Origin of the sequence: Urechidicola vernalis (genome assembly GCF_031846385.1) — a bacterium.
In the GTDB taxonomy this organism is placed as follows: Bacteria; Bacteroidota; Bacteroidia; order Flavobacteriales; family Flavobacteriaceae; genus Urechidicola; species Urechidicola vernalis.
This window is the reverse complement of record NZ_JAVRHV010000001.1, coordinates 807,399-1,190,274: the sequence shown is the minus strand read 5'-3', so window position 1 is coordinate 1,190,274 and position 382,876 is coordinate 807,399. Positions and strand designations below refer to the sequence as shown.

At 33.6% G+C, this 382,876-nt stretch carries 338 protein-coding genes and 6 tRNA genes (1 of these 344 running past the window's edge); 208 read left to right on the top strand and 136 right to left on the bottom strand.

All coding sequences use genetic code 11. The features are described from left to right. Positions 1 to 83: 83 nt before the first annotated feature. Positions 84 to 446, bottom strand: coding sequence for a methylglyoxal synthase (locus tag RM519_RS05300; RefSeq protein WP_311592537.1), 363 nt, complete (start codon positions 444 to 446; stop codon positions 84 to 86). A 189-nt stretch (positions 447 to 635) separates the two neighbouring features. Beyond that, positions 636 to 2,453 carry a hypothetical protein gene (locus RM519_RS05295; protein ID WP_311592536.1) on the bottom strand — a complete coding sequence of 606 codons (1,818 nt, stop codon included), beginning with the start codon at positions 2,451 to 2,453 and terminating at the stop codon, positions 636 to 638. A 120-nt stretch (positions 2,454 to 2,573) separates the two neighbouring features. On the opposite strand from RM519_RS05295, the gene RM519_RS05290 reads away from it, so the two are divergent. From RM519_RS05290 to RM519_RS05280, 3 genes are all read left to right on the top strand, one after another. Further along, the gene (locus RM519_RS05290) at positions 2,574 to 3,089 is read left to right on the top strand and encodes an RNA polymerase sigma factor (protein WP_311592535.1); all 516 of its coding nucleotides are present in this window, start codon (positions 2,574 to 2,576) and stop codon (positions 3,087 to 3,089) included. 64 nt (positions 3,090 to 3,153) lie between these two features. Continuing rightward, positions 3,154 to 4,062 carry a FecR family protein gene (locus RM519_RS05285; protein ID WP_311592534.1) on the top strand — a complete coding sequence of 303 codons (909 nt, stop codon included), beginning with the start codon at positions 3,154 to 3,156 and terminating at the stop codon, positions 4,060 to 4,062. Further along, complete coding sequence (locus RM519_RS05280) at positions 4,055 to 6,592, top strand: TonB-dependent receptor (RefSeq protein ID WP_311592532.1); 2,538 nt, start codon at positions 4,055 to 4,057, stop codon at positions 6,590 to 6,592. The genes RM519_RS05285 and RM519_RS05280 overlap by 8 nt, the downstream gene beginning before the upstream one ends. A gap of 61 nt (positions 6,593 to 6,653) precedes the next feature. Here the strand turns inward: RM519_RS05280 and RM519_RS05275 are convergent, their stop codons facing one another. From RM519_RS05275 to RM519_RS05250, 6 genes are all read right to left on the bottom strand, one after another. Beyond that, positions 6,654 to 8,114 carry a glutamate synthase subunit beta gene (locus RM519_RS05275; RefSeq protein ID WP_311592531.1) on the bottom strand — a complete coding sequence of 487 codons (1,461 nt, stop codon included), beginning with the start codon at positions 8,112 to 8,114 and terminating at the stop codon, positions 6,654 to 6,656. 4 nt (positions 8,115 to 8,118) lie between these two features. Further along, positions 8,119 to 12,630, bottom strand: a complete 4,512-nt coding sequence (gene gltB / locus RM519_RS05270; protein WP_311592530.1) for a glutamate synthase large subunit — start codon at positions 12,628 to 12,630, stop codon at positions 8,119 to 8,121. A 267-nt stretch (positions 12,631 to 12,897) separates the two neighbouring features. After that, positions 12,898 to 14,112, bottom strand: coding sequence for an ammonium transporter (locus RM519_RS05265; protein ID WP_311592529.1), 1,215 nt, complete (start codon positions 14,110 to 14,112; stop codon positions 12,898 to 12,900). Between the two features lie 31 nt (positions 14,113 to 14,143). Then, a complete protein-coding gene (locus tag RM519_RS05260) occupies positions 14,144 to 14,482 on the bottom strand; it encodes a P-II family nitrogen regulator (RefSeq protein ID WP_311592528.1) in 339 nt (112 codons plus the stop codon). A gap of 19 nt (positions 14,483 to 14,501) precedes the next feature. Beyond that, positions 14,502 to 15,548 (bottom strand): porin, encoded by a 1,047-nt coding sequence (locus RM519_RS05255; protein ID WP_311592527.1) that lies wholly within the window; start codon positions 15,546 to 15,548, stop codon positions 14,502 to 14,504. A gap of 413 nt (positions 15,549 to 15,961) precedes the next feature. Next, on the bottom strand, positions 15,962 to 17,104 hold the full coding sequence (locus RM519_RS05250) for an acyl-CoA dehydrogenase (RefSeq protein ID WP_311592526.1): 1,143 nt from the start codon (positions 17,102 to 17,104) through the stop codon (positions 15,962 to 15,964). Between the two features lie 118 nt (positions 17,105 to 17,222). On the opposite strand from RM519_RS05250, the gene RM519_RS05245 reads away from it, so the two are divergent. The 11 genes from RM519_RS05245 to RM519_RS05195 all read left to right on the top strand — a co-directional run bounded on the left by RM519_RS05245 (position 17,223) and on the right by RM519_RS05195 (position 27,942). Then, positions 17,223 to 18,281 carry an anhydro-N-acetylmuramic acid kinase gene (locus tag RM519_RS05245; protein ID WP_311592525.1) on the top strand — a complete coding sequence of 353 codons (1,059 nt, stop codon included), beginning with the start codon at positions 17,223 to 17,225 and terminating at the stop codon, positions 18,279 to 18,281. 31 nt (positions 18,282 to 18,312) lie between these two features. Next, complete coding sequence (locus tag RM519_RS05240; protein ID WP_311592524.1) at positions 18,313 to 19,545, top strand: Glu/Leu/Phe/Val dehydrogenase dimerization domain-containing protein; 1,233 nt, start codon at positions 18,313 to 18,315, stop codon at positions 19,543 to 19,545. A gap of 11 nt (positions 19,546 to 19,556) precedes the next feature. Then, positions 19,557 to 21,023 carry a sodium/proton antiporter NhaB gene (gene nhaB, locus RM519_RS05235; RefSeq protein WP_311592523.1) on the top strand — a complete coding sequence of 489 codons (1,467 nt, stop codon included), beginning with the start codon at positions 19,557 to 19,559 and terminating at the stop codon, positions 21,021 to 21,023. 122 nt (positions 21,024 to 21,145) lie between these two features. Then, complete coding sequence (locus RM519_RS05230; protein ID WP_311592522.1) at positions 21,146 to 21,829, top strand: MotA/TolQ/ExbB proton channel family protein; 684 nt, start codon at positions 21,146 to 21,148, stop codon at positions 21,827 to 21,829. A 1-nt stretch (position 21,830) separates the two neighbouring features. Beyond that, entirely contained in the window at positions 21,831 to 22,217 is a 387-nt protein-coding gene (locus RM519_RS05225; protein ID WP_311592521.1) for an ExbD/TolR family protein, read from the top strand. Beyond that, positions 22,218 to 23,150 (top strand): cell envelope integrity TolA family protein, encoded by a 933-nt coding sequence (locus tag RM519_RS05220; protein ID WP_311592520.1) that lies wholly within the window; start codon positions 22,218 to 22,220, stop codon positions 23,148 to 23,150. Then, positions 23,150 to 24,367, top strand: a complete 1,218-nt coding sequence (locus tag RM519_RS05215) for a bifunctional folylpolyglutamate synthase/dihydrofolate synthase (protein WP_311592519.1) — start codon at positions 23,150 to 23,152, stop codon at positions 24,365 to 24,367. The genes RM519_RS05220 and RM519_RS05215 overlap by 1 nt, the downstream gene beginning before the upstream one ends. A 207-nt stretch (positions 24,368 to 24,574) precedes the next feature. Beyond that, complete coding sequence (locus RM519_RS05210; RefSeq protein ID WP_311592518.1) at positions 24,575 to 25,384, top strand: hypothetical protein; 810 nt, start codon at positions 24,575 to 24,577, stop codon at positions 25,382 to 25,384. A gap of 161 nt (positions 25,385 to 25,545) precedes the next feature. Next, positions 25,546 to 26,340, top strand: coding sequence for a hypothetical protein (locus tag RM519_RS05205; protein ID WP_311592517.1), 795 nt, complete (start codon positions 25,546 to 25,548; stop codon positions 26,338 to 26,340). A gap of 117 nt (positions 26,341 to 26,457) precedes the next feature. Further along, positions 26,458 to 26,532: transfer RNA gene (locus tag RM519_RS05200), tRNA-Val, on the top strand. A gap of 198 nt (positions 26,533 to 26,730) precedes the next feature. After that, entirely contained in the window at positions 26,731 to 27,942 is a 1,212-nt protein-coding gene (locus RM519_RS05195; protein WP_311592516.1) for a site-specific integrase, read from the top strand. A 170-nt stretch (positions 27,943 to 28,112) separates the two neighbouring features. Here RM519_RS05195 and RM519_RS05190 read toward each other — a convergent pair whose 3' ends face one another. Beyond that, positions 28,113 to 29,024 (bottom strand): helix-turn-helix domain-containing protein, encoded by a 912-nt coding sequence (locus RM519_RS05190; protein ID WP_311592515.1) that lies wholly within the window; start codon positions 29,022 to 29,024, stop codon positions 28,113 to 28,115. A gap of 181 nt (positions 29,025 to 29,205) precedes the next feature. Here RM519_RS05190 and RM519_RS05185 point away from each other — a divergent pair, with 181 nt between their 5' ends. From RM519_RS05185 to RM519_RS05165, 5 genes are all read left to right on the top strand, one after another. Then, the gene (locus RM519_RS05185) at positions 29,206 to 29,658 is read left to right on the top strand and encodes a nuclear transport factor 2 family protein (protein ID WP_311592514.1); all 453 of its coding nucleotides are present in this window, start codon (positions 29,206 to 29,208) and stop codon (positions 29,656 to 29,658) included. A 60-nt stretch (positions 29,659 to 29,718) separates the two neighbouring features. Continuing rightward, entirely contained in the window at positions 29,719 to 30,177 is a 459-nt protein-coding gene (locus RM519_RS05180; RefSeq protein WP_311592513.1) for a (2Fe-2S)-binding protein, read from the top strand. Between the two features lie 48 nt (positions 30,178 to 30,225). Then, the gene (locus tag RM519_RS05175; RefSeq protein WP_311592512.1) at positions 30,226 to 32,481 is read left to right on the top strand and encodes a xanthine dehydrogenase family protein molybdopterin-binding subunit; all 2,256 of its coding nucleotides are present in this window, start codon (positions 30,226 to 30,228) and stop codon (positions 32,479 to 32,481) included. A gap of 109 nt (positions 32,482 to 32,590) precedes the next feature. Further along, positions 32,591 to 33,607: an XdhC family protein gene (locus RM519_RS05170; RefSeq protein ID WP_311592511.1), complete on the top strand. Its 1,017-nt coding sequence runs from the start codon at positions 32,591 to 32,593 to the stop codon at positions 33,605 to 33,607. Continuing rightward, the gene (locus tag RM519_RS05165; RefSeq protein ID WP_311592510.1) at positions 33,600 to 34,193 is read left to right on the top strand and encodes a nucleotidyltransferase family protein; all 594 of its coding nucleotides are present in this window, start codon (positions 33,600 to 33,602) and stop codon (positions 34,191 to 34,193) included. Before RM519_RS05170 ends, RM519_RS05165 begins: the two co-directional genes overlap by 8 nt. Positions 34,194 to 34,314: 121 nt before the next feature. On the opposite strand, the gene RM519_RS05160 is transcribed toward RM519_RS05165, so the two are convergent. Further along, positions 34,315 to 34,611 carry a hypothetical protein gene (locus RM519_RS05160; protein WP_311592509.1) on the bottom strand — a complete coding sequence of 99 codons (297 nt, stop codon included), beginning with the start codon at positions 34,609 to 34,611 and terminating at the stop codon, positions 34,315 to 34,317. A gap of 443 nt (positions 34,612 to 35,054) precedes the next feature. Between RM519_RS05160 and RM519_RS05155 the strand changes: the two genes are divergently transcribed. The 7 genes from RM519_RS05155 to RM519_RS05125 all read left to right on the top strand — a co-directional run bounded on the left by RM519_RS05155 (position 35,055) and on the right by RM519_RS05125 (position 42,162). After that, on the top strand, positions 35,055 to 35,423 hold the full coding sequence (locus RM519_RS05155) for a hypothetical protein (protein WP_311592508.1): 369 nt from the start codon (positions 35,055 to 35,057) through the stop codon (positions 35,421 to 35,423). A 4-nt stretch (positions 35,424 to 35,427) separates the two neighbouring features. Then, positions 35,428 to 36,207 (top strand): toxin-antitoxin system YwqK family antitoxin, encoded by a 780-nt coding sequence (locus RM519_RS05150; RefSeq protein ID WP_311592507.1) that lies wholly within the window; start codon positions 35,428 to 35,430, stop codon positions 36,205 to 36,207. Positions 36,208 to 36,636: 429 nt separating this feature from the next. Then, the gene (locus RM519_RS05145) at positions 36,637 to 37,341 is read left to right on the top strand and encodes a hypothetical protein (RefSeq protein WP_311592506.1); all 705 of its coding nucleotides are present in this window, start codon (positions 36,637 to 36,639) and stop codon (positions 37,339 to 37,341) included. Between the two features lie 722 nt (positions 37,342 to 38,063). Then, on the top strand, positions 38,064 to 39,224 hold the full coding sequence (locus RM519_RS05140; RefSeq protein WP_311592505.1) for a DUF4382 domain-containing protein: 1,161 nt from the start codon (positions 38,064 to 38,066) through the stop codon (positions 39,222 to 39,224). A 280-nt stretch (positions 39,225 to 39,504) separates the two neighbouring features. Beyond that, positions 39,505 to 40,767: a Kelch repeat-containing protein gene (locus RM519_RS05135; protein ID WP_311592504.1), complete on the top strand. Its 1,263-nt coding sequence runs from the start codon at positions 39,505 to 39,507 to the stop codon at positions 40,765 to 40,767. A gap of 229 nt (positions 40,768 to 40,996) precedes the next feature. Continuing rightward, the gene (locus RM519_RS05130) at positions 40,997 to 41,425 is read left to right on the top strand and encodes a DUF6526 family protein (RefSeq protein ID WP_311592503.1); all 429 of its coding nucleotides are present in this window, start codon (positions 40,997 to 40,999) and stop codon (positions 41,423 to 41,425) included. A gap of 2 nt (positions 41,426 to 41,427) precedes the next feature. Then, positions 41,428 to 42,162 (top strand): alpha/beta hydrolase, encoded by a 735-nt coding sequence (locus RM519_RS05125; RefSeq protein ID WP_311592501.1) that lies wholly within the window; start codon positions 41,428 to 41,430, stop codon positions 42,160 to 42,162. 1 nt (position 42,163) lies between these two features. Here the strand turns inward: RM519_RS05125 and RM519_RS05120 are convergent, their stop codons facing one another. The 5 genes from RM519_RS05120 to RM519_RS05100 form a co-directional block, all read right to left on the bottom strand. Next, on the bottom strand, positions 42,164 to 42,859 hold the full coding sequence (locus RM519_RS05120; RefSeq protein ID WP_311592500.1) for a hypothetical protein: 696 nt from the start codon (positions 42,857 to 42,859) through the stop codon (positions 42,164 to 42,166). Further along, on the bottom strand, positions 42,856 to 46,074 hold the full coding sequence (locus tag RM519_RS05115) for an alpha-amylase family glycosyl hydrolase (RefSeq protein WP_311592499.1): 3,219 nt from the start codon (positions 46,072 to 46,074) through the stop codon (positions 42,856 to 42,858). The genes RM519_RS05120 and RM519_RS05115 overlap by 4 nt, the downstream gene beginning before the upstream one ends. Before the next feature lie 67 nt (positions 46,075 to 46,141). Continuing rightward, complete coding sequence (locus RM519_RS05110; RefSeq protein WP_311592498.1) at positions 46,142 to 47,452, bottom strand: SusE domain-containing protein; 1,311 nt, start codon at positions 47,450 to 47,452, stop codon at positions 46,142 to 46,144. Positions 47,453 to 47,470: 18 nt separating this feature from the next. Beyond that, a complete protein-coding gene (locus RM519_RS05105; protein WP_311592497.1) occupies positions 47,471 to 49,360 on the bottom strand; it encodes a RagB/SusD family nutrient uptake outer membrane protein in 1,890 nt (629 codons plus the stop codon). 10 nt (positions 49,361 to 49,370) lie between these two features. After that, positions 49,371 to 52,325 carry a SusC/RagA family TonB-linked outer membrane protein gene (locus tag RM519_RS05100; protein ID WP_311592496.1) on the bottom strand — a complete coding sequence of 985 codons (2,955 nt, stop codon included), beginning with the start codon at positions 52,323 to 52,325 and terminating at the stop codon, positions 49,371 to 49,373. Positions 52,326 to 52,621: 296 nt separating this feature from the next. On the opposite strand from RM519_RS05100, the gene RM519_RS05095 reads away from it, so the two are divergent. The 11 genes from RM519_RS05095 (at position 52,622) to RM519_RS05045 (ending at position 67,814) form a co-directional block, all read left to right on the top strand. Next, entirely contained in the window at positions 52,622 to 53,641 is a 1,020-nt protein-coding gene (locus RM519_RS05095) for a LacI family DNA-binding transcriptional regulator (protein WP_311592495.1), read from the top strand. A gap of 138 nt (positions 53,642 to 53,779) precedes the next feature. Continuing rightward, entirely contained in the window at positions 53,780 to 55,153 is a 1,374-nt protein-coding gene (locus tag RM519_RS05090; RefSeq protein WP_311592494.1) for an MFS transporter, read from the top strand. Next, complete coding sequence (gene pgmB / locus RM519_RS05085) at positions 55,146 to 55,802, top strand: beta-phosphoglucomutase (protein WP_311592493.1); 657 nt, start codon at positions 55,146 to 55,148, stop codon at positions 55,800 to 55,802. The genes RM519_RS05090 and pgmB overlap by 8 nt, the downstream gene beginning before the upstream one ends. A gap of 1 nt (position 55,803) precedes the next feature. Then, positions 55,804 to 58,107 carry a glycoside hydrolase family 65 protein gene (locus tag RM519_RS05080; protein WP_311592492.1) on the top strand — a complete coding sequence of 768 codons (2,304 nt, stop codon included), beginning with the start codon at positions 55,804 to 55,806 and terminating at the stop codon, positions 58,105 to 58,107. 23 nt (positions 58,108 to 58,130) lie between these two features. After that, positions 58,131 to 60,002: a glycoside hydrolase family 13 protein gene (locus tag RM519_RS05075; RefSeq protein ID WP_311592491.1), complete on the top strand. Its 1,872-nt coding sequence runs from the start codon at positions 58,131 to 58,133 to the stop codon at positions 60,000 to 60,002. After that, positions 59,999 to 61,138 carry an alpha/beta hydrolase gene (locus RM519_RS05070; protein WP_311592490.1) on the top strand — a complete coding sequence of 380 codons (1,140 nt, stop codon included), beginning with the start codon at positions 59,999 to 60,001 and terminating at the stop codon, positions 61,136 to 61,138. The genes RM519_RS05075 and RM519_RS05070 overlap by 4 nt, the downstream gene beginning before the upstream one ends. Before the next feature lie 12 nt (positions 61,139 to 61,150). Then, positions 61,151 to 62,806: an alpha-amylase family glycosyl hydrolase gene (locus RM519_RS05065; protein WP_311592489.1), complete on the top strand. Its 1,656-nt coding sequence runs from the start codon at positions 61,151 to 61,153 to the stop codon at positions 62,804 to 62,806. 4 nt (positions 62,807 to 62,810) lie between these two features. After that, positions 62,811 to 64,688: an alpha-amylase family glycosyl hydrolase gene (locus tag RM519_RS05060; protein ID WP_432280176.1), complete on the top strand. Its 1,878-nt coding sequence runs from the start codon at positions 62,811 to 62,813 to the stop codon at positions 64,686 to 64,688. A gap of 227 nt (positions 64,689 to 64,915) precedes the next feature. Then, the gene (pfkA, locus tag RM519_RS05055) at positions 64,916 to 65,902 is read left to right on the top strand and encodes a 6-phosphofructokinase (protein ID WP_311592488.1); all 987 of its coding nucleotides are present in this window, start codon (positions 64,916 to 64,918) and stop codon (positions 65,900 to 65,902) included. 18 nt (positions 65,903 to 65,920) lie between these two features. After that, positions 65,921 to 66,925 (top strand): type I glyceraldehyde-3-phosphate dehydrogenase, encoded by a 1,005-nt coding sequence (gene gap / locus RM519_RS05050; RefSeq protein WP_311592487.1) that lies wholly within the window; start codon positions 65,921 to 65,923, stop codon positions 66,923 to 66,925. A 34-nt stretch (positions 66,926 to 66,959) separates the two neighbouring features. After that, entirely contained in the window at positions 66,960 to 67,814 is an 855-nt protein-coding gene (locus RM519_RS05045) for a BadF/BadG/BcrA/BcrD ATPase family protein (protein ID WP_311592486.1), read from the top strand. Here RM519_RS05045 and RM519_RS05040 read toward each other — a convergent pair. Next, positions 67,800 to 69,056 (bottom strand): UDP-N-acetylmuramoyl-tripeptide--D-alanyl-D-alanine ligase, encoded by a 1,257-nt coding sequence (locus tag RM519_RS05040; protein ID WP_311592485.1) that lies wholly within the window; start codon positions 69,054 to 69,056, stop codon positions 67,800 to 67,802. The two genes, RM519_RS05045 and RM519_RS05040, sit on opposite strands and share 15 nt — an antisense overlap. A gap of 62 nt (positions 69,057 to 69,118) precedes the next feature. After that, positions 69,119 to 70,810 (bottom strand): gliding motility lipoprotein GldJ, encoded by a 1,692-nt coding sequence (gene gldJ / locus RM519_RS05035; protein WP_311592484.1) that lies wholly within the window; start codon positions 70,808 to 70,810, stop codon positions 69,119 to 69,121. 754 nt (positions 70,811 to 71,564) lie between these two features. Here gldJ and porV point away from each other — a divergent pair. Together porV and cdd are read left to right on the top strand one after the other, a co-directional pair. Beyond that, on the top strand, positions 71,565 to 72,707 hold the full coding sequence (gene porV / locus RM519_RS05030; RefSeq protein ID WP_311592483.1) for a type IX secretion system outer membrane channel protein PorV: 1,143 nt from the start codon (positions 71,565 to 71,567) through the stop codon (positions 72,705 to 72,707). 23 nt (positions 72,708 to 72,730) lie between these two features. Then, entirely contained in the window at positions 72,731 to 73,213 is a 483-nt protein-coding gene (gene cdd / locus RM519_RS05025) for a cytidine deaminase (RefSeq protein WP_311592481.1), read from the top strand. 5 nt (positions 73,214 to 73,218) lie between these two features. Here cdd and RM519_RS05020 read toward each other — a convergent pair whose 3' ends face one another. Genes RM519_RS05020 through trkA form a run of 3 tightly spaced genes read right to left on the bottom strand, consistent with a single transcriptional unit; the run spans position 73,219 to position 76,804 of the window. Next, positions 73,219 to 73,896: a hypothetical protein gene (locus RM519_RS05020; RefSeq protein WP_311592480.1), complete on the bottom strand. Its 678-nt coding sequence runs from the start codon at positions 73,894 to 73,896 to the stop codon at positions 73,219 to 73,221. A 55-nt stretch (positions 73,897 to 73,951) separates the two neighbouring features. Continuing rightward, positions 73,952 to 75,451 carry a TrkH family potassium uptake protein gene (locus tag RM519_RS05015; protein WP_311592479.1) on the bottom strand — a complete coding sequence of 500 codons (1,500 nt, stop codon included), beginning with the start codon at positions 75,449 to 75,451 and terminating at the stop codon, positions 73,952 to 73,954. Positions 75,452 to 75,457: 6 nt separating this feature from the next. After that, positions 75,458 to 76,804, bottom strand: a complete 1,347-nt coding sequence (trkA, locus tag RM519_RS05010; RefSeq protein ID WP_311592478.1) for a Trk system potassium transporter TrkA — start codon at positions 76,802 to 76,804, stop codon at positions 75,458 to 75,460. Between the two features lie 54 nt (positions 76,805 to 76,858). Between trkA and radC the strand changes: the two genes are divergently transcribed. From radC to RM519_RS04975, 7 genes are all read left to right on the top strand, one after another. Then, positions 76,859 to 77,557, top strand: coding sequence for a RadC family protein (gene radC, locus RM519_RS05005; RefSeq protein WP_311592477.1), 699 nt, complete (start codon positions 76,859 to 76,861; stop codon positions 77,555 to 77,557). Between the two features lie 67 nt (positions 77,558 to 77,624). Beyond that, complete coding sequence (locus RM519_RS05000) at positions 77,625 to 79,091, top strand: MltF family protein (RefSeq protein WP_311592476.1); 1,467 nt, start codon at positions 77,625 to 77,627, stop codon at positions 79,089 to 79,091. A gap of 2 nt (positions 79,092 to 79,093) precedes the next feature. Then, on the top strand, positions 79,094 to 80,386 hold the full coding sequence (locus RM519_RS04995; RefSeq protein ID WP_489753983.1) for a polysaccharide deacetylase family protein: 1,293 nt from the start codon (positions 79,094 to 79,096) through the stop codon (positions 80,384 to 80,386). 202 nt (positions 80,387 to 80,588) lie between these two features. After that, positions 80,589 to 81,269 (top strand): YjjG family noncanonical pyrimidine nucleotidase, encoded by a 681-nt coding sequence (locus RM519_RS04990; RefSeq protein ID WP_311592474.1) that lies wholly within the window; start codon positions 80,589 to 80,591, stop codon positions 81,267 to 81,269. A gap of 4 nt (positions 81,270 to 81,273) precedes the next feature. Beyond that, positions 81,274 to 81,819, top strand: a complete 546-nt coding sequence (locus tag RM519_RS04985; RefSeq protein WP_311592473.1) for a hypothetical protein — start codon at positions 81,274 to 81,276, stop codon at positions 81,817 to 81,819. After that, on the top strand, positions 81,812 to 83,191 hold the full coding sequence (locus RM519_RS04980) for a DUF5723 family protein (RefSeq protein WP_311592472.1): 1,380 nt from the start codon (positions 81,812 to 81,814) through the stop codon (positions 83,189 to 83,191). Before RM519_RS04985 ends, RM519_RS04980 begins: the two co-directional genes overlap by 8 nt. Positions 83,192 to 83,212: 21 nt before the next feature. Then, positions 83,213 to 84,067, top strand: a complete 855-nt coding sequence (locus RM519_RS04975) for a hypothetical protein (RefSeq protein ID WP_311592471.1) — start codon at positions 83,213 to 83,215, stop codon at positions 84,065 to 84,067. On the opposite strand, the gene RM519_RS04970 is transcribed toward RM519_RS04975, so the two are convergent. Continuing rightward, positions 84,064 to 85,338 carry a replication-associated recombination protein A gene (locus tag RM519_RS04970; RefSeq protein WP_311592470.1) on the bottom strand — a complete coding sequence of 425 codons (1,275 nt, stop codon included), beginning with the start codon at positions 85,336 to 85,338 and terminating at the stop codon, positions 84,064 to 84,066. The genes RM519_RS04975 and RM519_RS04970 overlap by 4 nt on opposite strands. 93 nt (positions 85,339 to 85,431) lie before the next feature. On the opposite strand from RM519_RS04970, the gene RM519_RS04965 reads away from it, so the two are divergent. Beyond that, the gene (locus RM519_RS04965; protein ID WP_311592469.1) at positions 85,432 to 86,106 is read left to right on the top strand and encodes a rhomboid family intramembrane serine protease; all 675 of its coding nucleotides are present in this window, start codon (positions 85,432 to 85,434) and stop codon (positions 86,104 to 86,106) included. Here the strand turns inward: RM519_RS04965 and rlmB are convergent. From rlmB to RM519_RS04930, 7 genes are all read right to left on the bottom strand, one after another. After that, positions 86,101 to 86,841, bottom strand: coding sequence for a 23S rRNA (guanosine(2251)-2'-O)-methyltransferase RlmB (gene rlmB, locus RM519_RS04960; RefSeq protein WP_311592468.1), 741 nt, complete (start codon positions 86,839 to 86,841; stop codon positions 86,101 to 86,103). The genes RM519_RS04965 and rlmB overlap by 6 nt on opposite strands. A 91-nt stretch (positions 86,842 to 86,932) precedes the next feature. Continuing rightward, a complete protein-coding gene (locus tag RM519_RS04955; protein WP_311592467.1) occupies positions 86,933 to 88,321 on the bottom strand; it encodes a RagB/SusD family nutrient uptake outer membrane protein in 1,389 nt (462 codons plus the stop codon). 3 nt (positions 88,322 to 88,324) lie between these two features. After that, positions 88,325 to 91,348: a SusC/RagA family TonB-linked outer membrane protein gene (locus tag RM519_RS04950; RefSeq protein WP_311592466.1), complete on the bottom strand. Its 3,024-nt coding sequence runs from the start codon at positions 91,346 to 91,348 to the stop codon at positions 88,325 to 88,327. 282 nt (positions 91,349 to 91,630) lie between these two features. Continuing rightward, entirely contained in the window at positions 91,631 to 93,076 is a 1,446-nt protein-coding gene (locus tag RM519_RS04945; protein ID WP_311592465.1) for a SusD/RagB family nutrient-binding outer membrane lipoprotein, read from the bottom strand. Positions 93,077 to 93,087: 11 nt separating this feature from the next. Further along, on the bottom strand, positions 93,088 to 96,396 hold the full coding sequence (locus tag RM519_RS04940) for a SusC/RagA family TonB-linked outer membrane protein (RefSeq protein WP_311592464.1): 3,309 nt from the start codon (positions 96,394 to 96,396) through the stop codon (positions 93,088 to 93,090). 403 nt (positions 96,397 to 96,799) lie between these two features. Beyond that, complete coding sequence (locus RM519_RS04935) at positions 96,800 to 98,248, bottom strand: SusD/RagB family nutrient-binding outer membrane lipoprotein (protein ID WP_311592463.1); 1,449 nt, start codon at positions 98,246 to 98,248, stop codon at positions 96,800 to 96,802. Positions 98,249 to 98,261: 13 nt separating this feature from the next. After that, on the bottom strand, positions 98,262 to 101,426 hold the full coding sequence (locus RM519_RS04930) for a SusC/RagA family TonB-linked outer membrane protein (protein ID WP_311592462.1): 3,165 nt from the start codon (positions 101,424 to 101,426) through the stop codon (positions 98,262 to 98,264). A gap of 1,055 nt (positions 101,427 to 102,481) precedes the next feature. Here RM519_RS04930 and rpsL point away from each other — a divergent pair. The 36 genes from rpsL to RM519_RS04750 all read left to right on the top strand — a co-directional run bounded on the left by rpsL (position 102,482) and on the right by RM519_RS04750 (position 124,818). Continuing rightward, positions 102,482 to 102,853: a 30S ribosomal protein S12 gene (gene rpsL / locus RM519_RS04925; protein ID WP_311592461.1), complete on the top strand. Its 372-nt coding sequence runs from the start codon at positions 102,482 to 102,484 to the stop codon at positions 102,851 to 102,853. Between the two features lie 23 nt (positions 102,854 to 102,876). Beyond that, positions 102,877 to 103,353, top strand: a complete 477-nt coding sequence (gene rpsG, locus RM519_RS04920) for a 30S ribosomal protein S7 (protein WP_311592460.1) — start codon at positions 102,877 to 102,879, stop codon at positions 103,351 to 103,353. Positions 103,354 to 103,359: 6 nt separating this feature from the next. Next, on the top strand, positions 103,360 to 105,483 hold the full coding sequence (gene fusA / locus RM519_RS04915; RefSeq protein WP_311592459.1) for an elongation factor G: 2,124 nt from the start codon (positions 103,360 to 103,362) through the stop codon (positions 105,481 to 105,483). Positions 105,484 to 105,500: 17 nt separating this feature from the next. Then, entirely contained in the window at positions 105,501 to 105,806 is a 306-nt protein-coding gene (gene rpsJ / locus RM519_RS04910) for a 30S ribosomal protein S10 (protein ID WP_070237956.1), read from the top strand. Positions 105,807 to 105,951: 145 nt separating this feature from the next. After that, positions 105,952 to 106,569, top strand: a complete 618-nt coding sequence (gene rplC / locus RM519_RS04905; RefSeq protein WP_311592456.1) for a 50S ribosomal protein L3 — start codon at positions 105,952 to 105,954, stop codon at positions 106,567 to 106,569. After that, positions 106,569 to 107,189, top strand: coding sequence for a 50S ribosomal protein L4 (gene rplD / locus RM519_RS04900; protein ID WP_311592455.1), 621 nt, complete (start codon positions 106,569 to 106,571; stop codon positions 107,187 to 107,189). Before rplC ends, rplD begins: the two co-directional genes overlap by 1 nt. A 16-nt stretch (positions 107,190 to 107,205) precedes the next feature. Next, the gene (gene rplW, locus RM519_RS04895) at positions 107,206 to 107,496 is read left to right on the top strand and encodes a 50S ribosomal protein L23 (RefSeq protein ID WP_311592454.1); all 291 of its coding nucleotides are present in this window, start codon (positions 107,206 to 107,208) and stop codon (positions 107,494 to 107,496) included. A gap of 9 nt (positions 107,497 to 107,505) precedes the next feature. Then, entirely contained in the window at positions 107,506 to 108,330 is an 825-nt protein-coding gene (rplB, locus tag RM519_RS04890) for a 50S ribosomal protein L2 (protein WP_311592453.1), read from the top strand. A 6-nt stretch (positions 108,331 to 108,336) separates the two neighbouring features. Continuing rightward, complete coding sequence (gene rpsS, locus RM519_RS04885; protein WP_311592451.1) at positions 108,337 to 108,618, top strand: 30S ribosomal protein S19; 282 nt, start codon at positions 108,337 to 108,339, stop codon at positions 108,616 to 108,618. Between the two features lie 9 nt (positions 108,619 to 108,627). Next, positions 108,628 to 109,035: a 50S ribosomal protein L22 gene (gene rplV, locus RM519_RS04880; RefSeq protein WP_311592450.1), complete on the top strand. Its 408-nt coding sequence runs from the start codon at positions 108,628 to 108,630 to the stop codon at positions 109,033 to 109,035. Positions 109,036 to 109,046: 11 nt separating this feature from the next. Then, positions 109,047 to 109,766, top strand: a complete 720-nt coding sequence (gene rpsC / locus RM519_RS04875; RefSeq protein WP_311592449.1) for a 30S ribosomal protein S3 — start codon at positions 109,047 to 109,049, stop codon at positions 109,764 to 109,766. Between the two features lie 25 nt (positions 109,767 to 109,791). Beyond that, positions 109,792 to 110,220 carry a 50S ribosomal protein L16 gene (gene rplP / locus RM519_RS04870; RefSeq protein WP_311592448.1) on the top strand — a complete coding sequence of 143 codons (429 nt, stop codon included), beginning with the start codon at positions 109,792 to 109,794 and terminating at the stop codon, positions 110,218 to 110,220. 11 nt (positions 110,221 to 110,231) lie between these two features. Continuing rightward, positions 110,232 to 110,423: a 50S ribosomal protein L29 gene (gene rpmC, locus RM519_RS04865; RefSeq protein ID WP_311592446.1), complete on the top strand. Its 192-nt coding sequence runs from the start codon at positions 110,232 to 110,234 to the stop codon at positions 110,421 to 110,423. 9 nt (positions 110,424 to 110,432) lie between these two features. Further along, entirely contained in the window at positions 110,433 to 110,690 is a 258-nt protein-coding gene (gene rpsQ, locus RM519_RS04860) for a 30S ribosomal protein S17 (RefSeq protein WP_311592445.1), read from the top strand. Between the two features lie 6 nt (positions 110,691 to 110,696). After that, the gene (gene rplN, locus RM519_RS04855; protein WP_311592444.1) at positions 110,697 to 111,068 is read left to right on the top strand and encodes a 50S ribosomal protein L14; all 372 of its coding nucleotides are present in this window, start codon (positions 110,697 to 110,699) and stop codon (positions 111,066 to 111,068) included. A gap of 16 nt (positions 111,069 to 111,084) precedes the next feature. Continuing rightward, positions 111,085 to 111,393 carry a 50S ribosomal protein L24 gene (gene rplX, locus RM519_RS04850; RefSeq protein WP_311592442.1) on the top strand — a complete coding sequence of 103 codons (309 nt, stop codon included), beginning with the start codon at positions 111,085 to 111,087 and terminating at the stop codon, positions 111,391 to 111,393. 2 nt (positions 111,394 to 111,395) lie between these two features. Then, positions 111,396 to 111,947, top strand: coding sequence for a 50S ribosomal protein L5 (gene rplE, locus RM519_RS04845; RefSeq protein ID WP_311592441.1), 552 nt, complete (start codon positions 111,396 to 111,398; stop codon positions 111,945 to 111,947). Position 111,948: 1 nt separating this feature from the next. Beyond that, the gene (gene rpsN, locus RM519_RS04840) at positions 111,949 to 112,218 is read left to right on the top strand and encodes a 30S ribosomal protein S14 (protein ID WP_311592440.1); all 270 of its coding nucleotides are present in this window, start codon (positions 111,949 to 111,951) and stop codon (positions 112,216 to 112,218) included. 68 nt (positions 112,219 to 112,286) lie between these two features. Then, a complete protein-coding gene (gene rpsH / locus RM519_RS04835) occupies positions 112,287 to 112,685 on the top strand; it encodes a 30S ribosomal protein S8 (RefSeq protein ID WP_311592439.1) in 399 nt (132 codons plus the stop codon). Positions 112,686 to 112,697: 12 nt separating this feature from the next. Next, positions 112,698 to 113,240 carry a 50S ribosomal protein L6 gene (gene rplF / locus RM519_RS04830; protein ID WP_311592438.1) on the top strand — a complete coding sequence of 181 codons (543 nt, stop codon included), beginning with the start codon at positions 112,698 to 112,700 and terminating at the stop codon, positions 113,238 to 113,240. Positions 113,241 to 113,252: 12 nt separating this feature from the next. Beyond that, positions 113,253 to 113,603: a 50S ribosomal protein L18 gene (gene rplR, locus RM519_RS04825; protein WP_311592437.1), complete on the top strand. Its 351-nt coding sequence runs from the start codon at positions 113,253 to 113,255 to the stop codon at positions 113,601 to 113,603. Between the two features lie 7 nt (positions 113,604 to 113,610). Continuing rightward, positions 113,611 to 114,135, top strand: a complete 525-nt coding sequence (rpsE, locus tag RM519_RS04820; RefSeq protein WP_311592435.1) for a 30S ribosomal protein S5 — start codon at positions 113,611 to 113,613, stop codon at positions 114,133 to 114,135. A gap of 12 nt (positions 114,136 to 114,147) precedes the next feature. Further along, positions 114,148 to 114,330: a 50S ribosomal protein L30 gene (gene rpmD / locus RM519_RS04815; RefSeq protein ID WP_311592434.1), complete on the top strand. Its 183-nt coding sequence runs from the start codon at positions 114,148 to 114,150 to the stop codon at positions 114,328 to 114,330. A 15-nt stretch (positions 114,331 to 114,345) separates the two neighbouring features. Beyond that, entirely contained in the window at positions 114,346 to 114,798 is a 453-nt protein-coding gene (rplO, locus tag RM519_RS04810; protein WP_311592432.1) for a 50S ribosomal protein L15, read from the top strand. Positions 114,799 to 114,809: 11 nt separating this feature from the next. Beyond that, positions 114,810 to 116,165, top strand: coding sequence for a preprotein translocase subunit SecY (gene secY, locus RM519_RS04805; protein ID WP_311592431.1), 1,356 nt, complete (start codon positions 114,810 to 114,812; stop codon positions 116,163 to 116,165). Beyond that, entirely contained in the window at positions 116,165 to 116,380 is a 216-nt protein-coding gene (gene infA / locus RM519_RS04800) for a translation initiation factor IF-1 (RefSeq protein ID WP_311592430.1), read from the top strand. The genes secY and infA overlap by 1 nt, the downstream gene beginning before the upstream one ends. A 10-nt stretch (positions 116,381 to 116,390) precedes the next feature. After that, complete coding sequence (gene ykgO, locus RM519_RS04795) at positions 116,391 to 116,507, top strand: type B 50S ribosomal protein L36 (protein ID WP_013621733.1); 117 nt, start codon at positions 116,391 to 116,393, stop codon at positions 116,505 to 116,507. A gap of 2 nt (positions 116,508 to 116,509) precedes the next feature. Beyond that, entirely contained in the window at positions 116,510 to 116,884 is a 375-nt protein-coding gene (gene rpsM / locus RM519_RS04790; protein WP_311592429.1) for a 30S ribosomal protein S13, read from the top strand. Positions 116,885 to 116,990: 106 nt separating this feature from the next. Continuing rightward, entirely contained in the window at positions 116,991 to 117,371 is a 381-nt protein-coding gene (rpsK, locus tag RM519_RS04785) for a 30S ribosomal protein S11 (protein ID WP_311592428.1), read from the top strand. An 81-nt stretch (positions 117,372 to 117,452) separates the two neighbouring features. Then, on the top strand, positions 117,453 to 118,058 hold the full coding sequence (gene rpsD, locus RM519_RS04780; protein ID WP_311592427.1) for a 30S ribosomal protein S4: 606 nt from the start codon (positions 117,453 to 117,455) through the stop codon (positions 118,056 to 118,058). Positions 118,059 to 118,154: 96 nt separating this feature from the next. Beyond that, positions 118,155 to 119,147: a DNA-directed RNA polymerase subunit alpha gene (locus tag RM519_RS04775; protein WP_311592426.1), complete on the top strand. Its 993-nt coding sequence runs from the start codon at positions 118,155 to 118,157 to the stop codon at positions 119,145 to 119,147. 62 nt (positions 119,148 to 119,209) lie between these two features. Further along, positions 119,210 to 119,707: a 50S ribosomal protein L17 gene (gene rplQ / locus RM519_RS04770; RefSeq protein WP_311592425.1), complete on the top strand. Its 498-nt coding sequence runs from the start codon at positions 119,210 to 119,212 to the stop codon at positions 119,705 to 119,707. A 101-nt stretch (positions 119,708 to 119,808) separates the two neighbouring features. Continuing rightward, complete coding sequence (carA, locus tag RM519_RS04765) at positions 119,809 to 120,915, top strand: glutamine-hydrolyzing carbamoyl-phosphate synthase small subunit (RefSeq protein ID WP_311592424.1); 1,107 nt, start codon at positions 119,809 to 119,811, stop codon at positions 120,913 to 120,915. A 135-nt stretch (positions 120,916 to 121,050) separates the two neighbouring features. After that, positions 121,051 to 122,340 (top strand): phosphopyruvate hydratase, encoded by a 1,290-nt coding sequence (gene eno / locus RM519_RS04760; RefSeq protein WP_311592423.1) that lies wholly within the window; start codon positions 121,051 to 121,053, stop codon positions 122,338 to 122,340. Between the two features lie 206 nt (positions 122,341 to 122,546). After that, a complete protein-coding gene (locus RM519_RS04755) occupies positions 122,547 to 123,833 on the top strand; it encodes a citrate synthase (protein WP_311592422.1) in 1,287 nt (428 codons plus the stop codon). A gap of 70 nt (positions 123,834 to 123,903) precedes the next feature. Continuing rightward, the gene (locus tag RM519_RS04750; RefSeq protein ID WP_311592421.1) at positions 123,904 to 124,818 is read left to right on the top strand and encodes a dimethylarginine dimethylaminohydrolase family protein; all 915 of its coding nucleotides are present in this window, start codon (positions 123,904 to 123,906) and stop codon (positions 124,816 to 124,818) included. 5 nt (positions 124,819 to 124,823) lie between these two features. On the opposite strand, the gene RM519_RS04745 is transcribed toward RM519_RS04750, so the two are convergent. Genes RM519_RS04745 through RM519_RS04720 form a run of 6 tightly spaced genes read right to left on the bottom strand, consistent with a single transcriptional unit; the run spans position 124,824 to position 131,654 of the window. Continuing rightward, entirely contained in the window at positions 124,824 to 125,255 is a 432-nt protein-coding gene (locus RM519_RS04745) for a DUF4488 domain-containing protein (RefSeq protein WP_311592420.1), read from the bottom strand. A 4-nt stretch (positions 125,256 to 125,259) separates the two neighbouring features. Continuing rightward, positions 125,260 to 126,381, bottom strand: coding sequence for a PQQ-dependent sugar dehydrogenase (locus tag RM519_RS04740; protein ID WP_311592419.1), 1,122 nt, complete (start codon positions 126,379 to 126,381; stop codon positions 125,260 to 125,262). A gap of 59 nt (positions 126,382 to 126,440) precedes the next feature. Beyond that, on the bottom strand, positions 126,441 to 128,537 hold the full coding sequence (locus tag RM519_RS04735) for a TonB-dependent receptor family protein (RefSeq protein WP_311592418.1): 2,097 nt from the start codon (positions 128,535 to 128,537) through the stop codon (positions 126,441 to 126,443). A 14-nt stretch (positions 128,538 to 128,551) separates the two neighbouring features. Continuing rightward, positions 128,552 to 129,967, bottom strand: a complete 1,416-nt coding sequence (locus RM519_RS04730) for a DUF389 domain-containing protein (RefSeq protein ID WP_311592417.1) — start codon at positions 129,965 to 129,967, stop codon at positions 128,552 to 128,554. Between the two features lie 10 nt (positions 129,968 to 129,977). After that, the gene (locus RM519_RS04725; protein WP_311592416.1) at positions 129,978 to 131,054 is read right to left on the bottom strand and encodes a mannose-1-phosphate guanylyltransferase; all 1,077 of its coding nucleotides are present in this window, start codon (positions 131,052 to 131,054) and stop codon (positions 129,978 to 129,980) included. 3 nt (positions 131,055 to 131,057) lie between these two features. Continuing rightward, entirely contained in the window at positions 131,058 to 131,654 is a 597-nt protein-coding gene (locus tag RM519_RS04720; RefSeq protein WP_311592415.1) for a SprT-like domain-containing protein, read from the bottom strand. 213 nt (positions 131,655 to 131,867) lie between these two features. Here RM519_RS04720 and RM519_RS04715 point away from each other — a divergent pair, with 213 nt between their 5' ends. Both RM519_RS04715 and RM519_RS04710 read left to right on the top strand, forming a co-directional pair. After that, on the top strand, positions 131,868 to 132,356 hold the full coding sequence (locus RM519_RS04715) for a DUF6702 family protein (RefSeq protein WP_311592414.1): 489 nt from the start codon (positions 131,868 to 131,870) through the stop codon (positions 132,354 to 132,356). A 3-nt stretch (positions 132,357 to 132,359) separates the two neighbouring features. Further along, positions 132,360 to 134,642 (top strand): M1 family metallopeptidase, encoded by a 2,283-nt coding sequence (locus RM519_RS04710; RefSeq protein ID WP_311592413.1) that lies wholly within the window; start codon positions 132,360 to 132,362, stop codon positions 134,640 to 134,642. 295 nt (positions 134,643 to 134,937) lie between these two features. Here the strand turns inward: RM519_RS04710 and RM519_RS04705 are convergent, their stop codons facing one another. Continuing rightward, a complete protein-coding gene (locus tag RM519_RS04705; protein WP_311592412.1) occupies positions 134,938 to 135,618 on the bottom strand; it encodes an SDR family NAD(P)-dependent oxidoreductase in 681 nt (226 codons plus the stop codon). Positions 135,619 to 135,674: 56 nt separating this feature from the next. Between RM519_RS04705 and RM519_RS04700 the strand changes: the two genes are divergently transcribed. From RM519_RS04700 to RM519_RS04690, 3 genes are all read left to right on the top strand, one after another. Continuing rightward, positions 135,675 to 136,952: a metal-dependent hydrolase family protein gene (locus RM519_RS04700; RefSeq protein WP_311592411.1), complete on the top strand. Its 1,278-nt coding sequence runs from the start codon at positions 135,675 to 135,677 to the stop codon at positions 136,950 to 136,952. A 464-nt stretch (positions 136,953 to 137,416) separates the two neighbouring features. Further along, the gene (locus RM519_RS04695; protein ID WP_311592410.1) at positions 137,417 to 138,211 is read left to right on the top strand and encodes a cation efflux transmembrane domain-containing protein; all 795 of its coding nucleotides are present in this window, start codon (positions 137,417 to 137,419) and stop codon (positions 138,209 to 138,211) included. 512 nt (positions 138,212 to 138,723) lie between these two features. Continuing rightward, positions 138,724 to 140,886: a tetratricopeptide repeat protein gene (locus RM519_RS04690; RefSeq protein WP_311592409.1), complete on the top strand. Its 2,163-nt coding sequence runs from the start codon at positions 138,724 to 138,726 to the stop codon at positions 140,884 to 140,886. Positions 140,887 to 141,020: 134 nt separating this feature from the next. Here RM519_RS04690 and RM519_RS04685 read toward each other — a convergent pair whose 3' ends face one another. Both RM519_RS04685 and RM519_RS04680 read right to left on the bottom strand, forming a co-directional pair. Further along, the gene (locus RM519_RS04685; RefSeq protein ID WP_311592407.1) at positions 141,021 to 142,544 is read right to left on the bottom strand and encodes a hypothetical protein; all 1,524 of its coding nucleotides are present in this window, start codon (positions 142,542 to 142,544) and stop codon (positions 141,021 to 141,023) included. Positions 142,545 to 142,588: 44 nt separating this feature from the next. Then, entirely contained in the window at positions 142,589 to 143,614 is a 1,026-nt protein-coding gene (locus RM519_RS04680) for a glutaminyl-peptide cyclotransferase (RefSeq protein WP_311592406.1), read from the bottom strand. Positions 143,615 to 143,746: 132 nt separating this feature from the next. On the opposite strand from RM519_RS04680, the gene RM519_RS04675 reads away from it, so the two are divergent. The 4 genes from RM519_RS04675 to RM519_RS04660 all read left to right on the top strand — a co-directional run bounded on the left by RM519_RS04675 (position 143,747) and on the right by RM519_RS04660 (position 147,242). Further along, complete coding sequence (locus RM519_RS04675; protein WP_311592405.1) at positions 143,747 to 143,998, top strand: type B 50S ribosomal protein L31; 252 nt, start codon at positions 143,747 to 143,749, stop codon at positions 143,996 to 143,998. Between the two features lie 133 nt (positions 143,999 to 144,131). Continuing rightward, on the top strand, positions 144,132 to 145,238 hold the full coding sequence (locus RM519_RS04670; RefSeq protein ID WP_311592404.1) for a nickel-binding protein: 1,107 nt from the start codon (positions 144,132 to 144,134) through the stop codon (positions 145,236 to 145,238). A 110-nt stretch (positions 145,239 to 145,348) separates the two neighbouring features. Next, on the top strand, positions 145,349 to 146,740 hold the full coding sequence (locus tag RM519_RS04665; RefSeq protein ID WP_311592403.1) for an FAD-binding oxidoreductase: 1,392 nt from the start codon (positions 145,349 to 145,351) through the stop codon (positions 146,738 to 146,740). A gap of 16 nt (positions 146,741 to 146,756) precedes the next feature. After that, positions 146,757 to 147,242, top strand: a complete 486-nt coding sequence (locus tag RM519_RS04660) for a group I truncated hemoglobin (RefSeq protein WP_311592402.1) — start codon at positions 146,757 to 146,759, stop codon at positions 147,240 to 147,242. A 66-nt stretch (positions 147,243 to 147,308) separates the two neighbouring features. Here the strand turns inward: RM519_RS04660 and RM519_RS04655 are convergent, their stop codons facing one another. Together RM519_RS04655 and pdhA are read right to left on the bottom strand one after the other, a co-directional pair. Further along, on the bottom strand, positions 147,309 to 148,934 hold the full coding sequence (locus RM519_RS04655; protein WP_311592401.1) for a dihydrolipoyl dehydrogenase family protein: 1,626 nt from the start codon (positions 148,932 to 148,934) through the stop codon (positions 147,309 to 147,311). Positions 148,935 to 148,941: 7 nt separating this feature from the next. Then, positions 148,942 to 149,937, bottom strand: a complete 996-nt coding sequence (gene pdhA, locus RM519_RS04650) for a pyruvate dehydrogenase (acetyl-transferring) E1 component subunit alpha (RefSeq protein WP_311592399.1) — start codon at positions 149,935 to 149,937, stop codon at positions 148,942 to 148,944. A 253-nt stretch (positions 149,938 to 150,190) separates the two neighbouring features. Between pdhA and RM519_RS04645 the strand changes: the two genes are divergently transcribed. From RM519_RS04645 to RM519_RS04630, 4 genes are read left to right on the top strand one after another with little or no spacing between them, the layout of a single operon-like run. Continuing rightward, positions 150,191 to 151,570: a DUF1800 domain-containing protein gene (locus RM519_RS04645; protein WP_311592398.1), complete on the top strand. Its 1,380-nt coding sequence runs from the start codon at positions 150,191 to 150,193 to the stop codon at positions 151,568 to 151,570. Between the two features lie 2 nt (positions 151,571 to 151,572). Continuing rightward, positions 151,573 to 152,766: a DUF1501 domain-containing protein gene (locus tag RM519_RS04640; RefSeq protein WP_311592396.1), complete on the top strand. Its 1,194-nt coding sequence runs from the start codon at positions 151,573 to 151,575 to the stop codon at positions 152,764 to 152,766. A gap of 47 nt (positions 152,767 to 152,813) precedes the next feature. Continuing rightward, positions 152,814 to 153,851, top strand: coding sequence for an o-succinylbenzoate synthase (locus RM519_RS04635; protein ID WP_311592394.1), 1,038 nt, complete (start codon positions 152,814 to 152,816; stop codon positions 153,849 to 153,851). 1 nt (position 153,852) lies between these two features. After that, entirely contained in the window at positions 153,853 to 154,782 is a 930-nt protein-coding gene (locus RM519_RS04630) for a CPBP family intramembrane glutamic endopeptidase (protein WP_311592393.1), read from the top strand. A 300-nt stretch (positions 154,783 to 155,082) separates the two neighbouring features. Here the strand turns inward: RM519_RS04630 and RM519_RS04625 are convergent, their stop codons facing one another. Together RM519_RS04625 and RM519_RS04620 are read right to left on the bottom strand one after the other, a co-directional pair. Next, entirely contained in the window at positions 155,083 to 157,008 is a 1,926-nt protein-coding gene (locus tag RM519_RS04625) for a DUF3858 domain-containing protein (protein WP_311592392.1), read from the bottom strand. 6 nt (positions 157,009 to 157,014) lie between these two features. Then, positions 157,015 to 158,904 carry a DUF3857 domain-containing protein gene (locus RM519_RS04620; protein WP_311592391.1) on the bottom strand — a complete coding sequence of 630 codons (1,890 nt, stop codon included), beginning with the start codon at positions 158,902 to 158,904 and terminating at the stop codon, positions 157,015 to 157,017. A gap of 131 nt (positions 158,905 to 159,035) precedes the next feature. Between RM519_RS04620 and RM519_RS04615 the strand changes: the two genes are divergently transcribed. Beyond that, positions 159,036 to 160,055, top strand: a complete 1,020-nt coding sequence (locus RM519_RS04615) for an AMP-binding protein (RefSeq protein WP_311592390.1) — start codon at positions 159,036 to 159,038, stop codon at positions 160,053 to 160,055. 10 nt (positions 160,056 to 160,065) lie between these two features. Here RM519_RS04615 and RM519_RS04610 read toward each other — a convergent pair whose 3' ends face one another. Beyond that, positions 160,066 to 160,782: a YebC/PmpR family DNA-binding transcriptional regulator gene (locus RM519_RS04610; RefSeq protein ID WP_311592388.1), complete on the bottom strand. Its 717-nt coding sequence runs from the start codon at positions 160,780 to 160,782 to the stop codon at positions 160,066 to 160,068. A 62-nt stretch (positions 160,783 to 160,844) separates the two neighbouring features. Further along, the gene (locus RM519_RS04605) at positions 160,845 to 162,473 is read right to left on the bottom strand and encodes an acyl-CoA carboxylase subunit beta (RefSeq protein ID WP_311592387.1); all 1,629 of its coding nucleotides are present in this window, start codon (positions 162,471 to 162,473) and stop codon (positions 160,845 to 160,847) included. Positions 162,474 to 162,607: 134 nt separating this feature from the next. Between RM519_RS04605 and RM519_RS04600 the strand changes: the two genes are divergently transcribed. The 8 genes from RM519_RS04600 (at position 162,608) to RM519_RS04565 (ending at position 167,850) form a co-directional block, all read left to right on the top strand. Then, entirely contained in the window at positions 162,608 to 162,964 is a 357-nt protein-coding gene (locus RM519_RS04600) for a DoxX family protein (protein WP_311592385.1), read from the top strand. A 3-nt stretch (positions 162,965 to 162,967) separates the two neighbouring features. Next, positions 162,968 to 163,498, top strand: coding sequence for an NADPH-dependent FMN reductase (locus RM519_RS04595; protein WP_311592384.1), 531 nt, complete (start codon positions 162,968 to 162,970; stop codon positions 163,496 to 163,498). 9 nt (positions 163,499 to 163,507) lie between these two features. After that, positions 163,508 to 163,942, top strand: coding sequence for a (4Fe-4S)-binding protein (locus tag RM519_RS04590; RefSeq protein WP_311592383.1), 435 nt, complete (start codon positions 163,508 to 163,510; stop codon positions 163,940 to 163,942). A gap of 6 nt (positions 163,943 to 163,948) precedes the next feature. Then, positions 163,949 to 164,386 carry a MarR family winged helix-turn-helix transcriptional regulator gene (locus RM519_RS04585; protein ID WP_311592382.1) on the top strand — a complete coding sequence of 146 codons (438 nt, stop codon included), beginning with the start codon at positions 163,949 to 163,951 and terminating at the stop codon, positions 164,384 to 164,386. Positions 164,387 to 164,454: 68 nt separating this feature from the next. Continuing rightward, positions 164,455 to 165,327, top strand: coding sequence for a pirin family protein (locus tag RM519_RS04580; RefSeq protein ID WP_311592381.1), 873 nt, complete (start codon positions 164,455 to 164,457; stop codon positions 165,325 to 165,327). A 94-nt stretch (positions 165,328 to 165,421) separates the two neighbouring features. Further along, on the top strand, positions 165,422 to 165,604 hold the full coding sequence (locus tag RM519_RS04575) for a CAL67264 family membrane protein (protein ID WP_311592380.1): 183 nt from the start codon (positions 165,422 to 165,424) through the stop codon (positions 165,602 to 165,604). Further along, positions 165,604 to 167,295, top strand: a complete 1,692-nt coding sequence (gene ettA, locus RM519_RS04570) for an energy-dependent translational throttle protein EttA (RefSeq protein ID WP_311592379.1) — start codon at positions 165,604 to 165,606, stop codon at positions 167,293 to 167,295. The genes RM519_RS04575 and ettA overlap by 1 nt, the downstream gene beginning before the upstream one ends. Positions 167,296 to 167,301: 6 nt before the next feature. Further along, positions 167,302 to 167,850 (top strand): hypothetical protein, encoded by a 549-nt coding sequence (locus tag RM519_RS04565; RefSeq protein WP_311592378.1) that lies wholly within the window; start codon positions 167,302 to 167,304, stop codon positions 167,848 to 167,850. Positions 167,851 to 167,882: 32 nt separating this feature from the next. On the opposite strand, the gene RM519_RS04560 is transcribed toward RM519_RS04565, so the two are convergent. From RM519_RS04560 to RM519_RS04510, 11 genes are all read right to left on the bottom strand, one after another. After that, positions 167,883 to 168,485 carry a WbqC family protein gene (locus RM519_RS04560; RefSeq protein ID WP_311592377.1) on the bottom strand — a complete coding sequence of 201 codons (603 nt, stop codon included), beginning with the start codon at positions 168,483 to 168,485 and terminating at the stop codon, positions 167,883 to 167,885. Between the two features lie 3 nt (positions 168,486 to 168,488). Further along, on the bottom strand, positions 168,489 to 170,042 hold the full coding sequence (gene lepB / locus RM519_RS04555; protein ID WP_311592376.1) for a signal peptidase I: 1,554 nt from the start codon (positions 170,040 to 170,042) through the stop codon (positions 168,489 to 168,491). A gap of 17 nt (positions 170,043 to 170,059) precedes the next feature. Then, positions 170,060 to 170,761 (bottom strand): 4-hydroxy-tetrahydrodipicolinate reductase, encoded by a 702-nt coding sequence (dapB, locus tag RM519_RS04550; protein ID WP_311592375.1) that lies wholly within the window; start codon positions 170,759 to 170,761, stop codon positions 170,060 to 170,062. Positions 170,762 to 170,774: 13 nt separating this feature from the next. Beyond that, entirely contained in the window at positions 170,775 to 171,350 is a 576-nt protein-coding gene (locus RM519_RS04545; RefSeq protein WP_311592374.1) for a DUF5683 domain-containing protein, read from the bottom strand. After that, positions 171,350 to 172,243, bottom strand: a complete 894-nt coding sequence (locus RM519_RS04540) for a ParB/RepB/Spo0J family partition protein (RefSeq protein ID WP_311592373.1) — start codon at positions 172,241 to 172,243, stop codon at positions 171,350 to 171,352. The genes RM519_RS04545 and RM519_RS04540 overlap by 1 nt, the downstream gene beginning before the upstream one ends. 2 nt (positions 172,244 to 172,245) lie before the next feature. After that, a complete protein-coding gene (locus RM519_RS04535) occupies positions 172,246 to 173,010 on the bottom strand; it encodes a ParA family protein (protein ID WP_311592372.1) in 765 nt (254 codons plus the stop codon). Positions 173,011 to 173,085: 75 nt separating this feature from the next. Continuing rightward, the gene (locus RM519_RS04530) at positions 173,086 to 175,842 is read right to left on the bottom strand and encodes a T9SS type B sorting domain-containing protein (protein ID WP_311592371.1); all 2,757 of its coding nucleotides are present in this window, start codon (positions 175,840 to 175,842) and stop codon (positions 173,086 to 173,088) included. Positions 175,843 to 176,034: 192 nt separating this feature from the next. Further along, complete coding sequence (locus tag RM519_RS04525) at positions 176,035 to 180,009, bottom strand: T9SS type B sorting domain-containing protein (protein ID WP_311592370.1); 3,975 nt, start codon at positions 180,007 to 180,009, stop codon at positions 176,035 to 176,037. Between the two features lie 75 nt (positions 180,010 to 180,084). Next, positions 180,085 to 180,912, bottom strand: a complete 828-nt coding sequence (locus RM519_RS04520) for an ABC transporter permease (protein WP_311592369.1) — start codon at positions 180,910 to 180,912, stop codon at positions 180,085 to 180,087. Positions 180,913 to 180,914: 2 nt separating this feature from the next. Further along, entirely contained in the window at positions 180,915 to 181,817 is a 903-nt protein-coding gene (locus tag RM519_RS04515) for an ABC transporter ATP-binding protein (protein WP_311592368.1), read from the bottom strand. 92 nt (positions 181,818 to 181,909) lie between these two features. Beyond that, positions 181,910 to 182,404: an IS1096 element passenger TnpR family protein gene (locus tag RM519_RS04510; protein WP_311592366.1), complete on the bottom strand. Its 495-nt coding sequence runs from the start codon at positions 182,402 to 182,404 to the stop codon at positions 181,910 to 181,912. Positions 182,405 to 182,496: 92 nt separating this feature from the next. Here RM519_RS04510 and RM519_RS04505 point away from each other — a divergent pair, with 92 nt between their 5' ends. From RM519_RS04505 to RM519_RS04485, 5 genes are all read left to right on the top strand, one after another. Then, a complete protein-coding gene (locus RM519_RS04505) occupies positions 182,497 to 182,919 on the top strand; it encodes a PaaI family thioesterase (protein ID WP_311592567.1) in 423 nt (140 codons plus the stop codon). Between the two features lie 2 nt (positions 182,920 to 182,921). Further along, positions 182,922 to 183,782 (top strand): alpha/beta fold hydrolase, encoded by an 861-nt coding sequence (locus tag RM519_RS04500; protein WP_311592365.1) that lies wholly within the window; start codon positions 182,922 to 182,924, stop codon positions 183,780 to 183,782. Further along, a complete protein-coding gene (locus RM519_RS04495; protein ID WP_311592363.1) occupies positions 183,782 to 184,819 on the top strand; it encodes an isochorismate synthase in 1,038 nt (345 codons plus the stop codon). Before RM519_RS04500 ends, RM519_RS04495 begins: the two co-directional genes overlap by 1 nt. Before the next feature lie 62 nt (positions 184,820 to 184,881). Beyond that, positions 184,882 to 186,537, top strand: a complete 1,656-nt coding sequence (gene menD / locus RM519_RS04490; RefSeq protein WP_311592362.1) for a 2-succinyl-5-enolpyruvyl-6-hydroxy-3-cyclohexene-1-carboxylic-acid synthase — start codon at positions 184,882 to 184,884, stop codon at positions 186,535 to 186,537. A gap of 5 nt (positions 186,538 to 186,542) precedes the next feature. Then, on the top strand, positions 186,543 to 186,968 hold the full coding sequence (locus RM519_RS04485; RefSeq protein ID WP_311592361.1) for a S1 RNA-binding domain-containing protein: 426 nt from the start codon (positions 186,543 to 186,545) through the stop codon (positions 186,966 to 186,968). On the opposite strand, the gene RM519_RS04480 is transcribed toward RM519_RS04485, so the two are convergent. From RM519_RS04480 to RM519_RS04470, 3 genes are read right to left on the bottom strand one after another with little or no spacing between them, the layout of a single operon-like run. Then, on the bottom strand, positions 186,965 to 188,131 hold the full coding sequence (locus RM519_RS04480) for a C1 family peptidase (protein WP_311592360.1): 1,167 nt from the start codon (positions 188,129 to 188,131) through the stop codon (positions 186,965 to 186,967). The genes RM519_RS04485 and RM519_RS04480 overlap by 4 nt on opposite strands. 57 nt (positions 188,132 to 188,188) lie before the next feature. After that, on the bottom strand, positions 188,189 to 189,343 hold the full coding sequence (locus RM519_RS04475; RefSeq protein WP_311592359.1) for an alpha/beta hydrolase: 1,155 nt from the start codon (positions 189,341 to 189,343) through the stop codon (positions 188,189 to 188,191). A gap of 10 nt (positions 189,344 to 189,353) precedes the next feature. Then, a complete protein-coding gene (locus tag RM519_RS04470) occupies positions 189,354 to 193,055 on the bottom strand; it encodes a metallophosphoesterase (protein ID WP_311592358.1) in 3,702 nt (1,233 codons plus the stop codon). Positions 193,056 to 193,130: 75 nt separating this feature from the next. On the opposite strand from RM519_RS04470, the gene RM519_RS04465 reads away from it, so the two are divergent. Then, positions 193,131 to 194,345, top strand: a complete 1,215-nt coding sequence (locus tag RM519_RS04465) for a Pycsar system effector family protein (RefSeq protein ID WP_311592357.1) — start codon at positions 193,131 to 193,133, stop codon at positions 194,343 to 194,345. Here the strand turns inward: RM519_RS04465 and RM519_RS04460 are convergent. After that, positions 194,342 to 196,723, bottom strand: a complete 2,382-nt coding sequence (locus RM519_RS04460) for a GAF domain-containing protein (RefSeq protein WP_311592355.1) — start codon at positions 196,721 to 196,723, stop codon at positions 194,342 to 194,344. The genes RM519_RS04465 and RM519_RS04460 overlap by 4 nt on opposite strands. Positions 196,724 to 196,891: 168 nt before the next feature. On the opposite strand from RM519_RS04460, the gene RM519_RS04455 reads away from it, so the two are divergent. Continuing rightward, positions 196,892 to 197,731 (top strand): 1,4-dihydroxy-2-naphthoyl-CoA synthase, encoded by an 840-nt coding sequence (locus RM519_RS04455; protein WP_311592354.1) that lies wholly within the window; start codon positions 196,892 to 196,894, stop codon positions 197,729 to 197,731. Positions 197,732 to 197,748: 17 nt separating this feature from the next. After that, the gene (locus RM519_RS04450; RefSeq protein ID WP_311592352.1) at positions 197,749 to 198,357 is read left to right on the top strand and encodes a fumarylacetoacetate hydrolase family protein; all 609 of its coding nucleotides are present in this window, start codon (positions 197,749 to 197,751) and stop codon (positions 198,355 to 198,357) included. Between the two features lie 28 nt (positions 198,358 to 198,385). Here the strand turns inward: RM519_RS04450 and RM519_RS04445 are convergent, their stop codons facing one another. Further along, complete coding sequence (locus RM519_RS04445; RefSeq protein WP_311592351.1) at positions 198,386 to 199,633, bottom strand: mechanosensitive ion channel family protein; 1,248 nt, start codon at positions 199,631 to 199,633, stop codon at positions 198,386 to 198,388. Positions 199,634 to 199,688: 55 nt separating this feature from the next. Then, positions 199,689 to 200,591, bottom strand: coding sequence for a carboxylesterase family protein (locus RM519_RS04440; RefSeq protein ID WP_311592350.1), 903 nt, complete (start codon positions 200,589 to 200,591; stop codon positions 199,689 to 199,691). Positions 200,592 to 200,690: 99 nt separating this feature from the next. On the opposite strand from RM519_RS04440, the gene RM519_RS04435 reads away from it, so the two are divergent. From RM519_RS04435 to RM519_RS04405, 7 genes are all read left to right on the top strand, one after another. Continuing rightward, the gene (locus RM519_RS04435; protein ID WP_311592349.1) at positions 200,691 to 201,932 is read left to right on the top strand and encodes a competence/damage-inducible protein A; all 1,242 of its coding nucleotides are present in this window, start codon (positions 200,691 to 200,693) and stop codon (positions 201,930 to 201,932) included. A gap of 225 nt (positions 201,933 to 202,157) precedes the next feature. Further along, the gene (gene rpmB / locus RM519_RS04430; protein WP_311592348.1) at positions 202,158 to 202,397 is read left to right on the top strand and encodes a 50S ribosomal protein L28; all 240 of its coding nucleotides are present in this window, start codon (positions 202,158 to 202,160) and stop codon (positions 202,395 to 202,397) included. A gap of 26 nt (positions 202,398 to 202,423) precedes the next feature. Then, a complete protein-coding gene (rpmG, locus tag RM519_RS04425; protein ID WP_311592347.1) occupies positions 202,424 to 202,609 on the top strand; it encodes a 50S ribosomal protein L33 in 186 nt (61 codons plus the stop codon). A gap of 11 nt (positions 202,610 to 202,620) precedes the next feature. Beyond that, on the top strand, positions 202,621 to 202,773 hold the full coding sequence (locus RM519_RS04420) for a DUF4295 domain-containing protein (protein WP_311592345.1): 153 nt from the start codon (positions 202,621 to 202,623) through the stop codon (positions 202,771 to 202,773). 144 nt (positions 202,774 to 202,917) lie between these two features. After that, positions 202,918 to 203,871, top strand: coding sequence for a signal recognition particle-docking protein FtsY (ftsY, locus tag RM519_RS04415; protein WP_311592344.1), 954 nt, complete (start codon positions 202,918 to 202,920; stop codon positions 203,869 to 203,871). Positions 203,872 to 204,022: 151 nt separating this feature from the next. After that, complete coding sequence (locus RM519_RS04410; protein ID WP_311592343.1) at positions 204,023 to 204,841, top strand: GLPGLI family protein; 819 nt, start codon at positions 204,023 to 204,025, stop codon at positions 204,839 to 204,841. Between the two features lie 38 nt (positions 204,842 to 204,879). Then, complete coding sequence (locus tag RM519_RS04405; protein ID WP_311592342.1) at positions 204,880 to 207,585, top strand: carboxypeptidase-like regulatory domain-containing protein; 2,706 nt, start codon at positions 204,880 to 204,882, stop codon at positions 207,583 to 207,585. 15 nt (positions 207,586 to 207,600) lie between these two features. On the opposite strand, the gene RM519_RS04400 is transcribed toward RM519_RS04405, so the two are convergent. Further along, on the bottom strand, positions 207,601 to 208,071 hold the full coding sequence (locus RM519_RS04400; protein ID WP_311592341.1) for a hypothetical protein: 471 nt from the start codon (positions 208,069 to 208,071) through the stop codon (positions 207,601 to 207,603). After that, the gene (locus RM519_RS04395) at positions 208,072 to 208,425 is read right to left on the bottom strand and encodes a DUF2200 domain-containing protein (protein WP_311592566.1); all 354 of its coding nucleotides are present in this window, start codon (positions 208,423 to 208,425) and stop codon (positions 208,072 to 208,074) included. It lies immediately after the preceding gene. Between the two features lie 112 nt (positions 208,426 to 208,537). Here RM519_RS04395 and RM519_RS04390 point away from each other — a divergent pair, with 112 nt between their 5' ends. Next, positions 208,538 to 210,160, top strand: coding sequence for an amidase family protein (locus RM519_RS04390; RefSeq protein ID WP_311592340.1), 1,623 nt, complete (start codon positions 208,538 to 208,540; stop codon positions 210,158 to 210,160). 66 nt (positions 210,161 to 210,226) lie between these two features. Further along, positions 210,227 to 211,534 carry a 30S ribosomal protein S12 methylthiotransferase RimO gene (rimO, locus tag RM519_RS04385; RefSeq protein WP_311592339.1) on the top strand — a complete coding sequence of 436 codons (1,308 nt, stop codon included), beginning with the start codon at positions 210,227 to 210,229 and terminating at the stop codon, positions 211,532 to 211,534. Between the two features lie 15 nt (positions 211,535 to 211,549). Here rimO and RM519_RS04380 read toward each other — a convergent pair whose 3' ends face one another. The 8 genes from RM519_RS04380 to RM519_RS04345 all read right to left on the bottom strand — a co-directional run bounded on the left by RM519_RS04380 (position 211,550) and on the right by RM519_RS04345 (position 223,249). Next, the gene (locus RM519_RS04380; RefSeq protein WP_311592338.1) at positions 211,550 to 211,933 is read right to left on the bottom strand and encodes a DoxX family protein; all 384 of its coding nucleotides are present in this window, start codon (positions 211,931 to 211,933) and stop codon (positions 211,550 to 211,552) included. A 70-nt stretch (positions 211,934 to 212,003) separates the two neighbouring features. Further along, complete coding sequence (locus RM519_RS04375) at positions 212,004 to 213,218, bottom strand: class I SAM-dependent rRNA methyltransferase (RefSeq protein ID WP_311592337.1); 1,215 nt, start codon at positions 213,216 to 213,218, stop codon at positions 212,004 to 212,006. A 46-nt stretch (positions 213,219 to 213,264) separates the two neighbouring features. Further along, the gene (locus RM519_RS04370; protein ID WP_311592336.1) at positions 213,265 to 216,438 is read right to left on the bottom strand and encodes a WD40/YVTN/BNR-like repeat-containing protein; all 3,174 of its coding nucleotides are present in this window, start codon (positions 216,436 to 216,438) and stop codon (positions 213,265 to 213,267) included. A gap of 23 nt (positions 216,439 to 216,461) precedes the next feature. Beyond that, entirely contained in the window at positions 216,462 to 217,316 is an 855-nt protein-coding gene (locus tag RM519_RS04365) for a TolB-like translocation protein (protein ID WP_311592335.1), read from the bottom strand. Positions 217,317 to 217,403: 87 nt separating this feature from the next. Then, a complete protein-coding gene (locus RM519_RS04360; RefSeq protein ID WP_311592334.1) occupies positions 217,404 to 219,197 on the bottom strand; it encodes an acyl-CoA dehydrogenase FadE in 1,794 nt (597 codons plus the stop codon). 5 nt (positions 219,198 to 219,202) lie between these two features. Continuing rightward, positions 219,203 to 220,387, bottom strand: a complete 1,185-nt coding sequence (locus RM519_RS04355; protein WP_311592333.1) for an acetyl-CoA C-acyltransferase — start codon at positions 220,385 to 220,387, stop codon at positions 219,203 to 219,205. Between the two features lie 11 nt (positions 220,388 to 220,398). Further along, the gene (locus RM519_RS04350; protein ID WP_311592332.1) at positions 220,399 to 222,798 is read right to left on the bottom strand and encodes a 3-hydroxyacyl-CoA dehydrogenase/enoyl-CoA hydratase family protein; all 2,400 of its coding nucleotides are present in this window, start codon (positions 222,796 to 222,798) and stop codon (positions 220,399 to 220,401) included. A gap of 16 nt (positions 222,799 to 222,814) precedes the next feature. Further along, positions 222,815 to 223,249, bottom strand: coding sequence for a MarR family winged helix-turn-helix transcriptional regulator (locus RM519_RS04345; RefSeq protein WP_311592331.1), 435 nt, complete (start codon positions 223,247 to 223,249; stop codon positions 222,815 to 222,817). A 106-nt stretch (positions 223,250 to 223,355) separates the two neighbouring features. Here RM519_RS04345 and RM519_RS04340 point away from each other — a divergent pair, with 106 nt between their 5' ends. From RM519_RS04340 to RM519_RS04330, 3 genes are read left to right on the top strand one after another with little or no spacing between them, the layout of a single operon-like run. After that, positions 223,356 to 224,291, top strand: a complete 936-nt coding sequence (locus RM519_RS04340; RefSeq protein WP_311592330.1) for an ABC transporter ATP-binding protein — start codon at positions 223,356 to 223,358, stop codon at positions 224,289 to 224,291. Continuing rightward, a complete protein-coding gene (locus tag RM519_RS04335) occupies positions 224,284 to 225,600 on the top strand; it encodes an ABC transporter permease (RefSeq protein ID WP_311592329.1) in 1,317 nt (438 codons plus the stop codon). Before RM519_RS04340 ends, RM519_RS04335 begins: the two co-directional genes overlap by 8 nt. A gap of 25 nt (positions 225,601 to 225,625) precedes the next feature. Further along, positions 225,626 to 226,789: a sigma-54-dependent transcriptional regulator gene (locus tag RM519_RS04330; RefSeq protein WP_311592328.1), complete on the top strand. Its 1,164-nt coding sequence runs from the start codon at positions 225,626 to 225,628 to the stop codon at positions 226,787 to 226,789. A gap of 4 nt (positions 226,790 to 226,793) precedes the next feature. Here RM519_RS04330 and RM519_RS04325 read toward each other — a convergent pair whose 3' ends face one another. After that, entirely contained in the window at positions 226,794 to 227,297 is a 504-nt protein-coding gene (locus RM519_RS04325; RefSeq protein ID WP_311592327.1) for a flavodoxin family protein, read from the bottom strand. Between the two features lie 182 nt (positions 227,298 to 227,479). Between RM519_RS04325 and RM519_RS04320 the strand changes: the two genes are divergently transcribed. The 27 genes from RM519_RS04320 to RM519_RS04190 all read left to right on the top strand — a co-directional run bounded on the left by RM519_RS04320 (position 227,480) and on the right by RM519_RS04190 (position 252,243). Then, the gene (locus RM519_RS04320) at positions 227,480 to 228,259 is read left to right on the top strand and encodes an exonuclease domain-containing protein (RefSeq protein WP_311592326.1); all 780 of its coding nucleotides are present in this window, start codon (positions 227,480 to 227,482) and stop codon (positions 228,257 to 228,259) included. A gap of 1 nt (position 228,260) precedes the next feature. Continuing rightward, positions 228,261 to 228,758, top strand: coding sequence for an ABC transporter ATPase (locus RM519_RS04315; protein ID WP_311592325.1), 498 nt, complete (start codon positions 228,261 to 228,263; stop codon positions 228,756 to 228,758). Positions 228,759 to 228,765: 7 nt separating this feature from the next. Beyond that, positions 228,766 to 231,681 carry a serine hydrolase domain-containing protein gene (locus RM519_RS04310; RefSeq protein WP_311592324.1) on the top strand — a complete coding sequence of 972 codons (2,916 nt, stop codon included), beginning with the start codon at positions 228,766 to 228,768 and terminating at the stop codon, positions 231,679 to 231,681. A gap of 58 nt (positions 231,682 to 231,739) precedes the next feature. Beyond that, positions 231,740 to 231,961 carry a PspC domain-containing protein gene (locus RM519_RS04305; protein ID WP_311592565.1) on the top strand — a complete coding sequence of 74 codons (222 nt, stop codon included), beginning with the start codon at positions 231,740 to 231,742 and terminating at the stop codon, positions 231,959 to 231,961. Between the two features lie 3 nt (positions 231,962 to 231,964). Further along, positions 231,965 to 232,960, top strand: a complete 996-nt coding sequence (locus RM519_RS04300; protein WP_311592323.1) for a potassium channel family protein — start codon at positions 231,965 to 231,967, stop codon at positions 232,958 to 232,960. 88 nt (positions 232,961 to 233,048) lie between these two features. After that, on the top strand, positions 233,049 to 234,674 hold the full coding sequence (locus tag RM519_RS04295; RefSeq protein WP_311592322.1) for an alanine/glycine:cation symporter family protein: 1,626 nt from the start codon (positions 233,049 to 233,051) through the stop codon (positions 234,672 to 234,674). A gap of 14 nt (positions 234,675 to 234,688) precedes the next feature. Next, positions 234,689 to 235,585: a ComEA family DNA-binding protein gene (locus RM519_RS04290; RefSeq protein WP_311592320.1), complete on the top strand. Its 897-nt coding sequence runs from the start codon at positions 234,689 to 234,691 to the stop codon at positions 235,583 to 235,585. A 16-nt stretch (positions 235,586 to 235,601) separates the two neighbouring features. Next, positions 235,602 to 236,768 carry an acyl-CoA dehydrogenase family protein gene (locus RM519_RS04285; protein ID WP_311592319.1) on the top strand — a complete coding sequence of 389 codons (1,167 nt, stop codon included), beginning with the start codon at positions 235,602 to 235,604 and terminating at the stop codon, positions 236,766 to 236,768. Positions 236,769 to 236,863: 95 nt separating this feature from the next. Beyond that, on the top strand, positions 236,864 to 237,061 hold the full coding sequence (rpsU, locus tag RM519_RS04280) for a 30S ribosomal protein S21 (RefSeq protein WP_311592318.1): 198 nt from the start codon (positions 236,864 to 236,866) through the stop codon (positions 237,059 to 237,061). Between the two features lie 64 nt (positions 237,062 to 237,125). Continuing rightward, a complete protein-coding gene (locus tag RM519_RS04275) occupies positions 237,126 to 238,013 on the top strand; it encodes a tyrosine-type recombinase/integrase (protein WP_311592317.1) in 888 nt (295 codons plus the stop codon). Between the two features lie 6 nt (positions 238,014 to 238,019). Further along, positions 238,020 to 238,325: a ribosome hibernation-promoting factor, HPF/YfiA family gene (hpf, locus tag RM519_RS04270; protein ID WP_311592316.1), complete on the top strand. Its 306-nt coding sequence runs from the start codon at positions 238,020 to 238,022 to the stop codon at positions 238,323 to 238,325. Positions 238,326 to 238,423: 98 nt separating this feature from the next. Beyond that, positions 238,424 to 238,497, top strand: a tRNA-Thr gene (locus RM519_RS04265). Between the two features lie 90 nt (positions 238,498 to 238,587). Next, positions 238,588 to 238,668 (top strand) — tRNA-Tyr (locus tag RM519_RS04260). 43 nt (positions 238,669 to 238,711) lie between these two features. Continuing rightward, a tRNA-Gly gene (locus RM519_RS04255) sits at positions 238,712 to 238,784 on the top strand. Positions 238,785 to 238,795: 11 nt separating this feature from the next. Beyond that, positions 238,796 to 238,867, top strand: a tRNA-Thr gene (locus RM519_RS04250). Positions 238,868 to 238,928: 61 nt separating this feature from the next. Beyond that, on the top strand, positions 238,929 to 240,113 hold the full coding sequence (gene tuf, locus RM519_RS04245) for an elongation factor Tu (protein WP_311592315.1): 1,185 nt from the start codon (positions 238,929 to 238,931) through the stop codon (positions 240,111 to 240,113). Positions 240,114 to 240,178: 65 nt separating this feature from the next. Further along, positions 240,179 to 240,251: transfer RNA gene (locus RM519_RS04240), tRNA-Trp, on the top strand. A 19-nt stretch (positions 240,252 to 240,270) separates the two neighbouring features. Continuing rightward, the gene (secE, locus tag RM519_RS04235) at positions 240,271 to 240,459 is read left to right on the top strand and encodes a preprotein translocase subunit SecE (protein WP_311592314.1); all 189 of its coding nucleotides are present in this window, start codon (positions 240,271 to 240,273) and stop codon (positions 240,457 to 240,459) included. Positions 240,460 to 240,473: 14 nt separating this feature from the next. Then, entirely contained in the window at positions 240,474 to 241,025 is a 552-nt protein-coding gene (nusG, locus tag RM519_RS04230; protein ID WP_311592313.1) for a transcription termination/antitermination protein NusG, read from the top strand. A 77-nt stretch (positions 241,026 to 241,102) separates the two neighbouring features. Then, positions 241,103 to 241,546, top strand: a complete 444-nt coding sequence (gene rplK / locus RM519_RS04225) for a 50S ribosomal protein L11 (protein WP_311592312.1) — start codon at positions 241,103 to 241,105, stop codon at positions 241,544 to 241,546. A 13-nt stretch (positions 241,547 to 241,559) separates the two neighbouring features. After that, positions 241,560 to 242,252: a 50S ribosomal protein L1 gene (rplA, locus tag RM519_RS04220; RefSeq protein WP_311592311.1), complete on the top strand. Its 693-nt coding sequence runs from the start codon at positions 241,560 to 241,562 to the stop codon at positions 242,250 to 242,252. A gap of 10 nt (positions 242,253 to 242,262) precedes the next feature. Next, positions 242,263 to 242,781, top strand: a complete 519-nt coding sequence (gene rplJ / locus RM519_RS04215; RefSeq protein WP_311592310.1) for a 50S ribosomal protein L10 — start codon at positions 242,263 to 242,265, stop codon at positions 242,779 to 242,781. Positions 242,782 to 242,825: 44 nt separating this feature from the next. Then, positions 242,826 to 243,200, top strand: a complete 375-nt coding sequence (gene rplL / locus RM519_RS04210; RefSeq protein WP_311592309.1) for a 50S ribosomal protein L7/L12 — start codon at positions 242,826 to 242,828, stop codon at positions 243,198 to 243,200. Positions 243,201 to 243,320: 120 nt separating this feature from the next. Continuing rightward, complete coding sequence (gene rpoB / locus RM519_RS04205) at positions 243,321 to 247,136, top strand: DNA-directed RNA polymerase subunit beta (protein ID WP_311592308.1); 3,816 nt, start codon at positions 243,321 to 243,323, stop codon at positions 247,134 to 247,136. A 76-nt stretch (positions 247,137 to 247,212) separates the two neighbouring features. Beyond that, the gene (rpoC, locus tag RM519_RS04200) at positions 247,213 to 251,490 is read left to right on the top strand and encodes a DNA-directed RNA polymerase subunit beta' (protein WP_311592307.1); all 4,278 of its coding nucleotides are present in this window, start codon (positions 247,213 to 247,215) and stop codon (positions 251,488 to 251,490) included. Positions 251,491 to 251,493: 3 nt separating this feature from the next. Further along, positions 251,494 to 251,808 carry a DUF3467 domain-containing protein gene (locus RM519_RS04195; RefSeq protein ID WP_311592306.1) on the top strand — a complete coding sequence of 105 codons (315 nt, stop codon included), beginning with the start codon at positions 251,494 to 251,496 and terminating at the stop codon, positions 251,806 to 251,808. 105 nt (positions 251,809 to 251,913) lie between these two features. Next, the gene (locus RM519_RS04190; protein WP_311592305.1) at positions 251,914 to 252,243 is read left to right on the top strand and encodes an Mpo1-like protein; all 330 of its coding nucleotides are present in this window, start codon (positions 251,914 to 251,916) and stop codon (positions 252,241 to 252,243) included. Here RM519_RS04190 and RM519_RS04185 read toward each other — a convergent pair. The 3 genes from RM519_RS04185 to htpG all read right to left on the bottom strand — a co-directional run bounded on the left by RM519_RS04185 (position 252,235) and on the right by htpG (position 255,891). Then, positions 252,235 to 253,191 carry a M20/M25/M40 family metallo-hydrolase gene (locus RM519_RS04185; RefSeq protein ID WP_311592304.1) on the bottom strand — a complete coding sequence of 319 codons (957 nt, stop codon included), beginning with the start codon at positions 253,189 to 253,191 and terminating at the stop codon, positions 252,235 to 252,237. The genes RM519_RS04190 and RM519_RS04185 overlap by 9 nt on opposite strands. A 2-nt stretch (positions 253,192 to 253,193) precedes the next feature. Next, complete coding sequence (locus RM519_RS04180; protein ID WP_311592303.1) at positions 253,194 to 253,916, bottom strand: carboxypeptidase-like regulatory domain-containing protein; 723 nt, start codon at positions 253,914 to 253,916, stop codon at positions 253,194 to 253,196. A 61-nt stretch (positions 253,917 to 253,977) separates the two neighbouring features. Next, on the bottom strand, positions 253,978 to 255,891 hold the full coding sequence (gene htpG, locus RM519_RS04175) for a molecular chaperone HtpG (protein WP_311592302.1): 1,914 nt from the start codon (positions 255,889 to 255,891) through the stop codon (positions 253,978 to 253,980). A 147-nt stretch (positions 255,892 to 256,038) separates the two neighbouring features. Here htpG and RM519_RS04170 point away from each other — a divergent pair, with 147 nt between their 5' ends. Beyond that, positions 256,039 to 257,046: a 3-oxoacyl-ACP synthase III family protein gene (locus RM519_RS04170; protein ID WP_311592301.1), complete on the top strand. Its 1,008-nt coding sequence runs from the start codon at positions 256,039 to 256,041 to the stop codon at positions 257,044 to 257,046. Positions 257,047 to 257,338: 292 nt separating this feature from the next. Here the strand turns inward: RM519_RS04170 and RM519_RS04165 are convergent, their stop codons facing one another. The 6 genes from RM519_RS04165 to pyrR all read right to left on the bottom strand — a co-directional run bounded on the left by RM519_RS04165 (position 257,339) and on the right by pyrR (position 263,092). Next, on the bottom strand, positions 257,339 to 259,786 hold the full coding sequence (locus RM519_RS04165) for a TonB-dependent receptor (protein WP_311592300.1): 2,448 nt from the start codon (positions 259,784 to 259,786) through the stop codon (positions 257,339 to 257,341). Positions 259,787 to 259,992: 206 nt separating this feature from the next. Next, on the bottom strand, positions 259,993 to 260,904 hold the full coding sequence (locus RM519_RS04160; protein WP_311592299.1) for a ribonuclease Z: 912 nt from the start codon (positions 260,902 to 260,904) through the stop codon (positions 259,993 to 259,995). A 2-nt stretch (positions 260,905 to 260,906) separates the two neighbouring features. Then, positions 260,907 to 261,260 (bottom strand): T9SS type A sorting domain-containing protein, encoded by a 354-nt coding sequence (locus RM519_RS04155; protein WP_311592298.1) that lies wholly within the window; start codon positions 261,258 to 261,260, stop codon positions 260,907 to 260,909. An 18-nt stretch (positions 261,261 to 261,278) separates the two neighbouring features. Beyond that, the gene (locus tag RM519_RS04150; RefSeq protein ID WP_311592297.1) at positions 261,279 to 261,614 is read right to left on the bottom strand and encodes a hypothetical protein; all 336 of its coding nucleotides are present in this window, start codon (positions 261,612 to 261,614) and stop codon (positions 261,279 to 261,281) included. Between the two features lie 4 nt (positions 261,615 to 261,618). Beyond that, the gene (locus RM519_RS04145) at positions 261,619 to 262,548 is read right to left on the bottom strand and encodes an aspartate carbamoyltransferase catalytic subunit (protein WP_311592296.1); all 930 of its coding nucleotides are present in this window, start codon (positions 262,546 to 262,548) and stop codon (positions 261,619 to 261,621) included. Between the two features lies 1 nt (position 262,549). Beyond that, entirely contained in the window at positions 262,550 to 263,092 is a 543-nt protein-coding gene (pyrR, locus tag RM519_RS04140) for a bifunctional pyr operon transcriptional regulator/uracil phosphoribosyltransferase PyrR (protein ID WP_311592295.1), read from the bottom strand. Positions 263,093 to 263,278: 186 nt separating this feature from the next. Here pyrR and RM519_RS04135 point away from each other — a divergent pair, with 186 nt between their 5' ends. The 5 genes from RM519_RS04135 (at position 263,279) to RM519_RS04115 (ending at position 269,412) form a co-directional block, all read left to right on the top strand. Beyond that, on the top strand, positions 263,279 to 264,622 hold the full coding sequence (locus RM519_RS04135) for a tetratricopeptide repeat protein (protein ID WP_311592294.1): 1,344 nt from the start codon (positions 263,279 to 263,281) through the stop codon (positions 264,620 to 264,622). 90 nt (positions 264,623 to 264,712) lie between these two features. Beyond that, the gene (locus RM519_RS04130) at positions 264,713 to 265,636 is read left to right on the top strand and encodes a polyprenyl-phosphate transporter (RefSeq protein ID WP_311592293.1); all 924 of its coding nucleotides are present in this window, start codon (positions 264,713 to 264,715) and stop codon (positions 265,634 to 265,636) included. Next, entirely contained in the window at positions 265,629 to 266,651 is a 1,023-nt protein-coding gene (locus RM519_RS04125; RefSeq protein ID WP_311592291.1) for a DUF368 domain-containing protein, read from the top strand. The genes RM519_RS04130 and RM519_RS04125 overlap by 8 nt, the downstream gene beginning before the upstream one ends. Next, entirely contained in the window at positions 266,644 to 267,387 is a 744-nt protein-coding gene (locus RM519_RS04120) for a shikimate dehydrogenase family protein (protein WP_432280175.1), read from the top strand. The genes RM519_RS04125 and RM519_RS04120 overlap by 8 nt, the downstream gene beginning before the upstream one ends. Positions 267,388 to 267,513: 126 nt before the next feature. Next, positions 267,514 to 269,412: a DUF349 domain-containing protein gene (locus RM519_RS04115; RefSeq protein WP_311592289.1), complete on the top strand. Its 1,899-nt coding sequence runs from the start codon at positions 267,514 to 267,516 to the stop codon at positions 269,410 to 269,412. Between the two features lie 80 nt (positions 269,413 to 269,492). On the opposite strand, the gene RM519_RS04110 is transcribed toward RM519_RS04115, so the two are convergent. Genes RM519_RS04110 through rsfS form a run of 7 tightly spaced genes read right to left on the bottom strand, consistent with a single transcriptional unit; the run spans position 269,493 to position 274,902 of the window. Then, entirely contained in the window at positions 269,493 to 270,110 is a 618-nt protein-coding gene (locus RM519_RS04110) for a YceI family protein (protein ID WP_311592288.1), read from the bottom strand. Further along, a complete protein-coding gene (locus tag RM519_RS04105) occupies positions 270,107 to 270,367 on the bottom strand; it encodes an acyl-CoA-binding protein (RefSeq protein ID WP_311592287.1) in 261 nt (86 codons plus the stop codon). The genes RM519_RS04110 and RM519_RS04105 overlap by 4 nt, the downstream gene beginning before the upstream one ends. A gap of 22 nt (positions 270,368 to 270,389) precedes the next feature. Continuing rightward, the gene (locus RM519_RS04100) at positions 270,390 to 271,040 is read right to left on the bottom strand and encodes a phosphatidylserine decarboxylase family protein (protein ID WP_311592285.1); all 651 of its coding nucleotides are present in this window, start codon (positions 271,038 to 271,040) and stop codon (positions 270,390 to 270,392) included. 1 nt (position 271,041) lies between these two features. Beyond that, complete coding sequence (locus tag RM519_RS04095) at positions 271,042 to 271,854, bottom strand: phosphatidate cytidylyltransferase (RefSeq protein ID WP_311592284.1); 813 nt, start codon at positions 271,852 to 271,854, stop codon at positions 271,042 to 271,044. A gap of 3 nt (positions 271,855 to 271,857) precedes the next feature. Then, entirely contained in the window at positions 271,858 to 272,445 is a 588-nt protein-coding gene (locus tag RM519_RS04090; protein WP_311592283.1) for an LUD domain-containing protein, read from the bottom strand. Between the two features lie 17 nt (positions 272,446 to 272,462). Next, complete coding sequence (gene ftsH / locus RM519_RS04085) at positions 272,463 to 274,496, bottom strand: ATP-dependent zinc metalloprotease FtsH (protein WP_311592282.1); 2,034 nt, start codon at positions 274,494 to 274,496, stop codon at positions 272,463 to 272,465. Positions 274,497 to 274,533: 37 nt separating this feature from the next. Further along, positions 274,534 to 274,902 carry a ribosome silencing factor gene (gene rsfS, locus RM519_RS04080; RefSeq protein ID WP_311592281.1) on the bottom strand — a complete coding sequence of 123 codons (369 nt, stop codon included), beginning with the start codon at positions 274,900 to 274,902 and terminating at the stop codon, positions 274,534 to 274,536. A gap of 85 nt (positions 274,903 to 274,987) precedes the next feature. On the opposite strand from rsfS, the gene RM519_RS04075 reads away from it, so the two are divergent. After that, on the top strand, positions 274,988 to 275,716 hold the full coding sequence (locus tag RM519_RS04075) for a biotin--[acetyl-CoA-carboxylase] ligase (protein ID WP_311592280.1): 729 nt from the start codon (positions 274,988 to 274,990) through the stop codon (positions 275,714 to 275,716). Positions 275,717 to 275,731: 15 nt separating this feature from the next. Here RM519_RS04075 and RM519_RS04070 read toward each other — a convergent pair whose 3' ends face one another. The 3 genes from RM519_RS04070 to pyrE form a co-directional block, all read right to left on the bottom strand. Beyond that, on the bottom strand, positions 275,732 to 277,324 hold the full coding sequence (locus tag RM519_RS04070; protein WP_311592279.1) for a phytoene desaturase family protein: 1,593 nt from the start codon (positions 277,322 to 277,324) through the stop codon (positions 275,732 to 275,734). 80 nt (positions 277,325 to 277,404) lie between these two features. Continuing rightward, positions 277,405 to 277,794: an SRPBCC family protein gene (locus RM519_RS04065; protein WP_311592277.1), complete on the bottom strand. Its 390-nt coding sequence runs from the start codon at positions 277,792 to 277,794 to the stop codon at positions 277,405 to 277,407. Positions 277,795 to 277,825: 31 nt separating this feature from the next. Then, entirely contained in the window at positions 277,826 to 278,467 is a 642-nt protein-coding gene (pyrE, locus tag RM519_RS04060; protein ID WP_311592276.1) for an orotate phosphoribosyltransferase, read from the bottom strand. 7 nt (positions 278,468 to 278,474) lie between these two features. Between pyrE and RM519_RS04055 the strand changes: the two genes are divergently transcribed. Both RM519_RS04055 and RM519_RS04050 read left to right on the top strand, forming a co-directional pair. Next, a complete protein-coding gene (locus tag RM519_RS04055) occupies positions 278,475 to 279,059 on the top strand; it encodes an NUDIX hydrolase (RefSeq protein WP_311592275.1) in 585 nt (194 codons plus the stop codon). 66 nt (positions 279,060 to 279,125) lie between these two features. Next, positions 279,126 to 280,796, top strand: coding sequence for a SulP family inorganic anion transporter (locus RM519_RS04050; RefSeq protein WP_311592274.1), 1,671 nt, complete (start codon positions 279,126 to 279,128; stop codon positions 280,794 to 280,796). A 46-nt stretch (positions 280,797 to 280,842) separates the two neighbouring features. On the opposite strand, the gene RM519_RS04045 is transcribed toward RM519_RS04050, so the two are convergent. From RM519_RS04045 to RM519_RS03965, 17 genes are all read right to left on the bottom strand, one after another. After that, positions 280,843 to 281,409 carry a hypothetical protein gene (locus RM519_RS04045; protein WP_311592272.1) on the bottom strand — a complete coding sequence of 189 codons (567 nt, stop codon included), beginning with the start codon at positions 281,407 to 281,409 and terminating at the stop codon, positions 280,843 to 280,845. A gap of 100 nt (positions 281,410 to 281,509) precedes the next feature. Next, complete coding sequence (locus tag RM519_RS04040; RefSeq protein ID WP_311592271.1) at positions 281,510 to 282,766, bottom strand: MFS transporter; 1,257 nt, start codon at positions 282,764 to 282,766, stop codon at positions 281,510 to 281,512. Between the two features lie 20 nt (positions 282,767 to 282,786). Continuing rightward, complete coding sequence (locus RM519_RS04035; protein WP_311592269.1) at positions 282,787 to 285,012, bottom strand: SulP family inorganic anion transporter; 2,226 nt, start codon at positions 285,010 to 285,012, stop codon at positions 282,787 to 282,789. Between the two features lie 82 nt (positions 285,013 to 285,094). Then, positions 285,095 to 285,724: a nucleotidyltransferase family protein gene (locus RM519_RS04030; RefSeq protein ID WP_311592268.1), complete on the bottom strand. Its 630-nt coding sequence runs from the start codon at positions 285,722 to 285,724 to the stop codon at positions 285,095 to 285,097. Next, positions 285,714 to 286,475, bottom strand: coding sequence for a xanthine dehydrogenase accessory protein XdhC (gene xdhC, locus RM519_RS04025; protein ID WP_311592267.1), 762 nt, complete (start codon positions 286,473 to 286,475; stop codon positions 285,714 to 285,716). Before xdhC ends, RM519_RS04030 begins: the two co-directional genes overlap by 11 nt. Before the next feature lie 3 nt (positions 286,476 to 286,478). Continuing rightward, a complete protein-coding gene (locus RM519_RS04020) occupies positions 286,479 to 288,659 on the bottom strand; it encodes a xanthine dehydrogenase family protein molybdopterin-binding subunit (RefSeq protein ID WP_311592266.1) in 2,181 nt (726 codons plus the stop codon). Positions 288,660 to 288,661: 2 nt separating this feature from the next. Then, the gene (locus RM519_RS04015) at positions 288,662 to 289,117 is read right to left on the bottom strand and encodes a (2Fe-2S)-binding protein (RefSeq protein ID WP_311592265.1); all 456 of its coding nucleotides are present in this window, start codon (positions 289,115 to 289,117) and stop codon (positions 288,662 to 288,664) included. Between the two features lie 114 nt (positions 289,118 to 289,231). Further along, the gene (locus RM519_RS04010) at positions 289,232 to 291,001 is read right to left on the bottom strand and encodes a M14 family metallopeptidase (protein ID WP_311592264.1); all 1,770 of its coding nucleotides are present in this window, start codon (positions 290,999 to 291,001) and stop codon (positions 289,232 to 289,234) included. Between the two features lie 9 nt (positions 291,002 to 291,010). Continuing rightward, positions 291,011 to 291,463, bottom strand: a complete 453-nt coding sequence (gene coaD, locus RM519_RS04005) for a pantetheine-phosphate adenylyltransferase (protein ID WP_311592263.1) — start codon at positions 291,461 to 291,463, stop codon at positions 291,011 to 291,013. 6 nt (positions 291,464 to 291,469) lie between these two features. Beyond that, positions 291,470 to 292,444, bottom strand: coding sequence for a D-alanine--D-alanine ligase (locus RM519_RS04000; RefSeq protein ID WP_311592261.1), 975 nt, complete (start codon positions 292,442 to 292,444; stop codon positions 291,470 to 291,472). Between the two features lie 63 nt (positions 292,445 to 292,507). After that, complete coding sequence (locus RM519_RS03995; RefSeq protein WP_311592260.1) at positions 292,508 to 294,910, bottom strand: TonB-dependent receptor; 2,403 nt, start codon at positions 294,908 to 294,910, stop codon at positions 292,508 to 292,510. Between the two features lie 21 nt (positions 294,911 to 294,931). Further along, positions 294,932 to 295,618: a lycopene cyclase domain-containing protein gene (locus RM519_RS03990; protein WP_311592259.1), complete on the bottom strand. Its 687-nt coding sequence runs from the start codon at positions 295,616 to 295,618 to the stop codon at positions 294,932 to 294,934. A gap of 2 nt (positions 295,619 to 295,620) precedes the next feature. Then, complete coding sequence (locus RM519_RS03985) at positions 295,621 to 296,070, bottom strand: sterol desaturase family protein (RefSeq protein WP_311592258.1); 450 nt, start codon at positions 296,068 to 296,070, stop codon at positions 295,621 to 295,623. Beyond that, positions 296,067 to 296,519, bottom strand: a complete 453-nt coding sequence (locus RM519_RS03980) for a hypothetical protein (RefSeq protein WP_311592257.1) — start codon at positions 296,517 to 296,519, stop codon at positions 296,067 to 296,069. Before RM519_RS03980 ends, RM519_RS03985 begins: the two co-directional genes overlap by 4 nt. Beyond that, a complete protein-coding gene (locus RM519_RS03975; protein ID WP_311592256.1) occupies positions 296,520 to 297,356 on the bottom strand; it encodes a phytoene/squalene synthase family protein in 837 nt (278 codons plus the stop codon). After that, positions 297,353 to 298,819, bottom strand: a complete 1,467-nt coding sequence (locus tag RM519_RS03970; protein WP_311592255.1) for a phytoene desaturase family protein — start codon at positions 298,817 to 298,819, stop codon at positions 297,353 to 297,355. The genes RM519_RS03975 and RM519_RS03970 overlap by 4 nt, the downstream gene beginning before the upstream one ends. A gap of 112 nt (positions 298,820 to 298,931) precedes the next feature. Beyond that, positions 298,932 to 300,755: a fasciclin domain-containing protein gene (locus tag RM519_RS03965; RefSeq protein WP_311592254.1), complete on the bottom strand. Its 1,824-nt coding sequence runs from the start codon at positions 300,753 to 300,755 to the stop codon at positions 298,932 to 298,934. Between the two features lie 169 nt (positions 300,756 to 300,924). Here RM519_RS03965 and RM519_RS03960 point away from each other — a divergent pair, with 169 nt between their 5' ends. Next, on the top strand, positions 300,925 to 301,803 hold the full coding sequence (locus tag RM519_RS03960) for a MerR family transcriptional regulator (RefSeq protein WP_311592253.1): 879 nt from the start codon (positions 300,925 to 300,927) through the stop codon (positions 301,801 to 301,803). Between the two features lies 1 nt (position 301,804). Here the strand turns inward: RM519_RS03960 and RM519_RS03955 are convergent, their stop codons facing one another. Continuing rightward, complete coding sequence (locus RM519_RS03955; protein ID WP_311592252.1) at positions 301,805 to 302,704, bottom strand: TIGR01777 family oxidoreductase; 900 nt, start codon at positions 302,702 to 302,704, stop codon at positions 301,805 to 301,807. Positions 302,705 to 302,788: 84 nt separating this feature from the next. On the opposite strand from RM519_RS03955, the gene RM519_RS03950 reads away from it, so the two are divergent. From RM519_RS03950 to RM519_RS03940, 3 genes are read left to right on the top strand one after another with little or no spacing between them, the layout of a single operon-like run. Further along, a complete protein-coding gene (locus RM519_RS03950; RefSeq protein ID WP_311592251.1) occupies positions 302,789 to 303,355 on the top strand; it encodes a PASTA domain-containing protein in 567 nt (188 codons plus the stop codon). Then, a complete protein-coding gene (locus tag RM519_RS03945; RefSeq protein WP_311592250.1) occupies positions 303,355 to 304,377 on the top strand; it encodes an RluA family pseudouridine synthase in 1,023 nt (340 codons plus the stop codon). Before RM519_RS03950 ends, RM519_RS03945 begins: the two co-directional genes overlap by 1 nt. Continuing rightward, entirely contained in the window at positions 304,378 to 305,304 is a 927-nt protein-coding gene (locus RM519_RS03940; RefSeq protein WP_311592249.1) for a Na/Pi cotransporter family protein, read from the top strand. On the opposite strand, the gene RM519_RS03935 is transcribed toward RM519_RS03940, so the two are convergent. Genes RM519_RS03935 through RM519_RS03925 form a run of 3 tightly spaced genes read right to left on the bottom strand, consistent with a single transcriptional unit; the run spans position 305,301 to position 309,354 of the window. After that, entirely contained in the window at positions 305,301 to 306,470 is a 1,170-nt protein-coding gene (locus tag RM519_RS03935; RefSeq protein ID WP_311592248.1) for a glycoside hydrolase family 18 protein, read from the bottom strand. The genes RM519_RS03940 and RM519_RS03935 overlap by 4 nt on opposite strands. Then, a complete protein-coding gene (locus RM519_RS03930; RefSeq protein ID WP_311592247.1) occupies positions 306,471 to 308,096 on the bottom strand; it encodes a M81 family metallopeptidase in 1,626 nt (541 codons plus the stop codon). It abuts the gene before it with no gap. Then, complete coding sequence (locus RM519_RS03925) at positions 308,056 to 309,354, bottom strand: Gfo/Idh/MocA family protein (protein ID WP_311592246.1); 1,299 nt, start codon at positions 309,352 to 309,354, stop codon at positions 308,056 to 308,058. The genes RM519_RS03930 and RM519_RS03925 overlap by 41 nt, the downstream gene beginning before the upstream one ends. A 135-nt stretch (positions 309,355 to 309,489) precedes the next feature. Here RM519_RS03925 and yaaA point away from each other — a divergent pair, with 135 nt between their 5' ends. Together yaaA and RM519_RS03915 are read left to right on the top strand one after the other, a co-directional pair. Then, complete coding sequence (gene yaaA, locus RM519_RS03920) at positions 309,490 to 310,248, top strand: peroxide stress protein YaaA (protein WP_311592245.1); 759 nt, start codon at positions 309,490 to 309,492, stop codon at positions 310,246 to 310,248. 18 nt (positions 310,249 to 310,266) lie between these two features. Beyond that, positions 310,267 to 310,665 carry a hypothetical protein gene (locus RM519_RS03915; RefSeq protein WP_311592244.1) on the top strand — a complete coding sequence of 133 codons (399 nt, stop codon included), beginning with the start codon at positions 310,267 to 310,269 and terminating at the stop codon, positions 310,663 to 310,665. Positions 310,666 to 310,765: 100 nt separating this feature from the next. Here RM519_RS03915 and RM519_RS03910 read toward each other — a convergent pair whose 3' ends face one another. Continuing rightward, positions 310,766 to 312,190, bottom strand: a complete 1,425-nt coding sequence (locus RM519_RS03910) for an L-serine ammonia-lyase (RefSeq protein WP_311592242.1) — start codon at positions 312,188 to 312,190, stop codon at positions 310,766 to 310,768. Positions 312,191 to 312,397: 207 nt separating this feature from the next. Here RM519_RS03910 and dnaK point away from each other — a divergent pair, with 207 nt between their 5' ends. After that, the gene (dnaK, locus tag RM519_RS03905; protein WP_311592241.1) at positions 312,398 to 314,308 is read left to right on the top strand and encodes a molecular chaperone DnaK; all 1,911 of its coding nucleotides are present in this window, start codon (positions 312,398 to 312,400) and stop codon (positions 314,306 to 314,308) included. Between the two features lie 82 nt (positions 314,309 to 314,390). On the opposite strand, the gene nudK is transcribed toward dnaK, so the two are convergent. Together nudK and gcvP are read right to left on the bottom strand one after the other, a co-directional pair. Continuing rightward, positions 314,391 to 314,972 (bottom strand): GDP-mannose pyrophosphatase NudK, encoded by a 582-nt coding sequence (gene nudK / locus RM519_RS03900; RefSeq protein ID WP_311592240.1) that lies wholly within the window; start codon positions 314,970 to 314,972, stop codon positions 314,391 to 314,393. A 123-nt stretch (positions 314,973 to 315,095) separates the two neighbouring features. Continuing rightward, positions 315,096 to 317,936, bottom strand: coding sequence for an aminomethyl-transferring glycine dehydrogenase (gene gcvP, locus RM519_RS03895; protein WP_311592238.1), 2,841 nt, complete (start codon positions 317,934 to 317,936; stop codon positions 315,096 to 315,098). A 162-nt stretch (positions 317,937 to 318,098) separates the two neighbouring features. On the opposite strand from gcvP, the gene RM519_RS03890 reads away from it, so the two are divergent. From RM519_RS03890 to RM519_RS03850, 9 genes are all read left to right on the top strand, one after another. Beyond that, complete coding sequence (locus tag RM519_RS03890) at positions 318,099 to 318,923, top strand: UbiA prenyltransferase family protein (protein ID WP_311592237.1); 825 nt, start codon at positions 318,099 to 318,101, stop codon at positions 318,921 to 318,923. A 24-nt stretch (positions 318,924 to 318,947) separates the two neighbouring features. After that, positions 318,948 to 320,219 (top strand): kynureninase, encoded by a 1,272-nt coding sequence (gene kynU, locus RM519_RS03885; RefSeq protein ID WP_311592564.1) that lies wholly within the window; start codon positions 318,948 to 318,950, stop codon positions 320,217 to 320,219. Next, positions 320,209 to 321,555 (top strand): FAD-dependent oxidoreductase, encoded by a 1,347-nt coding sequence (locus RM519_RS03880; protein ID WP_311592236.1) that lies wholly within the window; start codon positions 320,209 to 320,211, stop codon positions 321,553 to 321,555. Before kynU ends, RM519_RS03880 begins: the two co-directional genes overlap by 11 nt. Then, positions 321,548 to 321,952, top strand: a complete 405-nt coding sequence (locus RM519_RS03875; RefSeq protein ID WP_311592235.1) for a RidA family protein — start codon at positions 321,548 to 321,550, stop codon at positions 321,950 to 321,952. The genes RM519_RS03880 and RM519_RS03875 overlap by 8 nt, the downstream gene beginning before the upstream one ends. Beyond that, positions 321,949 to 323,391 (top strand): aldehyde dehydrogenase, encoded by a 1,443-nt coding sequence (locus RM519_RS03870; RefSeq protein ID WP_311592234.1) that lies wholly within the window; start codon positions 321,949 to 321,951, stop codon positions 323,389 to 323,391. The genes RM519_RS03875 and RM519_RS03870 overlap by 4 nt, the downstream gene beginning before the upstream one ends. Before the next feature lie 6 nt (positions 323,392 to 323,397). Next, positions 323,398 to 324,183 (top strand): SDR family oxidoreductase, encoded by a 786-nt coding sequence (locus tag RM519_RS03865; RefSeq protein WP_311592233.1) that lies wholly within the window; start codon positions 323,398 to 323,400, stop codon positions 324,181 to 324,183. Between the two features lie 21 nt (positions 324,184 to 324,204). Then, complete coding sequence (locus RM519_RS03860; RefSeq protein ID WP_311592232.1) at positions 324,205 to 324,723, top strand: 3-hydroxyanthranilate 3,4-dioxygenase; 519 nt, start codon at positions 324,205 to 324,207, stop codon at positions 324,721 to 324,723. Positions 324,724 to 324,831: 108 nt separating this feature from the next. Next, positions 324,832 to 325,920, top strand: a complete 1,089-nt coding sequence (locus tag RM519_RS03855) for an amidohydrolase family protein (protein WP_432280174.1) — start codon at positions 324,832 to 324,834, stop codon at positions 325,918 to 325,920. A gap of 77 nt (positions 325,921 to 325,997) precedes the next feature. Beyond that, positions 325,998 to 327,209 (top strand): TlpA disulfide reductase family protein, encoded by a 1,212-nt coding sequence (locus RM519_RS03850; protein ID WP_311592230.1) that lies wholly within the window; start codon positions 325,998 to 326,000, stop codon positions 327,207 to 327,209. Between the two features lie 175 nt (positions 327,210 to 327,384). Here RM519_RS03850 and RM519_RS03845 read toward each other — a convergent pair whose 3' ends face one another. The 4 genes from RM519_RS03845 to RM519_RS03830 all read right to left on the bottom strand — a co-directional run bounded on the left by RM519_RS03845 (position 327,385) and on the right by RM519_RS03830 (position 330,476). Continuing rightward, entirely contained in the window at positions 327,385 to 327,744 is a 360-nt protein-coding gene (locus RM519_RS03845) for a hypothetical protein (protein ID WP_311592229.1), read from the bottom strand. A 99-nt stretch (positions 327,745 to 327,843) separates the two neighbouring features. Next, positions 327,844 to 328,506 (bottom strand): VOC family protein, encoded by a 663-nt coding sequence (locus RM519_RS03840; RefSeq protein ID WP_311592228.1) that lies wholly within the window; start codon positions 328,504 to 328,506, stop codon positions 327,844 to 327,846. A 78-nt stretch (positions 328,507 to 328,584) separates the two neighbouring features. Continuing rightward, positions 328,585 to 329,358, bottom strand: coding sequence for a zinc ribbon domain-containing protein (locus RM519_RS03835; RefSeq protein WP_311592227.1), 774 nt, complete (start codon positions 329,356 to 329,358; stop codon positions 328,585 to 328,587). Positions 329,359 to 329,360: 2 nt separating this feature from the next. After that, positions 329,361 to 330,476, bottom strand: a complete 1,116-nt coding sequence (locus RM519_RS03830; RefSeq protein WP_311592226.1) for a Nif3-like dinuclear metal center hexameric protein — start codon at positions 330,474 to 330,476, stop codon at positions 329,361 to 329,363. A gap of 73 nt (positions 330,477 to 330,549) precedes the next feature. On the opposite strand from RM519_RS03830, the gene lpxK reads away from it, so the two are divergent. After that, positions 330,550 to 331,569 (top strand): tetraacyldisaccharide 4'-kinase, encoded by a 1,020-nt coding sequence (gene lpxK, locus RM519_RS03825; protein WP_311592225.1) that lies wholly within the window; start codon positions 330,550 to 330,552, stop codon positions 331,567 to 331,569. Then, positions 331,559 to 332,371, top strand: a complete 813-nt coding sequence (locus RM519_RS03820; protein WP_311592223.1) for a purine-nucleoside phosphorylase — start codon at positions 331,559 to 331,561, stop codon at positions 332,369 to 332,371. The genes lpxK and RM519_RS03820 overlap by 11 nt, the downstream gene beginning before the upstream one ends. Before the next feature lie 2 nt (positions 332,372 to 332,373). Here the strand turns inward: RM519_RS03820 and RM519_RS03815 are convergent, their stop codons facing one another. Genes RM519_RS03815 through RM519_RS03800 form a run of 4 tightly spaced genes read right to left on the bottom strand, consistent with a single transcriptional unit; the run spans position 332,374 to position 335,899 of the window. Continuing rightward, complete coding sequence (locus RM519_RS03815; RefSeq protein ID WP_311592562.1) at positions 332,374 to 333,267, bottom strand: Ppx/GppA phosphatase family protein; 894 nt, start codon at positions 333,265 to 333,267, stop codon at positions 332,374 to 332,376. Positions 333,268 to 333,282: 15 nt separating this feature from the next. Then, complete coding sequence (locus RM519_RS03810; RefSeq protein WP_311592222.1) at positions 333,283 to 333,771, bottom strand: SixA phosphatase family protein; 489 nt, start codon at positions 333,769 to 333,771, stop codon at positions 333,283 to 333,285. 31 nt (positions 333,772 to 333,802) lie between these two features. Continuing rightward, entirely contained in the window at positions 333,803 to 334,453 is a 651-nt protein-coding gene (gene pdxH, locus RM519_RS03805) for a pyridoxamine 5'-phosphate oxidase (protein WP_311592221.1), read from the bottom strand. 9 nt (positions 334,454 to 334,462) lie between these two features. Beyond that, positions 334,463 to 335,899 (bottom strand): sodium:solute symporter, encoded by a 1,437-nt coding sequence (locus RM519_RS03800; RefSeq protein WP_311592220.1) that lies wholly within the window; start codon positions 335,897 to 335,899, stop codon positions 334,463 to 334,465. 67 nt (positions 335,900 to 335,966) lie between these two features. Here RM519_RS03800 and recR point away from each other — a divergent pair, with 67 nt between their 5' ends. Then, positions 335,967 to 336,584, top strand: coding sequence for a recombination mediator RecR (gene recR, locus RM519_RS03795; RefSeq protein ID WP_311592219.1), 618 nt, complete (start codon positions 335,967 to 335,969; stop codon positions 336,582 to 336,584). Here the strand turns inward: recR and RM519_RS03790 are convergent, their stop codons facing one another. The 3 genes from RM519_RS03790 to RM519_RS03780 all read right to left on the bottom strand — a co-directional run bounded on the left by RM519_RS03790 (position 336,585) and on the right by RM519_RS03780 (position 339,121). Continuing rightward, complete coding sequence (locus RM519_RS03790; protein ID WP_311592218.1) at positions 336,585 to 337,130, bottom strand: CopD family protein; 546 nt, start codon at positions 337,128 to 337,130, stop codon at positions 336,585 to 336,587. Positions 337,131 to 337,195: 65 nt separating this feature from the next. Next, the gene (hemH, locus tag RM519_RS03785; protein ID WP_311592217.1) at positions 337,196 to 338,218 is read right to left on the bottom strand and encodes a ferrochelatase; all 1,023 of its coding nucleotides are present in this window, start codon (positions 338,216 to 338,218) and stop codon (positions 337,196 to 337,198) included. Further along, positions 338,219 to 339,121, bottom strand: coding sequence for a helix-turn-helix transcriptional regulator (locus tag RM519_RS03780; RefSeq protein ID WP_311592216.1), 903 nt, complete (start codon positions 339,119 to 339,121; stop codon positions 338,219 to 338,221). It abuts the gene before it with no gap. A 288-nt stretch (positions 339,122 to 339,409) separates the two neighbouring features. Here RM519_RS03780 and hemA point away from each other — a divergent pair, with 288 nt between their 5' ends. From hemA to RM519_RS03710, 14 genes are all read left to right on the top strand, one after another. Continuing rightward, positions 339,410 to 340,663 carry a glutamyl-tRNA reductase gene (hemA, locus tag RM519_RS03775; RefSeq protein ID WP_311592215.1) on the top strand — a complete coding sequence of 418 codons (1,254 nt, stop codon included), beginning with the start codon at positions 339,410 to 339,412 and terminating at the stop codon, positions 340,661 to 340,663. Then, positions 340,663 to 342,240, top strand: a complete 1,578-nt coding sequence (gene hemC, locus RM519_RS03770) for a hydroxymethylbilane synthase (RefSeq protein WP_311592214.1) — start codon at positions 340,663 to 340,665, stop codon at positions 342,238 to 342,240. The genes hemA and hemC overlap by 1 nt, the downstream gene beginning before the upstream one ends. 68 nt (positions 342,241 to 342,308) lie before the next feature. Continuing rightward, on the top strand, positions 342,309 to 343,268 hold the full coding sequence (gene hemB / locus RM519_RS03765; RefSeq protein ID WP_311592213.1) for a porphobilinogen synthase: 960 nt from the start codon (positions 342,309 to 342,311) through the stop codon (positions 343,266 to 343,268). Positions 343,269 to 343,334: 66 nt separating this feature from the next. Beyond that, a complete protein-coding gene (gene hemL, locus RM519_RS03760; protein WP_311592212.1) occupies positions 343,335 to 344,624 on the top strand; it encodes a glutamate-1-semialdehyde 2,1-aminomutase in 1,290 nt (429 codons plus the stop codon). A gap of 75 nt (positions 344,625 to 344,699) precedes the next feature. Beyond that, the gene (gene hemE / locus RM519_RS03755; protein ID WP_311592211.1) at positions 344,700 to 345,725 is read left to right on the top strand and encodes a uroporphyrinogen decarboxylase; all 1,026 of its coding nucleotides are present in this window, start codon (positions 344,700 to 344,702) and stop codon (positions 345,723 to 345,725) included. Continuing rightward, positions 345,726 to 346,214: a DUF6973 domain-containing protein gene (locus RM519_RS03750; protein ID WP_311592210.1), complete on the top strand. Its 489-nt coding sequence runs from the start codon at positions 345,726 to 345,728 to the stop codon at positions 346,212 to 346,214. Next, positions 346,214 to 346,759, top strand: coding sequence for a GNAT family N-acetyltransferase (locus tag RM519_RS03745; protein WP_311592209.1), 546 nt, complete (start codon positions 346,214 to 346,216; stop codon positions 346,757 to 346,759). Before RM519_RS03750 ends, RM519_RS03745 begins: the two co-directional genes overlap by 1 nt. 2 nt (positions 346,760 to 346,761) lie before the next feature. Continuing rightward, the gene (locus RM519_RS03740) at positions 346,762 to 347,106 is read left to right on the top strand and encodes a 5-carboxymethyl-2-hydroxymuconate Delta-isomerase (RefSeq protein WP_311592208.1); all 345 of its coding nucleotides are present in this window, start codon (positions 346,762 to 346,764) and stop codon (positions 347,104 to 347,106) included. Between the two features lie 5 nt (positions 347,107 to 347,111). Continuing rightward, positions 347,112 to 348,014, top strand: coding sequence for an oxygen-dependent coproporphyrinogen oxidase (hemF, locus tag RM519_RS03735; RefSeq protein ID WP_311592561.1), 903 nt, complete (start codon positions 347,112 to 347,114; stop codon positions 348,012 to 348,014). Between the two features lie 57 nt (positions 348,015 to 348,071). Then, positions 348,072 to 349,433: an oxygen-independent coproporphyrinogen III oxidase gene (hemN, locus tag RM519_RS03730; RefSeq protein ID WP_311592207.1), complete on the top strand. Its 1,362-nt coding sequence runs from the start codon at positions 348,072 to 348,074 to the stop codon at positions 349,431 to 349,433. Between the two features lie 167 nt (positions 349,434 to 349,600). Further along, a complete protein-coding gene (locus RM519_RS03725; RefSeq protein ID WP_311592206.1) occupies positions 349,601 to 350,926 on the top strand; it encodes a dihydrolipoamide acetyltransferase family protein in 1,326 nt (441 codons plus the stop codon). Positions 350,927 to 351,073: 147 nt separating this feature from the next. Continuing rightward, entirely contained in the window at positions 351,074 to 351,622 is a 549-nt protein-coding gene (locus RM519_RS03720; protein ID WP_311592204.1) for an RNA polymerase sigma factor, read from the top strand. Beyond that, entirely contained in the window at positions 351,606 to 352,157 is a 552-nt protein-coding gene (locus tag RM519_RS03715) for a hypothetical protein (protein ID WP_311592203.1), read from the top strand. Before RM519_RS03720 ends, RM519_RS03715 begins: the two co-directional genes overlap by 17 nt. Beyond that, positions 352,138 to 353,058, top strand: coding sequence for a hypothetical protein (locus RM519_RS03710; protein WP_311592202.1), 921 nt, complete (start codon positions 352,138 to 352,140; stop codon positions 353,056 to 353,058). The genes RM519_RS03715 and RM519_RS03710 overlap by 20 nt, the downstream gene beginning before the upstream one ends. A 63-nt stretch (positions 353,059 to 353,121) precedes the next feature. Here RM519_RS03710 and tsaD read toward each other — a convergent pair whose 3' ends face one another. Then, positions 353,122 to 354,150: a tRNA (adenosine(37)-N6)-threonylcarbamoyltransferase complex transferase subunit TsaD gene (gene tsaD, locus RM519_RS03705; RefSeq protein ID WP_311592201.1), complete on the bottom strand. Its 1,029-nt coding sequence runs from the start codon at positions 354,148 to 354,150 to the stop codon at positions 353,122 to 353,124. 110 nt (positions 354,151 to 354,260) lie between these two features. Here tsaD and RM519_RS03700 point away from each other — a divergent pair, with 110 nt between their 5' ends. After that, positions 354,261 to 358,661 carry a translocation/assembly module TamB domain-containing protein gene (locus RM519_RS03700; protein ID WP_311592199.1) on the top strand — a complete coding sequence of 1,467 codons (4,401 nt, stop codon included), beginning with the start codon at positions 354,261 to 354,263 and terminating at the stop codon, positions 358,659 to 358,661. 15 nt (positions 358,662 to 358,676) lie between these two features. Here RM519_RS03700 and RM519_RS03695 read toward each other — a convergent pair whose 3' ends face one another. After that, positions 358,677 to 359,057, bottom strand: coding sequence for a Rid family detoxifying hydrolase (locus RM519_RS03695; RefSeq protein ID WP_311592198.1), 381 nt, complete (start codon positions 359,055 to 359,057; stop codon positions 358,677 to 358,679). A gap of 20 nt (positions 359,058 to 359,077) precedes the next feature. After that, complete coding sequence (locus RM519_RS03690) at positions 359,078 to 361,711, bottom strand: putative LPS assembly protein LptD (RefSeq protein WP_311592197.1); 2,634 nt, start codon at positions 361,709 to 361,711, stop codon at positions 359,078 to 359,080. Between the two features lie 175 nt (positions 361,712 to 361,886). Between RM519_RS03690 and RM519_RS03685 the strand changes: the two genes are divergently transcribed. The 6 genes from RM519_RS03685 to menA all read left to right on the top strand — a co-directional run bounded on the left by RM519_RS03685 (position 361,887) and on the right by menA (position 367,757). Then, positions 361,887 to 363,008 (top strand): N-acetylmuramoyl-L-alanine amidase family protein, encoded by a 1,122-nt coding sequence (locus RM519_RS03685; protein ID WP_311592196.1) that lies wholly within the window; start codon positions 361,887 to 361,889, stop codon positions 363,006 to 363,008. Between the two features lie 63 nt (positions 363,009 to 363,071). Further along, positions 363,072 to 364,025, top strand: coding sequence for an MlaD family protein (locus RM519_RS03680; protein ID WP_311592194.1), 954 nt, complete (start codon positions 363,072 to 363,074; stop codon positions 364,023 to 364,025). 6 nt (positions 364,026 to 364,031) lie between these two features. Continuing rightward, positions 364,032 to 364,637 carry a carboxymuconolactone decarboxylase family protein gene (locus tag RM519_RS03675; RefSeq protein ID WP_311592193.1) on the top strand — a complete coding sequence of 202 codons (606 nt, stop codon included), beginning with the start codon at positions 364,032 to 364,034 and terminating at the stop codon, positions 364,635 to 364,637. Between the two features lie 3 nt (positions 364,638 to 364,640). Then, the gene (locus RM519_RS03670) at positions 364,641 to 365,948 is read left to right on the top strand and encodes a 4Fe-4S dicluster domain-containing protein (protein WP_311592192.1); all 1,308 of its coding nucleotides are present in this window, start codon (positions 364,641 to 364,643) and stop codon (positions 365,946 to 365,948) included. Between the two features lie 63 nt (positions 365,949 to 366,011). Further along, the gene (locus RM519_RS03665; RefSeq protein WP_311592190.1) at positions 366,012 to 366,788 is read left to right on the top strand and encodes a (Fe-S)-binding protein; all 777 of its coding nucleotides are present in this window, start codon (positions 366,012 to 366,014) and stop codon (positions 366,786 to 366,788) included. A gap of 72 nt (positions 366,789 to 366,860) precedes the next feature. Next, a complete protein-coding gene (gene menA, locus RM519_RS03660) occupies positions 366,861 to 367,757 on the top strand; it encodes a 1,4-dihydroxy-2-naphthoate octaprenyltransferase (protein ID WP_311592188.1) in 897 nt (298 codons plus the stop codon). Between the two features lie 528 nt (positions 367,758 to 368,285). Here the strand turns inward: menA and RM519_RS03655 are convergent. From RM519_RS03655 to RM519_RS03645, 3 genes are read right to left on the bottom strand one after another with little or no spacing between them, the layout of a single operon-like run. Beyond that, positions 368,286 to 368,765: a hypothetical protein gene (locus RM519_RS03655; protein WP_311592186.1), complete on the bottom strand. Its 480-nt coding sequence runs from the start codon at positions 368,763 to 368,765 to the stop codon at positions 368,286 to 368,288. Between the two features lie 40 nt (positions 368,766 to 368,805). After that, entirely contained in the window at positions 368,806 to 369,351 is a 546-nt protein-coding gene (locus tag RM519_RS03650; protein WP_311592184.1) for a DinB family protein, read from the bottom strand. A gap of 60 nt (positions 369,352 to 369,411) precedes the next feature. Then, complete coding sequence (locus tag RM519_RS03645; RefSeq protein ID WP_311592183.1) at positions 369,412 to 369,948, bottom strand: Crp/Fnr family transcriptional regulator; 537 nt, start codon at positions 369,946 to 369,948, stop codon at positions 369,412 to 369,414. A 116-nt stretch (positions 369,949 to 370,064) separates the two neighbouring features. Here RM519_RS03645 and RM519_RS03640 point away from each other — a divergent pair, with 116 nt between their 5' ends. Genes RM519_RS03640 through RM519_RS03630 form a run of 3 tightly spaced genes read left to right on the top strand, consistent with a single transcriptional unit; the run spans position 370,065 to position 371,686 of the window. Next, on the top strand, positions 370,065 to 370,742 hold the full coding sequence (locus tag RM519_RS03640) for a metal-dependent hydrolase (RefSeq protein WP_311592181.1): 678 nt from the start codon (positions 370,065 to 370,067) through the stop codon (positions 370,740 to 370,742). Between the two features lie 35 nt (positions 370,743 to 370,777). Continuing rightward, positions 370,778 to 371,302: an SRPBCC family protein gene (locus RM519_RS03635; protein ID WP_311592180.1), complete on the top strand. Its 525-nt coding sequence runs from the start codon at positions 370,778 to 370,780 to the stop codon at positions 371,300 to 371,302. A gap of 6 nt (positions 371,303 to 371,308) precedes the next feature. Then, the gene (locus tag RM519_RS03630) at positions 371,309 to 371,686 is read left to right on the top strand and encodes a VOC family protein (protein ID WP_311592179.1); all 378 of its coding nucleotides are present in this window, start codon (positions 371,309 to 371,311) and stop codon (positions 371,684 to 371,686) included. 71 nt (positions 371,687 to 371,757) lie between these two features. On the opposite strand, the gene secA is transcribed toward RM519_RS03630, so the two are convergent. From secA to RM519_RS03610, 4 genes are all read right to left on the bottom strand, one after another. After that, positions 371,758 to 375,093, bottom strand: a complete 3,336-nt coding sequence (secA, locus tag RM519_RS03625; RefSeq protein ID WP_311592178.1) for a preprotein translocase subunit SecA — start codon at positions 375,091 to 375,093, stop codon at positions 371,758 to 371,760. 86 nt (positions 375,094 to 375,179) lie between these two features. Then, positions 375,180 to 375,401 (bottom strand): DUF2795 domain-containing protein, encoded by a 222-nt coding sequence (locus RM519_RS03620; RefSeq protein WP_311592177.1) that lies wholly within the window; start codon positions 375,399 to 375,401, stop codon positions 375,180 to 375,182. 88 nt (positions 375,402 to 375,489) lie between these two features. Then, complete coding sequence (locus tag RM519_RS03615; RefSeq protein WP_311592176.1) at positions 375,490 to 376,065, bottom strand: cob(I)yrinic acid a,c-diamide adenosyltransferase; 576 nt, start codon at positions 376,063 to 376,065, stop codon at positions 375,490 to 375,492. 12 nt (positions 376,066 to 376,077) lie between these two features. Next, entirely contained in the window at positions 376,078 to 376,854 is a 777-nt protein-coding gene (locus RM519_RS03610) for an O-methyltransferase (RefSeq protein WP_311592175.1), read from the bottom strand. Positions 376,855 to 376,984: 130 nt separating this feature from the next. Between RM519_RS03610 and RM519_RS03605 the strand changes: the two genes are divergently transcribed. The 4 genes from RM519_RS03605 to RM519_RS03590 are packed head-to-tail and all read left to right on the top strand — an operon-like array spanning position 376,985 to position 381,814. Beyond that, positions 376,985 to 377,749, top strand: coding sequence for a polysaccharide biosynthesis/export family protein (locus tag RM519_RS03605; protein ID WP_311592174.1), 765 nt, complete (start codon positions 376,985 to 376,987; stop codon positions 377,747 to 377,749). A gap of 4 nt (positions 377,750 to 377,753) precedes the next feature. Then, the gene (locus RM519_RS03600) at positions 377,754 to 380,213 is read left to right on the top strand and encodes a polysaccharide biosynthesis tyrosine autokinase (protein WP_311592173.1); all 2,460 of its coding nucleotides are present in this window, start codon (positions 377,754 to 377,756) and stop codon (positions 380,211 to 380,213) included. 3 nt (positions 380,214 to 380,216) lie between these two features. Beyond that, a complete protein-coding gene (locus RM519_RS03595; RefSeq protein WP_311592172.1) occupies positions 380,217 to 381,230 on the top strand; it encodes a Gfo/Idh/MocA family protein in 1,014 nt (337 codons plus the stop codon). Next, positions 381,230 to 381,814, top strand: coding sequence for a sugar transferase (locus RM519_RS03590; protein WP_311592171.1), 585 nt, complete (start codon positions 381,230 to 381,232; stop codon positions 381,812 to 381,814). Before RM519_RS03595 ends, RM519_RS03590 begins: the two co-directional genes overlap by 1 nt. Here the strand turns inward: RM519_RS03590 and hutI are convergent. After that, positions 381,795 to 382,876: the 3' portion of an imidazolonepropionase gene (hutI, locus tag RM519_RS03585; RefSeq protein ID WP_311592170.1), read on the bottom strand. 154 nt of this gene lie beyond the right edge of the window; 1,082 of the gene's 1,236 nt are visible here — the last part of the coding sequence; its start codon lies off the right edge, out of view — the gene reads right to left on this strand; its stop codon occupies positions 381,795 to 381,797. The genes RM519_RS03590 and hutI overlap by 20 nt on opposite strands.

Below are 382,876 nucleotides of genomic sequence, written 5' to 3'. Positions count from 1 at the left end.
ACAATATTTTAATAAAAACTATAAAGATGATCCCTTAGGAAGTGAGTGAATTGTTTAATTCTAGCTATTAAAAAATGAATTATTTAAATAGCCTTGATTAATAATTCAGCCGTTGCTGGATTGGTGGCTAATGGTACATCATAAACATCACACAAGCGCATCAACATAAAAATGTCTGGCTCATGTGGATGCTTTTCTAGAGGATCTCTAAAGAACAATACCATTTGTGTTTTTCCTTCTGCTACGCGAGCAGCAATTTGAGCATCACCTCCTAAAGGCCCGGAAAGAACTTTTGTTACTTTAAAACCTGCTTTCTCTGCCTTTGTTCCAGTGGTTCCAGTAGAGATTAATTCGATGTGTTTTGAATCGAGAAGATTCTTATGCTCATTTAAAAATTGAACCATTTCAGCTTTCTTCCCGTCATGTGATATAATAGCTATTTCCATATTTTTTAATGGATTTATAATGTTGGATGTAAAGATAGTGCTTTGTATAAGTTCAAAGACTATACAGTATTAACATATTGTTATTCATTTTAGAAATAAAAAACCGCCTGTGCTATGGCGACAGACGGTTTCTTCAATTAACCAACTCGTAAATGTGCTTTGGGTTCTCCTAACCGATTGGGGTATGAATTAATAGCGTTCAAAAATTAATATGCGTTCAATTGTTCCTGAATGACTGTAATCTTTTAACTCAATTCTGTTTTCAGTTATTTCAACAATTTTCCAACGATGATTTAATTCCATAAAAGGATCGTTGTCTCCAAAATTCAATCCAAGTTTTAAATGACCGTCTAGGTTTCTAAAACTTAACCAAGATCCAAAAATATTTTGGCCATTGCCTTCTCCATAAATTTTACCAATTTCATTAAAACCTAATACATATTCGTTAAAAATATCAGTTTGGTTCCCATTTTCTGTTTCATATTTAGCAATGGTCCATTCTCCTTCTACCAAGACATTATTAATATACTCAACATCTTCATCAGGGTTTTCGCAAAAACGATCTAATATTAATTGACTGTTCTCATTTGAAAGTTTAATTTTTTCGTCACCTAAGAGATTAATTCTCCAATAGAGATTCAATTCTGGTCTATCTCCGAAACCTAATACCAATATATATTCTCCCGTTGTACCTTGAGTAGGGCTTATGACATCCCATTGGCCATAGATCAGTTCACCTTTAATTCTTAATTTTACAATTCCATTCTCAAAGAATCTCAATGGTGTACCAATATATTTTTGATCGTAATCTAAGCCGTCATAATGTAAACGAGTTATTCTCCATAAGCATTCATTTAAAATGTTTTTAATACGCTCTTTATTATGATCAAATACTAAGTCGCACTTTTTCTCAAGAATAATTCTATTTCCAAATTCAGTGTATAATTTAATTCTTCCATGATTAATATCTGTAACTTGCCAAACTAAAGTGAAATCTTCTAATACATTAGAATCAAATTCTAGATTAATTTTAACTCCAGTTGTAGATGCATCAATGTTCCATGAACCTTCAATAACAACTCCATTTCGTTTTCTGATTTTTACTACATTCTCTGTTTTAAATACAATTAAGTATTCTCTATATTCTGCTGTTAAATCCTTGTTGTTTCTCTTTAAATCATGTACTATCCATGGACACATTGTGAGTAGTTCTTCCAATCTTTCTTCATCAAAATCATCATCACCGTAATCGTTATCATCATCTTCATCACAAAATTCGATTCCAGATTCTAATGCAGATTCTAATTCGGACATGCCATTAATGATCATTTCCGTTTCATCAGTAAACACCACAGTGATTGGGAAATTTAGGCTAATAATATCTGTCGTCTGAATATTTTTAATAAAGCGAAACATTTGTCGGTCATTCTCAATTTCAACAGTTTCAATTGTGTTTCGGTTCGAGTCAAATACAGAATAGAATAAAGGGTATTTGAAATCAACACATTCTATATCATCGTCTTCTGCGTTTTTACAGGCTTCAACATATTCCTTAAGTTGTTCTTTATTTTCAATAATCACTTCGGTATAATCGCTCAATTCAATGACAATCGGATAGGCATATTCTAAATAATCTTCATCGTCATAGTATTCATCAAATATTTCTTCAATTGTTTCAAAATCTTCTTCAGAATCGACTATTATCTCTAAACCATTTACATAAACATTAACGGGAAGTTGCACTGTAAAGCAACTAGCATTGTCAATTATATTATCTTTCGAACCGTCTTTAGTAGCGGTAGATTTCATCAGCGAAGCAACACTAGAGTTTGCCACTAATAATTCTTCTTCATTGGTACCTTGAACAATTTCATTTACTTCGTCTTGGCAACCTGTAAAAAGTATAGCCATGCTTAAGAATGAAATAATAAAGAAACTTTTGAATAAGTTTCCTTTAGAGCCTTGTATGGATTTTTTGATCTTTTTGTTTTTTATTGAAAAGTTCATAACGTGGGAATTTTAAATTAAAAATTTTGTACCGTTTGATAATGAAACAATTTAAAAGTAAAAAACCCTACCTTTCAAAATAAAAAATATATTTTTGAAATTAAATTAACCCCCTTAACTATGGCTAAAAGTATGTTTGATAACATTTGTGAAGAACGCTTGTTCGCCAATCTGTTTGATAAATACTCAAAATCTTTACACGATTTCTTATACTACAAATTTGGAAGTCATTTGAATCCTGAGGATAAAGTTCAAGAAGCATTCATAAAATTATGGGATAATTGCGGTAAAGTTTCGGCAGATAAAGCAAAGAGTTTTTTGTTTACGGTTGCTAGTAATAGCGTACTTAATGATATAAAACACAACAAGGTAGTTTTAAATTATCAAAAGCTAAAGCCGAAAGATTACACCAATGAAACTCCCGAATTTATAATGGAAGAAGAGGAGTACATGCAAAAGTATCAGAATGCTTTAGCTAAATTAACTGAAGGGCAGCGAGAAGCATTTTTATTGAATAGAATTGAAGGGAAAAGACATAAGGAAATTGCCGAGTTACTTGGAATATCTGTGAAAGGCGTTGAGAAAAGATTGTATGGAGCGCTAAAATCTTTGAGGAAGGAAATAGAAGGAATATAATTTCATTAACTTAAAGGTAGGGAAATTAAGTAATGGGTTGTTTAATAATTGAAGAGATAATATTATGAACAAGGAGGAATTAATAAAAAAGTGGTTAGACGATGACTTATCTGCCGAAGAACTAAAAGAGTTTCAGCAATTAGACGAGTACGAATCATTTATGAAATTATCGGAAAAAGCGAAGTTGTTCTCGGCTCCAAATTTTGATTCGAAAAAAGTTTATGAAAAATTAAATACTTCAATCGATCAAAAAAGGAAAAGAATCAGGAAGAATTCGAAATGGAATCCTATTCTTAAAATTGCTGCTGTTTTAACAATTGGAGTAATTCTGTATGCTAAATTTTTTACATCAAACATTACAACTATTGAAACCTTTGCATCGGAAAGCTCTTCGGTTAAATTACCAGATGCCTCTAATGTAGAATTAAATGCCATGTCTACTTTGGCGTTTAATAAGAATACATGGAGTGAAAGTAGACAGGTGAATCTTGATGGTGAGGCGTTTTTTAAAGTTGCAAAAGGTTCACAATTTGACGTTATTACTTCTTCTGGTGTTGTTAGTGTTGTAGGTACTGAATTTAGTGTTAAAAATAGAGCAAATTATTTTGAAGTTAAATGTTTTGAAGGCAAAGTTAATGTTCAAATTAATGATGAAACAATTACGCTACCCGCTGGAGAAACTGTTAGATTGTTAAATAAAAACATCTATAAAAGTACAACACATCGAGAGCGTCCTACTTGGATGGATAGTTTTAGTAGTTTTGAAAGTGTTCCTTTAATTGAAGTGATTTCGGAATTTGAAAGACAATACAATTTAAAGGTTTACATGATAGAAAGTTTAGATACAAAACAGTTGTATTCAGGTATGTTTGTGCATAATAATAGAGATATGGCTATTAAGGCTATAGCATTACCATTTGGATTAGATTATACCATTAACAAAGGGATAGTAACCTTAGATAAAGTTGAATAGAACGAAAAATTTAATTTTAGTTTTCACCTTTCTTTTTTGCCATATCTTTTATGCTCAAGTTGGAGAGGATAAGGAATCTCTTGCAAAAATTTTGGAAACTATTGAGCAGCAATTTGAATGTAATTTTTCTTATGCCGACAATACAATTGCTGAAATTTTTATTGAAAACCCAAAAACATTTAAAAGTTTAAAAAATGCGCTTAAATATTTGAGACAGCATACTAAGTTGGAATTTACAGTATTAGATGTTTCAAATATTACCGTAAGCACGAATTATAAATCAAATACTCTTTGTGGGTATTTAATAGATATAGAAACTGAAGAACCTATTATAGGTGCAGTTATTCGGGTTGATGCTGAAATAACAACAACAAATGAGGAAGGTTATTTTAATTTAGAAAGGCCTACAGAAAATAAATTGCTGGTGATATCTCATTTAAGTTATAAAGGAGTGCGCTATCAATTAAATAGTATAAATGAATCGTCTTGTGATCCCATATACTTGGTTCCCAAAATTGAACAAATATCTGAAATAGTTGTTCGAAATTATTTAACGAAAGGAATTCAAAAAACATCCAAGGGTTCTTATGATATAGATTATAAAAAATTTGATATCCTTCCTGGCCTTATCGAACCAGATGTGCTCCAAACACTTCAAGCTTTGCCTGGAATTCAGAGTGCAGATGAGTCTGTATCTAATATTAATATTCGTGGTGGGGCTAATCATGAAAATCTGGTATTATGGGATGGTATGAAGATGTATCAATCCGGACACTTTTTTGGACTCATATCGGCGTTTAACTCACATTTAACTAGGAATGCTACATTAATTCAAAATGGAACAGATGCTGACTTAAGTGAAGGTGTTTCGGGAACTATTTTAATGAATACTGATAGTGAGTTGAACACTAAAACAAAAACAGAAATTGGTTTGAATTTAATTAATGCAGATGTGTTTTTTGATACACCAATTGGAGATCAATCATCTTTACAACTTTCTGCCAGAAAATCTATTAATAATTTAATTGAAACTCCAACTTACAAACAATATTTTGATAAAGCATTCCAAAATACCGAGTTATTACAGGATTCTGATAATGTTATTAAATCTGATGGTGAGTTTTCATTTTATGATGTGAATGCACGATGGCTTTATGAAATTACTCCATATGATAAGATTAGAGTAAATTTTTTGCTATTCGATAATAACTTATTCTTTTTAGAAAATGCGGTTGTAGATGGAGAAGAAGCATCAAAAGAAAGTAGTGCTTCTCAAAGAAATTTGGCAGGTGGCGTTTCATATTTAAGAGAGTGGAATGAATGGTTTAGTACAGATTTGCAATTCTATGCCAGCAAATATAATTTAGAATCTATCAATCATGATTTAGTAAATAATCAGCGATTATTACAAGAGAATGAAGTTTTTGAGGAGGCTGTGAAATTAGATACAGAATATAAATTATCCGATATGATTTCTTTGTATAATGGGTATCAATATCAAGAAACTGGAGTGACGAATATACAAGATGTAGATGATCCTTTGTATAGAAAAGAAGTAAAACAAGTTATTCGGTCACACGGACTTTCTTCTCAATTGGGGTACACTTCAAACGATTTTAATACCACTGCAAGAATAGGTGTTCGTTTTAATTATTTGGAGAAATTTGATTCTTTTGTGATAGAGCCGAGAATAAGTTTTAGTCACCGTTTTTTAGATAATTTTACGTTGCAATTATTAGGAGAAGTGAAGCATCAAACGGCATCTCAGATTATTGATTTTCAAGAGGATTTTTTAGGGGTCGAAAATAGGAGATGGATTTTGTCGAACAATGGAAGTTTTAATGCGGAAGAAGGAGAATATGATATTCCAATTATGGAAAGTGTACAAGGAAGTGCAGGATTGTTCTATGCAAATAAAGGATGGTTGATTAGCGCTGAAGGTTATTATAAAATAGTAGATGGTATTACTTCAAAAAGTCAAGGTTTTCAAAACCAATATCAATACATAAATACTACTGGAAGTTATGAGGTGTTTGGTGCTGATTTTTTAATAAGAAAACGATTAAATAAATTCAATACATGGCTTAGTTATAGTTATGGAGATAATCAATACACGTTTTCAGAATTAGAAGAGAATGTATTTCCAAGTAATGTTGATATTAGGCATGCTGTAAATTTAGCAACAAGTTATTCTTTAAAAAACTTAGATATTTCTGCGGGGTTGAATTGGCATTCTGGTAAACCGACTACCAAGCCAATTGAAGGGAATGAAATAATTGATGATAAGATCAATTATGAAACAGCGAATATGGGTCGATTAGAAGATTATATGCGAGTAGATGTTTCCGCACAATACCAATTTAAATTATCTAAAAAAATGAAGGCTAGGGCAGGTGTTTCTGTTTGGAATTTATTCAATCAAGAAAACTTAACAAATACGTATTATAAAATTGTTGAAGATTCTGTTACTGAAGTACAGCAAAAATCTTTAGGGTTAACACCAAATATTAGTTTTAGAGTGGGGTTTTAAAAACGAAAAGCCCCAATCAGTATTATCCGATTGAGACTTTTCTAATGAAAACTATAGTTAGTTATGCTGATAGTATGTCTCCATTTCCTTTAGTAGGTAAATCAGATTTACCCATTAAATAAATATCTACTTGTCTTGCGGCTTCTCTGCCTTCCGATATTGCCCAAACAATTAATGATTGTCCTCTACGCATGTCACCAGCTGCAAAAATGTTTGGAACATTAGTTTGGTACTTGCCATACACGGCTTTATAATTAGACCTGGCATCACACTCTAAACCTAATTTGTTAGCTAAAGTTGATTCTGGTCCAGTAAATCCTAGTGCTAATAAAGCCAATTCACATGGCCATGTCTTTTCGGTTCCCTCAATTTCAATTAATTGAGGTCTTTCTCCTGGAACAATTTTCCATTCAACTTGAACCGTTTTTAAGGCGGTTAATTTTCCTTCTTCGTCTTTTACAAATTCTTTAGTGTTAATTAGCCAGTTGCGTTCCACTCCTTCTTCATGAGATGAAGATGTTTTCAACTGCAAAGGCCAAAAAGGCCATGGTGTAGATTCACTTCTTGAAATCGGAGGCTTCGGCATAATTTCAAAATTTATAACCGATTTTGCACCTTGTCTGTTTGAAGTTCCTACACAATCTGAACCTGTATCTCCGCCACCAATCACAATAACATTTTTATCCGTAGCTAAGACTTGGTCTTTAACTTTTTTACCAAAAACAACTTTTGTTTGTTGCGTTAAAAAGTCCATCGCTTGCACAACACCATCTGATTCTATTCCAAGAGTTGGTAAACTTCTCCTCTCTGTTGCTCCACCACAAAGAACAACGGCATCAAATGCTTTTAATTCTTCTACATCATAATTAACGCCAACATTTACATTTACCTTAAATGTGATCCCTTCTGCTTTTAAAATGTCAACTCTTCGGTCAATAATTTCTTTTTCCATTTTAAAATTTGGAATCCCATAACGTAATAATCCACCTATTGCGTCATCACGTTCAAAAACAGTAACTGTATGCCCGGCTCTATTTAACTGCTGTGCAGTTGCTAAACCTGCCGGTCCAGAACCAACTACCGCCACTGACTTACCTGTTCTAGTTTTTGGAATGATCGGTTTTATCCAGCCTTCTTTGAATGCACGTTCTACAATATTTTTTTCGATATTTTCGATGGAAATAGGACTGTCAATAATTCCTAATACACATGCTTTTTCACAAGGGGCAGGACATAACCTACCCGTAAATTCGGGGAAGTTATTGGTTGAATGTAAAATCCAACTGGCACGTTGCCATTCTCCTTGATGTACCATATGATTAAAATCTGGAATTAAATTTCCAAGTGGACAACCACTGTGACAAAATGGAATTCCACAATCCATGCATCTAGACCCTTGGTCAGAAATTTCTTTTTCATTTAAAGGAACAGTAAATTCCTTATAATGTTCAACACGTTCTTTAACGGGTTTGTATGCTTCGTCTTTTCTCTCTATTTCTTTAAATCCTGTAACTTTTCCCATCTTCTTATGCTGTTAATTCTTCTACCATTGGTTCTTCAGTCTCTATACGTATCAACGCTTTTTTGTATTCAATTGGCATTACCTTTACAAATTTTGAAAGGTTGTTTTTCCAATCCGCAAGTATCTCTTTTCCACGATCACTTCCTGTGTATGTAACATGGTTTGTAATCATCTCTTTTAATTCTTTTTCGTCTGTTGCAGTAATTTCTTCAAATTCAATTGTTTCAGTATTACACAATCCTTTGGTGAATTTATCTTCTGAATCGAATACGTATGCAATTCCACCACTCATTCCTGCAGCAAAATTTCTTCCTGTTTTACCAAGAACAGCAACTCTTCCACCAGTCATATATTCACAACAATGATCTCCTACACCTTCAACAACAGTAGTTGCTCCCGAATTTCTTACAGCAAATCTTTCACCTGCAATTCCGTTTATATATGCTTGACCTTCTACCGCCCCGAATAAACACACATTACCTACAATAATGTTTTCTTCAGCCTTAAAAGTTGCGCCTTTCGGTCTTTTGATTATCAATTTGGCTCCTGACAATCCTTTTCCTAAATAATCATTTGTATTTCCGTCAACATTAAAAGTTAATCCGTGTGCTCCAAATGCACCTAAACTTTGACCAGCCGAACCTGTGAAATTGATGTTTATAGTATCTTCAGGTAATCCTAAGTGACCGTATTTTTTAGATATTTCATTACTAACAATTGCACCAACGGTTCTATCGGTATTCTTGATTTCGTAATTCAAAGTCATTTTTTCTTTTCTAAATAAAGCCTTGTGCGAATCCTTTAATATTTTGAAATCGATAACATTTTCTAAGTTGTGATCTTGCTTTTCAGAATTATGAATTGGCATTTTAGAATAACCTTCAGGTGTGTGTAAAATTGAAGATAAATCTAATCCTTTGGCCTTATAATGTTTTATGGCTTTGTTGGAGTTGATTTTATGTGTTTGACCAACCATTTCTTCTAAGGTTCTAAACCCTAATTGTGCCATTATTCCTCTTAGTTCTTCGGCGATATAGTAGAAGAAGTTAATAACATGTTCTGGAGTGCCTTTAAAGTTTTTGCGTAATTCTTTATCCTGTGTGGCAATTCCTACTGGACAAGTATTTAAATGACATTTACGCATCATAATACATCCCGAAGCTACTAGTGGAGCCGTTGCAAATCCAAATTCCTCAGCTCCTAATAAAGCAGCAATAGCAACATCACGGCCGGTTTTTAATTGCCCGTCGCACTCAACTACAATTCTACTTCTTAGATTGTTTAATACTAAGGTTTGCTGAGCCTCCGCTAAACCAAGTTCCCAAGGTAAGCCAGCATGCTTTAGCGATGTTAATGGCGAGGCTCCTGTACCTCCATCATAGCCAGATATTAGTACTACATCCGCTTTCGCTTTAGATACTCCTGCAGCAATAGTTCCTACACCGACTTCTGATACTAATTTTACATTTATTCTTGCCTCTCGATTTGCATTTTTTAAGTCGAAGATTAATTGTGCTAAATCTTCAATTGAATAGATGTCGTGATGCGGAGGAGGAGAAATCAATCCTACAAAAGGAGTTGAGTTTCTTGCCGATGCAATCCATGGCAATACTTTTTCACCAGGTAACTGTCCACCTTCACCAGGTTTTGCACCTTGAGCCATTTTAATTTGAATCTCTTTTGCGTTAGTTAAGTAGTGAGATGTTACACCAAAACGTCCAGAAGCAACTTGCTTAATAGCAGAGTTTCTGCTATCTCCATTAACATCTGGTTGGAAACGGTTTCTGTCTTCACCACCTTCGCCTGAATTGGATTTTGCTCCAATTCTGTTCATGGCAATGGCTAAATTTTCATGCGCTTCTCTAGAGATTGACCCATAAGACATAGCTCCTGTCTTGAATCGTTTTACAATCTCAGTCCATGGTTCAACTTCATCAATAGAAATTGGGTCGAAATTATCGAATTCAAATAATCCACGAATGGTCATTAAATTTTCCGATTGTTCATTTATAGCCTTTGCATAAATGTCATAACTTTTTTGATCGCTTAAACGAACTGCTTGTTGTAATTTAGAAACAGTAGTCGGATTGAACATATGACGTTCACCATTTCTTCTCCATCTATAATCACCTCCAATATTTAAACCTAAACGTTTGTTTATATATTTATCTGGATAGGCGTATTTGTAGCGTTCTCTAATTTCTTTTTCTATTTCATACAAGCCAATTCCTTCAATTCTGGAAGCAGTGTATGGAAAGTATTTTTCTACAAATTGTGAGTTGAATCCAACGATTTCAAAAATTTGAGAACCACGGTACGAGTGTAAAGTGGAAATTCCAATTTTGTTCATCACTTTTAAGATTCCCTTACCAATTGCTTTGTTAAAGTTATCAACGGCTTTTTGCTCGTCCATATCGGTAATAAATCCATCTTTTACTTGTTTCCTAATGATTTCATTTACCATATAAGGATTGATTGCACTAGCACCATAACCAAATAGAGTGGCAAAATGATGTGGCTCTCTTGGCTCTGCCGATTCTATAATGATGTCAAAATAAGAGCGCTTGCGCAACCTGTTCATTTGGTGATTTACAAATGAACATGCCAACAAAGAAGGAATAGGAGCGAAGTCCTTATTAACTCCTCTATCAGATAATATAATAATGTTAGTTCCTCTGTCTAAAGATTTTGTAATTTGAACAATAATGTCTTCCAAAGCATCTTCTAAACCATTCAATCCTTTATCTATTGGATAAAGCATTTCAATAGTTTCCGCTTGAAATGTTCCAACAGAGATTGTTCTTATTTTTTCTAAGTCGTTGTTAGAAATAACTGGATTTTGGATGCGTAATTTTCTACATTGACGCTCTGTAATACTAAAGATGTTCCTATCCTTTCCAAGTGCTAAACTTATATCTGTTACAATTTCTTCTCTAATTCCATCTAATGGTGGATTTGTAACTTGGGCGAATAATTGCTTGAAATAATTTGAAATTATTTGAGGTCTGTCAGACAAAACTGCAAGAGGAGTATCAATTCCCATAGAACCTAACGCTTCTTTGGCATTTTGTGCCATTGGCGTTATGATTTCTTGCATGTCTTCTAACGTATAATTAAACAAGCGTGCTCTTGTTTTGATATCGATAGTTTCAATCGGACATACATCATTGGTATATGGTACATCTTTTAAATGTAACCTAGTATTGTCTAACCATTTCTTGTATGGACGTTCAGATACAATTTTAGATTTGATTTCTTCATCATTTATAATACGTCCCTCGTTCATGTCTACCAAGAACATTTTTCCAGGTTCCAATCTTCCGTGTAATTCAACATCTTCTGCATCAACATCAACCACTCCAATTTCTGAAGACATGATTAATTTTCCACTTTTTGTAAGGGTATACCTTGATGGTCTCAATCCATTTCTATCTAATAATGCTCCAATATAATCACCATCTGTAAAAGGAACAGATGCTGGGCCATCCCATGGCTCCATGATACAAGCATTATACTCATAAAATGCTTTTCTATCCTCAGACATGGTTTTGTGTTTTTCCCATGCTTCCGGAATCATCATCATCATTACTTCCGGTAAAGATCTTCCTGTCAAAGTCAATAATTCAACCACCATATCCATAGAGGCAGAATCTGATTTTCCTGGTAAAATTATTGGGAACAATTTATCTATCTCTGGACCAAATACATCACTTTGCATAATCTCTTCACGAACACGCATTCGACTTACGTTTCCACGTAGGGTGTTTATTTCACCATTTTGACACATATATCTAAACGGTTGTGCCAGTTCCCAAGTAGGCATGGTGTTGGTGCTAAATCTCTGATGCACTAATGCCAGTCTTGTTACCAAATCTGGTTGTTGTAAATCGGTAAAATAAGGTCCGATGTCTTCAGGCATAATAATACCTTTATATATTAAGGTAGTATTTGAAAGACTGGGTAAATAGAAATACGAACTTTCTGACATTTTGGAATTTGCAATGTCATGCTCTGTTATTTTTCTTGCTGCATACAATTTTGCTTTGAAAACATTCTCTTCAATTGATTCGCTCTTTCCAATAAAAATTTGTTCAATATTTGGCTCCGATGCTAAGGCAATTTCTCCTAATTGAGATGAATTTACAGGTACAGTTCTCCAACCTAAAATGGTAAGACCTTGATTTTTAATTTCTTTTTCAAATACATCTTTGCAGTATTTATATTGATTCGTGTTTTTAGGTAAAAACACCATTCCAACTGCGTATTCTCTTTGTGCTGGTAAATCAAATGTACAAACACGTTCAAAATATTTATGTGGAATATCAATTAATAACCCGGCACCATCACCGGTTTTTCCATCTGCACTTACACCACCTCTATGTTCTAGTTTTACTAAAATCTCTAAGGCATCATGAATTATTTGATTTGTTTTCTCTCCTTTTAGGTTACATATAAATCCTGCGCCGCAATTTTCATGCTCAAATTCTGGTAAGTATAAACCTTGTTTTTCTATCATAATCTTCAAATATTGACAGCAAAGTTATATAATTTGTTGAAAAAAAATTAGTGAATCATTCAATATGATTTAAGAAATGCAACAAATAAAATAATTCAATGCATATAATTTGTATTTATTAAATAATGTTTGAAAGATTGAGAATTTGCTAATTTTCGTGAATTTAAAACAAAAAGAGGTGAATAAAGATATAATACCTTTATTTCACCTCAATTTTGTGGGCTAATTTTCTTGAAATCAGACCTTACTATTACTAACTAACTACTATTAATGTTCGTTCATTCGGAAATCAGGATATGCATTCATTCCATGTTCATGCCCATCTAATCCTTCAAGTTCTTCTTTTTCTGAAACTCTAATTCCAACTGTTTTCTTTAATATAAAGAATATGATAAATGATGATACAATACAGATTGCTGCATAAGAACCAACACCTATTAATTGACTTAAAAATTGATCCCATCCAGCCATTGCTCCGAAGATTCCAACTGCTAAAGTTCCCCAAATTCCACAAATTAAGTGAACTGCAATTGCACCTACAGGATCGTCTAATTTAATTTTATCTATAAATGAAACTGCAAAAACAATAAGTGCTCCTCCAATAGTTCCAATGATAATAGCATCGGTTGGTCCCATTTGATCAGCACCTGCCGTAATACTTACCAATCCTCCTAAAATTCCGTTTAAGAACATTGTTAAGTCAAAGTTTTTATACATAACTGTTGATACGATAAATGCAACTACTCCACCAGCCGCCGCAGCCAAACAAGTTGTAACTAAAGTTAGAGATGTTAATGCTGGGTCTGCAGATAATACTGATCCTCCATTAAATCCAAACCATCCTAACCAAAGAATTAAAACACCTGCTGTTGCTAAAGGAATGTTGTGACCTGGTATTGCTTGTGGTTTTCCGTCTTTGAATTTTCCAATTCTGGACCCTAATAACCAAACTGCAACCAAGGCAGCCCATCCACCAACTGAGTGAACTAGTGTAGATCCTGCGAAATCATAAAACCCTAAACCGTCTAAGAATCCGCCTCCCCATTTCCAAGATCCTGCAATTGGGTAAACTATCCCTACATATATAACTGTAAAGATCATAAAAGGAACTAATTTAATTCTTTCTGCAACCGCTCCAGAAACAATTGTTGCTGCTGTTGCTGCAAACATTCCTTGGAACAAGAAGTCAGTCCAATATGTGTATCCTTCATTGTATGCTAAATCTGCTGCTGCAACCGCATCTAATCCAAATCCTGCAAATCCAATGAATCCATTAAATTCTCCAGGGTACATTAAGTTGAATCCTACTAAGCAGTATAATAATAAGCCTACGGTTATAATAAAGATATTTTTAAATAAAATGTTTAAAGTATTTTTTTGTCTTGTCAATCCTATTTCTAAAAATGCAAAACCTAAGTGCATAAAGAAAACGAGTGCCGTACAGATCATCATCCATACATTGTTTATTGTAAGTAATTCCATAATGAAATTTTAAAATTTTAAAGTTGTTTATTTATTTTAAGGTTTCTCCACCTTTTTCTCCAGTTCTAATTCTGTATACTTCATCAATGCTTGATACGAAAACTTTTCCGTCTCCAACTTCTCCGGTACCTGCAGACTTTAAAATTGCATCAATGGTTATATCTTCAAAGTCATCATTTACAACAATGGATAAGTATCTTCTTTGAATATCACTAGTGCTATATGCGACACCTCTATATACGTGACCTTCTTTTTCATTACCAAGTCCGGTAACATCCCAATAGGAGAAAAAGTTAACTCCCACTTTGTGCAGTGCTTCTTTCACCGCCGTGAATTTTGATTTTCTGATAATCGCTTCTACTTTTTTCATAATTAGATAGTTTTAGTAATTAAAATGAATAAACTGCCGCAAGTACAAATGAACTAAGGCTTTTTTGGCCTTCTAAATCTTTATTTACAAAGAAGTCATCAGAACTAGAGTCTAGTCTTATTTCTGGTATAATTGTTAAATCGTTAATATGTATGTTTCCTGTAAGCGTAGTTGCGAATACACTAGAATCTGGCATTGCAGTTCCAATGGCTCCGAATTCTTCGATCTCTTGAAAGTATTCTGCTCTTAAGCCAATAGTAAATACTTCAGAAGTTGTGTATTGAGGGTAGATTGCCGCACCATAGAATCCTAAATCGTCTGGGTCGTCTTCACCGTTGCTGTAGTATGCAGCATTAATACCTAAGAAAAATTTCTCTGAAACGTCAAAACCACCGGTATAGTCAATTTCAAACGCGCCATGGTCTATTAATAAATTTAAATATTGACCGTGGAAACCTAATTGTGCTCCAAAAGCATAAGTGTCTGTTGGGTTAAACTCAGTTGCGTCTGTCGGGTTCATAACAGATAACATTAATGAAGTGTTCTCACTTAAGGCAATGTCTGCTTTAATACCAGTATGGCTAAATGGTCCATAAGAGAATAGGTAAGATGTACTATAGTTAAAGTTTCCTGTAGGAGAAATAACTTCGTATCCTAAAAATGTATTAAAGTTACCAATGGTTAATGTCACATTTTCGCTTACGTTCCAATATGCGTATAATTGATTTACAATATTTGAACTTCCATCTGGTCTTAAAGCTCCAGATAAAAAAGTAGCATCTTCTCCACGTGGTCCGTAAACTAAGTCTGCTACAAATCCAACTTTTTCACCTTCGTATGCTGCAACTAAATTTGCCATACCTAATGCAAAACCAGGTAAATTTGCAAAAGAGGTTCCTGGTGCAACAGGGTTATCACCGGTATTAGGGGCGTTAAAGTTTGTTCTGAAATAAGCGTCTATACTACCTGAAATTGAAAATTTCTTTTTTTCTTCAGTTTCTTGTGCTTGTAAATTTGTAGTAACGCAGATGGTTAATATTGTAATGCTTAGTAGAATTTTTTTCATAATAAATGGTTTTAGTTTTGTTTTTATGTTTTCTAAAATTCGAACCAAAAGTATGTCAAAAAACAGTTACCCCCTAATTTTAAGGGGGTGGTATATTAATATAAAACGTTTTAGAAAGATATAGGTATTTAAAAAATAGGGGGTAAAAATGATAAAAACTTAAAATGATATTTTTAACCTATGTAAATTTAGGGGGTGTGAAAAAAAAAATAACATTTTTTTAAGAATATCATAAAAATGCATGTTGGTTAAATTTTTTTCAAAAAAAATCAGTCCTAAGACTGATTTTGTGTAATAAATGCCGATTTACAATAAATAAAACTCATAAAAAAAGGTAGTTTCCATGAATTATTTGCATTGAACATTTACTTTTAACCTTTCATTATATTTTTTGAGATTGTCAAAACAGAGTTTTAACCTCTCAATATATTTCTCGAGATTACAATTTTTTGAATTTCCGATGTTCCTTCGTAAATCTGAGTAATCTTGGCATCTCTCATTAAGCGCTCTACATGGTATTCTTTTACAAATCCGTATCCTCCATGAATTTGAACAGCTTCAGTTGCAACATTCATGGCCATTTCTGCGGCATAAAGTTTCGCCATGGCACCAGATTGATCGTAATTCTTTTTCTCATCTTTATCAGATGCTGCTTTAAGACAAAGCATTCTTGCAGCTACAATATGCGTAGCCATATCAGCTAATTTAAAGGCGATTGCTTGATGATTGCAGATTTCTGTTCCAAAAGATTTACGTTCTTTCGAATATTTTAAAGCAAGTTCGTATGCCCCAGATGCAATGCCTAAGGCTTGTGAGGCAATTCCGATTCTTCCACCTGCCAAAGTCTTCATAGCAAACTTAAATCCAAATCCGTCTTCACCAATTCTATTTTCTTTAGGAACTTTAACATCGGTAAACATTAAAGAGTGCGTATCAGATCCTCGAATTCCTAATTTATTCTCTTTAGGTCCAACTTCAAATCCTTCCATTCCTTTTTCAATAATCAAGGCATTAATTCCCTTATGTCCTTTTTCGATATCGGTTTGGGCAATAACCAAGTATACACCAGCGGTATTTCCATTGGTAATCCAATTCTTTGTACCATTTAATAAATAGTGGTCGCCTTTGTCAATTGCTGTTGTGCTTTGTGATGTAGCATCACTTCCAGCTTCAGGTTCACTTAAACAAAATGCACCTATGATTTCTCCTGTGGCGAGTTTGGTTAAGTATTTTTGTTTTTGCTCTTCTGTTCCAAAGGCTTCAAGCCCCCAGCAAACCAATGAATTGTTAACCGACATCACAACAGATGCCGATGCATCTATTTTGGAAATTTCTTCCATGGCCAAAACATAAGATGCAGTATCCATTCCGCCACCACCATATTTTGGGTCTACCATCATACCCATAAAACCGAGTTCTCCCATCTTTCTTATTTGCTCAGTAGGGAATTCTTGTTTTTCATCTCTTTCAATTACTCCTGGGAGTAATTCGCTTTGTGCAAAATCCCGTGCGGCATCGCGAATCATAATCTGCTCTTCAGTTAAATTAAAGTCCATAATGTTTAATAATTTGGCGATTTATTGTGATATTTGACAAATATACCTCTTTTATTCGTATTTTTTTTGATGAAATGATAATTTGATAAAGAGTGTAACCCAATAAATTTTTTAAAAGATGAATGATGATAAGTGGTTTGCTATTGGATTAATGAGTGGTACTTCTTTAGATGGAGTAGATCTGGTTTATGCTTCCTTCGTTAAAGGATCTTATTCTTATGAGATAATTACATCGGAAATGATTCCGTATTCTAAATCATGGGAAGATAAACTACGTTCGGGGTTTGATAAAGATGCGGCGCATTTAAAATTGTTAGATGTAGCATACGGAGAATATCTTGGAGAGTTGATAAATTTATTTGTTAAATCTCATCGCATTGCCAGAGTTGATTTTGTTGCTTCTCATGGGCATACTATTTTCCATAAGCCAGAAGAAGGAGTTACTTTACAAATTGGTGATGGGGAGACTATTTCTAAATTGACTGGCTTTAAAACTGTATATGATTTTAGAACACAAGATGTGAAACTTGGAGGGCAAGGAGCACCTTTAGTGCCTATTGGAGATCAATTATTGTTTTCAGATTTTGAGTATTGTTTGAATTTAGGTGGATTTGCAAATATTTCTTTTGATAAAAGAGGTGAGCGATTGGCTTTTGATATTTGTCCGGTTAATATTGTTATGAACCATTACACTCAAAAAATAGGATTAGATTATGATGATGGAGGTAAAATAGCTTCAGAAGGAACAATACATCAAGAATTGCTAGATGAATTAGATGGTTTGGAATTTTATAATGGAGATGCACCTAAATCGCTTGGCTATGAATTTGTAGTTGAATTTATTTTTCCTTTAATCGACAACTATAATTTAGAAGTGAAAGATGTGCTTAGAACATTTATTGCTCATATCGTAAATCAAATTGCAGATAAAGTTAGTTCACCGGGACAAGTTTTTGTTACTGGAGGCGGAGCATTTAATAATTTCTTAATCCACCAATTGCAATTAAAACTGTTTAATTCAGTGATTGTTCCAAAAAATATATTGATAAATTTTAAAGAAGCTTTGGTTTTTGCATTCTTGGGTGTCTTGCGAATTGAAAATAAAAACAATTGTCTAAAATCTGTTACAGGAGCGAATAAAGATCATTGCAGCGGAAAAATAGTTGAACCTAAATAAATACTGATACTACTAACTATACATTATATAAATGAAAGAACTACTTAAAAAATATGAAGAAAAGCAACCTGAAATTGTTTTTCATTGGAAGGATGCCGAAACAGAGGCAGAAGGCTGGACTGTAATAAACTCTCTTAGAGGAGGCGCATCTGGTGGAGGAACTAGGATGCGGAAAGGACTTGATATGAATGAAGTTCTTTCATTGGCAAAAACTATGGAAGTTAAATTCACGGTTTCAGGACCAGCAATTGGCGGTGCAAAATCTGGAATTAATTTTGATCCATCAGATCCGCGAAAGAAAGGCGTTTTGGAACGATGGTATAAAGCAGTTACACCTTTATTAAAACATTATTACGGTACTGGAGGTGATTTGAATGTAGATGAAATTCATGACGTAATTCCTATGACGGAAGATTGCGGGGTATGGCATCCTCAAGAAGGAGTTTTTAATGGACATTTTAAACCAACCGAGGCGGATAAAATTAACAGAATTGGACAGTTGCGAATGGGTGTTGTGAAAGTAATTGAAAATAAAGAGTTTACACCTAGTTTAGAGCGAAAGTATACAGTTGCGGATATGTTAACCGGGTATGGGGTTGCAGAAGCAGTGAAGCATTATTATGATATTTATGGAGGTTCCATTAAAGGGAAAAGAGCAATTGTTCAAGGTTTTGGCAATGTTGGTGCAGCAGCAGCATATTATTTAACTCAATTAGGAGCCAAAGTAGTTGGTATTATTGATAGGCATGGAGGATTAATTAATGAAGAAGGGTTTACGTTAGAAGAAATGACGAACCTTTTCTTAGCAAAGAAAGGAAATACATTAGAATCGGATCAAATGATTCCTTTTGAAGAAATGAATTACCGTATTTGGTCATTATCTACCGAGATTTTTGTTCCTGCCGCAGCTTCTAGATTAGTGTCAAAAGAGCAAATAACCCAATTGATAGATGCCGGCTTAGAAGTTATTTCTCCAGGGGCTAATGTTCCTTTTGCAGATAAGGAAATATTTTTCGGTCCTATTATGGAATTTACAGATAAAAAGGTAAGTTTGTTACCGGATTTTATATCCAATTGTGGTATTGCTCGTGTTTTTGCATATTTAATGGAAAAGAGAAGGTCTATTCCAATGCAAGACAAGGCTATTTTTGAAGATACTTCTAACACAATAAAGAATGCACTGAAAAAGACGTATAATAAAAAAGAGAGCAAAACTGAAATTTGTAAAACTGCTTTTGAGATTGCTCTGGAACAACTTGTTTAAAATAATAATTTATGTTTAAGTACTTTTTAGGAAATAGCCCAAGATGGTTTAAAACTGTAATGATTACATTTCTAATCATTAATATTCCAATTTATTTTATGAGTCCATCAGTAGCCGCTTGGTTATTCATTGGTGAATTCATATTTACTTTAGCAATGGCATTAAAATGTTATCCATTGCAATCAGGTGGGTTATTGGCAATTGAGATTTTAGCCTTAGGACTCACTTCTCCTAAAAATGCAATGCATGAAGTGGAAGCAAACATAGAGGTGATATTGTTGTTGGTGTTTATGGTGGCGGGTATTTACTTTATGAAGCCGTTATTAATGTACATCTTTAGTAAGGTGTTTACTAAGATAAAATCCAAATTAGTCTTGTCTTTACTATTTGTATTTCTGGCGGCTGTGCTATCAGCATTTTTAGATGCCTTAACTGTAATGGCTGTATTAATTAGTGTAACTGTTGGGTTTTACGGAGTGTACCATAAAATTCATTCCAGTACAACAGATTATGATAAAGATGGGATTATTGATAGGAAAGAACTGAGTGGTGAAACTCTAGAACAATTCCGTTCATTTTTAAGAAGTTTAGTAATGCATGGTGCGGTAGGAACTGCTCTAGGAGGTGTTTGTACTTTAGTAGGAGAGCCTCAAAACTTATTAATAGGTGAAGTAATGGGCTGGGACTTTATAGAGTTTTTCTTAAAAATGAAAGCAATTACACTACCCGTATTAGCAGGAGGATTATTAACAACTGTGGTATTAGAATTGACAGGGTGGTTTGGTTTTGGTGCAAAAATGCCTACTGTTGCCCGTGGAATTATTGAAGGGTATACGGCAGAAGAAGATGCGAATAGAAGTAAAAAGGAAAAATTTGCTTTAATGGTGCAAGGCATTTCTGCCATATTGTTAATTGCAGGATTGGCGACACATGTTGCTTCTGTTGGAATGATTGGTTTAGGGTTGATAATTGTACAGACTGCCTTTATGGGTATTACAGACGAGCATCAATTAGGGCCTGCGTTCGAAGAAGCATTGCCATTTACAGGTTTATTAGTTGTGTTTTTTGTGGTTGTTGCAATGATTCACGATCAGCATTTATTTTCTCCTATTATTGCCGCGGCGTTGGAATTAGACCTAGCGGATCAACCATCGATGTTCTATATTGCTAATGGAGTTTTATCGGCTATTAGTGATAATGTATTTGTAGCCACAGTATATATAGGAGAAGTGCAAGCGGCTTTTGATGCTGGTACAATTTCCAGAGAACATTTCGAAACTTTAGCTGTAGCTATTAATACTGGAACAAATTTACCAAGTGTTGCAACGCCAAATGGGCAGGCAGCATTTTTATTCTTATTGACGAGTTCGTTAGCACCATTAATTAATCTGTCATACTTTAAAATGGTGAAAATGGCCTTACCTTATACTATTGTATTAGGAGGATTAGGGCTGTTAATGGTAAAATTAATGCTGTAAGAAAAATAAAAAATTAAATGGAAGCCATCTTTTGTAAAAGGTGGCTTTTTTTGTAGAATTGAACAATTTAAAAATTGTAACTTCGTTACTAGAATAAATCAAACCAATTAACCCTTAAGAATATGTTATTGCAAGAAACCCAAGAAGTACTGGATGAAGTAATGTCTGAAGAAAAAACATTGTCTATTTATAACTTAATTATGGACGGTGGAATTGGAGGACAGGTTATTGTAGTTGTGCTTTTAATAATGCTTATTGCAGCTCTTTATATTTACTTTGAAAGAATTTTTGCTATCAATGCAGTTTCTAAAACGGATAGTAATTTTATGAATCAAATTAAAGATCAAATTGCAAATGGAAAATTAGATGCGGCGAAAGTATTATGCGGACAAACCAATTCACCTGAAGCAAGATTGATTGAAAAAGGAATTTCTAGAATTGGAAAACCCTTAGAAGATATTAATACAGCCATAGAAAGCGCAGGAACATTAGAGGTTTACAAATTAGAAAAGAATGTTAGTGTACTGGCAACCGTTGCGGGTGCCGCACCAATGATTGGGTTTTTAGGAACCGTAATAGGTATGATTTTAGCATTTCATGAAATGGCAACTAGCGGAGGTCAAGCAGAAATGGGCTCCTTAGCATCGGGAATTTACACGGCAATGACAACAACGGTTGCTGGTTTAATAGTTGGTATTATTGCATATATGTCTTATAACCATGTGGTGGTAAAAACCAATAAAGTGGTTCATAAAATGGAGGCGAAGGCCATAGAGTTCTTAGATTTATTAAACGAACCAGTTTAGGATGAAGTTTAAGGGAAGAAATAAAGTAAGTCCAGAATTCAGTATGAGTTCTATGACGGATATCGTGTTTTTGTTGTTGGTGTTTTTTATGTTAACGTCAAATGCACCAAATGCATTGGACATGATTTTGCCAAAAGCCAAAGGGAAATCTACCAATACTAAGAATGTTGCGGTAAGCATAAAGAAGGGGCATCAATATTACGTGAATGATAAGAAAGTTCCAGAAGCGAATGTTGAGGCCGAGTTAAAAGCCTTATTGGCAGGTCAGGATAAACCTACGGTTTTGTTAAGAGCGGAAGAAGGAGTTCCTGTTGAGGATGCCGTTTCGGTAATGGATATAGCAAATAGAAATAAATTTAAAGTAATACTCGCTGTAAGACCCAAATAAATGGAGTTTTTAGATACTGTACATAAACGTAAATCTGCCACAGTTACATCAATAATAATGGTGTTATTGTTGTTGTTGATTTTCTTTTTTGGAATGACTTATATGGATCCACCAATTGAATCTGGAATTGCCGTGAATTTTGGTACTTCAGAAGTTGGTAGTGGAAATATTCAGCCCAAAGAGCCCGTTAAAACAGAGGTGAATCCTGTTGTAGAAGAAGCACCTGAGGAAGTTAAAGAAGAGGTTGTTGAAGAAGAAGTGGAAGAGGCAGCACCAGTTGAAGAAACTCAAGTAGAGGAAGTCTTGACTCAAGATTCTGAAGAATCTATTTTGATGAAGCAGAAAGAAGATGAGCGTAAGAAATTAGAGGAAGATAGATTAGCACAGGAAGAAGCCGATCGACTAGTGCAAGAAGAGGCCGATAGAATTAAGAAAGCACAAGAAGAAGCGGATAGAATAGCAAAAGAGGAGGCAGATAGAATAGCACAAGAAGAGGCTGATAAAAAGGCAAAGTTAGATGCTCAAATGAGTGGTTTAATTAATAGTGAAGGTGTTAAAGCAGGCGGTGAGGGAAATGACAATGTAGGAGGTGATAAAGGAAAAGTTACAGGTGATTTGAATGCAAGTGGTTATTCTGGTAATGGAGGAAGTGGAGGAGATGGTAATTATCAATTAGGAGGTAGAAGACCTTTAGAAAGACCAACACCGGTTTACGAATGTGAAGAGGAAGGTTTGGTTGTTGTTACAATTGAGGTGAATAGAGCAGGAAAAGTAATAAAAGCTACCCCTGGAATAAAAGGGTCTACAAATACTGCTGCATGTTTATTATCTCGTGCAAAAGAAGCGGCTTTAAAAACGACTTGGGAGCCTGATGAAAATGCCGGTGTTAAACAGATCGGTATAATTAAATACAGATTTTCTTTAGCAAACTAATGACCTATCAAGAAACTTTAGATTGGATGTTTTCACAACTTCCAATGTATCAAAACGTTGGTAAAACCGCTTTTAAAAAAGATTTAACCAATACTATATTGCTTTCGGAGCAATTAAATTATCCAGAAAAATCTTTCAAATCTATTCATGTTGCTGGTACCAATGGTAAAGGCTCTACAAGTCATATGTTGGCTTCTGTTTTACAAGAGGCTGGCTACAAGGTTGGTTTGTACACTTCACCGCATTTAAAAGATTACATTGAGCGAATTAAAGTAAATGGAGAAGCAATTGCACAAGATAGTGTTGTTCAGTTTATCGAACAGAATAATGCTTTTTTGAAACAACACAAGTTGTCTTTTTTTGAAATGACGGTTGGGTTGGCATTTGATTATTTTGCCAAGCAAAAAGTTGATATTGCAATTATTGAAGTTGGTTTAGGAGGTCGATTGGATTCTACCAATATCATTTCACCACTTATTTCAGTTATTACAAATATTGGCTTAGATCATACGCAAATGTTGGGTGAAACATTGCCCGAAATTGCGGTTGAGAAGGCAGGGATTATCAAAAAAAATACACCAGTAGTAGTTGGTGAATATCAAAAAGAGGTTCATCACGTTTTTTATGAGAAAGCAATGAGCTGTAATGCTGATCTGTTTTTAGCAGATAAGCATATACAGAAATCTTATGAAACGGATCTACTTGGGAGTTATCAAATGAAAAACTTGAAAACTGCAGCATTAACTCTTGAAGTTCTTCGAGATTCTGGATTTGAAATTTCGGAAGACCATTTAAAACTTGGATTTAAACGTGTAGTAGATAATACAAGTCTATTGGGTCGTTGGCAAATGTTGGCTAAGGAACCAAAAACATTTTGTGATACTGCGCATAATAGAGAAGGATTAACACTTGTTTTAAACCAATTAAAGCAGGAAACCTACGAAAACCTTCATATTGTTTTAGGTGTTGTAAACGATAAAGATTTGGAAAGTATTTTACCCTTGTTCCCGAAAGATGCTCAGTACTATTTTTGTAAACCTAATATTCCAAGAGGTTTGGACGCTACTCAATTAAAGACAAAGTGCGATTTATTCGGACTTAAAGGTGTAGTGTGCAATTCTGTGGCAGATGCATATAAATCGGCACGACAAAATTCATCCACGAAAGATTTTATTTATGTTGGAGGAAGTACTTTTGTGGTAGCGGAGGTTGTTTAGAATTGGAAACTTCTTATATGCAGGGTGATATCCTCTTAGAATTTATTATATTTGAGTAATATTTGTTAAAATAGTATCAAATCCCTATTGAACTTTATGGCAATTGAACTACTACGATCTGCTAATGTGAACCCTTTTCACTAGCCCCTATTTTAATAAGTCCTATTTGTTTTAGGATTTAAATATTACTAACTCAATCAAATTTTTATGAAAACTTTAAAACTAGTATTTATTACAATACTTATGTGTGCATTATTGTTTCCGGCGAATAATTATGCGCAAGAAGAAAACAAAGAAGATGCTTATGAGCCCGTTATTTTAGTTGTTACAACTTTACATCGTAATTCTGATCCTGACATTGATTTTTCTGATTGGATGAAAACGGAAAAAGAATATTTCGAGAAAGTCACGATGAAGAATGAGCACATTCTTAATTCGGGCTTTTATTTTCATTATTTCACAGGAGATGATACTGAAGTTGGAGTTGTGAATGTTCATAAATCTTTAAGTGCATTAGAGCAGTCCGATGAAAGAACCAATGAGCTGATTGAAGAAGGTTGGCCAGATGAAGATGCACGGCAGGCATTTTTTAGTAAGCAAGCAAGTTACTATGAGGCTAAACATAGTGACGAGATTTATACCTCTACAAGATTTGGAAAACCTTTGGAAACAGCGTCGACCAAGCCGCTAATTTATTATGTGAAGAAAAACAATCTTGGCAATGGTGGTGGAAAGGGATTTAAAGAATATTATGAGAATGTTACCATGAAGAATGATCTAGTGAAGGCTTATTATACGCACAGACATTTATATGGGTCTAATAGCCAGGAATTTAATGAGGTGTTTGTTTTTGAAAATTTTAGTGATATTGAAAAGTCTGCCGATGAAGATTGGAGATTGGTTCAAGAGCATTGGGAATTTGAAGATGAACGCAAAGAGTTCTTTGAGGGATTCAATAAGATCTTCTCAAGTCATGGAGATTATATTTATCAGAATGTTCCGGAACTAGCGAAATAGAAAAAGAAGAATTTAGCAGAGGTTATATAGAGTGATAGGTTACTTTATATACAACTTCTTTTTGTTTTGAAATAACGATCAATCTTCTATTGGTAGGCTCTTTTTAAAAATTAGAACCGATAATATTTTATATATTTGATTACTCAAAAATAAACTTGACTATGATGAATTGTAATAAAGCGTATGCCGCTATCCTTGTGTTTCTATTTTTTATAAATGTAAAAGCTCAGGAGAAATCGGATGAATTTGTACCTGCAATTATTGTTATTTCAACTTTTCACTTAGTAAACGATACAGAAAAAGATTTTTCTGATTGGAAAGATGTTGAGCAAGAGTACTTTGATAAAATTACAAATAAGAACGAATTTATTTTGGGTTCTGGAGTATATACACATATCATTTCTCCTGATGATAGTGAAGTTTTATTTGTAAATGTATACGGTTCTTGGGAAGATATAGAATATGGAAAAGAGCGTACCGAAGAGTTGATTGAAGAGGGTTGGGCTTATGAAAATGAGCGTGATACTTTTTTTGAAAACCAAAACAGTTACTATAATGGAAATAGGCAGGATGAAATCGCTATTTCATTGCCTTACCAAAAAGATTTAGTTACAAATTCTACCGAACCTTTAATTTTACACATAAGAAAGAATAAAACGGGCTCTGGTGGTAGTGGATATACAGAGTTCTTTGATAATGTAATAATGAAAAACGATTATATCAAAGGCTACTATACTTATAAGCAATTATATGGTAACAATGCACAAGACGCGGTTGAAGCCGCTATTTATGAAAGTTTAGCAGATTTTGAGGTCGCTTATGATGAGTCTGTAAGATTAGCGCATGAACATTGGCCAGACGAAGCAGAGAGAAAAGTTTTTTTCAAGGAGTTTAGAAAGATATTTAGTGGTCATGGAGATTTTATTTATCAAAATGTTCCGTCATTAGCGAAATAATTTATCTGCTAAGAAACTGTCTTTGAGAGTCGTTCAATTTTAGCGTAAAAAAAGTAGATTTATTTCTATTAAAAACTTTGCAGGTATTAAAAACTCGCTTATATTTGCATCCGCTTAGGGCAATTAGCTCAGTTGGTTCAGAGCACCTCGTTTACACCGAGGGGGTCGGGGGTTCGAATCCCTCATTGCCCACCTAAGTTAAAAAGCTTCCAGAAATGGAGGCTTTTTTTATGCACAGAAGTTTCCTATGGTCTGATTTTATTGAATTCTACAGAACCGTCAACTCTACAAAATTTCACACCTACAAATAATATAAGGTCTGTAAAAAGGGAACCTTTTTCTCAAAAGGGACCCATATCAATATATTCTAAATCAACAAAAAATTGAACTATGAAAACTCATAAATTAAACATACGTTACGTTCTTAAAAAGAATAAAACTAGAGTTAATGGTACTTCACCGTTACAATGCAGAATCACCTATTTAGGTAAAAGAAAACAATTTGCAACAGGACAATTTGTACATCCTAAGAACTGGTTTAGCAAACTTCAAATTGTCAAACCACCCAATGATGAAAACAATAACATCAACACACAGCTAAGTCTTATTAAATCTAAAATTAATAGGGCTTTTTTATTGCTCCAAGTTAAAGAAGAAGAGTTTGATGTAGATGATATATACAATCAGTTCGTAGGTAAAAGGACTGCATCTGAAAGAACATTGCTAGATGCATTTGACTATCATATCGATAGAATGCAGCAATTGGTAGGAATAGAAGTGAAGCAAGTATCAGTTGATAAATACCATCAATCATTAGTGCATGTTAAATCATTTCTGAAATTTAAATTCAATAAAAGAGACTATTTATTAAAGGATTTAAAATTGAATTATTTGACTGATTTTGAGCATTATTTAAAGACTGAAAAGAAGTTTTTACCTAATAGTGTATATAAGACAATTCAGAGGCTTAAAAGGGTTGTGAGAGTGGCTGTAGGGGCTGATTATTTAGCAAAAGACCCTTTTGCATTGCACAAAGCAAACAAGCCTAAAATAAGGGTTGTATTCCTTTCTGTAGAAGAGTTGAAAGCATTTGAGACTCATAAATTTACACAGCCTAGATTACAGTTGGTTCAGGATTGTTTTATATTTAGTTGTTATACAGGATTGGCATATAATGAATTGAAAAGATTGTCTAAAAAACACATTGTAAAAGGATTTGATGGTCAGTTGTGGATTGAAATGATACGTGAGAAAACTAAGAAGGAAATTGCTGTTCCATTACTGTTAAAAGCAAGAGAGTTAATTGGTAAATATAGTAATAATGATGAGAAAATATTTCCATTGATGAGTAATCAACGTTACAATTCATACCTAAAGGAAATGGCTAGTTTAGTTGGAATTGAAAAAAGGTTGACTACGCATACTGCAAGGAAAACATTTGCATCTACTGTATTATTGTATAATAATGTTCCTATGGAGATAGTTTGTGAATTACTCGGGCATAGTAGTATTTCAACAACTACAGAAAGTTATGGTAAGGTAATCAAGAAGAAAGTTAGTGATGAAGTGTTGAGGTTGAATGATTACTATCTAAGCAATTAGGTGGGATTTTAGTTGTAAATGAATTGTGTATTTGAAAAGACTTATTTTTTAACTCAGTTCTTCTTAAGTTTACAATCTATTAATTTTAGAGTATTTAATCAGAAAGAACAAAAGAGAGAATTAAGGTTACTATACACGGTGAAGCCTAGATTTAAACAATAAAAGACAATCTAATTATTTAAAGTTCTAAACTCTTTCGGAGTAACACCTGTACTTTTCTTAAACATTCTACTAAAGTGCTGCGGGTATTTAAAACCAAGTTCAAATGCTATTTCTGAAATACTTTTATTATTAAACATTTTGTTTTTTGATAGATTAATAAGTTTCAACTGAATATGTTCTTGAGCCGATTTTCCAGTTTCATTTTTAACTAAATCTCCAAAATAATTAGGAGATAGACATAGTTCATCAGCAAAATAATTTACAGAAGGAAGTCCATTCTTGATTGATTTTTTGGACTTGAAATAATCATTTAATAAGGTTTCAAATTTATCTATGGTATTTTGATTTTCATGGGCTCTCGTTATAAATTGTCGATTGTAAAAACGAGTGCAATAGTCTAGAAAAAGTTCAAGGTTAGAACTAATTAAGTTTTTACTATGCTTGTCTATGTTTTGATCTAATTCAAATTGAATTTTATCAATGACGCTTAAAATTACCTTACGTTCTTTTGCTGAAATATGGAGTGCCTCATTGGATTCATATGAAAAGAAACCATAAGTGTGGATTTTTTTAAAAAGATCCGTTCCTAATAGTAAATCAGGGTGGAATAATATAGCATAGCCTTTTGGAGTAAAATTTGGGTCGTATTGTCCAAGTTTTATTGTTTGATTAGGACTTAGAAATACAAGTGTACCTTCATCGTAATCATAGGGTTTTCCTCCATACATCATTTTGCAACCCTCTGCATCTTTAAGAAAAATAGCATAACAATTAAAATGCATAGCATTAAAAGATTTTCTTGTTTCTCCGCCATTTGAAACTTTATTAAAATCGACAATGGCAATTAAAGAATGCTTTACCTCATAATTTCTTAAATTGCAATAGTCGGATACCGAATTAATTACAAGTGTATTTTCCATAAATGCTATACATTAAGCACTAAATATACTATAAATCATTAGATGTTATTTTGTTCAATCAGAAGTTTCAGTTATAGTGGTATGTTTTTCAGTAATTTGGGTACAAATTTATTGCTGAATGAATTAGATATTTACAAAGTGAAACCTTGTAGTTGTATTAACACTTTAAAAATTTAAAAAAATGAGAATATTATTGATAGGAGTTTGTTTGCTTGTAATGAGTGTTAATTCATTTGCTCAAAATAGCAAAGTTGAGGATGAAATTATTGAACTTTCCAAATCTAAATGGGATTGGATGTCAGAAAAGAATGTGGAAGAATTGGCGGTCTTATTTCATGACAAATCTAAATTTGTTCATATGAGTGGTTCTTGGAAAAAGAAACGCGAGTTAGAGATTATTAAAAGTGGAAGTATATGGTATCAGAAGACTGATGTACATGATGTGGCAGTTGAACTATTTGATAATGACACGGCGATACTTTGGAATAGAATTACACTTTTAGCTCATGTAAGGGGAACCGATGTAACAAATGAATTTACGGTAACTGAAGTATATAAAAAGGTAGGAAGTGCATGGAAATTATTGAATTTAACTTTTAGTAAAGTTAGAGATACTCATAAAATTGAGCAATAAATTCTATGAATGATTAAAGATGTTATTTAATTTTATGAATTATGATTAAAAGAATCAATTATGGCAATATTCAACTTAAAAATTAATGGAAAAAAGCATCAAATAGATGTTGATAATTCTACGCCTCTTTTATGGGTGTTAAGAGATCATTTAGGATTGGTAGGAACTAAATACGGATGTGGAATAGCGCAATGTGGTGCGTGTACAGTTCATTTAAATAATAAGGCTATTAGATCTTGTATAGTTCCAATATCATCTATTGGAGATCAGAGCGTAGTAACTATTGAAGGATTGTCAGAGGATGGAAATCATCCCGTTCAAAAAGCTTGGTTAGAACATGATGTGGCTCAGTGCGGTTATTGTCAGACTGGTCAAATAATGAATGCCAGTGCATTTTTAAAAGAAAATCCGAATCCAAATGATGAGGAAATTGAAGGTGCAATGAACGGTAATATTTGCAGATGTGGAACTTATACTAGAATCAAATCAGCAATTAAAACCGCTGCTGAAAATTCTTAAGGGCTTAAATTAAGTCTAAAATCATTTTTAATTTCAAAAGTTAGTACAATGACACTATTAAAAACACAATATGGAAGACGGTCTTTTTTAAAGACAACTGCAGTGGCAGGTGGAGGAATGATGCTTGGTTTTAGCTGGCTAACAGGGTGCCAAACTAAACCAATTAAGGAAGTAATGGAGATGCCTAAAGAATGGTTTGAAATTAATTCGTATTTAAAAATTGGCGAGAATGGTGTGGCTACAATAATTAGCCCTAATCCAGAGTTTGGTCAAAATGTTCGTACTTCCATGCCAATGTTAATAGCAGAAGAACTTGATTTAGATTGGAAGAAAGTTCTTGTAGAACAAGCACCATATCATCCGAGTAATTTTGGGATGCAATTTACAGGGGGTAGTAGAGGAATAATGTCTAGGTGGGAACCATTAAGAATGGTAGGTGCTTCGGCTAGACAAATGTTGATGGCTGCGGCAGCTCAAACTTGGAATGTGTCAATTCAAGAAATTACGACTGAAAAAGGAATACTTTATCATGAATCTACAGGATTGTCTGCAGAGTATGGCGAGATGGCATCAATCGCTGCTCAAATGCCAGTGCCTGAGGAGGTAGTTTTAAAAGATGTAAATGAATTTAATTTAATTGGTACCTCTCAAAAGAATGTAGATGGTCCTAAAATAGTAACAGGGCAACCTATGTTTGGTTTGGATTATAAGAAAGAAGGAATGAAGATTGCTATGATTGAACATCCACCAGCATTTGGAATGACTTTGAAATCTTTCGATGCTTCAGAAGTGAAAAAGATGCCTGGAATCAAAGATGTTGTATCCATAAAAAGTTATAAGGATGGTTTTGAAAAAGGTGGATTTGATACCAATGCATTTCCTGAAGTTGTGGCAATTGTAGGTAATTCTACATGGGAGGTTATGCAGGCAAAAAATAAGTTAAAAGTTGAATGGAAACAATTTGATACTTATTCAGAAATCACAAAAGGATTTAGAGGAAATACAAGTTCTAAAACAGTTCCATCAGGGCTAGAATCTACCACAGAGCATAAATTACAAATAGATTTACTGGCTTCAAAACCAGGTAGAATTGTTAGAAAAGATGGTAATCCTGAGGCGAATTTCAAAAGTGCATCTAAAATTATTGAAAGAAGTTACTCAGCTCCTTTTTTAGCTCATAATTGTATGGAGCCAATTAATTCATTTGCACATTTTAAAGGAGATAATGTACATCTTGCTACTCCGCTTCAAATACCTGCATTTATTATACCCACTTTGGCCGCAAGTCTTGAAATACCAGAGGAGAACATACATATGGATATAACTCGTATGGGAGGTGGGTTTGGTCGTAAAGCCTATGCTAGTTATGTAGTGGAGGCTGCTTTGATTTCCAAAAAAGTAAATGAACCAATAAAATTGATTTATTCTAGAGAAGATGATATGACCAATGGTATATACAGACCAATGTATCAGGCAACTTATAGAGCTGCTATAAACGACAAGAATGAATTAATCGCATTTCATGTAAAAGCAGGGGGCATTCCAGAAAGTCCATTGTTTGCAAACCGTTTTCCTGCTGGTGCAATTGATAATTACCTTGCAGAAGACTGGTCAATAAATTCTAATATTTCTATTGGGGCATTTAGGGCTCCACGTTCTAACTTTATGGCAGGAGCAGAGCAATCCTTTTTAGATGAAGTCGCTGAAGAATTAGGAAAAGATCCAATACAATTCCGGTTAGATTTGTTAAAAAAGGCGGAAGAAAACCCAGTTGGTAAAAGAAATGATTACGATGCGAAGCGTTATGCAGGAGTACTTGATTTAGTGAGAGAAAAATCTAATTGGAATGAAGATAATTCTAATTTAAAACGAGGTGTATCTGCCTATTTCTGCCATAGTACCTACGCGGCACATGTTTTAGATGTTGAAATAGAAAATGGCAATCCTGTGGTTCAAAAGGTTAGTTGTGCTATAGATTGTGGTATAGTTGTAAATCCTGATGCGGCAAAAAATATGGCAGAAGGTGCAATAATTGATGGAATTGGAAATGCAATGTTTGGAGAAATGACTTTTAAAAACGGGACTCCAGAGAAAAATAACTTTCATGACTATAGGATGATAAGAATGAGTGAAGCACCTAAAGAAATTGATGTTCATTTTGTGAAGAACGAAATAAATCCAACAGGAATGGGAGAGCCTCCATTTCCACCTATTTTTGGAGCGTTGGCCAACGCAATGTATAAAGCGAATGGGGAAAGATATTACGAACAACCTTTTTTAAAAAACAGAGAGATTAAAGGTTGATAAGTTATCTATAGAGATTAGCTTTAAATGACAAAAATGAGTTTTTGGTTTAAAATTTTCCAATGTATACTCCCAAACTTCATTTATCAATTCGATTACAAATTAAATTATGACACATGAGTTTAAAGAACTTATAAATGCAGGAATAATTTGGAAACAGCAAGGTGTTAATGTTGTTTTGGCAACAGTAGTTTCATTAAAAGGATCTTCTTATCGAAGGCCAGGAGTTCGAATGCTATTAAGCGAAAAAGGAAATTGGGTTGGTGCAGTAAGTGGAGGTTGTGTGGAAAAAGAAGTATTATTTCAGGCCAAAAGTGTTTTTGAAACTCATGAATCAAAATTAATGAGTTACGATGGGCGGTTTCGATTGGGTTGCGAAGGTATTTTGTATATACTTCTAGAGCCATTGTCACTATCGAATGAATTTATATATGCATTTGAAGAGGTCCTCAATTCACGTACAACTTTTAATTGCGAGTCGTATTTTAAAATGGAAGGTGATACTCTTATTGGTTTAGGTTCTCAACTAATTATAAATGATAGGTCCTATTCTTTAACTCAATGTGTTGAGGTTAGTAATAAGGATGAATTTGATTGTTTTTCTCAATCCTTTTCACCAATTTTTCAACTATATATTTTTGGTGCGGAGCACGACGCAGTCCAATTATGTAAAATGGCGACCCAAATTGGTTGGCAAGTACATATTATTGCTCCTCCAGATGAGGCCAAATCATTGGAGTATTTTAAGGGGGCCATAAGTTTGAATACACCCATTTATGAAAATATTGATACAAGTAAGTTTGATAATGAAACTGCGGTCGTATTGATGACTCATAGCTTTAACAAAGATATTCAATACCTCATGGCACTAAAAGATGTTAATCCATGTTACATGGGATTATTAGGGCCTTCACATCGTAGGGAACGAATTTTTTCAAAATTAGTAGAGTATTTACCCGATGTCGAGCCAGAATTTTTTGAGAATATTTATGGACCAATGGGGGTTGATATTGGAGCAGAAAGTGCTTCTGAAATTGCGTTGTCTATTTTAGCCGAGATTTTATCAGTCATTAGAAATAAGCAGCCAATATTTTTAAAAGATAAGAAAGGACATATCCATGAGTAATGTAAAAATTTTACTTTTAGCAGCAGGATCGTCTAGCAGAATGGGGAGGCCAAAACAATTACTGCCTTGGAGAAATACTACTTTAATTGAACATCAAATAAATATATTATTAGCATTAAACTTTCCTGTTACTGTTGTTCTTGGAGCATATTCAAACGAAATACAAGAACACATAAAAATGAAACCAATCACAATATTCACAAATAGAAATTGGAAAGATGGGATGGGGTCATCAATTTCTTTTGGTTTGGTAGAGATGTTAAAAAAAACTCCAACTTTTGATGGTGTTTGTGTAGCTTTAGTTGATCAGCCTTTACTAACTAAGTCTTTTTTGATGAAAATGATTGATTCATTTAATGTAACGGGAAAACATATAATTGTATCAAGTTCTAAAGATAATATTCAAGGTCCTCCAGTGTTATTTCCCAGCGTTTATTTTAATGAATTGATAAAGTTGAAAGGTGATTTTGGTGCTAAACAGTTAATAAGAGAGCAAGCAAATAAAATCAAACTAGTTTTCGGGGGTGATGAACTAATAGATATTGATACTCAAGAGGAATACAATAAATTTTTTGATAAAATCTAATTGCCCACCAAAGTTAAAAGCTTCCAGAAATGGAGGCTTTTTTTTGTAAAATAAAACCAACCATATTGCTATGATTGGTTTTATTTTTTTCAAAGAAAATCTATAGATTCCTTTAAGATTATTATTTACAAGGTTGGTTGTTGTCTTTCCATACTTTTCCTGGCTTACCACTTTCAGTATTTCCTTCACCATCTATATACTTTAAGCAAAGCACACCGTCTCCATTCTTATCTCTTTTTAAAATATTAGGGTTGTCTAAACGCCATCCTTCTTCTACGAAATCAGCAACTATCCATTCTGGAGGACATCCACAATCATTCCCTTCTTCTGGTGCTGGAGTTGTAAAAGAACTAAACCCAACAAATGCAATAGATACTGCTAATGCTGTACCACTTAAAAATTTCACTGTTTTTTTCATTGTATATAAAATTTGGTTATTAAATAAAATTCATTCCATTTGCCCCGTTAAAAAATAACGGCACAACAATTTGTTGTGGGGGTATTATGTATGAAATTAAAAGTCTGAATTGGGGACTAAAAAAAGTATCACAACTAGTCCAAATGTATAAACAAACATAACACTAATTTAATAAAATATACAAATAGCAATGGAATCCCTATAAATGGCTTATTTCTTAACGCATAAAGTATTATAACTACTTCGATTTGACAGTAAAAAGGTATAATCTTTAAGAATACAATAACTTAATCTTAGATTACACCTAAAAGCTTCCAGAAATGGAGGCTTTTTTTATGCAAAAAACATTCTCACTTCATCAGTTTTGTTGTTAAATCGACTCATACTTAAGCTTTTAAGGAGATATCTTGTATTTTTATTACCTTAGTGTTTTAATTTTAAAGATGAAAAAGGTATTCTCATTTGTAATAATGTTTTACTGTTTAAGTTTTTTTGGGCAAAATAGTACTAACAATAAGTTTAGGAGTTTAGACCAAAATTTTGTTAGTGAGTATGATGTTGATGTAAAGAAGATACTTCAAATAGATGAATTAGTATATCTAAAGAAAGATACGACTCTAATGACAGGTAGAGTGGTTAAATATAATAGAAAAGGAAAATTAAAAAGAGTAATTTTAGTTGTTGATGGGATGCCTGATGAATTGGGATGGATAGATGTTAATTTTAAAAACCCAGAACCAGGTGAAGATAAGTCAAATGGAAAGGGGAAAATTTTAACGGAAATATTGAAGTCGGTAGTAGAAAATAAATAAAACTATGAAACAGTTATTTACAATAATTATTTTTTTAGTGCCTTTGGTTTGTTTAGGGCCAGCTAAAAATGTATATAATATTGAAGAAACAGAGTCTATAGTCTATTTAAAAAGTGATTCTACTATAGTGACAGGTGAAATTATTGAGTATTTTGACAATGGTGATAAAAGGTCATTTGGTAATTATGCTAATGGTAAATTAAATGGGGTTAGGAAAATGTGGTTTGAAAATGGACAGGTAAGAGAGGAAAGAAGTTTTAAAGATGGTGTTGAATATGGAATATCAAAGGTGTGGCATGAAAATGGGCAGTTGGAAAGCGAATCCTACATTAAAGATGGCAAAAGAGAAGGGCTTACGCGAGGCTGGTATAATGATGGACAATTACATGGTAAATCTAACTTTATAGATGATAAAGAAAATGGATTAACAAAAGTATGGTATAAAAATGGGCAGTTAAATAGTGAAGTTTACTATAAAGATGGTAAAGAAAATGGGTTAACGAAATCTTGGCATGAGAATGGTCAGCCTCAAGGCGAGTCCAATTTTATTGATGGCATAATGGAGGGGTCAATGAAATCGTGGTATGAAAATGGACAATTAGAAACGGATGTAAATTTTAAAAACTCTAACCCAGAAGGACTAACTAGAGAATGGTTTATAAATGGAAAATTAAAGAGAAAGGCGACGTTTATAGATGGTAAAATGGATGGCGCTCATATTTTTTACAATGAAAATGGCTCCTTGGACAGAGAAGAAACTTGGAAAAATGGAGTGCAACAATAGAGTAAAACGAGTAGACTTTTCTTCTCTCAAAATGAGGTTTCTAGGAAATATGGAATGATCTCTAATTGCCCACCAAAGTAAATCCTATTAGAAATAGTAGGATTTTTTTATGCTTTATATCCGGTATTTAAAAATTAATTTAAAAGCTAATATGAAAGTAATGAGTTGGAAATTTAGATGTTAAACTATTTGAAATCAGTTAGATGCTTGTAATTATTTTTTTATATGTATATTAGTTGTCTCAATATACCTCAAAAGTTAGTTGAAGAACTTGAATTTCTTTTTTATAGTCTTCTCTACAACCCTACAACCCTACAACCCTACAACCCTACAACCCTAAAACCCTGCAATCCCTGTTGATTAAACCCCGGTTAAAAGTGAATATTAATTTTTTAATATATTTTTTTACTAACCTAAATTTTAATTATTATGAGGAAATTTATTTTTTACCTGTTACTGTTAACCGCCATTTCAATTAATGCGCAGGAATCTTATTTTACAATCTACAATTTTAGTGTGGAACCGCAGAATGAAGCCACCGTGTATAAATTGGTGAATGACTATTATTCGACCAATAAAACGGAAGGTGTAACCGTTTCTTTTTATGAAAACCATTTCAATGATAATGGAAATAATTTCACTCACTCTATCGTTTTCTCTGGCTCGTTTGATGATATAGGGAATATGTACTCCTTAGGCAATAATGACGCCTGGAATCTTTTTCTGACCAAGGTAAACCAACACATCAAAGAAGGTTTTAGTTCTGCAATGGGAACGAGTATTGCTAGTTATGGAGATGTTGATACGAGTCACCCAGTACAAAAATATATTCTACTTCATGTAGAAGATGGAGACGCTTTTGATGCAGCTTATAAAGTGTTCAATTCTAAACACAATCCAGATGGTAGGATTACCATGATGGGAAATATCACAGCAGGGCAGTCGCCTTATGGTGAAAATCGTTGGGTGGTTAATGGGTTTAAGGATTTTAAAGCAGCAATTGGTGGGGCCAATAAATTACTATCAGAGCAAGCCTTAGAAGAAAGAGGTAAAGGGTGGGATGAGTTTAGGTCTACTCATGGTGGTGTAACGCTGGTAAGAACTGGATTGCGTGTCTTACTGGGGCAATGGTAATTTTTAAACTCGCATGAAAGAATCACTGATATTGGTATGCAACCAAATTTGATAATAAAAAAAGTTTAAAATCTATTTTTGGTAATAAAAACGAAACAGTGATTAGCAAAGCCTATGTTGCTTGGCTAATTTTAGAAGACTGCACTATAGGATTATAATTCAATAAACAGATTGGCAATTACAAATTATAATTTTTGAGGAATTCTTCGAAAGACATTGGAATTAATTTCCTTGAAATTTGGTGTTTTTTGTAGGTCTTATAATTTTTTTTTGCAAAAGTTATGACCTCATTACTGTTGTTAATTTCGACTTCTAATAAACGATGCACAATAAAAAATGAGAATTAATAATTATAAATTATTTCTCATAGCATTTAAAGGGTTGAATTTGAGTAAAATGAGTTAATTGTGCAAAAGAAAAACGAATACTTGATGAAAATGTTAAAAGCCACTTGAAAATTTATTTGTACTTTTAAATGGTAGGAATAAAAACCTACATCTTTTTCATAGCAATTTTCCCATCTAAGTAATTAGGTGGGTTTTTTTGTGTGTTAAACTTTCATATGAAAGAGGTCATTTTTTTTTAATTAAAATAACTAAACTATTGGCTTAAGGTTTATTACAATTAACTACTTTATTTAAGTAACCAAGTGTCTCAAATATAATAATTTATATATTTGCTATGTAAATAAGTTGTACCCACAAGTTTAAAAAAAAGAAAAGATGAAATTAGAAAAATTTTGCTATGGAATAGCGGTCGTGTTATTGGTTTTTGGAATTCAAAGTTGTAGTGATGCAAGTTCTTCTTCATTGAATGATGAAGATTCTAGAATTCAGTTGGTTTTAGTTGATGCTCCAGGAGATTATTTAGAAGTGAATGTTCAAATTATAGATATTCAGTATAACAGTATAGACGATGAAGAAGGTTGGAAAAGTTTTACACCACAAAGTGGCTACCCAATTGATGTTAATTTAACAGAGTTAATCGCTGGTAATAGCCTATTATTAACTGATGAGATTATTCCATCAGGCATGTTGAAACAAATCAGATTGGTTTTAAGTGATGATAATTATTTAGTTATTGAAGAAGAAAATGGTGAGCCTTCTGAGCCAATCCATTTAAAAACTCCTAGTGCTCAACAATCAGGATTGAAATTAAAATTAGATGAGGAATTGGAACCTGGATTTTCATATACTTTTATTCTAGATTGGGATGTAGATAAATCCATTGTAAAAGCAGGGAATTCTGGAAACTATAATTTAAAACCAGTTATTAATGTAAATGCTGAGGTGAATTCAGGAACTCTTAAAGGGAGTGTTATTGGAAAAATTAATCCAGAAGATTCAGAATCAGTTGCACTTGAAGGTGTTTTGGTTGAGGTTTTTTCTGTTGATGATTTAAATAATTCAGTAAGTTCTACCCAAACTGATGATAGGGGAGATTTTATGTTTCAAGGTTTGGCTGGTGGATCTTATGTGTTAAAAATAATGCATTTGGGCTATTTAGATTATGAATCAGAAATAGTTCCTGGTATTTTAATTGAAGTAGGAATGATTAATGAATTGCCAAATAGTATAGAATTATTATTGGCAGATTCCTTAAAAGGGACAGTGGTTGGAAAATTATTACCAGATGATTTAAACCCAGTTACTTTAGGAAATGTAACGGTTGAATTGTTTGACGCAGTTGATTTGGATAATGCTTTATCTTTCGATGTCACGAATGTTGATGGAGTATTTTCATTCCAAGGATTGGCAACGAATTCATATGTTTTAAAAATAGTGCATGAGGGTTATCAAAATTATGAATCTTCATCAATTGATGTTGAATATGGAGTTTTGAATGAGTTAACTGAAAATATAGAATTACTATTGGTGCAATAGTAATTAGTAGTTGCTGAAGAATAATCTAAATGCTTGTTTTTATATTTTGTATTTGTTTAGTTGATATTTTTTTTGATAATGAGATATTAATATGTGCCTGAATCACAATATATTATATTATTTATTGTATATTAGATAATTATTAAGACTTATATATTAGATGTCTAATCTTGACATTCCTAATAGTCTAGTGGAACCCCCGAATTATTTTTATTATGTAAGTTTTACTTCAAACGAAGTAAACTGATTTGTATTTTTTTGAAATTTAAATATTTAGGTTATGAAAAGGATTAGTTGCGTTTTAATATTACTCTTATTGATTATTTGTGGATGTAGTTTGGATGATTCATTTGAAGCACAGGATTTAAATGAAAACAACACCGAATATACAGGAGATAATAGTGATAAAGGAAATCAAAGAAACAATTTTAAGCAATGGTCTTGGGAAGAAGTAAATTCAAATGCTTCTTGGAGTGCAAGGGCAGGGTTAAAGGTTGTGAATCACAATGGAGAATTTATTTTAATGGGAGGAAGAACGCCATCAAACCCATTCGATTTACAACCTCCAGTTCCAGGAGCCTCTATGATTTGGGGAGACGTATGGAGTAGTACTGATTATGGAGAGAGTTGGGATAATATTCTTGAAACTGATGATCAAAGTCATTGGCCAGCACGAGCATATTTTCAAGCATTAAGTGACGGTGAATATGTTTATTTAATGGGAGGTCAAAATTTTAATATTGTACCCAATAATGGCCCTTTCGGACCACCACTTATTGCCAGTTCAGACTTTTTTAATGATGTATGGAGGAGTCCGGATGGTGTAAATTGGACTAAATTAACATCTAATGCAGGTTGGAGTGGCAGAGCAGGCTTGAGTGCTGTAATGTTTAATGATGAAATTTATGTAATGGGAGGATCTGTAAACGACGATTCATCTATTACTCCGAACGGACCTGCGCGTATTTATTATAATGATGTCTGGAAATCTTCAAACGGCATAGATTGGCAACTACTAACAGATAATGCCCCTTGGGCGCCCAGAGCTGGAGGGATTGCTGTTGTTAAAGGTGATTATATCTATATGATTGGTGGTGAAGATGGATTTATTTGTAATGCACAGACGGTGAGATGTCCTCCTTATTATAATGATGTTTGGAGATCAACGGATGGACAGAATTGGGAATTAGTTACTGAATCAAGTGAATGGCAAGCAAGACCTGGTCATCAGGTAATAGTTTCGCAAAACAAATTTGTATTATTCGGCGGTTTCGGATTAGGACCTGATATAACTGTTGCATCCAATCCAATGGATATATGGATAAGTAATAATGGAAAAGTTTGGAAAAAGGTAAGTAGTTCTCCTTGGAATGCAAATTCACCATCTGACATCAAATATGATTTTGACGTAGTTTTAGTAAAAGGAAAAAAGAATAAATCAGATATGATATTTACATTTGGAGGGGATAGAGAAACATTTAATTTTTTAGACTTTTCGAATTACTTGAATGTAGATAATGATGTTTGGAAATTTTCTTACTAAGGGTTGATGTGTCTTAAAAGTATTTTTAATGCTCATTGCCACCAAAGTAAATCCTACTAGAAATAGTAGGATTTTTTTTGATTTTTGAGCCTTCTTAAAAACTGTATTTATACACTAATTTATCTCAATTCATTGTTCTTGATTATATCAATCATAAATCTGAATTAATGAGTTTATCTTTTTTTTTCATCATCAAGTTCATATCTTTAAAAATCAAACTAAAGAATTAATGAAAAAACAAAACTTTAAAAACCATTCACGTCTTGTTCCAGGCTATCATTTTTTAGGAGGCACTTTGCTGTTACTCTTATTTGTAGGATCAGTAGTAAACCTTATTGTTGGAAATAGTGAGAACTTATACAATGCTACTTTGTTGGTCTTAATTAGTATTCTTTTGGTTATTGTAGCATTTTATGCTCGTGTCTTTGCCTTAAAAGCACAGGATAGAGCCATTAAGGCGGAAGAAAATTTTCGTCATTATATATTAACAGGGACTCCATTAAGTAAAGATTTAAGAATGCGTCAAATTATTGCATTACGTTTTGCATCTGACTCCGAATTTCAAGAGTTGGCAAAGTTGTCTGTAACGGATAATTTGTCTGAGAAAGAAATTAAGAAACGGATTAAAGATTGGAAACCGAATACATATAGAGTGTAATTATGAAAAAAATATCAGTTGTGTTGTTGCTTCTACTTAGCATTCAGTTGAATGCTAAAACGAATATCGAAAAAAAGACTATAGAGTTTCCATCAAAAGATGGATTAAAAATAACGGCAGATTTTTATGAAGTAGAGAACGCTAAAGGAATGATTTTGCTTTGTCATCAAGCGGGATATAGCAGGGGAGAATATTTGGACACAGCGAAGAAAATAAATGCATTAGGGTATTCTTGTTTGGCTATTGACCAACGATCGGGTAACGAAGTAAATGGAATAGAAAATGAAACGGCTAAGCGAGCCAACGAAAAAGGGTTAGCTACAAATTATATAGATGCTAAAAAAGACGTTGAGGCTGCGATCGACTTCTTGTATTCTCGAAATAACAATCGGCCTATTTTAATAGTTGGGAGTTCGTATTCGGCCTCATTGGTATTACTTGTTGGTAATGATAATGATAAAGTGAAGGCAATTGCTGCATTTAGCCCTGGTGAATACTTAAAGGGGATTAATGTAACAGAATCTATAACTTCCATGTCGAAACCAACTTTCGTGACTTCTTCGCGCTCTGAAACACCAAAAGTTGAAAAGTTGATTCAAGGGATTAATCAACAATATGTAAGCCATCATAAACCGATTGAATCAGGAATACATGGTTCCCGCGGGTTATGGGAATCTACACCAGGGCAAGACGGATATTGGAAGTCCTTTAAGAGTTTTTTAAAGCAAGTAAATTAGATTACTCAGCCTTAAAATTCCATAATTGACCAATGGTTTCGCCACCTTTATCATCTTTAACTACGATTTTCCAATAATAGGTGTTTCCGGCAGTAATAGAAGCGGTATATGTTGTTTGATCAGAGTTCTCTAGTACTTTTGACGGATTGTTTGAAGTCCCAAAATAGACATCAAATGTTAACGGGTCATTGTCTACATCACTTGCGCTCCAAGATAAATCTACTGTACTTGAATTTATACTCGCATTTAATTCAGGCGAAATAAGAGTTGGCGCGTAAGGTACATGATTAGAAACACCTTCACCTTCGGTAAAATATTTACGCGTAGTTGCATAAGAACTGTAAGCATTTTTACTGTCCTTTGCTCGTACTCTCCAGTAATATGCCTTTCCTTTTAATAATGATAAGGAATGTTTAATGGAAGACGTAGTGGCATTTTGAACGTTTTCACTAAAGGAGTCATTTGTCGCAGTCTGTAATTCATAAGAAATAACGTCTCCATTCGGGTCGGTAGATGCGTTCCAAATAAATTCTAAGGGGTTTTCTGTACATAATAATTCATCAGATGGGTATGATAAAACTGGAGTCGATGGGGCCTCGTTTTCAGGAGGAGTTACTGGAGGCGGTGTATCACTATCTGAACCACCACATGCTAAGGTTAACACTATTAAAACTAATAGGTATAAGTAGTTTTTCATTGTTTAATTAATTTAGTGGTTACTGGTGTCTCTAATAAAATGGTTGCTATATAAAAACCTGAAGGTTTATCACTTAAATCAAGCGTAATGAATCCATTTGCGATGGAATAGACTTTATTAATTAGTACTTGTTGTTGCATATTGGTAACTATAACTGTTGCCTCTTGTAAATCTGTTGATGTTGCTATTCTAGTAAGACCGCTGGTCGGGTTTGGAAAAGCAACAACACCATTAGAAATTGGAAAATATTTTTCTAGAATTCCTTCACATGTTAAGGCAGTTGATACCGAAATTTTATCTCCGTTTGTGACATTTAATTCTATGTAAGTTTCAGATGTATTCATAACATCTTTACCATTTATGCTTATTGTATACGGAGCAGTTCCTTGTGTTATTTGAACTTTGGCGGTTTGACTACTTTTAGAAGATTTGGATGACAGTATTTTTCCTGTTATTTCTTCGGCTTCATCAACCGTAATATTAAAACATTGCTCATAATTGGCTTCTTCTAGCAATGTTATACAGACTTCATACGTACCAGATGCTAAATTCGAAATTAAAAAATCAGAAGTGAAATCATAATTTTGGCCATCGATTGCTGCAGTATAACTATAAGCTTCTTTTGTAGTGATGCTAATTTCTCCATTGCTCTTATTCAAACATGTTTCTCCTGTTGCCAGAATGTTAAAATTGTCATGTGCTAAGGAAAACTCAAGATCGTTTAATTTTGAAGTCGTATAAATCCTATATTCACCCGGAGCAAGTGTTATTGCTTCTGTCGGGTTATCTACGTTTATTTTTGAACCATTAAAAACACGATACCAAATTCCTGTTAATGGAAAATTAGGGTTAACTGATTTCGATACTATATCGAAATTGGCAATAACAACGGCATCCAAATCACCAGCATTATCGTTTAAATTAATACGTTTAACCAATCCTGAAACATCTAAACTAAAATCATCCGTATTAAATGTAGAAGGATATAAATGCTTTAATTCAATCATTTTTGCAGTTACATCAAAAAGATGGGTTCTATTGTTGTCTTGATCATAACCCAAGGTCCAAGCATCGGGTTTTCTATCTAGTCTGCAAGAACCATCTGTTATATCACTTTCGCAATTGATACTTTTATCATATCCCAATTCTCCAAATTGCCAGATCATTTTTGGTCCTGGTACGGCATAGAATATTGCAGTTGCTGCTTCTTGTCTTTTTAAAGCCGTATTTAGAACTGTAACGTCGTAATCGTCGTTAGATTTACCATATGTTAAATTCTTAACCATTAAGCGTTCTTCATCATGGCTTTCCATATAGCCTACAACATTTGGTTCGTTCCATCCTCTATTTTTATAAGATAGCCATGATACATCAGAATCATTTGCAAATCCCATCGTGTTCTGATTGAATGAATGGTTCATATTTCCCCATAGCATTATACCATAATTTGCGAGTTCTGCTTCCTCGTCGTTATCCGACAAATGCTCAAAAATGACATAGGGTTCATTTCCGGGATCGTTTGCCCAAACATGATCGGCATAATTCTTTAAATTTTCAATTCTTTCAGCATCATATGCGCTAGCCCAATTGTTTTCTCCGTAATATAACGTGTTAGAAAAACCTTTGGTAAAATCAAATCTAAATCCGTCTATATTATATTCCTCCATCCAGAAATCCAAAACATCTTTAAAGAAGTCTACGGTGTAATCAGATTCATGGTTAAAATCATAGCCCCAATGTGCGCTGGTATTATCTACAAGATTATGATTTTGGTTATAAAAAGGACTGTCAGCGCTCGGTTTAGAGCCATCCCAATACATTTGCAATAATGGAGACTGACTATATGAATGGTTAAAAACAACATCTGTTAATACTGCAATTCCACGTGCATGGCAAGCATCTACAAACGCTTTAAAATCATTTTTGGTACCATAGGCCTTATCCAATGCCATATAATATGAAGGATTATAGCCCCAACTATCATTTCCTTCAAATTCGTTTACAGGCATCAATTCAATTGCATTTACGCCAAGGTTTTCTAAATAATCTAAATGTGTTTTAGCTTCGTTAAAAGTGTCGCTATCTGTAAAATCTCTAATCAACATTTCGTAGATAACCAAGTTGTCTTGAGCAGGTTTTGCAAATGTTGGATGTTGCCAAACATATTCTTCATCATTTATTTTAAATGTTGAAACAATTCCTGTTGTTTTACCTGTTGGGTAGTCAATGAGATTTGGGTAGGTACTATCAGGAATATATTGGTCGTTGTTAGGATCCAATACTTTTAAGGCATATGGGTCTGCTATTTTAATTTCGAAATCAATATAATATTGATACGTGTATTCTAATTCTAGGTCTAATCCAGTTATAGTTGTCCAAAAATAATCACCATCTTTTTTAAGTTGATAGGTGTCGTTTAATTCCCAATCGTTAAAATCACCTAATAAAAAAACATCAGTTTTATTTGGTGCTAATAATACAAACGAAATTGTACCGTCTCCATTATCATTATATCCATTTGATAGGCCAGTTGGTAATGGTTCGTTTACAGTTGTGCTTTTAACATAAGTATTTACAATATGTTCGGTAGTTTCCCCGTCTTTAGAGGCTACTACTTTAATTTCATGATTTCCCTTTGTTATAAAAGTAAAGGGAACTTCTATGTTTTTTGTGTTTAAGGCAGTTTGTTGAGAGACGTTATCTACGAATAATTCTAGATCTGCATCTACAGAACTTTCTGCGCTAATTGTTGTTGATTGATTTAATTCAAATACAGAACCATCTATCGGGTTGGTTACTGTTACATTTAAACCTGCTTCAAAAACATCAATCGATAAATCGGAGGTTTGGGTTCCGCCATCTGCAGCTCTAAATACAAACCAAAGCTTTGTCACAGCATCTGATGTATTTATTGCATAGTATGAAAAAACATCTGGTGTAATTTGAAGTTCATATAAATTACCAGAGGTTTTAGTTAAGGAAGGTTGATTGGTGTTATTACCCCAATCTCCAATTACATTTTCCCACTCTTCACCATTCACTGTAGCGCCGGTATGGGCATATATGGTTCCTGAATGACCGTCTAATGGTGTGCCCGTAGCATCAAAAATAACGGTAAATCCTTCGGTCACAATTGGTATTGAAGGACTAGTAGTTACTTGCCCTATTGCAAGTTGAAATGAAATTGATAAAATTATCAGGAGTAATTTTTTCATATTTGATATTATAAAAAAGGGTTGCTTATGTATGAAAATAAACAACCCTTTAAAAAACTAATTAAATTTATTCTATAGTATAAGTAGGTGCGTCTGGGTTTACAAAACTTACAGATATATTATAGGTTCCTGCGGTAGCTGGAATATTATCTCCTCCGTTTTCCATTACACCATCTAAACCTGTATCACCAAAGTTTAACCCCCAATCATTATTGGCTCTAATTTTCCATTCTCCGTCTACTAAAGTAACACCGTTTAGAATCCAAACTTCGTCATTAGTACTCCAATCACGGGTAAATTGCACATCAGGACCATCCCATCCATTAGGAGTTGCACTTCCTACGGCTCCCCAGATATATTGAATTTCTTCCATCGAATAGGTCAAGTCATCAAAATTTGCTGTAACAATATAGATTCCGGCGGAAACCGCAATATTAGCGCCCCCATTTTCTAAGGTACCATCAGCACCATCATCTCCATAATTGGTTCCCCAATCATTGTTTAATCTAAATTTCATTTCACCATCAGTCAATTCAACAATCGCTCTCCACTGATCTGAATATGGATCATAAGTTAGTTGCGCATCTGGTCCATCCCAACCGTTTGGTGTAGCATCTCCTACCAGTCCCCAAGTATAAGATTCCATTGTATAAGTCAAATTATTTAGGTTCATTTCTATTTTGTAAGAACCTGCTGTTACAGCAATATTTGCTCCACCTTCATCTAAAGTTCCATCGGCACCATCATCTCCATAATTCAAATCCCAGGCATTGTTTTCTCTAAATTTAATTTCACCATCAATTAAATTAACATACGCAACCAAAACACCCGCTTGATCTGTAGTGTAGAAAGGTAGATCTGGAGTTGCGCCCCAATCATTTGCCGCTGATCCAACAACACCCCAATTGGTAGATAAATCTAATTTATCTTCGTATGCAGTTGCATTTAGAACAGAAATACTCGACTCAATAGAATTGTAGTCTCCTAATTCAGCAATAACTTTTATATTGACATCTGCTGGCATATCTTTTTCGAACCCAAGGTTTAAAAGATGACTGTTTAATTGGCTAGTAGTAAGAGATACTTCTAAATTAGAACCAGCTGTAATTGAAGCTGCTGCAGAGAAATCTCCATCAGCATTGTCTATAAGAACCTTATAAATTGGAGCAGCACTATAACCAAAATCTGGTCGTGCCCAAGTTATTTTTAAGGCTTCTGCATCTGGTGTTGCAGGGTCTAAAACTACACTCGAAGAAGATAAACTAACATCAACAGTAGCACTTGAATTTAATGTAACAATGTCATCATCATTAGAGCAACTAATAAGCATAATAGGTGCTACTAATAACATGAATATTTTATATGTTAAATTTTTCATTTTTTTCATTTTTAAAAATTAATAGCCCGCGTTTTGAGTAAGATTTGGATTTGCATTCAAATCAGTAGCTGGAATAGGGTATAAGTCTAAATGACCTGGAGTTGCTGTTCCTTCTGCAATACCACCTTTCCAAGGCCATACATAATCGCCTCCAGAGAATTTACCATATCTAATAAGGTCAGTTCTTCTATGTCCTTCCCAATATAATTCTCTTGCTCTTTCGTCCAAGATTAAATCTAAATCTAATGAACTTACAGTTTCAGGGTTTCCTGCTCTCATTCTAATATCATTAAAATAAGTTACGGCCATTCCTTCACTACCGCCAGCACCTCCACGTAGTACAGCTTCTGCATACATTAGATAAATATCTGCCAATCTAAATAATGGGAAATCTGTATCTGTAAAGTTTCCAGAAGAATCAGCTCCTGGTACGCCATTTCTATCTACGTTTTTAAACTTGGTAATAGCATATCCATCCGTAAATGTTGAAACATCTTCAATCTCTTTATTCTGCCCATCTGTATGGAATAAAGCTCTTCCATCTCCAATAGGGGCAATTGTATAAGTATTCGCATTAAAATCAACTGTAATTTTATATGCTCCAGCAGAAACAACCATATTATCTCCTCCGGGTTCTAAAGTGCCATCAGCACCTGTATCTCCAAAGTTGTTAGTCCAGTCATTATTCTCTCTAATTTTCCACTCTCCATCTGTAAGAGTAACAAAAGTTTCAAAAACATTTGCCGTTCCAGTTTCATGTAAAGTTACATCTGGTCCATCCCATCCGTTAGGAGTGGCATTACCAACTAATCCCCAAGTAGAAACTGGGCCCAATCCTGCTTGTAAATCTCCAAGGTCTATCTCAAATAAATCTACTAAAGCGCTGGTAGTTCTGTTACCACCCCAGCCTCCGTTAATTCCGAAGTCCGCTGGAGACATTGATCCTCCTACAGCAGCATGAATTAAGAAAGTAGTTCCACCATAAGACTGTGTACGTAGCCCATCAAATGCGATAGGGAAAATTACACCGTTTGCCATATGGTTATCTGCTAAAAACAAATGTTCGTATTCTGCTTCTAATGCATACCCAGCATTGATAACTTTGTTTGCGTAAGTAATACACTCAGTAAATTTATTTTGACTTGTATAAACTTCGGCATTTAAATAAATTTTTGCCAATAAAGACCAAACACCTGCTTTATCTACTCTAGCATATTCATTTGTTCCTGGGTCCATTAAGGTGTTTTCAATAGCTAATAATTCGCTTTCAATAAAAGTGAATAAATCTGCTCTACTGATTTGCTCTGGGAAAATGAATCCAACTTCATCTTCTTCCGTTACAAAAGGAACATTTCCATATAAATCCATTGCATGCGCATAACTCAAAGCTCTTAAAAATCGAGCTTCATCTCTATACAATTCAACTTCAGCACGTAATTGCCCTTCAACACCTCTAGCATCTAATAAATCTGGAGTTGTTTGTCTTAAAAACGCGTTTGCAGAAGTAATTTGATAAATTATTCTATCATATAACGCTCTAATGAATTCATTTCCATCAGTCCAACTATGATTGTGGTAATCTGGTAAACTACCATCAGCCCAACCAATAATGGCTTCGTCAGTTGTTACTTCTTGCGCTAACCAGTATTGTCTTAAATATTGGCTAAACCCTTCATCAATACCCGAGATATCAGGTAATCCGGCAGGTCCTTGTTGTCCACTAATGGCTAAACCGGCATAAACTTTTGCCAAAACTTGTTTATAGGCAGAAGGATCTTTAAATAGATCTTCGGCTAATGTAATATCATTATCCTTAGGCACGGTGTCCAAGTCATCTATACATGAGGTAAGCGAGAATAAGAATATAAACGCACCTGCAAATAATATTTTAAAAGAATATTTTTTCATCTTAATTTAATTAAAAGTTTAAGTTAACACCCAACGTATAAATTCTAGGTCTCGGATAGTTGTTTCCATCTATTCCTCCAAAAACTTCAGGGTCTATACCTTCATAATCTGTAATAGTCAATGCATTTTGCACCGTTCCATTCAGTCTAAACGTTGTGTCTTGTCCTAACAAACCACCAAAATTGTATCCAATTCCTAGGTTATCTAATTTTGCGAATGAAGCGTCTTGAACATAGTAATCTGATAAATATCTAGCTGTTCCTCCATTTACAAATTCTGTTTCCAATACATTTCCAACACCATTGGAAATAACTTGAGGGAATGCTTGGTTTAATAATTGTTGTTGGAAACCTAAGCTAGAGTCAACATTGTTATATACATAGTTTCCGAAACTTCCTCTCCAAGACATTGTAAAGTCCCAATTTTTGTAGTTGAAATTTGTGTTAAAACCAAATGTTAAATCAGCAACAGGACTTTCATATCTATATCTGTCATCTAATGTAATTTCTCCATCACCGTTTCTGTCTACATAAACGTCTTCCAATGGTTTTCCATTTTCGTCATAAACTTGTTGGTAAACGAAGAAAGTACTAGGAGTATATCCGACAGAATGTATTTGGGCAGTGTTTCCAACACCTCCAGAAAACCCTCCTGTTGGTACACCATCATAGTCGTCACTATCATTAGTCGTTAAACCAGTGATTTCTGTATCATTCCATGTGACATTTAATCCTAAATCTAATAACATGTCTTCAGTTTGAATTACTGCTCCATTCAATGCAACTTCAACCCCTGTGTTTCTCATAGATCCTATATTAGCATTTCCTGCATTTGACAATGAAGAACCACCTGGAAAAGGAATAAAGTTTAATAGATCATCAGTTTCTCTGATGTATCCATCTATACTACCACTTAATCTGTCGTTAAAGAATCCGAAATCTACACCAATATTATACGTTGTAGTTTCTTCCCATTTTAAAGTTGAGTTAAATGGTTCTGCTCTATAAGTTTGAATAAAACTATCGCCAAATTGATATTGTGCTGTACCTGTACTTGCTAAATAAGTCTGAATGGCAGGGTAGAAGCTTCCAATATCTTGTTGTCCAGTAATACCCCATCCTAATCTAAGTTTTAAATTTGAGAAGGTATTAGTATCATTCATAAAATCTTCTTCTAATAGTTTCCATGCAAAAGCCGCAGAAGGGAAATTACCCCATCTGTTCGCTTCGCTGAATCTAGAAGAACCATCTCGTCTGTAGGTTACAGTTAATAAATACTTATCAGCATAAGAATACTTTAATCTTCCGAAGAATGATTGAAGATTCAATTCATTGTAGTAATCAGACATTTCTGAAATAGTTGGGTCTTGTAAGTTACCGATGCTTGAGCCTTTATTAATAAAGTTTTGATATGAATAACCAGCCGTTGCATCAACTCTACTATTGATAGACTCTAAGTCTTTAGCATAGTTAAAATAAAAGTCCATTAATTTGTTATCCTTCTTTTGTTCATAAGTAGACTCGTTACCTAAATTCGTGCCATCTGCCAATACTGTTGTTGCAGAAACATTTGACATGGTGTTTGTACCCTTACTAGAAGAATTGTCAAGACCCATATTTAGGTTTGCCTTTAATTCTGGTAAAAAATGAAACGAATAATCGAAAACTATATTTCCAATAAAACGTTGTACGTTCGATTTATTTTCTCTTAAATCTAATAATGCAACTGGATTTCTTGGAGCACCAACAGTAATAGGATTCCCAGTACTTTCATCTACCCATTCATAATATCCTCCGTATTTTGATCCATTCCAAACTGGTTGCGTTGGGTCAAATGCAATCGCATTTCCGATGGCTCCAGTATCTGCGAATTGGTTGTTGATTAGAGCAACTTTTGAATTGATATCTACCTTTAAATGATCGTCAAAAAACTTAGAACCTATATTTAATGCATAGGTTGCTCTTTCCATTTCCGATGATTTTAAAGTACCTTCTAATTTAGTATAACCTATAGATCCTCTAACATCAACTCTATCGCTACCTCCAGAAAGACTTAAAGCATGGTCTGTACCCATGGCTGTTTGAAAAATTTCATCTTGCCAGTTTGTTGTTGCGTTTCCTAATAATGCAATATCAGATGGTGTTCCGTTTGCGTTTACATAATCAATAAAATCAGTTGTAGATAAGGCGTCAACAAATTCTATATTTTCATGTACAGATACGTTTCCACTATAGTTCGCTTCTAGATCGCCACTTCTACCTTTTTTTGTTGTGATAATTACAACTCCATTCGATGCTCTTGAACCATAAATGGCCGTTGCAGATGCATCTTTTAAAATAGAAAATGACTCTATATCATTTGGGTTAACAAGGTTTAAAGGATTTCTTGCTCCGGATACGCCGTTATTATCAACAGGAACTCCATCAATAACAATTAAAGGACTGTTTGATGCATTTAAGGAAGCACCACCTCTAATACGAATTGTACCTCCTGATCCAGGAGCACCTCCGCCTTGTGTAACTTGTACACCAGCAACTCTACCAACTAAAAGTTGTTCTGCTGAAGCTGTTGCACCTTTATTAATGTCATCCGCTTTTACTGAGGCAATAGAACCTGTCGCATCTTTTACAGTAGTAGTACCATAACCGATAATTACAACTTCATCTAAGGCTTCAGAACCTTCTTCTAATTCTACGTTAATGTTGTTGTTCGTTCCAACAACGATTTCGATTGTTTTGTAACCTAGAAAAGAAAAAGAAAGGATATCTCCTTCATTTACATCATCTAGGGTATAGTTTCCATCAAAATCTGTAGAAGTTCCACGAGTTGTTCCTTTTATAATTACATCGACTCCCGGTAATCCTTCACCAGAAGATTTTTCAGTAACTGATCCACTTACGGTTTGCTGGGCAAACGAAAAGATTGGAAGCATAAAAAGAACGATTAATATTCTTAAGTTTTTCATGTAGTTTTGAATTAAATAAATTTTAGTTTTTAAAAGTTAAACAATTGTACTAAATCTCGAATTTCACCTTGTGAAGCTATATCTTAATTATATTCTTAACAATTTTTTAATATTTAAACGGGTTACGAAAACGTTATAGTTTTAATAACTTATGCACGAAAACGTTGTAGTAAAATTGTAGTAAATTGTCTTTATTGTACAATATATTATCTGATAAGATAGAATTGTTTAACTCTTTTTTATTGATGGGATTGTTAAATTTAACGTTATATTTGAAAAGAATTCTAGATTAAATAATGCGACCAAAAATTACTCTTAAGAAAATAGCAAAAGAGTTTGAAGTCTCTATTTCAACCGTTTCGAAAGCGTTGAAGGATAGTAATGAAATAAGTAAAGATTTAAGGGAGAAAATTCAAGCATTTGCCAAGTTATATAATTACAAACCTAATAGTTTAGCGGTTCGATTACAAAACCAACAAACAAAGGTAATTGGTGTTGTTGTTCCTGATATTGTGCATCATTTTTTTTCTATGGTAATAAGAGGCATAGAGGAAGTAACAAACAAGCGAGGGTACAATGTTATGATATGTTTATCAAATGAATCTTTTGATAAAGAAGTGATGAATATTGACATGTTTACCAATGGTAGTGTAGACGGACTGATCGCTTCAATATCAAAAGAGACGCAAAGGAAAAACGATTATAGTCATTTTAAAAACTTATTGGAAGATGATTTTCCATTGGTGATGTTTGATAGAATTAATGAAGACTTTAATTGTGATAAAGTTATAATTGACGATGTTAGTGGAGCAATGAATGCTACGAGTCATCTTATAGAAACTGGATGTGAAAAAATTGCATTAGTTACTACTCCAAATGAAATTACAGTAGGTGCTCTTCGTAAGAAAGGTTATGTTAAAGCATTACAAAGTCATGGGTTAGAGGCGGATACTAATTTAATGGTTGAGGTAAACGAAAAGCAAAGTATTCGGGAGCAAATTGAGGAGCTTTTTGATAGAAATGTGCCTGATGGTATTTTTGCTGTTAATGAAGTCTATGCAGTTACAGCGATGAATGTTGCACGGGAGAAAGGTTTTAAGATTCCAGAAGATATTAGTGTGATCGGATTTACAGATGGACCAATTTCACAACTTGCTTTGCCTCCTTTAACTACGGTGGTTCAGCATGGATTTACAATGGGAAAACAGGCCGCAGAATTGCTATTAGACCGTATTGAAAGTAAGGAAGACATCCAGCCACAAAAAATTGTCTTGTCTACTAATTTAAAGATTAGAAAATCCACAAAAAGTGTTTAAAGAATTTTGATTTAGAAAATTATTTCTATATTTGACCCACAAAAGTAATTTCACAATTTACTAAATTTCGACTTCACACCATTGAATTTAAGGCTTTCAGTCAATATAGTTCAATAGAATTTTAATACATATTTACCGATGAAAAAACAGAAACTAAGTTTCTGGGAAATCTGGAACATGAGTTTTGGGTTTCTTGGAATTCAATTTGGATTTGCGTTACAAGGAGGTTTTATGTCCCGAATTTTTCAAACACTTGGGGCAGGAAAAGAAGAAATTCCATTATTGTGGATTGCAGCTCCGTTAACAGGACTGATAGTACAACCAATTATTGGTTATTTAAGTGATAAAACTTGGCACCCGAGGTGGGGTAGAAGAAGACCTTACTTTTTAATTGGGGCAGTACTCAGTTCTTTAGCATTATTTTTTGTGCCGCACTCACCAACGCTATGGGTAGCAGCAGGATTTTTATGGATTCTTGATGCATCCATAAATATTTCTATGGAACCCTTTAGAGCATTGGTTGCTGATAAATTAGATGAATCACAACGATCTTATGGATTTGTTGTTCAAACATTGATTATTGGAATTGGAACTTGGGTGGCAAGTAATTTACCATGGTTGATTTCTCAATTAGGTGTGAGCAACTCCGCTGAATCAGGTGTTGTGCCAATGTCAGTGAAAATTGCATTTGCAATAGGTGCATTAGTTTTTCTTGTGAGTATTTTATATACCGTTTTCACAACTACTGAATATCCGCCTGAGGATATGGAAGAGTTTGAAAGAGAAAAGAAAGCCTCTAAAAATACCTTTATCAAAGATATAGTAGCCAATATTGGTAGCATGCCATTAACTATGAAAAAATTAGGAGTAATTCAGTTTTTCTCATGGTTTGCATTTTTTACCATGTGGAGTTTGGCAAACCCTGCTTTAACAGAGCATGTTTTTGAAAATCCGGCTCCTATCGAGGCAAACTACGATTTAACAATGCCTGCTCAAGCAGAAGCATTTGACATTGCGAATACGGCATTTCAAGAATCATCAAATCTTGTTGGTTCTGCAATGGGAGTGTACGGATTATCTTCGATGGCTTTTGCGTTAATATTAGTTTTTTACACTTCTAAACGTAGAATCAATCGAAAATTAGTTCATATGGGATCTTTAATTCTTGGAGGAATAGGTTTCTTAATGATGAACTTTATTTCACCAGAAAACCTTAAGTATTGTTTTGTTTTAATCGGATTTGCATGGGGAAGTATTTTATCAATGCCATATGCCATGCTGTCGAGTTCGGTAGATCCTAAAAAGATGGGAGTTATCATGGGAATCTTTAATATGTTTATTGTAATTCCACAAATTATCGCAGCATTAGGAGGAATTAATTTTGTTTCTGGATTGTTGGGAGATGCTCCAATCAACGCTATGTTGGTGGCAGGATTTAGTTTAATAATTGCGGGCCTTTGTAATTTATTAATTACAAATAAAAGCGCCATAACCTATCAAACAAATGAGTAAAAAAGCATTTATATTCGATTTAGATGGTGTAATTGTAGATACTGCAAAGTACCATTATAAAGCGTGGAAAAAATTAGCCAATGATTTAGGTTTTGATTTTACAGAAGAACAAAACGAATTATTGAAAGGAGTGAGCAGAGTTCGCTCCTTAGAAATATTGCTAAATATAGGAGGTGTTAATCTTCCTGAAGAAGAGAAAATAAAAATAATGCAAGATAAGAATGAGCATTATTTACAATACATCACCCAAATGGGACAAGATGAAATTTTAGAAGGAATGCATGAAGTGCTATTGTATTTAAAAGAGCAAACTATTCCTTTTTCGTTGGGTTCTGCAAGCAAGAATGCACGATTAATATTGAATCAATTAGAATTGATTGATTTGTTCGATGCTATTGTAGATGGGAATGATGTATCAAAAGCGAAACCAGACCCTGAAGTATTTTTAATTGCGGCAGAAAAGTTAAAAACTACGCCTGAAAATTGTGTGGTTATAGAAGATGCCATTGCAGGAGTTGAAGCAGCGAATATTGCAGGTATGGTAAGCATAGGAATTGGAGATAAAAATACCCTAAATGAAGCAGATTTCAATTTAAATTCTACAAGCGAATTGACCATTGAAATGATTAAAGAATTGATAAAAGAATAAGATGAATATAGATTATATATTACCGAACGAGTGGTCTATACTAGAGGAAGGGTTCGATAAATCACAGGCAACGGCCTCAGAAAGTATTTTTAGTATTGGTAACGGGGCTATGGGGCAACGTGCTAATTTCGAAGAGCATTATTCTGGAGAAACTTTTCAAGGAAGTTATATTGGCGGAATTTATTATCCAGATAAAACACGCGTTGGATGGTGGAAGAATGGATATCCAGAATATTTTGCCAAAGTATTGAATGCACCAAATTGGATTGGAATTGAAATTAAAATAGGAGATGAGCAACTGGATTTAAATACCTGCGCTGTTTCTGATTTTTCTCGTGAACTAAATATGAAGGAGGGTTACTTGAAACGCTCTTTTAAGGCAACCATGAATAATGGAGATCAAATTCAAGTGGAGTCAATCCGTTTTTGTTCGTTGGATTTACACGAAATTGGAGCAATAAAATATAGTGTTACTCCGGTCAATTTTAGTGGTAGTATTCAATTTTCGCCATATTTAGATGGTGGAATTATGAATGAAGATACAAATTATGATGAGGTGTTTTGGAAGGTGCTAGATATAGAAGATAGAGATAATGATGCTGTCATATTATCTAGAACATTAAAAACAAAATTCTATGTTGCTACCGGAATGCATATTTCTTACGAATTGAACGGTAAAGAAGTACATCTTCCTAAGACGGTTCATGAGCAAGAGAAAAGAATCGATTATGTTTCAAAAGCAAATTTGAATCAAGGAGAAACCATTTCTTTGATCAAGTTTGGAGGATATAGTCAGTCAATGAATCACCCAAAAGAACAGTTAATTTCACAATCTCAAAAAGTTTTATACCAAGCAGCAAGTTTAGGTTTCGACACATTATTGGGAATGCAGAAAAAAGCTTGGGCCAACATTTGGGAAACTGCAGATATAATTATTGAAGGAGATGTAAAGGCACAGCAAGCCATCAGATTTAATATTTTTCAATTGAACCAGACCTATTCTGGAGAAGATTCGAGGTTAAATATTGGACCAAAAGGCTTTACAGGCGAGAAATATGGAGGAAGTACTTATTGGGATACGGAGGCCTATTGTATTCCATTTTATATGAGTACTAAGGACAAGCATGTGGCGAGAAATTTATTGCAATACCGTCACAATCAATTGGGGAAAGCCATTGAAAATGCGGAGAAACTTGGATTTAAAAATGGGGCGGCTTTATATCCTATGGTTACTATGAATGGTGAGGAATGTCATAACGAATGGGAAATAACATTTGAAGAGATTCATAGAAATGGGGCTATGGTATATGCTATTTATAATTATGTAAACTATACTTCAGATTACAAATACGTTCCAGAATTTGGGTTAGAAGTAATGATCGCAATTGCTCGCTTTTGGCATCAACGTGCTTCTTTTTCTGAATACAAACAGCAATATGTAATTTTAGGTGTTACTGGACCAAATGAATATGAAAACAATATAAATAATAACTACTATACTAACTATTTAGCAAAATGGTGTATAGAGTATACAGTAGAAAACCTGAAAAAGGTTAAAGAAGAATTTGGTGCTGATTATAAACGTGTAATTGAACTTACGAACTTAACAGATATGGAAGTTGTTAATTGGTTAAAAGTAGCTGATGCAATGTATTTTCCATATAGTGAAAAGTACGGAGTTTTCTTGCAGCAAGATGGTTTCTTGGATAAAGAACTAATTCCGACATCAGAGTTATCAAAAGAAGATAGACCTATTAATCAAAAATGGTCTTGGGATAGAATTCTTCGTTCTTGTTATATAAAACAAGCAGATACTTTGCAAGGAATGTATATGTTCGAAGATAGGTTTACAAAAGAAGAAATTGAGAAACATTTTGATTTTTACGAGCCGTTAACGGTTCATGAATCTTCATTGTCACCTTGTATTCATGCAATTTTGGCGGCAAGTATAGATAGAATGCCAAAAGCTTATGAACAATATTTACGTACATCAAGATTAGACCTAGACGATTATAATCATGAGGTACATGAAGGCTTACATATTACAAGTATGGCTGGAACATGGTCTGCCATTGTTCAAGGATTTGGAGGTATGCGAAACTTTGATGGTGTATTGTCGTTTAATCCACAAATTCCGGATGAATGGAGTTCTTATTCATTTAAAATTAACTTTAGAGGGAGTACACTAAAAGTGCATGTAAGTCATGAAGGATGTACTTTTACCAATGAATCTGAAATGCCGGCAGAGATTTTTGTTAGTGGAGAAAAACGATTAATTAAAAAGGATGAATTGGTTACGGTTTAATATATAGTTTAAAACATTTTATCATGAAACAGATTCTTATTAAAATAACATTTATGTTGTCTGCTTGTATATTCAGTTTGCAAGGGCAGTCTATAGATAGAGTTGAGCCGATGCATTGGTGGGCTGGAATGGAAAACCCAGAATTACAATTGTTGGTTTATGGAGAAAATGTTTCTGATTTAACAACAGTCATTCAAAATGAGAAAATTGAGATTTTAAAAATTCATAAAGCGAAGAGTCCTAATTACTTATTTATTGATTTGGATTTATCAAAAGCCTCGGCAGGAGTTTTTAATATTCAGTTTAAGAAAGGAAATAAAGTTGTCATTTCTCATGAGTATAATTTAAAAAACCGTAAAAAAGATGCTAGTTTGGTTCAAGGTTTTGATAGTTCGGATGCTGTTTTACTTATAACACCAGATAGGTTTGTAAATGGAAACGCAAGTAATGACCAAATAGAAGGTTTATTGGAGCAAGAAGTAAATAGATCTGATAATTATAAAAGACATGGTGGTGATATTGAAGGAATCATAGATCATTTGAGTTATATAGATGATTTAGGTTACACAGCAATCTGGACCAATCCATTATTAACCAATGACATGTCGAGTCAATCATATCATGGATATGCCATAACAGACTTATATGAAATAGACCCTAGGTTTGGGACACTTGATGATTATAAAGCCCTTTCTAAGGAAATGAGTAGTAGGGGAATGAAGTTGATTATGGATCAAGTTGCAAATCATTGTGGTTTAGAACATTGGTGGATGAAAGATCTGCCATTTGAGGATTGGGTAAATTTTCAAAAAGAATTTGAAAATGGAGAGAAAACCAAGTATTCAAACCATAGAAGAACAACCAACCAAGACAGATATGCATCTGAAAGTGATAAAAAAGGAATGGCTGATGGATGGTTTGTATCTTCAATGCCAGATTTGAATCAGCGAAATCCATTTATGGCTAAATATATAATCCAAAATAGTATTTGGTGGGTTGAAGAGGCAAGCCTAGGAGGTATTCGCCAAGATACGTATCCATATCCTGATAAGCAGTTTATGTCTGATTGGGCAGGAGCTATTATGAATGAATATCCAAATTTTTCCATCGTAGGAGAGGAGTGGAGTTATAATCCATTGTTAATCGGCTATTGGCAAGATGGCAAAAAAAATCAGGATGATTATGATTCAAATTTAACATCGAGTATGGATTTTGCTATGCAAAAATTGGTTATAGATGGATTAAAAGAAGAAGAATCTTGGGATAAAGGTTTGGTGAAAATTTATGAAGGCTTGGCGAATGATTTTGGATATTCGAATCCGGAACAAATCATGGTGTTTCCTGACAATCATGATATGAGTAGAATTCATACTCAAATGGATTTGGATGTTACAAAGACAAAGATGGCTTTGAGTTATTATGCCTTAATACCAAGAGTTTTTCAAGGTTTTTATGGAACTGAAATTTTGATGCATGATTCGGCTAAACCAGGAGATCATGGATTGGTACGCACAGATTTTCCGGGAGGATGGACTGGAGATAAAGTGAATGCTTTCACAGGAGCAGGTTTGACTGATCCTCAAAGAGATATGCAAAACTTTATGAGCAAACTATTGAATTATAGAAAAAGCAGTACCGCAATACATAAAGGAAAGACCGTGCATTTTGCACCTTTCATGGGAACATATTTTATGTTTAGAACGCTTGATGATGAAACTGTAGTTGTAATCCTAAACAAAAACGAAGAGCCAATGACTATCGATTTAAAACGATATGTGGAAATTGGATTGGAAGGGAAATCAATAAAAAGTATTATTGATGATAGTGAATTTGTCTGGGGTGATTCAATAGATTTAGAAGAGAAAGGAGTTTTGATATTGACTACAAAAAAATGAAAAAAATAGTTTTTTTATTCATATTAGTTAGTAGTCAAATTTCTATATCTCAGGTTACTTTGATTGTAGATGAATTTCCGGTAGGGACAAAATCGGTCTACATTTCTGGTGATTTTGAAGGTTGGACGGGAGGTCAAGAGTCTTTTAAATTGACTGAAGAAAAAGGAATGTTTAAGATTACACTTTCTGAACAAGTTGGGACAATCAACTTTAAATTCACACAAGGTTCTTGGGGAACTGTTGAAAGTGGAGCAGAAGGAAATGAAATAGAAAATAGAACTTACAGTTTTAAAGAAGAGAGTGAAACTATAAAGTTGAAAATTGCGAGTTGGGATAAAGTTGAAGTAATTGCGCAACAGACAATAGCAGAAAATGTTTTTGTATTGTTAGAGAATTTTGAAATACCACAATTAAATAGAACCCGTAGAATTTGGATGTATTTGCCTCCAAATTATGAAACATCTAGTGAACCTTTTCCAGTTGTTTATATGCACGATGGTCAAAATATTTTTGATTCGAGTACATCCTATTCTGGTGAATGGAGTGTAGATGAAACCTTGAATAAACTTTACAGTGAACAGGGTTTAAAACTAATAGTAGTCGGTGTTGACAACGGTCAAAGTTTGCGGTTAGATGAATACTCTCCTTGGAAGAATGAAAAATATGGTGGAGGAGAAGGAGATGCTTATCTCCAATTCATTGTTGAAACTTTAAAGCCTTATATTGATCAGCATTATAAAACCAAGCCAGACAAATCTAATACCGCAATTATTGGTAGTTCAATGGGTGGATTAATATCTCACTACGCGGGTATTAAATATGCGGATATATTTGGTAAAGTAGGAGTGTTTTCTCCTGCCTTTTGGTTTGCCCCAGAAATAAACGAGTACACAAAAACTCATGGGAATATTCAAGATTCAAGATTTTATTTTTTAGCAGGAGGAAAAGAAGGAGGAAATGTCGTGTTTAAAGAGATAAACCAAACGGTTAAAAATATGAATACGGTCCAGGATATTATGGTTAATGCAGGTTTTCCATTAGAAAATATAACATCAAAGGTGGTTCCAGATGGGAAGCACAATGAAGAGTTATGGAAAAATAATTTTAAAGAGGCCATAGTTTGGTTGTTTAAATAGTAATATGAAATTATGAAGAAATTAAGTGTTTTACTTTTAATTGGTTCACTTCTTATTGGATGTACAGCGTTACAACCAAAAGATAATTCGAAAAATCCTTTCGATTGGAATGGGGCGAATTTATATTTTTTATTAACCGATAGGTTTCACAATGCAGACCCTTCAAATGACTTAAATTTTGAACGTACAGATGAAACGGCTGTATTAAGAGGTTTTAAAGGAGGGGATATAAAAGGAATTACTGCAAAAATAAAAGAAGGCTATTTCACAGATTTAGGAATCAATGCTATTTGGATGACACCATTGGTAGAACAAATTCATGGAAGTACTGATGAAGGTACTGGAGTGACCTACGGATTTCATGGTTATTGGACGCGAGATTGGACCGCCTTAGATCCAAATTTTGGAACTATGGAAGATTTAAAAGAATTAGTTGCCGTTTCGCATTCTAAGGGCATTAGAGTAGTGTTAGATGCTGTAATTAATCATACGGGTCCTGTAACTCCAATGGATTCTGTTTGGCCGGATGAATGGGTAAGAACAACTCCGGCTTGTACCTATAAAGATTATGAAACTGCAATTACTTGTACATTAGTAGAAAACCTACCCGATATAAGAACAGAAAGTAATGATGCTGTTGAGTTGCCAGAATATTTGGTGGCAAAATGGAAAGAAGAGGGCAGGTATGAAAAGGAAATGAACGAATTGAATGCCTTTTTTGAGCGAACTGGATATCCAAAAGCACCAAGATTTTACATTATAAAATGGTTGACAGATTTTATTAAAGATTATGGAATTGACGGGTTTAGGGCTGATACGGTACGTCACATTGAGGAATCTGTTTGGGCAGAATTTTACAAAGAGTGTCAATATTCATTTGAATTGTGGAAAAAGAATAACCCAGATAAGGTTCTAGATAATAATGGCTTCTATACTGTAGGAGAAGTATACGGATATGAAATTCCTAAAAACGGTTCAGAATTCGATTTTGGAGATGTAAAAGTGGATTATTATGAGCACGGTTTTACTAGTATGATCAATTTTGAATTTAGAAATAACGCACATGATGGCTATGAGAAATTATTTTCATATTACAATAATGCTTTAAGAGGAAGTTTAAAAGGTAAGGGAATTATGAATTATGTGAGTTCACACGATGATTCTTATCCTTTTGATAAAGAGAGAAATAAACCATTGGAGGCAGGAACTAAATTATTATTGAGCCCTGGAACTTCACAAGTGTATTACGGAGACGAAGTAGCAAGGGAATTGATTGTCGAAGGTGCGAATGGAGACGCCAATTTGCGTTCAGAAATGGATTGGACTCATTATAGTATTAATGAGAAAAAAATACTGATTCTAGAGCATTGGCAGAAGTTGGGTAAATTTAGACGAGATCATCCTGCAATAGGAGCAGGAGTTCATAAGATAATTTCCGAAAGCCCTTACGTTTTCGAACGTTCTTATTCAAAAGGTAATTTCTCTGAAGTTGTTGTCGTTGGATTGGACTTAGTAAAAGGAGAAAAAGAATTATTTGTTGGTGCTAATTTTGAAGAAGGAGATACCTTAAAGGATGCTTATTCAGGTAGTTTTGGAAAGGTGAAAAATGGGGCCGTGGTAATTGATTCAAATTATGACATTGTACTTTTAGAAAAGTTCTATAATTAGCATAATGACTTTGCGATTAAAATATATTTTATTAGTTGTTTTGTCTGGAATTCTTATGTTTTCTTGTATCGAAAAACAAGAAAGTAATACTGATCATTCTAATAAGGAAGAGCGAAAAAAAGTAGTATATCAAGTCTTTACAAGACTTTTTGGAAATACAAATACAACCAACAAACCTTGGGGAACTATCGAGGAAAATGGTGTTGGAAAATTCAATGATTTTACCGAGAAGGCTTTAAAAGAAATAAAAGATTTAGGAGTTACTCATATCTGGTATACCGGCGTTCCGCATCACGCAACCATTACTGATTATTCAGATTATGGTATTTCTAATGATGATCCCGATGTGGTAAAAGGCCGAGCAGGATCTCCTTATGCAGTAAAAGATTATTACAATGTAAATCCGGATTTATCCGAAAACCCAGAGCATAGACTAGAAGAGTTTAAGGCCTTGGTTAAACGGACTCATGAGGCGGGACTTAAAGTAATTATAGATATCGTACCAAATCATGTTGCTAGAAAATATGAAGGCAAATCAAGCCCAAAGGGAATAGAGCCTTTCGGAGCATCAGATAATTCCTCTTTAGAATATGCAAAACATAATAATTTCTATTATATCCAGAGCAAATCCTTTAAAGTTCCAGTTTGGGAAAATGAGTATAAGCCTTTAGGGGGTGATACGCATGTATTAGTTGATCGTAAATTTGAAGAGTCTCCGGCAAAATGGACCGGAAATGGTTCGAGATTGGCGCAGCCAAGTTTTTATGATTGGTATGAAACTGTAAAAGTGAATTATGGAGTAAAACAGGATGGCACAAAAGATTTTGAAGGATTACCATTAGATTCTGAAAAAATGAAGTATCAAGATTTTGTTAAGTTTTGGTCAGATAAAGATATTCCAAAATCATGGATTCAGTTCAAAGATATTGCTATGTTTTGGTTAGAAATGGGCGTTGATGGGTTTAGATATGATATGGCGGAAATGGTTCCTGTTGAGTTTTGGAACTATATGAATTCAACTATTAAATCTAAATATTCCGAGGCTTTTTTGCTCGCAGAGGTGTATAATCCTAGTTTATATAGAGATTATATTTTTAAAGGAAAAATGGACTATTTGTATGATAAAGTTGCTTTGTATGATACTATTAAAAATATTATGCAAGGTCGCGGATCGACTGACAATCTTTCAAAAATTCAAGAAGATTTGAATGATATAGAACATCATATGCTGCACTTTTTAGAAAATCATGATGAACAGCGGGTTGCAAGTCCTGAATTTGCGGGAAATGCAGAAAAAGGGAAACCCGCAATGGTTGTGTCAGCAACCATAAGCACGTCTCCTACACTCATTTATTTTGGTCAAGAAGTAGGGGAGCCAGGTGTAGAAAATGCTGGGTTTGGTTCGGCTAGTAGGACATCAATTTTCGATTATATTGGAGTACCTCATCATCAGCGTTGGATGAATGACAAAAAATTTGATGGAGGGCAATCATCCTCTAAAGAAATGGAATTGAGAGAATTTTATAAACGTCTTTTAAGTTTTACCGTAACGAGTGAAGCCTTAATGGGTGGATATAAAGAAATTCATCATTATAATAGAAAAAAAACAGTTGGTTACAACGATCAATTATTTTCTTTTGTTCGTTGGTCAAAAAATGAAAAATTAATTATCATTTCGAATTTTGATGATGCGAATATGTATGATTTAGAATTTAAAATCCCATCAAGCATTCTTCAAAAGTGGAAGTTAACCGATAAGGAGTATCAACTGTTAGACCAACTAAATAATCAAAAACCTTATAGTATGTTTTATAAGGAACAAGAAGGGACTATTAAATTGACGTTGGAACCATTACAGTCATTAATTCTAAAATTGAATTAGATTTTTTTCATTTAGTCTTTAAAATTACGTTGTAAGTCGAAATTATTTTCGTTGTGAATTGCTTTAATTTTATTTTGTTTAATGAAATTAAGTTCGATTGTGTTTAAATATAATTTGAGGCGCTGTTTTTTAAAGAGTGTGTAATCTCGAAATCGATTTAGTGAAAATACTTGAAAATTATAGGAATCTAAAGGCTTAAAGATTAAATTTGCAATTGTAATATTTATATGAAAAATACAATTAAAAAAATAGCAGTTTTAACATCGGGAGGAGACGCTCCAGGGATGAATGCAGCCATAAGATCAGTAGTTAGAGCTTGCGCATATCATAAAATAGAATGTGTTGGAGTTTATCGTGGGTACGAAGGATTGATGGAAGGTGATTTTAAACAAATGAATGCTCGAAGTGTAAAAGGTATTATTAATAAAGGAGGGACCATTTTAAAATCTGCAAGATCTTTAGAATTTAAAACAAAAGAAGGAAGACAATTGGCATTTGAAAATCTTCAAAAGGAAGGTATAGATGGGCTAGTTGTTATTGGAGGTGATGGAACTTTTACTGGAGCAATGATATTCAATCAAGAATTCAATTTTCCTGTAATGGGAATTCCGGGAACCATAGATAATGATATTTTCGGGACTTCACATACCTTAGGATTTGATACGGCATTAAATACAGTGGTCGATGCAATTGATAAGATTAGAGATACAGCAAGTTCTCATAACAGATTATTCTTTGTTGAAGTAATGGGCAGGGACGTTGGTCATATTGCCTTAAACGTTGGAATTGCCGGTGGAGCCGAAGAGATTTTAATTCCTGAAGAAGATTTAGGATTGGACAGATTAGTAGAGTCTTTAAATAGAAGTAAAAAGTCTGGTAAGTCTTCAAGTATTGTTGTAGTGGCAGAAGGAGATAAAATTGGTAAGAATATTTTTGAATTGAAAGACTATGTAGATGAGAATATGGAAGGATACGATGTTCGTGTTTCTGTATTGGGTCATATGCAACGTGGTGGAGCACCATCATGTTTTGATAGGGTGTTGGCGAGTAGAATGGGAGTAAAGGCAGTGGAGTCTTTAATAGAAGGTCAAACTAATTATATGGTTGGGCTGTTGAATAATAAAATAGAATTAACACCTTTAGACAATGCGATTAAAGGTAAATCAAAAATAAATTTAGAATTATTGCGTGTGTCAGATATCATGAGCACCTAAACATTAATAAAAAAGATTATGTCGAAAACAAAAATTGGAATTAACGGATTTGGTAGAATAGGAAGAATTGCTTTTAGAGTAGCAATGTCGAAACCAGAAGAGGTAGAAGTTGTTGGAATTAACGATTTATTAGATGTAGAGCATTTAGCATATTTGTTAAAGTATGATTCTGTTCACGGTCAGTTTAATGGTACAATCGGAGTGAATAACGGAAATCTAGTAGTAAATGGTAATGAGATTAGAATTACTGCTGAAAGAAATCCACAAGATTTAAAATGGGATGCAGTAGGAGCAGATGTAGTTTTAGACTGTACAGGTATTTTTACAACATTAGATAAGGCTCAAGCGCATATTGATGCAGGAGCAAAGAAAGTTGTTATTTCTGCACCATCTGCAGATGCACCGATGTTTGTAATGGGAGTTAACCATAAAAATGCAAAAGCGACGGATACTATTGTTTCAAATGCGTCTTGTACAACAAACTGTTTAGCACCTATTGCTAAAGTATTAAATGATAAGTTTGGTATTGCAGAAGGATTAATGACAACTGTGCATGCTGCAACAGCTACACAATTTACAGTAGACGGTCCATCAAGAAAGGATTATAGATTAGGAAGAGCCTCTTTAAACAATATCGTACCAGCTTCTACAGGAGCAGCAAAAGCGGTTGGAAAAGTAATTCCTGAATTAAACGGAAAATTAACTGGAATGGCATTTAGAGTACCAACAGTTGATGTGTCTGTTGTGGATTTAACGTGTAGATTAGAAAAAGGAGCATCTTTTGATGAGGTAAAAGCGGCAATTAAGGAAGCATCTGAAAATGAATTAAAAGGTGTTTTAGGATATACGGATGAAGGAGTTGTTTCTCAAGATTTTGTTTCTGAGCCTAGAACAAGTGTTTTTGATGCAAATGCAAGTATTGGATTGAATGATAATTTCGTAAAAATTGTATCTTGGTACGATAACGAATTTGGATATTCAACAAAAATAATTGAATTAGCATTGCACGTAAATTCATTATAAGCACAACATATTTTAACTACTTTACTTCTTATTTATGATTTTAATAGCTGATGGCGGTTCTACAAAAGTAGATTGGATTGTATTAGACAATTCGGGAGAGGTTGAAATGAAAACGCGAACATTGGGGTTAAATCCCGCAGTTCTAAGTGTTCAGTCCCTTATTGAGCGAATTACCGACAATGAAGATCTTAAAGAATACGCAGATAAGGTCACAAATATCTATTTCTATGGAGCGGGTTGCGGAACACCGAAACCAACCTTAGCCCTAAAGAAGGTATTTGAAGATTATTTTGTAAATGCTAAAGCTGTTGTAAAGGAAGATACATATGCGGCAACATATGCAGCAACTACAGAGCCTGGAATCATTTGTATTTTAGGAACTGGATCTAATAGTAGTTATTTTGATGGTTCAGATGTTCACACTACAGTTCCATCTTTAGGTTATACCTTAATGGATGAGGCTAGTGGAAATTATTTTGGAAAGAAATTGATTAGAGATTATTTCTACAAGAAAATGCCAGAACATCTACGTCAAGAGTTTGCAAATAAATTCGATTTAAACGCAGATTCAGTAAAGGAGAATATATATAAAAAGGAGAACCCTAATGCGTATTTGGCGCGTTTTGCGGAATTCATTTTTAGAAATGAACGAAATGATTATTTTAATTCAGTTCTTAAAAAAGGAATGAAAGATTTCTTTAAAAACAGAATTAAAACATATGATAATCATCAAGAAGTTCCCGTGCATTTTGTAGGTTCGATCGCTTACTTTTCTTCAGACATTATTTATAAAATGGCAAAAAAATACAATGTTACTATAGGTAATATTGTACGAAGACCAATAGACGGTTTGATAGAATACCATCAAAACCTTTTAGAGAAAGTCTAAAACCCGTTCTAATGCCATACCACGTGATCCTTTTATTAAGATAGTGGAATGTTTAAAAGTGCTAAAATCTATATTATTAATAAACTCAGAAAAGCTTTCAAAATTGGAAGCTTTTCTTGTTTTTATACTTGAAAAGTTTTCTCCAACTAAAAATATTTTTTCAAAATTTAAATTTTCTGCCAATTCTGATATAGTTTGATGTTCTTCATTACTCGTTGTTCCGAGTTCAAACATATCGCCGAGGATTACAATTTTAGGTTGTTCTTTAAGCGTATTGAAATTTTCAAGTGCCACTCTCATACTACTCGGGTTAGCATTGTACGCATCGAGAATTATCTTATTCGATTTCTTTTTTATTATTTGTGACCTATTGTTAGTTGGGATATATGTTTCTAAAGCCTCCTTAATTTGATTTTTATTCACTTTAAAATAATTTCCAATAGTAATTGCTAACGCGATATTATTGAAATTATAATCACCGATGAGATTACTTTGGATTTGAAGATCTTCAAAAGAAACTTTTACAAATGGTTGAGAATTGACTAACTGTATAGAAGAATCAATACCTATTTGATTTAATCCTTTGGCTTGTTTTATTTGAATTGGGTCATGTTGGTTAACGAAGACGATCCCTTTTGAATCCTTGATATAATTATATAATTCACTTTTCCCTTTAATTACACCTTCAAGTCCGCCAAACCCTTCCAAATGTGCTTTTCCAAAATTAGTAATTAGACCGTAGTTTGGTTGAGCAATATCAGATAATAATTCAATTTCTTTCAAGTGGTTTGCACCCATTTCTACAATTCCTATTTCCGTCTCATCGTTCATGGATAACAACGTAAGAGGGACACCGATATGATTATTTAAATTTCCAACAGTTGCTGTGCAATTATATTTTTTATGCAATACAGCATGCATTAATTCTTTGGTTGTCGTTTTGCCATTACTACCAGTTAATCCGATAATAGGTATTGAAAGATAGTTTCGATGATATGTTGCAAGTTGTTGCAATGTTTTTAGTACATCTGTAACATTAATTATATGCTCATTATTTGTATTCAGATCTTCATCAACAATGGCATATTTTGCACCATTTTTTAATGCTTTTAGAGCAAAGAAGTTTCCATTAAAGTTCTCCCCTTTTAATGCAAAGAAAATAGAATTCTCACGAATTTTTCGCGTGTCTGTATCAACAGTTGGATGTTTTAAAAAAAGAGAGTGGAGTTTATTTATAGTCATATTGTAAAAATAAAAAACCTCGTTGATAAAACGAGGTCTTTAGAAATATTTTGAACGATGTTTTATCTTACAACATCAGAATTAAATCGTTTTCTTCGTTTTGGGGTCATTGGTCCTAAACGGTCTACTGCACATCTAAATCCAATATAACTTGTAGCCATAAATTCGGGTAAATGTCTTCTTTGAGCAGGATCCAACCAGTATTCTCTATCTTGCCAAGAGCCTCCCTTGTAAACTCGTGATTGATCGCTAATCATAGTAGTTCTATTCTCCTCATCATATTGTTGAATCATTAAACCCTTTTCACCAATTTCTCTAGGAGTAACAGGCGAGTTATACATTCTTGGTTTTGTGTCTAACTCATCTTCATCCTTTTCAAAATGTTTTGTAGAAGCTAATTCACCATCTCTAGCATTAATATTATATCCTTGATTATAGTTAGGACGCATATAAGCATCTTCCTTCGTTATAGTCTCCGTTTTAATCGTGCCAGGTAAATACTTTGCAACAATTTTTCCATTGTCTAAAGTATCATACTCCATATTATTATAATCCGCAACAACAACTTTACCTTCGCTATCAATCATTTGTTTGCTGAAAACATTTCCACGGAAATAATTAAAGTCATTTGCCTCGTTGTCAATAATTGGACGATATACATCATTTACCCATTCTGCTACGTTTCCAGACATGTCATATAATCCATATGCATTAGGAGGATATTGTTTAATTGCCATAGTAATATCTGCTCCATCACTACTCCAACCCGGCACACCAGAATAATCTCCACGTCCTTGTTTGTAATTTCCTAGTTGATCACCGGCACTTCTTCTATCCTTGTTACGTGTATATTTTCCGTTCCAAGAATATTTTTTACGGCCTCTAATATTATTGTATTCTCTGTTTTCAACGTCGGCTTTTGCAGCAAACTCCCATTCAGCTTCAGTCGGAAGTCTAAACCCTGGAATAGTCAATCCATCTTCCATTTTTACGTGACGTCCAGAAAATTCTTCTCTTGAACCTCTACCTTTAGATTTCTTATACTCAGGCAAGCCTTTATCATAAATAGTCGAATCTCCTTCAAATAATAAATAAGGATTTTCGAAATAAACATCAGTATCAAATCTGTTTTTACCAGCAACAGATAAAGAATCATCTTCATAGATGTTTTTAAGAACACCTTTCTCAATCAAAATACGCTCATTGGCGACTTCAGTTCTCCATTTACAGTAGTTAGAAGCTTGAATCCAACTAACACCAACTACCGGATAGTCCTGAAAAGATGGATGTCTTAAATATGTTTTTGTTAGTAATTCATTAAAGCCTAATGCATCTCTCCAAACTAAGGTGTCTGGTAATGCTGCTTTATATATATGGTTGTAATTCTCGTCTGATGATGGGAAAACTTGAGCTAACCATTCTAAATAAAACTTATATTCTGTATTTGTTACTTCTGTTTCATCCATATAAAAAGAACGAACTTGTTGTTTCACTGGAGTCGTATTCCAATCGAAAACTACATCGTCTTGAACGCTTCCCATTGTAAATGCTCCGCCTTCAATAAGAACCATTCCTGGAGGGGTTAATTGACCTTTGTAATTATTGTCTGGGGCAAAACCAGCATTTGCTTTATCTTTAGAAGACCACCCAGTAAGGGAAGAAACACTTCTTGGATTTCTGTTATGACAACTTATTAAGGAAATAGCGATAACAGCAATCAAAAGATATTTTGAATTAGCAATTATGTTTTTCATGTTCATTTCAACTTTAGGGTTTCTTTGAGCCAAATTTACATTAAATAAATATCCTCACAAGAAAATTTTAATTTTTATTGGGGCATTCGGTTAATTTTGCAAGTTTATAACGATTGTTTTATTTCTTTATTATGTATGAAGTTGTAATCTATTAAATTAACTGATTATATAGGGCGTTTAGAATATGAGTTTTTATGATTCTAATGAAGTAAATTGTTTTCCTATTTTATTGAATAGATTGGTGACAATGATTAAACAGGATATGATATTTATTCAGAAGGAAAATTTGAATTTTGGCTTAGAGAATTAGAATCAGAAATGTAGGCGTAGGAACCATATGCATGGAACACATACAATAACTCAGCTTGTGCAACGTTATCATTTATTGTAGTAAATGATTCTGGAATAATTTTGGATCATGATTTGGATTGTTCAAATTCGTTTGTAAACTACACGGCATTTTGATTAAATAATAATAAGCAAAATGAAGCATTAGAGGTGGCGGTTCAGATTTTTATTATCAGTTATTTTAGTGTAAACTATAAATGAAAACTGACAATCTACAGATAGTTTGTCCTGAGAAATTGTTCGGAATAGTTTAGATGATTTAGGAGATAAAATTAGAAAATGAGAATATGCATATAAATTAAATGTTAAGAGTGAGCTGTCTAATGTGAAGTCAGAAAAATATGAGAAGTTAGTAATACTTCAATAAAAAATTAGATATTTGTCAACCCAATAATCAATTTAGTCCATGAAAAAACTTGGAATTTCTTTAATGGCAATCTTTTTTGCTATTCCAATTATTAAGGCACAAGAAGAGCCAAATCCTATTACAACGGCAGCCCCATTTTTATTAATTGTTCCAGATGCGAGAGCAGGAGGAATGGGAGATGTAGGAGTTGCAACTAGTGCAGATGCTAATTCACAGCATCACAACCCGGCTCAATATGCATTTTTAAATTCTCAATTTGCATTGGGTGTAAATTATACGCCTTGGATGCGTGAATTGGTAAATGATGTTTTTTTGGGAGGGGTTTCATTTGGAAATAGAATAAATGATAGAAGTGCATGGGCGGCAAGTATGAAATATTTTACGTTTGGTGAAATTCAATTAACTGATGGTTCAGGAAACCCAATTGGAGTTGAAAAACCAAATGAGTTTTCTCTTGATGGTACCTATGCTATAAAATTAAGTGAGTATTTTTCAATGGGTGTAACTATGCGTTATATCAGATCGGATTTTGCTTTAAAATCTACCGATGATTTATTAAATACAGTAAATACCTTTGCAGTCGATATCTCGGGTTATTATCAGGGTGAAGAAGTAAATTATGGAGGTTTTAATGGCCGTTGGAGGGCTGGGTTTAATATTGCAAATATCGGCCCTAAGGTTACTTATTCTGATGGAGGAAAAGAAAATTTTATTCCTACCAATTTGAAATTAGGCGGTGGATTTGATTTTATTTTAGATGATTATAACAAGATCTCTGCAACTGCAGAAGTTACTAAATTACTAGTTCCAACTCCTCCTATAAGAGATGAAAACGGAGATGTGATTGAGGGAAAAGAAGATGATGTGCCATTCTTTACTGGAATGTTTCAATCATTTGCTGATGCTCCAGATGGGTTTAGTGAAGAAATGGCGGAGTTCACTTGGGCTTTGGGGGCAGAGTATGTTTATAACAATGCATTTGCACTTAGAACGGGATACTTTCACGAAAGTGATTTAAAAGGAGCGCGTCAATATTTTACAGTAGGTACTGGATTTAAATTTAAAAGTACAAAATTAGATATCTCGTATTTGTTTAATGCCTCTGACGTTAACAATCCATTAGAGAACACATTTAGATTTTCTCTTGCATTTGACTTCGGAGATTTATATGAAGATTATTAAATAATAACTTTGTATATTATTGCATGAAAAAAATTGAAATAACGACACCAATTACACTTTATGATTCTGTCGAAGAGCTTCCGTTAGATGTTCAAGATTTAATGATGGAAGCTGTAAAAATAAGGGATACCGCTTATGCACCTTATTCTAAGTTTCATGTTGGCACCGCTTTTTTGTTAGAAAATGGAGAAATTATAACCGGGAATAATCAAGAAAATGCTGCCTATCCTTCGGGCATGTGTGCAGAACGTGTTGCTGTTTGGCAAGCAGGTTCGCAATTTCCTGGAGTTAAGATAAAAACCATTGTAATTACTGCAAGTTCAAAAAACAAGCCTGTAAAAGAACCTATTGCTCCTTGCGGAGGATGCCGTCAGGCACTATCAGAATATGAGATTAAGCAAAAAGAAAATATTGCTATTTATTTTATGGGTGAAACAGGAAATGTAATAAAAACAGAATCACTTCATGATTTACTACCTTTAGCATTTGACAAATCGTTTTTATAGAGTAATTAGTCGTCTACGCGCGCTATTGAAAGGGTAGCTTTTGCTCCAGTAGCTAGATTCCACTCGTTTGAAGAGATTACCTCACCATTATCTCCAAAAACCATAAAAGCCGCTGTATTTGGTCCCGACGAACCTTGATTTTCCGCCTTAAATGAGATAACATTCAACCCTTTTTTAAGCGGTAGTTTAAACTGTTTAAATGAAGTTGTAAGGGTAATGTCTCTAATTATCGGTTCATTGTTTAAGTAAATTGTTACAATATCTCCATCAGGGTATTGAAAATCTCGGCAAACGATTGTGGCTGAATCAGAAGTACTGCTAAAACCACCAAGGTATTGGTCAATTTTAGCATATTGTCTATTGATTTCCGCAATTTCTTTTTTTAATTTTTCCTCATGTACTTTTTGAGGGTCAATTATCCCTTTGTCATTTAGTGTTTTTCTCGCTTCTGCGTCCAAAATACTCTGTAGCACAAGGTCAACAGGTGTTTGGTATTTCTCATCTTTAGCCTTCATTCCATAGAAATCTTCATTTGGTTTAGGTACCACAATATTAGGAGCTACTTCAAATGTGGACGATTTAGGTTTTATCTCCTGTCCAAAAGATTTTGAATAGAAAAGAAATGAAGCAAAACAGAAAAAAGTGATTTTAAAAAGCGTACCATTCATAATTATGATTCTCACTGCAAAAATAAGTTTTAATTGTTTTAGAAGTGTTAAGGAAATGAGAAAACTGGAACTAGTTCTTTTTCCAAAAATATGGAGTAAGTAATATTAAAACTGTAAAGAGTTCCAATCTACCTATAAGCATAAGAAAAGAGGAAAACCATTTGGCTGCTATAGATAAATGAGCGAAATTATCTACAGGACTAACACTGCCCAATGCTGGTCCTATATTGCCCAAAGAAGACGCGGTTACTCCTATAGCTGAAATAAAATCTAACCCTAAAAAAGTAAACATTACTGATCCCAAAATAAAGATGAGCATATACAAAACAAAGAAAGAAAGGATATTAAAAATAATATTCTGATGAATTGCTTTTCCTCCATACCTAACAGGAATAATTGCGCTTGGATGCAAAAGTTTCTTAAATTCTAGAATACTACTTTTAATCATGGTAATATGTCTTACAATTTTTACACCACCACTGGTAGATCCTGCGGAGCCACCAATAAAGAAAAGAGAGAAAATAAACATTGTGGCAAAAGAATTCCACATAGTAAAGTCAGCACTTACAAACCCTGTAGTTGTAAAAATTGCTAATATTTGGAAGGAGGCGTGTCTAATAGCGCTTTCAAATTCTCCATATGGTTTTGGGTGGTTAATTGTTGTTTGTAATGTTGGGTCTTGAAAGTTAATAATGATAATAGTTAAAATTGCAATAAGCCATATGGAACCAAAAAAGTACCATTTAAATTCTTCATTGTTTAATACTCGGCGCCACTTTCCCTTAAACGCAAAGTAAGTGACTATAAAGTTAGTACCTGCAACAAACATAAAAAATGTGATGATATATTGAATCATTGGCATATGGTTCCAATGAGCAACACTAGCATTTTTGGTAGAGAAACCACCAGTACTTAGAGTAGACATGGCGTGGTTAATTGCGTCAAACCAAGTCATTCCAGCAACTTTTAATAAGAAAAATTCTGTAATTGTTAATGAAAAATAAATTAACCAAAGTCTTTTTGCAGTTTCAGTAATTCTGGGATGCATTTTATCCGCAGAAGGTCCTGGAGCTTCTGCCATAAATAATTGCATACCTCCAATTCCTAAGAGGGGTAAAATAGCAATTGTTAAAACAATAATTCCCATGCCACCAATCCAATGCGTTGCACTTCTCCAGAAGAGTATTCCCTTTGGCATGGCTTCAATATCTTGTAGGATAGATGAACCTGTAGTTGAATAACCAGACATCGTCTCAAAAAAGGCATCCGTAAAATTAGGAATAGCACCTGTAAGTAAATAAGGTAATGTACCTGTTAGAGATAGTATTAGCCAACCAAATGTAACAATAACATATCCTTCTTTCTTTTGAAGGTTTTTGGGAGCGTTCCTATTTGAGAACCACATTGAGAATCCTAATATTATTGTAAGAAAACCTGCCGAAAGCATTCCCCAATGAGCGGATTCTTCATAATACAAACTAAATGGGTAGGCCAAGAGCATGAATGCACCATTTAGCATTGCAGTAAGGCCCAAAAAACTAATTATAATTTGATAGTTGAATGATTTCATCAACAATTATTTAAAAAGTTTTTCAACGTCGGAAATTGCTTCTGGTAGACAGAATACCACAGCTTTATCACCAGGTAATATTTGAAAATATCCAAAGGTCATCATAGCAACACCATTTCTTATGACACCACCAAATACTGCGTTTCTAGAAAGTTTAATATCTTTAATTTTATCTTTAGTTACAATTGAGTTAGGGTTTACATTAAATTCAAGAACTTCCGCATCTACATGTTTTAAGTTCGCCAAAGCAAGAACTTCTCCCTCTCTAACATGCTTGAAAATTTCGCTAGCGGCCAATAACTTTTTGTTAATTAAAGTATCAATTCCAATCGTTTGAGAAATGTTGATATAATCCATGTTCTCTACCAAAGCAATTGTTTTTTTTACCCCTTTAGATTTAGCAACGAGACATGACATAATATTGGTTTCGGAATTTCCTGTAACCGCAATAAAAGCATCCATTTCTCTAATATTCTCCTCTTCAAGTAATTCGAGATCTCTTCCGTCTCCATTAATTACAAGTGTATTTTTTAAACGTTCGGCTAGGGTAAACGCCTTTTCTTTTTCTTTCTCAATAAGTTTAACTCTATATTTTTCTTGGCACAATTTTTTAGCTGACTTTGCACCGATTTTACTTCCTCCTAAAATCATTACATTTTTAACGGCAAATGCTTCTTTTCCGGCAAGAATATGTAATTTATTTATACTGGATTTTGGACAAGAGAAGTATACCTCATCATCAATATTAAATACAGTATCACCTCGAGGAATCATCGTTTGGGATTCATTTACTCTTTTTACTGCAATTGTTATAAATTCTATTTCGGGAAATTTGTTTTTTGCTTGTTGTACGGTAAGGTTTAAAATTGGGGCTCCTTGATTTAATGTCGTTCCAACCATATTTAATGCTCCATTTTCAAAAGAAATAGAATCATTAAAAGCGGACTGATTTAATAACATTGTTATTTCCTTAGCAGCCAATTCTTCTGGAGAAATTACAGAATCCAAACCTAAATCTTTAAAATTAATCTCAGTATTATGAATAAATTCAGGATTATTTAATCGTGCAATCGTTTTTTTTGCACCTAATTTTTTTCCAATTACTGCGATGGCGAAATTGGTGTTTTGAGAATCTGTGACCGCAATCAATAAATCAGTTTTATCAATAGCAATATCCTTTAGTGTCTGGATTGAAGTTGCATCTCCATTGGTTGTGATAACATCGAGATGAGAATCTAGGTAATTGAGTTTTTCGCTATCTACATCAATTACGAATATATCTTGAGACTCGTATGATAGCAGTTTTGCAAGGTGGAATCCAACGTCTCCGGCACCAGCAATTATGATTTTCATTTAAAACGGATTTAATACAAATATATAAAACTTATCTTTGATAAAAAAAGTGATATGAGTGAGGAGAATCATTCTTTTTCGATTAAGAATTGGAGCGAAGATGATAGGCCTAGAGAAAAGTTGATAGCCAAAGGTAAAGATGTTTTATCGGATGCTGAATTGGTTGCAATTTTGTTTGGTTCTGGAAGTAAAAATGAAAGTGCCGTTGATTTATCTAAACGTGTTCTGTCATCGGTTGGAAATAATTTGAATGCATTGGCAAAACTTGAGGTAGGAGATTTGTTGAAATTTAACGGGATTGGAGAAGCAAAGGCGGTTGCCATTATTACTGCATTGGAATTAGGAAGAAGAAGACGAAGTGAACTTGCAAGAGAACAGTATAAAGTGAGTTCTAGCAGATCGGTTTATGAATTAATGCAGCCGATATTAGGGGATTTGCATTACGAGGAATTTTGGGTCTTGTATCTAAATAATTCTAATAAGGTTTTAAGTAAAATGCAATTAAGTAAAGGGGGAATAACGGGAACACTAGTCGATTCAAGGTTGGTATTTCAAAAAGCCCTGGAACTAAAGGCAACTTCAATAATACTCAGCCACAATCATCCATCAGGGTCTTTAACCCCAAGTAGTGCCGATAAACAATTAACTCAAAAAATAAAGTTGGCTGGAGCAGCTTTGGATATCAAAGTATTAGATCATTTAATCATAACACAAAGTGACTATTTCAGTTTTGCCGATAATAATGAACTGTAATATTCAGTTTTAATTGTTTCAAAATTTTGTAGGTTTATACATTGTTTAATTAAGTAAAATTTAATTTATGAAGTTTAGATTGTTTTTATTTTTAATTAGTGCCTTTACAATTTTGTCTTGTTCTTCCAAAAAGGAAGAACCCAGTGTAGAGTTGAAGGGAGCGGAAGATGTAGTTGAGAAAATTGAGGAAAGCAAACCTTCAGTAACAAGAGATTTAGATGCCATTTTGAAAGATGGTAAATTAAAAGTTTCTACAACCTATAGCGGCACAAGTTACTTTTTGTACAAGGGGCAGCCAATGGGTTTTGAATATGAGTTGTTACAGCGTTTTGCAGAACATTTGGGGGTAGATTTTGAGATTGTGGTAGCGAATGATATTAATAATTTAATCTCTAATTTAAATACCGGGAGAGTTGATTTAATGGCACATGGGTTAACCATAACTAGAGAGCGTCAACGAATGGTTAGTTTTTCTGATTATATTTATTTGGCACATCAAGTGTTGGTTCAAAAGAAACCAGATAACTGGAGACAAATGAAGTTGCATGAAATTGAAAAAGACTTGCTTCAGGACGCCATTGAATTAGATGGTAAAAAGGTATCCGTTAGAGAGAAAACAGCATATAGTATGCGATTGAAACATTTGTCTAGAGAAATTGGAGGAAAGGTTATGATTGATACGTTGGATGGTACCCTTACTACAGATGAAATCATTAAAATGGTGGTAGATGGACAAATAAAATATACAGTGGCTGATAATAATATAGCAAGTATAGTAGCTTCATATTACCCAATTTTGGATGTAAGTACCCCAGTTAGTTTTTCACAACGTATTGGATGGGCAACAAGATTAAATTCTCCGGAACTATTAAAGGAATTAAACTCGTGGTTAACGGCGTTTAAGAAAGAGGTCGATTACTATGTAATATATGATAAGTATTTTGAAGATAAAAGAGATTTTAGGCGAAGAGTTAAGAGTGATTTTTATAGTGTCAATACAAATTCAATTAGTATTTATGATGACTTAATAAAATCAAAATCTGTTCATTTGGATTGGGATTGGCGTTTAGTGTCAGCTTTAATCTATCAAGAATCTCAGTTTGATATTAAGGCGAAATCTTGGGCAGGAGCTGGAGGTTTAATGCAAATGATGCCGGCAACAGCAAAAGAAATGGGTGTTTCGAATAGGTTTGACCCCATAGATAATATTACGGGAGGAACAAAATATTTACGAAAACTATGGGAGCGATTCGATTCTATTCCTGATCCAGAACAAAGAATAAAATTTACAATGGCCTCTTATAACTGCGGGTATGGTCATGTATTGGATGCCCAACGTATGGCTGATGAAAGAAACTTGGATAGACTTATGTGGGATGATAATGTAGAAGAAATGATTTTAGCGTTAAGTCTAAGAAAGAATTATACAAAACCCAACATAAGATATGGTTATGTTAGAGGGATGGAGCCGTTTACATATGTAGATCAGATTTTTGAAAGATATAATCATTATAAACAATTTATTAACGAATAGTATTGATTTTAGTTTATACCCATAAAGTCACTCCAAGGTTAAGTTATATTTTTAAACAGGTATTTGTTAGGATAATTCAGGTTCCTGTTGCGTTTACCATGGATATATCAGAGTTTATTGCACACAGTGGTCCCAAGTTTTCATATTCAAAAAAAGCACTAGGTAATGAAATTCATGTTAGAAGTCATGAATTGCTTTTTGAACAGGGAATAAATGATATTTCAATAAATATGTCTTCTTGGAAAGAGGTACCTTGTTTTTTTATGAATAATCCAAAAGGTTTAATGCCATTTGATCTATTTGCAGCAAGTTTTTATTTAATTAGTCGCTATGAAGAGTATTTACCGTATGTTCAAGATTCAAATGAACGATTTCCGGCAACAGAAAGTTTTGCGTTTAAAAAAGGATTTTTACAAAAGCCACTTGTTGATATTTGGACTTTTCAATTTAAAGAAATATTAGAAAATAAATTTCCCGACTTTAGTTTTAAAGAACGAGAGTTCGAAATTATATCAACTATAGATGTAGACAATGTATTTGCATATAAGCATAAGGGGTTTGTTCGTAATTTGGGAGGGTTTTTTAAAGATTTTTTTACATTAAAAATTGGAAGACTCATAGAAAGAACACTCGTTCTTCTACGGTTAAGAAATGATCCATTTGATACTTTCGATGAAATTATTTCTTTGTCGAAATCGAAAAGAATAAAGACGATATTTTTCTTTTTAATTGGAGATTATACAACGTATGATACAAATGTTTCTTCATCTAATAACGCATATAGGTCACTGATTAAATCTATGGCAGATTATGTAGAAGTTGGATTGCATCCATCCTATTATACGATGAAGAATTCCGATAAACTCAAAAAAGAGAAGAAGAGGTTAGAGCAAATTGTAAATCAGCCAATTCAAAAATCTCGACAACACTATTTACGAGTTAAATTACCAGAAACTTATCAAAACTTAATTGATTTAGATGTGGTAGAAGACTATTCAATGGGTTATGCAAAAGAAATGGGATTTAGAGCAAGTACTTGTACTCCGTTTTATTTTTACGATTTGGATTTTGAAATTCAGACGCCTCTTAAAATATTTCCATTTGCAATTATGGATGCAGCTTTAAATGACTATCAAGGGCATGTCCCTACCGTTGCGGCAGTAAAGATTCAAGAAATAAAAAATGAAGTGGAGAAAGTGAATGGAACATTTATAACTCTATTCCATAATGAGAGTTTAAGTGAAAATGAAAGATGGAAAGATTGGAAGAAAGTTTATGAATCCATTTTTGATTAGAACGAAATGGAAAATTTCTTTAAAAGAGAAGAACTTTATTCAGCGGAACAATATTTTTATAAAAAAAGTAAAATACCTATCATCATTAAAGTAATGCTATCAATAATCTAATGAAGTTCTCATTTATTCATTCTTGCAAGAAATTTTATTAAATGTAGAATAAATTCGATTTTACTACTTTAATAAGTTTTATTTTTATCAAATGAAACCAACACATATATTCTTCGACCTTGACCACACCTTGTGGGATTTTGACAAAAACTCTGCGCTAACTTTTAAAAAGATTTTTGAGTTGAATAGAATCCCTGTAAATGTGGAGAAATTTCTAAACTATTATCAAAACATTAATTTAAAATATTGGCGTTTGTATAGGGTAGATAAAGTGACTAAGGAGCAATTACGATACGGACGTCTTAAAGATACTTTTGAAATACTTAAAATTGATTTTAGCGATGATGTAATAAGTAAACTGTCAGAAGATTATATTACTTATTTATCAACTTTTAATCATTTATTCCATGGAACACATGAGTTACTAACGTACCTAAAAACAAAGTATACACTTCATATTATTACAAACGGATTTATTGAGGTTCAGAATAAGAAACTAGAGAACTCTGGGATTAGAAAATACTTCGATCAAATCATTACATCTGAACAAGTGGGAGTTAAAAAGCCAAACTCTAAAGTATTTAAATATGCACTTCAAAAAGCGGGGGCCATAAATACAGAAAGTTTTATGATTGGCGATAGTTGGGAAGCCGATATTATGGGTGCAAAAAATTATGGGTTGAATGTAATTTACTGTAATTTTGGGAATGAAACTGTAGGAGAATCCATACCTTCAGTTAAAAATTTATTAGAAATTAAGAACTTTTTATAGTTAAATGAAAAAGTATATTTTCATATTTTCAATTGTATTATTGTTTTCTGGTTGTGTCAGTGGTGTGGACTTTGATCAAATAGAAGATATTGAAGTTTATACAGATCATAATGTTTCATTAGTTTATTTCAAATTAGAAGCCAATGATTTTTTAGATGATTTGAATAATGAAACCTTATTATTATCTGATACTGTGAGCATTCCAGTTTTTGCTGGACCATATTCAGAGGATTATTTGATTCAAGCAGATTTTTTATTTAAAATTTCGAATACTTTTAATAGAAATATTACATTACAATATGAGTTTTTGGATGAGAATAGTAATTCATTATTTCTAGTAAATCCAATTAATACAACGCCTAATTCTGTCGATGAAGAATATGTGAGAATTATTTCCGAAGCGCAGGTTCCTAATGTAATTGCAACTGAAAAATTTGTGTTGAAAGTTCTAATGGAGAGTGGTGTTCCTTTAGACCCTAATTTGGGTCTATCGTTTAATGTAGAATCAGCAGTTCTATTACATTATAAAGTTACTGCCGAAGATGAATAAGTTAGTCTTAGGATTTATTTTTTTATTATCGATAAAGTTGTACAGTCAAGAATATCAAATATTATATGATTTTGACGAAATACCGCAAACTTTAATTCTTAACCCGGGTAGTAATTATAGTCACGATTATTTTATTGGAATTCCAATTTTATCCGGTATATCTTTAGATGGTGGAGTCACCGGTGTTACTGCCTATGACATATTTGCTGATGATGGAAGAGATGTTAATGATAAAATAAGAGATGTTATTTATGGATTAGATAATGACGACTCCTTTATTATAAACGAAAGGGTAGAGGTAATAAGCGGAGGTATCCGATTGAATGAAAATGATTTTTTGAGTTTTGGTTTATATGAAGAATTTGATATGGTTTTTTATTACCCTTCAGATGTAGCGAAACTTTTTTATGAAGGAACGACAATTTTGAATAAACAATATTCATTAGATGGGATTAATTTTAAGGCTGATATGCTCGGAGTCTTGCATGCGGGAATTTCCCATAAAGTAAATGAGAAATTTACAATAGGAGGTAGGCTTAAATTGTACTCATCTGTATTTAGCGCACAGACGAAAAACAATCGAGGCGAATTTTATACAACCCAAGGAGTTAATAATTATTTTCATCATCATTTGATAAATGTAGATGCCACTTTTCAAACTGCTGGATTAATATATGATGATAATTCCGATTTTGAACCGAAAGATTATGCTAAAAAAATTATAACATTTGAAAACCCTGGGTTTGGATTAGACATTGGATTTACACATAAAATTAATGATCAATTTCATATAACTGGGAGTATATTGGATATTGGATTTGTGAGAAACGAAAAAGATGTATCTTCTTATTATTTGAGGGGGGGGTATAATACTGAAGGGATAGAAATGCAATTTGATCCAGATGCGCCAAGTGATTATTGGGAAGAGCTGAAAGAGGATTTCGAAAATAAATTACCAATAGACACTTTGACAACAGGATATAATTCTTATAGACCGATTAAATTTAATGCATCTGCAAAGTATAGTTTTGGAAAGCCGTATTATGAAGATTGTTTTAAAAGTAATGCAAATGATCCTTATAGAAATGCAGTAGGAGGGCAGTTGTTCGTTGCTAATAGGCTTCTGCATGTACAATATGCTGCCACTATTTTTTATGAACGTCGCTTTGGAAGTGTTTTAAGGACTAAATTTACTTATACCTTTGATAACTATTCGTCTTCTAATATCGGAATCGGATTATCGACTAAGTTTGGGCCTGTTAATCTCTATTTAGCAGCAGATAACATACAATATCTAAGTAACCTTGCAAAAGCAAATAGTACGGCATTCCAATTGGGATTAAACATTATTATTGATAAAAATATTCCGTAGTTTTACAAAAAATAAAACATTATGAAACACCTTAAATTTTTAGTTGTAATTACCATATTAATTAGCACTGCAGTTTCTGCTCAGAGAAGTGTAAATTCATATAAATATTTAATTGTTCCTGTGAGATATGAATTTCAGAGAAGCGATGATCAATTTCAGGTAAATTCATTGGTTAAATTTTTATTTAAAAAAGAGGGATTTACGGTGTTTTTAAGTAATGAAGAGTTTCCTGACGAGTTGAAGTTAAATAGATGTTTGGCTTTAACTGCTTTGTTAAATGATAATTCTAAATTGTTCAATACTAAAATGAATTTTGATTTGATTGACTGCGACAATAATGTATTATTTAGTTCTGAAGAAAGTACTTCTAAAGAAAAAGATTATAAAACGGCATATTTTGCTTGCGCTAGAGAAACTTTTGAAGGAGTGAAAGAACTAAATTATAAATATGAACCAATAGACGATAATGCTACTCAAGAAGTCGCTGCTAGTTCTGCTGATAATATTAGTAATAATTCTGAACCGGAATCAGTGGTTGCAAGTGCTAATAAAAGGTCTGCCAATACTGTAGTTCCCGTTACTACTGCGGTTGTTGTAGTTGAGAAAGGCGAACCTGAAACGGTTGAGGTATTAGAGAAAACCGAACAGGTAAAAGCAACTTCTGAGGTTTTGTATGCTCAACCTATTGCGAATGGATATCAGATTGTTGATGCCACACCAAAAGTTATTTATAAACTTTTAAATACTGGTTTAGAGAATGTGTATTTATTAGATGGCCATTCAGCTATTGTTTATAAAGATGGTGAGGAATGGAAAGTTGAATATTACGAAAATGGAAAGCCAGTAGTTAAAACGCTGAATCTGAAATTTTTCTAATAGTTGTACTTTTTCCAACGCTTTTTTAAGATTTCTCTAAAACTTTGCTCTCTTTTATTTTGACCAGGCTCATATAGTTTTGTGCCAGACAATTCGTCAGGTAAAAATTCTTGTTCAACAAAGTTATCATTATAGTTGTGAGCATATTTGTATTCTTTTCCATAGTTCAAGTCCTTCATTAATTTTGTAGGAGCATTTCTTAAATGTAATGGAATTGGTAAGTCTCCTGTTTCTTGAACAATTTGTTGTGCTTTGCCAATGGCTTCATAAGAGGCATTACTTTTTGCAGAGTTGGCCAAATAAACAGCACACTGGCTTAATATAATTCGAGATTCTGGATATCCGATCGTGCTTACCGCCTGAAACGTGTTATTGGCCATTATTAACGCTGTCGGATTTGCATTACCAATATCTTCCGATGCTGAAATCAATAATCTTCTTGCGATAAATTTAACATCTTCCCCTCCTTCAATCATACGTGCAAGCCAATATACAGTCGCATTTGGATCACTACCCCTAATAGATTTAATAAAAGCTGATATGATGTCATAATGCTGTTCTCCAGTCTTATCATAGCGAGCCATGTTTTTTTGAACGCGGTCCATTACATACTTATCTGTAATAGTTATATTTTCTTGTTCTGAAGAAGTAATTAATAGTTCGAAAATGTTTAATAATTTTCTCGCATCACCTCCTGATAATCGAATTAGTGCATCTGTTTCTTTTAATTTTATATTCTTTTTTGAAAGAAATTCATCCTTGGTCACCGCTCTATGAATTAAGGCTATCAAGTCTTCTCTTTCAAATGAATTTAAGATGTAAACCTGACATCTAGAAAGGAGGGCTGGGATAACCTCAAAACTAGGGTTTTCCGTAGTGGCTCCTATCAATGTGATCCAGCCTTTTTCTACGGCTCCAAGTAAAGAGTCTTGCTGAGATTTACTAAATCTATGAATCTCATCAATAAACAAAATAGGGTTTTTGGTTGTAAAGAGCCCTCCACTTTGTTTTGCTTTGGCTATAACATCCCTGATATCCTTAACACCTGAATTAATAGCACTTAAGGTGTAAAACGGACGTTTGCTTTCAGTTGCAATAATATTTGCTAAAGTTGTTTTACCAATCCCAGGAGGCCCCCATAGTATTAATGATGGTATTACACCCTGTTTTATGTGTTGCGTTAAATATCCATTTGGACCAACAAGATGTTGCTGACTAATATAATCGTTGAGTGATTTGGGTCTAATTCGTTCTGCTAACGGTTCGTTCATTGCATAAAAGTACTAGAAATTGATTAGTTTTGATTATGAACTGCCAATATTTCCAACATTTTAGTTTGGGAATTGTTTTTGTTCGAATAAAGTATGGATGATTCAAAAAATTTCCGTTTTTCTCTTCAAGTAATCATAGTACCATTTATTGCTGTGTTCTCTATTTGGTTAGTGTATTGGTCAGAAATAAGGTTTGGATATAATTTTACTAAATATGGAATTTTACCGAAGACGGTTACTGGATTAAAAGGAGTATTATATTCTCCTTTTATACATAGTTCTACTTCTCATTTGATAAATAATTCGATTCCATTAGCTGTACTTTTATGGAGTTTATTCTTTTTTTATAAAGAATTAGCTTTTAAAACGTTGGTGTTTGGCTTGCTACTTACAGGGTTATTGACATGGTCGTTCGCAAGGGAGTCCTATCATATTGGTGCTAGTGGCGTAGTTTATATGTTGTTTAGTTTTGTGTTTTTTAGTGGGTTGATACGAAAGCATTATAGGTTGGTAGCACTTTCTTTAGCCGTTGTCTTTTTGTATGGAGGAATGATTTGGTACGTATTTCCAATCAAATCAGGAATGTCTTGGGAAGGACATTTGTCTGGGTTTATTGTAGGTTTATTGTTGGCAATATTATATAGAAATAAAGGGCCTCAGAAGAAGGAATTCGTATTTACACAAACAAAATTCGATTTAATGTTTGATGAAAACGGAAATTACAACCCGGAAGCTTTAATAGAAAAAGAAACTGAGGAGCAACTATAGACGTTGTCTCAATGCTTCATATAAGAACGCACCACAGGCCACCGATACATTTAAAGATTCAATAGTACCAAGCAAAGGTAACTTTGCCTTAGCATCCACCATTTTCAAAATAGAGGGGTTTACACCTCTATGTTCAGAACCCATTATTATTGCAGTTGGTTGAATAAAATTAACATCGAACAGCGTATCGTCAGTTTTTTCAGTGGCAGCAACTAGGTTTATTTCTGAGGCTTGTAATAAAAATAGGGCATCTTTTAAATGGTCAACTCTACAAATTGGAACTTTAAAAGCAGCTCCCGCTGAGGTTTTAATCGCATCCGCATTTAATGGAGCGCTTCCTTGATTTTGAACGACGATTGCATCAACACCCGTACATTCTGCCGTACGGATAATAGCACCGAAATTTCGAACATCTGTAATCTGGTCTAAGAGTAGAATAAGTGGTGTTTTATCAGTGGTGGAAATTCCTTCTAAAATAGTTTCTAAATCATGAAAGTCAATTGGAGAAATGGTAGCAGCAACACCTTGATGATTGCTGTTTTTAGAAAGATGATTTAATTTCTCTACAGGTACATGACTCGTTGCAATACTGTGTTTTTTTATCAAAGTATTTAATTCTGAGAAAAGGTTACCTGTTAATCCCTTTTGAAGATATACTTTTTGAATTGTAGCACCTGAATTTATGGCTTCTATAACAGCTCTAATTCCGAATATTTTTGATGATTTTTCTTCCATGATGCAAAGGTACTTAAAATAAGTACGACATAAAAAAAAGGCCATCTTGAAATAAGATGGCCTTTAGGTTTTTAATCTAGATTACTAATTACTAGTATCCTTCATTTTGAACAACGTTAGAATTTGCATTAATTTCCGCCGCTGGAATTGGATATGTAAACAAGTTATTTGGGTAAGTCAAAGTTTCAATTAAGTTTTGACTAGAACCAATAACATCGATACTTTGTCCTGTTCTCATTAAATCATCAAATCTAAATCCTTCAAAGATTAATTCTTTTCTTCTTTCTTCGATAAGAATATCTTTAGTAACCATTGTATGAGCTGCAGCTCCACGATTAGATGTAATAGAATTTAATTGTGTTAATGCCATTGGGTCAGCATTGTTAATCTCAAATAATGCCTCTGCATATATTAACACCACTTCTTCAATTCTAATTAAAGGTACGTTATCTGCAGTAGTAACAATATCTGGGTATTTGCCCATATTACGTAAAGCAGTTCCAGCATCTTGGTATCCTAGGATGTCTTTACGAACGTCACCGTCAGCATAAAGATCGATAACATCTGCAATTGCCTCAGCATCACCATATCCGCTAGGAGCATCACTTGGGTATCTATACATATATGCTAAACCTCCGTTACCAGCATTATCAGATGCAGAGAATTGTAATTCAAAAATTGAGTTACCAGCTTGCTTTCCAGTCCAGTTAGAAACAAAATTGGCAGCAGGTGCAATAGTTGCACCACTGTTGTCAATTACCATTTTTGCAGCTGCGCTAGCACGGCTCCAATCTCCAAAGTATAAAGCAACTCTAGCCTCTAAAGCTTTAGCAGCATACTTTGAGATGAATATTTTACTATCATAAGCAACATCCATCATGCCAAACGCTGCTTCTAAATCTGCATAAATAGCAGCTTTAACTTCGTCTATAGTATTTCTAGAAGGAGATAAACTTTCTTCACTTCCTTTAAACGTAGTTATAATTGGAACACCTAAAGATCCACCAGCATGTTGCTGTCCAAAACTTCTTAGTAAGTCATAATGTCCTAACGCTCTAATTGCAGTTGCCTGACCTTGAATATGACGACCATAGTCCAAATCTCCATCTAACGTATTAATATCTGTATTAATTATAATATTTGCATTGGCAATTACAGAATAGCAATTGTTCCATAAATAATCTGTGTTTTCGTTATATTTAAATTCAGCTTGGGTAGAATACCTACCTGAATTTCCATTCGAAAACATGTTATCACTTCTAACTTCATTAGTAATAATAGCAGCTTGTCCATAATATCCACCAGAAGTTAACTGGCTATGCACACCTTTAATAATACTATATAAGTTACCTACATTAATAATACTTCCTTCAACAGACTTGTCTTGAGCTAATGTTGGTTCTAAACTATCGGTACCACAAGAATTAAGTAACCCAGCACTTAACCCTAGTAATAATGTATATTTAAATATTTTTTTCATTTTTTAAAATTTTATATTAAGTCCAAATAAAATGGTTTTTGAAGGAGGTGTCTCCAATCCAATAGTACCACCTAAGTCAATTTCAGGATCATAAGTTAAGTTTGAATCTTTTGTCCAAGTTGCTAAGTTTTGACCTCTTAAGAAAACGTTTAATCCTGCAATTCCTGCAACGTTTAATTTATCTGTAAAGTCATAACCAAGAGTTACACTTCTAAGTCTAAAGTAGGTTCCATCAAATAAGTATTTAGAGTGTGATTGCCAAGGAGTAAAAGAACTTGAGAATTTCCCATGTCTTGTAACATCTCCTGGTTCTTGCCATCTATCCAATAAAGTTGTTAATCCTTGAAATGCAAAAATTGGATATGCATTTGGTTCGCTGGTATACCTGTGCCATCCGTCACGTACTTTATGACCTGTTGCGTAGTAACCATTTGCATCTAAATAGAAGTTTTTGAAGTCTACATGCATATTCATACCTGCAGTAAATGTTGGAACTCCATTACCACCTTGAAATACTTGTTCTGCGTCATTAAAAACTGTAGTTGTTTCTCCACCTACTTCGTCAATGTACCACATTTCTTCACCCGTATCTGGGTTTACACCTGCCCAAGTAGGCATATACCAAGCATTTACTGGATGACCAGACTCAATTCTTGTTCTTGAGGATGTAATAGTTCTTTCTTCACCATCTGGCTTCAAAGGTAATTTTGTGATTTCATTATCAACAGTACCCATATTACCTCCTAATGAGAAATTAAAGTCTTCACTACGTACTATATTTACATTTATTTCTGCTTCAATTCCTTTATTAGTTAATTCACCAATGTTTTGAACTTGACTTGTAAATCCTGTAGTTTGAGATAAAGGTACGTTTAATAATAAGTCATAAGACTGTCTATTAAAGTAAGTGAAATTACCATTAACAATACCGTCAAATAATGTATACTCAATACCAACATCTAAAGTGTTTGATTTTTCCCATGTTAAGGCGTCATTACCAAAGGTATTAACCAATTGAGCACCTTCACCATTATAGTCTACACTATAAGAAAATAATGATTGGTATTGGTTTAATCCAATATTTGCATTACCTGTAACACCATAAGAAGCTCTTAATTTTAAGTTGTTAATCCAATTAGAATCATTTAAGAAATTCATTTTGTGTACGTTCCATGCTCCACCAACAGACCAGAAACCACCCCATCTTTCGTCAGGGCTAAATCTAGAGTTACCTTCATATCTGTAGTTACCATTTAAAATGAACTTTCCTCCATAAGCACTAAAACTTGCGTTAAGTGCATAGGCACCTAAATAATAATCAGTTTCATTAGAAGTAATAGAAACTGGATTTCCAGTTGAATCTAAGTTAAATAACCCATCATCAGCAAAGTTTTCACCGTAACCACCTAAATAGTATCTTTTGTTAGATTGGTATTCCTGCAAAACAAATGCTGTTAAATTGTGATCTTCACCAATATCAGTTCTATAATTCAATTGATTTTGGAAAGTTAAATCTGTTGTATGTCTCACATATTGTCCAGCATCACCACTTGTAGGAGAGCCATATCCATAATTTCTATTAGAATAAGATCTAGAATTATAAACTTGATAATCAATTCCAAACCTAGACATAAAGTCAAATCCATTACCAAGATCCCAATTAATTTTGTTAATAGAACGAATTCTTGACAATGTGTTGTCATCTATATTATACTTAGTAATATATAATGGGTTTGGTAAAGAACCACCAAATTGATTGATTGAACCATCATCATTGTAAGGTATTCTGTATGGAGGCATAAAGAAGATTGAACTTCTTGCACCTTCAAAGTAAGCACTTCTCTCTAAGAATGCATCTTGCTCTTGAAAAGAACCTTCGTTAGAAGTCGAAAATGTTAAGTTATCAGTTAAATCTACACTGAAAGTTAAATTTCCAGAAATTCTTTCAAACTCAGAACCAATTACAGTACCTTCTTGTTGCATGTAACCTAAACCTACATTAAAATTGTAGTTTTCTTGACCACCAGTTGCATTGAAACCGTATTGTTGAGTAACAGCATCATTATTTTTAATAGTTTCTTTCCAGTTACCCTCTGGTCTACCATTTGCGTCCCAAGATAAATAAGGCTCTCTTGCAAGAAGATAGGCTTCAGCTTCAGCTTCAGTCCCAAAGAAACCATCATTAAAATATGCTTCAGAAGCTAATTCTAAACGATTTACTGTTGTTAATGGATCTGGTCCATCAACAGCATCGTTAGAAAATCCGTACTGAGAATTGAAGTTAAATTGAGTTTTACCAGATTTCCCTGTTTTTGTTGTAATTAAAATTACACCATTAGATCCTCTTGCACCATACTGTGCAGTGGCAGATGCATCTTTAAGTACTGTTACAGACGCAATGTTGTTTGGATCGATAGATGCCAAGTTAGAGAAGAATGATGTTGCACCAGAATTCGATGCATTTCCATTACTAATCGGAACACCATCAATTACATATAACGGCTCGTTACCTGCAGTAATAGAACTAATACCACGAATTCTAATTTGAGAAGTAGAACCAGGAGTACCAGAGTTTGCAGATACAGAAAGACCTGCAACCTTACCTTGTAAGGCTTGATCGATACTTGGTGTAACAACATCTGTTAACTCTTCTGCAGTAAGTTGTACAGCAGAACCGGTAACTTCAGACCTCTTATAAGTACTATAACCAACTACCACGACCTCTTCTAAAACACTATCAGCTTCTAGAGTTACATTAATTGAGTTTGAAGCACCTACAGTGATTTCTTGAGAAGTCATTCCAATAAAGCTAAACTGAAGGACATCTCCCACAGAAGCTTCAATAGAGTAATTACCATCAAAATCAGTTTCAGTACCTGTATTAGTACCTTTAATTAAAACACTCACTCCTGGTAATGGACCTGTTTCGTCCGTCACATTTCCAGAAATGGTTTTACTTTGTGCAAATGTTAATTGCACCATAAACGCTAATAACAGCGTTAAAATTCCATTAAACTTTGTTTTCATGTTATAACTTTTTGAATTAATCAAGACCAAAAGTCTTAATTAATACTTAATAAAACAACTTTTTAGCTTAAAATATGTTAAAATAGTTAAGATTTTCTTAAATGATTTTGTTTATAATGCATTATTTAGTCATTAAAAAAAAAATAATTTAGAGAAACAGAACAAAAGTTATAGATATGATAATTTATTGGTTCTAAGAATATAAAAATGTAAAATAAATCAATATTGCATAAAAAAGAGGTGAATAAATTCACCTCTTTTATAATTAATATCAACGCAAAATTAATTGATATCCCAGAATAATTTGGTTTCTGCAGCATCTCCGCCAATGGCTGAAGCAGCATCATTATAGTTTGTAGCGTTCAATGTCTGCTCTACAATAGGGTAGGTGTATCTATTAGGGAATCCTGAAACCGCTTCGGTAGGTACTGCTAACAAAGGGTAATCTAGCATTCTCTTACTTATCCAAGACTCTAGGCCTCTATTAAATAAAGCAACCCACTTTTGGTTTCCAATTGCTTCTTTCCAAGGGGTAGTGGCTGTGCTATTAGCAATAACTGTTGCATAGTCTACGTCTGGTCTTGCCAAAAAGGTAGCGATATCAGCGGCAGATCCACCCCAATCTTCCATAGAAGCAGTAATTCCTGCCGCGTGATGGTTTGCTGGTGTATCTCCGGTGTTATATCCTCGAGCAGCTGCTTCTGCCAACAAGAATTGAACTTCGGCATAATCCATCATTACACCATTTGCTGTTGCTCCAACTACTTGATCGGATAAATGGGAGTGTGCGCTATAGGTAGATGGGGAGCCAATTTCGCCTCCTATATAATTACCATTAACAGTTGTAAACCAAAGAGGTCTTCTTGGATCCTCTGTTGCATTCATAAAATCAATAATGGTTTTACCAGCTACAAAATCGTTACGACCGCTTAATACTACATTAGCATGTACAGGGTTTGTATTTGGCTGCGACGATAAATATGTGAAATTTGCGTTGTCAACATTACTCATTAAAACGCCAGGTACAGCGGCTTCAACAGTTGTTTGTGCCAAAGCGTTATCCACGTCTGCCATAAGAAGCCCCATTCTAAGTTTTAAAGAATTTGAGAACTTTAACCATAAGGCAACATCTCCACCATAAATATTATCGGCAACTCCAAAACTTCCATTAGAAGCATCTAATCCATTTATGGCAGTATTTAAACGATTTATTAAATCTCTATAAATGGTTTCTGCATCATCATACTTTGGAGTTAAAATATCAATATTAACCGCTTCAGTATATGGAACATCTCCAAAAATTTCCACCTGCATAGCGTAAGTATAAACTGTTAACACTTCAATAATCATTAACTTGTTGTTCGTATTTAACGCATCCGCTTCAGAATAGGTAGTTTCAGAGATTACTTTTTGAGATTCTTTTAAATCTCTTAAAACTTCTCTATATCCAATACTCCATTGCTGCTCTGGTATGGTCCTAGTAACCTGGTCGTAATTACTTTCATCTGTATATGTAGATTCTTGTAAGTATTGCATCCATAACTTTGTATTGTTATTGTTTACATTTAAATCTACTACTTGGTCTACCAACGATTTTTGAGCCGCGGTAAATAATGATTCGCCAGCTACAAACGATGGGTTTTTAGTATTCTCATTTAGGCCGTCTAAGTTGTCAGAGCAAGAAACTATAAGTAATGCTCCGAAGGCCAGTGCTATAAATTTTTTCATTTTTTTCATTTTTAAAATTGTAACTTAAGGTTTGCTCCAAAGTCTCTAGTTGATGGTAAAGAACCAACACTGTATCCTTGTAAATTACCTGCACCTAAACCAGATTCAGGATCGGCATGTGGTAAACTCTTATCAATTATCCAAATGTTAGAACCTACTGCGCTTATACTCACTCCTGTTAAGAAAGTTTTATCCAAAATTTCTGAAGGAAGTGTGTATGTAAATGCTATTTCTCTAAGTTTTACATATCCTGCGTCATAAGAGAATGCTTTATCTGGTAGGCCTCTTCTATACCCGAAGGCACCGAACCTATCTGCTCTAATTCTAGTTTCGTTTGTAGAGCCATCAGGGTTTACTCCAGTATTAATAAATCCACCACTATCTGCTCCGTAGTTTCCAGGAGTTCCCGTAATAGGATTTCTAACTGGGTTTCCTAAATCATTGGTGAATGCCGTTTCTTCAGGTAATCCCGTTGCTAAACCGTAATATTGATCTAAAGACCAGATTTCTCCACCTTTCTTTATATCAATTAAAAAGCTTAATGCAAAGTTTTTATATGAGAAACTATTACTTATACCCATTTGCCAATCAGGATTTGCATCTCCGATTACGTTGTCCGAAGTCGAAGTTTTTAGATATTGACCACTATCCGGATCGATTAATCTTTCACTTGCTTTTGGATTGTCCGGATTTAAATAAGTATAATCTGTACCATATATAACACCATAAGGTTGACCAACTTGTGCATTTATGGTAACACCACCTTGGAACGATCCTAATTGTAAAGTTTCTAAGCCTTCAGCAAGAGACAGTACTTCGTTCTCGTTTTTAGACCAGTTTACATTTATATTCCAGCTAAAATCTTCGGTTTTAATTGGAGTACCAAAAGCCGAAATTTCAAATCCATTGTTTTCAATTTCTCCTGCGTTCACAATCTTGTATAAGAAACCAGTTGCTTCCGAAAGTCTTACAGGTGTAATTTGATCTATGGAATTTGATTTGTAATAAGCAAAGTCAAATCCAAGTCTTCTTTGTAAAAATGACATTTCCAATCCAACTTCGTAACTTTTTGTAGTTTCGTTTTTAAGATCTGGATTGTTCTTGGTATTTGATACCGTAGCACTTGGCGCACCAATTGGAATGTTAATATTATAGGTGTCGTCTAATAAATTAGGCCCTCTTCTTGCAGATCCAACTTCAGCATAGTTTGCTCTAAACTTACCAAAGCTTAGCCAATCTGCATCAATGAAGTTACTAAAGATGATTCCTGTCGAAACACCAGGATAATAAAAGGTGTCATTATTTTCTGGTAGCATAGATGCTTTATCACGTCTTATTGTTGCATCTAGGAAATAGGTGTTTTTAAACCCGAATGATGCACTCGCATAAATTCCATCAACTCCATTTTTCCAAACAGTTTCGATTGGTAATGGTAGCGGTCCAGCACTATTTTGAAGTGCATAAATTCCAGGTACAGCCAAGCCACCACTTGTAGAACTATAAAGACTGCTGAAATTTACCCTATTTATGTTTGTACCTAAAATAGCCTTAAGATTTAATTCATCTGTAAGATCTTTATCTACATTTAACATTAAATCATAGTTTGTTTCAGAACTGGTAATGTCTTTTCTAGCATATCCAGAACCTTGAACGTTTCTTTGAATACTTCCGTCTCCACCAGCAGTACCAATACCAAATCTAGAAGGTACAGAACCTACGGCTCTACGTTCTTCTTGAATTTCGCTATAAGTATCCGTAGCAACACGTCCCATAACATTTAACCAATCAGTTATTTCATATGTCAAAGCAATATTCCCAATAAAACGATCTCTTTTATCATTTTGATAGTTTTCATAACGTGTCCAATATGGGTTATCCCAGTAAATTGGATTTAAGTCATCTACATAGGTAGGATTCCAAGTTACATTTCGACCGGTTTGAAAATAGATGTCTCGTTGTTGTTTGATGTCAACATTTGTTTGCCACCATTGCTTAAATCCACCTACTAAATTATCATTGTATCCAGTAGAGTTTCTACCTAGACCTTTAGTATTGATGTAGTTCGCAAAAGACGAAACGGTCAATTTTTCGTTGATGGTGTAGTTTGCACCCATAGAAAAATTATGCTTCTTTAAAGAACTATTAGGTAATAAACCTGATTGATCAAAGTTTGTGTAATTCAATCTAAAAGATCCTTTATCACTACCTCTGTCTAGAGATATAGAATTTGTAAAAGTTGTAGGAGTTTCAAAAAATTCTAAAGGACCGTTCTTGGCATTTACCCAAGGAGTTCTCTGCCCAAAATTAGGATTGGCAGGATCAAAAGCATCCCATTGATAAACAAATAGATTTGGGTCAAATGCAGGTCCGTAAGAAGCATCTTCACCAAGACCAGCTACTAGATCACCTGTGCCGTCACCATCAATATCTTCTACATACCATTGGTTTCCTGGTCCGTCGTAATAGGGGCCATAACCGGCACCATATTGATCTTGGTACTTTACAAATGTTGATTCATCAACCACACCGAAAGTAAAGCCTGAATTTACGGTTATTCCAAATCCTTCTGCTTTTTTACCTTTTTTGGTGGTAATCATAATAACTCCATTAGCAGCTCTAGATCCGTATAGGGCAGAGGCAGCAGCACCTTTTAGTACATTAATAGATTCAATGTCTTCAGGATTGATGTCAGAAGCAGCATTACCATAATCGTAGCTGTTTCCTCCTCCTTGCTCTTGACTTCTATTATTTGTATTTGTGTTACTGATAGGAACTCCATCAATCACAAATAACGCTTGGTTATCTCCACCAAGCGAAGTGTTACCTCTAATAATAACATTTGTAGAACCACCCATATTGGTGTTTTGTTGAATGTTAATACCAGAAACACGTCCAGAGAGTCCATTTACAAAATTGTCGGTTTGTACATTTGTAAGTTCATCTCCGGAGACTTCTTGTGTAGAATACCCTAAAGATTTTTTGTCTCTTGATATACCAAGAGCGGTAACAACAACTTCATCTAATAAAGTTCCTGCAATCATTGTAACATTAAGTGTATTCGATTCTCCAACGGTTTGTTCTAGAGTCTCCATACCTACAAAACTAAATTGAAGAACAGCTCCTACACTGGCTTCAATACTATAGTTTCCATCAAAATCTGTTTCGGTACCCGTTGTTGTACCTTTAATTAAAACACTAACTCCGGGTAATGGGCCCGAATCGTCAGTGACTGTTCCTGTAACAGTTTTAGTTTGTGCAAAAGTTAGGTGCACGACAAACGCCATTAACAGCGTTAAAATTCCTTTTAACCTTGTTTTCATTGTATAATTATTTTAGTTAATCCAAGACCAAAATTGGTAAATTATACTATGCAAAAAAAAACTTTAACATAAATAAGCTTAATAAAGTTAAATTTTAACGAATATTTAATGCGAATTTAATAATCTAACAAGGTTTTCGATCAGAATAATTGTAAGATTATTAGTTTTAAAGCATTGCTGTGATTGAAATGGTTTGTTTAGAATGGGTTTATGATTTGCCAAGAAATCTAATTTATGTTTCAAAAAGGAAAAACCGAATAAATGTTAAATTTTATTCGGTTTTCTCTTTTTGTATTAAAATGATAGATGAAAAAAGCCCCGGAAAATTAAATTTCCGAGGCTTAGGCCAGTCCATTATAAATGGTTTTGGTATTTTGGATTAACTAAAACAATTATAATTTGATTAATTCACGTCCCACCATAGTTTCGTATGGTTGTCGTCTTGGCCTTGTTTTGAAACTATTTCATCATAGTTTGCTTTGTTATTATTTTCAACAGATTCATCGTATGCATGTCTTACTGGAATTCTTTCATCAGCAGCATTAGAAGAAGGAACTAAAACTGGGTAATCCAATCTTCTCCACTCAGACCATGCTTCTTGACCTTGTAAGTATAAAGCAACCCACTTTTCGTAAGCGATATCGTTAATACCTGTTAAAGGATTAGCTGCAATATAAGCATCACGCTCAGTTGCACCAACGCCCCAATAATTCATAGAAGCAGAGATTCCATTTGCATAACCTGCGTCCTGAGTAACTCCACCAGTATTCCAACCGTTCATTGCAGCTTCCGCTAATGCGAATTGCGTTTGAGCAGCAGAATAAATCATTGTAGGAGTATCTAACTCATAAATAAATACAGCAGGAGGGAAAGAGTAATCTGGTACGTTACCATTTACTTCACCGTGAGGAGCACCAACTTTTCCTGCATCTTCCATATTAGGGAAGGTAGGATTAGCAGCAATTGAATCTCTAGCGTCAATACCATACTTTAAAAGTCTGTAATCCATTTTAGCTCTTAAAGCTTCAACAGTAGTTGCAGCCATAATAAAATCTTCACGAGTTTCAAATCTATTATACCACTGACTTCTATCTTGCGGATCTACACCATAAGAAAATTCAATATTCTCACTATTATCCATAATAAGAGAACCAGATCCTACTGCAGCCTCGAAATGAGTTTTTGCTAAAGCAGGGTTTACATGAGAAATTCTTAATGCCATAGTCATTTTTAATGAGTTAGCAAACGTTGTCCAACGAGCCATGTCTCCATCAAAAATTACATCACCAGCAGGTCCAGCACCAGAATTAATTTTGTTCAAAGCAACATTGATATCATCAAACATATAGTCATATAACTCTTGTTGTGTATTAAACTTAGGCTGTGGGTTGTCAATCCCTTGGAAAGCTTCATCCCAAGGTAATCCACCCCATTGATCTGTCATAAAGTGCAAAATATGCGCTCTAATAATCATGGCTACAGCAATTTGGTTGTCATTATCACCAAATTGACCCGCAGTTCCTTTTGTTTCCTCATCAGTATTTAATTTGATGATTTCATTCAAACTCTGAATTGGTCCAGTAAAATAGCCATTATAACTTTCAGTTAAAGTTGCATATCTAGATTCTCCTGGATATTGTCCGTCTGTTAACTGTTGCGTGTAAAACATACCCGTCAAATCAGTTGACATTGTTCCAACCGTTCTTTGTGCTCCAGTCAATAATTGAGACGTAACAGCAGCGGTTGGTTCATTTGGGTTGTTATTAGTGTTACCAAAATCAACAGTATCACAAGAACTGATAATTAAAGATCCACCAACAAACAACGCTATATTTTTAAATATTTTGTTCATTTTATTTTAATTTTTAAAATGTTAATTTTAAGTTAAGACCGTAAGAAGAAGTCATTGGTAAAGTACCATTCTCAGCCCAGTTTACTCCACTTCTCTTCTCTAATTCTGAAGGGTCAACCCATGGTAAATCAGAATAAATTAACCAAACATTGTTAGCGAAGAAACCTAAAGAAGCTGCTTCCATTCCAATGCTATTTACGAAATCACTCTTAAAGTTATAGTTTAACTTTACAGTTCTTAATTTAATATAACTAGCATCATGTACGTTATTTTCGTAAATGTTACCTAAGTTACCTAAATAGAAGTGATCTTGTGGATCAACATATTTATCTACTACTGTACCATCAGAAATTGGAACACCGTTAGCGTCAGTTCCTGTTTGTAATACCCCAACAATATGGATACCACCACCATTAGCAACAGGGTCTCTTAAAGGATTACCTTTGTCGTTTAATCCTGCAGTTTTTGCAGAAATACCTGAGTGATCAATATATCTTTCAGTTCTTGAGTAGTAGTTACCTCCACTTTGTCCGTCAAATCCTAAGAATAAATCTAAGTTTTTGTATCTAAACGTAGTTGTAATACCTCCTGTGAAATCTGGTAATAATTGTCCAACAACTTTATTAGACTCTCTTGCAAAGTTATCACTGCTTGTAAAGATTAAGCTTCCATCAGTATGTCTAGCAAATCCACGAGCAACAAATACTCCGTAAGATTCTCCAACATTAGCTTGTAATCTCATACTAGAAGTATACGTACTGATATCATAAGAATCAATAGTTTCTCCTGTATCAGGGTTCGTATAAATTGCATCAACAACTTTGTCTAATGTACCTAAGTTTAAACCTAAGTCCCAAGAGAAATCTTCTCCTTGAATAACTGTTCCACTTAATGCAACTTCAATACCTGAAGAAGTAGTTTGTCCAGAGTTTACAGTAATTCCTGTATATCCTGTAGAACCATCTAAGTTAATACGTGTAGGTAAATCTTCATCTTTTCTGCTAAAGTATGTAAGATCTAAGTTAACTCTGTTTCCAAATAATCTGAATTCACCACCAACTTCAAATTCACCTCTAGTACCACCAATTAACAACTCATTGTTTTGAGTGTTTGGAATGTATAAAGTTCCGTTTCCTTGGTATAAACTACCTGTAGAATACGTTTGTCCAATTTGATAAGGACCAGGGAAATAAGGAGCATTTGCATAACCAGCTCTAATTTTAGCAAAAGTTAACACATCATTTTGAGGTAAGATTTTACTTAAAATGAAAGATCCTGAAAGTCCCCAAGATGTAACTTTGTTATCATCTGGAGCAGCAGTAGAAGACCAGTCATTTCTTAAAGACCCATCTAAATATGCCATTCCTTTATAACCAACAGAAGCTTTAACAAAAGCACCTCTTGTTTTAGTAACTGATAATCTAGATGATGCAGAAACCGGGTTTGCAGAACCTGCTAAGTTGTAAAATTCAGGGATCGTTAGGTCTCCTGAAGTACTAGCATTTATTGTTTTGTACTCGTTGTTTACAATTTCACCACCAATACTAGCATCTAAATCTAAATCACCGTCCAAAAATTGGTCACTATAGTTTGCCATTCCAAAGAAGTGTAACTTCGTATTGTTGCTTGCGTATTCAGAGTAACGTGCTGGATCTAATAAACTTTTAGTTGTAGATCTATCATCTCCAGTATAAGAGTTGAATGTAGATCTCATTTCAGCAACTGCACTGAACTTTTCATTAAACTCATAGTTTAAAGCAAATTTACCGTATGCAGCATTCTTGTAGTCATTCTTAAAGTTTTCATAAGAATGGAAGTAAGGCATATCCCAATATAAAGGACGTGCATCACGAGGACCTCTAATGTTCCAAGAAACAATTTGTCCGTTTTGCTCGTAATTCTTAAGACGATCCATGTTTAATTGTCTTTGCCACCATTGGTTCATGTTAGATCCAATGTTACCGTAGTTCTGATCTGGATTATTTAACGTAGATCGGTCTTGGTAGTTTACAATTGCCGTAGCTGTTAACTTGTCAGTAAGATCATAGTTAACATTCATGTTAAAGTTAGTCGTTTTTTGTTGAGAATTCGGTACAATACCTTCTTGGAAAATATTTTGTAACGAAGTTCTAATGTTATAATCCTCACCACCTTTAGAAAAAGAAAGTGTCGTATTATTAGTAATTGCTTTGTCGTAGAAATCTTCAACATCACTTGTAGTTGGAGACCAAGGTCTTAATTCTCCGAATGTATCAGTTCCAGGAATCCAAGAATCCCAATGACGAACTGGAGTACCATCTAATCTAGGTCCCCAAGACTCATCTGCCCAAAAATCTGGGTAAGGTTGACCATCAAAAGCAGCCCAATCAGCTGGATCTTGAGAAGGGTCATAAGAGAATGTGTTAAATGATTGGCTATATCCACCACCATATTCATTTTGGTAATCAGGAACAGCAGCTACTTGGTTGATAGAAGTTGCTTGATCAATAGTGAATGTCGCTTTTCCAGATTGTGCTGTCTTAGTAGTAATGATAATTACACCATTACGACCATCAGGACCATAAATTGCAGTTGCAGACGCACCTTTTAAAACAGACATGTCAGCAATGTTAGCAGTGTTAATGTCACTAATGGCGTAAACGATAACTCCATCAACTACGTATAAAACACCAGTTTCACCTCTCAATTTAATTTGAGAGTTTCCGAATGTTGTACTTGAATTACCAACGATTTGTACACCGGCAACCTTACCAGCTAAAGCGTTGTTAACATCAACATCCTTACCTTTTTGTAACTCTTCACCTTGAACAGACTGTTGAGAATACCCTAAGGCTTTCTTTTCTCTTTTAATACCTAAACCAGTAATTACTACTTCGTCAAGTACGTTGTCCGCTTCCATCGTTACATTGATAGTGCTTGAAGCACCAACAGTGATTTCTTGTGATGCCATTCCTACGAAACTAAATTGAAGAACTGCGCCTTCAGCAGCTTCGATAGTATAGTTACCATCAAAATCTGTTTCAGTACCTGTGTTGGTACCTTTAACTAAAACACTAACTCCTGGTAATGGACCTGTTTCGTCAGAAACAGTACCAGAAATTGTCTTTGTCTGTGCAAATGCTATTTGCACAACCAACGCTAATAAAAGCGTTAAAATTCCATTAAACTTTGTTTTCATTATTATAATTATTTGAATTAATTGCGCCAAAAATCTTAAAATAATGTTAAAGCACCAAGTTTTTAGCTTAAAAAAATGTTAAGAATGTTAACTAAAAGTTAAAGTATATTGATAATCTATTAAGGAATGAGTTGGATATTGAGGAATCTAAACGATTGCGATGTTTAATATGCATAAAAACAGCTAAAAAGTAATAATACTAGAGGAATCTTTAATGCGGTATTTTTGCCTTTTTTAGAATATTGAATAATATTTACACCTATAGAAGTGCTTGGCTGATTAAAACTTAGTTATACGATTCAATAAACTATAGAATACGTGAAATCTAAAAGAATTGAACAAATTTAATATGGACGCGTGAATTATTTAAATCGAAAGGTATATTTTCAAGCTTCCCCATAGCATAACTTATATCTACAACACCGTTTTTTGTTCCATAAGAATAGCCAAGTCCAAATGAATATAATTTTGAATCAAGATTTAATACTTTGTTTTGGGTAAGAGTAAAATCGGTTATACTATATATAAAGGAGTCAGTGTTTAAATAATAGTAATATTTTAAATTGGTAATATTATAAAATGAACTTAAAACACTTACCTTATTAAATCCTCTAATTGTATTTGTTTTAACAATTCTTAATAGATCATTTATAAGATACGTTGCAGAAAACAATGAGCCTTCAATGTTTTACATAAAAATAGAATCGAGTTTGAATATTTCTATTCGCTCAGATTTTTTTTTTAATTATGGGATCCCATAAATGTTGTGTCTGATGGAGAACTTAGTTGGATTTTTAATATGTATTTCTGAGGAAATGCTAGTTTCGAAATTAGGAGTTGAAAAAAGTGTATATATATTAAGGTGTAAAATTCTTGTTCAAATATTGCTATAATGTATATGAAAAACGGTATGAATATAGGTTATTAGGTTCATTTATAAAACATTCGGAAAAATAAATTGGCTGGCGTTTGAATTACTCGAAAAATATCGTACATTTGCACTCTCTAAAAAAGAGACGTTTAATAATTAAAACTTAAACAATAATTAAATTAGTATGCCAACTATACAACAATTAGTACGCAAAGGAAGAACCAGTCTAACTAAGAAGAGTAAATCGGCGGCTTTGGATTCATGTCCACAACGAAGAGGAGTATGTACTCGTGTTTACACAACGACACCTAAGAAACCTAACTCAGCAATGAGAAAAGTAGCAAGGGTTCGTTTAACAAACGGAAACGAAGTAAATGCATATATCCCTGGAGAAGGACATAATTTACAAGAGCACTCGATAGTATTAGTAAGAGGAGGAAGAGTTAAAGATTTACCAGGTGTTAGATATCATATTGTGCGTGGAGCACTAGATACTGCAGGTGTTGAGGGTAGAACTCAACGTAGATCAAAATATGGAGCTAAACGCCCTAAGTAATTAACAACTTTTAAAGGAAAGACATGAGAAAAAGAAGAGCCAAAAAAAGAGTTCTTTTACCGGATCCTAAATTTAACGATCAATTAGTAACACGTTTTGTGAACATGCTAATGTGGGACGGTAAGAAATCAGTAGCATTTAAAGTATTTTATGATGCATTAGATATCGTAGAAGAAAGAAAACAAGATGAAGAAAAATCTGCTTTAGAGATTTGGAAAGATGCCTTAACTAACGTTATGCCACACGTAGAAGTACGTAGTCGTAGAGTTGGAGGAGCAACATTCCAAATTCCAATGCAAATTAGACCAGATCGTAAAATTTCTATGGCGATTAAATGGTTGATTTCTTACACAAGAAAAAGAAATGAAAAAACAATGGCCCAAAAATTAGCTGCAGAGATTTTAGCTGCTGCTAAAGAAGAAGGAGCTGCTGTTAAGAAAAGAGTTGATGTTCATAAGATGGCAGAGGCTAATAAAGCATTTTCACACTTCAGATTTTAATAGGAAATGGCAAGAGATTTAAAATTTACTAGAAATATTGGTATCGCTGCTCATATTGATGCAGGGAAAACTACAACTACTGAACGTGTATTATATTACACAGGAGTTTCTCACAAAATTGGTGAAGTACATGATGGTGCTGCAACAATGGACTGGATGGAGCAAGAGCAAGAAAGAGGTATTACAATTACTTCTGCTGCAACAACCTGTGAGTGGAAATTTCCAATTGAAAATGGAGAGTCTACACCAGATACAAAAGGATATCACTTTAATATTATTGATACTCCTGGGCACGTTGATTTTACTGTTGAAGTAAACAGATCATTACGTGTATTAGATGGTTTAGTATTCTTATTTAGTGCTGTTGATGGTGTTGAGCCACAATCAGAAACTAACTGGAGATTAGCTGATAATTACAAAGTGCCGAGAATTGGTTTTGTAAATAAAATGGACCGTCAAGGTTCTAACTTCTTGGCAGTATGTCAACAAGTAAAAGACATGTTAAAGTCAAATGCTGTGCCGATCGTTTTAAACATTGGTGAAGAGGGTGACTTTAAAGGAGTGGTTGATTTAGTTAAGAATAGAGCAATTGTATGGCATGATGCCACACAAGGTTCTACTTTTGATATCATCGACATTCCTGAAGATATGAAAGAAGAGGCTGCTAAATATAGAGCCTTATTAATTGAAGAGGTTGCGAGTTACGATGAGAACTTATTAGAAAAGTTCATGGAAGACGAAGATTCAATTACAGAAGAAGAAGTGCATGCTGCACTTAGAGCTGCTGTAATGGATATGGCTATCATTCCTATGATTTGTGGTTCTGCATTTAAAAATAAAGGGGTTCAGTTCTTATTAGATGCTGTATGTCGTTATTTACCTTCTCCATTAGATAAAGATGCTATTGTTGGAACAAACCCTAACAATGGTGAAGAAATTGACCGTAAGCCAGATGTAAAAGCGCCATTTTCTGCGTTAGCGTTTAAAATTGCAACAGATCCTTTTGTAGGTCGTTTAGCATTCTTTAGAGCATATTCTGGTCGTTTAGATGCTGGTTCATATATCTTGAATAACCGTTCAGGTAAAAAAGAACGTATTTCTAGAATTTACCAAATGCACTCAAATAAACAAAACGCTATCGATTATATCGAGGCTGGAGATATTGGTGCGGCTGTAGGATTTAAAGATATCAAAACAGGAGATACAATGTCTGCAATGGACGCTCCAATTATCTTAGAATCTATGGACTTCCCTGATCCAGTAATTGGTATCGCGGTAGAGCCAAAAACAAAGGCTGATGTAGATAAGTTAGGTATGGCTTTGGCTAAATTAGCTGAAGAAGATCCAACGTTCCAAGTAAAGACTGATGAAGCATCTGGACAAACAATTATATCTGGAATGGGTGAGTTACACTTAGATATTATTGTTGATAGATTAAAACGTGAGTTTAAAGTTGAGGTTAACGAAGGTGAGCCACAAGTAGAATACAAAGAAGCATTAACAAGAACTGCAGAGCACAGAGAAACTTATAAAAAGCAATCTGGTGGACGTGGTAAGTTTGGTGATATCGTATTTGAAATGGGACCTGCAGATGAGGACTTCAAAGGACCAGGATTACAGTTTATTGATTTAATTAAAGGTGGACGTATTCCTAAAGAATTTATTCCTTCAGTAGAAAAAGGATTTAAAGCAGCTATGTTAAATGGACCTTTAGCTGGATTCGAAATGGATACAATGAAGATTACTTTAAAGGATGGATCTTTCCACCCTGTAGATTCTGATGCATTGTCATTTGAGTTAGCGGCGAAATTGGGTTACAAAGCGGCAGCGAAAGCGGCAGGAGCAGTGATTCTTGAGCCAATCATGAAAATGGATGTAGTAACACCTGAAGAAAACATGGGAGATATTGTTGGAGATTTGAACCGTCGTAGAGGTCAAGTTAACGCAATGGACGATAGAGCTGGAGCAAAAGTTGTAAAAGCAGATGTGCCATTATCAGAAATGTTCGGTTATGTAACAACATTAAGAACATTGTCATCTGGTAGAGCAACTTCTACTATGGAGTTTGCACACTATGCTCAAACGCCGTCAAATATTTCAGAAGAAGTAATAGCAAAAGCAAAAGGTTAATTACTAAATTATATAAGATGAGTCAAAAAATTAGAATAAAATTAAAGTCTTACGATTACAATTTAGTAGATAAATCTGCTGAGAAGATCGTAAAAACAGTAAAGAATACTGGTGCAGTTGTAAACGGACCAATTCCTTTACCAACTCATAAAAAGATTTTTACAGTATTACGTTCACCACACGTAAACAAAAAATCTAGAGAGCAATTCCAATTAAGTTCTTATAAAAGATTGTTAGACATTTATAGTTCTTCATCAAAGACTATTGATGCCCTAATGAAATTAGAACTTCCTAGTGGAGTTGAGGTAGAGATCAAAGTTTAATAAACTTTGAAACTGAAAGGGAACTTTCAGTTACATGTCCGGAGCGATTGACGAAGGAAAAACGGAAAAAATACGACAGGGTTGAAGTATTTTTGACCCTGTTTTTTTAAATAGAAATAAAGTAAATAATTAAATTAAATTAAATATGTCTGGGTTAATAGGAAGAAAAATCGGAATGACCAGCTTATTCGACGAAAATGGGAAGAACATTCCTTGTACAGTAATCGAAGCAGGTCCATGCGTTGTTACCCAAGTCAGAACCGAAGAGGTTGACGGCTACAATGCGTTGCAGCTTGGTTTCGATGACAAAAAGGCAAAAAGCTCTAATAAAGCTTTAGATGGTCACTTTAAAAAAGCAGGTACCACAGCCAAGAAAAAAGTCGTTGAGTTCCAAGGGTTTGAAGAAGAGTATAAATTAGGTGATTCAATTACTGTTGAGCACTTTGCTGAAGGAGAGTTTGTAGATGTTTCTGCAACTTCTAAGGGTAAAGGATTTCAAGGGGTTGTAAAGCGTCATGGATTTGCCGGTGTAGGTCAAGCTACTCACGGTCAACATAACCGTTTAAGAGCACCTGGTTCTATTGGAGCAGCATCTTACCCTGCACGTGTATTCAAAGGAATGCGTATGGCAGGTCGTATGGGTGGTGATAAAGTGAAAGTTCAAAATTTAAGAGTTTTAAAAGTAGTTGCAGATAAGAATCTACTTGTTGTTAAAGGATGTGTTCCTGGTCACAAAAACGCTTATGTAATCGTTAGGAAATAATGAAAGTATCAGTTTTAGACATACACGGTAAAGATACAGGAAGGAAAGTTGAACTTTCTGAGGATGTATTTGGAGTAGAAGTGAATGATCACGCTGTTTATTTAGATGTAAAGCAACACTTGGCTAATAAAAGACAAGGAACGCATAAAGCTAAAGAAAGAGCAGAGATTACTGGATCTACAAGAAAGATTAAAAAACAAAAAGGAACAGGTACTGCTCGTGCGGGAAGTATCAAGTCTGGTGTTTTTAGAGGTGGAGGAAGAATGTTTGGTCCTAGACCAAGAAATTATTCTTTCAAATTGAATAAAGGATTAAAGAAAGTTGCTCGTAGATCAGCGTTAAGTACGCAAGCAAATGAGAAAAATATTTTAGTTGTTGAAGACTTCAATTTCGAGGTTCCAAATACTAAAAATTTCATCTCAGTTTTGCAAGCTCTTGGTCTTGAGAACAAAAAGTCTTTGTTTGTGTTGGGTGAATCAAATAATAATGTATATTTGTCATCGCGCAATTTAAAACGTGCTAAAACCATAACTAATTCAGGGTTAAGCACTTATGAAGTTTTAAACGCAAATAAAGTTGTTCTTTTAGAGAGTTCTTTAGAAGGAATTAATCAAATTTAAGCAAATAGGTATCAATATGAGTATTTTAATAAAACCTATTATAACGGAAAAAATGACAAATGATAGCGAATTATTTAATCGCTATGGGTTTGTTGTGAATAAGAATGCTAACAAAGTTGAAATCAAAAATGCTGTAGAGTCTACTTACGGTGTTTCTGTAAGTGATGTTAGAACTATGAATTATCCAGTTAAGCGTACTACTAAATTTACAAAGAGTGGTATTCAAAACGGGATGAAAAGTGCTTATAAGAAAGCAATAGTTCAGTTAGCAGATGGAGATAACATTGATTTTTATAGCAATATCTAATTAAGAAAAATGTCAGTTAGAAAGTTAAAACCAATAACACCAGGGCAGCGTTTTAGAGTAGTAAATGGGTTCGACGCCATCACTACTGATAAGCCGGAGAAAAGTTTACTTGCTTCGAAAAAAAGGTCTGGAGGTCGAAATAATAGCGGAAAAATGACAATGCGTCACTTAGGTGGTGGTCATAAGAAGCAATACCGTATTATCGATTTTAAAAGAGATAAGAACGGAATTCCTGCAACAGTTAAAACAATAGAGTACGATCCGAATCGTACTGCTTTTATTGCCTTATTAGCGTATGCTGATGGTGAGAAAAGATATGTAATTGCTCAAAATGGATTACAAGTTGGGCAAACTGTAGTATCAGGAGATGTGGTTGCACCAGAAATTGGAAATGCAATGCCACTTGGTAAAATGCCATTAGGAACAACTATTTCTTGTATCGAATTACGTCCGGGACAAGGTGCTGTTATGGCGCGTAGTGCTGGTTCTTTTGCTCAATTAATGGCAAAAGACGGAAAGTATGCTACAGTTAAGTTGCCTTCAGGTGAAACAAGATTAATCTTGTTAACGTGTACTGCAACAATTGGTGTAGTTTCAAACTCTGATCATCAATTGTTAGTATCTGGTAAAGCGGGTAGAACAAGATGGTTGGGTAGAAGACCTCGAGTTCGTCCAGTAGTGATGAATCCGGTTGATCACCCAATGGGTGGTGGTGAAGGTAAATCTTCAGGAGGGCACCCTAGATCTAAGAACGGAATTCCTGCAAAAGGATTCAAGACTAGGTCTAAGACTAAAGCGAGTAATAAGTATATTTTAGAACGTAGAAAAAAATAATAAGATATGGCACGTTCATTAAAAAAAGGACCTTACGTTTTCCATAAATTGGAAAAGAAAGTACAAGCAAATTTAGATTCAGGTAAGAAAAGTGTTATCAAGACATGGTCGAGATCATCTATGATCGTTCCTGAGTTTGTTGGTCAAACAATTGCCGTTCACAACGGACGTCAATTTGTACCAGTTTATGTTACTGAAAATATGGTAGGGCACAAGTTAGGAGAGTTTTCACCAACACGTTCTTATAGAGGACATGGTGCTGACAGGAAAAATAAAGGTAAAAAATAGTAGGTAATCATGGGAGTTCGAAAAAAATTAAGAGCACAACAGTTAAAAGAAGAGAAGAAGCAACTTGCAGTTGCTAAGCTTACGGGTTGTCCTACATCGCCAAGAAAAATGCGTTTAGTAGCGGATTTAATTAGAGGAGTTGAAGTTGAAAAAGCTTTACAAATCTTAAAATTCAATGCTAAAGAAGCATCTATTAACCTTGAAAAATTATTGTTATCTGCCATTGCAAACTGGCAAGCTAAGAATGAAGACGCAAGTATTGAAGATGCTGGTTTATTCGTTAAAGAAATTTACGTTGATAGCGCAGGAATGTTAAAAAGATTAAGACCAGCACCACAAGGTCGTGCACATAGAATTAGAAAACGTTCTAATCACGTGACTTTAGTGTTGGGTAATAAAATTGTTGAAAGCAAATAATTCAAAGTAGCATGGGACAAAAGACAAATCCAATAGGAAATCGTTTAGGAATTATCAGAGGATGGGAATCTAACTGGTATGGAGGAAATGACTACGGCGATAAAATTGCTGAAGACGATAAAATAAGAAAGTACGTACGTGCTAGATTATTTAAAGCAAGTGTATCAAGAGTAATTATCGAGCGCACACTTAAACTTGTAACCGTTACTATCACTACTGCTAGACCTGGTATTATTATCGGAAAAGGTGGTCAAGAGGTAGACAAGTTAAAAGAAGAGTTAAAGAAAATTACTGGGAAAGAGGTTCAAATCAACATTTTTGAAATCAAACGCCCTGAGCTTGATGCAACATTAGTAGGAGCGAGTATTGCTCGTCAGATTGAAGGCCGAATTTCATACAGACGTGCGATCAAAATGGCTATCGCTGCTGCAACTAGAATGAATGCAGAAGGTATTAAGATTCAAATTAGTGGTCGTTTAAACGGTGCAGAAATGGCACGTTCTGAACACTATAAAGAAGGAAGAATTCCTCTTTCTACTTTTAGAGCTGATATTGATTATGCATTTGTAGAATCTAATACTACCTATGGAAAATTAGGGATTAAAGTATGGATTATGAAAGGTGAGGTTTACGGAAAGAGAGAGTTATCTCCGCTTGTTGGTTTATCTAAGAAGCAAGGTGGTAAGTCAGGTGGAAAGAGACAATCGAGACAACCTCGTAGAAGAAATTAATTTTAGATTTTAGAAACTAGAAAAGATGTTACAGCCAAAAAGAGTAAAATATCGTAAAGTACAGAAAGCAAAAGGAAATATGAAGGGAAATTCCAATAGAGGAACATTACTTTCAAATGGAATGTTTGGTTTAAAATCATTAGACCAAGATTTGCTTACATCTCGTCAAATCGAAGCAGCTCGTATTGCAGCAACTCGTCATATGAAAAGAGAAGGGCAGTTATGGATTAAAATATTTCCAGACAAACCTATTACTAAAAAGCCATTAGAAGTACGTATGGGTAAAGGTAAGGGTGCACCAGAATATTTCGTTGCAGTTGTAAAACCAGGACGAATTCTATTTGAAATAGGTGGAGTTCCAATTGAAGTAGCAAAAGAAGCTTTACGTTTAGCAGCGCAGAAATTGCCTGTAAAAACGAAGTTTATTATTGCTAGAGATTATGATAACGCTTAATCGATTAAAGAATGAAACAATCAGAAATTAAAGAATTATCAGCTGAAGATCTACAAGAGAAATTTGTACAGTTGAAAAAAAATTATACTGATCTTAAAATGGCTCATGCTATTACACCGTTGGAAACTCCGATGCAATTGAAAGCCCTTAGAAAAACTGTTGCGAGAATTGCAACGGAATTAACTAATAGAGAAGTACAATAGTATTTAAAGATGGAAAAAAGAAATCTTAGAAAAGAGAGAATTGGTGTTGTTTCTAGTAACAAAATGGATAAGTCTATTGTTGTTGCAGAGGTAAAGAAAACAAAGCACCCAATGTACGGAAAGTTCGTTTTAAAAACGAAGAAGTATGTTGCACACGACGAAACAAATGATTGTAACATTGGAGACACTGTTAAAATTATGGAAACACGTCCGTTGAGTAAATCGAAACGTTGGAGATTAGTAGAAATCCTAGAAAGAGCTAAATAATTTATTATGTTACAGACAGAATCAAGATTAAGAGTAGCTGACAATACTGGAGCAAAAGAAGTTTTAGTAATTCGTGTTTTAGGAGGAACTAAAAAGCGTTATGCTTCAATTGGTGATAAAATTGTTGTTTCAGTGAAACAAGTTACACCAAACGGATCGGTAAAAAAAGGTCAAGTAGCAAAAGCTGTTGTTGTTCGTACCAAAAAAGAAGTTAGAAGAAGAGATGGATCTTATATCCGTTTTGATGATAATGCATGTGTATTATTAGACAGTACTTCTGGTGAAATGAAAGGAACACGTGTTTTTGGACCGGTTGCAAGAGAACTTCGTGAAAAGCAATTCATGAAAATTGTATCATTAGCACCTGAAGTGCTTTAATAAACTATAAGAAACGATGGCAAAATTAAAGATAAAGTCAGGAGATACAGTTAGAGTATTAGCTGGTGATCACAAAGGTGAAGAAGGAAAAGTAGTGAAAGTTATCATTGCTAAAAATAGAGCGATTGTAGAAGGTGTCAATATGGTATCTAAGCACGCAAAACCTAGCGCAGAGAATCCACAAGGAGGAATTGTAAAGAAAGAAGCTTCAATCCATATTTCAAACTTAGGTTTGATTGAAAATGGTGCTACTGTAAGAGTGGGATACAAAATGGAAGGCGACAAGAAAGTTAGGGTATCTAAAAAAACGGATAAAGCAATTTAGTTATGGCATATACACCAAGACTTAAAGAAGAATATAAGAGTAGAATAGTTTCTGCTCTTACTGAAGAATTCGGTTACAAAAATGTAATGCAAGTTCCTAAATTACAAAAAATTGTAGTTAGTAAAGGAGTAGGTGCTGCTGTAGCTGATAAGAAATTAATAGATCACGCTTTAGAAGAGTTGATGAAAATCACTGGTCAAAAAGCAATATCTACAATGTCTAAAAAAGACGTTGCTACCTTTAAATTACGTAAAGGAATGCCAATTGGTGTGAAAGTTACGTTGAGAGGTGAGAAAATGTATGAGTTTTTAGATAGATTAGTAACTGCATCATTGCCACGTGTACGTGATTTCAACGGAATCAAAGCAACTGGTTTTGACGGTAGAGGTAACTACAATTTAGGTATTACTGAGCAAATCATTTTCCCAGAAATTGATATTGATAAAGTAAACAAAATTGGTGGTATGGATATTACATTTGTAACATCTGCTCCTACTGATAAGGAAGCGAAATCATTATTACACGAACTAGGTTTACCTTTTAAAAAGAACTAAGATGGCTAAAGAATCAATGAAAGCCCGTGAGGTTAAAAGAGCGAAAACAGTAGCAAAATATGCTGAGAAAAGAAAGGCTTTAAAAGAAGCTGGAGATTACGAAGCATTACAAAAGTTACCAAAAAATGCATCACCAATACGTATGCATAATCGTTGTAAATTAACGGGAAGACCAAAAGGTTATATGCGTCAGTTCGGAATTTCACGTGTGACATTCCGTAAAATGGCAAACCAAGGTTTGATACCAGGAGTTAGAAAAGCTTCTTGGTAAAATTAGAATTATAAATTGGTTCGTAGTTTGGCAATAGTGCCAAAAACCTGAACCGCAAATTAATATATATGTATACAGATCCAATTGCAGATTATCTAACAAGAGTTAGAAATGCTGTAGCAGCAGGACACAGAGTTGTTGAGATTCCTTCTTCAAATGTGAAGAAAGAAATCACAAAAATTTTGTTTGATCAAGGGTATATTTTAAGTTACAAATTCGAAGATAATTCTGTACAAGGAAGTATCAAGATTGCCTTAAAATATGACCGTCAAACAAAAGAATCGGTAATTAAGAATATCGAAAGAGTTAGTACACCAGGTTTACGTCAGTATGCTGGGGCTAAAGAAATGCCAAGAGTTTTAAATGGACTAGGTATTGCTATTGTTTCTACTTCAAATGGAGTAATGACAAACAAGCAAGCAGTTCAAGATAACGTTGGTGGTGAAGTTTTATGTTACGTTTATTAAAAATTAGGAAAGATGTCAAGAATAGGAAATAATCCAATCGCACTTCCTGATGGTGTAACAATTGAAGTAAACAACAACATTGTTACTGTAAAAGGAAAATTAGGAGAGTTATCTCAAGAGATAAAAGAAGTATCTGTTAAAGTTGAAGAAGGAGTTGTTTCTGTAGAGCGCCCTTCAGATAGTAAAGACCATAAAGCAAAACATGGTTTATATAGAGCTTTAATCAATAATATGATTCAAGGAGTTACCACAGGTTGGTCTAAAGAATTAGAATTAGTCGGAGTAGGTTATAGAGCATCAAATCAAGGTCAAAAACTGGATTTAGCTTTAGGATTCTCTCACAATATTGTTTTAAATATTGCTCCAGAGGTAAAAGTAGAGACAGTGTCAGAAAAGGGAAAGAACCCTATCGTTAAATTAACTTCTCATGACAAACAATTAGTTGGTCAAGTGGCTGCAAAGATTCGTTCTTTCCGTACGCCAGAGCCATACAAAGGAAAAGGAGTTAAATTTGTTGGTGAAGAAATTAGAAGAAAAGCAGGTAAAACTGCATAATTTATAGAAATTATGGCATTATCAAAGCTAGAAAGAAGACAAAGAATTAAGTATAGAATCAGAAAAGTTGTTTCTGGAACTGCATCTAAACCAAGATTATCAGTTTTTAGAAGTAACAAAGAGATTTATGCTCAGTTAATAGATGATGTTGCGGGTACTACTTTAGCATCTGTATCATCAAGAGATAAAGCAATTGCTTCAGGTTCTAAGAACGAAGTAGCAGCAGCAACTGGTAAAGCAATCGCTGACGCTGCATCGAAAGCAGGAATCGAAACTTGTGCTTTTGATAGAAATGGTTATTTGTATCACGGTAGAGTTAAGACTCTAGCAGAAGCTGCAAGAGAAGCAGGTTTAAAATTTTAATTAGATTATGAGCAGTTCATATAAAAACGTAGAAAGAGTTAAACCTAGTGGTTTAGAACTACAAGATCATTTAGTTGGAGTACAACGTGTTACTAAAGTAACAAAAGGAGGTAGAGCATTTGGCTTTTCTGCTATTGTTGTTGTTGGTGACGGTAACGGTGTAGTTGGACATGGATTAGGAAAATCTAAAGATGTAGCATCTGCTATTGCAAAAGCAATTGAAGACGCTAAGAAAAACTTGGTAAGAATTCCAATTATAAACCAAACATTACCACACGAACAAAAAGGTAAATTTGGTGGAGCAAGAGTATTCTTAAAGCCAGCATCTCACGGTACGGGAGTTATTGCCGGTGGAGCAGTACGTGCGGTATTAGAATCAGTTGGTGTACATGATGTATTATCAAAATCTATTGGTTCTTCTAACCCTCACAACGTAGTAAAAGCAACTTTTGATGCTTTATTGCAATTGCGTAGTGCAGTTGATGTTGCGAAGGCTAGAGGTATTTCTTTAGAAAAAGTGTTTAAAGGATAAATCAATTAGACGATGGCAAAAATTAGAGTTACACAAGTAAAAAGTAAGATAAGACGTCCTCAGAACCAAAAGAGAACGTTAGAAGCATTAGGCTTACGTAAGATTGATCAGGTTGTAGAGCATGAAGCTACGCCAGCAATCCTTGGAATGGTAAATACAGTTAAACACTTAATTTCCGTTGAGGAAGTTAAATAACAGATATAAACAGTTATGGCATTAAATAACTTAAAACCAGCAGCGGGTTCTGTAAAAGGAGCAGCGAAAAGAGTTGGTAGAGGACAAGGTTCTGGTAAAGGTGGAACTGCAACAAGAGGTCATAAAGGAGCAAAGTCGCGTTCTGGATATTCTAGAAAAATAGGATTCGAGGGTGGACAAATGCCTTTACAAAAGCGTGTACCTAAGTTTGGTTTTACTAACATTAATCGTAAAGAGTATGTTGGAGTAAACCTTGATAAGTTACAGGAACTTGTTGAAAATGGTAAAATTACTGATACGGTAACAATGGATGTATTAGTAGAAAATCGTTTAGCTCGTAGAAATGATCTAGTGAAGATTTTAGGAAGAGGAGAGTTAAAAGCGAAATTGAACGTAACAGTACATAAATTTACTGCAACTGCAAAAGCGGCTATCGAAGCGGCTGGAGGTGAAGCAGCAACTTTATAATAGTTATATAGATGAAGAAATTTATAGAAACAGTTAAAAACATTTGGTCAATCGAGGAATTAAGAAATAAGATTCTTATTACACTTAGTTTCATGGTGATCTACCGATTTGCAGCACAAGTAACACTACCTGGTTTAGATGGTAGTGTTATTGCTGATTCTTTGAATAGCAATTCTGGTGGAGCCGGTGGAATCCTTGATATGATTAATATGTTTACTGGTGGTGGATTTTCTAGAGCATCGGTAATGGCATTAGGAGTAATGCCTTATATCTCGGCATCTATTGTTGTTCAGTTAATGGGTATTGCAATTCCTTATTTGCAGAAATTAAAGAAAGACGGAGAAAGTGGTAATAAAAAGATTACTCAAATAACACGTTGGTTAACTATTGGTATTACGTTGGTTCAAGGACCTGCTTATATTGCTAGTTTACCTTCTTTAGGTATTCCTGCAGAGGCATTTATAATGGGTCAAGGAAATACCTTATTTTGGATAACTTCTTTAGTATTATTAACAACTGGATCTATCTTTGCAATGTGGTTAGGTGAAAAGATTACTGATAAAGGAATCGGAAACGGAATCTCATTGTTAATTATGATTGGTATTATTGCAGGATTCCCTAGTGCATTTGCGCAAGAGTTTGCGTCTAAAACTACGAATGGTGGTGCTGGTGGAATTATGATGATCTTAATTGAAATCATTGTTTGGTTTGCAGTAATTTTAGCATGTGTTTATTTAGTTACAGCAATCAGAAAAGTTGCTTTGCAGTATGCTCGTAAAACAGTAGCAGGTACAGTAACAGATGTTGCAGGAAGTAGACAATACATTCCTTTAAAGTTGAACGCAGCAGGTGTAATGCCTATTATTTTTGCACAAGCAATTATGTTTGTTCCTTCGGCTTTAGTTACGGCTGATTTTACATCGGAAGGTGTAAAAAGCGTAGCAGCAATGTTTGCAGATTTTTCTGGAGTTGGATACAATGTATTATTTGCAACTTTAATTATCATTTTTAGTTTCTTCTATACTGCTATTACAGTTCCTACGAACGAGATGGCGGCTTCTATTAAAAGAAGTGGAGGATTTATTCCTGGAATTAGACCAGGAAAAGAAACTGATAATTATTTAGATAGAATTTTATCTTTAATAACATTCCCAGGATCTATATTCTTAGCATTGCTAGCAATATTACCTGCCTTTGTAATTAAATTTGGAGTACAACAGTCATGGTCAATGTTCTATGGTGGTACCTCATTATTAATTATGGTTGGAGTAGCTATTGATACAATTCAGCAGATAAATTCACATTTATTAAATCGTCATTATGATGGTTTAATGAAAACAGGAACTAAAAGAAAATCAGTAGCATAATGGCCAAGCAATCAGCAATTGAACAAGACGGAACTATAACAGAAGCATTGTCTAATGCAATGTTTCGTGTAGAACTTGAAAACGGGCACATAGTAACGGCACATATTTCTGGTAAAATGCGTATGCATTATATTAAATTGTTACCAGGGGATAAAGTGAAATTAGAAATGAGTCCTTATGATTTAACAAAGGCAAGAATTACTTATAGATATTAAAAAATAAACGATGAAAGTTAGAGCATCAATTAAAAAAAGAAGTGCCGAGTGCAAGATTGTGCGTAGAAAAGGCAGATTATATGTAATCAACAAAAAGAATCCTAGATTTAAACAAAGACAAGGGTAATTATGGCAAGAATAGCAGGTATTGATATTCCTAAAAATAAAAGAGGAGTTATTGCATTAACTTACATTTTTGGAATAGGAAGAAGCAGAGCCCAAGAGATCTTGGAGGCTGCAAAAGTTGACGAAAGTAAAAAAGTTCAAGATTGGAACGATGCAGAAATTGCAGCCATTCGTGAGCAAGTTGGAACGTTTACTATTGAAGGTGAATTACGTTCTGAAACGCAATTGAACATCAAACGTTTGATGGATATTGGATGTTACAGAGGTATTCGTCACAGAACAGGTTTACCATTAAGAGGTCAGAGAACTAAAAACAACTCTAGAACTAGAAAAGGTAAGCGTAAGACAGTAGCAAACAAAAAGAAAGCAACTAAATAATAAATAAAGGCGTTAGTCATTAGAAATTAGAAGTTAGATGAATCTGTTTGAAATAGAAATGTTTAGGATTCTAGCAACTATAGCTAACAACTAAAAACTATAAAATATGGCAAAGACAAGTAAAAAACGTAAAGTTGTTGTTGAAGCAGTTGGTGAAGCACACATTACTGCTTCATTTAACAATATCATTATCTCATTAACAAACAAAAGAGGTGATGTAATTTCATGGTCATCAGCTGGTAAAATGGGCTTTAGAGGTTCTAAAAAGAACACTCCATATGCTGCTCAAACTGCTGCTGAAGATTGTGCAGCTGTTGCTCACGAAGCTGGTTTAAGAAAAGTGAAAGCTTATGTTAAAGGACCAGGAAACGGAAGAGAGAACGCAATGAGAACACTTCATAACAATGGAATTGAAGTAACAGAAATTATTGATGTTACACCAATGCCACATAATGGATGTCGTCCTCCAAAAAGAAGAAGAGTATAATTAAATTAATTCTAACAATAGGAACAAGATTATCGAAGGAGTTTAAGCCTTAATTCATAATCCCTATTAATACACAAAGAAATGGCAAGATATACAGGACCAACTACAAAAATCGCACGTAAATTCGGAGAAGCAATTTACGGAGCGGACAAGTCTTTTGAGAAAAGAAATTTTCCTCCAGGACAACACGGTAACAACAAACGAAGAGGTAAAAAATCTGAGTATGCTGTACAGTTACAAGAAAAGCAAAAAGCAAAATATACTTATGGTATATTAGAGCGTCAATTTAGAGGTTTATTTAAAAAAGCATCTGCAAGTAGAGGTATTACCGGTGAGGTATTATTACAATTGGCAGAGTCTCGTTTAGATAACGTTGTTTTCCGTTTAGGAATTGCTCCTACACGTAATGGTGCAAGACAATTAGTTTCTCACAGACATATTACTGTGAACGGAGAGATTGTAAATGTACCTTCTTATTCATTAAGAGCAGGAGATGTTATTGCAGTAAGAGAAAAATCTAAATCTTTAGAGGCTATCGAAAATTCATTAGCTAATAATAGCAATGTTTATGAGTGGTTAACTTGGAATGGTGAAACTTTACAAGGAACTTTTGTAACGGCACCAGAAAGATTACAGATTCCTGAAAACATCAAGGAACAATTAATCGTAGAATTGTATTCTAAATAATAAATTAATCATATTGAAGTTTGGCCAAAGGGTTCATAAGTATTTCTTCAAACTTATGAACCGCGCAAGCAAACAACAATTAAAAAGAAGAATAAAATGGCAATATTAAATTTTCAAAAACCTGATAAAGTAATAATGATCGACTCTACCGAGTTTGAAGGTAGATTTGAATTCAGACCATTAGAACCAGGATTTGGTTTAACGGTTGGTAACGCTTTGAGAAGAGTTTTACTTTCATCTTTAGAAGGGTTTGCAATTACTTCAATTCGTATTGAAGGAGTTGAACATGAGTTCTCAACAATCAAAGGAATCGTAGAAGACGTAACTGAGATTATTTTGAACTTAAAACAAGTACGTTTTAAAAAGCAAATTGATGATACAGATAGAGAAACTGTAAATGTTTCTGTTTCTGATCAAGGTCAGTTAACTGCTGGAGACTTACAAAAGCACATTTCAGGATTCCAAGTGTTAAATCCAGATTTAGTTATCTGTAACATGGAAACTTCTGTAAACTTACAATTCGAAATTACCATTGAAAAAGGTAGAGGATTTGTACCTGCAGAGGAAAACAAAAAGGCAGGTGTTGCTTTAGGAACAATTTTTACTGATTCTACTTACACTCCAATAAAGAATGTAAAGTATGCTGTAGAGAATTTCCGTGTAGAGCAAAAAACGGATTATGAAAAATTAGTATTTGATATCGTTACTGATGGTTCAATTGCACCGAAAGATGCATTAACTGAAGCTGCAAAAATATTGATTCACCACTTTATGTTATTCTCTGATGAGCGTATTACTTTAGAGGCTGATGAAATTGCACAAACTGAAACTTACGACGAGGAATCGTTACATATGAGACAATTGCTTAAAACTAAGTTAATTGACATGGATCTTTCAGTAAGAGCATTAAACTGTTTAAAAGCGGCAGAAGTAGATACATTAGGAGACTTAGTATCATTCAATAAAAATGACTTAATGAAGTTCCGTAACTTCGGTAAAAAGTCTTTAACTGAACTAGATGAGTTAGTTGCAGTAAAAGGTTTGAATTTCGGTATGGATTTAAGCAAGTATAAATTAGATAAAGATTAACCTTTCATATTTTGCGCCCCAATATTTGGGTTGAAGCAAGATGAAAGTAAAAAGTAAATGTCATGAGACACGGAAAGAAATTCAATCACTTAGGAAGAAAGACAGCGCACAGAAAGGCGATGTTATCAAATATGGCTTGTTCTCTTATTGAGCACAAACGTATTAACACTACTGTAGCGAAAGCGAAAGCTTTACGTCAATATGTAGAGCCACTTATTACAAAGTCTAAAGACGATACTACACACAACCGTAGAATTGTATTTAGTTACTTAAGAAATAAGTTTGCTGTTACTGAATTGTTTAAGGAGGTATCGCAAAAAGTTGCGGATCGTCCAGGTGGTTATGTAAGAATTATCAAATTAGGGAACCGTCAAGGAGATAACGCTTCTATGGCAATGGTAGAATTAGTTGATTACAACGAATTGTACAACCCGAATGGTAAGAAGAAGAAAAAGTCTACTCGTAGAGGTAGAACGAAAAAAGTTGAAGCGACTGCTGCACCTGTTGAAGCTGTAGAAGAAGCACCAACAACTTCTGAACCAGAAGCAACTGAAGAGTAATGAGGATAACTCGTTGATAATATAAAAGGATAAGCTAATTGTTAGTTTATCCTTTTTTTTATATTTGAACGGAAATAATTTAAGAAAACAAAGGATTTAAAGTGGAGTATAAGCAGCACAAAAAAGCAATATTATTGTTGGAAGATGGAACCATCTTCGAAGGGAAGTCAATTGGCATTGAAGGATCAGCATTTGGAGAAATATGTTTCAATACAGGTATGACCGGGTATCAAGAAATATTTACAGATCCATCTTATTATGGTCAAATGATGTTAACTACCAATGCGCATATTGGTAATTACGGAGTGAATGATGAAGAAATAGAATCTGATTCTGTAAAGATTGCAGGATTAGTTTGTAGAAATTTTAGTTTCAATTATTCTCGTGATCGTGCAAATGATTCTTTAGAGAATTATTTTGAAAAGCAAAATTTAATCGCAATTTCAGATGTGGATACCAGAGCGGTAGTACGTTATATAAGAGATAAAGGAGCGATGAATTCGGTAATCTCTACAGATGTTGATAATATTGAAACATTAAAGAAGCAATTAGCTGAACAACCTTCTATGGATGGGTTGGAATTGGCGTCAAAAGTTTCTACAAAACAGTCTTATATTGTTGGTGAAGATTCAGCTACCTATAAAATAGCTGCTTTGGATATTGGAATTAAAAAGAACATCATCCGTAATTTGGTTAAGAGAGGTTGTCAAGTAAAAGTATTTCCATACAACGCTACTTTTGAAGATTTAGCTTCATTTAATCCAGATGGGTATTTCTTATCAAATGGCCCCGGTGATCCAACACCGCTAGTAGATGCTCGGAATGTTGCAAAGGAGATTATTAAAAGAGACTTACCTTTATTTGGTATTTGTTTAGGGCATCAAGTAATTGCTTTGGCAAATGGTATTGAAACTTATAAAATGCACAATGGGCATAGAGGAATTAATCATCCAGTAAAGAATTTGGTAACTGGTAAAGGAGAAGTAACCTCTCAGAATCATGGATTTGTTGTTAGTAAAGAGTCTTTAGAAAAGAATGAAGATTTTGAATTAACGCATATACATTTAAATGACGAGACTGTTGCGGGTATACAAATGAAGGATAAAAACTGTTTTTCAGTACAATATCACCCAGAAGCAAGTCCTGGGCCGCATGATTCTTCTTATTTATTTGACCAATTTATTGAGAATATTAAAAAGGCGAAGTAAAAATAAAGAGTTTCTAAAATTCATAACTGAATTTTAGAATATCGCAATAATTTAAGAATTTAACCCCTATGTAACATTGGTACGTAGGGGTTTTTGTATCTTTGCATCCGTATAAATAATTAAAAAAAGAAAGAAATGAGTATCATTATAAACATTCATGCAAGACAAATTTTTGATTCAAGAGGTAATCCTACTGTAGAAGTAGATGTAGTTACTGAAAACGGTGTGCTAGGAAGAGCAGCAGTCCCTTCAGGAGCATCAACTGGTGAACACGAAGCTGTAGAACTGAGAGATGGCGGAGATAGCTACATGGGTAAAGGAGTTTTAAAGGCAGTTAAGAATGTAAATGAAATCATTTCTGGTGAATTGTTAGGAGTATCTGTATTTGAACAAAATTCTATAGATCAATTAATGATTGATTTAGATGGAACTCCAAATAAAGCTAAATTAGGAGCCAATGCTATTTTAGGTGTTTCTTTGGCAGTGGCAAAAGCAGCCGCAAATGAATTGAATTTGCCTTTATATAGATATGTTGGTGGCGTAAGTGCAAACACTTTACCTGTGCCAATGATGAATATTGTAAACGGAGGCTCACATTCTGATGCGCCAATTGCATTTCAAGAATTTATGGTAATGCCTGTAGGTGCAGAAAACTTTACACATGCAATGCAAATTGGTAGTGAAATTTTCCATAACCTAAAGAAAATTTTACACGATCGTAATTTAAGCACAGCGGTTGGTGATGAAGGTGGATTTGCTCCAACATTCGACGGAACGGAAGATGCTTTAGATACGGTTTTGGCTGCGATAGAGAAGGCTGGTTACAAAGCAGGGTCAGAAGTAATGTTAGCGTTGGATTGTGCAGCAGCAGAATTTTATGTTGATGGAAAATACGATTACAAGAAATTTGAAGGAGATAGTGGTGTGATTAGAACATCTGAAGAACAAGCAGATTATTTGGCAGAGTTAGCTGCAAAATATCCAATTATTTCTATTGAAGATGGAATGGATGAGAATGACTGGGATGGTTGGAAATATTTAACTGATAAAATTGGAGAAAAAGTTCAATTAGTTGGGGATGATTTATTCGTAACTAATGTTGAGCGTTTGTCTAGAGGGATTGAAAATAATATTGCAAACTCAATTCTAATTAAAGTAAATCAAATAGGAACATTAACAGAAACTATTGCAGCAGTTAATATGGCGCATAATGCTGGGTTCACTTCAGTAATGTCTCACAGATCTGGTGAAACAGAAGACAATACAATTGCAGATTTAGCTGTAGCGTTAAATACAGGTCAAATTAAGACAGGTTCAGCTTCTCGTTCTGATAGAATGGCTAAATACAACCAGTTATTAAGAATTCAGGAGGAGTTAGGAGAAACAGCCTATTATCCGAAGGAAAAAGCATTTAAAATAAATTAATTTTTATTTGAAAGCAAAAAGCCAACATTGTAAAAAGTGTTGGTTTTTTTTGTTATAAACGAGTTTTTTATTGGTGAAAATGATAATTATTTAAAAGAAGATAATCGAATTTGTGAAACCTATATTAAGACCAATTTAACTTTTAATTGAGGACGATTTTTCGTAATTTCGTGCTCGGATAAAATGAATAAAAAAATAAAATGAATATGTCAGATAAAGCAAAATTAGAAGTTAATGGAGAGGTATTCGAATTCCCAACATATGTAGGGACTGAGAATGAAAAAGCGATAGACATATCTAAATTAAGAGGCGCAACAAATGGCGTGATTACAATTGATCCAGGATTCAAAAATACAGGATCTTGTGTAAGTGAAATTACCTTTTTAGAAGGAGAAAAAGGAATTTTGAGATATAGAGGATATTCAATCGAAGAATTAGCAGAGAAGGCTGACTTTTTAGAGGTTGCATATTTGTTAATTTTTGGGGAATTACCAACGGAGGAGGAATTAGAGAAATTCCATGCCGATATTAAAAAGAATTCAGTTGTTGATGATGATGTAAAAAAGATTTTGGATGCCTTTCCTAAGGCAGCGCATCCAATGGGCGTGTTGTCTTCATTGACAAGTGCTTTAACGGCATTTAATCCAGGATCTGTAGATGTTAGTTCAGAAGAGGCCATGTACAACGCTATTGTAAGAATTATGGGGCAGTTCCCTGTATTGGTTTCTTGGACAATGCGTAAAAAGCAAGGATTGCCTTTAGATTACGGAGACAACTCTTTAGGATATGTAGAGAACGTTTTAAAAATGATGTTCAAACAACCAAATGAAGAGTATAAGTTAAACCCTATCCTAGTTGAAGCTTTAGATAAATTATTGATTTTACATGGGGATCACGAGCAAAATTGCTCAACTTCTACGGTTAGAGTTGTAGGTTCGTCTCATGCAGGGTTGTTTGCTTCTTTATCAGCAGGGATTTCGGCATTATGGGGACCATTGCATGGTGGTGCAAATCAAGCTGTATTAGAAATGCTTGAAGCTATAAAAGAAGATGGAGGAGATACTAAGAAGTATATGGCAAAAGCAAAAGACAAGAATGATCCATTTAGATTAATGGGCTTTGGTCATAGAGTATATAAGAACTTTGATCCTAGAGCAAAAATAATTAAAGTTGCAGCTGATGAAGTACTAGCAGATTTAGGTGTAAATGATCCAATTCTTGAAATTGCAAAAGGATTAGAACAAGAAGCTTTAACGGATGAGTATTTTGTATCTAGAAAATTATATCCAAACGTAGATTTCTATTCTGGAATAATCTATAGAGCCATGGGTATTCCAGTAGAAATGTTTACTGTGATGTTTGCACTAGGACGTTTACCTGGTTGGATTGCACAATGGAGAGAAATGAGATTGCGTAAAGAACCAATTGGAAGACCAAGACAAATTTATATAGGTGCTACAGAAAGAGCATTTGTACCAGTAGAAAATAGATAATATTTAGAAAGTAATAAGTACATTTGTCGTTCAAATCTAAGTCATGATTTGAACGACATTTTTTTGCGCTATGTTTAAATTTAATATTGAAAACGAAACCTCACCATTGCAAGCAGTTATATTAGGAACGGCAAATAGTAATGGTCCTACTCCAAAATTATCGGAATGCTACGATCCTAAATCGATGGAACATGTAAAGGCCGGTACTTATCCAAAAGAAGTGGATATGATTAAAGAAATGGATGAGGTGTCTGAAGTTTTTAAGAAACACAATGTTACAGTTTATAGACCAACAATTATTGAAAATTATAATCAAATATTTTCTAGAGATATAGGCTTTGTTATTGAAGATAAATTTATTCGTGCCAATATTCTTCCCGATCGGGATAGAGAGATACATGCCATAGATCATATTCTTAAAACGTTTAATTCGGATTGTATTTTTGAATTACCCGAAGAAGCACATGTTGAAGGAGGAGATGTAATGCCCTGGGGTGATTATATTTTTGTCGGAACTTATTCTGGAGATGATTATCCAGATTATATTACTGCTCGTACAAATATGGATGCGGTAATGGCTTTACAAGAATTATTTCCTGATAAAATGGTGAAGTCATTTGAATTGAGAAAATCTAACACAGATGCAAAAAACAATGCTTTACATTTAGATTGCTGTTTTCAACCAATAGGAACCAATAAGGCTATTATACATAAAAACGGATTTTTAGTTGAGAAAGAATATCAGTTTTTAGTAGACTTGTTTGGTAAGGAAAATATTTTTGAAATCACTAAAGAGGAAATGTATAATATGAATTCCAATGTGTTTTCAATTTCTCCTGAAGTTATTATTTCTGAAAAGAATTTTACGCGATTGAATTCATGGCTACGAGCACAAGGATTTAACGTAGAAGAAGTAAATTATTCTGAAATTGCAAAACAAGAAGGTTTGTTACGTTGTTCAACGCTACCATTAATTAGAGAATAAGAAATTTACTTTATTCTAACATATTTCTCTACAATATATCGATCTATATTTGCGGCCTCCACTTTTTCATGACCATATTGAATTAAAGTGTCTCCTTTCAACTCTATTTTAAATGGAAATTTATGTCCTCTTAAATCAGTTGACCCTATGTAGTTTAATGATTCAACATAATCATTACCATTTAGTGTATAAGTTCCTGCGCCACCATAAAAACTTTCAGAAGTTCCCTTTACTTGGTTGAAAAAAGAGAAATGAGAAGCGTTTATTATTTTGATAAAATCAGATTTGCTAATATCTTTAATTTGTAACGAATCATTTTCCTCAATTGAGCCATAAAATAATTTCCAAGTACCTTTAATAGACGCAGTCGAATTTTCATTGTGAGCACAAGAAATAATGGTCATAGCGATAACCATTAATAGATAAAGTTTCTTCATCTAATTATTTAATCTTTAGAATTCCCTTCCCTTCAACGGCCAGATATATAAAACCATCAGGGCTTTGTTTTACAGAACGCACACGCCCAATGTTTTCAAATAATTTTTCTTCTTTTACCACTTTGTTGTTTTCTAAATGGCAGTGATTTAAATATTGGAATTTTAGTGAGCCTACAAGTAGATTTCCTTTCAATGATGGATAGCGTTCGCTAGTAACAAATTCCATCCCACTAGGCGCAATAGATGGTACCCAATAATGGATCGGATCTTCCATCCCGGGTAAGGAAGTATGTTCGGTAAGGGTAGTGCCATTATAGTTTATTCCATAACTCGCTTTGGGCCAGCCATAATTTTTTCCAGCTTGCATAATATTTATTTCATCTCCCCCCTTAGGGCCATGCTCGTGAGTCCATATTTCACCTGTTTCAGGATTTAATGCCATTCCTTGAGGGTTTCTATTTCCGAATGTAAAAATTGCCTTTTTAGCATTAGGTTCATTATGAAATGGATTGCTTTCTGGTATTGATCCATCATCATTCAATCTGTAAATTTTACCGCCATCTTTGGTAATGTCTTGAGGATTTACATCTCTATTAAAACGATCTCCAATACTAAAATAAAGGAAGTTATTCTTGTCAAAAGCCAATCTTGAACCAAAATGATTTCCAGATTTTTCGTTCGGAGTTCCACGGTATAGTTGCTCTTTTTTCACAAGTGTATTGTTTTCTATTTTGGCACGCATAACTGCTGTGTTTGCTCCATCATTCGAATCTCCTTCAGAAGTTGCATAAGTAAAATAGATCCACCCATTTTCACTATAATTTGGGTGCGCTTCAATGTCTAATAATCCTCCTTGACCTCTAACTTCAATTTCTGGCAACCCGTCTATTTCAGTTTTAGTTCCATTTTTAACCAACAATAACTTGCCATCAATCTCAGTAACGAGCATCGTGTCATCAGATAAAAAGGTCATACTCCAAGGTCGTTTAGATTCAATGATCGTTTCTAATTCTAAAGTTACCGCTGGATTTTCAGTTGAATTATAAACCAATGCATTGGCATTTTTATTTTCACATGAAACAAGTGAGACTAATGCTAGAATTGGTAAGAAAAGAAGTTTTTTCATAATTACTGTATTAAGAAATAGAATGTAAAGCTACAAAATTTTAATGAGCATTAAATTATTTAAAATTGATAATTCAATTGCATCCCGAAGTAGTAATTTATAGGTTCGCCAGGGTAATAATATCTTGGTGCATTTCCTCCAAAACTACTTGCGTTAATCAAAAGCATAGAAGCGTATTTCTCGTCAAATATATTATTTATTCCACCGTAGAAGTCGAAAATTACGTTTTCAAATAAAGCGGCTTTAAATCCAAATTTTGTATTTATAATTTGATAACTTTCGGAATACTTACTATTGTCATCTCGCATTGGAATTGAACCAATATAGTTATAATTAGCACTTATATAGGCACCAGACTTGAAATTAAGAAATAAGCTAGAATTGAAAACTTGGTTAGGAACACCAGTTAGATCGTTCCCAGAATAATCATTCTGTTCAGTTACAAAATCTTTAAACTTAAAATTGTTTAAAGTAAAAGCGTTATGAATTTTTAGATCAATATTGTCGGATTTAATCAATTGATGGTAAGTTGCTATTTCCAACCCGTTATACGTTGTTTTACCAGCATTTACTCCAATAAATTGATTATCACCAGTTCGGCGTGCAACAAGTAGATCCTTTACATTCATTCGGAATAGTGCTACGTCATATGAATGATTTTTAATAATCTGTCCTCTAGATCCAATTTCAAAATTCCAGCCCGATTCTGGTTTAATAGCTGTATTTATTAATCCATTGGGTAATAAGGTTTCTTCTAAAGAAGGCGTAGAGAATCCATGAGATGAACTAATAAAAACCATATTGTTTTTAGCGAAAGCATAGGTTAAGGCAGCCTTTGGAGAAACAATTAAATCATATTTATAATCTCCAGATAAATTATCATTTTCGTTGTTGTAATAATCAGTAAGGTCATAATAGGTTTTGTTCAGATTTAAACCTGCACTTAGAAATAAAGTATTTGAAAAATGATACTTTGAATCTAAGAATAAGTTAAAATAACTGCGTTTTTCTTTTAAATCGCTCAATAAGCCACCTTGTACACTTCCGGTTTCTGGAGGGTATTCTCTATACAAGTTTTCAAAGGTCTGGTATTCATTAGTGTCTGAAAATAACTCTCCACCTATTACATATTCAAATTGTTTAGAAAAAAGTTGAAAACTAGAGTTTAACCTGCTTCTAATACCAATTCCGTTTGTCTTTTCTTGCAATATGTTAAAAGGTCTAGGTTCGTATGCATCTAAAAATGAAGTAAAAATACTTGTATATTGTTCGGTATTTTGTGAATATTTATGTTGCCAAGATAAACCAAATAGACCCTTTTTATAATCTTCATATCCTTTTGCACGCCCCCAAGTAAATGCTGCTTTTGTTGGATCGTTTATATAGTCTTGCTCATTTAATGAACTTGGGATAAATGCTTTTAAATCTATATATGTTGCAAAAATATTTAATTGATTGTTTTCGTTTAAATTATAACTGGAATTTAAACTAATTGTTTCTCTATCTGTTTCATTGTTTTCTCGATAACCGTCGCTGTGGAGGTTCGAGTATATTATAGAAGTGCTGCCGTTTGAACTGGAGTAGTTTATAATAGCGTTTATTTTTTGCATTCCGAAAGAACCATTGTAATATTCTATACTTCCAAACGAATTGTTCTTATTAGAAAACGGATTAATTTGTATTGTTCCCCCAAGGCCTGACCCATATAAACTTGAAGAAGGACCTTTTAAAATTTCAACAGAACCTATAGCCTTCATGTCAATATCTTCTATAGTTGAAAACCCTGACCCGTTAGTTAATGGTATGTCTTTGTAATAGGCTCTTATTTTACTGGTGCCGAAAAGATTTCTAGAACCGATACCTCTAATCGTTATCCTGTTTGTAGTTAGGGTTCCATTATGCATATATAGCCCTGGAATGGTATTTAACACAGATGCAATATTTATAGTATTACTAGAGTTAATTACCGCAGATTTTAATACACTAATTGAAGATGGAGTTGACTTTAAGGAACTTCTAAAATGCGACGACTTCACAACGATTTCGTCTAGCAATTCTGAGTTTTGAATGGAGTCAGTTTGATGAACTACTTCCTTTTGACTATACGTTGTATAAAATGATAAGAGAACTAGAAGCCCTGAAAATGTACATCTCATTAGCTAAGAACCGACTATTTTTGTTCAATTAAAATAACTGAATCTAACTCCAATCTTGTTTTTAACCAAAGTTTCAGTTTTACTTCTTGCTGTTTGGTGTTAGGAATAGAATCGTACCAACTTGCTGCAAAAATTGAAATAGTATCTATAGACTGGAAGTTGGTAGTCATGACGTGACCGTAACTCAATGTTTTAAGACCTGAATACACAATTCTGGCTTCGTCTCTAACCTTAGAAAATGGTACTCGGTAATATTTATCCAATTCGTTTTGAAGTTCTTTTATTTTATCTTCACTTGTTTTAATTTTCTCATCTCTAGACACAATAATTTCTTGATTTCTTGCATATAAATCGGTGAGTTGTTCAACTTTATTCTGTAAGTCCGTACTCTGACTCTGTTCAATATTAAGTTTTACATTGGTAAGTTCAAATTCAGATAAGCGATTGTTCCAACTCTCCACTTCAGATTGGGACATTGCATCACCATAAATAATCAGTTTGATAGATTTAGTTTTATAGTCAATATCACCTTTATTGGAATCAAAAATGTGAACACCGCTTTGTTTCATTGCTTCTATAAGATGCTTTGCATTAATGCCAAATTGATCAATCTTATAAAGTTTATAAAACTGAAAAACACTAAAACTAAAAATAACCAATGCAAGAAAGGAAGCGACTTGTGCAACTCTTTTTCTTTTTGCCGAATTGATGTATTTAACCATTGGAAATTGTAAAAACTTTACAATTAAAAAAGTCGCTAATGCAATAAATATTGCATTGATTGTAAATAAAAACATGGCTCCAGAAAAGTAACTCCAGTTCCAAACTGCAAGACCATAACCAGCAACACATAGCGGAGGCATTAGGGCTGTAGCAATTGCCACACCGGCAATAGTATTGGTTTGTTTAGACCTTCTGCTCATGGCAAGTATCAATGCCAAACCACCTGAAATTGCAATAAAAACATCCCTTGCGTCAGGGGCAATTCTGGCTTCAATTTCTGGAGTTAAATCTTGGAAAAGTGGAATTTTAAAGAAAAGAAACGAAGTAACTAAACTTAATCCAATCATTACTCCAAGATTTACAAATGACCTTTTTAGGGTATCAATATCATTAATTCCAATAGACAATCCAACACCTAAAATAGGGCCCATTAAAGGAGAAATAAGCATGGCACCGATTACTACTGCTGGAGAACTTACGTTCAATCCGATAGATGCAATTAGAATAGAAAATACCAACACCCATGCAGTATGCCCTTTCATTGAGATATTATCCTTAACATCTTCGATAGTCGCTTTTTTATCAGTATCAAAACGGATATCAAGTATTTCCTTCAGAAATACTAATAAGTCGTTAAATATAGTGCCTAAATCCGATCTCTTTTTTGGTTCTTCAGGCGTCTGCATATTTTCTGTTTCTTCACTCATAGTAAAATGTTTAAACTAAATTATCGCCAAATTTATCTGTTACCTTTTTCGTAATTTTATTTATATCTTTTTCTTCGTTTTTCGGGCATATAAAAAGTACATTGTCTTTTTCTACAACAATATAATCACTCAAACCTTGTATCACCACTTTTTTATGAGTTTGGGTTCTGATGATATTGTTTTTAGCGTTATTTAAAAGTGTTTCACCTCCAATAATTGCATTATTTTGGTCGTCCTTAGGAATTTTACTGTACAATGAATTCCACGTCCCTAAATCATTCCATTCAAAATCAACGGGTAGCACACAAATGTTATTTGCATTCTCTAGTACTCCAAAATCTATTGAAAGATTTTCTGCATGGTGATAGTTATTTTCAATAAATGACTTTTCATTTTCAGTATTGTAAACGGTATTCCCTTCCTCAAACAATTTTGTCATTTCAGGAAGCTCTTTTTTAAAAGCCTTTATAATACTTTTTGCACTCCATATAAATATTCCCGCGTTCCATAAATAGTCTCCTTGCTCTAAATATTCCTCGGCCTTTTCAATATTTGGTTTTTCAACAAATTCTAATACTTGTTTAATTTCATTGCTTTCATTCTTATACTTTATATAGCCGTATTCAGTTGTTGGTGTAATGGGTCTAATTCCTAAGGTCATTAAAACATCATTGCTTTTACAATAATCAAATGCCTTAGAAACACTGTTTATAAATTTACCCTCATTTTTAATCCAATGATCACTAGGAGCAATTAACATAATTGCATCAGGATTTTTCTGATATATTTTTAAAGCTGCATATAGAATAGAAGGAGCTGTACTGCGTTTGCATGGTTCCAGAATTAAATCATTTTCAGATAATTTTGGCAGTTGCTCTAGAACAAGGTCTTTATAACTATTATTAGTAGAAACAAGAATATTTTCACTTGGTACTAATTTTGTGACTCTATTGTAAGTAGTTTGAATAACGGAAGCTCCATCCCCAAGAATATCTTGAAATTGTTTTGGGAATTTTTTAGTGCTCATTGGCCAAAATCTTGAGCCAAAACCACCTGCCATTATTATTGTGTATAAATTTTTATTCATTAATTAATTTGTAACAATCATTTTAACTTCAACGTTCTGATTGAATAAATAAGTTTTATTAGAGTGCAATTCTAAGCACTCGTATCTTGTTCTGCGTTTAGTACCCATACGAAATGTACGGTTTTTAAATGTGAAATCTGACCCAAAAGGTATTTCAAAGATAAAATTCTTATCTGACTTTTGATTAAAAGATTTCAAGGCAAGAGATAGATGCACATCAGAATCCGTACTCGCTTTTGGGTTTTTTAAGTAGTTTGCCAAATGAGGTAATATTTCCATTGGATAAATGGATGGATTTACAAATGGCAACATTAAATGTTGAAAAGTCATTTTCCATTCTATACCGTGGGGTTGCACTCTTTTAAAATTTAAATGGGTTACTAAATGAGCAACTTCGTGTATTAAGGTCAACAAAAATTGATATTGATTTAAATTGTTGTTAATCGTAATTTGATATTTTCCTTCTTTAGTTTTTCTAAAATCACCGTGTTTCGAACTCCGTTGATTCACAATTTTTAAAGTGTGCGGATACTTGTTTAGCAATTCTAAAACTAAAGGATAAGCATCCTTAGGAAGATGATTTAATAAGGGATTATTCATGAATTACAAAGATATGTTTTTTCTTTTGTTTACATATTTTGTTAAAGTCATTATTAAAATAGAAATGTAATTGTTTTTAAAGCACACTTTTTTATCTGTATCCTATATGATTAATAGGAATTAAGTAACTGCATTTAAATCACATTTTATGACAATTTTCATATTTTAATTCAGTAAAAAATTGTACAATTGCGAATTAATTTTAAAAGTTTAATGAAATTACTACTTTTTTTATTCGCATCAACTACCATGTTCGCCCACGATTATTATTTTGCCTTTGCAGAAATGGCATTTAATAACAGTAGCAGTAAATTTGAAACAACCATTTCAATTTCTACGCACGATTTGGAACATGCATTAGAAAACATTAATAAGCCTGTAGGTCATTTAGAGAAGGTTCATGTAGATTCGGAAGAATTTAAAGTTTTGGAGGCCTATTTATTAAGTCATTTCAAGGTTACATTTAAAACGCCGGTAAGTTTTAATTTACTTGGTTTTGAATCGAAGTTAGATGGCGTAACTTATTTTTATTTGGAGTCTGATGCAGTAGAATTGCAAGACACGATAAAAGTAAAGTTTGATGCTTTGATGGAAATGCATAAAGAACAACAAAATAAAATGACGTTTTATCATAATGATAAATCGTATTCCAAACCATTTTTATACACAAATAGAATTCAAATAATTAACTTAAATAAATAATCCATGTACAAAAAATCACTTCTTGTAGCACTTTTGTTACCGTTGTTGGCGGTTGGACAAAACAAATTTGCTCAATTAGAGCAATTGTTGCCGACTCCAAATGAATACAGAAATGCGGCCGGAGCGCCAGGTCACAACTATTATCAACAACAAGCAGACTACAAAATTAACGTAGAGCTTATTGATGAAGAACAAAAAATTATTGGAGAAGAGACAATTACTTACACCAACAATTCTCCAGACAACCTAGAATATTTATGGATTCAATTGGACCAAAATATGCGTGCATCAGATTCTGATACACACTTAATTGAGGTTGAACGTATGGAAGACTTTAAATCTATTGAATCTATTAAATCAAAGTTGTTCGAGTTTGATGGCGGATTTAAAATTGAAGGTGTTACTACAACTTCAGGTAGAGGTATGAAATACTATATCAACAAAACAATGTTGCGTATAGATTTAGATACACCATTAACAGAAGGTTCGTCTATTTCTTTCAAAATTAAATGGTGGTACAATATTAACGACCGAATGAAAATTGGAGGACGTAGTGGATACGAGTATTTTGCAGAGAATGATAATTACTTGTATACTATTGCTCAATGGTTTCCAAGAATGTGTGTTTATAACGATGTAGAAGGATGGCAAAACAAGCAGTTCTTAGGTAGAGGAGAATTTGCATTGCCTTTTGGAGATTACGAAGTTGCCATTACAGTTCCAAGTGACCACATTGTTGGTGCTACGGGTGAATTGGCAAACGAAAGTAAAGTCTTAACAGCTGCGCAAAGAGAGCGTTTGGCAAAAGCAAGAACATCTGATACGCCAGTTATTATTGTAACACAAGACGAAGCTGAAGAGATTGAAAAGAAAAAAGCAACAGATAAGAAAACTTGGGTGTTTAAAGCGGAGAACGTAAGAGATTTCGCATTTGCATCATCTCGTAAGTTTATTTGGGATGCAATGAATCAACCAGTGGGAGGTAAGGATGTGTTGTGTATGTCTTACTATCCAAAAGAAGGAAACCCATTATGGGAACAGTACTCAACAAAGGTTGTTGCGCATACAATTAAAACATATTCTAAGTATACAATCGATTACCCATATCCAGTAGCAATTTCAGTACATGCTGCATCAATAGGAATGGAGTATCCAATGATTTGTTTCAACTTTGGACGTCCGGAAAAAGACGGAACCTATACTGCTAGAACTAAATACGGAATGATTGGGGTAATTATTCACGAGGTTGGTCATAACTTCTTCCCGATGATTGTAAATTCAGATGAGCGTCAATGGACATGGATGGATGAAGGTTTAAATACGTTTATGCAGTACTTAACAGAACAAGAATTTGAAAGAAATTATCCGTCAAGAAGAGGTCCTGCTCATTTAATGACAAATTATATGAGAGGTAATAAAGATAATATTTCTCCTATTATGACAAACTCAGAATCTATCTGGCAATTTGGTAACAATGCTTACGGAAAACCAGCAACTGGATTGAATATTTTAAGAGAAACAATTATGGGACGCGAGTTATTCGACCACGCGTTTAAGACATACTCTGAAAGATGGAAGTTTAAGCACCCAACGCCTGCAGATTTCTTTAGAACAATGGAAGATGCCTCTGCTGTAGATTTAGATTGGTTCTGGAGAGCGTGGTTCTATACAACAGATCACGTAGATATTAGCATTGATGGAGTAAAGTGGTATGAGTTAAATACGGGTAATGCAACTGTAGATTTACCACGTGCTAAGGAATTAGAAAATGAAGCAGCGACACCAATTGGTGAAGTGAGAAATAATGAATTAATAAAGGAAACTTACAATGAAAAAGATCCTTCGTTAAACGATTTCTACACAACATATGACAAGAATGATGTTGATGGATTACACGCAAAGGAATATGATAAATTAAAGCAAAGATTATCTGATGAGGATATTGCCTTACTAAATTCTGGAAAGCAGTTTTATGAAATGAAGTTTTCTAACAAAGGAGGTATTCCAATGCCATTGATTTTGGAGTTTACATTTGAAGATAACTCTAAGGAAACAATTAAGATTCCTGCGGAAATTTGGAGAAAACACGAGAACGAAGTAACTAAAGTTTTCATTTTTGATCAAAAAGTAAGATCTGTACAATTAGATCCAAACTTAGAAACTGCAGATACTGATGTCAGTAATAATGCATGGCCACATGCAAAAGTTCCTACACAGTTTGAATTGTTTAGAAAAGGGTATTCTAGAGAAAACCCAATGCAACGTGCTAATAGAGCAGGGGAGTAAGAAATTAAAAATTGAAATTAAAAAGGCTTGGTTTAACCAAGCCTTTTTTTATGGAGTGTGTTCCTGTCTACCTAAACAGTCACACTGAGCCTGTCGAAGTGTTGTTATAGGTTCTTATAGCCAAAGAACATTAGTTGTATGAAGTTTTGATATAAAATTTAGGTTGGCTGAAAAGTACAAATTCACTGTCAAACAGGACTTGTCGAAGTTTCTATAAATCCAACTATCAATTTGTCTTCGACAGGCTCAGACTGACAATTCCAATAAACAATTACTTTTCAGGCATTTTCTTTTATTAAGGCGTACTCAATGACACTTGCAATACTTTGCCGTTGTAAACGGTATTTCCGTTTAGAGCAAAATTGTAAATATAATCAGCCATTTGTGCAGGCGTAACCGGGGCTTCATACCCTGGAAATGCCTCTTGTAACATTTCAGTTTGTACAGCACCAAGAGCCAAGGTGTTAAAGACTATTCCGGTATCTTTATATTCCTCTGCCAATAATTCCATTAACGTAATCACGGCACCTTTAGAGGAACTATAAGCGGCTAACCCAGGGAATTTTAAACTTCCTTGAATTCCACCCATACTAGAAATGGTAACAACATGAGACCCTTTCTTTAAATACGGAATAGATAGTTTAGTCAGTTCTGCAACTGCAAAAACATTTACCTTATAAACATTTATAAAATCTTCAGAAGATAATTCGGTAAAAGGTTTATTGATAAGTGCACCTGCATTATGAATAAGAATGTCTATTTGATTTAGGTTGTCTTTTATATAAGTTGAAATACGTTCTAAGTCTAATGCCTCAGATAAATCTGCAGAAATACTGGTAATGTTTTTAACCTGTAATTTTTCAATAGGGTCAATATTTCTAGATATTGCTAATACATTATAGTCGTTTTTGGCAAATAATTGAATTAATTCAAAACCAATTCCACGACTGGCACCTGTTACAATTACATTTTTCATCCCCTATATTTTATTGTTATATTTGGTAAAAATAAACCAAATAATTCTTCTACATCATGAAAAACAACGTCATTTTAGGGATTTTCCTATTCGTATCTATTATTGCTTTTAGTCAAAAGACCTATTTACATTGCGGGAAATTAATCGACACAAAATCAGGTAAAGTATTAAACGAGATGACCGTTGTGGTATCTGGTAAGGAAATACTTTCAGTAGACAAAGGATATACCAGTGCAGCCGAAGGCGATGTTGTTATTGATTTAAAGTCTAAAACAGTGATGCCTGGACTTATTGATATGCACGTGCATTTAGAAGGTGAAACTAACCCTAAAAAGTACTTAGAGCGTTTTACTAGTAATGATGCGGATATGGCTTATAATTCAGTTCGTTTTGCAGAACGTACTTTGATGGCTGGATTTACAACTGTGCGCGATTTAGGTGGAAGCGGTGTAAATGTGTCCCTTAGAAATGCTATTAATGCCGGTAAAATTGATGGACCACGAATTTTTACGGCTGAAAAATCGTTAGCAACAACCGGTGGACATGCAGATCCAACCAATGGCTATAGAGACGATTTGGCAGGTAATCCAGGACCGAAAGAAGGGGTTGTAAACAGTGTCGAAGACGCGAATAAGGCAGTTCGTCAACGTTATAAAAATGGGGCGGACTTAATTAAAATCACAGCTACAGGCGGTGTTTTGAGTGTGGCTAAAAGTGGACAGAATCCACAATTTACAATTGAAGAAATAAAAGCCATTACCACTATGGCAAAAGATTACGGTATGCATGTAGCTGCACATGCCCATGGTGATGAAGGTATGCAACGTGCCGTTTTAGGTGGTGTAAAAACCATAGAGCACGGAACTTTGATGAGCGAAGAAACTATGGAATTAATGAAAGAACATGATGCTTATTTAGTGCCAACAATAACGGCTGGTAGAGAAGTAGCGGACAAAGCGAAAATAAAAGGGTATTACCCAGATGTTGTAGTGCCTAAGGCCTTAGAAATTGGGCCTAAGATTCAAGCAACTTTTGGAAAGGCTTATAAAAAAGGTGTAGGTATTGCTTTTGGAACTGATGCAGGCGTATTTACACATGGAATCAACGGTAAAGAATTTGGGTATATGGTAGAAGCAGGAATGCCAGCAATTGAAACCATACAATCTGCTACGGTAACCAATGCCAAAATACTAGAAATGCAAGATGAAATTGGTGTAATTGAAACAGGAAAATTAGCCGATATTATTGCAGTAGATGAAAACCCAATAGAGAATATTCATACCATGGAAAAAGTGGTGTTTGTGATGAAGGAAGGTGAAATTTACAAGCAGTAAGAATAAAGAATAAAAATAACAAAAAGTACGGTTACCTGGAAATTTAATCCGGATAACAATACTTTTTGTTATGATATAACAAGTTGTGACACATTCAACTAGCGTTGAACTTTTGTTGCTACGTGCTTTGCACTCCCACCCCAAAAGGAATGTGTCACAACAGACCTGCTAAACCAAATTACTCCATCTCAATTCTAAATGAATATCAACCCTAGTTGGGCATCGAGCCTAAACGATGACACAACTATACCTAAACGTAATTTGGATCTGTATTTTGCGCTCCCAATAATCAGAATTTGACAAATAACGATAATTACATTATCTATTTGATGAACTATTATCGAACTTTATTAGGAAGTCCAATACTTCGATAATAGTTGTTCAAATTCTTTATATTTACTCTTAAAACACAGAACTTCGTTTAGCAGGTCTGTTGTAAGTAATACCGAAAAACCAGAAACCAAGTGAATAAAACGATATTTGAAATTACCAAAATGGATTGTCCTTCGGAGGAAAATCTCATCCGAATGAAATTGGACGGAATTTCAAGTATTGCGAATTTAGACTTTGATATTTCAAACCGAAAACTGATTGTTTTTCACAGTGGAGAATCTGACCAAATCGAAAAGTCCGTTATTGAACTAAATTTAGGTGGAAAGAAAATCTCGACCGAACAAACCGACCAAACAGAATTTAAAGAAAATGCAAACCAAAAAAAGTTGCTTTGGTCTGTACTCGCAATCAATTTTGCCTTTTTCATTATCGAAATGACAACAGGAATAATCTCAAAATCAATGGGACTTGTTGCTGATAGTTTGGATATGCTTGCCGACAGTTTCGTTTACGGAATTAGTTTGTTTGCAGTTGGCGGAACGTTGATTAAAAAAAAGCGAATTGCAAAACTTGCTGGATATTTTCAAATAACACTTGCCATTATCGGGTTTGTAGAAGTTTTAAGAAGATTTTTGGGAGACGAGAAACTTCCCGATTTCTCAACAATGATTATCGTTTCGATTTTTGCACTTATCGCAAATGGAATTTGTCTTTACATTTTACAGAAGTCAAAGAGTAAAGAAGAGGCACATATGAAAGCGAGTATGATTTTTACCTCGAATGACGTGATTATTAATTTAGGAGTCATAATCGCTGGACTTTTGGTAAATTGGTTGAGTTCAAGTAAACCTGATTTGATTATCGGAACAATCGTTTTTATATTGGTAATTCAAGGGGCATTTCGCATACTGAAATTGAGCAAGTAACAGAAAAAGCACTACTTACAACAACGTATAAAATTTATGCTAACTTTAAAGAAAATTGTAAAACCAAAATAACCAACAAACATTTGTACTAGGCTGAAAATCCTACGGGTTTTAAGCCGCACAAATCTTATACAAACCGTTGTGACACATTCAACTAGCGTTGAACTTTTGTTGCTACGTGCTTTGCACTCCCACCCCAAAAGGAATGTGTCACAACAGACCTGCTAAACCAAATTACTGCATCTCAATTCTAAATGAATATCAACCCTAGTTGGGCATCGAGCCTAAACGATGACACAACTATACCTAAACGTAATTTGGATCTGTATTTTGCGCTCCCAATAATCAGAATTTGACAATTAACGATAATTGCATTATCTATTTGATGAACTATTATCGAACTTTAATAGGAAGTCCAATACTTCGATAATAGTTGTTCAAATTCTTTATATTTACTCTTAAAACACAGAACTCCGTTTAGCAGGTCTGTTGGCAATAATTTAAACAAATGAATGGAACAAGAAATTAAAAGCAAAAAATTTGATAAAAAGAGAGTGACCAAAACACTTCAGTTTTTTGCGGCATATTTGGTTGCGGCATGGACCTTACTTCAATTTGTAGATTGGGTTTTAATTAGATATAACATTTCGCCATATTGGGTAGATTTGTTACTCTGGATTTTTATTGGCATCATTCCTTCTTTAATAATTTATTTATACAATCAAGAACGAATTAATAATAGAGTTTTAAAACTACGTGAGAAGATTATATTTCCAGTTAATATAATATTGATACTAGTGATTACCTATTTTGGTTTTGGCAATAGCGATTTAGGTGCTACAACAAAGACTATTGCATATACAAGTGAAGAAGGCAATCAAGCATCCGCAGTAATTACCAAAGAAGAATTTAGAACCGGATTCCCAATTTATAATTTTGAGCCTAAAACCAAAGACAGCACTAAGACATGGCTAGAGTTTGGAATCTCGATACTACTTCAAGAAGATTTATTGCAAAACAAAAACCTCGACCCAAAACTTTCTGGTATAAAAAACACAGTAGATAAAGTTAATAACGCAAAAATATTTAATGATTTTTATGTTGATGGCGAATTTGAATTTGTTGATGGCAACTATACTATTACAACATTTATAAGAAATAGTAAAAACGCAAAAATTATAGCGCAAGAAACTTTTAATGGTAATGATGTATTAAACATCATAGATAACATTACGGTTTTTGTTACTGGAAATTTTGCCTCTAATGAATTTAATACTCCTACTTATTTAGATTTAGATGTCAAAGAATTTGCAAGTAACTCTTTAAAAGCCCTAGAATATTACAGAAATGGAGACTATGAAAACGCCACAAAAGAAGATAGCACGTTTGCTTTGGCTTATTTACAATCTGCTAAAAAGAATCTTATATTTTCTGTTAGCAAATTTGAAGAACGCAATCTCGCAGATAAGGCTTATAAATACCGCTCTAAACTTCCATTACAAAGAAGAGGTGAAACCCTTATTTTTAAAAACCTGGCTTACGATGCATATGAGGATGCTGAAGAACTCATAAAACTACAGCTTCAAGTTGACCCAAATGACCAAACTTATAATTATTTGCTTTATACTCTTTATGGAAGAAGCAGAAACCTGAAAGCTTTTTTTGAGCATGCTCTTAATTCTTATGAAAAACGCCCAAGTATAAATAATGGCTATAATTTGAATAATGCTGGACTGATTAACGAGAAATATGATGAAATATTAAAAAAATTATCTAAAGTTGAACTTTTATTACCAGCTAACATCGTTTTTAGCCTTCAATTAAAACCTCAATTGTTTAAGGGTGATATAGTTGCCGCTGAAAACACATTAGCTAAAATGAAATTATTAAACCCTGAAGATGAAAATCTTGTAAAAGTTTATGATAAAGCCATAACCTTCTTAAAAAACCATAAAGTAACTAAAGACAATTTAAAAAAATTTGAAGGTGAGTATCGTGTTAATGGCAGTGAACAAACCTCGAAATTATGGGTCGAGAAAAATACCTTATTGCGATATGTCTCAAACCAGACTATAACACCTATGATTATGGCCGGAGAAAACACTATCGTAGCTGGAGCACCAAATAATAGAAGAACTTGGGAAAATACATTTTTAAAGGATGATAAGAATAAGTATTATCTCTATAAAAATGAAGAAAACGACTTCGATAATTCTTATATAACTTACTCTTGGAAAGTTGACAAAAACATTAAAAAAGCAGAAGCTTTATTTGAAGCTAAAAAATTAGATAGCGCTAAAATTGCTTATGAAATCGCTATTAAGGCCAACCAAAAGCATTATTATTTAAAAGATGTACTTGCACATATTAACTATGTGAAAAGTATAGATTCTGAAACATTGCAAAATCAATTTAAAGATGTAGTTGGTAATTATGGACCACGAATATTTTGGGTAGAGAACGGTAAATTATTTTACAAAAGAGAAGGCTTTCCAAAAATTGAGATGTTACCAATAACTAAAGACCGTTATATAAATATGACGAAATTTGAAAATCATTTTGCTTTTGAATATGCAAATGGAAACGTCATAGAATCGGTTGTATATAGATATGATATAGAGAAAGAAATTTGGTTTAAATTAGAAAACAAAGGAAACATTTTTAAGAAAGATTAATATCACCTACCACCAACTACGTGTATAATTAATAAGATTGAATTTCCTCTCCGAAATTCAATCTTATTAATTATCTTTCGGTTACGGCGGAAAAGTCTCCGACATTTCGCACAACGAAATCATACACAAGACCGTTAGTCCTCAAAAATAATATGCTGATAGGCTCCAATATCCGGAGTGACTGTTCTGTCTATTCCTAGAAGGTCTAAAGGTATTTGATTGGCAGTATTTTGATCTGCCATATCAATTCCAGCGGATTCTTGCCCAATAATTAAATCATTTTCATAAGGAGCCTTAAAAAAAGGATCTAGATTAAACAAGTTGTTCTGGTAGTGCGTTGTATCCTCAAAATCATATTCAGGTATGCCAGCAAAGGAGTCGTTATAATCATCGAATTTGATGAGGTTATTTTTGAAATTATAATTGAATAAGGAACCGTCTACATTGTCTAAAATTAATTCTATATTATTAGAGCCATAAATAATACAATTGGTAAAATTTGCAGCCTTTAAATCGCGTGTTTCAATAATCTCTGTGTTGTTCTCTATGTAGGTGAAAAAATTGTTTACCAATACTGTAGGAAATTGCCTTAAACTGTTACTCCAATAATTAGCAAATGTGGAGTGTGAGAAGTTATACGTGCCGCCGATGGTACATGCCAACGCTGAAAAACCGGCATTGTTTATGACAAGGTTTTCACCAAGTATATTGGTTTCTCTACCTAATATGCCGTAATTGGCATGATTGTATAATTCGGTATTTTTTATGGTTAATGTAGGTTCAGTTGGGTGTCCTAAGGAGTCAATTATAATTCCAACACTAGCATTTTTTATAGTTGCGTAGTTAATAGAATGGTTTTTACTACCTGCTCGTAACCAAATAGCACCCCATTGCCCAGGGACTTCGCTAAACCCTGGTTCTAGTCTATCTCCTTCAATTTGTACCGTATTATTTAACGCCCCTTCAATTTTTAGCGTTGCATCTTTATAAGCAATCAACCCTGAGTTGTCATGGAAATGGACTTTAGCTCCGGCTTCTATGGTCAGCGTTTTATCTGCAGGAATGGCACAATATCCATAAATAACATAGGGTTTTTCATCTGTAAATGTAGTATCATCTTCTAAAAAGAAACCTTGAATTTCAACGGGTTCGACATCACCATTTAGACCGAGCGTTATAGTCTCAATAACACCTTCCGAATCTTTAGAGGGATATAAAAAATGAGCATCTTGTACCAAGGTTACTAAATCAACATCTTGTTCATTTATACCTGTATCAAACAAAATACGATCTGTATATAGTGGATTAGAAATAGCGTCGGCATCAATCGTAGTTTCAATAAAGATATACATGCTGTCCTTCGCTAAAATCTCAACATTTTGAAAAAATTTTCCTGGAATGCCGTCAACATTTAATCTATAATCCGAATTAGAGCCACGTTCTAATGTAATATTAGGAATATGGATATCTCTGCTACTGTTGTTATAAACTTTTAAATTGTATGTGCTTGAGCCGATATTCGTAAAAACAGTATCTAAGTATACAGTGTCTTTTGAAAATGACAATTCCCCAAAACTAGGCACAGTTTCAAAATCGTCCCTGCATGATGCGAAAATAAGCAACATTATAATCGGGGCAATAAGCCAGTAGTTTTTCATTTAAAAATTTTGTAGTATAAAAGTAGAGTTTATAATTAACCTGTTTAGTCTTTTTTCAATAGTTCAATTTCAAAAAGTTTGCTCCAATTTTTTCCGGTTACGTATAATTTGTCATTATCACCATCATATGCAATGCCATTTAACACATCTAAGCCAGCGTGTTGTTCAACTTTGTTTCTTAAACCTCTTAAATCTGCGATACCTTCAATTTTCCCTGTATCTGCATCTAAAATTAAAAGAGAATTTTGTTGATAAATATTGGCATAAATTTTACCATTTACATATTCTAATTCATTTAAGTTCTCAACTTTTCTTTTATGAGTGTAGGCTTCTATAAACCCAGTTTGTTTCTTGGTTATAGGGTCTAAAAACTGAATGCGCTCTGAACCATCTGTTTTAATTAAATGGGTTCCGTTATTCGTCAATCCCCAACCTTCCTTGTTATAAGTAAAAGTGTCTTTTTGCTCAAAAGTTTCAAAGTCATACACAAATCCAGTTCCTTTTTTCCACGTAAGTAAAACAATTTCATCGTTAAACTTTGTCATACCTTCGCCAAAATATTGTTGATCTAAATCTATTTGTTTTAAAACCTTACCGGTTTTTAACTCTACTTTTCGCAAAGATGAGGTCCCATATTGTCCAGTACTTTCATAAAGTACACCATCATGTATTTCCAAACCTTGGGTGTAAGCATTTTTATCATGTGGGTAACTGTTTATTATATTATAAGTGTAAATGGCAGGTGCTGTATCGGCCAAAAAATAAACAGGCTTCGTTATTTTTTTTGTTTGATTTTCATAAAATACAATGGCAGTGATGGTGTGCTTTCCTAATTTATATTTAGAAATGTCAATTGTTGCTGCAAAGTTTTCATCAAGTGTAAGTTTTTCTGTGTCTAATGAGATTTCAACATTTTCAAATGGAGTACCATTTTTTTCTGAAAAAGAAATAGATAGTACTTCGTTAACATTAATGCTTTTAGGTGCTTCAATATTAAATTTATAATCTGTTTCACAAGAAATAAAGAAAAGACTGCAAACGAATAATACAAGAGAATGTTTAAGGGACATGTATATGAAATTTATAAGTTGTTTATTTTTATACAAATAAAGTGCTTTTATTATTTGAATAATCAAAAATATGGTTAAATTTGCACTCTCAAAAATAACTACGTCAAAAAGCGTGGTGAAAAATATATAAAGATGAAAAAAGGTATACACCCAGAAAGTTACAGAATGATGGCATTTAAAGATATGTCTAACGGAGATGTATTTTTAACGCGTTCAACAGCAGATTCTAAAGAAACTTTAGAGGTTGATGGTGTTGAGTATCCATTAGTTAAGTTAGAGATCTCAAGAACATCTCACCCATTCTATACAGGTAAGAAAAAATTAATCGATACTGCAGGACGTATTGATAAATTCAAAACAAGATACGCAAAGTTCAAAAAATAAGAATTTTGGAAAATATCTAAAATCCTCAACGAACGTTGGGGATTTTTTTATGCTTATTATTTAAGTTATTGAAAACAAGGTAATTATTGTAAATGAGATTCATATTTCTTATATTGCAGTAAATTTATTGCCTATGCCACTTTTCATGGACCGACACGACATCCCCAAAGAAATTACGGCAGAACATGTTGCTAAAATGCATCAAGAAGATTTAAAGGTAGAGCATCTTTATGGTTGTAGAGGTATAACCTATTGGTGCGATGATCAAAAACATCATGCATTTTGTTTAATTGAAGCGCCTAATAAAGAGGCTTTGCAAAAAATGCACAATGCAGCACATGGTGATTTTCCGCATAGTATTATAGAAGTAGATGAGAATTTAGTAGCATCTTTTTTAGGTAGAATTGAAGATCCGGAAAATGTTGATAATGCATCGATTCCAATAATTGATGATTCTGCATTTAGAGCTATTATGCTTATTGAAACAAATAACTTTTTAAATAGAGCAGAAGCCAATCAGTTAAGTGTTTTTACACAAAAGTTTCATAGAAGTGTAATGAATACTTTGAAGAAATATAATGGGACTATTGTAAGACAAAACGATTGCACATATTTGGTTTCGTTTGAATCAGTTTCGAATGCAGTTTTTGCTGCACTTAAATTACAATCTAACATCAAGTTTGTGACTCCTAAAATTGATATGGGATCTAGAAAGGTGAATATTGCCATAGGATCTGGTACACCGGTTACTACTAAAGATGGTTTGTTTGAAGAAGTAATTGCTTTTACAACAAGGATGTGTGAAGTGGTTAAAAGTGAAATTGTTTTATCTAATGAAGTACATCATTTGTTTAGTATTGAGAATAGAGCATTTCAATTAGATAAGAAAGTGGTTAGAGTTTTGACTCCAAAGGAAGAACAATTTCTTACCGTGCTTATGGATCATATTGAGGCCATTTGGAAAAGCCCGAATATAAAAGTTGAAGATTTAAGTTTGAAACTTGGCTATAGTAAGTCGCAACTTAACCGAAAACTAAAAGCTTTAACCAATACTTCGCCAAATAATTTTGTAAGAGATGTAAAGTTGAATAGATCTCTAAGTTTGTTTCAGAAACAATTGAATAATATTTCGGAAGTGGCCTTTGAGGTTGGATTTAATAGTCCAGCGTACTTTACAAAGTGCTTTCATGAAAAATTTGGTATCTCGCCATCAAAATATACACAACAGCATATTTTTTAAGTTCACTTTTATGACTTGGGTCATTTTTGATAAGATTTGAACCAATTGTGCAATTCATTTTTTGTTTTAGTCTCTAGTTTTGAGGATACTAATCTTAAAACTTAAGTGCTATGTCAAATTTAATTAAAGAACTAAAGGCCGAATTATTAGAGGCCTTTAAATCCTCTATTAGGGGACAAATTACATTTCCTGAAGATTCTAACTATAATGAAGAGCGAAAGGTGTACAATGGTATGATCAATAAATTTCCAGGTATGTTAGTGAAGTGTGTAGATGCCGCTGATGTTATAAATTGCGTCAATTTTGGAAGAGAACAAAACTTAATTACAGCAGTAAGAGGTGGGGGACATAATGGAGGTGGACTTGGAATTTGTGATAATGGAATGGTGATAGATCTTTCAGGAATAAAGTTTATTCGTGTGGATACTTCAGACAATACAGTAAGAGTAGGAGGTGGAAATTTATGGGGTGAAGTAGACCATGCAACACATCCATATGGGTTGGCTGTACCAGCAGGAATTATTTCTACAACAGGAGTTGGAGGTTTAACTTTAGGAGGAGGTGTAGGGCACCTTTCAAGAAAATATGGACTGACCATAGATAATTTGTTGGAAGCAGATATGGTTTTGGCGGACGGATCAACCGTAACGGTCAATAAAGATCAACATCAAGATTTGTTTTGGGCTATTCGCGGTGGAGGAGGTAATTTTGGAATTGTGACGTCATTTAAATTTCAGGCACATTCTGTAAAAACGGTGATCGGAGGTCCAATGCTTTGGCCAATTGAACGTACTGAAGAAATTATGGAATGGTATCATAATTTTATTCATAACGCCCCAGATGAGTTAAATGGATTTGTCGCTACTATGGTAATTCCAGGTCCACCATTTCCTGACTTTTTACATGGAAATCAATATTGTGGAATTGTATGGTGTTATACCGGAACTCAAGAAGAATTTGATTTGTTAGCAAAACCAGCCATGGATCTTGCGCCCGTTTTTGCCCATGTTGGTGAAATGCCCTACCCAGCGGTTCAGACATTGTTCGATGGTTTAATGCCACCTGGAATGCAATGGTACTGGCGAGCAGATTTTTTTAATGATATTAATGAAGCAGCAAGAAAAAAACATTTAAAATTTGGTTCTAGTATTCCGACTCCTTTATCTCAAATGCATTTGTATCCTATTAGTGGGGCTGCTAGTAGAGTTGGAAGTTCAGAAACTCCCTGGGCCTATAGAGATGCTAAATATGCGGGAGTTATTGTTGGTGTAGATCCAGATCCAGCAAATGCTGATAAAATCACCAAATGGTGTAAAGATTATTATAATGCATTACATCCTTATTCAAGTGGAGGTGCTTACTCTAATTTTATGATGGATGAGGGGCAGGAACGTGTACAAGCCAGTTATAGGCATAATTATGAGAGATTAACAATAATAAAAGCAAAATACGATCCACAAAATTTCTTTAAAATCAATCAGAATATTAAACCAAAAAACTAACCTAAAAGTATATTTTATGAAAACGATTAATTTAGTATCAATTGTAGTATTGTCAATTTTATTGTTCAATTGTTCAAACAAAAAAGAAGCAAATCAAATCGAAAATCAAGAAGTTACAATAGCTGAAGTCGATAAAAGCCTATTTGTGAGATTAGGAGGAGAAACTGGAATTTCTTCTATAGTTGACGATATTCTAAAATCACATTTAGATAATCCAGAAATTCGACATGTCTTTTTACCAATAGCAGAGAACCCTCAAAGACTTGAAAGTTTTAAAACGCATGTAAAACAGTTTTTATCTGCAGGAACTGGAGGAGGAGCAGCGTATATGGGTAAAGATCTACCAACAGCACATAAAGGTTTAAATACTTCAGAAAAAGAATTCATGGCCGCTGTAGATGATATTTTGGGGGTATTAGCAAAACATAATATTGATGAGGAAACACAAAAAGATATGCTTTTTATTTTATATTCTTTAAAAGGAGCAGTTATTGGATTGTAATTGAATTAAGAGATTAAAATAAAAAAGCCCGCATATTGCGGGCTTTAGTTTTATTTAGAATATATATTATACCAACATTGTAACTGGGTTTTCTATAAATCCTTTTAATGTTTGTAAGAATTGAGCACCTGTTGCACCATCCACAGTTCTATGGTCACAAGCAAGTGTCATTTTCATTGTATTACCAACTACAATTTCACCATTTTTAACAACTGGTTTTTGTACAATTGCACCAACAGATAAAATTGCTGAATTTGGTTGATTGATAATTGAAGTGAAATAATCAATACCAAACATTCCTAAGTTAGAAATGGTAAACGTACTTCCCTGCATTTCTTCAGGAGTCAACTTTTTCTTTCTTGCTCTACCAGCAAAATCTTTTACAGCAGCACCAATTTGTGGTAATGATTGCTCATCTGCAAAAGGAACAACTGGTACAACCAATCCATCTTCTACAGCCACAGCAACTCCAATATGTACATGGTGGTTTAATACCATTTTATCATCGAACCATTGAGAGTTTACTTGTGGGTGTTGTTTCAATGCTTTTGCAGTAGCTTTTACGACGATATCATTAAATGAGATCTTAGTATCTGGGATAGAATTAAACTGCGTACGGAATGCAATTGCATTATCCATGTCAAATTCAACTGCTAAATAATAATGAGGAGCAGAGAATTTAGAATTGGTTAATGAACGTGCAATAGCTTTACGCATTTGTGAGTTCTTAATTTCTTCAAAACTTTCTACACCACTTGGTGCGAATTGAACAACGCCTCCAGCAACTGCTGGTTCGTAATTTTCAATATCACGTTTTATAATACGTCCGTGATCTCCAGTTCCTTGCAATTTAGATAAGTTAATTCCTTTTTCGTCTGCTAATTTTTTTGCTAATGGCGACGCTACAACTCTTTCATTGCTTGCAGAAGCCTTTGGCATTTCAACAGCCTTTTTAGCTGCAGGCGCTCCTTTAGGAGCCGCTTTTGGTGCTTCCACTTTAGGGGCAGGAGCAGCAGTTTCTTTAGGAGCTTCTTCTGAAGCGCCACTAACTTTAAAGTTCTTTACAACGTCATCAACATTTGTTCCTGCGTCACCAATAATGGCAAGTAAAGAATCTACAGTCGCTGTTTCTCCGGCCTGTAAACCAACATATAATAAAGTTCCTTCATTAAATGATTCAAACTCCATTGTTGCTTTATCCGTTTCTATTTCAGCAAGGATATCTCCTTCTTCAACCGTATCACCAACATTTTTTAACCATGATGCAACTGTTCCTTCGGTCATCGTATCACTTAAACGAGGCATTGTTACAACAGTTATACCTTCTGGTACTGTATAAGTTTCTTCAGAACTAGTTGTTGCGGCTTCTTCTTTTTCAGAAGTTGCCTCAGCAACAATCTCTTCAGTTGCAGTAGGTGCAGCATCTCCTGCTAATAAAGCAGAAATATCTTCACCTTCTTCACCAATAATAGCTAGCAAAGAATCTACTGGTGCAGTTTCACCTTCTTGTAATCCAATATGCAATAAAGTTCCTTCGTTAAAAGATTCGAACTCCATTGTAGCCTTGTCAGTTTCTATTTCTGCAAGTATATCTCCTTCTTCAACTTTATCACCAACTTTCTTTAACCAAGCAGCCACAACTCCTTCCGTCATGGTATCACTCAATCGAGGCATTGTTATAATTTCAGCCATAATTTTTTTATTTATGTTTTAAAAAAGGATAATCTTCTTGTTCGTAAACAACATCATATAATTGTTGTACTTCTGGGTATGGAGATTCTTCAGCAAAATCTACACATTCCTGCACACGTTTTTTAACATCTTTATTGATAGCATCAATTTCATCATCTGATACGTATTTATTTTCTTTTATGATGTCTAATACTTGTGTAATAGGATCTAATTTCTTGTATTCTTCAACTTCATCCTTTGTTCTGTAGTGTTGTGCATCAGACATTGAATGACCTCTATATCTGTAGGTTCTCATTTCTAAGAATGTTGGTCCATCTCCTCTACGAGCTCTTTCAATTGCTTCATGCATAGCCTCCGCAACCGCAACTGGATTCATTCCATCTACTGGTCCACAAGGCATTTCATATCCAAGACCTAATTTCCAAACATCAGTATGATTTGCAGTTCTTTCTACAGAAGTACCCATGGCATAACCATTGTTTTCAACAATAAATACTACTGGTAATTTCCAGTTCATTGCCATATTAAAAGTTTCGTGCAAAGATCCTTGTCTTGCAGCACCATCTCCAAAGTATGTAAGCGTTACTCCATCACGTTCAAAATATTTATCAGCAAAAGCAATACCTGCACCTAAAGGAATTTGACCACCAACAATTCCGTGCCCACCATAAAATCCTTTTTCCTTAGAGAAAATATGCATAGAGCCACCCATACCATTAGAGGTACCTGTTACTTTTCCATATAGCTCTGCGAAAATTCTTTTTGGGTCTACACCTAATCCGATTGGTTGTACGTGATTACGGTATGCCGTAATCATTTTGTCTTTTCCAATTTCCATGGCATGCAAGGCACCGGCTAACACCGCTTCCTGTCCATTGTATAAATGTAAAAATCCTCTAACTTTTTGTTGGATATATACTGCAGCTAGTTTGTCTTCAAACTTTCTCCAAAACAGCATGTCTTTGTACCAATTTATGTAGGTTTCTTTAGTGATTGGCTTCATAAATATATAATATTATAAGAGTATGCAAAAATAATATATTAATACGAAGTCTAAACAATTTTTAGTGAATTTTTATTCCTTTGAAAGTTTTTGTAATTAATCTAAAAAACTCATGTTTAAATTGCCAAATATTGAAATGCATTAGCCTAAAAATATAATCATTACACTCTTGTAATTTCTAAAAGGTTGCATTAAATTGGTTCATCTTTATGATTATAATTAAACTTTATGGGTTTTCAAAGGTCTAAAAAATATGAAAACTAACGAATTACGTCACTTATATTGGAGAATAGGATTTGGAATAAATCCGACAGAACTGGTTGCTCTAAGTTCAAAATCGAAAAAGGAAATTGTAAAAAGTTTATTCGATAATGCATCTAAAGATTCCGCTTTAACAATAGATACATCTGATTTGGTTTCATTTTATAAAAGCAATCGAGGAAAAATGTCTCGTGAAGATAGAATGAAAGCACAGAAAATGAGTCGCAAGAAAGTTCAAGAATATAATAATGCTTGGTTCCAAAGACTCTATAATTCTGATCAGTTATTAAACGAACGAATGCATCTGTTTTGGACCAATCATTTTGTTTGTAGAGACCAGAATATTTTGCATTATCAAAAGTACAATAATACTATGAGGCACTACGCTTTAGGTAATTTTGGCGACTTTGTAAAAGCGATCTCTAAAGAAGCATCAATGCTTAAGTATTTAAATAATAAGCAAAATGTAAAGGAAAAACCTAACGAAAATTTTGGACGTGAATTAATGGAGTTATTTACGCTAGGTATTGATAATTACTCAGAAAAAGACATTAAAGAAGCGGCAAGGGCTTTCACTGGCTGGAATCACGATTTTCGTGGAAACTTTGTTCTAAGAGATAAAAAGCATGATTTTGGAAAGAAGGAATTTTTAGGCGAATCTGGAGCTTTTGGTGGAGAAGAAATAATAGATGTAATACTTGCGCAAAAGCAATGTGCTCGATATATATGTTCTAAGGTTTACAAGGAATTTGTAAACCCTGAAATTGACGAGAAAAATTTAGAAGAAATTACAGAACTCTTTTATCATGATTATGACATTAAGAAGTTAATGAGATATATTTTTATGTCCGATTGGTTTTATGATAAACGGAATATGGGTGTAAAAATTAAATCCCCTGTTGAGTTAATTGTTGGTTTGCATAGGCTAGTGCCATTTCAATTTGAACAAAGTAATGGCGTTTTGTTTTTTCAAAAAGAATTAGGTCAAGTTTTAACGAACCCTCCGAATGTTGCAGGTTGGAAAGGCGGGACCTCATGGATAGATAGTAATACCATGTTGGTTCGCTTAAAATTACCATCAATGTTATTGAATAACTCTGTTATAGCCCTAGAGGAAAAAGGAGATTTAGAAGAATCGTATGAAATGTATTATAAACGAATGAATAACCGTAAGAAATATATTAAAGTAACCGCCAACTGGAATAATTTTAATGAGGAATTCCATTCGGTTTTAGAAAGCGAAATGCCACGATTTTTATTAAATGGAGAATTGAGTTCGAGTGCTCAAGAATTAATTTCTAATCTAGAGATCAATAATAAAAGAGATTATTGCATTCAGTTAATGTCATTACCTGAATATCAAATGAGTTAATTATGGAAAGAAGAGATTTTTTAAAAAACAGCAGCTTGGCCAGTAGCCTTTTTATGATTCCATCATTTGTAAAGGCATTTGAGAATACGGCAAATACGGCACTAGGTTATAGGAAGTTAGTTATTATTCAGTTATCTGGAGGTAATGACGGATTAAATACCATAGTGCCCTATAGAAATGATATTTATTATAACAAAAGACCAAAATTGGCAATAACCAAATCTGAAGTGCTAAATGTTGATGGAGATTTAGGAATGCATCCAAGTTTAGAAGGACTAAAAAGGTTGTACGACAAAGGATTTGTTTCCATTATTAATAATGTTGGTTATCCAAATCCAAATCGCTCACATTTTAGAGCTACAGATATTTGGCAAACGGCCAGCGATTCGGATAAGTATATTCAGTCAGGTTGGATAGGAAGATATTTAGATAATTATGGTGATGACCCGTATAAAGCAATAGAGGTAGATAGCCATTTATCTTTAGCGCTTAAGGGTGTTAATAAAAATGGTATTGCAACTGACAATGCTAGGATGTTATTTAATACTTCTAGAGAGCCATATTTCAATAAATTAGAGACACATAATAATGAGGAGCATTTAAATGAACATAATTTAGGGTACTTGTATAAAACTATGATTGATGCAAGGTCTTCTGCGAAATATATCTATCAAACCTCGAAAACTCATAAATCAAAAGAAGCATATCCAGATAACCCCTTTGCTAAACAATTAAAAACGACCGCAGAATTTATTAATTCAGGACTTAAAACGAAAGTATATTATACATCTTTAGGAGGGTTTGATACACATGCAAATCAAAAGGTTCAACAACAAAGGTTGTTAAAGGTTTATGCCGATAGTATTGAGGCGTTTGTGAAAGACTTGGAAAAGAATGATACCTTTAAAGATACTTTAATCCTTACGTTTTCTGAGTTTGGTAGAAGAGTGCAGCAAAATGCAGGAAATGGTACTGATCATGGTACAGCCAGTAATGTTTATATTATTGGTAAAAATTTAAATAAGGCAGGGTTCTATAATAATACTCCAGATTTAAAAAACTTAGATGCTAATGGCGATTTAAAGTTCGAAGTTGATTTTAGAAGAATTTATGCAACTGTTTTGAATAAATGGCTAGAGGTGAATGATAAAACAATATTGAACAGTTACTCTTTTGATAAATTGAACTTTATTTAGAAAATAGTTGTTGTTACGATCTACTATTATGCTATTTTAGCGATTAAATGAAAGCAACTTTTCAAAAATACATCCTTAACTTTAAGCAAGCAAGTGGAACTTCAAGAGGTGTTCTGCGTACTAAAGAAACCTTTTTTCTAATCCTAAGAAAAGACGAAAAGTTTGGGATTGGGGAATGTTGTATTTTTCGAGGATTAAGTGCTGATGATAGACCAGATTATGAAGATAAATTGCAATGGCTTTGTAATAATATCCATTTAGAAAGGATTCATTTATTGTCAGAACTCTCTGAGTTTCCTTCTATCCAATTTGGATTAGAACAAGCGCTTTTATCTATTAATTCTGAAGAAGGGTTTCATTTGTTTCCTTCAAAATTTACAAAAGGGGAAGTAGGGATTCCGATTAATGGATTGATTTGGATGGGTAGTGAATCATTTATGCAGCAACAGATTCGAGAAAAACTAAAAAGTGGCTTCACAACGATTAAAATGAAAATTGGTGCCATCGATTTTGAAGCAGAACGGAAGTTGTTAAAATCTATTCGAAAAGAATTCAATTCCAATGAAATTGAATTAAGAGTAGATGCAAATGGTGCTTTTAATCCAGAAAATGCTTTGGAGAAATTAAAGCGTTTATCGGAATTAGAAATCCATTCTATAGAACAACCTATAAAACAAGGGCAATGGGCTAGTATGGCAAAACTTTGCGCACAAACACCACTTCCAATTGCATTAGATGAAGAATTAATTGGTGTTTTTGATGTAACAAAAAAGAAAGAATTGCTACAAATAATTCAACCGCAATACATCATATTAAAGCCAAGTTTAATTGGTGGATTCGAAGGGAGTAACGAATGGATACGTATTTCAGAAGAACGAAATATTGGTTGGTGGATTACATCGGCTTTAGAAAGTAATATTGGATTAAATGCGATTTCTCAGTTTACCTATAATTTAAGGGTCACTATACCGCAAGGGTTGGGAACCGGAGGATTGTTTACAAATAATATTGAAAGTCCATTGGAAGTAGATAAAGGGAAAATAAATTATAACCCCAGTAAAAATTGGGTTTTAAACTTAAAATAGAATGAATTTTATAAAAAACGCATATTCAGGGAATGTAGAGTGGTGGAGATATTTGGTTGGTACATTAATAATATTTTTGGCATGGCAATTAGTAGGGGTTTTACCCTTTATGGGGGCAATAGGGTTCAAGGTTGCACAGGATGGTGATTTAAGTGTGTTAGAAAATTTAACAACGGAATCTATGATGAACATTTTTGAGCCTAATCTAACACTGTTCTTAATGTTAATCTCGTTTGCGTTTGGCTTAGTTGGTGTATTTATAGTTTGCAAATATTTACATAAGCAATCAATAAAGTCTTTAACAACGGCAAGAAAAGAAATAGATTGGAAAAGAGTTCGTTTTGCTTTTACTCTTTGGGGTAGTGTCATAGTTGCAATGACAGCTTTGGCCTATTTTATGGCACCAGAAGATTTCATATGGAATTTTAAATTAGAAAAATTTATTCTTCTTGTAATTATTGGTGTACTTCTGATTCCATTGCAAACTAGTTTTGAAGAGTATTTTTTTAGAGGCTATCTAATGCAAGGATTAGGTGTAATTGCTAAAAACAGGTGGTTTCCATTAATTGCAACATCTGTAGTTTTTGGAATGATGCATTTTTGGAATCCTGAAGTGGATAAATTGGGGCCAGTAATTATGGTATATTATATTGGTACTGGACTTTTCTTAGGAATTATTACTCTAATGGATGAAGGCATGGAATTAGCATTAGGTTTTCACGCAGCGAATAATTTAGTCGCTGCCCTATTGGTAACTGCAGATTGGACTGTCTTCCAAACACATTCCATTTTAATCGATACTTCAGAACCGTCTGTAGGGTTTGATATTTTGATTCCGGTGGTGGTTATATTTCCAATAGTTTATTTCGTATTTGCCAAGAAATATAACTGGACTAATTGGCGTGATAAATTGATTGGAAAGATAAATTAAAATGAAGTTTTAAGAATCATACCTTGTAAATGGAATCAATTTCACTTTAGAAGTTCACTTATTTTACTTAAGGATGTATATCTACGTGCAAGTATAATTCAACTCTAGTTGATGAATGCTACTGAAATAAATCAACCATAAAATCAAAATCAGTTAATTAATGATTTAAAAACTAGGAGTTTAAAGAAATGTTTTATATATTTGGACAAGTAAATTGTTAGAAAAGATTGAATTAATTGTTTGAAAAAGAGAAGAAGTAGTCATGAGTTATTAATGACTACTTCTTTTTTTGTTTCAATATTACTCTTCTGTAAATAGTATTGCAGCCTTGTTAAAATCACTTGCAGCATTTATAACTTCTCTAAAACCTTCGTATTTTTCAATAGGGTACTCATTTACACGGTATGATTCTTCAATTGTAATGGTAATTTTACCGTCTTTGATTTCGTAGGAAGAATTCCAATAACACAACTTTTTTCCATCAATAATTAATTCTTTATTAATTACCAGTGATTCCAGTCCGTCTGTCGCGTATCCTTCTGGAATGTTTACAATTATTTCGTAATTGTACTGATTTGGATATTGCATTTCTATTGGATTTGCACGCTCCTTCTCTTGATATAATTCACTTTGAATTCCAATAATTTTTCCAATTTCGAAAATATAACTACCACCAGCATCCTGCAATAAACTAGAAGATTCTATCGTGCTTTTTACAATATATGGGAGATTGTACTCCGTTTGGTTCATGTCTTCATTTTCTAATTCTAATTTGGTAACATTTTTACCTTCAATCCCAGAACCTGTTAAATAATCTTCAAATTGTTTCTTGGCATCTCCCGTCATCAAAGCCATATACGCCCTGTTTTGAACCCCCCAATGCCCGTAATATTCTTGATACTCATCTACAATTACATTGTCAAAATCTTCAGAAAAATTGATATCCATATTTCTTACAATATGACTGTAATCTGGATCGCTTTGTACAATTTTTCTAAAATCATATGCTAATTCTTGATTGATGAAAAGGCCGTTATTTCCTAATATGTTGGTTGGTGCTTCACTTACTCTGTAATCAATTCTATTTGGTGATATATATTGCTTAATATAAGGTAGGTAGATTAAAAACTCTCTTAGAGCGTTTGGGTTGTAATAATCTGGATCAAATCTATGTGTATACCTATTAGCCGTAATAACCATTTCATAATCTAACTTTAGCGCCACTAAAAAGTGGGCATATACCTTTAAGATACCGATTTCACTTGCACTTCTGTTTTGAAGAATATAATCGATTTCTTCCAACTGTTGGTTTCTATTGTCTACAACAGTGAAATTACTTTTAATGAAATTATCTAATCGTGCTGCCTTTTCAAAATCAGAAAGTTCTTCACCTTCTTTCATTATGTTTTTACGAATTTCATCAATAACCACCTTCTGAATTTGAACAGGAAACAATCCTTGAGATATATTACCAACTACGTTAGACCAGAGTAATTCTTGAGTTATATCTGGGTTCCCAAAACATTGATATGCAACGTAAATTCTATTAGCCTCTGTTGCGGAATATTCTTCTTCAGCCACCGGTTTTATGTTGGTAACAACTAATTCTTCAACCAATTTATTTTCTAAATAAGTACGTTCAAATTCTTGCTCGGTATTATACGTTTTAATAGAACCTAATAAGTTGTTGGTTATATAAACCATCTCTGCACGTTTTATATAAAAATTGCTTTGGATGATTTCAGTTCCAAAAGGAGAATATTCTTTTTCCAAGGTGTATAAAACTTCAATTTCTGAACCATTTTGCGCCCCTTCAATAGCAAAAATTTCAAAATCTCCATAGTCTTCTACGTTTTCAATCTGTTTAATATTATCCTCGTTTAAATTGGTGATACTTCCATCTTTTGCAATAGTTCTCGCCTTAATATTCATAAGTTTAGAGCCTCTATGCATTGGAATATAAACCTGATTATGTCTTTGAATTCCAACTTCATCATTAACTTTAGTAATGGTATGAATTGTCTCGTAAATATTAATGCTCTTCGTTAAATCTGATTGATAGAACTCAACAACTTTACGCTTTAAAACACCTACAGAAGACTCCTTTTGTTCATATGAATTTAAGGTGTGCTGTTCTGGAGTTGACTCCCAGTCGTAAGTTTTATAGTATTGTGCGTTTAGTGCAGAAGCACAAATTAGAAATACGAATATGAATAGGTTTCTCATTGGGTTTTATTTTTTTTCTAGTAAAATGCTCTTTTTGTAAACCTTTAATAAATTTTTTATGAAAGTGTTATATACTTCAAATTCTTCATTTTGAAGAGCAATGGTATTAATATAAATCTGTTGCGTAACTTTAAGTTTATTTCCCTCTAAAGAATATTGGAAAGAATAGCCATATTTTTCTTGTTCATCAGCACTGTTTTTAGGAATGCTTTTTAATTCATACCCTTCAGGAATAGCAATTGTTGTAATATATTCTCTATTTAATTTATGTTTAAATTCTTTCCCGAATTTTTGAGTTTCTAAGTCAATTTTATCATTTGATAAAGGTTTTTCTAAATTAGGGTTTATTATTAGTTTATTTCCAATTGATCTAACATAATTTTCAATTTCAACATCGTAAGAAGTCGTATATGAATTATTAACTGCAGTGTCCTTTAGATCAATATTTGAATAAGTCGCTTTGTTGTTGCCAATAATAAATTTAGAACTTAAAAATTCAGAAGGAGATTTGTCATCTTTATTTCTTTTTACATCTACAATAAAATCAATCAAATCATAACCTGTTAGCGATCTTTTGCTCGATGCTTGTACAATACCATTTTCTATCTGTATTGATGTTTCTACTTTGGTCGTACTTTTTTCCTTTTCTTGAATAGGAACCACAACAATAGTATAATTGTCTTTGCTCTTACCTACTAATGCCTCTTTACCTTGTGTAAATGAACTAGGCATGCCATAAGGAACATAACTATCCGTTGCATCTAAGAAAATTGTTTCTCCATTAATCAGAGCAATGGTAATCATATGATTGTCGACAATAGGGGTTGGTACTTCATTATAAGAATAAGGTCTATCTCTAGTGCCAATCCAGGTGTGATATGCTTCAATGCCAACATGGTTTAACATCAAATAAAGTAAATTAGCCATGTCTTTACAGTCACCATATTTTTTTGCGTAAACATTTTCTCCTCCTCTAGGAATAAAACCACCAAGCCCATCTTCAAAAGCAACATATGTAATGTTTTGTTGTACCCAATTAAAAATGGCCTCTGCTTTCTCGGCATCCGAATTTAAATTTTCGGTAATAGAGTTTGCTATGACATAAACATCAGTTAAGTCACCATTATCTACTTGTTCAACTAGCGAAGCATACCAAGAATATAAATCTGGTAATCCGCCTAAGACTTTCGTCGTTTTTCGTTTTATCTTATAACTTTTAATGTATGGAATAATATGCGGTAAATAATTTAACACCGATAAACTACCGGCCTCTTTTCGAAATTGCCCTATGTTTTTAGCAGACCAAGTATAAACAGTAGATTTTTTCAATTCCTTTTTCTCAAATTCAATTGAAATAGCATCTAAATTGAATGATTTAAAACCAATTTCAACACCCTTTGGAACCTCAATGGTATACGTAGCTTCTTTTGTTGGGACATAAGTTCCGAATCTAAAAGCACCTAAAAAATGAGGGTCCTTTATGTTTTCTGTATAGGACAATGTAGTTTCTGCACCTTTACCAACAGCCGGAAATATAAAATTGATGGATTGCTGGTCGCTAAAGAAAACACTTCCTCCAAATTGATCTTTTGTTTCAAAATGATCTACTTCAATTTTCGATTTTGTATCAGGATTTTCCGTAAAAGCCTCTAAATTGGCGATGTTGGTAAAACTGTCAAAATGAATAAACTCACTTGCAAACATTAAGGCGTTGCTAGAGTTGTATTTGGCGTTTTCATAAACCTCATTTGCTATTTTTAATTCATCATCTTCAATATTTATTTTTAAATGATGATTTCTCTTAATAAAGTAATAGTCTTCATTTTCAAAATCAATAACATCCTGAGACCAACAAATAGGTCCTAAGAAAAGTAAGAATAAAAGTAATTTTTGCATCTAAAATTTATTGGTTTCCAAATATATTGCTAATTACAAATTTGAACAATTGTAAGTTAACTAATTAAGAAAAATTTATCGTTTCTATAAATAGGAATCAATAGTTATACCAATTTTTGTTTATTTGCAGTATGCAATTTCAACCGCATCCATCTTTTAAAATTACTTTTTTATCTATAAGTGTTAAAAAAGAAGTTGAACAATTTTTAGAATCATTTTTAGATGATTCTAAAGTAATTCAATTGCAAACATCTGGTTCTACAGGTGTTCCTAAACTCATTGAAATAGAAAAGAGATACATGTTGAACTCTGCCAAGGCAACTGGTTCCTTTTTTGGTTTGGGTGAAAACACAACAGCCTTATTGTGCATGAATCCTTCATATATTGGTGGTAAAATGATGTTGGTTAGAGCCATAATCTTAGGGTGGAAACTTGACGTAATGGAGCCCAGTATTAATCCGTTAAAAGTTTTGGACAAATCGTATGATTTTAGCGCAATGGTGCCTTTACAGGTCCAAAATTCGATAACTGAATTACATAAAGTAAAAAAGTTGATCATTGGTGGAGGAGTGGTGTCACATCAATTAGCAAAACAATTAGAAAATGTATCAACCGAGTGTTTTGCAACGTATGGTATGACGGAAACTGTATCGCATATTGCCATAAAAAAGATTAATCATAGAGTAGAGGCATCGAAATCCGAATTTTTATTGCTTCCTGGTATCAAGGTTTCTGTAGACCATCGAGATTGCCTACGAATTGAAGCACCGGAAATTACAAGTGAAATTGTTGCTACCAATGATATTGTAACTATAACTTCAGATAATTCTTTTGAATGGTTGGGGCGTTTTGATAATGTAATAAATTCCGGAGGTGTGAAATTACATCCCGAACGTATTGAAAATAAATTAGAACAATTTATTGAGCAACCTTTTTTTGTGACTGGTATTTCTGATTCGGTTTTAGGTCAGAAGTTGATACTTATTATTGAAGGTGAAATAAACGAGAATGCCATTCTTAGCGAAGTGAAGACTATTACTGCGCTTAGTAAATATGAAGTTCCTAAAGAAGTTTATACGGTTCCAAACTTTATAAAAACGGAGACAAAAAAAATCCAACGTAAGAAAACGTTGGATTTATTAAAATTGTAACAAAGTAAAATTACATTTCCATAGAATGATAAACGTTTTGAACATCGTCATCTTCTTCTAATTTTTCTAGTAATTTTTCAACGTCCGTTTGTTGTTCTTCCCCTAATTTGGAAGTAGTTGTCGGAATTCGTTCAAACCCTGAAGAAACAATCTCTACATTGTTATCTTCAAAGAAACTTTGAATAGCACCAAATTGTTCAAAAGGAGCATAGATTATGACACCTTCTTCATCAACAAATATTTCCTCTACTTCAAAATCGATTAATTCCAGTTCTAGTTCTTCCATATCTACTGTAATATCTTCTTTTTTTACAGTAAAATTACAAGTATGATCAAACATAAAAACAACCGATCCAGAGGTTCCTAAGTTTCCATCACACTTATTAAAAGCAGCACGCACATTGGCAACGGTTCTGTTATTATTGTCAGTTGCTGTTTCTACAACTACAGCAATTCCATGAGGTGCATAACCCTCAAATAATGTTTCTTTATAGTTAGCGGTGTCTTTGTCTGTAGCTTTTTTAATGGCGCGGGCAACGTTGTCTTTAGGCATGTTTGCTGCCTTTGCATTTTGTATGACTGCACGCAATCTAGAATTTGTATCAGGATTTGGGCCACCTTCTTTCACAGCCATTACAATATCCTTTCCAATTCTTGTAAACGTTTTTGCCATTGCAGACCAACGTTTCATTTTTCTTGCTTTCCTAAATTCAAATGCTCTTCCCATTTCTAACTATAATCAAATTTTTGTGTGGCCAAATTTCTGTTTTTTTATCCTATTTTACAACCTTAAACCTGAATTACTCCCATATTAAATGGTTTTTCTATCGGCGCTTGATTCGCAGCTTCAATTCCCATACTAATCCATTTTCTTGTATCTAACGGATTAATGATGGCGTCTGTCCAGATTCTAGAAGCTGCATAGTACGGAGATGTTTGTTCATCGTATCTCGCCTCTATGGTTTGTAGTATTTCTTGTTCTTTTTCAGGTGTAATCTTTTCTCCCTGTTTTTTACGCGTTGCAGTTTCAATTTGTAGTAATACCTTCGCTGCTTGGGCACCACCCATAACTGCCAATCTTGCTGATGGCCATGCAACAATTAATCTAGGATCATAAGCTTTGCCACACATGGCATAATTTCCTGCCCCATAAGAGTTGCCTATAACCACCGTGAATTTAGGTACAACGGAATTGCTAACGGCATTCACCATTTTGGCCCCATCTTTTATAATTCCCCCATGTTCCGATTTACTACCTACCATAAACCCTGTAACATCTTGCAGAAAAAGCAAAGGGATTTTTTTCTGGTTGCAATTGGCGATAAATCTAGTAGCCTTATCCGCAGAGTCGGAATAAATAACACCTCCAAATTGCATCTCTTTTTTAGCGTTTTTTACAACTTTTCGCTGATTCGCAACAATTCCTACGGCCCATCCATCAATTCTGGCATAAGCGCAAATAATGGTTTTGCCATATCCTGCTTTGTATTCTTCAAAATCAGAATTGTCAACCAAGCGTTTCATGATATCCTTCATATCATAAGGATCTGTTCTTAATTTGGGTAAAATTCCATAAATATCTTGCTCATCTTCTTTTGGAGTACCTCTTTCTATTCTGTTAAATCCAGCATTTTCTGGGTTTCCAATTTTAGAGACAATATTTTTTATTTTGTCCAAGGCGTCTTTATCATCAGTCGCTTTATAATCTGTAACACCGCTAATTTCGCTATGGGTTGTTGCTCCACCTAAAGTTTCGTTATCAATACTTTCGCCAATAGCCGCTTTAACTAAGTAACTTCCCGCTAAAAATATACTTGCTGTTTTGTCAACTATAATGGCTTCGTCGCTCATAATTGGTAAATATGCTCCACCAGCAACACAACTGCCCATAATAGCAGATATTTGAGTAATTCCCATACTGCTCATTACGGCATTATTCCTGAAAATACGTCCAAAATGTTCCTTGTCTGGAAAAATTTCGTCTTGCATTGGTAAATAAACTCCAGCACTATCTACAAGGTAAATAATTGGTAGTTTATTTTCAATTGCGATCTCTTGGGCTCTTAAGTTTTTCTTTGCCGTGATAGGGAACCAAGCACCTGCCTTTACAGTGGCATCATTAGCAACAACAATACATTGTTTTTTAGAAATGTACCCAATTTTTACAACGACTCCTGCTGATGGACATCCGCCATGTTCCTCATACATATCATCTCCAGCAAATGCACCTATTTCTATGCAGTCTGCATTTTTATCTAATAAATAATCGATACGTTCTCTTGCGGTTAATTTTCCCTTTTCATGCTGCTTGTCAATTCGAGATTGACCGCCACCTTTTTGAACTTTTAAAAGGCGTTTTTTAAGTTCACTAAGTTGAAGTTTATTAAAGTCTTCGTTTTTGTTGAAGTTAAGATCCATTAAAATTAGATTGATTTGGAGTGCTAAAGTACAAAATACCTTCATATTAAATCATTAATATTTACCATGTAATTATATTCCTTGGAAAATAAAATATTTTGTTGTAAGTTTGTACCGAATTTAAACTATAAAAAATGAAACGAGATAAAATTATTTATTACATCGCAACAGGATTATTAACTGCAATGATGTTAATGTCCGCAGGAATGTATGTGTTTAATAACGAAATGATTCAAGGATTGTTTACAAGTTTTGGCTACCCAACTTACATTATTTATCCATTGGCAGTAGCTAAGGTATTAGGGTTAATTGCAATTTGGAGTCCAAATTTCAAAGCACTTAAGGAATGGGCGTATACCGGATTCTTTTTCGATTTTGTTTTGGCATTTTTTGCTCATTATATGATTGGAGATGGAGAACAAATGGGAGCGGTAATTGCAATGGTATTGTTAATAGGGTCGTATATATTTAGTAAACGTATTAAAGCATAATTTATGAAAAAAGTAGTTGTATTAGCCGGGTCTAATAGTAAGAACTCTATCAACAAGCAATTGGCAACATATGCCAGCACAAAAGTTGAAGATGCAGAAATAAACATTTTAGATCTTAATGATTTTCCAGTTCCTATTTATGGAATTGATTTGGAAAATGAAGCTGGAATTCCGGAGAATGCGGAGAAATTAAGCAACGAGATTGCAGGGTCGGATGCAATAATTCTATCCTTAGCAGAACATAATGGAAGTTATGCGTCCGTGTTTAAAAATGTATTTGATTGGATGTCTAGAATTGAGGCAAAAGTTTGGAGAAATAAACCAATGCTTTTAATGGCATCTTCGCCAGGTGGTAGAGGTGGAGCAGGGGTTCTTGGTAGCGCAAAAATGGCATATCCACATCAAGGAGGAAATATTGTTGGAGAGTTTTCCCTTCCAAGTTTTTTTGATAATTTTAGTGATGGAAAAGTTTCAAACCAAGAATTGAACAATCAATTGAGTTTAGAGGTTGCTAAACTGAATGATGCACTTTAAAACGAAGTTATGGAAAATGAAAAGAAAGAAATAATTAAGAATTATAGTAATAAGGATATCACTGTTACTTGGAAGCCGAACACCTGTATACATGCAACACATTGTTGGAAGCAGTTGATACAGGTTTTCAATCCAAAAAATAGACCTTGGATAAATATGGAAGGCGCCACAACAGAAAGAATTAAAAAACAAGTTGAAGCTTGTCCATCTGGTGCATTGTCATATGTGTCAATTAGCAAGGAAAGCAGAGAGGAGTATCAATTGGAAACCAGAGTTGAAACCATGGAAAATGGACCGTTGTTGGTGTATGGAACGTTGAACGTGAAGCATGCCGATGGATCTTTAGAAAAGAAGAATAAAACAACCGCATTCTGTAGATGTGGGGCGTCAACAAATAAACCATACTGTGATGGTAAACATAAAGATATTGAGTTTAAAGGATAATAAATTATGGGTGACTTTGCAAAAGAGATAAATTCAAAATTTCCAAACGAAGGAATTAAAGCGATGCTAAATATTGTGTACACATCTAACTGGATCATCAGTCAGCAAAATGAAGCTTTTAAACCATTTGGAATATCGCCACAGCAGTATAATATATTAAGAATTTTACGAGGGGCCGGTGAACCGCTAAAAGTTCAAACGATTAAAGAAAGAATGATTGAACGAGCACCAAATGCCACCAGACTAATGGATAAGTTATGTGCTAAAGAACTGATTAGAAGATTCAATTGTGATAGTGATCGTCGTGTGGTTTATGTAGAAATTAATCAAAAAGGATTGGATCTAGTTCAAGAAATTGTAGCGAAGGAAGATTCAAATTTGTGGAATACTTTGACCGAATCTGAAGCAAAGAAATTGAATGAATTGTTGGATAAAATGAGGTAAAAATTTGTCAATTTATTTTCCATGGAAAATAATGAGAATGAAATTATTTAATTAGAAAAGAAGAAGTTATGAATACATTAAAATCAATACAAAAAATAACAGATAGCCCTATGGTAAGTATGGGGCCAATAAGATTACGACAACCACTGCCAAATGGCGATATAGATAAGGTAGATCCGTTTATTTTATTGCATCATTATGGACCTTATGCGATTAGTGAGTTTAATAACCCCTTTGATTTAGGACCGCATCCGCATCGTGGTTTTGAACCAATTACATTACTATATAAAGGAGAACAGCTACATCGAGATTCCTTAGGAAATGAAATGTTAGTAAAAGCAGGTGATGTGCAATGGACAACTGCCGGTAGGGGTGTAATTCATTCAGAAGGACCTACTAAAGATTTTGTAATGAAAGGAGGAGAGTTGGAGGGAATTCAATTATGGCTGAATTTGCCTGCCGATAAAAAAATGATGCCAGCAAATTATCAACATATAAAAAGTGAGGATATGCCAGTTGTTTCAAATCTGGATAATTCAATTGAATTAAAAGTTGTTGCTGGCAAGCAGGTGAACGAATTAGGATTAATTAAGACGCAAACCGAAGTAAATGTGTTTATGGTAAAGACTACAGGAAAAGGCGCAATGGAAATTAATATTCCAACTTCTCATGAAACCTTAATTTATCTATTGGATGGTGAGATAATTATAAATGACACTGTAAATCTTAAGAAAGGAGCCTCTCAAATGATAACGTTTAATCAAGATGGGAATAGAATTCATTTGAATTCGGTTGTAGAGAGTAATGTTTTAATCCTTTCTGGAGAACCTATAAATGAGAAAATAGCACAATATGGTCCCTATGTGATGAATACGCAAACGGAGATAATGGAAGCCATGCGAGATTATCAAATGGGGAAGATGGGTTATTTAGCAAATTAAGAATTAAGCATCCAATTAGGATGCTTTTTTTATGTAAAATCACGATATTTGTAATTCATAGCATGCGTTTTTCAACGCGATAAAATTTAGAATTATGTCAATGAATAAAAATACGGTTCTTACTTGGGCCACGTTTATAATGATATTTGTAGGAGTTGTTCTCATTGGTTTGGGAGCCTTTAGGTACGATGATGTTGCCGGATGGGGTTTTGCCGCAGTTGGTGTTGGTTTTTTTGCAAATGCCTGGGTGTTTAACGCTTTAAAAGGGAGAGTGTAATGAGCGACGATAAGAAGATTATATTTTCAATGACAAGGGTAAACAAAACATACCCTGGAGCAAATAAACAAGTATTAAAGAATATTCATTTAAGTTTCTTTTATGGAGCCAAAATTGGGATTTTAGGTCTTAATGGTTCTGGTAAATCTACTTTGATGAAAATTATTGCAGGTATTGAAAAGAATTACCAGGGAGATGTTACTTTTTCTCAGGGATATACCGTAGGATATTTATCACAAGAACCGGAATTAGATGATTCTAAAACGGTGATGGATATTGTAAAAGAAGGAGCTGCAGAAACTGTTGCAGTTTTGGAAGAATACAATAAAATTAACGATATGTTTGGTCTGGAAGAAGTGTATTCTGATCCAGAAAAAATGGAAAAGTTAATGAACCAACAGGCAGAATTACAAGATAAGATTGATGCTTTAGATGCTTGGGAATTAGATACAAAATTAGAGATAGCGATGGATGCGTTAAGAACGCCAACTGGAGATACACCAATTAGTGTATTGTCTGGAGGAGAACGTAGAAGAGTTGCACTGTGTAGGTTATTACTGCAACAACCGGATGTATTGTTATTAGACGAGCCTACAAACCATTTAGATGCAGAATCTGTACATTGGTTAGAGCATCATTTATCACAATATAAAGGAACCGTAATTGCTGTGACGCACGATAGATATTTCTTGGATAATGTTGCTGGTTGGATATTAGAATTGGATAGAGGAGAAGGAATTCCTTGGAAAGGAAATTATTCATCTTGGTTAGATCAAAAATCGAAACGATTGGCTCAGGAGGAAAAAACTGCTTCTAAGCGTCAGAAAACATTAGAGCGAGAGTTAGAGTGGGTAAGACAAGGAGCAAAAGGCCGTCAGTCTAAATCAAAGGCACGTTTGGCGAATTATGATAAATTAATGAGCCAAGATCAAAAGCAGGTGGAAGAAAAGTTGGAAATTTATATTCCTAATGGACCGAGACTTGGAACGAATGTTATTGATGCAACACATGTGTCAAAAGCCTTTGGTGATAAATTGCTTTATGAGGACTTGAATTTTAATTTACCTCCAAATGGAATTGTAGGAATTATTGGACCGAATGGAGCTGGTAAAACCACAATTTTTAAGATGATTATGGATGAGCAACAGCCAGATAAAGGAGACTTTAAAGTTGGTGACACCGCTAAGGTGGCTTATGTTGATCAATCACATTCTAATATTGACGCAGACAAATCTATTTGGGAAAATTTTTCAGATGGACAAGATTTGGTGATGATGGGCGGTAAAATGGTAAATTCTCGTGCCTATTTAAGTCGATTTAATTTTGCTGGTTCTGAGCAAAACAAAAAGGTAAGTACATTATCAGGTGGGGAGCGAAATAGATTGCATTTGGCAATGACGTTAAAAGAAGAAGGTAACGTATTGTTGCTTGATGAGCCTACGAATGATTTAGATGTGAATACTTTACGAGCATTGGAAGAAGGTCTAGAAAACTTTGCTGGATGTGCTGTGGTTATTAGTCACGATAGATGGTTTTTAGATCGTATTTGTACACACATTTTAGCATTTGAAGGAGATTCTCAAGTATATTATTTTGAAGGATCATTCTCAGAATACGAAGAGAATAAAAAGAAACGTTTGGGTGGTGATTTAATGCCAAAACGTATTAAATACAAAAAGCTAATTAGATAACAATTTATGCAGCATTTAAAAACTGAGCAGTTGATCGAGGGCCTAGAAATTATTTTACAGTCTCCAAAAGATAATGGAGGTGTAGAAATGATTGTTCGAAGACCCAAAGAGAATGAACGCGAAGTATTAGATGTTGGTCAATTAGACCTAGAATTAGGTTTAGTAGGTGATAACTGGAAAACAAGAGGGAGTTCAAGAACTAATGATGGTTTTGGGCACCCTCTTATGCAATTAAACCTTATGAATTCACGAACGATTGAATTATTAGCACAAACGAAAGTAAGATGGCCGTTAGCAGGGGATCAGTTTTTTGTTGACTTTGATTTAAGTGAAGAAAACATTCCACCTGGTACTCGTTTATCTCTTGGTACTGCTATTATCGAAAGGACTAATATTCCACATTTAGGATGTAAAAAATTTGTAGAAAGGTTTGGAATGGATGCCATGAAATTTGTAAATTCGAAACAAGGAAAGTTGTTAAACCTAAGAGGAGTAAATGCGAAGGTAATCACTCCTGGTGTAGTAAAGGCAAACGATAGAATTAAGAAATTATAGATGATTAATTTATCTTAAACAAAGAGACAACGTTAGTTTTTTAAATAACTTATTGCATTAGGTCCTTCCATAAAAATGAGGTCCAAAATACTTAAGTTGGGTATAAAACCATATTTATCATCGAAGACTTGGGTGTATTGTTTAAATTTAAACAAGGGTTTAAATTTTGGCGTAGCCAAAATTCGAGAGTCCTTCATAATAGGCTCCTTAAGGTACTCTGTTGTTTTGGAAAATGAAATTTCCTCTTGTAATGCGTCTAAAATAAATTCGTGGGTCTTAATATTTAAATCTTGAAGAAAATTATGCTTTGTTTCAAAGATTGGCATGATATCATCCTCGTAAAATTCATAATATGGAGATGATCTATAAGCCGCTTGTAGTGTTTTAAGTTGTCGTTTCTGCCAAGCATATTCGTTGTCCACTTTTGTGTCTTTAGTTTTTTGCTTAATCATCGAATCATGAGTTCGAATTATAGGGACATTCATTTGTAATTTGCCAAGAGAAGCATAAATGTAACAGCGGTTTCTATAAGTTTGTTTTTGAAAATTATCTTCTACTTCAAAAACAATGGCATCGTTTTGAAGGATGACCATATACTGTGAAATTGGTGCAAAATATGTAGGAAGAAATAACACAGATTACGCTTTTTTCTTTTTTATGAAATTGCTATAAATTAACCAAATTGCCAAGCCGCCTAAGAAAAAGTAAAAGTAGGAGCGTGGTTTGCCTTCACCATGTACGGTAGTAAACAAACGATCCCATCTAATTTTATTTTTAATGCCATCGCCATTGGTTTCCCAACTCATCCATATAAATACGGGTTTTCCAACAACATGGTCAAAAGGAACATATCCCCAAAAACGAGCATCTAAAGAACTTTGTCTGTTGTCACCCATCATCCAATAATAATCTTGTTTGAATGTGTAATTGGTTACTCTTTCCCCATTTATATAAACTTCATCACCATTGAATGTAACATTTTCATGGTGTTCGTATTCTTCAATTAAATGTTTGTAAAAAGGAATAGATTTTTGATCCAATACAACAGTTTCTCCTTTTTTAGGAATATAAATAGGTCCAAAATTATCTTGGGTCCAAGGATACTGAGAGTCATGAGGAAATACTCTTTTATCGAAATTTCCTGCTGGTTCTAACAATTTTGTAATACTCTTTACTGCCGGATTTTTTCGTACTAAAGCAGCTTCTTCGTCAGTTACGTTTAATACAAGGTTTCCTGCTCTATTTCTTCCATATTCTCTTACATTGTATCGGACTTCTACACTCCTTTTACTAAGGTTTTGTCCTTCATTTAAAATAACCTCATGATAAAATTGAGGCTTCGCTCTATCTGGCATAACGGAACGCTCTCCATTTATGTAAATATCGCCATCGATTATTTGCAAGGAGTCTCCAGCAATAGCAACACATCTTTTTACATAATTTGTTTTTTTATCAATAGGTTTGTAAGTGAATTTCCCAGATCGGTCATTCCACATCCATTTTAAAGAATCTGCAGGCCAATTAAACACGACAATTTCATTTCGTTTTATTTTCTGAAGACCAGGTAAACGCATGTATGGCAATTGCACTTGCTTATTGTAAGATCCCTTATCTGTTAAAGGAATGGAATCATGAACCATTGGAAGTGCCAAAGGAGTCATTGGAATTCTTGCACCATAATGAAATTTACTTACAAATAGATAATCTCCAATTAATAGAGATTTTTCTAAAGATGAGGTTGGGATGGTATAAGGTCGCATAAAATAAGTATGAACCAATGTTGCAGCAATTATGGCAAAGGCAATAGAACTCACCCATTCTCCCAAACTACTTTGTGGTTGCAAACTGCGTTCCTCCTTATATTTAACATCGGTAGCATAATTTACATAGTAAATATAAAGCCCGAACGTTAGTAATACGGCTGTGGTGTCTATTCGAGAGTTTTTTCCAAAACTTCGAATAGTTTCAATCCATAAAATTGGAAACATTAATAAGTTTACAATTGGAATAAAAAGTAAAATAACCCACCATTTAGGTCGGTTAATTATTTTCATCAAAATAACAGCGTTATAAACTGGAATTGCCGCTTCCCAAGATTTTCTTCCTGCCTTAACGTATAACTTCCAAGTTCCAGCGAAATGTATTACTTGAAGTGCTGCAAAAAACAACAACCATAATTGAATTAATGTCATAATTTTATTTTAAAAATTTATAGTCCTAATACATCTTTCATTGTAAAGACTCCTTCTTTATTGACTAACCATTCAGCAGCAACAACTGCCCCTAAGGCAAAACCTTGTCTGCTATGTGCAGTATGTTTAATGTCTATTGTGTCTATACTAGATGTATAAGAAACGGAATGTGTTCCAGGTACATCAGGAACTCGTTTCGCAACTATAGGTATTTCGTTTTCTGTATTTGTTACATCTAAAGCCCAATTACTTTTAGAAGTATTTTTTATTATCCCTTCAGCTAATGTTATAGCCGTACCACTTGGGGCATCTAATTTTTTAGTATGATGAATTTCTTCCATACTGATATTATAATCAGAAAGATTTGTCATCATTTTGGCTAACCGATCGTTCAATTCAAAGAAAATATTTACTCCTAAACTAAAATTTGTAGCCGAAATAAACCCGCCTTTATTTAAATTACATATTTCCACGGCTTCTTCATATTTATCAAGCCAACCTGTTGTTCCAGAAACCACAGGGACTCCATTTTCAAAGCAATTGGTAATGTTCCCGAAGGCAGAATTTGGAACGCTAAAATCAATCGCAATATCTGCAGTAGAAATGTCAATATCTTTTGATTCAACATCTATTTTTAAAACAATTTCATGTCCTCTTTCTAAAGCAATTTTTTCAATTGCTTTTCCCATGCGTCCGTATCCTATCAATGCTATTTTCATGAAATGATGTGTTTTAAAAATTGTAAGATAATGCTATTCCACCTATCAGTTTATTTGTGATAGGATCTATTGTTATATTAGGATTAAAGGAGATGTCATCTATGGTGTTCATCTGCATTAAATGCGCATTAACACTAGCCTCAACTATTTGCAGACCATAAATTCCAATGGTAATTAGTAGAGATAAATCTCTACTCTCTTTAAATTGTGTTTGAGCGCGCATCAATGCATCTCTACTTAAGAAAGAATTTCCATTTTCTCCATCAAATTCGTGAGGTTTCCCGTTCTCACCTAATTTAAATGCATCTCTATATCTATTGTATTGATTGTTGTTTTCGATATAAAAATAAATAGAGGTCCCCAATGCCGCGTACACAATAGGAACTTTCCAATACTTTTTATTGTAAACTTGACCAAGTCCTGGTAGTATAGTAGAATAGAATGCCGCTCTAGATGGAGCTAATGGATCAATACTCTCTTCGTCTACAACTTGAATCGATTCACTGATAATTAATTCATCTTCTTGCGCAACTGCTAAATGAACACAAAAAAAACAAACAATAGAAAAAATATATGTTGGTTTCAACACTATTGTAGCAACTTTTTAATTCTGTTAAAATCTTCTTCAGAATGAAATGGAATCACAATCTTCCCTTTGTCTTTACCTGAAACTTTAATGTCTATTTTATGACCAAAATATTCGCTAATTTCCTTGATGCTTTTTTTAATAAATTTTGGCAATTCAGGCTTCTCATTTAAATTTTCAGTTACAATTCCTTCTTTATGGTTTTTAACTAGTACTTCTGTTTGCCTAACTGAAAGTTTTTGTTTTAGAATTTTCTCATATACAGATAGTTGATCATCCTGATTTTCAATATTAATCAAAGCACGACCATGCCCCATAGAAATAAATCCATCTCTCATTCCTGTTTGAATGATAGGGTCTAATTTTAAAAGCCTTAAATAATTGGTAACTGTTGATCTTTTTTTACCAACACGTTGACTCATTTTGTCTTGAGTCAAGTTTAATTCGTCAATCATTCGTTGATAAGACATAGCAATTTCTATCGGGTCTAAATCTTTTCGTTGGATATTCTCAACCAACGCCATTTCCAACATTTCTTGGTCATTTGCCAATCTAATATAAGCTGGGATGGATTTATTGCCTATAAGTTTTGAAGCCCTAAACCTTCGCTCACCAGAAACTAATTGAAATGTATTTCCTTCAAGTTTACGAACTGTAATAGGTTGTATGACTCCTAATTCTTTAATAGAACTAGCAAGTTCGTTTAATGCTTCTTCATTAAAGTAACTTCTTGGTTGAAAAGGGTTTACGTTGATAGAGGTGATGTCGAGTTCAACAATACTACCTACTAATTTGTCAGCGTTGGTATCACTAGCAGAATTGATGTCGGAATTATTGTCTTTTAACAACGCCGAAAGCCCTCTTCCTAACGCCTGTTTCTTTGTTGCTTTTGCCATGTTTATTTATTCCTTTTTAGGATTTCGTTTGCTAAATTAATATAATTTTCGGCTCCTCTACTTGTAGCATCATATTTAATAATACTTTCACCGTAACTAGGTGCTTCACTCAGGCGAACATTACGTTGAATAATGGTGTTGAAAACCATATTGTCAAAATGTTTTTTAACCTCGTCTACTACCTGGTTAGACAATCTTAACCTTGAATCATACATCGTAAGCAGCAAGCCTTCAATATCTAGAGCCCTATTGTGAATTTTTTGAACCCCTTTAATTGTATTTAATAATTTACCCAAACCTTCTAAAGCAAAATATTCACATTGTATTGGAATGATTACAGCATCGGCGGCAACAAGAGAGTTTAAAGTAATCAGTCCTAAAGAAGGAGCACAATCGATTAGAATATAATCATATTCTTCTTTAATCTCTTTCAATGCCTTTTTTAGCATGTATTCTCTTTCTTCCTTATCTACTAATTCAATTTCTATAGCCACCAAATCTATATGTGCAGGAATAATGTCTACATTAGGCGAATTGGTTTTAACAATCGCATCTTTGACTGAAATTGTATGTTCCAATAATTGATAGGTCCCAGCTGTAATTTCATCAATGTCTATACCTAATCCAGAACTTGCATTTGCTTGTGGATCTGCATCTATAAGAAGTATTTTTTGCTCTAATACACCAAGAGATGCAGCAAGATTGACAGATGTTGTAGTTTTTCCAACACCACCTTTTTGATTAGCAATTGCAATTATTTTTCCCATAAAAGTTGTTGAGGTTATTCGTTGTAAAAATACAATTATTTATGAGTTGGTAAAATAGAACTTGTTATATTTAATTTAACGTCTTATTAAACTAAAGTGACCACGAGAAATAATTGTTTCTCCACGTTCATTCGTCAATGCGACTTTGAACCAAAATTCATTGGTTGTAAGGTTTTTTCCATTATATAAGCCATCCCAACCACTACCTAAAGGATTTATAACTACAATTAATTTTCCGTAACGATCAAAAATAGAAATATCTGAAGCTTCCATAGTATTTTTATCATACCCTTGTATTTGCCAGGTATCATTTTCTCCATCGTTATTAGGAGTTAAAAATTTTGGATACCCAAGAATAAAAAAATCTTTTTCTACAATGGAACAATTAAAATTATCCTTAACATATAAGGTATGATATCCGGCCGGGATATTATTGAATATTTGAGCGTTTTGAAAGGTGCTATTCACATCATTCATTGCAAACTCATAGGTGGTTGTTTGATTTCTATTTTCTAAAATTACAGTTACCTCGTGTCCTATCGTTTGCTCTTCTATAGTAATCGATTTTATTTGTACAGCAGGGATTTCGATAACCTCGATTTCTTTAATTTTTGAACAACCAGTTAATAAATGGGTTATTAAAACGGTATATGTTCCTGCCGTATTGACTGTTATTTCTGGATCTGAACTTCCCGTATTCCAATTAAAACTAAAATTACTCTGTTGTACATTTTCGATTTCACTAGATAATTCTAACGGAAAGTTGTTAAAGCAATTATTAATAATCTCATGTTCTTCTATTTCAGGAAAATTGTGAATAATGAGTTCAATAGCGCCAATGCCATAACAAATATCACCAATGGTAATTTTGGCATAAATGGTTTTTTCAGAGGATAAATATAAATCAGGAAGCGGATCTATGATTAATGATGCCTTTTGCTCGGTTTCATGAAAAGTAATTTGTGTAGTTGCTTGCGGTAAGCCTAAATTTTGCGAAATAAAATCCTTCTGGTTTCTAAGGTTAAATTCCGCTTGATTATTTTCAATTTCGCAACTATAAAATGGACTAATTGAGATATCTATTGGAGTATGTGCGATTAGTTTTATACTTGCAATAGAAAAACAATCAGATCCCTTTTTTAAGAGTTTTGCAAATATAATTTCTTCTGGAGCATTGTTTGAGTAAATGTTACTTATTGAGTTGAAATTATTGATATCATTTTCTGCAAGGGCTTTATCCGTGTAAAAATAAAAATCTAATAATTCTATTGGCTCCGACGTAATATGTTCAATAGCCGCTTCTAAATTAAAAGTGCTTAAGCCATCTTGACTATTCGCGTCTTGAGAATCACATTGAATTAATTCAAAGGTATTGGGATTAACATTTGGTGTGTCGAAAATAGTAATTGGTTTTATAATTTTATCGGAGGGTTCGTTCGCAATATATTTAGTTAACGAAACTTCATAAGTGCCGGAATTGGAATAAGTGTGTTGAGGTTCTTCAATAGTAGAGGTGTGCCCATCTCCAAAGTTCCAAAGAACACTATCAAAAGGTTCATCTGATGTAATGTAAAAATTAGTAGTGTCTCCATAACATTGATATTCATAATTGAAATTAAACAAGAAGAAGGATTGGATAAAGGGAGGTAATCCAAGTGTTGATTTATTGTCCAATTGAAGGGAGTAGGGGATATAGTTACAATTATTACCTAATTCCTCTGGATTTTTAATAACTGAAAGGCTGGTAGTGTTTGTTGCTCTATAGATTTTTCCATCTATCGCTAATTGCAATGCTCCAGCAATTGCACTTGAGGTGTTGATTATTTTTTTTGAAGACTTTACGTCGTTAGCGGATAAATTAAATTGATATAAATTACTTTTTTCTAATATATCATCTTTGTTAAAAATGGATGATGTGATATACAATTTTTCTGATTTAGGAGAGAATTCCACTCCGTACGGATATTCACTAGAAATTAAGTTTTGGGCGCTGGTGACAGCACCAGTAGTTGCATTAAAGTTGTATAAAAACACTTTTCCACTTTTTTTAGTACCAGTTCTTGGGCTTCCTGCAGTTGTAGAACTATGAGCAATAGCCAACTTTTCTCCGTTAGGTGATGCTTTTAAATACCCAATGGCAGTTTTGTTAATACCGTCATCATCAAATGCAGGATTTATAGTTTGTCCTGTCGTTGAAATTGTTGGATTTGGTTGAATACCATTGGCGTCTATTTTAAAGGCGTAAAATCTATCGACAAAATGTGTAATAGCCCAATAGGAAATTCCGTCTGCATGTAATACGGCCGTGATTTTTTCAGAACATTTGAACTCTTTTTCTAAAAAATTGTTTGGGTTATATGTTAATAGATGTTGATTTTTTTGATTAGTAATAACTCCACCCAATCCACCATCCAGTGTCATATCTACCAAACTATAATTTAGTCCAGAAATAGGGTCGTCTTCTGTTAGGTAATAATTCGGTTTATCCACTGTAAGAACATAATAAAGTGTTCGGCTTCCTGGCTTAGGGATAATTAAGGCTGCTTGTGTGCTAGAGTGATGCCCCAGTAAGTTATCACCGTTTAATAATACATCATGGTTTCTATTCCAGATAGTATTACCATCGCTATAAAAAAGTAAATTCCCGTTTCTATCAGAAATTGTAGCACAACCTTCGTTTGAAATTAAAGTACTTCCGTTTTTGTTGGTTGGCACTCCAGAATTAAAATTAAGTCCTGCATTTACTCCAAAAAACCAATTGCTAGCTTCTTTTTGTGCAATTAGTTGAGTGGTTATAAATAAACAAATAAATAAGAAATACTTAACTTTCATTCCAACTTTTCTATAGTCAATTTGCTCAGTTTGGTAATAAACTTGCGAATTAGTTATTTAGGTTAAAGTTATTGAAATGTAGTTTGTTAAGTTGTTTGTATTTAGATAATTAAATGTTAAATTTCGTTTAGAAATATTAACAATTTTAACAAATTGTGTTAAAATTAAAACTTATACAATCGTATTAAATGATTAGCGCCTTATTAAACTGAAGTTCCCTTTTCGGTTTCTAGTTTCACCATTCTTATCGATTAATTCTACCGAGAACCAATAGTCGTCGGATGGGAGTTCTGTTCCGTTATAGAATCCGTTCCATCCCTCTCCTAAGGGATCTACTTTTGCTAATATCTTTCCAAATCTATCATAGATATAGATTAATGAAGTTGGATAAAAATCTCGACTTACGCCCAAGATGGTCCAAGTATCGTTAAATCCATCGTCATTGGGGGTGAAGAATTTAGGAAATCCAATTACGGATACTTCTAACATAGCTAATCCACAACCGTTCTTATCTCGCACATAAATGGTGTGCAGGCCCGGCATTACTTGTTCAAATAATGATTCATCTTGATAAGGCCCTAATTCATCGTCTAAAGCAAATTCATAATCACCTAATCCTAAATTGTTATTTTCATTATTTATGGTAATTGTGTTGTTGGATGAATCATCTGTAATGGTGACATCATCATGGTCTAGTACTGCAATATCCGATTCTATTACCGTGACAGTCTGCGGAAACGATTCACAATTCAATCCAGAAGTAGCAATAACGGTATATACACCTCCTACTGAAACTTCAACTGTTGTTTCTGTGCTAATAACTTGGTTATTCTCATCAGTCCACTCATACGTATAAACATCTTTAGGATTAAAGACTTCTAATATTATTGGTGGTAAGTTTAAACAAACTACGGCTTCTGGAATCACTTCAAATTCTGGGCGTTCGTACACAATTAATTCTAAGAAAGGACCTACTCCAAAACAAGCACCATTGTCATTGCTTTCTACACGTACATATAAAGTTTGATTAAAAGGAGTCTCACTCATATAATCGCTTTGAGAAACAATTTCATTCTGTTCTAACTGTGCATCGTTTTGGTTTGTATAATAATGCACCGAAAGATTTTGTCCGGATGGGAACTGAGCAATCATATCAGATGAAGCTTGAGTAAGGTCAAATAAATGCAGTCCATCTATGGTATCATCATCATCACAAGTTTCTAAAGTATAACTATATCCAGCCGGGAAGGAAGTTGTTGAAACTTCTAAAGACACTGTACTTACCCTATGACAGCCATCGACAGTTTCTACTCTTGCATAAACCGTTGCAGCTGTGACATTGTTAAATGGTGATGGATTTACAGCATTTGAGCCAGTATCGGCATCTATCATGCTTAAATGATAGGTTACCGTTAGGTCTGTTGCTCCATTCGTGATATAAGCATTTGCTTCTTCTAAATTGTAATCTGTAAAACCATCTGGATTTCCATCTTCATCACAATTTTTAAATATCATGGTAGGTTGAATTACAGGCAATTCAAAGACCTCAATTGTAAAGGAGGTGTCCGAATAACAAGAACTTTCTAAATTGTTTGTCATACGAACATATATAGTTTGCCCGCCAACTACGGTATTTTGAAAATTAATCGGATCCAAAATTTCACTTGTAGGGTCATAATTAGAGGCCGTAAAATAAGTCAAGGTAAACTCCGAAGCCGCTTGTCCATTTAAAATATCTATAGACCTTTCCGTTAAATCAAATACAATAATACCATCGGTGTCAGTTCCTACAGAAGTATTATCACAATAAGCAATAGACGTAATTGACGCGCTATCTAAAGGAAAAGCAGAATCATAGACTTCTAAGCCAAATGAAGTTGTATCATAACAACTTGGATGTAGAGTGTTTTCAACTCTGACATAAATTGTTGTAACACCACTTTCATGCGGGCTTATAATCGGATTCAAATTTAAATCCGCATCATTCTGAGAAGCATGATAGGTAATAACCATGCCAGACTCTGTATTTATAAGCGCATTTTGTGATGTTAAATCAAATGACATAGTGCCATTATTGTCATCATCACATAAAATCATGTTTGAAGGTTGAATTGGAGTTGGAGTAGTGAATATTTCCAATTCAAATTGTGTATCTGTAAAACAAGTTGGTTCTATTTGGTTAGTAGATCTAACATAAATTGTTTGCCCACCAACTACGCTATTTTGAAATGCTGTAGGGTCGGGGATAGAGATGCTATAAGCAGCATCGGTATAGTACGTTAAAGGGAAATCTGTTGGGTTCTGACCATTAGAAATCAATGGTTGATATACCGTTAAATCTGTAATATTTATGCCATCGTTAAGTGTTCCGTATGATATATTATCACAATTCTGCATCGGAGGGATGCTAGAGGCGTTTAAAGGTAATGCTGATTGATAAATAGTGATATCGAAACTAGTGGTGTCGAAGCAATTATTGTTATTTATATTCTGAATACGAGCAAAAATTGAAATATTCGGAGAATCAAAGGGAACTGGTAATTCATTTGTATTGGCATCCGCGTCTGCTTGAGAACTAAAATATTTCACTTCAAATGTATTCGGGTCTTGACCATTTAATACAACTGAAGAATACATTGTGTCAAAATCGAATGCGAAGGTTCCTGTATATAGAGGGTCGCAAACTATTTGAGTCGTAACTGGGTATGCAATTGGTGGTTCATTAACAGATTGTATACTAAAATTTCCATTTCTAAAACTTGTTCTTCCACAAGCATCAACAGAGGTGACTTCTAAATTATAATCTCCAATGTTGCTTAATTGAATATTAGTTAAAACTAAGTCTTCGGTTGTGGAAACTACATTCCCATTGAAAGTCCATTCATATGTTGCCGTTCCTGAAATTGTTTCAGGGCTTATTGTTAAATCATCACCTAAACATAAATCTACTAATTGACCATTCAGAACAATTGAGTTTCCGCTACCGTCATTTCCTGTAATTTCTATCGGAGAAAAAATAGAAGATAAAAATGGAGGTAAACCCTGAGTAGCCATACCTGTACCGAGATTAATGACATCTTGTTGGTAATCACAATTTATTCCTAATTCATCTGGAGCATTGATTACATCTAAAAACTGCGTGCCTGTCCAATAATCAACAGGTACAGTTGCATATATTTTACCATCTGGTCCTAATTGTAGAGCACCTCTATATCCAATTTGATTTTGAACCATTATAGCGGAATTTGCAACATCGGAATTTGTCAAGTCATATTGATATACTCTATTGTTTATTCCGTCAAAAGTAGAAGCGTAGAGTTTGGTTGATTGCCTTGAAAACTCTAGTCCATACGCGTGTTCAAAATTGCTAGGATCATTAAAAACACGAACAGGATTTGAAGCTTTACCAGTTGAGTCATCAAAATCATAGATAATAACACTACTATTACCTATTGGATTGTCTTGAGTATATAAAAAATGTGCAATTGCTATTTTTTTTCCGTCAGGAGATACTTTTAAATAACCTCTTCTATCATCCCCATCTGTTGGAGCAGGAGCAAAGCTAGAAACAGGTGTTGTATTAACTCCAGACGGATCAACCATATATGCTTTTAAGTTATTGCCATCATAAGAAATAACCCAATTAGTGTTACATTGAGCACCTTTCACTGCAGCAACTTTTTCTGTCCATTGAAGACTTAAAGGACCTGATAAATCCGTAGGTCCACCGACTACTTTTCCCAATCCTCCATTTAAGGACATATCTATGGTGTAATAGTTGAAACCTGGAACCTCGGTGTTAAAATAAGCTCCCACTGTAAAAATGTAAAATTCAGTTGAACTCATAGGTTTAGGAATTATCATAGCAGATTGAGTACTTGAAGGATTTCCCTTTAAGTTAGAACCTCCATCCATAATCAGGTGGTTTTTATTCCAAACAGTACTTCCATCTGAGTAAAATAATAAATTTCCGTTGGGGTCAGAAAAAGCAGAACAACCCTCTTCAGTACGTATTCTTACTAATGGATTAGAAATGTTGGTAACAGTACCATTTGTATAGTCAAATTCAATTCCAGCGTTATGGCCAAAAAACCAATTATTGGCTTCGCCTTGGCCAAGCACGGCATTCGATAATAGCAGTATGAATATAATTAAACTCTTTTTCATTAATTTCTATAAGAGATAGGAACTAACAAAAGTAAGTATATATTTAATTATATAAAAAATAGATTTTATTTAACACTATAAGTCTCTACGCTTTAAAAGTCTGTACGAACCGTAAATAAATATTGCGGTCCATGCTAGAACTATTAATATATCACTAAAGTGAACTGAAAAGTCTTTGCTAAGATCTTCACCAATTTGATTTGCTACAGATTTTACTGCAGAAAATCTAGTGAAAGGTTCTTTTATAAGGTTGGACATTGCTTCTAGCGGTAAAAACTGCATAATGAAATCTACGGCACCTTCAAGTTTCCAATATAACATACCTTTAGTGAAACTTTCTATCATAAACCATACAATCAAAGCTCCAATAGCAAAGGCTGATCGTTTAATTAAGATTCCAAGGAATAATCCCATAGAAAAGAAGCCAACCAATTTAATGAAATAGGCAAAAATATACTCTAGGTCAGAAAAAATAATAGCAGGTTCAGTAAAATCTGAATAAATTAATCCTAAAATTAATGATACTAAAAAAACAAATAATGTCGATACTAAGGCAAAAACTATTACCGTATAGAACTTAGAAAGAATGAATTCTTTTTTGCTTAGTCCATCAATTAGATTTTGTTTTAACGTTTTGTTACTGTATTCATTGGACATCATTGATACGATTACCAATAATAAAAAAATCTTTATAGTTGCGGATAAAAACGTGTTTAAATGCCAGATGTATGGAAAATTAAATATGCCTAATTCTGCTAAATGAAATTTTATTTCACCTATATCAAATTTAATTGAAGCGATTAAAGCGGTTGATGTTAAAAGCACAAAATAAGTTATGATTAATACCTTACTTGCTCTACTGTGTTTTAATTTGTGAAATTCTATATTGAGTAATCTGAACATGATTATTTATCGTTAGTTAGGGTAAGGAATTGTTGCTCTAAACTTGGCTTACGCTTCACCAAGTGCGTTAATACAATGTTTTTGTCGAATAGAAATTTGTTAATTTCTGATGCGGACACGTTTCTATTTAAAGTCGCAATCAACATTCCATCTAATTCTGTTTTAACTGATGAAACTCCATCAAATTCGTTCAAAATTGCAATTAACGCTTCATTCTGATCCTTTGTATTTAAATCTAAGAATCCGTGAGAAGCGGTTATTTCATCAGTTCTTCCCTCGTATAATTTTACACCTTTTCTAATAACCACCACATGAGAACATACTTTTTCAACTTCATCTAGTAAATGCGAAGCTAAAAGGATGGTTGTTCCGTTCGAAGCAATTTTTTTAATGATTTGTCTTATCTCATGAATTCCTTGAGGGTCTAAACCATTAGTAGGTTCGTCCAAAATAAGAATCTCAGGATTGTTTAACAGGGCTGAGGCAATTGCCAAGCGTTGTTTCATTCCCAATGAAAACGTCTTGAACTTGCTGTCTCTTCGTTCGTAAAGATTGACCGTTTTTAATTTTTCATTGATATTGTCCTGAGAAACCCCTTTAATTTTACAAACTAACTTTAAATTCTGAGCCGCTGTCATGTACGGATAGAAATTTGGGCGTTCTATTATTGCACCAACTTTTTTTAAGGCTTCATGTGTAGAAAGGTTTCCATTGAACCAACTGAATTCTCCAGAAGTACGATTTACGACGTTAAGGATAATCCCTAAAGTTGTAGATTTTCCACTACCGTTAGGACCTAAGATTCCGTAAACATTTCCTTTTTTAATTTCGAACGACAAATTATTAACAGCATGAACAGGGCCGTATTTTTTGTCTAGATTTTTAAGCGATAAGATTGTTTCCAATGATTAGTTGCGTTTGGTTGTTATATGTTAAACGACCAAGATACAATAATGTTACAGAAATTATAGAATTATATTGTGTAGCTCTAAATCGATTAAAAATCGTAATCGTCTAAGTTTTCAAATTCTCCAAAGCCATCCATTTCATCTTCATCCATGTCAAAATCTAAACAAGTCTTTTCGGCAGTGAATTCTTTTTCGGGAGCTTCATCAGGCGTTTCTCCAAAAGCAAATGAAACAAAAGGAAGGTCATTTTTTGTAGTGGCTTTAGTGTCTATTACTTCAATAAAAAAGGTCCACATTGAAAAGAAATCATACACATAAATTAATCGGCTAGATTTTGATTGGAAAACTTCCGAAGTCAAAGTATCTTTCATTGGTTTTGAAGTTCCCATATCAAACAATGGGTATTCTTCACCTTGATTCCATTCACTATCTGACAAATAGAAGGAGGCCATTTCTTGACCGTTGAAGCCAAATGCCGAGGCAATCTCTTTATGAACAAGTTCAAGATTAGAAGAATCATCGATAATTAAATCTCTAATTACATCCTTTTCTACATCTAAAATTGCTCTAATTTTTATTGCCATACCTCTGTGTTAGAATGCTGCAAAATTAGCAATAATATAGAATTAATTATGCTATTTTTGTGAATACTTTAATTACAAACGACCCGTTTAAAATGGATGTAAAAAAGACCTTAGACCATATAAATAATCAGGTGTTTAAAAATACACTTATGACAACTTTAGAAATTGAAGTAGTTGAGATTGGTAAAGATTATGTCGTAGCAACTATGCCTGTAAATTCTAAAGTTTATCAGCCAGATGCCTTGTTACATGGAGGAGCAACAGTTGCCTTGGCAGAAACAGTAGGGAGTTTAGCATCTCATGTATCTGTAGATTTGGAAAAGTATTATGTAAAAGGGCTAGAGATTACAGCCAATCATTTAAAAAGTGTGAAGAATGGATTGGTAACGGCAACAGCAAAACCCATTCATAAAGGAAAAACTACTCATTTATGGGAAGTTAAAGTTGAAAATGATCAAGGAGATTTAATTTCGTTAGTTAAGTTGACGACCATTGTCTTGCCAAAAAAGAAATAGACATGCGTCCATTCTTAATGAAATTATTTAAAGTTGTAAGTGCAATAATTATTGTACTGTTGACTGTCTTTTTGATATTGATTCATAATTTTTTTCAGCCTAAGTCCAGTGAAGAAATTTCATTTGATTTTAAAGAGTCTTCGAAAGAAGTTTATATTAGTAATAAGGATATTGACGGGAAAACAATTCGAATTTTAGCATCTCAATTTGAAATTGATACGCTTAAACCAACTGTCGTGTTAGTGCACGGTAGCCCAGGCTCAGGCATGGATTTTAAAAAATATTTACAAGATACAGAACTCTCCAAAAAGGCAAATTTAATTACTTATGATAGGGTAGGATATAATTTCGGCAGCAATGACGAATTATTACCAATACGAAGTGAGGTCCAAATTTTAGAGCAATTAATTAGTGAATTGTCTGCATCTAAAACTATAATTGTTGGTTATTCCTACGGAGGCCCAATTGCATTAGGTGTTAAAAGTGAGTATAAGGAAGTAATTTTATGCGCTCCTGCTGTTATAGCTGAAGTAGAGCCGATGTTTTGGTTTTTAAGTTTTTATAAATGGCGAGCTACAAAATGGTTAGTTCCAGAAATGTTGCAAACGGCGTCTAAGGAAAAGTTAGGCCACGCCAGCGATTTGAGGTCTATGGAACAAAATTGGGGTGCAAATCCATCAAAGATTAAAACAATTCACGGCGATAAAGATTGGATTGTACCATATGAAAACGCTTTAGAATTACAGCAAATTTTTCCTAAAGATCAATTTGAATTGAAAACCTTAAAAGGCGCAAGTCATGATTTAATTTGGTCGAGATTTGAAGAGGTGAAGGAAGAATTGTTAAAAAGTATAGAAGCATAATGTCAATTTCAAATTTTATTGATGAGAATCTAAAAAAAGAACTTCCTTTTGTGGTGTTCAGAAAAGGAGAGCATTCTAAAGGGATAGGATATTTCCAAAAAGAACCAGAGAATGAAGGTTCGTTTGAATTGGATGCACCTCGCTTTGTATTTGCTCCTTTTAATAATGAGCATGAATCTTTAAGTATTTTATTACAAAATGCAAAGAAAGAAGTTTTTGATACGGAAACTAATCTTGAAATATCGAAAAAACAAATTGTTGAAGAGACCATTGTTTCAGAAAGAGAGTATCATGTAAATTTGGTAAGAAAGGGTATTGATTCGATAAAGGGCTCAGATTTAAGAAAAGTTGTACTAGCAAGAAAAGAACAAAAAGAGGTTGGAGATTTAGATCCTTTTATAACTTTCCAAAAAATGTGTGCTAGATACCCAAACGCCTTTGTTTATCTATGGTATCATCCTAATTCCAATATTTGGATGGGAGCCACTCCAGAGAGATTGATTGCGCTAAAAAATAATAAATTTGATGTGATGGCGCTCGCAGCTACCCAAGAATATACAAATACATTGGAAGTTTCTTGGGGAACAAAAGAGCGGGAAGAGCACCAGTTTGTTGTAGATTATATTTCGGATAAAATAAACGATTTTAATATTGAAGTTTCTAAAACCTATACGGTTAAAGCGGGTAGTTTATTGCACCTTAGAGCAGATATCGAAGGAGAGATTTCTAAAGATTCCGAAGGTTTAGAAGCCTTAATAAATCGATTGCATCCAACGCCAGCAACTTGTGGGTTGCCAAAAGAATTGGCCAAAGATTTTATTTTAAATAATGAAAATTTTAATCGCGAATTCTATACTGGATTTTTGGGAGAATTACGTCCTGGGACTTCCGATTTATACGTTAATCTCCGATGTATGAAAGTTGAAGGGACTAAGGTCTCAATTTTTGTTGGAGGAGGAGTTACAAAGGATTCCGACTCAGAAAAAGAATGGTTAGAAACTGTGGCCAAGGCCAAAGTAATGCGTAATGTATTATAATTAGTTCTTTCCTATTTTCAATTTTGAAATTGCGTACCTTTGCCCATTCATAATAATTCAGAATGCCACAATACCCTAAAAACGATTTAGCGCAACTTGTAATAGCTTCTTGTGTGGCACATGATATTGCACATGTCATAATATCACCAGGTTCTAGAAATGCCCCGTTAACAATTGGTTTTGCAAATTATAAAGAGGTTAAAACTTTTAGTATTGTTGATGAGCGTGCTGCAGCATTTTTTGCCTTAGGTTTAGCACAGCAATTAAGAAAACCGGTGGCCCTTGTTTGTACTTCTGGATCGGCATTGTTGAATTATTATCCTGCGATAGCAGAGGCCTTTTATAGTGATATTCCACTTGTCGTAATTTCAGCAGACAGACCAAATCATTTAATTGATATTGGTGATGGCCAAACGTTGCGACAAGAAAATGTGTTTAGCAATCATATAGTAGGTAGTGCTAATCTTGAAGAGAATTTTGAAAAAAATAAAGACCTCCTAGTAAAGGTATTGCAACAATGTATATTAGAAAATGGCCCGATCCATATCAATGTTCCATTTGATGAACCTTTGTATGAATTAACCAATACTATAAAAGTTTTAGATAAAGCGAAATTAAGAATTGAAGAAACACCGTTAGACGTTGATGAACTTCAGAAATATGCAGATATTTGGAATGGTTCTGCAAAGAAAATGGTTTTGGTAGGAACTTCTTTTCCAGATGAATTATTGCAAATTCAATTAAACAAAATAATAGAGGATGAGTCGGTTATTGTATTAACAGAAACAACTTCAAATTTGGTTAATTCACAGTATATAAACGGAATAGATAGAGCAATCTTTCCTTTAAATAGTGAAGATTTAGAGGATTTAAAACCAGAAATATTATTAACTTTTGGAGGAATGGTTGTTTCTAAAAAAGTAAAACAGTTTCTTAGAAATCATAAACCGAAACACCATTGGCATGTCGATTCTAAAAAAGCGTTCGACACCTATTTCAGTTTAACGAAACATTTTGGTATTTCTCCACAATTGTTTTTTAGCCAGTTTTTCTTTTTAACTCAAAATGTTCAGAGTAATTATCAGAGACTATGGCTAAATATTAAAAGAGAAAGAATAGAAAAGCATAAGGAGTTTATAGATGAATGTGAGTTTTCAGATTTAAAAGTATTCGAAACAGTTCTAAAATCAATTCCAAAAAATGCACAATTACAATTAAGTAATAGTTCTATTATTAGATATACGCAGTTGTTCGATTTAGATCCTTCTTTAAAAGTATTTTGCAATAGAGGAACTAGCGGTATAGATGGAAGTACAAGCACTGCTATTGGAGCATCATTAATTCATAAAGAGTCGACAGTATTTGTTACAGGTGATATAAGTTTTCTATATGATAGCAATGCTTTATGGAATAACGATATACGATCAGATTTTAGGGTTATTATCATCAATAATGATGGAGGAGGTATATTTAAATTTATACCCGGACCTAAAGAAACTAATGCCTTGTCATATTTTGAAACACCTCATGGATTAGATGCAAGTTATTTGGCAAAAATGTTTGGATTTGAATATGAAAAAGTGGAAGATGTAATAGGATTAGAAAAATCTTTAGAACAGTTTTATAAGGGGTCTGAGCACCCAAAAATATTGGAGGTTTGTACACCGAGCCAATTAAACGACTTAATTTTAAAGTCGTATTTTAAATCATTAAAATAAAAGTTATGAGTTATAAAGTAGGAGAAAAAGTAGAATTGATAATTGGTAGAATTTCTAGATTGGGGTTTACCGTATTAATTAATAAAGAAGTAGAAGGCTTACTTTATAAGAATGAATTGTTCGAAAAGTTGGAGGAGGGAGAAACCAGAGCAGGTTATATAAAAAAGGTACGTGAAGATGGTGCAATAGATGTAAGTCTTCAGCCTATCGGGTTTAAAAAGACTTTGGTGGAGAATGAAATTAGAATTTTGAATGCACTTAAAAAAACAGAAGAAGGTTTTTTGCCATTTCATGACAAGAGTAGTCCTGATGATATTAAGTATGGACTAAATATGAGTAAGAAGGCTTTTAAAAGTGCTATTGGTGGACTCTATAAAAATAAATTAATTGCTATAGAGCCCAATAATGGTATAAGATTGTTGAGTTATTAAATGGCTAACTTTTCTTTTAAATCTTGCGGTAGTGCATTTTTATGCACCATAATAGAAACCGATTTTAATTTAAAAAAGGCTTCACTCATATAGACATAACCTCCATTATTCACTCTTTCACTATTTTCTCCGTTACCCCAAGAATTTTTAATTTTATAATATAAATTACCTTTTTGGTCTTCAACCAAACCAATAATATGCATTAAATGATCGTCGGTAGTATTGTAATTGTTAAATTCTTGTTGGCGTAATTCAGGTGTAATTTCTAATTCAGGCACAATTTCGGTTAGCGCTTTTTTATTATTGCTTTCGTCTTTTGGGCTAACGGCAACACCATATTTAGAAGAAAATGTCTTTTCTGAAACATCACCATCCCATTCTATAGTATACCCTTTGTTAAGGATGTCTTTCGTAATTGTATTAAACTCTTCTAAGGGAACATTGTAAAAACTACCATTTGAGAAATTATCTGGAATGTTTAATACAAAACTATCATAATATGGAGCGTGCTTAAAAGAAGTAATGGTTACATAATCTTTTGGGTTAATTCCTGTTAGTTCTAAAAACTCCTTTGGTGTATAAACTTTTCCTTGATAAGTGAACTCTTCTGGTTTTGCACCTAATTTTTCATCTAAAATTTGTTCTGTGTCCCTTTTCCAATTCGGATGTTCGGATTTGTCACCATCTTTAATATATGCATCTAATACAACCTTTAATTCAGGAACAATTGTAGAATGGTCATGCTTTATCTCTCCATTTAATAATCCTGAATACGCACTTTCTGGAACTAAACCATCCGTTTTTATAGAGTTCATTACATCATGCGCTAAGCCACCTTCGCTAAATTGTGCTTTTCCTTGGCGCATTACATAATTCCAGGCTTTTTTAGAATAGGTAGCACGTACGTTGTAAATTTCTGAAATATCAATCAGTTCACCAGAATTTCTATAAATTTCTGACTCTATAAAAGAGGTTGCTGAAAAACTCCAGCAAGTACCTGTTCTTCCTTGACTCTTTACATCAGAAGCTTCAATATCAACAATTGTTTTGAATTGATACTTTGATTCTGTAGGAAGAATATTTATTTGATTAGGAGTATTTATGTCCTGAGCAAATGTAAATGCACATGCAAAAGTTAGCGCTAATGTTAAAAATTTATTCATGAAGTAGTTATTTTAATTTTTGCTAAAATATTAAATAGAATTTGATAATTAATTGGTTTATTTCATTTTACCGACAACACGTTCTACATTTTTATAAAAATTGTCGGCATCTTCAATACCACTTGTAATTTTCATATAACCTTCTTTGTAGGCTTGTAGTGCTTGCTTGTATCGTCCTCTAAATTCAAAATCCAAACCAATATAATAATCGCCTAAATGGGATTCTGGAAATAATTTATAAATCATTTCTCCAAAGTCACGCAAATATTCTCCATTCTCTTTATCTATAACAATAGATTCTATAGCATAAATGTCTTTTTCTCTCATTTTTAAATTTGTACCGAATAAATATTCAATGTCTACATATTTGTTTTCTAAATACGCAATTGCATCTGGAGGACTTAAGTTTTTAATTCTTTCATCAAATTCTTTTTTTGATATTGAAGAATACATTTCAAAAATGAAAGCCATAGCACTTGGTATAGATTGGCCAATAGATGAGGTTAATGTAGCCCCTGCTAGATTGTCAAATTTGTAATTAAATTTAGGATTGTTTTTAGATGAAAGTGCAGCGTTAGCAGATTCGATAACGGTATTTCGCTTTTCAGAATTATAGTCTCCAGTACTTAAATAATAGTAATAATTATTGTTCTTAATTTGTGCGATATTCGCATCTAAAAGCGTTGGCATATCAGTCGCAAAATAAGGGTTTATGCTAATAAATGCGTTAAAATCAGGGTCGTCTTCGATAAAGAAATAATTTGCAAAATTTGCGGTGATAGTATTTCCAACAATAGTTTTAAAGGGAGAAATCCTATAGTTTTGCTCCATAAAATTGGCTAATTCAGAACGTACAAACCTATAAAAAAATTCACTTCTTCCTGTAGGGTAACTTGTCAGTTTATCATAGGCACAATCGTGATACCTTATGTCACCTGGCTGAGAAATTCCTACTACGATTTGTTCTGGAGCTTTGTCTTTTTTTGCAAATAAAATTGAGTTGCCAACAACTACATCAAACATATAATCAGCGTCAAATACTATAGTTAAGGGGTAATATCTTGTAGAGTCTATTTCATAAGATGGTGGTACATATATTTTTATTTCTCGTTGTTCTTCTAATTCATAAGAATCTAAATGTGTTGTAATGGTGTTTTGTCCTTGAATAATGGAAGTTATACAAATGCAAATAAGGAATAGTATTTTTTTCATGGTTTAATTATTAAAAACCGAAGCCTAAGCCAAACCTGGCATAGTTTCCGTCTGTGGAGTTAAATATTGAAAAGTTTAAATTGATCATTTCTGCACCTACAACCCAAAAACCAACACCATAAGAAGTATGCCATTTATTAGAGTTTTCACCTTGTGCCCAAACACGACCATAGTCGAATCCTGCTAAAACACCGAGTTTAAGTGGAAGTAATCTTGTTTTTAATTGTTGAAAATTTAGCCTTAAATCTGTATTTTGATAAAAAGATTTTTTACCTGTAAATCGCTGAGCTCTATAACCTCTTAAGCCATCTTTAGCACCAATACTTGCGCCATTGTAAAATTCAAAATTGTCCCCAATAATAATTTTCCCTTTCATTTTGGTAGCGATTACCCATTTACCTTCGCCATCAATTTTATGGTTTAGACTTAATTCTGGAATAATATATCCGTTGTTTTCTTCTTTGTCTCCTAAATTTGATTTCCAACCGATGTCTATTGCGGCGCGCATACCTAATGTCCTTAAAGCATCGTTGTCATAATTCTCATAGGAAAATTTACCATAAACACCCACAAAATCTTGTTGATCTCCAGAAATGTCAGGTTGTGTTTCTATGAATCGCCCAGGTGTTTTTTCTACATTAACCCCTTCATATGAACCTCCAAGACTAACTTCAGAGCCCATTCTTCCTGTCCATTTGAAAGATGGGTATGCAGTAAGGGCTGCAATCCGAACTCTGTTATAATCTTTTCCTAGTTCTTCATCGGGGTTTTCTGATTCATTTCCAATTCCGAAAAAGTTGATACTATAATTTGGGCTTGTAAATTGTCCTTCTAAATTAAAGTTCCAATCATGAATCATATTGGCAAACTCCATGGTGTATTTAGCATCGAACCCATGAGTTTCAAAGTAATAATTTAGATTTAATGTGTATTGTTGTGTAAATGGATTGCCATTGAATCCGTATACTGAATAAATGTTTTTAACTCCAATTCTAAATCCATCATCAGGGTTTATTCCTAATAAAGGAATGACTTGATTGCGCTGAAATCTTAGGCGTTTATATGCATGTGAATTTAGTTTGTAATCATCTATTAGTTGAATTTTTCCTTTCGTGGTTTCAAAAGTGTTATTACTTGATTTATAATCATAAACTGTTACTTTCTTACCATTAACAATATTATAAGTATCGTTGTTTTGGCCACCTACAATTCTTAGCCGCGTATTATTAGCTTTACTACCGTGTACATCAAAAACATCATCATCATCTAAACCATAGATCCAAATCTCTTTCGTAACTTTTAAATTAAAAGTTTTTTCAAAAAATTGAGAACCTTTTTTACCGTCTTTGATATTATATATTTTTATAACAGTTTCTCCGCCGCGTTTTCTTTCAATATCAAACCAATTGTCTTTGTCGTTTCCTTTAACAATAGCATTTTTATGAATATTGTTATAGTATTCTTCTGCAATATCTTGTAGATTCGTAATTCTTCCTTTAAATATTTTCTTAATCTTTTCAACAGTTTCGTCCTGAACTTCGGTTGGAAGATTTTGGAATGCACTGTTAATTACTTCATCCGTTAAGTTATCTTGAATATGCTTTGCTTCAACTAGCCAATCTACTAATTCAGATTCGCTTAATAAGGTAATGTCTAAAGGAAATCCAGCGGCATTAAAGTATTTTACATTGCGCATGTTTTCTTTGTATACCTGCATAAATGCTAAATCTCTAGTGATTCTAGATGCGAATCCTAACATAAACCCATCGGCAGAAGAAAAAGCTTGATCTCTATCTCTCGGTACAGGTTTGAATATTGTTTTTTTACCTTTTTTAAATTCCGCCCAACGCCATTGGTCTACGTGTCTGTCCCAATCTCCTATGGCCATATCAAAGAGGCGTGCTCTGATGTAACTAGATTCATCCAAAACATAATCGTCGGATTTTCTAAGCTTTTGTAAAAAATCTGTAGTGTTAATAATAGTGTTCGTATTTCCGAAACTATTCACTTCTTCGTGTCCTTTGGCAGGGCGTTCTTCTATCATGTAGAGTTCATCTCCATAATCTTCATTGTATTTTTTTAATGCATTTTGTTTTGGTATATAATACAATTTCGGGTTGGTGTGAAATACATCAACTGCGTTAGCCAATGTAGCGTTTGCAAAAGAAGCATAGGGATGCGCCATGGTATAAATATCAAGAAGTAAGTCTTCTGTGTATGTGTCATCAAATTGAGATTCTATATATTGATCCTTAAATGCTACTTCCTGAAAATATTGAGTAGCACTTTTACGCATGGCTCTCATTATATATTCGCGACCCTCTTTATCAATCAATCTAATAGATCTAGATTGATGCCCTCCACCTTTTCGAATAGGGGTTAACCCTCCAAAAAGTGTGTCAAGGTTTACCGTGTTTACAGTAATTTCAGTACTATAATATCTTCTGTAATGCTCTCCCCAAAGTGTTCTATAAGTAATTCCTTTTTTAGTTTCACCTTTTGTATAAATTGATGTTTTTACAGTAGGAGGAAAATTTTCAGGATAACCATATTCCTTTTCTTCAGGAGTTCTAGGAAATATTTCTTTTTTAAATAATAATTTTTGCTGCCCATTTTCTTCGGTATAAAAAAACACCCAAGAACTACCGTCGTCATAAACTTCAACTTTTGAGTAACCATGTAAACCTGCCGAAAACTTCCCATTATGTGCTATACGTGCTCCAGAAGTTTTGGAAACAGAGCCGCTTATGATCTGAGGTTTATTCTCTTCTATTATGTACTGTAAATTATGCTCATGCCCAGATACAAAAACGGCTTTAGGCGCCTTTTGAGCAAGTGTTATCATTCTTTTTTGAAACTGTAAATAAATTGGATTTTGAATGTCTTGCGGTGACGCTCCACTTGTTTTTCTAAGTAAATTTATTCCTGTTCCAACTATAGGAAGAGGTACATTGTTGCCTACGGGATATAGCTGTTGTTTCCAGGTGAATTGTCCCCCGTGTGGCCCGTTAGAAAACATTGGATGATGCAATGCAATTAAAACAGTTTTATTCTCAGCTTTTTTTAACAAGCCTTCAAATTCTTCAAAAAAATCATCTCTGTTTGTAATATCACAATCACTATTCATTGTTGGGTTTTTATCCCAATCTTCTAAGTACCATTGAGAATCAATTATGATCAATTCGAGTTCTTCGCTTAATTCAACTTTTTTAATAGGGCAACCATTTTTAGGAAGAAAAGCATTTTTGTTTCCCATTTTCTTAGTGATATAGTCTGCCTCTCTTTTTAGCCCTTTTACTCCACTATTATAATAATCATGATTACCAGGAATGAATATGGTTTGACCATTAAAATTTTCACTTAATGCTATCTGTGTATCCAAGATTTTCTCTGCACCTTTTCTTTCGGGGTCCGATTTTTCAGGCATACCATGATCATATATATTATCTCCTAAAAAAAGTAAAGTAGTATTTGATGTAGCGGTTGCTAATTCTTGTTTTAAAATGCTGAAATCTCTTGAAAATGATTCAGGTGTTGCTAGTCCACCATCTCCTAAAAAATAAAATGTATGAATTGGAGAAATGTTATTTTCTGGAAATTCAGTTTCCCAGTTTTTGCCAATACCTTTATGTTGTTCGTTATAAGTTGCACAACTTGTAACAAGCGCTAGTAGTGTTAAAATTGAAAGTTTTGTCCATTTAAATCGACTCATGTGCATTGTGCAATTTATAAAGATTAAAAGTACATAAAATTATGTATTTTTGATTTTATACTAAAGATTTTTCCCATGTTAGAAAATGTTTTTTTTAAAGCTGTAAAGACCTTTGTTTTTGAATTGTTTAAAACAGAATTAGTGCCAGAGGCCGTTTATCATAATTTTGGTCATACGCTTAGAGTGGTTAATGCTAGTTTAGAAATTGGTCAGGCTGAGAACTTAACGGAAAATGAACTAGAAATATTGTTGTTAGCAGCATGGTTTCATGACTCTGGATTTATTATTGATTTTAAGAATCATGAAGAGAAAAGTAAAGAGATCGTCAAAGAATATTTAGGCAGCCTAAATTTTGGAGATGATAAAATAAAAGAAGTGTGTGCTATTATTGATGCAACTAAGATGCCACAGAGTCCAAAAAGTAAATTGGGTCAGATTATTTGTGATGCAGATTTATTTCATTTGGGTTCTGAAGATTTTAATGCAAAAAGTAATTTGTTGCGTGCAGAAATGGAACAACTTTGTGATAGGGCATTTACTGAAATTGAATGGGCAGAAAAAAATACTCAGTTCTTCAATGAGCATAAGTTTTTTACGAATTATGCTTTTGAAAAATTGAACGATCAAAAGGCATTAAATCTTTTAAAAATCAATAAAGATTTAAAGAAATTAAAGGCGAAAGAAGAAGAGCAGCAATTAAAGATTCAGAATAAAAGCGAAGTAGTAAAGAGGAAAAAACGTAAAGAAGAAAGGCCAGAAAGAGGAATAGAAACCATGTTTAGAGTTACACTTCGTAACCATATTAAGTTAAGTGATATTGCTGATACCAAGGCAAATATATTACTTTCAGTAAGTGCTATTATTATGTCTGTAGCCTTGTCTACCTTATTTCCTAAATTAGATAAAGCAGATAATGCGTATTTAATTTATCCTACTTTAATATTTATTCTAACAGCTGTTGTTACTATGGTGATTTCAATTTTATCTACAAGACCAAAAGTTACTTCAGGTAAGTTTACAAAGGAGGATATCTCTAATAAAAAAGTGAATTTATTATTCTTCGGAAATTTTCATAAAATGCAATTAAATGATTTCCAAAATGGAATGATGGAAATGATGAATGACCGAGATTATTTGTACAAATCGCTAATGAAAGACTTATACTTTTTAGGGATTGTCTTAAATAAAAAATATAGGCTATTAAGAATAGCCTATACCGTTTTTATGATTGGAATTGTAATTTCTGTTCTAGCCTTTATTATTTCATTTTCTATGCTAGAATTAGATTAATTTTTACTTTGAATTACATCCATTAAATCGTTCAAGGTAATTTTGGAATCTTTGATTTCTGAATAGTTAATTTCAACCCTTAAAGCTCGTAATCCTGTAGTTCCTTGTAAGTCTTCAATTTCTAGACGTTCAATATTTTTTGTAAGAAGTCCTTTAGCTTGTAAATGTTTAATGTATTTCAAATATTCATCTGCTTCTTGGTCCTGACTATAAACAATTGCTATTTTACCTGGTTGTGTCAACCGCTCGGACGTATTTTTAATATGTGCTTTGTCAATTCTCTTTTTCAGAATTTCATAACGGATGTTATACGCACCGTCTACATCAAAACGTTTTTCATCCATTCTAAATTTAATTGTCAGTGGTGTGCTGTGCACCAATATTAAAGAAGCAATTTGCAATGGATGAGTTAAATCATCCTTAAGATTAAATACTATATTTTCCAATTCACACATCATTTGCAATTGCCAAAGGCGTAAATTATCAAGATAAATTTTGTCGTATTTCTTTGTTTTTAATAGCGATTGTCCAATATACATGTTGTAATCCACGCCATCGGTTTTATAGCGTTCAAAGTAATGAGGGAACATATGCTGAGCTTCGATTTGTTTTTTGTCAATGAAATCGGTCATTTTCTCATTTAAAAAATTAACGCTTTCCTCATATTTTTTTCTTTCGTTATAAACAACATGCAATTTTGGATCAATATGTAACATGTAGTTCTCAACCTCTTTATTCAGTTCAGAACTTAAGGTTTTTAAATGATTGAAAACTGGATAAATTTCTTGTTTTAAGAAGTATGAAAGCGTCATTTCATCTCCAGAATCTAATTCTTTAGCGATACTATTTTTATATTCATCAATTCTAAATTGTAAATCCCCGTATATTGGTAATTGATAAGATTCCATGGCTTTATTCATAATGTTCGAAGCCAAGTTTAATTGGAACACTAAATCTTTTTGGATGGCACTATTTCTTGCTTTAGATGATCCTTTAATATCACTTTGTCCATATAAAGGAACTACATCCTCAAATAGGATGTCTTTTAAGGTTGCCGATGAAATCTCTGTGTCATTTTCAAATGCAAATTCTTCTGCAGCTTCATAAAATTTCCATTTCACAGAAGGATGAATTGCTGTATAGTACTGTTGAATAATTGATTCCATTCTATCATCCATCTCCTCCATATAGCGCTGCGCAGCCAACTTAAAAATTGGAATTATATCTTTTAATTTTTCAACGTTTACAGAATTTAATTCATACTTGTTTGGAGATACCAATTCCATAACACCAAACAAATCATCACGTAGATCTATTGGGGCAAATATGATGCTTTTAATACCCTGTTCAAGCATTAGTTTTGAAAATCCATTATTCCCAGATCTTTCAGCGTATTTTTCTATGTCTGAAATAGCAACGATTTCTCGGTCTTTAAAAACACGCTCAACAATTCTATCGCAGAAGTGTCCCTCGCATTTATCCTTTGTTTCTTCAAACATTTTAAATTTCCGCTGCTTATTGGTTTGTTTATAAACCAACTTATCATGCTCAATAGCATACGTAGAAAATTCAAATTGGATATTTTTTGAGCCAAATAGGTAAGACACATTATTTTCTACTTCATCAACAGATTCTTGATCTTTTTTAAGTAGTTTTTCTTTTATTGTTGAAATGATTTGGTCAGATGTTACATCTACTAAATTCATTAACCCAAAGCCTTTAAACTCATAACTATTCGGAGGGAATTTTTCTTTCCACAAATCAATATTATCATAATTGTCAATCAATTCATGTAGGTCTTCTTCCGTTAGTTTTGGTGCATTTTGTAAAGGAGCAACTTTAAAAAAGTCTCCATTAAACAAGGCGCGATAATGTCTAGTAAATCCGGTTTTTACATTTGGAATTTCGAAATAAAATGGTCTCTGAAAATCAATTTTAAAATTATAAACAAAGGCCATTATAAACGTACAGGTCATTATGTACATATTCGAGTCCTCAAAATTTTTCAATTTAAAATCGTAATCTTCACCAGCATTTTCTATAATTTCTTTAAATCGTTTTGAAAACTTAAAAGTTGTAAATTGAAATGGAATACTTGCGGCTTTAATTTCGTTGGTAGTTAACAACTCAGGAAAAAGAATGTCAAGTAGTTTATCAATTTGCGTATTGTATTTTTTTAAATCCGAAAAATCCTCAAAACCTTCTCTTAATATCGGATATTGATTCATTTCATTCAATAAGCCTTCGGCAGCTTCATGAATAACATGGTCAGGATTTTTTGAAATATCCTCTAAATGCTCATACACTGCTTCAAAACTTAATTTAAGTCTTAATGGAGATTCAGATTCTTGATTGAATTGTGCAGGTAATATTTTCATTTATTGTTTTTTTAGTTGACAGAGTTTTTGTCGCTAATTCTTGTACAAATTTACACTTTCAAAATTTGATAAAGTGTTACGTAAGTTACAATATAGGTCAAGTGTATTTTTATGAGGTAATTTTTATTTAAAATAAGTTATTTTTACACTCGATAAATAAATGAATCAATGAGTATAATAGACTGGAAAACCGTTAAGGAATTTGAAGATATTACCTATAAAAAATGTAACGGAGTTGCACGTATTGCTTTTAATAGGCCAAATGTCAGAAATGCGTTTAGACCAACGACAACTTCAGAGTTGATTGATGCATTTTATGATGCACAAGAAGACACTTCAATAGGAGTTGTTTTATTGTCTGCAGAGGGGCCTTCTACAAAAGATGGAGTATATTCGTTTTGTAGTGGAGGCGATCAAAAAGCACGTGGCCATCAAGGATATGTTGGTAGAGATGGGCAACATCGCTTAAATATTTTAGAGGTACAGCGTATGATACGTTTTATGCCAAAAGCGGTTATTTGTGTTGTTCCTGGTTGGGCAGTTGGCGGAGGCCATAGTTTACATGTGGTTTGCGATATGACGTTGGCTAGTAAGGAGCATGCCATTTTTAAACAAACAGATGCTGATGTCACAAGTTTTGACGGTGGTTATGGTTCGGCATATTTGGCAAAAATGGTTGGGCAGAAAAAAGCTCGAGAAATATTTTTCTTAGGTAGAAATTATTCTGCGCAAGAAGCTTTTGAAATGGGAATGGTAAATGCTGTGGTACCTCATGATGAATTAGAAGATACAGCATATGAATGGGCGCAAGAAGTGTTAGCAAAATCTCCTACATCTATAAAAATGTTGAAATTCGCCATGAATTTAACTGATGATGGCATGGTAGGTCAACAAGTATTTGCAGGTGAGGCTACACGCTTAGCTTATATGACCGAAGAAGCAAAAGAAGGTAGGAATGCATTTTTAGAAAAGCGTAAGCCTAATTTTGAGAAAAAGTGGTTACCATAATTTCATAGTTAATTATCATGAAAATAATCTGCATAGGGCGAAATTACGCCAAACATATAGAGGAATTAGCGAATGAAAGACCTACTGAACCAGTGGTCTTTTTGAAACCGGATTCTGCTATATTACCAAAAAAAATGCCATTCTTTATTCCTGCTTTCGCTGATGAAATTCATTACGAAGTTGAAGTTTTGGTGAAAATTAATAAGGTTGGAAAATACATAGATCAAAAATTTGCACATAAATATTATGATGAGATTGGTCTAGGAATCGATTTTACGGATAGAGCCATGCAATCAAAGTTAAAAGCCAAAGGATTGCCTTGGGAAAAAGCAAAAGGTTTTGATGGTAGTGCTGTTGTAGGTGAATTTTTTCCGAAGGAACAATTCAATTTAGAAAACATCAATTTCCAACTACATAAGAACGGCGAGTTAGTTCAAGATGGTGAGTCAAAAGCAATGCTTTGGAAAATAGATGAATTGATAGCTTATGTGTCGCAATATTTCACCTTAAAAAAGGGTGACCTATTATTTACAGGAACTCCCGCTGGAGTGGGAAGTGTAAAGTCAGAAGATGTGCTTACAGGTACGTTGGAAGGAAATGAAAATTTTAGTGTAAAAATTAAGTAATAAAAAAGCCCTCGAAAGAGGGCTTTTTTTAATTCGTTTTAAAAGTAGTATTACTTGGTAATTCAAATAGTTCCAAATTAAAATAACCGACAGATGCTACAAGGTGGTCGAAAATATCGGCCATTATATATTCGTAATTTTTCCAAACCTTGTCGGCGCTAAATGCATAGATCTCAATTGGGATTCCTTGAGAAGTTGGAGCTAATTGACGAACCATGACGGTCATTTCATCGTTAATTGCAGAATGATTTTCTACATAGGTTTCCATATATTTCCTAAAAACGCCCATATTGGTTAAGTTTCGACCGTTTATCAATAATGATTTGTCTGCGCCATTTTGAATATTATGTTGTTCAATATCCGCTTGACGCTTTTCAATATATGCAGATATTAGTTGAATTTTCTTTAACTCATCAATATCGTTTGTTGAAAGGTGTTTTACACTTTCTTGTTTAATAATTAAAGCGCGTTTGATCCTTCTACCACCCGCTTCTTCCATGCCTCTCCAGTTTTTTACCGAATCAGAAATAAGTGAATACGTAGGAATTGTTGTGATTGTTTTATCAAAATTTTGCACTTTAACAGTTGTAAGATTTATTTCGATCACGTCTCCATCAGCTCCATACTTTTCAAAAGTAATCCAGTCTCCAATTCTAACCATATCATTTGTTGCGACTTGAATACTTGCAACAAATCCCATGATGGTATCTTTAAACATTAATAAGATTACTGCAGAAGCCGCACCCATTGTTGCTAAAAATGTAGGGATATGAATATCGGCAATGATCACTAAAACAACTATAAATCCAAATGCCCAAGCGAAAATCATAAACACTTGAATGTAACTATCAATAGGTTTATCCTTTAGTCGAGGTAAAGTTTTGAAATAATCTTTAAATGTATTTAGTAAACTTCGAACAATCCATAGAGTTAATAGTACCCCAAAGACTTCAAGTCCTTTACTTACAAAGTTGCCAGCGTTCTCAAAATCTATAAATGCAATGGGAATCAAACTATCTGCAATAATTACCGGTACGATATGCGCTATGTTTCTAGGAGCTTTATTTTTAACCATTAAATTGTCGAAATTCGTATTTGATTTTTCGGCAAATCGGTTAAAGGCATTGATAATGATTTTTCTTAATAAGAAATCGATTACATAAAGAATAATAAAGAGACTAACTACAAGTACTAATAAGTTCAGGAACATAGCTGTTTCATCTCCAATTCCAGATGCTGTGAATTTGTCGTAGAAAAAATGAGAAAAGGAATTCATTGATTAAATTTTAATGGCAAAAATAAAGATTTTAAATGGACAGTATTAAACAATTTTATTTACTGTTTTCTAGTAGCCAAGCATAAATATCCCATCCGCCATAAATTCGTTTCCAAGCATCATGTCCTAGATCTTCATGAATTGTAAACTTCACATCTTTATGTCCTAATTCTTTTAATTTGTTGAGTCCAACATAAAAGTTTTCCCATTTAACTGCCGTGTCATATCCGGCCGCAAAAACCCAAATGGGTAATTGTGCTTTCGCAATAGATTCCATTTGTTCTGGAGTTCCCCAACCAACTACTGGGTTCATTGCTGCAAACCTTTCTGGGAATTTACTTGCCATATGAAATGTACCAAACCCTCCATAACTTAGTCCAGAAATGTAAACTCGCTTGTTGTCTGCATTATAATTTTTCAAAGTTTCATCTAGCATATGAATTAGGTCTTGGTCTACATGATCCCATCCAGATGGAGTTCTGTTCATATTGTAAACTGTTTTACTGGGAATAACCCCATTCATAGGCCCATTTGTTCCAAAAAAACCAGGGCGTTCTGGAACACCTACTTCTAGTCTTACCGGGATTTGATCGCGTGTTCTATCTGCAATGTAGGAAGTTGTTTTATCCAATCCCATCATATGTAATTGTGGAACAATCATAATAAATGGTAAATCTCTTTTTTGAATCCATGCCTCATATAAAGGTCCGTGAATCATTACATAATCCAATTCGTCCATACCATTACCTCTTTCTCCATTTCCGTGCAGAAATAACAAAACAGGCCATTCTTTTGAAGGTTCATCTTCATATCCTTTAGGTAGATATATAAAGTATTCTCTATTTGCTTGGTCGAGCGTACTAGTATATGGAAGCCTAAGGAGTTGCTCAGTAGATTTTTGACTGAAGATAGAAATTGATAGGAATACCAATAAGAGTGTAAAATGTATGTTTTTCATGATAATATATTTACTCAAAAATAATGATAATAGAATTTTAATCATTCATTATTTTTGCTTTTCAAGTTATATTGTAAAAATTTATTTAGAAGAAGACGTATGCAAGCAGAAATTATTACCATAGGAGACGAAATTTTAATTGGTCAAATTACTGACACTAATTCAAAATGGATTGCGGAGGAATTGAATAAAATTGGTGTTGCTGTTTTTCAGATGACTTCTATTCAGGATGATAAGCAGCATATTTTGGAAGCTATTGCTGAAGGACAGTCACACGCTGATATTATTATTGTTACAGGAGGTCTAGGACCTACAAAAGATGATATAACAAAACACACTCTGGCCGAGTACTTCGATTCAGAATTGGAAATGAATGTTGAGGTAGAGGAGCATATTCGTCAATTATTTTCGAAAGCAAATTATGCTTTTACAGAAATAAATAGACAGCAAGCGTTGCTCCCTGTAAAATGCGTTCCGTTGCAAAATAACTATGGATCAGCATCTGGAATGTGGTTCGAAACAAATGGGAAAGTAGTAGTTTCATTGCCTGGTGTGCCAAATGAAATGAAAGGTTTGATGAAAGAAAAGGTATTGCCTAGGATTCAAGAAAAATACACCCTGCCTTTTATTTTACATAAAACAGTTTTAACTCATGGAATGGGAGAGAGCATGGTTGCAGAAAAAATTGAAGATTGGGAAAATGCATTGCCTTCATATATAAAGCTAGCCTATTTACCTTCATATGGAAAAGTTCGATTGCGATTAAGCGCTAAAGGGTTTGATAAAGAAACATTGGAAAGAGGATTGGAAAAAGAAATTTTAACATTACAGGCATTAATTGGTGATATCATTATCGGTTTGGAAGGAGAAACAAGTATGGAGCAATTGATTGGTGAGCTATTGAATAAGGAGAATGCTACAATCGCTACTGCCGAAAGTTGTACCGGAGGAGCGATCGCTAAAAAGATAACATCTATACCTGGAGCGTCAGCTTACTTTAAGGGTTCTATAGTCGCTTATGATGCAGCTGTAAAAGAAGAATTGTTGGGGGTTAATCCTGAAATAATTAATGAATTTTCAGTGGTAAGTTCAGAAGTGGCAACAGAAATGGCATTGGGTGTTCAAAAAAGTTTAAATGTAGATTATGCCATCGCAACTACCGGTAATGCCGGGCCAACTTCAGATGATACGGATAAAACAGTTGGAGTTGTTTTTATAGCCTTGGCAACACCAAAAGGTGTTTTTACAAAGGAATATTATTTCGGAAAGCCAAGGCAAAAAGTTATAGAGCGCACAACTAGTATGGCATTGGAACTTTTAAAGAATGAATTGAGGGGTTAAGGTTTGGGCTTAAATTAGGTGCTCTACTAAAAAGATAATTACTGGTAAATCCTTATCTGTGTTTGGTAAAAGTAGGGCGTTTACATGTCTAAATTATATCGTAAATTTGCGTCGGTAAAAATATTTTTGAAACTTCATAAAAATTACTTCAATTTGTCTTGTGAGTTTGTAAAAATGTTTCTATTTTTGCACCTCGTTTTGAGATAACAATAAAACTGTATAGAAATGTCAAGAGTTTGTGAACTTACAGGAAAAAAAGCAATGGTTGGGAACAATGTTTCTCACGCATTGAATAGAACTAAAAGAAAATTCAACGCTAATTTAATTACGAAGCGTTTTTATATTCCTGAAGAAGATAAGTGGGTTACTTTAAAAGTATCTACGGCTGCTTTAAAGAATATTAATAAATTAGGAATTTCTGCTGTGCTTAAAGAAGCAAGAGCAAAAGGGTTCTTAACTAAGTAATTTCCTAATAATAAAAGTATATTAAGATGGCAAAGAGCAAAGGAAATAGAATTCAGGTTATTTTGGAATGTACAGAGCACAAAGCTTCTGGTAAACCAGGTACTTCAAGATATATTTCAACTAAAAACAAAAAGAACACTCCGGATAGATTAGAGATTAAGAAATTTAATCCAATCTTAAAGAAAATGACTGTTCATAAAGAAATCAAGTAAATAGATACGTCATGGCAAAGAAAGCAGTAGCATCGTTACAAACAGGTTCAAAGAGATTATCTAAAGCTATCAAAATGGTAAAGTCACCTAAAACTGGTGCTTATACATTTGTTGAAGCTATTATGGATCCTAAAGCAGTAAACGACTTTTTTAGCAAAAAGTAAGCGTTTACCAACTCAATATTACAAGGCTATTTTCAATTGAAAATAGCCTTTTTTTATGTTATATTTGTTGCAGTTTAATAATTTTAAAACACCGAAACTTATTATGTGTTCTTAAAATAAATCGACGACTAACAACCAAGAAGAATGAGTTTTTTTAAAAAAATATTTTCAAAAGAAAAGAAGGAAACCTTAGATAAAGGATTGGAGAAAACGAATGCAACGTTTTTAACAAAATTATCGAAGGCAGTAGCAGGGAAATCTAAAGTAGATGATGATGTATTGGATAACTTAGAAGAAGTTCTAATTTCATCTGATGTTGGTGTAGAGACAACCTTAAAAGTTATTGACCGAATCGAAGCACGTGTGGCGAAGGATAAATATTTAGGCACAGATGAGTTAAATTCGATATTAAGAGAAGAAATTGCGGGTTTACTTTCTGAAACAAATACAGGTAACGAAACAGAGTTTGTTGTTCCTGAAAATAAAAAGCCGTACGTTTTAATGGTGGTGGGTGTAAATGGTGTTGGAAAAACAACTACTATTGGTAAGTTGGCATCTCAATTTAAGAAATCAGGTAAGAAGGTTGTTTTAGGTGCAGCCGATACGTTTAGAGCGGCAGCAATTGATCAATTGCAGGTATGGGCAGATAGAGTGGATGTGCCAATTGTAAGGCAAGATATGGGTTCAGACCCAGCCTCAGTTGCTTATGACACTTTGCAATCCGGAGTGACTCAACATGCAGATGTAATTATTATTGATACAGCGGGACGTTTACATAATAAGGTGAACTTAATGAATGAGTTAACGAAAATTAAACGTGTTATGCAAAAAGTGGTTGGCGATGCGCCACATGACGTATTGTTGGTATTAGATGGTTCTACCGGTCAGAACGCATTTGAACAAGCAAAGCAATTTACAAAAGCAACAGAAGTTACTTCACTTGCGGTAACCAAATTAGATGGTACGGCAAAAGGAGGTGTTGTAATTGGGATATCTGACCAATTCCAAATTCCTGTTAAATATATTGGAGTAGGTGAAGGAATTGACGATTTACAAGTATTTAATAAAGTTGAGTTTGTAGATTCCTTTTTTAAATAAATTTCATAAGATAAAATTTGTAAAGCGAGTTTCTGAAAAGAGACTCGCTTTTTTGTTTCAGAAAGTAGCATAGTTTCGAGAAGTTTATCTAATAATTCTTATTTTGTTTAACTTTTATTGTATATTTGTTGAACAAAAAATATATATAGTTATGAAACGTTCAATTTTATCTAAACCTACATTTGTTATTGGTCTTTTACTACCTCTTTTTATGATGTCTCAGGACTTTCAAGGGAAGGCTTATTATTTTTCAAAATCTAAAATGGAGTTAGGGAGTTTTGGTGCAACCATGAGTGAAGCACAGAAAAAACAAATTGCTGAAAGATTAAAGAATAGGTTGGAGCAGACTTACATTTTAACATTTAATAAAGAGGGGTCTACATTTAAGGAGGATGAAAAGGTTGATGCTTATTCTGGAGCTACAGATACTTGGGGGAAAAATTTTACGCCAGGTGTGCAATATAAAAATGTGAAAACAAAATCTCTATTGCAAAAACAAGATTTCTATGGTAAGCAATTTCTAGTAAAAGATAAATTACTTGAAATTGATTGGAAAATAGGAAAAGAGACTAAAAAAATAGGGAATTACTTATCTATTAAAGCTACAGCTGTAATTCCAAGTAAGGATTTGAATTGGTATGATTTTTCTTGGGGTCAACTTCAGAACACCGATGATGAGGGTGAGGAAAAGGAAGAGCCAATGACAGAAGTTACTGCATGGTATACACCTCAAATCCCATTAAATCAAGGGCCATTAGAGTATTGGGGTTTACCGGGCTTAATTTTGGAAGTAAATGTTGGAAATACAACAATGCTATGTTCAAAAATAGTGATGAATCCAGATGAGAAAACGAATATTAAAATTCCTGAAAAAGGAAAAGAAGTTACCAAAGCAGAGTATCAAGAAATTATTTCTAATAAAATGGTTGAAATGAGAAATAACAGAACACGTGGTAGAAGGAGTAACTAGTTTAAATAGTCAATACTAACCTAACTTATTTGAACTTTATGAAACGTTTAATCATTGCACTATTCATTTTTATTGGATACACTGGTATTGCTCAAATTTCTTTCGAAGGAATAGTAAAAGATAGTGTAGGAACACCTTTAGAGTTGGCCAATGTCGTAGCCATGAATAAGGCTACACAATCTATGGAATCATATGGTTTTACCAATGATAAGGGTAGGTTTAAATTAACTCTTGAAAAGAATACAACGTATACAATTCAGGTGAGTTATATCGGGATGTCTGGTGAAGATGATGAAATAAAAACTGCAGAAGATAATATTTATAAAGAATATACATTAAAACCTGATAATGCCTTAGATGAAGTTGAAATAACATATGAAATGCCTGTTCAAGTGCAAGGAGATACGATTGTTTATAATGCTGACTCTTTTAAAAATGGTTCAGAGCGCAAACTAGAAGACGTATTGGAGAAATTACCTGGAGTGGAGATAAATCAAGATGGTCAGATAGAAGTAGAAGGGAAAGTAGTTAATAAACTAATGGTAAATGGCAAAGATTTTTTTGATGGGGATACTAAACTAGCAACGAAGAATATTCCTTCCAATGCGGTAGATAAAATTCAAGTTTTACGGAATTATGCTGAGGTTGGGCAATTAAGGAACGTGACTAATAACAGTGATAATGTAGCTTTAAATATCAAACTAAAGGAAGGAAAAGAAAATTTTTGGTTTGGTAACGTTACTGGCGGTGCAGGTTATGCAAGTTCGGAAGAAGGATTGTATTTGTTTCAACCCAAACTATTTTATTATGACCCTGAATTTACTTTTAATTTTATTGGCGATATCAATAATATTGGTGAAGTAGTTTTGACACCAAGAGATTTGCGTGGTTTTGGAGGTGGTTTTAGGGCACCTAGCAGTAGTAGTGGAACTAACTTAAATCTTGGCGATAATAGTCTAAGTTTTTTAACTAGTCAAAACAATGCAATATCCATAGAGAATTCGCTTGCAGCATCCAATTTTAGTTGGGCTGTAAACCCGACTTTCGACGTAAGTGGTTTTGCAATTTTTAACTCCACGTTGCTTAATTCCAAGCAAAGAACAATAAAGCAGTATACCGATTCCGATTTGGGAATACCAAATGAACTAACAGAACAAACAAGCGAAGAGCGTTCTAACCAAGGATTAATTAAATTAAGTGCAGCGTATAAGCCAAATTATAATAATCAATTAGACTATGATATATTAGGAAGGGTATCAAATGATAAACAAGTGCAAAATCTGATGTCTTCTGTTTTGGGTAATACGTATCAAAAGGATGAGGGAACTCCGTTTAGTATTAACCAAAACTTAAATTACTATTATACCCTGGATGAAGACAATATATTTGCATTGGAGGTTCAACATTTACTAAAAGATGAGGATCCATTTTACAACGCTTTAATAGAAGATAAGGATAGTTATGATGCTACGGCAGCCTCTTTAGGTTTAGACCAAAATCAACAAAATTATAATGTAGCACAAGACAGACGAATCAAATCAAATCAGTTAGATGCCAAATTAGATTATTATTTAATTCTAAATCCAAAAAGTAATTTAAACTTGACATTGGGAACAATTTTTAGCAAACAACAATTTGATTCAAGATTATTTCAATTTTTAGATGGTGGTTCTGAATTTAATCCAACACCAACATTTAATGACGGATTGGCGACAAATAATATTGAATATAATTTTAGAGACAATTATTTAGCGGCTCATTATAGGTTTAGAACTGGAAAGTTTACAATAACTCCCGGGTTTTCATTGCATAGTTATGGAAATAAAAATGAGCAATTTGGAGTTTCTTATTCAGAAGATTTTTTTAGAGTATTACCAGATTTCGAAAGTAGAATTCAAATTAAGAATAACGAGAGTTTAACGTTTAGATATGCAATGCAAAATCAATTTACCGATGTAACAAAATTGGCTAGAGGTATTGTATATAATAACTTTAGTAGTATCCAATTTGGAGAACCAGAATTGCAGAATGCTCTGGCTCATAATTTAAGTTTGTTATATTCTAGTTTCAACTTGTTTAATTACACCAATGTTTTTGCTCGTTTGTCCTATTCAAAAAATATTGATCGTATTAGAAATATCACATTTTTCGAAAATGTGATTACGACAAACACTTTTTTTAATTCGAGTTTTGCAGATGAGAGTGCCACGGCTTTTGGAAGAGTTCAACGAACTTTTGGGGCTTTAAGAGCATCTCTAAATGTTAGTTTTAATTATAATAAAAGTAATCAGTTTGTAGATACACGTAGATCTATTTTTAGAAGTTTTAATCAAAGTTATACACCAAGTTTGCGCTCCAATTTTAGAAAAGCTCCAAATTTTAATTTACGATATTATTATAGAATAAATTCTACGGATCAAGGTACTAATTCAACAACATTTTACACAAATGCACCTTCATTAGAAATAGATGCTTACTTATGGGATTCAGTCACATTAAAAACTGATTATACATATACAAATCAGAGATTAAAAGATGGAAATAGTGATGATTTTCAGACTTGGAATGCATCCTTGGCTTATCGCAAAAATAGAGATGCAAAATGGGAATTTGAATTAGTTGCAACCAATTTATTAGATATTGACTCTAAATTAACAAATACTTCTACAACATTATATGTATCGGAATCTAGAATTTTCATTCAGCCTAGATTGATAACATTTAGAGCCAGGTATGAGTTATAAATATTTTTTCGAAAGTTAATTCATCACTAAAAACAGGTCTGCTAAAAGAATAACTTGCAGCACAAAAAGTAAGGTGGTCCAATTCTTATTGTACTTATAGTGAATGAATAATATAAAAATTACGAAAAGAGGATATACCAACCCAGAAGCAATTCGAAAGGAATGAATATTAGTTTTATTAGAATTTGCTAAACCATGCTTATTTACTTGATTAAAAATTAAAGAAACTGAATAACTAATTGATTTTCCTCTAACTTCATTTGCGAAAGTTTCTGAAACGGCAAACCGACGTTCTGGTGTAACTACTTCATACGAGTAGTGAAAATTACCACCGGCATTGTAATATCGCTGTAGTTCTTTTTCTATTTTAACAGCATCTTCAGTGTAAACCTTTCCTGGTAGTGAAAAATCAAGAATAATAACTAGCGTAATTATTAAGGGGATTGCGTAAGAAATCAAAGTGGATGTAGTAATTTTTTTAACCATTTATTTTCTCAAAATACTTTCCATTTTTTTTCCCCTAGCCAATTCATCAATTAATTTGTCGAGATAGCGAATTTTTTGCATTAATGGGTCTTCAATTTCTTCTACGCGATAGCCACAGATTAGACCTTTTATTTTGCCCACATTTGGGTTCAACTGTGGCGCTTTCTCAAAGAATGTACTAAAGTCCCATTTTTCATCAATCAACAATTGTAAACCTTGCTCATTATAACCTGTTAGCCAAAAAATAACGGTATGCAATTCTTCTATTGTTTTTCCTTTTTTTTCAACCTTGGTTACATAGTGCGGATAAACACTTGCGAAACTCATTTTAAATACGCGTTCGTAATTAGCCATGGATACTTTAGTTTTCAAATCAAATATAAAATTAGCTAATAAATTTGAATTCATTAAGTATCTGTACTTGTGCATTTCAATTTTTTGTATTTTGCTTTTTAAATCTATTTTTATGAAAACCAATTTTATCTATCTGTTTATTTTAGTAATTCTATTTTCTTGTAAACAGGATGCAACTAAAGAATATGTAACTAATGATGAGGCACCAGTTCCGTACGATTATAAAGTTTTAGATTCTCAATACATCAATGTAGATGAATTATGGAAACCATTTGAAAAATATTGGAATGATTTTACTGAAGAAGATTATAATCGTGTAAAACCATTTATTTGGGAACAAAATATTCCAACACTTCAACGTAATATTTCCAATGGTAAAATAAGTTATGAAGAATTGACTTTGTTTTATTTGTTTCGAATCAAGAAATACGATAGAAACAATGATTTATCTCTGAATAGTGTCATAGGGCTCAATCCAAACGTGGTGGAAGAAGCGAAGCAAAAAGATATTGAATTGAATAATGATAGAATTAAGCATCCAATTTTTGGAATGCCAATTCTTCTAAAGGACAATATCAACGCTAAGGGAATGCCAGCAACAGCAGGAGCAATTGTTTTGGCTGAGAACATAACTGACGATGCTTTTATAACAGCACAATTAAAGAATAGAGGAGCACTTATTTTAGGGAAGTCGAATTTAAGCGAGTGGGCCTATTTTTTCTGTGGTGATTGTCCAAGTGGTTATAGTGCAGTTGGAGGGCAAACACTGAATGCATATGGAAGAGCAGTTTTAGATACCGGTGGTTCTAGCTCTGGAAGTGGGGTTGCAACATCGGTCAATTTTGCAGTAGCGACTGTTGGTTCTGAAACTTCGGGCTCAATATTGTCGCCATCCAGTCAAAATTCTATTGTTGGGTTGAAACCAACAATTGGTTTTCTAAGCCGTTCTGGAATTGTTCCAATTTCGAGTACATTAGACACTCCCGGCCCGATGACAAAAAATGTTATAGACAATGCCATTTTATTGGATGCAATGAAAGGTTATGACGTTAAGGATGCGCTAAGTTTTAAAACAGATACTTTGGCATTCAATGGAGAAGCGCTGATGAAAGATCCCGTGGAATTTATAAAAGGAAAACGATTTGGGCTTATAAAATCGTTATTAGAAAATCCTTTGTATAGGCAAGCAGTAAATACATTGGAGAATAGTGGTGCAGTCCTTGTTGAAATTGAACCCGAAAGGCCTCAATTAAATGGATTTTTGACCTTATTGAATATTGATATGCGAAACGATTTGCCAAAGTATTTATCGCACCTTACAAATGAAAGTATTTCGGTTTCATCGGTGTCGGATGTTATAAAATTTAATAAATCAGATTCGCTGGTAACCATGCCTTACGGGCAAAAATTATTTTACGGAATTGTTAATGATCCTATTTCAGATGAAGACTTTGTTGCTTTAAAGGACTCTTTAAAAATAAAAGGGAAACAATTTTTTGATGTACCTATGAAAGCGAATAATTTGGATGGGATTTTATCTATCAATAATTACCATGCAGGTTTTGCGGCTGTTGCAATATATCCGGCTATTACCGTTCCTATGGGTTATGATAAATACAACAAACCTTATGGGTTGACCTTTATTTCACCAAAAGGAGAACGAGAATTATTGCAGTGGGCATATGGATATGAGCAAGTTACGAAGCACAGAAAAGTTCCGATTGGATACGAATAACATATTGACTTAGGCAGTCTCAACCAATATAATTCCGTACTTTTGCAGTCCAAAAATTAGAATGATATGCGTACGAAATCACTCAAAAAAAATAAAATAAACGTTGTTACTTTAGGTTGTTCAAAAAACGTTTATGATTCTGAAGTGTTGATGGGACAATTAAAAGCCAATGGCAAAGAAGTGGCCCATGAAGAAGAAGGGAATGTAGTTGTAATAAATACTTGTGGATTTATAGATAACGCTAAAGAAGAAAGTGTTAATACCATATTAGACTATGTGCGTAAAAAAGAGGAAGGAGATGTAGATAAAGTTTTTGTTACGGGTTGTTTAAGTGAACGTTATAAGCCAGATTTACAGAAGGAAATTCCGGCTGTTGATCAATATTTTGGCACTACGGAATTACCTGGATTGCTAAAGGTGTTAGGCGCTGATTATAAGCATGAATTAATTGGAGAGCGTCTTACGACCACCCCTAAAAACTACGCCTATTTAAAAATAGCAGAAGGTTGTGATAGACCATGTAGTTTTTGTGCTATTCCGTTAATGAGAGGAAAGCATAAATCTACTCCCATTGAAGAAGTAGTTATAGAGGCTCAGAAATTAGCCACTAAAGGAGTTAAGGAGTTAATATTAATAGCTCAAGATTTAACTTACTACGGATTAGATTTATATAAAAAGAGAAATTTAGGGGAGTTATTACAAGCTTTAGTTAAGGTTGAAGGAATAGAATGGATTCGTTTGCATTATGCATTCCCAACTGGATTCCCGATGGATGTCTTAGAAATAATGCGAAACGAACCGAAGATTTGTAATTATATTGATATTCCATTACAGCACATTTCAGACCCCATTTTAAAGAGTATGAAACGTGGAACTACTAAAGAAAAAACAACAAAGTTGTTACAACAATTTAGAGAGGCAGTTCCTGGTATGGCTATAAGAACAACATTAATTGTTGGATATCCTGGAGAAACGGAAGAAGATTACCAAACGTTAAAATCTTGGGTAGAGGAAATGCGTTTTGAACGGTTAGGTTGCTTTACGTATTCTCATGAAGAGAATACGGGGGCATACGCTTTAGAAGATGATGTGCCACAAGAAATAAAACAACAACGGGCGAATGAAATTATGGAGATTCAATCTCAGATTTCATGGGAATTGAACCAAGAGAAAATAGGGAAGGAGTTCAAGGTAGTTGTTGATCGTAAAGAAGGGAATCATTTTGTAGGTCGTACTGAATTTGATTCACCAGACGTAGATAATGAGGTGCTAATTGATGCTTCTAAATATTATTTGAAAACGGGAGATTTTACTACTATTAAAGTAACGGAAGCAGCGGATTACGATTTATACGCCGAACCTGTTCATTCATAATTAAAAAAGAAAGTTTTACGCTTTCTTTTTTTGATTTGCTTCAATTCCTAAACCTAAAAATGTAGTCAGCAAGGCTATGTGAATCATAGATTGCATCCAATTGACCCTTGGAAAATACACTGTAATTAATGCCACCAACATAATTACGGCACAATAGTAGTAGGCCCAAGTCAACTTTCTATTAGCCAAAATTAAAAGCCCAGCAATGAGTTCTGTTGCAGCTAAGAGAATGGCTAATACATAATTTCCAGTTTCTCCTAGAAATCCAAAACCGATACTCTGTAAAGAACCTGCCATTTTTTCCAATCCTACACCACCAAAATAGCCTTCGAAGAATTTTTCCATTCCTCCCCAAACAAATAATAATCCAAGCCCAATTCTAATAATCAAGTTACCCATTGTTAAATTTTAAAGTTTTACTTCCCTAATGGACGTAAACTATTTTAAAAACTAACAAATATCGAATATTCTAGTGAATTTGGATGTAAATACATTTTAAGTAGGCGCCTTCCTTAAAACCAATTGGATGGTCTATATCATGTTTTGTTTTATCCAAGATGGTATAATTATGTTTTTTTCTTTGAAGTGTTTCTTCAACCAATGCATAAAATTCATCAGGAGTAACTCTACTGCTACAAGAGGCTAAAACTAGCGTTCCGCCGTTTTTGACAAGACGTAAACCTAGGTTTGTCAGTTTTTTATAACTAGTTAAAGCTTTATTAACTTCAGCAGCGCTTTTTGCAAAAGAAGGAGGGTCGATTACTACAATATCGAAGGATGTTTTTTTAGTTGCAAGTTTTTCAAGTTCTTCAAAAGCATCACCTGCAATAGTTTTATGAATACCGTTAAAAGAATTAAGTCTCGCATTACTTTTCGCAATTTCAAGTGCGGGTTTGCTAATATCTAAACTAGTTACAGATTTTGCTCCTCCTGCCAATGCATGCACAGAAAAACCTCCAGCGTAAGAGAAAACATCCAATACTGATTTTCCTTTAGAGATTTCACCTACACGTTTTCTATTAGCTCTATGGTCTAAGAAATAACCCGTTTTATGTCCGTGTATTACATTTGCTGAAAAGTTGATACCGTGTTCTTTAAAAATAATTACTTCATTCTTTAAAGAGCCATCCAAAACTTGCCCATCCTTTAGATTAAGTAAATTCTTTTCTTTTTGAACATTTCTACTTAATCTTAAAACGGTAGTTTTTGCCTGACTTGTTTTAATTAATATGGGTAATACCTGCTTTAAATATGGAAACCAAAATGATGCGTAAAGTTTTACAACTAAAACTTCGCTATAAACATCTGCGATTAAAGATGGAAGATGATCATTTTCTCCAAAAATCAATCTATAGCTATTGGTTTCGGTTTTTAATAAAGGAAGCCTTTTATCAAAGGCTTCCTTTATTTTGTTTTCGAACCATTTAGTGTCAATATTAGCGGCTTTATTGGCATGTAATATTTTAATCCGGATAGGGGAGTTAGGGTCATAAAAACCTACAGCTAAAAATTTATTCCTTCTGTTGTCAAATATCACCGCCAAATCACCCGATTTGCCTTCCTTATTTTGTTTCAGAATGCTGTTTTCAAAAACCCAAGGATGGCCCTTTTTAACCAAATTTTCCGCAGATGGTTTTAGTTTAAAAGCGATTTTTTCTGTGGATATATTCGGTAATTCAATCAAAAATTAATTGGCTTTTTAAGGTTAAAAATCAAATGAGTTACAAAAACTAATCTAATTTAAATGCTTCAGTTTCTTTGAACGGAGAAAGTTCTAAACTTTCCATTTTCGTTTTATAAGTCTTCCATTCATCATTAAAAAATGCATTGGTTTCATCTAAAGCATTTGAAAGAGCTTCTTTAGCTTGATCAATTAAAATAGTTTCTGTTTTTGTAATTCCATTTTGACGTGATCGAACATATCTACTTGCACTACCTATACGTTGGTTTACATTCACAATAGTATCACTTGTGATACCTTGTCTTTTATCAATTTTACCAATATATAATGCTATAACCGAATCAACTTTCTTAATAATTTTTTTAGATGATGAAATTTCTGATTTAAATTTTTTCTTATCTAGGTTAGTTAAAGATTTACTGTATGCACCTGCTATATTTTTACTCTCAACCAATTGCTTTACCGCATCAGCTTCAATCTGTTGGAGATTTTGAATATCTTTTAGCGCATCATAAACTTCAGAAATTGCTTGAGGTAGTTTTTCAATCCTTGGATCATTCTCAATACGAATTGTCGTTTCTGATGCTTGATTTCCATAACTCAAAACGGCTTTGTAAGTTCCAGGTTTTACTTTAACCCCACCTGATTCAGTTTTTCTTTTTGAAATTGTTCTAGAAGGTCTGTCACCTCCTTTTTCATCCATATACCAAGTCCATTTTTGAATTCCGTTTTCTTTAGGAGTCTTCTTTTTTAAAGTCCTAATCAATCGTTCTCCGTCATAAATATTCATTTGAATTGAATCCCATTTAACTTTGGTAGAATCAGATTGAGCCTCTTTTTTATTGAAAAGATATGTAAAATGAGCACCGGAGCTTCTGTTAGTTCCTTGGTACATTGCATCCGCACCAAATCGACTGCCAGTGGGTTGTTTGTAAGAAGCATGATAACCAGTAGGGGGATTAAATAATTCGATACTTTTTTCTAATACCTCAGTGTTTGCTGCAATTGCTCTAAGTGGTCTAATATCATCTAACACCCATGCAGCTCGCCCAAATGTTCCAATAATTAAATCATGTTCTCTAGGATGAATGACTAAATCTTTTACCGAAACAGTTGGGAAGCCTTCAGTCCATTTGGTCCAAGATTCTCCGGCATTAATGGATATATATAAACCATCGTCTGTTCCTAGAAATAAAAGGTTAGGTTCTTCTAAATCTTCAATAATTGATAAAGCATAACTCTGAACATCTTCACTGTCTACAATTCGATTCCATGATTTACCATAGTTTGTAGTTCTATAAACATAGGGCTCATAATTAAAGCGTCTATAATCATTTGCTACTAATAATGCTTCCCCTTTATTTTTGTTGGATGCTTTTATTTGAGCAATCCAACTCCCTTCTGGTAATCCTTTCAAGTTTTTAGATACATCATTCCAGTCTGTACCCCCGTTTTGGGATACATGGACCTTGCCATCATCAGTTCCGACCCATAACGTATTTGGTTCTATTGGGGCAGGTTCTATTACTAAAATTGTACAATGATTTTCAGCTCCAGTTGCATCCATTGTTAAACCACCACTTTCACTTTGCTTTTGTTTTTCTTTATCATCGGTTGTTAAATCTGGTGATATTATTTCCCAGGTTTCTCCTTTATCGGTAGATTTATGTACAAACTGACTACCAAAATAAATGATATTATTTTCATTCGGATCTATATTAATAGCAGAGTTCCAATTGAAACGTAATTTCACGTTAGGATCTGGATGAGTTGGTTTAACGGAGTAATTGTTTCCAGTTTGCCAATCATACCTACTAACCGATCCTTGCTGACTCATAGACCAACCATAACGAGAATCATCTCTATCAGGCACAACATCAAAACCATCTCCAAAACTAATCTCTTGCCAATAGGAGTTTCGTATTCCTTGAGCACGCCAAACGTAAGCAGGTCCGCGCCATGAACCATTATCTTGCATTCCTCCATAAACATTATACGGGTATTCATTATCAACATTTATATGATAAAATTGAGCAACTGGAATATTTCCTATAAATCTCCAGTTTTTGCCACCGTCCTTGGTAATATTCAAGCCACCATCATTACCGTCAATCATAAAATCGCCGTTAGTTGGATGAATCCACCAAGCATGATGATCTGGATGTACACCGTTATCTACTCCATAGGCAGGCATTAATTGTTTAAAAGATTTTCCGCCATCTTGGCTTACATTTACATAGGTGTAAATTGTATAAACTCTATTCTCATTAGTTGGGTCTACGTAAATCTCAGAATAATAAAATGGTCTGTTTCCAATACCGGTATTTCCTCTTCCTACTGAATTGTCATTCACCATTTTCCATTTAAAGCCTCCATCGGTACTTTTATATAAGGCATTTTTTTTGGCCTCAACCAATGCATAAATGGTATTAGGTTTATTAGGGGCTATTGCAATACCTATTCGTCCTAAATTTCCTTTTGGAAACCCGTCCTCATCGGTTATTTTTTTCCAAGTTTCACCGCCATCATAAGTTATATGTAGTCCAGAACCTTCTCCACCTGAATTAAAAAACCAAGGATCTCTTTTATGTTCCCACATGGCAGCGATTAATTTATTCGGATTCGACGGGTCCATTACCAAATCCGCAGCTCCAGTTTTATTGTTTGCAAATAATACTTGATTCCAAGTTTTACCAGCATCCGTGGTTTTATAAATACCACGCTCTGAGTGCTCTCCCCAAGGAGAACCTATTGCTGCCACATAAATTGTATTTGGATCTGATGGGTCTATAATAATTCTATGGATATGTCTGGTTTTTTCCAATCCCATCGCCTGCCAATTCTTTCCGCCATCTAAAGATCTATAAACCCCAAACCCGCCATTTAAACTGTTTCTAGGATTCCCTTCTCCGGTTCCTACCCAAATAACGCTTGGATTGGATTGTTGAATTGCAACAGCACCTATAGAAGCGGTTAATTCTTTTTCGAAAATAGGTTCCCAATTAATACCACCTGAGTTAGATTTCCAAAGTCCACCAGAAGCCGTTCCAACATACATAATATCTGGATTGTTTAAAACAACATCTATGGCAGTAACACGTCCAGACATTCCTCCAGGACCGATACTTCTAGGTTTCATATTTTTAAGAAGGTCCATTGATAGTTCTTGAGCCGATATAAAAGCAACGCTGAGCAGCATTGCCAATGAAATAATTTTTTTCATGAGTAAAGTAATGTAGTTTGTAATTATTTATTATCTACGACAATAGCTAATTTTGAAGTGTCGTTGTTAATGCTGATTCTTGTAATATTTGTTAATGATTCATCTTTAAGCGTACCAATTTTTACCCAGTCTTCATCTTTGTTAGGTTCAAATTTGTAAATTTTATTATCAACACCTGTAACCAGTATCCCTTTTGATGTCCAAAACACATCTTCAGAGGATTCAATTACATTAATAATAAAATCAGAACTCTTAGAGGTTGTATTGAATGACATTATTTTCCATTGGGGTTCAGATTTGTCGATATAACTAATTAAATCGCTTTTTGGAATTTTATGAAGTGAACGACCAATATTTGTAACCACAGTCTCGTTTTCTTTAGTCTTAGTATTGTATATGTTTAATGATAATCCATTGTTTTCTAAAATGGCCAAGGCTGCAGTTTCACCATTGATCCAAGTATGATAACCCACGATAAGGTCTTCAACTAAAGCAATTTGAGTAGAATCATTTATACCATATTTATACAACTTTTGAGTATTATCTAGTCCTTGTTTTATTAATGATATGGCATCTTCATTTATTACTTTTGTAGGAGAGAATTCACTGCTCTGAGTCTCCTGAACCCATCTTTTTTTGTCTTTTTTAATATTGTACAAGGCAATATCTGTCTGGTCATTATTGGTTGAAGAAAAAACAAGTGTATTATTATCGATAAAAGAGGGCTGGCTATCATATCCAGGATTATTAGAAACATTTTTTCCATTAGAAATCATTACAAATTCTTGTTCAATACTAATGTCAAAAATATAGACTTCTGTATTTTGAGCGTAACTAGATAAAGCAACTAGGGTTAAGAGAATTGTTGCATATTTCATGAAGAATTGGTTTGAAGGTTAATTACTCAAAGGTAAAAAAAAATCTCATCTAATTTAGATGAGATTTTTAACCAACTAACCAAACTGCTAAAAACAGTATTCGTTTTTAGCAATAACTTTCGATGCAACGGTTTTACGTAATTCAATTACGTTTGGTTGATTTACATACTTTGTAAATCTTTTAAGTCCCATTAACATCATACGTTGTTCATCACCTTCGGCGAAGTATACGATACCTTCTTTACCTACTGTATTCATTTTCTCTACAGCGTTGTAAAGATTTAATTTTGCCATTGCAATTTGTCCTTCTGCTTCTTTCTCAGATGTCAATTTAGCCACTTTTTCAGCTTTTAAAACGGCACTTTCAGCCACGTAGATTTCAATCATAATTTCGGCAGCACATAGAATTAATTGCTGATGAGAGTCTAAATCCATTCCATATGTCTGAACGGCTTTACCAGAAACCATCAGAAATAATTTCTTTAATTTTTCAATCATAGCCTTTTCTTCTGAAAGCACTTCAGAGAAATCAGGTGTGTCGAATGAAGGAATTGCCATTAGACTATTACCAACTTCCATAGCAGGTGTAATTAAATCAATTGACCCTTTCATAGCTTTTTTAAGCAACATTCCCACGGTTAATAGTCTATTAATCTCATTTGTTCCTTCGTAAATTCTGGTAATTCTGGCATCTCTCCAAGCACTTTCCATGGGTGTTTCTTTAGAGAATCCCATTCCACCAAAAATTTGTATTCCTTCATCCGATACCATCTGAGAAGACTCTGATGCAAATACCTTAATAATTGCACATTCAATGGCATACTCTTGGAATGCATCCAATTCTGCTTGTTCGTGTGTTTTACCTTCGGCCAATTTTGCATCAATCATATTTTGGATATCTTTTGCTGCACGATATGATGCAGCATCACTTGCAAAAATTCGAGTGCTCATATCTGCCAATTTCTTCTGAATAGCTCCAAAACTAGAAATTGGTGTTTTAAATTGAATTCGTTCGTTTGCATATTTTGTGGACTCTGTGATAATTCTTCTTCCAGCATCTAAACAGGCAGCACCTAATTTAATTCTTCCAACATTTAAGGAATTTAAAGCAATCTTAAACCCTTTGTTTCTTTCAGACAACATTGCATCTATAGGAACAATTGTATCATTAAAGAATACCTGACGAGTAGAAGAGGAGATAATACCTAATTTATCTTCTTCTTCTCCTAAGGTAATTCCATTAGGGTTGTCCTTGTCATAATCTAATACAAAAGCAGTAATGTTCTTATCATCTTCAATTCTAGCAAATACGATAAAAACTTCGGCAAACCCGGCATTTGAGATCCACATTTTTTGCCCGTTAATTTTATAATGTTTACTATCTTCAGTCAATTCAGCGGTTGTTTTCCCTGAATTAGCATCACTACCTGCACCGGGTTCAGTTAAACAATAAGCTCCAAATTTTTCACCCGAAGTTAAGGCCGGTAAATACTTCATTTTTTGCTCTTCAGTCCCATACAAGAATATAGGCATTGTACCAATACCGGTATGTGCTCCGTAAGCAGTTCCTATAGATCCTGTTGCAGCCGACATATAATCAGTCACTAACATAGTAGAAACAAAGCCCATTCCGATTCCGCCATATTGTTCAGGAATTGAAACACCTAAAAAGCCCATTTCTCCAATCTTACGCATTACTTCTTCGGTAAGATCGTAATCCTTATTTTCAAAACGTTCCTTGTGAGGCCATACTTCACGGTCAATAAATTCAATAACCGCATCCTTCATCATCTGTTGTTCTTCGGTAAATTCTTCCGTAATAAAAACATCTTCGGCTTTAATTTCTTTAATTAAAAATTCTCCTCCTTTTATTGTATTCATTGTTATTAAGTTAAAAGTTCGTAAACACCTGCGGCACCTTGACCGGTTCCAACACACATAGTTACTATTCCATATTTATTTTTTCTTCTTCTCATTTCATTAAATAATTGCACCGATAGTTTTGCACCAGTGCACCCTAAAGGATGTCCTAAAGCAATAGCACCACCATTTACGTTAACGATATCTGGATTTAAATCCAATTCTCTAATAACGGCAATTGACTGTGAAGCAAATGCTTCATTGAGTTCAAATAAATCAATATCATTTAATGACAGTCCTGCTTGCTTTAATGCTTTTGGAACTGCTGCGACTGGGCCAATACCCATAATTCTAGGTTCAACACCCATAGCAGCGTAAGAAACCATTCTTGCAATTGGTTCGATTTTTAATTCTTTTACCATTTCTTCGCTCATTACCATAACAAATGCCGCACCATCACTCATCTGAGAAGAATTACCAGCAGTTACACTTCCGCCTTGCGCAAATACCGCACGTAATTTTGCCAATGCTTCTATAGAAGTTCCTCTACGCGGTCCTTCATCTTGTGCTACTGTATAGTTTTTAGTTTCTTTCTTTCCTTGATCATTAATAAAAATGTGCTCTACATCAATTGGAACGATATCGTCTTTAAAAATTCCATTGTCTAAACCGGCAAGTGCTTTTTTGTGTGAATTAAAAGCAAATGCATCTTGATCTTCTCTTGATACTTTATATTGTTGGGCCACTGCTTCAGCAGTTAATCCCATTCCCCAATAATATTCTTCGTTTCCTTCTTTCGCCGCCTTGTAATTTGGAACAGGTCTGTATCCACCCATCGGGATATAACTCATACTCTCTGCACCACCTGCAATGATACAATCTGCCATTCCAGACTGAATTTTAGCTGCGGCAATACTAATTGTTTCTAATCCTGAGGCACAGTATCTATTTACGGTCATGCCAGGTACATCGTCAATCTTTAATCCCATTAAAGAGATTAATCTACCTACGTTTAATCCTTGTTCTGCTTCTGGCATAGCATTACCAACTATGACGTCATCTATTCTGGTTTTATCTAATTGAGGCACATCTTTTAAAAGACGCTCAATAGTTTCCGCAGCCAATTCATCAGGTCTTTTAAACCTAAAAACACCTTTCGGAGCTTTTCCAACTGCTGTTCTGTATCCTGTTACTATATATGCTGTTTTCATTTCTTATCTTTTTAATTACGAAGCGGTTTACCTGTCTTTAACATATGCTCTATTCGCTCTAAAGTTTTACGTTCAGTACATAAACTCATAAAGGCTTCCCTTTCTAAATCTAATAAGTATTGTTCTGATACTATTGTCGGTTCTGATAAGTCTCCTCCGGCCATAACGTAACCTAGTTTATTTGCCATTTTTTTGTCATGCTCTGATGCATAATGACCTTTTTCTAAACTATCGGTTCCAACTAAGAACATACCTAATGCTTGTTGTCCTAATACTTTTACTTGTTTCGGAGTTGGTTGTGAATAACCATCTTCTAACATCTGAATTGCATGTCTTTTTGCAGTTGCTATTTGTCGTTCTTTATTTACCACTACCAAATCTTTGTGTGGTTTTAAGAATCCTAAATCATAAGCCTCATAAGCCGATGTAGCGACTTTAGCCATAGCTACATTTATAAAATAATCTCTTAGTTTATTCAATTTAACATCGTCTTTTAGAAGACCTTCACCAGCTCTTACCGCCATTTCTTTAGAACCAGCACCACCAGGAATAATCCCTACTCCAAATTCTACCAATCCCATATATGTTTCTGCGGCTGCAATAACTTTATCGGCATGTAAAGACATTTCACATGCTCCACCAAAAGCGTAACCATGTGGTGCAACTATTGTTGGGCAAGAAGAATATCTTAATCTCATAACCGTGTCTTGGAAATATTTTACAGAGAAATTTAATTCATCATATTCCTGTTCTACAGCCATCATAAATACCATACCTAAATTGGCGCCAACAGAAAAATTAGGACCTTGATTTCCTAAAATTACTGCGTCATATTCAGTTTCTGCTAAATCAATTCCTTTATTGATTGCGGCCAAAACTTCACCACCAAGCGTATTCATTTTTGACTGGAATTCAACGTTTAAAACTCCATCTCCTAAATGTTGGATAGATGCTCCGCTGTTAGACCAAATTGTTTTTGACTCTCTGATGTTATCTAAAATAATAAAGGAATCTTGACCCGGTACTTTCACCTGTTTTTTATCTGGAATTGCATAGTAATTTTTAGCACCTTCACTAACTGAATAAAAACTTGTATTTCCTGAGGCTAACATTTTTGTTATCCATGGAGCAGGTTCAAATCCTTCGGATTGCAATAACTCAATTCCTTTTTCTACACCAATGGCATCCCATATTTCAAATGGGCCGTGTTCCCAGCCAAACCCAGCTTTCATTGCATCATCTATACGATATAATTCATCAGAAATTTCCGGAATTCGGTTTTGGACATAAGCAAACATCGCTGCAAAATTCTTTCTGTAGAATTCTCCTGCTTTGTCTTTTCCTTTTACTAAAATTTTAAATCGATCAATTACTTTGTCAACCGTTTTCGTCAATTCTAAGGTGGCAAATTTGGCCTTTTGTTTGGAACGATACTCCAATGAATTTAAATCTAAAGAAAGGATCTCTTTCTTGCCATCATTCACCACCTTTTTATAGAATCCTTGTTTTGTTTTACTACCCAACCATTTATTCTCCATCATTGTGTTGATGAACCCTGGAAGTTTGAACAACTCATGGGCTTCATCATTCGGACAGTTTTCATACAAACCATTTGCTACATGAACCAAAGTGTCTAAACCGACCACATCAACAGTTCTAAATGTTGCCGACTTAGGTCGTCCAATTACAGGGCCCGTAAGTTTATCGACTTCTTCAATGGTTAATCCTAATTCTTTTACTTGATGGAATAAACTCATAATGCCGAATATTCCAATTCTATTTCCAATAAACGCAGGAGTGTCTTTTGCTAAAACCGAAGTTTTACCTAAGAACTTTTCTCCATACATCATTAAGAAATCGGTGACTTCTTGTTTACAATTTGGTCCAGGTACAACTTCAAATAATTTTAGGTATCTAGGCGGATTAAAAAAGTGAGTTACCGCAAAGTGCTTTTGAAAGTCTTCGCTACGCCCTTCATTCATAAATTTAATTGGAATACCGGAAGTATTGGAGGTAATTAAAGTACCAGGTTTACGGTATTGTTCTACTTTTTCAAAAACTTGCTGTTTAATGTCTAAGCGTTCAACTACAACTTCCATTACCCAATCTACATCTGCAATTTTATTTAGATCGTCATCGACATTACCCGTAGTAATTCTGCTGGCAAATTTTTGATCGTAAATTGGAGATGGCTTCGATTTTAAAGAGGTCGTTAATGCAGCATTTACAATACTATTTCTAACAATTTTGCTCTCTAAAGTTAGGCCTTTCTTTTTCTGAAGATCATTTAACTCTCTAGGAACGATGTCTAATAACAGGACTTCAATTCCAATATTTGCAAAATGACAAGCAATACCAGATCCCATAATTCCGGATCCGATAATTGCTACTTTTTTAATTCGTCTTTTCATTGTTCATTAATCTTTATTAGAAAATATCTCTATTTGATATTAATCTGTTTATGGTTTCGGTAACTTCAAAAAAGTTATCCAATTTTTCTTGTGAAATATTATTTCTGATAACCTCATTAAATCGGATCACCGATAATTTGGAAACTTCTCTTTTCTCTTTTCCTAATTCAGTAAGTTTTATCAAAACGCTTCGTCCGTCCTTAGGATTCTTTTCTCTGTAAATAGCACCTTTCTCTTCCATACTTTTTAGTATTCTTGAAAGACTTGTCGCTTCCATACCCATTTGCGGGCCAAGTGCTGTGGATGGCGTTCCGTTTTCATAATCTATGTTCAATAGAACAAAAGCAACAGCCATTGTACTATCGTGTTTAGTGGCTTGCTCATTGTACATTTTTGCAACTGCTTGCCAGGTTGCTCTTAAATGATGGTCAATTGATTTTTCTTTAATCATGTTTCAAATATATAAAAATATATTATGCATGCATAGTAAATTGAAAAAATATTTTCAATTGTTCTAGAATACTAATTGAGTATATTTGAAAAAACAAATCATATAAATGAGTAATTTACTTGAGGTACGAGAGTTGGTAAAGCAATATGGAGATTATACCGCTCTAAAAAATGTATCTATAAATGTTCCGCAGGGAGGTGTATTTGGGTTGCTTGGTCCAAATGGAGCCGGTAAAACATCCCTCATCAGAATAATTAACCAAATTATTTTACCAGATAGCGGGTCTATTTTTTTTAATGGAAAAGAACTGGTTCCGGAGGACGTTCATTTAATTGGATACTTACCAGAGGAGAGAGGGCTTTATAAAAGCATGAAAGTTGGCGAACAAGCCTTGTATTTGGCGCAATTAAAAGGGATGCCTAAAAATGAAGCTAAAGCCCAGTTAAAATATTGGTTCGATAAATTTGAAATTGGAGATTGGTGGAATAAGAAAGTGCAAGAACTTTCTAAAGGGATGGCTCAAAAAGTACAGTTTATTGTAACGGTGATGCATCGTCCTAAGTTGTTAATATTTGACGAGCCGTTTAGCGGTTTTGATCCTATTAATGCCAATCTAATAAAAGATGAAATATTGCAATTAAGAGATGAAGGGGCCACAGTAATTTTTTCAACCCATAGAATGGAATCAGTAGAGGAATTGTGTGAGCATATTGCATTAATTAATAATTCTGAAAAGATTTTAGACGGGAAATTAAACGTTGTTAAACAACAGTTTAAATCAAATCTATATGAAGTGGTTTTAAAGGTTGAGCAACCAAAACAATTACAAAAAGAGATTGAAAATAAGTTCACGACCCAGCCCTCAAATCTTGCAATTAATGACAAAGAATTGGCAATAAAAATAAAGATTAATAAAAATGACACTTCTAATGATTTGTTAACTTTCTTAAGTTCTAAAGGAGAATTACGTCATTTTGTTGAAATGATTCCTAGTGTAAATGATATTTTTATTAAAGCTGTAAATTCTCATCGAAATGGATAAATTAAAATTGATAATTAAGCGAGAATTTATTTCTAAGGTTAGAAATAAAACATTTTTGGTTATGACCATATTAAGTCCATTAATTGTAATTGGCTTAGGTGTTTTAATAGGGTTCTTAACAAAATTAAATCAAGATAGTGTTAAAACTATCGCGTATTTAGATGAGTCTGGATATTTTCTAGAAAGCGATTTTCAAAGTTCTCCATCGGTACTTTACGAGAATTTTTCTGGTGACAGTTTTGAAATTGCAAAATCTAAGGTTGAGTCAAATGAGTTTTATGGGCTCCTTTATATACCAAGAAAAGATAGTATTGTCGACATTGCTTCAAACGTCCAATTTTACTCCAAGAAATCACCCAATATAATAATGGTGTCCACCTTAGAGAGTTTGGTAGAAGGTAGGCTAGAAGAGGAAAGAATGAAGCAATTGGGCTTAGATATTAAGAAATTAAATAATTCAAAAGTCTCTGCCTCCATTCAGTTATCTGACTTTTTAGGTGAGAAATCTTCTAAATTGATCAATGGTATGAAGATTGGAATTGGTATGTCTGCTGGATATATGATCATGATGTTCATAATTATTTATGGAGCCATGGTAATGCGTAGTGTCATTGAAGAGAAGACAAGTAGAATAATAGAGGTAATTATATCATCAGTAAAGCCATTTGAGTTAATGATGGGTAAAATTGTTGGAACTGCTTTAGCGGGCTTACTTCAGTTTACAATTTGGGGCATACTTTTAGTAATTATTGGAGTTGTTGCTTCGTCTATTTTTGGTGTAGAACCCGTGAATTTAGAAGGGGTAAATGTTCCGGTAGAACAAAGTGAGGTTATGAAAGAAGTGGCAAGTAATGAGGCTCAACTAATTTTTGCTGAAATTATGAAATTGCCATTGGTTACAATGTTCATTTCTTTTATTATATATTTTATTGGAGGGTATTTGTTGTATAGTTCAATTTATGCGGCTATTGGTGCTGCGGTAGATAATGAGACTGATACGCAGCAATTTATGTTACCTGTGTTAATACCTTTAATGTTAGGTGTTTATGTGGGTTTTGCCGCGGTAATTAGTGATCCACATGGCCCAATTTCAACAGTCTTTTCTATGATTCCGTTTACTTCTCCAATCGTTATGCTAATGAGAATTCCATTTGGTGTAGCGTGGTGGGAAATTTTAATTTCACTCGTGTTATTATTGGCAACGTTTTTGATTATCGTTTGGTTTGCCGCTAAAATATATCGAATTGGAATTTTGATGTATGGTAAGAAACCTACGTACAAAGAATTGTATAAATGGATGCGGTATTAATATTAATTGTTAAAAGAAGCAAAGGATGTCAAAAATATTAATTATAGAAGACGAATCAGCCATTAGACGGGTGTTAAAGAAGATTATTTCTGAAGAGAGTGACACATATTTAGTAGATGAAGCAGAAGATGGATTAGAAGGAATTGAAAAAGTCCAAAAAGAGGATTTCGATTTAATTTTATGTGATATTAAAATGCCCAAAATGGATGGAATGGAGGTACTCGAAAAAATTAAGAAAGTAAAACCTGAAATTCCAATTGTAATGATTTCTGGTCATGGAGATTTGGAATTGGCTGTCAATACAATGCGTTTGGGGGCATTTGACTATATTTCTAAGCCACCAGATTTAAACCGTTTACTAAACACGGTTAGAAATGCTTTGGATAGAAAAGAATTGGTTGTAGAAAACAAGCGGCTTAAAAAGAAAGTTAGTAAGAAATATGAAATGGTTGGCGAGAGTGATGCAATTGTTCATATAAAGAGTATCATCGAAAAAGTCGCAATCACAGATGCCCGTGTATTAATTACTGGTCCAAACGGTACAGGGAAAGAATTGGTTGCACATTGGTTACATGAAAAGAGTAATAGAACAAAAGCACCTATGATTGAAGTGAACTGTGCTGCTATTCCTTCTGAGTTGATTGAGAGTGAATTGTTTGGACACGTGAAAGGTTCTTTTACAGGAGCAAATAAAGACCGAGCTGGTAAATTTGAAGCCGCAAATGGGGGTACTGTTTTTTTAGATGAGATTGGAGATATGAGTTTGTCTGCTCAGGCAAAAGTTCTTAGAGCCTTGCAAGAAAATAAAATAAGTAGGGTAGGTAGTGATAAAGATATAAAAGTAGATGTTAGAGTAGTAGCGGCTACGAATAAAGACTTAAAAAAAGAAATTTCAGAAGGTCGTTTTAGAGAAGATTTATACCATAGATTGGCAGTTATACTTATAAAGGTCCCAGCATTAAATGAAAGAAGAGAAGATATTCCTTTGCTAATTCAGTTTTTTGCGAATAAAATATCAGAAGAACAAGGTGTGGCTGTAAAAACATTTTCTAAAGAAGCGATGGATTTATTACAACAGTACGATTGGACTGGAAATATTAGAGAATTAAGAAATGTAGTCGAACGCTTGTTGATTTTAGGTGAATCGGAAATTTCTAAAACAGATGTCTCTTTATTTGCAAGTAAATAGTATTTTAAAAAAGATTGTAAAACTGATTTAGTTCTTCTATACTCTTATTTGATATAGTTTCATCTATGACAGGGACATGTAAGTATTTTTTAAAGTTCATACCCAAATATTGGCATGATAAATCTATTGGCTCTGAGAAATTTTTGAGATAGGCATCGGAATTATTTACACTGATAAGACCAACATTTTTACCTCTGAATTTTCGACCAGTATCTTTATGAATTCTAATTAGATCCGAAAATCGATCTAGAAATACTTTTAACAATCCACTCATAGTGTACCAGTATATTGGTGTTATGAAAATGATGTTGTCATATTTATCTGCAATTTTTGTCGCTAATGGGTTAAAATCATCGTTTTTATTTTGGTAGTCATAGTCGTAATGATTGATAGATAAAGTATTTAAATCTATAAAATCGATTCCCTTTAGTTTTAAGAGTTGTTCGGAAATTTTAAAGGAATCTCCATTGCTTCGTGAACTGGCTTGAATGATGACGGTATTTTTCATAAATGCTTTTGGATTATACCACAAATGGATAAATTATTAAGAATATTTCAAAAATAATGGCATTGTTAATATTGATTATTTAATTAAAAAAAATGATGATATTATTAAAACTTTTAGCAATTTAATAACTATGAAAACGCGAATTTATCCGTACTTTTAGCATCAATATATCAACAGAAAATATGACAAAATTAAACCTCAAAAAACCGATGGTGTTTTTTGATTTAGAAACAACAGGAATCAACATTGCAAATGATAGAATTGTAGAAATTTCGATTTTAAAAGTAATGCCAAATGGAAATAAGGAAAGCAGTACTTGGTTGGTAAATCCTGAAATTGAAATTCCAAAAGAAGCCTCAGATATTCACGGTATAACTAATGAACGTGTTGTGACAGAGCCAACTTTTAAGGAGCTAGCGATAAAGGTAAGTGAGATGATTAAAGGTTGTGATCTGGCAGGATTCAATTCTAATAGATTTGATATTCCTTTATTGGCAGAAGAAATGTTAAGGGCTGGTGTAGATTTTGATATGAAAAATAGGGTAGCTGTAGATGTTCAAGTAATATTTCATAAAAAGGAGCAAAGAACACTCAGTGCCGGATATAAATTTTATTGCGACAAGGAATTAACCGATGCGCATTCTGCAGAGGCGGATACGAAAGCGACGTATGAAATTTTATTGGCACAACTTGAAAAGTATGAAGATCTAGAAAATGATGTGAAGTCATTAAGTGAATACTCAACACATAAAAAGAGAGCTGATTTTGCAGGTTTTATTATGTTTGATGAGGATGAAGATGAGATATTTACCTTTGGGAAATACAAAGGAAAGAAAGTAGCCGAGGTGTTAGAAAAAGACCAAGGATATTATGGGTGGATTCAAAAATCAGATTTTCCTTTGTATACAAAGAAAGTTTTGACATCTATTAAATTAAGAAGTTTTAACAATAAATTATTTTAGAATGTTTGTAACATTTGAATCACTTCCGAACAATGCACGTGTATGGGTATACCAATCTAATCGCGAGTTTTCCAAGATTGAATCTGAGAAAATTAATGAAAGTTTAATGACATTTGTAAATACTTGGCAACGTCATGGTGAAGATTTGAACGCGTCCTTTAGGGTTAAATACAATCAATTTATTGTATTAGCAGTAGATGAGAATGTGAATGAGGCTTCCGGTTGTTCTATTGATTCATCCGTAAGAGCAATAAAGTTTCTTGAGGATGAGTTTAATTTAGACTTAATGAATAAATTAAATATTGCTTTCAGAATTGGAGAGAATATCAATACCGTTTCCATGATGGATTTTCAAAATTATTTAAAAGAAGGTAAGATCAATTCAGAAACAATCGTTTTTAATAATATGGTTCAATCCAAAGAAGAATTAAATTTAAATTGGGAAGTTCCTATTCATAAAAGCTGGCATAATCGATTTTTGAATCTAATAAAATCCTAAGTATAGAATGAAGCATTTTTTAGTCGCAACTTTTTTATTTAGTTTCTTAATCTCTTTTTCTCAACAAAAAGATCCATTGCAAACCGTTGATGTGGAAAGTCAGAAAAAATGGGTGGATAGTGTTTTAAACACGATGACATTGGATCAGAAAATAGGTCAATTGTTTATGGTTGCGGCCTATTCTAATAAGGATGAAAAGCATGAAAAACAGATTTTAGAATTAATTGAAAAGTATCACTTAGGATCACTAATCTTTTTTCAAGATTTACCCGTTAAACAGGCAGAGTTAACAAATAAATATCAAGCCAAATCTAAAATTCCGATGCTAATTGGAATAGACGGAGAATGGGGATTGAATATGCGTTTGAAAAAAACATTTCGATACCCTTGGAATATGACATTGGGAGCCGTTCAGGATAATAAATTAATAGAAGAATTTGGAAAGCAGGTTGGTGAGCATTGTAACAGATTAGGAATTCACATGAATTTTGCACCTGTTGTAGATGTGAATACCAATCCAAAAAACCCTATTATTGGCAATCGTTCTTTTGGTGAGAATCAGGAAAATGTTGCTCAAAAGTCTATTGCCTTTACCAAAGGTATGCAGAGCATGAATGTTGTGGCGAGTGCGAAGCATTTTCCGGGTCATGGAGATACAGCAGCGGATTCACATCATACCCTACCTTTATTAGATTTTAACAGAAAACGTTTGGATGAGGTAGAATTATACCCTTATAGAAAAATTATTGACGAAGGAATAGCCAGTATTATGGTGGCGCATTTAAGTATTCCAATTTTAGAGCCGCAAGAAGAAATTCCTTCTTCTTTATCTAAAAATGTTGTGACTGACTTACTTCAAGATGAATTAGGCTTTAAAGGATTAATTATTACAGACGCTCTAAATATGAAAGGTTCTGCAAATTTTGCATCTTCTGCAGATGTAAATCTGGGTGCCATACTTGCGGGGAATGACTTGTTAGACGTGCCCTTAGATGTACCTGGTACATTTAAAAGATTTCATAAAGCTTTAGAATCTGGAGAATTAACTTTAGAAAGATTAGAACATTCTGTTCGAAAAATTTTAAAAACGAAATATTGGGCGGGTTTACATAAGTATGAGCCTATTAAAATTGAAGGACTACTCAAAGATTTAAATACTTCAGAAAATGAAGTTTTATTTAGAGATTTGGTTGAAAGTTCAATGACTCTTTTAAAGAATGACGATGAAATTTTTCCAATTAGGAGTTTAGAAAAACAAAAAATAGCATACGTAAAATTAGGCGATAGTGATAATGCTACTTTTATAAAATATCTGAAGAAGTATACAAATGTTGATGTGGCTAAATCTGAAGATATTTCGAGTTTAATTGAAGGTCTAAAACCCTACGATCTTGTCATTGTAGGATATCATAAATCAAATGTAAATCCTTGGAAAAGTTTTAAGTTTAGTGAGAAAGAATTAGAATGGTTAGAAGAGATATCTAAAAATAATAAAGTTATTTTAGATGTTTTCGCAAGCCCTTATAGTTTGTTGCAAATAAAGGATTTTAGAAATATTGAAAGTGTTTTGTTGTCATATCAAAATAGTGAGGTGTCTCAGGAAATATCTGCACAGATGATTTTTGGCGCACTTTCGGCAAAAGGGAAAATACCCGTTTCAATAAAAAATGAGTTCAAAGAAGGTGATGGTTTATTTTCTTCAAATTTATTGCGTTTAGGTTATGCCATGCCTGAAAAGGTTGGAATGAATTCTGAAAAATTGAAAAGAATAGATTCTATTTTTAAATTAGTAATTGACGAAGAAATGGCTCCAGGAGGTCAAGTTTTAGTTGCTAGATTTGGGAAAGTACTATATCATAAAAATTTTGGCTTTCATACCTATTCAAAAAAAAAAGAGGTTGAATTAACGGATGTGTATGATTTGGCGTCACTCACTAAAATATTAGGTGGCTTGCCAATGATAATGAAAAGTTATGAAGATGACTTGTTTCAATTAGATTCAGAATTGGGCGAATTACTTCCTTATTTAAAAGGTTCAAATAAGGACAGTTTAACAATGAGAGAAGTGCTCTCTCACAATGCGCGCTTACAAGCCTGGATTCCTTATTATGTAGAAACTTTGGATAGTATTTCTAAAGATCCATTGGTTGAATTGTATAGCTCTGAAAAATCAAAAGATTATTCTATTCAAGTAAGCAAAGATTTATATTTAAGAAATTCATTTACTGACACCATTTATAAAAGAATTTATGAATCAGATTTAAGAGAGAAGTCGGGCTATAAGTACAGTGGATTGGTTTTTTACCTATTTAAAAGGTATCTAAAAGATACCTACGGAAAAGGAATGGATGAATTGAATAATGCAAATTTTTATGATCGATTGGGTGCTTCGACACTAGATTATAATCCAGTCAATAACATAGATTTGGATAGAATTGTTCCTTCTGAAGTTGATAATTACTTTAGACGAGATACACTTCATGGTTATGTACATGATATGGGAGCTGCTATGTTTAATGGAGTTAGCGGTAATGCTGGCTTGTTCGGTAATTCAATAGATGTTGCAAAAATGATGCAGATGTATTTGCAGAAAGGCTATTATGGTGGAGATCGTTTTTTAAGTCCTGAAACAATTGAGGTTTTTAATACACGTCATTTTTTAGATGAAGATGTTCGGCGAGGATTGGGTTTTGATAAACCGCAGTTAGATGATGAAAGTATGGCAACCTGTGGTTGTATGTCTGATAAAAGTTTTGGACATAGTGGATTTACCGGTACTTATGCTTGGGCGGATCCTAAAACACAACTGGTGTATGTATTTCTTTCAAACAGAGTATATCCTACCATGGATAATAATAAATTAGGTGAGGAAAATATAAGAACCGAAATTCAGCAATATATTGTGGATGCAATAGTTGAATAGCTTATTTGATTTTGCTGATAATTCTAGTACCTTGCCTTCAAATATCTTATAATTGAAATTGATTAATTCTATTCGACATTTTTTCGAACGCCATGGATTCGCTGTCTCTTCAAGATTTGCTGATAAACTAGGAATGCGAGCAACCAATGTGCGTTTGTTTTTTATTTACATTTCCTTTGTAACAGTGGGTTTATCATTTGCCTTGTACCTAACATTGGCATTTTTATTGAAATTAAAAGATATGATTTATACCAAAAGAAGTTCTGTTTTTGATTTGTAATATATGGATGTAAAAAAGAAACTTTATGCGGCAGTAGGGCTTTTATTTATTGTGCTATCAATAGGGGTTTCGGGGTATATGATTATCTCTGGAGATAATTTTATAGATGCCTTGTACATGACTGTAATTACGGTTTCTACTGTAGGTTTTGGGTTGATTCACCCGTTATCTATAGAGGCAAAAATTTTCACAATCGTTCTTATATTTTTAAGCGTATTCTTGTATGGATATGTTTTAAAAGTGATTTCAGAAAACATAGCAATTGGTACTTTTTTTAAAGAATTAAAACATAAAAACATGCAAAAGAAAATTGACAATTTAGTTGGGCATACAGTTGTTTGTGGGTATGGTAGAAATGGGCAGCAGGCTGTTACAAAATTGAAAAAGTTTAATCAAACATGTGTAGTTATAGAGCAAGGTGATGATAAACTTTTACAGTTAGAGCAGGAGGAAATTTTATATTTAAAAGGAGATGCTACTGATGATGATGTTTTAGAGGCATCGGGAATAGAGAAAGCAAAATGTTTAATTGTGGCTTTACCTTCAGACGCAGACAACTTATTTGTTGTTTTGTCTGCTAGGCAATTAAATAAAAAGATAACAATAATTAGTAGGGCATCCGAAGAGTCTACATATAAAAAATTAAAAATTGCGGGTGCAGATAATGTAATTATGCCGGACAAATTAGGTGGAGATCATATGGCATCATTAGTGGTAACACCAGATATTATAGAATTTGTTGATATGCTCTCAATGGAAGGAGAGTTGTCGGCTAACCTACAAGAAGTATTGGTAGATAATCTTCCATCGAGTTATCTTAAGAAATCAATTAGAGATTTAGACTTAAGAAAAAAAACGGGTTGTTCTGTTATTGGATTTAAAAATGGGAATAATGATTATATCGTTAATCCCGAAGCAGACATAACTCTTGATAAAGGTTCTAAATTAATTGTGCTTGGTAGACCTGAACAAGTAGAAAAATTAAAATCGCTGTATTAAGTATTTGTTAAAATATTTTGATGATACCTTAAAATTTTAGGATATTGCGAGCAATTACTAACGAAATTATAATTTCCATTTAAATATTATGTATAAAAAACTTTTTACGCTACTTTTTGCAGTAGCACCGACTCTTATTTTTGCTCAAGATAAAGGATTAGATGAAAAAATTAATGATTGGTTCATGCCAATTGCAACTGCATGGGAAGGGTTTGTATTAGCTACTGTGCCAATTGGGAGTTATAATATTCCATTTGTGGTAATTTTATTAGTGGCAGGAGCTTTGTTTTTTACAATTTACTTTAAGTTCCCCAACATTACTAAATTTCCTATGGCTATTAATACGGTCAGAGGAAAATATGATGAATTAGATCATCATGAGTCTGGTGACGACCATACAGGTATGTCAATTGATGGTGATGTTATTGGTACAATTAAAGATGAAAGTCAAGAAGGAGAAGTTTCGCATTTTCAAGCATTGGCAACAGCAGTTTCTGGAACCGTTGGTTTAGGAAATATTGCCGGTGTAGCTGTAGCAATCGCCTTAGGAGGTCCTGGAGCGACATTCTGGATGATTGTTTGTGGTTTGCTTGGAATGGCTACAAAATTTGTTGAATGTACATTAGGTGTAAAATACAGAGATGTAGATGCTGATGGAACGGTTCATGGAGGTCCAATGTATTATTTAAGCAAAGGATTAAAAGAACGTGGGTTCACTAGACTTGGAAAAGTTTTGGGAATTGTTTTTGCAGTATTATGTGTTGGAGCTTCTTTTGGTGGAGGTAATGCATTTCAATCTAATCAAGCAGCAGTGCAACTAAGTTCTTTAATGAATTTGGAAGGTGGTTCTACTGGGGTAATCATCGGTGTTATAATGGCAGTTTTAGTTGCAATTGTAATTATTGGAGGTATTAAAAGAATTGCAAAAATTACGGAGAAAATTGTTCCGTTTATGGCTGGAATTTATGTATTAGCTTCTTTAATAATTATTTTTGCTAATATAAATTACATAGGTGATGCTTTCGGATTGATTATGAATGGAGCATTTACTCCTATGGCGGGTCTTGGAGGCTTTGTTGGAGTGTTGATTGTTGGTTTTCAAAGAGCAGCATTTTCGAACGAAGCAGGTGCAGGTTCTGCGGCAATTGCGCATTCAGCAGTTAAAACTAAATATCCGGCATCTGAAGGAGTAGTTGCTTTATTAGAGCCATTTATTGATACTGTTGTAATTTGTACAATGACAGCATTGGTTATTATTTTCTTTAATATTAACGGAACGGATATGCAGAGTGTGTTTGCTTATGGAGGAGATGGAAATAGCAATGTAATTTTAAACGCTACCGGAGAAGCTATTGGAGGAGTTGATTTAACTTCTCAAGCTTTTGATTCTGTTATTCCTGGATTCTCATATATATTAACAATTGCAATTGTATTATTTGCGTTTTCGACGATGATTTCTTGGTCTTACTACGGATTACAATCTTGGAAGTATTTATTTGGTAAAGGAAAGAAAGCTGATATGACCTATAAGATCTTATTCTTGATATTTATAGTTATTGGGGCAGGAGCAACTTTAGATGCTGTTATTAAATTTTCAGATGCCATGATTTTAGCATTGGTATTCCCTAATATGATTGGACTGTTCTTCTTATTCCCTAAAGTTAGAGAAGAAATGGTTAAATATGTAGATGCTATCAAAGGTATGAAAGCATAAACCAATTCATTTTTATGAAAAAATTAAAATCCCATTTTTGGTATAATAAACGCCAACGAAATGGGATTTTCTTTTTGTTGTTATTAATCGTTGTTGTTCAATTTTTTTATTGGTTTTGGTTTCCTAATTATATAGGCTCTAAAACTTATGAAGTATCTCATTCGGATCAAGTAAATATTGAAAAGTTTCAGAAGGAATTAGATTCTTTAGAAAAGGAATCTATTGCAGCATCAAAGCCTAAAATTTTTCCATTCAATCCAAGTTTTATTACTGATTTTAAAGGATATCAATTAGGGATGTCAACCGATGAGATTGATCGCCTTTTGGCTTTTAGGGCTAAAGGAGAATACATAAATTCAACGGAGCAGTTTCAGGAAGTAACTAAAATTTCAGATAGTTTATTGGCAGAGATTTCTCCATATTTTAAATTTCCGGAATGGGTAAATAAGCAGAAATCACAAAAGAGGGATAGACCAAGTGTAACAAAGTATGAAGTTAACCTGCCAATTGTTAAGCAAGATTTGAATGTAGCAACAGAAGAAGATTTTATTAAAATTTATGGTATAGGGGAAACCTTATCTAGTAGAATTGTAAAATTCAGAAATTCTATAGGTGGGTTTATAAACGATGATCAACTTAGTGAAGTTTATGGTTTAAAACCTGAAGTAGTGTTGGAAGTTTTAAAAAAGTACACGGTACTTTCAAAACCAGTAATTGAGCCTCTAAACATTAATACGGCAACTTTTAAGGAAATATTGCGACTTCCATATATAGATTATGAATTGACCAAACTAATATTTGATTATAGAGATGAGGTTGCAGAAATTCAATCTTTGGATGAGTTGAAAAATATAGAGGGATTTCCTTTGGAGTTGTTCGATAGAATCGCCGTATATTTGGAAGCTAAATAAATGATGAAAATTGAAAATGAATAGCATGTATTTTACGGAAGAACATAATGTCTTTAGGCAAAGTTTTAAGAATTTCTTGCAGAAAGAGGTCGTTCCGCATATTGATAAATGGGAAAAAACAGGAACTATAGATAGGTTCATTTGGAAGAAGTTTGGAGAGATGGGCTATTTCGGTGTGAATTATCCAGAGGCTTATGGAGGGTTGAATTTAGATTTGTTTTATACTGTTATTTTTTTAGAAGAATTACAGAAGATTAACTCGGGTGGATTTGCTGCAGCAATGTGGGCCCATGTTTTTTTAGCAATGACTCATATTAGTAAGGAAGGGTCTGAAGAGATTAAGAGAAATTATTTGACTCCAAGTATAGAAGGAGATAAAATAGGATGTTTGTGTATTACTGAACCTTTTGCTGGATCTGATGTTTCAGGAATGAGAACGACCGCTGTAAAAGTTGATGACACCTACGTATTAAATGGATCAAAAACGTTTATTACTAATGGTGTGTATTCTGATTATTTAGTGGTTGCTGCAAAAACGAGTCCTGAGTTGAAAGGTAAAGGAATTAGTCTTTTTGTGGTGGATAGAAATACACCTGGTTTGTCTGCAACTAAATTAGATAAACTAGGGTGGAAAGCATCAGATACTGGAGAAATAGCATTTGATAATGTTGTAATCCCTGCAAGTAATTTATTAGGTGAAGAGGATAAAGGATTTCCTTATATAATGCAGCATTTTGCATTAGAGCGATTAGTAATGGGTGTAAACGGGCATGCGAGAGCAGAATTTGCCCTGGAGTACGCAGTAAATTACATGGAGGAAAGGCATGCCTTTGGACAATCATTAGATAAATTTCAAGCTTTGAGGCATTCGGTAGCAGAAATGGCTAGTGAAATAGAAATGAATAAAGAGTTTAATTATTCAATAACCAAAAGAATGGAGCTTGGGCAGTATGTCGTAAAAGAGGCAAGTATGTCTAAATTAAATTCGACAAAATTGGCAGATAAAGTAATCTATAATTGTTTGCAGATTTTAGGAGGATATGGATATATTGAAGATTATCCAATGGCTAGGATGCTGCGCGATAGCAGATTAGGTCCAATAGGTGGCGGTACTTCTGAAATATTAAAAGAGGTAATTGCAAAAATGATTATAGATAAAAAAGAGTATAAACCAGCAACGTAAATAATTTTATAAAATTTAATTGCTAGTTGTTAAATAGTTTTTATCTTTGCGCCACCCTAAAAAAATAGGAGAACTAAGAAAGGAGGAACCAAGTTATGTTGATAATACCAGTAAAAGACGGAGAGAACATAGATAGAGCGTTAAAACGTTTTAAGAGAAAATTTGACCGTACAAAGACAATGAAGAATTTGCGTAATAGAAAGCATTTCACAAAGCCTTCTGTAGAGAAAAGAGCGCAAAACATTAAAGCAGCTTATGTTCAGAGATTAAGAACACAAGAAGAGCAAGGATAATGTTTCTTTCATATAAAAATTAATCCGTTAGAATTTGTAAATTTGTTTTCTAACGGATTTTTTTATGCCTATAAAATCGTTTTTAGAATATTTATCATTCGAAAAAAAATATTCGACACACACTATAACCGCCTATAAAAACGATTTATCTTCCTTTCAGCAATTTTGCAATAAAGAGTTTGATAATTTAAACATTGTTGAAGTAAACTACTCCCAAGTAAGATCTTGGATTGTGAGTCTTGTGGATTCAGGCGTTTCGAACAGGTCTATTAATAGGAAGGTAAGTAGCCTAAAATCCTTTTATAAGTTTTTACAAAAGATTCAACAGGTTAAAGAAAACCCGATTGCAAAACATCAAGCTCTAAAAGTTGCTAAAAGAGTGCAGGTTCCGTTTTCTGAGAAGGAAATCAAAGAAGTTATTGCCTTGTTGAATTCGGGAAATGATTACAAGTCTGTTCGTGATCGATTAATTGTTGAGTTACTATATTCAACAGGAATGCGAAGAAACGAATTGATTCAGATTAAATTAAGTGATGTGGATTTGTCAAATGGCAATTTAAAAGTATTGGGTAAGAGAAATAAAGAACGATTTATTCCTTTATTAAAATCTGTTCAAAACTCTCTGCAAGAATATATATTGATAAGGTCGGAATTGAACCCTCCAATTGACTATCTTTTTTTTACAGATAAACAAAATAAATTGTATCCCACACTTGTTTATAGAATAATAAATGAGTATTTTAGTACGGTGTCAACGAAGGTTAAAAAAAGCCCTCACGTTCTTCGGCATTCTTTTGCAACTCATTTGTTAAATGAGGGTGCAGATTTAAATTCAGTGAAAGAACTGTTGGGGCACTCTAGTTTAGCTTCAACACAGGTATATACCCATAGTAGTTTGGGTACGTTAAAAGAAGTGTATAACCGAGCTCATCCTAGGAGCGCAAAAAAATGATTATTTATGAAGGTATTTGTTCAGTCAGTAAATTTTAATGCTGACAAAGATTTGGTAGAATTTGTAGAGAAGAAGGTTTCAACATTAGAAAAGTATTATGATAGAATTGTAGATGCAGAAGTGTTTTTAAAAGTACAGCAAACAAGTGAAAAAGAAAATAAAACAGTAGATGTTAAAATTAATGTGCCAGGTGACGATATAATCGTAAAAAAGGTTTGTAAAACATTTGAAGAAGGAATTTCTTTATGTACAGATACCCTTAAAAGGCAGTTAAACAAGCGTAAAGAAAAACAACGTGCACATCACGTGTAAAAAAAGTAAAAAAAAACGAAAAAAGTTTTGCGTAAAAAAGAAAACTTTATACCTTTGCAGTCCGTTAGAAATAGCGGGCTGTTTTTTTAGCAGAAAAAGCCGATGTAGCTCAGCTGGCTAGAGCAGCTGATTTGTAATCAGCAGGTCGTGGGTTCGAGTCCCTCCATCGGCTCTAAAATTAGAGATTAAGCTCCACAAAAAGGGCTTAATTTTTTTGAAAAGAAATTGAATATTGTATTCAATTTTGTTCTTTGAAAATAATGGTGAGATACTCAAGTGGCCAACGAGGGCAGACTGTAAATCTGCTGCGCAAGCTTCGAAGGTTCGAATCCTTCTCTCACCACAATATTTTAGTCAGAATCCTTTGGAGGATTGGATAAAAAAAAGCGAAAGTAGCTCAGTTGGTAGAGCGTCAGCCTTCCAAGCTGAATGTCGCCGGTTCGAACCCGGTCTTTCGCTCAAATTTTTTAGCCGGTGTAGCTCAGAGGTAGAGCGTTTCCTTGGTAAGGAAGAGGTCACGGGTTCAATTCCCGTCATTGGCTCAAATATGTAAAGTTTGAACACTAAATTATATATATAACTAAGAATTAAAAATTAATAATCATGGCAAAAGAACATTTTGACCGCTCCAAATCACACCTTAATATAGGTACTATTGGACACGTAGATCACGGTAAAACTACTTTAACTGCAGCGATTACTAAGGTATTAGCTGATAAAGGACTTTCTGAAGTAAGAGATTTCGATCAGATTGATAACGCTCCAGAAGAAAAAGAAAGAGGTATTACTATTAACACTTCTCACGTAGAGTATCAAACTGCTACTCGTCACTACGCACACGTTGACTGTCCAGGTCACGCCGATTACGTAAAGAACATGGTAACTGGTGCTGCTCAAATGGACGGTGCTATTTTAGTTGTTGCTGCTACTGATGGTCCAATGCCACAAACTAGAGAGCACATCTTATTAGGTCGCCAAGTAGGTATTCCTAGAATGGTTGTATTCATGAACAAAGTGGATATGGTTGATGATGAGGAATTATTAGAATTGGTTGAAATGGAAGTTAGAGAATTATTAGACTTCTATGAGTATGATGGTGATAACACACCGGTAATTGCTGGATCTGCATTAGGTGGATTGAATGCTGAGCCAAAGTGGGTTGATACTATTATGGAATTAATGGATGCTGTTGATTCTTGGATTGAATTACCAACTCGTGAAGTTGATAAAGATTTCTTAATGCCAATCGAGGACGTATTTACTATTACTGGTCGTGGAACTGTTGCTACAGGTCGTATCGAAACAGGAGTTGCTAATACAGGAGACGCAGTAGATATCATTGGTATGGGTGCTGAGAAATTGGCTTCTACTATTACAGGTGTTGAAATGTTCCGTAAGATCCTTGATAGAGGTGAAGCAGGAGATAACGTAGGTATCTTATTAAGAGGAATTGAAAAGTCTGATATCAAAAGAGGAATGGTAATCTGTAAGCCAGGTTCTGTAACTCCACATGCTAAATTTAAAGCTGAGGTATACGTACTTAAGAAAGAAGAAGGTGGTCGTCACACACCATTCCATAACAACTACCGTCCACAGTTCTACGTAAGAACTACAGATGTAACAGGTACTATTAACTTGCCTGATGGAGTTGAAATGGTAATGCCAGGTGATAACTTAACGATAACTGTTGAATTACACCAACCAATTGCAATGAACATAGGTTTACGTTTTGCAATACGTGAAGGTGGAAGAACAGTAGGTGCTGGTCAGGTTACAGAAATTCTTTAATTAACCACACCCTATTAAAAGTTATGAAAGCTGCTTCTCTAATTTAGAGAAAGCAGCTTCCATTTACGGGTGTAGCTCAGTTGGTAGAGCACTGGTCTCCAAAACCAGGTGTCGGGAGTTCGAGCCTCTCCGCCCGTGCAAAATATAGAATACGAATATGAAATTTATTAAATATATTAAAGACTCTTATGAAGAGTTAAGTACAAAAATGACTTGGATTCCATTTTCGGAAGCTCAAAAGTCAACAGTAGTAGTTGCGATTTTTACTATAATTTTTGCATTGGCTGTGTTTGTAGTAGATAAAGCATTTCAATCGGTTCTTGGCGAGTATTTTAAACTATTTTAATTCGATAAATTGTTATGGCTGATTCTGTTAAGAAATGGTATGTAGTGAGAGCTATTGGTGGGCAAGAAAATAAAGTTAAAAACTATATCGAAAATGAAATCACTCGTTTGAATATTGGTGATTACATCGATCAAGTTCTTGTTCCAACAGAAAAGGTTATTCAAGTGCGTGATGGAAAGAAAATAAACAAAGAAAGAGTTTATTTTCCTGGTTACATCATGATTCAAGCAAATTTGAGTGGAGAGATTCCTCATATTGTGAAGGCGGTTCCAGGAGTAATTGGATTTTTAGGTGAAGTTAAAGGAGGAGATCCTGTGCCGTTAAGAAGATCTGAAGTAAATAGAATGCTAGGTAAAGTTGATGAACTAGCGATTCAAAATGAAAATGTAGCGATTCCTTATATGGTTGGTGAAACGGTAAAAGTTGTTGATGGTCCTTTTAATGGATTCGACGGTTCTATCGAGAAGATAAATGAAGAGAAGAGGAAATTAGAAGTAATGGTAAAGATTTTCGGAAGAAAAACACCATTGGAACTAAGTTACATGCAAGTAGAAAAAATTTCATAATTGTTACATTAATATTTATTGATATTTCGTTTTAGCTTCCAACAAAATTGAAATATCTAACCTAATTAAGTTAAAAGATGGCAAAAGAAATAAGCAAGGTTGTAAAATTACAAGTGCGTGGAGGAGCTGCAAACCCTTCACCACCAGTTGGACCAGCTTTAGGTGCTGCCGGAGTTAACATTATGGAGTTCTGTAAGCAATTTAATGCTAGAACTCAAGACAAACAAGGGAAAGTTTTACCAGTAGCAATTACTGTGTATAAAGACAAGTCTTTTGATTTTGTTGTGAAAACTCCACCAGCTGCAGTGCAAATTTTAGAAGCAGCAAAGATTAAAAAAGGTTCAGGAGAACCAAATAGAAACAAAGTAGCTACCGTTACTTGGGATCAATTAAAAGTTATAGCAGAAGACAAAATGCCTGATTTGAATGCATTTACTGTTGAATCAGCTATGCTAATGATGGCAGGTACTGCTAGATCTATGGGTATCAAGGTGAAAGGAACAGCTCCAGTTAAACTTTAAAAATTTTTAAGAAATGGCAAAATTAACTAAAAATCAAAAAGAGGCTGTAGCTAAAGTGGATAGATCACAATCGTTAAACGTGAGTGATGCATCTGCATTGATTAAAGAAATTACGAATGTGAAATTTGACGCATCGGTTGATTTAGCAATTCGTTTGGGTGTAGATCCACGTAAAGCTAATCAAATGGTTAGAGGGGTTGTAACATTACCTCACGGAACTGGAAAAGATGTAAAAGTATTGGCATTGGTAACACCAGATAAAGAAGCAGATGCTAAAGAAGCAGGGGCTGATTATGTTGGTTTAGATGAGTACCTTCAAAAGATTAAAGGAGGTTGGACAGATGTTGACGTAATTATCACTATGCCAAGTGTAATGGGTAAATTAGGACCTTTAGGACGTGTTTTAGGACCGAGAGGATTAATGCCTAACCCAAAGACTGGTACAGTAACAATGGATGTTGCAAAAGCGGTTAAAGATGTAAAGGCTGGTAAGATTGACTTTAAAGTTGATAAAACTGGAATTGTACATGCTGCGATTGGAAAATCATCTTTCGACACTGATAAACTTGCAGAAAATGCAAATGAGTTAATTCAAACGATTATTAAATTGAAGCCAACAGCATCAAAAGGAACTTATATTAAGAGCATTTACATGTCTTCTACTATGAGCCCTTCAGTTGCTATTGATATTAAATCAGTTTCGTAAATTTTATATTATGACAAGAGAAGAAAAATCACAAGTAATAGAAGATTTAACAACTCAATTAGCTGATGGAAATATCATTTATTTGGCTGATATTTCAGGATTGGATGCATTGAGTACTTCTAACTTACGTCGCGCTTGTTTTAAAGCAGATGTAAAATTAGCAGTTGTTAAAAATACATTGCTGTCAAAAGCGATGGAAAAATCTGATAAAGAATTTGGTGAATTACCTGAAACATTAAAAGGTAATACATCTATTATGATTGCTGAAGTTGGTAATGCACCGGCTAAAGTAATTAAAGAGTTCCGTAAGAATTCTGACAAACCTATCTTAAAAGGAGCGTATGTTGAAGAAGCAATCTATGTTGGAGATGACCAATTAGATGCACTTGTAAGCATTAAGTCTAAAGAAGAGGTAATTGGAGAAATTATTGGAATCTTACAATCACCAGCGAAGAATGTTATTTCTGCATTAAAATCAGGAGGAACGACATTGTCTGGAATTGTTAAGACATTATCAGAAAAAGAATAAGCACTAAATATAATACTAAATACAAATTTTTAAAACAAAAGAAAATGGCAGAATTAAAAGATTTCGCAGAACAATTAGTTAACTTAACAGTAAAAGAAGTTAATGAATTAGCAGCTATTTTAAAAGATGAATATGGAATTGAGCCAGCAGCAGCTGCAGTAGCAGTAGCAGGTCCAGCAGCAGGTGGAGCAGATGCAGCAGATGAGCAAACTGAATTCGATGTTATCTTAAAAGCAGCAGGAGCTTCTAAATTAGCAGTTGTAAAATTAGTTAAAGAATTAACTGGTTTAGGATTGAAAGAAGCTAAAGGAATTGTTGATAGCGCACCAGCGCCAATCAAAGAAGGTATCTCTAAAGACGAGGCTGAAGGTCTTGTAAAATCTTTAGAAGAGGCTGGAGCTGAGGTAGAGCTTAAGTAAGCATCTCCTTTTTACACAAATAAAGGTTTAGGTCTTTGGGTAACCAAATAGACCTAAACCATTTTGCGTATATATTCGTTCTTATATTTTTAACTGACTTTTAATTAAAAAATGTGTCCATTGGCAACGAAAATTAATACCGAAAGAATTAACTTCTCATCAGCAAAATTGACTACTGAATATCCAGATTTTTTAGATATTCAGATAAAATCTTTCCAAGATTTCTTTCAATTAAAAACAAAAGCTGACGAAAGAAGTGCCGAAGGTTTATATAAAACTTTCACCGACAACTTCCCAATCACTGATACTAGAAATCAATTCGTTTTAGAATTTCTAGACTACTTTGTAGATCCTCCAAGATATTCCATTAGAGAATGTATAGAAAGAGGATTAACTCATAGTGTGCCTTTAAAAGCACGTCTTAAATTGTATTGTACTGATCCAGAGCATGAGGATTTTGAAACAATTGTACAAGATGTTTATTTAGGAACCATTCCATATATGACTGAAAGTGGAACTTTCGTTATTAATGGAGCAGAACGTGTAGTAGTTTCTCAATTACACCGTTCTCCAGGGGTATTCTTCGGACAATCGTTCCACGCAAACGGAACTAAATTATATTCAGCAAGGGTAATTCCTTTTAAAGGTTCTTGGATAGAGTTTGCAACAGATATCAATCAAGTAATGTATGCTTATATTGATAGAAAGAAAAAATTACCAGTTACGACACTTTTCCGTGCTATCGGTTTCGAAAGAGATAAAGATATCTTAGAGATTTTTGATTTAGCAGAGGAAGTAAAAGTTTCTAAAAGCGGTTTAAAAAGAGTTTTAGGACGTAAAACAGCTGCGCGTATATTAAAAACATGGTTCGAGGATTTCGTTGATGAAGATACTGGAGAGGTAGTATCTATTGAACGTAACGAAATTGTATTTGACCGTGATACTATTTTAGAAAAAGAACATATAGACGAAATTGTAGAATCAGGTTCAAAGACTATTCTTTTGCATAAAGAGGATAATCAGATGGCTGATTATGCAATTATTCATAATACGTTACAAAAAGATCCAACAAACTCTGAAAAAGAGGCTGTTGAACATATTTATAGACAATTACGTAATGCTGAGCCGCCAGATTATGAGACGGCAAAAGGTATTATTGATAAATTATTCTTCTCAGAACAACGTTACAACTTAGGTGAAGTAGGTCGTTTTAGAATGAATAAAAAATTAGAACTTAATGTTGATATGGACATTAAAGTTTTAACAAAAGAAGACATTATTACCATCATCAAGAACTTAATTAACTTGGTGAACTCTAAAGCTGAAGTTGATGATATTGATCACTTATCTAACCGTCGTGTACGTACAGTTGGTGAACAATTAGCTTCTCAGTTTGGAGTAGGACTTTCTCGTATGGCACGTACTATTCGTGAGCGTATGAACGTTCGTGATAATGAGGTGTTTACTCCAATTGATTTGATTAATGCAAAGACCTTGTCTTCTGTAATTAATTCATTTTTTGGTACAAACCAATTATCTCAGTTTATGGATCAAACAAATCCATTGGCAGAGATTACACACAAACGTCGTTTATCAGCATTAGGACCTGGAGGTTTATCTAGAGAAAGAGCAGGATTCGAGGTTCGTGATGTTCACTATACTCATTATGGTCGTTTATGTCCAATTGAAACTCCTGAGGGACCAAACATTGGTTTGATTTCTTCTTTAGCTGTATTTGCTAAAGTAAATAACTTAGGATTTATTGAGACGGCTTATAGAAAGGTTGAAGATGGAGTTGTAAATACTACAGATGAACCAATCTATTTATCAGCAGAGGAAGAAGAAGGAATGAAGTTTGCCCAGTCAAACTTACCTTTAGATGCTGAAGGTAAATTTGAAGCTGATAGAGTAATTACGCGTGTTGAGGCGGATTATCCAGTAGTTGAGCCAACTGAGGTGAACTTTATGGATGTTGCACCAAACCAAATTGCATCTATATCTGCATCGCTAATTCCATTCTTGGAGCATGATGATGCGAACCGTGCATTGATGGGATCGAACATGATGCGTCAAGCAGTTCCATTATTACGTCCAGAGTCTCCAATTGTAGGTACTGGTTTAGAGCGTAGAGTTGCAAAAGATTCTCGTATCTTAATCAATGCTGAAGGAGCAGGGGTTGTAGAATATGTAGATTCTCAAATCATTACTATCAAATATGATAGAACTGATGAAGAGCGTAAAGTAAGTTTTGATGTGGATGAGAAAACATACAAACTTATTAAGTTTAGAAAGACGAATCAAGGAACATCAATTAACTTAAAGCCAATTGTTAAGAAAGGTGATAGAGTTGAAGAAGGACAAGTTCTTTGTGAAGGATATGCTACTCAAAAAGGTGAATTAGCCTTAGGTAGAAATATGAAAGTGGCCTTTATGCCTTGGAAAGGGTATAACTTTGAGGATGCGATTGTAATTTCTGAAAAAGTAGTAAAAGAAGATATCTTTACATCTATTCATATTGATGAGTATTCATTAGATGTGAGAGATACAAAATTAGGAGCAGAGGAATTGACAAACGATATTCCAAACGTTTCTGAGGAGGCAACCAAAGACTTAGACGAGAATGGAATGATTCGAATCGGAGCGGAGGTAAATCCTGGAGATATTTTAATTGGTAAGATTACACCAAAAGGTGAGTCTGATCCAACACCAGAGGAAAAATTATTAAGAGCCATCTTTGGTGATAAAGCGGGTGATGTAAAAGATGCTTCATTAAAGGCATCTCCATCATTAAGCGGTGTTGTTATCGATAAAAAATTGTTTAAAAGAGCAGTTAAAGATAAGACAAAGAGAGCTAGAGATAAGGAAGATATCGCTCGTTTAGAAGCGGAGTTCACGGTGAAGTTTGATGAGTTGAAAGCTCAATTAGTTGATAAGTTATTTGCATTGGTAAATGGAAAAACTTCTCAAGGAGTGAAAAATGATTTGGGTGAAGAAGTATTACCAAAAGGTAAGAAATACACTCAAAAAATGTTAAACTCTGTTGAAGATTATGCACATTTAACTAGAGGTTCTTGGACAACTGATAAGGACTTAAATGGACATGTTGCTGAATTAATTCACAACTATAAAATTAAATTAAACGATCTTCAAGGATCATTACGTCGTGAGAAATTTACGATCTCTGTAGGAGATGAATTACCTGCAGGAATTGTAAAATTAGCGAAGGTTTATATTGCTAAAAAGCGTAAACTTAAAGTAGGTGATAAAATGGCGGGTCGTCACGGTAACAAAGGTATTGTTGCACGTATCGTTCGTCAAGAGGATATGCCATTCTTAGAAGATGGAACACCAGTAGATATCGTATTAAATCCACTTGGGGTACCTTCTCGTATGAATATTGGGCAGATTTATGAAACAGTTCTTGGATGGGCTGGAGAGAAATTAGATACCAAGTATGCTACTCCTATTTTTGACGGTGCAAATATTGATGAAATCAATGCATTAACTGATGAGGCAGGAGTACCAAGATATGGTCATACTTACTTGTATGATGGTGGAACTGGAGAGCGTTTTGATCAACCTGCAACGGTTGGTATCATTTATATGATTAAATTAGGTCATATGATTGATGATAAAATGCACGCACGTTCTATTGGACCATACTCATTAATTACGCAGCAACCATTAGGTGGTAAAGCGCAATTTGGAGGTCAGCGTTTTGGAGAGATGGAAGTTTGGGCATTAGAGGCTTATGGAGCATCTAGTATCTTAAGAGAAATCTTAACAGTTAAATCGGATGATGTTTTAGGTAGAGCAAAAACTTACGAGGCAATCGTAAAAGGAGATACTATGCCTGAACCAGGTTTACCAGAATCATTTAACGTATTAATGCACGAACTGAAAGGTTTAGGCTTAGACGTTAGATTAGAGGAATAATAAAAACTTGTAGTTAGGAGTTTTAAAACTCCTAACTACTTTATTTAATTTTTACATAAAATTCGAAACCATTATCATGGCAAAAAGAAACGATAAATACACTGTAAAAAAATTCAATAAAATATCAATTGGTTTAGCATCACCTGAGAAAATTTTAGGAGACTCTAAAGGTGAAGTGTTAAAACCAGAAACCATTAATTACCGTACACATAAACCTGAAAGAGATGGATTGTTTTGTGAGCGAATTTTTGGCCCAATAAAAGATTTCGAATGTGCTTGTGGTAAGTACAAGAGAATTCGTTACCGCGGTATCGTTTGTGATCGTTGTGGTGTTGAAGTAACAGAAAAGAAAGTACGTAGAGATAGAGTTGGACACATTAACTTGGTAGTCCCTGTTGCTCATATTTGGTACTTTAGATCATTACCTAACAAAATGGGATACCTTTTAGGTTTGCCATCTAAAAAGTTAGATATGATTATTTACTACGAACGTTACGTGGTAATTCAACCTGCAGGTGCAAAAAATGCTGAAGGAGAACCATTGCAGAAAATGGACTTCTTAACAGAAGAAGAATATTTAGATATTCAGGAATCTTTCCCAATCGAGAATCAATATTTAGACGATAATGATCCGGAAAAATTCATCGCTAAGATGGGTGCTGAATGTTTAATTGATTTATTAGCTCGTATCGATTTAGATGCGTTGTCTTATGAATTACGTCATAAAGCAAACACAGAAACTTCTAAACAACGTAAAACAGAGGCTTTAAAGCGTTTGAATGTTGTTGAAGCATTCCGTGATTCAAATAAAAATAGAGAGAATAAACCAGAGTGGATGATTATGAAGGCGGTTCCTGTAATTCCACCAGAATTACGTCCGTTAGTGCCACTAGATGGAGGTCGTTTTGCAACGTCTGATTTAAATGATTTATATAGAAGGGTAATTATCCGTAACAATCGTTTAAAGCGTTTAGTTGAAATTAAAGCTCCTGAGGTAATTCTTAGAAATGAGAAGCGTATGTTACAAGAATCTGTAGATTCATTGTTTGATAACACACGTAAATCATCAGCAGTAAAAACAGAATCTAACAGACCTTTAAAATCTTTATCAGATTCATTAAAAGGTAAACAAGGACGTTTCCGTCAAAACTTGTTAGGTAAGCGTGTTGATTATTCTGCGCGTTCCGTAATTGTTGTTGGACCAACATTAAAATTATACGAATGTGGATTGCCAAAAGGAATGGCAGCAGAATTATACAAGCCTTTCATTATCCGTAAATTGATTGAGAGAGGAATTGTTAAGACTGTAAAATCGGCAAAGAAAATTATAGACAAAAGAGAACCAGTTGTTTGGGATATCTTAGAGAATGTATTGAAAGGACACCCAGTATTACTGAATCGTGCCCCTACGTTACACCGTCTAGGTATCCAAGCGTTCCAGCCAAAATTAATTGAAGGAAAAGCAATTCAATTACACCCATTAGTATGTACGGCCTTTAATGCCGATTTTGATGGGGATCAAATGGCGGTTCACTTACCATTGGGACCAGAAGCAATATTAGAGGCACAGTTGTTATTATTAGCATCTCACTCTGTATTGAATCCAGCCAATGGTGCACCAATTACTGTACCTTCTCAGGATATGGTACTTGGGTTATATTATATGACTAAAGAAAGGTTATCTACTCCAGACTTTAAAGTGAAAGGAGAAGGGTTAACTTTCTATTCGCCAGAAGAGGTTACGATTGCTTTCAATGAAAAGCGCGTTGATTTGAATGCATCAATTACGGTTAGAACGTTTGATGTAGATGAAAATGGTGAGCAGGTTAAGAAATTAATCAAAACTACTGTAGGTAGAGTTTTATTTAACGAAGTTGTTCCTAAAGAAGCAGGATATATTAATGAAGTCTTAACTAAAAAATCTTTAAGAGATATTATTGGTGAGATTCTAAAAGTAACTAGTATTCCAGCAATTGGAAGTTTCTTAGATGAAATTAAAGATATGGGATACAAATTTGCATTCCAAGGAGGTCTTTCATTTAGTTTAGGTGATATTATTATTCCAGCTGAAAAAACAAAGATGATTTCTGATGCCAATGAGCAGGTTGATTCTATTAGAAACAACTATAACATGGGTATGCTTACAAACAAGGAACGTTACAACCAAGTTATTGATATTTGGGGTTCTGCAAACAACCGTTTGACAGAATTATCTATGAAACGTTTACGTGAAGATCAACAAGGATTTAACTCAGTATTTATGATGTTAGATTCTGGAGCAAGGGGATCTAAAGAGCAAATTCGTCAGTTAACTGGTATGCGTGGATTAATGGCAAAGCCTAAAAAATCTACTGCAGGTGGTGGTGAAATTATTGAAAATCCGATTCTTTCTAACTTTAAAGAAGGTCTTTCAATTCTTGAATACTTTATCTCTACGCACGGTGCGCGTAAGGGACTTGCAGATACTGCCTTGAAAACGGCAGATGCGGGTTACTTAACACGTCGTTTGGTTGATGTTTCGCAAGATGTAATTGTAAATGAAGTTGATTGTGGTACGTTAAGAGGTTTAGAGATTGCTCCTTTAAAGAAAAATGAGGAAGTAGTTGAAAAATTAAGTGAGCGTATTGTTGGACGTGTTTCTTTACATGATGTAGTTGATCCTTTAACTAGTGAGAAATATGTTTCTGCTGGTGAAGAAATTACCGAGTTAATTGCGGAGAGCATTGAGGCATCACCAATAGATACTGTTGAAGTTCGTTCAGCATTAACATGTGAGGCTAAACGTGGTATCTGTGCAAAATGTTACGGACATAGTTTATCAACAAGAAAAATGGTTCAAAAAGGTGAGGCTGTTGGTGTTATCGCTGCACAATCAATTGGAGAACCTGGTACTCAGTTAACATTAAGAACGTTCCACGTTGGTGGTGTTGCTGGGAACATTTCTGAAGATAATAAGTTAGAAAGTAAATTTGACGGTAATATAACTATTGAAGACTTAAGAACTGTAAAAGGTGATGATGGTCAAGGTAATGAAGTTGACATTGTAATCTCTAGAACATCAGAAATTAAGATAACTGATAAGAAAACTGGAATTAACCTAAGTACTCAGAACATTCCTTATGGTTCATTTATCTTTATTAAAGATAAAAAGACAATCAAGAAAGGTGATGTTATTTGTCAGTGGGATCCATTTAACGGTGTAATTGTTTCTGAATTTGCAGGAAAAGTTATTTACGAAAACTTAGAGAAGGATGTAAATTATTCTGTAGAGATTGATGAGCAAACTGGATTCCAAGAAAAAGTAATTACTGAATCTAAGAATAAGAAAGTAATACCAACAATTTTAATTGAAGGTAAAGATGGAGAGGTTTTAAGATCTTATAGTTTACCTGTAGGTGCACACTTAATCGTAAATGATGGTGATGCTATTCAAACAGGTCAAACGTTAGTTAAAATCCCTCGTAAGTCTGGTAAAGCAGGAGATATTACAGGAGGTTTACCACGTGTTACGGAGTTATTCGAAGCACGTAACCCATCTAACCCAGCAGTAGTTTCTGCAATTGATGGTGTGGTTTCTTTCGGTAAGATTAAGAGAGGTAATAGAGAGATTATTATCGAATCTAAATACGGAGATATCAAGAAATACTTGGTGAAATTGTCGAATCAAATTTTAGTTCAAGAGAACGATTTTGTGAAAGCAGGTATGCCATTATCTGATGGTGCAACGACTCCAGCGGATATCTTAAGTATATTAGGCCCAACAGCGGTTCAAGAATTCTTAGTAAATGAGATTCAAGAAGTGTACCGTTTACAAGGGGTAAAAATTAACGATAAGCACTTTGAGGTAGTCGTACGTCAAATGATGCGTAAAGTTAAGATTATCGATTCTGGAGATACGTTATTCTTAGAAAATGACTTAGTTCATAAAAATGATTTCATTACTGATAATGATAAGATTTATGGAATGAAAGTTGTTGAAGAAGCTGGAGATTCTGAAAACTTAAAAGCAGGGCAAATTATTTCGCCACGTGATTTAAGAGATGAAAATTCACTTTTAAAGAGAGAAGACAAGGCTTTAGTTGTTGCGCGTGATGCACAACCTGCTACTGCTGAGCAAATATTACAGGGAATTACAAGAGCATCGTTACAAACGAAATCGTTTATTTCTGCTGCTTCGTTCCAAGAAACTACGAAAGTGTTAAATGAGGCTGCCGTTAATGGTAAGATCGATACTTTAGAAGGATTAAAGGAGAATGTAATTGTTGGTAAGCGTATTCCTGCAGGAACAGGATTAAGAGAATATGATAAACTTATCGTTGGCTCAAAAGAGGAAATGGAAAGTTCTAATTTTTAATCCATGGCAGATCAAAAACCACAAAAAGACGGTAAATTAAATATTGAATTGGATGAGAAAGTTGCTGAAGGAACGTATTCGAACCTAGCAATTATCAATCATTCTGTATCAGAATTTATCGTAGATTTTATCAATATAATGCCCGGTACACCTAAAGCAAAAGTGAAGTCAAGAATGATCTTAACTCCACAACATGCAAAAAGGTTGGCAAAAGCATTAGCTGATAATGTTAAAAGGTTTGAGAAAGCCCATGGCGAAATTAAAGATTATGAGCAACCTCCAATTCCAATTAATTTTGGACCGACAGGTGAAGCATAAATTAAAAAGCACCAATCGAAAGATTGGTGCTTTTTTTATTACTTAAATTTATGTTCTGTTTATTACTTAACTTTGTAATAACTAAAAGATAAATTGAAATTTTTTATGGAAGAAAGAATCCAATCATACGAAGAGTTTTATAAGTTTTATTTAAAGCAGCACAGTAATACTGTTTGTAGATTCTTACATGTTCTAGGTACCACAATAGTATTAGCGCTAACATTAACTGCAATATATCACGGAGAACCTAAATTGTTAATTTTGGTGCCGTTAGCAGGTTATGGTTTTGCCTGGGTTGGTCATTTTTTCTTTGAGCAAAATCAACCAGCAACTTTTAAGTACCCATTATGGAGTTTAAAGTCAGATTTTAAAATGTACTTCGATATTTTATCGGGTAAAATAGCCTTAAATAACTCTAAAGATCATTTAGTCTAAGAAAGCATCATAATTTTCTATTGCCTGAATAATCATTTCAACGGCATCAACATAAAATTCTTGATTTATGGTCTCGAAGGTGTCTGTGTGCTTATGATAATCTTTATGGTCTTCTACACCAAAGTAAATAAATGGAATACCTGCTCTATGAAAAATTCTATGATCAGAAGAATTTGTCCAATCATCTAAGTCATCATTATTCGGATCGTCATGTCCATATTTAAGTACTAAGTGTGTATTTAGATCGTCTAATGGTTTTTTTAGTTTTGGGTAATGATAAAGCCCAGATGCGTAAATTGTTGAATCGCTATGCGCAATCATATCCATATTTATATTCATGGCTATTTTGGCAGTATCCATTGGAAAATTCTTTAATAAATAGTCCGCTCCTAAAGAACCGATTTCTTCTGCATCAACTGCAGCAAACACCAAGGAGTGCTTCATTTGTTTATTTTTAAAATATTCGACCATTGCAAGCAATGCGGCAGTTCCTGATGCATCATCATCTGCACCGTTATATATTTTATCGTTTCTTATACCTAGGTGGTCTAAATGACCTGTAATAACAATTGTCTTATCCGTTTTACCTTTTAAATAGGCTGCAACATTTCCTCCAATAACAGTTGTGTCTGGCACATTACTAAAATCTTCATTTGGGTTTGCAATTGGATATATTCGTTGTCTTCTTTTACCTTTAAAAGTATAAGGATATTCTTGTATGTAATTATTTTCAAAAGCGGGTATAGCACCTAATTTTTCAAATTCTTTAGCTAAGTAAATTTGAGTTTTCTTATTGCCTTCAGTTCCAAAAAAACGACCTTCAGTAGAATCGTGGGCAATGGCTTTTAAATTAAGAAGTAATTTTTCAGAATTAATTGAAATTGTATTTTTTTGATTTTGACAAGAAATTAAAAAACTTAGAATAAAAAGTGATAGTATGTATTTCATGATTAATGTTTATGGTTTTCGTTAGTGCATTCATATTTTTTCTTAAACAAATTTCCAATTCGTCGAAAAATTGAAGGTTTTTCATATGAAGTAATTACGACTTCGCCTATTAAGAAATTGGAATCAGTCATTACTTCATTTATTGTTATATGATTAGTATTTAACATAATTTTCTGTTTGATTACCTCAAATCCGATAAAAGAAACAGTTATAATTTCATTTAATTTGACTTCTGAACGATTTAATATTAATTCAAAGTTTCCATGCCAGTCAGTCGTGGCACCTTTTTTTATTCTATCGATTGAAATATTGGCACCTGGTAGTGGTCCATTCAAACCTTTAATATTACCTGAGATAACAATGGAATCGTTAAGAATTAAATTTTCAGTTGAATTTTTTGTTTCATTAAATTCAATTTGATTTTCATTCTTTTGGGAAAATATTGGAGAGTTTAAAGTCAAAAATGTTGGAATACTTAAAAGTAACGCCAGTCTTCCAAACTTCGGTTTTTCACGTATACTGAGTTTTTGATTTATTTGATTTTGGTTAAATCTACCGCAAATTTCGGAATTAGATTTCACGAGTAAGCCTAACTCCTGTTTAGTAGTAAATCGAAAATCGAAAACTTCCTTTTTACAAGAAGCGCAATACCTTCCTCTTTCGGTTGTGGACATCTCATTCCATTTTTCATGGCAGGGCTTAGGTATTTCAATTTTGAATTGCATCGAAAAATAAAGGTACAAAAAAACCCGCTTATAAGCGGGTTTCAATTATTTATAGTCTAGATTATTTAATCAATTCGTAACTACGTTTAATAAAGTTGGTCAACTCTTCACCATGTAATAGGTTTTGAGACAACTTGGCTAAATCAAACGTTTGCTTAATTAAACGTTCTTGTTTTTTAGCGGTTTTAGTGTTCAGAATCTCACCAACTAAATCGCTGTTTGTATTTACAACTAAGTTGTACATGTCTGGGAAGTTACCCATACCCATCATACCGCCTCCACCAGTTGCTTGCATCTCTTTCATTCTACGCATAAATTCTGGTTGCGTAATTATAAAAGGATTGGCGGAAGAGTCCATCGCTTCTAATTGTACAGTATACGTTTCTTTTGGAATTGATCCTTCTAGTACTTCCTTTAATTTAGTTTGCTCATCTTCACTTAATTTTGAGATTTTGTTGTCATCCTTTTTTATAAGGTTGTCAATGTGATCTCCGTCTACACGCACAAACGAAATATTCTCTTTACTAGTTTCTAACTTCTGAATTAAATGAGAAACAATTGGAGAGTCTAATAATAATACTTCATATCCCTTTGCTTTTGCATCTTCAATATAGCTGTGTTGTGCCTTTGCGTCAGAGGCATATAAAACAATCGTTTTACCGTCTTTATCAGTCTGTGCATCTTTGATTTTTTCAACTAATTCATTCCAGATAAAATGCTCACCTCCAACAGTTGGATATAGTGCAAATTTGTCTGCTTTTTCAAAAAATTTATCTTCAGATAACATTCCGTATTCAATAATGATTTTAATATCATTCCATTTTTCTTCGAATGCTTTTCTGTCATTTTTGAACAAGCTTGCTAGTTTGTCAGCCACCTTACGTGTAATGTAGCTAGAGATCTTCTTCACAGCGCCATCGGCTTGTAAATAACTTCTAGATACATTTAACGGAATGTCCGGTGAATCAATTACCCCACGTAACATTTGTAAGAAATCAGGCACGATTCCCTCTACATTATCCGTTACAAATACTTGGTTTTGGTATAATTGAATTTTATCTTTTTGAGGATCCATGTTCTGCGTTAACTTAGGGAAGTATAAAATTCCTGTTAAGTTAAATGGATAATCTACATTTAAGTGAATATTAAATAAAGGCTCTTCAAACTGCATTGGATACAATTCTCTGTAGAAAGATTTGTAATCTTCTTCCTCTAATTCACTAGGTTGTTTTGTCCAAGCCGGATTTGGATTATTGATAATTGAATCAACAGTAATTTGTCTATGTGGTTCAGTCGTTTCTTTACCATCTTTGTCCGTTGTAGTTTCTGGAGTATGCGAAGGATCATTTACTTCTTTTGTTCCAAACTTAATCGGAATAGGCATAAACTTGTTGTACTTAGAAAGTAATCCTCCAATTTTAGCCTCATCTAAAAACTCCTCAGAATCTTCAGCAATATGTAAAACAATTTCTGTTCCTCTTTCCGTTCTGTCGGTTTCCTCTAATGTATATTGTGGACTTCCGTCACACTCCCAACGAACAGCTTTTGAGTCCTCTTTGTACGATTTTGTATAAATCTCAACCTTCTCAGCGACCATAAAAGCAGAGTAGAATCCAAGACCAAAATGCCCAATAATTCCACTATCAGGAACTTTGTCCTTGTATTTTTCTACAAACTCTTCTGCACCAGAAAAGGCTACTTGATTTATGTATTTTTCAACTTCTTCACCAGTCATACCAATTCCTTGATCAATAATTCTGATTTGTTTGTTGTCTTTGTCAACGATAACCTCTAATCTCGGTTCACCAATATCACCTTTAACCTCACCTAAAGTAGAAAGGTGTTTTAACTTTAAAGTTGCATCAGTTGCATTTGATATAAGTTCTCTTAAGAAAATCTCATGATCTGAGTACAAGAACTTTTTTATAATAGGGAAAATATTTTCTGCTGTTACATTAATGTTTCCAGTTGCCATATTAAATATATTTTTTAATGTTTTATACTTGTTACTTGACAAAAAAAATACCAAATCAAAGTTTGTGACAAGATGTCATTTTCAGTTCTTATGCTGCGCATAACAAAAATTAATTTGCTAACTTTGATTGAAATAAAATAGAAGATTATGTACAATTCGATAATAACTGGAATGGGGCATTTTGTTCCTGACAATGTGGTAACCAATGATGATCTATCAAAAATGATGGATACTAATGATGAATGGATACAAGAAAGAACAGGAATAAAAGAAAGACGCTGGATAAAGGAAGGTAGTGGAGAAACTTCGGCAACTATGGGAGCAAAGGCTGCCAGAATAGCAATTGAAAAAGCAGGGCTAACCAAAGATGATATAGATTTTATAGTTTTTGCAACTTTAAGCCCAGATATGTATTTCCCTGGTTGCGGAGTTCAAATTCAAGATATGTTAGATATGCCAACGATAGGTGCTTTAGATGTCCGAAATCAATGTTCCGGATTTGTCTATGCGCTATCGGTTGCCGATCAATTTATTAAGACAGGAATGTATAAAAATGTTTTGGTAATAGGCTCTGAGTATCATTCAGGAGGATTGGATAAAACGACTAGAGGTAGAGGAGTGTCTGTAATATTTGGAGATGGAGCTGGAGCGGCTATTTTAAGTAGAACGGAAGACAACACTAAAGGTATATTATCGTCTCATTTACATTCTGAAGGGAAACATGCAAGAGAATTAACAGTTGATGGACCAAGTATTGCTAACTGGGTACCGGCTATATTAGAACGAAATGATCCTGATGATACTTCGTACTACCCATATATGAATGGAACTTTTGTGTTTAAGCATGCGGTAGTTCGTTTTTCTGAAGTAATTATGGAAGGCTTGGCAAAAAACAAGTTACAGCCAACAGATATTGATATGTTAATACCGCATCAGGCAAATTTGAGAATTGCACAGTTTATTCAAAAGAAATTTAGACTTGAAGATAGTCAAGTTTTTAATAATATTATGAAGTATGGTAATACAACAGCTGCATCAGTAATTATAGCCTTAACAGAGGCATTTGATAAAGGGAAAATTAAAGATGGAGATTTAGTAGTATTAGCCGCCTTTGGTAGCGGATTTACTTGGGGAAGTGTAATAATGAGATGGTAATTATTTAGTGTATAAAATAAAAATCCAAGTCGTGGGGACTTGGATTTTTTTTTGTCAAATAATTTAAAGAACCCCAAATACTCCAAATCATTTTTTAAAATAACTATTATTAACTGAAATAAAGTTAAGACAAAGATAAATGATAAATACATGCTGCGGTATCCCCAAAATCCGTGAATTTTTAGCATCACGGAAAACCGTGATTCGATATCACGGAAAACCGTGAATAGAAAATATAAAAGGCTCGCAAATTTGCGAGCCTTTTATTCCAATACATTTTTATAAAAGACTTCTATAAAAACCCGCCACCACCTTGGGATTCATTATCGTCTCTATTTTTTCTTCTTCTTTCTTTGTTTTTTCCACCTCCAAATCGGTAGTTAAAGCCTAAATATGCGGTTCTACTTTCCCAATTAAATTGCCCTGCTGAAGGGTAAGGGTTTTCAGATTCGAATTTGAACTTCATTCCTTGGAAAATGTCGTTTACTCTAAATGTTAAGGTTCCTTTTCCTTTCAAAACATTGTAACTAGCACCTAAATTAATCATCCACATCGGATCTGTTTTAAACTGAATACTTTGTCCACCGCCTCTATACATTGCAAACATTTGTAGTCTAAGGTCTTTGTTTAAAGTAAAATTGTTACTAACTCTAGCGTTAAATGCATTATTTGTTACTTCTAATTCATCTCCATTTGCGGTACCTGTCTCATTCTGTACATATAAATCGGCACTTGCATTAGCTCTCCACCAAGTTGTAACGGCATAATTAAATGAAGCTTCAAATCCATATCTACTATTACTATCGGTATTTGTAAATGACAATAATACTTTATCTTCATCTAATGGGTCAACATTTAAAATACGTGTAATATTGTCATGTACTTGTCTGTAAAAAGTACCAAATGTAACTGATCCTTTTTCTAATTGACGCGTATAGTTTAATTCGTAAGAATCTGTGAACTGTGGATTTAAAGCAGGATTACCTACAGAAGTTATACGAGGAGTACTCCATTCTCTAATCGGATTTATTTGTTGAAGAGAAGGCCTGTCTACTCTTCGACTATAACTAACTTGAAATTGGTTTTTCTCACTAGGATTATAAGTAAAAAATGCAGACGGGTAAATTGAAAAAATTTGATCTTCAACGGTTTGCGTTTCACCTTTGTTAAAAGTTCCTACAATTTCATATTGCTCTAATCTAGCACCAATTTGCATGGTTAATTTATCCCATTGCTGCATGTAATTAACATAACCAGAATAAATATCCCTAACATAATCAAAACTAGAATCTGGCGTAACTTGAGTTAAATACTCTCCTGGATTTGCAGGATCAGGAATCCTATCTCCATTATCATCCAATACAAATTCGTGTTGCGTAGTGGTTTGGAAATTTTCTGAGTGGCTTCCGCGAACTTCCAGTCCTATTTCTAATTTACTAGTTTCGGTTAATGGGTTTGTATAATCTAGGTTGTATAAATGACTTTCACGCTTGTTGTCAATGTTAGCAACGTAATTGTTAAAAACATCATCCGGATTTAAATAGTCTCCATTTTCGGCATCCTCAGGGCCTTTGAAATTGGCAATTGAGGCGTCGAACTCAATATTATGTCCTTCTTTTTCGAAATCTAATTTATAATTGAAGTTATAGGATGCGTTTTTGGTATCGCTAACCGCAGTATTAAAGCCATCTATAACAAGAGTTCCATCATCAGTGATTTTTTGAGTACCTGAATTATCACTATCAAATTGATTTTGTGTTGTGTAAAATGAGAAAGTGTTTTTTTCATTTAAATAAACATCGGCTCCGGCTTTCAACACATTTGATTTGTTGTCCATTTCAAAATCAAATTCTTGCAATGAATTATTGTCTTCTCTATGAACATAACCATAGTTGTCATTTTTTCCATTGTTATGACCATAGTTTGCAAAGAAATTTACCTTTCCTGTCTTGTAATTCATATCTAATGAACCGTTAAAACGGGTATTTTCTCCTTGTGTAACTCCAGTGTTAACAGTACCATTAAACCCTTGATTTGCACTTTTATGAAGTACGATGTTAATAATTCCACTCATTCCTTCTGGGTTGTATTTTGCAGAAGGATTTGTAATTAATTCCACTTGTTTTATAGAAGTTGATGGAATCTGTTGCAGTAATTGAGCGGCACTCACATTCGTAGGCTTTCCATCTACAAGGATTCGTACATTTTCATTTCCTCTTAAACTAATTTGCCCAGTTTGCGAATCAACACTAACAGATTGCACATTGTTTAAAAGTTCAGATGCCGTAGTTCCAGCGGCGGTTAAATCCTTACCTACATTAATTACTTTTCGATCGATTTTTTGAACAACTGTAGACACTTCTGCAACGATCTCTACTTCGTCTAATTGAGCAGCATCTACAATTAAAGCAACGGTCCCTATTGAATGCACGGCATCGTCTTTAGTGAAATTAATAGTGCGAGCTTCTGTTTTAAATCCAATAAATTGAACTTCGACTATATTTTGCCCTAATGGAATCTTTTTGATTTCGAATTCTCCTTGATCGTCCGTAATTCCACCAGTTAAAATTTCATTGGCTGCATTTTTAATTACAATATTTACATATGGTAATGATTCATTGGTTTCTGCATCGGTAATTTTTCCTGAAATTGTCCCGGTTTTAGCAGATTCGTCATTCGTGGCGTTGGCATTAAAAGCAATACTTAAAGTTAATGCCAAAAGGCATATAATGTTTTTCATGATTAGTTTTTTAGTCTATTTGGTTGCTTATATGACGACGCTAATCATTTACTGTTACCCTTTCTAAATAGGTTTAACAGTACTTTAACAAAACAGAAAATATATAATTGAATTGGGGTTATTTTGGCTTCTATTAATTTGACTTTACGATTTTTATCGTATCCTTATTAATTGATTTTGAGTAAAGACCTCCTTTGAAAAAAGAACTATCCGATTGAGAATGTTTTACCTTCTTCTGCTAAATAAGTATTTATAAACTCTTTCGTTGCTTCGATTTTAAATTCATTTAAATCTTTATAACGATTCGAGAAATGACCCAAAATAAGTTTTGCAACATTAGCCTTTTTTGCAATCATAGCCGCTTGCTGTGCAGTGCTATGCTTCGTTTTTAAAGCCAAATCTTCTTTGTCTTTTAAAAATGTGGCTTCGTGGTATAACAAATCTACTTCTTGGATGATTGGAACAATAGGCTCATGATACATGGTATCACTACAAAAAGCATAACTCAGCGGTTTGTTTGGGTCTGATGTGAGATTTTTGTTTTGAATTATTTCTCCATTACCTAACTTGTAATCCTTCCCGTTTTTTAAGTTTTGATAATCGCAAATTTCAATTTCAGCATATTTTGAAATCTCTGTCATGTTTAATTTACGTTCTCCTAACTTTTCTTTAAATAGAAACCCGTTTGTGTATATTCTATGTTTAAGAGGTATTGTATATACTGCTACTTTTTTATCCTCAAAAATCAACTCACTTTTCTTAGTTGACAGTTCATGAAATTTGATGGGGTATCCAGCAAAAGATTCGGATAACCTTAGTTGGGTAACAATTAACTCTTTAATTCCTTTTGGTCCGTAAACTGTTAGTTCAGTTTCCCTGTTTAAAAGGCGAAAAGTTGAAATAAGACCGATAAGACCAAATACATGGTCTCCATGTAAATGTGAGATAAAAATACGTTTGATCTTAGAGAATTTTACTTTGTATTTTCGCATTTGCACTTGCGTGCCTTCTCCGCAATCAATTAAAAAGGAATGGTTCTTTATTTCTAATATTTGAGCTGTTGGATGCGTTGTCGTTTTTGGAGTAGCACTATGACAGCCTAATATTGTAAGTTTCATTCTTATTTTATTATAAGTCGCTTAGATATAATACCAGAATCGGTCTGTATAGAGTAAATATACATTCCTGCATCTAACTTTTCTTTAAAGAAGATAAAGTCATTTTTACCGGGATTTGCTAAAACTCTGTTTATATAAACGGTTTTGCCTAATAAATTTTTAACTGTGAATACTGCAAATTGTGTACTGTCACTAAAAAAAGTGATTGTTGTTTTTGCAGTTAAAGGGTTTGGGTAGGCAGACAACTTATCAATATTTTTCTCTTGAAAAACATTAGGGGCTTCATTTAAATGAAGGTTGTTTGCTGAAATCAGGGGTGTTATACTTAAAAGAAGTATATAAAGTATTTTTTTCATCAATAAGCCTATTACTTTTTAAATATTCATTAAATCGCGTTCAATAGCATCTAATTCTAAAATATCTATCGCTTCTGCCAATGTAGGAACGATATTAATTTCATCAGGAACATCATCAATATCAATCCCTTTACAAATTATCACAAATGATATGCCATTTTCTCGAAAATCATTAGCGATATTCAAAAATAGTAGGATTTCTTGAATAGTTGTGTTAAATGTTTCAGAAAAATGCAGGACAAGATGTTCTTTTTTAAAATTTTTAACTTCCTCTAAGAAAGAACTATAAAATTCTTCTATCGAAATTTCGGTTGGTTTAACGAGGGTGTAATTGTCTTTTTTTTGCAAATCCATTCGTTTATCTTTTTATCTGTTGTGCCAATAAATAGATTACAGCCATTCTTACGGCTACACCATTTTCAACCTGATTTAAAATAATTGATTGTTTAGCATCTGCCACATCACTTGTAATTTCTACACCTCTATTAATAGGTCCAGGGTGCATAATTACTATATCTTTATCTATAGAATCTAAAAGATCTTTATTAACTCCGAATAACTGCGTATATTCTCTTGTCGAAGGAAAATAACTTACATCCATCCGTTCATTTTGAACGCGTAACATATTCGCCACATCACACCATTCTAATGCTTTTCTTAGATTTGTTTCAACTTCTACGCCTAAACTTGTAATATATTTTGGAATTAATGTAGTAGGTCCGCAAACCTTTACTTCAGCACCTTGTAGTTTTAAGGCAAAAATGTTAGATAGAGCAACTCTAGAATGTAATATATCCCCAACAATGACTACTTTTTTTCCTTTTACATCTCCTAACTTTTCTCTAATAGAGTAGGAGTCTAAGAGCGCCTGAGTAGGATGTTCATGCGTTCCATCGCCTGCGTTTATTATTTTCGCATCTACATGTTGTGATAAAAACACACCTGCACCAACATTTGGATGACGCATTACAACAATATCTACCTTCATAGATAAAATATTGTTTACCGTATCAATTAATGTTTCTCCTTTTTTTACGGAAGATTGGCCAGCGGAAAAATTAATAATGTCTGCCGATAATCTTTTTTCGGCAAGTTCAAATGAGAGTTTTGTCCTTGTACTGTTTTCAAAAAAAAGATTTGCAATGGTGATATCTCTTAATGAAGGAACCTTTTTGATAGGTCTATTGATTACCTCTTTAAAATGGTCGGCAGTTTTAAAAATTAAATCAATATCACTTTTTTGCAAGTATTTTATTCCAAGTAAATGCTCTACGCTTAATTGACTCATTTTAGTCGTTTTTTATTAGGTAAATTGCGTCTTTTCCATCTTGCTCTTTCCATTGTACCACAACCTTTTCATTGTTAATTGCATCTATTTGCCTACCTCTATAATTAGGTTGAATAGGTAAGTGTCTACTAAATCTTCTATCAATTAAGACCAAAAGTTCTATTTTGTTAGGCCTGCCAAATGCTTGAATTGCCGACAGGGCCGCTCTTATACTTCTTCCAGAATATAGGACATCGTCTATAAATACAATATTCTTATTTTCAATTTCACAGGTTAAATGTGTTTTGTTCGCTTCTAGTGGGGCATCTCTTCTCCTAAAATCATCGCGATAAAAAGTGATATCTAAATCACCAGAATTGATGTTGTCAATTTTATAATCTTCTTTCAACATTTTCTTTAGCCTATTTGCTAAATGAACACCACGGGGTTGAAGTCCAATCAATACGGTATTTGAGAAGTCGTTGTGGTTTTCAATTAACTGACACGCCAATCGATTTAAAATGATGTGAATTTCTGTTGAGTTAAGTAAATTTTTGTGACTCATAAGATGTTTTTCCAAACGCTGTTCGGAGTACAAATATACATATTGTTAATTAAATTGTTAAAAACAAAAACAGTATTTTCTAATATCAACAAGTTCTTAGACTACTTTTAAACTGTAAATGAATTGACGTTTATGCTTCATAACTCCAATCAGAATAAAAAGTTATCTCTTTCGAAATTCGAATCTATGTTGAAGACGAATAGTGTTTACTTTTTTGATTCGACAGAATTCGAAGGTATCATACAGTATTATCTTGACGTTGGAAGACAATCTTTAGCTCATAAAGCAATAAAGTTGGGACTAGACCAACATCCTACTTCTATTAATTTAAAATTATTACATGCTGAACTCTTGATTTATGAAGATAAGTTAGAAGAAGCGGATAGAATTTTGACCGAATTACACGCTATAGAGCCTAACAATGAAGAGATTTATGTGCAGAAGGCGACAATTTTATCAAAACGTAAAGAACATCATAAAGCAATTGATTCTTTGAAAATTGCCTTGGCATTTACCGATGAGCAATCGGATATTTTAGCTATGATAGGTGTTGAGTATTTGTACTTAGATAATTTTGATTCGGCCAGACTGAATTTTGCGAAATGTTTGGAAGTTGATTACGAAGATTATTCCTCTTTATATAATGTTATTTACTGTTTCGATATGCAAAATCAACATGCTGAAGCAATTACTTATTTAACTTCATTTATTGATAGAGAACCATTTTCAGAAGTAGCCTGGCATCAATTGGGAAGACAGCATTTTATTTTAGAAGAATATGTGTCTGCCTTAAGAGCATTTGATTATGCAGTTGTTATAGATGAAAGTTTTGTTGGTGCATATTTAGAAAAGGCAAAAACCTTAGAACAATTAAAACAATACGAGGAAGCTATTGAAAATTACTTAATAACTATAGAGTTAGATGATCCAACAGCATTTGCTTATTGCAGAGTAGGAGAATGTAATTATAAATTGGGTAATAGAGATTTAGCGCTAAAATATTTTAAGAAAACCGTTCGTGAAGATCCATTATTGGATAAAGGATGGATTGCACTAACCAATTTGTATTGTGAAGAAAAACGATACCAAAAAGCGTTATATTTTATAAATAAAGCGATTGCAATAGACGAATCTAATACTTTGTATTGGAGAAAATATGCAGAGATTAACTTAAAACTAGATTTCTATGAAGAAGTAATCAAAGCATTTAAAAATTGCATTGAGTACAATGATAAAAGTCTAGACATTTTTGTTGGTTTATCTGATGTGCTGAACTTTATTGGTGATTTTGAAGATGCTTTAAAGGTATTAATCACGGCCATGAGAGAATATCCTATTCATGCTGAAATTGAATACAGAATTGGATGCCTAAATTTAATTTTAGGAGATGATGAAAAAGGACTTAAGTTCCTACGTAAGGGGCTTGAATCTGATTTTGAATACCATACAATTTTTAAGGAGTTATTCCCTGGAGTGTTTGATTTAGAAAGGGTAAAAGAAGAAATTCTTAGGTATAGAAAATCGATATAGATCAAATTTATTTTTCAACTATTTTATTAAAAAAAAGAACAGGATTCTTTCTGTTTAAAGCATTACATTTGTTTTACAAAAAAACAATCAATGCAAAATCGCTCATTTAAGCAATATTTAATTATAAGTTTAAAAGGTATAGCCATGGGGGCTGCAGATGTAGTTCCAGGTGTTTCTGGAGGTACAATTGCCTTTATTTCTGGTATTTACGAAGAATTATTGTCTTCAATAAGCTCTATAAAAATTAGTTTAATAGGAAAGCTTAAAACCGAAGGAATAAAATCTGTTTGGAACCACGTTAACGGAAATTTTTTGTTAGCACTCTTGGTAGGTATCGGAATTAGTGTTGTGTCTTTAGCTAAGGTGCTTTCTTGGTTGTTAGACAATGAACCTGTATTGTTATGGTCTTTCTTTTTTGGTCTAGTTTTAGCCAGTGTGTTATTTATTGGTAAAAGCATTTCGAAATGGAACGTACGAACAATTGTTGTCTTTTTATTAGGTACGATATTGGCCTATTATATTTCAACGTTACAGCCACTTATTTCAGACAGTTCATCTCTGTTATATTTATTTATAGCAGGCTCTTTAGCCATTTGCGCTATGATTTTACCGGGTATTTCAGGAGCCTTTATTTTGGTATTGTTAGGTGCGTATAAAACAGTTTTAGAAGCAGTTCATAATAGAGATTTTAAAATAATTATAACAGTAGGTCTTGGAGCGGTTGTTGGATTATTATCGTTTTCTAAAATCTTAAAGTGGATGTTTATTAAATTTAAGGATCTTACCCTTGCTGTTTTAACAGGTTTTGTACTTGGCTCTTTGAACAAAATTTGGCCATGGAAAAAAGTTATCAAGTCAAAAATGATAGAAGACAAATTAATCATTTTAAAAGAGCAAAGTGTTTCTCCGTTTAATTTTGAAGGAGAGAATCAATTTGTATTTGCCTTGATATTGGCCATTATTGGTTTTGTATCAATAATTTTAATGGAAAAAATAGCAGTAAAGGATGCCTAATAATCGCTCGTCTATAGATAAATTTTTTCTCTTTTTAAAGGGATTGTCTATGGGTGCAGCGAATAAAGTTCCAGGTGTATCTGGTGGTATGGTAGCTTTTGTATTAGATTTTTATGAAGAGTTAATATATTCATTCCAGAAAATAAATCTTAAAGCTTTTAAATTATTAGTTAATAGAGGATTTAAACCTTTCTATAGATATATTAATGGTCGTTTTTTACTTTTAATAATGGGAGGAAGCGTATTTTCATATTTTAGTGTTTCCATTTTATTAGATTATTTAATAAGACACTATGAACTATACGTTTGGAGCTGGTTTTTTGGGATGATTCTAGGTTCAATATACTACATAGGAAAAGACTTTAATAAATGGACTGTAATTAGAATTGTCTCCATCGCATTAGGAATGACTGTTGGAATTGCGATTAGTTTTATGAGTCCAGCTACGGAAAATGACAACTTGTGGTTTGTGTTCTTCTGTGGAATAATTGGTGTGTCCGGTATGACCTTACCGGGTCTTTCAGGTTCTTTTATTCTTATATTAATGGGGAATTATGTATTGTTACTGGTAGATTCTGTTACCATGTTATATAAGACCATTACCGATATTTTTACATGGAACTGGGAATTTATAAATGACCCGAATAGAATTAGATATCTTAAAATTGTAGGAGTTTTTACAGCAGGTTCAGTATTTGGATTGGTTTCTATTTCACATATTCTAAGTTATGTTTTAAAGCGTTGGAATCATATTGTTACTGCAGTGATTTTAGGATTTATAACAGGTTCTTTAGGTAATGTTTGGCCATGGAAAAAGGCTGTGTATAAGAAAAATGGAGATCAATTATTAACGGATATGAATGGTGACTATATTATACAAAATTACAAGCGGTACATTCCGGAAATGAATACGTCAGAATCTTGGATTGCAGTGGGCTATATTGTTTTAGGGATAGGGGTTATTCTGTTTTTAGATTATTATTCAAAAAGAAATAAGATCAATGAAAATGCATAAAAAATTTGGATTGATAGGAAAGAACATTTCCTATTCGTTTTCTCAAGGATATTTTACAGATAAGTTTAAAAAAGAAAAGATTGAAAATGTTTCGTATCAAAATTTTGATCTTCCAGAAATATTTGAATTTCCATTTTTAGTTTATCATAAAGAAGAGGAGTTTGGTGGATTTAATGTTACTATACCTTATAAAGAATCCATAATAAAATACCTTTCAGATATAGATGATGAAGCCAAGGAGATTGGTGCTGTAAATACGATAAAAATTACTGAAGATAATCAGTTAATCGGATATAATACTGATATCTATGGTTTTGAAAACTCACTGAAACCTCAATTAAAAGATCATCATAAAAAAGCATTGATTTTGGGTACAGGAGGTGCTTCAAAAGCTATTGCTTTTGTGCTGAAAAAATTAGAGATAGCATTTGTATTTGTTTCTAGAAACCCTTCAAATGAAAATGAATTGTCTTACAAAGAGGTTACCAAAGAGATTATGGAAAGCCATACTTTAATCATTAATTGTTCTCCAGTTGGTACGCATCCTAATATTCAAGACTGCCCTAGTATTCCTTATGAACATTTATCTGATAAACATTATTTGTTTGATTTAATTTACAACCCATCTCAAACAAAGTTTTTAACTAATGGTAAAAATGTAGGTGCCTCTATTAAAAATGGACATGAAATGCTAGAACTTCAGGCAGAGAAATCTTGGGAGATATGGAATAAATAATCCACGCCTTAATACTTACGAATTTTTTTAAGTATGTTTGTAGAAACAATGTCAGGTACACTGAGCTTTAAGAGTGGGTTTCAGTTTTATTCCTGACTTATTATGGACCTTTAAACATTATAGAAAATGTTAGACGCTACAAATGAAAACCTTCCCAATGAATCAGAAGAAATCAATTCTGAATCTGAAAATAATAAACCGGAAAATAAGAATGACAATGCTTCTTCTGATATGACAGAAGAACAAGTTGTAAATGAAATAGATGATCAGATAGCAGAAACTTCGGAAAAGGAAGAGGAACAAAATGAAGAGGAAGAGGTGAACTATGAGACTATGGAGTTGGAGGAACTCGTGGTTGAATTGGAGAAAATTATTAATAACAATGAGGTTCAAAAGATAAACAAGCAGGTAAATAGTATTAAAAATGTGTTTAATTCTAAGTTCTCTAAAATACTTGCAGAAAAGAAAGCACAATTTTTAGCGGAGGGTGGAGAAAGTATAGATTTTAAATATTCTAATCCTTTAAAGACCAGCTATAATACTTTGGTAAAGGATTTCAAGGAAAAACGAGATAAGTATTATAAGAATCTTGAGACCGAATTAAGTGGAAATCTAGATCTGCGTTTAAGCGTTATAGAGCAATTAAAAGATTTGATTAAGAATGGAGATTCTAAAACAATGTACACTCAATTTAAAGGGTTGCAGGAACGTTGGAAACGAATCGGTCCCGTTGCAAGAGAAAAGTATAATGACACTTGGAGAACTTATCATCATCATGTAGAGCGTTTTTATGACTTATTACATTTAAGTAATGATTTTAGGGATCTTGATTTTCAGCATAATTTAGATGAAAAACTAAAACTTGTAAAAAAGGTGGAGGAATTGGCAGAAATGCCAGACGTAAATGCAGCCTTTAAGCAATTACAGGTAATTCATAAAATGTGGAAAGAGGACATTGGTCCAGTAGCAAGAGATATTAGAGAAGAGGTTTGGGGTAAGTTTAGTGCTGCAACAAAGAAAATTCATGATAAGCGACATGATTATTTCAGAGGTTTAAAAGGGAAGTACGAAGAAAATATCGAAAAAAAACTTATTGTAATTAAACAAATTGAAGAAGTAGATACTTCTAAAAATAATTCTCACAACGATTGGCAAGGGAGTATAAAGAAAATTGAAAGTTTAAGAGATCAATTCTTTAAAATTGGACGTGTTCCTAAATCAGAAAGTGATAAAATATGGGATAAGTTTAAAGGAGCAACAAAAAAGTTTAATAAAGAAAAGAATAACTTTTACAAGAATATAAAAGGTGAGCAACAACAAAATTTAGATAAAAAACTAAAATTAATTGAACGAGCCGAGGCTGCCAAAGACAGCGAGAATTGGGAGGAGACAACTGAATTAATGAAGAAAATTCAGTTTGAATGGAAAAAAATAGGGCATGTTCCAAGAAAGTATTCTGATAAAATATGGAATCAATTTAGAAATGCTTGTAACCACTATTTTGATCGTTTTCATGAATACAAAAATGAAGGGAGCAAAGAAGAACAAGAAATTCTAAATAAGAAAAAAGCCTTATTAGAGTTGATAAAAACACAAACTCAAGATATTGAGAAAGTTGAAATTGAGGCGCTAAAAGAACTGATCAAAGAATGGCATTCTCTAGGAAAGGTACCTTATAGTATGCGACATGTAGAATCAAAGTTTTCTAAATTAATTGATAAAGTTTTTGGACAATTATCAATTGATCCTAACGAGTTGGAAATGATGCGTTTTAAGAACCAGATTGAGGGCTTTTTAGCGCAGAATAATTTTAGAAAATTAGATGGAGAACAGTTGTATTTAAGAAAGAAAATTGACGAGTTGATACGTGAGAAACAACAGCTTGAAAATAATATCAATTTCTTTGCAAATGCAAAATCTGACAACCCATTGTTAAAGAATGTGCAAAAGAATATTGCCTTAATTGAAAAGAAGTTGGCCGGATTTAAACTGAAATTGACTTATTTGTCTCAGTTAGATTATTAAAAAATATTGATAAGGATATATTACGAATAAAAAAAACGCTCCATCTGGAGCGTTTTTTATTCTTATAAATCAAGTGTAATTTACTTTTTAACTAGGTTTATGCTTGCATCAATCTGAACATCATTCCATGTTTTACTAACGCCATCGGCACCTTTATGTAAGTCAAAACAAGCCTTGTTAATACTCGCAATTGCTTCTTGACCATCCCAATTATTTAAGTCCATTGTACCGGTTAGAATAAATACATTATTCTCTAGAGTATAGGTAATAGGAACTTCATTTGAAACGCCGTTCATAGTAACAGTTAAGGTCCCTGTTTTGTCCTCATTAATATTTAGTTTCCCCGTTAATGCCGTTGTGTTTTTCATAGCACCAAAAAAGAATTGCTTCAATTTAGAATCTCTATCATCGTTATTTGTAAAGATGCTACTAACAGGAATATTAAATTCTGTACTATTGATCAGTTCAGCAGCGTTTGAGGCATCCTTTCCTATTTTAAGGTTTAAATCTTTAAACTCTCCTTTTACGGCTAATTTTTCTGTTGTTTTATAGGCTGTCCAACCAATTTTTGCAGACTTAGAATCCAATGTATATGAAAATTCCGATGTTTTATTGTTTTCTGATTTAACCTCTTTTTTACAAGAAACAGAAATAAGTAATACAAATAAAATGGTTAGTGATAGAATGTTTTTTTTCATTTTAAATATTTTTTGACAAGTTTAATATATTCTAATTTGGCTTCATCTTCAGTAAGATGGTTTAGTTGAAACCAAGCATTTATTTTAAAAGCATTTCGCAATTCAATATTTCCAGATGGTTGTTCATAGTTGTTTCCTCTAGTAGCTTGTTTATAGTAGGCATAAAATTGCAACATCACATCCTGCGGAAGTTTTTCCGAAGTGTTCGATGCCTGTTGATAGGCATCATTAAACCTAGAGTTAAGATCCTTTTTCATATGTTTATTCCTCCGCTATTTGTTAAACGGATGCAACTATTTGTACTCCACCCTTTACCTTATCATTTAAAGAAACATTAATTTTTGTTCCTAATGGTAAAAATAAATCTACTCTTGAACCGAATTTAATAAATCCGGCGTCTGTACCTTGGGTTACATTAGTATCTTCAACAGCATAATTTACAATTCTTTTAGCTACGGCACCTGCAATTTGTCGATAAAGTACAGGTCCGAAAGTTTCATTCTCGACTACTATTGTTGTGCGTTCATTTTCAGTTGAAGCCTTTGGGTGCCACGCAACCAAATATTTACCTGGATGGTATTTACTGTATTTAACTGAGCCGCTAATTGGGTATCTTGTAACATGTACATTTAACGGAGACATAAAGATAGATACTTGCAATCTTTTATCCTTAAAAAATTCAGTTTCTTCAACTTCTTCAATAACAACGACTTTACCGTCTACAGGGGCAATGACATTTGCATCATTTACAACAGTATTTCTAGCAGGATTTCTGAAGAATTGTAAAACCAATATATATAAAATGATAAAAACGGATTGAATTGACATGGCAAGCCATGCTATATCGATTAAAGAATCAATACTTAATATTGCAATTAAAAGAATTACTGTAGCAATACTTATAATTTTAAACCCTTCTTTGTGAAACATATTAAATAAATTGTAAATAAATAAAAATAAAAGGTGCTGCAAAGATAACACTATCGAACCGATCTAGAAAACCACCATGCCCCGGAATAAGATTACTACTGTCTTTTATACCTGCTTGCCTCTTAAACATAGATTCAATTAAGTCACCAAGAACACCAAATGTGCTAACCAATAATGATATTACAACCCACTGAATGGTAGTTAGTTCTGTAAAGTATTGAGCAATTATAAAGCCACCAATAAGACATGCCACAAGTCCTCCAATAAACCCTTCTACGGTTTTGTTAGGAGAAATATGTTTTAGAAGCTTTACTTTTCCAAAATTTTTCCCCACCAAATAGGCAAAGGTATCATTGCACCAAATTAATAGAAATACGCCTAAAATTGCATTGCTAGCATATTGTGGGTCATTATTAAGAAATGGAATCTGTGCAATTAATATAAACGGGATTACTATATAGATAACAGATAAAAATATTTTACCTAAATGATTTACAATTTCTTCCTTCTTGGCAAATAGAATCCAAACAAATGAAGAGAAAATAGTAAGGAACAGGGCTACACCTGCATATCTTAGAATCATTTTAGAAGGCACATCTTCAACGTTAAGAATGTTACCAAAAATAAACGCCGAAATTCCTATTAAATAAGGGAAAACACTTTTTAATTGTATCATTTTTAAAAATTCATACAAACAAAACAGCATCACTATAAAAAAGAGTACTAAGAAAGAGATTTTATGAAATAGTATTGAGAATATTAAAACAGCTACATATACTATTCCAGATAAAATTCGTTTGGTAAAGTTGTTCATTCCTTAAAGATCTTCTAATAGCAACAAATATAAGTTTTTTGAATTAGTAGTGCCATAATTCATAAAATCATCGTTGCTAATTTTAGCTCCATAGTTTTTTATTGGACTGATATTACCAGGAATATTTTTTTTATATTTTAATTTTATACCTGTTAGACTTTCTCCTTTACTTTTAACTATCTGACTAGTAGTAGCAAAAACAATAAAGTCGTTAGATAAGGTTGCTAATTTTTTATCGTTTAATTGGCGTTCACAAAAAAGTATATTTCCATTTTCTGAAATAAGTGACTCACAAGAAGTGAAAAAAGGAATGTTCTTATTAAAGCCATCATCAGTATGAACCTTTACGGATGAGATATATTTGTTTAGATCAGCATCTCTCACTGAAATGGTGTCCCAATCGTTTTCTTCTAAAATATTTTGAATGTTATTTGTTACATCCTGATTTTTTAGGCAATACAAAAATTTACCGCCCAATTTAATGAAGTTATGTACAAATGAATCATCTAAAGAAAGCGTAACTCTCTGTTCTTTAATTTCTTCCTCAGAGAATGCCTTATTTTTTTTAAATATTTTTTTAAAAAAACTCATTAAAAAATAATTGTGTTTTAGTTTTCAGAAACTGGTTCTTCATCAATTTCTTTATCCTCAACTTTAGTATCTACTATCGTTGATTCAGCTTTTATCTCATTATTAGATTTTGATTCCAATGCAACTTTTTCTTCTTTTTCAAAAGGGCGTTTACCAAAAATTTCTTCTAAATTGGTTTTGAAAATCACCTCTTTCTCCAATAAAATTTTAGCTAATTCTACTAACTGTTCTTTATGTTCAGTTAAAATTGCAATTGCACGCTCATACTGAGTTTCAATAATTTTCGAAATTTCCTTATCAATTAACTTTGCAGTTTCTTCACTATATGGTTTTGTAAAACCGTATTCGTTTTGACCAGATGAATCGTAATATGTTATGTTACCTAAGTTTTCGTTTAAGCCATAAACTGTTACCATTGCTCTAGCTTGACGTGTGATTTTTTCTAAATCGTTTAAAGCTCCTGTAGAAATTTTATTGAAAATTAATTTTTCAGCAGCTCTACCTGCTAGGGTAGCACACATTTCATCTAACATTTGCTCTGTACGAACAATCATGCGTTCTTCTGGTAAATACCAAGCAGCACCTAATGACTGCCCTCTTGGGACTATTGTAACCTTAACTAAAGGTGCCGCATGCTCTAAGAACCAACTAGCAGTTGCGTGCCCAGCTTCGTGATAAGCAATCGTTTCTTTTTCGCCAGGAGTAATGATTTTATTCTTTTTTTCCAATCCGCCAATAATTCTATCAACAGCATCCAAAAAGTCTTGGTGTCCGACAGATTTTTTACTTTTTCTAGCAGCAATCAATGCAGATTCATTACACATATTTGCAATATCAGCACCAGAAAACCCTGGAGTTTGTTGCGCTAAAAACTCTAGATCAACATCTTTACCAAGTTTTAATGGTTTGATATGAACTTTGAATATTTCTTTTCGCTCATTTAAATCTGGTAAATCAACATAAATTTGACGGTCAAATCTACCAGCACGCATTAAGGCTTTGTCTAAAACATCGGCACGGTTGGTTGCAGCAATAACGATAACGTTAACATCGGTTCCAAAACCATCCATTTCTGTTAGTAATTGGTTTAATGTGTTTTCACGTTCATCATTACCACCAGTCATATTACTTTTTCCACGTGCTCTTCCAATTGCATCAATTTCATCAATAAATATGATAGATGGAGCTTTTTGAGCAGCCTGCTTAAACAAGTCTCTTACACGAGATGCACCAACACCCACAAACATTTCAACAAAATCAGATCCGGAAAGTGAGAAAAACGGTACGTCTGCTTCACCAGCAACTGCTTTTGCCAATAACGTTTTACCTGTTCCTGGAGGGCCTACCAATAATGCTCCTTTTGGAATTTTCCCTCCTAAAGAGGTGTACTTTTCTGGATTCTTCAGGAAATCTACAATTTCTTGTACTTCTTCTTTTGCTCCTTCTAAACCAGCAACATCTTTAAAAGTTGCTTTTACTTTTTGATCTTTATCAAATAATTTTGCCTTCGATTTTCCAATACTAAAAATTTGACCTCCAGCACCTCCGCCGGCACCTCCAGACATTCTTTTCATAAAGAAAATCCAAATTGCTACCAAAACAATAAGTGGTAACCAACCAATAAGCTGAGACATTAAGTCTCCTTGACTTTTATTCGCAGTGTCAAAATCTAAGTTTAATTCAGATCTTTTAGAATTTAAGTCATTTTCGAAATTTTGTAAATCTCCAAAATCATATGTGTAATGCGGTGCACCTGGGTCTTTTAGCAAAGAAGGCTTTCCGATGTCTTTGTATTTTTCTTTAGTAAGTGCCTCTGGCTTCAATATTATTTGGGCAACATCCTTATTTACAATAGTGATTTTTTCAATATCATTGTCGGCAAGCATCACCTTAAAATCGTTCTTAGATAGATCATCAGAAACGTTACTAACGCCTCTCATTAATTGGTAACCTAAAATTAGTGCAAAAATAATTGCATAAACCCAATAGGAGTTAAATTTTGGTAATTTGCCTTGCTCTTTAGCGTCTTTTTTTTCGTTTTTCTTACTCATCTATATAAGTTAAATAGGATGTAATTCAATTTTTTAATTAGGCTGTAGTAATTGTTGTGATCGTGGCATCACCCCAAAGTCCTTCAATATCATAAAACTCGCGAACCGATTTTTGGAAAACATGAACGACAACATTTACATAATCCATTAAAATCCACTCGGCATTTGCTTCGCCTTCAACATGCCAAGGTTTGTCTTGTAACTCTTTACTTACCATTTTTTGAATGGAACCTGAAATAGCGCCGACTTGTGTGTTTGAGTTTCCTGTGCAAATTATGAAGTAATCGGTAACTGTATTGTCAATTTCTCGTAAATCAAATAGTTGAATATCTTCTCCTTTTACTTCTTCAATACCTTTGATAATTACCGTTATTAATTGATCGGCACTAACTTTATTTTTAGTCATTAAAAAATGTTTAGTTTTGCTACAAAGTTATTGATTTTTATGGTTAATGCCATATTAATAAATAAGATTGTAATATAATATTTTTATGCATTTAATCAAACTTAATGCCACCGAATCAACTAATACTTTTTTAAAGGAGTACATTCGAAAAAATGATGCTGAAAATTACACTGTTGTTTGTGCAAAAGAACAAACAAAAGGTCGAGGGCAATACAATGCTTCTTGGTTTTCTGAAGGGGGTAAGAATCTTACTTTTAGCGTGTTGCTTAAATTTGATAGTTTATTTGTTAAAGATCAATTTTACATTAGTAAAATAATATCACTTGCAGTAAAGCAAGTTCTTGTTAAATTTTTGCCAAATAAGATTACGGTTAAATGGCCAAACGACATATTGGCAGATGACAAGAAAATTGCCGGAATTCTTATAGAAAACGGTCTGAAAAATGGTATTGTGTCACATTCAATTGTTGGAATAGGACTTAATGTAAATCAGGAGCAATTTCCAAAACAGATTAATGCAATTTCAATGAAAAACTTGAGTTGCTCGCATTGGGATCTTGATGTTGTTTTGGCTGCTATTGTAGATTCAATTAAATCACACATGTATTTTCTTGAAAACAGAAAACTAACGGAAATTGATGCGGAATATTTAAATGAATTATACAGGTTTGATCAAATTTCAAATTACGCAGATTTGAATGGGAACTTAATTAAAGGGAAAATAATTGGGGTTTCAAGAATTGGGAAACTACAATTAGAATTAGAATCTAAAGAGCGGGAAGAATTCGAAATTAAAGAATTAAAGTTTATTTAGGGCTAATTATTATAATTAGTAGGTTTTGTAAATTTTCTTCATAAAATTCTTTCCAGTAATTGCAGATGCTGTAATTAATCCAGCAAAAAGTGCGCCGCCAACCCCTGCGGTTACAATATCTTGACCAGTTAAATACAATCCTTTAATAGGTGTTCTTGGTTGTAAGAATTTTTGACGGAACCTTTCTGGGGTATGATCTAACCCATAAATTTCACCTTTGTCATAATTTACAAAGTGAGAGGTGCTCAACGGCGATGACAATTCATAACAATCAATTTTATCTTTAAGATATGGCAATTGTTTAAATAAAACCTCAAATAATCGTTGCGCAATAGATTCTTTTAAATCATCATAAGATTCACCTCTTTTCATCCATTTAGAATCTTTCCAAGGTTCAAATAATTCATAAGGTACGAGGGTAATAATATCAATAGTACTTTTTCCAGGATATCTATTAGACCAATCTGGGTCTTTGGCAGAAGGGAAAGATACATATACAACTGGGAACTCACTATCTAAGTCATTTAAATAATTCTCAACACAAGTATCATGATCATGCTGTCCTGGATACACCCATAAATTTGTTTTAGGTAATTCTAATTCTTCAGGTGAGCCGTTTAATCCAATATACAAACTAACATGAGCCACAGACGGATTTACTTTTTGCAATTTGTCCAGTAATTTATGTTTCTCGGCAATTGCTGTTGGAAGTAATTTTTTATAGGTGTTAATAACGCCAGCACCACTAATAATAGTTTTTGCAAAGAATTCTTTACCATCAGCCATTTTTACACCAATCGCCTTATTGTTTTTAATGATAACTTCTTCTACCGATGCATTTGTAAGTATAGTTCCTCCATTTTGAGCGATTACTGGAGCAATGGTATCTACAATTTGAGAGGAACCTCCAATAGGAAAACTTCCACCTGAAAAATAATGTTTTACCACGGCAGCGTGCATAACAAAACTACTTTTCTTAGGAGCCAATCCATAATCGCCGTATTGCCCAGTTAGTACCTTTATCAAGTCTTCATTTTGTGTTAAGGAACTAATGACTTCATAGGTAGTTTTGTCTGCATATTTCAAGTAATCCTTCTGCATAAAATTCCCTAGTAATTTACCTAGTAAAACAGGAATAGCCTTGGCAGCATAAAACTTAGTCATGGCCTTATTAGCAGCGAAAATATGATCCACATATTGATCAATTGCATTTTGTTCACTTGGAAAATATTCTTTTAACTGGTTTTTGAAATTTTCAACTCCCTTTACCAGATTATACTCCTTTTCCCCTATAATGATTTTGTCATAAACTTCACCCATATCGGCCCATTTTAAGTTGCCGTTGGAGATATATTCAAATATCTTTGTAATAGGACTATTTGGTCTTTGTACTTCGCCTATATAATGAATACCAACATCCCATTCGTACCCCTTTCGTTTAAATACATGCGTAAAGCCACCGGCAGTGTAATGTTTTTCTAGCAGTAATACTCTTTTTCCTTCTTTTGCTAAAAGTGCGCCTGTGGTTAAACTCCCCATTCCAGTTCCAATTATAATGGCGTCGTAAGAATCGGCTAATTGATATTTCTTTTTGTAGGACTGAATCATGTTACTTGTTTTGAGGAAAAAACGAATATACAAAAAAAGCGCACCGAATTGGTGCGCTTTGAATTTTGTAGAGAAACTAATTAAAGCTTGCTAATATTGTCAGATAATGTATCAATGAATTTTTGCAATGGTTTTTTAACCATCATTGCCATCATTGGGTTAAAATCTCCTTGAAATTTTAACTGAACTTCAGAAGAACTATCTGAAATTGATTGGATATTAGTTGTTAGTGTAAAAGATAATTTACTGCTTGCAGCACCTAAAACTACAGAGTCAAATTCATTTTTTTCTTTTAATACCAATCTAATTTCTGGCATTCCTTTCAGAGCGAAAATAAAAGAGTCACCATCTACTTCAAATTTCTCTTTATTTTCCGGCATTAATTGTTCAAAATTATCAAGGTTCGTTACAAAATTGAATAACTCTTCTTGTGATTTTGATACGGTTATTTTTGGAGTTTCTAAGTTCATTATTATTTATGCTTTTATGCTTTTATGCTGATTATTGATTCCACTCACTAGGATTGGTTCTCCAATCTTGTAGAGTATCTAAATCTTTTTCAGATATATAATTTGTGTCATTTGCTTGTTCAAGTAAAGCGTCGTAATTGCTTAATGTGGTTAATTCAACTTTTGCTTTTTCAAAATTTTCATCGGCTACAACAAAACCGTAAGTAAAAATGGCAATCATACCTTTTACGGTTACATTTTCTTTTTTAAGTGCTTTTACTGCATTTAAACTACTCTTACCAGTACTGATTAAATCTTCGATTACAACAACGTTAGAGCCGCTTTCTAAAAAGCCCTCAACCTGATTTTGACGTCCGTGTTTTTTTGCCTCTGGTCTCACATAAATAAATGGAACTCCTAATTCTTCGGCAACCAAAACGCCAATGGCAATTGCACCTGTTGCAACACCAGCAATTACATCAGGCTTTCCATACTTATCCAACACTATTTTTGCCAATTCCTGACGTAAATAGGTTCGTATTTTTGGAAACGACAATGTTGTCCTATTGTCACAATATATTGGTGATTTCCATCCTGATGCCCATGTAAAGGGATCATTTGGTTGCAGTTTTATTGCTTTAATTTGCAATAAACTTTCAGCAGTTTTTTTTGCAGTATCTTTGTTCATAATCATGCTGCAAATGTACACAATTTTTATTGAGGATATCCCAATTTATTTAACTGAAAATATAGATTTTTCATCTAAAAATAACTTTTACTCCAAGGACGAAATAACCATAGAAAACCTACTGAAATTAGCAAAATCTAAAACTGTTTCGTCTATTTATTTATACCATAATGATTTGAAAGAATTATGGAAAGAGTTTAAATGGTTTTTTAAAATTGAAAAAGCGGCGGGAGGTAAGGTAAACAATGAGAAAGGAGAAATTTTATTTATTTATAGATTCGATAAATGGGATTTACCTAAGGGGAAAATTGAGAAGAGAGAAAAGAAAAAAGAGGCAGCGATAAGAGAGGTAGAAGAGGAGTGTGGTATATCTGGACTTGAAATTATTGAGAAACTTCCAAAAACGTATCACGTTTTTCAAAGAAATGGAAGAGAGACGTTAAAAATTACCTATTGGTATGCCATGAAAACTAAATTCAATGGTGAATTGACTGCTCAAGAAGAAGAAGGAATAACCGATGTGGTTTTTAAAAATAAAGATGAAATTGCGGAAGCATTGCAAAATACGTACGGAAACATTCAGTTGTTGTTCAATTAATTAGAATAGTTCGTCTATACTTGGCTAAAAACTGTATTTTTGCCGCTTTTTAGAAAGTGAATAATTATGTTTAAATCGATTAAAGAGAGAACTTGGAGTTTCAGAGATGATACTTTTGCGGGTATTACGGTGTCTTTGGCAATGATTCCAGAAGTAGTAGCATTCGCTTTTGTGGCGCAGATAGATCCTTTGGTGGCGCTTTCAGGTGCTTTTATTATTGGATTAATTACGGCTATTTTTGGTGGTAGACCAGGATTAATTTCTGGTGCAGCTGGGGCTGTTGCTGTAATTTTTGTTGCTATGATTGCTCAAGGGCATGAAAAAGGGATGCTCATGGATACACCCATTGATAATATGGGGTATTATTATTTGCTCGGTGCTGTTATTTTAATGGGTTGTTTTCAAATTGGAGCAGGACTATTAAAATTAGGAAAATTTGTAAGGTTGATTCCACACCCAGTAATGATGGGGTTTGTTAATGGATTGGCAATTGTGATTTTTATCGCTCAGGTAAAAATGTTCTCTCATAAAGAATTATCGGTGTCTGAAGAAGGCGTTAAGTCTTATTTAAATATTCCAATGCAAGGGAGCGAATTGTATCTTATGCTGGGATTAGTTGGATTAACCATGGCTATAATTTGGTTATTGCCAAAACTAACAAAGAAAATACCTGCAGCGTTAACCGCAATTTTGGTAACTACTGCAATTGTGATATTTGGAGGATTGGATGTAACTACTGTTGGCTCATATATTATTGAAGGTGGAGGTGAAGGGTTAAAAGGTGAATTTCCAACACCAAATAAGGAATTGTGGCAAAATTTACCGATTAACTTAGATACCTTTATGTTTATTTTACCCTATGCATTTTTAGCAGCATCGGTTGGTTTAATTGAATCGTTGATGACAATGAATTTGGTTGATGAATTGACTGAAACAAGAGGTAATGGAAATAGAGAATGTGTTGCTCAGGGGGCTGGAAATGTTGTAAGTGGTCTGTTCGGAGGAACAGGAGGATGTGGAATGATTGGACAAACAGTTATTAATATTAACGCAGGAGGTAGAGGAAGACTTTCAGGTATTGTAATGGCTGTAACCTTATTGTCATTTATTTTATTTACCGACAAGTACATTGAACAAGTTCCAATCGCTGCATTGATTGGGGTTATGTTTATGATGGTAATTGAAACATTTGCATGGTCTAGTTTTAGAATTTTGAAAAAGATTCCAATGTCTGATGCTTTTGTGCTGATTATTGTTTCTGTTGTTACGGTATTATTTGATTTGGCAATAGCGGTATTTGTTGGGGTAATTATTTCTGCTTTGGTATTTGCATGGGAAAATGCAAAGAAAATTAGAGCTAGAAAACGTATGAAAGAAGACGGTACAAAAATCTACGAAATTTGGGGTCCATTATTCTTTGGTTCAATTACTGCTTTTAATGAAAAGTTTGATGTGAAAGGAGACCCGGAAAAAGTAGAAATTGATTTTGTTGAGTCTAGAGTTAGTGATCACTCGGCATTTGAAGCGATTTTGAATTTAGTTAAGAAATATGAGGCTGTTGGGAAAACGGTACATTTAAAACATTTAAGTCAAGATTGTAAAGATTTATTATATAAGGCAGATGCTAAGTTTAATGAGATCATTGTTGAAGATGTGGATGATCCGCGTTATCATTTGGCAGAAGATCCTGAACGTTTTACAAAGGGATTGGCAGAGTATAATGTGCTTGATAAATAGATATTAAAAAAGATATAAAAAAAGGAGCACGGAAGTGCTCCTTTTTTTATGAAATCCAAGTTTCTTCTATAAAATCAATTATCCAATCGTTGTTTTCTTTTTTAATGTAAATTCTAAATCCGTGACCATTCAAACGTCCATATACTATTCCGCCTTCTAAAACTCCAAATTTGCGATTAGTATCAAATGTAATTGTAGTAAATGAAATTGCAGCCCCAATATGAAAAGGATGTTCTATATTCCATATTTCCGAATTTTGTGGGAAACTGGCACTAGACATAAAATTAAATTTGGCGCTTTTAAATTTATTTAAATCAATTTTATAAACACTTGATTGAATTAAGGAATCAGTTTTAATCTGATAGCTGCAGAAATGATTTTTTAAATATTTGAGGTTAGGTTTATGCGGAAGTTTAATTGAATCATGAATAACAAGAACTGTTCGCGAAGTGTCTATTCCAATGGCTGATTCCCTTAATTTGTAATCTTTTAAAATTTGATCATAATTTTTTAAGTTGGATTGATGAATAGAATCCGAAATTCCTTCAAATTGAAACGGAGGGATAGGTTCTAATATTCTCATGTCCATGTAAATATCATCAATTAATTCCAAGAATATTTCATCTAAAACTACTTCACTGTAATTAATATCTGTCTTTGAAGAGCATGAAATAAAAAAAGTTAAAATTGAATAAAGATAAACTTTATTAGTTTCATTTTCTACCGTATAATTTATGATAATACAATGCAGCTATTAGGCCAATTGTAAAAAAGAAAATAAGCATCCAAAATACATGTTGATGTCCTTGTTCACCTGGAGAATTTTCTAATAAGTATCCCATCATAGGGCTTGCAAAAATATCTGGGGCATAGCCAATTATAGATATAAGTCCAACAGCAGTTCCCGTTAAAACTAATGGAATTTGACCTTTCTGCATTACTGCAAAATAGAGCGAACGTGCGGCGTAAACACCTATAGCAACAATAAAAGTAGAAATAAAAAATAATAAAGTTGTGCTATCAGAAATTATTCCTAATGCAAAGCATAGCGAGCCTGCTATGGCAACGATAAACCCAATTATAAGCCAATAAGTTGTTTGAGAACGATCTGCTAAAAATCCAATAGCAACTCCGACAATAGGGCGAACAAATAGAAGGAAAGTGCCCACTTTAGCGGCTTCTACTTGGTTGTATTTCATTACATCTTGGGCATACAAAGAAAATACATCTGTAATTTTATAACCGACATAAGCACATAATATGATTACCATCAAAAGTAGAACTGAAGGCAATTTTAAAACTTCTTTAATTTCAGAAAGAGTGATTTTTTCTATAATAATTTCCTTCTCAATTTGCTTATCTAATTTCATAAAAAACCAAACCAAAAGACCTACAAATGCAACAATTATTGTTGAGGTAATCACAACATTTTTAAATGCAGTTTTTGTTTCTTCAATAGAAATTTCGGATAGATGTGAATTTATAAAAATGGAAAATATCAATAATCCCATGGCTCCAAATAATGCCCCTACTAGACCACGTCCTCCATCTAAAAAACCAAATGCTTTTCCTTGTGAACTCGATCCTCCCCAAACTCTAGTGGCTTTAATCATTGGAGCCCAAAACAAAAATATTGTGGTAAATCCCCAATATCCATACAAAATTCTAAGTGTTAAGTAATCAGGGAAAGTTGCATACACCAAACCACCTAAGGCAGTCATCCAAAGTGCTACTGCGATTAACTTACGCGGTGGGTATTTGTCTGCTAAAGGTCCCCCAAATACATACGACAATAGCGCGACTATTCCGTAAGTGGAAAAACAATAGCCTAGTTGTAAATTATCCAATCCAAAGGCATCGAGAACAGTTGGTCTAAAAACACGTGCTAAAACAAATGGCAAAATAAAAACAGATTCACCAGCTAAAATTAGCAGTAATAAGAAATACCAAGGAATTCGTTTCTGATACATGTAAACTTTAGTTTAACCCATTATTTCAAGCTCATATGCTTTAATAAGTTATTAGAAAACTCTAACATATTTTGAACTTCATCCGTTCTGGCAATGTGTAAGTATTTAAATATCATTAAAGCTTCACCATTACTTTCAATATGATGAATTTCATTTTCTTCTAAGAACTTGATTAATTCTGGTGAGAAGAATTTTCGTATGGCTACTTCGTCTGATCCACTTAATAAAAACTTATTCGAGAATTCAGGCGATTTAACAAAGTCTATGTCGCCTTTTCCTCCAGAAAGCACTTTAACTTTGTCAAAAATCTTATCAAAAGGTCCTTCTTTATCTATGATAAAGTCTGGAATACGAACTGGTAAACGAACTATTTGAACGGTTGTTTGATAGACTTCTAATGCTAACATGGCACCTTCGTCAAATATGATGTCTGCAATTTCCCAATGTGTATTATTTTCAGTATCCATACCTTGTAATGAATTGTTTTTCATTTCAATAGGTCTGGATTTAAAGAAATCGAAATTTCTTAAATAGGATGTATTCCAATCGACTTCTCTTTGGAATGACCAGTGGTTTGCAATTGCCATTTTTTGTAAACGAATCTGACGTTTGGTAATTCGTTTTTTACGTCTTCCTGTAACAACTTTTAAAGCTCTATTATGGCTGGTTGAAGAGGTGTGATTGTCTAATCCCATTAATTGCACATTACCACCATTATTATCATGAGTACGTTTAAATTCAATCAAATTTTCCATGATCGATAAATCAACCAATCTAGTTTGGGACATGTCAATTTTAATGGTTGACCCAGTTGGAATATCTTCTAATAACTTATCTAGCCTTAAAGCATATAAAAAGTTGGCAACACCTTTTAATTTTACATCATAAGTACCGTTTTCTAGTTGATACACTTTAGATCCTGAATTGTAAATCATTTTAAAAAAGTTACGGAATCCAACTTTAGCCAATAAAATGTGTAGTGTTAAGGTAATTAAAATTCCACCAATAATTCCATATAAAAGACTTGTGTATAATGTGATGATTAGGGTAGAAGATAAGAACAATAATTGTTCTACACCTTGGTCATATGTGCTTTTGAATACTTTTGGAGACGCTAATTTAAATCCGGTATGTACCAAAATGGCAGCTAAAGCAGCTAAAGGAATACTTCTTAAAACTGGGGCTAATAGGACCACGAATAATATTAAGAAAAGTCCATGATAAAAATTAGACCATTTGGTTTTTGCATTGTTATTTACGTTTACTGTACTTCTTACGATTACGTTTATAATTGGCAACCCTCCTAATGCTCCAGAAACCATCGTGCTTAATCCAACACCCAATAAATCTTTATTTAGGTTTGTGGTTCTTTTGTATGGGTCTAATTTATCTACGGCTCTTGCGCTTGCCATGGTAATTACAGTTCCGATAGCAGTAATTGAAAGTACGGTAGTCCAAAATGGCCAAGTGCCGATTCTACTAAAATCTGGATGCATGATGCTGTCTAATGGATTTTCTGGAATGCTAATCAGCAATTCAGGACTAACATTGTACGTGTGTCCAAACAATTCAATTCCATGTGCATGAAAGAAATCAAAGCCGAAGACGATTGGAAGTGCTAATACTAATACCCACATAGGAGCGGGAATAACTCTTATAAATTTGATGTTTATTCTTTTATAAAAGACGAGCACCAATACGCCTAATAAAGAAATAATGAACACAAATGGATTCAATTCAGGTATTTTAGAAACGGCATCTATTAAAATGTTAATGATGGTATCCGCCTCAGTTTTTGTGCCTAGTGCAAAATGAATTTGTTTCGCAAAAATAATGACCCCTATTGCAGCTAATATTCCATGTAAAACGGATGATGGCAATAGTTTTGCATAGCGCCCCATTTTTAACAATCCAAACAACACCTGAATTGCGCCGGAAACAACAATGGCAGCTAATACATAATTGATATTGCCGTCCAAAACAGCAAGTCCACCTAAAATGGCGGCAATTAAGCCGGCAGCAGGACCGTTAATAGCTAAATTACTTCCTCTAAAAAATGTGGTTACAACTCCTGCAATGATAGAAGACATTAATCCGGCCATTGGAGTAACGCCAGATGCTACAGCGACGCCTAATGCCAGAGGTAAGGCAACTAAAGATACACTTAATGCTGCTGTTAGGTCGCTTCTCCAATTTTCTTTTAATCCTTTAAACCCAGTAGCAGGAATCTTATGTTCGTTATTCATTGGTTAGTTTGGTAATGGTTTTTAAAGTTATCTGTGATCTCTAAAGACGAGGTATACTTTTTGTAAACATACAACAATTGACTTAACTATCCTTTAAAAATTGTTTCCACTCGGCAGGAGTGTTTAAGTTTTTTTTAATTGAATTGTCATTAACAGGAATCACAGTAATTTGGTGTGATTGTAAGTTTTTGATTTGAAGATCCAGTCGAGCCAAATTACTTTCTACATCTAGTTTTAGTAATGAATACCAGAATGAGGAATTTAATTTTATTGGATGTCCATTTTTACCTAAGTAAGATGGCATAGTAACGAGGTTTTCACCTCTAATGATAAGAGGTAGTTCTTTTTGGTTTAAGATTGGAACATCTATAGGATTCAAAATTACGTTTGTTTTTAAATCAATTGAGTTTAAAACTGTTTGCAAAGTGGAAAAAGGGCCAATTTCTGGCCTCGGATTTAGAATAACCTTTACGGCGACTCCCATAAATTGAACAAACTGCTTCGTGGCTTGCTCAAACCAATCGATAGCCCAGAAATAATGTTCTGCATCATAGCCCAATCCAATATAAACTTTTTGGATTCCGCTTTTTCCAATTCTGTTGATTTGTTCAAGAATCCAAAAGGTTTTACCATATTTCAATAAACCTTTAGCAACTCCCATTCGTTCTGACTTACCTCCAGCAAGAAGAATAGCGACAGTGTTATTTTCCATAATGGACTTTCAATAATTCTGCTGCTACACTAATAGCAATTTCATTCGGTGTAATTCCGCCAATATCTAATCCAACGGGGCAATTAACCGGTTCAATTCCGTTTTCAAAACCCAATTCATTTTTCAGCATATTATGAAATTTCACCTTTTTTGTTTTGCTTCCAATAAGACCAATATATTTGGTTTGTTCATCTAGGGCCAAGGCGGTAATTTCGTAATCTAATTTGTGGTCATGTGTCATTATAACCATATAGCAATTTGAGCCCCATTGAATATGAGACTTGTACAAGTCGAAGTCAAGATTTGAATAGTTGACGTGTTCTCCAATGTTTATCTCATTTTCCCATCCTTTTCTTGTATCCATTAAATGAATTTTAAAAGGAGTGTCTTTTAAAATATTACAAATTTCTTGACCTATATGACCAGCGCCGAATAGATATAAATTTGGTTCTAAATTCATGGGTTCAATAATTAATTCAACTATTCCGCCACAGCATTGTTCAAATTCTGGGCCAAGTGTGTATGAAAATTCAAGTATAACGTTTGATTGAATTGCTTCCGCTGCTTTGTCAATAATTTGAAATTCTAATTTACCACCGCCAACTGTGCCATGAATGGTTTTGTCTAGAGTAACTAACATTCTTGCACCTACCTTACAAGGCGTAGACCCTTTAATTTTGGTAATAGTTACTAGTGCTACTGGAATCTTTTGTTTTTTAAATTCCAGTAGTTTTTCAATCCATAATTGCATAGGTTATACTAAATTATGATCTGATAAAGGCAAACTGTGATATCGTTTTCCTGTGGCTTTGAAAACAGCATTTACAATAGCTGGTGCAATAACTGGTACACCCGGTTCTCCAACACCAGTAGGTTTTTCATCACTATCAACTATTTCTACATGAATTTCTGGAGCCTCGTGCATACGAACCATCTGATAATCGTGGAAATTACTTTGTTCAATAGCACCATCTTTAGCAGTGATTTTTCCGTACAACGCCAAAGACAATCCAAAAACAGCAGCACCTTCCATTTGAGATTCTACCGTATTTTTGTTAATCGCTACTCCACAATCTACTACGGTGTGGACTTTATGAACTTTTACCTTTCCATCTTTCACAGAAACTTCAACTACAGAGGCAACATATGATAAAAAACTATATTGAACGGCTATACCTTGCGCATGCCCTTCAGGTAATTTCTTACCCCAATCTGCATTTTTAGCAACTTGTTTTAAAACATGTTTAAAACGTTTAGTATTCCATTTGTATTTACCCTTTCCACCTTCTTTTCTAAACTCTTTTCCAATCATATTCAATCGGAAATCAAGAGGGTCTTTTCCTGCTGCATGCGCTAATTCATCAATAAATACATTCACTGAAAAGCCATGAGGGATATTTATTACAGAGCGTAACCACCCAATTCGAACATGTGCCGGAGCTTTACCAGTTTCAACGCGCATGTCTGGAATTAAATAAGGCATGTTTGTGGCACTACCATTTTCCCAGCCTGCAGGTCCGTCAGTCGAAGGGTCAAATGTTGACATTATAGAAGGGAAGGCATAGCGATGTAGCCATCCTGAAACATTACCATCAGCATCAATTCCTGCTTTCATGTATTGCGATGAAACGGTGTGGAAATAACTTTGTTGGATGTCATCTTCTCTAGACCATATAATCTGTACAGGACTATTAAGTTGTTTTGCCATTGCAACGGCTTCAATAATATAATCTGGTTTGGATTTACGACCGAAACCACCCCCTAAAAAGGTTATGTTAATTGTTACATTTTCTTTTTCAACTCCTAAAAACTCAGCCACTTCAGTTCTTGCTGTTTGCGGATCTTGAGTTGGAGCCCAAACTTCACAAGTATCTCCATTAACAACGGCTACGGCGTTTGGCACTTCCATAGGAGCATGAACTAAATGCGGCGCTTTAAAAGTACTTTCGACTATTTTAGTTGCTTTTCTAAATGCTTTATTTACATTTCCACTTTCCTTAGCAACTGTCCCTTTTTTATGTACGTTTTTGGTCAATAATTCCATGTACTCATCAGAATCGTATGCGCCATTTGCTCCTAAATCCCAATCTACCTTTAATGCATCTTTACCTTGAAATGCTGCCCAAGTATTGTTTGCTACAACGGCAACACCACCCAAAGCACCGAAAGGTCTCGGAACTCGGTCTAATTGTACTACCTTTTCAACACCTTTTATTTTTAATGCCTCAGAGCCGTCGAAAGATTTTGCAGTACCAAAAGTAGATGGACATCTTTTAATGGCAACAAATTTCATATTGTCTACCCTTTTGTCTAATCCAAAAACAGCACTTCCGTTTGCGTAGTTAGGAACATCTATTCCTTTTAAATAAGATCCAATGTATTTGAACTTGTCTTTTGATTTAAATGTAACTTCTTCCGGAACTTCTAGTGTTTTTGCAATTTCTACTAAATCTCCAAACGCAATTTTCTTACCACTGGTATGATGTACAAAGTGATCTTTTGCCGAACATTCTTCAACCGAAACTTCCCATTTCTTTGCTGCTGATTGTTCTAACATTGTTCTAGTTGTTGCGCCCATCTTACGCATGGTTTCATATAAATACCGTATACTTCTTGAACCGTCAGTATTTTGGTCGCCATATTTAGCATCTCCAGTTGCTTGTTTTATACTTACTCTTTTCCAATCAGCCTCCATTTCATCTGCAATTACGGAAGTAAGAGAGGTGCGGACACCATTTCCCATTTCCGAACGTGAAGCTACTAAAACCAAACTTCCATCAGAATTTAACTGCACAAATAAATTCGGATTGAATTCAATCAAATCTTTCGGCTCTGAAGCAAAAGGATTGCTGTTACATGCAATAATTAATCCACCTGAAGCCAACCCAATTCCTTTGATAAAACTTCTTCTACTAATGTTTCTAACTGCTCCCATAATTACGAATTTTTAAGTTCAACTGTTTCAACAATAGCACTCTTAATTCGCTGGTAAGTACCACATCTACAAATGTTCCGAGACATTGCATTTTCGATATCCTTTTCAGAAGGGTTGTCGTTTGAGTTTAACAAAGCAGTCGCTGTAATTAACTGTCCAGGTTGACAAAATCCGCATTGCGGTACGTTGTGCTTTACCCAAGACTCTTGCAGTAATTGTAAATTTTTGTTTTCACCTTCAATGGTAATTATTTTTTTACCTTCTGCTGCCGTAGCTTTCATTTGACATGAGTTAATGGCCTGTCCGTCCATCAATACCATGCACGAACCACAAAGTCCTTTTCCGCATCCATATTTGGTTCCAGTATATCCAATAATATCTCTAATAGCCCATAAAAGAGGCATATCTGGGTCGACATCAATCGAATGTTTTTTCCCATTAACATTTAGTGTAGTCATAACTTGGTAAGTAGTTTTTTGATTAGAAAGCTCCAAGTTAATGATTTTTTAAGCAGTTTTTTAAGAATGATATTCTTTTTAACAGAATATTAAAAAAACGAAGTGTCAATAAAGTTATTCTAGAATTCTATAAATTGGATACTGTAAATAGCTTTTTTCTGCATGGTTAGAGTTTTCATAGATGTAATTAAGTTGAGCATACCAATTACTTGCAAATTTTTCATCATGCTCTTTCTTTAATTCAAAAGCGGTTTTTAATTGCTGATTGTCCTCTAAAATTTTCAAGGCTAGGTCTTCAAAAACATATGGTGAAAAATGCTCTTTCTGTTGCAGAATAACATCGAAGAAATTCCAATTAAAAAATGAATCGGTTGCTTCAGGTTCTAGCACCTCAATTAAATATCTTATTCCAGGTTGATTAGTCGGGATTAAAAAATCTCCAGCATTGAATTTTTGATGCCTTATAGTACTTTCAATCTCCGTATTTTTATGAAGATAGTGTCCTTCATATGGGCGTCTACCAGTTTCGTAATCTTTTATTTTATAGGACTCCACTTCAATCGCAATATCAGATTTCAATGGATGCATTTCAATATTATTAAGTTTTAATCTTTCAACAACGCGTGTAAGGACTTTTGGAACCACATAATATTTTGGAATTAAAACTTCTTTCGTTGCCTTAAAATTATCATAATAAGTTACAGGTTTTGTAAAAGGTTGAGAGCTATCATATTTCAATCTTTTTTGCCCTGTTATTTCGCTCTTTATAAAAGACCCTTCATATCCTTCAAAACTTAATGTTCGTGTTTTTGTAGAATCCAGTTTCCATTGAACTGGATAAGTTCCATTAGAAAGAATATCGTCCGCAGCAGTACTACGTAAATATTTAATTGACTCACCACTTTCTATAGCAAAATCGAATACAGAAAACATTAAATCATAAGTGCCTTCGACTCTTTGTTTGTATGGTTTTAACATATGTGTTTCAACCATAAGCCCAAAGGTGTTAAATAGTGTTGTATAACCAGTAGAGTATCTTGGAGAGTCAAAAAATTGAGAAAAGCCTTTTTCCGGAACACTGTTAAATACATTTACATAAGGCGTAATTGCATGCCCCTTCTGAATCAGTTTCTCTTCAATATCTGGCATCATTTTATGATGTAAATAGTCGCCAATTTTACCGCCCAATTTGTTATGTTGTGTAAAAAGATGTGTAAGAGTGTATTGATAATCTGCGCCGTTACTGACATGATTATCCACAAAAATATCTGGGTTGACCAAGTGAAATAATTTTGTAAAGGCTTGAGAATTTTTAGTATCATTTTTTACAAAATCTCTATTTAAGTCATAGTTCAACGCGTTTCCTCTAAAACCATAGGATTCTGGTCCATTTTGATTGGCTCTTGTTCCAGAATTGCGATTTAAACTTCCACCTACATTGTAAATAGGAATTACACAAATCATGATGTTATTATAGGTATATTTTAATTGGTCATTTTCAGCAATATCACGCAAAGCCATCATAGATGCATCAATTCCATCAGGTTCTCCTGGGTGAATTCCATTATTAATTAACACCACTGTTTTCTCCGTGTCTATTGGGTTGAAAACTTGTCCGTTATCAAATATAATTAGGAGTAATGGATGCCCTGAATCTGTCTTGCCTATTTTTCGAATTGTAATTTCAGGATATTTATTTGCTAGGTTTTCATAGAACAAAATGGTTTGCTCATACGTTGCAGTTTGTGTTCCACCACTTTGTTCAAACGCCGTTTCAAAAGGATTTGAAGGAATGGAATCATTTACAACTTCTTCAGTTTGAGCAATAGAATTAATTGTTAAAAAAAGAACGATTAAAAAACTATAAAATTGGGATTTATTCATTGTTGATTGTTATTTAAGTACGGATGTTGGTACTAACACAGAAACATCTCCATTATTGCGTAAAATGTCGCGAACAATACTAGAACTTATATAAGATGTTTCAGCACTGGTTAATAAAAAGACGGTTTCAATTCCGGATAATTTTCGGTTGGTTTGTGCAATGGCTTTTTCAAATTCAAAATCTGCAGGATTCCTGAGTCCTCGTAGTATAAAATTGGCATCTATTTTTTTGCAGTAATCTACTGTTAGCCCTGTATAGGTTCCCGTTTTTATTTTAGGTTCATCTTTAAAAGCAATTTCGATGAAACTTTTTCGTTCTTCGGTTTCAAACATGTATTTTTTATCGGCGTTTATGCCAATAGCAATAATAATTTCATCAAATAACGGAATGGCTCTTTTAATGATATCGACATGTCCTAAAGTAATTGGGTCAAATGACCCTGGGAAAACTGCTCTTTTCATAATAGTTTAATTTTTTAACGCCATCTCTATGGCATTTCCGAATAAATCTTCGAGGCTAATTCCTGCCTCCGTCGCTTGTTGAGGTAGAATACTTTCTTCGGTTAAACCTGGAACAGTATTCATTTCTAACATATGAGGTTCACCGTTTTTAAAAATAAACTCACTTCTAGAAAAGCCTGACATACGCAAAATTTCATAAGCTTTTTTAGCAATCGCTTCAACTTTCTGTTGTTCATCTTTTGTTAGTCTTGCCGGTGTAATTTCTTGAGAAGCACCTTGATATTTTGCTTCATAATCGAAGAAATCGTTTTCTGAAACAATTTCGGTTATTGGTAGCACCTTTGTTTCACCTTTATAATTAATTACTCCCACTGAAACTTCTTTTCCATCTAAAAAAGACTCAATTATAATTTCATCATCTTCTTTAAATGAATTTTCAATGGCATACTCTAACTCTTCGGTCTTATAAACTTTTGAAATTCCAAAACTACTACCAGCTTTATTGGCTTTTACAAAACATGGAAGACCTACTTTTTCTACTATTTCACTCGTAATGATGGGGTCTCCTAAATTTAAATAGTAAGATTCTGCAGTTTTAATTCCGTATGGTTTAACCACGCTTAAACAATCTCTCTTATTAAATGTTAATGCCATTTGATATGATGGGGCAGAGGTATGAGGAATACCAATTAATTCTAAATACGAAAGAAATTGTCCATCCTCACCTGGCGTTCCATGAATTGCATTGAATACACAGTCGAATTGAATTTTGTTACCGTTTACGTTTGTAGAAAAATTATGCCTATCAATTTCAAATTCTTTGTTGTCGAATAGCAAGACCCATTTTTCTTTGAAAATATGAACTTCATAAGCATTATATAAAGTTTTGTTCAAATGATTCATAACTACGGAACCACTTTTAAGTGAAATCAAGTATTCTGAAGAATACCCTCCCATTACAACGGCTATGTTTTTCTGCATTTACAATTGTTTTCAAAAACAAATGTAAGTAAAAATCAAGCATTATATGAAGTATAATACTACCTAAAATCCAACCATTATTCCAATCGATGGTAATACATTACCGCTACTATCATCAATTAAATAGGTGTCGTATGCATTTGGGTTATTTGGATTTTCAATCGGGCTTCCTTGAGAATCTCGACGCACATCCAAATATGGTGGTACATCTGTTTCTGAATTATAAATATTTTGAATATCTAAATATGCGTTTAACCACCATTTATTAAAATACCATTTTTTATCAACTCGAACATCCATTTGGTGTAGCAAACCCGTTCTTTCTGAATTTAATAGATCCCAGTCATTTATCCCTCTTTGTGTTACATCCCAAATTTCTTTTTGCGAAGATAATTCAATGTCAAAAGGCGTATATGGCGCACCACCTAGTAATCTAAATTTCGCACCAATTTCCCAGTTTTTTGCTAGTTTTTTGCCAGCAACAATATTTAGAATATGGCCATTATCCCAAGATGAAGGAACATATATATTATTCTTATCTTGGAATTCACTTGTTACCCATGTATAGGAAATTAGGCCATATACTGTAGAACTTAATTTTTGTTGTAATAATAATTCAACACCATAACTTCTTCCTTTTGAGGTTGAATTGGCAGGTTCATTCCCAATAACTCCAAAATCACCACCTAAATTTGCAAGTGAAATTTCATCATTCAATAAAAATGGGTAATCGCTATATTTTTTATAAAAACCTTCTAAGCTTATTTTAGAGTAATTTGTTGGTTTAAATTCAATTCCTGTAACAACATGATCCGAACTAATATGGCTAATGTCATTTTCTTTATTTACTAAGAATCCATTATTGTCTCTGAATCCCATCACTGTATAAGCAGGTAGTTGATAATATCTTCCAACATTAAAACCTAGTACCCATTTTGGGTTAAATGCATAAGAAGCAGAAAGTCTTGGAGAAATTTGCTCTAAAGGGTTTGACATATCATCCGAATAACTATTAAAATCAGTTCTGATTCCAAAAGTTAAAGCAAGTCTATCATCTAAAAAAGACTTGGTAGTCTGAGCAAATAGAGCATATTTAGAAAAGTTAAGTTCAGAGTTGAAATCGATAGTTTCGACTGAGCCATTTATTTCAGTTTTTTGAAAAGTTGCATTCGTATATTTTATAAATTCTATGCCTGTACCTACATTCCACTTCCATCCATTACTTCTGAAATTATGTTCAAAACGTAATTTGTTTTCAATTTCTTGAGAATTATAGTCTAGTAGTAGATTATTAGGATCCTCTAAGTTATCTAAGTATTTAATGGCCTCATTATTTAAATGGTTTCTGCTAATAATAAAACTTTGATTACTATTTTTTGAATAATGTTTCCAATTAGCTCCAATAGTATAATTCCACTGATTGTTGATTGGTATATTGGCAAGAATATAATTGTTTCTATTGATGTCATCTTCATCCGTTACTCCATCATTAACATCTTCATTTAACACAAATTCATCAATTGCGGCTAGACCAAGAATTGTCAATTCATTTTTATCATCGATTTTAAAATCATGTTTGTATTGAAAATCATTGTATGTAGGTGAAAAAGGTAACTTTAATGCCTCAAACAAGAATTGTAAGTAAGATCTCCTTGCTGAAAAAATAAAAGAGGAATTTTCACCGGTTGGTCCGTCCAAAGTAATTCCAATATCTGAAGAGCCAATGTTAAAAGTCCCCGAGAGTTTATCTTTGTTACCGCTAATTTGTTCAAACTCCATGACCGAACTCATTGTATTACCCCTATTTGCAGGAAATGCACCGGCATAAAAATCAACATTTTTTATTAGATTAACGTTGATCATACCGACTGGTCCACCCGATGCACCTTGTGTTGCGAAATGGTTAATATTCGGTACTTCAATTCCATCTAAGAAAAACCTATTTTCATTTGGAGCACCTCCTCTTACTATAATATCATTTCTGAATGAAATGGTTGTAGCAACACCTGGTAATACTTGCACTACTTTTGATATATCTCTATTGCCTCCCGGGTTTCTATAGATTTCTGAAGCACTAATTCTATTTTTACTAACAGGAGAAGATGTTTGCCTTTTAAAAGGTGAAGTCTGCAAAACTACTTCATCTAACAATGCTTCATCTTTTATTAAGGCAAAATCAATGGTGGTGGTTTTAGATGCAAAAACAAGTATTTCTTGTTTTAATTCTCTTTTGAACCCTATAAAACTTGCATAAAGGTTGTAGGTTCCAGGTTTTAAATTAGTTATTGTATAATTCCCTTGATCATCTGTAACTGAGCCTAAATCGGAGTTTTCTATAATTATGTTTGCAAATGGAATTGGTTCATTGTTAAGTTCGTCAAACACTCTTCCAGAAATAGCACCAGTTTGACCAGCGACGTTGGTTATGCTTAAAATTAGAAGTAATGTTATTGTGATAAAACGCATTTTATTTGTGAAAAATGAATGTTAAACAGTAAATCGTTTATCGAAATACTGAAAAAATAAAATGTTTAAGGCTATTAACGAAAAACCATAGAAGAAATCCTCAATAGGTATTGTAATTACTCTAAATTCTGTATTGTTAATACCATCATACCATACGATTGGGTTTTCAGTTAACATTCCAGTTAAAATTCCATTACTCAATAAAAAGAAAGGAATTATTAAGAGATAACTAATGTATAAAAATGACATTTCTGTCTTTTTAAAATAGGAATATAATAGAATTAAAGAACTAAGCATAAATGCTGAAAATGTATACCATTTATTATAGAAGTAAATTGCAATGACTAAACATATAAAGCCAAATAGAATTGAAATAATTTTTTGAGTTTTAATTTTTAAACTGAAACTAAATAAGCTCGATAGAGCAAAATAAGTAAATACACAGGCATAAGGGATACATATAAAAAAGAGAATTTCTTCAAGAGGTAAATTGGTAATATTAATCCCGATTAAGTAATCTGGATTAAAGCCCCAAATACCCATTTTAGTGAATTGAATATCCCAAATTATAAATAGAAGAGCGACTATAAAGTTGGCATAAAAAAAAGACTTCCATTTTTTGTAAAAAGGATATTTTTTATGAAAACTAAAAAGGAATGGTATAAGAATACATCCAAAGTTTACTGCTAAGTAAATATATTGGCCCATAATTACATATGATGATATTTGTTTGGAACATTTAACATTCCAAAACATTCACCATCTTCTTTTCCTAGATGTTTGTGATGGACTTTATGCGCTTTTCTTAATCCAATTAAAAATTTTGACTTGGTTTTTTTAAACCATTTAAATCTTTGATGAATGAGGACATCATGTATTAAAAAATAGGTGATTCCGTATAGCAAGATTCCCAAAGCAATAAAAAATAAAAAGTTTAATTCAGGAAAAGACCCGAAATAAAATAACGCAATACTTGGTATGGCAAAAATTAAGAAGAACGCATCATTTTTTTCAAATATTTGCTGATATTTTGGTTGATGATGATCTTTATGCAGGTACCATAAAAAACCATGCATTATATATTTATGTGTAAACCAAGTTACAATTTCCATTATGGTAAAAGTGGCTATAGTTGTTAAAATGTATAATAGAACAATCATGGATTAATTTTATTTATATTAGTTATTATTACGTTTTTATATACTTCTGGTAATGTTGAACCTTGAATGTCTTGATTAATTTGATTAAAATCAGATTCAATATTATCATTATAATTTAAAAATGACGGAATCTCAGACTGGATTAGTAAGCGCATATATTTAGCTTCTAAATTGTCAGGGTTTTCAGTTATAAATGTTTCAAGCCTTTTTTTACCATTTTTAAAATATTTCATTTTTGTATGAGGAAAAAAAACATATTGGGCTTTCATCATAATGGCAGAGGCTAAATAAGGTTCCACTTCTAAACAATAATTTTTTTCTGTAAAATCTATAAATTCATAAAGTTGCTCTTTTGAGTCAATTTCATGGAAGTTTTTTCTGATAACAGCAATTTCTGAACAATTTGTATAAGAAAAAACAAATAATAGTATTGCAATAAACCTTGTCATTTATAAAACATTCAACTTGTACCGAATATATGAGGTACACAACAAGGATACCTTTACCGGGTTGGATATTCTTGTCCGTTCATTAAGTATGTAATTTACGTTTTTCTTTTTCAATTTCCTAAGAAGAATTCGGTAATACGTAAAGGCAACATAAACACCTAGTTTACATTTTTTAGGTAATAATACAATGCCTTTATATGCTTCATGAAAATCCTCTTCTATATCTTCAATAATTTTAAGTTTGCTATCCGCATCTAAGTTGCCAAGGCTTAACTCGGGGAAATAAGACCTTCCTAAAATTTCATAGTCATCTTTTAAATCTCTTAAAAAGTTAACTTTTTGAAATGCAGACCCCAATTTCATTGCGTAAGACTTTAAACGATTGTATTCTTCAATATCTCCTTCTACGAAAACTTTTAAACACATTAACCCTACTACATTTGCAGAGCCATGTATATATTCCTCATAAGATAATGTTGAGGTATAATCGCTCTCATATAGGTCGGCCTTCATGCTGCGCATAAAATCTTGTACTAAGTCTTGTAATTCAAATTTTAAAACAACTTCTTGAAACGCATTTAGAATGGGGTTCAAACTTATTCGTCTTCTTAAAGATTTTTCATAATCCTTTTCAAATTCAATAAATAATTCTTCTCTATCATACTTATGGAAACTATCCACAATTTCATCCGCATACCTTACAAAGGCGTAGATTTTATAAATTGAGTTTTGCACATTTGGATGAAACAATTTTATTCCAAGAGAAAAAGATGTGCTGTAGGTGTTGGTTATTAACTTACTGCATTTAAAACTCGAGTTGTCAAATAATTTTTTCATGAATGGTATTTTTGTATTAATTCACTTACAACTTTACCAGAAATTAAACTGGGTGGTACTCCTGGTCCCGGCACAGTTAATTGTCCTGTAAAATACAAGTTTGTTAATTTTTTAGTTTTTAATTTTGGTCGTAGTATATGCGTTTGTGTTAAGGTGTTTGCTAGGCCATAAGCATTTCCTTTGTATGAATTGTAATCGCTGATAAAATCATTGACAGAATAAGATTTTTTAAATAAAACAGCATCTTGTAAATTTTGATCCGTAAATGATTCTAAACGTTCCATAATAATTTTAAAGCACTTTTCTCTTTTCGTTTCAGTGTCTTCTAGACCTGGTGCAATTGGAATAAGGAAAATTCCAGCTTCATATGCTTTAGGAGCTGCAGTTTTATCTGTTATACTTGGGAAACTTGCATAGAATAATGGTTTTTCTGGCCATGTTTTTGAATCATAAATTGTTGAAGCATGCTCTTCAAAATCAGTATCGAAAAATAGTGAATGGTGTGAAACATTATCTATTTTTTTATTGAAACCAACAAAGAATAGTAGGGCAGAAGGTGCAAATGTTTTACTGTTCCAGTAGTTCTCTGAATATTGTCTAAGCCTCATTGGTAGAAGCGTTTCTGTAAAAGCATAATCAGCGCCACTTAATAAAATATCACATTTAAACTCACCTTTAATTGTATTAACAGACTTAACAGTTTTGCCTTCTATATTTATTTTTTCAACTGAACAGTTGGTTATTATTTCTACATTTAATTCATTGTTGAGTTTTTCCATGGACTTAACTACTTCATACATTCCGCCTTCAGGATGCCAAGTACCAAGTTTTAAGTCGGCATAATTCATAAAATTATAGAAAGCTGGTGTTGTAGATGGCTTTGCACCTAAAAACAGCACAGGAAATTCTAAAATTTTTCGAAGCTTCTCATTTTTAAATTTAGAGCGAACTTGCCCTTTAATAGATTGAAAGAAAAGTTTGAGTTTTAAAAAGGTCTTAAGGCTTACTATTTCTAATAAAGATTCACCAGGATTGTAAACTAAATCTTGAATTGCAATTTTGTAATTAGACTCCGCATTGGAAATAAACGCGTCTAATTTTTGATCCCCGTTTGTTTCAATTGATTTAAAAGTGTTTTTAATTTCATCATATGAGCCTCCAATCTTTAATGAAGTTTTGTCATCAAAGAAGACTTCATATGCAGGATCCAATCTTTTAAGAGAATAATAGTCCTTTAAGTTCTTATCAAAGTCTTTAAAATAATTTTCAAATACATCGGGCATCCAATAAAAAGTTGGACCAATATCAAATGTAAAGCCGTCCTTTTTATATTGCCTAGCTCTGCCGCCTACAGTCTCATTTTTTTCGAGAATTGTTACGTCATAGCCAGATTTGGCAAGGTAACTTGCAGCTGATAGTGAAGCGAATCCAGCTCCTATAATGATAATTTTTTGCTTTTTCAAAATATAAATATGTAAGAAAGATATGAAAAAACTAACGGTCTTAAATAATTAAAACCGCTAGTCAACCAAAATTAACCTCAAATAACCAATTGAAATTATCTTGTAGATATTATTATAAGGTAGGTAGTAAAACTTTATCTACTACATGAATTACTCCATTGCTACCATGTACATTTACTTCTATTACATTTGCGTCTGCTCCCATTGACATGTCTGTCAAAGTAACTGCACCTTCACCACTTACATTTACTGTAACTGTTTCCATGTTTAACATTCCAATTACTTGTCCATCTTGTAAACTACTGCTAAATACCCTTCCAAGTGCTGCATGATATAATAACACGTTTCTGATTTGATCTTCTGTTAGCGTTGGAATTACAGCCGAGATATCTCCAAAAGCGGCATCGGTTGGTGCAAATATTGTAATGTTTTCAGCATCTTTAATAGCTTGAGCGATATCTGCATATGGTTCAGATGATAACAACGATACTAATACAGTAAATTCAGCACCTTCTTCCATTTCTGACATTGCAACGGCAATATCTAATACATCGATTGCTGGAGGAACTAGGGTTCTGTTAATGGTATGTACTACTCCATTGTCTTTTTCCATATCTACTTCAGTAATTGTAGTTAATCCATTAATCAAAACGCTATTTGTTAAATAACCTAAATAAATCTTCTCATCATTATTTAATGTCATTGCCATCCCGTCTGCCGGTAAATCTCCAGACATTACTTTAGCACCTAACACATGGTATAATAATATTGGTGTTAAATCATCTTTAGTCAATCCATCTAAGGATGTGATTCCTGCTGCAATGAATGCAGCGTTATTAGGAGCAAATAAAGTTAACGCTGGCGCTGTAGAAACTGTTTCTAATAATTCAGCAGTTTTTAAGGCTTCTACTAAAATTGTATAGTCAGGGTTAAACATAATAATCTCAGCGATAGAACCTACAGTTTGTGCTGCATAACTAGGTACAAGTACTGCATCTATTCCATGTATAACACCGTTAACAGCTTTTACATCAGCAGCAATAACGGTTGCATTGTTAATCATAACACCGTTTGATAAATCAACAGTAACCGATTCTCCAGGTAATAAAGTTTCCACCATTTGTCCATCCGTTAATTCGCTAGACATAACAGACATTCCCAATAAATGATACTGTACAATTTCTCTTACCAATCCAATTGGTAATTCGCTTAAATCGTTTTTTCCTAAGGCCGCAAGCAAGTCTGTAAATGCTTGGTTTGTTGGAGCAAATACAGTTAAATCTTGAGTGATATCACTTGCAGCGGCTAGGATGTCAGCCATTTCAGGCATGAGTAAAATGGATACCAAAGTTGAGAAATCAGGGTTTGAAGCCGCAATTTGAGTTATCGTTTCAGCAACAAACATTTCAGGTAATAATACTTCGTCTATTATATGTATTACTCCATTTGTAGCTTCAATATCTGCAGTTGTTACATTAGAAGACCCATTAAGTACTACTCCATTAGAAGTATCTACATTAATGTTTTGTCCAGATAATAATGTTCCAACTGGTCCTGTAGTCAAATCTCCAGAATTAACTGTACCATTAACTACATGATATTGTAAAAGGTTTGTAAGGAGTGATGGGGTTGAAATAATAGTATTTAGGGTCGTAGGATCAAGTTTTTCAAATGCTGCATTTGTTGGAGCAAAAACTGTGTAAGGAGTATCTCCACTTAAGGCACCGTCCAATCCGGCTGCAACAATTGCAGAGGTTAAGGTGCTTAGTTCAGGAGTGGATTGTGCAATTTCAACAATGTTCATTGTTGGTTTATCCATTGCAATATCATCATCGTCGTCGTCACAACTGATTACAAAAAATGGTAAAGTTAACATAATTACAAGTGCCATGAACTTGTTTGTTTTTTCGATTAAATGGCGAGTTAAATTTTTCATTGTTCAATATTTTAGTCATTAAAGTTAGACAAAGATATGTAAAAAAATAATTACTGTCCAAGAAAAATGTAAAAAAAGTTGAACAAAAGAATAAAAATATTATATTTGTAGCGTAATAACTCTCTAAAATTTTAATGTTTTGTCTATATTAGCAGCAAATAATTTGAATATGAACACGTACTCGATGGCTCAGGTTGAGACATTAACTGGTATTAAAGGACATACATTACGTGTGTGGGAAAGAAGGTATAGTTTTCTTAAACCAAAACGTACAAATACGAATATTCGATTCTATAGTGATTCCGAAATTCGAAAATTACTCAATATTAATATACTTATTAGTAATGGGTATAGAGTGTCTAAGATTGACAAGATGAATGAGGATCAGGTACATGATTTAGTTCTTGAAGTTAATTCGGCGTCATCGGCTAAATTCGATGATGACTTAAATAGGTTGGTGTTGTCTATGTTAGAGTTTGATGAGGATTCTTTTAATGGCATTTTTCAGCGTCACGTAACAAGAAACGGTTTATTATCAACTGTAATTAATTTATTATACCCTTTTCTAAATCATGTTGGGATTTTATGGTCAGCCAATAAATCTATTCCAGCACAAGAACATTTTGTTTCTAATTTAATTCGTCAAAAGGTAATAACAGCAATAGATATGATACCTCCTGCGAAGGAAGATAGTAGTGTGGTTGTTATGTTTTTACCAGAAAACGAAAACCACGAAATAGGATTGCTTTTAGCAAATTATATAGCAAGAGATCTTGGATTTAGAGTTTATTATCTTGGTCAAAATGTTCCGATGTTGAATATAGAAGATGTGAATGAAAAAGCCTTTGCAGATGTATTGTTAACGATGTTCGTTACACCAATGACTGAAGATTCAAGAGATAGATTCATGAAGTATTTTGGCGCTATGAATTTGCCTATTTTTATTTCTGGTAATTTTAATATGGAAGGCGCTCCTGGAAATTTTGAATATATTGGTGGCCCTGATCATCTAATCGAAAGGTTAAAGGGAATTAAGTTTTCTGATTAACTTATAATAATTCATTTAAGGCTTTGCTAGTTGAGTCGAATTTAAATTTGAAATTTAAGTTTGACTTTATTTTTTTATTTGAAATTCTACTACCTTCTAACAGAATTACTGACATTTCACCGAACAATAATTTCATAACAAATTTTGGAATTTTGGGCAATAGAAGTTTTTTGTTTAAGAATTTATAAATTTTATTAGTCAATTCTTTATTTGTTATATGTTCTGTCGCTACAGCATTGTAAATTTTAGAATTTTTAGAATTTAGCAATACAAGAATAATTTTACATAAATCATGTATATGTATCCATGGCATATATTGATTTCCATTACCTATTACGGCACCTAGATTCGATTTTATTGGTTTTAGTATTTTGATGAATGCACCACCCTTATTGCTCAGTACAACGCCAATTCTTATAATGTTTAAAGGGATTTTAAATTCGTTAAATTTTAAGTGTGCGGTTTCCCATTCATTACATAGACTTCCAATAAAGTCATTCGATGCAGGCATGTCTTCAGAATAAATAAATTCGTTAGTACATGCTCCATAGTACCCAATTGCTGAGGCTCCTATATATCCTTTAAGGACAATATTGTTTTCCTTAATTGTATTAAAGAGCAATTTAGTTGATAAGACTCTACTATTTCTGAGCTCAATTTTTCTTTTCTTAGTCCACCTTCCTTCTGAAATGTTAGAGCCTGCCAAATGAACAATATAATCACAAGACTTTAGGGCGTCCAATTCAATAAAACGGTTTTCAATGTCCCATTTATATGTTTTGAACTTGAAATGAGGTCGAATAGATCTTGACAAAAAAGAAACTTTATACCCCTTCTCAGTTAATAAGGTAGCCAATTCAACTCCAACTAATCCAATACCAGTAATTAATACACGTTCCATATTTTATAAAGATACTACATTGTTAACATATAATTATTTCTTAAGAGCTACGTTTTATATATTTGTTCCTATTAAAATATACGCATGAGTTTATTAAATTTTATAAAAAGCAAAACCTTCATTAAGCAATTGATATTTGCAGGAATTGCGTCAATTATATTGATTTTTGTACTAATAAAATGGTTAAATATTAGCACCAATCACGATCAGAAAATTCAAGTGCCAGAATTGTCGAAAATGTCGATTTCGCAAGCTGAGATGCAATTGAAAGAATTGAATTTAAGATTGGAAATTATTGATTCTTCAAATTATAATCCTTCTTACCCACCTTTGTCGATTATAGAACAAAACCCTGAGGCTGGGGATTTTGTAAAAGAAAAGAGACGTATATATTTAAAAATTAATAGAGCGACCTATAAAGATATAGAAATGCCAAATGTGTTACAGAAAACTCGGAGAAATGCGGAAGTGACTTTAAAAGCAGTTGGATTAAGAGTGGGGGATAGTCCTGAATATGTAAAAGATATTGCACTAGACGTTGTTAGAGGAATCATTTATAAAGGAAAAGAAATTAAAGTTGGGGATAAGTTGCCAAAAAATTCAGTTGTAAATTTAAAATTAGGCGACGGTAAAGGAAGAGCAAGACGTTAATGAGCGAATCACAAGAAATAGAAAGCGAAGAATTGTATGAGCATTTTAAGTATGTTGCTCATGTTGGTCAAGAACCTTTACGTGTAGATAAATTTTTAATGAATTTTATTGAAAATGCTACGCGAAATAAGATTCAGCAAGCGGCTAAAGCAGGTAATGTTTTGGTTAATGATAATCCGGTTAAATCTAATTACAAGGTAAAACCAAACGATGTTGTTCGTGTTGTTTTGGCACATCCACCACATGAAAATTTGTTGGTTGCGGAAGATATTCCAATTGACATTGTTTACGAGGATGATGTTTTGATTGTTGTGAATAAACCTGCGGGAATGGTCGTACATCCAGGTCATGGAAATTATTCTGGAACATTGGTAAATGGGTTGATTCATCATATAGAAAATTTACCAACGAACAGTAACGAGCGCCCTGGTTTAGTACACAGAATTGATAAAGATACTAGTGGTTTATTGGTGGTTGCCAAAACTGAATATGCCATGGCGCATTTGTCTAAGCAGTTTTTCGATAGAACCACGGAACGTAAATATGTTGCCTTGGTTTGGGGGAATATTGAAGAAGAGGAAGGGACTGTTAAAGGACATATTGGACGAAGTTTAAAAAACCGCTTACAAATGGATATTTTTCCTGAAGGTGAATTTGGAAAACATGCCGTTACTCATTACAAGGTTTTAGAGCGTTTCAGTTATGTTACTTTGGTACAATGTAAATTGGAAACTGGTAGAACACATCAGATCCGTGCGCATATGAAGTATATTGGTCATACACTATTTAATGATGAACGTTATGGTGGAGATCAGATTTTAAAGGGGACGACATTTACTAAATACAAACAGTTTGTTGATAATTGTTTTAAAGTATTGCCAAGGCAAGCCTTACATGCCAAAACTTTAGGTTTTGCACATCCTACTACAGGAGAGTTTATGCGATTCAATTCTGATGTTCCAGAAGATATTGCTGAATGTTTAGACAAGTGGAGAACCTATACAGTAAATCAAAAAGAGTAAATGGATACGTTAAGTATCCTCATATCGATTATTGCTGCAATCGGATTATTTACGCATAGTCTAGAAAGTTTTTCTAATAACTTAAAAGAACATGCCAATGATAAAATGCAATTGGCTATTAAACGTTTTACAGATTCAAAGTTTAAAGGATTGTTAACCGGTTTCGTAGGTACTGGTATTATACAAAGTAGCAGTGCAGTAGTGGCAATTACCGTTTCATTTGTAGATTCTGGAATCATTTCTTTTCATAATTCATTGCCTATATTATTAGGAAGTAATTTAGGAACTACGATAACCGCTTGGTTAGTTTCATTTAAAATTGAGGCCTTAGGAATTACGTTTTTAGCCTTAGGATTTATTCTGGGATATTTTAAAGGAAAACTGGCCCTTATTTCAAAACCCATTTTTTATTTAGGTCTGATACTTTTCAGTTTAGATATGATTGGCCATTTTTTAGAACCGATTAAAAATAGTGAAGAATTAATTCATTATTTAAGTTATGCAGCTAAACCCATAATAGGTGTTTTATTAGGTGCTTTGGTAACGGCTATTTGTCAGTCTAGTTCTGTAACTATTGGATTGACAATTATTTTGTGCAGTCAACAATTATTAGGGTTAGATTCGGCCATCGCCATTATCGTAGGTTCCAATATTGGCACAACTTCTACCGCATTTATTGCGGCCATGAAATTAGATAAAACGGCTAAGCAAACAGCTTTAGCCAATTTAATATTCAATATTATTGGCGTTTTAATTTATTTGCCATTAGCGGTACCGTATAAAAACCTTATTGATAGTTTTAATGTCGGAATTGCATTTGAAGTAGCATTGGCACATCTCGTTTTTAATTTAATAATCACTATTTTGATTTTACCATTTACCAAACAATTTGGAAAATTGATTCAAAATAGATTGATGAAAAGTTAATTTTTTGTTGCACTATAAATTGCATCCAATAAACCATTTTCTGTTGTATCTCCAGTTAATTGCCAAAACATGATTCCGCCTAACTTTTCTTTCATAGCATAGGTTGTTTTTAAAGCAATAGACTCCGTGTCATCATAAGTTATGAATATACTGTCCTTAGCATTATATAAATAAGGAGCCTGTGCAATAGAATCCCAATGCTTAGTAAATCCATTCTTGTTCTCGTACTTATCTTTTAAAGTTGCATAAATATGAGTAGTATAGGCACCTTTATTTTTTTGATATAACCCATTGTTTTCTGGAGAAACTCCTTTCCAGCCTTTTCCATAAAATGCACCTCCAATAATTAGCTGTTCCTGTTTTACCCCTAATTCTGTGAGGTAATTAATCATACTTTGAACAGATCTAGGTTTCATTATTCGGCCACTCTCTGCTAGGATATTATCAGCCGGAGTGTTTGAAATATCTGAATAAGTAAATGCTCCTAAATTTGTGTGATGGGCTGTAAACGGTGTCCCGCCACCCACTAAATCATAAGACATTATGTTTAGATAATCAGCATACTTCATCACTTCAAAAGTCTCTATATGATCGAAATAGCGCTCCCAACCGGCAGCAGCAAATGTCAATGTTAAATCTTTACCAGTAGCATCCATTCCTTCACGGAGTTCTTTCATCAAAGCAGTAAAGTTCTCTTTGTCCTCTGGCATAAATGGATTTCCTGCTCCTTTCATTCCTGGATATTCCCAATCCATATCTGCTCCGTCTAAGTTGTATTCTTTTATAAAATCAATAGTGCTTTCAACAAATTGTGCTCTCAATTTGGGGTCATTTGCCATGTCTGAAAATCTACCACTACCTCCCCATCCACCGCAGGCAATCATTACTTTTAATTGTGGATGTTGTTTTTTGTAGGCGACTAAATCCTTTAACTTTTGAGAAGAACTTTCTCGTTTAAATTGCATTTTGTTGTCAATTACTTCGGTAAAGGAAAAGATAATATGCGTTAGTTTATTGAAAGGAATCTCTTTTAGAGAGTAGTTATTCGAAGGGACATAATATGCCATTACAGCAAATGCATCCTTTTCAGTAGTATTACATGATAAAAATGGGTTTGCAACTAGTACTGCTAAAATTAGAAGTTTTAAGTTTATGGAAAATTTCATTTAATAATTTTTTTGTTGATGAGACAAAGGAATAAACCGAGTTGATAAATTAGGATCTTTCATGTTTGCATCAATTGGAAACATAGGTCTTTTAATGCTTTTATGCCCTAAACGATCTAAGTCTTGATCTACGCCACCCGGTGTCAACGCCATGATCCAATCTCCTCGCATATCATATAATTCGGGTACTAAATATCCAATTTTTACAACCACTATATCTGCATTGTTAGGATCTAAATTTAAATTTGTAAAGTCACTTTTACGATGATATGGCTTTCTTTTTTTAGTAACTATTACAGAAATATTACCAACCTTAACCACTACTTCGGTTTCGGCATGTTTATCACCATGTTTAATTGCCGTAATGGTTCCATTTAATCTAACCGGAGGTGCATATCTGTTGTCTACCAATGCACCTGCAACTTCATTAATAGTTCCTCCAACTCCAATTTCAATTGCTTTTGCTACAAAATTTGGTCCTGGAATTGAGGCGTATATTAATTGTTTGTTAGAATTAATCAATGCTTTGTTTTTAAGAAGTTCCGAAATGGTCCAAGTTACATCTCCAGCGCCTCCAGCTGTAGGATTATCTCCCATATCACTTATCATAAATGGTTTTTTGTCGCTTTTAATAGCTTTAGAGATCGCTTGCTTATAATTAGTTGTTGGGGCAACAAAATCAAATTGATTGCGAACATCCCACATGCTTTTAGCCAAATATTCAGCGCTTTCAGACACTTCATTTTTATCATCACCAGTAACAACTATTGCCGCATGGTTTCTAGGCTCATCTGCCCAAGCATATCCTATCCAAATAGCAGCATCAACTACACCTTCTTTTTTGGTTAAAGGATCCACTTTGGCATATAAACTTTTTCCTGGCTCTATTCGTGTACTCGTTTTTTCACCTGGCAATAAGATTGGAACAGGAATCCATGCTTTGTATTTAGGTTTCCCTTTGCCGCTTTCTAGCCTTTCTAAAAGATTATCAACAGCACGCTTTTTAGATTCAAGAGCATCCTCATGAGGTGCCATTCTATAACAAGTAATTAAATCGGAATGATGTGCCAAACGCTCTGATACGTTTCCATGTAAATCCATTGAAGTAGAAATGAGGGTTTCGTTACCAATAATCTCTCTTATTCGTTGAATAAAATCTCCTTCAGGGTCATCAACACCAACAACACTCATTGCTCCATGAATGTCAAAAAACAAACCGTCATAGGGTAAATTTTCTTTTAACATTTTAAGTGTTTTTTCTACCATTTCTTCATAAGCCTCTCGAGTAGTTATGCCACCAGGTAGGGAACGTCCTCTTAATGTTGGATACCAATCAGCTCTATTTCGATTTACAGAATCTTTTGAAAAAAATGGATATGAATTGAATATAACCTCTCCAGTTACAGGATGAAATGCTTCTATATGTGATTTTGCAGGGGAAAAGGTACTCGATTCAATGGCTATACCTGCAATTGCGATTTTTGGTAATTTTTTTTTCAGATTTGTAGAATTTTCTTTGCAAGAAAAAAGACTGATACTAAGAGCGATTAGAAGAATATATTTGTTCATGGTAGTTTTTGATTGATTATAATGTTGGTTTTTTCCAGTTGTTATGATAAGTTGCATTTACAAGCTTATTAGCTTTATCATTATTTTTAAATTTATTTTTTGAAGCATCCCAATAAATTTTTGACCTTGTTTTATAAGCAATATTCCCCATTTGAGCATTAATAGCCGCTTGGCTACCAGATTCAATTGGTGTATTCAAAATAGAATTGTCTTTTGCTCTAATGGCCTCAATAAAATTCTTTGTGTGTAAATCTAAATAAGAAACACCTTCTGGTCTAGCTATTTTAACAGCTTCAATATTCGAATTCTTTTCAGGAATGATTTCATAACCACCACGGTTTACAACTAATGTTCCATTATTACCAATAAATGCGATACCCTCAGTTCTTCCGTAAGGTCCACTGTCAATACCTGTTGCATGTTCCCATAGCATATTAAAATCGTCATACTCAAATACGGTTTGCAATGTGTCTGGAGTTTCTGAAGCATCATCGGGATATGCCAGTTTACCTCCACTTGCCATGACAGATTTTGGTGTTGTCGCTCCCATGGCATACAATGCGATGTCAATTTCATGAACACCCCAATCGGTCATTAGGCCACCTGCATAATCCCAAAACCATCTAAAATTAAAATGAAATCTATTTTCATTGAATGGACGGGTAGGAGCAGGTCCTAACCAAGAAGTATAATCTACACCTTTTGGTGCTTTTGAATCTGGTTTTATAGGAACAGGTTTCATCCATCCTTGATATGCCCAGACTTTTACGAGCCTAATATTTCCTAGTTTACCCGATCTAACAAAATCGATGGCGGTCTTATAATGTGTTCCACTACGTTGCCATTGACCAACTTGAACTATGCTATTGTATTTTTTAGCCACATTGACCATAATATGGCATTCTTCAATGGTATTGGCAATCGGTTTTTCAACATAAACAGCTTTCCCAGCTTTACAAGCATCCACCATCATTTTACAATGCCAATGATCAGGAGTACCGATTATAACGGCATCTATATTTTTATTTTTTAATAATTCCCTGTAATCACTATAAGAAGTAATTCTCGAGTCATTATTCTTTTCTTTCAATCGTTTTGAAATCACGTTTTTATCCACATCGCAAATCCCAACCAGATTTACTCCTTCATTTTTTAAAATAGACTTGGTGTTAGACCATCCCATTCCGTTGCAACCGATCACTCCAATGTTAATCGATTTCGATTGATTGAAACTATTGGTAGCGAAACTTGGGACTCCAAGTGCCATTATTCCTAAACCTGTTGTTTTGATAAAGTCGCGTCGTTGATTAGCCATAATAGAATATTTTATTGGAAGATATAAAAAAAAATAAAAGTGTTTAGTACTAAATCGATGAACGACATTTTTCCTAATTTAAACGTTTGATAGTTCTTTAAATGAATGTATTTTTACTTTCTAAATACTGATTATATGAAAATTGTGATTTCCCCTGCTAAGTCGTTATCATTCGAAGAAAAAGCGCCTACTTCTGAATTTACACAAGGTGTATTTTTACAGCAGGCTGAGCGTATAAGCAAAGTGTTAAAGAAAAAGTCGGCACGTGTGCTTTCAAAATTGATGAAAATATCTCCAGCATTGGGTGAATTGAACTATGAGCGAAATCAAAAATGGAGTTTGCCATTTGATTTAGAAAATGCAAAACAGGCGGTATATGCATTTAAAGGAGATGTTTATATTGGGCTGGATGCAGAGACAATTGACGAAAGTAAACTACCAGAACTTCAAGATAAATTACGCATTTTATCAGGTCAATACGGATTATTAAAACCACTGGATTTAATGCAGCCATATCGATTAGAAATGGGAACTAAATTGAAATTGGGCCGCAAAGATAATTTGTATCAGTTTTGGGGTGATTCTATTAGCAATTCCTTAAATGAAGAAATGGAAGAAGGTGAGTTGTTTGTGAATTTAGCCAGCAATGAGTATTTCAAAGCAGTAAAACCGAAGGTGTTAAAGTCGAAAGTGATTACTCCGGTTTTTAAAGATTACAAAAACGGGCAATTAAAAATGATTGGATTCTTTGCCAAAAAAGCTCGTGGTATGATGGTGCGTTATATTATCGACAACAATATTGAAACCATAGATGGTTTAAAAGGTTTTGATACCGAAGGTTATGGTTTTGACGCTAATTTATCGACTGAGACCGAATTGGTGTTTACTAGGTAGTTACATGTCATCTTCGTTATGAGTAAAGATTTTATTACAATATATAAAGACAAACCATGGTTTTTAATGCCTTTTTACGTAGGCACAGCAGTTTTATTCTTTTTTCTATTGTCAGAAGGAATATATAATATTTATGTTGATTCCAATTCAGAACAATTAAGGTTTGAATCAAGTTTTAATGGGGAAATTGAAGATATTAATAGTCAAAAGAGGTCTTACTATATACATTTGTCAAACAAAAATAAATGGATAAAGTTGGAAGATATTAAAAATGACTCTTATCCTCTTTTAGAGTCTAAATTTTTAATGGGTGTCTTAAAAAAAGGTGATTTACTTTTTAAAAATGAAAATTCTGATTCAATACATTTTGAGAGGGATCAAAGAGTTTTTTCCTTCAATATTGGAAATAAAGATTGAAAATTTAACCATTAAATAAACATCAATATTACCTATTTTGACTAATGGGTAATTTTTAGGCAATACTTTCTATGCTATTAATAAATGATAGCATAGATTGTTAACAATCTGCAATATTAACACTCACTGCTAAGCCTCCTTCAGAAGTTTCTTTGTAATTAGAATGCATATCTTTTGCGGTTTCCCACATGCTAGCAATTACCTTGTCAAAAGGAACTTTGGCCTGTGTACTGTCCGTATCTAAGGCTAACTCAGCGGCATTAATTGCTTTAATTGCACCCATTGCGTTGCGTTCAATACAAGGAATTTGAACCAACCCTCCAATTGGGTCGCAAGTTAATCCTAAATGATGCTCCATAGCAATTTCACTTGCCATTAATACTTGTTCCGGAGTTCCACCTAATAGTTCAGTTAATGCTCCTGCAGCCATGGCGCTAGAAACTCCAATTTCTGCTTGACAACCTCCCATAGCGGCAGAGATAGTCGCACCTTTTTTTACGATGCTTCCAATTTCTCCAGCAACTAATAAGAATTGTTTGATATCTTTAAAATCGGCTTTATGATCTTCAATTACTAAATAATACATCAAAACAGCAGGTATAACTCCAGCACTTCCATTCGTTGGAGCCGTTACAACTCTTCCAAGTGATGCGTTTACTTCGTTAACACTTAACGCAAAACAACTAACCCATTTTAATATTTGTCTAAATTTGACTTCAGTATTTCTTATTGAAGTAATCCATTCTTTCGGATTGGTATATGGTGTGTCTCCTTGTAATTTTTGATGCATATCAAATGCACGTCTTCTTACATTCAACCCGCCAGGTAAAGTCCCTTCGGTATGGCAACCAATATACATGCATTCTAACATCGTATCCCAAATACGATGAATCTCTTTATCAATTTCAGGTTCACTTTTTTGAGAAAGCTCATTTCGTAAAACGAGTTCAGAAATTTTCACGCCTTCTTTCTTACAATAGGTTTCCAATTCTTTTGCAGTCTGAATCGGATAAGGGAATGTTTTATAGATTGCGGCTTTCTCCTCTTCGCCGGTATGTTCTTCTTGAACTACAAATCCTCCACCAATGGAATAATAAGTAGATGCATCTAATTCATTTTCATTTTGATAGGCTGTAAAAGTAAGTCCATTGGCATGAAAGGGCAGAAAATCACGATTAAAAACAATGTCAATTCTCGGATTGAATTGTATAGGAATCAACCCATTTAACTTTAATGAATGATTGATATTGATATCATCAATAGTCGGTTGAATCTCATCAACGGGAATAGTTTCTGGATCTGCACCGGTTAAACCTAATAAAACGGCTAAATCTGTTGCATGTCCTGTTCCTGTTAAAGACAATGAGCCGAATAAATCGACTTTCAATTTAGTAACAGTGGTTAACAAACCCTTAGATTGTAAGTGGGCTAACCATTGTTCAGCAGCGCGCCAAGGGCCCAATGTATGTGAACTGGAAGGCCCGATACCGATTTTTAACATGTCAAAAACTGAAATACACTCCATTTTATAGAATTCTATTTTTTAGGTAGGCAAATATATGAGATTGGTAAAAATAATATGTCAAAATGTATGATTTTGTAAAAGAAAGTTGACAAAAAGAATTCATCTAATTTTAACTTATGACAAGATGACATAAAAAATCCAATGGCACAAAACTTGACCTATGGTGAACAGTTATAAAAATTAGAATAAAATTATAAAATAAATATTATGAGTAAAATAATTGGAATCGATTTAGGAACAACGAACTCATGTGTTTCCGTAATGGAAGGAAATGAGCCTGTAGTAATTCCTAATGCAGAAGGTAAACGCACAACGCCTTCTATTGTTGCTTTTATTGAAGGTGGCGATAGAAAAGTTGGTGACCCAGCAAAAAGACAAGCAGTAACGAATCCGTTAAAAACGGTTTATTCGATTAAGCGTTTTATGGGAAATAAATTCTCTGAATGTGCAAAAGAAATTAAGCGTGTACCTTATAAAGTTGTAAAGGGAGATAACGATACACCACGTGTAGATATTGATGGTCGTTTATATACACCACAAGAAATTTCTGCTATGACACTTCAAAAAATGAAGAAAACGGCAGAAGACTATTTAGGTCAAGAAGTATCTGAAGCGGTTGTTACTGTACCGGCATATTTTAATGATGCACAAAGACAAGCAACAAAGGAAGCAGGTGAAATTGCTGGTTTAAAAGTTTCTCGTATCATCAACGAGCCTACTGCAGCAGCATTGGCTTACGGAATGGACAAGAAAAACGATGATCAAAAAATTGTTGTATTTGATTTTGGAGGTGGAACACATGATGTTTCCATCTTAGAATTAGGTGATGGTGTATTTGAAGTATTGGCTACTGATGGTGATACACATTTAGGTGGTGATGATGTTGATGGAAAAATCATTAACTGGTTAGCAGATGAGTTCAAATCTGAAGAGAACATGGATCTTACACAAGACCCAATGGCTTTACAACGTTTAAAAGAAGCGGCTGAAAAAGCGAAAATTGAATTATCTTCTTCTGCACAAACAGAAATTAACTTGCCATATATTACGGCTACTGCTAGTGGACCAAAGCACTTGGTTAGAACATTAACAAAAGCAAAATTTGAGCAGTTAATCGACGATTTAGTAAAAAGAACAATCAAGCCATGTGAAGCAGCATTAAAAGCGGCTGGTTTATCAAAGAGCGATATTGATGAGGTTATTTTAGTAGGTGGATCTACTCGTATTCCTGCAGTACAGGAAGCAGTTGAAAAATTCTTCGGAAAGAAGCCTTCTAAAGGTGTAAATCCAGATGAGGTTGTTGCAGTTGGTGCAGCAATTCAAGGTGGAGTTTTAACTGGTGATGTTAAGGATGTATTGTTATTAGACGTTACTCCATTATCATTAGGTATCGAAACTATGGGGAACGTATTTACAAAGTTAATTGAGGCAAATACGACGATTCCTACTAAGAAATCACAAGTATTCTCAACAGCAGTAGATAACCAACCATCAGTAGAGATTCACGTATTACAAGGTGAGCGTGCTATGGCAGCGGATAACAATACTATTGGTCGTTTCCACTTAGACGGAATTCCACCAGCAGGCAGAGGTATCCCTCAAATTGAAGTAACTTTTGATATTGACGCTAATGGTATTATCAACGTTGGAGCAAAAGATAAAGGAACTGGAAAAGAGCACAACATTCGTATCGAGGCTTCTTCTGGATTATCTGAAGAAGAAATCCAAAAGATGAAGCAAGAAGCTGAAGCAAATGAAGAGGCTGATAAGTTAGCGAAAGAAAAGGCTGAAAAAATCAATGGTGCAGATTCAATGATTTTCCAAACAGAAAAGCAATTGAAAGAATTTGGTGAGAAATTATCTGATGATAAAAAAGCACCAATTGAAGCAGCATTGACTGAATTAAAAGCTGCTCATGGAACACAAGACTTAGAGCAGATTGATGCCGCAATGGAGAAAATCAATGAGGCTTGGAAAAATGCATCTGAAGAAATGTACAAAGCAGAACAAGAAGCACAGGCTGGAGCAGCAGGTGCTGAAGGAGCACAGGACGCAGGAGCCGGTGCTGAAGACGATGTTCAAGATGTAGATTTTGAAGAAGTAGAAGAAGAGAAATAATCAGTTTAGATTATCTTTAGATTCTTAGATATATAAAAAGCCTCGCAATTTGCGAGGCTTTTTTGTTGATTATAAATTTTTATTATTCTACTAAATTATGAATTTGGGCGTATTGCAAGAGCATGATGGTTTTTCCATCGTGAATTTCTTTACGTTTTACCATGTCAAGGGCTTCGTTGAAATTAACTTCTAACACCTCAATATTTTCGTGTTCATCATCTAACCCACCGCCTTCGCTTACTTTCATTTCGTCGGTATATTCAGCAATAAATAAATAAACAATTTCGGTCACTGCGCCGGGTGACATATAGGCCTCTAAAACACGTTCAATATTTTTTACCCGATATCCAGATTCTTCTTCGGCTTCCTTTATTGCACAGACTTCGGGCTCGTCACCATCTAATAAACCAGCACAAACCTCAATACTCATTCCGTCTTTATTACCATTTAAATAGGTAGGCATTCTAAATTGACGCGTCAGAATAATGGTCTTCTTTTCTTTATTGTACAGTAATATAGCGGCACCATTTCCACGATCATAAGATTCCCGTTCTTGGGTCTCCCAAACCCCTTTATCGTTTAAATAATCAAAAATAATTTTATTTAAAGTGTACCAATTGTCTGATAACAATTGTGTGCGAATATTTCGAACTTTAGGGTTCATAAAAAAAAGTGGTTTAAAGTTTCGAAGATAAACTAAAAACCACTTTTGTAAAATTTATTTTAAGACTTAATGAAACTACTAAATTCTAAACATCTAGAAATCCAAAAGTCTAACAATCTATTCCTACATATAATCCTCAATTGGGTTACAAGAACAGATTAAATTTCTATCACCATAAGCATCGTTCACCCTTCTTACAGATGGCCAATACTTATTCTCTTTGATGTACTCTAATGGAAATGCCGCTTTCTGTCTAGAATAGGCGAAATTCCACTCGTCAGCTGTAATCATTGCTTGTGTGTGAGGCGCATTTTTCAATACTGAATCCTCATCTGCTTTATAAGCATCAATCTCTTCTTTAATTGTCGCCATAGCCGAAATAAAACGATCTAATTCTGCTTTGTTTTCACTTTCTGTTGGTTCAATCATTAATGTTCCAGCAACCGGGAACGACAAAGTAGGAGCGTGGAAACCAAAGTCCATCAATCTCTTAGCAATATCTACAACCTCAATTCCTTTTTCTTTAAATTCTCTAAAGTCAACGATCATCTCATGTGCCGCTCTTCCTTTTTCACCAGCATACAAAATAGAGTAGTGCTGCTCTAATTCTGTTTTTAGGTAATTGGCATTTAAAATGGCAATTTTGGTAGACTGAGTTAAGCCCTCAGCACCCAACATTTTAATATATGCATAAGAGATAATATCTACCAAGGCAGAACCCCAAGGTGCAGAAGAAACCGCAGTAATAGCATTTTCTCCTCCAGTTTTTATTATTGGGTTCGATGGTAAAAACGGAGCCAAGTGTGCCGCAACACAGATTGGTCCAACCCCTGGTCCACCACCTCCATGCGGAATAGCGAATGTTTTATGCAAGTTCAAGTGACAAACATCTGCACCAATAGTTGCTGGATTTGTCAATCCAACTTGAGCGTTCATATTTGCACCATCCATATATACTTGACCACCATTAGTATGAATGATTTCAGTAATTTCTCTAATAGCAGATTCAAATACACCATGAGTAGATGGATATGTAACCATTAAAGCAGCGAGATTGTCTTTATGCAATTCTGCTTTTTCACGTAAATCGTCTACATCAATGTTACCATTGTCAAGCGATTTTGTTACAACTACTTTCATCCCCGCCATGACAGCAGATGCAGGATTTGTTCCATGCGCAGATGAAGGAATTAAACAAATGTTTCTATGATCATCTCCTCTTGAATTATGGTATGCTCTAATAGTTAACAAACCAGCATATTCTCCTTGTGCTCCAGAATTTGGTTGTAAAGAAGTCGCTGCAAATCCTGTAATTTCATTTAATGAAGCTTCCAATCCTTTGAATAATTCTTGATACCCTTGTGCTTGACCAACAGGTACAAATGGATGAATGTTGTTCCAACTTCCATAGCTCAACGGTAACATTTCTGATGCCGCATTCAACTTCATAGTACACGACCCTAAAGAAATCATTGAATCTGTTAACGAAATATCTTTACGCTCTAATCTCTTGATATAACGCATCATTTCTGTTTCAGAATGATATGAGTTAAATACCTCATGCGTCATATAAGAAGAAGTACGCTCTAAATTAGAAGGAATTATAGTTGCATCATTTGAAGTCAATTCGATCGAATTTTTCACTTCAGCCTCGCAGAGAACTTTAATAATTTTTGCAACGGCACTTTCCGTTGTAGTTTCATTAATTGAAATTCCAATTGTGTTTTTATCAATAATTAAGAAGTTGATTTCATTTGCCTCTGCAGCAGATTGAACTTTAAATGCATTTTCAACTTTTACTTTTAATGTATCAAAATACACCTCGTTTTCTTGTGTAAACCCTAGTTTTTGTAATGTTGCATCTAATGATTTAGTAAACCCATGAATTTTGTTTGCGATGTATTTCAATCCGTCAGGTCCGTGATATACTGCATACATTCCAGCCATTACTGCCAATAAAACTTGAGCGGTACAGATGTTAGAAGTTGCTTTTTCACGTTTAATATGTTGTTCACGAGTTTGTAATGCCATTCTCAACGCACGGTTCTCATCAGCATCAACGGTTACTCCAATAATTCTACCAGGTATAGAACGCTTAAAGTCAGATGAAGTGGCAAAATAACCAGCGTGTGGTCCTCCATATCCTAATGGAACACCAAATCGTTGAGTAGTTCCAACCGCAACTGCAGCACCCATTTCAGAAGGATTCTTTAATAAAGTTAAACTTAATAAATCTGCTGCAACAACGACTTTGGTTTCATTTTCTTTCGCTTTTGAAATGAAATCAGTATAGTCAACAATATTACCATGCTTACCAGGATATTGCACAATTGCGCCAAATATGGTATCATTTAACTCCAATGTTTCATGATTTCCAAATTGCAATTCAATTCCCAATGGTAAGGCTCTAGTTTTTAGAATATCCATTGTTTGAGGTAAAACATCCTCAGAAACAAAGAATACATTAGCATTTGATTTCTTTTGAGCTCTAGACCTGTTATTGTGTAACATAATCATTGCCTCACCAGCAGCAGTACCTTCATCTAATAAAGAAGAATTTACCAACTCAAATCCAGTTAAATCGCCAATCATTGTTTGGTAATTTAACAATGCTTCTAATCTACCTTGAGAAATTTCAGCTTGGTAAGGAGTATATGAAGTGTACCAACTTGGGTTTTCAAAAATATTTCTTTGAATTACAGGGGGTGTAATTGTTCCATGATAACCTAATCCAATGTAGGTAGCAAATTGTTTGTTTTTGGCGGCTAAACCTTTAATATGAGTAACAAATTCTGACTCATCCAAAGCCTTAGGTAAATTCAATGATTTTTTAAGTAGAATATCATCTGGAATAGTCTGATGAATTAATTCATCTAAAGAGTTTACACCAACTTTTTTAAGCATTTGATCAACTTCGGACTGGCGTGGCCCTACATGTCGTAATACGAAAGAATCTGTTCTCATTTTTATGTATGTAATTAAAAGTGCAAAATTACTGAAAATTCCTAAATTTTAAATTGAATTTTGGTGTGAAATTATGAATCCTTTAATAAGGATAATATTCTATTATGTACGGATAATTTTAAATGGGTAAGAAATCATTCTTAGTTTGTTTACATTTGTTTAATGCAAACTATAAAGCGTCTTTTCAACTTTTACATTTTTAGTAGTATTCATGTTGCTCTAGGCGTATTTTGTTTTGTAAAATTAACCTTGAAAAACTTTGGTGTAGAAGAAAATATTACGGCGTTATTTTGTTTTTTCTCCACAATTTTGAGTTATAATTTTATACGGTTTTTAAATGAATCGTTTGAAAAAGATTGGCTCTCTAACTGGTATAGAAATCATAAGTCATTATTGGTCATTATTTCATTTATTTCGGCTATAATCGTTCTGTATTTATCCTTTAGTTTTAGAATAGAATCTTTAATGATTTTATTGCCGTTTTTTATATTGACATTGTTCTACGGTATGAAACTTCCACGAAAGTTGGTTACACTGCGCAGGGTCCCTGGTTTAAAGATTTTTTTAATTGCATTTTGTTTTGCCGGAGTAACGGTTTTATTTCCATTGGTTCAAAACGAAATTGACATTGACGTAATTATCTGGTGGTTTTTTCTTCAACGAATGTTTTTTGTGATTTTAATAACCTTACCATTTGATATCCGTGATGTTGATTTTGATAGTGATCAATTAAGAACAATTCCGCAACAATTTGGACATTTTACTACAAAATTGTTAGGCTTAATCCTAATTTTAGGAATCTTCACAATTGAGCTCTTTATCTTTGGTAAAGAATTTAATGAAATGTTCATTTTGCTGACTATCTGCTCTTTATCTTTTGTATTGCTGCTTTTTAGTAGAAAAGAGCAATCAAAATATTATAGCGCATTTTGGGTAGAAGCTATTCCTATTTTTTGGTTGCTACTATTATTGGGTTTAAATTTTTAAATTTGTGAGAAGCACAAATTTGATATAAAATTGAAAAATTCATTAGACTTTGCTCGTAATTTAGATCGAGAGGATCCGTTAAGAAGATATCGAGAAAAATTTCATATACCTACAGATAATAACGATATGCCCTGGTTGTATTTTTGTGGAAATTCATTAGGCTTACAGCCCAAATCTACAGCAGAGAATATTCAACAAGAATTAAAAGATTGGGCCAATTTAGGAGTTGAAGGCCATTTTGAGGCGAAGAATCCTTGGATGCCTTATCATGAATTCTTGTCCGATGCAATGGCTAAAATAGTTGGTGCGAAACCTACTGAAGTTGTAGTTATGAATACCTTAACAACTAACTTACATTTGGCTATGGTTTCTTTTTTTGAAACCAATGAGAATAGGACCAAAATAATTATAGAAAGTGATGCATTTCCTTCTGATAGATATGCAGTGGAATCACAATTAAAATTTCACAATTTAAATCCGGATGATCATTTGTTAGAATGGAAACCTAGAGAAGGAGAAGAACTTTTGAACTATGAGGATTTAGAATCTTTGTTAGATGATCATAAAGATGAGGTTTCTTTGCTTTTGATAGGAGGGGTTAATTACTACACGGGTCAGTTTTTTGATTTAAAACGAATTACAGAATTAGGTCATAAGCACGGAGCTAAAGTGGGAATTGATTTAGCGCATGGTGTTGGGAATATACAACCTGAATTACATGCTTCGAATGTAGATTTTGCTGTCTGGTGTACGTATAAATATTTGAATTCTGGACCGGGAAGTTTAGGAGGCTTGTTTGTACATGAGAAATATGCCAAGAATAAAGAGTTGAAACGATTAACGGGTTGGTGGGGTCATAATAAAGATACACGTTTTAATATGAGGCAACCATTTGATCCAATTGAGGGAGCAGAAGGATGGCAGTTAAGTAACCCTCCAATTTTGTCGATGGCAGCCATTAAAGCATCACTAGCTATTTTTAATGAAGTTGGCATGGTGGCAATCAGAAAAAAATCAAAAGATTTGACAGGTTATTTAGAGGAGTTGGTTTTGGAATTGGGAGAAAATGTTATTCGAATTATTTCGCCAAAAAATGCTGAGGAAAGAGGATGCCAATTGTCTATTCAAGTTAAGAATGCAAATAAAGAGTTACATAAAAAATTATCAAATAGAAATGTGATAACAGATTGGAGAGAGCCTGATGTTATAAGAGTAGCACCGGTTCCATTATACAATAGTTTTGAGGATGTGTTTCGATTTGTACAAATTTTAAAGGAGGAGATGAATGGATACTAGTAAAGAAAAAATACTAATCATTGGAGCAGGTCTATGTGGTTCTTTATTAGCCTTGCGGTTAGCGCAAAGAGGGTATCAAATTGAATTAAGAGAAGAACGATCTGATCTAAGAAAAACGGATATTAGTGCAGGAAAATCGATTAACCTAGCATTTTCAGATAGGGGTATCAAAGCTTTAAAATTGGCCGGAGTGGTAGACAAAGTTTTTCCTTTGTGTATTCCAATGAACGGAAGAATGATTCATAGTATTGAAGGTGAAACATTTTTATCTTCTTATAGTGGCAGGCCGGGAGAATATATCAATTCAGTCTCTCGAGGCGAACTAAATGCTTTGTTGCTTGATGAAGTTGAAAAGTTTGAAAATGTAAACATTGTTTTTAATAGCCCTTGTACAGGAATAGAATTAGAACAGAATAAAGCGACTTTTAAAGTTGATGATACAATAGAAGGTTTTCATGCCAACGTAATTTTTGGTGCAGATGGTGTTGGTTCAGTTCTTAGAAAAGAGTTTTTTAACCAAAGAGAAATGTTGTTTAGTTATTCTCAAGACTTTTTGGCACATGGCTATAAAGAATTAACGATACCTGCTCTAGATACTGGTGGATTTAGAACAGAGAAGAAGGCTTTACATATTTGGCCGCGAGGAAAGTATATGCTCATAGCATTGCCAAATTTAGATGGAAGCTTTACGGTAACATTGTTTTTAGAACATAGTGGAGCAAAATATAGTTTTGAAGAATTAAATTCTAAAGAAAAAGTAGTTTCATTTTTTAGAGAACAATTTGCAGATGCCTTAGAACTAATGCCCAATTTGGTAGATGATTATTTTGAAAATCCGGTTGGAAATTTAGGAACAATAAAATGTAGACCTTGGGTATATAAAGGTAAATCATTACTGATTGGTGATGCAGCGCATGCAGTTGTGCCGTTTTATGGTCAAGGAATGAATGCCTCATTTGAAGATGTGTATGTTTTAGATGGATATATAGAGAAATACGAAGGAGATTGGGACAAAGTATTTACTGCTTATGAAAATGAGCGTAAAAAAGATGCGGACGCCATTGGAGATTTAGCTGTTGAGAACTTTTATGAAATGAGAGATCATGTAGCGAATCCTGATTTTAAAAAGAAGCGACAGATAGAAATGGAACTCGAAACATCTTTTGATTACTATTCTAAATATTCTTTAGTTACCTTTAGAGAAGATATCTCTTATTCTGAAGCAAAGAAAAAGGGCAATTATCAAGACAAGGTATTGCTAGAATTGATTGTAAACAGTGAAATAGAAAAATTAGATTTAGCCACAATTTTTAATAAGATAAAACACGATGCATAATAAAGAAGTAACACCGAGAGGCGCCTATCCACTTGTAAAAAGAGTGGGCGATTTTATTTTTGTCTCTGGAACATCCTCAAGAAGACCGGATAATAGTATTGCTGGGGTTGAATTGGTAGATGAAATGAACACCAAGAAATTAGATATTGGTACACAAACGGAAGCAGTATTAGAAAACATTGATGGTTTATTGAATCAAGTTAATGCCTCTTTAAAAGATGTCATAGATGTGACTACATTTTTGGTAAACATGAATGATTTTGCAGGTTACAATAAAGTATATGGGCAATTCTTTGATAAAGAAACTGGCCCAACTAGAACAACTGTAGCCGTGCATCAATTACCACATCCTGATTTGTTAGTAGAAATTAAAGTAGTGGCGTATAAACCAATATGAACATTAAAAATTACATAAACGGAACTTATATTAATCCCAAAACCAATAGTTGGTTAGACAATTACAATCCAGCAACAGGAGAAGTATATGGACAAATTCCGAACTCTTCAGCGGAGGATGTTGAATTAGCCTATAAATCTTCAAAGGATGCATTTGATTCTTGGTCCCAAACAACCTCAGAAGTACGTTCCAAGATATTATTAAAAATAGCAACTATTATCGAAGAACGGTTGGATGAATTGGCAATGGCTGAAAGTAAGGACAATGGGAAGCCGTTATCATTAGCAAAGGCTGTTGATATTCCACGAGCAGCGTCAAATTTCAGGTTTTTTGCACACGCTATAACTCAGTTTTCGAGTGAAAGTCATGAAAGTGTTGGAGAAAATGCAATGAATTATACGCTACGCAAGCCTATAGGAGTTGTCGGTTGTATATCTCCTTGGAATTTACCGTTGTATTTATTTACATGGAAAATTGCTCCTGCTATTGCCGCGGGTAATTGCGTTGTTGCCAAACCGAGCGAAGTAACACCAATGACAGCTTTCTTGCTAGGTGAAATTTGTGCGGAAGCAGGATTACCAAAGGGTGTTTTAAATATAGTACATGGATTAGGTGAATTTGCGGGACAAGCCATTATTTCGCATCCAAATATTAAGGCGATTTCATTTACTGGTGGCACCAAAACCGGAGCGCAAATTGCAAAAGTAGCCGCGCCTATGTTCAAAAAATTATCGCTTGAGTTAGGGGGTAAAAATCCAAACATCATATTTGACGATTGCGATTATGATCAAATGTTAGAAACAACAGTACGTTCTTCTTTCGCCAATCAAGGTCAAATTTGTTTGTGTGGTAGTCGTATTTATATAGAAGAAACAATTTTTGAAAAATTCAAAGTAGATTTTGTTGAAAAGGTATCTAAATTAAAAGTTGGAAATCCTTTAGATGAAAGTACAAATGTGGGAGCATTGGTGTCAAAAGTACATCAAGAAAAAGTATTAAGTTATGTTTCTATAGCAAAGGAAGAAGGAGGAATTCTATTGCATGGAGGAAATAAAGTAAATGTTGATGGGTTGGAAAATGGTTATTTTATGGAACCAACAATCATCGAATTAACTTTAAATGACTGTAGAATAAATAAAGAAGAAGTTTTTGGCCCAATTGTTACCGTTATGCCATTTAAATCAGAATCGGAAGTACTTCATTTGGCAAATGATGTAAAATATGGTCTGTCTGCATCTTTATGGACAAACAACTTAAATAGAACCATGCGTATGACAAATAAAATAGAAAGTGGAATTGTTTGGGTAAACACATGGATGCAGCGTGATTTAAGAACACCGTTTGGCGGAGTAAAAGATTCAGGTGTAGGAAGAGAAGGAGGTTTTGAAGCCTTGCGTTTTTTTACAGAATCTAAGAATATATGTATAAAATATAGCTAGTAAAAAATGGAACTGAATTTACAAAATAAAAATGCCTTGGTATGTGGTAGTACTCAAGGAATTGGAAAAGCAACAGCAAGAGGGTTAGCACTGGAAGGAGCAAACGTAACGTTAATTGCAAGGAACGAGGAAAAATTAAAATTGGTATTGTCAGATTTGCCAAATAATAACCAGGGCCATTCTTATATCGTCGCCGATTTTCAAAATCCAACAGAGTTGAAATCTAAATTAGATGCTTATCTTACTGATAACGATGGATTTCATATTTTGATTAATAATACAGGTGGTCCAGCGGGTGGCCCTATTTATGGCGCGAAAATAGATGAATTTGAAAAAGCATTTACACAGCATTTAAAGTGCAATCATATATTGGTACAAGCTCTAGTTCCTGAAATGAAATTATTTAAATACGGAAGAATTATAAACGTTATTTCTACTTCAGTAAAACAGCCATTGGACGGATTAGGTGTGAGTAATACAATTAGAGGTGCAGTTGGTAATTGGAGTAAGACATTGGCGAACGAATTAGGACAGTTTAATATAACCGTAAATAATGTACTACCTGGAGCAACATCCACAGAGCGATTATCAGAAATTATAAAAAACAAAGCCAACAAATCGGGTAAATCTATTGAAGAGGTTTCCGATACCATGAAAAATGGCGTACCTATGAAACGATTTGCCGCTCCTGGAGAGGTTGCAAATGCCATTGTGTTTTTATCAAGTGAAGCAGCAAGTTATATAAACGGAATTAACGTTCCTGTAGATGGAGGAAGAACAAAATCTTTGTAAATTGAACAAAATTCAAGAGTTATGAGTAATTTAGTTACACCCTTAAATTTTAAAAAGTGGATTGATGAGAATCGACACTTACTAAAGCCACCAGTAGGCAATAAATGTGTTTGGAAAGATGGTGAGTTTATTGTGATGGTGGTTGGTGGACCTAATAGTAGAAAAGATTATCATTATAATGAAACACCTGAATTCTTTTATCAAGTAGAAGGTAATATGATATTAAAGGTGATTGATAACGGAGTACCTAAAGACATACCTATTAATGAAGGTGAAATCTTTTTGTTACCAGCCAAAGTTCCACATTCTCCACAACGAAGTGCAAATACCGTAGGTTTAGTCATAGAATATCCAAGACCAGAAGGTGTGCAAGATGGATTGCAATGGTATTGCGAAAATTGTGATGCCAAGTTGCATGAAGAGCCATTTACACTAGATAATATTGAAACAGATATGCCTGTAATATTCGATAGTTATTATGGCAATGTATCAAAAAGAACCTGTAAAGAATGCGGTACTGTTATGCAGCGACCAAAATGATATGATCAATTGTCATTTAGACAGAGCATTAAGGCACAACGAGGATTTGTTTAAAGATCCTTCTCCTAGTTAGTATCGGGATTGTTCAAAATGACACAAACAATAAATATGAAAAAAATACGCATCAACGGACATTCGCATCTATTACCATATCCAGAACAGATTCCCGCTTTTATGCGCGAAAAGGAAATATTTTGGGTAGATAAGGAACGTAGATTTATGTTGCAGAAAGGTTGGAAACGACCCGTTACAGATTCAAGTTTTTTCTTAAATGAAAAATTAGAATGGATGGAACGCAATAATATAGATCATGCGGTGGTACTTAACCTTTCACAGTTGTATGGCAATGCCTTGACGTATGATATAATGAAGGATGCCTTGCGTTTTCAAAATGATTTTAATGCGCAAATTCAGGCAGAGCATTCAAAAAAATTTACATGTGGGTTTGTAGTACAACCTGCTTTTGTAAGAGGTGCATTATGGGAAATTGAGCGATGCGTGGAAGAATTAGGATTGAAAGTTTTGTGCTTACCTACGCATTATATGGATACCACGGGAACATGGAAAGTGATATTTGATGAGGTAAACGATCCTATTTTTGAATTGGCAGATAAGTACAAGTTGGCCATTGAAATCCATCCGTATGATGGAAATAAAATGATTAAGTTAGAAGATAAAAATTGGCGTTTTCATTTAATTTGGATGTTAGCACAATGTGGTGACGCGTATCATTTCTATACTATAAATGGCTATCAAGAACGGTATCCAAATATCAGAACCTGTTTTGCACATGGAGGTCAATTGGCGCAGATGAGTTTAGGTCGTCGAATTCAAGGATTTGATGGTAGGCCAGATTTATTCGATGAAAAGGTACATCCAAGAAAGGCAGTAGGGCATAAGAATATTTATTTTGACACCTTAGTACATGATACAGACGCGTTCAAATTAATGGTTGAGAGGCAAGGAAGCGACCAAATTTTAATGGGCTTAGACGACCCTTATCCATTAGGAGAAATGGAAAGTGATAAACAATCTTCGTACCCAGGAAAGTTGTTAGATTTAACCCTAGAACGTGGTATTATCAATCAAACACAATATGACCAAATTTGGAATGAAAATGTGCTGAATTGGGTACATGGAGAAGATGTTGAATCAAAAGAAGCGTTAATTTCAAAAATTAAAAGTAGTGCTGATTGAAAATGAAGAAATAGGCACAAGTTTTTTTATTCGATGTATTTATCGTTATTTCGAACTTTTAAACAAAACATTTACACATGCGTTATTTATACCTTCTTTTGGCTCTAATCTTCGTTACTTCTTGTACAACTGGGCAAGGTCAAAAAACACTTAAAACAGGATTTTATAGAGTAGTGTTAGGCGCACAAGACAATGAAGAAATTCCATTTATTTTCGAGGCCAATTCAGATGGTACGCTTACTATTTTTAATGCCGATGAACGTATTAATGTTGACGAAATTCGCTATGTAAATGATTCTATATACATTAAAACACCTGTTTTTCAAAGTTATTTTGCGGGAGTGTTCGATGGAGATAATTTATCTGGAAAATACATAAATAAAACGCGTAAACGTATTACTTCATTTAACGCTACTTATGATAATGATCTAAGATTTTTAACGGAAGCAACAGCTGAATTTGATGTTTCTGGAGTATGGGAGACTGTTTTTAGCAAAGGAGAAAGGGGCGAGTATATTGCAAAAGCAATTTTTAAACAAGACGGTAAAAAGGTTACGGGAACTTTTAGAACAACTACCGGAGATTATCGTTATCTAGAAGGTATTATAGATGCCGATACTTTAAAAATATCTACTTATGATGGTGCACACGCTTTTTTATTTAAGGCTATTGTGAATGACTCGGTTATGCAAGGTCAATTTTATTCAGGAAATCATTGGAAAGAACCTTTCGTTGCGAAACGAAATTCAGAGTTTGAATTACCAGAAATTGATGAACTCACCTATTTAAATGATGGCTATGAGACTTTAGATTTTTCGTTTCTAGATGAAAACGGTACTATGATCTCATTAAGCGACCAGCGATTTAAAGATAAAGTTGTATTAGTACAAATTATGGGTACTTGGTGTCCAAATTGTTTAGATAGCAGTGTGTTTTATGCTCAGTTTCATAATGAAAATAAAAACAAAGGATTTGAAGTTGTTGCATTAACAGTAGAATTTAAAAAAACCGAGGAAGAAGCCTTTAAAAATATTAAAAGATTACGCAACCGAATAGGAATGACTTACCCAATTCTCTTGGCACAATATGGTTCTGGAAGTAAATCTGAAATGCAGAAAAAATTACCTGCACTGAATCATATCATTTCTTATCCAACAACTATTTTCATTGATAAATTTGGGGAAGTACGTAGAATTGATACAGGTTTTAATGGGCCAGGAACTGGTGAGAAATACACAGATTATACAACAGAATTTGAAACATTTGTTTCGGGTTTATTAGCGGAATAGGAGTTAACTAAGATTATTGGTTGAATGTGTCACAACGGTTAGGCTATGATTTCGTTGTGGGAACCACTAATTTAGTAAATAAACAGAAAGCCATTGTTCATTACGTCTGAAATTAATAAGGGAATTTCAGACGAAATGAACTATACACGTTGTTATATATTATGATACAGATTCACTAGTTCAATTCAAACTTAATTTCCAAATCACCCTCAGTTGCTTTGTAAGGGTCAAAAATCAAAGTTCGATTCCCTCCACCATAATAGTCAGTATACCATCTTTGACTTATTGTACCTGACAATTTTAATATTGGTAAACTTTCATCAGTTCCTAATTTTATTAGAATCGTATCTTTTGTGAACCCGTTTACCCAAACATTCATCATCGCGTATGAATCATTTTTATAAGGTTCAATAGTCCGTGTTGTTTTTTCTGAAAAATCAGTTATTTTTATTTTGGTTTTGTCACGCGATGTACAGGAGCTTAAAAAGCCAAAAAACAGTAATATAATTATTAAATGTCTAAGTTCTTTACTCATAGTTTCAATGACATTTTTCGTTCAGATGGGTAATATTGCATACAATATTTGGATAAACTCACTAGTGTGTTTAATTTTATTATATACCCAAATATAATATTATTTAAGACGAACTACTATAGGTTGTTTCAAGTTTTTGGAATTGCTATTTAAATGGATATTTCCAGTTTTAGTATTAAAATCATTAGAGTTAGATTCTGTTATAAAAAGAGATAAGAATGCTTTAATATCATGATTGTACTCCATAGAGATCATTTCTATCGAATTTATGCCATTTCTATGTTTGGTGTATTTTTCATGTTCATTAAAAGTGTGATGATATTCAATAAAAAAGAAATTAGTCAAAGGTGTTTCTTCAGGAAAGGTGAGATAGGACCAAAGCTTGCCTTCAATAATCTGGTGTTTAATTTGATTGATTCTTAGTGTTTTAGAAATATGCTTTAAAGGTAAACCCGTTAAAGCAATTTTAACAACTTCCATTTTAGATTTTAAAATGCGCTGATAGTTCTTAGCAATAGCATCGGTCGGATCTTTATATAGAGCAATAAACTCTAGAGAAGAGCCATTATTAAATTTTAGATGTGCATTTTCAATTCCATTTTTATGCCTTATACCTGGTTTTATGGTAAAACCCTGCGAATAATAATCATTTGTAATTGAATCCAAATTAAATACTTGGTAAATGACATGATCTAAATAAACCTCTTGTGAATGAGATAAGAAACTAGCAATCAAGAAGAGGAGTAAACAATATCTTCGCATAGCATAAAGATATAATTTTAATGCAAAAAAAAACCTCCTGATTTCTCAGGAGGCTTTGTAAAATAGTGTCTTTGGAAACTATGAAAATAATTTTTCCATTTTTTCTTTTTCTTCTGCAGCCAATGCAGCATCAACTAGAATTCTTCCAGAATGCTCATCGGTTATAATTTTCTTACGGTTTGCAATTTCAACCTGTCTTTGTGGTGGAATTGTAAAGAAAGAACCACCAGAAGCACCTCTTTCTACAGATACTACTGCTAAGCCATTGTTAGCGTTAGAACGGATTCTTTTGTAAGCACTTAATAAATGCTCTTCAATTACGCCTCCGAACTCTTCAGATTTTTTATGTAATAACTCTTCCTCTTTTTGAGTCTCTGTCATGATATCATTCAACTCCGCTTTTTTGTGCTTTAAGTGATCGTTTTTCGCCGCTAACTTTTCTTTGTTTTGGCTAATAACTTCCTTCTTTTGCTCAATTTTTGCTTTGTATTCGTTGATTCTTTTTTCAGCCAACTCAACTTCCAATCCTTGATATTCGATTTCTTTAGTTAAAGAGTCAAATTCTCTGTTATTACGAACATTTTTTTGTTGATCTTCATATTTTTTCACCAATTCACCTGACTCAACAATTGTATTTTTTTTGTTTTTAATGTCAGTTTCTAAGTTGGCAACATCCTCGTCAAGGTTTGTTATTCTTGTATTCAATCCAGCAATCTCATCTTCTAAATCTTCAATTTCTAAAGGAAGTTCTCCTCTAACACTTTGAATTTCGTCAATTCTTGAATCAATTAATTGTAAATCATACAATGCTCTTAATTTTTCCTCAACAGTAACTTCTTTTTTCTTTGCCATGATTATCTGTAATATATCGGGTTTGTATTGTTCTCTGATAAAACGATCTTACCTATTGGTAAGGCAGGTGCAAAATTAGTAATTTTTTTTGTAAGATAGTCAACTAAAAGGTTTTTTGTGAATTGCTCACTTTCGTAGTGCCCAATATCGGCTAAAACCAGTTTATTCTCTGCTTTAAAAAACTCGTGGTATTTTAAATCTGAAGTAACAAATATATCCGCTCCAGCCCCTTTAGCGGCATTAATAGCAAAACTTCCAGAGCCACCGAGTACGGCCACTTTTTTAATCGGTTTGTTTAGTAATTTAGAATGCCGAATACAATCGGTTTTCATGGTTTTTTTTAGGTGATTGAGGAAATTTTCTTCGCTCATAGTAGTTTCCAATTCACCTATCATACCCATGCCAATTTTCTGATGTTTGTTTTCCGTCGAAACAATGTCATAAGCAACTTCTTCATATGGATGATTTTTAAATAAGGCATTTAAAATTTTTCCTTCGTTTTGTTTCTCAAAAATGACACTGATTTGTGTTTCTTTTTCAATGTGTAATTCTCCTTTTGTTCCAATAATGGGGTTCGAGTCTTCATTTCCTTTATAGGTTCCATGGCCTTCTGCATTAAAACTGCACGAATCATAATTCCCTATGTTTCCAGCACCTGCTTCAAATAGTTTTGACCGTAAATTTTCTGCATTTTCACTAGGTACATATGTTGTTAATTTTCGAATCAATCCTTTTTTAGGAATTAGAATCTTTGTGTTTGATAAACCAAGTACTTCTGATATTTTGGCATTTACACCTTCAAAAGAATTGTCTAAAGCAGTATGCATAGCGTAGATAGCAATATCATTTTTTATCGCTTTTAAAACTACGCGCTCTACATAATTATTCCCATTTAATTTTTTTAGTCCCCCAAAAATTATTGGATGAAAACTAACAATGAGATTACAGTCTTTTTCAATAGCTTCATCAACAACAGATTCTAAGGTGTCTAATGTAATTAGCACACCGGTTACATCGGTGCCGTAAGCCCCGACTAAGAGCCCAACATTATCGAAGTCTTCAGCATGAGTTAACGGTGCAATTTCTTCAATACAATTTGTTATATCTTTTATTTTCATCCCTTGTTTGGCTTAAAATTCAAAGTTAATCTTTTGACTCGAATAATTATAATTGTTTCGTATTTTCGCAATAATGAGCGTATTTAGAAAATTATTGTTCCCTTTTTCAATCCTGTATGACGGAGTTACTTTTGTTAGAAATAAATTATTCGACACGGGTGTTTTTCGTTCTACAGCGTTCGATATTCCTGTTATAGTTGTTGGTAATTTAAGTGTTGGCGGTACTGGAAAAACACCTCAAATTGAATATCTAGTTAGGCTGTTGCAAAAGAATTGCAAAGTAGCCGTTTTAAGTAGGGGATATAAAAGGAAATCTACCGGGTTTTTACTCGGAAACGATAATACGAAAGTTCAAGAAATTGGAGATGAGCCCTTTCAATTTTTTAATAAGTTTAAGGAGATCTATGTAGCAGTAGATGAAGATAGAGTCCACGGAATAAATAAACTGAAAAGTTTAGAAAACCCGCCTGATCTTATTTTGCTTGATGATGCTTTTCAACATAGAAAAGTGAATGGGAAAACGAATGTTTTATTAACTCCTTATAACGATTTATATATAGATGACTTGGTGCTGCCTGCAGGTAATCTGAGAGAAGGTAGTAGAGGTGCAAATAGAGCATCAGTTGTTGTCGTTACAAAATGCCCTGGAGATTTATCTATGGAGGAGCAAGATGCGATTCGTTTAAGATTGAAACTAACAACAGAGCAGCACTTGTTTTTTACAACCATTCAGTATTCAAAGATCTTGAAAAGTGAAAAAAAAGAAATTTCACTTGATGATATTGAAGATTCAAAAGTTTTATTGGTAACAGGTATTGCAAACCCAACACCGTTGGTTTCCTATTTAAAAAGTAAAAAAATAGAGGTTGAGCATGTAAAATTTGGAGATCATCATAACTTTAGTGAAGGTGAAATTATTGATTTAAAAAATCGATTTGAGAAAATTACATCAAAAAATAAGGTAATTTTAACAACTGAAAAGGATTTTATGCGCTTAAAAAGCAGATTGGATGTTTATTATATCGAAATTGAAGTTGCTTTTTTAAGTGATGGAAAAATGTTTGACAATTTAGTAAAAGGCTATGTGGGATAAAGTACAAGAAACAGTTCAATATTTAAAAGAAAAGGGGATTTCTAATCCAGCCTTTGGTATTGTTTTAGGTACAGGCCTCGGAAATTTAGCGAATGATATTAAAGCGCATGTAAGAATATCTTATGAAGAGATTCCTCATTTCCCTGTTTCTACTGTAAAAGGACATCAAGGAGAGTTGATTTACGGAGAACTAGGAGGTAAGTTGGTTTTGGCAATGCGTGGGCGGTTTCATTATTATGAAGGCTACGATATACAGCAAGTAGTTTTTCCTATTAGAGTAATGAAATATTTAGGTATTGAAAAACTTATAGTTTCGAACGCTTCTGGGGGTGTAAATCCTGATTTTAGTGTTGGAGATATAATGCTAATTTCTGATCATATAAACTTTATGCCAGAACATCCTTTGCGTGGCCCAAATGATGAACGATTCGGACCTCGTTTTGTTGACATGCACGAACCGTATAGTTTAGATATGATTGCGTCTATGGAAAGTGTTGCTGAAAAGTTAGATATACCAGTTCAAAAAGGAGTCTATTTAGCCCTGCAAGGGCCTACATTTGAAACGCCTGCGGAATATGTAATGGTAAAAGTTGTAGGAGCCGATACAGTAGGTATGTCTACTGTTCCTGAAGTTATTGTGGCTAAACATATGGGTATGACTTGTGCCGGAATTTCAGTAATTACCGATTTAGGGGTAGAAGGGCAGGTAGTCGAGGTTTCTCATGAAGAAGTTCAAGAAGTCGCCAAAATTGCCGAAAAAACCGTGTGTAAATTGGTAACTGAGTTTATTGCCGTAAACTAAATTTAGATTTCGCTTTGATGTAATGTTTTTATGATTCCATCAGATAATCCAATTTTTGGAACAATAATCTTATTGGAATTACTCCATTTCATTGCATTTAAATAAATCTTAGTTGCAGGTATAATTACATCGGCTCTATCTGGATTTAAACTTAATTCTGTAACACGTTCATCATAACTCATCTGTTTTAAGAATTGATAATGTGCACTTAAATAAATGAATGATAAAGGCTTACCAGGCTGTCTCCCTGACATTTTAAATATTTTATTAATATTTCCACCAGATCCTATAACTGTAACTTTTCGCATGCCTTGCGTATTGGATTTGATCCAATCTTTAATTTCTGGCCACAGTTTTTTCTTATCGACCACTTTGTTAAGTAAACGAACGGTACCAATTTTAAAGGATTTTGAATTGATTAACTTGCCATTAGAAAATACTGTAAATTCTGTACTACCACCACCAACATCAACATATAAGTACGATTTGTCTTCTTTAATAACATCGGCTAAATCTGTGGAGAAAATGATTTCAGCTTCCGTTTTTCCATCAATCAAATCTATTTGAATACCTGTTTTGTCTAAAACAGAATCAATAACTTCATTTCCGTTAGACGCCTCTCTCATTGCAGATGTTGCACAGGCTCTATAATTTTCTACCCCATGAACATTCATTAATAATTGAAATGCGTTCATAGCATCTATCATCCTTTTTTCATTTGCTTTAGAAATTTTTCCCTTAACAAAAACATCGGCCCCTAAACGAATTGGTACCCTTACCAATGATGATTTTTTGATTTGCGGTTCGCTATTTTTCTTGGAAATAACATTCGCCACCAACAGTCTAATTGCATTAGATCCAATATCGATAGCTCCGTATTTTTTTATTTTCAAAATAATTGCGTTTAAATGTTATTTGAATTCCTTTGGAAAATCAGCTAGCAGTGTTTTTCCTCTTTTAATACTTTTCCAATGCTTGGTGTCAAACTGAATTCCTACAATTCCGCAAGTCGGAACGTTGTCTATAAATTTATTTCCATAGGCATTTACGAAATCGTTAATGCCATGGTTGTGGCTAAATATAATCGCAGAGTCGAATCCGTTATCTAAAGCTTTTATAGTTTTTACTAAATAACCGTCGCTAAAACTATACAGCGAATTGCTAATTTTTAAGTTAGCCATAGGGTATTTAAATTTCTTTGCAAAAATAACACCGGTATGCAGGGCTCTATTAGCACTACTGGAAACAAACACATCTGGACGGTCAATTTTGTCCATTAAAATTTTTGACATGAGGTGCGCATCATTAATACCTCTTTTCTTTAGGGGTCTATCAGCGTCATCAATCCCTTCGTATGTCCAAGACGATTTGGCATGTCTAACAATATATATGGTTTTCATAGATTCAATTTAACAGAGTCAAATATAAAAATTATGGGGCTAATCGTTCAATTTTCCAATTAAAATCTTCTTGTAAAGTATATCTAATTCTGTCATGCATTCTGTTGGGTCTCCCTTGCCAAAATTCCATTGAAATTGGTTTTATTAAAAACCCGCCCCAATGCGCTGGTCTAGGGATTTCTTTTCCTTCGTAGTGTTTTTCAAGTTCGTCCAATTTGCTATCTAGTATTTCTCGATTTTTAACAACTGAACTTTGATTTGATGCCCATGCGCCCAATTTGGAGCCGTCGGGTCTCGATTCGAAATAACCGTCGGAGATGTTTTCCGAAGTTTTTTCAGCCACACCTTTTATGATAATTTGTTGCTCCATATCATGCCAAAAGAAAGAGAGGCAGATATGAGGGTTTGCTTTTATAGCTTTTCCTTTTTCACTGTTGTAGTTCGTGTAGAAAATAAAACCTTCCCAAGTATATTTTTTTAATAAAACAACTCTGCTTTTAGGAAAGCCGTCTACTCCAATGGTCGCTAAAGTCATAGCGTTTGCTTCTTCTGTGGTGCTACCAAATTCTTCAACTTCATAATACCATTTCTGAAATAATTCCATTGGGTTTTCAGGAACAGAATCTATGGATAAACCCTTTTTTTGATATGTTTTCCGATGGTTGCTTAAATCTTTTTCCATACTGCAAATTTACTTCTTCTTTCTGAATAAGAATAGGCCTAAATAAGTTAAAAACCCATTTAAGACAAGGACGAAAAACCCAAAATCAAATCCGAATGATTTTTTGGAATAGATACTAATTAGAATGGTTAAAACAGGTGCTAAAATAGCAATATATGGTACGGCGTTGTCATTCACCTTTTGCTTGGTAAATAAGCCGAATGCATAAAGTCCTAGCAATGGACCATAAGTATAGCCAGCAAATTGGAATATTTTTGCAATGACGCTTTCATTTGCTATAAAATATTTAAACACTAAAATCGTAACAATAAGAACTAATGAAAATGCAATATGAACCCTTTTTCTAATTCTAATTTGTTCTTCTTCAGAATTTTTTTGGTCAATTTCTAGTATATCAATGCTGAATGATGTTGTTAATGATGTTAAGGCACTGTCAGCACTAGAATAGGCTGCCGCAATTAAACCGAGTAAGAAAAACAAGGAAACACCAATACCTAAATCTCCTAGCATAGCAATGGAAGGGAATAAATCGTCTTTGTGAGCATCAATTCCTGCACTAGCGGCGTAATCGGTTAGTAAAATACCTAATGCTAAGAAGAAGAAATTTACAATAACCAAAACGATGGTAAACCAAAAAATGTTTTTCTGAGCATCTTTTACTGTTTTACAAGTTAAGTTTTTTTGCATCATGTCTTGATCTAAACCAGTCATTACAATGGCAATAAAAGCACCTGAAAAGAATTGTTTCCAAAAATAATTACCTGCATTAACATCGTCAAAAAAGAAAGTTTTTGAGAGGTTACTATCGGCTACATAAGAGAATAAATTTTCAATTTGTAGCGAATCTGAAATGGAATAAATGCAAATTCCAACAGCCAAAAGCATAAATAAAGTCTGTAGCGTATCTGTCCAAACAATGGTTTTTATGCCGCCTCTAAAAGTGTATAGCCAAATCAATAGAATAGTGATAACAACAGTTACCCAAAACGGAATATTATAACTGTCAAAAAGAATAAGTTGCAACACATTTGCTACCAAAAATAACCTAAAGGATGCCCCAACAATTCTAGAGATAAGAAAAAAGGACGCTCCCGTTTTATAACTTTTATCTCCGAATCTATCACGCAAATACGTATAGATTGAGGTGAGGTTTAAGCGGTAGTAGAGCGGCATTAAAACAAGTCCTATTACTGCATACCCAACAATATACCCCAAAACCATTTGCATATAAGAAAATTGTTGTCCTTCTACCCATCCTGGTACAGATATAAAAGTGACCCCAGAAAGTGAGGCGCCAATCATTCCAAATGCAACAACATACCAAGGCGATTGTCTATTCGCCTTAAAAAAAGCATCGTTACTTTCGTTTTTTCCGGTTAAAAATGAAATAAAAATTAAAAGCCCAAAATAGGCTGCAATCAATAGGATTATGTGAATAGGTTGCATAAACAGAATTTTATCAAAGAAACTAAAAATAACTTTATTTGTTGCATTGAATTCTTACTTTTGTTGAATGAATTTTTCATCGAAACTTTTAGAGAATGCCGTAAATGAAGTGTCTCAATTGCCTGGAATTGGTAGAAGAACTGCACTGCGATTAGTATTACATTTACTTAGGCGACCAAATGAGCAAACGCATCAATTGGCTAGTGCCTTGAATGAAATGGTTGATTCGATAAAAAACTGTAAAAAATGCCATAATATTTCTGATGTCGAATTGTGTGAAATTTGTGCTAGTAACAATAGAAATGAAGAAATTGTTTGTGTTGTAGAAGACATTAGAGACGTAATGGCAATTGAAAGTACAGCACAATTTAAAGGCGTTTATCATGTTTTAGGTGGAAAAATATCACCGATGGAAGGTGTTGGTCCTCAGAATTTGACTATAGAAAGTTTGGTAGGAAAAGCCAAATCGGGTTCAATTAAAGAGGTAATCTTTGCATTAAGTTCTACTATGGAAGGAGACACCACTAATTTTTATATATACAGGCAATTGGAAGGGTTGGGTGTAACCATGTCTACAATTGCAAGAGGGATTTCTGTAGGAGATGAATTGGAATATGCTGATGAAGTAACTTTAGGAAGAAGTATTATTAACCGAATTCCATTCGAAAACTCCCTTCAGAATTAACTATTCTTCCTCATTTTTAATTCTAACTTTTTTATAAAGTTGTATTCCTCCCATTAAAAGCAGACCAACTGCTACGATGCCAACAACACCCCAAATCCAATTAATAGTGCTTTTTAATACTACTAAAAATACAATGGCAAATAAAAGTATTGTAGCCACTTCGTTAAACATGCGTAGTTTAAAAGACGAAGATTTTATAATGTCATTTTGCAATTGAGAATAAATACGTTGGCAAACCAAATGATATAAAATTAACAACCCAACAAATCCAATTTTAATAAGCATCCAACTCATGGTTAAATAAGCGGGGTTTTGCACTAACATCCAAATAGCAAAGCCTGTTGCTAGAATTGCTGATGGCCAAGTAATAATATACCATAAGCGCTTACTCATTAATTTGTATTGCTTTTGCAGAATTTCTTTTTCAGGACTAGATTTAGATTCAGCCTCAGTATGATAAATGAACAGCCTTACAATATAAAAGAGACCAGCAAACCAAGTAATTACAAAAATGATATGAAGTGACTTTAAATATAAAAATTCCATAGTTTGGCGCGTTTAGTTAAATCAAAAATAAGGATATTTTATTCAGATGCAGAAATTGATTTTTACTAATTTTTATTATTCTCCCAGTTCTTGGTCCATTTTACAACGGTATCTACCCATTTGTCATCATCATTTAAGCATGGGACATGAAAATATTTTTCGCCACCTGCTTCTAAAAATTGCTCCTTTCCTTCCATTGCAATTTCCTCTAGTGTTTCAAGGCAATCGGTAACAAAAGCCGGAGTTATAACCGCAATTTTCTTTTTTCCTTTTTCGGGGAATGCTTCCAGTTCAAAATCAGTATATGGTTTTAACCAAGGATCTTTCAATAATCGAGATTGGAATGAGTTACTATATGTTTTTCCTTCTAAATTTAATTGTTTAACAATCTCTTTAGTAGTTTCAAAACATTGATGTCTATAACACGTTTTGTGTGCTTCTGATGGCTTATTACAGCAAGATCCATCAAGTTGACAATGTGACTTTGTAGTGTCCGAAATTCTAATATGACGCTCTGGAATACCATGGTAAGAGAATAAGATGTGCTCGTAATCAATTCCTTCCAAATGCCTTTGAATACTCTCTACCATTGTGTTTATGTATTCTTTATCATTGTAAAAAACAGGAAACGTTTCTAATTTTATAGATGGAAAGTCTTTTGCTATAACCTCTTCCGCTTTAACAACCACAGTTTCATAACTAGACATGGCGTAGTGAGGGTATAATGGAACCATAAATATTTCAGTAACACCTTGTTCATGTAATTCGTTAATTCCTTTTTGAATACTCATACTCCCGTAGCGCATTCCTAAGGCAACCGGTATTTTTACTTTCTGTTTAAACTTTTCAGTAAAGCGTTCTGAAAGCACAATCAATGGAGAACCTTCGTCCCACCATATTTTTTTATATGCTGCCCCCGATTTTTTTGGTCGTGTATTTAATATAATTCCTTTTACTAGTAAAAAACGTTTCCAATAAGCCATATCAATTACACGTTCATCCATTAGGAATTCGTCTAAATATTTGCGTACATCTTTTGTGCTAGTGCTATCTGGTGATCCCAGATTTACAAGTAATACTCCTTTCATTTAATTAATTTCTTGTTTGGTAAATTGTTTTGGGGTGATGCCAAATTTCTTTTTAAAAGCAACGATAAAATGGCTAGATGTTGAATAACCAACTTGCAAAGCAACTTCATTTACATTGTGTCCATTTTCCGATAATAATTTTTTGGCGTGCTCCATTTTGTAATGGAATAAAAAAGTAAATACAGGCATTCCGTACAATTCTTTAAAGCCCATTTTTAATTTTTTAATATTCAGCCCCACCATTTTAGAAAGTTCTTCTAAACTAGGTGGTGATGCCATTTCTGAGGTAATAATATCTTTTGCTTGTTTAATTTTTTGGACCGTATCTTCATTCGCCATGAAAGGACATCTCTCCGCATCGCTCTCATCATTCATGTTAAAATACATGCTTAGTAATTCATATATTTTTCCTTTTATATAAAGGGTCTTTAGTGAATTGTTAACCTTTTGTTGAAAGATTTGATGCAAGATGCTTTTTACAAAATTTCCAGTTGGTTTTGTTTCAATAATAGGTTTTCCCAACTTCATGTTTTCAAAATTGAAAAACAAATTATCATCTTCAGAAAATAACGAATGAAAATGCTTTAAAGGTATCATAATGATAGCCAATTCAGAATGTGGTTCCATGGTAAAAAGCAGGTTTGAATTCAACTCCTTATAATAAATCAAACCGGATTCATCTTCGTGTAATTCAATTTTACAATGTTCCATATTAAAGGCAACAGTACAAGTCTCTTCTAAACAAAAATAGAGTTGTATGTAGTTATGCTCTAAATGTTGAAAGTAACGCTCTTCTTCGCTGCTTTCATTTTTAATATGTAGTATAGAAAAGTGTCCACTTTCTTTGTGGAATATTTCCGGACTTTTGTCGTTGTTTTGTCGTTCAATACCTTTAAAATGCATATTGTACTTTTAGCGTGGTTTTATCCATAATTAATGCAAAAATACAGTATTTTATAGTTGTATTTGTTGTTCTAAATGTAATATTTTTGACTAGAGATTGAATTTTAGAAGGTGCTATTTCATCATGATTTAGGCTTGTTTCTACTGATAATAAAGAGATTGCACTCTTATTTAAAACGAATATAAATTAATAGAAGTCACTCATTTCGATACTATTAGTCCTTTTATCGATGTTTTTACAAAAATGATGTTGGTACTTTTGGCGATATTTATTTGACAACTTAACTTATGCAACAAAACAATTCACCACGAAAATTCTATAATGTAGGATTGAGTTATAAGAAAGCAGATGTGCAGACTCGTGGTAAGTTTAGTATTTCAAAAGAAAATCAAGTTTTGTTATTGCAAGATGCCAAGGCCCAAGGGATAGATGGTATATTTGTTTTATCTACCTGTAACAGAACTGAAATTACAGGATTCGCGGATCATCCATTTCAATTGATAAAATTATTATGTCAATATTCTCATGGTACTGTTGATGAGTTTGTGCAATTTTCTTCGGTACATAAAGGACATGAAGCAATAGAACATGTTTTTAAATTAGCAACGGGACTTTCTAGTCAAATTCTTGGAGATTATGAAATTGTTGGACAATTAAAGCAATCTTTTAAAGTAGCGAAGGAACAAGGAACGGTGAACTCTTATTTAGAACGTTTAATAAATTTGGTTATTCAGGCAAGTAAACGTGTTAAGAATAAAACCAAGTTAAGTTCTGGTACTACTTCGGTTTCTTATGCAGCTATTCAATATATTATTGAAAATATTCCAGCATCCGACACAAAAAACATTTTAGTTTATGGTTTAGGTAAAATGGGTAAGTATACCTGTAAGAACTTAAGTGAATATACCAATAACAAGAACGTTTGTTTAATTAATAGAACAGATGCGAAGGCAGAATTATTTGCTAATGAGCACGAAGGAATTCGTTACGCACAGTTTTCAACTTTAACTGAAGAAATTGCAAAAGCAGATATTTTAATTGTTTCTACAGGAGCGTCAGAGCCAACAGTTACATTTAAACATGTAGCGGAAGGAAAAGAGTTGTTGATATTGGACTTATCCATGCCTAAGAATGTTTCTGAAGAGTTGAATAACAGAAAAGAAATTGCATTGGTAGATGTAGATGAATTGTCGGCAATTACTGATAAGACTTTAGAAATTAGAAAAAATGAAATTCCAAAAGCAGAATTAATCATCGATATTTATAAAGATGAGTTTACAGAGTGGTTAAATCATAGAAGATTTACACCGGCGGTAACTGCGCTAAAAGAATCTTTGGAAGTTATTCAAATAAGTGAAATTGATTTTCACAGAAAAAAGATCAAAGATTTTGATGTAGAACAAGCAGAAATTATAACTTCACGTTTTATACAAAAAATTACAACTAAGTTTGTAAAACATCTCAAAGACGAAAACACGCAACATGTTCAAAGCATCGAAGTAATGCAAAAAGTGTTTAGTTTGAAATCAGAAAAAAGTTAATGGAGAAAATTATTAGAATTGGTACACGCTCAAGTGAATTAGCACTTTGGCAAGCAAATACCGTGGCTCATCAATTGAATCATTTAGGGCATGAAACAGAAATTGTAAAAATAGATTCTCAAGGTGATTTAGACTTGAAAAAACCATTGTATGAAATGGGAATTACAGGTGTTTTTACAAAGAATCTAGATATAGCTTTGTTAAATGGGACTATTGATATTGCTGTACATTCTATGAAAGATGTACCAACTGTCTTACCAGAAAATATTGTTCAGGCCGCAGTTTTAAAACGTGCTGGTTCTTTAGATGTTTGTGTGTTTAAAGATAATGAAGACTTTTTTCATCAAAAGGAAGCAGTTATTGCTACAGGTAGTTTAAGAAGAAAAGCACAGTGGTTACATCAATATCCAACACATACAATAGAAGGTTTACGTGGAAATGTAAATACACGTATGCAAAAATTGGAAGACAGTAATTGGAACGGAGCCATATTCGCACAAGCAGGATTACAACGTGTAAAATTATTACCCAAAAATCATGTTAAATTAGATTGGATGATTCCTGCTCCTGCACAAGGGATTGTAATGATAACAGCCTTAGATTCTAATCCAGAATTATTAGAGGTGTGTAAGGAAATTAATCATTTCGAAACCGAAATCTGTGCACATATAGAACGGCAGTTTCTTAATACATTAGAAGGTGGTTGTACTGCACCAATTGGGGCTTTGGCATTTTTTAAAGAAGAACGATTGATTTTTAAAGGTGCCTTGTTCAGTCTAGATGGGAAGAAAAAAATTGAAGTTGATAAACTAGGTTATATGGTAGACCATAAAGATCTAGGGAAAAAATGTGCTGAAGACATCTTGCAACGTGGTGGAAAAAAATTAATGGTAGAGATGGCAAGTGGGCCAAAAGCCAAGAAAATTTTATCTACAAAGCAATTGTCTGAAAATCAAACAGAATTATTTGATGATAAGTTTGGTATAAAAATGAGCGATTTTATCGCCATTCGTTACAATAGAATAAAGCCAACAATTTTAAAGTCGATTAAAGAACATTTGGTAATTACCAGTCAAAATGGAGTAGAAGCCTTATTGCATAATTTCTCTCCGATGGAATTGGATTTTAAAAATATCTATTGTGTTGGGCGCAGAACAAAACGCCTTATTGAAAAGAAGATAGGTAAAGTTACTGCTGTCGAAAATACTGCAGAAGAGTTGGCAAAAACAATTGCAAATAATAAAGAAATCGAATCAGTTACTTTTTTATGCGGAGATAAACGTAGGGATGATTTGATTGATGTGCTATCTCTGAATGCAATTGAAGTTGATGAAATTGAGGTGTATAGAACCATATTAAACGAGCGCAAGTTCAACGATACTTTTGATGGAGTATTATTTTATAGCCCAACGGGTGTGCAAAGTTATATTGCAGATAATGATAATAAATCGGCAGTTGCATTTTGTATAGGAGAAACAACGGCAGAAGAGGCAAAAAAGCATTTTGATAATGTGGAAGTTGCAAAATTACCTTCTATTGAGAATGTAATTAAAACGGTAAACGAATATTATAAATAAATGTCACGCTGAGCCTGTCGAAGAGTCTATAAAAACTTCACTGCTTTCAGAATGACAAATAAAAAAGTATGAACAGAACTAGAAGATTACGCAAATCGGAAAACATCAGAAGATTGGTTCAAGAAACGAAGTTATCAATTGATGATTTAATTTACCCATTGTTTATTGAAGAAGGTACTGGAATAGAAAAAGAAATTGTTTCCATGCCAGGAATCAATAGATTTTCTTTAGATACGATTTCAAAGGAATTAGATGAGGTTATAGCTTTAGATATCCCAGCCGTTTTGTTATTTGGTATTCCGAAGGATAAAGATGATGTAGGAACTTCTACTTGGGATGATAATGGAATTATTCAACAAGCAGTTCGATTCATTAAAGAGAATTATCCAAGCTTATATGTAATAACAGATGTGTGTTTTTGTGAATATACTTCTCATGGCCATTGTGGAATCATCCACGATAATGATGTAGTGAATGATAGCACCTTAGTTAATATTGGTAAGCAAGCAATCTCTCATGCAAAAGCAGGAGCGGATATGATAGCACCATCTGGAATGATGGATGGAACTGTGGCTATGGTGCGTGAATCATTAGATAACACAGGTTTTGCAGACATTCCAATTATGGCATATTCTGTAAAATACTCAAGTTCATATTACGGGCCTTTTAGAGATGCAGCAGATTCTGCACCAAGTTTTGGAGATAGAAGAACCTATCAAATGGATGCTGCCAATAGGGATGAAGCAATTAGAAAAGCAACTTTTGATGATCAAGAAGGAGCAGATATTTTAATGGTAAAACCAGCCTTGTCTTATTTAGATATTGTAAGAGATTTAAAGAATAATTTTGATAGACCCATTGCTTGTTATAATGTCAGTGGTGAGTATGCTATGATTAAGGCGGCCGCAGAAAAGGGTTGGATTGATGGAGAAAAAGTTATGATGGAAACCTTGTTATCTATGAAAAGAGCAGGAGCAAATATTATCATCACCTATTTTGCCAAAGAAGTAGCAAAATTGTTAAAGTAAAACTGTCACTCTGAGCCTGTCGAAGAGCCTTTAGATTATTTTCTTTGCTCAGATTAAAAATATAGTATGAAAACAAAAAAATCAGAAAAACTGTACCAACAAGGATTAGAACATTTGGTAGGTGCCGTGAATTCTCCTGTTAGAGCCTTTGCATCTGTTGGAGGAAATCCATTGTTTATTGATAAAGCCAAAGGAAGTAAAATTACCGATGTTGATGCTAATGAATATATTGATTTAGTATTATCCTATGGACCTATGATTTTAGGACATCGTCATAAAAAAGTGCAAAAAGCAATTACCAAGGCTACAAAAAAAGGGTACTCTTTTGGAGCATCAACTAAGGATGAAATAAAACTGGCAAAAATAGTTTGTGATGCTTTTCCGGGCATGGATAAAGTGCGTTTTGTAAATTCTGGAACTGAGGCGGTTTTAAGTGCAGTTCGATTGGCACGTGCCTATACTTCAAAAAGTAAAATCATTAAATTTTCTGGTTGTTACCACGGTCATATGGATGCCTTATTGGTGGCCGCAGGTTCTGGTTTAGCAACGTTGAGTTTGCCAGGGAGTAAAGGGGTTCCAGATGAAGCGGTTAAAAATACGTTGATTGCTGAGTACAATAATTTAGATTCTGTTCAGAAGCATATAGATGAGAACAAAGATATTGCAGCGGTAATTTTAGAGCCAGTTGGCGGTAATATGGGAGTAGTAATTCCTCAAGATGACTTTTTAGTGAAACTAAAAGAGTTGTGTAACGCCAATGGAATTTTATTAATTGCTGATGAGGTTATGACTGGTTTCCGTTCTAAGTTTGGGGGTGCGCAAGAATTATTTAATGTAGAAGCCGATATTACATGTTTAGGAAAAGTTATTGGTGGAGGGTTTCCTGTTGGAGCTTATGGAGCACGTAATGAAATTATGGAAATGGTAGCGCCTCTAGGAGGAATGTATCAGGCAGGAACGCTAAGCGGTAACCCCATAGCAATGGCATCTGGTATTGCAACATTGTCTGAATTGAAAAAGCAAGACCCATATGCAAACTTTAATGTGGTTGCTGAGAAGATTAAATCTTCATTATTAAAATCAGGAAAAAAATATAATGTTGATTTAGTGGTAAACCGATTTGGATCTATGATCAATCCGTTTTTTACTAAGGATGAAGTGACTGATTTTTCATCAGCACAAAAAAGTGATACCGATAAGTTTGGTGTTTTCTTTTGGGAAATGATTAAAAATGGTGTGTTTTTACCACCATCACAATTTGAAGCATGGTTTTTATCTTCTGCTTTGAGCGAAAGTGATATAGAGAAAATTGAAAAAGCAATTGATGCTTCAATTAAAAAGGTATCTGAAATGTAATATGTCATCCCGAACGAAATGAGGAATCTTTGAATACTTCGTTTCATTAAGCATGATGAAAGAATGACAAATAAAATGATAAAAAACGATTTATATTTAAGGGCATTAAAAGGAGAAGTTGTTGAAAGACCTCCAGTTTGGATGATGCGTCAAGCGGGGAGATATCTTCCAGAATTTATGGAAATCAAAGCGAAGTATGATTTCTTTACACGTTGTCAAACTCCAGAATTAGCGGCAGAGATTACAGTGCAGCCAATTCGTAGATATGGAATGGATGCCGCTATCTTATTTTCAGATATTTTGGTGATTCCTCAAGCGATGAATATTGAGGTAGAAATGAAAAACGGAATTGGTCCATGGTTACCAAATCCTATTCGTTCTATGGAAGATGTGAATAAAACTATAGTACCAGATATCGATGAAACTTTGGGTTATGTAATGGATGCCATTAAACTAACCAAAGAAATGTTGAATGATGACATTCCGTTGATTGGTTTTGCTGGTTCTCCTTGGACAATCTTGTGTTATTGTATACAAGGTCAAGGGTCAAAAAACTTTGACAAAGCAAAAGAATTTTGTTTTACACAACCAATCGCAGCGCATACCTTATTGCAAAAAATTACTGATACTACCATTGCCTACTTAAAAGAAAAAGTAAAAGCTGGTGTAAATGCTGTTCAAATATTCGACTCATGGGGTGGTATGTTATCTCCAGTTGATTATCAAGAGTTTTCTTGGAAGTACATTAATCAGATAATTGAGGCCTTAAAAGATGATGCTCCGGTTATTGCATTCGGAAAAGGATGTTGGTTTGCCTTAGAGGAAATGGCAAATTCAAACGCCTCAGCTTTGGGTGTAGATTGGACAATTACACCACAAATGGCACGTAAGTTTACTGAAAATAAAATTACGCTTCAAGGTAATTTTGATCCGACTCGTTTATTCTCTCCACCAGCAGAAATTAAAAGATTGGTGACGGACATGATTAACGATTTCGGTAAGGACAAGTATATTGTTAATTTAGGTCATGGTATACTGCCAAATATTGGATTAGACAATGCAAAAGCATTTATTGATGCGGTGAAAGAGTACGAAGCGTAAATGGCACTAAGAACTGTCTTAAAGCAAATAAAAGCCAAACAATTGTTTGGCTTCTTTCGTTTTTTTATAAGACACCCGTTATTTGCAATGGCAACCTTTTTTGCTACTGTAAAGACTTATAAAATTGCTGAAAAGGAGTTTCCTAAAATTCATGGAAAACATAATAAAGCAAACGCTTTTAGACATGCAATATGGAATGCATTAATTGCAAAGTCCTGTAGTAGGTATTCGAATAATATCGAAAAGATATTGAATTGGACGAAAGATGTAACGGATTGGCATGAAGAGTTATTTGTAAACGATCCTTTATCAAGAGCCATGGATATTCATAACAATGAAATTGGAAGATCATTTTTTTATATTAATAATGAAGATTCACGTGATTTCATACATCGACACTTATTTGAATTACAAAAGACTTCTGTTAAGGTTTCGACTATAAAAGAAATCACATGTACAACCAATGAATTGGTATATTTGGAAGACTAATGACTAATTCTGTTTTAAAAATAAAATCTAAACCTAAGGAGGTAATTCACATTTGTGAAATACAAGAAAAGGACGCTTGGAGTATTTGTGACTTTGCGGTATCCAATGAAAGTAGATTACAACAATTCTTTCCAAAAACCTTGGAGCAAAATTTAAATCCAGAATTATCTAGAATATTTACACAATTAAAGTATAAACAATTTAAAAACAAAGAAGAGTATTTGTTTACTTTAAAAGGTGAGCATTCAAAAAAAGTTGTTGGATTAATTTATATTAAGGAGTTACATAAATTTGAAGGACAAGGAGAATTCGCTTATTGTATTGATTACAATTACGAAGGTCAAGGAATTGTGAGTAAAGCGGTTTCTGAGTTGACAAATTACGCATTTGAAAATCTTAATTTAAATAGACTGCAGATTGTAGTACATAAAACAAATTTGGCGAGTTTAAAGGTCGCCGAAAATTGTAGTTTTACATGGCAGAAAACCTTATCAAAAGAATATAAGGAAATGGATATGGAATTATACGAACGTTTTAAAAATTAAGAATGCCACATTTTATTTTAGATTGTACTGAGCAAATATTAAAGGTCCGAGAACCGCGAGAAATTTTACAAGAAGTTTTTGAAACTGCTTTTGAAACTGGCTTATTCGAACGAAACGATATAAAAGTTCGTTTGAACTCTTTTCAACACTCATTGGTACAAGGCGGTGACTCAGATTTTATTCACGTTTTTGGAAATATAATGGAAGGAAGAACAGATGCTCAAAAAGCAGATTTGTCGAAAAGAGTAGTTAGCAAATTAAAGGAGATGTTTCCAAATGTTCCAATCATTTCTATGAATATTAGAGATTTTGAAAAAGCATCTTATTGTAATAAAACCATGGTATAGATATGATGAAAGATAAATTTTACAATTATATATTACAATTACAAGACACCATTACTTCTAAGTTAGAAGCCATAGATGAAACAGCCAAATTTCAAGAGGATTTATGGAGTCGATCCGAAGGTGGTGGAGGTAGAACACGCGTTATCTCAGACGGTACAGTTTTTGAAAAAGGAGGCGTAAATATTTCTGCAGTTCATGGTCCTTTGGCGCCAGCAATGCAAAAGTATTTTGGAGTAGAAGATTGTGATTTTTTTGCATGTGGTTTGAGTTTGGTGCTGCATCCTAAAAACCCGATGGTGCCAACAGTACATGCCAATTGGCGCTATTTTGAGATGTATGATAAATCTGGAAAAACAGTAACCTCTTGGTTTGGAGGTGGTCAAGATTTAACGCCATATTATTTGTTCGATAAGGATGCGGTTCATTTCCACACCGTTTGTAAAACGGCCTGCGATAAGCACAATCCAAGTTTTTATCCAAAGTATAAGAAACAATGTGACACCTACTTTCACAATGCTCATAGAAATGAGGGTAGAGGTATTGGAGGATTGTTTTTTGATCGCTGTTCAGAAACGGAGGAAATGACTATGCAGAATTGGTATGATTTTGTAACCCAAGTTGGGGATAGTTTCTTAGAGGCGTATGTTCCAATTGTAGAAAAAAGAAAGGATTTAGCATATACCAAAGAGCAAAGAGATTGGCAGGAGGTGAGAAGAGGTCGTTATGTGGAATTTAATTTAATTCATGATAAAGGGACATTGTTCGGTTTGAAAACAAATGGTCGCATTGAAAGTATTTTAATGAGTTTGCCACCACATGTGCAATGGCACTACAATCATATTCCGGATGAAGGAAGTGAAGAGGCAAAATTGTTAGAGGTGTTAAAAAATCCAAAAGACTGGGTGTAGTGGTTAAATATGATAGATATCATATAATCACCTTATAATTGAGATTATTTTTGCAGGATGAACTCAGAACTTATTCAGAAATATAATATTCCAGGCCCGAGATATACCAGTTATCCAACCGTTCCGTATTGGAATAAAGAAGGAATTGATATCAAAGATTGGAAACAAACAACCATCAAATCCTTTAATGAGAGCAATGCCACAGAAGGTATTAGTATTTACATTCATTTACCATTTTGTGAAAGCCTTTGTACTTTTTGTGCCTGTCATAAAAGAATAACAAAACGACATGAGGTAGAGGAACCTTATTTAGAAACGGTATTGAAAGAATGGAAATTGTATTTCGATTTATTCGATGCGAGGCCTATTATACGCGAGATTCATTTAGGAGGTGGAACACCAACATTCTTTTCATCAGAAAATTTAAGCATACTACTAAATGGTATTTTTGAGTTGGCGGATAAACATTCCGATTTTGAATTTAGTTATGAAGGACATCCAAATCATACATCTAAGGAACAACTACAAACTTTATTTGATTTAGGAGCCAAACGAAATAGTTTCGGGATCCAAGATTACGATCCTATAGTTCAAAAAGCAATTCATAGAGTGCAGAGTTTTGAGCAGGTAAAACAAGTAAATGATTGGTCTAGAGAAATTGGATATACATCTATTAGTCACGATTTAATTTTCGGCCTTCCTTTTCAAACAGAAGAGAGTATTAGAGATACTATTAAAAAAACCATTGAATTAAAACCAGATAGGATTGCCTATTATAGTTACGCACATGTACCATGGATAAAAGGTGTTGGGCAACGTGGTTTTGATGAAAAAGACTTACCAGAGGATGTAGAAAAGCGCTATCTATATGAATTAGGGAAGCAGTTGTTTTTTGACAATGGCTATGTAGAAATAGGAATGGATCATTTTGCTTTACCTACTGATTCCTTGAGTTTAGCGATGGAATCCAATAAATTACATAGAAATTTTATGGGTTATACCGCAGGTAAAACCCAATTGATGATAGGTTTAGGAATGTCTTCTATTTCCGATTCGTGGTATGCTTTTGCGCAGAATGAAAAACACGTTGAAGATTATCAGGAACGAGTAAATAAAGGAGAGATTCCAATTTTTAGAGGGCATTTATTAACAGATATCGACTTAACTATTCGTAAGCACATTTTGGATTTAATGTGTAATTTAGAAACTACATTTAATGACGAATTATCAAAAGAAGTGAAAATCGAAATTATAAATCAATTGGCCGAAATTAAGAAGGATGGATTTTTGATATTTGAAGGTAACAAACTCAAGGTGAAAGAAGAAGGCCGTATGTTTGTACGAAATGTATGTATGGCTTTTGATTTAAGATTACGAGAAAATAAACCAACTACAAGAATTTTCTCGAAAACCATTTAATTGAGTAATTATTAGTAAATAATCATTTTTATTAAGGTATTATCTTTATAATTTAATAATTCTAAAGTTTATTGATAATAATGCAATTTCAATTCGCTTTTTATTGACTTTCAATAATGAGTAAAGGTTAGAATTTTGTACATTTGTGCATCAAAAAAATCAACGCAATGGCAAAATTTGAATTGAAATTACCTAAGATGGGCGAAAGTGTTGCGGAAGCAACCATAACCGCTTGGCTTAAAGAAGTTGGTGACACTATAGAATTGGATGATTCCGTGGTTGAAATCGCAACGGATAAGGTAGATTCAGAAGTTCCGAGTGAAGTAGAAGGTGTTTTGTTAGAAAAACGATTTGAAAAAGATGATGTCGTCCAGGTTGGTGAGACTATTGCCATTATTGAAACTGAAGGTGAAGTAGGAGAAGATACTACAAAGGTAGTACAATCTTCACCGGTCGTGGAGGCGGCTCAAGAAATTGAAAAGACAGTTGAAGTTGCAAAGGAAACTGTTACAACTCCTATCGACAAAACGGGGGAGTCAGGAAAATTCTATTCTCCATTAGTTAGAAACATTGCTGAAGCAGAAGGTGTATCTATGGAAGAACTAGAATCTTTAGCAGGTTCTGGTAAAGATGGCCGAGTAACAAAAGCAGATATTTTAGGATATATTGAGAAAAGATCTAGCGCTCCAAAAACAGTTGAGTCACCTCAATCGGAGTCGAGTGGTCAAACTGCTTCAAAACCAATAACTGCACCTAAACAAACTACTCCTTTAGTTGTAAGTGGAGAAGATGAAATCATAGAAATGAGCCGTATGGGTAAATTGATTGCGAAGCATATGGTAGATTCTATTCAGACAGCGGCGCATGTACAATCTTTTATAGAGGTAGATGTTACCAATGTAGCGAAATGGAGAACAAAAGTAAAAGATCAATTCTTGGCAAGAGAAGGAGAAAAGTTAACCTTTACTCCAATCTTTATGCAGGCAGTTGCCCAGGCTTTAAAGCAATTCCCATTAATCAACATCTCAACGGATGGAGAGACAGTTGTAAAGAAAAAGAATATCAATTTAGGAATGGCCACTGCATTGCCTGATGGTAATTTGATTGTACCCGTTATAAAGAACGCAGATCAACTTAATTTAGTAGGGATGGCAAAAGCTGTAAATGCTTTGGCAAATAAAGCCAGAACAAATTCATTAAGTCCTGACGATATTCAAGGAGGTACATATACTGTTACAAATGTAGGTGGATTTGGTAGTGTAATGGGTACACCAATTATCAATCAGCCGCAAGTAGGTATTTTGGCATTAGGTGCCATTAGAAAGATGCCGGCTGTTATAGAAACTTCAGAAGGAGATTTTATTGGGATTCGTCAAAAAATGTACTTATCTCATTCTTATGACCATAGAGTTGTAAACGGAGCTTTAGGTGGAATGTTCATTAAACACATAAAAGAATACTTAGAGGCTTGGGATGTAAATGCAGCATTTTAAAGTCTAGATCATATGAAGAAGAAAACCTCCAAATTTGGAGGTTTTTTTATGCTATAAAAAAAGAATTTGAAAAAATCACACTAATTTGCAACATCACAAATTATGTCTCGTCTTTAATAATAGAAACACTAACTGATCAAGCGCAACGTGAAAATTCACCATTTAGGAATCATAGAGAAGTGCAAGAAGCACGATCGAAGAGCACAATTGAAACTGTACAATCAATATTGTGATGCAATGTATAACGTGGCATACCGATTTATGAAAAACTCTCAGGACGCTGAGGATGCAATGCAGGAAGCCTTTATTAAGGCATTCAAAAAAATTGATTCATATAAAGGTGAAGTGACCTTTGGCGCATGGTTAAAAAAGATAGTGATTCATACGAGTATTGATATGTTAAAGTCAGCAAAATTAAAATTTGCTGATGTAGACGATAATTATTTGAATGTGGTTAGTGATGATGATTGGGAAATTGAAGATGGAATCTCGATTGAAGAAATTAAATCAGCGATTGCTCAATTACCACAAAAATACGAACTGGTACTCTCGTTATTTTTAATTGAAGGATATGATCATTCAGAGATTTCCTCAATATTAGATATATCAGAAGTGAACTCAAGAACTCAATTATTAAGAGGTAAAAAGAAATTAAAAGAATCGTTAAAACAAACTAGTAATGGGACAGGATATTAGAAAACTTTTTGAAGAAGCTCCTGAAATGGTTTCAAGAAAAATTCCGAAAGGTCACAAAAATAGATTTGAAGCAAGATTAGATGAAGAGTTTCCAAAAAAGAAACCAACCTTTTTCTTTATGAAAATCGCAGCATCTATTGCATTGGTGGTAAGTTTAGGATTAAGTGGGTATTATTACTTTAATACAATTGAAAGTAACACATCTCAGATTAATTCGATGGCGGATATTTCTCCAGATCTTAAAAAAGTTGAGGATTATTATTTAACACATATCAATTATCAGTTTTCTAAAATTAAGATTACAGATGAAAACAGAGCGTTTTTGGATGCCTATTTTGATGAGTTAGGAACTTTACAAGAATCGTATAAAAAAGTAATAGCAACAATTGATACAGAAGAAGAAATAAGTGAAGAAACTATAGATGCCTTAATAGGTAATTTACAATCGCGATTAAAACTGATGTATAAGTTAAAAGCACAATTAAAGAAATTAGACAATTTAAACAAACAACAAGATGAAAGCAACAAAGCATAATTTATTCATTGCACTTTTATTGTGTGCAACTGTAGGGTTCTCCCAAACAAGAACTAAAAAAATAACAGAAGCATTTAAAGTGAAAGATGATGTTATCGTGGAAATTAATGCACATGACAGCGATATTAAAGTAGAACATTGGGACAGAAACGAAGTGCATGTAGAAGCAATTTTATCTATAGACGGTGTTTCAGAAGAAGAAGCAGATGAATATTTTGATAGTTGGGAGATTGAAGCTTTAGGGAATTCTAATAAAGTAATTATTTATTCGAAGCCAGACTTTAACGGGATTGCTTTTGATATGGATTTTGGAGATTTTGATATTGACATTCCTGAAATGAATTTTGAATTCGATTTTGAACCGGTAATTGCATATGCGTTAAAATTTGACTCTTTGAATTATCCTGCGCCTCCTGAAATGCCTGCAGTTGCTATGGAAGTCTTGAAAAAGATTGAATGGGATCAAAAGGCCTATGAAAAAGATAAAGAAGGTTACTTGAAAAAGTGGGAAAAAGAACAAGAAAAATGGGAGAAGGAAATAGAAGAGAAGTATGAACCAATGATGGAGCAATACGAAAAGGAAATGGAAAAGTGGGCTGAAGAATTTGAGAAAAAATACGAGCCAAAAATGAAGGAGTATGAGGCTGAAATGGAAAAATGGGAGAAGGATTTTGAAGAAAGAATTGAGCCTAAGTTGAAAAAGTTTGAAGAAGAAATGGAAGTGAAGGAAAAGAAAATTGAAAAGCAGGCTAAAGAACTAGAAAAACAAATAGAGGCAAAGCAGGCGAAAATGGATAAAATGAAAAAGAAAATCACCATCAAAATTCCTAAAGGAGCTAAAGTAGATGTTGATACTAAGGAGGGTAAAATAATTTTACCTAACAATGTAAAAAAAGCCTAATCGATAAACTGGTAGTGCAGTTTAATCATGAAGAACCAATAACTAATTTAGTTATTGGTTTTTTCATTCAGTGACTTTAAGTCTTGCAGTGGCCTTAACGTCAATTTTAGAATATGTCCCTTGTTGGTAACTTAAATATCCAGAAACTCCAATCATGGCTGCATTATCTGTTGTGTATTCAAATTTTGGGATATAGGTAGTCCATCCGTATTTTTGCTCTCCGTCTTTAATCATTTTCCGAATCTCAGAATTGGCACTTACGCCTCCGGCAATTGCAATTTGTTTTATGCCTGTAAGTTTCACCGCGTTTTTAAGTTTTTCTAATAGAATTTGGACGATTGTATATTGAATACTAGCGCAAATATCATTTAGATTTTCTTCAATAAAATTCGGATTTCCCTTAGTGTTTTTCTGTATAAATCTCAGAATGCCTGTTTTTAACCCACTAAAACTAAATTCAAGTTTTCCAACTTTTGGTTTAGTAAAAGTAAACGCTTTTGGGTTTCCTTGTTTAGCATATTTATCTATATAAGGTCCGGCAGGGTAGGGTAAACCTAGGATTTTACCAGACTTGTCAAATGCCTCTCCAACGGCATCGTCAAGTGTCTCTCCTAAAATTTCCATATCAAAATAATCATTCACTTTTACAATCTGCGTATGACCTCCACTTATGGTTAAACACAAAAATGGAAAAGTTGGTTTTTGCTGATTTTCATCATCTATAAAATGCGCTAAAATATGACCTTGCATATGGTTTACACCTATCAATGGTATGTTTAAGCCTTGTGCAAAAGACTTGGCAAATGACGTCCCAACAAGTAAAGAACCCATTAATCCAGGTCCGCGTGTAAATGCTATGGCATTTAATTGTTTTTTGTCGATATTTGCTCTTTGGATTGCCTGCTGAACTACTGGAATGATATTTTGTTGATGCGCTCGTGAAGCCAATTCTGGAACAACCCCGCCATAAGCAGCGTGTATTTCCTGATTTGCTACAACATTCGATAAAACTTTTCCGTTGCATAATACGGCAGCACTTGTATCATCGCAAGATGATTCAATTCCTAAAATATAAACTGATGAGTTACTCATTATAAAAATTAAGGCATGAAAATTGCCGTTAAATTGCAAAGTTAAAACATATCAAACGAACAAAAAAAATAGCACTTCGAATTTTCCGCTGGTTTGCGGTTTTGTTTGTGTTGATTTCCATTTTATTGGCCATTCCTGCTGTTCAAACAAAGTTGGGGAAATTAGCAACCAATATTTTAAATGAAGATTACAATACCAATATAACAGTAAACAAAGTAAAATTATCGCTTTTTGGAGATGTAGATTTAAAAGAAATTGAAATTTTAGATCACCATTTAGATTCTATGATTTTTGTTAAAAAATTGACAACTTCAATTTTTAGTTATCGGAATATTTTAAAAAACAAGTTTGAGTTCAGTGATATTGAACTTGAAGGTGTTAATTTTTTAATTAGAACGCATAAAGGTGAGGAAAGAGATGCATTTGTTCAATTTGTTGAAAGTTTTGACAAAGAAAAAACAGACTCTATTCCATCAAACTTTCTGTTAACTGCAGATTCGGTTATTTTAGAAGATTTTAATCTTAAGATTTACGATGAGAATAAATTGGATGAAGTTCCGGTTACATTCAAAAATGTGACAGGACCTATTGAAAACTTTAAAATTAATGGTCCAAAATTTAATGGTGATATAAGAGGATTAAGTTTTGTAGAAAACCATGAAATTGAAGTAAAAAGTTTAATCTCGGATTTTTCTTATACTAGAGAAAAGATGAGTTTGTTCCAAACGGAACTATCAACAAAAACCTCTAAGGTATCGGCAGATATTGTATTTTTTAGAGATGGCTCTTTTGAAGATTTTAATAATAAGGTGAAATTTAAAGGAGACATAAAATCGGCAGACTTGTCATTAGAAGATTTACGAAAGTTTTATGGAGAATTTGGTCATAACAATGTGTTGCATTTTAAAACAAAATTAGAAGGTACTTTAAACGATTTTAAAACAAGAGGATTCCAGTTAGAATCGGATTTAAGAACAATAATAGTAGGAGATTTTCATGTAAAGAATGCGTTCGAATCAGAAAAAGGATTTTCTATCTATGCCGATTTAAATAATTTGGTTTCAGAATATGATAACCTTAAAAATTTACTTCCAAATATTCTTTCAAAATCAGTTCCAACTTCGTTTAAAGATTTGGGTAGATTTGGAATAAGTGGTACTTCCTTTATTTCTAATTCTGAAATAAATACTGATATCGAAATAAATACAGATTTGGGGTCTATTATTACCGATTTGCATCTGACCGAAATAAACAATATAGATAATGCGAGTTACAAAGGAAATCTTAAAATTATAGAATTTGATTTGGGTAAAATTGCCAATGATTCTTTAATTGGTAAAATTTCATTAGATGCAGATATTGATGGTTATGGATTTACTTTTGAAAACTTAAATACGGTAGTTGTAGGAGAAGTATATGAGCATAATTACAAAGGATATTCGTATAATAATATTGACGTAAATGGTCGTTTTCAAAACAAAAAATTTGAAGGAGAATTAATTGTAAGCGATGAGAATTTGCAATTAAAATTTAATGGGTTGGCAGATTTATCTAAAGAGATTTACAAATTTGATTTTAGAACTACAGTAGGGCATGCTGACTTTAATCAATTGAACTTGTTTACTAGAGATTCTGTTGCAATTTTAAAAGGAGATATTGATATAGATTTACAAGGAAATTCTTTTGATAATGTTGTTGGCTCTATCAGTTTTAAAGAATCTTCCTATACAAATGAAATTGGGAATTATTATTTCGAAGATTTTAATATTACATCTGAGTTTGTTGATACTATTAAAGTTGTGAAGATTAACTCTACAGATATTATTAACGGAGAAATTCGCGGTAATTTTAAATTTATTGAATTACCATACCTTACTCAAAATGCCTTAGGGAGTATATATACGAATTATAGTCCTAACAAGGTTACTTCGGGTCAGTTTTTAGATTTTGAATTTGATATCAAGAACAAAATTGTAGAAGTGTTTTTTCCTGAAATTATTTTATCAAAAAACACACTCATAAGTGGGTTTGTTAATTCAGATGATGCCGACTTTAAATTAAACTTAAAATCGGCTAAAATTGAGGCTTATGAGAGTATTGTGGATGATATTAAATTACAAATAGATAATAAAAATCCACTTTTTAATACGCAATTAACCATTGATAAAATCTCCTCTAAGAATTATAATATTTCGCAATTAAATCTAGTAAATGTAACTCTTAATGACACATTATTTTTTAGAACAGAATTTTATGGCGGTAAAAAAGGAAGAGATAAATATGATTTAGGTTTTTATCATACTATTGATGAAGATAACAATTCAGTTGTAGGTTTGAATACGTCGGAAATTGATTATAGAGACACTAAATGGATGTTGAATCCGGAGTCAGACAAGCAAAATAAAATGGTTTTTGATAATCAATTTAAGAAATTCGAAGTTTTGGATTTTGAAATGGAGTCAGAGAACCAGAGCGTTGAATTTAAGGGGCATTCCTATGGTCCTAGTGATAAGAATTTTACTTTAGTAATGGACAATGTTAAATTAGAAGGTATTACTCCAGATTTAGAAGATTGGCAGTTTGAGGGGTTGATAGATGGGAATATAAATTATACTATAAATGAAAATGGTGTGTTGCCAATTGCGAATGTGACCATCGAAAATTTTATTGTTAACGATTCTTATCAAGGAGACCTAGACGTAAGTATGAGAGGACGAAATTCAAGCGAAACCTTCAATATTAATCTTTCTTTAGGGCATAATGATTTTGATTCCTTATTTGCAAACGGAGTTTTAGATTTTGCACCGGAAGAACCAACAGTAGATGTTGCTTTTGAATTCGAGAAGTTTAAGTTGGATATTTTGAGTCCAATTGGAGATGAAAACTTTGAAGACATGAGAGGTCATATATATGGAAATGCTCGACTTTCAGGCTTATTAGCAAATCCGGATATGGATGGGGAATTTTATTTATTTGATGCCGGATTGGCGATGCCTTATTTAAATGTGAATTATGATTTTGAAGGGACTACTATTGTTAATTTACATGGTCAAACTTTTGAGATAATTGATTTGACATTAAAAGATGATGTAAAAGGAACAAGAGGAACTTTATTAGGATCTATATCACATGACTATTTTACAGATTGGAAGTTGGATTTGAATTTAAATACAGATAATTTATTAGTATTAAATACAGAGCAAACCGAAGAGTCATTGTATTACGGTCAAGGATACATCGATGGAAGTGCTAGAATAGAAGGTTTTACCGATAACTTAACAATTGATGTAAATGGAAAAACCAATAAGGGAACTCGTTTTGTAATTCCAATGAGTTCTTCGAGTACGGTTGATAATACTGGTATTGTAACGTTTACAACAGGTATTCAACAAGGAGAGGAAAGAGAAATACCTGATGAAGTGTTGTTTGAAAGGTTAAAAGGATTGAAGTTGAACTTTAACCTCCAAGTGACCAAGGATGCCGAAATTGAAATGGTGTTAGACAATGTAACCGGAAGTATGCTAAAAGGAAGTGGTACAGGAGATTTGCAAATAGCCATTGATATGAATGGTATGTTTAATATGTACGGTGATTTTATTATTGATAAGGGCTTGTATAACTTTAACTTTAAAGATGTTATTAATAAAGAATTTACTGCAACTAGAGGTGGACGAATTTCATGGAACGGAAATCCTTATGAAGCGGATATTGACATTGAAACAATTTTTAGAGTATATGCAAACCCTAAATATTTATTGGAAAATGTTTATACAAGTAGGGATATTGCTGTTGATTTAGTAGCAAGATTCTCAGGTGAATTGTTTAATTCTAAACAAGAGTATGACATTTTAATGCCAGATGCAGATTCTGAAATTAAAGCGGAATTAGATTTTAAATTGAATGGTAGTAATGATTTTAATACCAAGATGAACAATTTTGGATCGCTTTTAATATTTGGTTCTTTTTATAGTGATGAAAGTACTTTAGGAGATAATAGTAGGATGTTAATTGCAGGTATAAGTGAAGAGTTTTTGTCGAGTGCTCTAACCAATATTATTAATTCTAATAATAACAATGTAAAGATTGGTGTTACCTATGACATTGGAAGTCCTACCTCTGATATTCAAAATCTTGAAACGGATGACCAACTTGGATTTACAGTAGCTACCCAAATAAACGATCGAATTTTAATTGATGGTAAATTAGGGGTACCTGTTGGTTCGAATAATCAATCTGGATTAGTAGGAGAAGTTGAAATAGAATTTTTATTAAATGAAGAAGGAACTTTAAGATCTAGTGTGTTTAATAGACAAAATGAGATTCAATATTCTGAAGAAGAGGAAGGTTATACGCAAGGTGTCGGGCTTACGTATCAATTTGATTTTAATACAGGTTCTGAGTTTTTAGAGCGATTAGGACTGAAGAAATCCCAAGCAAAGAAAGATTCTTTAGCTTCAATAAAGAAAGATAGTATCACTGTTAAAAAGTCAGTGGTTGGTTTTAAAAAATAGTAGCAAACTAATTGATTAGATAGCCGCGATGACCGAAATCTCTACATTCACAAACTTTGGTAAATTAGCCACTTCAACTGTTTCTCTGGCCGGAGCCGTTTCTGGGTTGAAATAAGAGCTATAGACTTCATTTATTTCTGAAAAATTATGCATATCCGAAATGAAAATGGTCGTTTTAAAAACATTTTCAAAGTTCATATCCGCCGCGTTCAAAACTGCTTGTAAGTTTTGCATTACTTGTTCAGTTTCCGATTTAATTGAATCGAGCACTAATTCATCAGTCTTAGGATTTATGGCAATTTGACCAGAAGTATACAAAATATTTCCAACTAAAGTCGCTTGATTATATGGCCCGATTGGAGCAGGTGCATTTGAAGTGTTAATTATTTTTTTCATAGAAATTGAATTATGAAATGTTAGAATAGTCTTCTATCTGGTTGTTTACGTTTGTCGTATTTAACATCGCTAAAGACACCCGATTTAATACCTATATAAAAATTATATGTAGTTCTTGGTCCGAATGGTACCCAGTTAAAACTCATGCGCCAACTATCTAAATCTCTATTAAAACGTAATTGAGTATATGTAAATCCATGATTTTTAAAATCGTATCCGGAACTAAAACCCATCTGCCATTTAGGAGTTAATTCTATATCTCCAGAAAACATTAAAGAATGCGACGTAATTTCATTTTGACCTATTGTATTGGAATAATTCATTGCATAAGCAAATCGAACACTCCAAGGCATTGTAGAGTTATAAATTTTAGAAGTTTTATTTTCTTCGCTATTATCTTGATTTCGTGGGTCGTTAGTAGCTCTTAAATCCTCTCCAAAAATTCCATCAGAGCCAGTGTCATCTCTTGCCGCACTATTATTTTGGTTCGATTCATTTTTTGAAGATTTACTCTTAATTGAATAATTCATAGTTAAACCGGCATTGGTAAGCCTAAATAGACTACCACCATTGTCAATATTAAAACGATCTATTCTTCTGCCGTTCACATCTAACCCATAAGGATCCATTGTTGCTCTTAAATTTACCGCCATTTTATCTTTAAAAAACGCAGTTCCGGCACTCATATTTAAGGGGCTCCATTTTAAAGTGTCTGCCGCCATATTATAATTAGTGCTAAGGCTTAGTGTCTTTAATAAACTTATTTTTTGTGCTTCTGTTTCGGTGGAATCTTTAGATCTAACCTTTGCTTCAAAAATATTATTTACAGATAATCCTAAACTATTAGATATACCTCTCGATGGACCTCCATAAATTCCATTTTCCAAAGGGGAATATTCTCTAATATCTGTTGGGTCATCACTATATTGATATTCCTCGTAATATTGAGGGAAATCTGGTCTGTAGCTATAAGAAACAGAAGGACGCATTGTATGCCTAATCGCTTCTATTTTACTGCCTTTTTTAAAGACGAAATCACCATAAATAGTAGTAGAAATAGATGCTCCAGCATTATACTCTCTAAAAGCGTTAAATCCTTTTATTGTATCTGTAACAACTTCGTCAGTGGTATCATCATAGTACTTGTTTACTTTGTCAAAATACCAAACTTCTTTATAGCGAGCATTTGGAGATAGCGTAAAATGCTTAAAAAGTTTCGTGCTTGTACTCAAATTGGCATCATGTTGCATACCCGTTTGTGCCGTTTCAAACATTTCACTTTTAAAGAAAAACTCGTCGGTAGTATTAATTCTATAGTCTCCTTTAAAATTATAAGTAGTTCCTAAATTTTGAAGCATTCCTTTTTTAGCACCAATTTTAGGAGCAAAAGGATAAATCCTATCCATACTTACTTGAAGTGAAGGAAGCGACATTATAATACTTTCTGTATTGGTATTTTGTGAGTGCGTCATGGAAGACGTCAAATTAAATGGGGTACCGACAAATCGCCTTTGATAAGAGATGGAAGAACTCAATGTATTATTTAAAAATGAATTACTGTTGTATTCGTTCAGGGATTGTCTGTAATATGTACTACTACCAAGGTTTACGGAAGCACTGAATCTAGCGTTCGGGTTTGATTTTCCATCTTGACTATGACTCCATCTAATATTGTAATTAGAACTTCTATTGTAGTCATCTAAACCTCTAATACCGTTGTAAAGGTTTTCATATCTAAAGCCAAAACTACCGTTAAATTTATAGCGAACTTTATAATTACTTTGGGCATTAATACCCCAACTTCCGTTGGTATATACATCTCCCATTAAGGCTAAGTCAAAATATTCATTTAACGCTAAGTAATATCCTCCATTTTGTAAATAAAACCCTTGTTCTCTTGTGCTACCATACGAAGGCATAATTATTCCGGATGTTCTACCTTGTGTCAGCGGAAAATAGGAAAAAGGTAGAATTAAAGGAGTAGGTACTTCTGCAATAATAAATTGAGATTTACCTCCAACAATTTTTTTGTCTGGGACTAACTTACCCTTGTCAACCCTAATTTCATAATCAGGAATCGGTTTTTTAGAGGTGGTTATGGAAATGTTAGAAACATAAATGGTTGAATCATTTACTTTCTTCATTATCCCAGTTTTTGTATCTAGGCCAGTAATTTCTGAAAGTGTACCCCAAGCCAAGGCTTTTTCGGTTTTTGTGTTCAGTTTAATAGAATCGTGAGTAGATTCTTGACCGTCCTGAACTACAATAGGTCTTTGAATATACCCTGTACTATCTATTATACCACGAGCCATGACCATATTCGTCTCGCTGTTAATTGTTATTATTCCGGCCTTAATATTGATGTTGCCATAATCTACTTCGGCGTTATAGTATAAAGTCATTAAACTCCTATCTAAGTTATAACTTTGTGTACTGTCGGCGCTATGAGAAACAATAGCTTCAATTGCTCCTTTTGGTCTTATAACGCTATCTAACTGAACCGAATCTTTTGGTTGGACTAAACTTTTTTCGTTTTTTCCAATGGTATCGGTACTTGAAGTTGTAATAGGAGGGGTGTTTTGCGCTGAAGCAAATTGTCCTGCAAAACTGATAAAGAACAGAGTAAAAAGTATTTTTGGTAAATTTAATTGCAATGCTTTAAATACTTTATCGTTTTATTTAAAATAATAGGTTAAATTGTTATGAAACTCACCATTTTTGTTAATTTCGCTGATGTGTTTCAGTATCAAATTTTAATCATTAGTATTAGGGTTGGCTCATTAATTGCAGCCCCTTCTATAAGATGCCAAAAATAACTAAAATATATTGATGTACTTACAGATGTTTCACAAATTTAATACCAAAACGAATGCACTTCTAGTTTTCGTATTTTTCTTGTTTTTTATTTTTGGTAACACTAATTTATTTGGTCAATCTAAAGTGTATACGGTTGTATTAGATGCTGGGCATGGAGGGCATGATCCAGGTAAAAGTGTACGCAGTAAGCATTATTATGAAAAAGAGATAGCCTTAAACATTACATTAGAGGTTGGTAAGATTCTTGAAAAAGAGGGAAACATCAATGTTATTTATACTCGAAAAAAAGATGTGTTTGTAGATTTATACGAACGAGGTAGAATTGCCAATAAGGCTGATGCGAATTTATTTGTATCTATACATTGTAATGCACATCATACACAGGCATCAGGAACAGAAACTTGGGTGTTAGGTTTGCATGCCAACAAACAAAACTTAGAAGTTGCAAAAAAGGAGAATGAGGTAATTTTGTTAGAAGATAATTACAAAGAAAACTATAAGGGGTTTGACCCTAGTTCTCCAGAAACAATTATTGGTATTACATTAATGCAAGAAGAGTATTTAGATCAAAGTTTAGATTTAGCGAATATTGTTCAAAAAAGCATGATTAAAGATGTGAAACGAAAAGATAGGGGAGTGAAACAGGCAGCCTTCATAGTACTGCATCAGACATATATGCCAAGTATTTTAATAGAAACAGGATTTGTTACAAATACGGCTGAAGGTAAATACTTGAACACTAAAAATGGACAATCTAATTATGCGAAGTCAATTGCAAAAGGAGTTGCTAATTATGTAAAGCAAATAGACTATAATTCGGTTGCTAAAGAAGATGTGGTTATTCAAAATTCGCAAGATGATGTAAGAATCAATTCAGATATTGTGTTTAAAGTTCAGATTGCTTCTGGTAGAAGAAAACTTGAAACAAAATCGTATAACTTTAATGGTCTTGCCGGTGTTGAGCGTGTTGCCGTAGGGAAATCTTACAAGTATTATTTAGGAAAAACATCCGATTTTACGCAAATTAAAAAGGACCATCAATTGGCAAAAAAGAAAGGATATAAGTCCGCATTTGTTGTAGCCTTTAAAAATGGAGAGAAAATTAGTGTAGAAGAAGCGCTAAAAACGGAGTAAAATAGTATTTTTACTTCTAAGAATTGAATACTAAAAATTTATACTAAACTAGATATTGCTATTTTGAAATTAACAAGAGAATTTAAAACCGGATTTGTATCAGTTGCTATAATTGGTGTTTTTATTTGGGGCTATAATTTTATGAAAGGTCAAAACCTTTTTAACACAGCGCCAAGAACTTATTTTGCAAAGTATGCTAATGTAGATGGACTAAATACGGCGAGCAACGTTACTATAAATGGATTACCAGTAGGTAAAGTTTTGGAAATCACTTTTGATAAAGATCCAAATAACCGAGGACAATTAATTGTTGAATTTGGTGTGGATAATGATTTTGAATTCTCAGATAAGAGCATTGTTAAAATTTATAGCACAAGTTTAATGGGTGGTAAAGCCTTAGCACTTGTGCCTTCTTATGAAGGAGAAATTGCAAAATCTGGATCATATTTAAAAGGAGATACGGAATTAGATATGTTTGCTTCTTTAAGCGAAACGTTAGGGCCAGTTCAGGCAAAAGTTGAAAGTGTTTTGGTAAATGCGGACTCTTTATTACTTGGGTTGAATCAGGTTTTAAATGCAGAGGCTCGTAAAGATTTACAAGAAACATTTTCAGGTTTAAATAAAACGGTGGCTAATTTTAAAACGGCTTCAGATTCTTTAGATGAAATTTTAGATGAAAACAAAGAGAAATTAAATATATCTCTTTCTAATGTAGAAACAATTACTACCAATTTTGCAAAAATTTCAGACTCGTTAGCCAATGCTAACCTCGGTGAGACTATGGCCAAGTTAGAAACTACAGTTAATTCATTTAATGCCATTTTAACCGGAATGGAAAATGGAGAAGGATCTTTGGGTAAATTGTTGAAAGATGAAGCCTTGTATACGAATTTAGAAAACGCGGCGAAGGAAATGGAAGAGTTGCTGCGTGAAATGAAAGAACATCCAAAACGTTTTGTTCATTTTTCTATTTTCGGTAAAAAAGACAAAGGATATCAATCAGAAGAGAAAGAATAAATTGCCATGACCTGGATTAAAACCATTCCTTTTCAAGAAGCCACAGGTCGCTTATTAAAGTTATACAAAAAGGTTACTGGGCCAAATAATAATGTAGATAACATTATGATGGCACATAGTCTAAGACCGCATACAATGACTGGACATATGGCTTTGTATAAAAATGTGCTTCACAATAGTAATAACACCCTGCCAAAATGGTATCTAGAAAGCATTGGAGTTTATGTTAGCCTTTTAAATAATTGTCCGTATTGCATAGATCATCATTTTGCAGGTTTAACTCGTTTGCTAAATGATAAAGAAAAGGCTCTTACATTGAAAAAAGGGTTGGAAATAAATAAATTTAATGAGTTGTTGGAAGTTAAATTTGTTGAAGGGTTGAAATATGCTAAAAAATTAACTCAATTAAAAGAAAAGGTTTCTGAGTCAGATATTTTATTGTTGAAAACGTTAAATTTGACTGACGGAGAAATTCTTGAAATAAATCAAGTTACGGCCTATTTTAATTATGCAAATAGAACGGTTTTAGGATTGGGTATTTCTTCTGAGGGAGATATCATTGGTTTGTCGCCTAATGATAGTGCAGATGAAGATAATTGGAATCATCAATAAATTATGGAATATATAGATAATATCATTTTTGCCATACTGCTTTTTGCTGGTATTGCTTTTTTTGTTCGAAACGTAAAAAAGTTAAAACGAAACATTGATTTAGGAAAAGATATAGATCGTTCTGATCGCAAAAAAGAGCGTTGGAATAATATGTTTCGCATTGCTTTAGGGCAAGGTAAAATGACCCGTAGACCTGTTTCTGGTTTACTTCATATTATTGTGTATGTAGGGTTTGTCATTATTAATATAGAGGTATTAGAAATTATTATTGATGGCTTGTTTGGTACGCATAGAGTTTTAAGTTTTATGGGAGGTTTTTATGGCTTTCTAATCGGAACTTTTGAAGTATTAGCGGTCTTAGTTCTAGTTTCGGTAATCGTTTTTTGGATTCGTAGAATGGTGCTAAGAATTCCAAGGTTTTGGAATAAGGAGATGAAAGGGTTTCCAAAGAACGACGGATTGTATATTCTTTATTTTGAAATGGTTTTAATGACTTTGTTCTTGTTCATGAATGCTACAGATCATCAATTTCAATTAGCAAAGAACGGGAATGTTATTAGTCAATATTTGTACCCTTTTGTATTAGAAAATCCACCTATAGTTTTGCATTATATGGAACGCACGTTTTGGTGGTTGCATATTGGAGGTATATTAATATTCTTAAACTATTTATATTATTCAAAGCACTTGCATATTCTACTAGCCTTTCCTAATACATTTTTTGCAAACTTGAATCCGAAAGGACAATTTACAAATGATGCAACGGTTATGAAAGAGGTGAAGTTAATGATGGACCCAGATGCTGATCCGTTTGCAGCACCACCAGAAGGTGAAGATGAAGGAGAGCCGGAAAAGTTCGGTGCAAGCGATGTTACCGATTTAAATTGGGTGCAATTGCTCAATGCATATACCTGTACAGAATGCGGTAGATGTACTTCTTCTTGCCCTGCAAATTTAACCGGAAAGGAATTATCACCAAGAGCTATAATGATGAAAACGAGAGATCGTTTGGAAGAAGTAGGAAAAAATATAGATGCTAATGGTGGGGAGTTTAAAGATGATGGCAAGCAGTTATTAAACGATTATATTACACCTGAAGAACTTTGGGCTTGTACCAGTTGTAATGCTTGTGTAGAAGAGTGCCCGGTAAGTATAGATCCATTGTCTATTATTATGGATATGAGACGCTATTTGGTAATGGAACAGTCCGCTGCACCTCAGGAATTGAATATGATGATGACCAATATTGAAAATAATGGGGCACCTTGGCAGTACAACCAAATGGATAGATTGAATTGGAAAGATGAATAGATTTGTAAATGTCTGTTCGAGCGGAGTCGAGAACTTATTTTTTATTAGAAAAACTTGGAGAAAATGAACGTACCAACAATGGCAGAAATGATGGCTCAAGGCAAACAACCAGAAGTGTTGTTTTGGGTAGGATCTGCGGGAAGTTATGACGATAGAGCTAAGAAAATTACACGTGCTTTTGTTAAGATACTTAACAAAGCAAATGTCGATTTTGCTGTTTTAGGAACTGAGGAGAGTTCGACAGGAGATGCTGCTAAAAGAGCTGGGAATGAAATGGTTTTTCAAATGCAGGCAATGACAAACATTGAGATTTTAAATGCATATGAAATAAAGAAAATCGTGACATGTGATCCTCATTCATTTAATACTTTAAAAAACGAATATCCAGAATTAGGAGGAACTTACAAAGTCTATCATCACACCCAATATATTCAACAATTAATTTCTGAAGGAAGACTAGAATTAAATGGTTCTATGGATAATGAACGGGTTACTTTTCATGACCCTTGTTATTTAGGAAGAGCGAATGATGAATACGAATCACCTAGAGAATTGATTAAAAGGTTGGGCGTAAATTTAGTTGAGATGAAACGCAATAAAAGAAATGCGCTTTGCTGTGGGGCAGGTGGTGCCCAAATGTTTAAAGAACCTGAAAAAGGTGATTTAGATGTGAATGTATTAAGAACTAGAGATGCTCTAAAAACAAATCCTAAAATCATTGCAACGGGTTGTCCATATTGCAACACTATGATGACAGATGGAGTGAAAGCAGAAAACAAAGAAGAAAGCGTTGAGGTCTTGGATATTGCTGAATTAATAACGAATTCAGAAAATCTTTAAATCCTAATCATTCTGAACCCATTTAAGAAATTGATCTCTTTTTTAACTTCATCGTTCAAAGAAATATTATAAATGTTTAAAAGTTTCATTCAAGCGGCGCGTTTAAGAACGTTGCCACTTTCACTTTCAGGAATAATATTGGGTTGTTTTTTAGCAGCTTGTGAAAATATTTTTAATTGGAAAATTTGTGTTTTGGCCTTGTTTACCACTGTTGGCTTACAAGTACTCTCTAATTTTGCAAATGATTACGGAGATGGTGTAAAAGGTACAGATAATGAAGATAGAATAGGACCTGAACGCGCATTACAAAGTGGAGCCATATTTCCGAAACAAATGTTATTAGCAATTAAAATTACAGGGGTAATAACGCTTATTATTGCAACTTTGTTAATCTATGTATCATTTGGTAGTGAAAACTTTGGGCATTCTTTGTTGTTTTTTGCATTAGGAATAGCCAGTATTATAGCCGCAATAAAATACACCATGGGTAAAAATGCTTATGGATATAGCGGATTAGGAGATGTATTTGTGTTTTTATTTTTTGGCTTATTAAGTGTTTGTGGTTCGTACTTTTTATTTGCGAAGCAATTACCAATTTCACTTTTTTTACCAGCGGCTTCTATAGGAATGTTAAGTGCAGGAGTGCTGAACTTAAATAACATGCGAGATCGTGAATCTGATGCGAAATCAGGTAAAAATACGTTGGTGGTTAAAATAGGGGCGGAGTTTGCAAAATATTATCATTACTACTTAATTACAGGTTCTTTTTTGTTTGCTTTATTGTTTGTAACCATAAAGTTTACCTCTGCAATTCAGTTTTTATTTTTGATTGCCTATGTTCCAATTTTCAGACATTTATTCACAGTTTATAAGAATAATGAGCCTAAAGATTTAGATCCTGAATTGAAAAAGTTAGCGCTATCGACTTTTATTTTTGCGCTATTGTTAGGGTTAGGTTTTGTCTTGTGAAAAATGATAATTATTATTTATTCAGTTTTTCTTTTTACCAGAAATATACCGATTAATAAAAATGTTAGCATTAGAAGAACTTCAATTGAAATCACAATGTTAACGATTGAATTAATAGTATCTGAAAAATGGTTATCTATGGTTTCAACTTGATTTAAGTTTTTAAAAAAGTAAATTATGAAGGCAAATATTATTATCATCATGAAATTGGAAACTAGAAATATGCCATTGGCTATTTTGTTTTTTAAATTCCAATAAATCATTCTGAACAGGTAAATAATAAATAAGAAGAAACTAAAATAGAATAGTAAATAATAATATTTAAATACGGTAAAATAAGTGTCGTATATATTAATAGAATAAAAAGAGTCGGGACTATCTAGAATCTTTTTTAGAAAAACGGAATCAATTAAAATTGAAAAAGACAAAGTAGTAATAACCCAAATGAATTCTTTTCTTATAGTTGACATAGTTGTATTTAAAGGTGGAGTTTCTTTAGAACTCAAAAACTGATATATCGTTTTGAAATTATTTCAACAATTTAAAACTTCGTGTAATTTTTGTGCCCTCTCTCAAATCACTATTGTAACAATCAACTGTAATTTGATATACTAGATTTTTTTCTTTCACGTAGATTAAGCCAACATAAACAGGGATTTTTCGTCCATCTTCCTTGTCATATCCTCTAATATAGTTGGAGTTTGGTTGGTCTGGCATGGTGTTACCAGCACCTAAATCTGTAAAACCGAAATCCAAAGCAACTTTTTTAGACAATGCTTTTAAATCTTCTAACACTCCCTTTGGAGCCTTGGTAACATCTATTTTTTGAATATCAACAGCAAAATTATTGTTTTGATAGCCAATTACATCTTCAGATTCGGTGGTATAAGAAGGTAAATATTCTGTTGATTCGAATTGAATATTAAATTCTTCAGAAATTGTTTTGTGTTGCGCTATTGCGCTTAGTCCAACGGTAAATAAAATAAAAAATAGAAAGGATTGATTCATTGCAAATTAATTTGTTGGGTAAATTTAACAAAACAATTTTTTATATGCTTGCTTTTAAAGCGTTGTTCGCTTGAAGAACATGTCTAAAGTTATGATAAATAACCACTCTTAAGGTGTCTCCAAGTTTAAGTTTTAACCATTTGCTTATACTGATGCTGGTTTTTATTTTATTTAGACTTTTGTGTTTAACTAAATCAAGAATTTTTAACAGTTCTTGCTGTTGGATTAAAAATTTTTCTAAACAATTATGTTCTAAAGCACTGCCTAAAGGATTCTTATCTTTTAACGTTTTCATTTTATTTAGTGGTTGTCTTGGCAGCATTAATTTCGCAAAATAGTTTCCGATAAGACCTGATCTAAAATTGTTTTCAAATATTGATTCAGAACTAGAGAGTTGTTTCTCTATTTCAGGCAAATAAAAATCACCATAAAGATTTAAATGCTCAATGCATTCTAGTATACTCCATGATTTCGGATCGGATTTCCAATTCAATTTTGTTAGTGGTAATTTTTGAAATGCTTCAACTTCTGTAATATTGTTCAATGTAATTTTTTCGAGTTCTTTTAAGAGATCTGTTGCGTTCATATTAGTTGTTAATTAAAATACAAATATGATGCTGTAATTGAATAAAAACATTGATTCAAATTAAGATTTTTTAATTCTAGATAAAGTTTCAGGAGTCATTCTTAAATAAGACGCAATATATTTGTTCGGTATTTCCTGAAAAAGTTGAGGACTCCTTTCCAAAACTCTTTGATATCTTTCAACAGGAGAGTTTGTTAAAATATCTCTTTCTCGTTCCATTTGTTGTAATACAAAATTTTCGAGGAGTAATGTATAAGTTTCCTTATACTCAGAAGAACTATTTATGAGGTGAAAAAATGCTTCTTTGGAGATGACCTTAAGTTTGGTTCTCTTTAGCGCTTGCATATAGAAATTTGAGGGTTGTTCATTTAAAAATGAATCTAGCGAAGCAATTAAATTGTTGACATATCCAAAACGGATAGTGTGTTCTTCATTTGCATCGATTACAAAAATTCGAACACTTCCTTCAATTACTAAATAAATATTCGTATCAATACTGCCGGCAGTTTTTAAGTATTCATTACGGCCAAGTTCAATTTCATCGGTCCAAAGTTCTTTTTCTGAAATTGTGTGGATTAATTTTGAAATTGGATTCATAATTTTTCTTTAAAGTAAATTTACAAAAACACCTATAGTTTAGTCGCAAAATGTTGGAAGTTTTCAATTTAATTTTTTTGTAACTTGCAATGACACATCAAAAAGAATTACAGATTATGAAAGTTACCTTTTTAGGACATGCTTGTTTACAGATTGAAATAGCCAATAAAATTTTAATAGTTGATCCGTTTATAAGCGGTAACGAGTTGGCGAGTACTGTAGATGTAAATGCATTAAAGGCAGATTATATATTAATAACTCATGCCCACCAAGACCATGTTTTAGATGTTGAAACTATTGCAAAAAATACGGATGCCAAAATAGTTTCTAATTATGAAATTGTGACGCATTATGGCAACAAGGGTTTTGAAGGCCATCCTATGAACCATGGAGGTACTTGGCTGTTCGATTTTGGTAAGGTTACCTATACCAATGCTATTCATACCAGTTCTTTTCCAGACGGTTCTTATGGAGGGCAACCTGGTGGGTTTATCATAGAATCAGATTCAGGTAATTTGTACATAGCTGGAGATACAGCACTTACGATGGATATGAAACTAATACCGATGCAATGCGCAATTGATATGGCAGTTTTACCAATTGGTGATAATTTTACTATGGGGATTGATAGTGCTATTATTGCTTCAGAATTTGTGGGTTGTAACAATATTTTAGGGTATCATTATGATACGTTTGGATTTATTAAAATTGATCATGAACAGGCGATTTCAAAATTTGAAAAAGCTGGTAAAAAATTAAACCTGTTAGAGATAGGGCAGAGTTTATCTGTATAAATAGAATTTAGTTAATAACTTAAAAACTAGAAAAGATGAATACCGTTTTATACATAATTATTGGTATAGTAGCTTTGATATTCGTTTTGTCGGTAATTGCACCAAAAAGCTATGATGTTAGTAGAAGTATTGTTATAAATAAGCCTTTGGCCGAAGTTTATAATTACTTAAGGTTTCTCGAAAAGCAACATGAATGGAGTCCTTGGGCTGAGAAAGATCCAAATATGGAGAAAACATATACTGGAACGGATGGAGAAGTAGGTTTTATTTCTGCCTGGGTCGGAAACAAGGATGTTGGTTCAGGAGAACAAGAGATTACTGGTTTAAAAGAAAATTTAGAAGTATCAAGTCAATTACGTTTTCTAAAGCCTTGGAAATCTACTTCTGATGCTTATTTAAGAGTTTCTGAAATAAAAGAAGGTACTGAGGTCGTTTGGGGGTTTAGCGGTAATAATAAGTTTCCTATTAGTATTATGATGTTGTTTATGAATATGGATAAAGCTGTAGGAGGTGACTTTGAATTTGGTTTAAATAAGTTGAAGAGAACACTAGAAAAATAAATTTATATGAAAACTAATTTAGTTGGCTGGTTTGAAATACCAGTATCGAGTATGGAGCGTGCAGTAAAATTTTATGAAACTGTCTTTGGTCTTAATGTTCATGTGGAGCAATTCGGACCAATGTTAATGGGTTGGTTCCCGCATGACGATAAAAAGTTTGGTGCTGGTGGCGCTTTGGTATATAACGAAGAGTTTTACAAACCTTCTACTGAAGGTTCTTTAGTCTATTTTAATTCGGAAGACGTATCCATAGAAGTTAGTAGAATAGAAGACGCTGGAGGAAAGGTATTGCAAGAGAAAACATTAATTTCAGAAGAAATAGGTTATATGGCTCTTTTTATAGATTCTGAAGGAAATCGTATAGCGTTGCATTCGAACAATTAAAAATATAGTTTTAAATAGATTAACTAAAAAGGCTCAACGTTAGTTGAGCCTTTTTTAATATCTAATTAGTACTAATCCTCAGTAAGGACCCATTCTCCTTTTTCTATTAAAGGTATGGCCTGTTTGTACTTCACTTGTTTGTTCTCTCCACTCATTACGTTTTTAATCGTAACTCTATCGTTTCTGCCTATTTTACGTTCTGTTCTTACAAAAGTTTCAACTGGTTTTCGCGCTTGAGTTTGGTTAGTACTAGTTTCTTGACCATCGCTATAATCCTCTTTGGTTAACTGAACATTTTCTCTTTTACGCTCTCTTGCTTGAGAAACTTCGTTTGCATTTCTAGATGGTAAATCTCCTTTAAATAAGAATGATAACACCTCTTTATTAACCTTGTTCAACATTTTGTTAAACAACTCAAACGACTCGAATTTGTAAATTAATAACGGATCCTTTTGCTCATATTGCGCATTTCTAACGGATTGTTTTAATTCATCCATTTGTCGTAAATGATCTTTCCAAGTATCATCAATAATTGCCAGTGCAACATTTTTTTCAAAATCTTGGACTAAGACTTTTCCTTTAGATTCGTAGGCATCTTTTAAATTGGTAACTACTTGAATCGTTTTTACGCCGTTTGTAAATGGAACAACTATTCGTTCGTATTGTTCGCTTTGCTTTTCATATACATCCTTAATAACCGGATAAGTGGCAGCTGCGCTACGCTCAATTTTATTTTGATAGTTTTTGTAAACGGTATCAAATAAGCCATCAGTTAATTCTTCAGCGGTTTTGCTCTTAAATTCTTCTTCTGTAAATGGTGATGACATCGAAGAAAAACGAATCAACTCAAACTCAAAATTATTGTAATCGTTATTCGGTTTGTTTTCAGCGATTAAATTTGCGCATGTATCAAAGACCATGTTCACAATATCTACTTGTAAACGCTCTCCGTACAAGGCATGACGACGTCTTTTATACACAACCTCACGCTGAGAATTCATTACATCATCATATTCTAACAAGTTCTTACGAACTCCAAAGTTGTTTTCTTCTACCTTCTTTTGCGCTCTTTCAATAGATTTTGAAATCATAGAATGCTGAATCACTTCGCCTTCACCTAATCCCATTCTATCCATCATCTTGGCTACACGTTCACTGTTAAATAAACGCATTAAGTTGTCTTCTAAAGAAACATAGAATTGCGATGAACCAACATCTCCTTGACGACCAGCACGACCTCTTAACTGTCTGTCTACACGACGAGAATCATGACGTTCTGTACCAATAATGGCTAAACCTCCTGCGGCTAAAACGTCATCACTTAATTTAATATCGGTTCCACGACCGGCCATGTTTGTGGCAATAGTTACAACTCCTGGGTTTCCTGCTTCTGCTACAATATCTGCTTCTTTTTTATGCAGTTTTGCATTCAATACATTATGCTTAATCTTACGCATTGCTAACATACGACCTAATAACTCAGAAATTTCAACTGAAGTTGTACCGACAAGTACAGGTCTTCCGTCTGCTACTAAGTTTGTAACTTCATCAATTACAGCATTGTATTTTTCACGAGCGGTTTTATAAACTTTGTCATCTCTATCATCTCTAGCTAAAGGTTTGTTTGTAGGAATTTCAATAACATCTAATTTATAGATTTCCCAAAACTCACCCGCCTCTGTAATTGCGGTACCCGTCATACCAGACAGTTTACGATACATTCTAAAGTAGTTCTGTAATGTAACCGTAGCGTATGTTTGTGTAGCGGCTTCAATTTTTACATTCTCTTTTGCTTCTAACGCTTGGTGTAACCCATCAGAATAACGACGACCATCCATAATACGACCAGTTTGCTCATCAACAATCATGATCTTATCGTTCATTACCACATACTCTACATCCTTTTCGAAAAGGGTATAGGCTTTCAATAACTGGTTCATGGTGTGAATTCGCTCACTCTTAACACCAAAATCTTGGTATAAAATTTCTTTGCGTTTGGTTAATTCTTCCTTTGATAAATCTTCAGATTCTAGTTTCCCAACTTCCATACCAATATCTGGCATCACAAAGAATTCTTCATCATTATGGTCTGAAGATAAATGGGCTATCCCTTTCTCTGTTAATTCAATCTGATTGTTTTTTTCATCGATGGTAAAATATAAAACTTCATCAACCTTTGGCATTTCACGGTTGTTGTCTGCCATATAAGTATTCTCCGTTTTTTGAAGAATTTGCTTTACACCTTCTTGACTTAAAAATTTTATAAGAGCCTTATTTTTTGGCAAACCTCTGTATACTCGTAGTAATTGGAATCCACCTTCTTTAGTGTCTCCTGCAGCGATTAACTTTTTTGCTTCTGATAAAACCCCAACCAAATACTTGCGTTGAATTTCTACAATTTTATCTACACTAGGTTTTAATTCATTAAATTCATGACGATCTCCTTGTGGCGTAGCACCGGAAATAATTAACGGTGTTCTTGCATCATCAATCAATACAGAATCGACCTCATCTACAATTGCATAGTTATGCGGGCGTTGTACCAAATCTTTAGGCGAGTGTGCCATGTTATCACGCAAATAATCAAAACCAAATTCATTATTTGTTCCATAAGTAATATCCGCATTGTATGCTTTTCTTCTGGCATCTGAATTTGGCTGGTGATAATCGATGCAATCTATAGAGAATCCATGGAACTCAAATATTGGAGCCATCCATGCGGCATCACGTTTTGCTAAATAATCGTTTACTGTTACAACATGCACTCCGTTACCGGTCAAAGCATTTAAATAAATTGGAAGTGTTGCAACTAAGGTTTTTCCTTCCCCAGTCATCATTTCTGCAATTTTACCTTGGTGCAATACAGAACCACCAATTAACTGCACATCATAATGAATCATGTCCCAGGTGATTTGTTTACCAGTAGCATCCCAAGAATTATAATAGATTGCTTTATCTCCATCCAACTCAACATTATCTTTTAAACCAGATAATTCTCTATCGTATGAAGTCGCAATTACAGAAATTGTTTCATTCAAGGTAAATCGTCTTGCAGTTTCTTTGACCAAGGCAAATGCTTCAGGAAGTATTTCTTGCAATACTTTTTCCGATGCATTGTATTCATCATCTCTTAAGGAATCAATTTCCTTATAAATTTCTTCTTTACGGTCTATATTTGCTGCTTCAATTTCTGTGTTTAATTCAGAAATTTTATCACTAATGGATTGTGTTCCATCTTTAATTCTTTGCTTAAATTCTAAAGTTTTAGAACGTAATTCATCATTTGAAAGCGCTTTTATACTGCTTTCAAACGCAACTACTTTTTCTACTATAGGGAGTAATGTTTTAAGATCCTTCTTGCTTTTATCTCCTACAAAAATCTTTAAAACAGAATTTAATATACTCATAATTTTATGGTGTGTTTTATGCGCTCAAATTTAAGCAAAAAAAAAGCCTCTAATGAGACTTTTATATGTTAATTTTAATCGAAAATTTAGTATTCTTCCTCATTCCAAAGATAATCTTCTTCGGTTGGATAATCAGGCCAAATTTCAATAATAGAATCGTAAGAATCTCCTTCATCCTCAATATCTTGAAGATTTTCTGCAACTTCTAAAGGAGCTCCAGTTCTAATTGCATAATCAATTAGTTCGTCCTTAGTTGCTGGCCACGGTGCATCTGCTAAATAAGATGCTAATTCTAAAGTCCAGTACATATAAAAGTGGTTTTATTTTTTTGCAAAAATAATTTTTTTACTTATAAAGTCAAGCGTTTTGTTATTTTTTTTCAATAATATAAAGAACTTATGATTTTTTTGAGGGAATCCATGGGGTTTCCTCAATGTTGTTTTCATAAGTCAATTTCCGTGCCAGCACAAATAAATAGTCAGAAAGTCTGTTTTGATAGGTTAAAACAATCGGATCTATCTCTTCTCTTTCACTTAATGCTACACTAATACGTTCTGCTCTTCTGCAAACACAACGAGCAATGTGACAATTTGACACCAGCACAGATCCGCCTGGTAAAACAAAATATTTCATTTCTGGAATGGATTCATTCATTTGATCCATAGATGCTTCTAATAAAAGAACATCATCCAAAGTAATTTTTGGAATATTGAGGCGTTCTTTACCGCTTTTAAGAATTTCTTTTTCTTTTGGAGTCGCAAGCATTGCACCTAAGGTAAATAAGTCATTCTGAATCTTCAGTAGTTCCAGTAAAACTAACTCATCAATTATTTGGGCTTTTAAAAGTCCTAGATGAGCATTTAATTCATCAATGGTTCCATAAGCTTCAATTCTAAGGTCATACTTTGATACCCTTGTTCCTCCATAAAGTCCTGTGCTACCTTTATCGCCAGTTTTGGTGTAAATTTTCATAAAGTGAAATTACTAAATTCTTATTACAAAGTGTTCCTTAACTTGTTCTTTTCTAAAAAATACGAATCCCCAAAAATAACTATCGATAGTCACTGTAACTTTGGGGTGGTTCTTTATATATTCCCATGCCTCTTGCATTTCTTCAGACCAATGAATGTCATCAAAAATAAAAACAGATTCGTTATGAACGTTACCTAGGCATTCTTCAAAATATAGAATGGTGGGCTCTTTTTGATGGTTTCCGTCGAAGTAAATTAAGTCAAAATTCTTTTGATTTAAGGTATCTTTTAAAGTGTTTTTAAAATCTCCAATTTTTACTTCTACGTTATGAAAGTTATGTTTTTTTAATTGCTGAATTGCGACATTGGCCGTACTTGGGCAACCTTCTAAACTAATGATATTGGCGTTATTTTTACCAAGTGCTAGACTTGCAGTACCTATTCCTAAAGAAGTCCCAATTTCTAGAATGTTCTTCGGTTTAAAATATTCTGTAAATCGAATCAATAATTCCGATCTTTTTTTTGAGATTCCAGCCACTTTGGCAATTTTGTTAACTGCTCTTTTGTTTGATTTAAATACCCGAGAACCTTTTCCAAAATCCGTGACTGAAATAATGCATGTATTTGAATCTAATTCTTTTCGATAAATTGAAATTTTATCTTTAATATGAGACGTTGTTTTGGTATAAAAGCACTTTGTAGTTAAATCAAAAACAAAGGGAGAGTGCACCCCATGTTGATTGGTAGATTTTGATAGAAATTTGAGGAAAGATTTTATTTGAAAAAGCATGTGATTTATTTCATGGCGAAATTAAGGTAAAAATTATTTTTATAGTTCTTAAAAAATTATATTTGCCATTAACTGAGATTAATGTAATTTTAGTTAATCGATTAAAACCCTATTAATTAACTCAAATTTAATGAAGAAAAATATAGTTTATCTGTTGATAATTATGAGTTTGTCTTCTTGTTTGTCTTTAAAAAAGACAACATACTTTCAAGGTGAACCTTCCGAAAAATCTGAAATGTATAAGTTCAATAATGAGCCATATAGGGTTCAAGTGAATGATGTTTTATCTGTAGAAATTGTTTCTGAAAACCCAGACTTAGTTTCACTATTTGGAACTAGTGAAGAAGGATCTGGTGGGAATTTATATTTTGATGGTTATACGGTTGATAGACATGGGAATATTCGAATTCCGTATATAAATGAAGTCAATGTATTGGGGTATACTGAAAAGGAGATACGAGAAAAGATTGAGATGGAATTAAAAAAGTTTATTAAAAACGCAGAAACATTTTTTGTAAAAGTTAAATTATCAGGAATTCAGTTTTTAGTTAATGGAGAAGTCAATTCACCTGGAACGATAAATCTGATGCAGAATCAAGTTTCAATAATTGATGCGATTGCCAGTGCTGGAGAAATTGCAGACTTTGGAAATAGGCAAGAAGTTCAAATATATAGGAAAACATTAAATGGTGTAGAGCGGTATACTGTTGATTTAACTGATGTTGCAATATTTGACTCTGAACATTACTATATAAAGCCAAATGATATTATTTACGTACCTCCTTTACAACGAAAGAATTGGGGGATTGGAACAACAGGTTTATCTACCTTTACAACAATTGCTTCCATATTTGCTGTTTTAACGAGTACTATTCTTTTAATCGATAATTTGTAATGGTATGGATCAGGAGTTTAAAATTTTAAATACTCAAACTGAAAATATCCGAGAAAACTTATCGGATATAAAAGGGTATGTATTTAGAGTATTGTCTAATTGGAAATGGTTTTTGGTCACAATTCCAATTGCATTAGTTGTTGCTTATTATGTAAATTTATCTACGGAGCGAATCTATGGTTTGCACGCGACAATTGCTGTTAAAGAGAAGCAAAATTCCTTATTTTCTACAGGTACTAATATTGCTTTTAATTGGGGGGGTGTTAGTGATAAAGTAGAGTCAATAAGAAGATTATTGTCTTCTAGATCACACAATGAAAAAGTGGTTAAGGAGTTAGAATTTTATATTAGTTATCTAAAAGAAGGACGATTTCGAATAGAAGATACATATGGCGCTACGCCATTTAAAGTTAAACTGAAGCCGAATCAGTTTCAATTGTTAAATACTTTAATAAATATTGATTTTTTAGATAATGATACATTTAGGCTATCTGTAGATTTTGAGGAAAAAACTCAGGTAAAAATTGTAAATTATGATGACGAACTGGTGTATGTTCATGATGTTGTGTCACAACAATTTAGTAAGCAATTTAAATTAGGAGAAGCAATTAGTTTACCGTTTTTAAATTTAACATTAGATCCAATAGAAGGGTTGGGTAACAGTGCAGGAAAGTCATTTTTAATAAGGTTTGAGTCTCTTGATGCAGTCGTGGGAAGGTATCGATCTGTAAGAGCTAATTCGGTGCCTAATACATCGCTATTGAATGTTACCTTAATGGGGGCAAACAAAGCTAGGTTGGTAGATTATTTGAATAGAACAGTAGAAGTTTTGGCGGAAGATCAGTTAAATTTAAAAACCAATTATGCAAGGCAGACTCTTAGTTTTATTGAGCAGCAATTTAAAAATACACAAGACAGTCTGAGTCTTATTGAAAACAATATAGGTCAATATAAGGAGGATAAAGGTATTTATGACCTTTCAGCAGAGGGGTCGAAGATATTTGAACGAACTACAAGTTTAGATCAAATGCAAAAAGATATAGATGATAGATTGGAATACTATTCAAATCTAGAGATATATCTTAAAAACAGTGAAGATCTTGAGAATATTCCGGCACCTGCGATTATTAATGTGGAAGATGCTGCCATTAGTCAAAGTGTAGCTAATCTTACAAGGTTGGTATCAGAAAGAGAAACACTGCAGTCGCAAGTGACTCCAAATCACCCAACATTATTAGCTCTGATTAGAGAAATTGAGAATACAAAGGTTATTTTATTCGAAAATATTTCATCCTTAAAAAAAGTATTAGAATTAAGTAGATCAAATAATAGAAAACGCATGGTGACTTATTCTGCGGAACTTAAAAAGTTGCCAGAAAAGGAACAGCAATTGCTTAACTATAGCAGAAAATACGCTATGACAGAGGCAAATTATATGTATTTAATGCAGAAGAGATATGAGGCGGATATTGCAATCGCTGCGAGTGTCTCCGATATTACAATATTGGATAGAGCGAAGGATACTGGGCAAGTTTCTACAAAACCAAGAAAATCGTTTAATTATATGGTTGGAATTTTATTGGGTACTCTATTTCCGCTTTTTGTAATTATTGCGATTGAGATTTTAGATACGAAAGTGCAAACTGTGGAGGACATTGAACGGATATCTCCAATTCCAATTTTAGGAGTGGTAGGTAGAAATACAGCCAAGAATAATTTATCTGTATTCTTAAAGCCAAAATCGGCTGTGTCGGAATCATTTAGGGCATTACGTTCTAATATTCACTTTTTATTTGATAGAGAAAAAGTGAATGAATCCAAAACAGTTATGATTACTTCTTCCATTAGCGGTGAAGGGAAAACATACGTTTCTATTAATATGGCTACAGTTTTTGCCTTGAGTGGAAAGAAAACAATTTTGGTGGGGTTAGATTTAAGGAAACCTAAAATTTTTGGGGATTTTGATATTGATAATGATGAAGGGGTTGTAAATTATTTAATTGGACAGAAGACAAAGGAAGAAATTATTTTAAATACTAAAATAGAAAATTTGGACATAATTACATCTGGACCAGTTCCTCCAAATCCTTCTGAATTGATTATGAATTCGGCTACGGATGAATTGATGGAGTATTTAAAAAAGAATTACGATTATATTATTTTAGATACACCTCCGGTTGGTTTAGTAGCGGATGCCTTTGAATTGGTGAAACATGCGGATGCTACTTTGTATGTGGTAAGGCAAGGTGTAACTCAGAAAGGTATGTTGAAAATGATTAATGATAAATATGGAAAGGTAGAGGTTCCAAACATTAGTGTTATATTGAATAATTTTAAGGTAAAGTCGAAATATGGCTACGGCTACGGCTACGGATATGGCTACGGTTACGGAAATGGCTACGGTTACGGTTACCATGTAGATGATAAATTACCTTGGTATAAAAGAATTTTTAAAAAAGCTTAGAAATTGAGTGATAAAGTAAAATTTGCAGTAGTTGGTTGTGGACATATTGGAAAGCGACATGCGGAAATGATTGATCGAAATGTGGGGGCAGAATTGGTTGCTTTAGTAGATGTTGAGTCAAAAGACAAATTAAAAATTGATCAGTTTGAAGTTCCTTTTTTTTCGAGTTTAGAAGATTTTTTGGATAATGATGTTGAGGTAGATGTTGTAACAATTGCTACTCCAAATGGACATCATGCTAGTCAGGCTATTAAAGTTTTGGAAGCAGGAAATCATGTAGTAATAGAAAAACCCATAGCTCTAACAAAGGCGGATGCTGAAAAAGTAATTTTTAAGGCACTTCATTTAGGTAAACAAGTGTTTGCCGTAATGCAAAATAGATATTCTCCACCTTCTGTATGGATAAAAGAGGTGATGGATCAAAAACGACTTGGTGCAATTTATTCCGTGCATATCAATAGTTTTTGGAATAGAGACGAACGCTATTATACGAAGGAGTCTTGGCATGGAGACAAGAGACTAGATGGGGGATCACTGTTTACTCAATTTTCTCACTTTATTGATATTATGTATTGGTTATTTGGAGATGTCACAAATATTAATTCCGTGATGCGTGATTTTAAGCATCAAAATATGACAGATTTTGAAGATACTGGTATTGTGAACTTTGAATTTGTAAATGGAGGTGTAGGAAGTTTTAATTTTTCAACAGCAGTTTGGAATAAAAACATGGAGAGCTCTATGACTATAATTGGTGAAAAAGGAGCCGTGAAAATTGGCGGTCAGTATATGAATGAAGTTGAGTATTGTCATATTAAAGATTATGATATGCCGAACTTAGAGGAAACAAACCCTGGAAATGATTACGGTACCTATAAAGGATCTGCTCAAAATCATCACTTTGTTATTCAGAATGTAATTGATGTACTTCAAAATAAAAAAGCAATTACTACCAATGCTTTAGAAGGAATGAAAATTGTTGATATTATTGAGCGCATGTATCAAAGTACCAAATAATGTTATCTGCAAAGCAACAAATACTTAAACGTGTTTTTGATATTTTGCTAGCAATAGTTCTCGTTCCTATTGTAGTTTTTCCATTAATTCTATTGTTTGTTTTTACTTCATTGGATGCGAGTTCATTCGGAATCTTTCGACAAGAGAGAGTAGGGAAGAATGCGAAGTTGTTTACTTTGTTCAAACTAAAAACGATGCGACTACTTCCAGATTCTACATTAGTAATATCTAATTTTGGAAAATTTTTACGTAGAAGTAAATTAGATGAGTTACCTCAAATATTCAATATTATTATTGGAGACATGAGCTTTGTAGGTCCAAGGCCAGATATTGTTGGTTATGCGGACAAGTTACAAGATGAAGATAGAATAATACTTTCTGTAAGGCCTGGATTAACTGGTCCTGCAACAATTAAGTTTTCTAATGAAGAAGCGTTGTTGTCTAGGCAAGAAAATCCATTAGATTATAATGATACGGTGATATGGCCTCAAAAAGTGGAAATAAATCTTGACTATGTTAGACATTGGAGTTTTATGAAAGATCTACGATATCTTTGGTTTACAATTAAACAATTACTCCATTAACCAAAACGGTGTCAATTAAATTACTTCCAAAGGCATATGGAAGAAAGCCATAACTCGGAATTTCTTTTGTAATAATAATGTTTGCATGTTTGCCTATGACGATACTTCCGTGAGTTTCTTGTATGCCCATCGCATATGCACCATTAATCGTTGCCGCGTTAATTGCTTCTTCTGGAGTTAAATTCATTTTTATGCAAGCTTCTGAAACTACTTGATTCATATTTCCAGAAGGCGTCGATCCAGGATTGTAATCTGTTGCGAGTGCAACCGGTAATCCAGATGCTATCAATTTTTTAACGGGAGTATAAGGTATACTCAGAAAATGGGAGCAAAGTGGCAAGGCCACGGGCATCGTTTTCGAATTTTTTAAACTCTGTATATCTTCATCATTTAATATTTCCAAGTGATCTACGGATAATGCGTTATTGTTCACACCTGCTTGCACACCTCCAATTGCAGTAAATTGGTTTACATGAATTTTTGGAGTTAAGTTATAGGCTTTAGCTTCTTTGAGTAATTTATTGGTGTCATCGACACTGAAATAGCCAGTTTCACAAAATACATCAATAAATTCTGCTAATTTTTCTTTAGCAACAACTGGTAAAAATTTTGAAATTACGTCATCGATATATGCTTCGGAATTTCCATTGTAATTTTTAGGAATAGCATGTGCTGCCAAATAAGTTGCTTTAATTTCAACAGGATAATTATCATTCAATTTTTGAATGACACGGAGCATTTTTAATTCAGCCTCTATAGTTAAGCCATAGCCCGATTTTATTTCAACTGCTCCTGTCCCTAGTTGAATTACTTCCTCTAACCTTTTAGCCGATTGTTTGTATAATTCTTCTTCAGAAGTAGCTTGTAAAGTTTTCGCGGAATTTAAAATTCCGCCTCCCGAAGCGGCAATTTCTTCATATGTAGCTCCGTTAACCCTTGCAACAAACTCTTGCTCTCTATTTCCGGCATACACAATATGAGTATGAGAATCGCACCAAGATGGCAGTACTATTTTTCCGGTAGCATCAATAATTTTATCTGCGTTTATTTTAGGAAGACTTT

Bases quoted from the DNA above. Each gene is read 5' to 3' on its own strand.
- RM519_RS05300 (WP_311592537.1), bottom strand. From the start codon at position 446: ATGGAAATAGCTATTATATCACATGACGGGAAGAAAGCTGAAATGGTT.
- RM519_RS05295 (WP_311592536.1), bottom strand. From the start codon at position 2,453: ATGAACTTTTCAATAAAAAACAAAAAGATCAAAAAATCCATACAAGGC.
- RM519_RS05290 (WP_311592535.1), top strand. From the start codon at position 2,574: ATGGCTAAAAGTATGTTTGATAACATTTGTGAAGAACGCTTGTTCGCC.
- RM519_RS05285 (WP_311592534.1), top strand. From the start codon at position 3,154: ATGAACAAGGAGGAATTAATAAAAAAGTGGTTAGACGATGACTTATCT.
- RM519_RS05275 (WP_311592531.1), bottom strand. From the start codon at position 8,114: ATGGGAAAAGTTACAGGATTTAAAGAAATAGAGAGAAAAGACGAAGCA.
- gltB (WP_311592530.1), bottom strand. From the start codon at position 12,630: ATGATAGAAAAACAAGGTTTATACTTACCAGAATTTGAGCATGAAAAT.
- RM519_RS05265 (WP_311592529.1), bottom strand. From the start codon at position 14,112: ATGGAATTACTTACAATAAACAATGTATGGATGATGATCTGTACGGCA.
- RM519_RS05260 (WP_311592528.1), bottom strand. From the start codon at position 14,482: ATGAAAAAAGTAGAAGCGATTATCAGAAAATCAAAATTCACGGCGGTG.
- RM519_RS05255 (WP_311592527.1), bottom strand. From the start codon at position 15,548: ATGAAAAAAATTCTACTAAGCATTACAATATTAACCATCTGCGTTACT.
- RM519_RS05250 (WP_311592526.1), bottom strand. From the start codon at position 17,104: ATGGACTTTAATTTAACTGAAGAGCAGATTATGATTCGCGATGCCGCA.
- RM519_RS05245 (WP_311592525.1), top strand. From the start codon at position 17,223: ATGAATGATGATAAGTGGTTTGCTATTGGATTAATGAGTGGTACTTCT.
- RM519_RS05240 (WP_311592524.1), top strand. From the start codon at position 18,313: ATGAAAGAACTACTTAAAAAATATGAAGAAAAGCAACCTGAAATTGTT.
- nhaB (WP_311592523.1), top strand. From the start codon at position 19,557: ATGTTTAAGTACTTTTTAGGAAATAGCCCAAGATGGTTTAAAACTGTA.
- RM519_RS05230 (WP_311592522.1), top strand. From the start codon at position 21,146: ATGTTATTGCAAGAAACCCAAGAAGTACTGGATGAAGTAATGTCTGAA.
- RM519_RS05225 (WP_311592521.1), top strand. From the start codon at position 21,831: ATGAAGTTTAAGGGAAGAAATAAAGTAAGTCCAGAATTCAGTATGAGT.
- RM519_RS05220 (WP_311592520.1), top strand. From the start codon at position 22,218: ATGGAGTTTTTAGATACTGTACATAAACGTAAATCTGCCACAGTTACA.
- RM519_RS05215 (WP_311592519.1), top strand. From the start codon at position 23,150: ATGACCTATCAAGAAACTTTAGATTGGATGTTTTCACAACTTCCAATG.
- RM519_RS05210 (WP_311592518.1), top strand. From the start codon at position 24,575: ATGAAAACTTTAAAACTAGTATTTATTACAATACTTATGTGTGCATTA.
- RM519_RS05205 (WP_311592517.1), top strand. From the start codon at position 25,546: ATGATGAATTGTAATAAAGCGTATGCCGCTATCCTTGTGTTTCTATTT.
- RM519_RS05195 (WP_311592516.1), top strand. From the start codon at position 26,731: ATGAAAACTCATAAATTAAACATACGTTACGTTCTTAAAAAGAATAAA.
- RM519_RS05190 (WP_311592515.1), bottom strand. From the start codon at position 29,024: ATGGAAAATACACTTGTAATTAATTCGGTATCCGACTATTGCAATTTA.
- RM519_RS05185 (WP_311592514.1), top strand. From the start codon at position 29,206: ATGAGAATATTATTGATAGGAGTTTGTTTGCTTGTAATGAGTGTTAAT.
- RM519_RS05180 (WP_311592513.1), top strand. From the start codon at position 29,719: ATGGCAATATTCAACTTAAAAATTAATGGAAAAAAGCATCAAATAGAT.
- RM519_RS05175 (WP_311592512.1), top strand. From the start codon at position 30,226: ATGACACTATTAAAAACACAATATGGAAGACGGTCTTTTTTAAAGACA.
- RM519_RS05170 (WP_311592511.1), top strand. From the start codon at position 32,591: ATGACACATGAGTTTAAAGAACTTATAAATGCAGGAATAATTTGGAAA.
- RM519_RS05165 (WP_311592510.1), top strand. From the start codon at position 33,600: ATGAGTAATGTAAAAATTTTACTTTTAGCAGCAGGATCGTCTAGCAGA.
- RM519_RS05160 (WP_311592509.1), bottom strand. From the start codon at position 34,611: ATGAAAAAAACAGTGAAATTTTTAAGTGGTACAGCATTAGCAGTATCT.
- RM519_RS05155 (WP_311592508.1), top strand. From the start codon at position 35,055: ATGAAAAAGGTATTCTCATTTGTAATAATGTTTTACTGTTTAAGTTTT.
- RM519_RS05150 (WP_311592507.1), top strand. From the start codon at position 35,428: ATGAAACAGTTATTTACAATAATTATTTTTTTAGTGCCTTTGGTTTGT.
- RM519_RS05145 (WP_311592506.1), top strand. From the start codon at position 36,637: ATGAGGAAATTTATTTTTTACCTGTTACTGTTAACCGCCATTTCAATT.
- RM519_RS05140 (WP_311592505.1), top strand. From the start codon at position 38,064: ATGAAATTAGAAAAATTTTGCTATGGAATAGCGGTCGTGTTATTGGTT.
- RM519_RS05135 (WP_311592504.1), top strand. From the start codon at position 39,505: ATGAAAAGGATTAGTTGCGTTTTAATATTACTCTTATTGATTATTTGT.
- RM519_RS05130 (WP_311592503.1), top strand. From the start codon at position 40,997: ATGAAAAAACAAAACTTTAAAAACCATTCACGTCTTGTTCCAGGCTAT.
- RM519_RS05125 (WP_311592501.1), top strand. From the start codon at position 41,428: ATGAAAAAAATATCAGTTGTGTTGTTGCTTCTACTTAGCATTCAGTTG.
- RM519_RS05120 (WP_311592500.1), bottom strand. From the start codon at position 42,859: ATGAAAAACTACTTATACCTATTAGTTTTAATAGTGTTAACCTTAGCA.
- RM519_RS05115 (WP_311592499.1), bottom strand. From the start codon at position 46,074: ATGAAAAAATTACTCCTGATAATTTTATCAATTTCATTTCAACTTGCA.
- RM519_RS05110 (WP_311592498.1), bottom strand. From the start codon at position 47,452: ATGAAAAATTTAACATATAAAATATTCATGTTATTAGTAGCACCTATT.
- RM519_RS05105 (WP_311592497.1), bottom strand. From the start codon at position 49,360: ATGAAAAAATATTCTTTTAAAATATTATTTGCAGGTGCGTTTATATTC.
- RM519_RS05100 (WP_311592496.1), bottom strand. From the start codon at position 52,325: ATGAAAAACTTAAGAATATTAATCGTTCTTTTTATGCTTCCAATCTTT.
- RM519_RS05095 (WP_311592495.1), top strand. From the start codon at position 52,622: ATGCGACCAAAAATTACTCTTAAGAAAATAGCAAAAGAGTTTGAAGTC.
- RM519_RS05090 (WP_311592494.1), top strand. From the start codon at position 53,780: ATGAAAAAACAGAAACTAAGTTTCTGGGAAATCTGGAACATGAGTTTT.
- pgmB (WP_311592493.1), top strand. From the start codon at position 55,146: ATGAGTAAAAAAGCATTTATATTCGATTTAGATGGTGTAATTGTAGAT.
- RM519_RS05080 (WP_311592492.1), top strand. From the start codon at position 55,804: ATGAATATAGATTATATATTACCGAACGAGTGGTCTATACTAGAGGAA.
- RM519_RS05075 (WP_311592491.1), top strand. From the start codon at position 58,131: ATGAAACAGATTCTTATTAAAATAACATTTATGTTGTCTGCTTGTATA.
- RM519_RS05070 (WP_311592490.1), top strand. From the start codon at position 59,999: ATGAAAAAAATAGTTTTTTTATTCATATTAGTTAGTAGTCAAATTTCT.
- RM519_RS05065 (WP_311592489.1), top strand. From the start codon at position 61,151: ATGAAGAAATTAAGTGTTTTACTTTTAATTGGTTCACTTCTTATTGGA.
- RM519_RS05060 (WP_432280176.1), top strand. From the start codon at position 62,811: ATGACTTTGCGATTAAAATATATTTTATTAGTTGTTTTGTCTGGAATT.
- pfkA (WP_311592488.1), top strand. From the start codon at position 64,916: ATGAAAAATACAATTAAAAAAATAGCAGTTTTAACATCGGGAGGAGAC.
- gap (WP_311592487.1), top strand. From the start codon at position 65,921: ATGTCGAAAACAAAAATTGGAATTAACGGATTTGGTAGAATAGGAAGA.
- RM519_RS05045 (WP_311592486.1), top strand. From the start codon at position 66,960: ATGATTTTAATAGCTGATGGCGGTTCTACAAAAGTAGATTGGATTGTA.
- RM519_RS05040 (WP_311592485.1), bottom strand. From the start codon at position 69,056: ATGACTATAAATAAACTCCACTCTCTTTTTTTAAAACATCCAACTGTT.
- gldJ (WP_311592484.1), bottom strand. From the start codon at position 70,810: ATGAAAAACATAATTGCTAATTCAAAATATCTTTTGATTGCTGTTATC.
- porV (WP_311592483.1), top strand. From the start codon at position 71,565: ATGAAAAAACTTGGAATTTCTTTAATGGCAATCTTTTTTGCTATTCCA.
- cdd (WP_311592481.1), top strand. From the start codon at position 72,731: ATGAAAAAAATTGAAATAACGACACCAATTACACTTTATGATTCTGTC.
- RM519_RS05015 (WP_311592479.1), bottom strand. From the start codon at position 75,451: ATGAAATCATTCAACTATCAAATTATAATTAGTTTTTTGGGCCTTACT.
- trkA (WP_311592478.1), bottom strand. From the start codon at position 76,804: ATGAAAATCATAATTGCTGGTGCCGGAGACGTTGGATTCCACCTTGCA.
- radC (WP_311592477.1), top strand. From the start codon at position 76,859: ATGAGTGAGGAGAATCATTCTTTTTCGATTAAGAATTGGAGCGAAGAT.
- RM519_RS05000 (WP_311592476.1), top strand. From the start codon at position 77,625: ATGAAGTTTAGATTGTTTTTATTTTTAATTAGTGCCTTTACAATTTTG.
- RM519_RS04990 (WP_311592474.1), top strand. From the start codon at position 80,589: ATGAAACCAACACATATATTCTTCGACCTTGACCACACCTTGTGGGAT.
- RM519_RS04985 (WP_311592473.1), top strand. From the start codon at position 81,274: ATGAAAAAGTATATTTTCATATTTTCAATTGTATTATTGTTTTCTGGT.
- RM519_RS04980 (WP_311592472.1), top strand. From the start codon at position 81,812: ATGAATAAGTTAGTCTTAGGATTTATTTTTTTATTATCGATAAAGTTG.
- RM519_RS04975 (WP_311592471.1), top strand. From the start codon at position 83,213: ATGAAACACCTTAAATTTTTAGTTGTAATTACCATATTAATTAGCACT.
- RM519_RS04970 (WP_311592470.1), bottom strand. From the start codon at position 85,338: ATGAACGAACCGTTAGCAGAACGAATTAGACCCAAATCACTCAACGAT.
- RM519_RS04965 (WP_311592469.1), top strand. From the start codon at position 85,432: ATGGATGATTCAAAAAATTTCCGTTTTTCTCTTCAAGTAATCATAGTA.
- rlmB (WP_311592468.1), bottom strand. From the start codon at position 86,841: ATGGAAGAAAAATCATCAAAAATATTCGGAATTAGAGCTGTTATAGAA.
- RM519_RS04955 (WP_311592467.1), bottom strand. From the start codon at position 88,321: ATGAAAAAAATATTTAAATATACATTATTACTAGGGTTAAGTGCTGGG.
- RM519_RS04950 (WP_311592466.1), bottom strand. From the start codon at position 91,348: ATGAAAACAAAGTTTAATGGAATTTTAACGCTGTTATTAGCGTTTATG.
- RM519_RS04945 (WP_311592465.1), bottom strand. From the start codon at position 93,076: ATGAAAAAATTTATAGCACTGGCCTTCGGAGCATTACTTATAGTTTCT.
- RM519_RS04940 (WP_311592464.1), bottom strand. From the start codon at position 96,396: ATGAAAACAAGGTTAAAAGGAATTTTAACGCTGTTAATGGCGTTTGTC.
- RM519_RS04935 (WP_311592463.1), bottom strand. From the start codon at position 98,248: ATGAACAAAATATTTAAAAATATAGCGTTGTTTGTTGGTGGATCTTTA.
- RM519_RS04930 (WP_311592462.1), bottom strand. From the start codon at position 101,426: ATGAAAACAAAGTTTAATGGAATTTTAACGCTTTTATTAGCGTTGGTT.
- rpsL (WP_311592461.1), top strand. From the start codon at position 102,482: ATGCCAACTATACAACAATTAGTACGCAAAGGAAGAACCAGTCTAACT.
- rpsG (WP_311592460.1), top strand. From the start codon at position 102,877: ATGAGAAAAAGAAGAGCCAAAAAAAGAGTTCTTTTACCGGATCCTAAA.
- fusA (WP_311592459.1), top strand. From the start codon at position 103,360: ATGGCAAGAGATTTAAAATTTACTAGAAATATTGGTATCGCTGCTCAT.
- rpsJ (WP_070237956.1), top strand. From the start codon at position 105,501: ATGAGTCAAAAAATTAGAATAAAATTAAAGTCTTACGATTACAATTTA.
- rplC (WP_311592456.1), top strand. From the start codon at position 105,952: ATGTCTGGGTTAATAGGAAGAAAAATCGGAATGACCAGCTTATTCGAC.
- rplD (WP_311592455.1), top strand. From the start codon at position 106,569: ATGAAAGTATCAGTTTTAGACATACACGGTAAAGATACAGGAAGGAAA.
- rplW (WP_311592454.1), top strand. From the start codon at position 107,206: ATGAGTATTTTAATAAAACCTATTATAACGGAAAAAATGACAAATGAT.
- rplB (WP_311592453.1), top strand. From the start codon at position 107,506: ATGTCAGTTAGAAAGTTAAAACCAATAACACCAGGGCAGCGTTTTAGA.
- rpsS (WP_311592451.1), top strand. From the start codon at position 108,337: ATGGCACGTTCATTAAAAAAAGGACCTTACGTTTTCCATAAATTGGAA.
- rplV (WP_311592450.1), top strand. From the start codon at position 108,628: ATGGGAGTTCGAAAAAAATTAAGAGCACAACAGTTAAAAGAAGAGAAG.
- rpsC (WP_311592449.1), top strand. From the start codon at position 109,047: ATGGGACAAAAGACAAATCCAATAGGAAATCGTTTAGGAATTATCAGA.
- rplP (WP_311592448.1), top strand. From the start codon at position 109,792: ATGTTACAGCCAAAAAGAGTAAAATATCGTAAAGTACAGAAAGCAAAA.
- rpmC (WP_311592446.1), top strand. From the start codon at position 110,232: ATGAAACAATCAGAAATTAAAGAATTATCAGCTGAAGATCTACAAGAG.
- rpsQ (WP_311592445.1), top strand. From the start codon at position 110,433: ATGGAAAAAAGAAATCTTAGAAAAGAGAGAATTGGTGTTGTTTCTAGT.
- rplN (WP_311592444.1), top strand. From the start codon at position 110,697: ATGTTACAGACAGAATCAAGATTAAGAGTAGCTGACAATACTGGAGCA.
- rplX (WP_311592442.1), top strand. From the start codon at position 111,085: ATGGCAAAATTAAAGATAAAGTCAGGAGATACAGTTAGAGTATTAGCT.
- rplE (WP_311592441.1), top strand. From the start codon at position 111,396: ATGGCATATACACCAAGACTTAAAGAAGAATATAAGAGTAGAATAGTT.
- rpsN (WP_311592440.1), top strand. From the start codon at position 111,949: ATGGCTAAAGAATCAATGAAAGCCCGTGAGGTTAAAAGAGCGAAAACA.
- rpsH (WP_311592439.1), top strand. From the start codon at position 112,287: ATGTATACAGATCCAATTGCAGATTATCTAACAAGAGTTAGAAATGCT.
- rplF (WP_311592438.1), top strand. From the start codon at position 112,698: ATGTCAAGAATAGGAAATAATCCAATCGCACTTCCTGATGGTGTAACA.
- rplR (WP_311592437.1), top strand. From the start codon at position 113,253: ATGGCATTATCAAAGCTAGAAAGAAGACAAAGAATTAAGTATAGAATC.
- rpsE (WP_311592435.1), top strand. From the start codon at position 113,611: ATGAGCAGTTCATATAAAAACGTAGAAAGAGTTAAACCTAGTGGTTTA.
- rpmD (WP_311592434.1), top strand. From the start codon at position 114,148: ATGGCAAAAATTAGAGTTACACAAGTAAAAAGTAAGATAAGACGTCCT.
- rplO (WP_311592432.1), top strand. From the start codon at position 114,346: ATGGCATTAAATAACTTAAAACCAGCAGCGGGTTCTGTAAAAGGAGCA.
- secY (WP_311592431.1), top strand. From the start codon at position 114,810: ATGAAGAAATTTATAGAAACAGTTAAAAACATTTGGTCAATCGAGGAA.
- infA (WP_311592430.1), top strand. From the start codon at position 116,165: ATGGCCAAGCAATCAGCAATTGAACAAGACGGAACTATAACAGAAGCA.
- ykgO (WP_013621733.1), top strand. From the start codon at position 116,391: ATGAAAGTTAGAGCATCAATTAAAAAAAGAAGTGCCGAGTGCAAGATT.
- rpsM (WP_311592429.1), top strand. From the start codon at position 116,510: ATGGCAAGAATAGCAGGTATTGATATTCCTAAAAATAAAAGAGGAGTT.
- rpsK (WP_311592428.1), top strand. From the start codon at position 116,991: ATGGCAAAGACAAGTAAAAAACGTAAAGTTGTTGTTGAAGCAGTTGGT.
- rpsD (WP_311592427.1), top strand. From the start codon at position 117,453: ATGGCAAGATATACAGGACCAACTACAAAAATCGCACGTAAATTCGGA.
- RM519_RS04775 (WP_311592426.1), top strand. From the start codon at position 118,155: ATGGCAATATTAAATTTTCAAAAACCTGATAAAGTAATAATGATCGAC.
- rplQ (WP_311592425.1), top strand. From the start codon at position 119,210: ATGAGACACGGAAAGAAATTCAATCACTTAGGAAGAAAGACAGCGCAC.
- eno (WP_311592423.1), top strand. From the start codon at position 121,051: ATGAGTATCATTATAAACATTCATGCAAGACAAATTTTTGATTCAAGA.
- RM519_RS04755 (WP_311592422.1), top strand. From the start codon at position 122,547: ATGTCAGATAAAGCAAAATTAGAAGTTAATGGAGAGGTATTCGAATTC.
- RM519_RS04750 (WP_311592421.1), top strand. From the start codon at position 123,904: ATGTTTAAATTTAATATTGAAAACGAAACCTCACCATTGCAAGCAGTT.
- RM519_RS04745 (WP_311592420.1), bottom strand. From the start codon at position 125,255: ATGAAGAAACTTTATCTATTAATGGTTATCGCTATGACCATTATTTCT.
- RM519_RS04740 (WP_311592419.1), bottom strand. From the start codon at position 126,381: ATGAAAAAACTTCTTTTCTTACCAATTCTAGCATTAGTCTCACTTGTT.
- RM519_RS04735 (WP_311592418.1), bottom strand. From the start codon at position 128,537: ATGAGATGTACATTTTCAGGGCTTCTAGTTCTCTTATCATTTTATACA.
- RM519_RS04730 (WP_311592417.1), bottom strand. From the start codon at position 129,967: ATGAGTGAAGAAACAGAAAATATGCAGACGCCTGAAGAACCAAAAAAG.
- RM519_RS04725 (WP_311592416.1), bottom strand. From the start codon at position 131,054: ATGAATAAAAATTTATACACAATAATAATGGCAGGTGGTTTTGGCTCA.
- RM519_RS04720 (WP_311592415.1), bottom strand. From the start codon at position 131,654: ATGAATAATCCCTTATTAAATCATCTTCCTAAGGATGCTTATCCTTTA.
- RM519_RS04715 (WP_311592414.1), top strand. From the start codon at position 131,868: ATGAAATTACTACTTTTTTTATTCGCATCAACTACCATGTTCGCCCAC.
- RM519_RS04710 (WP_311592413.1), top strand. From the start codon at position 132,360: ATGTACAAAAAATCACTTCTTGTAGCACTTTTGTTACCGTTGTTGGCG.
- RM519_RS04705 (WP_311592412.1), bottom strand. From the start codon at position 135,618: ATGAAAAATGTAATTGTAACAGGTGCCAGTCGTGGAATTGGTTTTGAA.
- RM519_RS04700 (WP_311592411.1), top strand. From the start codon at position 135,675: ATGAAAAACAACGTCATTTTAGGGATTTTCCTATTCGTATCTATTATT.
- RM519_RS04690 (WP_311592409.1), top strand. From the start codon at position 138,724: ATGGAACAAGAAATTAAAAGCAAAAAATTTGATAAAAAGAGAGTGACC.
- RM519_RS04685 (WP_311592407.1), bottom strand. From the start codon at position 142,544: ATGAAAAACTACTGGCTTATTGCCCCGATTATAATGTTGCTTATTTTC.
- RM519_RS04680 (WP_311592406.1), bottom strand. From the start codon at position 143,614: ATGTCCCTTAAACATTCTCTTGTATTATTCGTTTGCAGTCTTTTCTTT.
- RM519_RS04675 (WP_311592405.1), top strand. From the start codon at position 143,747: ATGAAAAAAGGTATACACCCAGAAAGTTACAGAATGATGGCATTTAAA.
- RM519_RS04670 (WP_311592404.1), top strand. From the start codon at position 144,132: ATGCCACTTTTCATGGACCGACACGACATCCCCAAAGAAATTACGGCA.
- RM519_RS04665 (WP_311592403.1), top strand. From the start codon at position 145,349: ATGTCAAATTTAATTAAAGAACTAAAGGCCGAATTATTAGAGGCCTTT.
- RM519_RS04660 (WP_311592402.1), top strand. From the start codon at position 146,757: ATGAAAACGATTAATTTAGTATCAATTGTAGTATTGTCAATTTTATTG.
- RM519_RS04655 (WP_311592401.1), bottom strand. From the start codon at position 148,934: ATGGCTGAAATTATAACAATGCCTCGATTGAGTGATACCATGACGGAA.
- pdhA (WP_311592399.1), bottom strand. From the start codon at position 149,937: ATGAAGCCAATCACTAAAGAAACCTACATAAATTGGTACAAAGACATG.
- RM519_RS04645 (WP_311592398.1), top strand. From the start codon at position 150,191: ATGAAAACTAACGAATTACGTCACTTATATTGGAGAATAGGATTTGGA.
- RM519_RS04640 (WP_311592396.1), top strand. From the start codon at position 151,573: ATGGAAAGAAGAGATTTTTTAAAAAACAGCAGCTTGGCCAGTAGCCTT.
- RM519_RS04635 (WP_311592394.1), top strand. From the start codon at position 152,814: ATGAAAGCAACTTTTCAAAAATACATCCTTAACTTTAAGCAAGCAAGT.
- RM519_RS04630 (WP_311592393.1), top strand. From the start codon at position 153,853: ATGAATTTTATAAAAAACGCATATTCAGGGAATGTAGAGTGGTGGAGA.
- RM519_RS04625 (WP_311592392.1), bottom strand. From the start codon at position 157,008: ATGAGAAACCTATTCATATTCGTATTTCTAATTTGTGCTTCTGCACTA.
- RM519_RS04620 (WP_311592391.1), bottom strand. From the start codon at position 158,904: ATGCAAAAATTACTTTTATTCTTACTTTTCTTAGGACCTATTTGTTGG.
- RM519_RS04615 (WP_311592390.1), top strand. From the start codon at position 159,036: ATGCAATTTCAACCGCATCCATCTTTTAAAATTACTTTTTTATCTATA.
- RM519_RS04610 (WP_311592388.1), bottom strand. From the start codon at position 160,782: ATGGGAAGAGCATTTGAATTTAGGAAAGCAAGAAAAATGAAACGTTGG.
- RM519_RS04605 (WP_311592387.1), bottom strand. From the start codon at position 162,473: ATGGATCTTAACTTCAACAAAAACGAAGACTTTAATAAACTTCAACTT.
- RM519_RS04600 (WP_311592385.1), top strand. From the start codon at position 162,608: ATGAAACGAGATAAAATTATTTATTACATCGCAACAGGATTATTAACT.
- RM519_RS04595 (WP_311592384.1), top strand. From the start codon at position 162,968: ATGAAAAAAGTAGTTGTATTAGCCGGGTCTAATAGTAAGAACTCTATC.
- RM519_RS04590 (WP_311592383.1), top strand. From the start codon at position 163,508: ATGGAAAATGAAAAGAAAGAAATAATTAAGAATTATAGTAATAAGGAT.
- RM519_RS04585 (WP_311592382.1), top strand. From the start codon at position 163,949: ATGGGTGACTTTGCAAAAGAGATAAATTCAAAATTTCCAAACGAAGGA.
- RM519_RS04580 (WP_311592381.1), top strand. From the start codon at position 164,455: ATGAATACATTAAAATCAATACAAAAAATAACAGATAGCCCTATGGTA.
- RM519_RS04575 (WP_311592380.1), top strand. From the start codon at position 165,422: ATGTCAATGAATAAAAATACGGTTCTTACTTGGGCCACGTTTATAATG.
- ettA (WP_311592379.1), top strand. From the start codon at position 165,604: ATGAGCGACGATAAGAAGATTATATTTTCAATGACAAGGGTAAACAAA.
- RM519_RS04565 (WP_311592378.1), top strand. From the start codon at position 167,302: ATGCAGCATTTAAAAACTGAGCAGTTGATCGAGGGCCTAGAAATTATT.
- lepB (WP_311592376.1), bottom strand. From the start codon at position 170,042: ATGACATTAATTCAATTATGGTTGTTGTTTTTTGCAGCACTTCAAGTA.
- dapB (WP_311592375.1), bottom strand. From the start codon at position 170,761: ATGAAAATAGCATTGATAGGATACGGACGCATGGGAAAAGCAATTGAA.
- RM519_RS04540 (WP_311592373.1), bottom strand. From the start codon at position 172,243: ATGGCAAAAGCAACAAAGAAACAGGCGTTAGGAAGAGGGCTTTCGGCG.
- RM519_RS04535 (WP_311592372.1), bottom strand. From the start codon at position 173,010: ATGGGAAAAATAATTGCAATTGCTAATCAAAAAGGTGGTGTTGGAAAA.
- RM519_RS04530 (WP_311592371.1), bottom strand. From the start codon at position 175,842: ATGAAAGTTAAGTATTTCTTATTTATTTGTTTATTTATAACCACTCAA.
- RM519_RS04525 (WP_311592370.1), bottom strand. From the start codon at position 180,009: ATGAAAAAGAGTTTAATTATATTCATACTGCTATTATCGAATGCCGTG.
- RM519_RS04520 (WP_311592369.1), bottom strand. From the start codon at position 180,912: ATGTTCAGATTACTCAATATAGAATTTCACAAATTAAAACACAGTAGA.
- RM519_RS04510 (WP_311592366.1), bottom strand. From the start codon at position 182,404: ATGGCAATAAAAATTAGAGCAATTTTAGATGTAGAAAAGGATGTAATT.
- RM519_RS04505 (WP_311592567.1), top strand. From the start codon at position 182,497: ATGGATGTAAAAAAGACCTTAGACCATATAAATAATCAGGTGTTTAAA.
- RM519_RS04500 (WP_311592365.1), top strand. From the start codon at position 182,922: ATGCGTCCATTCTTAATGAAATTATTTAAAGTTGTAAGTGCAATAATT.
- RM519_RS04495 (WP_311592363.1), top strand. From the start codon at position 183,782: ATGTCAATTTCAAATTTTATTGATGAGAATCTAAAAAAAGAACTTCCT.
- menD (WP_311592362.1), top strand. From the start codon at position 184,882: ATGCCACAATACCCTAAAAACGATTTAGCGCAACTTGTAATAGCTTCT.
- RM519_RS04485 (WP_311592361.1), top strand. From the start codon at position 186,543: ATGAGTTATAAAGTAGGAGAAAAAGTAGAATTGATAATTGGTAGAATT.
- RM519_RS04480 (WP_311592360.1), bottom strand. From the start codon at position 188,131: ATGAATAAATTTTTAACATTAGCGCTAACTTTTGCATGTGCATTTACA.
- RM519_RS04475 (WP_311592359.1), bottom strand. From the start codon at position 189,343: ATGAAAAAAATACTATTCCTTATTTGCATTTGTATAACTTCCATTATT.
- RM519_RS04470 (WP_311592358.1), bottom strand. From the start codon at position 193,055: ATGAGTCGATTTAAATGGACAAAACTTTCAATTTTAACACTACTAGCG.
- RM519_RS04465 (WP_311592357.1), top strand. From the start codon at position 193,131: ATGTTAGAAAATGTTTTTTTTAAAGCTGTAAAGACCTTTGTTTTTGAA.
- RM519_RS04460 (WP_311592355.1), bottom strand. From the start codon at position 196,723: ATGAAAATATTACCTGCACAATTCAATCAAGAATCTGAATCTCCATTA.
- RM519_RS04455 (WP_311592354.1), top strand. From the start codon at position 196,892: ATGAGTATAATAGACTGGAAAACCGTTAAGGAATTTGAAGATATTACC.
- RM519_RS04450 (WP_311592352.1), top strand. From the start codon at position 197,749: ATGAAAATAATCTGCATAGGGCGAAATTACGCCAAACATATAGAGGAA.
- RM519_RS04445 (WP_311592351.1), bottom strand. From the start codon at position 199,633: ATGAATTCCTTTTCTCATTTTTTCTACGACAAATTCACAGCATCTGGA.
- RM519_RS04440 (WP_311592350.1), bottom strand. From the start codon at position 200,591: ATGAAAAACATACATTTTACACTCTTATTGGTATTCCTATCAATTTCT.
- RM519_RS04435 (WP_311592349.1), top strand. From the start codon at position 200,691: ATGCAAGCAGAAATTATTACCATAGGAGACGAAATTTTAATTGGTCAA.
- rpmB (WP_311592348.1), top strand. From the start codon at position 202,158: ATGTCAAGAGTTTGTGAACTTACAGGAAAAAAAGCAATGGTTGGGAAC.
- rpmG (WP_311592347.1), top strand. From the start codon at position 202,424: ATGGCAAAGAGCAAAGGAAATAGAATTCAGGTTATTTTGGAATGTACA.
- RM519_RS04420 (WP_311592345.1), top strand. From the start codon at position 202,621: ATGGCAAAGAAAGCAGTAGCATCGTTACAAACAGGTTCAAAGAGATTA.
- ftsY (WP_311592344.1), top strand. From the start codon at position 202,918: ATGAGTTTTTTTAAAAAAATATTTTCAAAAGAAAAGAAGGAAACCTTA.
- RM519_RS04410 (WP_311592343.1), top strand. From the start codon at position 204,023: ATGAAACGTTCAATTTTATCTAAACCTACATTTGTTATTGGTCTTTTA.
- RM519_RS04405 (WP_311592342.1), top strand. From the start codon at position 204,880: ATGAAACGTTTAATCATTGCACTATTCATTTTTATTGGATACACTGGT.
- RM519_RS04400 (WP_311592341.1), bottom strand. From the start codon at position 208,071: ATGGTTAAAAAAATTACTACATCCACTTTGATTTCTTACGCAATCCCC.
- RM519_RS04395 (WP_311592566.1), bottom strand. From the start codon at position 208,425: ATGGCTAATTACGAACGCGTATTTAAAATGAGTTTCGCAAGTGTTTAT.
- RM519_RS04390 (WP_311592340.1), top strand. From the start codon at position 208,538: ATGAAAACCAATTTTATCTATCTGTTTATTTTAGTAATTCTATTTTCT.
- rimO (WP_311592339.1), top strand. From the start codon at position 210,227: ATGCGTACGAAATCACTCAAAAAAAATAAAATAAACGTTGTTACTTTA.
- RM519_RS04380 (WP_311592338.1), bottom strand. From the start codon at position 211,933: ATGGGTAACTTGATTATTAGAATTGGGCTTGGATTATTATTTGTTTGG.
- RM519_RS04370 (WP_311592336.1), bottom strand. From the start codon at position 216,438: ATGAAAAAAATTATTTCATTGGCAATGCTGCTCAGCGTTGCTTTTATA.
- RM519_RS04365 (WP_311592335.1), bottom strand. From the start codon at position 217,316: ATGAAATATGCAACAATTCTCTTAACCCTAGTTGCTTTATCTAGTTAC.
- RM519_RS04360 (WP_311592334.1), bottom strand. From the start codon at position 219,197: ATGAATACAATAAAAGGAGGAGAATTTTTAATTAAAGAAATTAAAGCC.
- RM519_RS04355 (WP_311592333.1), bottom strand. From the start codon at position 220,387: ATGAAAACAGCATATATAGTAACAGGATACAGAACAGCAGTTGGAAAA.
- RM519_RS04350 (WP_311592332.1), bottom strand. From the start codon at position 222,798: ATGAAAAGACGAATTAAAAAAGTAGCAATTATCGGATCCGGAATTATG.
- RM519_RS04345 (WP_311592331.1), bottom strand. From the start codon at position 223,249: ATGATTAAAGAAAAATCAATTGACCATCATTTAAGAGCAACCTGGCAA.
- RM519_RS04340 (WP_311592330.1), top strand. From the start codon at position 223,356: ATGAGTAATTTACTTGAGGTACGAGAGTTGGTAAAGCAATATGGAGAT.
- RM519_RS04335 (WP_311592329.1), top strand. From the start codon at position 224,284: ATGGATAAATTAAAATTGATAATTAAGCGAGAATTTATTTCTAAGGTT.
- RM519_RS04330 (WP_311592328.1), top strand. From the start codon at position 225,626: ATGTCAAAAATATTAATTATAGAAGACGAATCAGCCATTAGACGGGTG.
- RM519_RS04325 (WP_311592327.1), bottom strand. From the start codon at position 227,297: ATGAAAAATACCGTCATCATTCAAGCCAGTTCACGAAGCAATGGAGAT.
- RM519_RS04320 (WP_311592326.1), top strand. From the start codon at position 227,480: ATGACAAAATTAAACCTCAAAAAACCGATGGTGTTTTTTGATTTAGAA.
- RM519_RS04315 (WP_311592325.1), top strand. From the start codon at position 228,261: ATGTTTGTAACATTTGAATCACTTCCGAACAATGCACGTGTATGGGTA.
- RM519_RS04310 (WP_311592324.1), top strand. From the start codon at position 228,766: ATGAAGCATTTTTTAGTCGCAACTTTTTTATTTAGTTTCTTAATCTCT.
- RM519_RS04300 (WP_311592323.1), top strand. From the start codon at position 231,965: ATGGATGTAAAAAAGAAACTTTATGCGGCAGTAGGGCTTTTATTTATT.
- RM519_RS04295 (WP_311592322.1), top strand. From the start codon at position 233,049: ATGTATAAAAAACTTTTTACGCTACTTTTTGCAGTAGCACCGACTCTT.
- RM519_RS04290 (WP_311592320.1), top strand. From the start codon at position 234,689: ATGAAAAAATTAAAATCCCATTTTTGGTATAATAAACGCCAACGAAAT.
- RM519_RS04285 (WP_311592319.1), top strand. From the start codon at position 235,602: ATGAATAGCATGTATTTTACGGAAGAACATAATGTCTTTAGGCAAAGT.
- rpsU (WP_311592318.1), top strand. From the start codon at position 236,864: ATGTTGATAATACCAGTAAAAGACGGAGAGAACATAGATAGAGCGTTA.
- RM519_RS04275 (WP_311592317.1), top strand. From the start codon at position 237,126: ATGCCTATAAAATCGTTTTTAGAATATTTATCATTCGAAAAAAAATAT.
- hpf (WP_311592316.1), top strand. From the start codon at position 238,020: ATGAAGGTATTTGTTCAGTCAGTAAATTTTAATGCTGACAAAGATTTG.
- tuf (WP_311592315.1), top strand. From the start codon at position 238,929: ATGGCAAAAGAACATTTTGACCGCTCCAAATCACACCTTAATATAGGT.
- secE (WP_311592314.1), top strand. From the start codon at position 240,271: ATGAAATTTATTAAATATATTAAAGACTCTTATGAAGAGTTAAGTACA.
- nusG (WP_311592313.1), top strand. From the start codon at position 240,474: ATGGCTGATTCTGTTAAGAAATGGTATGTAGTGAGAGCTATTGGTGGG.
- rplK (WP_311592312.1), top strand. From the start codon at position 241,103: ATGGCAAAAGAAATAAGCAAGGTTGTAAAATTACAAGTGCGTGGAGGA.
- rplA (WP_311592311.1), top strand. From the start codon at position 241,560: ATGGCAAAATTAACTAAAAATCAAAAAGAGGCTGTAGCTAAAGTGGAT.
- rplJ (WP_311592310.1), top strand. From the start codon at position 242,263: ATGACAAGAGAAGAAAAATCACAAGTAATAGAAGATTTAACAACTCAA.
- rplL (WP_311592309.1), top strand. From the start codon at position 242,826: ATGGCAGAATTAAAAGATTTCGCAGAACAATTAGTTAACTTAACAGTA.
- rpoC (WP_311592307.1), top strand. From the start codon at position 247,213: ATGGCAAAAAGAAACGATAAATACACTGTAAAAAAATTCAATAAAATA.
- RM519_RS04195 (WP_311592306.1), top strand. From the start codon at position 251,494: ATGGCAGATCAAAAACCACAAAAAGACGGTAAATTAAATATTGAATTG.
- RM519_RS04190 (WP_311592305.1), top strand. From the start codon at position 251,914: ATGGAAGAAAGAATCCAATCATACGAAGAGTTTTATAAGTTTTATTTA.
- RM519_RS04185 (WP_311592304.1), bottom strand. From the start codon at position 253,191: ATGAAATACATACTATCACTTTTTATTCTAAGTTTTTTAATTTCTTGT.
- RM519_RS04180 (WP_311592303.1), bottom strand. From the start codon at position 253,916: ATGCAATTCAAAATTGAAATACCTAAGCCCTGCCATGAAAAATGGAAT.
- htpG (WP_311592302.1), bottom strand. From the start codon at position 255,891: ATGGCAACTGGAAACATTAATGTAACAGCAGAAAATATTTTCCCTATT.
- RM519_RS04170 (WP_311592301.1), top strand. From the start codon at position 256,039: ATGTACAATTCGATAATAACTGGAATGGGGCATTTTGTTCCTGACAAT.
- RM519_RS04165 (WP_311592300.1), bottom strand. From the start codon at position 259,786: ATGAAAAACATTATATGCCTTTTGGCATTAACTTTAAGTATTGCTTTT.
- RM519_RS04160 (WP_311592299.1), bottom strand. From the start codon at position 260,904: ATGAAACTTACAATATTAGGCTGTCATAGTGCTACTCCAAAAACGACA.
- RM519_RS04155 (WP_311592298.1), bottom strand. From the start codon at position 261,260: ATGAAAAAAATACTTTATATACTTCTTTTAAGTATAACACCCCTGATT.
- RM519_RS04150 (WP_311592297.1), bottom strand. From the start codon at position 261,614: ATGGATTTGCAAAAAAAAGACAATTACACCCTCGTTAAACCAACCGAA.
- RM519_RS04145 (WP_311592296.1), bottom strand. From the start codon at position 262,548: ATGAGTCAATTAAGCGTAGAGCATTTACTTGGAATAAAATACTTGCAA.
- pyrR (WP_311592295.1), bottom strand. From the start codon at position 263,092: ATGAGTCACAAAAATTTACTTAACTCAACAGAAATTCACATCATTTTA.
- RM519_RS04135 (WP_311592294.1), top strand. From the start codon at position 263,279: ATGTTGAAGACGAATAGTGTTTACTTTTTTGATTCGACAGAATTCGAA.
- RM519_RS04130 (WP_311592293.1), top strand. From the start codon at position 264,713: ATGCAAAATCGCTCATTTAAGCAATATTTAATTATAAGTTTAAAAGGT.
- RM519_RS04125 (WP_311592291.1), top strand. From the start codon at position 265,629: ATGCCTAATAATCGCTCGTCTATAGATAAATTTTTTCTCTTTTTAAAG.
- RM519_RS04120 (WP_432280175.1), top strand. From the start codon at position 266,644: ATGCATAAAAAATTTGGATTGATAGGAAAGAACATTTCCTATTCGTTT.
- RM519_RS04115 (WP_311592289.1), top strand. From the start codon at position 267,514: ATGTTAGACGCTACAAATGAAAACCTTCCCAATGAATCAGAAGAAATC.
- RM519_RS04110 (WP_311592288.1), bottom strand. From the start codon at position 270,110: ATGAAAAAAAACATTCTATCACTAACCATTTTATTTGTATTACTTATT.
- RM519_RS04105 (WP_311592287.1), bottom strand. From the start codon at position 270,367: ATGAAAAAGGATCTTAACTCTAGGTTTAATGATGCCTATCAACAGGCA.
- RM519_RS04100 (WP_311592285.1), bottom strand. From the start codon at position 271,040: ATGTTTCACAAAGAAGGGTTTAAAATTATAAGTATTGCTACAGTAATT.
- RM519_RS04095 (WP_311592284.1), bottom strand. From the start codon at position 271,854: ATGAACAACTTTACCAAACGAATTTTATCTGGAATAGTATATGTAGCT.
- RM519_RS04090 (WP_311592283.1), bottom strand. From the start codon at position 272,445: ATGAGTTTTTTTAAAAAAATATTTAAAAAAAATAAGGCATTCTCTGAG.
- ftsH (WP_311592282.1), bottom strand. From the start codon at position 274,496: ATGAGTAAGAAAAACGAAAAAAAAGACGCTAAAGAGCAAGGCAAATTA.
- rsfS (WP_311592281.1), bottom strand. From the start codon at position 274,902: ATGACTAAAAATAAAGTTAGTGCCGATCAATTAATAACGGTAATTATC.
- RM519_RS04075 (WP_311592280.1), top strand. From the start codon at position 274,988: ATGCATTTAATCAAACTTAATGCCACCGAATCAACTAATACTTTTTTA.
- RM519_RS04070 (WP_311592279.1), bottom strand. From the start codon at position 277,324: ATGATTCAGTCCTACAAAAAGAAATATCAATTAGCCGATTCTTACGAC.
- RM519_RS04065 (WP_311592277.1), bottom strand. From the start codon at position 277,794: ATGAACTTAGAAACTCCAAAAATAACCGTATCAAAATCACAAGAAGAG.
- pyrE (WP_311592276.1), bottom strand. From the start codon at position 278,467: ATGATTATGAACAAAGATACTGCAAAAAAAACTGCTGAAAGTTTATTG.
- RM519_RS04055 (WP_311592275.1), top strand. From the start codon at position 278,475: ATGTACACAATTTTTATTGAGGATATCCCAATTTATTTAACTGAAAAT.
- RM519_RS04050 (WP_311592274.1), top strand. From the start codon at position 279,126: ATGTTTAAATCGATTAAAGAGAGAACTTGGAGTTTCAGAGATGATACT.
- RM519_RS04040 (WP_311592271.1), bottom strand. From the start codon at position 282,766: ATGTATCAGAAACGAATTCCTTGGTATTTCTTATTACTGCTAATTTTA.
- RM519_RS04035 (WP_311592269.1), bottom strand. From the start codon at position 285,012: ATGAATAACGAACATAAGATTCCTGCTACTGGGTTTAAAGGATTAAAA.
- RM519_RS04030 (WP_311592268.1), bottom strand. From the start codon at position 285,724: ATGGAAAATAACACTGTCGCTATTCTTCTTGCTGGAGGTAAGTCAGAA.
- xdhC (WP_311592267.1), bottom strand. From the start codon at position 286,475: ATGCAATTATGGATTGAAAAACTACTGGAATTTAAAAAACAAAAGATT.
- RM519_RS04020 (WP_311592266.1), bottom strand. From the start codon at position 288,659: ATGGGAGCAGTTAGAAACATTAGTAGAAGAAGTTTTATCAAAGGAATT.
- RM519_RS04015 (WP_311592265.1), bottom strand. From the start codon at position 289,117: ATGACTACACTAAATGTTAATGGGAAAAAACATTCGATTGATGTCGAC.
- RM519_RS04010 (WP_311592264.1), bottom strand. From the start codon at position 291,001: ATGAATAAATCCCAATTTTATAGTTTTTTAATCGTTCTTTTTTTAACA.
- coaD (WP_311592263.1), bottom strand. From the start codon at position 291,463: ATGAAAAGAGCAGTTTTCCCAGGGTCATTTGACCCAATTACTTTAGGA.
- RM519_RS04000 (WP_311592261.1), bottom strand. From the start codon at position 292,444: ATGCAGAAAAACATAGCCGTTGTAATGGGAGGGTATTCTTCAGAATAC.
- RM519_RS03995 (WP_311592260.1), bottom strand. From the start codon at position 294,910: ATGCGTTTTATCACAATAACATTACTTCTAATTTTAAGCATAACCAAC.
- RM519_RS03990 (WP_311592259.1), bottom strand. From the start codon at position 295,618: ATGGGCCAATATATTTACTTAGCAGTAAACTTTGGATGTATTCTTATA.
- RM519_RS03985 (WP_311592258.1), bottom strand. From the start codon at position 296,070: ATGATTGTTCTATTATACATTTTAACAACTATAGCCACTTTTACCATA.
- RM519_RS03980 (WP_311592257.1), bottom strand. From the start codon at position 296,519: ATGACAAGGTTTATTGCAATACTATTATTTGTTTTTTCTTATACAAAT.
- RM519_RS03975 (WP_311592256.1), bottom strand. From the start codon at position 297,356: ATGAAAAAATTATTTGACAACTCGAGTTTTAAATGCAGTAAGTTAATA.
- RM519_RS03965 (WP_311592254.1), bottom strand. From the start codon at position 300,755: ATGAAAAATTTAACTCGCCATTTAATCGAAAAAACAAACAAGTTCATG.
- RM519_RS03960 (WP_311592253.1), top strand. From the start codon at position 300,925: ATGAACACGTACTCGATGGCTCAGGTTGAGACATTAACTGGTATTAAA.
- RM519_RS03955 (WP_311592252.1), bottom strand. From the start codon at position 302,704: ATGGAACGTGTATTAATTACTGGTATTGGATTAGTTGGAGTTGAATTG.
- RM519_RS03950 (WP_311592251.1), top strand. From the start codon at position 302,789: ATGAGTTTATTAAATTTTATAAAAAGCAAAACCTTCATTAAGCAATTG.
- RM519_RS03945 (WP_311592250.1), top strand. From the start codon at position 303,355: ATGAGCGAATCACAAGAAATAGAAAGCGAAGAATTGTATGAGCATTTT.
- RM519_RS03940 (WP_311592249.1), top strand. From the start codon at position 304,378: ATGGATACGTTAAGTATCCTCATATCGATTATTGCTGCAATCGGATTA.
- RM519_RS03935 (WP_311592248.1), bottom strand. From the start codon at position 306,470: ATGAAATTTTCCATAAACTTAAAACTTCTAATTTTAGCAGTACTAGTT.
- RM519_RS03930 (WP_311592247.1), bottom strand. From the start codon at position 308,096: ATGCAACTTATCATAACAACTGGAAAAAACCAACATTATAATCAATCA.
- RM519_RS03925 (WP_311592246.1), bottom strand. From the start codon at position 309,354: ATGGCTAATCAACGACGCGACTTTATCAAAACAACAGGTTTAGGAATA.
- yaaA (WP_311592245.1), top strand. From the start codon at position 309,490: ATGAAAATTGTGATTTCCCCTGCTAAGTCGTTATCATTCGAAGAAAAA.
- RM519_RS03915 (WP_311592244.1), top strand. From the start codon at position 310,267: ATGAGTAAAGATTTTATTACAATATATAAAGACAAACCATGGTTTTTA.
- RM519_RS03910 (WP_311592242.1), bottom strand. From the start codon at position 312,190: ATGGAGTGTATTTCAGTTTTTGACATGTTAAAAATCGGTATCGGGCCT.
- dnaK (WP_311592241.1), top strand. From the start codon at position 312,398: ATGAGTAAAATAATTGGAATCGATTTAGGAACAACGAACTCATGTGTT.
- nudK (WP_311592240.1), bottom strand. From the start codon at position 314,972: ATGAACCCTAAAGTTCGAAATATTCGCACACAATTGTTATCAGACAAT.
- gcvP (WP_311592238.1), bottom strand. From the start codon at position 317,936: ATGAGAACAGATTCTTTCGTATTACGACATGTAGGGCCACGCCAGTCC.
- RM519_RS03890 (WP_311592237.1), top strand. From the start codon at position 318,099: ATGCAAACTATAAAGCGTCTTTTCAACTTTTACATTTTTAGTAGTATT.
- RM519_RS03880 (WP_311592236.1), top strand. From the start codon at position 320,209: ATGGATACTAGTAAAGAAAAAATACTAATCATTGGAGCAGGTCTATGT.
- RM519_RS03875 (WP_311592235.1), top strand. From the start codon at position 321,548: ATGCATAATAAAGAAGTAACACCGAGAGGCGCCTATCCACTTGTAAAA.
- RM519_RS03870 (WP_311592234.1), top strand. From the start codon at position 321,949: ATGAACATTAAAAATTACATAAACGGAACTTATATTAATCCCAAAACC.
- RM519_RS03865 (WP_311592233.1), top strand. From the start codon at position 323,398: ATGGAACTGAATTTACAAAATAAAAATGCCTTGGTATGTGGTAGTACT.
- RM519_RS03860 (WP_311592232.1), top strand. From the start codon at position 324,205: ATGAGTAATTTAGTTACACCCTTAAATTTTAAAAAGTGGATTGATGAG.
- RM519_RS03855 (WP_432280174.1), top strand. From the start codon at position 324,832: ATGAAAAAAATACGCATCAACGGACATTCGCATCTATTACCATATCCA.
- RM519_RS03850 (WP_311592230.1), top strand. From the start codon at position 325,998: ATGCGTTATTTATACCTTCTTTTGGCTCTAATCTTCGTTACTTCTTGT.
- RM519_RS03845 (WP_311592229.1), bottom strand. From the start codon at position 327,744: ATGAGTAAAGAACTTAGACATTTAATAATTATATTACTGTTTTTTGGC.
- RM519_RS03840 (WP_311592228.1), bottom strand. From the start codon at position 328,506: ATGCGAAGATATTGTTTACTCCTCTTCTTGATTGCTAGTTTCTTATCT.
- RM519_RS03835 (WP_311592227.1), bottom strand. From the start codon at position 329,358: ATGGCAAAGAAAAAAGAAGTTACTGTTGAGGAAAAATTAAGAGCATTG.
- RM519_RS03830 (WP_311592226.1), bottom strand. From the start codon at position 330,476: ATGAAAATAAAAGATATAACAAATTGTATTGAAGAAATTGCACCGTTA.
- lpxK (WP_311592225.1), top strand. From the start codon at position 330,550: ATGAGCGTATTTAGAAAATTATTGTTCCCTTTTTCAATCCTGTATGAC.
- RM519_RS03820 (WP_311592223.1), top strand. From the start codon at position 331,559: ATGTGGGATAAAGTACAAGAAACAGTTCAATATTTAAAAGAAAAGGGG.
- RM519_RS03810 (WP_311592222.1), bottom strand. From the start codon at position 333,771: ATGAAAACCATATATATTGTTAGACATGCCAAATCGTCTTGGACATAC.
- pdxH (WP_311592221.1), bottom strand. From the start codon at position 334,453: ATGGAAAAAGATTTAAGCAACCATCGGAAAACATATCAAAAAAAGGGT.
- RM519_RS03800 (WP_311592220.1), bottom strand. From the start codon at position 335,899: ATGCAACCTATTCACATAATCCTATTGATTGCAGCCTATTTTGGGCTT.
- recR (WP_311592219.1), top strand. From the start codon at position 335,967: ATGAATTTTTCATCGAAACTTTTAGAGAATGCCGTAAATGAAGTGTCT.
- RM519_RS03790 (WP_311592218.1), bottom strand. From the start codon at position 337,130: ATGGAATTTTTATATTTAAAGTCACTTCATATCATTTTTGTAATTACT.
- hemH (WP_311592217.1), bottom strand. From the start codon at position 338,218: ATGAAAGGAGTATTACTTGTAAATCTGGGATCACCAGATAGCACTAGC.
- RM519_RS03780 (WP_311592216.1), bottom strand. From the start codon at position 339,121: ATGCATTTTAAAGGTATTGAACGACAAAACAACGACAAAAGTCCGGAA.
- hemA (WP_311592215.1), top strand. From the start codon at position 339,410: ATGCAACAAAACAATTCACCACGAAAATTCTATAATGTAGGATTGAGT.
- hemC (WP_311592214.1), top strand. From the start codon at position 340,663: ATGGAGAAAATTATTAGAATTGGTACACGCTCAAGTGAATTAGCACTT.
- hemB (WP_311592213.1), top strand. From the start codon at position 342,309: ATGAACAGAACTAGAAGATTACGCAAATCGGAAAACATCAGAAGATTG.
- hemL (WP_311592212.1), top strand. From the start codon at position 343,335: ATGAAAACAAAAAAATCAGAAAAACTGTACCAACAAGGATTAGAACAT.
- hemE (WP_311592211.1), top strand. From the start codon at position 344,700: ATGATAAAAAACGATTTATATTTAAGGGCATTAAAAGGAGAAGTTGTT.
- RM519_RS03750 (WP_311592210.1), top strand. From the start codon at position 345,726: ATGGCACTAAGAACTGTCTTAAAGCAAATAAAAGCCAAACAATTGTTT.
- RM519_RS03745 (WP_311592209.1), top strand. From the start codon at position 346,214: ATGACTAATTCTGTTTTAAAAATAAAATCTAAACCTAAGGAGGTAATT.
- RM519_RS03740 (WP_311592208.1), top strand. From the start codon at position 346,762: ATGCCACATTTTATTTTAGATTGTACTGAGCAAATATTAAAGGTCCGA.
- hemF (WP_311592561.1), top strand. From the start codon at position 347,112: ATGAAAGATAAATTTTACAATTATATATTACAATTACAAGACACCATT.
- hemN (WP_311592207.1), top strand. From the start codon at position 348,072: ATGAACTCAGAACTTATTCAGAAATATAATATTCCAGGCCCGAGATAT.
- RM519_RS03725 (WP_311592206.1), top strand. From the start codon at position 349,601: ATGGCAAAATTTGAATTGAAATTACCTAAGATGGGCGAAAGTGTTGCG.
- RM519_RS03715 (WP_311592203.1), top strand. From the start codon at position 351,606: ATGGGACAGGATATTAGAAAACTTTTTGAAGAAGCTCCTGAAATGGTT.
- RM519_RS03710 (WP_311592202.1), top strand. From the start codon at position 352,138: ATGAAAGCAACAAAGCATAATTTATTCATTGCACTTTTATTGTGTGCA.
- tsaD (WP_311592201.1), bottom strand. From the start codon at position 354,150: ATGAGTAACTCATCAGTTTATATTTTAGGAATTGAATCATCTTGCGAT.
- RM519_RS03695 (WP_311592198.1), bottom strand. From the start codon at position 359,057: ATGAAAAAAATAATTAACACTTCAAATGCACCTGCTCCAATCGGGCCA.
- RM519_RS03685 (WP_311592196.1), top strand. From the start codon at position 361,887: ATGTACTTACAGATGTTTCACAAATTTAATACCAAAACGAATGCACTT.
- RM519_RS03675 (WP_311592193.1), top strand. From the start codon at position 364,032: ATGACCTGGATTAAAACCATTCCTTTTCAAGAAGCCACAGGTCGCTTA.
- RM519_RS03670 (WP_311592192.1), top strand. From the start codon at position 364,641: ATGGAATATATAGATAATATCATTTTTGCCATACTGCTTTTTGCTGGT.
- RM519_RS03665 (WP_311592190.1), top strand. From the start codon at position 366,012: ATGAACGTACCAACAATGGCAGAAATGATGGCTCAAGGCAAACAACCA.
- menA (WP_311592188.1), top strand. From the start codon at position 366,861: ATGTTTAAAAGTTTCATTCAAGCGGCGCGTTTAAGAACGTTGCCACTT.
- RM519_RS03655 (WP_311592186.1), bottom strand. From the start codon at position 368,765: ATGAATCAATCCTTTCTATTTTTTATTTTATTTACCGTTGGACTAAGC.
- RM519_RS03650 (WP_311592184.1), bottom strand. From the start codon at position 369,351: ATGAACGCAACAGATCTCTTAAAAGAACTCGAAAAAATTACATTGAAC.
- RM519_RS03645 (WP_311592183.1), bottom strand. From the start codon at position 369,948: ATGAATCCAATTTCAAAATTAATCCACACAATTTCAGAAAAAGAACTT.
- RM519_RS03640 (WP_311592181.1), top strand. From the start codon at position 370,065: ATGAAAGTTACCTTTTTAGGACATGCTTGTTTACAGATTGAAATAGCC.
- RM519_RS03635 (WP_311592180.1), top strand. From the start codon at position 370,778: ATGAATACCGTTTTATACATAATTATTGGTATAGTAGCTTTGATATTC.
- RM519_RS03630 (WP_311592179.1), top strand. From the start codon at position 371,309: ATGAAAACTAATTTAGTTGGCTGGTTTGAAATACCAGTATCGAGTATG.
- secA (WP_311592178.1), bottom strand. From the start codon at position 375,093: ATGAGTATATTAAATTCTGTTTTAAAGATTTTTGTAGGAGATAAAAGC.
- RM519_RS03620 (WP_311592177.1), bottom strand. From the start codon at position 375,401: ATGTACTGGACTTTAGAATTAGCATCTTATTTAGCAGATGCACCGTGG.
- RM519_RS03615 (WP_311592176.1), bottom strand. From the start codon at position 376,065: ATGAAAATTTACACCAAAACTGGCGATAAAGGTAGCACAGGACTTTAT.
- RM519_RS03610 (WP_311592175.1), bottom strand. From the start codon at position 376,854: ATGCTTTTTCAAATAAAATCTTTCCTCAAATTTCTATCAAAATCTACC.
- RM519_RS03605 (WP_311592174.1), top strand. From the start codon at position 376,985: ATGAAGAAAAATATAGTTTATCTGTTGATAATTATGAGTTTGTCTTCT.
- RM519_RS03600 (WP_311592173.1), top strand. From the start codon at position 377,754: ATGGATCAGGAGTTTAAAATTTTAAATACTCAAACTGAAAATATCCGA.
- RM519_RS03590 (WP_311592171.1), top strand. From the start codon at position 381,230: ATGTTATCTGCAAAGCAACAAATACTTAAACGTGTTTTTGATATTTTG.